This window comes from Amycolatopsis thermophila (assembly GCF_030814215.1).
GTDB lineage: Bacteria > Actinomycetota > Actinomycetes > Mycobacteriales > Pseudonocardiaceae > Amycolatopsis_E > Amycolatopsis_E thermophila.
On sequence record NZ_JAUSUT010000001.1, the window covers coordinates 6,940,026 to 7,315,124 of the forward strand.

At 71.8% G+C, this 375,099-nt stretch carries 355 protein-coding genes and 8 pseudogenes (1 of these 363 cut by a window edge); 154 read left to right on the forward strand and 209 right to left on the reverse strand.

Annotated features, from left to right (window positions below):
- The 8 genes from FB470_RS33920 to FB470_RS33955 form a co-directional block, all read right to left on the reverse strand.
- Positions 1–1,115, reverse strand: the 5' portion of a protein-coding gene (locus tag FB470_RS33920; protein WP_306998311.1) for an MFS transporter. The gene continues 280 nt to the left of window position 1, outside the view; 1,115 of the gene's 1,395 nt are visible here — the first part of the coding sequence; the start codon lies at positions 1,113–1,115; its stop codon lies beyond the left edge, outside the window.
- Positions 1,079–2,311, reverse strand: a complete 1,233-nt coding sequence (locus tag FB470_RS33925; protein WP_306998313.1) for a cytochrome P450 — start codon at positions 2,309–2,311, stop codon at positions 1,079–1,081. The genes FB470_RS33920 and FB470_RS33925 overlap by 37 nt, the downstream gene beginning before the upstream one ends.
- Positions 2,308–3,084, reverse strand: a complete 777-nt coding sequence (locus FB470_RS33930; RefSeq protein WP_306998315.1) for an SDR family NAD(P)-dependent oxidoreductase — start codon at positions 3,082–3,084, stop codon at positions 2,308–2,310. The genes FB470_RS33925 and FB470_RS33930 overlap by 4 nt, the downstream gene beginning before the upstream one ends.
- On the reverse strand, positions 3,081–3,488 hold the full coding sequence (locus FB470_RS33935) for a nuclear transport factor 2 family protein (protein WP_306998317.1): 408 nt from the start codon (positions 3,486–3,488) through the stop codon (positions 3,081–3,083). Before FB470_RS33935 ends, FB470_RS33930 begins: the two co-directional genes overlap by 4 nt.
- Before the next feature lie 34 nt (positions 3,489–3,522).
- On the reverse strand, positions 3,523–4,641 hold the full coding sequence (locus FB470_RS33940; protein WP_306998319.1) for a zinc-dependent alcohol dehydrogenase family protein: 1,119 nt from the start codon (positions 4,639–4,641) through the stop codon (positions 3,523–3,525).
- Positions 4,642–4,664: 23 nt separating this feature from the next.
- Positions 4,665–5,918 (reverse strand): CaiB/BaiF CoA transferase family protein, encoded by a 1,254-nt coding sequence (locus FB470_RS33945; RefSeq protein ID WP_306998321.1) that lies wholly within the window; start codon positions 5,916–5,918, stop codon positions 4,665–4,667.
- Positions 5,919–6,188: 270 nt separating this feature from the next.
- Positions 6,189–7,763, reverse strand: coding sequence for an acyl-CoA synthetase (locus FB470_RS33950; protein WP_306998323.1), 1,575 nt, complete (start codon positions 7,761–7,763; stop codon positions 6,189–6,191).
- The gene (locus FB470_RS33955) at positions 7,760–9,271 is read right to left on the reverse strand and encodes a class I adenylate-forming enzyme family protein (protein WP_306998325.1); all 1,512 of its coding nucleotides are present in this window, start codon (positions 9,269–9,271) and stop codon (positions 7,760–7,762) included. The genes FB470_RS33950 and FB470_RS33955 overlap by 4 nt, the downstream gene beginning before the upstream one ends.
- A gap of 51 nt (positions 9,272–9,322) precedes the next feature.
- Between FB470_RS33955 and FB470_RS33960 the strand changes: the two genes are divergently transcribed.
- A complete protein-coding gene (locus tag FB470_RS33960; RefSeq protein ID WP_306998326.1) occupies positions 9,323–10,492 on the forward strand; it encodes a CaiB/BaiF CoA transferase family protein in 1,170 nt (389 codons plus the stop codon).
- Between the two features lie 13 nt (positions 10,493–10,505).
- Positions 10,506–11,243, forward strand: coding sequence for an enoyl-CoA hydratase-related protein (locus tag FB470_RS33965; protein WP_306998328.1), 738 nt, complete (start codon positions 10,506–10,508; stop codon positions 11,241–11,243).
- Positions 11,244–11,785: 542 nt separating this feature from the next.
- On the opposite strand, the gene FB470_RS33970 is transcribed toward FB470_RS33965, so the two are convergent.
- Genes FB470_RS33970 through FB470_RS34005 form a run of 8 tightly spaced genes read right to left on the reverse strand, consistent with a single transcriptional unit; the run spans position 11,786 to position 21,031 of the window.
- Positions 11,786–12,895, reverse strand: a complete 1,110-nt coding sequence (locus FB470_RS33970) for an acyl-CoA dehydrogenase family protein (protein WP_306998330.1) — start codon at positions 12,893–12,895, stop codon at positions 11,786–11,788.
- Complete coding sequence (locus tag FB470_RS33975; RefSeq protein ID WP_306998332.1) at positions 12,892–14,100, reverse strand: acyl-CoA dehydrogenase family protein; 1,209 nt, start codon at positions 14,098–14,100, stop codon at positions 12,892–12,894. Before FB470_RS33975 ends, FB470_RS33970 begins: the two co-directional genes overlap by 4 nt.
- On the reverse strand, positions 14,097–14,966 hold the full coding sequence (locus FB470_RS33980) for a MaoC/PaaZ C-terminal domain-containing protein (RefSeq protein ID WP_306998335.1): 870 nt from the start codon (positions 14,964–14,966) through the stop codon (positions 14,097–14,099). Before FB470_RS33980 ends, FB470_RS33975 begins: the two co-directional genes overlap by 4 nt.
- A 51-nt stretch (positions 14,967–15,017) precedes the next feature.
- On the reverse strand, positions 15,018–16,094 hold the full coding sequence (locus FB470_RS33985) for a phosphotransferase family protein (RefSeq protein ID WP_306998337.1): 1,077 nt from the start codon (positions 16,092–16,094) through the stop codon (positions 15,018–15,020).
- Entirely contained in the window at positions 16,091–17,101 is a 1,011-nt protein-coding gene (locus FB470_RS33990; RefSeq protein WP_306998339.1) for an LLM class F420-dependent oxidoreductase, read from the reverse strand. Before FB470_RS33990 ends, FB470_RS33985 begins: the two co-directional genes overlap by 4 nt.
- Position 17,102: 1 nt before the next feature.
- Positions 17,103–18,305: an acyl-CoA dehydrogenase family protein gene (locus tag FB470_RS33995; protein ID WP_306998341.1), complete on the reverse strand. Its 1,203-nt coding sequence runs from the start codon at positions 18,303–18,305 to the stop codon at positions 17,103–17,105.
- 19 nt (positions 18,306–18,324) lie between these two features.
- A complete protein-coding gene (locus tag FB470_RS34000; RefSeq protein ID WP_306998343.1) occupies positions 18,325–19,419 on the reverse strand; it encodes an SMP-30/gluconolactonase/LRE family protein in 1,095 nt (364 codons plus the stop codon).
- A 25-nt stretch (positions 19,420–19,444) separates the two neighbouring features.
- A complete protein-coding gene (locus FB470_RS34005) occupies positions 19,445–21,031 on the reverse strand; it encodes an AMP-binding protein (RefSeq protein ID WP_306998345.1) in 1,587 nt (528 codons plus the stop codon).
- Between the two features lie 100 nt (positions 21,032–21,131).
- Between FB470_RS34005 and FB470_RS34010 the strand changes: the two genes are divergently transcribed.
- Both FB470_RS34010 and FB470_RS34015 read left to right on the forward strand, forming a co-directional pair.
- Positions 21,132–22,409 (forward strand): phenylacetate--CoA ligase family protein, encoded by a 1,278-nt coding sequence (locus FB470_RS34010; protein ID WP_306998346.1) that lies wholly within the window; start codon positions 21,132–21,134, stop codon positions 22,407–22,409.
- 30 nt (positions 22,410–22,439) lie between these two features.
- Entirely contained in the window at positions 22,440–23,582 is a 1,143-nt protein-coding gene (locus FB470_RS34015; protein WP_306998348.1) for a hypothetical protein, read from the forward strand.
- Between the two features lie 41 nt (positions 23,583–23,623).
- On the opposite strand, the gene FB470_RS34020 is transcribed toward FB470_RS34015, so the two are convergent.
- Complete coding sequence (locus FB470_RS34020; RefSeq protein ID WP_306998349.1) at positions 23,624–24,403, reverse strand: SDR family oxidoreductase; 780 nt, start codon at positions 24,401–24,403, stop codon at positions 23,624–23,626.
- A gap of 50 nt (positions 24,404–24,453) precedes the next feature.
- Here FB470_RS34020 and FB470_RS34025 point away from each other — a divergent pair, with 50 nt between their 5' ends.
- Complete coding sequence (locus tag FB470_RS34025) at positions 24,454–25,200, forward strand: enoyl-CoA hydratase-related protein (protein WP_306998351.1); 747 nt, start codon at positions 24,454–24,456, stop codon at positions 25,198–25,200.
- Positions 25,201–25,247: 47 nt separating this feature from the next.
- Here the strand turns inward: FB470_RS34025 and FB470_RS34030 are convergent, their stop codons facing one another.
- Both FB470_RS34030 and FB470_RS34035 read right to left on the reverse strand, forming a co-directional pair.
- Complete coding sequence (locus FB470_RS34030; RefSeq protein WP_306998354.1) at positions 25,248–26,042, reverse strand: enoyl-CoA hydratase/isomerase family protein; 795 nt, start codon at positions 26,040–26,042, stop codon at positions 25,248–25,250.
- A 37-nt stretch (positions 26,043–26,079) separates the two neighbouring features.
- A complete protein-coding gene (locus tag FB470_RS34035) occupies positions 26,080–26,838 on the reverse strand; it encodes an SDR family NAD(P)-dependent oxidoreductase (protein WP_306998356.1) in 759 nt (252 codons plus the stop codon).
- A gap of 128 nt (positions 26,839–26,966) precedes the next feature.
- Between FB470_RS34035 and FB470_RS34040 the strand changes: the two genes are divergently transcribed.
- On the forward strand, positions 26,967–28,076 hold the full coding sequence (locus FB470_RS34040) for an acyl-CoA dehydrogenase family protein (RefSeq protein WP_306998358.1): 1,110 nt from the start codon (positions 26,967–26,969) through the stop codon (positions 28,074–28,076).
- A complete protein-coding gene (locus FB470_RS34045) occupies positions 28,073–29,296 on the forward strand; it encodes an acyl-CoA dehydrogenase family protein (RefSeq protein ID WP_306998360.1) in 1,224 nt (407 codons plus the stop codon). The genes FB470_RS34040 and FB470_RS34045 overlap by 4 nt, the downstream gene beginning before the upstream one ends.
- A 65-nt stretch (positions 29,297–29,361) precedes the next feature.
- Here FB470_RS34045 and FB470_RS34050 read toward each other — a convergent pair whose 3' ends face one another.
- The 8 genes from FB470_RS34050 to FB470_RS34085 form a co-directional block, all read right to left on the reverse strand.
- On the reverse strand, positions 29,362–30,720 hold the full coding sequence (locus FB470_RS34050; RefSeq protein WP_306998362.1) for an FAD-dependent oxidoreductase: 1,359 nt from the start codon (positions 30,718–30,720) through the stop codon (positions 29,362–29,364).
- Complete coding sequence (locus FB470_RS34055) at positions 30,717–31,736, reverse strand: ABC transporter ATP-binding protein (protein WP_306998364.1); 1,020 nt, start codon at positions 31,734–31,736, stop codon at positions 30,717–30,719. Before FB470_RS34055 ends, FB470_RS34050 begins: the two co-directional genes overlap by 4 nt.
- Positions 31,733–32,776: an ABC transporter ATP-binding protein gene (locus FB470_RS34060; RefSeq protein WP_306998366.1), complete on the reverse strand. Its 1,044-nt coding sequence runs from the start codon at positions 32,774–32,776 to the stop codon at positions 31,733–31,735. Before FB470_RS34060 ends, FB470_RS34055 begins: the two co-directional genes overlap by 4 nt.
- Complete coding sequence (locus FB470_RS34065; protein ID WP_306998368.1) at positions 32,773–33,666, reverse strand: ABC transporter permease; 894 nt, start codon at positions 33,664–33,666, stop codon at positions 32,773–32,775. Before FB470_RS34065 ends, FB470_RS34060 begins: the two co-directional genes overlap by 4 nt.
- 5 nt (positions 33,667–33,671) lie before the next feature.
- Positions 33,672–34,622: an ABC transporter permease gene (locus FB470_RS34070; RefSeq protein WP_306998370.1), complete on the reverse strand. Its 951-nt coding sequence runs from the start codon at positions 34,620–34,622 to the stop codon at positions 33,672–33,674.
- A gap of 177 nt (positions 34,623–34,799) precedes the next feature.
- A complete protein-coding gene (locus FB470_RS34075) occupies positions 34,800–35,678 on the reverse strand; it encodes an alpha/beta fold hydrolase (RefSeq protein ID WP_306998372.1) in 879 nt (292 codons plus the stop codon).
- A 62-nt stretch (positions 35,679–35,740) separates the two neighbouring features.
- Complete coding sequence (locus FB470_RS34080; RefSeq protein ID WP_306998374.1) at positions 35,741–36,601, reverse strand: TIGR03619 family F420-dependent LLM class oxidoreductase; 861 nt, start codon at positions 36,599–36,601, stop codon at positions 35,741–35,743.
- Complete coding sequence (locus tag FB470_RS34085) at positions 36,598–37,854, reverse strand: FAS1-like dehydratase domain-containing protein (RefSeq protein WP_306998377.1); 1,257 nt, start codon at positions 37,852–37,854, stop codon at positions 36,598–36,600. Before FB470_RS34085 ends, FB470_RS34080 begins: the two co-directional genes overlap by 4 nt.
- A 205-nt stretch (positions 37,855–38,059) precedes the next feature.
- On the opposite strand from FB470_RS34085, the gene FB470_RS34090 reads away from it, so the two are divergent.
- From FB470_RS34090 to FB470_RS34100, 3 genes are all read left to right on the forward strand, one after another.
- Positions 38,060–39,316 carry a cytochrome P450 gene (locus tag FB470_RS34090; protein ID WP_306998379.1) on the forward strand — a complete coding sequence of 419 codons (1,257 nt, stop codon included), beginning with the start codon at positions 38,060–38,062 and terminating at the stop codon, positions 39,314–39,316.
- 18 nt (positions 39,317–39,334) lie between these two features.
- The gene (locus tag FB470_RS34095; protein ID WP_306998381.1) at positions 39,335–39,814 is read left to right on the forward strand and encodes a hypothetical protein; all 480 of its coding nucleotides are present in this window, start codon (positions 39,335–39,337) and stop codon (positions 39,812–39,814) included.
- Between the two features lie 262 nt (positions 39,815–40,076).
- Positions 40,077–40,280, forward strand: coding sequence for a hypothetical protein (locus FB470_RS34100; protein ID WP_306998383.1), 204 nt, complete (start codon positions 40,077–40,079; stop codon positions 40,278–40,280).
- Positions 40,281–40,345: 65 nt separating this feature from the next.
- Here the strand turns inward: FB470_RS34100 and FB470_RS34105 are convergent, their stop codons facing one another.
- The 3 genes from FB470_RS34105 to FB470_RS34115 all read right to left on the reverse strand — a co-directional run bounded on the left by FB470_RS34105 (position 40,346) and on the right by FB470_RS34115 (position 44,100).
- Positions 40,346–41,950 (reverse strand): flavin-containing monooxygenase, encoded by a 1,605-nt coding sequence (locus FB470_RS34105; RefSeq protein ID WP_306998385.1) that lies wholly within the window; start codon positions 41,948–41,950, stop codon positions 40,346–40,348.
- Positions 41,950–42,891 (reverse strand): alpha/beta hydrolase, encoded by a 942-nt coding sequence (locus FB470_RS34110; protein ID WP_306998387.1) that lies wholly within the window; start codon positions 42,889–42,891, stop codon positions 41,950–41,952. Before FB470_RS34110 ends, FB470_RS34105 begins: the two co-directional genes overlap by 1 nt.
- 141 nt (positions 42,892–43,032) lie before the next feature.
- On the reverse strand, positions 43,033–44,100 hold the full coding sequence (locus FB470_RS34115) for a helix-turn-helix domain-containing protein (RefSeq protein WP_306998389.1): 1,068 nt from the start codon (positions 44,098–44,100) through the stop codon (positions 43,033–43,035).
- Positions 44,101–44,151: 51 nt separating this feature from the next.
- On the opposite strand from FB470_RS34115, the gene FB470_RS34120 reads away from it, so the two are divergent.
- Entirely contained in the window at positions 44,152–45,000 is an 849-nt protein-coding gene (locus FB470_RS34120) for a mycofactocin-coupled SDR family oxidoreductase (protein WP_306998391.1), read from the forward strand.
- A 129-nt stretch (positions 45,001–45,129) separates the two neighbouring features.
- On the opposite strand, the gene FB470_RS34125 is transcribed toward FB470_RS34120, so the two are convergent.
- From FB470_RS34125 to FB470_RS34135, 3 genes and pseudogenes are all read right to left on the reverse strand, one after another.
- Positions 45,130–46,578 (reverse strand): alpha/beta fold hydrolase, encoded by a 1,449-nt coding sequence (locus FB470_RS34125; protein ID WP_306999615.1) that lies wholly within the window; start codon positions 46,576–46,578, stop codon positions 45,130–45,132.
- Positions 46,579–46,742: 164 nt separating this feature from the next.
- Positions 46,743–47,555, reverse strand: a pseudogene (locus FB470_RS34130) (fumarylacetoacetate hydrolase family protein); the annotation flags it as partial.
- Between the two features lie 10 nt (positions 47,556–47,565).
- Positions 47,566–47,697 carry a hypothetical protein gene (locus FB470_RS34135; protein ID WP_306998393.1) on the reverse strand — a complete coding sequence of 44 codons (132 nt, stop codon included), beginning with the start codon at positions 47,695–47,697 and terminating at the stop codon, positions 47,566–47,568.
- Positions 47,698–47,762: 65 nt separating this feature from the next.
- Between FB470_RS34135 and FB470_RS34140 the strand changes: the two genes are divergently transcribed.
- The gene (locus FB470_RS34140; protein ID WP_306998395.1) at positions 47,763–48,710 is read left to right on the forward strand and encodes a LysR family transcriptional regulator; all 948 of its coding nucleotides are present in this window, start codon (positions 47,763–47,765) and stop codon (positions 48,708–48,710) included.
- A gap of 72 nt (positions 48,711–48,782) precedes the next feature.
- On the opposite strand, the gene FB470_RS34145 is transcribed toward FB470_RS34140, so the two are convergent.
- The gene (locus FB470_RS34145; RefSeq protein ID WP_306998397.1) at positions 48,783–49,493 is read right to left on the reverse strand and encodes a GntR family transcriptional regulator; all 711 of its coding nucleotides are present in this window, start codon (positions 49,491–49,493) and stop codon (positions 48,783–48,785) included.
- A gap of 217 nt (positions 49,494–49,710) precedes the next feature.
- Here FB470_RS34145 and FB470_RS34150 point away from each other — a divergent pair, with 217 nt between their 5' ends.
- From FB470_RS34150 to FB470_RS34200, 11 genes are all read left to right on the forward strand, one after another.
- Entirely contained in the window at positions 49,711–50,667 is a 957-nt protein-coding gene (locus FB470_RS34150; protein WP_306998399.1) for an ABC transporter substrate-binding protein, read from the forward strand.
- Positions 50,664–51,485 (forward strand): ABC transporter permease, encoded by an 822-nt coding sequence (locus tag FB470_RS34155; protein WP_306998400.1) that lies wholly within the window; start codon positions 50,664–50,666, stop codon positions 51,483–51,485. Before FB470_RS34150 ends, FB470_RS34155 begins: the two co-directional genes overlap by 4 nt.
- A complete protein-coding gene (locus tag FB470_RS34160; RefSeq protein WP_306998402.1) occupies positions 51,482–52,273 on the forward strand; it encodes an ABC transporter permease in 792 nt (263 codons plus the stop codon). The genes FB470_RS34155 and FB470_RS34160 overlap by 4 nt, the downstream gene beginning before the upstream one ends.
- A complete protein-coding gene (locus tag FB470_RS34165; RefSeq protein WP_306998404.1) occupies positions 52,270–53,040 on the forward strand; it encodes an ABC transporter ATP-binding protein in 771 nt (256 codons plus the stop codon). Before FB470_RS34160 ends, FB470_RS34165 begins: the two co-directional genes overlap by 4 nt.
- Entirely contained in the window at positions 53,037–54,008 is a 972-nt protein-coding gene (locus FB470_RS34170; RefSeq protein WP_306998406.1) for an ornithine cyclodeaminase family protein, read from the forward strand. Before FB470_RS34165 ends, FB470_RS34170 begins: the two co-directional genes overlap by 4 nt.
- Positions 54,009–54,018: 10 nt before the next feature.
- Positions 54,019–55,500: an NAD-dependent succinate-semialdehyde dehydrogenase gene (locus FB470_RS34175; protein ID WP_306998408.1), complete on the forward strand. Its 1,482-nt coding sequence runs from the start codon at positions 54,019–54,021 to the stop codon at positions 55,498–55,500.
- A gap of 31 nt (positions 55,501–55,531) precedes the next feature.
- On the forward strand, positions 55,532–56,551 hold the full coding sequence (locus FB470_RS34180; RefSeq protein WP_306998410.1) for a dihydrodipicolinate synthase family protein: 1,020 nt from the start codon (positions 55,532–55,534) through the stop codon (positions 56,549–56,551).
- Complete coding sequence (locus FB470_RS34185) at positions 56,548–57,540, forward strand: cyclase family protein (protein WP_306998412.1); 993 nt, start codon at positions 56,548–56,550, stop codon at positions 57,538–57,540. The genes FB470_RS34180 and FB470_RS34185 overlap by 4 nt, the downstream gene beginning before the upstream one ends.
- A gap of 15 nt (positions 57,541–57,555) precedes the next feature.
- Positions 57,556–58,506: a fumarylacetoacetate hydrolase family protein gene (locus FB470_RS34190; RefSeq protein ID WP_306998413.1), complete on the forward strand. Its 951-nt coding sequence runs from the start codon at positions 57,556–57,558 to the stop codon at positions 58,504–58,506.
- Positions 58,503–59,264 carry an SDR family NAD(P)-dependent oxidoreductase gene (locus tag FB470_RS34195; RefSeq protein WP_306998415.1) on the forward strand — a complete coding sequence of 254 codons (762 nt, stop codon included), beginning with the start codon at positions 58,503–58,505 and terminating at the stop codon, positions 59,262–59,264. Before FB470_RS34190 ends, FB470_RS34195 begins: the two co-directional genes overlap by 4 nt.
- Positions 59,265–59,358: 94 nt before the next feature.
- On the forward strand, positions 59,359–59,841 hold the full coding sequence (locus tag FB470_RS34200; protein ID WP_306998417.1) for an SDR family oxidoreductase: 483 nt from the start codon (positions 59,359–59,361) through the stop codon (positions 59,839–59,841).
- A 6-nt stretch (positions 59,842–59,847) separates the two neighbouring features.
- Here FB470_RS34200 and FB470_RS34205 read toward each other — a convergent pair whose 3' ends face one another.
- The gene (locus FB470_RS34205) at positions 59,848–60,777 is read right to left on the reverse strand and encodes a LysR family transcriptional regulator (RefSeq protein ID WP_306998418.1); all 930 of its coding nucleotides are present in this window, start codon (positions 60,775–60,777) and stop codon (positions 59,848–59,850) included.
- A gap of 108 nt (positions 60,778–60,885) precedes the next feature.
- Between FB470_RS34205 and FB470_RS34210 the strand changes: the two genes are divergently transcribed.
- The 5 genes from FB470_RS34210 to FB470_RS34230 are packed head-to-tail and all read left to right on the forward strand — an operon-like array spanning position 60,886 to position 65,603.
- Positions 60,886–62,016: an FAD-dependent monooxygenase gene (locus tag FB470_RS34210; RefSeq protein ID WP_306998420.1), complete on the forward strand. Its 1,131-nt coding sequence runs from the start codon at positions 60,886–60,888 to the stop codon at positions 62,014–62,016.
- A 26-nt stretch (positions 62,017–62,042) separates the two neighbouring features.
- Positions 62,043–62,981, forward strand: a complete 939-nt coding sequence (locus tag FB470_RS34215; protein WP_306998422.1) for a VOC family protein — start codon at positions 62,043–62,045, stop codon at positions 62,979–62,981.
- A gap of 55 nt (positions 62,982–63,036) precedes the next feature.
- Positions 63,037–64,227, forward strand: a complete 1,191-nt coding sequence (locus FB470_RS34220; RefSeq protein ID WP_306998424.1) for a cytochrome P450 — start codon at positions 63,037–63,039, stop codon at positions 64,225–64,227.
- Between the two features lie 4 nt (positions 64,228–64,231).
- Positions 64,232–64,429: a ferredoxin gene (locus FB470_RS34225; protein ID WP_306998426.1), complete on the forward strand. Its 198-nt coding sequence runs from the start codon at positions 64,232–64,234 to the stop codon at positions 64,427–64,429.
- 10 nt (positions 64,430–64,439) lie between these two features.
- Positions 64,440–65,603 carry an NAD(P)/FAD-dependent oxidoreductase gene (locus tag FB470_RS34230; protein WP_306998428.1) on the forward strand — a complete coding sequence of 388 codons (1,164 nt, stop codon included), beginning with the start codon at positions 64,440–64,442 and terminating at the stop codon, positions 65,601–65,603.
- Here the strand turns inward: FB470_RS34230 and FB470_RS34235 are convergent, their stop codons facing one another.
- The 4 genes from FB470_RS34235 to FB470_RS34250 form a co-directional block, all read right to left on the reverse strand.
- A complete protein-coding gene (locus tag FB470_RS34235) occupies positions 65,604–66,608 on the reverse strand; it encodes a 3,4-dihydroxy-2-butanone-4-phosphate synthase (protein ID WP_306998430.1) in 1,005 nt (334 codons plus the stop codon).
- A complete protein-coding gene (locus tag FB470_RS34240; RefSeq protein ID WP_306998432.1) occupies positions 66,605–67,123 on the reverse strand; it encodes a flavin reductase family protein in 519 nt (172 codons plus the stop codon). The genes FB470_RS34235 and FB470_RS34240 overlap by 4 nt, the downstream gene beginning before the upstream one ends.
- Before the next feature lie 35 nt (positions 67,124–67,158).
- Positions 67,159–68,370 (reverse strand): acyl-CoA dehydrogenase family protein, encoded by a 1,212-nt coding sequence (locus tag FB470_RS34245; RefSeq protein ID WP_306998434.1) that lies wholly within the window; start codon positions 68,368–68,370, stop codon positions 67,159–67,161.
- Between the two features lie 158 nt (positions 68,371–68,528).
- On the reverse strand, positions 68,529–69,566 hold the full coding sequence (locus FB470_RS34250; RefSeq protein ID WP_306998436.1) for an AraC family transcriptional regulator: 1,038 nt from the start codon (positions 69,564–69,566) through the stop codon (positions 68,529–68,531).
- A gap of 249 nt (positions 69,567–69,815) precedes the next feature.
- On the opposite strand from FB470_RS34250, the gene FB470_RS34255 reads away from it, so the two are divergent.
- The 3 genes from FB470_RS34255 to FB470_RS34265 are packed head-to-tail and all read left to right on the forward strand — an operon-like array spanning position 69,816 to position 72,107.
- Positions 69,816–70,115: an antibiotic biosynthesis monooxygenase family protein gene (locus tag FB470_RS34255; RefSeq protein WP_306998438.1), complete on the forward strand. Its 300-nt coding sequence runs from the start codon at positions 69,816–69,818 to the stop codon at positions 70,113–70,115.
- A gap of 37 nt (positions 70,116–70,152) precedes the next feature.
- Positions 70,153–71,010: a dioxygenase family protein gene (locus tag FB470_RS34260; RefSeq protein ID WP_306998440.1), complete on the forward strand. Its 858-nt coding sequence runs from the start codon at positions 70,153–70,155 to the stop codon at positions 71,008–71,010.
- Positions 71,007–72,107: a maleylacetate reductase gene (locus FB470_RS34265; RefSeq protein WP_306998442.1), complete on the forward strand. Its 1,101-nt coding sequence runs from the start codon at positions 71,007–71,009 to the stop codon at positions 72,105–72,107. The genes FB470_RS34260 and FB470_RS34265 overlap by 4 nt, the downstream gene beginning before the upstream one ends.
- On the opposite strand, the gene FB470_RS35945 is transcribed toward FB470_RS34265, so the two are convergent.
- Positions 72,037–72,828 carry a hypothetical protein gene (locus FB470_RS35945; protein WP_370876721.1) on the reverse strand — a complete coding sequence of 264 codons (792 nt, stop codon included), beginning with the start codon at positions 72,826–72,828 and terminating at the stop codon, positions 72,037–72,039. The genes FB470_RS34265 and FB470_RS35945 overlap by 71 nt on opposite strands.
- A complete protein-coding gene (locus FB470_RS34270; RefSeq protein WP_306999616.1) occupies positions 72,716–73,483 on the reverse strand; it encodes a class II fructose-bisphosphate aldolase in 768 nt (255 codons plus the stop codon). Before FB470_RS34270 ends, FB470_RS35945 begins: the two co-directional genes overlap by 113 nt.
- A gap of 218 nt (positions 73,484–73,701) precedes the next feature.
- Between FB470_RS34270 and FB470_RS34275 the strand changes: the two are divergent.
- From FB470_RS34275 to FB470_RS34290, 4 genes and pseudogenes are all read left to right on the forward strand, one after another.
- A pseudogene (locus tag FB470_RS34275) lies at positions 73,702–74,244 on the forward strand (sugar phosphate isomerase/epimerase family protein); the annotation flags it as partial.
- 40 nt (positions 74,245–74,284) lie between these two features.
- Positions 74,285–74,596 carry a hypothetical protein gene (locus tag FB470_RS34280; RefSeq protein ID WP_306998444.1) on the forward strand — a complete coding sequence of 104 codons (312 nt, stop codon included), beginning with the start codon at positions 74,285–74,287 and terminating at the stop codon, positions 74,594–74,596.
- Positions 74,597–74,628: 32 nt separating this feature from the next.
- A complete protein-coding gene (locus tag FB470_RS34285; RefSeq protein ID WP_306998446.1) occupies positions 74,629–75,243 on the forward strand; it encodes an AraC-like ligand-binding domain-containing protein in 615 nt (204 codons plus the stop codon).
- A 66-nt stretch (positions 75,244–75,309) separates the two neighbouring features.
- Positions 75,310–76,257, forward strand: a complete 948-nt coding sequence (locus FB470_RS34290) for an AraC family transcriptional regulator (RefSeq protein WP_306998448.1) — start codon at positions 75,310–75,312, stop codon at positions 76,255–76,257.
- 4 nt (positions 76,258–76,261) lie between these two features.
- On the opposite strand, the gene FB470_RS34295 is transcribed toward FB470_RS34290, so the two are convergent.
- Complete coding sequence (locus FB470_RS34295) at positions 76,262–77,266, reverse strand: alpha/beta fold hydrolase (RefSeq protein WP_306998450.1); 1,005 nt, start codon at positions 77,264–77,266, stop codon at positions 76,262–76,264.
- Positions 77,250–78,320, reverse strand: coding sequence for an LLM class flavin-dependent oxidoreductase (locus tag FB470_RS34300; protein WP_306998452.1), 1,071 nt, complete (start codon positions 78,318–78,320; stop codon positions 77,250–77,252). Before FB470_RS34300 ends, FB470_RS34295 begins: the two co-directional genes overlap by 17 nt.
- Before the next feature lie 179 nt (positions 78,321–78,499).
- Here FB470_RS34300 and FB470_RS34305 point away from each other — a divergent pair, with 179 nt between their 5' ends.
- Positions 78,500–78,910 (forward strand): flavin reductase family protein, encoded by a 411-nt coding sequence (locus FB470_RS34305; protein ID WP_306998454.1) that lies wholly within the window; start codon positions 78,500–78,502, stop codon positions 78,908–78,910.
- Between the two features lie 161 nt (positions 78,911–79,071).
- Here the strand turns inward: FB470_RS34305 and FB470_RS34310 are convergent, their stop codons facing one another.
- The 3 genes and pseudogenes from FB470_RS34310 to FB470_RS34320 all read right to left on the reverse strand — a co-directional run bounded on the left by FB470_RS34310 (position 79,072) and on the right by FB470_RS34320 (position 81,588).
- Positions 79,072–79,998, reverse strand: a complete 927-nt coding sequence (locus FB470_RS34310) for an MFS transporter (RefSeq protein ID WP_306998456.1) — start codon at positions 79,996–79,998, stop codon at positions 79,072–79,074.
- Positions 79,999–80,025: 27 nt separating this feature from the next.
- Positions 80,026–80,256, reverse strand: a complete 231-nt coding sequence (locus FB470_RS34315; protein WP_306998458.1) for a hypothetical protein — start codon at positions 80,254–80,256, stop codon at positions 80,026–80,028.
- Between the two features lie 133 nt (positions 80,257–80,389).
- Positions 80,390–81,588, reverse strand: a pseudogene (locus tag FB470_RS34320) (IS110 family RNA-guided transposase).
- A 231-nt stretch (positions 81,589–81,819) separates the two neighbouring features.
- On the opposite strand from FB470_RS34320, the pseudogene FB470_RS34325 reads away from it, so the two are divergent.
- A pseudogene (locus FB470_RS34325) lies at positions 81,820–83,057 on the forward strand (IS256 family transposase).
- Here FB470_RS34325 and FB470_RS35950 read toward each other — a convergent pair.
- Complete coding sequence (locus FB470_RS35950; protein ID WP_370876722.1) at positions 83,023–83,796, reverse strand: Imm1 family immunity protein; 774 nt, start codon at positions 83,794–83,796, stop codon at positions 83,023–83,025. The pseudogene FB470_RS34325 and the gene FB470_RS35950 sit on opposite strands and share 35 nt — an antisense overlap.
- Here FB470_RS35950 and FB470_RS34330 point away from each other — a divergent pair.
- Positions 83,795–84,268 carry a hypothetical protein gene (locus FB470_RS34330; protein ID WP_306998460.1) on the forward strand — a complete coding sequence of 158 codons (474 nt, stop codon included), beginning with the start codon at positions 83,795–83,797 and terminating at the stop codon, positions 84,266–84,268. The genes FB470_RS35950 and FB470_RS34330 overlap by 2 nt on opposite strands.
- A 156-nt stretch (positions 84,269–84,424) precedes the next feature.
- Here the strand turns inward: FB470_RS34330 and FB470_RS34335 are convergent, their stop codons facing one another.
- The 3 genes from FB470_RS34335 to FB470_RS34345 all read right to left on the reverse strand — a co-directional run bounded on the left by FB470_RS34335 (position 84,425) and on the right by FB470_RS34345 (position 86,686).
- Positions 84,425–84,898, reverse strand: a complete 474-nt coding sequence (locus tag FB470_RS34335) for a MerR family transcriptional regulator (protein WP_306998462.1) — start codon at positions 84,896–84,898, stop codon at positions 84,425–84,427.
- Positions 84,899–84,917: 19 nt separating this feature from the next.
- Positions 84,918–85,790, reverse strand: coding sequence for an SDR family NAD(P)-dependent oxidoreductase (locus tag FB470_RS34340; protein ID WP_306998464.1), 873 nt, complete (start codon positions 85,788–85,790; stop codon positions 84,918–84,920).
- Positions 85,791–86,446: 656 nt separating this feature from the next.
- A complete protein-coding gene (locus FB470_RS34345) occupies positions 86,447–86,686 on the reverse strand; it encodes a hypothetical protein (RefSeq protein WP_306998466.1) in 240 nt (79 codons plus the stop codon).
- 166 nt (positions 86,687–86,852) lie between these two features.
- On the opposite strand from FB470_RS34345, the gene FB470_RS34350 reads away from it, so the two are divergent.
- From FB470_RS34350 to FB470_RS34360, 3 genes are all read left to right on the forward strand, one after another.
- On the forward strand, positions 86,853–87,533 hold the full coding sequence (locus FB470_RS34350) for a response regulator transcription factor (protein ID WP_306998468.1): 681 nt from the start codon (positions 86,853–86,855) through the stop codon (positions 87,531–87,533).
- A complete protein-coding gene (locus tag FB470_RS34355; protein ID WP_306998470.1) occupies positions 87,530–88,915 on the forward strand; it encodes a sensor histidine kinase in 1,386 nt (461 codons plus the stop codon). Before FB470_RS34350 ends, FB470_RS34355 begins: the two co-directional genes overlap by 4 nt.
- A gap of 252 nt (positions 88,916–89,167) precedes the next feature.
- Positions 89,168–89,818, forward strand: coding sequence for a cytochrome c oxidase assembly protein (locus FB470_RS34360; RefSeq protein WP_306998472.1), 651 nt, complete (start codon positions 89,168–89,170; stop codon positions 89,816–89,818).
- Positions 89,819–89,874: 56 nt separating this feature from the next.
- On the opposite strand, the gene FB470_RS34365 is transcribed toward FB470_RS34360, so the two are convergent.
- A complete protein-coding gene (locus FB470_RS34365; RefSeq protein ID WP_306998474.1) occupies positions 89,875–90,429 on the reverse strand; it encodes a MarR family winged helix-turn-helix transcriptional regulator in 555 nt (184 codons plus the stop codon).
- Positions 90,430–90,691: 262 nt separating this feature from the next.
- Here FB470_RS34365 and FB470_RS34370 point away from each other — a divergent pair, with 262 nt between their 5' ends.
- The 3 genes from FB470_RS34370 (at position 90,692) to FB470_RS34380 (ending at position 91,941) form a co-directional block, all read left to right on the forward strand.
- On the forward strand, positions 90,692–91,267 hold the full coding sequence (locus FB470_RS34370) for a hemerythrin domain-containing protein (RefSeq protein ID WP_306998476.1): 576 nt from the start codon (positions 90,692–90,694) through the stop codon (positions 91,265–91,267).
- A 94-nt stretch (positions 91,268–91,361) separates the two neighbouring features.
- The gene (locus FB470_RS34375) at positions 91,362–91,571 is read left to right on the forward strand and encodes a hypothetical protein (protein WP_306998478.1); all 210 of its coding nucleotides are present in this window, start codon (positions 91,362–91,364) and stop codon (positions 91,569–91,571) included.
- 16 nt (positions 91,572–91,587) lie between these two features.
- Entirely contained in the window at positions 91,588–91,941 is a 354-nt protein-coding gene (locus FB470_RS34380; RefSeq protein WP_306998479.1) for an STAS domain-containing protein, read from the forward strand.
- A gap of 104 nt (positions 91,942–92,045) precedes the next feature.
- Here the strand turns inward: FB470_RS34380 and FB470_RS34385 are convergent, their stop codons facing one another.
- Positions 92,046–92,459, reverse strand: coding sequence for a four-helix bundle copper-binding protein (locus FB470_RS34385; protein ID WP_306998481.1), 414 nt, complete (start codon positions 92,457–92,459; stop codon positions 92,046–92,048).
- Between the two features lie 87 nt (positions 92,460–92,546).
- Between FB470_RS34385 and FB470_RS34390 the strand changes: the two genes are divergently transcribed.
- The gene (locus FB470_RS34390) at positions 92,547–93,764 is read left to right on the forward strand and encodes a cation:proton antiporter (protein WP_306998483.1); all 1,218 of its coding nucleotides are present in this window, start codon (positions 92,547–92,549) and stop codon (positions 93,762–93,764) included.
- A 112-nt stretch (positions 93,765–93,876) separates the two neighbouring features.
- Here FB470_RS34390 and FB470_RS34395 read toward each other — a convergent pair whose 3' ends face one another.
- Entirely contained in the window at positions 93,877–94,983 is a 1,107-nt protein-coding gene (locus tag FB470_RS34395; RefSeq protein ID WP_306998485.1) for a hypothetical protein, read from the reverse strand.
- 103 nt (positions 94,984–95,086) lie between these two features.
- On the opposite strand from FB470_RS34395, the gene FB470_RS34400 reads away from it, so the two are divergent.
- Positions 95,087–96,886 carry a chloride channel protein gene (locus FB470_RS34400; protein WP_370876642.1) on the forward strand — a complete coding sequence of 600 codons (1,800 nt, stop codon included), beginning with the start codon at positions 95,087–95,089 and terminating at the stop codon, positions 96,884–96,886.
- A 702-nt stretch (positions 96,887–97,588) separates the two neighbouring features.
- Here FB470_RS34400 and ctaD read toward each other — a convergent pair.
- Positions 97,589–99,370 carry an aa3-type cytochrome oxidase subunit I gene (gene ctaD / locus FB470_RS34405; RefSeq protein ID WP_306998488.1) on the reverse strand — a complete coding sequence of 594 codons (1,782 nt, stop codon included), beginning with the start codon at positions 99,368–99,370 and terminating at the stop codon, positions 97,589–97,591.
- A gap of 92 nt (positions 99,371–99,462) precedes the next feature.
- Positions 99,463–99,999, reverse strand: coding sequence for a vitamin K epoxide reductase family protein (locus FB470_RS34410; protein WP_306998490.1), 537 nt, complete (start codon positions 99,997–99,999; stop codon positions 99,463–99,465).
- A gap of 186 nt (positions 100,000–100,185) precedes the next feature.
- On the opposite strand from FB470_RS34410, the gene FB470_RS34415 reads away from it, so the two are divergent.
- The gene (locus FB470_RS34415) at positions 100,186–101,190 is read left to right on the forward strand and encodes an SDR family oxidoreductase (protein ID WP_306998492.1); all 1,005 of its coding nucleotides are present in this window, start codon (positions 100,186–100,188) and stop codon (positions 101,188–101,190) included.
- Positions 101,191–101,228: 38 nt separating this feature from the next.
- Here FB470_RS34415 and FB470_RS34420 read toward each other — a convergent pair whose 3' ends face one another.
- The 5 genes from FB470_RS34420 to FB470_RS34440 form a co-directional block, all read right to left on the reverse strand.
- Positions 101,229–101,480 (reverse strand): hypothetical protein, encoded by a 252-nt coding sequence (locus tag FB470_RS34420; RefSeq protein ID WP_306998494.1) that lies wholly within the window; start codon positions 101,478–101,480, stop codon positions 101,229–101,231.
- A gap of 426 nt (positions 101,481–101,906) precedes the next feature.
- Positions 101,907–102,083 carry a hypothetical protein gene (locus FB470_RS34425; RefSeq protein ID WP_306998496.1) on the reverse strand — a complete coding sequence of 59 codons (177 nt, stop codon included), beginning with the start codon at positions 102,081–102,083 and terminating at the stop codon, positions 101,907–101,909.
- Complete coding sequence (locus tag FB470_RS34430) at positions 102,080–102,994, reverse strand: aldose 1-epimerase family protein (protein WP_306998498.1); 915 nt, start codon at positions 102,992–102,994, stop codon at positions 102,080–102,082. Before FB470_RS34430 ends, FB470_RS34425 begins: the two co-directional genes overlap by 4 nt.
- 124 nt (positions 102,995–103,118) lie before the next feature.
- Positions 103,119–103,721, reverse strand: coding sequence for a Rho termination factor N-terminal domain-containing protein (locus tag FB470_RS34435; RefSeq protein WP_306998500.1), 603 nt, complete (start codon positions 103,719–103,721; stop codon positions 103,119–103,121).
- 63 nt (positions 103,722–103,784) lie between these two features.
- Positions 103,785–104,903 (reverse strand): calcium:cation antiporter, encoded by a 1,119-nt coding sequence (locus tag FB470_RS34440; RefSeq protein ID WP_306998502.1) that lies wholly within the window; start codon positions 104,901–104,903, stop codon positions 103,785–103,787.
- Positions 104,904–104,938: 35 nt separating this feature from the next.
- Between FB470_RS34440 and FB470_RS34445 the strand changes: the two genes are divergently transcribed.
- Positions 104,939–105,196: a hypothetical protein gene (locus FB470_RS34445; RefSeq protein WP_306998504.1), complete on the forward strand. Its 258-nt coding sequence runs from the start codon at positions 104,939–104,941 to the stop codon at positions 105,194–105,196.
- A 394-nt stretch (positions 105,197–105,590) separates the two neighbouring features.
- On the opposite strand, the gene FB470_RS34450 is transcribed toward FB470_RS34445, so the two are convergent.
- Positions 105,591–105,845, reverse strand: a complete 255-nt coding sequence (locus FB470_RS34450; RefSeq protein ID WP_306998506.1) for a YrhK family protein — start codon at positions 105,843–105,845, stop codon at positions 105,591–105,593.
- 18 nt (positions 105,846–105,863) lie between these two features.
- Positions 105,864–106,391 (reverse strand): DUF421 domain-containing protein, encoded by a 528-nt coding sequence (locus tag FB470_RS34455; protein ID WP_306998508.1) that lies wholly within the window; start codon positions 106,389–106,391, stop codon positions 105,864–105,866.
- 925 nt (positions 106,392–107,316) lie between these two features.
- On the opposite strand from FB470_RS34455, the pseudogene FB470_RS34460 reads away from it, so the two are divergent.
- Both FB470_RS34460 and FB470_RS34465 read left to right on the forward strand, forming a co-directional pair.
- Positions 107,317–108,271, forward strand: a pseudogene (locus FB470_RS34460) (IS256 family transposase).
- A 400-nt stretch (positions 108,272–108,671) separates the two neighbouring features.
- Positions 108,672–108,824, forward strand: coding sequence for a hypothetical protein (locus tag FB470_RS34465; RefSeq protein WP_306998512.1), 153 nt, complete (start codon positions 108,672–108,674; stop codon positions 108,822–108,824).
- 388 nt (positions 108,825–109,212) lie between these two features.
- Here the strand turns inward: FB470_RS34465 and FB470_RS34470 are convergent, their stop codons facing one another.
- On the reverse strand, positions 109,213–110,487 hold the full coding sequence (locus FB470_RS34470) for an acyl-CoA thioesterase/bile acid-CoA:amino acid N-acyltransferase family protein (protein ID WP_306998514.1): 1,275 nt from the start codon (positions 110,485–110,487) through the stop codon (positions 109,213–109,215).
- Positions 110,488–110,556: 69 nt separating this feature from the next.
- The gene (locus FB470_RS34475; RefSeq protein ID WP_306998516.1) at positions 110,557–112,935 is read right to left on the reverse strand and encodes an ATP-binding protein; all 2,379 of its coding nucleotides are present in this window, start codon (positions 112,933–112,935) and stop codon (positions 110,557–110,559) included.
- Between FB470_RS34475 and FB470_RS35955 the strand changes: the two genes are divergently transcribed.
- On the forward strand, positions 112,850–113,683 hold the full coding sequence (locus FB470_RS35955; RefSeq protein ID WP_370876643.1) for an NAD(P)H-binding protein: 834 nt from the start codon (positions 112,850–112,852) through the stop codon (positions 113,681–113,683). The genes FB470_RS34475 and FB470_RS35955 overlap by 86 nt on opposite strands.
- 558 nt (positions 113,684–114,241) lie before the next feature.
- Here FB470_RS35955 and FB470_RS34480 read toward each other — a convergent pair.
- From FB470_RS34480 to FB470_RS34520, 9 genes are all read right to left on the reverse strand, one after another.
- On the reverse strand, positions 114,242–115,828 hold the full coding sequence (locus tag FB470_RS34480; protein WP_306998518.1) for an HlyD family efflux transporter periplasmic adaptor subunit: 1,587 nt from the start codon (positions 115,826–115,828) through the stop codon (positions 114,242–114,244).
- Positions 115,821–116,573, reverse strand: coding sequence for a DUF5666 domain-containing protein (locus FB470_RS34485; RefSeq protein ID WP_306998520.1), 753 nt, complete (start codon positions 116,571–116,573; stop codon positions 115,821–115,823). The genes FB470_RS34480 and FB470_RS34485 overlap by 8 nt, the downstream gene beginning before the upstream one ends.
- A gap of 9 nt (positions 116,574–116,582) precedes the next feature.
- The gene (locus FB470_RS34490; protein ID WP_306998522.1) at positions 116,583–117,818 is read right to left on the reverse strand and encodes an ABC transporter permease; all 1,236 of its coding nucleotides are present in this window, start codon (positions 117,816–117,818) and stop codon (positions 116,583–116,585) included.
- Entirely contained in the window at positions 117,805–118,512 is a 708-nt protein-coding gene (locus FB470_RS34495; protein WP_306998524.1) for an ABC transporter ATP-binding protein, read from the reverse strand. The genes FB470_RS34490 and FB470_RS34495 overlap by 14 nt, the downstream gene beginning before the upstream one ends.
- 3 nt (positions 118,513–118,515) lie before the next feature.
- Positions 118,516–119,754 (reverse strand): efflux RND transporter periplasmic adaptor subunit, encoded by a 1,239-nt coding sequence (locus tag FB470_RS34500; protein WP_306998527.1) that lies wholly within the window; start codon positions 119,752–119,754, stop codon positions 118,516–118,518.
- A 408-nt stretch (positions 119,755–120,162) separates the two neighbouring features.
- Complete coding sequence (locus FB470_RS34505; RefSeq protein WP_306998529.1) at positions 120,163–121,143, reverse strand: Gfo/Idh/MocA family oxidoreductase; 981 nt, start codon at positions 121,141–121,143, stop codon at positions 120,163–120,165.
- Positions 121,140–121,982, reverse strand: a complete 843-nt coding sequence (locus tag FB470_RS34510) for a class III extradiol dioxygenase subunit beta (RefSeq protein WP_306998531.1) — start codon at positions 121,980–121,982, stop codon at positions 121,140–121,142. Before FB470_RS34510 ends, FB470_RS34505 begins: the two co-directional genes overlap by 4 nt.
- Position 121,983: 1 nt before the next feature.
- Positions 121,984–122,373 carry a protocatechuate 4,5-dioxygenase subunit alpha gene (ligA, locus tag FB470_RS34515; RefSeq protein WP_306998533.1) on the reverse strand — a complete coding sequence of 130 codons (390 nt, stop codon included), beginning with the start codon at positions 122,371–122,373 and terminating at the stop codon, positions 121,984–121,986.
- A gap of 95 nt (positions 122,374–122,468) precedes the next feature.
- A complete protein-coding gene (locus FB470_RS34520) occupies positions 122,469–123,653 on the reverse strand; it encodes a 4-hydroxybenzoate 3-monooxygenase (protein ID WP_306998535.1) in 1,185 nt (394 codons plus the stop codon).
- Between the two features lie 149 nt (positions 123,654–123,802).
- On the opposite strand from FB470_RS34520, the gene FB470_RS34525 reads away from it, so the two are divergent.
- A complete protein-coding gene (locus FB470_RS34525) occupies positions 123,803–124,615 on the forward strand; it encodes an IclR family transcriptional regulator (protein ID WP_306998537.1) in 813 nt (270 codons plus the stop codon).
- A gap of 23 nt (positions 124,616–124,638) precedes the next feature.
- Here the strand turns inward: FB470_RS34525 and FB470_RS34530 are convergent, their stop codons facing one another.
- The 3 genes from FB470_RS34530 to FB470_RS34540 all read right to left on the reverse strand — a co-directional run bounded on the left by FB470_RS34530 (position 124,639) and on the right by FB470_RS34540 (position 128,056).
- Complete coding sequence (locus FB470_RS34530) at positions 124,639–125,823, reverse strand: cytochrome P450 (protein WP_306998539.1); 1,185 nt, start codon at positions 125,821–125,823, stop codon at positions 124,639–124,641.
- 8 nt (positions 125,824–125,831) lie between these two features.
- Positions 125,832–126,809 carry a PDR/VanB family oxidoreductase gene (locus FB470_RS34535; protein ID WP_306998541.1) on the reverse strand — a complete coding sequence of 326 codons (978 nt, stop codon included), beginning with the start codon at positions 126,807–126,809 and terminating at the stop codon, positions 125,832–125,834.
- Positions 126,810–127,147: 338 nt separating this feature from the next.
- Positions 127,148–128,056 (reverse strand): NAD(P)-dependent oxidoreductase, encoded by a 909-nt coding sequence (locus FB470_RS34540; RefSeq protein WP_306998543.1) that lies wholly within the window; start codon positions 128,054–128,056, stop codon positions 127,148–127,150.
- Between the two features lie 84 nt (positions 128,057–128,140).
- Here FB470_RS34540 and FB470_RS34545 point away from each other — a divergent pair, with 84 nt between their 5' ends.
- On the forward strand, positions 128,141–128,518 hold the full coding sequence (locus tag FB470_RS34545) for a winged helix-turn-helix transcriptional regulator (RefSeq protein WP_306998545.1): 378 nt from the start codon (positions 128,141–128,143) through the stop codon (positions 128,516–128,518).
- Between the two features lie 75 nt (positions 128,519–128,593).
- Here the strand turns inward: FB470_RS34545 and FB470_RS34550 are convergent, their stop codons facing one another.
- A complete protein-coding gene (locus tag FB470_RS34550; RefSeq protein WP_306998547.1) occupies positions 128,594–129,355 on the reverse strand; it encodes an oxidoreductase in 762 nt (253 codons plus the stop codon).
- A 93-nt stretch (positions 129,356–129,448) separates the two neighbouring features.
- Here FB470_RS34550 and FB470_RS34555 point away from each other — a divergent pair, with 93 nt between their 5' ends.
- Positions 129,449–130,018 carry a TetR/AcrR family transcriptional regulator gene (locus tag FB470_RS34555; RefSeq protein ID WP_306998549.1) on the forward strand — a complete coding sequence of 190 codons (570 nt, stop codon included), beginning with the start codon at positions 129,449–129,451 and terminating at the stop codon, positions 130,016–130,018.
- 225 nt (positions 130,019–130,243) lie between these two features.
- Positions 130,244–130,801, forward strand: a complete 558-nt coding sequence (locus FB470_RS34560) for an HD domain-containing protein (RefSeq protein ID WP_306998551.1) — start codon at positions 130,244–130,246, stop codon at positions 130,799–130,801.
- A 55-nt stretch (positions 130,802–130,856) separates the two neighbouring features.
- Here the strand turns inward: FB470_RS34560 and FB470_RS34565 are convergent, their stop codons facing one another.
- Positions 130,857–132,134 (reverse strand): APC family permease, encoded by a 1,278-nt coding sequence (locus FB470_RS34565; protein ID WP_370876723.1) that lies wholly within the window; start codon positions 132,132–132,134, stop codon positions 130,857–130,859.
- A gap of 169 nt (positions 132,135–132,303) precedes the next feature.
- Between FB470_RS34565 and FB470_RS34570 the strand changes: the two genes are divergently transcribed.
- The 4 genes from FB470_RS34570 to FB470_RS34585 all read left to right on the forward strand — a co-directional run bounded on the left by FB470_RS34570 (position 132,304) and on the right by FB470_RS34585 (position 136,680).
- Entirely contained in the window at positions 132,304–133,080 is a 777-nt protein-coding gene (locus FB470_RS34570; protein WP_306998555.1) for an arsenate reductase/protein-tyrosine-phosphatase family protein, read from the forward strand.
- A gap of 3 nt (positions 133,081–133,083) precedes the next feature.
- A complete protein-coding gene (locus FB470_RS34575) occupies positions 133,084–133,467 on the forward strand; it encodes a VOC family protein (protein WP_306998557.1) in 384 nt (127 codons plus the stop codon).
- A gap of 465 nt (positions 133,468–133,932) precedes the next feature.
- Positions 133,933–134,784, forward strand: a complete 852-nt coding sequence (locus FB470_RS34580; RefSeq protein ID WP_306998559.1) for a serine/threonine protein phosphatase — start codon at positions 133,933–133,935, stop codon at positions 134,782–134,784.
- A gap of 447 nt (positions 134,785–135,231) precedes the next feature.
- On the forward strand, positions 135,232–136,680 hold the full coding sequence (locus tag FB470_RS34585; RefSeq protein WP_306998561.1) for an amidase: 1,449 nt from the start codon (positions 135,232–135,234) through the stop codon (positions 136,678–136,680).
- A gap of 29 nt (positions 136,681–136,709) precedes the next feature.
- Here the strand turns inward: FB470_RS34585 and FB470_RS34590 are convergent, their stop codons facing one another.
- Positions 136,710–137,576 carry a hypothetical protein gene (locus FB470_RS34590; RefSeq protein ID WP_306998563.1) on the reverse strand — a complete coding sequence of 289 codons (867 nt, stop codon included), beginning with the start codon at positions 137,574–137,576 and terminating at the stop codon, positions 136,710–136,712.
- Between the two features lie 278 nt (positions 137,577–137,854).
- Between FB470_RS34590 and FB470_RS34595 the strand changes: the two genes are divergently transcribed.
- Positions 137,855–138,064: a helix-turn-helix domain-containing protein gene (locus tag FB470_RS34595; protein WP_306998565.1), complete on the forward strand. Its 210-nt coding sequence runs from the start codon at positions 137,855–137,857 to the stop codon at positions 138,062–138,064.
- 251 nt (positions 138,065–138,315) lie between these two features.
- Here the strand turns inward: FB470_RS34595 and FB470_RS34600 are convergent, their stop codons facing one another.
- From FB470_RS34600 to FB470_RS34610, 3 genes are all read right to left on the reverse strand, one after another.
- Complete coding sequence (locus FB470_RS34600; RefSeq protein WP_306998567.1) at positions 138,316–139,887, reverse strand: acyl-CoA synthetase; 1,572 nt, start codon at positions 139,885–139,887, stop codon at positions 138,316–138,318.
- A 66-nt stretch (positions 139,888–139,953) separates the two neighbouring features.
- Positions 139,954–141,135: an acyl-CoA dehydrogenase family protein gene (locus FB470_RS34605; RefSeq protein WP_306998569.1), complete on the reverse strand. Its 1,182-nt coding sequence runs from the start codon at positions 141,133–141,135 to the stop codon at positions 139,954–139,956.
- 109 nt (positions 141,136–141,244) lie between these two features.
- Positions 141,245–143,839: an ATP-binding protein gene (locus tag FB470_RS34610; protein ID WP_306998571.1), complete on the reverse strand. Its 2,595-nt coding sequence runs from the start codon at positions 143,837–143,839 to the stop codon at positions 141,245–141,247.
- Between the two features lie 220 nt (positions 143,840–144,059).
- Between FB470_RS34610 and FB470_RS34615 the strand changes: the two genes are divergently transcribed.
- The 3 genes from FB470_RS34615 to FB470_RS34625 are packed head-to-tail and all read left to right on the forward strand — an operon-like array spanning position 144,060 to position 145,496.
- The gene (locus tag FB470_RS34615; RefSeq protein WP_306998573.1) at positions 144,060–144,437 is read left to right on the forward strand and encodes a nuclear transport factor 2 family protein; all 378 of its coding nucleotides are present in this window, start codon (positions 144,060–144,062) and stop codon (positions 144,435–144,437) included.
- A 10-nt stretch (positions 144,438–144,447) separates the two neighbouring features.
- Positions 144,448–145,020 carry a 3,4-dihydroxy-2-butanone-4-phosphate synthase gene (locus tag FB470_RS34620; RefSeq protein ID WP_306998575.1) on the forward strand — a complete coding sequence of 191 codons (573 nt, stop codon included), beginning with the start codon at positions 144,448–144,450 and terminating at the stop codon, positions 145,018–145,020.
- Entirely contained in the window at positions 145,017–145,496 is a 480-nt protein-coding gene (locus FB470_RS34625) for a flavin reductase family protein (RefSeq protein ID WP_306998577.1), read from the forward strand. Before FB470_RS34620 ends, FB470_RS34625 begins: the two co-directional genes overlap by 4 nt.
- Positions 145,497–145,545: 49 nt before the next feature.
- Here the strand turns inward: FB470_RS34625 and FB470_RS34630 are convergent, their stop codons facing one another.
- The 12 genes from FB470_RS34630 to FB470_RS34685 are packed head-to-tail and all read right to left on the reverse strand — an operon-like array spanning position 145,546 to position 158,169.
- Complete coding sequence (locus tag FB470_RS34630; protein WP_306998580.1) at positions 145,546–146,382, reverse strand: mycofactocin-coupled SDR family oxidoreductase; 837 nt, start codon at positions 146,380–146,382, stop codon at positions 145,546–145,548.
- Positions 146,369–147,208 carry a tyrosine-protein phosphatase gene (locus FB470_RS34635; RefSeq protein WP_306998582.1) on the reverse strand — a complete coding sequence of 280 codons (840 nt, stop codon included), beginning with the start codon at positions 147,206–147,208 and terminating at the stop codon, positions 146,369–146,371. The genes FB470_RS34630 and FB470_RS34635 overlap by 14 nt, the downstream gene beginning before the upstream one ends.
- Complete coding sequence (locus FB470_RS34640; protein ID WP_306998584.1) at positions 147,205–148,344, reverse strand: thiolase family protein; 1,140 nt, start codon at positions 148,342–148,344, stop codon at positions 147,205–147,207. Before FB470_RS34640 ends, FB470_RS34635 begins: the two co-directional genes overlap by 4 nt.
- The gene (locus tag FB470_RS34645; RefSeq protein ID WP_306998586.1) at positions 148,341–148,751 is read right to left on the reverse strand and encodes a Zn-ribbon domain-containing OB-fold protein; all 411 of its coding nucleotides are present in this window, start codon (positions 148,749–148,751) and stop codon (positions 148,341–148,343) included. The genes FB470_RS34640 and FB470_RS34645 overlap by 4 nt, the downstream gene beginning before the upstream one ends.
- The gene (locus FB470_RS34650) at positions 148,751–150,247 is read right to left on the reverse strand and encodes a carboxyltransferase (protein WP_306998588.1); all 1,497 of its coding nucleotides are present in this window, start codon (positions 150,245–150,247) and stop codon (positions 148,751–148,753) included. The genes FB470_RS34645 and FB470_RS34650 overlap by 1 nt, the downstream gene beginning before the upstream one ends.
- Positions 150,244–151,617 (reverse strand): acetyl-CoA carboxylase biotin carboxylase subunit, encoded by a 1,374-nt coding sequence (locus tag FB470_RS34655; protein ID WP_306998590.1) that lies wholly within the window; start codon positions 151,615–151,617, stop codon positions 150,244–150,246. Before FB470_RS34655 ends, FB470_RS34650 begins: the two co-directional genes overlap by 4 nt.
- The gene (locus tag FB470_RS34660; RefSeq protein WP_306998592.1) at positions 151,610–152,110 is read right to left on the reverse strand and encodes an acetyl-CoA carboxylase biotin carboxyl carrier protein; all 501 of its coding nucleotides are present in this window, start codon (positions 152,108–152,110) and stop codon (positions 151,610–151,612) included. The genes FB470_RS34655 and FB470_RS34660 overlap by 8 nt, the downstream gene beginning before the upstream one ends.
- Positions 152,107–153,837 carry a pyruvate, phosphate dikinase gene (locus FB470_RS34665; RefSeq protein ID WP_306998594.1) on the reverse strand — a complete coding sequence of 577 codons (1,731 nt, stop codon included), beginning with the start codon at positions 153,835–153,837 and terminating at the stop codon, positions 152,107–152,109. Before FB470_RS34665 ends, FB470_RS34660 begins: the two co-directional genes overlap by 4 nt.
- Positions 153,834–154,442 (reverse strand): hypothetical protein, encoded by a 609-nt coding sequence (locus FB470_RS34670; protein ID WP_306998596.1) that lies wholly within the window; start codon positions 154,440–154,442, stop codon positions 153,834–153,836. Before FB470_RS34670 ends, FB470_RS34665 begins: the two co-directional genes overlap by 4 nt.
- Before the next feature lie 21 nt (positions 154,443–154,463).
- Positions 154,464–155,933 carry an AMP-binding protein gene (locus FB470_RS34675; RefSeq protein WP_306998598.1) on the reverse strand — a complete coding sequence of 490 codons (1,470 nt, stop codon included), beginning with the start codon at positions 155,931–155,933 and terminating at the stop codon, positions 154,464–154,466.
- Positions 155,920–157,491 carry a hypothetical protein gene (locus tag FB470_RS34680; RefSeq protein ID WP_306998600.1) on the reverse strand — a complete coding sequence of 524 codons (1,572 nt, stop codon included), beginning with the start codon at positions 157,489–157,491 and terminating at the stop codon, positions 155,920–155,922. The genes FB470_RS34675 and FB470_RS34680 overlap by 14 nt, the downstream gene beginning before the upstream one ends.
- Positions 157,492–157,494: 3 nt before the next feature.
- Positions 157,495–158,169 (reverse strand): PEP-utilizing enzyme, encoded by a 675-nt coding sequence (locus FB470_RS34685; RefSeq protein ID WP_306998603.1) that lies wholly within the window; start codon positions 158,167–158,169, stop codon positions 157,495–157,497.
- Between the two features lie 107 nt (positions 158,170–158,276).
- Between FB470_RS34685 and FB470_RS34690 the strand changes: the two genes are divergently transcribed.
- Positions 158,277–159,110 (forward strand): helix-turn-helix transcriptional regulator, encoded by an 834-nt coding sequence (locus FB470_RS34690; RefSeq protein ID WP_306998605.1) that lies wholly within the window; start codon positions 158,277–158,279, stop codon positions 159,108–159,110.
- Positions 159,111–159,160: 50 nt separating this feature from the next.
- Here the strand turns inward: FB470_RS34690 and FB470_RS34695 are convergent, their stop codons facing one another.
- The 7 genes from FB470_RS34695 to FB470_RS34725 form a co-directional block, all read right to left on the reverse strand.
- Positions 159,161–160,306 (reverse strand): hypothetical protein, encoded by a 1,146-nt coding sequence (locus tag FB470_RS34695; protein WP_306998607.1) that lies wholly within the window; start codon positions 160,304–160,306, stop codon positions 159,161–159,163.
- A gap of 23 nt (positions 160,307–160,329) precedes the next feature.
- The gene (locus FB470_RS34700; protein ID WP_306998609.1) at positions 160,330–161,937 is read right to left on the reverse strand and encodes a PEP-utilizing enzyme; all 1,608 of its coding nucleotides are present in this window, start codon (positions 161,935–161,937) and stop codon (positions 160,330–160,332) included.
- Positions 161,934–163,136, reverse strand: coding sequence for a hypothetical protein (locus FB470_RS34705; RefSeq protein WP_306998611.1), 1,203 nt, complete (start codon positions 163,134–163,136; stop codon positions 161,934–161,936). The genes FB470_RS34700 and FB470_RS34705 overlap by 4 nt, the downstream gene beginning before the upstream one ends.
- On the reverse strand, positions 163,133–163,510 hold the full coding sequence (locus tag FB470_RS34710; RefSeq protein WP_306998612.1) for a PEP-utilizing enzyme: 378 nt from the start codon (positions 163,508–163,510) through the stop codon (positions 163,133–163,135). The genes FB470_RS34705 and FB470_RS34710 overlap by 4 nt, the downstream gene beginning before the upstream one ends.
- Before the next feature lie 105 nt (positions 163,511–163,615).
- Positions 163,616–164,401 carry an enoyl-CoA hydratase/isomerase family protein gene (locus tag FB470_RS34715; RefSeq protein ID WP_306998614.1) on the reverse strand — a complete coding sequence of 262 codons (786 nt, stop codon included), beginning with the start codon at positions 164,399–164,401 and terminating at the stop codon, positions 163,616–163,618.
- Positions 164,398–165,240 (reverse strand): SDR family oxidoreductase, encoded by an 843-nt coding sequence (locus FB470_RS34720; protein ID WP_306998616.1) that lies wholly within the window; start codon positions 165,238–165,240, stop codon positions 164,398–164,400. The genes FB470_RS34715 and FB470_RS34720 overlap by 4 nt, the downstream gene beginning before the upstream one ends.
- A gap of 17 nt (positions 165,241–165,257) precedes the next feature.
- Positions 165,258–166,283 carry a phosphotransferase family protein gene (locus FB470_RS34725; protein ID WP_306998618.1) on the reverse strand — a complete coding sequence of 342 codons (1,026 nt, stop codon included), beginning with the start codon at positions 166,281–166,283 and terminating at the stop codon, positions 165,258–165,260.
- 123 nt (positions 166,284–166,406) lie between these two features.
- Here FB470_RS34725 and FB470_RS34730 point away from each other — a divergent pair, with 123 nt between their 5' ends.
- From FB470_RS34730 to FB470_RS34755, 6 genes are all read left to right on the forward strand, one after another.
- Complete coding sequence (locus tag FB470_RS34730; protein WP_306998620.1) at positions 166,407–167,237, forward strand: TetR family transcriptional regulator; 831 nt, start codon at positions 166,407–166,409, stop codon at positions 167,235–167,237.
- Between the two features lie 64 nt (positions 167,238–167,301).
- Positions 167,302–168,534: an acyl-CoA dehydrogenase family protein gene (locus FB470_RS34735; RefSeq protein WP_306998621.1), complete on the forward strand. Its 1,233-nt coding sequence runs from the start codon at positions 167,302–167,304 to the stop codon at positions 168,532–168,534.
- Positions 168,535–168,553: 19 nt separating this feature from the next.
- The gene (locus FB470_RS34740; RefSeq protein ID WP_306998623.1) at positions 168,554–168,682 is read left to right on the forward strand and encodes a hypothetical protein; all 129 of its coding nucleotides are present in this window, start codon (positions 168,554–168,556) and stop codon (positions 168,680–168,682) included.
- A 79-nt stretch (positions 168,683–168,761) separates the two neighbouring features.
- Positions 168,762–169,064: a hypothetical protein gene (locus FB470_RS34745; RefSeq protein WP_306998625.1), complete on the forward strand. Its 303-nt coding sequence runs from the start codon at positions 168,762–168,764 to the stop codon at positions 169,062–169,064.
- Complete coding sequence (locus FB470_RS34750) at positions 169,037–170,806, forward strand: alpha/beta hydrolase fold domain-containing protein (protein WP_306998627.1); 1,770 nt, start codon at positions 169,037–169,039, stop codon at positions 170,804–170,806. The genes FB470_RS34745 and FB470_RS34750 overlap by 28 nt, the downstream gene beginning before the upstream one ends.
- A gap of 165 nt (positions 170,807–170,971) precedes the next feature.
- Positions 170,972–171,754: an alpha/beta fold hydrolase gene (locus FB470_RS34755; RefSeq protein ID WP_306998629.1), complete on the forward strand. Its 783-nt coding sequence runs from the start codon at positions 170,972–170,974 to the stop codon at positions 171,752–171,754.
- A gap of 88 nt (positions 171,755–171,842) precedes the next feature.
- Here FB470_RS34755 and FB470_RS34760 read toward each other — a convergent pair whose 3' ends face one another.
- The gene (locus FB470_RS34760) at positions 171,843–171,995 is read right to left on the reverse strand and encodes a hypothetical protein (protein ID WP_306998631.1); all 153 of its coding nucleotides are present in this window, start codon (positions 171,993–171,995) and stop codon (positions 171,843–171,845) included.
- 939 nt (positions 171,996–172,934) lie between these two features.
- Between FB470_RS34760 and FB470_RS34765 the strand changes: the two genes are divergently transcribed.
- The 3 genes from FB470_RS34765 (at position 172,935) to FB470_RS34775 (ending at position 174,121) form a co-directional block, all read left to right on the forward strand.
- The gene (locus FB470_RS34765) at positions 172,935–173,105 is read left to right on the forward strand and encodes a helix-turn-helix domain-containing protein (protein ID WP_306998634.1); all 171 of its coding nucleotides are present in this window, start codon (positions 172,935–172,937) and stop codon (positions 173,103–173,105) included.
- Positions 173,106–173,163: 58 nt separating this feature from the next.
- A complete protein-coding gene (locus tag FB470_RS34770) occupies positions 173,164–173,580 on the forward strand; it encodes a hypothetical protein (protein ID WP_306998636.1) in 417 nt (138 codons plus the stop codon).
- 163 nt (positions 173,581–173,743) lie between these two features.
- A complete protein-coding gene (locus FB470_RS34775; protein ID WP_306998638.1) occupies positions 173,744–174,121 on the forward strand; it encodes a DUF3558 domain-containing protein in 378 nt (125 codons plus the stop codon).
- Positions 174,122–174,177: 56 nt separating this feature from the next.
- On the opposite strand, the gene FB470_RS34780 is transcribed toward FB470_RS34775, so the two are convergent.
- Genes FB470_RS34780 through FB470_RS34795 form a run of 4 tightly spaced genes read right to left on the reverse strand, consistent with a single transcriptional unit; the run spans position 174,178 to position 176,016 of the window.
- Positions 174,178–174,813, reverse strand: a complete 636-nt coding sequence (locus FB470_RS34780) for a serine hydrolase domain-containing protein (protein ID WP_306998639.1) — start codon at positions 174,811–174,813, stop codon at positions 174,178–174,180.
- Positions 174,813–175,241, reverse strand: a complete 429-nt coding sequence (locus FB470_RS34785; protein WP_306998641.1) for a YybH family protein — start codon at positions 175,239–175,241, stop codon at positions 174,813–174,815. Before FB470_RS34785 ends, FB470_RS34780 begins: the two co-directional genes overlap by 1 nt.
- Positions 175,238–175,681 carry an SRPBCC domain-containing protein gene (locus FB470_RS34790; protein WP_306998643.1) on the reverse strand — a complete coding sequence of 148 codons (444 nt, stop codon included), beginning with the start codon at positions 175,679–175,681 and terminating at the stop codon, positions 175,238–175,240. The genes FB470_RS34785 and FB470_RS34790 overlap by 4 nt, the downstream gene beginning before the upstream one ends.
- Positions 175,678–176,016: an ArsR/SmtB family transcription factor gene (locus tag FB470_RS34795; RefSeq protein ID WP_306998645.1), complete on the reverse strand. Its 339-nt coding sequence runs from the start codon at positions 176,014–176,016 to the stop codon at positions 175,678–175,680. Before FB470_RS34795 ends, FB470_RS34790 begins: the two co-directional genes overlap by 4 nt.
- A 156-nt stretch (positions 176,017–176,172) precedes the next feature.
- Between FB470_RS34795 and FB470_RS34800 the strand changes: the two genes are divergently transcribed.
- Positions 176,173–176,982, forward strand: coding sequence for an LLM class flavin-dependent oxidoreductase (locus FB470_RS34800; protein ID WP_306998648.1), 810 nt, complete (start codon positions 176,173–176,175; stop codon positions 176,980–176,982).
- 316 nt (positions 176,983–177,298) lie between these two features.
- Here the strand turns inward: FB470_RS34800 and FB470_RS34805 are convergent, their stop codons facing one another.
- The 4 genes from FB470_RS34805 to FB470_RS34820 form a co-directional block, all read right to left on the reverse strand.
- Positions 177,299–178,591 (reverse strand): ArsB/NhaD family transporter, encoded by a 1,293-nt coding sequence (locus FB470_RS34805; RefSeq protein WP_306998650.1) that lies wholly within the window; start codon positions 178,589–178,591, stop codon positions 177,299–177,301.
- Positions 178,592–178,604: 13 nt separating this feature from the next.
- Entirely contained in the window at positions 178,605–179,051 is a 447-nt protein-coding gene (locus FB470_RS34810; protein WP_306998653.1) for a CBS domain-containing protein, read from the reverse strand.
- Between the two features lie 323 nt (positions 179,052–179,374).
- Complete coding sequence (locus FB470_RS34815; RefSeq protein ID WP_306998655.1) at positions 179,375–179,536, reverse strand: hypothetical protein; 162 nt, start codon at positions 179,534–179,536, stop codon at positions 179,375–179,377.
- 237 nt (positions 179,537–179,773) lie between these two features.
- On the reverse strand, positions 179,774–180,457 hold the full coding sequence (locus tag FB470_RS34820; protein ID WP_306998656.1) for an MBL fold metallo-hydrolase: 684 nt from the start codon (positions 180,455–180,457) through the stop codon (positions 179,774–179,776).
- Between the two features lie 172 nt (positions 180,458–180,629).
- Here FB470_RS34820 and FB470_RS34825 point away from each other — a divergent pair, with 172 nt between their 5' ends.
- Positions 180,630–181,052 carry an alpha/beta fold hydrolase gene (locus FB470_RS34825; RefSeq protein WP_306998658.1) on the forward strand — a complete coding sequence of 141 codons (423 nt, stop codon included), beginning with the start codon at positions 180,630–180,632 and terminating at the stop codon, positions 181,050–181,052.
- A 69-nt stretch (positions 181,053–181,121) separates the two neighbouring features.
- Here FB470_RS34825 and FB470_RS34830 read toward each other — a convergent pair whose 3' ends face one another.
- From FB470_RS34830 to FB470_RS34840, 3 genes are all read right to left on the reverse strand, one after another.
- Positions 181,122–181,520 (reverse strand): type II toxin-antitoxin system VapC family toxin, encoded by a 399-nt coding sequence (locus FB470_RS34830; protein WP_306998660.1) that lies wholly within the window; start codon positions 181,518–181,520, stop codon positions 181,122–181,124.
- Positions 181,517–181,786: an AbrB/MazE/SpoVT family DNA-binding domain-containing protein gene (locus tag FB470_RS34835; RefSeq protein ID WP_306998662.1), complete on the reverse strand. Its 270-nt coding sequence runs from the start codon at positions 181,784–181,786 to the stop codon at positions 181,517–181,519. The genes FB470_RS34830 and FB470_RS34835 overlap by 4 nt, the downstream gene beginning before the upstream one ends.
- 547 nt (positions 181,787–182,333) lie before the next feature.
- Positions 182,334–182,462 carry a hypothetical protein gene (locus tag FB470_RS34840; protein WP_306998664.1) on the reverse strand — a complete coding sequence of 43 codons (129 nt, stop codon included), beginning with the start codon at positions 182,460–182,462 and terminating at the stop codon, positions 182,334–182,336.
- Positions 182,463–182,606: 144 nt separating this feature from the next.
- Here FB470_RS34840 and FB470_RS34845 point away from each other — a divergent pair, with 144 nt between their 5' ends.
- Positions 182,607–182,948: a hypothetical protein gene (locus FB470_RS34845; protein ID WP_306998666.1), complete on the forward strand. Its 342-nt coding sequence runs from the start codon at positions 182,607–182,609 to the stop codon at positions 182,946–182,948.
- Here the strand turns inward: FB470_RS34845 and FB470_RS35960 are convergent.
- A pseudogene (locus FB470_RS35960) lies at positions 182,852–183,169 on the reverse strand (MFS transporter); the annotation flags it as partial. The gene FB470_RS34845 and the pseudogene FB470_RS35960 sit on opposite strands and share 97 nt — an antisense overlap.
- A 205-nt stretch (positions 183,170–183,374) precedes the next feature.
- On the opposite strand from FB470_RS35960, the pseudogene FB470_RS34850 reads away from it, so the two are divergent.
- Positions 183,375–183,852, forward strand: a pseudogene (locus tag FB470_RS34850) (ABC transporter ATP-binding protein); the annotation flags it as partial.
- 94 nt (positions 183,853–183,946) lie between these two features.
- Here the strand turns inward: FB470_RS34850 and FB470_RS34855 are convergent.
- Positions 183,947–184,762: an alpha/beta fold hydrolase gene (locus FB470_RS34855; RefSeq protein ID WP_306998668.1), complete on the reverse strand. Its 816-nt coding sequence runs from the start codon at positions 184,760–184,762 to the stop codon at positions 183,947–183,949.
- Between the two features lie 89 nt (positions 184,763–184,851).
- The gene (locus FB470_RS34860; RefSeq protein ID WP_306998670.1) at positions 184,852–186,405 is read right to left on the reverse strand and encodes an HD domain-containing phosphohydrolase; all 1,554 of its coding nucleotides are present in this window, start codon (positions 186,403–186,405) and stop codon (positions 184,852–184,854) included.
- A gap of 464 nt (positions 186,406–186,869) precedes the next feature.
- Here FB470_RS34860 and FB470_RS34865 point away from each other — a divergent pair, with 464 nt between their 5' ends.
- Positions 186,870–187,364, forward strand: a complete 495-nt coding sequence (locus tag FB470_RS34865) for a hypothetical protein (RefSeq protein ID WP_306998672.1) — start codon at positions 186,870–186,872, stop codon at positions 187,362–187,364.
- 545 nt (positions 187,365–187,909) lie between these two features.
- Here the strand turns inward: FB470_RS34865 and FB470_RS34870 are convergent.
- The 3 genes from FB470_RS34870 to FB470_RS34880 form a co-directional block, all read right to left on the reverse strand.
- Positions 187,910–188,488, reverse strand: a complete 579-nt coding sequence (locus FB470_RS34870; protein WP_306998674.1) for a TetR/AcrR family transcriptional regulator — start codon at positions 188,486–188,488, stop codon at positions 187,910–187,912.
- A 69-nt stretch (positions 188,489–188,557) separates the two neighbouring features.
- Positions 188,558–188,863: an ATP-binding protein gene (locus FB470_RS34875; RefSeq protein ID WP_306998676.1), complete on the reverse strand. Its 306-nt coding sequence runs from the start codon at positions 188,861–188,863 to the stop codon at positions 188,558–188,560.
- Positions 188,864–189,168: 305 nt separating this feature from the next.
- Complete coding sequence (locus FB470_RS34880) at positions 189,169–192,441, reverse strand: AfsR/SARP family transcriptional regulator (protein WP_306998678.1); 3,273 nt, start codon at positions 192,439–192,441, stop codon at positions 189,169–189,171.
- Between the two features lie 117 nt (positions 192,442–192,558).
- Here FB470_RS34880 and FB470_RS34885 point away from each other — a divergent pair, with 117 nt between their 5' ends.
- The gene (locus tag FB470_RS34885) at positions 192,559–193,200 is read left to right on the forward strand and encodes a hemerythrin domain-containing protein (protein ID WP_306998679.1); all 642 of its coding nucleotides are present in this window, start codon (positions 192,559–192,561) and stop codon (positions 193,198–193,200) included.
- A 36-nt stretch (positions 193,201–193,236) separates the two neighbouring features.
- The gene (locus FB470_RS34890) at positions 193,237–193,653 is read left to right on the forward strand and encodes a DUF4267 domain-containing protein (protein WP_306998681.1); all 417 of its coding nucleotides are present in this window, start codon (positions 193,237–193,239) and stop codon (positions 193,651–193,653) included.
- Positions 193,654–194,327: 674 nt separating this feature from the next.
- Here the strand turns inward: FB470_RS34890 and FB470_RS34895 are convergent.
- From FB470_RS34895 to bioB, 3 genes are read right to left on the reverse strand one after another with little or no spacing between them, the layout of a single operon-like run.
- A complete protein-coding gene (locus tag FB470_RS34895; protein ID WP_306998683.1) occupies positions 194,328–195,467 on the reverse strand; it encodes an 8-amino-7-oxononanoate synthase in 1,140 nt (379 codons plus the stop codon).
- Complete coding sequence (locus FB470_RS34900) at positions 195,464–196,723, reverse strand: adenosylmethionine--8-amino-7-oxononanoate transaminase (protein ID WP_306998685.1); 1,260 nt, start codon at positions 196,721–196,723, stop codon at positions 195,464–195,466. The genes FB470_RS34895 and FB470_RS34900 overlap by 4 nt, the downstream gene beginning before the upstream one ends.
- Positions 196,724–196,727: 4 nt before the next feature.
- Positions 196,728–197,789 (reverse strand): biotin synthase BioB, encoded by a 1,062-nt coding sequence (bioB, locus tag FB470_RS34905; protein ID WP_306998687.1) that lies wholly within the window; start codon positions 197,787–197,789, stop codon positions 196,728–196,730.
- Positions 197,790–197,901: 112 nt separating this feature from the next.
- Between bioB and FB470_RS34910 the strand changes: the two genes are divergently transcribed.
- From FB470_RS34910 to FB470_RS34920, 3 genes are all read left to right on the forward strand, one after another.
- Positions 197,902–198,456 carry a TetR family transcriptional regulator gene (locus FB470_RS34910; RefSeq protein WP_306998690.1) on the forward strand — a complete coding sequence of 185 codons (555 nt, stop codon included), beginning with the start codon at positions 197,902–197,904 and terminating at the stop codon, positions 198,454–198,456.
- Positions 198,457–198,607: 151 nt separating this feature from the next.
- Positions 198,608–201,364, forward strand: a complete 2,757-nt coding sequence (locus FB470_RS34915; protein WP_306998692.1) for a helix-turn-helix transcriptional regulator — start codon at positions 198,608–198,610, stop codon at positions 201,362–201,364.
- 98 nt (positions 201,365–201,462) lie between these two features.
- On the forward strand, positions 201,463–202,296 hold the full coding sequence (locus tag FB470_RS34920) for an alpha/beta fold hydrolase (protein ID WP_306998694.1): 834 nt from the start codon (positions 201,463–201,465) through the stop codon (positions 202,294–202,296).
- A 218-nt stretch (positions 202,297–202,514) separates the two neighbouring features.
- On the opposite strand, the gene FB470_RS34925 is transcribed toward FB470_RS34920, so the two are convergent.
- From FB470_RS34925 to FB470_RS34945, 5 genes are read right to left on the reverse strand one after another with little or no spacing between them, the layout of a single operon-like run.
- Positions 202,515–203,309 carry an amidohydrolase family protein gene (locus FB470_RS34925; RefSeq protein ID WP_306998696.1) on the reverse strand — a complete coding sequence of 265 codons (795 nt, stop codon included), beginning with the start codon at positions 203,307–203,309 and terminating at the stop codon, positions 202,515–202,517.
- Positions 203,309–204,331, reverse strand: coding sequence for an Ldh family oxidoreductase (locus tag FB470_RS34930; protein WP_306998698.1), 1,023 nt, complete (start codon positions 204,329–204,331; stop codon positions 203,309–203,311). The genes FB470_RS34925 and FB470_RS34930 overlap by 1 nt, the downstream gene beginning before the upstream one ends.
- Complete coding sequence (locus FB470_RS34935; protein WP_306998700.1) at positions 204,328–205,089, reverse strand: MBL fold metallo-hydrolase; 762 nt, start codon at positions 205,087–205,089, stop codon at positions 204,328–204,330. The genes FB470_RS34930 and FB470_RS34935 overlap by 4 nt, the downstream gene beginning before the upstream one ends.
- A complete protein-coding gene (locus tag FB470_RS34940; protein WP_306998702.1) occupies positions 205,086–206,417 on the reverse strand; it encodes an MFS transporter in 1,332 nt (443 codons plus the stop codon). The genes FB470_RS34935 and FB470_RS34940 overlap by 4 nt, the downstream gene beginning before the upstream one ends.
- Positions 206,414–207,478 (reverse strand): isocitrate/isopropylmalate dehydrogenase family protein, encoded by a 1,065-nt coding sequence (locus FB470_RS34945; protein WP_306998704.1) that lies wholly within the window; start codon positions 207,476–207,478, stop codon positions 206,414–206,416. The genes FB470_RS34940 and FB470_RS34945 overlap by 4 nt, the downstream gene beginning before the upstream one ends.
- 148 nt (positions 207,479–207,626) lie before the next feature.
- On the opposite strand from FB470_RS34945, the gene FB470_RS34950 reads away from it, so the two are divergent.
- Complete coding sequence (locus FB470_RS34950) at positions 207,627–208,820, forward strand: citrate/2-methylcitrate synthase (protein WP_306998706.1); 1,194 nt, start codon at positions 207,627–207,629, stop codon at positions 208,818–208,820.
- A gap of 25 nt (positions 208,821–208,845) precedes the next feature.
- On the opposite strand, the gene FB470_RS34955 is transcribed toward FB470_RS34950, so the two are convergent.
- The 3 genes from FB470_RS34955 to FB470_RS34965 are packed head-to-tail and all read right to left on the reverse strand — an operon-like array spanning position 208,846 to position 210,738.
- Positions 208,846–210,033, reverse strand: a complete 1,188-nt coding sequence (locus FB470_RS34955) for an amidohydrolase family protein (RefSeq protein WP_306998709.1) — start codon at positions 210,031–210,033, stop codon at positions 208,846–208,848.
- Positions 210,034–210,059: 26 nt separating this feature from the next.
- Positions 210,060–210,362 carry a hypothetical protein gene (locus tag FB470_RS34960; RefSeq protein WP_306998711.1) on the reverse strand — a complete coding sequence of 101 codons (303 nt, stop codon included), beginning with the start codon at positions 210,360–210,362 and terminating at the stop codon, positions 210,060–210,062.
- Positions 210,349–210,738, reverse strand: coding sequence for a Rieske (2Fe-2S) protein (locus FB470_RS34965; protein ID WP_306998713.1), 390 nt, complete (start codon positions 210,736–210,738; stop codon positions 210,349–210,351). Before FB470_RS34965 ends, FB470_RS34960 begins: the two co-directional genes overlap by 14 nt.
- Positions 210,739–210,817: 79 nt before the next feature.
- On the opposite strand from FB470_RS34965, the gene FB470_RS34970 reads away from it, so the two are divergent.
- Entirely contained in the window at positions 210,818–211,594 is a 777-nt protein-coding gene (locus FB470_RS34970; protein ID WP_306998714.1) for an IclR family transcriptional regulator, read from the forward strand.
- A gap of 8 nt (positions 211,595–211,602) precedes the next feature.
- On the opposite strand, the gene FB470_RS34975 is transcribed toward FB470_RS34970, so the two are convergent.
- The 7 genes from FB470_RS34975 to FB470_RS35005 form a co-directional block, all read right to left on the reverse strand.
- Positions 211,603–213,000, reverse strand: a complete 1,398-nt coding sequence (locus FB470_RS34975; protein WP_306998716.1) for an aldehyde dehydrogenase family protein — start codon at positions 212,998–213,000, stop codon at positions 211,603–211,605.
- Complete coding sequence (locus FB470_RS34980; protein ID WP_306998718.1) at positions 212,997–214,265, reverse strand: MFS transporter; 1,269 nt, start codon at positions 214,263–214,265, stop codon at positions 212,997–212,999. Before FB470_RS34980 ends, FB470_RS34975 begins: the two co-directional genes overlap by 4 nt.
- A gap of 32 nt (positions 214,266–214,297) precedes the next feature.
- Positions 214,298–215,263, reverse strand: coding sequence for a PDR/VanB family oxidoreductase (locus FB470_RS34985; RefSeq protein WP_306998719.1), 966 nt, complete (start codon positions 215,261–215,263; stop codon positions 214,298–214,300).
- On the reverse strand, positions 215,260–215,766 hold the full coding sequence (locus FB470_RS34990; protein ID WP_306998720.1) for a hypothetical protein: 507 nt from the start codon (positions 215,764–215,766) through the stop codon (positions 215,260–215,262). Before FB470_RS34990 ends, FB470_RS34985 begins: the two co-directional genes overlap by 4 nt.
- Positions 215,767–215,795: 29 nt before the next feature.
- Positions 215,796–217,079, reverse strand: a complete 1,284-nt coding sequence (locus FB470_RS34995; protein WP_306998722.1) for an aromatic ring-hydroxylating dioxygenase subunit alpha — start codon at positions 217,077–217,079, stop codon at positions 215,796–215,798.
- A 34-nt stretch (positions 217,080–217,113) separates the two neighbouring features.
- On the reverse strand, positions 217,114–218,211 hold the full coding sequence (locus FB470_RS35000; RefSeq protein WP_306998724.1) for a zinc-dependent alcohol dehydrogenase: 1,098 nt from the start codon (positions 218,209–218,211) through the stop codon (positions 217,114–217,116).
- 264 nt (positions 218,212–218,475) lie between these two features.
- Complete coding sequence (locus tag FB470_RS35005) at positions 218,476–219,138, reverse strand: IclR family transcriptional regulator (RefSeq protein WP_306998726.1); 663 nt, start codon at positions 219,136–219,138, stop codon at positions 218,476–218,478.
- A gap of 150 nt (positions 219,139–219,288) precedes the next feature.
- On the opposite strand from FB470_RS35005, the gene FB470_RS35010 reads away from it, so the two are divergent.
- The 3 genes from FB470_RS35010 (at position 219,289) to FB470_RS35020 (ending at position 224,187) form a co-directional block, all read left to right on the forward strand.
- Positions 219,289–221,601: a cytochrome P450/oxidoreductase gene (locus tag FB470_RS35010; RefSeq protein ID WP_306998728.1), complete on the forward strand. Its 2,313-nt coding sequence runs from the start codon at positions 219,289–219,291 to the stop codon at positions 221,599–221,601.
- Positions 221,602–221,638: 37 nt separating this feature from the next.
- Positions 221,639–222,952, forward strand: coding sequence for an MFS transporter (locus FB470_RS35015; RefSeq protein WP_306998729.1), 1,314 nt, complete (start codon positions 221,639–221,641; stop codon positions 222,950–222,952).
- A 119-nt stretch (positions 222,953–223,071) separates the two neighbouring features.
- Positions 223,072–224,187 carry a baeRF11 domain-containing protein gene (locus FB470_RS35020; RefSeq protein ID WP_306998731.1) on the forward strand — a complete coding sequence of 372 codons (1,116 nt, stop codon included), beginning with the start codon at positions 223,072–223,074 and terminating at the stop codon, positions 224,185–224,187.
- 365 nt (positions 224,188–224,552) lie between these two features.
- On the opposite strand, the gene FB470_RS35025 is transcribed toward FB470_RS35020, so the two are convergent.
- Positions 224,553–224,852 carry a hypothetical protein gene (locus FB470_RS35025; RefSeq protein ID WP_306998732.1) on the reverse strand — a complete coding sequence of 100 codons (300 nt, stop codon included), beginning with the start codon at positions 224,850–224,852 and terminating at the stop codon, positions 224,553–224,555.
- Positions 224,853–225,075: 223 nt separating this feature from the next.
- On the opposite strand from FB470_RS35025, the gene FB470_RS35030 reads away from it, so the two are divergent.
- From FB470_RS35030 to FB470_RS35060, 7 genes are all read left to right on the forward strand, one after another.
- Positions 225,076–225,996 (forward strand): ABC transporter ATP-binding protein, encoded by a 921-nt coding sequence (locus FB470_RS35030; RefSeq protein ID WP_306998734.1) that lies wholly within the window; start codon positions 225,076–225,078, stop codon positions 225,994–225,996.
- Positions 225,993–227,345, forward strand: a complete 1,353-nt coding sequence (locus FB470_RS35035) for an ABC-2 family transporter permease (protein ID WP_306998735.1) — start codon at positions 225,993–225,995, stop codon at positions 227,343–227,345. Before FB470_RS35030 ends, FB470_RS35035 begins: the two co-directional genes overlap by 4 nt.
- 3 nt (positions 227,346–227,348) lie before the next feature.
- Positions 227,349–230,108, forward strand: coding sequence for a bifunctional YncE family protein/alkaline phosphatase family protein (locus FB470_RS35040; RefSeq protein ID WP_306998737.1), 2,760 nt, complete (start codon positions 227,349–227,351; stop codon positions 230,106–230,108).
- Positions 230,109–230,360: 252 nt separating this feature from the next.
- The gene (locus FB470_RS35045; protein ID WP_306998739.1) at positions 230,361–232,691 is read left to right on the forward strand and encodes an amino acid permease; all 2,331 of its coding nucleotides are present in this window, start codon (positions 230,361–230,363) and stop codon (positions 232,689–232,691) included.
- 76 nt (positions 232,692–232,767) lie between these two features.
- Entirely contained in the window at positions 232,768–234,252 is a 1,485-nt protein-coding gene (locus FB470_RS35050; RefSeq protein WP_306998741.1) for an LCP family protein, read from the forward strand.
- Between the two features lie 102 nt (positions 234,253–234,354).
- Positions 234,355–235,161 carry a polysaccharide deacetylase family protein gene (locus tag FB470_RS35055; protein WP_306998742.1) on the forward strand — a complete coding sequence of 269 codons (807 nt, stop codon included), beginning with the start codon at positions 234,355–234,357 and terminating at the stop codon, positions 235,159–235,161.
- A gap of 62 nt (positions 235,162–235,223) precedes the next feature.
- The gene (locus tag FB470_RS35060) at positions 235,224–236,144 is read left to right on the forward strand and encodes a DMT family transporter (RefSeq protein ID WP_306998744.1); all 921 of its coding nucleotides are present in this window, start codon (positions 235,224–235,226) and stop codon (positions 236,142–236,144) included.
- Here FB470_RS35060 and FB470_RS35065 read toward each other — a convergent pair.
- Both FB470_RS35065 and FB470_RS35070 read right to left on the reverse strand, forming a co-directional pair.
- On the reverse strand, positions 236,122–237,723 hold the full coding sequence (locus FB470_RS35065; RefSeq protein ID WP_306998746.1) for an NRAMP family divalent metal transporter: 1,602 nt from the start codon (positions 237,721–237,723) through the stop codon (positions 236,122–236,124). The genes FB470_RS35060 and FB470_RS35065 overlap by 23 nt on opposite strands.
- 276 nt (positions 237,724–237,999) lie before the next feature.
- Positions 238,000–239,967 carry a GH25 family lysozyme gene (locus FB470_RS35070; RefSeq protein WP_306998748.1) on the reverse strand — a complete coding sequence of 656 codons (1,968 nt, stop codon included), beginning with the start codon at positions 239,965–239,967 and terminating at the stop codon, positions 238,000–238,002.
- A gap of 309 nt (positions 239,968–240,276) precedes the next feature.
- Between FB470_RS35070 and FB470_RS35075 the strand changes: the two genes are divergently transcribed.
- From FB470_RS35075 to FB470_RS35105, 7 genes are all read left to right on the forward strand, one after another.
- Complete coding sequence (locus FB470_RS35075) at positions 240,277–241,185, forward strand: LysR substrate-binding domain-containing protein (protein WP_306998750.1); 909 nt, start codon at positions 240,277–240,279, stop codon at positions 241,183–241,185.
- Between the two features lie 74 nt (positions 241,186–241,259).
- Complete coding sequence (locus tag FB470_RS35080; RefSeq protein ID WP_306998752.1) at positions 241,260–241,682, forward strand: RidA family protein; 423 nt, start codon at positions 241,260–241,262, stop codon at positions 241,680–241,682.
- The gene (locus FB470_RS35085) at positions 241,679–242,344 is read left to right on the forward strand and encodes a DUF1028 domain-containing protein (RefSeq protein WP_306998754.1); all 666 of its coding nucleotides are present in this window, start codon (positions 241,679–241,681) and stop codon (positions 242,342–242,344) included. The genes FB470_RS35080 and FB470_RS35085 overlap by 4 nt, the downstream gene beginning before the upstream one ends.
- The gene (locus FB470_RS35090; RefSeq protein ID WP_306998755.1) at positions 242,344–243,483 is read left to right on the forward strand and encodes a M20 family metallopeptidase; all 1,140 of its coding nucleotides are present in this window, start codon (positions 242,344–242,346) and stop codon (positions 243,481–243,483) included. The genes FB470_RS35085 and FB470_RS35090 overlap by 1 nt, the downstream gene beginning before the upstream one ends.
- Positions 243,483–244,889: an aspartate ammonia-lyase gene (locus FB470_RS35095; RefSeq protein WP_306998757.1), complete on the forward strand. Its 1,407-nt coding sequence runs from the start codon at positions 243,483–243,485 to the stop codon at positions 244,887–244,889. The genes FB470_RS35090 and FB470_RS35095 overlap by 1 nt, the downstream gene beginning before the upstream one ends.
- A gap of 32 nt (positions 244,890–244,921) precedes the next feature.
- Positions 244,922–246,163: a flavin-containing monooxygenase gene (locus FB470_RS35100; RefSeq protein WP_306998759.1), complete on the forward strand. Its 1,242-nt coding sequence runs from the start codon at positions 244,922–244,924 to the stop codon at positions 246,161–246,163.
- Positions 246,164–246,336: 173 nt separating this feature from the next.
- Entirely contained in the window at positions 246,337–247,671 is a 1,335-nt protein-coding gene (locus FB470_RS35105) for an MFS transporter (RefSeq protein ID WP_306998761.1), read from the forward strand.
- Positions 247,672–247,875: 204 nt separating this feature from the next.
- Here the strand turns inward: FB470_RS35105 and FB470_RS35110 are convergent, their stop codons facing one another.
- Positions 247,876–248,121 (reverse strand): hypothetical protein, encoded by a 246-nt coding sequence (locus FB470_RS35110; protein WP_306998763.1) that lies wholly within the window; start codon positions 248,119–248,121, stop codon positions 247,876–247,878.
- A 177-nt stretch (positions 248,122–248,298) separates the two neighbouring features.
- Here FB470_RS35110 and FB470_RS35115 point away from each other — a divergent pair, with 177 nt between their 5' ends.
- Positions 248,299–249,468, forward strand: coding sequence for a sigma-70 family RNA polymerase sigma factor (locus FB470_RS35115; protein ID WP_306998765.1), 1,170 nt, complete (start codon positions 248,299–248,301; stop codon positions 249,466–249,468).
- Positions 249,469–249,565: 97 nt separating this feature from the next.
- Here the strand turns inward: FB470_RS35115 and FB470_RS35120 are convergent, their stop codons facing one another.
- Positions 249,566–250,750: an NAD(P)/FAD-dependent oxidoreductase gene (locus FB470_RS35120; RefSeq protein ID WP_306998766.1), complete on the reverse strand. Its 1,185-nt coding sequence runs from the start codon at positions 250,748–250,750 to the stop codon at positions 249,566–249,568.
- An 84-nt stretch (positions 250,751–250,834) separates the two neighbouring features.
- Positions 250,835–251,779, reverse strand: coding sequence for an RNA polymerase sigma factor SigJ (sigJ, locus tag FB470_RS35125; protein ID WP_306998768.1), 945 nt, complete (start codon positions 251,777–251,779; stop codon positions 250,835–250,837).
- 400 nt (positions 251,780–252,179) lie between these two features.
- On the opposite strand from sigJ, the gene FB470_RS35130 reads away from it, so the two are divergent.
- Positions 252,180–253,076 (forward strand): class I SAM-dependent methyltransferase, encoded by an 897-nt coding sequence (locus FB470_RS35130; RefSeq protein WP_306998771.1) that lies wholly within the window; start codon positions 252,180–252,182, stop codon positions 253,074–253,076.
- Here the strand turns inward: FB470_RS35130 and FB470_RS35135 are convergent.
- The 3 genes from FB470_RS35135 to FB470_RS35145 form a co-directional block, all read right to left on the reverse strand.
- On the reverse strand, positions 253,039–253,665 hold the full coding sequence (locus FB470_RS35135) for an SDR family NAD(P)-dependent oxidoreductase (protein WP_306998773.1): 627 nt from the start codon (positions 253,663–253,665) through the stop codon (positions 253,039–253,041). The two genes, FB470_RS35130 and FB470_RS35135, sit on opposite strands and share 38 nt — an antisense overlap.
- 143 nt (positions 253,666–253,808) lie before the next feature.
- Positions 253,809–257,135, reverse strand: a complete 3,327-nt coding sequence (gene lysX, locus FB470_RS35140) for a bifunctional lysylphosphatidylglycerol synthetase/lysine--tRNA ligase LysX (protein ID WP_306998776.1) — start codon at positions 257,133–257,135, stop codon at positions 253,809–253,811.
- On the reverse strand, positions 257,113–258,336 hold the full coding sequence (locus FB470_RS35145; protein WP_306998779.1) for an alpha/beta hydrolase: 1,224 nt from the start codon (positions 258,334–258,336) through the stop codon (positions 257,113–257,115). Before FB470_RS35145 ends, lysX begins: the two co-directional genes overlap by 23 nt.
- A gap of 205 nt (positions 258,337–258,541) precedes the next feature.
- On the opposite strand from FB470_RS35145, the gene FB470_RS35150 reads away from it, so the two are divergent.
- Genes FB470_RS35150 through FB470_RS35170 form a run of 5 tightly spaced genes read left to right on the forward strand, consistent with a single transcriptional unit; the run spans position 258,542 to position 263,801 of the window.
- Positions 258,542–259,819 carry a MurT ligase domain-containing protein gene (locus FB470_RS35150; RefSeq protein ID WP_306998780.1) on the forward strand — a complete coding sequence of 426 codons (1,278 nt, stop codon included), beginning with the start codon at positions 258,542–258,544 and terminating at the stop codon, positions 259,817–259,819.
- On the forward strand, positions 259,812–260,522 hold the full coding sequence (locus FB470_RS35155; protein ID WP_306998782.1) for a type 1 glutamine amidotransferase: 711 nt from the start codon (positions 259,812–259,814) through the stop codon (positions 260,520–260,522). Before FB470_RS35150 ends, FB470_RS35155 begins: the two co-directional genes overlap by 8 nt.
- Before the next feature lie 23 nt (positions 260,523–260,545).
- Entirely contained in the window at positions 260,546–261,946 is a 1,401-nt protein-coding gene (locus FB470_RS35160) for a sensor histidine kinase (RefSeq protein ID WP_306998784.1), read from the forward strand.
- Positions 261,946–262,605: a response regulator transcription factor gene (locus FB470_RS35165; protein WP_306998786.1), complete on the forward strand. Its 660-nt coding sequence runs from the start codon at positions 261,946–261,948 to the stop codon at positions 262,603–262,605. Before FB470_RS35160 ends, FB470_RS35165 begins: the two co-directional genes overlap by 1 nt.
- A 44-nt stretch (positions 262,606–262,649) precedes the next feature.
- On the forward strand, positions 262,650–263,801 hold the full coding sequence (locus FB470_RS35170) for an alpha/beta hydrolase (RefSeq protein WP_306998788.1): 1,152 nt from the start codon (positions 262,650–262,652) through the stop codon (positions 263,799–263,801).
- A gap of 3 nt (positions 263,802–263,804) precedes the next feature.
- Here FB470_RS35170 and FB470_RS35175 read toward each other — a convergent pair whose 3' ends face one another.
- On the reverse strand, positions 263,805–264,728 hold the full coding sequence (locus FB470_RS35175; protein WP_306998790.1) for an alpha/beta hydrolase: 924 nt from the start codon (positions 264,726–264,728) through the stop codon (positions 263,805–263,807).
- A gap of 112 nt (positions 264,729–264,840) precedes the next feature.
- Here FB470_RS35175 and FB470_RS35180 point away from each other — a divergent pair, with 112 nt between their 5' ends.
- From FB470_RS35180 to FB470_RS35215, 8 genes are all read left to right on the forward strand, one after another.
- Positions 264,841–265,392 carry a Chromate resistance protein ChrB gene (locus FB470_RS35180; protein ID WP_306998792.1) on the forward strand — a complete coding sequence of 184 codons (552 nt, stop codon included), beginning with the start codon at positions 264,841–264,843 and terminating at the stop codon, positions 265,390–265,392.
- Positions 265,393–265,435: 43 nt separating this feature from the next.
- Positions 265,436–266,038, forward strand: coding sequence for a phosphatase PAP2 family protein (locus FB470_RS35185; protein WP_306998794.1), 603 nt, complete (start codon positions 265,436–265,438; stop codon positions 266,036–266,038).
- Positions 266,039–266,138: 100 nt separating this feature from the next.
- Positions 266,139–267,308 (forward strand): MFS transporter, encoded by a 1,170-nt coding sequence (locus FB470_RS35190; RefSeq protein WP_306998796.1) that lies wholly within the window; start codon positions 266,139–266,141, stop codon positions 267,306–267,308.
- Positions 267,309–267,381: 73 nt separating this feature from the next.
- Positions 267,382–267,717 carry an L-rhamnose mutarotase gene (locus FB470_RS35195; RefSeq protein WP_306998798.1) on the forward strand — a complete coding sequence of 112 codons (336 nt, stop codon included), beginning with the start codon at positions 267,382–267,384 and terminating at the stop codon, positions 267,715–267,717.
- Between the two features lie 5 nt (positions 267,718–267,722).
- Positions 267,723–268,400 (forward strand): FadR/GntR family transcriptional regulator, encoded by a 678-nt coding sequence (locus tag FB470_RS35200; RefSeq protein ID WP_306998799.1) that lies wholly within the window; start codon positions 267,723–267,725, stop codon positions 268,398–268,400.
- Between the two features lie 50 nt (positions 268,401–268,450).
- Positions 268,451–268,918 carry a hypothetical protein gene (locus tag FB470_RS35205; protein ID WP_306998801.1) on the forward strand — a complete coding sequence of 156 codons (468 nt, stop codon included), beginning with the start codon at positions 268,451–268,453 and terminating at the stop codon, positions 268,916–268,918.
- Between the two features lie 250 nt (positions 268,919–269,168).
- Positions 269,169–270,629 (forward strand): aldehyde dehydrogenase, encoded by a 1,461-nt coding sequence (locus FB470_RS35210; RefSeq protein ID WP_306998803.1) that lies wholly within the window; start codon positions 269,169–269,171, stop codon positions 270,627–270,629.
- A complete protein-coding gene (locus FB470_RS35215; protein WP_306998805.1) occupies positions 270,626–271,993 on the forward strand; it encodes an MDR family MFS transporter in 1,368 nt (455 codons plus the stop codon). Before FB470_RS35210 ends, FB470_RS35215 begins: the two co-directional genes overlap by 4 nt.
- 266 nt (positions 271,994–272,259) lie before the next feature.
- On the opposite strand, the gene FB470_RS35220 is transcribed toward FB470_RS35215, so the two are convergent.
- Positions 272,260–272,613, reverse strand: coding sequence for a hypothetical protein (locus FB470_RS35220; protein WP_306998807.1), 354 nt, complete (start codon positions 272,611–272,613; stop codon positions 272,260–272,262).
- Between FB470_RS35220 and FB470_RS35225 the strand changes: the two genes are divergently transcribed.
- On the forward strand, positions 272,606–273,238 hold the full coding sequence (locus FB470_RS35225) for a GH12 family glycosyl hydrolase domain-containing protein (protein ID WP_306998809.1): 633 nt from the start codon (positions 272,606–272,608) through the stop codon (positions 273,236–273,238). The two genes, FB470_RS35220 and FB470_RS35225, sit on opposite strands and share 8 nt — an antisense overlap.
- Positions 273,239–273,270: 32 nt before the next feature.
- Here the strand turns inward: FB470_RS35225 and FB470_RS35230 are convergent, their stop codons facing one another.
- The 6 genes from FB470_RS35230 to FB470_RS35255 are packed head-to-tail and all read right to left on the reverse strand — an operon-like array spanning position 273,271 to position 278,382.
- Complete coding sequence (locus FB470_RS35230; RefSeq protein WP_306998810.1) at positions 273,271–273,765, reverse strand: flavin reductase family protein; 495 nt, start codon at positions 273,763–273,765, stop codon at positions 273,271–273,273.
- A complete protein-coding gene (locus tag FB470_RS35235; protein ID WP_306998812.1) occupies positions 273,765–274,247 on the reverse strand; it encodes a hypothetical protein in 483 nt (160 codons plus the stop codon). The genes FB470_RS35230 and FB470_RS35235 overlap by 1 nt, the downstream gene beginning before the upstream one ends.
- A complete protein-coding gene (locus FB470_RS35240) occupies positions 274,244–276,562 on the reverse strand; it encodes a molybdopterin oxidoreductase family protein (protein WP_306998814.1) in 2,319 nt (772 codons plus the stop codon). Before FB470_RS35240 ends, FB470_RS35235 begins: the two co-directional genes overlap by 4 nt.
- A gap of 35 nt (positions 276,563–276,597) precedes the next feature.
- The gene (locus FB470_RS35245) at positions 276,598–277,407 is read right to left on the reverse strand and encodes an amidohydrolase family protein (protein ID WP_370876725.1); all 810 of its coding nucleotides are present in this window, start codon (positions 277,405–277,407) and stop codon (positions 276,598–276,600) included.
- On the reverse strand, positions 277,404–277,676 hold the full coding sequence (locus FB470_RS35250; RefSeq protein WP_306998817.1) for a hypothetical protein: 273 nt from the start codon (positions 277,674–277,676) through the stop codon (positions 277,404–277,406). Before FB470_RS35250 ends, FB470_RS35245 begins: the two co-directional genes overlap by 4 nt.
- Positions 277,651–278,382: a FadR/GntR family transcriptional regulator gene (locus tag FB470_RS35255; protein WP_306998819.1), complete on the reverse strand. Its 732-nt coding sequence runs from the start codon at positions 278,380–278,382 to the stop codon at positions 277,651–277,653. The genes FB470_RS35250 and FB470_RS35255 overlap by 26 nt, the downstream gene beginning before the upstream one ends.
- A gap of 131 nt (positions 278,383–278,513) precedes the next feature.
- On the opposite strand from FB470_RS35255, the gene FB470_RS35260 reads away from it, so the two are divergent.
- Both FB470_RS35260 and FB470_RS35265 read left to right on the forward strand, forming a co-directional pair.
- Positions 278,514–278,636 carry a hypothetical protein gene (locus tag FB470_RS35260; RefSeq protein WP_306998821.1) on the forward strand — a complete coding sequence of 41 codons (123 nt, stop codon included), beginning with the start codon at positions 278,514–278,516 and terminating at the stop codon, positions 278,634–278,636.
- Complete coding sequence (locus tag FB470_RS35265) at positions 278,636–279,379, forward strand: SDR family NAD(P)-dependent oxidoreductase (RefSeq protein WP_306998824.1); 744 nt, start codon at positions 278,636–278,638, stop codon at positions 279,377–279,379. Before FB470_RS35260 ends, FB470_RS35265 begins: the two co-directional genes overlap by 1 nt.
- Before the next feature lie 447 nt (positions 279,380–279,826).
- Here the strand turns inward: FB470_RS35265 and FB470_RS35270 are convergent, their stop codons facing one another.
- The 5 genes from FB470_RS35270 to FB470_RS35290 all read right to left on the reverse strand — a co-directional run bounded on the left by FB470_RS35270 (position 279,827) and on the right by FB470_RS35290 (position 284,443).
- Entirely contained in the window at positions 279,827–281,038 is a 1,212-nt protein-coding gene (locus FB470_RS35270; protein WP_306998826.1) for a cytochrome P450, read from the reverse strand.
- A 212-nt stretch (positions 281,039–281,250) separates the two neighbouring features.
- Positions 281,251–282,297 (reverse strand): LLM class flavin-dependent oxidoreductase, encoded by a 1,047-nt coding sequence (locus tag FB470_RS35275; protein WP_306998828.1) that lies wholly within the window; start codon positions 282,295–282,297, stop codon positions 281,251–281,253.
- The gene (locus FB470_RS35280) at positions 282,297–282,803 is read right to left on the reverse strand and encodes an SRPBCC family protein (protein WP_306998830.1); all 507 of its coding nucleotides are present in this window, start codon (positions 282,801–282,803) and stop codon (positions 282,297–282,299) included. The genes FB470_RS35275 and FB470_RS35280 overlap by 1 nt, the downstream gene beginning before the upstream one ends.
- Before the next feature lie 846 nt (positions 282,804–283,649).
- The gene (locus FB470_RS35285; RefSeq protein ID WP_306998832.1) at positions 283,650–284,168 is read right to left on the reverse strand and encodes a DUF4232 domain-containing protein; all 519 of its coding nucleotides are present in this window, start codon (positions 284,166–284,168) and stop codon (positions 283,650–283,652) included.
- A gap of 89 nt (positions 284,169–284,257) precedes the next feature.
- A complete protein-coding gene (locus FB470_RS35290) occupies positions 284,258–284,443 on the reverse strand; it encodes a hypothetical protein (RefSeq protein WP_306998834.1) in 186 nt (61 codons plus the stop codon).
- Positions 284,444–284,487: 44 nt separating this feature from the next.
- On the opposite strand from FB470_RS35290, the gene FB470_RS35295 reads away from it, so the two are divergent.
- Entirely contained in the window at positions 284,488–285,285 is a 798-nt protein-coding gene (locus FB470_RS35295; RefSeq protein ID WP_306998836.1) for a hypothetical protein, read from the forward strand.
- Positions 285,286–285,461: 176 nt separating this feature from the next.
- On the forward strand, positions 285,462–286,334 hold the full coding sequence (locus tag FB470_RS35300) for an exodeoxyribonuclease III (RefSeq protein ID WP_306998838.1): 873 nt from the start codon (positions 285,462–285,464) through the stop codon (positions 286,332–286,334).
- 101 nt (positions 286,335–286,435) lie between these two features.
- Here the strand turns inward: FB470_RS35300 and FB470_RS35305 are convergent, their stop codons facing one another.
- Together FB470_RS35305 and FB470_RS35310 are read right to left on the reverse strand one after the other, a co-directional pair.
- Positions 286,436–288,199 carry a flavin-containing monooxygenase gene (locus FB470_RS35305; protein ID WP_306998839.1) on the reverse strand — a complete coding sequence of 588 codons (1,764 nt, stop codon included), beginning with the start codon at positions 288,197–288,199 and terminating at the stop codon, positions 286,436–286,438.
- A 231-nt stretch (positions 288,200–288,430) separates the two neighbouring features.
- Positions 288,431–289,027, reverse strand: coding sequence for a TetR/AcrR family transcriptional regulator (locus FB470_RS35310; RefSeq protein ID WP_306998841.1), 597 nt, complete (start codon positions 289,025–289,027; stop codon positions 288,431–288,433).
- 94 nt (positions 289,028–289,121) lie between these two features.
- On the opposite strand from FB470_RS35310, the gene FB470_RS35315 reads away from it, so the two are divergent.
- Entirely contained in the window at positions 289,122–290,657 is a 1,536-nt protein-coding gene (locus tag FB470_RS35315; protein ID WP_306998842.1) for an MFS transporter, read from the forward strand.
- A 54-nt stretch (positions 290,658–290,711) separates the two neighbouring features.
- Here the strand turns inward: FB470_RS35315 and FB470_RS35320 are convergent, their stop codons facing one another.
- From FB470_RS35320 to FB470_RS35360, 9 genes are all read right to left on the reverse strand, one after another.
- The gene (locus FB470_RS35320; RefSeq protein WP_306998844.1) at positions 290,712–291,830 is read right to left on the reverse strand and encodes an NDMA-dependent alcohol dehydrogenase; all 1,119 of its coding nucleotides are present in this window, start codon (positions 291,828–291,830) and stop codon (positions 290,712–290,714) included.
- A gap of 108 nt (positions 291,831–291,938) precedes the next feature.
- The gene (locus FB470_RS35325) at positions 291,939–297,017 is read right to left on the reverse strand and encodes an RHS repeat-associated core domain-containing protein (RefSeq protein WP_306998847.1); all 5,079 of its coding nucleotides are present in this window, start codon (positions 297,015–297,017) and stop codon (positions 291,939–291,941) included.
- On the reverse strand, positions 297,011–297,493 hold the full coding sequence (locus FB470_RS35330) for a YbaB/EbfC family nucleoid-associated protein (RefSeq protein ID WP_306998850.1): 483 nt from the start codon (positions 297,491–297,493) through the stop codon (positions 297,011–297,013). Before FB470_RS35330 ends, FB470_RS35325 begins: the two co-directional genes overlap by 7 nt.
- Positions 297,490–297,840, reverse strand: a complete 351-nt coding sequence (locus FB470_RS35335) for a type VII secretion target (protein ID WP_306998852.1) — start codon at positions 297,838–297,840, stop codon at positions 297,490–297,492. The genes FB470_RS35330 and FB470_RS35335 overlap by 4 nt, the downstream gene beginning before the upstream one ends.
- Positions 297,841–297,846: 6 nt before the next feature.
- Positions 297,847–299,676, reverse strand: a complete 1,830-nt coding sequence (locus FB470_RS35340) for a hypothetical protein (RefSeq protein ID WP_306998854.1) — start codon at positions 299,674–299,676, stop codon at positions 297,847–297,849.
- Positions 299,677–299,702: 26 nt separating this feature from the next.
- Complete coding sequence (locus FB470_RS35345; protein ID WP_306998856.1) at positions 299,703–300,113, reverse strand: hypothetical protein; 411 nt, start codon at positions 300,111–300,113, stop codon at positions 299,703–299,705.
- Positions 300,114–300,132: 19 nt separating this feature from the next.
- Complete coding sequence (locus FB470_RS35350) at positions 300,133–300,978, reverse strand: ESX secretion-associated protein EspG (RefSeq protein WP_306998858.1); 846 nt, start codon at positions 300,976–300,978, stop codon at positions 300,133–300,135.
- Between the two features lie 138 nt (positions 300,979–301,116).
- Complete coding sequence (locus FB470_RS35355; protein ID WP_306998860.1) at positions 301,117–302,073, reverse strand: SDR family NAD(P)-dependent oxidoreductase; 957 nt, start codon at positions 302,071–302,073, stop codon at positions 301,117–301,119.
- Positions 302,061–303,224: a cytochrome P450 gene (locus tag FB470_RS35360; protein WP_306999620.1), complete on the reverse strand. Its 1,164-nt coding sequence runs from the start codon at positions 303,222–303,224 to the stop codon at positions 302,061–302,063. The genes FB470_RS35355 and FB470_RS35360 overlap by 13 nt, the downstream gene beginning before the upstream one ends.
- Positions 303,225–303,370: 146 nt before the next feature.
- Between FB470_RS35360 and FB470_RS35365 the strand changes: the two genes are divergently transcribed.
- The 5 genes from FB470_RS35365 to FB470_RS35385 all read left to right on the forward strand — a co-directional run bounded on the left by FB470_RS35365 (position 303,371) and on the right by FB470_RS35385 (position 308,028).
- Positions 303,371–304,072, forward strand: coding sequence for a GbsR/MarR family transcriptional regulator (locus FB470_RS35365; RefSeq protein WP_306998862.1), 702 nt, complete (start codon positions 303,371–303,373; stop codon positions 304,070–304,072).
- A gap of 42 nt (positions 304,073–304,114) precedes the next feature.
- Positions 304,115–306,184: a TRAP transporter permease gene (locus tag FB470_RS35370; RefSeq protein ID WP_306998863.1), complete on the forward strand. Its 2,070-nt coding sequence runs from the start codon at positions 304,115–304,117 to the stop codon at positions 306,182–306,184.
- The gene (locus tag FB470_RS35375; protein ID WP_306998865.1) at positions 306,081–307,058 is read left to right on the forward strand and encodes a TAXI family TRAP transporter solute-binding subunit; all 978 of its coding nucleotides are present in this window, start codon (positions 306,081–306,083) and stop codon (positions 307,056–307,058) included. The genes FB470_RS35370 and FB470_RS35375 overlap by 104 nt, the downstream gene beginning before the upstream one ends.
- A 41-nt stretch (positions 307,059–307,099) precedes the next feature.
- The gene (locus FB470_RS35380) at positions 307,100–307,297 is read left to right on the forward strand and encodes a hypothetical protein (RefSeq protein WP_306998866.1); all 198 of its coding nucleotides are present in this window, start codon (positions 307,100–307,102) and stop codon (positions 307,295–307,297) included.
- A 377-nt stretch (positions 307,298–307,674) separates the two neighbouring features.
- Complete coding sequence (locus FB470_RS35385) at positions 307,675–308,028, forward strand: DUF1330 domain-containing protein (RefSeq protein WP_306998868.1); 354 nt, start codon at positions 307,675–307,677, stop codon at positions 308,026–308,028.
- On the opposite strand, the gene FB470_RS35390 is transcribed toward FB470_RS35385, so the two are convergent.
- Positions 308,010–308,912: a serine hydrolase gene (locus FB470_RS35390; protein ID WP_306998869.1), complete on the reverse strand. Its 903-nt coding sequence runs from the start codon at positions 308,910–308,912 to the stop codon at positions 308,010–308,012. The two genes, FB470_RS35385 and FB470_RS35390, sit on opposite strands and share 19 nt — an antisense overlap.
- Positions 308,909–309,814 (reverse strand): LysR family transcriptional regulator, encoded by a 906-nt coding sequence (locus tag FB470_RS35395; RefSeq protein ID WP_306998871.1) that lies wholly within the window; start codon positions 309,812–309,814, stop codon positions 308,909–308,911. Before FB470_RS35395 ends, FB470_RS35390 begins: the two co-directional genes overlap by 4 nt.
- 55 nt (positions 309,815–309,869) lie before the next feature.
- Here FB470_RS35395 and bla point away from each other — a divergent pair, with 55 nt between their 5' ends.
- Positions 309,870–310,748 carry a class A beta-lactamase gene (gene bla, locus FB470_RS35400; RefSeq protein ID WP_306998874.1) on the forward strand — a complete coding sequence of 293 codons (879 nt, stop codon included), beginning with the start codon at positions 309,870–309,872 and terminating at the stop codon, positions 310,746–310,748.
- On the opposite strand, the gene FB470_RS35405 is transcribed toward bla, so the two are convergent.
- A complete protein-coding gene (locus FB470_RS35405) occupies positions 310,745–311,170 on the reverse strand; it encodes a DUF5946 family protein (protein WP_306998876.1) in 426 nt (141 codons plus the stop codon). The two genes, bla and FB470_RS35405, sit on opposite strands and share 4 nt — an antisense overlap.
- 90 nt (positions 311,171–311,260) lie before the next feature.
- Here FB470_RS35405 and FB470_RS35410 point away from each other — a divergent pair, with 90 nt between their 5' ends.
- Entirely contained in the window at positions 311,261–311,824 is a 564-nt protein-coding gene (locus tag FB470_RS35410) for a TIGR03086 family metal-binding protein (RefSeq protein WP_306998878.1), read from the forward strand.
- A gap of 751 nt (positions 311,825–312,575) precedes the next feature.
- On the opposite strand, the gene FB470_RS35415 is transcribed toward FB470_RS35410, so the two are convergent.
- From FB470_RS35415 to FB470_RS35475, 13 genes are all read right to left on the reverse strand, one after another.
- Positions 312,576–313,520 (reverse strand): GlxA family transcriptional regulator, encoded by a 945-nt coding sequence (locus tag FB470_RS35415; protein WP_306998880.1) that lies wholly within the window; start codon positions 313,518–313,520, stop codon positions 312,576–312,578.
- 73 nt (positions 313,521–313,593) lie between these two features.
- Positions 313,594–314,418, reverse strand: coding sequence for an HpcH/HpaI aldolase/citrate lyase family protein (locus tag FB470_RS35420; RefSeq protein ID WP_306998882.1), 825 nt, complete (start codon positions 314,416–314,418; stop codon positions 313,594–313,596).
- Positions 314,415–315,623 (reverse strand): CaiB/BaiF CoA transferase family protein, encoded by a 1,209-nt coding sequence (locus tag FB470_RS35425; RefSeq protein WP_306998884.1) that lies wholly within the window; start codon positions 315,621–315,623, stop codon positions 314,415–314,417. Before FB470_RS35425 ends, FB470_RS35420 begins: the two co-directional genes overlap by 4 nt.
- Positions 315,620–317,566, reverse strand: a complete 1,947-nt coding sequence (locus tag FB470_RS35430; protein WP_306998886.1) for an SUMF1/EgtB/PvdO family nonheme iron enzyme — start codon at positions 317,564–317,566, stop codon at positions 315,620–315,622. The genes FB470_RS35425 and FB470_RS35430 overlap by 4 nt, the downstream gene beginning before the upstream one ends.
- Positions 317,563–318,456: a ribokinase gene (locus tag FB470_RS35435; protein ID WP_306998888.1), complete on the reverse strand. Its 894-nt coding sequence runs from the start codon at positions 318,454–318,456 to the stop codon at positions 317,563–317,565. The genes FB470_RS35430 and FB470_RS35435 overlap by 4 nt, the downstream gene beginning before the upstream one ends.
- Positions 318,453–319,784, reverse strand: coding sequence for an ADP-ribosylglycohydrolase family protein (locus FB470_RS35440; protein ID WP_306998890.1), 1,332 nt, complete (start codon positions 319,782–319,784; stop codon positions 318,453–318,455). The genes FB470_RS35435 and FB470_RS35440 overlap by 4 nt, the downstream gene beginning before the upstream one ends.
- Positions 319,781–319,933, reverse strand: coding sequence for a hypothetical protein (locus FB470_RS35445; protein ID WP_306998892.1), 153 nt, complete (start codon positions 319,931–319,933; stop codon positions 319,781–319,783). Before FB470_RS35445 ends, FB470_RS35440 begins: the two co-directional genes overlap by 4 nt.
- A gap of 43 nt (positions 319,934–319,976) precedes the next feature.
- Positions 319,977–321,137, reverse strand: coding sequence for an ADP-ribosylglycohydrolase family protein (locus FB470_RS35450; RefSeq protein WP_306998894.1), 1,161 nt, complete (start codon positions 321,135–321,137; stop codon positions 319,977–319,979).
- A gap of 45 nt (positions 321,138–321,182) precedes the next feature.
- On the reverse strand, positions 321,183–322,454 hold the full coding sequence (locus tag FB470_RS35455; protein WP_306998896.1) for an ABC transporter substrate-binding protein: 1,272 nt from the start codon (positions 322,452–322,454) through the stop codon (positions 321,183–321,185).
- A 26-nt stretch (positions 322,455–322,480) separates the two neighbouring features.
- Positions 322,481–323,308 (reverse strand): carbohydrate ABC transporter permease, encoded by an 828-nt coding sequence (locus tag FB470_RS35460; RefSeq protein WP_306998898.1) that lies wholly within the window; start codon positions 323,306–323,308, stop codon positions 322,481–322,483.
- A 5-nt stretch (positions 323,309–323,313) separates the two neighbouring features.
- Entirely contained in the window at positions 323,314–324,270 is a 957-nt protein-coding gene (locus FB470_RS35465) for a carbohydrate ABC transporter permease (protein ID WP_306998900.1), read from the reverse strand.
- Positions 324,267–325,292, reverse strand: coding sequence for a LacI family DNA-binding transcriptional regulator (locus FB470_RS35470; protein ID WP_306998902.1), 1,026 nt, complete (start codon positions 325,290–325,292; stop codon positions 324,267–324,269). Before FB470_RS35470 ends, FB470_RS35465 begins: the two co-directional genes overlap by 4 nt.
- 651 nt (positions 325,293–325,943) lie before the next feature.
- On the reverse strand, positions 325,944–326,759 hold the full coding sequence (locus FB470_RS35475; RefSeq protein WP_306998904.1) for an NAD(P)H-binding protein: 816 nt from the start codon (positions 326,757–326,759) through the stop codon (positions 325,944–325,946).
- 42 nt (positions 326,760–326,801) lie between these two features.
- On the opposite strand from FB470_RS35475, the gene FB470_RS35480 reads away from it, so the two are divergent.
- Both FB470_RS35480 and FB470_RS35485 read left to right on the forward strand, forming a co-directional pair.
- Positions 326,802–327,809: an LLM class flavin-dependent oxidoreductase gene (locus FB470_RS35480; RefSeq protein WP_306998906.1), complete on the forward strand. Its 1,008-nt coding sequence runs from the start codon at positions 326,802–326,804 to the stop codon at positions 327,807–327,809.
- 37 nt (positions 327,810–327,846) lie between these two features.
- The gene (locus FB470_RS35485) at positions 327,847–328,569 is read left to right on the forward strand and encodes an endonuclease/exonuclease/phosphatase family protein (protein WP_306998908.1); all 723 of its coding nucleotides are present in this window, start codon (positions 327,847–327,849) and stop codon (positions 328,567–328,569) included.
- A 380-nt stretch (positions 328,570–328,949) separates the two neighbouring features.
- Here FB470_RS35485 and FB470_RS35490 read toward each other — a convergent pair whose 3' ends face one another.
- A complete protein-coding gene (locus FB470_RS35490; RefSeq protein ID WP_306998909.1) occupies positions 328,950–329,687 on the reverse strand; it encodes a GAF and ANTAR domain-containing protein in 738 nt (245 codons plus the stop codon).
- 192 nt (positions 329,688–329,879) lie between these two features.
- Between FB470_RS35490 and FB470_RS35495 the strand changes: the two genes are divergently transcribed.
- Positions 329,880–330,212 (forward strand): STAS domain-containing protein, encoded by a 333-nt coding sequence (locus FB470_RS35495; RefSeq protein ID WP_306998911.1) that lies wholly within the window; start codon positions 329,880–329,882, stop codon positions 330,210–330,212.
- A gap of 4 nt (positions 330,213–330,216) precedes the next feature.
- On the opposite strand, the gene FB470_RS35500 is transcribed toward FB470_RS35495, so the two are convergent.
- From FB470_RS35500 to FB470_RS35550, 11 genes are all read right to left on the reverse strand, one after another.
- Positions 330,217–330,972, reverse strand: a complete 756-nt coding sequence (locus FB470_RS35500) for a GAF and ANTAR domain-containing protein (RefSeq protein ID WP_306998913.1) — start codon at positions 330,970–330,972, stop codon at positions 330,217–330,219.
- A gap of 146 nt (positions 330,973–331,118) precedes the next feature.
- A complete protein-coding gene (locus FB470_RS35505; protein WP_306998915.1) occupies positions 331,119–332,108 on the reverse strand; it encodes an LLM class flavin-dependent oxidoreductase in 990 nt (329 codons plus the stop codon).
- Between the two features lie 135 nt (positions 332,109–332,243).
- On the reverse strand, positions 332,244–333,248 hold the full coding sequence (fgd, locus tag FB470_RS35510; RefSeq protein ID WP_306998918.1) for a glucose-6-phosphate dehydrogenase (coenzyme-F420): 1,005 nt from the start codon (positions 333,246–333,248) through the stop codon (positions 332,244–332,246).
- Between the two features lie 82 nt (positions 333,249–333,330).
- A complete protein-coding gene (locus tag FB470_RS35515) occupies positions 333,331–334,149 on the reverse strand; it encodes a LuxR C-terminal-related transcriptional regulator (protein WP_306998919.1) in 819 nt (272 codons plus the stop codon).
- A gap of 151 nt (positions 334,150–334,300) precedes the next feature.
- On the reverse strand, positions 334,301–335,290 hold the full coding sequence (locus FB470_RS35520; RefSeq protein ID WP_306998921.1) for a transketolase family protein: 990 nt from the start codon (positions 335,288–335,290) through the stop codon (positions 334,301–334,303).
- Entirely contained in the window at positions 335,287–336,147 is an 861-nt protein-coding gene (locus FB470_RS35525) for a transketolase (RefSeq protein WP_306998923.1), read from the reverse strand. The genes FB470_RS35520 and FB470_RS35525 overlap by 4 nt, the downstream gene beginning before the upstream one ends.
- Before the next feature lie 54 nt (positions 336,148–336,201).
- The gene (locus FB470_RS35530; protein WP_306998925.1) at positions 336,202–336,852 is read right to left on the reverse strand and encodes a GntR family transcriptional regulator; all 651 of its coding nucleotides are present in this window, start codon (positions 336,850–336,852) and stop codon (positions 336,202–336,204) included.
- Between the two features lie 56 nt (positions 336,853–336,908).
- Positions 336,909–337,373, reverse strand: a complete 465-nt coding sequence (locus tag FB470_RS35535; protein WP_306998927.1) for a ribose-5-phosphate isomerase — start codon at positions 337,371–337,373, stop codon at positions 336,909–336,911.
- Positions 337,373–339,058, reverse strand: coding sequence for a dihydroxyacetone kinase family protein (locus FB470_RS35540; RefSeq protein ID WP_306998929.1), 1,686 nt, complete (start codon positions 339,056–339,058; stop codon positions 337,373–337,375). Before FB470_RS35540 ends, FB470_RS35535 begins: the two co-directional genes overlap by 1 nt.
- Positions 339,059–339,072: 14 nt before the next feature.
- Positions 339,073–339,846 (reverse strand): SDR family NAD(P)-dependent oxidoreductase, encoded by a 774-nt coding sequence (locus FB470_RS35545; protein WP_306998932.1) that lies wholly within the window; start codon positions 339,844–339,846, stop codon positions 339,073–339,075.
- 23 nt (positions 339,847–339,869) lie between these two features.
- Positions 339,870–340,682 carry a sugar phosphate isomerase/epimerase family protein gene (locus FB470_RS35550; RefSeq protein WP_306998934.1) on the reverse strand — a complete coding sequence of 271 codons (813 nt, stop codon included), beginning with the start codon at positions 340,680–340,682 and terminating at the stop codon, positions 339,870–339,872.
- Between the two features lie 188 nt (positions 340,683–340,870).
- Here FB470_RS35550 and FB470_RS35555 point away from each other — a divergent pair, with 188 nt between their 5' ends.
- Positions 340,871–342,217 carry an MFS transporter gene (locus tag FB470_RS35555; protein ID WP_306998936.1) on the forward strand — a complete coding sequence of 449 codons (1,347 nt, stop codon included), beginning with the start codon at positions 340,871–340,873 and terminating at the stop codon, positions 342,215–342,217.
- A gap of 78 nt (positions 342,218–342,295) precedes the next feature.
- On the opposite strand, the gene FB470_RS35560 is transcribed toward FB470_RS35555, so the two are convergent.
- Positions 342,296–342,913 carry a TetR/AcrR family transcriptional regulator gene (locus FB470_RS35560; RefSeq protein ID WP_306998938.1) on the reverse strand — a complete coding sequence of 206 codons (618 nt, stop codon included), beginning with the start codon at positions 342,911–342,913 and terminating at the stop codon, positions 342,296–342,298.
- Positions 342,914–342,997: 84 nt separating this feature from the next.
- Between FB470_RS35560 and FB470_RS35565 the strand changes: the two genes are divergently transcribed.
- Positions 342,998–345,148 carry a glycoside hydrolase family 3 C-terminal domain-containing protein gene (locus tag FB470_RS35565; RefSeq protein ID WP_306998940.1) on the forward strand — a complete coding sequence of 717 codons (2,151 nt, stop codon included), beginning with the start codon at positions 342,998–343,000 and terminating at the stop codon, positions 345,146–345,148.
- 47 nt (positions 345,149–345,195) lie between these two features.
- On the opposite strand, the gene FB470_RS35570 is transcribed toward FB470_RS35565, so the two are convergent.
- The 4 genes from FB470_RS35570 to FB470_RS35585 all read right to left on the reverse strand — a co-directional run bounded on the left by FB470_RS35570 (position 345,196) and on the right by FB470_RS35585 (position 350,481).
- Positions 345,196–346,320: an NDMA-dependent alcohol dehydrogenase gene (locus FB470_RS35570; protein ID WP_306998943.1), complete on the reverse strand. Its 1,125-nt coding sequence runs from the start codon at positions 346,318–346,320 to the stop codon at positions 345,196–345,198.
- Positions 346,321–346,356: 36 nt separating this feature from the next.
- Positions 346,357–347,811 (reverse strand): phenylacetaldehyde dehydrogenase StyD, encoded by a 1,455-nt coding sequence (gene styD, locus FB470_RS35575; protein WP_306998945.1) that lies wholly within the window; start codon positions 347,809–347,811, stop codon positions 346,357–346,359.
- A gap of 357 nt (positions 347,812–348,168) precedes the next feature.
- Positions 348,169–349,098 carry an AraC-like ligand-binding domain-containing protein gene (locus FB470_RS35580; protein WP_306998947.1) on the reverse strand — a complete coding sequence of 310 codons (930 nt, stop codon included), beginning with the start codon at positions 349,096–349,098 and terminating at the stop codon, positions 348,169–348,171.
- A 75-nt stretch (positions 349,099–349,173) separates the two neighbouring features.
- A complete protein-coding gene (locus FB470_RS35585) occupies positions 349,174–350,481 on the reverse strand; it encodes an MFS transporter (RefSeq protein ID WP_306998949.1) in 1,308 nt (435 codons plus the stop codon).
- Between the two features lie 132 nt (positions 350,482–350,613).
- On the opposite strand from FB470_RS35585, the gene FB470_RS35590 reads away from it, so the two are divergent.
- The 6 genes from FB470_RS35590 to FB470_RS35615 all read left to right on the forward strand — a co-directional run bounded on the left by FB470_RS35590 (position 350,614) and on the right by FB470_RS35615 (position 356,540).
- Positions 350,614–351,498 (forward strand): DUF6772 family protein, encoded by an 885-nt coding sequence (locus tag FB470_RS35590; protein WP_306998951.1) that lies wholly within the window; start codon positions 350,614–350,616, stop codon positions 351,496–351,498.
- The gene (locus FB470_RS35595; RefSeq protein WP_306998953.1) at positions 351,495–351,830 is read left to right on the forward strand and encodes a hypothetical protein; all 336 of its coding nucleotides are present in this window, start codon (positions 351,495–351,497) and stop codon (positions 351,828–351,830) included. Before FB470_RS35590 ends, FB470_RS35595 begins: the two co-directional genes overlap by 4 nt.
- A 15-nt stretch (positions 351,831–351,845) precedes the next feature.
- Entirely contained in the window at positions 351,846–352,889 is a 1,044-nt protein-coding gene (locus FB470_RS35600) for a LacI family DNA-binding transcriptional regulator (protein ID WP_306998955.1), read from the forward strand.
- Positions 352,890–352,899: 10 nt separating this feature from the next.
- On the forward strand, positions 352,900–353,697 hold the full coding sequence (locus tag FB470_RS35605; protein ID WP_306998957.1) for a crotonase/enoyl-CoA hydratase family protein: 798 nt from the start codon (positions 352,900–352,902) through the stop codon (positions 353,695–353,697).
- A gap of 159 nt (positions 353,698–353,856) precedes the next feature.
- On the forward strand, positions 353,857–355,443 hold the full coding sequence (locus FB470_RS35610; RefSeq protein ID WP_306998959.1) for a tannase/feruloyl esterase family alpha/beta hydrolase: 1,587 nt from the start codon (positions 353,857–353,859) through the stop codon (positions 355,441–355,443).
- A 686-nt stretch (positions 355,444–356,129) separates the two neighbouring features.
- The gene (locus FB470_RS35615) at positions 356,130–356,540 is read left to right on the forward strand and encodes a DUF6292 family protein (protein ID WP_306998961.1); all 411 of its coding nucleotides are present in this window, start codon (positions 356,130–356,132) and stop codon (positions 356,538–356,540) included.
- On the opposite strand, the gene FB470_RS35620 is transcribed toward FB470_RS35615, so the two are convergent.
- On the reverse strand, positions 356,531–356,941 hold the full coding sequence (locus FB470_RS35620) for a DUF5994 family protein (RefSeq protein WP_306998963.1): 411 nt from the start codon (positions 356,939–356,941) through the stop codon (positions 356,531–356,533). The genes FB470_RS35615 and FB470_RS35620 overlap by 10 nt on opposite strands.
- A gap of 200 nt (positions 356,942–357,141) precedes the next feature.
- Positions 357,142–357,951 carry a DivIVA domain-containing protein gene (locus FB470_RS35625; RefSeq protein WP_306998965.1) on the reverse strand — a complete coding sequence of 270 codons (810 nt, stop codon included), beginning with the start codon at positions 357,949–357,951 and terminating at the stop codon, positions 357,142–357,144.
- Between the two features lie 198 nt (positions 357,952–358,149).
- Here FB470_RS35625 and FB470_RS35630 point away from each other — a divergent pair, with 198 nt between their 5' ends.
- The 4 genes from FB470_RS35630 (at position 358,150) to FB470_RS35645 (ending at position 363,621) form a co-directional block, all read left to right on the forward strand.
- Positions 358,150–358,737 (forward strand): TetR/AcrR family transcriptional regulator, encoded by a 588-nt coding sequence (locus FB470_RS35630; RefSeq protein ID WP_306998967.1) that lies wholly within the window; start codon positions 358,150–358,152, stop codon positions 358,735–358,737.
- 119 nt (positions 358,738–358,856) lie between these two features.
- On the forward strand, positions 358,857–359,825 hold the full coding sequence (locus FB470_RS35635) for a glycoside hydrolase family 18 protein (protein ID WP_306998969.1): 969 nt from the start codon (positions 358,857–358,859) through the stop codon (positions 359,823–359,825).
- The gene (locus FB470_RS35640; RefSeq protein ID WP_306998971.1) at positions 359,822–360,391 is read left to right on the forward strand and encodes a hypothetical protein; all 570 of its coding nucleotides are present in this window, start codon (positions 359,822–359,824) and stop codon (positions 360,389–360,391) included. The genes FB470_RS35635 and FB470_RS35640 overlap by 4 nt, the downstream gene beginning before the upstream one ends.
- An 8-nt stretch (positions 360,392–360,399) precedes the next feature.
- Positions 360,400–363,621 (forward strand): glycosyltransferase, encoded by a 3,222-nt coding sequence (locus FB470_RS35645; RefSeq protein ID WP_306998973.1) that lies wholly within the window; start codon positions 360,400–360,402, stop codon positions 363,619–363,621.
- 57 nt (positions 363,622–363,678) lie between these two features.
- Here the strand turns inward: FB470_RS35645 and FB470_RS35965 are convergent.
- Together FB470_RS35965 and FB470_RS35650 are read right to left on the reverse strand one after the other, a co-directional pair.
- Positions 363,679–363,768, reverse strand: a pseudogene (locus FB470_RS35965) (IS5-like element ISNeu3 family transposase); the annotation flags it as partial.
- Between the two features lie 32 nt (positions 363,769–363,800).
- Positions 363,801–364,484: a hypothetical protein gene (locus tag FB470_RS35650; protein WP_306998975.1), complete on the reverse strand. Its 684-nt coding sequence runs from the start codon at positions 364,482–364,484 to the stop codon at positions 363,801–363,803.
- A 195-nt stretch (positions 364,485–364,679) separates the two neighbouring features.
- Here FB470_RS35650 and FB470_RS35655 point away from each other — a divergent pair, with 195 nt between their 5' ends.
- The 3 genes from FB470_RS35655 to FB470_RS35665 all read left to right on the forward strand — a co-directional run bounded on the left by FB470_RS35655 (position 364,680) and on the right by FB470_RS35665 (position 367,308).
- A complete protein-coding gene (locus FB470_RS35655; RefSeq protein WP_306998978.1) occupies positions 364,680–365,375 on the forward strand; it encodes a response regulator transcription factor in 696 nt (231 codons plus the stop codon).
- Between the two features lie 170 nt (positions 365,376–365,545).
- Positions 365,546–366,253 carry a 4-carboxy-4-hydroxy-2-oxoadipate aldolase/oxaloacetate decarboxylase gene (locus tag FB470_RS35660; protein ID WP_306998980.1) on the forward strand — a complete coding sequence of 236 codons (708 nt, stop codon included), beginning with the start codon at positions 365,546–365,548 and terminating at the stop codon, positions 366,251–366,253.
- Positions 366,250–367,308, forward strand: a complete 1,059-nt coding sequence (locus tag FB470_RS35665; RefSeq protein WP_306998982.1) for a 4-oxalomesaconate tautomerase — start codon at positions 366,250–366,252, stop codon at positions 367,306–367,308. The genes FB470_RS35660 and FB470_RS35665 overlap by 4 nt, the downstream gene beginning before the upstream one ends.
- A 37-nt stretch (positions 367,309–367,345) precedes the next feature.
- Here the strand turns inward: FB470_RS35665 and FB470_RS35670 are convergent, their stop codons facing one another.
- Positions 367,346–367,885, reverse strand: a complete 540-nt coding sequence (locus FB470_RS35670; protein WP_306998985.1) for a DUF4865 family protein — start codon at positions 367,883–367,885, stop codon at positions 367,346–367,348.
- A gap of 769 nt (positions 367,886–368,654) precedes the next feature.
- On the opposite strand from FB470_RS35670, the gene FB470_RS35675 reads away from it, so the two are divergent.
- From FB470_RS35675 to FB470_RS35690, 4 genes are read left to right on the forward strand one after another with little or no spacing between them, the layout of a single operon-like run.
- Complete coding sequence (locus FB470_RS35675) at positions 368,655–369,374, forward strand: hypothetical protein (RefSeq protein WP_306998987.1); 720 nt, start codon at positions 368,655–368,657, stop codon at positions 369,372–369,374.
- Positions 369,371–370,750 carry a ferredoxin reductase family protein gene (locus tag FB470_RS35680; RefSeq protein ID WP_306998988.1) on the forward strand — a complete coding sequence of 460 codons (1,380 nt, stop codon included), beginning with the start codon at positions 369,371–369,373 and terminating at the stop codon, positions 370,748–370,750. Before FB470_RS35675 ends, FB470_RS35680 begins: the two co-directional genes overlap by 4 nt.
- A gap of 4 nt (positions 370,751–370,754) precedes the next feature.
- On the forward strand, positions 370,755–371,177 hold the full coding sequence (locus FB470_RS35685; protein WP_306998990.1) for an FMN-binding protein: 423 nt from the start codon (positions 370,755–370,757) through the stop codon (positions 371,175–371,177).
- On the forward strand, positions 371,174–371,905 hold the full coding sequence (locus tag FB470_RS35690; RefSeq protein ID WP_306998991.1) for an FAD:protein FMN transferase: 732 nt from the start codon (positions 371,174–371,176) through the stop codon (positions 371,903–371,905). Before FB470_RS35685 ends, FB470_RS35690 begins: the two co-directional genes overlap by 4 nt.
- 29 nt (positions 371,906–371,934) lie before the next feature.
- On the opposite strand, the gene FB470_RS35695 is transcribed toward FB470_RS35690, so the two are convergent.
- Positions 371,935–372,585, reverse strand: coding sequence for a TetR/AcrR family transcriptional regulator (locus tag FB470_RS35695; RefSeq protein ID WP_306998993.1), 651 nt, complete (start codon positions 372,583–372,585; stop codon positions 371,935–371,937).
- Positions 372,586–372,736: 151 nt separating this feature from the next.
- Here FB470_RS35695 and FB470_RS35700 point away from each other — a divergent pair, with 151 nt between their 5' ends.
- Both FB470_RS35700 and FB470_RS35705 read left to right on the forward strand, forming a co-directional pair.
- Positions 372,737–374,440, forward strand: coding sequence for an MFS transporter (locus tag FB470_RS35700; RefSeq protein WP_306998995.1), 1,704 nt, complete (start codon positions 372,737–372,739; stop codon positions 374,438–374,440).
- A partial coding sequence (locus tag FB470_RS35705) for an MSCRAMM family protein (RefSeq protein ID WP_306998997.1) occupies positions 374,437–375,099 on the forward strand: 663 nt, incomplete at its 3' end. The genes FB470_RS35700 and FB470_RS35705, both read left to right, overlap by 4 nt.

The following is a 375,099-nucleotide window of genomic DNA, read 5'->3' on the forward strand; positions in this document are numbered from 1 at the left end:
TGGGTTCCGATCCCCGCCAGCACAAGGCCGGCGTAGAGCAGCCAGGCCGGGGGATCGACCGAAAGCAGCAGCAACGACAACACCGCGATGCCGAAACCGAGGACCAGGACACGTTGGCCGCCGAAGCGGTCGGCCAGCCTGCCCAGTACGAGGTCGCCGACGACCGCTCCCGCCGACAGGGTCAGCAGCATCGCCAACGCGGACCCGAGAGGGTAGCCGGCATGCCGCATGATCTCGGGCAGCCAGGTGTTGAGCCCGTAGGCGAGGATCTGCGCCAGCAAGCCCGCGATGGCGAACACCACCAGTGGCCTCAACTGCGGGCGGCGCACCAAGGCCGACAAACGCGCTCGCCGGGCCGCCTCGGGCGCCTCCGGCACGGGTATGCCGAACCGCCGCGCGATCGCACCGGCTTCCTCCGGCCGGCCCTTCGCCGCCAGGTAGGCCGGCGACTCGGGCAGCCAGCGCCACGCCACGGGTGCCAGCACGACCAACGGAATGACGCCGATCGCATAGATCACCCGGAACCCGGCCGACTGCACCAGCGCGATCGACACCACCGCGCCCAGGATCATGCCGACGCCGTAGCCGGTGTTCATCACCGCCACCGCGAAGTTGCGCCTGGTGTGCGGAGCGAACTCAATGGTGAGCGCGACCGCGATCGGCATCACGCCGCCGAGCCCGAGGCCACACAATGCGCGGCACACACCGAACACGGCCGGCCCCGGCGCGATCGCGCACAGACCCATGCACACCGAGAACAACGACACGCTGAACAGCAGCATCCGCCGCCGCCCGATCAGGTCGGTGACCACCCCGGCCAGCAGCGCCCCGATCAACATCCCGGCGACCGCGCCACTACCGATGGCGCCTGCCGTGGCCGCGTCCATGCCCCACGGCTTGTAATCGAGCAGGCTGGGCACGGTCGCGCCATAGACCGCCAGGTCATATCCGTCGCACACCACGGTCGCGAAACACAGTCCGGCGACCAGTAGCCATCGTTTGCTCATACCCTCGACTCCCTTGTCCAGGCGCTGGCGGGCGTCGGAGACGCCACCGCACCGCGTACTGTCCGGGCTGGCTAACTCGCTTCGACAACGGCCGGCATGCCGAGCCAACCGGCGTGGATCGACTGCACGGCAAAGGGAACCGCCGCGTTCTCATCGATCCGGTAGTCCGGGAACCGCCGGACGAAGGCGCGCAACGTCGTGGTGAGTTCGAGCCGCGCAAGCCACTGTCCCGTGCAGGTGTGCACGCCTCCGCCGAAGACCACGTGCCGTCGCCGCTCTCGGTCGGGCAGGACAGCGTCGGGCCGGTCGAACCGCTGGGCATCGCGGTTGGCCGAACCCAGCAGCAGCAGCAGGATCCGCTGTCCCCCGTGCAGCCGCTGGCCGCCGAGCTCGGTGTCCCGGGCCACCGTCCGCGCCGAGGACTGCGCAGGGGTGATGTACCGCAGAAGTTCCTCCACGATGTCGGCAGCGTGCGGTCCCTCGGCGAGACGAGCGCGGAGGGCAGCATCGTGCTGCAGGTACAGGAGTGAGTTGGCGATCGCCTCGGCCGTGGTGCCCACGCCCCCGAACAGCACCGCGAGCTGGAGGGACAGCACCTCGTGGTCGTCGAGGGCGTGGGGCTCCGAGGCGCGCACGAGGTGACTCGTCAGATCGTCCGCCGGTTCCCGGCGCCGACGCGCGATCAGGTCGGTGAGCTCGCCCAGCACCGCGTCCATCTGCCGCTGGACTTCCGCGGCTGCCGCCGATCCGGGCTCCACGTTGTGTGTGTCGTGGACGGGCCGGACGATCCTCCCCCACGCCTCGTACGGCAGGCCCAGCAGGTGCATGGTGACGATGCCCGGGACCGCGTTACCAAGATCGGAGACGACGTCGAAGGCCCGCTTCCGGGCGATGTCTTCGAGCAACCCGTCGACGATCTCCGCGACGACCGGCGCCAGCCCGGCCATCGCGCTCTTGCCCAGGAAGGGCAGGAGCAGGTCACGGTAGGGCCGGTGGTCCGGCGGATCGACCTCCCCCGGGATGAATGCCGGCGTCCGGAACGTCGGGATGCCCAGTCCCGCGGATCGTCCGCCGTCCCGCCGGCCGGAGAAGAACAGAGCCGGGTTCCGCAGGACCTCGTCGACCAGGTCGAAACCCCCGACCACCCAGAAGCCATCGTAGGCGTCCGACCAGGCGATCCCGCCGTCCCGCCGCAGGTCGGCGCACAACCGCTCGAGGGCCGCTCGTTCGTTCGGCGCGTGGTGGTCGAAGTGCAGACGCGGACACCGCGGCCCCAACGCGGTGCCGGCCGAACCCGCGCTCACGACTCCACCCTCGCCAGCTGACGGGAAACCGGTGACGCCAACCGCCCACCTTCCACGGGCACCGCCGTACCCGTGACGTAGGACGCCGCGTCGCTGAGCAGGAACGCGGCGACCTCCGCCACGTCCGAGGGTTTACCGAGCCGTCCGAGCGCGGTCGCCGCCTCGACCTCTTCACGCTGACCGGGCATCGATGTGAAGAAGTTCTCGGCCATCGGCGTCAATGTGGTGCCGGGACAGACCGCGTTCACCCGCACGTCCTGCAGCCCGTACTCGATCGCCGCGACCTTGGTGAGCTGGATGACGCCCGCCTTGGCGGCGCAGTACGCGCCCATCCGGGCGACCCCGCCGATGCCACCGGCCGAGGCGATGTTCACGATCGAACCACCGCCGCCGGCCGCCATCACGGGCGCCGCGTACTTGATGGCCAGGAAGGTACCCTTGAGGTTGACGTCCATGATGAGGTCGTAGGCCTCCACCGGACAGTCCCCGATCAGATCGAAGTTGGGGCATGTACCCGCGACGTTGACCAGGCCGTCGAGCCGGCCCCACCCGTCCAGTGCGGCCTCGACCATGGCTTTGACGTCGCCGGGCGAGGTGACGTCGACGTGTATCGCCTCGACCCCGGCACCCAGCCCGGCCGCCACTTCGCTTTCCTTGCCGGATACATCCGCCACGAGAACACGGAAACCGGACCCGGCAAGACATTCGACGATCGCCAGTCCGATGCCGGACGCACCGCCGGTCACCACCGCGACCTTCTCACCGCCTGTCATGATTCACCCCGGAACGCCTCGGCGTGGATGGACGGATCGAAGTACTCGCGCCATTCCTGGACCTTGCCCGCCCGCACCCGCACCATCGTGATGTAGGTGTTGTCGTAGGGGCGGCCGTTCTTCAACCGCGCCCGGCCACGCATCTCGACCACATACGACCCGTCCTCGTACAACGGTCTGATGTGGACGTCCTCGAAAGCGAACGACTCGTACACGCGGGGAACCTTGGAAAACCTCACGGCGATCGCGTCCCTGCCGACGGATTGCCGTGCCGCGGGATCTGCCATGAACGGGAATTCCATCACCCCGTCCTCGGCCCAGAACGCGAGGTAATCGTCGATGTCCAGGCGGCACAGCGCACCCATGAATCGGCGAATGGTGTCGATGTCGGTGTTTCGGCTCACAACTCACCTTCCTGTTCACTTTCGAACGGCAGGATCAGTCGACCGTGATCACGACCTTGCCGAAATGACCTCCTTCGCGGAGCCATGAATAGGCCGCCTCCCCTTCGTCGAAGGGGAAGACACGATCGATGACCGGCGCCAGGCCGTGATGTCCCACAGCCGTCATCAGCCGGTCGAATTCCTGGCGGCTACCGACCTTGATCGAGTGGATGTCGGGGAACCGGGAGTTCAGCGCGATCTCCCCGGTGCTCGGCGCGCCGCTGAGCACTCCGACCAAGCACACCGTGCCGCGCAAGCGGACCGACCGCATCGACTGCTCGATCGTGTCCCGGCCGCCGAGGTCGACGACCCGGTCCGCGCCACGGCCACCCGTCGCCGCCAGTACGGCCTCGTGCCAGCTCCGGTGTTCCCGGTAGTTGATTCCCCAGTCCGCGCCGAGTTCCGCGGCGCGCGCGAGCTTTTTCTCGGTCGACGAGGTGATGATCACGCGGGCGCCGAAGAGTTTTGCCAACTGCAGGACGAAAAGCGACACGCCCCCGGTGCCCTGGGTCAGCACTGTGTCACCCGGCAGCAGCGCTGGGCCGGCTCGTAACGCCGACCAGGCGGTCACTGCCGCGCACGGCAGCGTCGCCCCTTCCTCGAAGGTGAGGTGCGGCGCCAGCCGGACCACCTCGCGCTGGCCGACCACCACTTCTTCGCAGAGAACGCCGGGTGCGCGCCCACCCCTCCCGCTGCCGCTCGGGGTGTCCTCCCAGTCACCGCCGTCCCAGTCCGGGTTGAACGTCAGGGCGACGCGGTCGCCGACGCCGACCGCCCAGACCTCGGATCCGACCTCGACCACTTCACCGGAGGCGTCGGACAACGGCACGAGGCCTTCCACGACCTCGGGCCCGTAGGCGGCGCCCTGCGCGACCTTGAGGTCCCGGAAGTTGAGCGAACATGCCCTGATCCGCACCCGGACATCGGTTGTCCCGAGCGGGCCGGGCTCGGGGATGTCTTCCCGTACCGGCGAAGCAGACGTGCCGTGTCGCCGCAGACGGTAGGCTCTCATTTCTTGTCCTCCTGACCCGCCCGTGGAGGCGACCAGTGGGCATGAGGGAGCGCGCTCACGCCCTCGTCGACGGCGTGAGCGGTGCGCATTCCCGATCGACATGTGATGCGGCAATCGGCCGCGCCTCAGATCACTCCCGCATCACGCAGCGTCTCGATCTCCGCGTCGGACATGCCGAGCAGGCCGCGGTAGACGGCGTCGTTGGAGGCGCCGAGCTTCTGCGCCGGCCACCGCACCGGCGGCACTTCGCCGTCGAACCGCGGGATGGGGGCCTGCACCACCGTCTTCCCGCCCTCGCCGTCGTCGAGCTCGACGAGGTTGCCGCGGGCGACCACATGCTCGTCGGCGATGATCTCGGCCGGCCCGTTGACCGCCGCACAGGCCACATCGGCCTTTCGGAGCGCCTCGAGCACCTCGTCCAGTTTCCGCTCCCGGATCCACGCGCGCAGCACCTCGTCCACGATGGGGAAGCCGGTGTACAGCCGCTGCTTCTCGGTCGCAAGCCGGGAGTCGGTCGCGAAATCGGGTCGTCCGATCAACGACACCAGACGCTCGAACTGCGCTCGCGTGGACGAGAAGCAGGCGATGTAGCGCTGGTCCGCGGTCTCGTACACGTATCCGTAGGAGATGTGCGGATCCGCGCTGCCGGACGGGATGCTGCCCTCGCGCTCGTGCGGCCGCCCGGTGACGCTGTAGGAGGCGATGAGCTCGTTGGCCATGCGGATCGCCGGCTCGTAGAGGGCGACGTCGATGTGCGATCCACGGCCGGAGGCGCCGGCGGCGTCCCGGCGGCGGATCGCTTCCAGCACGCCGATGACGCCGAACATCGCCGAGGTGTGGTCCATGATCGCGACACCCGGGAGCACCGGCGGACGGTCCGGGAAACCGGTCACGTAGGTCAGCCCGGCGAACGCGGCGGCCGCGAACTCGTAGGACGGCTGTTCCCGGTACGGCCCGGTCTGCCCCCACCCGGACACGCTGAGGTACACCAGACGCGGGTTGATCGCGGACAGGTCCGGGTAGCCCAGCCCCCAGCCCGACATGGTGCCCGGGCGCATGTTCTCGACCAGGACGTCCGCCCAGCCGGCCAGCCGGCGCAGCACCGCCTGGCCCTCCGGGCGCCGCAGGTCGAGCGTGATCGAACGCTTGTTGCGCCCGTGCACCTGCCAGTGCCAGGAGTTGCCGGGCTTGCCGTGCCCGATCGAGCGGATGAAATCACCTCGCCCCGGCGGTTCGACCTTGATCACCTCGGCGCCGAGGTCGCCGAGGATCGCCGCGGCGAACGGCCCGCCGACCAGTGTCCCGATGTCCAGCACCTTCAAGCGGTCCGGTTCGGTGCCGACCGGACCGGGGTCGCTGTCGTCCCGCTGCTGCTCCATTGCCGCTCCTCGGGGTTACGACTAATTAAGGATACTTTTCACTGTGATCCAGGCCTCTGTCAAGAGATGCTGGTCCCCAATGCGTCCCCGTCACGTTGCCCCCGGCAACCGGTTCCCGGTCGTCCTCGGGGTCCGCACGAGGACGACTGGAGATGCGGTCAGGACTACGAGGGGCCACGACATGCGCGGTCCCGTCCCACGCGCGTGACTACGGCACGGTCGCTTCCACCCCGCTGCGTGGAACCACCTCCGCGTGTTCGGCTGCCGTGCTCAGCGAATCACGGAGGAGTGGCCCTCCCAGTACGCCTCGCGCAGCCGGAGCTTGTACAGCTTTCCGTTGTCCCCGCGGGGAAGCGCGTCGACGAAGTCGACGGACTTCGGGCACTTGTAGTGGGCCAGCCGGTCCCGGCACCAGGCCACGAGCGCCGCCTCGAGGTCCGGCCCGGCCGCCACACCGGGCCGGGGCACCACCACGGCCTTGACCTGCTCGCCGAACTCGGGGTCGGGGACGCCGATCACGGCGACGTCGTCCACCGCCTCGTGGGTGGCGAGGACGTTCTCCGCCTCCTGCGGGTAGATGTTGACCCCGCCCGAGATGATCATGTGCGAGCTGCGGTCGGTCAGGTACAGGTAACCCTCGGAGTCCAGGTACCCCATGTCTCCCGTGGTCGACCAGGAGCCCAGCCGCGCGGCACGGGTCTTGTCCGGGTCGTTGTGGTACTCGAACACCTCACCGGTCGTGGACTCGAAGTAGACCAGCCCGACCTCGCCCGGGGGCAGCTCGGTTCCGTCCGCGCCCACGACGTGCGGGATCCCCACGACGGCCTTCCCGACCGAACCCTTGTGCCGCAACCATTCCCCGGTGGTGATGGACGTGCTCCCGTTGCCCTCGGTGGCGGCGAAGTACTCGAACACGATCGGCCCCCACCAGTCGATCATCGCCTCCTTCACCTCGACGGGGCAGGGCGCGGCGGCGTGGATGGCCGAGGTCAGGCTGGATACGTCGAAGCCCCTCCGCGTGTCCTCCGGCAGCCGCAGCAACCGGACGAACATCGTCGGCACGAGCTGGGTCGAGGTGATCCGGTGCCGCTGCACGGTTTCGAGGAACGCCCGTGCGTCGAACTTCTCCATCACGTAGGCGGTCGCGCCGAGCCGGTGCATGGCCGTCGTCCACCACAGGCCCGCACCGTGGTAGAGCGGCGCGGGACAGAGGTAGCGGGTGTCACCGGTCCACCCGTAGAGCCGCGCCTGGGTGGTCAGCCACGGGTCGGTGGCCCCGAGCGAACCGGACGGCAGTGGCCGCTTGACACCCTTCGGTGCTCCGGTCGTGCCGGAGGAGTAGAGCATCCGACACCCGGGTGACTCGTCGGCCACTGGGGTGGCCGGAAACCGGCGCAGCACCTCGTCGTAGGACTCGTACCCGTCGATGTCACCGCCGGTGGCCAGCGAGAGCCGCAGCCCCGGCACGCGCTCGGCGACCTGCTCCGCGACGTCGCGGAACCGCGCCGAGGCGACCAGCACTGCGGCACCGGAGTCCCGGACGACGTAGGCGACCTCGTCGGCGGTGAAGCGCGTGTTGACGGGCGTGTAGTAGCAGCCGGCGCGATACGCGCCCCAGGCGACTTCGAAGACGCGGGGCGAGTTGTCCAGCAGGTAGGCGATGTGGGTGCCGCGGGTGGCGCCCGCGGCGCGCAGCGCGTGGGCGAAGCGGTTGGACCGCTCGTCCAGCTGCCGGTAGGTCAGGGTCTCGCCGGTCCCGGTCATGACGACGGCCGGCCGGTCCGGCCGCTCCGCCGCCCAGGTCGACAGGAAGGCTTGGCGCGGGCCGGTTGCCGTCGGCGTCACTCCCGCTCGCCTCCCCAGCCGACGAGCTCCAGGACCTCGCGCACCCCGACCTTCATGGTGCCGTTGCGCGGCAACTCGGGCACTGCGGTCACGCGCACCGGGACCTTGTAGGCCTCCAGACGGGTGCGGACCCAGTCGCGCAGTTCGTCCTCCGACGGGAGGTCGGCCTCGCCCGACGGTGTGACCAGGGCGACCGGGACGGCGCCGAGGCGGCGGTCCGGAGCCCCGACCACGACGGCCGACCCGACCCCGGGGTGCGCGGTGAGCACATCGGCGACCTCGGACGCGTCGACCTTGAAACCTCCGCGGTTGATGACGTCGTCGGTGCGCCCCTCGATGAACAGGAAGCCGTCCGCGTCGATGCGGGCCAGGTCGCTGGTCCGGATCCAGTCGTCGGTGCGGGCGCCGGCGCTCTGCTTCGAGCGCACCTCCAGCACACCGGTGGTGTCGACGGGCAGCGGCGTGCCGTCCTCGGGCGACACGACGCGCAGGTCCACGCCCGGGTGCGCCCGCCCGACACTGCCCCGCTTGGCGGAACCGAACTTCTTGTAGTCGCGCAGCGTCCAGCTGGCCACGCCCTGGAATTCGGTTGCCCCGTAGGCCTGGATGACCGGGATGTCGTAGGTGCGGGTGAACTCGTCGGCGAGCGCCTGGTCCAGCGGGGCGGTACCGGCCCGCACCGCACGCAGGGACGTGAGCCAGTCCGCCGGGATCTTGGCGTCGAGCACCATCCGGATCGCCGCGGGCGGCATACCCGACACCGCGATCTTGTGGTCGCGCACGGCGGTCGCCCACGCCCAGGGCTCGAAACGGTCCAGCAGCACCATCCGCCTGCCCTCGACGGCCATCACGCACAGCGCGAGCAGAGCGCTGGTGTGACCCAGCGGGAGCATCTGGACCGCCACCCCCGGGCGCAACGCGGCCGGCGGCTCTTGATCGGGCGAACCGTAGTGCTTGAGCACGCCGGTGACCGAGGCGTCGATGTTGGCGTAGGTCATCGCGATTCGCTTGGGCGGACCGGTGGTGCCGCTCGTCTGCAGGCTGATCGCGACGTCGGGTTCGCCCTCCGCGGGCGGCGGCGAGCCGGCCGGACGGTCCACGACTTCGTCCACTCCGGACAGATCGTCGCCGATCCGCAGTCCGGTGGCGCCGATCTCGGCGACGCCCTCGGTGAGGCCCGCGCGCTTCCAGTCCTCCGCGCAGGCGATCACCGTCACCGGCCGCAGGTGGCGCAGCTCGTCCAGCACAGCGGTGTCCGGGTGCATGCCGTTGATCGTGAGGCAGTGCCGCCGCGCAGCGAGCAGACCCAGGATCGCGGCGACGACGCCGGGCCGGTTGCGGGTGATCAGCGCGATCGGCGTGGAGCGCGGCACGCCGGCGAGGCGTTCCTCGAGCGCCTGGGCGATGGCGCGCACCTCACCCCACGTGCTCCACCGTCCCTCGTACTGCACGACGGGGACCGCGGGATCCAGGGCCATCACTTCGCCGATCCGGGCGGACACGTCCACGGCGACCTCCTCACTCGACACGCACGATGCGATTTATAGTATACTCATCTCGTGGCTGACGACGATTCCCGCGCCTATCTCCCACTCGCCGGCGTGCGCGTGCTGGACCTGGCCAAGCTGATCCCCGGCGACCTCGCCACCCGCGTGCTCGCCGACCTCGGCGCCGAGGTCGTGAAGGTCGAGATGCCGGGCAGCGGTGACTACCTGCGCCGGATCCCCCCGATGGACGGCGACCAGTCCTTCCACCACCTGACGCTCAACCGGGGCAAGCGCAGCATCGCCCTCGACTTGCGTCGCACCGAAGACCGCGAGACCTTCTTCCGCTTGGCCGACAAGGCCGACGCGATCGTCGAGGTGTCCCAGCCCGGACGGTTCCTGGAGATGGGCATCGATTTCGCGGAGATGCGCCGCCGCCGTCCCGAACTCGTCATCTGCTCGATTTCGGGCTTCGGCCAGACTGGTCCCCTGTCGACGCTTCCTTCGCACGGCTACAGCATGGACGCCCTCGCCGGCACGGCCATCGTGCGACGCGATTCCGACCGCACCCATTTCGCCGACGGCGGACCGGTGTCCAGCATCAGCGGTGAGGGCGGGGCCAACGCGGCCGCCACCGCCACCATCGCCGCTCTCTACGCGGCGCGGACCACCGGCCGCGGCGCCTGGATCGACATCTCCTGCTGGGATGCCGCGGCCGAGATGAGCCGCGCCGCGATCGCCTACCGCGCCGCCCGCAACGCGCCGCGGCCGAACGAGATGGGCGAATGGTCCCTGTACGCGATCTACCGCTCGTCGGACGACCGGGACGTCGTCCTGTGCGCGATCGAGCAGAAGTTCTTCGAGCAGTTCTGCCGCGGGCTGGGACGCGAGGACCTGCTGGAACGTTGGTCCGCCGACGGCGGGAACGCCGTGGACTACGGGGATCTGACGCTGCGGGACGAGCTCGACAAGATCTTCCGCTCGGCCACGGCCGAGGAGTGGCTGCAGCGCTTCATCGACTGGGACGTGCCCGGCGGGATCGTCCAGACACCGGACGACCTGGCGGAATCCGCGCACACCGAGGCTCGGGGGTTGCTCGAGCGGAACTGGCGGGGCACCGTGCCCAACGTCCTGTCCCCGATTCGCTGGATGGACAGTGGCACGCGGCCGGGGCAGGGCGCCCGGCCGTGCTCCGAAGTCGGCGCCGACACCGCCGCGGTGCTCGACGACTGGCTCGGTGCCTGAGAGAGGCGGGACCATGAGCGACACCGGAGTCGAATACCGCCGCGAGGGGACCAGCGGGCTCGTCCTGCTGGACGCGCCGAACCGCAACGCCCTCACCCCCGAGTTCGCCGACGCGGTCGTCGACGGCCTGGAGCGGGCCGAGGCCGACCCCGAGGTGACCGCCCTGGTGCTCGCTTCGGCAGGGCCCAGTTTCTGCAGTGGCGCCGACCTCGACATGCTCACGCGCGTGGGCGCCGATCCGCTCGCGGACGAGAACTTCGCCGGCATCGGCCGGATCTACGGGCTGTTCGAGCGGCTGCGCGAGGCCAGGATCCCGACCCTGGCCGCCGTCAACGGCACACTGGTGGGTGCCGGCCTGAACCTGCCGCTCGCCTGCGACCTGCGCATCGTGTCCGACGACCTGAGGCTGATCGGGTTCGGCCGCGCCGGCGTGCACCCCGGCGGCGGTCACCTCGCAATGCTCGACCGGCACCTGCACGGCGGCGCGGGCGCGGCGATCGCGTTGTTCAACCAGGAGATGCGCGCCGAACAAGCTCTGGCCGCGGGCTTCGCCTGGCAGGTCGTCCCCCGCGACGAGCTGCTGCCGGCCGCCCTGGCGCTCGCCGCCGCTGCCGGCGCGGACGGAGACCTCACCAGGGCGGTGACGCGGACCTACCGCGCGGTCGACGAGACCCGTCCCACCCCACGGGCCGCGGTCCTGCTCGAGCGGGCTCCCCAGGTGTGGAGCATGCAGCGCCGCGTTCGAGGCTGACCAGGGTTTACGACCGCCGCGCGGCTGAAGACGCCCGTGCGCTCCTCGTGGTGACCACTCCGCGATCCAGGTGGGCGAGCACTCCTCGACGACGCCCTGGGCACGGTCGACGGTCGTCGTCGAGATTGGCCGCGGCGAGCATCACTCCTGCTCGCCCGGACTGCGAGCGGCGCCGCGTCGCACACGTGCCATACGAGGTCGAGCACGGGTGCCGGGTGCGTGCCCTCGGGCAGCCGGTTCACCAAAGTTGCCGCGCGCGTGCGCTCCGCGGACAGGGTCCGCGATCCCGCCCCGGCCGTACCGGGTGACGATCGGCTCCCGTCGATGCGCGCACGGATGTCCAGCCCGGGCGCCGGCATGCCGCCGCCCGGTGATTGACACCCCAGAAGTCGTCCGCGGATGCCGGAGGGCGGGTTACCGGTCGGTACGTCCCACCGGCTTGCCGTGGTCCCACGTCCGGCTGGCCTCCGGCTCCAGCTGGACCGTCCTGCCCGTGCGCCGAGGAAGGCGGTGCATTCCTCCGTGGTCCTCTCCCCCTGCGATCACACCACCCCAATAAGCGCCTTGGCGGCCCTGGCCCGCAGCCAGGCGGCGCTACCCAGGAGTTCCTGGTCCAGCTGGGCGCGTTTGAAGAACAGGTGGCAGTCGTGCTCCCACGTGTAGCCGATGCCGCCGTGCACCTGGATCGCGTCCCCGGCGACCTCGGTGTAAGCCTCGAGCGCGAACGACGCGGTGAGCGCCAGCGCGCGCTCGTCATCCGCGGCGGCGGCTTCCGCCGCGCCTCCGGCCGCGGCGGCCGCACCCTCGACGAGGACGTACATGTCCGCGAGCTTGTGCTTCACGGCCTGGAACGAGCCGATGGGACGGTCGAACTGCACCCGGTCCTTGGCGTACTGGACCGCCATCTCGTGCACCCGGCGCGCGCCGCCTGCCGCGTCGGCGGCCAGCGCCGCCGCGCCGTGCCGGTACACCGCCTCCAGCAACGCCACCGCGGAGCCACCCTCGGCCAGCACGTCGGCGCGCGGCACGGAAACCGCGGTCAGCCGCACGGTGCTCAGCCGGCGCGTCCGATCGTGCACCACCACCGGTTCCGCCACGACGGCGCCCGGCTCGACGGCCGCGACGACCGGCCCGTGCTCGCCCCGCGCGGCGACCACGAGCACCTCGGCGACCTCCGCATCGGGAACGAAACCGGCCGTGCCGTCGAGCACGATCCGCTCACCCGACACCGTCGCCCGCACGTCCAGCCGGTCGACGCCGGGAACACCGTCGGCGCCCGTCACGGCGACCGTTCCGATCGCCCCCAACGCGAGCCGGGGCAGCCACTCGGCCGCCACGGGCGCACCACCCGCCTGGGCGAAGGCGGTGGTCGCGAGCACGGCGCTGGCGAGGAACGGAACCGGCGCGAGTGCCCTGCCCAGTTCCTCGGCCACGACCGCGACGGCCTCGGGCTCCGCACCGATACCGCCGGACTCCTCGGGCACGGTCATCGCCGGGACCCCCATGTCCCGCGCCAGCAGTGTCCACAGGTCGAGGTCGACCCCAGGGGCCGACTCGGCGACCTCCCGGACCCGTTCCGACGGGCAGCGCCGTTCCAGCATCGCGCGCAGGCTCGCGCGCAGGTCGGACAGTTCCTCAGGTGTGGTGGTCATCGTGGCTCCCGGGGCAGGCCGAGCACGCGCTCGCCGATGATGTTGCGCTGGATCTCGTTGCTTCCGGCGGCGATCGTCCAGGTCCACGACCTGATGTGGTCGAGCATCCAGTCGCCGGAGGTGTAGCTGAGGTCGTTCTTGCGCTGCGGGTCGACGTGTGCCGCCAGACCGTTGCTGCGCACCCCGAAGGCGGTGAGCCGCTGGAGCAGCCGGCTGAAGTAGAGCTTGAGGATCGACCCCCGCGCGCCGGGGTCACGGCCCGCGCTGATGTCCCCGAGCACCCGGTCGTTGATCAGGCCCAGCACCTCGACCTCACCGGCGAAGCCGGCCAGACGCTGCCGGAACTCCGAGTCCTCCACCAGCGGCCCGCCGTCGGCGGCGCGCAACGTGCGGGCCTGCCGGACCAGCAGGGCGAGCAGTTCCTCCAGCCCGGCGTGCAGCTCGACCATCTGCGCGTAGCGCTCCGTGGCCAAGGTGGTCTGGGCCAGTCGCCAGCCCTCGTTCTCCTGGCCGACCAGCATCGCGGCCGGGATCCGCACGTCGGTGAGGAACACCTCGGCGAACTCGTGCGCGCCGGTGGCCTGCCGGATCGGGCGGACCTCGACGCCGGGCGCCCGCATGTCGAGGATGAACAGGCTGATCCCCCGGTGCTTCGGCGCGTCCGGGTCGGTCCGGGCGAGCAGGAGGCCCCAGCGGGCGTAGAGCCCCATGCTCGACCAGATCTTCTGCCCGTTCACAACGTAGTAGTCGCCTTCGCGCACCGCACGGGTGCGCAGCGAGGCAAGGTCGGATCCCGCACCCGGTTCGGAGAACCCCTGGCACCACACATCGCCGTCGAGGATCCCGTCCAGGAGCTTCTGCTGTTCGGGGCTGCCGTGCTCCATGAGGGTCGCCGCCGCGTGCCCGAGCGAGATCGCGAGGTAGCGCGGGCGCGGCGCCCCGGCCCGGCTCATCTCCTGCTGCAGGACCACCTGCTGGGCGAGCCCGGCTCCGGCACCGCCGAACCGCTCGGGCCACTGCGGCACGAGCAGGCCGGCGGAGTGCAGTTCGCGAGCCCAGGTCCGGTAGAACTCGAGTACCTCGGCCTCGTCGGCGTAGGGCAGCTTCTCCGCCCAGTCCGCGGGTGTGTGCTCGGCCAGCCACGCGCGCACGCGGGCCCGGTAGGCCGCGAGCTCGGCGTCCTCGCCCGGTGCTTTCGCGGTCATGCCGTCTCCTCCCCGGTCACCTCGAGGATGCCGTTGGTCAGCACGTCGGCGTCGCGGTCCTCGACCCGGGCGAGAACCCGCACGATCGTCCCCTCTCGCCAGCAGCGGACGGTGATCGTCTCGCCGGGGAAGACGACCCCGGCGAACCGGGCCCGGAAGCGGCGCACCCGTGCGGTGTCGCCGTCGAGCACCCCGTCGACCGTGGCCTTGCAGACGATCCCGAAGGTGCACAGGCCGTGCAGGATGGGCCGGTCGAAGCCCGCCTTCGCCGCGATCCGCGGATCGCTGTGGACGGGGTTGACGTCCCCGTTGAGCCGGTACAGCAAAGCCTGCTGCGGCAGGGTCGGCACCGGCGCCACGACGTCCGGTGCCCGTTGCGGCAACGGCCCGCCCTCGGCGGGCGGGCTCTTGGGCCCGCCGAAACCGCCGGCTCCGCGCATGAACAACGAGAACCTGTTGACGAACAGCGGGCGGCCGTCCTCCGAAGTGGACGTGGCCTCCAGCACGGTCAGCGCGGCGCTGCCCTTGTCGTAGATCGCCGCGACCCGGCCCTCGGTGGACACCGTCGCGGCCGTGGGCAACGGCTCGAACAGCTCGATCTCGTGCTCGCCGTGCAGCATCTTCGTGTGGTCGAACTCCAGGCCCGGCACGTCCGTCAGCCCGCGAACCCCCTCGGAGCCGGGAATCACCGCGTAGCTGGGCAGAACCCGCAACCGGTCCTCCAGCACATACGCCAGGTCGCGCTCGGACAACGGGTCCGCGCCCGCGCCCAGACCGAGCTGGTAGAGCACCACGTCGCGCTCCGACCAGGTGGTCTTCGCGCTGCCGGCGCTCGCGCCGACCGCCTTGTTCACGTCGATAGCCATCGTCGGCCACCACTCCTCTGCTACTACGTGTGTGAGATGCCGTCGAGGCGGCTAGCGGCGTTCGCCCCGCGCGATGGCGGCGGCGTCGGCGAGCAACCTGGGCACCATCTCCCCGAACTCCAGGTGGCGGGCGATGTCGCTTTCGGACCGCAGCGCCTTGGCGTACGAGCCTTCGAGGATGCAGGCGAGCTTGAACAGGGCCAGCACCTGGTAGTAGCCGACGGCGCCGAGATCACGGCTGGAGGTGCGCGCGTACCGGTCGAGGATCTCGGCTCTGGACGGCATGCCCGGCTCCTGTGTGATCCACGGGGCGCCCCCGGACACGGCGGAGCGCTCCCCCGCCTCGGCCCAGAGCCCGAGCACCCAGCCGAGGTCGATGAGGGGGTCGCCGATGGTGGCCTGTTCCCAGTCGACCACCGCGGCCACCCCGCCGCCCGGCTCGGGCGCGAACAGCACGTTGAGGAACTGGTAGTCCCCGTGCAGCAGGCCGGGCGCCTGGTCCGCCGGCTGGTTGGCGCGCAACCACGACGTGACCAGCTCCAGATGCGGCAGTGGCCGGATGCGGTAACCCTCCAGCTGGGACAGCCACCGGTCGACCTGCCGGGACAGGAAACCGTCCGGCCTGCCGAAGTCCGCCAGCCCGGCGGCCCGCCAGTCGACCTCGCCGATCGCGGCGAGGGTGTCCACATAGGACATCACCAGCGTGTGCAGGGTGGCGGGGTCCAGGGGGTAGGGCGGGTCCAGCGGCAGCTCGAGGTGGAACCCGCGCACCCGTTGCACCACCATGAACGGCACACCGAGCAGACTGGTGTCCGTGCACAGGTCGTAGGCGGCCGGGTGGGGGACACCGGTGCCGTCCAGCGCACGCAGCACACGGTATTCGCGCCCGATGTCGTGCGCGGACTTCGACGTCTTCACCCGCGGCGGGACGCGTAGGATGACCTCCTCGCCGCCGGTGTCGCGCAGGACGTACATCTTGTTGGAGGCGCCGGCGGTCAGCCGCGTGGCGGCGTCCATCCGGAACGGCCGGCCGAGAACCTTCGACAGGTGCCCTTCCAGCGCCGGGACGGGCAGTTCGTCCCGGCCGACCTCGCGCTGCCCGGATCCGACGGTGGTGTGACCACTCACCTGCTGCTCCCCACGTTCTCGCGCGCCGGCGCGGCCAGACCGGCCACCATCTCCCGGAGCTCCGGCCACGACGGCGCCGCCGGACCACCGTCGGGCCCGACGATCGCCAGTACTGCCGAGGTCACCCCGGCGTCCAGATAGGACCGCAGCCGATCCCGGCAGGCCGCGGGGTCACCGTGCACGACGAGGTCGTCGATCACCTCGTCGGGCACGCGCCGCGCCGCCTCCGCCCGGTCGCCGGCCGCCCAGGCGCTCCACATCGGTTCGAGCAGCTCGCCTCGGCCGAGCCGGCGCTGGAAGGCCGCGTACGTCGGCACACTCAGGTATCCGGCGAACAGCGGTCGCAGGCCGTCCCGCAACCGCTGCGGGTCGGTGGTCGGGCAGACCATGATCCGGCACACGACCTCCCGGTCCCGCCGTCCGCCGAGGAGACCGTCCACATCGGCTGGTGACAGCCAGTTGACCACGACGCCGTCGGCCTGCTCGAGGCCCAGCTCGACCATGCGCGGCCCGAGCGCCGCCAGCAGCACGGGTGGCGGGTCTCCGGGGACCCGGGCCAGCCGGAAGCCGCGGGTGGTGATGGTCTCGAACGGGCCCCGCACGGTGCCGCCCGCGAAGGCCTGCCGCAGGAACGTCACGGTGTCGCGAGCCCGCGCCACACGCCGGTCGAACGGGATCCCGTTCCACCCCTGCACCATCGGAAACGACGAGGACCCGATCCCGATCGCGGTCCGCCCGGGTGCGAGCTCGGCCAGCGCCGCGGCGGACTGCGCGAGCAGCGCGGGACCGCGGGTCAGATATCCCGCGACCCCGGTGCCCAGCCGCACCTGCCGCCCGGCCGTGGCGGCGATGGCGAGCGGGGTGAAGGCGTCCGCGCCGTTGGACTCCGAGGACCAGACCTCGGTGATCCCCGCGTCCGCCGCGCTCGCGACGACGTCTGGCAGGGCGGCGAGACCACCACCCGCGACGGGAATGGTCAGGCCGATCGCGCGCCGCACCGACACCACGTCATTCACCCCGCGCGCCGAAGTCCCAGCCGTCGCCCTCGCGGTACGAACGCAGGATCGTGCGGGCGACGCGTTGCTTGTGCGCCTCGTCCGGCCCGTCGACGATCCGTCCGTAGCGCGCCTCGCGGAACATCAGTTCCAGCGGCAGCCGGTCGGTCAGCCCCTCGGCGCCGTGGACCTGCATCGCCCGGTCCAGGACCTCGTTGACCATCTTCGCGCAGGACACCTTGATGGCGGACAGTTCGACGCGGGCCTGCTCACCGCGATCGACCTTGGCGGCCGCGTCGAGCACCAGGTAGCGGTTGGCGGCGATCTGGTGGTAGGAGTCGAAGATCCACTCCTGCACGAACTGCTTGTCCCCGAGCGGCGCTCCGCCGAGCATGCGCTCGTTCGCGCGGGCGCACAGGTAGTCGAAGGCCCGCTGCGCGACGCCCAGCCAGCGCATGCAGTGGTAGATGCGACCCGGGCCGAGGCGCTGCTGCGCCAGCACGAAGCCGTCGCCGCGCCCGCCGATGAGGTTCTCCTTCGGGACCCGGACGTTGTCCAGTTCGACCTCGTAGTGCCCGGACAACACCGAGCGCAGGCCCATCACCTGCAGCTCCTCACCCACCGTGTACCCGGGGGTGCCGGTGGGCACAAGGATCATGCTGAACTGCCGGTGCGGCGGCGCGTCCGGATCGGTCTTGGCCATCACGATGGTCACGGCGGCCCGGTCGGCGGCGCTGATGAACCACTTGCGCCCGTTGAGCACCCACTCGTCGCCCTCGAGCCGCGCCGTGGTCCGCAGCCCCGTCGGGTCCGCGCTCGCCACCCCCGGCTCGGTGACCGCGAAGGCGATCCGCAGGTCGCCCATCGTGGCCGGCCGCACCCAGCGCTCGCGCTGCTCCTCGGTGGCCACGGGGTCGAGCATGACGACGGTCTGGAGCGAGACCGTGCCCAGCGCCTGCTGGGCCGGTTCGCACCGGCCGATCACCTCGTTGACGTAGGCGTAGTCCAACATGGACAGTCCGCCGCCGCCGAGGTGCGCGGGATGGCCGATGGCGTAGAGGCCCTCCGCCTTGGCCTTCTCTTCGATCTCCTTCAGCAGGGTTCGGGCGGGCGGGCCGCCGTGGCCGAGCTCGAGCTCGACGGGAATCAGGTGGTCGTCGATGAACCGGGACACCCGGTCCCGGATCGGCCGGACGCTCTCGGGGATGGTGAACACGCGAAGGTCTCCGGATCTCTCAGTGCCCAGTCAGGTCGAGCAGGGTCAGGGTGTGGGTGCCGCCGCGGGCACTGACGTCGGGGACGAGCAGCGCGGGCTCGCCGCCGAGCGCCTTGGGGTAGCAGACGTTGATGTCGGCGGGGCTGCCGATCCCGTCCGAGCCCTCGAACTCCAGCCGGGTCCGGGTGCCGTCGGGGCGCAGCAGGTAGATCTCGGCGAGGGCGGGGTTGCTGACGACGACCGCGCCGCGCCGGGTCACCGAAATGCCGTCGAGGAAGCCGCCGGGCGGGCCGCCGAGGTCACGGAAGCGCGGCTCCGGCTGCTTGCCGGACGCGAAGTTCTCGGGCAGCAACTGGTACGCCCCACCGCCGACCGGGCACTGCGCCTCGCAGCTCACCGCCCACACCGAACCGTCGGCCGGGGACACGGTCACGCCGTTGACCCAGCCCGGCATCATGACCACCCGCTGGATCGTGCCCGCCGCGGCCGGGTCGCCGGCCGCGATCGCGTCGAGCGAGGAGTGCGGGATGCGGTAGACCGCGGCGTCCACGGGTGGCGGCAGCGCGCCGGCGGGGTTGGTGTTGGGAATGTCGGACACGTAGACGTCGCCGTTGGCGCCCACGGCGAGGCCGTTCGGCTGCTCGAACGCGTTGAACGCGCCGGCGACGACCGACCCCTGCCACAGCGGCAGCGGCGGGAGTTTCTCCCCCGTCAGCGGGTTGTAGGCCAGCACCTGCGGCCGGACATCCGGACCGTCGGGCAGGACGGTCTCGCCGTCCGCGGTGATCGGTTTGCCGCCGGAGGCGGCGAACACGGTGCCGGCCGGATAGGTGGCGGTCCCCTGCCGCAGCACGTCCGTGCCGAGGGTTCCGGTCAGTCCCTCGATCAGCCGCTCGGCGACCGGTTCCAGGCCGTTGCCGGTGAACCGGACCGTGCTGACGTAGGACTCACCCTGCCGGTAGGTCAGTCCCTTGCCGCCGCGGAAGGCCGGCACGAGCGTGATCGCCGCGTTCGAGACGACGATGGTTTCCCCGTCGGGCAGCATCTCCGCGCTCTCCGGGTTGGTGAACCCGTCGATCCTGCCCAGCACCTCGACCTCGGTCAGCTCCGACACGCCTCGCTCCTCTCGTTGATGCGGTTCACCGGGCGCCGGCGCGCAGCGGAACGTCCCGCCTGCCACTGGACACCTGTCCCGGATAGCCACCGCCCCCGTGCTCGGCGTCGACGCGGTCGCGGTCCACCTGCCCGTTGGCCTGTTTCGGCAGCGAGCCGACGAACACGACCTCCCGGGGCTTCTTGTACGAGGCGATCGACGACCGGCAGTGCTCGACGAGCTCCTCGGCGGTGACGGTGCTGCCCTCGGCTCGCACGACCACGGCCTTGACCGACTGGGTCCAGCGCTCGTCCGGCACCCCGATGACGCAGGCCGCGGCGACACCGGGGTGCGCGGTGAGGCAGCGTTCGACCTCGAACGGGTAGATGTTCTCCGAGGCGGACTTGATCATCCGCAACTTCGGCCCGACGAAGTGGATCGACCCGTCCGGGGCGCGCTTGCCCAGGTCGCCGGTGTAGTGCCAGCCACCGCGCCGGCGCTGCGCGTTGAGTTCGTCGCGGTGGAGGTAACCGGTCATGACGACCGGGCCCCGGCAGATGATCTCGCCGGTCTCCCCGTCGGGCACGTCCGCGCCGGTGTCGTCGACGATCCGCACCTGGCTCAACGGCGCGGGCCTGCCGTAGATCGAGTCGGTCTTGCGGCCGAGCCCGTAGCTGGTGATGAGGCCGGACACCTCGGACTGCCCGTAGCCGCCTGCTCGCCCGGTGGCCGGGTTGGCGCTGGGCGTGCACATCGTCCAGGTGGCGGGGTCCGGGTCCGGCCAGAGGCTGGTGAGGTCGAAGCGGCCGCCGGCGTTGATCTCGCGGATGGCCTCGAGGGTGGGCGCCATGATGAAGGCCCGGTTGCAGCGTTCGGCTTCGATGACCGCGCACATCTCCTCGGGGTCGACCCGGGCGACGACGACGTTCGTCCCGCCGTGCACGAGGGTCGCCAGCGTGGTCATGAGCGTGCCCAGGTGGAACATGGGCCCCGAGTTGAGGAACACCGTGGCATCGCTCAGTTCCGCGATGCGCCCGACGACCAGGCCCTCGATCAGCGCGGACCAGTGCGAGAGCATCGCGGCGTGCGGGCGTCCCTCGAACGCCGCGGTGTAGATGCCGAGCACCGGGCTCGCGGGATCCACGTCGACGCCCGGGTCGGTCGCGTCCCCGGACTCCAGGAACTCTTCGTAGCTGCCCGGTCCGGTGGCGTCGTGGCGAACCCACAGTGAGCCGGCCGCGCTCGCGGACTGCTCCCGGGCCGCCTGGACGGTCACGCCGATCTCCGCGTCCTGCCAGACGACCACCCGAGCTGCGACGTCGTCGATGACGAAAGCGAGCTCGTCGGCGGACTGCCGCCAGTTGACCGGGATCACCGCCGCGCCCAGCTTGGCGCAGGCGCCGAGCAGCTCCAGCAGCCGGAACGAGTTCTGCCCCAGCCACAGGACACGCTCGCCCGGGCCGGCGCCGTGCGCGGCGAGGGCGTTGGCGAGCTTGTTGACCCGGTGGTCGAACTCCGCGTAGGACAGGCGCACGGCGTGATCGACCGTCGCCGTCAGCCCTCCTCGACTGCGGCGGTGTTCCCGGAGCACGTCTCCCAGCGTGATCGTCGACGCGTCTCCGAACGGCCCCATTACCGCACTCCTCCCGTATGAGCATTGCTTTCAACCCCGACAGCTAATTAGTATCCTCAAAATGAACGACGGGTCAAGCCACAGTCGAGGAGGACCACGGGTGACCGAACGAAGCGAGGACCAGGAGCTGTACGACCCCGAAGCCCAGACGCTGGCTCCGGAGGAGAACCGCCGGCGGGCGTTCGCCGGACTGCAGGGTGAGTGGGACCGGGTCTGGAGCAACCCCTACTACAGCAACCGCTACCGCCAGGCGGGCCTGGAACCGGGTGAGCTGCCCCCGCTGGACGAGATCCCGCGCACCACCAAGAACGACCTGCGGGCGGACGTGCAGGCCAACCCGCCGTTCGGCACCCACCGGTCCGTGCAGCTGGAACAGGCGCGGCGCGTGGGCACCTCGACCGGGACCACGGGCAAGCCGTGGCTGGTCCTGTGGACCGAACGCGACATGGCGGTGGCCATCGACGTGCGGTTGCAGTACCTCTGGCGGGTCGGCATGCGCCCCGGCGGGCGGTTCGCCCACAGCTGGCCGACCGGTCTCTACTCCACCGGCGTGCTGGCCGGGCGCGACTTCCTCAAGCTCGGGATCATGGAAATCCCGTGCGGACTGCCCAGCACCGACAAGGACATCGAGATGCACCTCGACCTGTGGCAGCTGCTCTCGCCCACGGGCTTCATGCTGACCGGCTCCCAGGTGCAGATCTACGAAAACGCCGCCGCGCGGCAGGGCCTCGACCTGCGCAAGCTGTTCAACGAGGCGTCCCTGCTGATCGTCGAGGCGCTCTACCAGTTCGAGGAGCCACGGCGGCAGTTCGAGCAGACCTACGGCGTCCGGCTGCACAACATCACCGGCGCGTCGGAGATCCCGGGCTACTCCATCAACGACTGCCGCTTCCACACCGGGATGCACGTCCCGATGGGGCATCACTGGATCCAGGTCGTCGACCCGGTGACCGGCAAGGAGGTGCCCACGGGCGAGCGCGGCCACCTGGTGATCAACTCCTACGACCTCGACGCGTTCTACCTCCGCTACGACGTGGAGGACATCGTGGCGGCCACCGACGAGCCGTGCCCGTGCGGCGAAACCGGTCAGCGGTACACCTTCCTCGGCCGCGGCGCGGACCGCGCCGAGGTCGGCGGGAAGATGGTGCTGCCGATCGACATCCAGCTGGCGCTGTTCCCGCACGGCTCGCCCGAGTTCCAGTTGCGCCCCGGGCAGGGCAGCGAGATCCAGCTCAAGGTGGAGACCGAGGACGAGCAGTCGGCGCGACGGGTCGAAGGGATCCTCCGCGAGGACCTCGGAGTGCCGGTGAAGGCCGAGTCGGTGCCCGTGGGCAGCCTCCCGCGCTCGACGTTCAAGCCGCGCCGCGTCGCGAGCTGACCGGCCACCAGGCGAAAGGAAGGGCACACGTTGAGCACCACATCGGTCACCGAGGACTTTTCGCAGCTGCGTGCGGACTGCGAGTTCCGCGCCGAGGTCCACGACGAGCGCTACCGCGTCCGCGAGGCCATCGGGGTCGGGGAATGGCTGTACGACCCCCAGCTGCGCTTCGCCACCGCGGACGGCGCGGTCGTCCTGAGCGACATCGGCGGACAGCCCGAACGCGGGTTCGACCCGACTGCCGGCCACGGTGCCATCTACCGGTTCACCGCCGACGACCGCCTCGAGACGATCTCGCCCCCCGGGATGCACGGCGTGACCGCGCCGCTGCGGCCGGAGCAGGCGCCGCCGTGGTTCGGCGGCTGGGGCGGGCACCTGTTCTTCATCGCGCAGGCCGAGTCCGGGCGCGTCGGGGCCCACAAGGGACACCGGCTCTACCGCATGGACCCCGCCGACGGGATCCCGCACGCCTTCGCGGACCTGCCACACCACGGACCGGTCGGCGACGGCGTTCCCGGCGCGGGAATGACCGGGACCTTCGGCCCGAAGGGGAGCCCCCACGAGGGCTACCTGTTCTGCCAGTCGCTGGTCAACTGCGTCGTGTACCGCGTCGACCCCGACGGCAACGCCGAGCCGTACCTGGTGATGGCCCCGCCGCTGGTGGAGCGGCCCATGATGCCGTTCCTGACGTTCGTCGCGCCCGACCACTCGCAGTGGCGGGACGTCGCGGGCGAGGTGATCATCGCGACGCGCGCGACGACCTACCTCGAGCACGGCGAAGCCAAGACCGACCTCCAGTACTGGCGGATCGACGACAGCGACCGCTCGGTGCACCCGGTCCCCGGCATCCAGTGGCGGGCGGGGCCGATCGCACCCGAGGGGTTCGGCCCGTACGCCGGGCACATGTTCACCGTCGACGAAGGGTCGACGAACCTGCTGCACGCGTCGATCAACGAGCTCAACGCCAAGCCGCTGCCCTACGACGCGCGCATCCTCCGCATCGCGCCGGACGGCAGTGAGCACGTGTTCGTCGACGGCATCCAGGGCGGCAGCACGACGCTGGTGTTCGCCGGGAACCGCCTGGTCGCCGCCTCCTCCCGGAAGAGTTACTCCACCGGCGAGTACCACGAGCCGGACGGTTCGATCTTCGTCGTCGAACCCGTCGGGAGCTGACCGGTGGGCCGGTCCGGTGTCCCGCCGGACCGGCCCCCGGGTCACCCGCGGGTGGCCCACTCCTCGAAGTCGTCGTCCGTCCGCCCGGTCCGTTCGCGGATCATCCCGGCGACCGCCTCCGACGTCGGCATCCGCAGCGGGACGCGCTCCGCCTCCACCGCGCGCACCACGACCTCGGCGACCTCCTCGGAGGTCTGCGCGGGAGCGTTGGCCGCGGCCTGGGCCGTGGCCCGCGCGGCCACCTCGGCGTAGGGCCCGGGAGCTACGTCGGCAGCCAGCCGCTTCGCGCTGAAATCGGACTTCACCGCGCCGGGTTCCACCAGCACGACGTCGATCCCGAAATCGCGCACCTCGAACCGCAACGACTCGCTCAGCGCCTCCAGCGCGTGCTTGCTCGCCGCATAGTGCCCCGTCAGCGGCATGGCGCGCCGCCCGGCCACCGACGAGACGTTCACGATGCGGCCCGCGCCCCGCTCCCGCATCGCGGGGAGGAACGCCCGCACGGTCCGCACGGGGCCGAGCACGTTGGTCTCCCACAGGGTGCGGAGCGCCTCGTCGCCCACGAGCTCGACGGGAGCGCGCAGGCCCCGCCCGGCGTTGTTGACGAGGACGTCGACCGGGCCCACCTTGTCCGCGGCGGCGGCGACCGAGTCCGCGTCCGTGACGTCGAGTTCGACGGCGACTGCGACGTCGAGGTCGCCGATCGACTCGATCCTGCGCGCGGTGGCGATCACCTCGTGGCCGCGGGCCGCGAGCTGGATCGCGCTCGCGCGCCCCACCCCGCTCGAACATCCGGTGACGAGCACGCGACGGCTCCGCATGAGCTGGACCTCCTTGGCCTCGACAGTGAGAAAATGAGTATACTTAGTTTGTGTCACCGACGACAACGCGCACGATCGGCCCAGTTCTGGTCATCACGATCGACCGTCCCCATGTCCACAACGCGGTCGACCACGCGGTCCTGGTGGGCATGCGCGCCGCGCTCGAGCGCCTGGAGTCCGCGCCCGAACTCCGCGCCGGAGTGCTGACCGGCGCCGGTGCCACGTTCTGCTCGGGAGCCGATCTCCGGGCACGCCTGGCCGGTGAACGGGTGGTGGACGACAACGGCTTCGCCGGCCTCACGCGGCGCCGCCGGACCAAACCCCTCATCGCCGCGGCGGAAGGCAACGCACTGGGCGGCGGAATGGAGCTGGCCCTGGCGTGCGACATCGTGGTGGCAGCCCGGGACGCCCGGTTCGGCCTGCCCGAGGTGCGCCGCGCGGTGCTCGCCGCGGAGGGCGGGCTCTACCGCAGCGCCTCGGTGCTCGGCCGGAAGGTCGCGATGCAGCTGGCACTGACCGGCGAGCCGATCGACGCGGAGCGGGCCCACCAGCTGGGGCTGGTGAACGAGCTGACCGACTCCGGCAAGGCACTGGAGACCGCAGTGGCGATCGCCGAACGGATCGCGGCCAACGCCCCGGAGTCGGTCCGCCAGAGCAAACGGGTCATCGACGAGTCCGCGGGCCTGGCGGAGGACGACGCCTGGGCGCTCACGCAGGAGGCCTACGCGGCGGTCAAAGCGAGCCCCGAGTTCCAGGAGGGGGCCCGGGCATTCGTGGCCCGCAAGGGCGCCCGGTAGCTCACCGTCGACTGCGGGGCATAGCCGCCGGGCGCGTCGCACTCGGATCAGGCCCACTCCGGCGGGCGCTTCTCGAAGAAGGCCTTCGGACCCTCCTGGGCGTCCGGGTGGTGATCGCCGTGGGCGCGCAGGACCGGCCAGGCGATCCGCAGCGCGTCGTGCAGCGGACGGTCCAGCGCGTCCCACACCACCTGCCGGCTCGCCGCGATCGCCGCGGGCGACCCCGCCGCGACCGCCCGCGCCAGCTCCAGCGCGCGCTCCTGGAGCTCGGCGGCCGGGACGACCTCCGTCACCAGGCCCATCTCGAGGGCGCGCCGGGCGTCGATCCGCTCCGCGCGCCCGAGCAGCATCATCCGCATCACGGCCTGGTGCGGGACGCGGCGCGAGAGCACGATCGTTTCGACCGCGCTCACCTGGCCCACCGAGACGTGCGGGTCCAGGAACGTGGCGGAATCGGCGGCGATCGTGAAGTCGGTGTCCGCGACGAAGTGCAGCCCGCCGCCCGCGCACACACCGTTGACCGCGCAGATCGACGGCTTGCGGACCTTGTTCTGCAGCGGTGTGAAGCGGTTCTCCCGCTCGAAGATCCCGGTCCGCGCGCGAGAGCGGTCGGCGACCGTGCCGACGTCGGCACCGGAGCAGAACGCCCGCTCCCCCGCCCCGGTGACCACCGCGACCCGCGCGTCCGGGTCGGCGTCGAAGGCGGGCCAGAACTGGGCCAGCTCCTCCAGCATGGCCGGCGAGATGGCGTTCATGCGCTCCGGGCGGTTCAGCCGGACGACGACGACACCTCCCTTGCCGACCTCGACGTCGAGGGTCTCCCAGGGGCCGATCAAGTCCATTGTGTACTCCGATCTGAGGATCCCAGGTGCGCTGCGGTCACAACGACGGGTTGAGCCCGCCGGCCACGGTGAGCGCCTGGCCGCTGATGTTCCGGCTGCCCGCCCCGAGCAGGAACTCCACTGCGTCGGCGACGTCGTCCACTGTGTTGGGCCGCCCGAGGGGGTTGTGCGCCGCCCAGTCCTGCACCCAGGTCCCGTCCGGCCGGTCCACGACGGTCGTCGTCGTGGCGCCGAGCACGATCACGTTCACCGTGATCCCGTGCGGCCCCAGTTGCGTGGCCGCCGACCGGGTCAGCGCCACCAGCCCGGCCTTCGCCGCCGCGTAGTGGGCGCGGTCGGGCGAGCCCGCCCACGATGTCGATCCGATGTTGACGATCCGGCCGCCCCCGGCGTCCACCATGACGCGCGCGGCCTCCTGCAGGCACCGGAACGCCGAGGTCAGGTTGATGTCGAGCGTGCGGGACCACTGGTCGTCGGTGATGTCCAGGAGGGGCTGGTTCAACGGGCCCTTGACCCCACCGGCCACGTTCACCAGAGCGTCGAGCCTGCCCCACCGGGCAACGGCGTTCTCGCGGAGAGCGACCGCGGTGGCCCGCTCCGACACGTCGCCGGCGACGGTGACGACGGTGGCGCCGTCGGCGCACAGCGCCTCCGCCGTGGTGGCGAGCCGGTCGGCCGACCGGTCGTTGAGGACGAGCGCGTGGGTAGCTGCGAGGCGCCGCGCGATCGCCGCCCCCATCGGCCCGCCCGCCGCGGTCACCACGGCTACGGGCCGCTCCGCCGCTCCCTCCGTCACGGCGAAAAGAGTATCATCTTGTGCCACTCTGGAGGTGTTCATCTCCGCCATCCTCTCGCATTTACCCGGCACTTGGCTCTACGATAGTCAGCATCTCACCTATTTAGTATCCTCTATGCGGAGGGAAGATGGAATTCCAACTCACCGCGGAGCAGGTCGGGCTGCAGCAGAGCGTGCGTCGCCTGCTCGCGGCACGGGCCGCACCGCGCAGCGCCTTCACCGAGGAGGCACCGGCGCAGGCGCGAGCGCTGTGGGCGGCGCTGAACGACGTCGGCCTGGGCGCGCTCGGCCTCGACCTCCCGCAGTACGAGCTGACCTCCACCGCGATCGAGCAGATGCTGGTTGCGGAGGAACTCGGCCGGGCCGTCGCGCCCGTCCCGTTCACCGGCGTGGCCGCGGCCACCTCGCTGCTGTCGCGCGGTACCGAACGCGCCGCCGCGCACCTGCTGGAGCAGGTCATCGAAGGCCGGATCACCGTGGCAGCGCTTCCGGCCGCCACCGGCGCCGGGGTCGACGTGAAGGCGGCGGCCGGGGACGAGGGCTGGACGGTCGACGGGGAAGTCGCGATCGTTCCGGGCGGCGCCTGGGCGCAGACCCTGCTGGTCGTCGCGCACACGACGAGCGGCACCCCGGCCGTGCTCGCGGTCGAACTCGACGCACCAGGGGTCACCACGACGCCGTTGCCCGCGATCGACCCGACCGTGGGCCTGGCCCAGGTCGGCTTCTCCCGCACCCCCGGCGTCCCGGTGCTGGTGCGCGACGCGGACGAAGCGATCTCCGCGGCGAGCGCACTGGCCACCCTGCTCGTGGCCGCCGAGTCCACCGGGGTCGCGGAACGAGCGCTGCGGATCGCCGCCGAGTACGCGCTGACCCGCAGGCAGTTCGGTCACCCCATCGGCGCCTTCCAGGCCATCAAGCACAAGTTGGCCGACATGCTCGTCCTGGTCGAGAACGCGCGGTCGGCCTGCTACGGGGCCGCCTGGCAGCTCTCCGCCGGTGCGGAGGCCGACCTCTACGTGGCGATGGCGAAGGCCGTCGCGTCGGAAAGCGCCACGCAGGTCGCGGCCGACGCGCTGCAGATCCACGGCGGCATCGGCTGCACCTTCGAGCACGACATCCACCTCTACCTGCGCCGCGCCAAATCCGGGCAGCTCCTGTACGGCGACACGGCCGAGCACCTCGACGTGATCGCGGCGGCGCTGCTCGACGAGCCCATCCCTGGAGGAGCGACCCGATGACCGAGGTGACCAGCACGTCCGCGCAGAGCACCGGGGAGTTCCGCGCGGAGCTGTCCGCATGGCTCGACGCCAACCTCCCCGAGGGCTGGGGCACCCCCGCGTTCCGGATGCCGAAGGGCGCCGAGCCCCGCCGCGAGTTCATCCGCGACCTCCAACGCCGCATGGCGGCGGACCGCTGGATCGCGATCCACTGGCCCGCCGAGTTCGGCGGCCGTGGCGCGACCATGGACCAGCAGATCGCCTACCACGCCGAGCTCGCCCGGCGCGGCGTGCCGCGCCCGCTCGGGCACATCGGCCTGAACCTGTGCGGGCCGACGATCATCCGGCACGGCACCGACTGGCAGCGAGAGCGCTTCCTGCGGCCGATGCTCGTCGGCGAGGAGATCTGGTGCGAAGGCTTCTCCGAGCCCGGCGCCGGCTCCGACCTGGCCGGGCTGCGCACCCGGGGCCGCATCGAGGGCGACGAAATGGTCATCGAGGGCCAGAAGACCTGGAACACCGGCGGCCACTACGCGCAGTGGATGTTCGCGCTCGTGCGGACCGACCCGGACGCGCCCAAGCACAAGGGCCTGTCGTTCGTCCTCATCCCGATGGACGCGCCCGGGGTGACCGTGCGGCCGATCGAGCGGATCTGCCGCGAGCACGACATCAACGACGTCTTCCTCGACTCGGTGCGAATCCCCCTCACCCACGTCGTGGGGCCGTTGCACGGTGGCTGGGGTGTCACCCGCACCACCCTCAACCACGAGCGCTACACGCAGTTCCTGGCCTCGCAGATCGGGTTCCGCCGGACCCTGGACAAGGTCGTCGACCTCGCCCGCCGCACCAGCCCGCTCGGCAAGCGCCCCGCCGACCGTCCCGAGGTGCGCAGCGCGCTGGCCCGCAAGTGGATCGCCAGCGAGCTCATCCGGTTGCACGGCCTGCGCAACATCGCCAGCGTGCAGTCCTCGGGCGAGCCCGGGCCGGAAGGCGCGATCATGAAGGCGTTCGGGCAGGAGCAGGAGAAGCAGCTCCACGAGCTCGCGATGGACCTCTCGGGAGCGGCCGGCCTGCTCGACCGCGGCTCCGGCCTCGCGCCCGACCGCGGCAAGTGGGTGTTCGGCTACCTGCGCTCGCGGGCGTCGACGATCGCCGGCGGGACCAGCGAGATCCAGCGCAACGTCATCGCCGAACGGGTACTGGGCATGCCGCGCGACCCCTGGCTGGCCCAGGGGAGCTGACCCGGACGACGAAGGGCTCGGAGCCGGCCGGCTCCGAGCCCTTCGTCGTGGACGCGCTGTGCCGGTCAGCCGTGCGACGAGGCGGCGGTCGCCGCCGCCCTGAGCCCGAACACGGCACCGAGGGACAGGCCGCCGGCGTAGCCCCCGTCGTAGACGCCGGCGCCGTCGGCGCCCGCCGCGAGCAAACCCGGGACCGGCTGTCGGTTCTCGCCGAGTACCCGCGCTTCGGTGTCGATGCGCACGCCGCCGTGGGTGAAGGTGATCGCCGGCTGGCACTCGCTCGCGAAGAACGGGGGTTCGGCGATGGGGCGCCGGTTCTTCCGCCGGGCGGGGGCCAGCGCCTCCGGATCGCCGGCCAGCCCGGCGTTGAACTCCGCCACCGACCGGACGACGCCCTCGGCGTCGTACCCCCACGCCGCGATCTTCTGGGCCAGCTCGCCGATCGTGTCCGCGTAGGCTACGTGGGCGCCCTCCCGCTCCGCCTCGCGCGGCAGGTCGATCGCCTCGACGCCCTTGAGCGGCGTGGTGGTGGCGTTGGTCCGCCGGGTCAGCTCGTCCGCCACGATCACCGCCCGGGCCCCCGGTAACCGCACGAGCGCCTGGGAATTGCGGTAGTGGCCCAGCGACTCGTCGGTGAACCGCCGGCCGTCGCGGCCGAGCATGATTCCCCACACGCTGTAGAAGGACTGCGCCAGCCGCAGGAAATCGCCCGGCACCAACGGTTTCGACAACGGGTACGCCATGACGTGCCCGTAGAAACCAGACATGCCCGCAGAGAGCGCGCCGCCCGCCGACCGGCCCAGCCGCAGCCCCGCGCCGTCGCTGCACGGGTTGGAGCGCACCAGCATGTCCGCCGCCTGCTCTCCGATGAACTCACGGCGCAGTTCGGGATCGCCCTGGAAACCGCCCGTGGCGAGCACCGTCCACGGCGCCCGGACGCGGGTCCGGCCGTCCCGGTCCGCGACGACCCCTCCGGTGACCGCGCCGTCCTCGATCACCAGCCGCTCCACCTCGGCTTCGAGCAGGACGGCCCCGCCCGCCTTCTCCACGAGGCGGCGGGCGGCGTTGACGTAGCCGAGGATGTCGACCAGGTGCCCGATCCCGCCCATGTTGGACGACCGCCGTTCCTCGGACATCTCGACACCGAGCGAGGCGATCCAGGCGATGGCGTCGGCGTGCCCGTCGACGAGCACCCGGCCCAGCTCCGGGTCCCCGTCCGGGTTGCCGGCACGCAGCACCTCGTAGGACTCGGGCCGCCACACGAAGCCGCCGGACAGCAGCGCGGAGCCGCCGACGTGGTCGGCCTTCTCCACCACGACGACGCGCATGCCCTTGGCGGCGGCGGCCCCGGCGGCGGTCAGGCCCGCGATCCCCGCACCGACGACCAGCAGGTCGCACGCGTACTCCTCGATCACCTCGGTCATCCGGCCCTCCGCTGGTTCGACTGCAGGAGAACGCCGTGTGACGGACCCGGCGCCTCCTCACTGGAAAGGTGGCAGGCCACCCGGTGGTCACCCGCCGCGAGAGCGGGATTCGACGTCTCGCACACGGCCATCGCCGCCGGGCAGCGGTTGCGGTAGGCGCAGCCGCTCCCGATCTGCGCCTCCTGAAGCCGTTCGCCCTTGACCAGGGTGTCGGCCTCGCCGTCCCGTGGTCCGAAGTCCGGACGCGGCACCGCGGCGAGCAGTGCCTTGGTATACGGGTGACGAGGCGAGTCGAACACCTCGCGCGTTGGGCCGCTCTCGACGACCTGACCCGCGTACATGACCGCCACCCGGTGGGCGAAGTGCTCGACCACCGACAGATCGTGCGAGATGAACAGGTAGGACACGCCCGTCTCCGCCTGCAGGCCGACGAGCAGGTTGAGGATCTGGCCCCGGATGGACAGGTCGAGCGCGGCGACCGGCTCGTCACACACGATCAGCGACGGGTTCGTGGAGATCGCGCGGGCGATGGCCACCCGCTGGAGCTGCCCGCCGGAGAGCTCGCGCGGGAGGCGCTCGCCGAACTCGGGGTCCAGGCCGACCCGGACGAGGAGTTCCGCCGCCCGGCCCTGGCGCTGCGCCGCGGTGGTGCCGCCGTGCACGAGCAAGGGCTCCACAATGGAGTCGGCGATCGTCATCGTCGGGTCGAGCGAGGAGAACGGGTCCTGGAAGACCATCTGCATCCGGGGGCGCATCCGGCGCAGGTCCCGCCGGGACAGCCCGCGCAGGTCGATGTCCTCGAACAGCACGGTGCCCCGGTCCGGCTCCATCAGACGGAGAACGAGCCGGCCGACGGTCGACTTGCCCGCACCGGACTCCCCGACGACGGCGACGGTCTCCCCCTTGCCGACCGTGAAGTCGACCCCGCGCACGGCGTGCACGGTTTGCCGCCGTCCGAACCGGCCGCTCGTGTAGGTCTTCGTGAGGTCGGTGGCGGTCAGCACGGTCTCGCTCATGCGACTCCCTCCAGGCTGAGCTCCCGGGCCCGGAGACAGCGGACCCGGTGGGGAACGGGGCTGTCGGGCCCCGCGGGCTCGATCACGTCCAGCGGGACCGGTGCCGTGTCGCAACGGCCCGCCTGCGCATGCGGGCACCGGCTGGAGAAGTGGCACCCGGTGGGCCAATGCCCGGCCTTGGGGACCGTGCCCGGGATCGAGCCGAACCTGCGGGCCTCCTCACCACTCCGCGGGATCGAGGAGATCAACCCGTGCGTGTAGGGGTGGCGCGGCCGGCGGAAGAGCTGCTCGGTGGGGCCCTCCTCGACGATCTGCCCGGCGTACATCACCGCCGTGCGGTGGCAGATCTCGGCGACCACGCCGAGGTCGTGGGTGATGAACAAGACACCCAGGTTCATCTCGCGCTGGATCCGGTCCAGCAGTCTGAGCACCTGCTTCTGGACGGTGACGTCCAGTGCGGTGGTGGGCTCGTCGGCGATCAGCAGCTTCGGCGAGCACGCGAGCGCGATGGCGATCATCACGCGCTGGCACATCCCCCCGCTGAGCTGGTGGGGGTACGCGCGAGCGCGCTCGCGCGCCCGCGGGATCTCGACGAGTTCGAGCAGCTCGACGGCGCGGGCGTGCGCCTGTGACCGGCTCATGCCGCGGTGCACGCGCAGCGGTTCGGCGATCTGGTCGCCGATCGTGAAGGCGGGGTTGAGGCAACGCAGCGCGTCCTGGAAGATCATCGAAAGCTCGGCGCCCCGCAGCCCCCGGACCTGCTTGCGCTCCATCCTCAGCAGATCCCGCCCCTCGAACTCGATGGAACCGCCCGACACCTCGAGGGAACGTGGCAGGAGGCCCATCGCGGCCAGCGAGCTCACGGTCTTGCCCGAGCCGGACTCGCCGACGAGGCCGACCATCTCGCCGGCGCGCACGGTGAAGCTGACGGAGTCGAGGATCGGGACCAGGGTGCGCCCCCGGCGGACCCCGACCGAGAGGTCGCGGACGGCCAGCAGCGCCGTCGTGGTGCCGGCGGCCGGCTCCTGGATCACGGTCATGACCGCCGGCCTCCCGAGACGATGGCGTCCCGCAGACCGTCGCCGAGGGACGAGAACAGGAACACGATCACCGCGATGACGATGCACGGCGGGAAGATCGGGAACGCGAGCTCCCGGATGTGGGTGAAGGCGTCGCGGGCCATCGTGCCGAGGCTGACCGCCGGCGGCTGGGCGCCCAGTCCCAGGAAGCTCAGGCTCGCCTCGGCGATGATCGCCAGGCCGATCGAGAACGTCACCTGGACCAGGATCGGCGCCACCGCGTTGGCGAAGACGTGCCGGCCGAGGATCCGCGGCGTGGTGCAGCCGATGGACCGCGCGGCCTCGACGAAGCTGTCCTTCGACACCGAAGCGGCGACGCCGCGGGTGACGCGGTAGAACCGCGGCGCCAGCGTGACGCCGACCGCCAGCATCGCCGGGACGACACCGCCGCCGTAGGCGCCCACGATGGCCAGGGCGAGGATCAGCGGGGGCAGGCTGAGCAACGTGTCGGACACCGTGTTGCTGATCGCGCCGAACGCGCCGCCCCGGTAGCCGGCGAGCAATCCGGCGGGCACTCCCAGTACGACGGCCGTGCCCACCGCGAGCAACCCGGCGAGCAGGCTCAGCCGGGTGCCCGCGAACACCAGCGTCAGGATGTCGCGGCCCAGGCTGTCGGTTCCCAGCAGATGACCTCCGCCGGGCGTCTGGAGCCGGTTCATCAGATCCTGCTGATTCTCCCCGTACGGGGTCAGCAGCGGCCCGAGGACCGCGGCCAGTACCAGCACGACGAGGAGCACCAGCACCACGCGGGTACGGCGTTCGGAGAGCAGCATCCGGGCGGTGCGGAACCGCCGGCGCCTGCGGGGCGGCGGGGCCTCCGTGGCCGGCACCGGATCGATCGTGGCGGTCATCGCGGTCAGCCCTTTCGTAGACGCGGGTCGAAGTAGCCGTAGGTCAGATCGACCAGGAGGTTCGTGGCGAGCACGGCGAGGGCGCTGAAGAGCACGAGCGCCTGCACCACCGGGAAGTCGCTGGCCAGCACGGAATTCACCGCGAGCGCCCCGATCCCGGGCATCGCGAACACGATCTCGACCACGACGGTGCCCCCGATGACGCGGGTGACCTGCAGGCCGAGCACGGTCACCGCCGGGATGGCCGCGTTCTTGATCGCGTGCTTGCCGATGACCCGGGTCGTGGTGAGACCCTTGGCGTTCGCGGTGCGGATGTAGCTCTGGTCCAGCACGTCGATGAGCGATCCGCGGATCTGCCGGGCGATCTCGGCAATCGGGTTGACGGCGATCGCCAGCGCCGGCAGGAACAGGTAGCTCAGCCACACGGCGAACCCCTGGGACAGGGGCTGGTAGCCGACCGCGGGGAACAACTTGTACGCGACGGCCAGGATCGTCACGAGCAGCGGCCCGATGACGAAGGGCGGCAGCGCCAGCGACAGCGAGGTGAGTCCCGTCAGCACGTGGTCCACCCAGCTGCCGCGGCGCACAGCAGCGGCCACGCCCAGCGGCACGGCGATGACCACCGCGATCACCAGCGCGACGACCGTGAGCGAGAGCGTCACCGGCAGCGCCTGCAGGATCAGCTCCATCGCACCACGGCCGGGCTGGAGCACGACGGAGTTCCCGAACGATCCGGTCACTATGTCGCCGAGGTAGGCGAAGTACCGCACGACCACGTTGCGGTCCAGCCCGAGCGCGACCCTGGTGGCCTCGATCTGGTCCGGCGTCGCGAAGTCGCCCGCGATCACCCGGGCCGGGTCGCCGGGGACCAGCTCGAGCAGCAGGAACGACACGAGCGTGACGAGCAGGATGATCGGCACCATCCCGACCACCCGCCACGCGACAAATCGGATCATCGCGACACTCCCGTCCGGCAGCCTCGCCGGTCAGGGTCGCGACCCTTCGTCATCGGCAGCACCGTTGCTCCTCCCGTGAAACCACCCTGTTTCCGGAATGAGTGTCCTCTATTAGCGGGGTTCAAGCAAGAGACACCACCGGATCGTCACCAACCGTGACCCCGCTCCCCGATCGGGTCAGACACACCGGGGCCGGGGCGCCGAGTGCTCCCAGTCCGCGAGCAACGTGCGGATCGCCGTGATCAGCGAGAGGGGCTGGTCGAGCATCGGGTGGTGACCGGCAAGCGGCAGCTCGACCACCGGCGCCGCACGCCCCAGCAGCTCGTACATCTGGGCGCCGATCTCGGGCGTGACCAGGCCGCGCTCGGCACGCAGCAGCGCGACCCGCGACACGACCCTGCCGAGCATCTCCGGCCGAGGGCGCGGCTGGGCGAAGATCGCGGGATCGAACTTCCAGGTCCAGCCCCGGCCGGTGTCCCGGAGCGAGCAGGCCGCGACGTGCCGCATCACGAACGGCAGATTGCCCTCCTGCTCCGGCACGGTATGGAACCGGGCGAGCGCGCCTTCGCGGTCCGCATAGGTCCGCAGCGGACCGAAGGCCCGCCTGCTCGCGGCCGCGACCTCCTCGGGACTTCGCTCGCGCACGGGCGAATCGATCACGATGACTCCGGCGACCGTCCCGTCGTGCTCGGCGCCGACCGTCAGCGCGACCCAGCCACCCATGCTGTGGCCGACGACGACCGGGCGCGGCGCCATCCGCGCGGCCTCCACCGCGTCCACGACCTCGCGTGCCCAGCACGAGAGTTCGTAGGCGGGGCGCCGGCCGCTGTCGCCGTGCCCGGACAGGTCGACCGCGATGATGCGGTACTCCGTCCCCAGCATCGGCGCGATGTGGTCCCACCACCGGGAATGCGCCGCCCCGCCGTGGACGAGGACGACGCCGGGCGCGTCCTCGGGTCCCCAGGCGCGCACCGCGATGCGGGCGCCCCCGGATTCCACCTCGTAGGTCGAGCACGGGGTCGCGAGCGCGTCCCGGAACCACTCGGGCGTTTCCACGGGGTCACCTCCGGTTCGGCGAATATCCGACAAAGAGTATCCCCAGTTGATTCGTGCCCGTGTCAGCCACCGAGAGCCACGTGCGCGGCGTAGGCACGCAGATCCTCCTCGGCGGTCCGCGACGAGCGCCAGGGCGCTACGATCACCCGGTCGACCCCGGCCAGGGCGTAGGCGTCCAGATCCCCGGGGCCGGGATCCCGGGCGAGCACCGTGATCGTGAACGGCTCGCCGGCCCGTCCACCGCGTGCCCGCAGCTCCCGGAGTTGCTCGACCCGTGCTCTGGCCGACACCGGATCGTGGCCCATCCCCAGCCAGCCGTCGCCGTGCTCGGCGGCGCGCGCGAGAGCCCGACGCGATTCGCCCCCGACGAGGATCGGTATCGGTCGCACCGGCTTGGGCTCGAAGCCCACCGCCTCGAAGGGGAAGAAGGGACCGTCGGACCCGACGGCCTCGTCGGTCCACAACCGGCGGACCACGCCGATCGCCTCGTCGAGCAGGCGGCCGCGAGCGGCGGGGTCGACGCCGACGGCCTCGAATTCGCTGCGCAGCCACCCCGCGCCGACGCCGGCGAGCGCCCGGCCCCGCGACACCTGGTCGAGGGTGGCGAATCCGCGCGCGCTCACGAACGGGTGCCGCAGCCCGAGCAGGTAGACGAGCGTCCCCAGCTTGACCCGGCTGGTCCGGCCGGCGAGGAAGGACAGGTAGCTCGGCGGGTCGAACAGCGGTGTCGTCCGGGCGAGCTTGTCCTCCGCCCGGGCGCCCGCCAGCTGTCCGTCGAGCCGGTAGGGGATCGCCAGGTGGTCCGACATCCAGACCGACTCGAAGCCGAGCGCCTCGGCGAGGACGGCCACCCCCTCCCAGGCCGCCGGGTTCAGCCGGCCCAGCGTGATGCCCAGCTGAACGGGCGGCGGGGCCGAGGTCACGGACGCTCGCGGTCAGCCGCGCGGCCGCGCTCGCGCTGGGCTCGCGCGACGCTCTCCGGCACCGCCGGCGGCACGGGCAGTTCCGGCTGGGGCTGCTCGCGTGTCGGCAGGAGCACCGTGGCCTCCCCCATCGTGGTCTCCACCTCGTCCTGGTTGACGACCGACAGCGCGATCTTCACCACGCCCGGCCGCGGCTTCTCGACGACCGTCCCCTGGACGGTGGACAGATCACCGATGTAGTTGAACCGGCGCAGCTCCAGCCGCAGGCTCGACAGCCAGCCGTCGTCCCCCATCCAGTCGGTCAGCAGGTGAGCCAGCCACATCTGCCGCGTCTGGCCGTAGTCGTAGGGCCGCTGGGCGCCGATCGAACGGGCCCATGCTTCGTCCCAGTGGACCCGCTGCACCACGTCCCAGGCGCCGTAGGCATTGCGGGTGTAGAAAGCCGGCATCTCCTGCCGGCGCTTGGCCGCCAGGCGCAGGGGGCCCCAGCCGTAGTCGCCGCCCGTGCCGAGGCCGATGTGGAAACAGACGACGTCGCTGAGCGTCAACGGCCCCTTGTGCAGCGGGCCGACGACATCGCCCACGGCGACGTCCTCCCACCACCGCGGATCGGCGCCGCGCGGCTTCTCCGCCAGCACCTTCGCCGTGATCTCCTCGATCTGCTCGGCGTCGTAGGACGGCGGCTGGATCACGCCTTCCCGGTTGGCCTTGCGCGAGGACTCGCGCTCCGTGTGGACGTACCAGCTGAGCCGGACCGCGTAGACCTCGCGGGTCTCCCGGTTCTGGTAGGTGTGCTCGTTGTAGCTGATGACGCTCTTGCCGCCACCGAACCGCGACACCTTCTCCTGGACGTCGACCAGGCGGACCGTCTCGGCGATCCGGTCACCGGGCCGGATCGGCCGGTAGAACTGGATCTCCGTGCCGGAGTTGAAGAGGTGGACCCCGGCCAGGGCGCCCTTGGAGCGCGCTCGCACGTCGGCGGGCAGCGGTCCCACCTCGTCCTCGCCCATGGTGAGCAGGTAGAGCGGGGGCGCGATCATACCGCCCCACCGTGTGGAATCGCCGTAGGACGGGTCGTTGTACAAGGGGTTGTCGTCACCGTAGGCCCAGGCGAAGTGCCTGATGGTGTCGGCGTGCGCCTCCAGGTTGTGCGGCGGCTTCGGCCGCCCGTAGGGCACGTCGAGCTTGCTCCGGAACCTCTCGATGGCCTCATCGGTGATCCGGCCGAAGGACTCGGACTTCGTCGTTGTCACAGGCAACCTCGCAATGTCGAATTCTCGCCCTTAAAGAGTATCCTTTATAGCGGCCACGGGGGAAGGGGCACTCTTCGCGGGGTCATACCCCTGGGAGACCTCTGGAAATTTACCTCCGCTATCAGTATCCTCATTATCGCTGCGGTGTGGCGCTGCCCACGGCAGCGTGTGGCGGACAGCCCAGCCGAGAAAGGGAGCGACACCAGTGACGACCTCGCAGGCGACGTCGGAGACCACGTCCATTCCCGCGCACGTCCCACCCGGCCTCGTCGTGGACTACGACCCGCAGAACGGGCCCGAAGTCATGGCGTTCCCCCCGGCCGCGCTGGACGCGTTCCGGGACAAGCGCGTCTTCTACACACCCTTCGGGGGCGGCTTCTGGGTGTTCACGCGCTACGCCGACATCAAGCAGGCCATGCAGGACTACGAGTCCTTCCCGCAGTGGGGCACGATCACCCCCAACTGGACGGGCCGCACCCACATCCCGCTCCGGCTGAACCCGCCCGAGCACCACAAGTACCGCAAGGTGCTGATGACCATGTTCTCCCCACGGCGGTTGAAGGCCCTGGAGCCGATCATCCGGGAGACCGCCCACGAGCGGCTGGCCGAGATCGCCCCGCAGGGTGAGTGCGAGTTCATGAGCGACTTCGCACTCCCGCTGCCCGCGGCGACCTACTGCGTGCTGCTGGGCCTGCCCAAGGAGAACTTCCCCGGGTTCAACCAGCTGTCCAACGACCTGGTCTTCGGCGCCGAGCACATCCGGCGCACGCAGGGTCGCGAGGCCGGGCTGGAGTTCCGCCGGAAGGTCGTCGAGAAGATCGAAAGCATCATCACCGAAGTGATCGCTCAGCGGCGCGAGCAGACCGGTGACGACATCATCAGCTTCCTCGTCGAGGCCGAGATGGAGGGCCGCCCGCTCACCGACGACGAGATCCTGAGCATCGCCTCGCTGCTGTTCTTCGCCGGCACGGACTCCACCGGATCGATGATCGCCTACTCGATGGCGTTCCTCGCCAAGCACCCCGGCCACCGGCAGCGCTTGATCGACGATCCGTCGTCGATCCCCGCCGCGGCCGAGGAGCTCATCCGCGTCCACGGCTTCCACCACAACGTCCGGGACGTCGCGCACGACGTCGAGATCGCCGGCGTGCAGCTCAAGACCGGCGACCGGATCCTGGTGCACACCGGTGGAGCCAACCACGACCCGGAGGCCTTCCCGAACCCGGGCGAGGTCGACTTCGACCGCGACGCCGGCAGCAACCTCACGTTCGGCACCGGCGTCCACCGCTGCCTCGGGGCCCCGCTGGCCCGGTTGCAGCTGAAGGTGGCGCTGGAGGAGTTCAACGCGACCATTCCGGACTACCGGCTGCCCGAGGGCCAGGACATCGAGTACGTCGGCGGCCAGAGCAAGGTCCAGCCGAGGGTGCTGCCCCTGGTGTTCACGCCGCGCCGGACGTCCTGAGCCGAGAAAGCGGATGCCATGAACCACAACCGGGTGCCGAAGGCGCGCCGCCGGCCGGGTTCCGGCGGCGCGCCGCCCTGGTCCATCGCGGACTACCGGGCGCGGTTGGGCTGGCACGTGGAACCACGCGGGGACCAGGCCTGGCTGCAATTGGGCAGCGGCATCGTGGGAGCCTCGGTGCCTGCCCGGCTCGGTCCCCCGCTGGCGGCCGCGCTCGCGGGATCCGGGGAATCCGGACCGGTGCTGGAGCTCGGCTCCGCGGCGCGCTGGATCTTCCTGGCCGACGCCAACGGATACGTGCCCGGCTGGGAGGGAATGCTGTCCGGAGTGGAAGTCCTGGGCTGCCCGGCCTGGATCCCGGTTCCCGCGTCGGGCGTCCTCGGGGGGCGCAGCCGCTGGGTGGCGCCGCCCGACGCGCGGCACCGCTGGCTGCCCACCCTCGCCTCGATCATCGCGCTCGCCCGCCGCGACGAGGTTTCGGCCGCAGCCCGCTCCTGACCCGGGCGCTCAGCCGGCGGCCACCGCGCCGAGGATGAACTCGACCAGCCGTGCCGCGTACTCGGCCGGCCCGGCGGCGACTTCGGCGCGGTGAGCACCATGGTGGCGATCCCGGTGCGCCCGGTCGACGACGTGGTGCGGGGAATGCGGAGTGCGTTGGTGACCAGGGAGACGCGGTGGGAGAAGGCCCGCCCGCGAGCTCGGCAGCAGCGCCTGGCACGACGCCCTGGGAGAACCCGGACAGCCGAAAACCCTGCAGTCCATGCTCGTCAGCGAAGCCTGGGAACGCATCGACGCCGCGGCCGCTGAGCAGGGCCACGACGACACGAAGGCGCTCAAATCGTTCGTCATCGGCCAGGGCCGTCGGCTCCGTCGCCTGCTGCCGAGATCGCCCGGCAACTGGTCGGTGACTGCGAGAACCGGCGGGCTCACCGGCCGGGCTCGCCGGCCCGGGACGAACTCGTGACCGGATCACCCGGCCGGTGATGCCACGGGCCCGGCGGAGCGGACTCCGCCGGGCCCCTGCGCTGTTCAGCGGGACAGCTGGAACCCCTTGTACCCCTCAGCCGTCACCTCATCGCAGATCTTGCGATAAGCCCCGACACCGCCGACATAAGGCATGAAGACACGCGGCTTGCCGGCCACGTTGGCGCCCATGTACCACGAGGCGGCCTGCGGGTACAGGGTGTACCTGGCCACCTCGTCGACGTGCTCCGTCCACTGCCTGGCCGCCTCCGGGTCGGCCTCCGATCGGCGAAGGTCGTTGCGTCGCAGGTGGTCGAGGTGGTCGGCGATCCACTCGACGTGCTGCTCGATCGAAACGACCATGTTGCTGAGCACCGAGGGACTGCCCGGTCCCGTGATCGTGAAGAGGTTGGGAAATCCCGGCACCGCGAGCCCGAGGTACGTCCGGGGGCCTTCGGACCAGGAGTCCGCGAGAGACTGCCCGCCCACGCCACGGATGTTCAACCGGGTCAGCGGTCCGGTCATCGCGTCGTACCCGGTGGCGAACACGATGGCGTCCACCTCGTGATCGACACCTCCGGTACGCAAGCCGTGTTCGGTGATCCGCTCGATCGGGTTCGCCCGGACGTCGACCAGCCGGACGTTGTCCCGGTTGTACGTCTCGTAGTACCCCGTGTCGACGCAGATCCGCTTGCTGCCGATCGGATGGTCCCGGGGGCAGAGCAGCTCCGCGGTTGCCGGGTCCTTCACGATCCGCCGGATCTGGTCGCGAACGTAGTCGGCGGAGATCCGGTTCGCCGCCTCGTTCACCATCGTGTCCGCGAACGCCGACAGGAACGCGGAGCCACCGTTCGCCCAGCGGCGGTCCAGCTCCGCACGACGCTCTTCCTCGCCGAGGTCGAGGGCTTTCTTCCCGGTCGGATGGGCGATCGTGCCGCCGGGCGAGACCCGCGCCTCGGCCCGCAGTGTCGCGTACTCCGCCTTCACCCGCGCCTGGGTTTCGGGATCGAGCGGGCCGTTGTGGGCGGGGATGCTGAAATTGGGGGTGCGCTGGAAGACGGTGAGCTGCCGCGCCGTCTGCGCGATCGCCGGGATGACCTGGATGCCCGAGGAGCCGGTACCGATCACCGCGACGCGCTTTCCCGTGAAGTCGACCGGCTCGTGCGGCCACTGTCCGGTGTGGAACCAGGGGCCGCGGAAGTCGTCCAGTCCCGGGAACCGCGGCACTTGCGAAGCCGACAGGCACCCCACAGCGGTGATCACCCAGCGTGCGCGTACCCGCTGCCCCGCGCCGGTGCGAAGGTTCCAGAGCCCGGCCACCTCGTCGTAGACGACCGACTCGACGGGCGTGGCGAACGAGATGTCGCGGCGCAGGTCGTACCGGTCGGCGACGTGCCTGCAGTAGGCGAGGATTTCCGGTTGCGCCGGGTAACGCTCGGACCAGGTCCACTCCTGCTGCAGCTCCTCGTCGAAGGAATAGCAGTAGAACAGGCTTTCGACGTCGCAGCGGGCACCGGGGTACCGGTTCCAGTACCAGGTTCCCCCCACGTCGTCGCCTCGCTCGAACACGTGTGTGCGGAACCCGAGCTCGCGCAGCTTCTTCAGCATGTACATCCCGCCGAAACCGGCGCCGATGACGCACACGTCGTAGTCGGTCGTGGTCGTGTCCATCACCGCACCACCCGGGTACCAGCGACAGCGGCGATTTCGGCCACCACGTAATCGATCGCGGCGGCGCTCCCGGGCAAGACGTTCACCATCGAGAAGAAGCCGTGCATCTGCGCGTCGAACAGGCGCTTGCGCACCGGGACACCGGCCGCTTCGAGCGCGGCGGCGTAGGCCTCACCCTCGTCCCGCAACGGATCGTGCTCCGCCACGAGCACCACGGCGGGCGGCAAGCCGGTGAAATCGGGTGCCCGCAACGGGCTCGCCTCGGGCTCACCGCGACGCTCGGGCGCCGCGTAATGGTTCCAGAACCAGATCATGCTGTCGCGGCTGAGCATCAGCTGGTTCTCGGGCGCGAGATACGAGGGCGTGTCGAAGTCGGCCGCGGTGACGGGGTAGACCAGCACCTGGAGGGCCAGGTCCGGGCCCGAGCGGTCCCGCGACCGGTGCGCCATGACCGCCGCGAGGTTGCCGCCCGCCGAGTCGCCGGCGACGATCAGTGGCACGGTCGCGCCGGCGATGCCGGTCATCTGCTCGTGCGCCCAGTTCAGAGCCTGCCACGCGTCTTCCACGGCGGCCGGATACGGGTGTTCCGGGGCCTTGCGATAGTCCACCAGAACCACGGCGCAGCCCGTCCGCGCGGCGAGCTGCCGCCCGAGTGTGTCGAACTGGTCGATGTCGCCGAGTACCCAGCCGCCGCCGTGGTAGTAGACGACGAGACCGGCCGGGGCCGCGGAAGGAACGAGCACGCGCACCGCGAAGTCGGTGCCGTCGGTGGTGTTCAGCCGCTCGTTCACGACCCGTGCCATGTCGGGTCCGGGCCCGTATAGCTGGGTCATCATCGGCCCCGACTCACGCGCTTCGCCGGGTTCCATTTCGTGGATCGGTTTCCTGCCGCTTCCAGCCATCTGAGCAAGGAACATCGTCGTCGCCTCGTCCAGCGCCATGCCTGTCGTCCTCATTCCTGCGGAGCGCCACGGCGATCGCCACCGCTGACCAGCGCTCTTTACAGGATGGGTATGTTTGTGACCGCAGTCACCGGTCACCTGGCGAGAGGTTTCCCGCCGATTCCCGCCATTCGGCGAGGGTCACCGGCGATCCGAGTCGCGCAGGCGCCTCAGGATCAGCGCGAACATCATGCGCACGCGCCCGTACGGCTGCGTGATCTCGAAGCCGAGCAATTGCTCCGCCCGCGCGACTCGCGCACTCACCGAATTGTGGTGCATGTGGAGCGAGGCGGCGGCGCGGCGCAGCGACTCGGTCGCTGCCACGGCCTCCAAGGTGCGCAGCATCTCGGGCCCGCCGGGCTCACCGGCCAGCCGGTCCAGTACCTCGACCTCCGCGGTCTCGGCGATGGCATCGGCCGGCAGGTGCTCCGCCAGCAGGGCGAAACAGCCCACGCTCGCCGCGTCGACGACAGCAGCTTCTTCCTTCGGGTACGGCGGGGACGGATGGGTACTGGGCATGGCGAAGCGCAAACAGGTCCTGGCCGCCCGCCACGAACACGGAGCACGCATGCCGGGCAACCTGGGCCCGATGGAAATCCGCGTGCCCACCGGGACGGCGAGGTCCTCGGGGATCTCCTGGGCTGTCACCACCACGTGGACCGATCCGAGCGTGGTGGCGTGCACGTCCCCGAGGTCCCGGATCACCTGCCGCACGTCATCGGCCTCGCCCACGATCGCCACCACCCGCAACAGCGTCACGGCCGAGTAGCCCAGCAGGGCGAGGGCACGGGCCCGTTCCGGCTCTCCCGCGGCGTCCCCCACGACGAGTTCGACCAGCGCTGGGTCGTCGACCTTCGGCAAACGTGACCGCAGGTGACGCAAGGCCACGCCACACGCGACCGACAGCCGCTTGAGCAGGAGCTCGTCCAGCGGGGTCGTCCCTCCCGGTCGCACCAGCCACACCTCGTCCCCGGTGCTGAGCTCCCGGGACAAGCGGTGCCGGCCACCCCGGCGGTCCGCTCCGCACACCAGGTCGAAGACGCCGTCGGTGGTGCGCAAACCGACCGTGCAGCCGGCGAACCCGGCCGCAGCCTCCAGGACGTCCGCCGGCCCGGCGCCACGCTCGATCAGCTCGTCGAAGAACTCGACGAGCCGGACCTCGTCCACCTCGAAGTCGTCGGGAGTGTCCGAACGCGGCGCCGCGCACACCCAGTAAAGGATACGTGAGCCTCCAGGCCGTGTCCTGACAGGGGACCGGCGGTGAGCACCTCGACCGGGTCCACGGCACCTCCGGGATCCGCGCGGCGAGGATCGCCGAGGCCTCCCGATCCACCTCGGAGTACCAGGCTGAGCGGGTCGCGCGGGTGGTCGTACCAGCCCGCTGTCGCCCGGAGGACCTGTTACCGCCCGCTGGCCACCGAAGCCGATCTCGCCAAGACCGTCCGCCAGGTCGAGGAACTCGGCCGGCGCATCGTCGCCGTACAGGCCGACGTCCGCGACACCGCATCCCTGGCGGCCGCCGTCACGGAAGGACTCGCCGAGCTGGGACACATCGACATCGTCTGCGCCAACGCCGGGATCACCGGCCCCATCGGCGAGCCCATCTCCGACGTCAACGAACGCGTCCGCCTCTTCGAGCAGGTCGTCGACATCAACCTCACCGGCGTGTACCGCACCATCGAACTCACCAAGCAACCTCTCATCGACAACGGCCCCGGCGGCTCGGTGATCATCACCAGCTCACTGGCCGGCCTGCGCGCGCTCGGCGCCGGAGGCGGATACACCGAAGCCAAACACGGCCTGGTCGGCATGGTCCGCGCCTACGCCCACGAACTGGCCCCGCACCACATCCGCGTCAACAGCATCCACCCGTCCAACGTACGGACACCGATGATCGTCAACGACGCCACCGTCCGCGCCTTCCGCCCCGACCTGAAGAACCCGACCCTGGACGAAGCCGCGGCAGCACTGCAAACCCTCAACCTGATGCCGGTCCCCTACCTCGAACCGGAAGACATCAGCAACGCTGTGCTCTTCCTCGCCTCCGACGAGTCCCGCTACATCACCGGGATCGCTCTACCCGTCGACGCCGGCGGTGCCATCAAATGACCGGCAGGCGGCGGAGACAACGCCGCCACCCTCCGCTTCTTCGACCGGCTCCTCCCCGGCCGCAGCCCAGCCCCCCGACGTGGCCAGGGCCCTTCCGGTCGCCGCTGGTCGCCGCCGACTCAGGCGCCGTCACCGGCGCGCGAGTTCGGTGAACGTGTCGGCGACCCAGTCGGCAATGAAGGTGCTGACGTGGGGCAGGTGATCGAGCCCGATGTGCTCACTGGCGCCTTCCTCCGGAGTGAACACCCGCAGCTCTCGTTTGGGTGAGTTGACCGCCTGGTCGTAGGAGGCGTGCGCGTATTCGAGCGGGATCTGCCGGTCGTTTTCGCCGTGTACGATGAGGAACGGGACGGCGATTTTCTCGACCACGCCGTCGAGGTGGACGGCGTCGGCGAACTCGATGAACGTGTCGATGTCGTCGTGTCCCCACACCCACAGCACGTGTTCCCAGTAGTGCGGCACCGGCCGCTCGCCCTCGCGTTCGAGGCGGCGGCGCTGTACCCGGCCCCAGTTGTGGTTGGCGCCCCAGGCAACGCAGAGCGCGAACCGCTTCTCGAACGCCGCGGCGCGGGGTGCGTAGTAGCCGCCGAGCGACCAGCCGACGATCCCGATCCGCGCGCGGTCAACGTCTTCGCGCGCTTCGAGCCAGTCGACGGCCGCGCCGGCCCAGGCTTCGGTGTCGATGCGGGCCGTGAGTCCTTGCAGGCGCAGGGCTTCGCCGGTGCCGGGCTGGTCGAGCATGAGACAGGAGATGCCGCGCGCGGCGAGTTCCTGCCAGTGTCCCGAGCTGTACATGTGTTCCTTGGTGGAGTCGAGCCCGTTGACCAGCACGACAACCGGAGCCGACCCGTCGTCGGTGGCCGGTGCCTGGCTGAAGTAGCCCGGCAACGTCGTTCCCTCATACGGGATCGCGACCCGTGACACCCGGCGGTCCCGCAGGTCGAAGGACTTCCGTGCGAGTTCGAGGACGCGGCGGTAGGTGGGCACGCGGTCCGGGTTCGAATGCGCGAGCATCCGTTCCGCCTGGCACAGGTAGTTGGTGGCACGGAAGTACAACTCCCCCGCCGTCCGCACATGCCCGGCCTGCTCCGCCTCTTGGGCCTGTGCGACGAGCTGGTCGGTCAACGCTGCCCAAGCCCGCAGGAAGTCGGCGGTTCCCGCATCCTCGCCTCGGGTCGCGGACTCTCGGATCGGGCGGCAGGCGCGATCGACCTCGTCGATCAGGCCGCCACTGTTCAGCGCGGCGACCACACCCAAGTTCCACACGTAGTTGCCCGGGAAGTACTCGAACAAGTCCAGTCCTTTCTGGATGGTTGACGGAACGGCGTCGCTGACCGACTTCACGCCGCCGTGAGAGGTCGGTCCGCCATCGTCGGGGATCTCCGATCCGGTGATGTACGAGGCGGCGTCGCTGAGCAGGAACGCGACCAGAGGCGCGACCTTACCCACCGTGCCGGGCGCGGCCAAGCGGTGTTTCGGCGACGTTGGCGGCGTGGAAAGCGGGCGCGGCCGAAGCTGTCGTGGGTGTCTCCATGTACCGGGATACCCGGGGTTGACCCGGATCCCGAACGGCCCCAGTGACCACCACGGTTTTTCCCGTGCTCACAACCTTTTTCTAGCTTGTGGACAGGTGTGCGCCGGACGCACCGACGGCAGTTCGGTACCGGCGACGACGGTGTTGCGGAGCGCCCGACGCCTTCGACGGCCATCTCGACGACGTCACTGGGGCGCAACGGTCGCGGGTCCCGCGCGCCCCGCCTGCCCCACAGTTCGGCGAGGCAAGCACCGTTGCCGCAGGTGCCGGAGCCCAGGATCTCACCCGCGCGCACGCCGGTCCCGCGGCCGGCGTAGGCGACCAGCTCCTCGAAAGGCCGGCACACGTTCGACAACAGGTCCTGCACGTTCTCCTCGCCGTTGACCGACACCCGCAGGTCCAGCGCCTGGAACCCGTCACTGTCGCGATAGGACTTCAGCTCGTCCGAGGTGACCAGCCAGGACCCGAGCGTGCTGGCCGCACCCTTCCCCTGGACGGCGCCCAGGTTTACCATCATCTCCCGCCGCTGCAGATCTCGGGCGGACCAGATGGTGTAGCCGACGATGTTCACCTGCTCCGGTGACGGCGACGGCGACGCCGGCTCCCGCCCGACCACGCACGCGACTTCGAGGTCGAAGTCGACCAACCGTGGACCTGGCGGGATCGGCACGTCGTCGTTCACGCCGGTCAACGCGTGCGGGTTGGTGAAGCAGAACGTCGGGGCCTCATCCCATTCCGGCACCACCCCCGCATCATCAACGACGGACGTGGCAACCCGTTCCACGTGTTCCTCGAACGCCACGAAATCCCGCACGGACGGCGGTTCGAGCGGCAGCGGGCGCAGCCCGGCCGGCGGCACCGCGTCACCCGCAGCGCGCGCCGTCGCACCCGCGGCCTGCAGTTCACCCGCCCGGATCAGCTCCAGCACGGTTGTCCCCGCGCGCAGGCGGAACAGCGCCTCACCTTCGAGGGGCCCACAACGGACAGTCCTACCGGCTTCCTCGACGGTCGCGAACTTCATCGCCTGCTCCTCACACCGGCGGGGCCACGAACAGGCCCTTGCCGGGGTCGTTGAAAGACATGTCCGCCACGAACTCGTCCGTCGCGTTCGCGATGCCCCGATGGTCCGACTCCGCGGGATCGACGCCTCCACGGTCCGGCATCGCAAGGCATCAGGGAAGCCGAAATAGCTGATACGACCCATCAGCCCGATGGATAGCCTGCCTTCGTGCACCTGACGAGCCTGGACCTGAATCTGCTCGTGACGCTCGACGCGCTGCTCGAACACCGCAGCGTCAGCCGTGCCGCCGAGCAGATGGGGCTGAGCCAGCCCGCCGTGTCCGCCCAGCTGGCCCGGCTGCGCCGGCATTTCGGCGACGACCTCCTGGCCCGCTTCGGCAACCAGTACCGGCTCACCCCGCTGGCCGTGCAGCTACGCGGCCGCGTCCGCACCGCCGTGACCGGGATCGAGCGGGTATTCGCCGCGGAACCGGACTTCGACCCGGCCACCACCGCACGCGAGTTTTCCTTGGTCATCAGCGATTACGGCGTCGCCGTGCTCGGTTCCGCTCTCGCGGCCACGCTGCAGCGGGAAGCGCCGGACGCACGGGTCCGGTTCATCGCAAACACCCCGGCCGTGGTGGACAACGCGGCACAGGCGCTCACCGGCATCGACCTGCTCGTCATGCCACACGGGTTCATCGACGGGCTCCCCCACCGCGACCTGCACCGCGACGAATGGGTCTGCCTGGTCTCCGGCGAGAACACCGACGTGGGCGCGACGCTGACCGTGGACCAGCTGCGCACGATGCCCTGGGTGGTGAGCTACCACGGGCCCACCGCGTCCACGCCCGCCGCGCGGCAGATGCGGATGCTCGGCATCGAACCCAGGATCCAGGTCGTCACCGAGAACTTCCTGACCGTCCCCGCACTCGTCGCCGGCACCGGGCGGGTCGCCCTCCTGCAACAACGCCTCGCCGAACGCATCCCCGCCGACCTGGGCGTTCGCGCACTGCCCTGCCCGTTCGACGCGAGCCCGCTCGTCGAAGCCTATTGGTGGCATCCGATGTACGAGCACGATCCCGGACACCGCTACCTCCGTGACCTCCTGAGCCGGGTCTCCGCGGAGGTCACGGCCGATATCCAGGGAACTGACAGCGGACCTGGGCAGAAGTAGTTCCGCTCACCACGGGCACAGCTGATGGGCCTGGCCGCGTCGATCGCCGGCCGGACAATCGAGATGGCCGGATCAGCCCGCGGCGACCCGGCCGGCCCCATCGGCCGTCGTCGCCGGCATGCCGCTTTCCCGGAGCGCGACGTCGAGCGCGGAGCCGGGCGGCACCGTGTAGTTCTCGGGCATCATCAGCAGGTGCGCGCCGAGGATGTGATCGCGCGTCGCCGCCACGGCGGCCACCGGATCCCGGGCGTCGCAGGCGTCCAGAATGCGGTCGTGGTCTTCGATCGCGCGCCCCTGCCGGACGTCGAAGTGCAGCCGGAAACGTTCCGCTTGCGCCGAGAGGTCCTGCACCAGCCTGAGCAGCGTGTCGGAACCCGCGGCGCGGTACAGCGTCTCGTGGAAGGCGCGGTTGAGTGACCGGAACGAGTTCTGCGCGTCCGCTCCCCGCACAGCGTCCCGGATCTCGTCGTTGATCCGGCGCATCCGGGCGACGTCGTCGTCCGTCAGCCGCGGGACCGCGGTCCGGACGGCCAGCGTCTCGAGGTGAATGCGCATGGCGGCCACGTCCTCGGCGGCCGTCTGGTCGATGCCGGCCACTACCACACCGCGGTAGGGCAGTCGTTCCACGAGCCCCTGACCCTCTAGCCGGAGAATCGCCTCCCGCACCGGTGTCCGGCTGACCCCCAGCGACTCCGCGACCTCGGTGGGATCTATCCGGTCTCCCGGCGCGAGCTCGCCGGTGACGATCCGCTCGTGAAGCCGGTCGAACACCGTGTCGGCCACGCGCTGATGAATGGGTGACATACCTCACCTGCCGGTAGTTCTCGGACTGGACAAGTGTCCCACGCCGCGGTTTCCCAGCCTGCGAGCCGGGCCGGGTGAGACGACCACAGGTTGATTATCCAATATCCAATGTCTAACATCCAGCGGCAACGCGCTTCGCCGCGTCCGACCCAGCACACGCAGAGAGGCGGGTGTCATGTCTCGTAGGCGATGGACCATGGTGATCGGCAGTACCGTGGCCGCTGTCCTCCTCGTCACCGGCTGCGGAGCCGGGGCCCGCTCCGGTCCGGCTGCCCGCAGCGACGGGCTCATCCCGGTCACCGTCGGCGTCACGCCGCTGCTCAACGCGGCGCCGCTCTACCTGGGCATCCACCACGGGTTCTTCCGGGAAGCCGGCCTCGCCGTCGAACCGAAGGTGATCCAGACCGCGGCGACCGCCATTCCCTCGCTCCTCAATGGCGAGCTGCAGTACGCGCTCGTCTCCACGGTTCCGGCGATCAACGCCAAGAGCCAGGGCCTGCCGGTCGCGGCCGTCGCCGGCAACGACGTCTACGTCAGCGATCCGAAGGACGACGGCTCGGCGCTGCTCGTCGCGCCGAACAGCCGGTTCCAGCGCACCGCCGACCTCACCGGAGCCACCATCGCCGTCGTCGGGCTGCGCTCGATGCCGGAGCTGGCCACCCGCCTCGCCCTGGCCGACGCGGGCGTGGACCCCGGCTCGGTGAAGTTCGTGGAGATCCCCTACCCCGAGATGCTCTCGGCCGTGCGGGACGGGCGCGTGGACGCCGCGCTGTTCGCCGACCCGTTCCTCGGTCAGGCCACGTCGCAAGGCCTGCGCCCGGTGACCTACCCCTACTCGGCGGCCCTGCCCGGGGTCACCGGTCTGCTCTGGATCAGCGTGCAGCCCTACCTGCAGCAGAACGCCGACGCGGCGGCCAAGTTCACCACCGCCATGACCCGCGCCGTGGAGTACGCCGCCGCGCACCCGGATGAAGCCCGCGCCGCGGCCGGCGAGTTCACCACCATGTCGCCGGAGGCCCTCGCGGCAGCGCATCTGCCCTCGTACCGCCCCACGGTCGACGAGGTCACGTTCACCAGGATCGCCGACGCGATGGTCCAGCAGGGCTTCGTCAAATCGGCCCCGTCCGTCGAGGGGATGGTCTGGCGCCCATGACCGCGAGAACGATCGATCCCCCGCGGACGACGACGCGCCACACCCGCGCGCGTCTGACGGGTACCGGATGGCCGGCCAAGATCGGCTTCATCGCCGCCATCCTCGCGCTGTGGGAACTGGCGGTCCGGCTCGGGCAACCCGGTTCGGTACCCTCGCCCAGCGAAGTGGCACCGGCCCTCGCCGACGTGATCAGCGACGGACGGCTGGTGGGCCCGGTCCTGCAGACCCTGACCGCCTGGGCCCTCGGTCTGCTCCTGGCGACCGCGATCGGTGTCGCCGCCGGCCTGGTGCTGGGTGTCTCCCCGGTCGCCGAGCGGCTGACGCGCTTCACGGTCGACTTCCTGCGCACCATCCCGTCACTGGCGCTGGTCCCGCTGGCAGTGCTCCTCTACGGTTCCGGGACCGGGAGCACCCTGCTCCTGGTGGTGTCCGCCGCCACGTGGCCGATCCTGCTGCAGACCGCCCACGGCGTGCACGCGGTGGACCCCGTGGCGAGCGAGACCTGCCGGTCGTACCGGGTCCGGCTGCACCACCGCATCCTGTTCCTGGTCCTCCCCGGCGCGGCCGCCTACCTCGCCACCGGGGTCCGGATCGCGGCGGCGGTCAGCCTGCTGCTGTCGCTGTCCGCCGAGCTCATCATCCCGGCTCCGGGCATCGGCCAGGAAATCGCCGTGACCCAGCTCGGGGGCGACCTGCCCGCCATGTACGCGTGGATCTTCGTCGCCGGCGTCCTCGGCGTGCTCATCAACGCGCTGTTCAGCCGGCTCGAGCGCGCGCTGCTGCGGTGGCACCCGGCGCACCGGCAGGAGGCACGATGAGCAGGTCCCGCATCGCCCGGCTGGGACGGCTGGTCGCATGGGAGTTCACTCTCCCGGTCGTGCTGGTGCTGGCGTGGTGGTGGTCGTCGCAGAACACCACGTCCTACTTCTTCCCCCCGCTGGCGACGACCCTCGCGCGGTTCCACGAGGTGTGGTTGTTCGACCGGTTCGCCAGCGATTTCCTGCCCAGCCTGGGCAATCTCCTCGGCGGCTACCTGGTGGCCGTCCTGGCCGGGGTGTCACTGGGTGTCCTGCTCGGGCTGACGCGGTGGGTCCGGGAAGCGGTGAACCCGGTCCTGCAGTTCCTCCGCGCGCTGCCGGCCGTCGCACTGCTCCCGCTCGCCATCGGTCTGCTGGGCATCGGCTCGTCGATGAAGGTCGCGGTCATCTTCTTCGGGGCCCTGTGGCCGATCCTGCTCAACACGATCGACGGAGTCCGCGGCATCGACCCGACCGTGTGGGACGTGGCGCGCTCCTACCGCATCTCGTGGCGTCACCGGATCGCGCACATCGTGCTGCCCGGCGCCGCCCCGCAGATCTTCGTGGGACTGCGCGCGAGTTTGTCCGTCGCGGTCATCCTGCTGCTCGCCAGCGAGCTGTACGGCTCCTCCTCCGGGGTCGGCCACTTCATCCTGCAGGCGCAGCGTCAGTTCGCGATGGGCGACATGTGGGCCGGGATGGTGCTGCTCGGCATCCTCGGCTACCTGCTGAACCTGGCTCTGCAGCTCGTGGACCGGAAGGTCCTCGCCTGGCGCCACGCCCTCACCCGGAAGGACACGTCCGAATGACCACTCCCCTCCTCGACGTCAGCGGGCTGAACAAGAGCTACGGCAGCAAGCAGGTACTCGCCGATGTCGGCTTCACCGCCGGCACCGGCGACTTCCTCACCGTCGTCGGCCCGTCCGGCGCCGGCAAGACCACGCTGCTGCGATGTGTGTCCGGGCTGCTGACCCCGGACCGGGGCGCAGTGGCGCTGAGCGGTTCCGCGGTCACCGGTCCGCCGGAGGACCTGGCCCTGGTGTTCCAGGACTACAGCCGGTCGCTCCTGCCCTGGATGACGGTCCGCGGCAACATCGGCCTCCCCCTGCGCAGCAAGGGAATCCGCGCACCGGAGCGGCGGCGGCGCGCGGACCAGGCACTGGCGTCGGTCGGGCTCGCGGACGCCGGCCCGCTCTACCCCTGGCAGCTGTCCGGCGGGATGCAGCAACGCGTCGCGATCGCGCGCGCCCTCGCCTTCAGCCCGCGCATCCTGGTGATGGACGAACCCTTCGCCTCGGTGGACGCCCAGACCCGCGCCGAGCTCGAGGACCTCGTCCTCGGCCTGCGCGACCGCCTGGACATCACGTTCCTGCTCGTCACCCACGACATCGACGAGGCGGTGTACCTCGCCGACCGCGTGGTGGTGCTCTCCGGCGCCCCGACGACGGTGACCGCGGTCGTCCCGGTCGACCTCGGCCGGGACCGCGACCAGGTCGAAACCAAGGCGACGTCGAAGTTCGTCGACCTGCGCTCCCAGGTCTACCGGCTGATCCGGTCGGAGAAGGCGGCGGCATGACACTCCTCCTCGACGACAACGCCGTGCGCGCGGCCTTCGACTGGAAGCTGGCGATCACGGCGCTCCGGGACGCCTATGCCGGACCGGTCGACGACACCCGCTATCCCGCACGGCTCATGGCCAGGGGGGACAACAGCTGGCTCCGGGTCCTCTCCGGCGCGGCATCCGACGGTCTGATGGGAGCCAAGCTCATCGCCGCCGCCCTGGGCACGCGCCGGGCCTCCTACCTCATTCCGTTGTTCGACCAGCACTCCGCCGAGCTCGTCGCCCTCATGGACGGGCATTCCGTCACGGGCTACCGGACCGCGGCGACCTCGGCGCTCGCCGCGGACCTGCTGACCGCGCCCGGGCCGGTGAGCGTAGCGGTGATCGGATCCGGGTTCGAGGCGAAGAACCACGTGCACGCACTCTCCGCGATCCGGGAACTGAAGTCCGTTCAGGTCTACAGCCCACGGGCGGAGAGCCGGGCGCGGTTCAGGTCGGAACTGAGCGGCCTGCCCGTCGTGCCGGCCGACACGCCCGAGGCCGCGGTGCACGGAGCCTCGCTGGTCGTGTGCGCCGCCCGGTCCCGCGACGAATCCCCCACGCTGCTCGGACGGTGGCTCCGACCGGGAACGACGGTCGTGTCGATCGGGTCCACCCTGCCGGAACAGCGGGAAGTGGACAGCGAGGTGATCGTACGGGCCGATGTCCTCGTCGCGGACATGGTCGAGGAGGTTCTGACCGACACCGGGGACCTGCTCGCCGCCCGCGCCGAGGGCGTGGACACCACCTCTCGCGTGACCGGACTGGCCGATCTGGTCGCGGGGCGCCATCCCGGACGCACCGGCGACGACCAGATCGTCCTCTACAAGTCCGTCGGCGCGGCGGTGCAGGACCTCGCCGTGGCGGGCATGTGCGTGCGCAACGCACAGCGGCTCGGCATCGGCACCGAACTGCCGATCGGCATCTCCCCCATCCAGAAGTGAGGAACGTTCGATGACACAGCTGAGCCCCGCACCCGGCTTGGCGGACCCGGCGCTGCTGCGCACCGCCTCCTATGTGGACGGCACCTGGGTCGACCACGGCGAGGCCGGGCACGTCGTGGTCGGCAATCCCGCCACTGGCGAGCGGATCGCCGACATCCCGGCCCTGAGCCGGGCTCAGGCCGCCGAGGCCGTCGCGGCAGCCCACCGCGCGTTGCCGGGCTGGCGGTCCACCGCGGCTGCCGAGCGAGCCGGGGTGTTGCGACAGTGGTACGACCTCGTGCAGGCCGCCACCGACGACCTCGCGCGGCTGATCACCCTCGAAGAGGGCAAGCCACTCGCCGAAGCGCGGGGCGAAGTGGCTTACGCGGCCTCGTTCCTGGAGTGGTTCGCGGAGGAGGCGAAGCGGATCCGGGGCGACGTCTTCCCCGGCCCGCAGAGCTCCCGCCGGATTGTCGTCATACGGGAACCGGTCGGCGTCTGCGCCGCGATCACGCCATGGAACTTCCCCGCCGCGATGATCACCCGCAAGGCGGCCCCGGCCCTGGCCGCGGGGTGCACGATGGTCGTCAAGCCCGCCGCGCAGACCCCGTTGACGGCCCTGGCCCTGGCCGAACTCGCCGAGCGGGCGGGCGTGCCGGCGGGCGTGTTCAACGTGGTGGTCGGCGACGCCCGGGAGATCGGCGCCGAGCTGACCGGCAACCCGCTGGTCCGGAAGCTCACCTTCACCGGTTCCACCGGCGTCGGGCGGCTGCTGCTCGCCCAATCCGCCGAGACGGTGAAGAAGACCTCGATGGAGCTCGGCGGCAACGCCCCGGTTCTCGTCTTCGACGACGCCGATCTCGACACCGCCGTCTCGGGTGTGCTCACCGCCAAGTACCGCAACAGCGGTGAGTCGTGCATCGGCGCGAACCGGGTCTACGTCCAGGCCGGGATCTACGATCGCTTCGCCGACGAGGTGACGCGCCGGGTCCGCGAACTCGTCGTCGGCGACGGGTTCGAGGCGGACGTGCAGATCGGCCCCCTGATCGATCCCCCCGCCGTGGCCAAGGTCGAAGAACACATCGCCGACGCGGCCGCACACGGCGCCGAAGTGCTCTGCGGCGGCGCGCGCCACCCCCGGGGCGGCCTGTTCTACCAGCCCACCGTGCTGACCGGGGTCACCAGGCAGATGGCCGTCACCCGCGAGGAAACCTTCGGTCCCGTCCTGCCCCTGATCCGGTTCACCGACGAAGCCGAGGCCGTCGCGGCGGCCAACGACACCGAATTCGGCTTGGCCGCGTACCTGTTCACCCGGGACGCGGAACGCACGTGGCGGGTCTCCGCGGCCCTCGAAGCGGGGATGGTGGGGATCAACACCGGCCTGATCTCCACCGAGATCGCCCCGTTCGGCGGGATCAAGCAGTCCGGGCTGGGGCGCGAAGGCTCCGTCCACGGGATCGACGAATACCTGGAGATGAAGTACCTGGCCTGGGAAGGCGCAGGAGCTTCCTGAACCACCCCCATCGACACGGAAAGGACCGGTCATGCCCCCCTACACCCGCGCCGAAGCCCGGGACTGGGCCCGCGAAAAGCTCGTGGGCGCCATCAACTGCACCATCCCGTCGTTCACCGCCGACCTGCGCGGCATCAACGAGAAGGCCATCCGGCACGACGTCGCACTGGCCAAGCAGCACGGCTTCCTCGGCACCCTCGGTGTCTCCGAGGTCAGCATCACCCTGCCCGAGTACCTCGACTTCCTCCGCATCGCGCGCGACGAGGCCGGAAGCGAGTTCGTCCTCGTGCACCACGGCAGCTGGAGCAACCTGGAGCAGAACCTCGAGGCCGTGCGCGGCGCCGAGGACGCCGGTGCCGACCTCGTGCTGCTCTCCTACCCGCCGAACTTCTACCCGGAGTCCGAACAGGACATCTACGACTACACCAAGGCCGTCTGCGACGCCACGAACCTCGCGGTCATCCTCTTCCCGATGTACCTGTGGGGATTCAGCCCCCGCATCCACCCCTCCGACATCCCCGCCCGGCTGATCCGCAGGCTGATCGACGACTGCCCCAACATCGCGGTGATCAAGGCCGAGGGCGGGTTCCCCAGCATCCAGAGCGTCATCGAGTGCCACCGCCTCTTCGGCGACGAGGTGGTCATCTCCATGCCCATCGAAGGCGAGCTCATCCCGCTGTCGCAGGTCATGCCGATCCAGCTGTCGGCCACCAGCGACCACGAGTACTACGGGCCGACGATCCCGCGGGTGATGGAACTGCTGCGGGGCGGCAAGTACGACGAGGCCGCCGAGATCTACTGGCAGCTGCATCCCGCGCGCAAGATCAAGTCCGGCCTGGCTGGAGCGCTGCACGGCGGCGCCTTCCTCAACCGCCAGGCGTGGAAGTTCCAGGGGTGGCTGCAGGGTTACAACGGCGGCCCGCTGCGGCAGCCCACCCAGCGCATCCACGACGCCCAGATGACCGCACTGCGCAAAGGACTCGTCGACGCCGGCCTCGACCCCAGCATGGACCCCTTCCGGGAGTTCTTCATCGGACGGAACCCGGCATGACCGCCGCGGAGCCGGACCGCACCGACCCGGAGGGTGCGATCGCCGGGGCGGCGAAGCGTTGTTCGAACCGGGGGCGGTGGGGCGAGGACGACGTGCTGGGCACGTTGAACTTTCTCGACGACGCCAAGCGGCGTGCGGGCGCGGCACTCGTCCGGCGCGGTGTGAGCTTCTCGCTGGCGCAGCGGTTCGACGCTGATGGGCCGCAGAAGGGCTGGCGGCGCCGGACCAACCCCGTGCACACGATGCTCTCCTCGGGGCTGGACGCCGAGTTCGGCCCGCCGGAGTTCCCGCACGGACTGGGCGGCGCCGACGACGTCATCCACATGCCGCTGCAGGCCTCGACCCAGTGGGACGGACTGGGCCACATCTTCGACCACGGCCTCGCCTACAACGGACGGCGCGCGTCGCACGTGGTTACCAGCGAAGGTGATCGGCTCACCGGGATCGAGACCGTCGCCGGCCGCATCGCCGGGCGCGGGGTCCTGCTCGATGTGGGCCGCGCCGTGGGGCAGGACGGCGAACTGCCCGACGGGTTCGCCATCACCGTCGACCACCTCGAGGCAACCATCTCGGCGCAGGGCGAGAGCTCCCGCGTCGGCCGGGGCGACCTGCTGCTGGTGCGGACGGGCCAGCTCACCCGCGCCCGTCGCGGCGTCGCCGAAGGCCGGGGCTGGGGTGACTACGCGGGTGGCCCGGCGCCCGGACTGTCGTTCACCACAGCCGGCTGGCTGCACGACACCGAGATCGCCGGGATCGCCACCGACACCTGGGGCTTCGAGGTCCGTCCCAACGAGTTCGACGTCGCCTTCCAGCCGCTGCACCAGGTGTGCATTCCGCACATCGGGCTGTTCCTCGGCGAGATGTGGGACCTCGACGCCCTCGCGGCCGACTGCGCCGCCGACGGGGTCTACGAGTTCTTCCTCGCCGCGGCTCCCCTGCCCGTCACGGGTGCCGTGGGCGCCCCGGTGAACCCCATCGCGGTCAAGTGATCTGAGGAGGACCACATGCGTTTCGCCACCTACGCGTTCGAGGGAGTGACGCGGGCGGGCGTCGTCGCGGGCGATGGCATCCGTCCGCTGCCGCCGGATGTCACGGTGCTCGACCTGGTGCGGTCCGGGCTCCCCGCGGCACTGGAGACCGGTGCCGGTGTCCTGAGTGGACCGGCGGTGCCGCTGGCGGATGTGCGGTTGCTGCCTCCGCTGGCGCCGCCGACCGTGCGTGACTTCGTCGCGTTCGAGGAGCACGTGGAGGGCGTGGTCGCCAGCGTCTCCGGCGGCTCCGGGGTCGTGCCGGAGTGGTACGAGGCGCCCACGTTCTACTTCACCAACCCCTACGCCCTGCTCGGCGCGTTCGACGACGTGCCGGTGCCGCCGGGCTCGCGGCTGTTCGACTTCGAACTGGAGGTCGCCGCGGTGGTCGGCCGGGACGGGTCGTCGCTGACGCCGGAGCAGGTGGAGATCTTCGGGTACACGGTGCTCAACGACTGGTCCGCCCGCGACCTGCAGCGGCGCGAGATGAAGGTGCAGCTCGGCCCGGCGAAGGGCAAGGACTCCGCGACGACGCTGGGGCCGTGGCTGGTGACCGCGGACGAGCTGGAGCCCTACCGCGACGCCGACGGGTTCCTGGAGCTGGGCCTGCGGGTGTCGGTGAACGGCACGCAGATCGGCCAGGACCTGCTGTCCAACATGGGCTGGCCGTTCGCGGAGCTGGTCTCCTACGCCTCGCGCGGCACCTGGGTGCGGGCCGGGGACGTGCTCGGGTCCGGCACCTGCGGCAACGGCGGCTGCCTCGCCGAGTTGTGGGGCCGCGGGCGGGAGATCCCGCCACTGGCGCCGGGCGACGTGGTGGAGATGACCGTCGAGGGCATCGGCACGATCCGCAACACCGTCGTCGCCGGCGCCGAGCTGCCACCGGTGCGGCCGGCACGGCCCCGGCCGCGGAAGCGCACGCGATGACCGGCCTCGTGGCCGGCAAGGTCGTCGTGGTCACCGGCGCCGGGCAGGGACAGGGCGCAGCCGAAGCCCGGCTGCTGGCCGAGGAAGGGGCGACCGTGATCGGCTGTGACCTCACACCGAAGCCCACCGAGAACCTCGGCGCCGCACAGTACCGGCAGCTCGACGTCACCGACGCCACCGCCTGGCCGGCGTTGGTCACCGATCTGACGGCCCGCTACGGCCGGGTCGACGGGCTGGTGGCCAACGCCGGGATCACCTGGCGGGCCCGGCTGGCCGACCTCGACGTGGCCGACCTCGCCCGGGTCTGCGACGTGAACGTGACGGGCGCGTTGCTCGGGCTCCAGGCCGTCGCGCCCGCGATGACGTCCGGCGGGTCGATCGTCCTGGTCGGGTCGGTCGCCGCGCTGACCGGGCACTTCCCGGCTGCCTACACGACCAGCAAATGGGCACTGCGCGGCCTGGCCAAGGTCGCCTGTCTCGAACTCGGGTCGCGCGGCATCCGCGTCAACACGGTCCACCCCGGCTACATCGAAACGCCGATGACCGCCTCGGCGGCTCCGGCCTTCCGCGCCGCGAACGTCGCCGAAACTCCCCTCGGCCGGACCGGCGACGTCGACGAGGTCGCGCCCCTCGTCGCGTTCCTGCTCAGCGACGGCGCGTCGTTCATCAGCGGTGCCGAGATCCCGGTCGACGGCGGGATGACCGCTCACGGCGGTGTGAAGTCCATCAGGGACGCAGTGTTCGAGGGAGGACGATGAACAGGCTTTCCGGCAAGGTCGCGCTCATCACCGGCACGACGGGCGGCCAGGGCGGGCCGCCGGTGCGCTGTTCGCCGCCGAGGACGCCGTCGCGGTGGGCACCGACCTCGACGCCAGCGGCGCCGGCGAGACCGTCGAGCTGGTGCGCGCCGCTGGTGGCACGATGGACAGCACGCACCCGCTCAACCTCGGCGACGAAGACGGTGTCACGGCGTGGATCGATGGCGCGGCGGCGGCGCACGGCGGGTCGACCACCAACACCCGCATCGCGCACACCGCGAGCGAAGGCGGCGTCGGGGCGATGACCAAGCAGCTGGCCGCGGAGGGTGCCGCGCACGGCATCCGCGCCAACTGCGTCAGCCCCGGCACGATCGCCACCCCGGCCAGCGCGGCGACCCTGCTCGCCGACGACCACCCGATGCGCACCATCGCCCGCGCCATCCCGCTCGGACGGATCGGAACACCGGAGGACGTCGCACGCTGCGCGCTGTTCCTGGCCTCCGACGAAGCCGTCTACGTCACCGGCGCCAACCTCGTCGTGGACGGCGGCTGGTCCGCCGTCCTGCCCGGCGCCTGATCCTCCTCATCGATCATTCCCGCGCAGTGCGTCGCGGACCGGACCGGTCACGCGGCGGACGACGTCACGCAGGTAGGCGTGTTCCGGATCGGACTCGTGCACCGGATGCCACCACATCGCCTCGGTGAGGGGCGTGAGGTCGACGGGGCACCGCAACATCCGGATACCAGGGGCCGCGGTCCGTTCCACCAGCCCTCGCGGCAGGAAAGCGATCAGGTCACTGCCGGCGACCAGCCGGAGCACGGGCTGGAACCCCTCGACCGCCACCCGCACGTGCGGCTCGACACCGAACATCCGCAGTGACCGCGCGGCCTGCGTCGACCCAGCCGGGCCGTCGTAGGACACCACCCAGGGCAGGGTCTGCAGATCCGCCACCGTGAGGCGGTCACCCACCGACGAGTTGCCGCTGGAGACAACGCAGACCCATTCGTCGTCGTACAAGTCCTGGTGTTCCAGGTCGGTGATGAAACCGTGCGGAAGCACCAGCACATCGGTGTCCAGCAACGCCTGTTCCGCGCGCTCGACCGCCGCGGAAGTGAGCGTCAAAAACCGAAGTCGCGAGCGCGGCGCCTCCCGGCCGAGAAGCGCGGCCAAATCGGCTCCGAACAGGCGGAGGGCGTAATCACTGAGCATGACGCGAAATTCCCGCGTCGATGTCGCGAGGTCGACTTCGGGCTGCGCGTCGAATACTCGATCAGCAGCTGCCACCGCGACCCGCACCCGGTATCGCAACTGCACGGCCAGCGGGGTCAGCCGGTACTCGCGCCCCACCCGGATCAGGAGTTCGTCATCGAAGTGGCGTCGCAACTTCGCCAGCGCGGCCGACATCGACGGCTGGCTCAGTCCCATGCGCTGGGCGGCGAGTGTGACACTTCTCTGGTCGAGGAGCGCGTCCAGCGACCTGAGCAGGTTCAGGTCGATCGTCGCGAGGCTCATGAACCGGATCATAGGCGAGCCTGATGCGTGGAATCAGCGATTTCGTCTTCCAGAGTTTCTTCGCCGCTGCCGATAATCGTCGCACACCACGGACGAAGGAGTCCCGCAGTGCCAGCTGTGCGAAACGTTCTCGTCGTCGGCGGAGGATCGGCCGGGGCCGCCACCGCCATCCTCCTGGCGGACGCCGGCATCAGCGTCGACCTGGTCGAGATCAAACCCGACGTCACCGCCCTCGGTTCCGGCATCACCTTGCAGGGCAACGCCCTGCGCGTGCTCCGGGAGCTCGGGGTGCTGGACGAGTGCCTCGCCGAGGGCTACCCCGCGGACAAGGTGGTCCTCCGCGCTCCCGACTCCGCCGGGACCGTGCTGGCGGAGATGCAGAACGTGCGGTCCGGCGGTCCCGAACTGCCGGCGTCGATGGGCATGTACCGTCCCACCCTCGCCCGCATCCTCATGAACCGGGCCGCGGCCGCCGGGGTCAAGACCCGCTTCGGCACGACGCTCAACGCGATCGAACAGGACGACACGGGCGTCGAGGTTCGCTTCTCCGACGGGTCGGCCCGGCGCTATGACGTCGTCGTCGGCGCGGACGGACTCCGGTCGAAGACCCGGCTGCTGCTGGGCATTGCCTTGGAAACCAAGGCGGTGGGCATGGGGATCTGGCGGGTTTTCGCCTCGCGGCCCCCCGAGGTCACCAGCTCCGAGCTCTTCTACGGCGGCCCCTGCTACACCGCCGGATACACCCCGACCTCCCAGGAGTCCCTCTACGGGTTCCTCGTCGAGGACGCCCAGGACCGCACCGGCCTCAGCGCCACCGAGCAACTCGACATCGTCCGCCGACTCGCCGCGCACTACCACGGCCCGTGGGACGCGATCCGCGCATCGATCACCGACCCGGGCACGATCCACTACACCTGGTACGAGACGCACCTGCTGGATCCACCGTGGGCCCGCGGCCGCGTGGTCCTCGTCGGCGAAGCAGTCCACACGTGCCCGCCCACCATCGCCCAGGGCGGCGCGATGGCGCTGGAGGACGCCAGCGTCCTGGCCGAACTGCTGCTCGCCGCCGACGCGGTCGACGACGAACTGTGGGACGAGTTCACCGTTCGCCGCTACGGCCGCGTGAAGGAGATCGTCGACGCCTCGCTGCAGGTCACCCAGTGGCAGCTCGACCAGGTCGAAGGAGACATCCCGGGACTGATGACCCGGATCGCGGAACTCGCCAGCCGTCCCGCCTGACCCTCCCGCAGAACAGGAGCACACCCGTGTCCCAGCATCTGATCACCCACCTCCGGCACGTGGACATCGCTGTCCCCGATCTGGCCCGGCAACGGGACTTCTTCACCGGAACGTGGGGGTTGACCGAGGCTCACCGCGATTCCGACCTCGCCTACCTCGCCGCCGAGGGCAGTCCCGAGCAGTACGTCGTCCGGCTTCGGGAAGCACCGGAGAAGCGGATCGACCTGATCGCCTTCGGCGCGGCGACCGTTGCCGACGTCGACGCCCTCGCCGGGCGGCTCGCCACGAGCGGCGTGAAGCTGATCAGAGAACCCGGCCTTCTGCAGACACCCGGCGGCGGCTACGGATTCCGGTTCTTCGACAACGAGGGCCGCACCATCGAGATCAGCACCGGCGTCGCCGTGCGCGAGCACCGCAGGATCGAGGAGGGCGAGTCGATCCCGGTACGCCTCTCGCACGTCGTCATCAACTCGGCCGACCCCGAAGGCACGCGCGCGTTCTACGAAAAGCACCTCGGGTTCCGGCTCTCCGACATCCTGATGCACCCGCGCATCGGCGAAGTGATGTACTTCATGCGGATCAACTCGTGGCACCACAGCCTGGCGATCGCCCGTGGCCCCCACCCCTCGCTGCACCACGCCAGCTTCGAGATGCGGGGCCTGGACGAGTACATGCGCGGCACTGGCCGGCTGTTGCGTGCCGGTATCGAGAAGATCTGGGGCCCGGGCCGTCACATGCCCGGCAACAACACGTTCAGCTACTTCCTCGATCCGCACGGCAACACCCTCGAGTACACCACCGAGCTCGAAATCATCGACGAGGACACCTGGCATCCGCACAGCTACGACTTCAGCAACCCCGAGGTGTCCGACCAGTGGGGGACGGCCAACGCGATGGATGAGTTCGTGACCGCGAAGTCGTTCAACGACCCGGACAAGGGTCTGTTCGTTCCCCCGCCGGTCTGAGCGGACAACCGGTCACCCCGCGGCGAATCCCATCCACCATACAAAGAGGTACCTCATGACGGCAGCCGTCCCAGTTTCCGATATCGACGTCTACAGCGACGACGTTCTCGACGACCCCTACCCGGCGTACCGCGCCCTGCGGGACGCCGGCCCGGCCGTCTACCTCAGCAGTCGTTCCCTCTGGGCGATCGCCCGCTACTCCGACGTGCGGAAGGCTCTCGCCGACGCGGCGACCTTCTCTTCCGCCGCGGGCGTCGGCGTCAGCGACGAGATGAACGCGATGCAGACCGGAACGGTGCTCGCCTCCGACGATCCGCAGCACGCCGAGTTGCGCGCCGTACTCAGCGAGAAGCTCGCCCCGCGCGCGCTTACCGCGCTGCGATCGGCAATCGCCGAGCAGGCGGACGCGCTGGTCGCCGATGTCGTGGCACGCGGCAGCATCGACGGCGTCACCGACCTCGCCGCACGATTGCCCACCGACGTCGTTGCCGACCTCATCGGCCTGCCCCGCGAGGGCCGGGAGGTCCTGCTGCCGGGAGCCGACGCCATGTTCGCGTCGTTCGGCCCGCTCGACGAACGGCTGCGGAACCGGATGCCCGAAGTGACGGCCTACCTGGAGTTCATGAGCGCCATGACCGACCGGGCGAAGCTCGCGCCCGGGAGCTGGGGCGCGGCGATCCTCGACGCCGTCGACGAGGGCCGGCTCGCGCCCGGCTCGGCGGTCCCCCTGATGACCGCCTACCTCGTCGCCTCCATGGACACCACCGTGCACTCGCTCGGCAACTTCCTGCGGCTGCTGGCAGAGAACCAGGACCTGTGGCAGGCACTCAAGGCCGACCCCGGCCTCGTCGGCCCCGCGTTCGAGGAGAACCTGCGCCTGGACTCACCTGCGCAGGGCTTCACGCGGGTGACCACGCGCGAGGTCGATGTGGACGGCGTGGTCATCCCCGAGGGCTCCCGCGTGCTGGTCAGCTTCGCGTCGGCGAACCGGGACGAACGGCATTACCCGGATCCGGATCGCTTCGACGTGCACCGCAACCCGGTGGACCACCTGGCCTTCGGCTACGGCGTCCACGGCTGCGCCGGTCAGGGACTCGCGCGCATCGAGGCCCGGGCGCTGGTCGGCTCGTTGCTACGCCGTGCCGAACGCATCGAACCGGCCGGAGAACCCACCAGGCACCTCAACCCCGCGGTCCGCGGTCTCGGCCACCTGCCACTCACGCTCGTCCCGGCGAAGGAGGCCTGAGACGATGGTCCGCATCGAGATCGACCGCCACCGTTGCGAGGGGCACGGTTTGTGCGAGCAGGCCGCTCCGGAGATCTTCCGGCTCGACGACGAAGGTGAAGTGGAGCTGCTCGTGCCGGAGGACATCGTCCCCGAGCTGCGCGTCCAGGCGGAGGCGGGCGTGCGGGTTTGTCCCGTGGCCGCCCTCCGGGTGCGGCGGTGAGGGACGCTTGGTGACCAGTTCGTCCCTGCGCCGGATCGTGGTGGTCGGCGGCTCGATCGCAGCCGTCACCGCCGCGGAGGCGCTTCGCGTGCGGGGTTTCGACGGTGACATCACCGTCCTGTCCGAGGAGACTTCGGCCCCGTACTCACGAGTGCCACTGTCCAAGGGCGTCCTGTGCGGGAAGGAGACCCCGGATTCGGCGCTCCTTCCGCCCCTGGACGGCGAGGTGAGCCTTCGCCTGGGTACCCGTGCGGCCGGTCTCCGGGTGGACCGGCGGCGCGTGGTCTGCGACGACGGCGACGAAGTGCCCTACGACGGGCTGGTGATCGCCACCGGCGCCCGCGCCCGCCGGCTGGCCCGTCCAGGGCAGGCCGGTGAGCACGTGGTCCGGACCCTCGACGACGCGACGCGGCTGGCCGGCCGGATCGCCACGGCCGGTTCGGTGATCGTCGTCGGTGCGGGTTTCCTCGGCATGGAGGTCGCCTCCACCTGCACCGATCTCGGTCTCGCCGTCACCGTCGTCGACCGTGATCCGCCTCTGCGGCGGCTGCTGGGCGGATGGCTGGCCGACCTCGTCGTCGGAGCCGCACGCGATCGAGGTGTGCGGTTCGTCCGGGCCACCCGTGCGGTAGAGCTCGCCGGCGGCCAGGAAGTCACCGGTGTGCGGATCGGTGACCGGGTACTCACGGCCGACGTGGTGGTTTCCGCCGTGGGCGATGTCCCCGGCACCGGGTGGCTGGCCGACAGCGGGCTCCCACTGCGCGGAGGCCTCGTCGTCGACGACCGGTGCCGGGTCGCCCCGGATATCGTCGCCGCGGGCGACGTCACGGTCTCCGGGCGGCCAGGCGGGGAGTTCCGGCGCTCCCCGCACTGGACCAGCGCGGTGATCCAGGGACAGGTCGCGGCTGCGACGCTGCTGCACGGTGAGGTTGCGACGTTGCCGCGGCCGGACGCCTACTACTGGACGGAGCAGTTCGGGCTCGACATCAAGATCAGCGGCGAGATCCCCGACGGTCCGGCGCCGACCGTGCTCGCCGGTGACCCGCGTGAGCGCTCCGCGCTTCTGCAGTGGCGCCGGAACGGCCGGGGCGTCGCCGCCGTCTCGGTGAACCACCGGATGCCGATCGTGAAGCTGAAGCGACTCGGAGCCTGGGCCTCCGCCGAGCCCGGCTGATCACCCCCGCAGATCCTGGACGATCCGCTCGGCCACCGCCGCCACCCTGGGGTCGGTCCCGAGGTCGCGGGCGGGGCAGGCCGGTGACGCGTCCGGCAGACGGATGGAGATCGCGATGCCCCGCCCGGACCTGACGACCGATTCGACGGCATCGCGCCACCGGATTCCGCAGTCGCAGGTGGACAGTCCCAGCACGTTGCCGTCGACGCACTCGCGATGCACGACGACCGGTGCGCCACGGGGATCGCCGGCGACGATCGCCAGGTGACCGGCCTCGTCGGCGGTGCCGCGGTACGTCACGAGCCGCACCCCGGGAAACGCCTCACCTGCGGGAGTGTCGCCGGTGCGGACCAGCTGAGGATCCGACCGGCGCCGGCAGGCGACCACGTCGGAAACGGACACGCAAGCCAGCTCGTGTTCGGCGGCGAACCGCGCCGGTTCGCGGCCCCGCGCGGTCTCCCCCGTCAGCTCGGACGCCACGATCTCGCTGAACACGCCCGCGGGAGCCAGAGCGGCCAGGCGCATGAGGTCCACGACGGCCTCGGCCCGACCCTCCCGCGCGGACAACCCGCCGTTCCGCGCGCGCACCGGCACGACGTGCCCGGGACGGATGAACTCACCAGGATGCGAATCCGGCCGGGCGAGCGCCTTGATCGTCCGCGCCCGGGCGGTCGCCGAGATACCCGTACCGACGTCGGCTCCGTCGACGGTCACGCACAGCGCGCTGCCGAACCGGTCGGTGCGGTCGCGCCGCATCAACGGGAGTTCGAGCCGGTCGCACGCCTCCTCCTCCATCGCCACCCGCAGGAAGCCGGTCGTGTGCCGCACGAGGAAGGCGATCCAGTGCGGCGTCGCCGCCCCGGCGGGCAGGACCAGCGCACCTTCGCCGCCGCGCCGCACATCGTCGACGAGGACGATCGGTTCGCCGGCCGCGAGAGCCCGGAGGGCGTGCTGGACCCGGCCGGCAGCCGGGTCCAGCACCGCGGGCGGCGCTTCCACGCTCACGGCGAGACCACCAGGTCGCCGCGATCGTCGAGGCGGCGGAAGCGGCTGCCGTGGAACACCAGCGGCGCCACGTCCGGCTCGGTGGCCAGACCGTGGATGCGCAGCAGCACGATCACGTGGTCACCGGCAGGCAGCTCGTCTTCGACCGAGCAGTCGAACCACGCCGCCGCGCCTCGCACGAAGACCGCGTCGTCGTCCCCGGCGTACCAGGCGACGTTCGCGAACCGGTCGCCGTCCTTGCTGGACAGGGCGCGGCACGCCCGATCCTGGTCTTCGGCCAGCACGCTCACGCCGAGGCGCCGCCGCTCCCGCAGCTTGGGCCAGGTGGAGGAGGTGTTCTGCACACACACCGACACCAGTGGAGGCGCCAAGGACACCGAGGTGAACGAGCTGACCGCCATCCCGGTCGGTGCACCCTGGTGCAGAGCGCAGACCGCGATCACCCCGCTGGGAAAGCTACCGAACGCCTGACGCAACACCCGCGCGTCCACCTCGGCCGGTTCCACCGGAATCACGATTACCTCACCTCCCTGGTCCGACGGTTGCCCGGTCAGACGTCGATGTTCAGCGGCTCGTCCGCGCCGAGGAGCAGGCGGCCGTAGGCTTCCTTGCCCACCTGCGGCATCACCAGGGCGTGCCGGCCGGCGATCTCCGAGTCCCGCCAGATGCGGCTGAGCACGTTGGCGTCGGCGAAGGAGGACGCACCGTTGGCGCTCATCAGCCGGTCGATGCCCTCCTTGACCAGCTCACCGATCATGCCGGTGTCCATCCGGACCCGGCCGCGGATGAGCCGGTCCAGCAGGACGCGGCCGGCGGCCGCACCGTCCACATCGGCCGTGGCACGCCGCATCAGCAGCTCCGCCTGGTCGAACCGGGTGGCCGCCTCGGCGACATCGACCTGGTGGATCGTCGAGTTCCGCGCGTTGGTGTAGAAGGTGTACGCCACGTTCTTCGACGGCAGCTTCGCCAGCGTCACGTCCATGGCGTGGCGGGCCAGACCGAGCTGGGCGGCGACCAGGATCAGCGCGGCCACCGGGATGAAGGCCATGTTCGAGTTCTGCTCGTCCGGTTTGTGGGAGGTCGCGTAGCGGCCCTCCACCATGTCGGTGAAGCTCTGGATCCGGTGGTCGGGCACGAAGTGGTCCTCGACGACGATGGTGTCGCTGCCCGATCCCTTCATGCCGGCGACGAACCAGGTCGGCTCGATCCGCCAGGCGCTCGACGGGATCAGTGCCAGTGCCATGGGGTTGCGCCCCTCCGGCACGTCGAGTTTGATCCCCAGCGTGCCCCACGTCGCCGCGAAGGAACCCGACGCGTACGCCCAGCGCCCGCTGACCAGGTAGCCCCCGTCGACGCGCTCGGACTTCAGCGGCGGGGAGAAGATGCCGCAGGCACGGGCGTTCGGGTCCGCGCCGAACACCTCCTCCTGCGCCTGGTCGGAGAACGTCGTCGCGAACCAGGTGCACACGTTCAGCAGCGCGGCCGCCCACGCGGTCGAACCGTCACCGTGGCCGATCTCGGCGATGGCCTCCATCGCCGTCCGCAGGTTGGCGCCGAGACCGCCCAGGCGTCGCGGCACCATGATCTTCAGCAGCTCGGCTTCCTCGAGGGCCCGCATCACCTCGGGCACGACCCGGCGCTGTTCGGAACCGGCCTCCGCGTGCTGTTCGATCAGCGGGATCAGCGCGGTGGCGCGGGCGATGATCTCGGTGTCGGGGGCGGTCGCCTCGTTCAGCGACGGCGAATCCATCAATGCGGTCATGGCAAGGTCTCCGCTCATCTTCGTTGACGTCACCCGCTCCTCGGGGCGGGGTAGCAGCAACAGTAGGCGGATTTTCCGGCCTGTCTGCCCTGATCGCGACGCGCGATGGCCGGATGACGAAACGCGGCTAGTCCGAAGTGGACGCTTCGTCCCGCGCGCTAACGGGTGCGGCGCAAAGTCTCCGACGGCGCCTCGCCGAACCGCTCCCGGTACGCCTGCGCGAACCGCCCGAGGTTGACGAAGCCCCATCGGTGGGCCACCTCCGCGACCGAGGCGGCGCCGGCGACGAGGTCGCCGTGTACCCGGTCCAGCCGGACAGCGCGCACGTACGCACTGGGGGACACGCCCAGGTGCTCCCGGAAACCCTGCTGCAGCCGGCGCCCGCTCACGCCGGCCAACTGCGCCAGATCACCCAGCGTCCACGGCTTTTCCGGGGCGGCATCCACCGCCTCGACCACGCGTTTGACGGTGCGCGGCCGGGACGGCGGAGCCGGGTCGCGCAGCTCGTTCGCGTAGTCGTGATGCTGCGCCAGCACGAGCCCGCCGATGACCATCCGCTCCAGGTACTCCCGGTGCCGGTCGGACCGGTGCACCAGGCTCTCGGGATTGCCGAGTTCGGACAGCAGCAGACCCAGTGTGTCCAGCCAGCTCTTGCCCGCGCCGCGCTCGACGTCGAGCTCGAGCGCGAAGCGGACCCAGGAGCCGACCGGGTGGCCGAGCACCGCCTCCAGTTCCTCCTCCAGCACGCGGCGGGAGATCTTGACGCACAGCTGCATGGCGTCCTCGCCCCAGCGCGGCAGGAAGGTGTGCTCACGTGGCGTGAAGACGGCGGCGCGGCCGGGAACGGCCGTCATCTCCTGCCGTCCGCACTGGGTGGCCACGACACCCGAGAGCGGGACGTTCACGTGGTAGGCACCGAGCGCCCCCGGATCGACGGTGGTCTCCACACCGAACCGGACCAGGCCGAGCGTCAGGTGTTCCAGCCGCGTGGCACTGAGCCGGGACAGGGGGAGCTCCCCCTCCGCCCGGCCGGCCGGTGTGACCCGGGCCGGGTAGAACACCTCGTTGAGCCGCTCCCGGAACACGTCGAACGGCGCGGCGTGGCACAACTCGCGAAAACCTCGCGGAGTGGCCGGTCCGTGACCGGCCTCCGGGATGAGGGTGAACCGCGGCGCGGTCGCCTCCGTGCTGTGCATGTGCGCCCCTTTTCGCTGATCAGACGCCACTGTCATGGTCTTCGGGCGGGCGGGGTGCTGTCAAACTCGCCCGTCGTGCCCACGCTAGGAGTGCCGGGGGGCGTCGCAAGCCGGTTCACGCACTCGCCGGCCGGAAAACGAACCCGGTCACTTTCGCGATCCGGCCGGCAGCCGACACGAAGCGGCTCGCCCGCGGCGGCGCGGGGATCTAGGTTCGGCCCACATCCGCCGACGAACGAGGAGCCTTGCATGATCGTCGAGTACGCCTACCTCCGGATCCTTCCCGGACGGGAGCACGAGTTCGAACAGGCGTTCGAGAAGGGGCGGCCGATCCTCACAGGCGCGCACGGCTGCGTCTCGGCCGGTCTGTTCCGCGACGCCGAGCAGCCCTCCTCCTACCTGCTCCAGGTCACCTGGCGGACGCTGGCCGACCACCTCGAGACCTTCCCCGGCAGCGAGGCGGGACGCCGGTTCGCCGAGCACGTCGCACACTACTTCGACGGCGCGCCACAGGTGCGCCACTTCGAAGCGGCCGACGTGTCCGAGTAGGCGCCGCGACCACCCGATAAGAGAAAGGCCTCACCCCGTGGACTTCTCCGTGGAAACCGCCACCCCGACGGTGGTGGACAGCTTCCGGAACACACCGGACGCCCGCCTGCGCGGCGTTCTGGAAAGCCTGACGCGGCACCTGCACGACTTCGTGCGAGAGGTCCGCCCGTCCCTGGCCGAGTGGAACCAGGCCATCGAGTTCCTCACCGAGGTCGGCCAGACCTGCACCGGCACCCGGCAGGAGTTCATCCTGCTGTCCGATGTGCTCGGCGTGTCGATGCTGGTCGAGACGATGAACGCGCAGCAGACGGGGACCGACAGCACCGTGCTCGGACCGTTCCACATGACCGAGTCCCCCCGCCGCGCCCTCGGCGACTCGATCGACCTCCTGGGCGGGCCGCGCCCCTGCGTGGTGTCCGGCCGCGTTCTCGGGACCGGCGGCCAGCCGGTGGCCGGTGCGGAGATCGACGTGTGGCAGTGCAACGAGGAGGGCTTCTACGACGTCCAGCAGCCAGACGTGCAGCCCGCCGGCAACGGCCGCGGCTTGTTCACCGCCGACGACCAGGGCCGGTACTGGTTCCGCACGGTCGTGCCCAGCCACTACCCCATTCCCACCGACGGACCGGTCGGGCGACTGCTGCAGGCGACCAAGCGGCACCCGTACCGCCCCGCCCACGTCCACTTCCTCGTCACCGCCTCCGGCTACGAGGAACTCACCACCCACGCCTTCGTCGCCGGCAGCCCCTACATCGACTCCGACGCCGTGTTCGCGGTCAAGCAGAGCCTGCTGGTGGACTTCGCCGAATCGGACGACGACGAGGCCGCGGCAACCTTCGGGGTGACGGCACCCTTCGTCCACGCACAGTTCGACATCGTGCTCGAGGAGCGGGCGTGACGGCCGGCGCGTTCACCTACCAGGCACTGCCCATGCGGGTGGTCTTCGGCCCCGGGCGGCTCGCCGACCTGCACGCCGAGGTCTCCGAGCTCGGGCTGCACAGGCTCCTCGTGCTGGCCACGCCGAACCAGCGCACGCTGGCCGACCGCGTCGCCGGCCTGCTCGGCGACCGGGCGGCGGGTGTGTTCGCGGGCGCCCGGATGCACGTGCCCGCCGAGGTCGCCGCCGCGGGACGGAACCAGGCCCGCGAGGTCGACGCCGATGGTTGTGTCGCGATCGGTGGCGGCTCGACCATCGGGCTCGGCAAGGCGATCGCCCTCGAGACCGGCCTGCCGGTCGTCGCCGTGCCCACGACCTACTCCGGCTCCGAGATGACACCGATCTGGGGCATCACCGACGCCAGGCGGAAACGCACCGGCCGCGATCCCGCCGTCCTGCCCCGCAGCGTGCTCTACGACCCCGACCTCACCACGGACCTCCCGGCTGCCCTGTCCGGCACCAGCGGGATCAACGCGATCGCCCACGCGGTCGAGTCCCTCTACGCGCCCGACACGTCACCGGTGATCGAACTGTTCGCCGAAGAGGGCATCCGGTGCCTGGCCGCGGCCCTGCCCGCCATCGCGGCTGATCCGTCCGACCGCGACGCGCGCTCGGAGGCCCTGCGCGGCGCCTGGCTGTGCGGCGCCTGCCTGGGGGCGACCACGATGTCGCTGCACCACAAGCTCTGCCACGTCCTGGGCGGCACCTTCGACCTGCCGCACGCGCCGACGCACGCCGTGGTGCTCCCGCACGTGGCGGCCTTCAACCTGCCCGCCGCACCGGCCGCCCACGCCGCCCTGTGCCGGGCACTGCGGACCGACCACCCGGCCCGCGCCCTGGCCGACCTCGCGACCGCGGTGGGCGCGCCCCGGTCACTGGCCGAGCTCGGGCTGCGCGAAGCCGACCTGCCCGAGGTCATCGAGCAGGTCCTGGCGCAGCCGTACGCGAACCCCCGCACCCCGACCCACGGCGACCTCGACGCGCTCCTCACGGCGGCCCATTCGGGGTCCCGCTCGCGGCTCGCCGGGCTCCACGCGCCAGACGCGAAGGGGAGCTGAAGAAGGACGTCCGCCGCACCATGGCGCGGGCGCAGCCGACCGGGGCGAGCCGCAAGCCGGGGAAACCGGCCGGCCAGGGGTCTCGACGAGCATCCGAGCCTCGAGACGAGCCAGTGGCGCGCCGAGGCAGGTGTGAGTGGCTGTAACCGAACATCCTCGACGTGGCGCGGCCGGGCTCGCGATCCAGCGAGCTCGCCGGCGTCCGCGCCCCCGGCGCACCCAGGTGGCGCTGAAGGCTGAGCACGACGCGGTTCCCGGCACGGACGGGACAGCCACCGGATTGTGATCGAGCGGTCGCGGTGCGGAGCACGAACTGCCGCGCTGCGGTCGGCAACCACCCGCTTCCAGCGTATTCCGCGCTGGCCCAGCATCCGACCAGTGCCGGACGGGAGCGGTTGTTCGCGGTTGTGGAGGTGTTGGCCGGCGGAGTGAGCGCCCTGTCGGTCGGAACGAACTCAGCCTTCGGTCGCCCAGTGTGCGAAAAACGAGCCGGCCTCTCTCTACCCGGGTTTTCCGTTCGGCCCCGACCTCGCTGTGAGCAGGGACAACACGTCGTGGGCGACGTTGCTGCTGCGCCGGCGACAGCACCGGCCAACGTCAGCATGTCCTCACCGGCCCCGCGGCAACCAGTGATCTCGCGTTCGATCGTCACCAGCATCGCGGTTCGGAGTTCGGTGTTGACGTTGACCTTCCCGATCCCGGCCCCTGGTGCCTCGCGCAGGTCGGTTTCGGAAAGGCCGGACGCGCCGTGCAGGACCAGCGCCACGGGCCCCCGCCTGTTCCGGGACGGCAGCCGGCCGTGGCCAGTCCAGTGCGGGTACACCGGAGTACTTGTCGTGGACGTTGCCCACCCCGCAGGCGAGGAGCTGGGCGCCGGAGGCGTTCAGGAACGGCCGCGCCGTCGCCGGATCGGTCTTGCCGGCCGTGGCCGTCTCTGGGGCTGCGGCGCGGGCCTCGTCACCGGGCACGCTGCCCAGTTCGGCTTCCACCACGACGCCGAGCGGTGCCGCGAACTCCCGCACTTGCCGCACGAACTCGGCGTTGGCCGTCGGCGGCAGGTGGGAGCCGTCGGCGAGGACCGAATCGGCGCCAGCTTCGATCGCGCGGCGGATCAGGGCCTCGTCCTTCGCGTGGTCGAGTCGGACGCAGACCTCGACTGCCGCGTCGTCGACGATGTGCCGCAGCGTGCGGATCAGCTTCGGTCCCGTGGCCTGTCCCGCCGAGGACGGGGCGACCAGGAGCACAACGGGCAGCCGCAGCCGTTCGGCCGCGTCGACGACGGCCAGTGCGGTGTCCGTGCCGTAGCAGGTGAACGCGGGAACCGCCGTGCCCGCGTTCAGTCGCCGTGCCACGACGTCGTCGAGAGCCGCCCTCATCGCCGGCTCGGCGACGCGAACTCCAACAACAGCCGCTTGCGCATGGTGGCGATCGCGATCAGGCCGATCAGGCAGGTTGTGGGTCTGCTGGACGAGCCGGGTGGCGACGTAGGTCGCCGTGCCACCGGCGATGACGACGGAGATGTTGGTGGCCAGCGCGGTTGCGGTGTAGCGGACCTCGTCGGGGAACAGGCGCGGGGTCAGGGTGAAGGAGGCGCTACGAGGACTTCGCCCGCCACTGGAACCCGATCCTCGACGTCTTCGACAGCGAAGGTGTCCGCTTCGCGCACGAGGTGCACCCGTCCGAAATCGCTTATGACCACTGGACAAGCGTCCTCACGCTCGAAGCGATCGGGCGGCGTGCGGCGTGCGGCTTCAACTGGGACCCGTCGCACATGCTGTGGCAGGGCATCGACACCGTCGGCTTCATCACCGACTTCGCCGACCCGATCTACCACGTCGACCGCAAGGGCACGCGCATCCGCCCTGCCAGCGGACGGTCCGGCATCCTCGGCTCGCACCTGCCCTGGGGCGACCCGCGCCGCGGCTGAGACTTCGTCTCCCCCGGACACGGCGACGTGCCGTGTGAGGACGCGTTCCGCGCTCTCGCGGCGATCGGCTACCACGGCCCGATCTCGGTGGAGTGGGAAGACGCCGCCATGGATCGCCTGCACGGCGCCGCGGAAGCGGTGCATCGCATCCGGGAACTGTTGTGGCCCTTGCCGGACGCATCGTTCGACTCCGCGTTCAGCAACCAGTGAGCAACATGACGACCACCGCCGACCGGCTCTCCTGCCGACCATGATTCCCGTGCTGGACAACACGCTGGTTCCCGCCCTCCCCGCCTCGTACGCGGCGTTCCGCGGGGCCGGATACGAGCAGTCCCGTGCCCACACGTCGCGGGCGCTGACCCCGTACAAGCGAGTCGTCGAGGTGCCGGAGTTGGAGTCGGATCTCGACGTCGCGGTGGTCGAGCCGGTGTCACTGGTCTACGGACGGCATCGTGGCGGTGACGTGCACGTCCAACTGACCGACGCGCTGTCCTACTACGATGTCCATCTCGCGGTGGCCGGAACGAACTTCCTCGAATGCGAAGGCGAGCGAGCCGGCTGAGCCGCCGGACCGGAGCCGTCACCTCGCCACGGATGCGCGCGCGGATGCACCTCAGCGAGCGGTACACGCAGATGCACGTCCGCATCGAGACGTCCGCCCTGCGGCGGAACCTCGAGCGGATGCTGGGCAGGCCGGTCAACCGGCCGGTGCGTTTCCAGCCGGAGATGGACCTGACCGCGCCCGCCGGGGTGTCCTGGGTCCGGCTGGTCGGCCTGCTCGTGCAGGACCTCCACGCCCCGGCGGGGCTGAGCCGGGGTGGCGGCGCCGATTCGTGGGCCGACTTCCTCATCTCGGGACTTCTTCGCGCCCAGCCGCACAACTACAGCTCGGCACTGGCTCGGCCCGGCGTCTCTCCCGCCGTTCGCTCGCGGGTCAGACGCGTCGTCGATCTCATCGAGACCCAGCCCGCCTCGGATCTGTCCCTGACCCGCCTCGCCGAGGAAGCCGGCGTCACCACCCGCCCACGCACACCGCGACCTCGCCGCGCGAAACGGGGCCACCGTCGCCGAGATCGCCTGCCGTTGGGGCTTCGGTCATGTCTCGCGCTTCGCGGCGGCGCCTACCAGCAGCAGTACGGCGTGTGCCCATCCCAGACCCTGCGCGGGGCCGCTCGCTGCTCGACCGCCCGGGCTCCCGGCGGTCTATGATCCTCCGGAGAGCAGCATCACCGGGAAGGCAGCGAGGTCGCCGTGACGATGCTCGAGCGTTTTTCAGTGCTGCGCACTGCTGACGTGGACGAGTTCCGCGTGGCGGTGGGGCGGTGCCTCACCCCGCACAAGCTGGCGCCCGCGGGAAGGGTGGCCGCGCTGGAGAACGATCTGGCGATGGCCGGCCTGGGCCCGGTCACCCTCGTTTACGGCCGGACCGCCGGCGCTGAACTTCAGGTCCAGCTGACCGAGCAGGTCGACTACTACGACGTGAACCTCGCGCTGGCCGGCACCAACCTGTTGCGCACGGGTGGCGAGGAGGTGGTCCTCGACGCCCGGACAGCGGGAATCCTGTCCCCGCGGATGCTGGCCGAGATGCAGCTGAGCAACGGCTACCGCCAGCTCCACGTGCGAGTGGAACGGTATGCCCTGGAGCGTCAGCTCGAGGAGCTTCTGGGGCGGCCGGTTCCGGGGCCGATCCGGTTCCACCCGAGGATGGACCTCACCGACCCCGCCGCTGCGTCCTGGTCGCAGGCCGTGCAGCTGCTGGTGCGGGACCTGGAGGAGCCCGGGGGCCTGGCCGGCACGGCCGCCGGGCACCCGTGGGCGTCCTTCCTGATGACCGGCCTGTTGCTCGCGCAGCCGCACAACTACACCGGCGAGCTCGAACAACACCGGTCCGCGCCGCGCCGGCCGGCCTCGGTCAAGCGGGTGCTCGACCTGATCGAACGCGACCCGTCCGCCGCCCTGCCGCTCGACCGCCTGGCCTTGGAGGCCGGAGTCACCGCCAGGTCGCTGCAGCGGTACTTCAAGGAGTACGTGGGCTGCTCCCCACACGAGTACCTGCGGAGTGTGCGGCTCGCGCGGGCGCACGAAGAACTGAAGTCGGCTCCGCCCGGGACGACGGTCGCCGACATCGCGTTCAACTGGGGGTTCGCCCACGTGCCCCGGTTCGCCGCCGCCTACCAGGAGCGGTACGGGGTCCCGCCGTCGGCCACGCTCCGCGGCTCCTGACCGATCAGGACAGGCGCTTCCCGAGCCACGTGAGGACGGCGTCGAGCACCTCCTCGTTGTTGCGCTCCAGCATCATCAGGTGCCCGTTGCCGTGGATGCCCATCTCCCCCAGGCGCAGGTGCTCGGCCCGACGGCACCCGGCCTGCTGGAGGAAGGCGAACGTCCCGGCGTCCATCGGCCCGGCGAACGACTGCTCACCCGAGACGATGGCGATCGGGAGGTCGGCGAGGTTCGGGAGCTTGCGCGGCGGATCGCTTTGCAGCCGCACCGTCGGTTCGCCGGCTTCGCCCACCACGTCGGTCAGCCCCAGGTCGTGCGGACCGGAAGCGGGTGGCTCGTAGGTGATCGGGCTCGCCGTCAGTCCCCAGGGCAACGGGATCGGCCCGCTCGGGCCCAGGGGCTCCAGTGCGACCAGCGCGCGGACGAGCCTGGGCCGCTCGTCCGCCATCAGCCAGCCGGACGGGCCACCCGCGGAACTGGTCATCACGATCGACGGCCCGATGCGGTCGAGCAGCTCCCCGCCACGCCGGCGCATCACCGCGTGGTCGGCCGCGAGGTCACCGGGAACCGCGACCTGGGACGCGAGCAACTGGGCCAGCACGTCATCCTCGTCCGGCCACTGCGTGTGCGCGGGATTACCGGCCCCGGAGAAGAGCCGGCCGAGGCTCTCCACGGAGGGGGCCAGACCGGACGTGGCGCCGTTCCACCGGACCGGTGAGCGGCCGTGCCCCGGCCGGTCGACGACGTAGACCGCGAACCCCCTCTGGACGAGCAGAGTGCGCCAGCCGGGACGGCCGTCGGGCGTGCCCAGCCAGTCCAGGCCCTGCCCGCCGCCGCCGTGGATCAGCACCACCGGGTGAGGCTGGGTCTGTTCCTCCGGTATCTGGTACTCGACGTAGAGCTGGCTGCCATCGACGACGGTCTGGCCGTCGCGCTGCTCGTAGTTCACCCCCAACCAGAAGTAGCCCTGGTCGGCGAGGCGGACTGCGGCGTCAGCTCGCTGTGGCATTTCGCTCCTTCAGTACCGGGATCACCTCACGCGCGAACAAACGCGCTTCTTCGCGGGTGAAGGTTTCGACGAGCACGCGACGAGCACCGGTCGCGTCGATCGTCTCCTGCAGCGCGTCCACGATCTGGTCCGGCGTACCGGAAATCGCCATTGCAGGCCGGTTCTTCTTGTTGTCGAGGGCGAACTCGCCGTCGGTCTCGGGGACCACCCGGCGTCCGCCGGCGGTGAACAACGACAGGAACTGGCCGAAGGAACGCACCAGCTTCCCGAGGTTCCCCTGGGCCTGCTCCTCGGTCTCGCCGATGGCCACGAAACGTTCCAGCATCATGTTCCCGCCCGAGCGGGTGTAGCCGTTGTCCGCGGCGACCTTGACGTAGTGTTCCAGCGCCTCCCGGTGGTCCTGGTCGCTACCGAAGTTGCGCATCACGTTCCAGCCGTGCGCACCTGCCAGCGCCATCGTCTCCTTGCTGGCGCCGCCCAGCCACACCGGCAACCTGTCCTGCAAGGGGCGGGTGGCGATCGTGGTGGGCCGCGTGACCGGGAAGAACTTGCCGTCGTAGGTGAAGTCTCGCTCGGTCAGGGCGAGGTTGACGACCTCGAGGCCTTCCACCCACGCCTGCTTGAGTTCCTCGTCGGTCAGCTCCCGGCCGACGGCGATCTGCGCCTCGCCGGGGATGCCCCGTCCAAGCCCGAGCTCGAACCGGCCGCCGCTGAGCAAGTCCAGCGTCCCGGCCTCCTCCGCGACCCGGATCGGGCTGTACAACGGCAGCACCGTCACCGCGGTGCCAAGCCGGATCCGGCTCGTCCTCATCGCGGCCGCGGCCACCAACAGATGCGGGGACGGGCACGTCATCAGCGGGGCGTGGTGCTCGGTCACGGTGATCCCGTCGAACCCGAGCTCCTCGGCGTACGTCGCGAAATCGACGAACTCCTCGATCTGGAGACGTTGCCAGCCCGGATCGTGCACATCCGGTTCGGTTTCCGACGAGTGCAGGCCGACCCCGTAGGTGTGCACGAACTTGATAGTGCCCGCGTCGTTGCTGAGCGCGCCCATGGGCCCAACCTCCGAGTGAGTAGGTGCGTCGGCATCACGCTAGATCGGGGGCGGTGCGCGGCCGATCCGCTCGGCGTCGCGGCGATCCAGAAAGCGACAGCAATTTCTTGTCGCTGAACGGGCCGGCCTGTCGTGAAACGGATCACCGCGCGGGCGAGACCAGGCTAGCGTCGGGCGGCATGGCAGCAGGACTGACCGCCACCGAACTGCGCGACGCCTACGGGGCGTTCCCCACCGGCGTGGTCGCGGTGTGCGCGGCCATCAAGGGCATCCCGGTGGGTTTGGCGATGAGCAGTTTCACCACGGTGTCACTGGCTCCGCCGCTGGTATCCGTATGCGTACAGCACACGTCGACGACCTGGCCGGTCCTCGCCGGGCGGCCGCGCCTCGGCCTGTCGGTGCTGGGCGCGGGGCAGGGATCGCTCTGCCGCCGCCTCGCGTCGAAGACCGAAGACCGCTTCGCCGGCCTCGGGCTGACCGTGACCGACGACGCCGTTCTCCTGGACGGGGCGGCAGCCAGCGTGGTTCGAGTGCTCGCCGCACGACGTCCTGCGCGCCGGCGACCACGATGTCGTCCTCCTGCGCGTTGAGAAACTCCAGCGCCGCGCGACCTGTAGGACTGTGCGCAAGACCGCGGCCGGGGCGGCCCGCCCAACGCCGCGGTCCGGCCAGTGGGCCGGCGGCAGGCAGCTCGCCACCCGCGAGGGGCGATCCCGCAAGTGGGACCGGACCGCGCGGGTGGCGGTCAGGCCTATTCCTCGGTCAGGTCGCGGCGGCGGGTCTCCTTCGCCAGCACAGCCGCGACCACGCTGGCGACGCAGCACAGCGCCATGAAACCGAACAGCAGGTTGTTCGGGGCACCGCCGCTGAATGCGAGCAGCGACGCGGCGATCGCGGGGCCGAATCCGCCACCGACGACGCCACCCACCTGGTAGGCGAACGACGTTCCGGTGTACTGGGTCTTCGCGCCGAACAGTTCGGCGAGGAAGCTGGACTGCACGCCGTAGACGCCGGTGTTGGCCAGCCAGAACGTGACGAACGAGGCGATCCCGGTGAGCGCGGCGCCGAGGATGTACACCTTCTTGCGGCCGATCGACTCCGACCACGTCGCCGCCAACGGCGGGATAGGCAGAGACAGCAAGGCGGTGGCGGAGGCGACGCTGAGCGCGGTCGAACGGCTGAAGCCCACCTCCACGGCGTAGGCCGGGCCGAAGGAGTTGAGGATCGTCTTGGCCGTGTACGGGCCGATCACGAGCAGAATGCCGATCGCGAGCGTGCCGGGGTGCTTACGGAACACCTCGATGATGGGCAGACGTTCCTTCTCCTTGGCCTGCCGCCGTTTCTCCTGCGCCGCCTTGAAGATGGGACTCTCGTCGATGCCGAGCCGGATCCAGATCGCCACCCCCACGAGCACACTGGACGCCAGGAACGGGATGCGCCGCGCCCAGCCGAACAACGCCGCGTCGTCGAAGTACCCGGTGAGCGCGGCGAAACTCGCCGTCGCCAATGCGATTCCCAGCCCGACGCCGATCTGCGGCACACTGGCCGGGACGGCTCGCCACCGGCTCGAGGAGTAGTGCTGCAGCGACATGAGCACGGCACCACCCCACTCGCCGCCGCCGGCGAGCCCCTGCAGCAGGCGCAGCAACGTCAACAGGATCGGTGCGACGATCCCCACCGTCGCGTAGGTCGGAAGAAGGCCGACCTACGCGACGGTGGAGATGCCCATCAGCCAGATGCTGGACACCAGCACGCGTTTGCGGCCGAACTTGTCGCCGACGTGTCCGTAGAGGATCCCGCCGAGCGGCCGGACGATGAACCCCGCGCCGAGCGTGCCGAACGCGGCGATCGTACCGACCACGGAGGACAGACTCGGGAAGAAGAACTTGTTGAACACCACGGTCGCCGCGGCGCCGTAGAGTAGTAGTCGAACCATTCGATGGTGGTTCCGAGGAAGTCGGCCCACAGCACGCGCGCCTGGGGTCTGTTCCAAGATCGGTGTTTCCGGCCCGACACGCCGGGCTGAGGTTCGGCGGGATGGGCACTGTGAGTGATTCCCAATGATGTTGTCAACCTGCTGCGGCTGGTGGCATGGCTTGGTATTCGGTGCGGTCTCGGAGCATGGCCCAGAGGACGTTCAGGCGTCGTCGGGCGAGGGCGATGACGGCCTGGGCGTGCCGCGTTCCTCCGGCTCGTTTTCGGTCATAGTAGATCTTGCAGGCTGGGCACCAGCGGATGCTGGTGAGAGCGGAAAGCAAAAGCACTCGAAGCAGGCGTCGGTCGTAGCGACGAGGTCGGCGCAGGTTGCCACTGAGCCGACCGGAATCGCGGGGTGCGGGAGCGAGTCCGGCGACCCCGGCGAGCCGGTCGGCAATGAACTGAGTTAGGTCACCGCCGGTGGCGGCGAGGAACTCGGCGCCGAGCAAGGGACCAAACCCTGGCATGCTCAAGATGATTTCAGCGTGTTGATGTTGACGAAACCGGTTTTCAATGAGGGCGTCGAGTTCGGCGATCGCGGCGTTGAGCGCGAGCGCCTCATTGGCGAGCCGGGCGACCATGTCCGCGCCGGTTGCTGGCCGGCGATGGTGGTGTGTTGTGCGTTGGCGGCTTCGATCGCTGTGGCGGCGACCGAGGCGGCGTTGCGAACTTTGCGGTTGCGCAACCAGGTTTCCAGCCCGGATTCGCCGCAGCGACGCAGCGCTGCGGGCGTTTGATAGCCAGTGAGCAAGACGAGGGCGGCCTTGCTGGCGCTGTAGTCGAAGGCGCGTTCCAGAGCGGGGAAGTACTCGCCGCGTTGGGCGCGCAGCCGGTTGATGTGACGGGTCCGGTCACAGACCAGGTCGGTGCGCCGGGAGGTGGGGACGCGCAGGTCGGCGCTGAGTTCGTCGCCAGGCACCAGGGGCTGCAGGTCACGGCGCATTCTGGCCTGGTCGGCGATGATCGCGGCGTCCTTGCCATCGGTCTTGCCCTCACCACGGTAGCTGGCCGCAGCGTGATAGATGGTGCGGCCGGGGATGTAGAGCAGGCGCTGATCGTGTTTGGCCAGCAGGGCCAACAGTAGAGCTGCACCTCCGCGGTTGAGGTCAACCGCCCAGGTCACCGGCACTGGGCCTGCGAGCGTCGTCACGTCTGTAATGAGGGCCAGCAGCGCGGTCTCCTCGTTGGACACTCGTCGCGACAGCAGTCGGCCCCCGTCGGCGTCGATCACCACACAGTGGTGGTGGGTCTCGCCTGCATCGATTCCGGCCCAGAGTTCGGGCACGGCCACCTCCTCCTCGAACCATGGACATCAGAGCCCCAGCAGACGACCTCGCCGTCGCGTCCTTACACAGCGATCCTTATCGCGCATCCCAATCAGCGGTCGAGTCGTCGCGGGACGCCGGGCGGCCAATCACTCATGGCCATCCCATCGGCGGTGACATCACAGCCATACCCGGCGTCCCTGGGCGCTGCGGACCCTAACCGGTACAGGCCCCGAACACCTGCGCACACGGTAAGGATGACATCGGACCTTGTGAGTCCACGCAAGCGTGACGAGAAGCTGCCGCAGCTGTCGCCGTTGACCGGCCCGGACGGCCTGCTGAAGCTGTTCACCAAGAACGTGCTGGAAGCGGCGCTGAACGAGGAAATGACCGAGCACCTCGGCCATGAGAAGAATCAGGCGGAGCCGGACCGGGAATCGACCAACGTGCGAAACGGGACTCGGTCGAAGACCGTGATCTCGGACGCGGCCGGCGAGGTGCGAGTCGAGGTTCCGCGGGATCGGGAAAGCACGTTCGAGCCCCAGATCGTCAAGAAGCGGCAACGTCGACTTGCCGATGTGGACGAGATCGTGTTGTCGTTGTGTGCGAAAGGGATGACCACCGGCGAGATCTCCGCGCATTTCAGCGAGATTTATGGGGCGTCGGTGAGCAAGGAGACGATCTCACGGATCACCGACAAGGTTGTCGCCGAGATGCAGGAATGGGCCAACCGGCCACTCGACGCGATCTACGTTGCTGTGTTCATCGACGCTATCCACGTCAAGGTTCGCGACGGCCACGTCGCCAACCGGCCGGTCTACGCAGCCACAGGCGTGACCGTGGACGGGCAGAAGGACGTGCTGGGCCTGTGGATGGGCATCGGCGGCGAAGGCGCGAAGTTCTGGATGAGCGTCCTTGTCGACCTGAAGAACCGGGGGATCCGCGACGTGTTCTTCCTCGTCTGCGACGGCCTTAAAGGTCTCCCGGAAACCGTCACGAACGTGTGCCGCAAACAATTGTTCAGACGTGCGTCGTTCACCTGATCCGCAACACGTTCCGGTTGGCTGCGCGGCAACACTGGGATGAGATCAAGCGGGATATCAAGCCTATCGACACGGCCCCGAACCCTGGCGCTGCGCTCACTTCGTTGGATGAACTCGAGGAGAAATGGGGCAAGAAATATGGTGCGATGATTCGGCTGTGGCGCAACGCATGGGAAGAGTTCGTGCCGTTCCTGGACTACGATGCTGAAATCCGACGCATGATCTGCTCGACGAACGCGATTGAATCACTGAACGCCCGCTACAGGCGAGCGATCCACGCGCGCGGACCTTTCCCCACCGAGCAGGCCGCGATGAAGTGTCTGTACCTTGTGACTCGCAGCCTGGACCCAACCGGAACCGGCCGCGCCCGATGGACGATGCGCTGGAAGCCAGTCATCAACGCATTCGCCATCACCTTCAGTGACCGCTGGCCGGGAGCCGAAACCTACTAACCGAACCGCCGGAAACACCGATCACGGGATAGACCCCCACAGTGGTCAAGACCTGCAGCACCCCACTGACCCGGAGCCGAGAGTGATCAGGCCGGTAGGACTTCGCGATCCAGAAAGCCCTCGCCGCCTGCCGAACCTGAGCGATGGGCACTTCGTAACTGGCCGGGATTTCGCGCGGGTGGGCCATATAGTCGTACCTGACTTGCCCGGTCAGGGTGGTGTCGCCGGTGGTTTGGGCAGGCTCGGGGCCATGAAGAGCAGGAAGCCTTTGTCCTGGTCGACACCGAGGTAGAACGCGCCGCGCATAGGGTCTCCGGCGCGTCGCACCGTGCGTGTGGCAGCGGCCGGCGCGGGTGCATGCAAAGCCAGAAGTGCGCCCGCAGCCGCCACAGGGGATCGCTGCGGTCCCAGTCGGGCTCTGGTGTCTCCTCGGCGGCCACGTCAGTACTCCTCGCCGTCTCGGACGCCGTACCGGATCGCGTTCTGCTGGGCCCGGTAGTAGTCCGTTCCGGCGAGGTCCGGCTCGATCCCCCCTCCGGGAGGTCGCGCACGTCGCGGCCGGCGCCACGTTGGTGTAGTCGAGGAACAGTGTGGAGTAGATCGCGCTCAGGTGCTCGAACACGTCGAGCCAGTCCGGGTCGCCGCCGCCCATCCGGTTACGGCAGACGGCCTGGAGGCGACGATGGTCCGGCGACGCTCCGGCTTGGTTTGTGTCGGGGGCCGGGTGACACAGGACCATGCACACACCCGCGATCGTCCGGACGCCGGCACCGGAAGTGGTGCTCGAGGCACCGGAGAGCGTCGCTCTGCTGCTCTACAGCGCCAACGCTGTCGGTGATGCCGGGCTGGCGTCGGTGGTGATGAGCGCGCTGGAGTCGACGGCCGCGGCGGCGGCCGGGAGGCTGGGCAGGCACTTCGCGGTGCGCGGCACCGAGCCCCACCTGGCGGTGCAGCAGGACCAGACGTTCCCCCGCCCGCACGCGCACGTGCTGGTGCGCGACCGCGTGGAGCGGTCGATGTTCGACGGCTGGGCCCGATACGCGCACGCGCGGTACCGGCCGAGCTGCAGGTGCGGCTGTACGACGGAGGGGTCGGCATCACACGGGAGTACCCGAGCCCGCACGGCTGGGAGATCACCGCGGCCATTCCGCAGCTGGGCAAGCTCCCGCGGCTTCGGTGCGGAACCGCGCCGCGGGTCTTGTACCCGCTAGAGCTGGAACCGATGGTTCCGCCTGTGCCACCGGCGCACACCGAGGCGCAACAGGACGCACGCACCTGACGTCCCTCCATCCTGAGGAGACCCCTAGACCCATGGACACGACAAAGTGGTCAGGCACGGATGCCGGTGCCTGACCGGGGCAGGGCCGTCAGTCTTCCGGGTGTCCGTTGTAGACGCGGATTTTGTACTTGGTGGTCTCCAGCGCCAGGTTGAGTTCACGGATCTGCCGCGTGATTCGCTCTTGCTGGTCGAGCATGATGCGGCGGCGTTCCGGAATGGTGCTCGGGCCCTGCTCGACGAGCCGGATGTAGCGCTTGAGGTCGGTCATGGTCATGCCGGACAGGCGCATCCGGGTGAGGAAGACGAGGCGGCGCAGGTCGAACGCGGAGTACTCGCGGTACCCGGAGGCGTTGCGAGCGGGCCGCACGAGTCCCTCCTGCTCGTAGTACCGGAGGGTGTGCGTCGGCAGGCCGACAAGCCGGGCGGCCTCGGCGACGCTCTTGGGCGTCGCCGAGGCCTCGATCGTGGCGTCGTCGAGCAGCTCGTGCAGCGCCTCGATCGCCGATGAGGATGGCCCGTCGCTGGCAGTGAGGATGCGTTCGATCAGCGTTTCAGTAGCCACGGCCAACATCGTACGAGGATCAGAACGCGCGCACCGCGGGCGGCGTGTCTGGGAAGTCTGCCGATTCGCTCACAGACGCCCATTTCTCGACATCGTCGAGTGCATCACGGTAGACGCGGGTGAGATTGCGAACCGCCTCGGCACCGAGCGGGAGGCGGAGCGGCGCGTCGGGGGTGTCGAGCATGTTGCGGATCACCCGGGCGGCGCGTGCCGGATCGCCCTCCTGGATGCCGTCGGCCTCGGCCATGTTCGCGCGTACGGCACCGAGGACCTCGTCGTAGGTCGAGCTCTGCGGCGCTGTGTTGAGCACGTCGGCGGCGTTGAACGCGGTGCGGAAGCGACTGGGCTCGACGATGAGGACGCGGATGCCGAACGGTGCGACCTCGCCCGCGAGCGCCTCCGACCAGCCCTCGAGCGCGAACTTGCCAGCTGAGTAGCTGCCGACGCCGGGGAACGACATCCGCCCGCCCTGGCTGCTCATCTGCACGATCGCACCCGAGCGACGCTCCCGCAGGTGGGGCAGCACGGCACGCACATAGGCGGCCGGGCCGAACAGGTGCTGCTCGAGCATGGCCCGCAGCGCGGCATCCGTGATCTCTTCGGCGGCGCCGACCTGTCCGGCACCGGCATTGTTGACGAGCACGTCGACGCGCCCGAACACCTCCAGCGCCCGCTGCACGACCGCGGCCGCTCCCACCGTGTCACGCACATCGTGCTCGATGGCGAGGAGCCGATCCCCGTACCGCGCCTTGAGCCCGTCGAACCGGTCGGCCCGTCGCGCGGTCCCGATCACCTGCTCGCCGACCTCGAGTGCCGCCTCGGCGAGCGCCAGGCCGAGGCCCGAACTCGCGCCCGTGATGATCCATGTCTTCGTCTCGTTCGTCGTGGTCATGACCGCAACGCTAAAGCTTCGAGCGCGCTCGAAAGCAAGCCGCGCTCAGACTCGGGTCTCGGGTCAGCTCGTCACTCGCGCGTCGCGAGATCCGCGCTACCGGAGGGCCCGGGCCACCTCGTCCGGGCTGGCGTTCAGCACGGTGCGGAACTTGCCCGACGGTTCACCGCCGACATGCAGCGCGGCGTGGCCGAGCTGGCTCGGCTGGGGTACGACGCCAAGTTGTTCCGCAGCATGCTCGCCCAGCACGGTCCAGTCGAAGCGGCTCGCCGCCTGGTCCTGGCCCGCGACCCCTCGGATGGTCTCTGGCGCCTGAAGACACTGCTCGAACCTGTGCTCTCGTGGATTGAGGCGAAGACCGTCTCCGTGCCTCGTCACACGCGGTCGGAACCGCTGATCTTCCACCGGCCACGGTGACACATCGGCTCCCGAACACGTTCTGCCATTGCCGTAGTCGTACACAACCCGCGCTGGCGTGCGGAAACACGACTCATGCAGGTCAGTGCGGGTCCTTCAGGTCCGTTGAGCCTTGTTCAGCGTGCAGTCCCACTCCCCGCTTGCTCTCACGGTGCTCCCCGCGCGAGCATCGACGCACGACGCCCGCTACGACTTGCCGGCCAGTGCAGCGGGTCGGCTCGCGTCAACTCCGGAACGGCTCACCAGCCGCCGAGGTACCGGCGGACCTCGAAGTGGTAGCCGCCGCTGGCCAGCAGCTCCACCACGAGCACTGCAGCCGCGCTCAGGAAGGCGAGAGCGCACGCCGAGGCGATCGCGGGCCGTCCGGCCAGCGCCGTCACAACGGTGGCCACGAGCGCGGCGGTCGACAGCAGCGTGACCGGCACCAGCACGATGGTCCGCCGGCCGCCAGTGTCCTGACGACGAGGTTGCTGTGACACACCCCCATCGTCTGCCGGCGGCTGCCGGGACGAGCTGACAAGGACCTTGCGATCGTCCTCCCTGGTGACAGCGGGAGCGACCGCCGGGTGAAAGTTCAGGCGATTGCAAGCTTCGACCTCTGGCGCGAGGCGCCTGCGCCCGCATCCGGTGGTAACAATGGCAGCCATGCCGACCCGAGTCCTCCTGGTCGAAGACGACGAGCGCATCGCGCAGGCGCTGAGCCTGGCGCTGGACGACGAGGACTTCGACGTGATGCATGTGCCCAGTGGGGAGCGCGCGCTGGACGCGGTGGAGTCCGAACTCGTCGAACTCGTACTGCTCGACCTGATGCTGCCCGGCATGGACGGTCTCACCGTCTGCCGCAAGCTGCGCGCGAGCGGGGACCTGCCCATCATCGTCATCACGGCACGCTCGGACAGCCGCGACGTCATCGCCGGTCTGGAAGCGGGCGCCGACGACTACGTCACCAAGCCGCTGGTGGCCGGGGAGCTGGCCGCACGGATGCGGGCGCTGCTGCGGCGGCGGTCACCGGGGCGGCCCGCGGTCCTCCACGTCGCCGATCTGGAGGTCCGGCTCGACGCGGCCACCGTGTTCCGGGACGGGGAGCAAGTCCACCTCACCCGGACCGAGTTCGGTCTGCTCGCCGAACTCGCCGCCTCCCCGGGCGCTGTGGTGACCCGCGAGCAGCTGCTGAGCAAGGTGTGGGGATACGACTACTTCGGGGACACCCGGCTGCTCGACGTGCACATCCGGCGGCTGCGGCGCAAGGTCGAGGCCGACCCGGACCACCCCCGCACGATCGTCACGGTGCGAGGCATGGGCTACAAGATCGAGCCGGAACCATGACGCGAACCTCCCGGACCTGGCGCCGGGTGCTGTCCTTGCGCTGGCGGGTGGCGATCGCCTTCGGCCTGGGGTCGCTGCTCGTCGCGGGCATGTTCGCGCTGGCGACCTGGAACCTCGCGCGTGGCTACATGCTGGACCAGCGGCTGCAGAGCGCGACGCAGCAGGCCGAGGTGAACGTCCGGCTGGTCGACGAGACGCTCCGCACCGGGGCTACCGGTCTGGACGAGCTGCTGACCGGGCTGACGACCGGGCCGAATTCGACGATCATCCTGCTGCGCCAGAGCGGTCAGCTCACCAGTGGCCGGCCGGTCGACCTGGGTCAGCTGCCCGCCGCGTTCGTGAACACGGCACGGGAGGGGGTCGCGGTGCGGCAACGGGTGCGCGTGAGCGACTACCCTGTGCTCGCGGTCGGTCTTCCGGTCGCCGGCGCAGGCGGGACCTACATCGAGCTGTTCCCGCTGATCGAACTCGACCGGACCTTCCGGTTCCTCAGCAGTCTCCTCGCGGGCGGCACGTTCGCGTCCGGTGTGCTGGGTGGTGCGCTCGGGCTGTGGGCGAGCCGTCGTGCGCTGCGCCCGCTCAGGGCGTTGACCGACGCGGCGTCGCGGGTGGCGGCCGGCGACCTGACCGCCCGCCTGCCGGAGCAGGCCGACGCCGATCTGGCTCCGCTGGCGCGCACGTTCAACGACACCACCGCGGCGCTCGAACACCGGGTGCAGCGGGACGCGCGTTTCGCCGGCGATGTCAGCCATGAGCTGCGGTCTCCCCTGACAACGATGACCAGTGCGGCCGAAGTCCTCGCGCGCCGGCGAGCCGATCTGCCCGAGCGCGCCCGCCAGGCCCTGGACCTGCTGATTCTGGAGGTGCACCGGTTCCGGAGCGTGGTCATCGACCTGCTGGAGATCACGCGGGCCGATCAGCAGGGCGACGACGAGGCCTGGGAGATCCTCGACCTCGCCGGCCTGGTGGCCAACGTCGCGGCGTTCCAGGAACGTGCGGTCCCGCCGGTTGAGGCCCCGTCGGAGCCGGCCCTGGTGCAGGTGGACCGGCGGCGGATGGACCGGGTTGTGGGCAACCTCCTGGACAACGCGGAACGCTACGGCGGGGGTGTAGTGCGCGTGGGCGTGCAGGTGGACGGCGGGCGGGTCCGGCTGGAGGTCGACGACGCGGGCCCCGGGGTGCCGGAGCACCTGCGGGAGCAGATCTTCGAACGCTTCACGCGGGGAGAGCGAGCCGGGCAGCGCGGCGCCGACACCGGCAGCGGGCTGGGACTGGCCATCGTCGCCGAGCACGTGCGCCGGCTGGGCGGGCGGGTGTGGGTGAGCGATCGCCCGGGCGGTGGGGCGCGCTTCGTCGTCGAACTCCCGATGGCTCCGTCATGATCCGCCGCCTCGTGGTGGCGCTGATGGCGGCCACCGTCTCGCTCGCCGGGTGCGGGGTCAGCACCCAGGATGAGCCGGAGCGGCTTCCGACCAGCTCGCCCACGGTCGCCCCCACCACCCCGCAGGTCACTCACCCGCCCACCGCCTCGGCGACGACAACTACCCCGACAACGCCCACTCCGGTTCCGGCTCCCGGCACCGAAACCACACTGTCAGCCTGAAGAACTTTTGCACTATGCACTATTTGGCGGGATGCCTGATCCCCTCACCTGGCACGCGGTCCTGGCCGGCTGGTGGGTCCCGTTGCCGGGCCTCGCGGTCCTGACCACCACCGCGGTCGGCTACCTGTGGTGCGCCCGGCGGGTCAGGGGATGGCCGGTCGGACACACGGCCTGGTTCCTCGCGGTGATCGCGTTCGCCATCGCCGACGTGCTGAACGGCTACAGCCGCATTCTGTTCGCGGTGCACATGGTCCAGCACCTCGTGCTGATCGTCGTCGCGCCGCTGTGCCTGGTCCTCGGTTCTCCGCTGCGTCTCGTGCACGCCTGCGCGGGCGAACGAGCGCGACCCTGGCTGCGGCGATTCGGGCGGAGCAGGCCGGTGCGGTCGGCGGTGCACCCGCTGACCGCGCTCGCGGTCTACACGGTGGTCGTCGTCGGCACGCACCTGACACCGTTCCAGCAGAGCGCGCTGCTGCTCCCGGAACTGCACCGGCTCGAGGAACTGATGTACCTCGCCGCGGGCGTTCTGCTCCTGCTGCGGGTCACCGGAAACGAGCCGGGTGCCCCACGACTGCCCGCGCTGCTGCGGCTGGTGCTCCTGTTCGCCGCGATGGTGGTCGACGCGATCGCGATGCTCAGCGGATTGGCTTCCGAGGAGGCCTCACGCCGCCGGTACCGGTGACGGCGGGCACGCCGCCCGCACGCCTTCGAACGCCGGACGGGCCAGACGCCGGCTGGTCAGAGCCAGAGGGCGTCCGCGCGCTCGCCGGCCGCGGGCTCACCGCCGGCTTCGGTGAACGCGCGCAGGGCCCGGACGAGTCCGCGCCGGGAGGTGACGGGCATCCGCGACACGATGCGGGTGATCTCGGACCGGCGGCGCTGGGTGACCGCGCGCACCACCGCCTGCCCCTCCCCCGTGAGACTGACCACGAGCTCCCGTCGCGACGTCGGGCTGGCTTCCCGGTTGACCAGCCCGGCCGTCACCAGGCGGTCGACGGTGCGGGTGGCGGTCGACGGATTGACGGCCAGGTGCTCCGCGATCGCGGTCAGCTTGAGCGGACCACGCGTGTCCAGCACCACGAGAACCCGGAACTGCGGAATCGTGATCGATTCGTCGACGGCCGCGATCGACTTGGCGGACACAGCCACCAGCAGGCGGGACGCGGTCAACACCGCGTCGGTCATGGCGTCTACGTCGCTGGGGCCCGGCTTCTCGGTGGTTCCGACGGTCCGGCCGGCGGCCGGTGCGGTGCGGGCAGGACGGCGCGTGGGCATGCTCCAGTTGTACCCCATGCGTGGAGGTTTGACGCGTGCGCAACTGTTGCCCGGGCTAAGTTTCCGCCCGCTCCCGCGCGGGTGTGAAGCCGTGCGGGACGGGTAGGCCCGGACAGTGCCCGGGGCAGCGGAGACAGCGGATGCCTTGATCATCGGCACCGGCCCGAACGGCCTGGTCGCGGCCAACCTCGCCGACCGGCTGGAGGAAGTCGTCGAACGGCGCGGCGGAAGCGCGACGCGATGCACCGGGCGGCCTTGAACCCGAGGGAAGGAGACGAATATGGACGCCATCGCGTTCCTGCGCGCCGACCACGTGGAGGTCCTGGGCATGCTCGACGAACTCGACAGCGGCCCGACCGCCCGGGCAGACCGGACACCGCCGGTGCGTCACGCCCGCAAGGAGATCGTGACCCGGCTGGTGATCGCCGAATCGCGGCACGAGGCGGTCGAGGAACAGTACTTCTGGCCCATGGTGCGCGACCAGGTGCCGGACGGCGACGCGCTCGCCAACCAGGCCGTCGACCAGGAATACGCCGCCAAACAGGTGCTGGACGCGCTGGACAAGGCCGATCCGGGCCAGTCGGACTTCGAAGCCATGATCGAGCGCGTCGTCCGCGACGGCCGCGAGCACATCAGGTTCGAACAGGACGAAGTGTGGCCGCGCGTGCGCGCCTGCGTGAGCGAGCAGCGCCTGGCCGAGGTCGGCGACAAGATGGCCGCGGCGAAGGCCAAGGCCCCGACCCGGCCACATCCGGAGACGCCGTCGAGCGCCGGCGTCCAGAAGACCGTGGGCAAGGCCGCCGCCGCGCTGGACCGGGCGCGCGATGCCGTCACTGGCCGCGACAAGGAGAAATGAGCCAACCCAAGGACATCGTCAGTCAGCCGTCAGGTTGGCGACCCTCGCAGCGGGCCACACTGGGATGGACAGCATCCGCAACGCGAGGAGAGCCATGATCGCCAACAGGCACCCCGCGGAGCTCGCCCAGTCTGTGCTGCACCGGCTCGAGAACGAGTTCGGCGCGCAGCTCGCGTCGACCGACATCGTCGACACGGTCCGAGGCGCGGCACGCGATCTGGAGGGGCAGATCGTGCCGGAGGCTTTCGGGGAGATGCTCTACCGCCTGGCCTGCGTCCGCCTCGGCCGTGCGGTTCGGGCCTGAGCGGAAGGACAGGTCCGTGCCCGGTGACATCGCGTTCCACAACCGGACGCCACGCCCCGACACCATGGTGGTCACGGTCTCGGGCGAGATCGACATGGTGACCGGAAGCCAACTGCGCGACCACCTCGACGCCGCGTGCCAGGGACTTCCAGCAGGCGGGCAGGTGGTGGCCGACCTGCGTTCGGTGTCCTTCCTCGGCTGCAGCGGACTGAACGTTCTGGCCGCCGCCAACGAACGGATTCAGCGTAGTGGCAAACACCTCCGGGTGGTCGCGGATCGTCCTGCGGTGCTGCGGCCGCTGCAGCTCACGATGCTGGACCAGAAGCTGCCCGTCGACGTCACACTGCGGGCGGCCCTGGCATCCCGCTGAACGCGAAGTTCCTCATCGTCTGACATCGGCGGGCCGGCTCACGGCTCGCCGACTCCCCGGATGCGGCCCGCGGTTCACACGTCCGGGTAGTCGGCGATCCGCGGTCAGCCCAGGGCGCCCAGCAGATCGCGGCAGGCCCGCTCGCAGCGCCGGCACGCCTCGGCGCACACGCGGCAGTGCTCCATGTGCGAGGCGTGCCTCTCGCACTCGTCGCCGCAGGAGCGGCACACGGTCGCGCACGCCTGCAGGACCGCGCGGGTGCTGTTCGCGTCGTATCCGGTGTGCCGCGACAGGATGCGGGCGGCGGTGTCGCACAGATCGGCGCAGTCCAGGTTGGACCGGATGCATGTGCGCAGCTCGGGCACCCGGTCGTCGGACTCGGACAGGCACGCGTCGGCGCAGGCGGTGCAGGCCTGCGCACAAGCCAGGCACGCCTCCACGCATTGGACGAGCTGAGTCCGGTCGACCTGGCCGAGATCGGCCGGGTAGGTGTCGAGCATCTCGGAAACCACGGTCATGTCTCCTCCCTCCTTCTGCCTGACGTGCGTCGGCATACCCGCGCGCGGTCCGGGGGAACCTGATGCCGGACGACGGAAGGACTCACCGTGGCGCTCGTTCTGGCTTTCGGGGTGGTGTTGCTGGTCAGTGTCTCGCTGTCCGGCCTGGCCGCCCGGACGGTCCTGTCCACCGCGCTGATGTTCCTGCTCGCGGGAGCACTGCTGGGGCAGGGCGGTTTCGGGCTGATCACGATCCACCCGACCGACCCGCTCGTGTCCGTGCTCGCCGACCTGGCGCTGTTCACGGTGCTGTTCACCGACGGCCAGCGCGCGAACCTGCCCGCGCTCAAGGAGTCCTGGCGGCTGTCCGGGCGGGCGCTGGGGGTGGCGATGCCGTTGACCATGGCCGGCATCGCCGTGCCGGCTCACTTCCTGGCCGGGCTGGACTGGCCGACGGCGTTGCTGCTCGGCGCGATCCTCTCGCCCACCGACCCGGTGTTCGCCTCGGCCATCGTGGGCCGGTCGGACGTGCCCGCGCGGTTGCGGCGGCTGCTCAACGTGGAGTCCGGGCTCAACGACGGCCTCGCCCTGCCGTTCGTGCTGGTGTTCCTGGCACTCGCCGCGCACGAACGGAGCCACCCCTGGACGATCGCCGCCGAACTCGGCGGCGGCCTCGCGCTGGGCATCGTGGTGCCGGCCGTGGTGACCCTGGCGTGGCGGCTGCCGGTCCTGACCGCCGAACCCCGCCTGCAGGTGCTCGGCCCGCTCGCGATCGCGGTCCTGCTCTACGCCACCTGCCACCTGACCCACGTCAACGCCTACCTCGCCGCCTTCGCCGCCGGGTCCACACTCGCGACGATCAACCGGACCGCAGCGGAACGGTTCGAGCCGTTCGGCGGCCTGCTGTCCGAGCTCACGAAGTTCGCCGCGCTGCTGGTGTTCGGTGCCCTGATCACACCGAGCCTGCTCGGGCGGGTCCCGCTGGAGGGCTGGGTGCTGGCGGTGCTGGCGATCGTGCTGGTCCGGCCGGTCGCGATGCTGCTGTCGCTGCTGCGGACCCGGCTGTCCGGCCGGGAGCGAGCCACGGCGGCCTGGTTCGGGCCGAAGGGCTTCGCCTCCGTCGTCTACGGACTGTTGGCGCTGCAGTCGGGGATCCCCGCCAGTGCCGCGGTCTTCGATCTGGTGGCCGTGACGATCGCCCTCTCGATCGTGCTGCACTCCTCCACCGACGTGCCCATCGCCCGGGCGCTGAGGGTCGAACTGCCCGACAACCTGCCCGGTGGCCAGCCGGAAACGGCGTCGGCCCCCGGTTCAAGTTCAGTGTGAGCTGCCACGACAAGAGTCCCGTCCGCTCGTTGCCGGGGTTCGTCCGCGTCCTCCCACGGACCTGATCGGTAGGTCCGCACACGGCACAGTCTCGGGCCACTGCTCCGCGGACTCACTCGTCGCGCCGGGACGCCCGGCGTCGCCGCTCCTGCTCGCGGTGGCTGTAGGTCGCCCTGCGGACGGTCGTGTCGTCTTCCAAACCCGAGCCCACGGCACCGGCGACGGTTCCCAGCACCGTCGCCATGAGCGCGATCCGGATGTAGTCGAGGACGCTCGCGGTGTGTCCGAGGCTCTGCGTGACGTAGTCCGGCGGCACGACCAGGGCGACCGCAGCGAGGATGATCACGAACAGCGCTGCGAAGAACGCGATCGCGGCCGCGCCGACGGTGATCGCGGTTCCCGCGTTGCGCAGGCGGCGCTCCCGCTCCCCCGCCCCGGCCGAGGCAGGGGCAGGGCGCTCCCACAGGTTGTGGCCGACGATCAGCCACGTGGCGAGCGCGAGCACCGCTGCCGCGACGACCCCACCCGTTCGTGCCAGGCTCAGCGACGTGGCGAGCCGCCAGATCGACGAGTACAGCACCCCGAAAGCCGAGCCCGCGAACGCACCGGCGAGGGCCGTGGACAACCCGATCACCAGGCGCCACGGCCGGTTGGGCCGCACCATACCGCCGAGCAGCCGCGCTGTCGGGAACCGTGAGATCTGGAACTCCCGCGAGCCGTGCGCGGCCGGGACGGAATCCAGGCCGGCGCGGGCCGCGAGCCGGCTCCCGAGGCGGTCAGCCTGAGCGTGGCCGGGTCCGCACACGAGGTTCTGCACGAGGGTGACCACGACGTCGCGCAGGCGCCGGCCGAGCCGGAAGCCCCCGAGGGACGGCAACGAGATGAGGGCGACCCGGTCGGCCTCGCTGATCTTGACGGCGACCGGTCCGCGGTCACCGAAAACCGGCAGGTCGGTCAGGCAGATCGCGACGTCCCAGTGGGTGTCCCGGACCCGCTGCCGTGCCTTGTCCATCAGCCGGTGGTGGTCGGGGTAGCGGACCTCGAACGGGTCCTGCACCGGCTCCACCGACCAGTCGGTCCGCTCGTCCACCCTTCGCCGCAGTTCATCGGGCAAGCGGTCGTCCAGCGCACCGGCGAACCTGGCGGGGAGGTCGGGGTCGGCGAGCAGCCCGACGACGACAGTCCGCCGCTCGCCGCCGCGGGCCGTTCGATCGGTCACTGGTTCAGCCATCTCACCGCTGAGATTTCCGCCCCGGGCAGCGGCAAACATCGACCACGCCGTTATCTGCTCAGCGCAAGTGTTGCATACTGCAATGGTGGCGATGCGAACGAATGCGATGACCGGACGCCGGACCGTTGCGGTCCCCGCCAGGCAGCCGATCGGGGTGTGGCTGCGGGAGAGCTCAACCGGTCTGGCGGTCCTGGCCGTGGCGATCGGCGCCGCCGCCGGATTGGGCGCGGTGCTCTTCCGCTGGCTGATCGGCACGTTCACGCACTTCTTCTCCGGGCATGACGACTACTCGGCGGCCACCGGCGAGGCCCACCCGTGGTTCCCGGCGCTGGGGCCGTGGTTCCTGCTCATCGCACCGGTGCTGGCCGGCTTGGTGTACGGCCCGCTGGTGTACCGCTTCGCACCCGAGGCCCGCGGGCACGGTGTCCCGGAGGTCATGTACGCCGTCGCCGAGCGGGGCGGGCGGATCCCGGCCCAGGTGACCGTCGTCAAGGCGCTGGCGTCGGCGATGACGATCGGCTCCGGCGGCTCGGTCGGCCGCGAGGGGCCGATCGTGCAGATCGGCTCGGCGCTGGGGTCGACGTTCGGCCGGTGGTTCCGGCTGCCCGAGAGCCGGCTCCGGGTGCTGGTCGCCTGCGGCGCGGCCGGCGGGATCGCCGCGACGTTCAACGCGCCGATGGCCGGCCCGTTCTTCGCGATGGAGCTCATCCTGCGCGATTTCGCCGTCGAATCCTTCGGTGCGGTCGTGCTCTCCAGCGTCACCGCCAGTGTCGTCGGCCGGGCGGTGTTCGGCGACGTCGCCTTCCTCGACCTGCCGCCGTTCACCCTGCGCAGCCCTGTCGAGTACCTGCTGTTCGTGGTGCTCGGTGTGGTCGTCGGGGCGTGCGGGGTGTTGTTCGCCAAGGTCTTGTACTGGGTCGAGGACGCCTGCGACTGGGTCTGGCGGGGCCCGGAGTGGTTGCGCCCCGCGGTCGGCGGGCTGCTGCTGGGCGGTCTGCTCCTGCTCGTGCCGCAGATGTACGGCGTCGGCTACCCCGTGCTGCAGAACGCCGTCGAAGGCGAATACGTCCTCGCCTTCCTCCTGCTGCTCATGGTCGCCAAGATCGTGGCGACCAGTCTGACGATCGGCATCGGCGGCTCCGGTGGGGTGTTCGCGCCGTCGCTGTTCATCGGCGCGATGGGCGGCACCGCGTTCGGCATCGCGGTGCACACCTGGCTGCCCGCGACGACCGCCTCCCCCGGCGTCTACGGCCTGATCGGGATGGGCGCGGCGTTCGCCGGCGCCGCCCGGGCCCCGATCACCGCGGTGATCATCCTGTTCGAGCTCACCGGGCAGTACACGATCATCCTGCCGCTGATGACCGCCATCGTCGTCGCCACGCTGACCAGCAAGGGACTGCTCCGCCGCGACACCATCTACACCCTGAAGCTGCGCCGCCGCGGCATCGACCTCGAACACCACCCAGGGCCCCGAGCACTGGCCGCAACCCAGGTGGCGGCGGTCGCCGAACCGCTCCCCCAGGCGCTGCCCGTGAACACCCCACTGGACGCCGCGGCACGCACGCTGGCCCTGTCCGGGCACGGCGCCCTGCCCGTCACCGCCCCTGACGGGCGCTACCGCGGCTGCGTGACCGCCCGCGCCGTCGCCGAGGCCCTCGGCGACGACCAGAACCGCGCGGCCGACGTGAGCGCGCTGGCCGAACTGCCGCCGCTGGTGACCGGGGAATCCACCCTGGCCGAGGCCCTGGACGCCCTCAGCAGGGCCTCCGGCACCGGCCTGCCCGTGCTGGACCGGACCACCGAAACCCTCACCGGCTGGATCAGCCACGAGGCGATCCTGGCCGCCCTTCACCCCGCTCGACGGACAGCCGTCGCGGATCAGCACGGATGATGACCTCGGGTGGCCTCCCGATCGCAAGCCAGTCGAAAGGTTACGGGCGCCTCCACGGGAAATCCAGCGCAGTGCGCGGGAGCCGCGTAGGGCGACGGCACAGGGCCGTTCATGGTGGACGGTGCGACCGAGTCGGCGCCGGCGCTCCCCGCACGACGGACGGCGCGCCGGGCGCGGTCCGCTGCGCAGCCCTGCGGCCGCGTTTCGACGCGCGACCAGGCACACTGCGCAGCCGGGCAGCGGACGTGCGGCCGAGCCCGCGCCGTCCGTCCCCAATCCCACGCAGCGCCCATTGCGGAAGCGGCGAACGGGGCAGGCGATGAGGCAACCCGACTACGGCATGCTGACCGACCCCAACAGGGCCGTCGGTCGCACCATCGTGGCCGCCTATCCCGGCTACGCTGGCGGCGAGCGGGCCGTGGACTACCTTTCCGACCAACGGTCTCCGGTTGACACACCGCAACCGCCGGACATGGATTCGACAGCGTCGAGCAGGTACCGCCGACAACGCGACCGCGGCTCCGGCCAGGCCGAGACCGGTGAGGGCGACCGTGGCCCGCACGAGCGGGCGATTGGCCCCGCGCGGATTCCGACCGCCGAACCGGGCGGCCAGGGCGGGATCACCGAGGGCGAGCCGCCGTTCGATCGCGGCGCGCGCCGTTCCTCGTGGCCGAGCATGTCGATCTCCCGACCAGAGTCCGGTCACTTGTCCTTCGGATCCTTGCCCGTCTCCCGCCAGTCGGGAATGGTCCCGGCGGCGGCCACTTCGGACGGCGCCGGACGCGGCTTGCGGCGCTGGGTGGGCGTCCGGTGCGACTCTTCACGGAACTTCTCCACGAACTGCGGGTAGTGCAGTTCGAACGCCGGACGCTCCGACCGGATCCGCGGCAGCTCGAGGAAATTGTGGCGCGGCGGCGGACACGTCGTCGCCCACTCGAGCGAGTTGCCGAAGCCCCAGGGGTCGTCCACGGTCACCTGCTCCCCGTAGCGGTAGCTGCGCACCACGTTGTAGATGAACGGCAGCATCGACAGGCCGAGGAGGAACGCACCGATGGTCGACACCGTGTGCAACGCGGTGAACCCGTCGGTGGCGAGGTAGTCGGCGTAGCGGCGCGGCATGCCCATCGCGCCCAGCCAGTGCTGGACGAGGAACGTGGTGTGGAACCCGATGAACGTGGTCCAGAAGTGCAGCTTCGCGAGCCGTTCGTCCATCATCCGGCCGGTCATCTTCGGGAACCAGAAGTAGATTCCGGCGAAGGTGGCGAACACGATCGTGCCGAACAGCACGTAGTGGAAATGGGCGACCACGAAGTAGGTGTCGTGGATGTGCCAGTCCAGAGGTGGCGCGGCCAGGATGATCCCGGTCAGCCCGCCCAGCAGGAACGTCACCAGGAACCCGACCGACCACAGCATGGGCGACTCGAACGACAGCTTCCCGTGCCACATGGTTCCGATCCAGTTGAAGAACTTGATGCCCGTCGGGATCGCGATCAGGAACGTCATGATGGCGAAGAACGGCATCAGGATGGCGCCCGTGGCGAACATGTGGTGCGCCCACACCGCGAACGACAGCGACGTCAGGATGATCGTCGCCCACACCATCAGCTTGTAACCGAACAGCGGTTTCCGCGCGAACACCGGGACGATCTCGGTGATGATCCCGAAGAACGGCAGCGCGACGACGTAAACCTCGGGGTGACCGAAGAACCAGAACAGGTGCTGCCACAGTATCGCTCCGCCGTTGGCCGGGTCGAACACGTGCGCCCCGATCAGCCGGTCCGCGGCCAGCCCGAACAGCGCCGCGGTCAGGATCGGGAAGGCCAGCAGCACCAGCACGCTGGTGAACAGGATGTTCCAGGTGAAGATCGGCATCCGCCACATCGTCATGCCCGGACAGCGCAGGCACACGATCGTGGTGACCATGTTGACCGCCCCGAGAATGGTGCCCAGCCCGGACACGATCAGCCCGGCCACCCACAGGTTGCCCCCGATTCCGGGCGAGTTCGCCGCATCGGACAGCGGGGTGTAGGCGGTCCAGCCGAAGTCCGCGGCGCCGCCCGGGGTCAGGAACGCGGACAGCACGATCAGGCCGCCGAACAGGAACAGCCAGTAGGAGAACGCGTTCAGCCTCGGGAACGCGACGTCGGGTGAGCCGATCTGCAGCGGCAGGATGTAGTTGGCGAACCCGAACACCGTCGGGGTCGCGTAGAGCAGCAGCATGATCGTGCCGTGCATGGTGAACAGCTGGTTGTACTGCTCCTGCGACAGGAACTGCAGCCCCGGGCGCCCGAGCTCAGCGCGCATCAGCAGCGCCATCAGCCCGCCGGCCATGAAGAACGCGAACGACGTGGACAGGTACAGGATGCCGATCTGCTTCGGGTCGGTCGTCCTCAGCAACCGGACCGCGGCCGATCCGCGGACGGTGTGCCTGGGTGTGCGCGGCCGGATGATCTCCGGTTCGACGGCCTTCACGGTTCTGGTCATCGGACCTCCAGGGCGGGGAAGCTGGCTGCCGCAGCGGGCTTCCCCACCGACCGGGCGGCAACCTTCCGGGAACCTGACGATCTCGCCGGCGCTCACCGGATCGAGGACGCCAGCGACTGCCCCGCCCGGAACCGGAAGGCCACCAGGCGGACCGCGGCGGTGGCCTCCCGCCGCACCAGCGCCGCTATCATGAGCGACACCGCCGCTGAGCACAGGCACAGGGTGCAGAACGTCCCGGTCAGCACCGGTTGCGCGATCACGAGTCCGACACCCGCCACGCCGAGTGCGGCGGCGACGGCACCGGTGAGCAGCACGAGCCACGGGCGCTCGTGCCACCGGCGCCGCCCCCCGCTCAGCTCGAGCACCAGCTCGGCGAGATACGCGGCGGCACCCAGGGCGCTGTCACGCACCGGCAGAGCCCGCGACAGCGACGAGGTGAGGACCCGTTCGCTGCCCGGGCCGAAGAACGGGTCCCACACCCCGCTGATCACCTCGTATTGGAACAGGGTGAGGTAGGTCGCGATCGTCAGGCCGGCGAGCGCCAGGAAGGCCACCGGCAGGCGGTACCGCAAGCGCGACGGGTTGGGGGCGGGCGCGGGTGGCAACGGGGCTGCCTGACCGGCATCCATCGGTGTTCCCTCCTTCGATCGGCTCCCTTCAGCGGTAACCCGTCACAGCGCCGCCAGTCTGACGAACACCTGACGATTCCGCCCCCTCGGAACCAGGCGAGGTGCCGGCCAGGCATGTCTGCGGCCCACCCGGGTACCACCGGGACTGTTGCTCTCGACAACTGTCCGAGTGGGAGGGATTCGACCGTGCAACAGGGACGAGTGGTGGTCGTGACCGGGGCCAGCGGCGGTATCGGCCGGGCCGCGGCACGCGCGTTCGGCGAACGCGGGGACCGGGTGGCCCTGCTGGCCCGCGGCGAAAAGGGTCTGAAGGCGGCGGCCGAGGAGGTCGAACAGGCCGGGGGCGAGGCACTGCCCGTGCCGGTGGACATGGCCGACCACGCCGCCGTCGAAGCCGCGGCCGAGAAGGTCGAGGGCACGTTCGGCCCGATCGACGTGTGGGTCAACGATGCGTTCACCAGCGTGTTCGCCCGGTTCACCGACGTCGAGCCGGAGGAGTTCCGCCGCGTGACCGCGGTGACCTACCTCGGGTATGTCAACGGGACCCGGACGGCGTTGAACCGGATGCTGCCGCGCGACCGGGGAGCCATCGTCCAGGTCGGCTCCGCCTTGGCCTACCGCGGCATTCCCTTGCAGAGCGCGTACTGCGGCGCCAAGCACGCCATCCAGGGATTCACCGAGGCGCTGCGCTGCGAACTACTCAACGACAAGTCCAACGTGCACGTCACGATGGTGCAGATGCCAGGTGTGAACACGCCGCAGTTCGACTGGGTGCTCTCCCGGTTGCCCCGCCGGGCCCAGCCGGTGCCGCCCATCTACCAGCCGGAGATCCCGGCCAGGGCGATCGTGTACGCGGCGGATCACCCCCGGCGGCGGGAGTACTGGGTCGGCGGGTCCACGGTCGCGACGCTCATCGCCAACAAGTTCGCCCCCGGGCTGCTGGACCGCTACCTCGCGCGTACCGGTGTGAAGTCGCAGCAGACCACGCAGCCCCGGGACCCCGACCAGCCGGCGAACCTGTGGGTCCCGGCCGACGACCCCGAAGGCCAGGACTTCGGCGCCCACGGCCGGTTCGACCACAAGGCGAAGGCGCGCAGCCCCCAGTTGTGGGCGTCCCAGCACCACGGCCTCCTCGGCGCCCTGGCGGTGGCGGCGGCCACCGGGCTGGGGGCTCTGGCCCGCAACCGCTGAAGGAGAACGGCTGGCCCTGCGCATCGAGGACTACGCGCTCATCGGCGACACCCAGAACCCGGAGCATTGTCTCCGTGCGGTTGCTCCCGCGACGGCACCGTCCGGGTCCACGCTGCCGCCAGGAGCGCCGCGCGGAGGATCCGGCCGCCTTCCACTGGCGTGGCGGCCGGCAGGTCGGCCAGTGCCGGCACGACGTTCAGCGCGACCAGGTGCGTCAGGGCGTCCACCAGCAGGGGTGCCTCCGCACCGGCAGCCGTCCACGCCGCGAGGCCGAGCAGCGCGCCGGTCACCAGGCTCGCCGGCGGACCTGCCACCGCCGTCCGCGACTCTCCGCCCGGCCGCCGTGCCTGCGAAGCCGTGACGGCGGGCGACGAGAGCGTGCGCCACGTTGCCGGAGGACACACGGGGCCAGCGCGCGAACCCAACGCGCCGACGAGCACCCCCAGCGCGTGTCACGCTCCAGTGCACACCGACCGGCACGCCGGCGATCCGGCCCGACCAGACGGCGCCCGTGATCGTGTCGCCGCTCCCTTCGTTGGGTCCGTCAGCTCCGTCCCCAGGCTTCCACGGCCCGGCGGGTCCGCCACCCGCCGATAGACACGGGAGTGCTTCCCGGCCATCGCGGCGGCCAGGCCCCCATCGTGGCGGTCACGCTCGCTCCCTTCCCACGGCCGTGACCGCCACCCCCGTACGGCGCCGGAGGCGAGCGGAATACGTCAGTGTTCCTCGCCCGTGGCCTGCTCTTCGGCCTGCTTGGGGTCGAGGCCCCGCCCCCGCTCCGCGAGCGCGCGCCGCAACTGGTCCGCGTTCATCTGCGACACCCGGCGCAATCCCTTGCGCTCGGCCTCGAGTCGCAACCGTTCGAGGTCGTCCTGCTCGCCGGGACCGGTCACGTCAGCTTGGCACCCCACCGCGTCGTCACACGATCTCCCGGTTCCAGCCGGACGACGTGGTCCCCGCTGCGGAACGCGTCGGGTGGGCACGTCATCGGTTCCACACCCAGTCCGGTGCGGCGGCGCCCCGGCCGGAGGCCGTCGCCGGTGTACAGCTCGACGTACCGGCAGGTTTCGTCCACCCACAGTTCGCTGGTCGCGCCGTCGTTGCCACCGAGCCGAACCCACGCCAGCCCGGCTTCGTCCCGCGCCAGGTCGGCGAAGGCGTAGTCGATCTCGAGGTCACCGATCGCGCGGCCCGACGAGAAGTCGTACGCGCCACCTGTGACGGCCTCGGTTCCGGTCGGCAGCTGGCGGTCAGGATCGGTGGCGATTCTGGTGCCCGCTGCGAAGGTCAGCACCGCGTCGTCGATCCGGCCGGGACCGGGTGACAGGTACGGGTGCTGGCCGTAGCCGTACGGAGCGGCGTGGTCCCCGACGTTGGTGGCGGTGGTCGTGACGCTGAGACCGTCCGCGGTGAGCTGGTAGCGGATGGACAGGTCGAGGCAGAACGGGTAGCCCGGCCGCGGGTGCAACCGCGTCCGCATGGTCACCCGGTCCCCGCGCAGGTCCTCGGCTTGCCATGGCCGCCACCGCAGCAACCCGTGGATCGCGTTGCCCTTCGCCGGTTCGGTCAGGGGCACCTGGTGGTCGACCCCGTCGAACCGGTACCGGCCGTCCCCCAGCCGGTTGGGCCAGGGGATCAGCGGGGTGCCGTGGGCTCCGTCGGCCATGCCGGTCTCGGCGTAGGGTTCCAGAACCGGTCGTTCCCCGGCTGAGTACTTCCGGATTCCCCCGCCCACCTCGACAATCACGGCGTGGTGCTGCCCGTGGGCGATCGGGTACTGCTGTCCGGACGGCGCGAGAGACACGCGGTTCCTTTCCACACGGGTGCTGTGAACGGATTGCCGGTGCGCGCGGCGGCGAACCTGGCGATCGGCTTACGGTTTCCGGACGGCGGACACCGAGAAACGGCCGCCCCCCAGGGCCACCGCGTCACGCGTCTTCGCGGTCCGGGTTCTCCAGCCGGAAGAAGTTGCTCGGCGATCCGTCGCTGCGCTCCTCCTGGTAGACGAAGTTCAGCCGACGCTCGTCGAAGGTGGCGAACCACTCGTCCCAGTCCACGTGCCGCAGGTCGTCGCCGCCGTAGCCGGGGAAGTCGAAGCGCAGCACGCCGAGGTGGTCACCGTGCTCGGTGCCCGGCACCGTCGCCGGCTGCGCCTTCCGCTTCCCCGCCCACTGGCGGATCACCTCGTGGTCGGTGGTGACCAGGCTGCGGCCCGGCCGCTCCGGATCATCTTCCGGTGAAGTGATCTCCTGCGCGTACTGCAGCGACTTGGAGCTGCCCGGACCCGTGCGCATACCTCCTCCGCCGCCGTCTCCCGAGTGCCGGTATCCGCGCTGCCCACCGCCGGGGCCGCTTCCTGCCGACGCCTTGGCGACGGCCTTGACCAGGTCACCCTTGTGCATCCCGGCCGTGTCCGCGACACCCAGCTCCTCGGCCTTGGCCCGCAGCTCGTCGACGTTCATCCGGTCCAGTTCGGACTCGTCGAAGTCCGGTGTGTTGGGGGTCTGGTTGCCCGGTTCGTCGTGGGCCATGATTACCTCCCATCGGTTCCGTTTCTTGGCGCAATACCCTGGAGCATTCCGCTCAATCGCGGCTCACCCCCACCAGAAGGCTGCCGCGATGATGGCGTACAGCGCGATCAGCGCCGCGCCCTCGAACCACGTGCCTTCTCCGTCGAGCACCACGACCACGGCGATGACCACGGCGAGCACGAGCGCGGCGATCAACAGCGGTGGCAGCACGAGCGTGAACGAGGCGCCCAGCAGCGGAGCGGCAAGGACGACCACCGGGGCCAGCACCAGCGCGATCTGCAGCGGGCTCTGCAGGATCACCGACAGCGCGTAGTCCGCCCGCCCCTGAGCCGCGAGCTGGATCCCGACCACGTTTTCCACGGCGTTGCTCGCGATGGCCACGATCACCAGGCCGGCGAAGGCCTGGGAAATGTGCAGTGCGTCCATGGCCGGTCGCAGACCTTCGACGAACCAGTCCGACACGAACGCGGCGCCGGCGCCGCCCGCGGCCAGCACTCCGAGCGCTACGGGCAGTGACCATTGCGCCGGTCGCTGCGAGTCCTCCTCGCCTCCCCGCGGCTCCCGGAGTGCGGGAGTGAACAGCGACAGCGCGAACAACGCGAGCAGGAAACCCGCGACGATGCGGGAGAGCAGACCTTCGTGTCCTGCCGCGGGGCTGTGCAGCTCCGCGGTGAGCGCCGGCACCAGCAGGGCCGCGACCGACAGCATGAGCATCAGACCGATCGTGCGAGCCGCGCTCGCGGCGAACCTCAGCCTGCCGTGTCGCAGCCCGCCGACCAGGAAAGCCAGCCCCAGCACGAAGAGAACGTTGGCCAGGATGGACCCGACGATGGCCGACTGCACGACACCGACCAGCCCGGCGTGCAGTGCGAAGAGGACGACGAACAGTTCGGGCAGATTGCCGAGGGCACTCTGCACGACGCCCGTGGCCGACGGGCCGAGCCGGTCTCCCAGAGCGTCGACGCCGCGGCCCACCACCCGGGCCAGCACAGCCAGCGCCACCGCGCTCAGCGCGAACACACCGATCTCGGGCACGCCACCCAGGCGCGCGCCCAAAGTGGTGACCACCAGGGCCGCGGACAGTCCGATGAGCAGGTAGTCCCTCCGCGAGAACCCGGGCGTGACGGTCCGCCCGTTCTCCGCCCGCTCCGCCACCGCGGCTCCCGTTCCGCCTTTCGCCATGTGAAGGCGCTACCCGTTGTCCCGCCGGATGAACGGTGCTACCTGACGAATACCTGTCAATCCGGGGGCTCCGGCGGTGGTGGGAAGCGGTCAGGCGGATCGCCAACGAGATCCGGGACGACAACGCGCCCACCTTGGCGGCGGCGATCGCGCTCTCCGGGTTGCTCGCCCTCGCGCCGGCCCTGATCGCGCTGTTCACCGTCTGCTCCCTGGTCACCGATCCGCAGACGGTCCGCGATCAGCGGGCGCCCCTGGCGGCATCGTCAGGCGAACGTAAGGTTAGACACAGCTGATCCGGCAATCCGGAGACAGGAGGCGCCCGGACAGTGCGCTCGGCGCCTTCGCCGGAAACGGTGTCGCGGAGCCGGCAGTGCCCGACCCGCCACCCGGCCTGCCCTTCCAGACGCCACCCCCGGGCCGGGCGCGGACCGCGCGACCGAGGGCCCCGGCTCCGCGGCCACCGTCCGGCCGCCGCACCGCAGGCGCCGGCGTCGACAAGCCGCGCGGTCAACCTGAACCCGCCCCCGATGCTCAACGCCTGGGTGTCGCGCCGAGGGCCCCGGCTTCCGCGTCCGAGCGGCGGGCTGAGGCGGCCGCCGGGAACACTGCCAGAACCACTTGGGCCAGCGGGCGTTCAGGGGCTCGGGCCGAGCCCCTGAACTCGGTGAGCTCCATTGTGGTGCTTGGTCAGTTTCGCGTCGCGACGCCCGCCGGCCGCTCCCCCGGCGCGCCGTTGAGACGGTGTCGTTCGTGGATGTAGAAGGCCTGTCCGATCGCGCCGAGCATCATCCCGAACGAGCCCACGATGAACAGCCAGACCGCGATCTGCTCGGACCAGGACCAGATGAACAGCACGCTGCCCACGAAGAAGATGACGTTGCCGACGACACCGATCGCCAGGTGCACGACCGGAAATTCCCGCACGAAGCTTCGCACAGACACACCTGAACCCCTTTACCCTCATACGTCCGGAAGTGTGGTGCCCGCGTCGCTGGTTGCTTCGTCGTCGTTCACCACGGTCAGTCCGCCCTTCGACTCGTAGAGCACGTATCGGATACCGCCAAGGTTGTGCACGCCCCGTTCGCGCAGTGCCTCGTACAGGTCGCCCTCGGTCAGCTGCGCGGCCTTGAGCTGCCTGTGGTCGACCGCGCCGTCCACGACGAGGACGCGCACCGGGTGATCGAGCACGCTCGCCACTCGCGGGACGAACCGCAGGCGTGAGATCACGATGTGCACCGCCAGCAGGGTCACCAGGGCCGCGGCACCGACCAGGAAGGACCCATCGGGGGCGGTCGCGGTGCGCCCGACGATCGCGCCGGTCGCGATGATCACGACGAGGTCGAAGATGCGCAACTCGGCAAGTGCCCGGCGCGGGGCGAGCCGCAGACCGGCCAACGCCGTCAACGACAACGTGACGGTCTTCAGGCAGGTGGCGGGAAGCTCGCTCCCGCCGCCGATCAGCCAGTCCGCGCCGCTCGTCGCGGGCACCTCCTGTCTCGTCCAGGCGATCCACTGCTCCAACCGGCTACCCGTGCCGACCGTCGTTACTCACCTCGGCAAGGGGCATCGAGCGCCGGATTTCGTCAGCTGAACGCAAGATTCCGTCGACGCGTGGCCGGGAGCACGAGACGCGGAAGTCCTCGGCGCTACCCCGGCAGTGGTAGGCCGAAACGAGCGGGAGCTTCCGCGCCCAGCGGGACGGTGGCGCGGACCCGCGCCGACCCGGCTTCCGCACGGAACCGCCCGACCGGTCCCGGGCGAAACCCGAGCAGCCGGACCACCGGTGCCGCGGCCACTGTCCACACTCACTCGTCACAGGGCTCTCGCGCACGCGTGAATCGTCGGGCCCTCGATCGCGGCGACCAGCGCTCGTGCGGCAACCCGATCCGAGGGGAGCCGGACGACGCTGACCCGCGCAGCGGTAGCTGGGGAGCCTGATGACGGCGGCGATGCGTACGGCGCGCGCGTACCGACTGTGCAGCACCCGCGACCTTCTACTTTCGGACCGGAGCTACAGCTTTCGCCCGAGTCGGGCTGTCGACGTACGGCTGGTCATCGAACTCGGCCCGCGCGGCCACTGGCCCAGACGTGCCGAAGTACCACGCTGTCCTGAGAAACTTCCCCGGCGCTGCAGGCCAGTCACTCGACAGCGAGCCCGGCACTGCCGACGACGGCCCGATATCCCGACACGGCGAGGGAGTGCCGGCCTGCCCTGCACGTCGGCGGCAGGACGACAAACGGCTCACCCCGCGGATCGATGCGGTAGTTGACGAGACCGACGTACTGGTCACCGCCCCGGCCTTCCACCCTCATCCCTGAAGCTAACACGTCATTGAACTCGGGACTGTTTCAAGATCGGTGTTTCTGGCCCGACACGCCGGGCTGAGGTCCGGCGGGATGGGCACTGTGAGTGATGACATCTGGGGCTGTGAGTCCACGTAAGAGTGAGAAGCCGTTGTCGCCGGAGCAGGCCGCTGCGGCGGCGATGGTGGCCGAGGCCCGGCAGCGGGGGCTGGAGCTGACCGGCCCGAATGGGCTGTTGAAGCTGTTCACCAAGAACGTGTTGGAAACCGCGCTGAATGAGGAGATGACCGAGCATCTCGGTCACGAAAAACACCGCGCCGAGCCGGGACGTGATTCTACGAATGTGCGTAACGGCGTACGGAAGAAGACGGCGCTCTCGAACGCGGCCGGCGAGGTGGAGATCGAGGTGCCGCGGGATCGGGAATCCACCTTCGAGCCGCAGATTGTGAAGAAGCGGCAACGTCGGCTCACCGATGTGGACGAGATCGTGCTGTCCCTGTATGCGAAGGGCCCACCGGTTCTTCCTTGTCTGCGACGGGTTGAAAGGCCTGCCCGAGGTGGTGGAACAAGTGTGGCCGGCCGCGATCGTGCAAACCTGCATCATCCACCTCATTCGCAATTCGTTCCGGCTTACTTCGCGGAAATACACCGACGCGCTCAAGCGGGACCTCAAAGCCATGTACGTGGCCCCCAACGCGACGGCGGCGGAAGCCGCTTTACAGGAACTGGACGATAAATGGTCCACGCAGTATCCGGCGCTGGTCCGGCTGTGGCGCAACGCCTGGACCGAGTTCGTGCCGTTCCTCGATTACGACGTCGAGATCCGAAAAATGATCTGCTCGACCAACGCGATCGAATCACTCAACGCCCGCTACCGGCGGGCGGTGCGAGCCCGAGGCCACTTCCCAACCGAGCAGGCCGCCCTGAAGTGTCTGTATCTTGTGACCCGCAGCCTGGACCCCACCGGCACAGGCCGCGCCCGATGGACGATGCGCTGGAAGCCCGTACTCAACGCCTTCGCCATCACCTTCGGTGACCGCTGGCCGGCCGCCGAAACCTACTAACCGAACCGCCAGAAACACCGATCACGGGATAGACCCCGCCGCCGCTTGACATAGGAGATTCACGAGGTCCAGCTCCACGACCACGGTGTGCGTCTCCTTCGACGAGCATGACATCGGCCGCTCCACGTTCCCCGAACGCGCGATGCGTGACGAGAGGATTTCCACGCTGAGGTAACGCCGGATGCGCCAGAGGGCTTCAGCACCGCCCCGCCGCGCGGCACCGCGATCGCGGCGACCGCCTCCTCGCGCGGCAGCGGGCGCCGCTGGGGAAGGCCGTGGTGCTGGGCATGGGTTCGGCCGCGTTGTTCTCCCACATCAGCGGGTCGAGTTTCTCTTCGAGTGGCAGCACGGCGTCTCGGCCGGCACGTATTCACTGATCCTCGCCGTCAAGGGCGTGGGCATGCCGGCCACCGGAGCGGCGTTCGGCGGGCTCTCGCGGAGGGCGCGGCTGAACACGCTGCTCAGCGCCGGAGTGGTCGTCGCGGCCGCGGGGGCGGTGGCGCAGGTCGTGCTCACCGTGATCGTGGGCGAGAACTTCGCCATCACCTGCTGACGCTGTTCGTGGTCCTGCTCGGCGTCGGGCTGATCTTCGCGGCGATGAGAGTTCACTGCCGATTGGGCTGGTGATGCTCGTCGCCGTTGCGCTGGGGGTGCTCGGGTTGGTGGTGCTGGTGCGTCCGTGGCAGGGGCACGGCGAGGTCAGCTGACGAACTGCTCGTCGAGTCGGGACAGCACCACCCGGGCGCGTGCCACCTGCCTTCGAACTCACCGAGCCGGCCGGCCGGCACCAGGTCCGCGGCCTCCCGCAGCCACGTGCCCGCACGCGCGGCTGGTCACCCTCCCTGGTCAGGTGTTCTTCCTGCCGGACGAAGCCCCCGGCGGGTGGCGGAAACCATCGTCGCGGGCATTGTCCAGCCTCTGACCTGCTCCCGCGCCCGGCCCTACGCGGGCCGTGGCCGCCCGCGGTGTGCGGCCTGCGCCAGCGTGGTCACGACCTCCGGCCAGGACGAGGCCCGCGCGGCCGCGTTGCCGCTCGCCGAACCGCCGAACGCGTAGTGACCTCCGTCGAGCGGGTGCCGGACCTCGAGCTCGGTCGGGATACCGGGGACGCCTACGCCCGTGTGCCCGGCCCGCGGGTAACGCAGATGGCGCACCGGGTGCCCCGATCCGTGGTCGGCCCAGCGGCGGACGGCGATCTCCGCCATCCGGGCGGACGGCCACATCGCGTCGTCCTCACCGGACACGAGCAGCACCGGACCGTCGATCCGCTCCACGGGGATTTCGGCGGCCCGGATCCGCGCCGAGTCGGCGAGCGCGCTCTCGAACAGCGGGCGCAGCGCGAACGCCCGCCCCCGCGGCGGCCGCTGGGTCATCGTGAGCGGGGCGTACGGCACCGGTTCCCCCCGGTGGGTCCAGGCGGCGGCGTCCACCGGGCCGCGCGGGCCGAGCCCGCACCAGGTGACCCCGCTGGGCGCGATGGCGACCACGCCTCCGACGTCGGGGAAGTGGGCGCCGGCCAGCAGTGCGAGTTCGCTGCCCCGCGAGATGCCGAGCACACCGACCGGGTCGGTGCTGACCTCGGGCCGGCCGCGCAGCCAGGTGATGGCGCGCTCCACGCATTCGATCTCGATCCCCACCAGCGCGGGCGGCAGGCCGGGGCCGCCGAAGTAGGAGATCGCGATCGTGGCGAACCCGTGGTGCGCGAGCACCGCCGCCCAGGTGCCCGACGGCCCGAGCCCGCCGCTGGACCCGCCGAACGCGACCACCGCGGGGAACGGTCCGGTCCCGGCGGGCCGCACGTAGACACCGCTGACGCCCGGCTCGCCGACCTCGGTGACGATCGCGTCCGGGGCCAACCATCGGCGGGTCAGCGGTGCCTCGACGCGGAAACCGGCCCCCTGCACCCGGACAACACCGCGCATCGGGTCCAGGCCGGCGCTCGCCCCGGGGCCTACCGGCCGCCCCGACCAGAACAGCCCGAACGGGTCGAGCCCCCGGTACGTGCCGCCCCGGCTGGCGTGCCATGCGGTGTCGACGCATCCGCGCGCATCGGCTTCGAACTCGGCGTGCGCCAGGTACCGCTGCGGTCCGCAGTCCAGTTCGACGCTGATCCCGACCGGGGCGGCGGGCGGGAGGCCGGACACGAGCAGGCCGGCCGGGTCGTCGACCGCGGCGTCGGTGCGGCCCACTGAGATGTCGTGCAGGATCTCGGTCATCGGAACTCCTCCTCGCTCGACGGATGTCTCGAGGGAAGGCGTAACCCGGGACGGAACGATCCGTACGGTTCAGGCCAGCCAGCGGTCCGGGCCGCCGGGCACCGGGTCGTACCGGCAGACCAGACCGGTGCGGACGGAGGCCGACAGGTGCGCGCCGGCGGTGGGCGCGCGGTCGGCGATGCGCTCGATGGCGATCCGGATGGCCCGGGTGACGTTCACGCGGGCCCGTTCCGCCTCGGGCGCGGCGCGCCGCATCCGGCCGCCGAGCCCGGTCGCCCGCCGCAGCTCGTCCAGCAGCGCCTCCCGCTCGGCTTCCAGGGCGATACCCAATCGCTGGTTCCCGGTCCGGTCCGCGTCCCGCAGCGCCTCGTCGAGTTCGGTGAGGCGCCGCCGGTACGCCGACCGCGCGGGGGCGTCGAGCGTGGGCCCGAGATCGGCGGTGCCGACGCCGGCCCCGCCCGCGGCGAGGTCCACGGCCCGGATGTCGCGCCCGGGAGCGAGGACCAGCGCGCGCAGGTAGGCCAGGCCCCGGAAGTCCCGCAGCCGCGCCCGTTCCGGGCCCGCCTCCACCAGCCAGTCCGATCCGTCCCTGGACAGGATCCAGACGCCGGCCGGGGAGGGGAGGCGGTCGAGCACGGTCGTCATGCCGAGCTGTTCGGCGATCGAGCGGGCACGGCGGAGCGCGTCCTGGACCCGCGTGACGTCGTCACCGGCGCCCCGGGCGGACAACGTCTCGGCCAGTCCGGCGAGGGCCCGGGCCACGCCGGGCAGCGCACCGGCCGCTTCGTCCGTCGCGAGAGCACGGTCGAAGTGGGTGACGGCGTCGTCGAGGCGGCCGAGGACACGCGCGAGCTCACCGAGGAAGTAGGCCACCGGTCCCATAGCCGAGTTCGCGCCCCCCAGCACCACGTACTGCGACCGGTAGGGCGCCAGTTTGTCGTAGAGCGCGGCGGCCGCCGCGGTGTCCCCGGTCGCGACCGCGACCACGGCGAGCGCGGCACACGCACCCAGCCAGCGCGGGCCCGCGCCGGTCAGCACGGTACCCAGCACCCGCGCAGCCTCGGCCCGCGCGCGATCCGGTTCACCCGCGCGCAGGTGCGCCCAGGCGGTCGTGGCCTCGTAGAAGTGGCCCGGCCGCTGCCGTGCGGTCTCCCGCAGCACCGGTAGCGCCCGGGCGGCGTCCTGCCGGGTGCCCCGGTCGCCCAGCAGCATCCCGTTGAGCGTCCCGACGAGCGCCGCGGTGTCCGCGAGCCCGGCCTGCGTTCCCCGGGTGGCGACCGCCGCGATCAGCTCCTCGGCCTCGTCGTACCGGCCGCGCAGGACGGCGAGCATGGCGTGCCGGGCCCGCACCATGACGAGCGCGGCGTGATCACCGACGAGCCGGGCCTCGCGTTCGAAGGCGGCCAGCGCGGATTCCGCCTCGCGCACCCGGCCCAACTCCATCAGGGCGATGAACCGCCAGAACAGGGCGTCCCGTTCGCGCGCCGGATCGCCGCCGCTGCGGGCGAGGTCCATGATCTCGGCCGCGGCGGCGAGACGATCCGCGGCGCCATCGGGATCCCACAGCGCGTTCAGCCGCGCCGTCAGCACGTCGGCCAGCAGGCCCGGGTCGCCCGCGCGCCGGGCCAGCGACAACGCCTCGTCCGCCAGCCTCCTCCGCCTCGCGGCCGACGAGGGCTCACCGAGCAGTTCCGACGCCAGCCGGGCCAGGACCCGGGCACGGGTCGGCTCGTCGAGCTGCCGGTGCAGTGCCGTCTCGAGCAGGCGCACCACCGCGAGATCGCTCTCCAGGAACTGGGCTCGCGACGGAGCGCGCAGCGCGAGCGCGGCGATCGGGTCGGCCGCGCCGGACAGGCTGTCCACTTCGCGGGCAAGCGCGACCGCGGCCCCGGGTAGACCCCGCGAGGCGACCCAGACCGCCCGCCGCAGCTCCGCGTCCGCCGCCGGCAGCAGTGCGGCGAGGTCCGCCTCCCGCCAGGGTTCCAGCGGCACCGCCCGGCCCAGCACGGGCGGCTCGGCCCGGCTCACGAACAGCCCGACGCCTCCGCCGCGGCTCGCCACCATCGCCGCCAGCCGCCGGGTGGTCTCGTCGCCCCGGTCGAGGTCGTCGAGCAGGATCAGGCGTCCGCGTGTTCCCGCGATCATCCGCGCGACCCGCTCCAGGTCGGCCGTGGACGCCGTGCCGAGCAGCGGCTCGATCACCTCGTCGGCGATCTCGAGTTCCCGAAGCACCTGAACCCACGGTGGCACCCGGCCGGAGGGCACGACCGTGGCGCGGGCGACCCGCAACCCGGCGGCTTCGGCGACGGCCGCCGCCTCCGCGAGCATCGTCGTCCGGCCGGAGCCGGCCGGGCCGAGGACCGTGACGACGGCGCCGGCTCCGCCGGCGACCTCGCCGACGGCACGGGTCAATTCGGCGAGCTCCCGGCTCCTGCCCACGAGAACCACGTCGCCAAAGGTAGGCGCCGGCAGGCGGATCGCAACCCCGGCGCGCGATCCCGCCGGCCGCACCAGCACGCGGACGCGCCCGTGGCCTCCTCTTCTGATCGGAATCGTCGATGATCGTGCTCACCGCCCCGGCCGGGCAGATCGGCAGCAAGCTCGTCGCATACTGCAGCAGCCTGAGCCGGTCCGCCTCGTCGTCCGCGATTCCGGCAAGCTGCCCGCCGAGGTGCGCGAGCGAGCCGGGATCGTCGCCGGGTCACACTGCGATCGCGAGGTCGTTGATCGCGCCCTCGACGGCGCCGACGCGTTCTCCTGGCTCATGCCGGCCGGGGTGACCGCCTCCATTCCCGGCGCCGATGCCCTCGTCCGCCACGCTGTCCCGCGGGTGGTGATCATCTCCGCGCTCGGCCGCGGATCGCAGATCTACGCCGGTCACATCTCCGCGTCGCACGTGATGGAGGACGTCTTCCGCACCACCGGCGCGTCCGCTCGCCGCCGGGTACCTGCTCGACCACACCCGAACGGGGCAGGACACGGGCGGTGCAGGCCTCCCCCACCTCGAGATCGCCGAAACCGTCACCGACGTCCTCGGCGCGCCGCGCCAGCCCCGGGGGTCTCCGAGGCGATGGCCCAGTCCATGATGGACATGGATGTCGCCGGCGAACGGGGCATCAACAACGCCACGCTCCCGAGAACACCACCCCCACCACCTTCCGCGCATTCGCCGACGGAACCGTCAAGCCGGCGGTGACCGGGTGATCACTGCAAGGGTCCCCGGCCGGCAGCTCCGTGATCGGCTGTCGGCGTGCTGCATCCGCAACGGGCGGTAGGAGTTTCGGATTTGCGCGACCCAATTCCACGAACCCACCAGGCGAGACATTCTCCTCGGTAACGCGGGTGCCCCATCGGCGCTCAATGCGGCCCGGTGTGATGCGTCGCGAAAACGTCCACTTTCGGACAATATGCCTATGTCAATCCTGTGCGGACGGCGACATGAGGATCACGCTGTCACGTGTGCTGGCTCCACCTCGCCGAGGACGTGGTCCAGGCGAACGGCATGACCGGTGCAGCGGTGGCGCGGCCGGACCGAGTAGCCGCGACGCCGACGAGATGGGGCGACCGGACGGCTCGTGCGGTGCCGTCGCTCCGGTCGCTCTGCGGTGTGGCGGCTGATGCTTGCGTTCGGCGTCCCGGCGGGTTGTCACGGTGAGATGACTCGTCCCATGAGAGGCCGGGGCTGGGTGCCCTTCTCCGTGCTGGTGGTCGCCGGAGAAGCAGCGACGTGCCGTACGTCGCGCGTGCCGGCGACTCAGCCGCCGGCACGCGTCCGCCGCGCCGCGCCACCGCCTCCACCTACCAGACCTCGCACGCCGTTGGTGTTCGACGTGGGCAGCGGCTGGCTCAGATCGGCCAGCAGCACCTGCTCGCCGGCGGTCAGACCCGAGGTGATCTCGGTGACCGACGGGCCGATCACCCCGACCGTCACTCGCCGAACCCTGGTCTGTCCATTCGCGACGGTGGTCACGGTCGCGACGGAGCCGAGCAGGTGCACCGCCGAGGTCGGGACGGTAACGGCCGCATCCGCGGTGCCGGTGATGATCGACACCGACGCGGTCGCACCCTGGTAGAGCTGCGGACCGCCATCCGGCAGCGACACCGTGACCGGGTAGCTCGGCGTGCCCGACGACGACGTCATGCTGGACAGCATCCCGACCGAGGTGACCTGCCCGCTCAGCGGCGTGCCGCTGCCATCCGGGGTCACGGTGACGCGCTGGCCCGGCTTGACCTGCCCCGCCTGCGCGTCGCTGACCGCCGTGGTCACTTCGTTCGAGCCCGGACCGAACACCACGATGTGCTGCTGGCTCGTGGCCTGCCGCCCGGTGGTGAAGTCGATCTCGCCGACGGTCCCGGCGATGGGGCTCACGAGCGTCGCGGCCGCCAGGTTCTGCTGGGCGACGGCCACCTGCGCGTTCGCCGCGTCGATCGACGCCTGGTCGGCCGCGAGCTGCTCGGCGGAGACCGGTGTTGTCGACTTCGCGCCGCCCGCCGACGAGCCCTGACCACCAGCCGAGCTCCTGCCGCTCGCCTGGCCACCGCTGGAGGACCCTCGGGTGGGCGGCGAGGACGACGAAAGGGGCGTGGCCCTCGGCGCCGGTGCCGAGCTCTGACTCGGCGGCGTGGTGCGCGGGCTCGGTGCCTTGTCGTTGGCCAGGGTCTGTGACAGCGTGTTCTCCGCATCGGCGAGCGTGCGCTCGTCGCTCGCGGTCTTCTGCTGGTCTGTTTGCGTTTTGCCGATGTCGGCCGTGCAGGCGCTCACCTGCTCCTGGCTCGGTGGTGGTGTCGAAGCGGGGTTCAGCACCGGCTGGCAGTCCTGCTGCTGCTTGGCCAGGTCGCTCTTCACCTGGTTGAGGTCGGCGTCGACCTCCTTCTGCGCGGTGACGACCGCTTGCTGCTGCGCCGCGAGATCGGGGGGTTGCGGGGACGAGGTCAGGTAGGCCGCGGTGGTCATGTGGCCCGGGCCGGCAGCCGAGGTCTGGCCGGACTCGTCGGCGGCCAGCTTCGCCTGGGCGGTGGCCAACGTGGACTGCGCGGAAGCGAGCTGGCCGGCCAGCGGGGTGCTGTCCAGCTGAGCCAGCGTCTGCCCCGCGCCCACCTGCTGCCCCACCTGGACGCTGATCGTCGAGACCTGCCCGTTGACCGGGAAGGACAGCGTGGCCTCGCTGATCGCCGCGACGGTACCCGTGGTGTCCAGAGTGGAGGTCGCGACGGCCGGCCCGGCGACCGCCGTCCGGTAGGCGGGGGACGAGGACGCCGACTGCGTCCAGACGACCACGCCGCCGGCCACGACCACGACCACGCCGGCGATCACCAGCATCCGACCGGTGCGCTTAGCCATTCGTACCCCCGGTGCGCTGGCGGGTGCCGCCGGTGACGCAACCGTCCGGCCCCGGCTGGCTGATGCCGATCGTCCGGGCGGTCACCGTGCCGGTGTCGTCGGTCTGCCCGTCCGCCGTCGCGCACTCGCCGACCTTGAGCGCGCTCGCCGTGGCGGACTCGGTCCTGGTGAAGGTGGTGGACGAGTCGACCGTCACCGCGATGTCGTTGCCCGCGCCGGTCTGCGGGTTGTCCTCGTGCACGGTGAAGCCGGTGGCGCTCACGGCGGTCACCGTGCCGGCGGTGCGTGCCTGACCGCTGCCGGTGTTGTTGCGGTTGGTGCCCGACGGCCGCGGGGCCCGGGTGCCTTGCGACCGGGCACCGCCGCCGAAACCGCAGCCGTTCCCGGTGGCCGGGCTGATCTCCACGGTCTTCGCCGTGATCGGCTGCCCGGTTCCCGCCACCACCGCGCACGAACCCTTCGCGACGTCGGCCAGGGTGGCCGCGACACGTTGGGTGAACCTCGTGTCCCCGGAGAAGTTCACCGTGACCTGGCCCGAGCTCGGGTTCTGCACCTCGATGCTCGACGCGGCGACCGAGGCGATCGTCCCGGACGCCGCCGGGCCGCGCGCCGCGTTCCCGGCGGGGGACGGGGCCTGGCTCGCCGAGCCGGCGCCACCACCTGAGCTGCCGCCCGAGGAGCCACAGGCGGCCAGGGTCAGCACGAGGGCGCCTCCCACCACCGTCAACGCCGTGCGTCGGATCATCGCTGTCTCCTACTCGCTGCGCAGCGCTTCGATGGGTGCGAGCCGGGCGGCCCGGCCGGCCGGGTAGACCCCGAAGACGAGGCCGATGCCGATCGCCGTGAGGATCGCGACGATCGTCGCCCACGGCGAAACGGCTATCTGGATGGCGATCAGGTGCGGCAGGACCAGTGCACCGGCGATGCCGAGCACTGCGCCGAGCAGCCCGCCGGCGAGGCCGAGTACCGACGCCTCGACCATGAACTGGCGACGGATCACCGCCGGGCTCGCCCCGACCGCCTTGCGCAGCCCGATCTCCCGGATCCGCTCGGTGACCGACACCAGCATGATGTTCATGACGCCGATTCCGCCGACCAGCAAGGAGATCGCGGCGACCCCGCCGAGCAGCAGGGTGAGGGTCTGGCTCACCGAGCTCGCCGTGGTCAGCAGGGACTGCTGGCTGGCGATGGTGAAGTCGGCGTCGGCGGGGTCGGTGATCCGGTGCAGCGCCAGCAGTTCCTGGTTGGCCTCCTGGTACGCCGCCGACAGCGTGTCCGACGTGGTCGCCTCGAGGTAGATCGACTGGACACTCGTGCGGTTGGCGCCGCCGATGAGCCGGTCGGCGGCCGTGCTGATCGGCACGATCGCCTGGTCGTCCTGGTTCTGCGCGGTGGACGACGTGCCCTGCGAGGACAGCACACCGACGACGCTGAACGGTGTGGTGCCGATGGTCACGGTGCGGCCTACCGCGTCGCTGTCGCCGAACAGTTCCTCCGCGGTGGTGGGACCGAGCACGACGACGGCCGCCTCGCTGGTCTCGTCGGCGTCGGTGAGGAACCGGCCCTGATCCACCGTCCTGGCGCGCACCGTCAGCCACGACGGCGTCGTACCGACGACGGAGGTGGTCCAGGTCGCCGAACCCGCGGCCAGCGACGAGCTCCGGCTCGTCGCCGGCGCGACCGCCGCCACGTCCGGGGCCACGCCCGGTGCGGCGAGCGCGTTCGCGTCGTGCACCGTGAGCGTGGTCGCCGATCCGGTGCCACCGCGCACGCCGCTGCTACTGGTGGTGCTTCCCGGCGAGATGACCAGCAGGTTCGTGCCCAGCGAGTTGATCGCGGACGCGACCTGCGCCTGCGCACCCTCACCGAGGCCGACCGTGAGGATCACCGCGGCGATCCCGATGAGGATCCCGAGCATCGTGAGCCCGGAGCGCAGGCGGTGCCCGCGGATCGCCTCCAGGCTCGTGCGCAGGGTCTCAAGCCAGCCCATGGCCGCCTCCCCGCCACGTATCGGACTCGATCACGCCGTCGCGCAGGCGCACGACGCGGTCGGCGTGCGCGGCGACATCCTCCTCGTGGGTGATCAGCACGATCGTGTGGCCGGCCCGGTTGAGCTCGTCGAACACCGAGAGGACATCGGCGGTCGCCGCGGAGTCCAGCGCGCCCGTGGGCTCGTCGGCCAGGATCAGCGACGGCCGGTTGACCAGCGCGCGCGCCAGCGCGACCCGCGACTGCTGGCCGCCGGAGAGCTCGTTGGGCCGGTGCTCGATCCGGTCGCCCAGGCCGACCCGTTCGAGCAGCTCGATCGCGCGCGCCTTGCGTTCGGCCCGGCGTACTCCCGAGTAGCACAGCGGAAGCTCGACGTTGCGCCATGCCGTCAGGCCGGGCAGCAGGTTGAACTGCTGGAACACGAAACCGATCCGGCGGTTGCGGATCGCCGCAAGCTCCAGTTCGGACAGATCGCTCACGTCCTCGCCCGCGAGCGCGTAACGGCCGGAGGTAAGCAGGTCGAGGCAGCCGAGGATGTGCATCAGCGTGGACTTACCGGATCCGGAGGGTCCCATGATCGCGACGTAGTCGCCGTCGCAGACCCTCAGGGAGACGCCGCGCAGTGCCCCGACCTCCACCACACCGGTGGAGTACACCTTGCGGACGTCCGTGATGTCGATGACCGCTTCCGGCACTGGTCAGCCCCCCAGTCCGCCGAAGCCACCGCGGCCACCGCCGGGGAAGCCGCCCGCGCCGCCGGTGCGGCCGTTGGGGCCGCTGCCGCCACGCGTGGTTCCGCCCGTCGCACCGGCCGGCCCCGGCATCATCACCTGGTCCCCTTCGGACAGGCCGCTGAGGACCTGAGTCATCCCGCCGACCGACGTCCCCACGGTGATCGGCTTGCTGACCTGCTTGCCGCCGACCATCTCGTTGACCGTGGCCTGCGAGCCGTTGTAGTGGACGGCCTGGCTGGGCACGGCGAGCACGTCGCTCAGCTGTTTGACGACGATCGACACGGTCGCACCGGCGCCCGCGAACAGGCCCGGCGGACTGCCCGTGACGCTGATGGTGACCGGGTAGCTCGGCACCGACGACGATCCGGCGGCCATCACGGCGACCGAGGCGACGGTGCCGTAGACGGGTGCGTTCGACCCGTTGGGCGTGATGACGGCCTGGTCGCCGGTCTTGATCTGGCCGACCTCGGTGTCGTCGACGCTCGCGTTGACGATGTAGGACCCCGTGGAGATCACCACGATCTGCGCGGCGCTCGAGCTGGCCGAGGACGACGAGCCGCCGTTGGTGCCACCGCTGCCGTTGTTGCCGCTACCGCCGTTGGTGCCACCGCTGCCGTTGGTGTTGGCGCCGCCGCCCTGCGCCGGTGACGACGCGGAGGACGTGGAGCCGGCGGAGACCTGCTGCCCCACGGTCAGGTTGACCGCGGCCACGGTGCCCGCGATCGGCGAGGTCATCGTCGCTTCGTTCAGCGCCGCCTGCGCGTTGTCGACCTGGTTCTGCGCGGCCGTGATCGCCGCGCGATCGGCGCTGAGCTGCGCCGGCGACGCGTTGCTGGACTCGTCGGAGGACAGCTTGGCCTGGTCCGAAGCCAGCGACGACTGCGCCTGCGCGACGCCGGCCGCCAGCGACGCGGACTGCAGTGTTGCCAGCGTCTGCCCCGCCGTGACCTGCTGGCCCACCGCCACGTCGACGGCCGTGACCTGGCCGGAGACGCCGAAGTCGAGGTTGCTCTGCTGCGCCGGTTCGATCGTGCCGGACGAGGAAACCGTCTGCTTGAGAGTGGTCGTGCTCGCGGCGACCAGCCGGTAGCTCGGCGCGTCCGCGGGCCGGGTCACCAGCCACAGCGTCACAGCAGCGGCCACCACGACGACGGCGACGCCTCCGATCGCCCACCGTCTCCTTTTCCGAAGCCTGCCCAGCACGCGGACCTTCTCTCTGCACCACGGAACCGACGGGCGAAAGCATCACCGGTCAGTCTGAAAGGTATCTGAGAAAAACCTCGTGGTAGCTGTGAATCAGATGTGTGTTCCGCGCGTTTCGGTCCGCAGACCCGTCCCCGACCGGCCGGCGGGCCACCGACTCGGTCATAACCGGCGGCGCGAGCCTTCGCCGCCACCGCCCCGGCGATCCCGCCAATCCCGGGTGGGTCGAGCCCGCACGCGGCCCGCAAGTGTGCGGTGAGTTGTTCACGACCCGGGAAACCGGGGTCGTCCACGGTTCCCCATACGGCGCCGCTCGTCGAGTTTGAGACCATCTACACGGCCGCGACGGCTGCCTGAAACCGGCCAACCCCGGTGTCAACCGAAGTCTGGCCGGCCCCGGTGTGGTCTTCACGGGGTGTGGTCTGCCTTAGCGAGCTGGATGTCGAGGTCGGCGAGCACACGGTAGGACGGCAGCACGGCGGCCACCGCGGCCTCCGGGGTCCGGCCGTCCCGGATCGCGGCGACGAACTCGCGGTCCTGACCCTCCACCCCGTTCGCCGGAACGTCGACGGTGGACAGGTCCACTGGGCGATCGTGGCCGTCGACGAGGTTGTCGTAGCGGGCGAGATAGGTCCCGGTGTCGCCGATGTAGCGGAAGTCGCTGCCGAACGGGCCGTCGTTGTTGAAGCTCAGGGACAGCGAGCAGAGCACCCCACCACTGGTGCGCAGCTGGATCGCCATGTCCATCGCGATGCCGAGCTCCGGGTGCGGTGGGCCGGCGAGCACGTGCGCGACGTCGATCTCCTCGCCCGTCTGGTAGCGGACGAGGTCGACAGTGTGCGCAGCGTGGTGCCAGAGCAGGTGGTCGGTCCAGGTTCGGGGCTCGCCGCGGGCGTTGGTGTTGCTACGACGCAGGAAGTGAGTGCGCACCTGCAGCTGCTGGAGCGTGAACTCACCGGATCGGACGCGGTCGTGGACCCAGCGGTGCGAGGGGTTGAACCGGCGGGTGTGCCCGACCATGCACACCAGCCCGGTGCGCTCGGCCTCTTCAGCCACCCGCTGCGCGCCGATCCAGCTGTCGGCCAGCGGGATCTCGACCAGCACGTGCTTTCCGGCGCGCAACGCCGCAAGCGCTTGCTCGGCGTGCATCTGGGTGGGCGTGGCGAGTATTACGGCGTCCAGATCGTCCCGGTCCAGCACGCGCTGCAGGTCCGGCTCGGCGTGGGGAACGCCGTGGCGTTCGGCTGCCTCACGCGCCTGGTCGACGGGCACGCTCACCACCGTGTCCACGACTGCGCCGGGGACCTTCGCGAGGGCCGCGAGGTGCTGGCCGCCCATCGCGCCTGTGCCGGCCAGGGCGATCCGGACCGGTCCGCGTTCGGTGTTCACGACGTCGGCTCCAAAACGATGTGGCCGACGGCGGTGTTCGAGGCGGGCACGTGGTAATGCCGGTGCAACTCCTTGACGTCCGCGCCGAGGGCACCGCGCATGATCAGCCACATGACCAGCTCGATGCCCTCCGACCCGGCCTCGCGCAGGTACTCGATGTGCGGGATGCGCCGCAGCGCCTGCGGATCGGTGACCAGCCGGTTCAGGAACGCCACGTCGAAGTCCCGGTTGATCAGCCCGGCGCGGGGGCCCTGAAGCTGATGGCTCATGCCGCCGGTGCCCCAGATCTGCACGTCGAGGTCCTCGTCGTAGCTGAGCACCGCCCGCCGGATCGCCTCACCGAGCAGCCAGCAGCGATTGCCGGTCGGCGGCGGGTACTGCACGACGTTCACGACCACCGGGATGACCCGCGCCGGCCACGCCTCGGTCTTGCCGAACATCAGCGACATCGGCACCGTGAGCCCGTGATCGACAGCGAGTTCGTTGGCGATGGTGATGTCGAATTCGTCGAGGATCAGGGACTGGGCGAGGTGCCAGGCGAGTTCTGGGTGCCCGGTGACCGGCGGCACCGGACGGGGCCCGAACCCCTCGTCCGCCGGCTGGAAGGTGTCGGCGCACCCGATGGCGAACGTGGGGATCAACCGGAGGTCGAAGTCCGTGGCGTGGTCGTTGTAGACGAGGATGACGACGTCGGGGCGCTGCTCCGCCATCCAGGACCGGGTCCAGGTGAAGCCTTCGAACAGCGGCCGCCAGTAGTCGGTGCCAACCTTGTCGTGGTCCATCGCGGCGCCGATGGCGGGCACGTGGCTGGCGGCCACGCCAGCGGTGATGCGTGCCATGTCAGCGGCCCTCCCGGATCGATCGCTGCCCCACTGGAGACCGGCCCCCGGCCAGCATGATCGCGGTGTACTCCTCCAGCGGCAGCCCGGTCATGATGCTCGCCGCCTCCGGGAAACTCGTGCCGTCGGTGGCGAGGATCTTGGCGAGGAAATAGATGTTGGCGCCCTCGGCGAGGGCGGCGTTCCAGTCCCGGTTCAGCACGGCTTGTTTCTGCGCCTCGGTCATCGGCCACTCGTCGAGGTAGGCGCGTTCGTCGGCGCGGAACCGCTCGCGGTTCTCCGCCGAGCGCAGGCTCATGCAGAACTGGTTGAGGTGGTAGCCCTTGCGGGTCTGGTCCCCGGTGAACACGATGGTTCCGGGGATGTCCTGCAGATCGGGATCCAAGGTCACCGGTGCTCCTCGAAGTAGAGACGGGAATCGCATCCCGTCATCGGAAATCGTGAGGGTGACCGGCGCCGCGGCGCCGGCCTCGAACTCGGCACGGCTCATCGGTACGACCAGTCCTGCTCGTAGGGAAGGCCGGTGTAGTTCTCGGCCAGAGCGGTCGCCATCGACCGTGAGGACACCACCCAGTCCAGCTGGGCAGTCGCGAGCCGCTCGGTGAACGGGTTCTCGTCGGGTGCACGGTGCAACATCGAAGTCATCCACCACGAGAAGTGCGTCGCCCGCCACACCCGGCGCAGCGCGGTCTCGGTGTAGGCCGCCAGGAGGTCGGTCCGGCCGCCCAGGTAGAACGCGCCGAGGGCCCTCGACAGCAACCGCACGTCAGCGACCGCGAGGTTCATGCCCTTGGCGCCCGTCGGGGGCACGATGTGCGCGGCGTCGCCGGCCAGGAGCAGCCGCCCGTGCTGCATCGGCGCGGAAACGAAACTGCGCATCGGTGTGATGCCCTTGTCCAGCACCGTCCCTTCGGTGAGCCGGAACCCCTCGTCATCACCCAGCCTGCGCCGCAGCTCCGCCCAGATGCGCTCGTCCGGCCACTCCGCGAGATCCTCGTCGGGCGCGACCTGGAGGTACAACCGGGCCACCGCCGGGGATCGCATGCTGTGCAAGGCGAAACCGCGGGGGTGACGGGCGTAGACCACTTCCGGCAACGCCGGCGGTGCGTCAGCGAGGATGCCGAGCCAAGCGTAGGGATAGGTGTGCTCGTACTCGGTCCGGCCGGGAACGTGCTGACGGCTGATGCCGTGGAAACCGTCCGCGCCGACCACGAAGTCGCAGTCGAGCTCCCCGGCGGCGTCCTTTTCGACGAAGGTGATGCGCGGACGTTGCCCGTCCAGGTCGTGCAAGGCGGTCTCGGCGATCTCGAACCGCAGGTCACCGCCGGCGTCCAGGCGCGCCGCGATCAGGTCCTTGACGACCTCCTGCTGACCGTAAACCGTGACTCCCCGGCCGACCAGATCCGCCAGGTCGAGCCGGTGCGTGTGCCCGGCGAAGCGCACGTTCAGCCCGTCGTGGACCAGCCCCTCCTCGTCGAGCCGCTTGGCCACACCGGCCTCCCGCAGGGTCTGGACAGTCCCGTGTTCGAGAACCCCCGCGCGCACCCGCCGCTCCACGTAGTCGCGGCTTCGGCGTTCCAGTACCACGGACTCGATGCCTTGGAGGGAAAGCAGTTGTGACAGCAGAAGGCCAGCGGGACCGGCACCCACGATGCCGACCTGAGTTCGCATGCACCCGCTCCTCAATCGATCTGACGATGTTGGTGCCAGCCTCTCGCCTTGTCGTCCCGTGCGGCCTATTCTTTCCACCCTGAGGAAAAGATTGTGGCGTCGCGGTGGACGCGATGCAGCCGGCCGTGGCATCCCGGAAAGGTGGAGCATTGTCCGACGCGCCGAAACCGACGAGCACCCAGCGCGCGCTCGTCATTCTCGACTGCTTCTCCGCCGAGTCGCCGAGGCTCACCCTGTCGGAGATCGCGCGTCGCCTCGGGCAGCCCGTCTCCTCGACCCACCGACAGGTCGGGGAACTCCTCCGCTGGGGAGCGCTGGAGCGCGGGGACGACGGCCGTTACCAGATCGGACTGCACCTGTGGGAGGTCGGCTCACTCGCCCCACGCAGCAAAAGCCTGCGCGAAGCGGCATTGCCGTTCCTCGAGGACCTGTACGAGGCAACCCACGAGAACGTGCAGATCGCGGTCCTCGACGGGCACGAGGTCGTCTACATCGAGCGGATTTTCAGCCATCGGTCGACACCGATCCCCGCTCGCCCCGGCTTCCGGCTGCCACCGCACGCGACAGGGGTCGGCCGTGTGCTCCTGGCTCACGCCCCGATCGACCTCATCAACACGATCCTGGCCGGCCCGATGAAGCGCTTCACCGCACACACCACGTGCGATCCATCGCAGCTCCGCCGGGAGTTGGCCAAGGTCCGCAAAACCGGTTACGCCATCAGCCATCGCCAGATCGAGGACACCTCCAGCTCGGTGGCCGCGCCCATCCGCGGTCCGGAGAACGCCGTGATCGCCGCGCTGTCCATCGTCGTGCCCTTCCGGGGCGACACGGCACGCCGCTACGTGCCCGCGGTACTGGCCAGCGCGCAGGGGATCTCCCGCACACTCGGCGCACCGGTCCGGCACCCGGACGGCATCCACATCCGCAACGAGGCACCCACGGGGTTCTTGCCCGGCCAGTAGCGCGCCGCCGGCTCGGCACTCGCTCAGGCGGGGGTCACGCGAACCGGTATGCTCGCCCAGCCCTTGAGGCTGTTGTTCAGCTTCGGGACGGGATCGCCATCGAGCTCTACCCGGGCAACGCGCCTGGCGAGCGCGGACAGCACCATTTCCGCCTCCAGCCGCGCGACCGGCTGGCCGACGCACTGGTGAACACCCATGCCGAAGGCGACGTGCCCGCCGGCATCGCGGTCGATCCGGAACGTGCCGGCGTCCTCGCCCCAGCGGCGCCAGTCCCGGTTCGCAGAACCGAGGAAGAGCAACACCTTCGACCCGGCCGGGACGATCGTGCCGGCGATCTCCACATCGGCGGGCGCCGTGCGGAAGAACGTCTGAACGGGCGACTCGAACCGCAGCGCCTCGTCGAAGGCGAACTTCGCACGTCCAGGGTTGTCGCGCAGGTCAGCCCACTGGTCGGCATGAGTGCCGATCGCGTACATCGTGTTGCCGATCCCGTAGACGGTCGTGTCCACGCCGGCCGTGAGCAGCGACCGAACCAGAACGGGGGCCTGCTCGGGCGTGATCTCGCCCCGGTCGGCCGCCGCCCAGATGCTCGCACCGAATCCGGTGCCGGACAAGGCTTCTCGCCGGCAACTCTCCGCGATCCACTCCAGCACCGGCTCCGCCGCGGCGAAGGCGCGCCGGGCGTGTGCGTTGTCCGGTCCGAAGGCGTTGAACGCGAGCGCGCCATACGGAAGGAGGTTCTCCCGCCCGTCCGGCCGCAGGCCCACGGCATCGGGGAAGACCTTGAGCGGATACACCTCGGCCAGATCCGTCACGGCGTCGAACCGGCGCCGGCGCACCAATTCCTCGGCCAGCTCGTCCGCGTCCTTCGCGAACTGAGCGCGGAGCGTCCGCATCGTCCGCGGTGAGATGACGTCGTTCATCACCGCACGGAAGCCGGTGTGCGACGGCGGGTCGTTCTCCAGCAGCAGGCTGGGCGGGCGCCACGGCTTCTTCTTGGCGAAGTCGCTGAGACCGACGCCCCGGCTGGACACGAACGACTCCCAGTCGGTGAGCGCGGCTCGCACTTCGTCGTACCGGCCCATCGCGTAGACCCCCAGCTTGGGCAGGTGGACGACGGGGCCCGCCTCCCGCAACCGGGTTTGGAATTCGTAAGGGTCGGTCAGGATCGCGTCGTCGAACGGGTCATCGTCCAATGTGGGCATCATGGTGTCTCCTAGAGATCGAGGGTGAGCTTCGCGCAGGCCGCGCGCGAGACGCAGACCATCATCGTCTCGCCGGCGGCGCGTTCCTCTTCGGACAGCAGGGAGTCCCGGTGGTCGACCTCACCGGCCAGCACGGTCGTCTCACACGTGCCACAGGTCCCTTCCTCACACGAGGAGAGCACCTGCACCCCCGCCTCGCGGACGGCGGAGAGGATGGATTGTCCTGATGAGACCATCACGGTCCGGCCCGAACGCGCGAGAACGACCTCGAACGGATGGTCGCTCGCCTGCGCGTCGAACTCCTTCGGGCTGAAACGTTCAACGTGCAGCGCGCCCCGCGGCCACCCGGCACAGCGCTTCTCGACGGCCTCCAGCAGCGGTTCCGGGCCGCAGCAGTAGACCAGCGTGTCCCCGGCCGGCTCCCCCAGCAGCGAGTCGAGGTCCAACAGGCCGAACTCGTCCTGAGGCCGCAGGTCAACCCGGGCACCGTAACGATCCCGCAGGTCGCTGGCGTATGCCATCGATGCCCTGGTGCGGCCGCCGTAAGTCAAGGACCAGTCCGCACCGCGGTCGTCGGCTGCGGCGGCCATGGCCATGATCGGCGTGATGCCGATACCCCCGGCGATCAGGACGTACCGACGCGACGGCTCGAACCGGAAGTGGTTCCGCGGACCACGCACGCCGACCTGCGAGCCCTCGGCCAGCTCGCCGTGCACGGCGGCCGATCCGCCGCGGCTCCCGTGCTCCCGCAGCACGGCGATGCGCCAGGAACACCGGTCCGCGGGATCACCGCACAACGAGTACTGCCGGACGAGGTCCGGCCCCAGCACGAGGTCGATGTGTGCGCCCGCCTCCCACGACGGCAATGCGGCGCCATCCTGCCTGCGGAGCGTGAGTTCCACGACCCCCTCGGCAACCACGCGCCTACGATGGACCACGAGGTCCAGCTCCACGACCACGGTGTGCGTCTCCTTCGACGAGCATGACATCGGCCGCTCCACGTTCCCCGAACGCGCGATGCGTGACGAGGGGGTTTTCCACGCTGAGGTAACCCGTGATGCGCCAGAGGGCTGAGAGGTCCTCACCGATTGGGGGTTTCTCGAGCCGGCTGCAGGAGATGCCGAGGAAGGCTTGGTGGAGGAGGGGCGGATCCCCTCCGGTTGTCAGCTGGCCGGGAAGTGCATGCTCGCGTCCGAGGTCTGCGTGGTCTGCGGCCAGCGGCCGCGCTGGGAATGCCGGAGACGGTTCATGCCGGCATCGGGCGGCGGCCGGCCAGGACGCCTCCTTCGCGTCAGGTCGAGCCGCCGCCGATCACCGGTGGTGTTCGTCAGTTCTGCGGCTGTCCTGCCGGTTCGCGGATGCTGTCGATGATGCGGGTCCAGTTGTCGCCGCCGTGCCCGTTCTCGATCGCTCGCCGGTAATGCGCTTGCACGGCAAGGGGAAGCGCGAGGTTGAGGCCGAGGGCCGTAGTGGTCTCGACGATGTGGTCGGCCGTCGCGCCCATCATCGTGACCGTACTGAGGTCGCCGGGATGCTCTCCGGCGTCCAGCGCGGCGCCGGGCGTCTCCTCGCCGGCCCGGAGGATGGCGCCGATCGATTCGGCGGAGGCGAGCAACTCCGGCAGCGCCTCCGTGGCCTTCATTCCCGCGGCGCCCAGCATCGCGGTGGCGTGCATCAGCGCGGACAGCGTGCCCAGGAACAGCGCGAGCTGGGCCTGATACATCAGCTGGGCGAGACCCGGGTCCTCGCCCAGATGCTTCGGCGTGCCCAGCCGGGCCAGCACCGCCCGGTTGTCTTCCATCACCTCGCCGGGGCCGCTGTAGTAGACGAACGCCGCCTCCGTGCCGACCATCGGCGCCGGGACCATGACGCCACCAGTGAGGAAGGCCGCGTCGTGGCCCGCGGCCCAGGATGCCGCCTCGAGGCTGCGGGCGGGGGTGTCGGAACTCAAATTGACCAGTGTTCGGTTGGCGAGCGATGCTGTGGCCCCGCCGAGGATGTCGTACATCGCCTGGTAGTCGGTGAGGCTGAGGATCACGAGGCCGCTCGCCTCAACCGCCTCCGCAGGTGTCGGCGCGAGCGTCGCTCCGTGGGCGACGACGCCCGCGGCCCGCGCGGCGGTGCGGTTCCAGACGGTAACGGGATGGCCGGCGGCGCGGAGGGTACGGGTGATCGCCTGTCCCATCGGGCCGAGCCCGATCACGGTGACGGCGCTGTTCTGCTGGTGTTCGGTCACCACTCCATGGTCGGAGACGCACCACTATTCTCGTAAGTACCGACTATTTTCTGCGGTACTTACCTTTCAGTAAGGGGAACGGCGATGGCCAAGGCGCCCAGACGCGGGCCTTACATCTGTGGCATCGACGCCGCGCTCGACGTGGTGAGCGGCAAGTGGAAGGGTCTTATCCTCTGGGAGCTCGAGGCCCATGGCGTACGCCGTTTCGCTGAGCTCCGTCGCGGCCTGCCCGGCGTCAGCGAGAAGATGCTGACTCAGCACCTGCGCGAGCTCGAGGAGGACGGGCTGGTGCACCGGGAGGTCCACGCCGAGGTGCCACCGCGGGTCGAATACTCCTTGACCGAGCACGGGCGCACACTCAACCAGGCGCTCGGACCACTAGGCGCCTGGGGAAGCGAACGGATCCGCCGCGAGGCCGCCGATGTGGTCGCCCCGGCGCCGGCCGACCGCACGACGGCCTGATCAACAACGTACGGCTCAATCGTGCGCGTGCACCAGCAGGCTGCCGGCGGTCACGATTCCCGTGCCCACGCGGCCTCACGCCGCCTTGGTGGTGCCGCCGTCGATCACCAGGTCCGTGCCGGTGATCCACCGCGCCTGAGGTCCGAGCAGGAACGCGACCGCGTCGGCGATCTCCTCGGCTTCGCCCATCCGGCCGAGTGTGATGCCCATACTCGCGGGCACGCCCTCGTCGAGTGCCTGTTCCCGGGTGATGCCGGACGCGCTTGCCACGCTGTCGCCGAGACGACCGTCGTCCGTCCAGCCGGGTGTGCGGACGGGGCCGGGCGAAACCGTGTTGACCCGGACGCCTCGTGGTGCGAACTCCTCCGACAGCGCCGTCGTGAGGTTGGTGAGTGCGGCCTTGTGGGCGGAGTAGTCGACGACCATGGGGAACGGCATCCGAGCATTGATGGACGAGACGTTGACGATCGCCCCGCCGTGTTCCAGCAACGACGGCAGCAGGGCGCGGGTGAGCCGCACGGCTGACAGCACGTTAGCGTTGAAGCCCTGCTCCCACTGCGCGTCGGTGACATCGAGGAACGAGCTCCGGGCCTCGAACTGCCCGACGTTGTTGACCAGCGCATCCACCCGGCCGCGTTCGAGCGCGGCGGCAGCGAGCGCCTCCACCCCCTGGGCGGTGGCAAGATCGGCCTGCACCACGGTCAGATCGTCGCCCCGCTCCGGCACGGCCGACCGCGAGCCCGTGACGACGGAGTACCCGTCCTTGCGCAGGCGCTCGACAACCGCCGCGCCGATACCTTTCGTGCCACCGCTGACGACGGCCACCTTGTTACGCATCAATGCCTCCATTTTTCGAAAGCGATCGCTCCCATATGGCAGCCGACTGTACTACGGGAGCATTCGCTCCACAATGTGGGGTAGTCTGGCGGCATGCCACGGTCCCGGCAGTTCGACGAGCAGGACGTGGTCGCGCGCGCCACCGAGCTGTTCCACCGTCGCGGGTACCACGCCACGTCCACACGTGACCTCGGGGATGCGCTCGCGCTCAACCCGAGCAGCCTGTACCGGACGTTCGGCGACAAGCACGCGTTGTTCCTGCGCGCGCTGGACCACTACCAGGCGTCGGAGTCCGCCCGGTGCACGGCGGCACTCGATGATGACGGGCCCGTCCGCGCGGTACTGCGCGACTGGCTCCACTCGATGGTCGAACCGTCCGACGTGCCAGGCTGCTTCGTCATCAACACCGCCACCGAACTGGGTACGGAGGACCCGGAAGCGGCCCGGCGCGTGGATGCGGCGTTCGAGGGCACGACAGCCGCGATCGCCAAGCTGCTGCGCCGCGGGATCACCTCCGGCGAACTGCCCGCCGATCTCGACGCCGACGGCACTGCCGACCTGCTGTTCACCACCCTCGCCGGGCTGCGGGTGCGCCACCGCGCCGGCCACGACCCGCAACGGTTGCGCGCGGCGGTCGACCAGGCGCTGCGCGTCCTGGGCTGAACATCGGGTAGGTGCCGTCGGGCCTCGTGCAGGCACCCGGCCCACTCCGTGTCGGAGTCGGAGTCTGCGGTGATGCCGCGTGCCCAGGGGGAGACCACTGCGCAGGAGGTCCGCATCATCGACCCCCGGATGTTTCATACTCCACGCCGAACCCCGATCCGGGGGCTGAGTGCAGCCGGCCTGCACTACGCCCTCCGCATCGCCGACCGAAAGGGAGACCCACGCGTGTCCGATGCCACCGCCATCGCCAGCTTCGGATACGAGCTCGGCATCCTCAAACGGATCCGACGCTCGGGCTGGTGGCACGCCGGCGTCCGCGACCCCGAATCCGTCGCCGAACACTCCCTGCGCGTCGCCCAGCTCGCCGGGCTGCTGGCCGCCGAAGAAGGCGCCGACCCCGCCCGCGCCGCCTACCTCGCCCTCTGGCACGACACCCAGGAAACCCGCACCGGCGACCTCCCCCACACCGTCAAGCCCTACCTCACCAAACCCGACCCCAGACAGATCACCGCCGACCAGACCGCCGGGCTGCCCAGCGCCGCCGGTACCTCGGTCCGCGACGCCGTCGACGAGTACGAGGCAGCCGAAAGCACGGAAGCCCGCTGCGCCCGCGACGCCGACAAACTCGAGATGCTGCTCCAGGCCGTCGAGTACCGCGACATCGGCGTCCAGCGAGTTCAGGGCTGGATCGACAGCGCCCTCCAAGGCCTCACCACCCCAACCGCCCAACGAGTCGCCGAGGCAGCCCTCGCGCTCTCACCACTCGCCTGGCGCGACCGCTGAGCCCAGCACAGGTACGTGTTGGGGGCGACCATCCGCCGCCGCGGTCATTTCCAGATCACCTGCGGGGAGTCGTGCGCAGATCGACGTGCCGGGAGCGGGCGGTCCGGACGAGGGCCCGGCCGGCCAGTCCGAGGGCGAACATCACCACTCCGGCCAGCACCGACTGCCAGGGCAGTGTGGCCACCAGAAGCAGGCAGCCGGCGACGCCGAGCAGGTTGAGCCAGCGGGGCCACCGGCGCTGCTCGCCGGACTGGGTGAACGCCGCGGCGTTGGCGATGGCGTAGTAGATCAGCACGCCGAAGGACGAGAAGCCGATCACCCCGCGCAGGTCGACGGTGGCCACCACGATGCTGACCACGACCGCGAGCCCGATCTCGGCGTGATGCGGCACGCGGTAGCGGGGGTGGACGGCGGCCAGCCAGCCGGGCAGGTCGTGGTGGCGGGCCATGGCCAGGCTGGTGCGGCCGATGCCGGCGATCAGTGCCAGCAGCGCGCCGAGCGCGGCCAGCGCCGCCCCGACGCGCACCACCAGGGTCAGCCCACCAGCCCCGGCGGCCTGCACGGCGGTGGTCAACGGTGCGGTGGCGGCGGCGAGTTGCTGCGGCCCGGCGGCCAGCAGTGCCGCCGCACCCACCACGACGTAGACCGCCACGGTGATGAACAAGGCGATGGGGATGGCGCGCGGGATCGTGCGCTGGGGGTCGCGGACCTCCTCCCCCATGGTGGCGATGCGCGCGTAGCCGGCGAAGGCGAAGAACAGCAGCCCGGCGGCCTGGAGGATGCCGTAGGCGCCACCGGTGCCCAGGGCAGCCCAGCCACCCAGGTTCACCGGACTGGCGTGGCCACCGACGGCGATCCCGATCACGACCGCGGCCAGGGCGGTCAGGCTGGTGCCGACCAGGATGCGGGTCAGCAGGGCGGTCTTGGTGACGCCGCGGTAGTTGAGCGCGGCCAAGCCGAGCACGCCGGCCACCGCGACCAGTCGCTGTGCCCACCAGGGTCCGGGTACGGCATAGGTGGCGAAGGTGAGCGCCATCGCCGCGCACGAGGCGGTCTTGCCGACCACGAATCCCCACCCGGCGGTGAAACCCCACCAGTGCCCGAGTCGTTCCCGCCCGTAGATGTAGGTGCCGCCCGAGGTCGGGTAGGCCGCCGCCAGCTGGGCCGACGCGGTGGCGTTGCAGTAGGCGATCACCGCCGCGATGGCCAGGCCGATCAGCAGGCCGGTGCCTGCGGCGCGGGCGGCGGGACCGAACGCGGCGAACACCCCGGCTCCGATCATCGAGCCCAGCCCGATGACCACCGCGTCCCCCGTGCCCAGTCGCCGCGCCAGCGCTCCGGCACCGGTCGCTCCGCCGTCGCCAGACTCGCGATTGCCGGACCCGGGGGCGCCGGACGCAGGCTCGGCGGCCCCCGGCCGGGCGTCGCGTCGGCCTGGTTGCGGTGCGGACACCATCCACCTCCCGGTATTCCATCAAGCTGTTTTGATGTATCGTCGGGGGATGGTGCCGCCGAGTCAAGCCGCCCCGCCGTTCGTGCGCATGGCCGCCCATCCGCTGCGGTGGCGTCTGCTGACCGAACTGGCCGGCAGCGACTACCGCGTGCGCGAGTTGACCGAGCGGGTGGGCGAACCGCAGAACCTGGTCTCCTACCACCTGCGTCTGCTCCGCGGCGATGGCCTGGTCACCTCGAGGCGCAGCAGCTTCGACGGCCGCGACGCCTACTACCACCTCGACCTGGACCGCTGCGCCCAGGCGCTGACCGCCACCGGGGTCGCCTTGCACCCGGCGTTGCACCTGGGTCCACGGCCACCGTCCGCGATGACCGCGAGACGGCCGGGCCGGGTTCGAGTGCTGTTCCTGTGCACGGGCAACAGCTCTCGCTCACCGATCGCCGAAGCCCTGCTACGCCACCGCAGCAGTGATGGTCGCGTCGAGGTGACCAGTGCCGGCAGCCACCCCAAGCAGCACATCCACCCCGACGCGATCCGGGTCCTGCACGAGGAGTACGGCATCGACATCGCCGGCCGACGCACCCGACACCTGGACACGGTGGCCGATCACCGGTTCGACTACGTGATCACCTTGTGCGACAAGGTCCGCGAGGTCTGCCCGGACTTCGGCGACGATTCCCGGTTGATCCACTGGAGCATCGCCGACCCGGCCACCACCAGCGCCGACCAGGACACCTATCCGGCGTTCGCTCGCGTCGCCGTTGAGCTCGACACCCGTATCCGCCACCTGCTGTCGGTATTCGCCGCCACCACACCCGGAGGATGACCCATGACCGCACCCGATCAACTCGCCAGCGTCCGCTACCTCGTCGACGACGTCCAAGCCGCCATCGACTTCTACACCACCCATCTCGGCTTCACCGTGCGCACCAGCGCCGCCCCCGCCTTCGCCGACGTGGTCCGCGGGCCCCTGCGTCTGCTGCTGTCCGGGCCGACCAGCTCCGGCGCCCGCGCCACACCCGCCGACGCCGCATCCGCCGGCCGCAACCGCATCCACCTCATCGTCGACGACCTCGACGCCGAGATCGACCGGCTCCGCACCGCGGGACTCTCCTTCCGCAGCGAGCTGATCTCCGGCCCGGGTGGGCGCCAGATCCTGCTGACCGACCCCGCCGGCAACCTCATCGAGCTGTTCCAACCCGCCCAGCCGTAGTCGTCCATCGTGTCCGATGGCATACGTCCGCGTGCACAACGCCTCCCGCACGCTGCCGCGGTCATGGCCTGCTCGCGCGTGGTCCGTGCTGTCCCGAGGACGTGCCCGCCGACGTGGTTGTCCGCGCTGCGCGATCCGGCGACTGACCGGCCATCGGCACGCCCGGACCGCTTCACCATCGCCGAGCAGTAGGGGGCCCCGACTGGTGAGATCGCCTATTCAACTGTCGCGAGTTCCCCCCTTGTAGCGGTGCGTGACGGCTGGAGCGGTGCTGTCGGGAACCCAGCGGCGATGGCGGGGCATGCTTGGGTGGTGATGGCGACGAGGTATGCACTCCACGAGCGGCTCTCTGCCAGGTTCGAGTCCTGCGATGATGGCGAACTCGCTTCCCTGATAGGTGCAGCTCCCGGTGGCAACGTGGGTGTGGGCGGTGGTTCGGCTCGGCTCGTTGTCGACGGTGCCCCGGTGTTCGTCAAACGCATCCCGCTGACCGATCGAGAGCTCGCTCATCCGCGTTCCACCGCGAACCTGTTCGAGTTGCCGATGTTCTGCCAGTACGGACTTGGCGGCCCCGGTTTCAACGGTTGGCGCGAGTTGGCGGCGAACACCATCGTCACCGAGGGAGTGCTGGCCGGCAACGTCGAGTCGTTCCCCCTGCTCTACCACTGGCGGGTCCTGCCCGGCTGCCCGCCCGTTGCGCCCGAGCACACCGATATCCAGGCGGTCGTGGCCAAACTGGCCGGCTCACGATCCGTACAGGCCCGACTCGAAGCGCTGGCCGCCGCTTCGCACAGCCTCGTGCTCTTCGGTGAGTACTTGCCCCATCCACTGGCGGACTGGCTGCGTGAGAACCCGGTGGGCAGGGCAGACACCCTGGAGTGGCAGCTGTCGCAGATCGTGGAGTTCTTGCGCGACCGTGAGCTGCTGCACATGGACGGGCATTTCGGCAACATGCGGACCGACGGCGAACGGATCTATCTCACAGACTTCGGCCTGGCCACCTCACCGCATTTCACGCTTTCGGACGCCGAGCGTGGTTTCATCCGGCGACACACGACGCACGATGCCGACTACGCGTCCATGCGCCTGGCCAATTGGCTGGTGACCGAGGTGTGCGGGGTGGCGACGCCGGCGGGCGGTGGGCCCACCGCCCGCAACGCCTACGTGCTCCGGTGCGCCGCAGGCGATATCCCCGAGGAGGTGCCAGCGTCTGTGGTTCCTATCCTGGCCCGGCACGCACCCGCGGCCGCGCGGATGAACGACTTCTACTGGAAACTCTTCGACGGCGAGGTCACCGCGACATTCCCCAGCTACTGACTGCAGAAGACTGCTGAGATCACCTGTTCAACTGTCGCGAGTTCCTCGTGGTTGTAGCGGTGCGTGATTCGCTGGGGGCGTATCGGCTCCAGGTGTTGCCTGCTTCCGCAGCGAGCTTTGTCGTTGTGTTGTGGTGGTAGCCGAGGGCTTCGGCGACGATCGGGGCCGGCATCTCCAGGATGGCGTCCGGCCGGGGCGATGGGCTTGCGGTCGGCGCGGGATTGAAGCCTGGGCAAGACGTGCCAGGTGGCGGATCTGCGGATGATCTGCGCGTGGTCGGGGTCGGTGATGCCCATGAGGTGCTTGGCTAGCCACCGCTCGAACATGCAGATCGCCGGTGTCGACCGAGGCTCAGCGCCGGTTTTCGTTCCGACGTTCCTCAACCCCTCATCCGTTGTGCGAAAAGGAATTTTATGCCCTCTCCGCCGGACCGATAGCCTCGGATTCATGGAGTGGAGTGTGAAGTCGGCCGAAGCGCTGGCGGCCGCGTTGCGTGCCGGTCAGGTGAGCTCGACGGAACTGACCGAAGAGGCCATCGCCCGTATCGAGCGCGAGGACAAGGCCGTCAACGCGATCTGCGTGCCGGACTTCGACCGCGCGCGGGCAGCCGCGCGCGCCGCGGACCGGGCACGTGCCCTTGGCGAGGAACGGCCGTTGCTCGGGATTCCGGTGACGGTCAAGGAGTCCTACAACGTCGCCGGGTTGCCGACGAGCTGGGGCATGCCGCAACACCGGGATTTCGTGCCCTCCGAGGACGCGGTGCAGGTGTCGCGACTCAAGGCCGCGGGCGCGGTGGTGCTGGGCAAGACGAACGTGCCGGTGGGGTTGCAGGACATCCAGACGTTCAACGAAATCTACGGCACCACCAACAACCCGTGGGATCACGACCGCACGGCGGGTGGATCCTCCGGTGGATCGGCGGCGGCCCTGGCGTGCGGGTTCGGCGCGTTGTCCATCGGCTCCGACCTCGCCGGTTCCCTGCGCACCCCCGCGCATTTCTGCGGCATCTACGCGCACAAGCCGACGCTCGGGCTGGCGGCGCCCCGCGGCATGGTCGCGCCGCCGGGGCCGGCCTTGCCGGTCGACCTCGACCTCGCCGTCGTCGGTCCGATGGCGCGCACGGCCCGCGACCTCACGCTCCTGCTCGACGTCATGGCCGGACCGGACCCGCTGACGCTCGGCAAGGCGCACCACGTGGCGCTGCCGCCGGCACGCCACGAGCGGCTGAACGACTTCCGGGTCCTCGTCGTCGACAAGCATCCGCTCCTCCCGACCGGGGCCGCTGTGCGGGCGGGCGTGCACCGGGTGGCCGCCGCGCTCACCGACGGCGGCGCCCGCGTCGAGTGGCGGAGTCGGCTGCTGCCCGACCTGGCCGACGCCGCGACGCTCTACATGCAGTTGCTGATCTCGGGCGCCAGCGCGCGTTTCCCCGTCGACGACGAGCAGCTGCGGGCCCGAGTCGCCGGATCGAGCGCGGACGACCGGAGCCTCGACGCCGTGCGGTTGCGCGCCATGGTGTTCAGCCACCACGACTGGCTGGAAGCAAACAGCCGCCGCGAACTCCACCGCCACGCCTGGCGGCAGCTCTTCGCCGAGTTCGACGCCGTGGTCTGCCCGATCACGCCTACTCCCGCGTTCCCGCACGACCGCAGTCCCAACCCGATGGAACGCCGGATCGACATCGACGGCGCCGAGTACCCGTACTTCGATCAGCTGGTGTGGGCTGGTGTGGCGACCATGCCCGGCCTGCCCGCGACCGCGATACCCGCGGGCCGGTCCCCCGAGGGCCTGCCGGTGGGGGTGCAGCTCATCGGCCCGATGTTCGAGGACCGCACCCCGCTGCGACTGGCCGAACTGCTGGAGCAGGAGCTCGGCGGCTTCCAGGCGCCGAGGTAGGGCCATCCGACCGGACCGCGGCACCGGCGTTAGCTCAGTCCCGTCCCTAGGCCGGAGCCCTCCTGCCGGCTGTCAAGATCGTCATAGCGGCGCTGCGCCTCGAAGTCGGTGACCTCGTGCGCGTCGGCGCGCCCATCGGCGGCTTCGGCTCGGTAGTCCGCGGCGAGATCTTCGCGGTCGTCGCGAAGGTCCTCTCGACCTTCGATCATCTGGTCGCGCAGCGCGTTGATCCGCTGCTGGTTGCGGGCGTACTGCTCGCTGGGGCTGGTCGTCGTCGGCCTCCACCGGTCGGTGATCTGCTTCCACGCCTGTGCCCGGGGGCCGGTGCCGCGCGGCTGGAGCCCGGGGGCACGTCCGGGTTGGCGCTGGTGATGTTGTAGGTCTCGCGGTACGCGGCGGCCTGCCGACGAGGTCATCCCACCGCGCCGCGGCATCGGCGTCGGCAGTGCGGGGGCCCAGTCCGGCTCCGTCGCGACGGTCTCCTCGCGCAGCGCGGCCGCCCGAGCGGCGATCGCCTGAGCCAACTGGTCGAGATGGCGGGCGGAATCGGGCCGGTCAGCAAGCGCCTGGGTGCTTGCCGATTCCAGCCACGGGAGTGGACCGCGGGGCCGCAGCGGCGCATCGGGCGGGTCGCTGCGGTGGATGCGCTGCTCGACCCGCCGGTACAGCACGGCGGCCGGGTCGCGGGCGAGGTCGATGCCGACGAGGCTGTCGGCGTCGGGCACCGCGTGCTCGACGGGCCACCCGGCGGCGTGGACGCGGTGCAAGAGCGCGCGCAGCGCGGGCTCGGCGGCGCGACCCAGCGCGGCCGGCGCGCGGCGGGCGAGCACGCGGGTGATCTCCTCGTCGAGGTGCTGCTCGTTGGCGAAGCGAGCGGCGTGCTCGTAGCGGCGCACGAGCTCGGGCAGGCGTTCCTCGACGGGGGCAGATCACCTCGTCGGCGGCTAATGCTGTGACCGCATAGGTTCGCCGGGGCGATGGTCGGGGCGGTTGGATATGCAGTGACGTCCGATCCGACCGCTGGAGGCGCGGTGGCTGAGCCTGTCCCTGTGCGCAGACTGACCGACCAGGAGGGGCCGAAGCTGCAGCACATCGTGCGCCGGGGCAGCACGAGTTCGGTGCGATATCGGCGCGCGATGATGCTGCTGGCCTCGGCCAGTGGGAACCGGGTTCCGTGCAGGACGACGAGGACACCGTCCGGGACGTGATCCACCGGTTCGACGAGACTGGCCTGGCCTGTCTGGCCCCTCGGTGGGCGCGAGGCCGTCCCCGCCTGCTCAGACCTGACGACGAGGACTTCGTCGTGGCGACGGCCACCACCCGGCCGGCCAAGCTCGGCCAGCCCTTCACTTGGTCGGGTTGTTCGACCGCGATCCGGATCTGATTGGCGCGCCGGGAGGTCGCGTCGCTGCGGCTGCCGGCAGACCGCTCGCGCAGATCGCGTGGACTGCCGGAGAACGCGGCGGGCGACGACGCTGCTAGCCAAGCTGTCGCCGCGGCAGGCGGAGGTGGCGCGCCTGGTCCGCATCCGCCCTCGATGACCACCAATCCGCTCCCGCGCATCATGTGCCTTCTCGACCCCGCAGCCACGATGCCACTGCCCGGCCCCTGCGAACGCGCCGCCGCACAGTCCACTCAGGGTGACAGTCGCGCGATTTCGGCGTAGCGCTCGCGCAGCTCGCGTTTGAGGATCTTGCCGCTGGGGTTCTTCGGCAGCGCTTCGGCGAACACGACGTACTTGGGTACCTTGAAACCGGCCAGGACCCGGCGGCACCCGGCGATCACGTCCTGTTCGCTGAGCACCGCCCCGTCGCGCGGCACCACGATCGCGGCGACCGCCTCGATCCACCGCGGGTGCGGGACGCCGACGACCGCGGCCTCCGCGACACCGTCCACTGTGTACAGCGCTTCTTCGACCTCACGGGTGGCGACGTTCTCGCCACCGGTCTTGATCATGTCCTTCTTGCGGTCCACGACCCACAGGTAGCCCTCGTCGTCGACGTAGCCGAGGTCGCCGGAGTGGAACCAGCCGCCGCGGAACGCCTCGGCCGTCTTGTCCGGGGCGCCGAGGTAGCCGACCGTGGCGTGCGGGCTGCGGTGGACGATCTCGCCGACCTCCCCCGCGGGCAGCGGCCGGTCCTGCTCGTCGACCACCCGGGTCTCGACGTTCAGCGCGGCGCGCCCGGCCGAACCCGGTCGCCGTCGCTGGTCCTCCGGGCCGAGCGCGGTGGCCAGCGACGCCATCTCGGTCTGCCCGTAGAAGTTCCAGAACCGCATGTCCGGCATCCGGCGTTCCATCTCCCGCAGGACTTCGGTGGGCAGTGCCGACGCGCCGTAATAGCCCTTGCGCAGGGAGCCGAGGTCGGTCGTCTCGAACTCCGGGTGTTGCAGGAGGGACAGCCACACCGTGGGCGGGGCGAACAGGTTGGTCGCCCGTTCCGCCTCGATCGCGCGCAGGATCGCGCCGGGATCGGGCCGGTCGAGGATGATGCTGGTGGCGCCGAGGTAGAGGTCGGTGGACAGGAAGTTGTCCAGCTGCGCGCAGTGGTAGAGCGGCAGGGCGTGGACCTCGACGTCGCCGGTTTCCATCCCGCCGCTGACGATGCAGCTGACGTACTGCCACATCAGCGACCGGCTGGTGAGCATCGCGCCCTTGGGGCGGGACTCGGTGCCGGAGGTGTACATGATGCGCAGGACGTCGTCGTCGCCGACAGGCACCTCCGGCGGTGGTCCGGGGTGCCCCGTCCACTCGGCGAAGTCCGTCCACCCGGGACGGACGCGGTCGTCGCCGAGGCGGATGACGGCGCGCACCCGCACGTCGAGCCCGGTCATCGCTTGCTCGGCGACGGGTGCGAGGGCATCTTCCACCACGACGGCGTCGGCGTCGCAGTCGCGCAGGATGTAACCGACCTCGGTGCCGGTGAGCATGAAGTTGACCGGCACGAAGACCACGCCCAGCCGGGCCGTGGCGAAGTTGAGCACGGGGAACTGCCAGCAGTTGTGCGACAGCAGCACCAGCCGGTCGCCCTTGCGCAGCCCTGCCGCGTGCAGGGCGGCCGCGACCCGGTCCACGACGGCGTCGAACTCGGCGAAGGTGAGCCGGACGTCGCGGTGCACCACGGCGGTCTTGCCGGGGAAGCGGGTGGCCGAACGCCGCGGGATGCCGGCGAGCGTGTGCGTGCGGGCCCGGTCGACGGGGTTGGTCACGGGTCTTTCGCTCCCTCAGCGTGGTGGGGCGTGGGTGGTCCCGGGGCGGACCACCCACGCGGGGGGTCAGGCGGTGGCGCGCACGTAGCCGGGCAGGATTTCCTGTGCCGCGTCCACCAGGGTCATCGGGTCCACCAGGAGGTGCTGGGTGGCGACCGCGGCGTCGCGGGTGCACCGGCCCAGCGCGCTGGGGTTGCGGATGGACTGGCTGCCGCCCCAGCGGTGGGCGAAGCCGACGACCTCGCCGGCGACCTCCTGGACCCACGTGGTGACCTGGCGCAGGCGGGCCCGCTGTTCGAGCGTGATTTCCTCCCCCGCCGCGGCGGCCGCCTCGGCCTCGCCGTGGAGGTCGTAGACGTAGCGGCGGGCGGACTGCACGAGCGCCTCGTACTTGGCGAACTCGCGGCGGAACATCACCGAGTCACCGACGACGCCCTCGTACCCGGGGCGCGCCTTGACGGACGCGATGCTCGCGATTTCCTGCAGCGCGCGGGTGGCCAGGCCCAGCGCCACCGGGCCGTGCCCGCCGACCCCGATGCCGAGCAGGCCCAGCTGGTAGACCGGTTCGGGCCGCACCGGCGTCGTGGAGAAGGTGTCCATGGTGTGCTTGTCCGGCACGAACACGTCGGTGACGGCGTAGTCGTAGCTGCCGGTGCCGACCAGGCCCATCACGTTCCAGTTGCCGAGGAACTCGACCTTCTCGCGCGGCAGGAACGCCACCCGGCAAACCGGATCCCCCGTCTCGGTGAGCAGCGGGTTGCCCTCCGCATCGTGCACCACGAACCCGGCGCCGATCCAGCTGGCGTGCGCCGAGCCGCTGGCGAACTGGTAGCGCCCGGTGACGCGGTAGCCGCCCTCGACCCGCACGGCCTTGCCGGTGGGCAGGATCATCCCCGCGGTGATGCCGGGGGTGGGCTGGTCGAAGATCTCGCGGGCGCCCTCGGGGTCGAGGAAGCCGACGGCGATGCCGGTCGAGAACGCGTTCGCCATCAGGGCCCAGCCGGTGGAGCCGTCGGCGCGCGAGATCTCCTCGATGACCTTCAGCGAGTCGACGATGCCCAGTCCCCAGCCGCCGTACTCCTCGGGCACCAGGAGCCAGAACAGCCGTTCCCGGGCGATCGCGTCGACGACGGTCTTGGTGATCGTCGTGTCGCGCTCGATCGCGTCGGCCTCGCTCTCGATGAGCGGCGCGATCGCCTTCGCCGCGGCGAGGGCGTCCGTGGTGGGGCGGGCGAGTGTCCCGGTCATGTGCTTGTCCTCTCTGACTGCACTGCTGGCTGCAGCCACAGTGCCGCCGGAAGGGCGGGGTCCACACCGGGGCGACCACGTGGTCAGTCACCCGCTTTTCGCGCGGCCCCTACGACACCCCGGCCTTCGCCTGCCACTGCGCGACCTGGGCACGGCGGGTCAGGCCGAGTTTGTCGAGGATGTGCTCGACGTGTCCTTCGACCGTGCGGTGGGAGATGACGAGCTTCTGCGCGATCTCGCGGTTGGTCAGCCCCTCGGCGACGAGGGCGGCGACCTCGGCCTCCCGGCGGGACAGTGCCGGCCGATCCGGCGTGCCGGGCACGGCGCCGCGGCTTTCGCCCAGCGCGAAGGCGATCACCTGGTCGCGGCTCATCCGCTGCCCGCGGCGGAACGCGGCCTGGTAGGCGGTCTCGCCGAGTCCCCGTCGCGCCCGGTGTTCGAAGCGGGTGCGCTGCTCCAGCCAGTGCGGTGAACCGTAGAGCTGCATGCCCACCGAGGTCCACAGCGTCTCGGCCGCGCCGAGCAGGACCGCCGCCCGTTCGGCCTGATCGCGCCCGGCCTCCGTCCACGCCAGCAGCTCGGTGGTCAGCGACAGCCCGATGGTGTCGTCGAAGGGTTCCTTCATCCGCAGGCTCTCGGTGGCGTGCCGGGCGGCCTGCTCGTGGTCGCCGCACATGAGCGCCGTCAGGCCGAGACCGTAGACGGCGTAGGAGAGCATCCACCGTTCGCCGTGCTCCTCGCACTCGGGCCGCAACTGCTCGAAGTGCCGCGACGCCTCACGGGTGTCCCCGGCGAAGATGTAGAGCAGCCCGAGGTGCACGCGCAACGAACCGACCAGGTCGAGCGGGGCTGCGGTGCCCCGGTACCGGTCGAGCGCCTCCAGCAGGATGGTCTCGGAGGTGTCGAAGTCTCCCCCGAAGAAGGCCACGAGACCCTGTTCGTGCCTGTTGTACGCCTGCCCGAACGGATCGCCCGCCGCTTCGGCGGCGGCGAACCCCTCGTCGAGGGCGCGGCGGGCGGCGTCGCGGTCGCCCTGCAGGGCCGCGACGAGGCCGAGCGTCGCCAGAGCGCGGGCGCGGTCGGCGGAGGGCTCCGGGGCGAGACGGAGGGCGCGTTCGAGCCAGTACCGGTGCTCGGCGAAGGAGAAGCCGGCCGCCCACAGGAACCACGGCGCCCCGATGAGCCGGGTGGCGCCGCCCCGGTCCAGCGCGGTTTCGAACGCCGCCCGCAGGTTGGTGTGCTCCAGGCGGAGGTCGACGCACCACTGCTGTTGCCGCGGCCCGAACCACTGCGCCGTGACGTCGGCGATCATCCGCGCGTAGTGGGCGTGGTGCCGCTCGCGCAGCTCCGCGGCCGCGGCCGCGTCCAGTTTGGCCTGTCCGTACTCGCGCAGGGTCTCCAGCATCCGGAACCGCACCTGCCCGTGGTGTTCTTCCCGCAGCAGCAGGGACTTGCTGACCAGACCGTCGATGCCGTCCACGATGTCGTCGGCGTCGAGGTCGGTGTCCCCGCACACCTCCTCGGCCGCGGTCAGCGTGAAGCTCCCGGCGAAGACCGACGTGCGGGTCCACAGCCGCCGTTCGACCGCGTCGCACAGCTCGAAACTCCAGTCCACCGTGGCCTGCAGGCTGCGGTGCCGTTCGGGCGCGGCGCGGTTTCCACCGGTCAGCAGGCGCAGACGGTGCCCGAGGCGGTCGGCCAGTTCGCCCACCGACAGCACCCGCAGGCGGGCGCAGGCGAGCTCGATCGCGAGCGGCAGGCCGTCGAGCTGCGCGCACACCCGCCGGACGAGATCGGTGTTGCCCTCGTCCAGCGTGAAGCCCGGCAGGATGTCGCGGGCGCGGGCGGCGAACAACGTCACCGCGCTGTCGTCCTGCCCGGCGTCGCCCTGGCCGGGCACCGGCAGTGGCGCGACCGGCACGACGTGCTCGCCGGGGATGGCCAGCGCCTCCCGGCTGGTGGCGATGATCCGCAGCTCCCGTGCCGTGTGCAGCAGCGCGCTGGCCAGGGCGGCGCAGGCGCCCAGCAGGTGCTCGCAGTTGTCCAGCACGAGCAGCAGCTGCTTGGTGCGCAGGTGGTCGGCCAGGAGGTGCTGGGGCGGCCGGCCGGCGGCGCGGTCGCGGATGCCCAGCCCGTCGACCACGGTCTGCGGCAGGAGCGCGGGGTCCCGCAACGCGCCGAGCTCGACCCAGCGCACCCCGTCGGCGAACGCGCGGCGGACCTTGTCGGCCGCCTGGATCGCCAGGCGTGTCTTGCCGACCCCGCCCGCGCCCATCAGCGTCACCAGCCGGGACCCGCCCAGCGCCTGCCGGATGGCCGTTAGCTCGGCCTCGCGGCCGACGAACTCGGTCAGCTGCGCGGGCAGCTCCGCGCCCGTGCTCACCGGCGCGGGTTCGGGCCCCGTCCCGGCCTCGGCCCGCAGGGCACGCACCCGGTCCTTGAGCACCGTCATGGAGTGCCGCCAGCCGATGCAGTCGGCGATCGCGGCGACGGTGATGGCCGGGTCCTCGGCCAGCAGCGCGCGAATCTCGGGCTCGCAGGCGTCGGCGACCGAGGCGCGAGCGGGAGCGGGGCCCGGGGGTTCGTCGAGGGTGAGCGCGCGGCGCACGGTGTTGCGGGAGATGCCGCGGTGCCGCGCGATCGCCTTGATCGGCATGCCGTCGGCGTGCAGCCGGCGGATTTCCCGCCAGTCCTGCGGGTTCATCAAGGGCCTCCTCGTTGAGGCGCGGGTGACGCTCGGTGGGGGTCAACTATGGGGCCCGGTGAACTACGTGTCAAGGACGGCGGCGGTTGACCCCCTGGCGCGGCATCGGTGCAGCTCGGCGGGACGGGTGGCGGATCACGGGTCATCCCGGTGCCGCGGGTGGGGCGCCGACGGGCAGTGTCACCGGCGGAAACCGACGACGGTGTCGAAAGGAGTCACGATGACCAGTCAGGAACCGGTGGAGGTCGCCGAGCGCTTCGTCGAGGCGTACAACTCGGGGGATCGCGACCGGCTGCTCGCCCTGTGCGCGGAGGACATCCGGGTGGTGCACCACAACCGGGGCGTCGACCTGAGCGACAAGAACGCGTTCGGCGACATCGTGAAGGGCTTCGAAGCCGCATTCCCGGACAAGCACTTCGAGGACCGCCGCGCCCGCCACACCGACGGCGACTCGGTGGTCATCGAGCACACCTGGGTCGGGACCGCGCAGGCCGACGTGCCCGGGTTCGCCACCGCCGGCGAGGTCGCCCGGATCGACCTGTGCAGCCGCTACACGGTGCGCGACGGCCTGGTCGTCGAGTACCACGACTACGGCTGAGGGGCGAGCCATGGGCACCCGGGTGACCACCGCGCTGGCGGCCGGACGGCCGGTGGTGGTGCTCGACGAGCACGGCACCGCCGAGCTGGTGGTCGCGGCGCAGGCGGTGACCACGAGCGCGATGGCGTTCCTGATCCGGCACGGATCCGGGTTCGTGCGGGTGGCGCTCACCGGCCAGGCGTGCGACCGGCTGGTGCTGCCACCGGTGACGCCGCTCGGCCCGCACCGGTGTGCCCAGGCCGTGGCGGTGGACGCCGCCGAGGGGGTGAGCACCGGGATCTCGGCGGCCGACCGCTGCCGGGCCGCCCGCCTGCTCGCCGATCCGGCGACCGTGCCGGACGATCTGCGGCGGCCGGGCCACACCGTGCCGCTGCGGGCGTGGGCCGGTGGTGAGCCCGGCGTCGTCGAGGCCTCGGTGGAGCTGGCCACGGCGGCGGGCCTGTCCGCCGCGCCTGTCCTGTGTGGACTGGTTTCGGAGCGGGATCCGCGGCGGATGGCCGGTGCCGGTGAGGCGGCGCTGTTCGCGCGGCGGCACCGGCTGGAGATCACCGGAGTCGCGGAGTCCTGGAGGAGGGCCGGATGAGTTTCGACAGCGCGACCTACCGCACCACGCTGAGCCGGTTCACGACCGGGGTGGTCGTGGTGACCGCGGCCGGCGGGGCCGGGATGGTGGTCAGTTCGTTCACGTCGGTGTCGCTGGCGCCGCCGCTGGTGTTGTTCTGTGCGGGCAACACGTCCAGCACGTGGCCGCGCATCCGCGAGGCGGGAGCGTTCTGCGCGAACGTACTCGCCGCAGGCCAGGAGGACATCGCCCGGCGGTTCAGCGGCCCCGGTGACCGGTTCGCCGGGGTGCCACACCGGCCAGGCGTGCTGGGCAGCCCGGTGCTGCACGGTGTGCATGCCCATCTCGAGTGCGAGATCAGCGACGAGCATCCCGCGGGAGATCACACGATCGTCGTCGGCCGGGTGGTCGCGCTGGACACCGGCCGCGACACGGCTCCGCTGGTGTTCCACCACAGCCGCTTCCACGACGGCGCGGTGCTCACCTCCGCCGCTTGAGCACACGAAGAACGGCCGGGCCCCGCTGCGGGCCCGGCCGTTCTCACGCTCACATCTTGACGATCGCGCCCGCGTCGACCGGGAGGGCGATCCCGGTGACGTAGCGGGACTCGTCGGAGGCGAGCCACGCCACCGCGGCGCTGATGTCCCGCGGCTGCACCCACGGGATCGGCAGCACGTTCATCCCGGCCTGGCAGGCCTGCTTGAAGTCCTCGTGCGTGGGGGACTCCAGATCCGGCCGGAACAGGCGGTACATCGCCTCGTGGTCGATCATGTCGGTGAGCACCGAGGTCGGCTGGATCGCGTTGCAGCGGATGCCCTGCGCGCCCAGCTCGTTCGCGATCGACCGGGTCAGGCCGATGACACCGTGCTTGGCCGCCACGTAGTGCGCGAAGTTCGGGAACCCCTGAGTACCGCCGGTCGAGCTGATCAGCACGATGGAGCCGCCCTCGCCCTGCTCGATGAGCGTGGGCACGGTGGCCTTGACCGTCTTCCAGACCCCGGAGAGGTTCACGTCGATCATCGTGTTCCACTGCTCTTCGGTCAGCTCGTGGACCGGGGCCGAGGAGAACACGCCGGCGTTGGCGACCACGACGTCCAGCCGCCCGAGCCGGCTCACGCCGTCGGCGACGGCGGCCTGCAGCCCGGCCAGGTCGCGCACGTCGACCTCGTGCGCCACGACCTTGCGGCCGGCCTTCTCGATGTGCTGGGCGGTTTCGGCGAGATCCGCCGGGGTGGCACCCCGGTACTCGACCGTGGGCACCTGGCCGCAGATGTCCACGATGATCAGGTCGGCGCCCTCTTCGGCGAGCCGTGCGGCGTGCGACCTCCCCTGCCCCCGGGCGGCGCCGGTGACCAGTGCGACCTTTCCGTCAAGACTTCCCATTGTTCGAACTCCCGTCGACGTTGGCGGATTTGCTCCGAGCCTGCCCGCCAGGGCGGCCGGGCGGGACCGGGTGACCATGTGGTCCCACCCGCGTGGCGCCCGTGAGCACCTCCCGCAGCCGGGCGATGTCCCGGTCGGTCACGCCGTGCTCGCGCATCAACGCCCGCGACCCGCCGTGCCGGGCGTCGGCCTGGCGCAGGAACCGGAGGATGGCCTCGGGCGGCGCGGTCCACGCCTCGGGCGGGTAGACGGCGGCCGCAGCACCGTAGGAAGCCATGTGCCGCAATCGGTCCATCCCCGCCACGACGTCGTCGGGATCCCGCGCGTAGTCGGCCGCGATGTCGTCGCGACGCACCCCCACGGCGTCGAGCGCGAGCGCGACCGCGACGCCGGTGCGGTCCTTGCCGACGGTGCAGTGCACCAGCGCGGGCAACACACCCGGCTCCAGCAGCCGCAGCACCAGGGACACCACCGTGGCGGCGTCTTCGTCGAGGTAACCGAGGTAGCGCGTGACGAGCGGATCGTCGCCGTCCATCGGCGCCACCGCGGAGCCCGGGGCGACGCCACCGATCCGGAACGACACCGGGATGTGGCGGACGCCCAGTTCGTCGAGCGGGCCCCGCCCCTCCCGGGCGATCTCCGGCGGCAGCCGCAGGTCCACGGTCGAGCGGATCCCGGTGTCGGCCAGCAGGGCCCGCGCAGTGTCCGCGGCGAGGAACTGCGGCGTGCCGCTGCGGAACAGCACACCGTGCCGCAACCGGCCGCCGTCACTCAACCGCAGGCCACCGAGGTCGCGAAACCCCAGCAGCCCCGGATACCGGCTCACGTCTGCCGCGCCAGGATCGTGACGACACAGGCGTTGCCGTCCATGCCCGCCGCTCCCCCGCCCATCGTCTCGACCAGGCCGACCCGGTGCCGTGCGACCTGACGGGCCCCGGCCTCGCCACGCAGCTGCCACGTGATCTCGGCCAGCTGCGCCATGCCGGTCGCGCCCAGGGGATGCCCACGCGACAGCAGACCACCACTCGGGTTGACCGGCTGCGCGCCGTCGCGGGCGGTGTGTCCCGAGGGCGCCAGCTCCGCGCCCTTACCGCGTGACGCGAGCCCGAGGGCTTCCAGCGTGATGATCTCACCGATGGTGAACGCGTCGTGCACCTCGAGCACGTCGATCTCGGCGGGCGTGCGGCCGGCCTGCGCGAACGCGCGCTCCGCGGCGCGGGCGACGCTCGCGTAGCCCCACACGTCCTCGCTGCGGTGGTCCCACAGCGCACCGGACACCATCGCCGAGGTCTCGATCCGCAGGTCGCGCCGTTTCCCCCGCGCACCGCCCACGATCGCCGCGCCAGCGCCGTCGCTGGTGGGACAGCATTGCAGGAACGTCAGCGGCCGCGCGATCATCCGCGACGCCAGCACCTCCTCGACCGTCGGGGCGGACGCCCGCAGCTGGGCGCGCGGATTGTCCAGCCCGTTGCGCTTGTTCTTCACCGCGACCGCCGCGAGCTGCTCCGGCGTCACGCCGAACTCGCCGGCGTAACGCTGCGCCTGCAACGCATACAGGCCGGGCAGCGGCAGCGAGGAAGCACCCTCCGGATCGGTCGCCTCGGGCACGATCGCTCCGGAGAACAGCGTCGACATCTGCTCCACACCCAGCACCAGCACACACCCGAACCGGCCCAGCCGGACTGCCTCGACCGCCTCGTGGTAGGCGCTCGTCCCGCTGGCGCAGGCGTTTTCGACGGTCCACATCGGAACGCCGGGAATGCCGAGGCCCCGCTGGACCCGGGTGGCCACACCGGGCGGACCGAACACCGACCCGACCACGATCGCGTCGATCTCCCCCGGCGAGATCCCCGCGTCGCGCACCGCTTCGGCGACGGCCTCCCACGCGAGTGCCTCCACGCGGCGCTCGGGGAACCGGCCGTAAGCCGACGTGCCCACGCCCCACAGCATCGCCTCGGTCATGACCGCACCTCCGTCGCCACGAGGTCACCGTCGTCGGTCCCGGTGATCCGCACCCGGGAACCAAGTCCGAGCACGGCGGGTTCGGCGAGGTGCACCAGGACGCGAGGCCCGTCGTCGAGGTCCACATAGGCCAGCCCGAACGGGGGTTTCCGCGTGCCGACGTGGATGTCCACCACCGTCGCCGACCACACCGGACCGGTCGTCGCGAACCGCTCCGCCACCATCGGCGCGTAGCAGGCCGGGCACCACGGCAGGTCCCGCTGCGACGACGGGTACCGGCACGCGCTGCAGCGCGTGCCCAGCACGGCGTCGCCGGCGAACACGGGACGGGAGTCGGCGACCGGCAGGCCTCCGACCGCGGACCCGGCCCGCCGTTTGGTCGGCCGTCCCACACCCAGCTCGGCCATCAGTGGTCCCCTTCCAGGGTGAGCGAGAAGTCGTCGGCCTCGATGTGCAGGTAGGCGCCCACCGAGGTTTCGACCAACTCGCGGATGAACCGAACCTGCCTGCTCGTCGGGGCGAAGTCGCGGTGGCGCTGCGGCGTGGCGCGCATGACGTCGATGTCGTTCTCCGGCACCAGTAGCCGCAGGATCAGTTCGTCGTCGCTGACGTTGCCGAAACGCTGCCGCAGTTCGGACAGGCTGGGTTGCGGCGGTTCCCAGTTCTCGTAGCTGCGGGCTTTGGGCGAGGACATGATCGCGTCCAGCACGTTCTCGTCGATCGGCGCGACCGGTTCGCCGTAGAACCCGTGCGCGTAGATCAGCACCTCGTCCGGCACGACCGAGTAGCGCGACCCGGTCACGACGTTGAGCACGGCCTGCGTGCCGACCAGCTGGGAGAACGGCGTGGCCATCACCGGGTAGCCGAGTTCTTCGCGGACCCGGGACATCTCGTCGAGCACCTCTTCGAAGCGCTCCTCCATGCCACGGTCACGTAGCTGTGCCTTGAACGTGCCGGCCATGCCGCCGGGCAGCTGGTGGCGGTACTGGAACAGCGAGTACTCGGCCGGCTGCGCCACCGGCAGGTCCTCGTACTCGGCGACGCGCAGCAGGTGTTCCTCGACCGGCGCGAACCGCGACTCGTCGAGGTCGACGTCGAACCCGGCGTAGCGCAGGTTGGTGACGGTGTTCTCCGTGGAGGGCAACGAAACGCCGGCGGCGAGCGGGCGGCTGGCCGTGTGCACCCGGTCGGCACCGGCGAGCAGGCCTTCGAGGTAGTTCAGCGGGGCGAGCGCGTTGTTGCTGTGGAAGTGGATCTCCACCGGCAGGTCACCGGCCGCCTGCTTGATGGCGGCGACGAGCGTGCGGGTGCGCTCCGGAGTGAGCAGCCCGGCTGCGTCCTCCAGCTCGATGCCGTCGGCGCCGAGCGCGACCAGCTCGCGCGTGCGGGCGGCGTAGTACTCGTCGGTGTGGTACGGGCTGTCGGCGTAGAGGATGCAGGGCAACGCCTGCGCGCCTTCGGCCTGCACGGTCTTGACCAGGCGTCCGATCTTGTCGGTGTTGAACAGTCCGTCGTAGATCCAGAAGCTGCCGATGCCGTGCGCGCACAGGCGCTGCACCCACAGGTCCATGACGCTGTCGGCGGTCAGCCCGAAGGTGACGATGCCGTTGCTGCGCGTGCCGGCGCGCACGGTGGTGTCCGGCATCGCGCGCGACAGCGAGATCAGCTGTTCCCAGGGGTCCTCTTTGCAGTGTCGCACGAGGACTTCGAAGATGGAGCTGCCGACGAGGTCGATGGTGTGGAACCCGGTGCGGTCCAGTTCGGCGGCCATCGGCAGGCCCATGTCCTTGCGCAGCCGCATTCCCCACCAGCTCTGCGGTCCGTCGCGCAGCGTCTGGTCGACGATCTCGATCCGGCGGCGGGTGCCGTCCGGGTTGCGCGGTGCGGCATCGAGGTAGCTCATGCGCTCTTCTCCAGGTAGTCGGGCAGGCCGCGCCGGCCGATCCAGTCGGTCGTGACGGCGCCGGCGCGGAAGTCGGGGTGGTCGAGGGCGGCCGCGGCGAACCCGGCAGTGGTGGGCACGCCGGAGACCCGCAGGTCGCCGAGGGCGGCGACCATCCGGTCGGCGGCGGTGTCGCGGTCCGGGCCGTGGGCGATCACCTTGGCCAGCAGCGAGTCGTAGAACGGGGTGACCACGTAGCCGGGCTCGCAGTGGGTGTCGACCCGGATCCCCTCCCCCGCGGGCGGTTTCCAGATCCGCACCGTGCCCGGGTTGGGGATGAACCCGCGTGCCGGGTCCTCGGTGGTCAGCCGCACCTCGATCGCGTGGCCGGTGACCGTGATGTCGTCCTGGGCCAGCCGCAGCGGTTCGCCCGCGGCACCGCGCAACTGCTCGGCGACGAGGTCCACGCCGGTGACCATTTCGGTGACCGGGTGCTCGACCTGGATGCGGGCGTTGAACTCGAGGAAGGCGTAGTCGCCGGTGTCGGCGTCGTAGATGAACTCGACCGTGCCGGCGCTGTCCAGTCCGAGGGCTTCGCCGAAACGCACCCCGCTGCGGCGGATGTCCTCGCGCACGGCCTCGGGCAGGTTCGGCGCCGGGGACTCCTCCACCACCTTCTGGTGGCGCCGCTGCAGGGTGCAGTCACGTTCGCCGAGGTGGATGACGGTGCCGTGCTTGTCGCCGAGCACCTGCACCTCGATGTGCCGGGCGCGGCGGATGAACCGCTCCACGTACAGCCGCCCGTCGCCGAAGGCCGACTGGGCTTCGGCCGCGGCCGAGGGCCAGCGCTGCCGCAGCTCGATCTCGTTCTCCACCACCGACATCCCGCGCCCGCCACCCCCGGCGGCGGCCTTGACCAGCACCGGATACCCGAGTCCGGCGGCGGAGCGGGCGGCGTCCTCGGCCGAGTCGAGCACCGGTGAACCGGACAGGACGGGGATGCCCACCGAACGCGCCAGCTCACGCGCGCGGGCCTTGTCCCCGGCCCCGGCCACGGCTTCCGGCCGTGGCCCGACGAAGGTGAGCCCTTCAGCGACGCACGCGGCGGCGAAGTCGGGGTTCTCCGACAGAAACCCGTATCCGGGGTGGACGGCGTCGCAGCCGGTGCCCAGCGCGGCGCTGAGCACCGACGGGATCGCGAGGTAGCTCGCGGTGGCCGGGGCCGGGCCGATGCACACGGCCCGGTCGGCCAGCCGCGCGGCGAGCCCGTCCCGGTCCACTGTTGACGTCACGACGACGGTCTCGATGCCGAGTTCGCGGCAGGTCCGGATCACGCGCACGGCGATCTCGCCGCGGTTGGCGACGAGCACCCGGCGCAGCGGGCTACCCATCGTTCGGCCTGAGGAGGAACAGCACCTGGTCGAACTCGACGAGTTCGGCGTTGGTGGCGCACACCCGCACGATCTCGCCCGCTTGGGGCGCGACGACGGGGTTCATCAGCTTCATGACCTCGACGATTGCGAGCTGGTCGTTCGCCTCGACCTGCTGGCCGACCTGGACGAACGGTGGTTCCCCCGGGCTCGGGGACACCCAGAACGCCCCGACGGCGGGTGAGCGCACCTCGACGCATCCGGTGGTGTCGACCGCGGCGGCCGGGGCCGGCGGTGGCGGGGCGGCAGCAGTGGGGGCAGCGGGCACGGGCGGGGCAGGCGGAGGGGTGGCCACCGCAGCCGCGCCCGGCGCGGCCGCCGCCGGTGGGCCGTCCTTGCCGACGCTGATGCGCATGCCGTCCAGTTCCAGGGTCATCGCGGCCCAGCCGGACTCGTGGAAGGTCCGCAGGATCTCCCGGACCTCGCGGTGGGTGACCTTTTCGGGCGTGGTCATGACGTCCTCCTGTGGTGGGCGATGGCGGCGAGCAGGACCGGCAGCTGGTGGGCCGTGAGGATCACCTCGACACCGGCGTCGAGCGCGGCCTGGACCCCGTCGGGAGCGCAGAACACCGCCCCGCGCACGGTTTTCGTACCGGCCGGAATGACGGGCAGCGCTTCGCCGACCCCGGCCTGGTCGCCGTCGAAGACCGGTTCGACGGCGCCGTCCGGCCGCACCTGGACCGGCGATGCGGCTTCGGCCCACGCGGTGAGCCGTCGCAGATCGGGGTCCTCGCGCTCGTCGACCGCCGAGGTCGCCAGCTCGCCCGCGTAGACCCGGCCCGCGGTCGCGTCGACCGTCACGGTGCGACCGACCAGCGCGTCCACGGTGCCCGCGCCGCACCCGACCACGCACGGGGTGTCCAGTGCGCGGCTGACCACCGCCGCGTGCGAGGTCGCGCCGCCCTGCTCGGTGACCACGGCCGCGGCGGCGATCATGCCGTGCACGTCGTCCGGGCTGGTGGACTTGCGCACCAGCACGCAGCCGGGGTGGGCCTGCGCCGCCTCCGGCGTGTCCACGACGACGCCGGAGGCCACGCCGGGACTGGCCCCGACCCCGCTCGCCAGCAACTTCGCACCCTCGGCCGCGCCGGGCGCGATCTCCGGCCGCAGCAGGGTGCGGACCTGCTCCGCGGTCACCCTGGTCAGCGCCTCGGCCGGATCGAGCACGCCCTCGTCGACCAGTTCGACGGCGATGCGCACCGCGGCGCGCGCCGTCCGCTTGGCCGGGCGGGACTGCAGCAGGAACAGCTCACCGCGTTGCACGGTGAACTCGATGTCCTGCGCGTCGCGGCCCTCGCGGTCAAGGCACTCCGCGGCGGCGAGCAGCTCGGCGTGCACCCGCGGCCAGCGCTGCGCCAGGTGCGCCAGCGGTTTCGGCGTGACGCGGCCGGACACGACGTCCTCGCCCTGCCCGCGCGGCAGGTACTCGCCGTAGGGCTCGCGCGTGCCGTCGACGGGGTTGCGGCTGAACAGCACCCCGGTGCCGGAGTCGTCGTCGAGGTTGCCGAACACCATCGCCTGGATCGTGACCGCGGTACCGAGGTCCTCCGGCATGCCGTAGTGCTTGCGGTAGGCCATGGCCCGCCGAGACCGGCTGGAGCGGAACACGGCGGCCACCGCGGCCCGCAGCTGCTCCCACGGGTCGGCGGGCACGGCTTCACCGACATCCTCGGCGATCGCGGCGCGCACGGCGGCGGTGTCGGGCAGGTCCTCCAGGTCCTCGGTGCAGCCGAGCACGAGCCGCCCGTAGAACCCGGTGAAGCGGCGGTGCACCTCGGCGGCGAACTCCGGGTCGCCGGATTCGGCGGCCAGCGCGCGCTCGACCTCGTCGTTGCAGCCGAGGTCGAGGATGGTGTCCATCATCCCGGGCATGCTGATCGCCGCGCCGGAGCGGACCGAGACCAGCAGCGGGCGCTCGGTGCCGCCGAAGGTGCGGCCCAGCTGGTCCTCGAGGTGCCGGATGCCGGCGGTCAGCTCACCGGCCAGGCCCTCGGGCAGGTCGTCGCCCTCGAAGTAGGCCGCGCACGCCTTGGTGGTGACGACGAACGCGGGTGGCACGCGCAGGCCGAGGGAACGCATCCGCCACAGGCTCCACGCCTTGCCGCCGACCAGTTCCCGGCTCGGCTCGGGCATGTCCGCCTCGGGGACGACCAGCCAGCGGAATCCCGTCGTGGCGGTCATTCCGGACGCTCCCGCCCGGTCAGGCGCAGGATGTGCTCGTGCATCTGGAACCACACCGTGTGCACCGAATCGACGCGCACCCCGCTGACGTAGTCGGTCTCGCCGCCCTCGGCACGGGTCAGCGCGGTGCCGATGCGGTCGAGGAACCGGTCCACGAGCGGGTCGGCGTCGGCCAGCGGCCGCAGCACCTTCGCGGTCTTCTCGTGCACCCGGCCGAGCTTGTCGATGATCTTGGCGTCGTAGTCGGCGTCGCCGTGGTCGTTGGTGACGCGCGCGCCGTCGACCTCGATGGTCTGCCAGTCGGTGGTGAGGGCGAGGACCTGCTTGTTGACGCCGGTCTCGAACGCCTCCATCGCCGCAGTGACCTGCGGGTCGGCGCGCAGCCCTTCGAACGCGCGGGGGTAGACGCCGTCGAGGTGCTCGCGGCCGGCCGGGGTGATCAGGTAGCTGCCGCGCGCGGCCATCACGAAGCCGGCGGCGACCGCCTTCTCCAGGCCGGCTTCGACCTCGGCGACGTCCTGGCCGGTGATGTCGGCGAGCTGCTCGGCGGTGCCGAGCTGGCGCAGGGTCAGGGAGTGCACGGTGAGCTCGTAGGGGTCGAGCATCGGAAGTCCTTTCGGTGTGGGTCAGCTCCGCGCGGCGACCATGCGGTCGCGCACCTCGCGGCGCAGGGACTTGCCGACCGGGCTGGTGGGCAGGTCGGGCCAGATCTCCACGGCGCGGGGCCGTTTGAACCCGGCGAGCCGGTCGGCGCAGAAGGCGATGAGGTCGTCGGGATCGGCCGCACTGCGGGTGACGACCGCGGCGGCTACCCGCTCGCCCCACTTCTCGTCCGGCAGGCCGACGACGGCGGCCGCCACGACGGCGGGGTGACCCAGGAGGGCGTCCTCGACCTCGCGCGGGTAGACGTTGAACCCGCCGCTGATGATCACGTCGTGCCGCCGGTCGAGCAGGTGCAGGTAGCCCTCGTCGTCCCAGCGGCCGATGTCGCCGGTGTGCAGCCAGCCGTCCGGCTCGATCGTGTCGGCGGTGGCCTCGGGGCGCCGCCAGTAGCGGCTCATCGTGTGCGGCCCGCGGGTCAGCACCTCGCCGACCTCACCCGGCCCGAGGACCTTGCCGTCGGCGTCGCGCACCTGAACCTCGACGAACGTGTACGGCTTGCCGGCGGCGGCGAGCCGGTCCGGCGTGTGTTCCCACGGCTGCAGGCAGGTGATCGCCAGCGGCGCCTCGGCCTGCCCGTAGAGCTGGGTGAACACCGGGCCGAGCGTGTCGATCCCCCGCCGCAGCACGGTGGTCGCGATCGGGGCGCCGCCGTAGCAGAGCCGTTCCAGCGCCAGGTCCGCCGTGGCGGTCGCCGGGTCCTCCAGCAGCATCGCGATCATGGTGGGCACCATGAACGTCGAGGTCGCGCGGTACTTTCTCGCAGCCTCGAGGAACGCCGCGGGTGAGTACTTCGGCAGGATCACGTTCGGCGCACCCTTGACCAGGTGCGGCAGGAAGAACGCGCCGCTGCCGTGGGTGATCGGGGCGGCGTGCAGCATGACCGAGCCCGGGTGCAGGTTCGGCAGCAGGTCGACCAGGAAGTTCGCGACCTCGGCCAGTTCGCTGCGGGTGGTGAGCACGACGGCCTTGGGTTTGCCGGTGGTGCCGCCGGTGTAGGCCAGCCGCAGCGGCGCGTCCTGGTCGCGGCGCACGTCGCAGGGGTCGGCCGGGGCGGAGGCGATCAGCTCCGGCAGTGCCGCCGCCGTGATCATCACCTCCACGGGCGCGGGCGCCTCGCCGGCGTGGATCAGCGCGCGGGCTTGCGAGTCCTCGATCTTGTAGGCGAGTTCGTGTGCGGTCTCACGGCTGTTGAGCGGCACCCGCACGAGCCCGGACTTGGCCAGCGCGTAGTAGACGACCACGCCGTCGATGCCGTTGGGCATGAGCACGGCGACCCGGTCCCCCGCTTCCAGGCCCCGGGCGAGTAGGGCGTTGCCCAGGCGGTCGGTGAGCTCGTCGAACTCGGCGAAGCTCACCACCCGGTCGCCGTCGATGAGGGCGGGCGCGGCCCCGAACTGGCGGCCGGCCCGGCGGATCAGGTCACCGATCTGCACCGCTGGCCCCCTCACCGGCGTCGGGCAGGTCCGCGCGGCGCAGGCCCGAGCCACGGCCCTCGAGGTTGCGGGAGCCGCGCTGGGCGAGCCGGTAGAGCTCGTCGGCCTCGGCGCTGCCGTGGTGCCACTTGACCCATTCCTCGTCGCGGTAGCGGTTCGCGCCCTGCAGCACGGCGGGGGTGAAGCCGCGGGCCCGGCGGTTGTACTCGTCGAGGTCGATCCGGCCCGCGCTGGTCGTCCAGAGACCGTTCTTCGCGGGCAGGCTGCTCGAGCCGGACAGCCGGTCGCCCGCGGTCGGCGCGAAGTCGTCGTCGGTGAGCACCGAGTACGGGATGCCGGTGAGCATGTTCTGGTTGAGGCCGGAGTAGCGGGCCATGGTGTACTCGTTGGTCTTCTGGTGCGGAAAACCCAGCAGGCCCACCATTTCGCCGAGGTTGTCGCGCCCGTATTCGTCGTTCATCAGCGGCTTGAACCGCTGCACGCGGTCGTCGAGGGAGAGCCAGTCCTCCTGCCGGTAGGTGCCGGCGAGGTGGGCGAAGTCCTTGGCCACCGAGGAGTACACCAGCGCACCGGCGTCGATCATCTGCTCACGGGTCCAGGTGGCGATCCGCTTCCACAGGTCCGCCGTGGCCTCGTTGAGGATTTCGCGGTACTGCTCCATGGTTTCGGCCAGCGTGTCGGCGTTGTCCATCCCGACCGGGACGTAGCCGTCGGTCAGCGCGTCCGAGGTGTACATGCCGACCGCGGCGATGTTGGCGGCGTTGTAGCTGGGCTCGGCTTCGAACGAGGCCCAGTCGTCCATGAGGTGGAAGTTGGTGTCCTTGAAGACGATCGGGATCGTCAGGTTGTTGACGGGCAGGCGCGTGGCGATGCCGTCGAGCCACGGGTAGTCGCCCTCGGTGAGGTCGAAGAAGTCCCGCACGATCAGCTGGCGGCCCTCACCGAAGTTGTACGGCCCGCTGTTGTGCAGGCCGATGCGGCATTCGCAGTGCGCGAGGAACGCGTACTGCGACAGCTGCGCCACGAGCTTCGTGGCCGCGGTGTGCAGGCGGTCGCCTGGCGTGACGCCGTGCAGGTCGGCCTCGAACACCTGCAGCGTCCGCTCGGGCAGGAACTGGCTGCGGTCGCCGAACTCCTTGTTGCTGATGTGCCCGTCGGTGCGGTGGTAGGCCAGGTTGAACCGGCGCGAGAAGTCGAGCACGTCGACGACGTCCTCCACCGCGTCGCCCGGCCGCAGCAGGCCCCAGTTCATCAGCATCTCGCGGCCGATGAGGTAGAAGGCGGGCATGCCCCAGGCGGCGTTGACGGTGTCGACCTTGAGGCTGACCTCGCGGGCGCGGTCGCCGAGCTCCTCGGCCGGGGTCGCCGCGTCGATCTCGCGCAGCAGGGTGGGCAGCCGGTAGAACGAGTTCAGATAGCTCAGCAGCATGTAGGGGTTCATCGGGAACAACTTCGACTCCTGCACGGTGCGCGTGATGCACAGCCAGTACGTGGTGTCGGAGAGGGTGCGCAGGTAGTTGTTGGTCTCCAGCAGGGACCGGTAGTCGAGCTCCGCCATGGTTCAGCCCTCGTTCCCGACCAGCCAGATCCGGGCGTGCCCGGTGTCGCCGGTCTCGTACGCGTCGGCCGCGGGGGGTGCCGCGGTCACCTCCAGCTCGACGACGTCGCCGTCGCTGAGGGTGTCGATCTTGCAGTTCATCAGGGTCGGCACGTCGTACTCGCGGGCCAGGATCCCCAGGTGGGACCGGACGGTGCCGCCGAGGCAGATGACGCCGGCGAAGCCCTCGATGATCGGCGCGGTCAGGGTGCCGCCGGAATCGTCGATCACGGCGATGGTGCCTTCGGGGATGCCGTCGGCGAGGTAGCCCATCACCTGTTCGATCCTGGAGATCAGCGCGACCGGGCCGGTGACGGTCGCCGACTTGCGGATGACGTTGTCGCCGACGCCGACCTGCCTGCGGCCGTCGGCGTTGGTGCCGCCGTCGGTGAAGGCGGGCGTCTCACGCTCGGGGCGCTTGTACTTGTCCGGCTCGGACTCCAGGGACACCGTCGCGGAGAAGTCGAACCGGTAGCCGTCGTCGAGCGCTTCCTGCTCGACCGCCCGCGCGTCGGCGAGGGAGAACAGGTCGAACTGCCGCTCGAACACCACGTCCTTCCACCGCGCGCCGGTCGCCGCGAAACGCTGCGCGGCCAGTGCCCGCACGGCACCGTTGAACCGTCCCGGTAACGGCAGCATTTCGGTCGATCCCCATTTGGGGGAACTCACCGTGGATTCGGACATCGCCACCTCGCTGTGGGTTCGTTGCCTTTCGCTGGCCCCCAAAGCTAGGTACGATCCCGGCTGTGACCCAGTCCACGTTGGTGGACAGTCCGGCGTCGACGAAGACGGCCACGTCCCCGCAGCGCCGGGCTCGTTCCCCGAAACGAACCAGCCTGCACACCGATGACTACGAACGCGCCTTCGGTGTCCTCGAGTGCTGCGACACCGCCGCGTGCGTGGTGGATTTCAAGGAAAGCGTCGTCGACGCGCTGCGTGAGCACTTCGCGCTCGACCACGTGTCGTTCTTCGCCGGCGCCACGTTCCACAACGTGTTCGGCGACGTCACGCCGCTCACCGAGGGCAAGACGGCGAAGATGCTGCCGGAGTACCAGGACCGGTGGGCCCGCTACGACGTGTTCGGCACACCGGCGGCGATGCGCCAGCTGGTGTCCAGCGGAGTGTCCTCGCTGGCCGAACTGACCTCGCAGGGGCCGCTGCCCGCGTCGGCGGAGGCCTACGTCCGGCATTTCCTGATCTCGACGTGGGGCATGGAAGCCGCGGCCGCGCTGCGCTTGGAACTGCCCGGCGGGCACACCGCACTGGTGGGCATGTTCGACCCCCAGGCGGACAAACTGGGCGTGTCCGAGCTGTCGACGCTGCGATTGCTGAGCAGGCAGTTGTCGGTGATCTGCCGGGGCCTTCCGGTGTCGCGACCGCAGGCCGCGCTGGGGCGGTTGTCCGAGCGGCAGCGGCAGGTCGTGCAGCTCGTGGCGGACGGGTTCTCCAACGCGCAGATCGCCGAAACGCTGTCGCTGGCCGAGGACAGCGTGAAGAAGTACGTGAGCCGGATACTGTCCGCGACCGGGTGCCAGTCGCGGATGGAGCTGGCGTTGCTGGCCCGCTCGTCACGGATCTGACGCGACGAAAACGGGGCCGCGGTGTCCGCGGCCCCGTTCTTCGTTGTTTCTCAGAGGAAGGACGATTCCCGGGTCAGCCCGTAGCGCGGGTGCTCGCCGATCACCATCGACTCGAAGATGCCGTAGCCGGTGGCGTCCCCTTCGCGGCAGCGGATCACGCAGTCCCGCAACTGGTGCACTTCCCGCGCGGTGTCCGGATCGGACACGTCGGCGTAGCGCTCACCATCCAGATGGGACTCGCCGAGCCAGGTGCCGTGCCGGTGGCCCTTGAACCCGAAGTACAGCCCGGTGCCGAGGTGGAACCCGGTGTCACTCGCGGGTTCGATCTCGACGGTGCGGGTCTGGCCCCATCCGGCGTCGAAGGTCATCTTGCCGCCGAGCAGACGCCGGTTGAGCGGGTCGAACTTCAGCTCGTCCTGCACGTTGTGCAACGGGGTCTGCGTGCCGTCGGGGTGGTTGACGAACCCGGAGAAGTAGGTCGTCTTCCCGTCGACCCACTGGTGGTAGTGGTGCACCTCGTAGCTTGTGCCGTCCGGGTTGCGCATCCACATCGGACTCCAGGTGAGGATGAAGTTCCCGTCGAGACGCTGCCTGCGGTGCACGTCCGCCGGTGGTTCACCGACGTCCATCCGCACGCCCCACGAGTGGTCGCGGAACCCGAACCACTCGTCGTCGCGCACCTCGATCTCCTTCCCGTCGATCCAGATGCGTCCCCGTACCGTCGAGGCCTGGTGGTAGCGCAGCAGGTCGGAGCAGATGCGGAACCCGTCGGGTTCGCGTTGACCGTCCTTGGCCTCCAGGAACGGCGGCAGGACCCCGGTGACGGTGAGGTCGAACCGGATGGGCAGCAGGTGGTTCTCCCGCAGCACGAACCGCACCGCTTTGAGCGGCTCGACGACCTCGTAGTCGAGCGGGCCGACTCCGACCCGGTCCGGGTCGGAGTCCAGGCGGCGACTCGCCCGCACAGTCAGCTGCTCGGTCCCGCGCGAGACGCCGGCGAACATGTCGATGACGTTGCGGTTGTGGTACTTGCCGATGCCGCAGTCCACCTGGAGCGAACCGTCGCGGGCGAACAGCGACGCCCACAGCTTCTCGGTCCAGGAGATGTCGGCCTGGCTGATCGTCGCGAACGTCTCGGGTGTCTGGTGGCAGAGCAGCTCGTCCGCGGGGACGATCTTCTGCATCGACTGGCGCACGACGGCGCCTCCTTCCTGACGAGCTAGCGCACGGGCGAGAACGAGCCCGGCATGTCGTTGGCGACGAGCGCGCCACCGAAGATGGCCGCCGCCTGGTCGTCGTCGTCGAACGGGTCGGGGTAGAGCGCCAGCGTGCCGGGCGAGAACGACCAGTCGATCCGGTCCGTGACACCGGCGAGCGCGGCGAACGGGCGCAGTCCCGAGGTGTACATCGTGGTGGCGGCGAAGATCCGCTCACGCCGGTCCATCGCCGCGAACCGCTGGTAGAGCTTCATGTGCTGGCGGCTGAGGTCGGCGGCGACCTCCGGCCACGCCGAGGGTGGGAGGAGTTCGCGGGTGCCGTCGGGACGGCAGCCGAAGACCGCGGCCTCGTCCACCGCGGCCAGGAGCTGGTCGGGTTCGGTGAACGTGGTGCCCCAGTCGTTGATCTCGAACTCGGTGAAGGCGGTGCGGTCGAAGGTCAGCGCCATCGTGAGCCCCGCGTAGGCCGGTTCGAGGTCCTGCGCCCACGGGTAGGCCCACGCGCTCGGGCCCAGCGACAGGTAGTCGCGCACGATGGTCTGCCGGGTGCCTCCGCGCGGATAGGGCCCGGAGTCGCAGATGCCGACGCGCGAGTCGCAGAAGTACAGGAACGAATAGCCGGACACGGTGGCGTTGAGCCGTTTGAGCGCCTTGGACTCGGCCGCGCCGAGCGTGGTCGCGACGCCGGTCAGCTCGTCGACGACACCGGCCGGCAGGTACCGGTTGGTGAAGCCCGCGTCCTTGTAGTCCAGTGTCCCGTCGCCGCGATGAGCCAGGGTGAGCCTGCGCCAGAAGTCGACGACGGTGCGGATCTCCTCACGCCGCTCCCCCGGGGCGAGCTTGCCCAATTTGATCAGGCACTCGCGTCCGCACAGGTAGTGGTAGCCGATCATCCAGATCCACAGCGGACTGACGCGGTTCGGCCCCTCGCGCAGCCGCTTGCCCAGCTCTTCGGCGGGCATGGCGGCGTCGATCGCGGCCACGCGCGTGGCGTAGCTGTGGAAGTCCTCGATCACCGACAGGGACATGTAGGGCAGCATCGGGAACAGTTCGGAGGTGAACCCGGAGCGCCGGGTCATCTCCGGCTTGAACGCCCGTCCCATGTGCTGCACGAGGTCGTCGAGGCGGTCGTCGGTCAGCTCTTCGGCGATGAGCCGGTCCAACGCCGCCGGGGACACCGTGACGTCGAAGTCCTTGACCGCGATCTCGTCGCCGGCACGGCGGATGTAGGACCACCACGCGTCGGAGACGTCGGCGGCGGTTTCACCGGCCTGCCGCACGACCCCGGTGCCGTCCTCGATGCGCAGGACGATCTCGGTGCCGTCGGCCAGGTCCTCGGGCAGATCGGTGCCGACCAGGCAGGGCACCTCGAACTCGCGCGAGACGATCGCGAGGTGGGAGCGCAGAGTGCCGTCGAGGCACACGATCCCGCCGAGGCGGCCGAGGATGGGGGAAAGGAACGTCGTCCCACCGGAGGCCACGAGCGCGATCGTCGACTCCAGATCGCTGTCGAGCGAGGCGATGACGTCGTCGGGTGAACGGAAGTGCCGGACGGTCCCGGTGGCTGGGGCGAAGGAATAGGACGGAACGCCTTTGCCGAGGATGGTCATCGGGAACCTCCGAGTGGGCGGAAACAGCCGTCGCGGTCCTGGGGCACGAACACGCCGCCGATGAGGCGCAACGCCAGGTCCGGATCGCTGAACTTGTCGTAGGACCGCGCGATGCGCGGGGTGATGCTCCAGTCGATCTCGTCGTAGCAGCCGGCCAGCCGCGCCCACGCCTTGAGTTTCCAGGCATACATCTGGGTCGCGTAGAGGTTGCGCTGCTCAGGATCGGTTTCGGCGAGGCGCTGGTACAGCGCGCGGTGAGCGGAGCGGATCGCCTTGGTGGCCTCGGCGACCTCGGCCGGGCCGAGCGGTCGCAGGGTGCCGCCGTCGGTGCAGAACACGCGGGTTTCGAGGATCTCGGACTGGTAGTCGCTGGGGGTGAACCAGGCGGTTCCCCATACGTTGTTGTCCATCTTGACCGTCCCGGGCAGACGGTGGGCGATGACGAAGTGGTGGTAGGGCAGGGTTTCCCGGATCCCGTCCACCCACGGGAAGTCGCCGTCGCCGTCTGCGCAGGTTTCGCGCAGCGCGAGGAACGTGCCGTCGTCGAGCTGGTAGGGGCCGGTGTCGCAGACGGCGGTGCGGGCGTCGCAGTTCTCCAGGAACGCGTAGGCGGTCAGCCGGGCGCCGAACTTGCGGATGCCGGCCTTGGTGACGTCGTCGGCGGGCACCAGGTGGCCGCGGATCTCGGCGAGCAGCGCGTCGTCGACGACGTGCGAGCTGTCGGCCGGGTCGGCGTCCATGTTGAACAGCACGCCGTCGGTGCGCATGGCGATGGTGGCCTCCCGCCAGAAGCGCAGCACCTCCAGCTGGTCGTCGAGGCCGTCGGCGAGGGTGTTCTCCCCGAGGTCGACGAACAGTTCGCGGCCCGTGAGGTAGTGCAGCGGCATGGCTGCCAGGTTGATGAAGCTGCGCTTGGTCCCGATCGGCAAGGCCCTGCGGACCAGCTCGGCCGGGGTGGCGTGCCGCCGGATCGTGCGGATGCGTTCGGGGACGCGGAGGTAGTCCTCCATCATGGACATCAGGATGTAGGTGTTCATCCCGAACAGTTCGGACTCGAACACGGTGCGGGCGGCGAGCTCGGACTTGTAGGCCGCGCCCGCGGTGTGCACGAGCCAGTTCCACTCCTCGAGCGTCGGTTCGTAGGCGGGGTCGGTGTAGATCCGATCGAGGTTCGCGGGTGTCGTGAGCTGGGCTGTCATGCCGTCACCGCCCCGGCGGCCACGGCCACGCGAGCGGTGTCGGTGTCGGCGAGGTCGAGCACCACGGTGTCCCCGTCGGCCACCGTGGTGCTCAGCTCGGCCGCGAGGACGCACGGAACGTCGGACTCGCGGCACAGGATCGCCAGGTGCGACTCGCGGCTGCCCGCGGTGCAGACGATGGCCCGCAGGTCGGGCAGGATCGGTGACAGGAACGTCATGCCGCCCTTGTTGACGAATGCGATTGTGTCCTCGAGTTCGTCGTCGTCGATGGACAGCACGTCGGCCGTGTCGTTGAACCACCGGGCGGTACCGCGCACCTCCCCGGCGACGAAGAGGTTGACCCCCGTCCCGACGTCGTTCAGCTTCCCGCTCATCACTGCTCCGTTCCGCCCCGCCGTTGGGGCGTTCGGTTTGACTCGGACGCACGCATCAGCGCTGGTCGGACGATACGAGCGGGAGCGTTTTGTGACCCAGTGCACTTAGGGGGACATTGCTGTCCCGGGGAACCGCGGTGGGCGTTTGGCCAGGAACGCGGCCACGCCTTCGCGGCCGTCGGGGCTGGCGGCGCGGGCGCGGATCGACAGGGTCTCCTGGCGCAGGGCTGCTTCCGCGCTCGGCGTGGCGGTCTCGCGCAGCAGCCGTTTCGTCGCGACCTGCGCGTCGCGGGAGCCGGTGCGCAGCTGGTGCACGACGGCTTCGGCGCCGTCGGCGAGTTGGTTGTCGGGGAACACCTCCGCGACGAGCCCGGCGTCGCGGGCCTCCCGGGCGGTGAGGACCGGGTTCAGCAGCGCCAGCCGCAGCGCCCGGTGCAGTCCGAGGGAGGCGGGCAGCAGGGAGCTGCCGCCGTCCGGGGAGAAGCCGATCTTGGTGTAGGCGAGGGTGAACCGGGCCGACTCCCCCGCGAGGACGAGATCGGCCGCGGCCGCCAGCGACAGTCCCGCTCCCGCCGCCGCGCCGTGCACCACCGAGACGACCACGGCGTTCATCCGGTGCAGGTCGCTGATGGCGCGGTGCAGCGTCTCGGCGAGGTCGTCGATCCGCTGCTCGGTGTCGCCGGGCTCGGCGAAGGCAGCCACGTCGCCGCCGAAGCTGAACGCGCGCCCTTCGGCGGACAGGACGACCACGTGCGCGTCGTCCGCGCGGGCCCGCCGCACCGCGCCGGCGAGACTGTCCACTGTGGTCTGGTTGATCGGGTTTCCTCGTGCGCCGTCGCACAGCCGGATGCGCGCGACGCCGTCGCGGAAGTCGTAGGCGACGGGGTTCACCGGGCGTCCACTGCGTCGAGGAACAGGTCGGCCTCCAGCGGCTCGTCGCCGCTGCCTGCGCGGTAGCGGTCGAAGTCGGTGACGCCCTCTTCGGCGAGCACTTCGTCGTCGAGGAAGAAGTTCCCGGTGCAGGAGCGGGGATCGCGGACGAGGACGGCGTGCGCGGCGTCGGCCACGATCTCCGGGGTGCGGGCGCGTTCGAGCGCCGCGTCACCGCCGAGGAGGTTTGCCACGGCGGCGGTGGCGATCGTGGTCCGCGGCCACAGCGAGTTCGCCGCGATCCCCGCGTCCCGCAGTTCCTCCGCGAGGCCGAGGGTCACCAGGCTCATGCCGTACTTGGCCATCGTGTAGGCGAGGTAGGAGCCCGCCCACTTCGGCCGCAGGTCCAGCGGCGGGGACAGGGTGAGGATGTGGGCGTGGGCGCTGCGCTCCAGGTGCGGGATCGCGAGCTTGCTGAGCAGGAACGTGCCGCGCGCGTTGATGTCCTGCATCAGGTCGTAGCTCTTCATCGCGATCTCGCGGGTGCCGCGCAGGTCGAGGGCGCTGGCGTTGTTGACGACGACGTCGATGCCGCCGAACCGGTCGACCGCGGCGTCGACGGCGCGCTGGGCGTCCTCGTCCTTGCGCACGTCGCCGACGACGGCGAGCGCCGCTCCGCCGGCCTGCTCGACTTCGGCGACCGCGGTGTGCACGGTGCCCGGCAGCCGCGGGTGGGGTTGGTCGGTCTTGGCGAGCATGACGACGTTCGCGCCGTCGCGGGCGGCGCGCAGGGCGATCGCGAGCCCGATGCCGCGGCTTCCGCCCGACATCAGCAGGGTCTTGCCGGCCAGTGTGCTCATGTCTGTCTGTCCTCTGTTCAGCGGGAGGTCGGGGTGGTGAGCGCGCCGTGCCCGCGCTCGACGAGATCGGGGACCAGGGCGCCGAGCCGGTCGAAGCCCTCGCCGACGGTGAGGCCCTGCTGGGCGCGGTAGTGGATGCCTTCGAAGATCACGGCGATCTTGTAGTAGGCGAAACCCAGGTACCAGGCGAGATCGGCCAGGTCGTGGCCGGTGGCTCGCGCGTAGTGTTCGGCGAGCGTGCTGCCGGGCGGGAATCCTGGGACGTCACCGGGCACGGCGGCGACCGGGCTGTCGAGACCGCTGATGCCGTCCCACCAGATGAGCGTGGACGCCAGATCGGTCAGCGGGTCGCCGAGTGTGGCCATCTCCCAGTCCAGGACGGCGGTGATCGTGCCGTCCCCGCCGACGACGACGTTGTCCAGCCGGTAGTCGCCGTGGACGATCGCGGCCCGCTGGTGCGCGGGCAGCCGCTTCCCCAGGCGGTGCCCGAGCTCGTCGAGTCCGGGCACGTCGCGGCTGCGGGATGCGGCGAGTTGCCTGCCCCAGCGCCGGACCTGCCGTTCCAGGTAGCCCACCGGCCGGCCGAGGTCGGCGAGCCCGACGGCGGCCGGGTCGAGGCGGTGCAGGCGCGCGAGCACGTCGACGAGCTGCCCGGCGAGCGCTGTCGGGTTGGCCGCCTCCAGCTGGGCGCGGTCGCGCAGGACGTCGCCGTCGGCGAAGTCCATGACGTAGAAGGAGGCGCCGATGACGTCCGGCCCGGCCTGGATGATCGGACGGGGCACCGGCACGTCGGTGGGGTGCAGGGCGCCGAGCACGCGGTACTCGCGGTCCATGTCGTGAGCGGTGGCCAGGACGTGCCCGAGCGGCGGGCGCCGCAGCACCCAGCGCCGGTGGCCGTCGGTGAGCAGGTAGGTCAGGTTGGACCGGCCGCCCGAGAGCAGCTCGGCACGCAGGGGCCCGGTGAGCAGTCCCGGGCACTCGGCCCGCAGGAACGCCTCGAGCGGAGGGACCGCCACCCCGGGCGGCGCGGTCGTCTGGGCCATCACTACCTCCGAAACCGAGCGTTCGTACGGTCGGGTTGAACACAACAGCGGTACTCTGACGGAGCGGCCGTCCGGATGTCAAGGACGGCTAAGGTCACCTCCAGCGGGAAAGGAGGCAGCCAGTTGCCGCGATCACAGGACAGCGAGGAGCGTGAGCTGCTCGGAGAGCGCCTGCGCACCGCACGGCGGGACGCCGGCCTCACCCTGCGGGAGGCCGCGCGAGCGCTCGGCGTGAGCGCGGGAACCTGGAGCGCCGTGGAGAACGGCCGCACCCGCCTCTCCGCGGAACGGCTCGACGCGGCGGCGCACCTGTTCGGAACCACCGCGGACGATCTGCGGGGCGCGCCGGCGGCGCCACCCCGCGGTGACTGGCGCGATTTCCCGCCGCTGCGGCTCGCGCCACCGCTGGCCGGCGCGCTCGAGGCGTTCGTGGAGCTCGGCTACCACGGCGCCACGATCCGAGACGTCGCGCAGCGCGCGGGCCTGTCGGTGGCCGGGGTCTACCACCACTGGCCGGCCAAGCAGGACCTGCTCGTGGCGTTGATGGACCTCACGATGGACGACCTGCGGGAGCGGTGCGGGGCGGCCCGGGCCGAGGGCGACGGGCCGGTCGAGCGCTTCACCGGCCTGGTCGAGTGCCTCGCGCTGTACCACACACACCGCCGTGAGCTGGGGTTCATCGGGGCGAGCGAGATGCGCAGCGTCGAGGAGCCGCAACGGACGCGGATCGCCGAGGCCCGGCGGGAGGTGCAGCGGATGGTCGACGACGAGGTGCTCGAGGGATGCCGTCGCGGGCTGATGGCCACGCCGCTGCCCCGCGAAGCCGCGCGGGCGGTGGTCACGATGTGCACGGCACTGCCGCAGTGGTGGTCACCGAAGGGCGGGTTCTCCCCCGAGGTCGTCGCGCGCCAGTACGTCGGGTTCGCGCTGGACCTGGTGCGCCTCGCCGGTTGACGCGCCCGCCGTCGGGTCGTTATGTTCAGCCGAACATTCGATCGGTCTTGTTCAGGAGGCGTTCATGGTCGGCTACGAGCTGCCCGCTCCCTCACCCCGCGCCGTCGAGCTGCGTGACGCGATGGCGCGGTTCATGCGGGAGCGGGTGCTACCCGCGGAGGCGCGCTACCACGCCGAGCGGGCGGCCGCCGGCCCGGACGACCACACGGTGCCTCCGGTGGTCGAGGAGTTGAAGGAGCAGGCGCGGGCCGAGGGCCTGTGGAACCTGTTCCTGCCTGCCGAGTCGGGGCTGACGCAGCTGGAGTACGCCCCGATCGCCGAGCTGTCCGGGTGGAGCCTCGACCTCGCGCCGGAGGCGATCAACTGCCAGGCCCCCGACACCGGCAACATGGAACTGCTGCACCTGCTCGGCACCGAGGAGCAGAAGCGCGAGTGGCTGGAACCGTTGCTGGCCGGGAAGATCCGCTCCGCCTTCGCCATGACCGAGCCGGAGGTGGCCAGCAGCGACGCCACCAACATCGCCACCCGGATCGAGCGCGATGGCGACTCGTATGTCATCAACGGCCGCAAGTGGTGGACCAGCGGCGCGATGGACCCGCGCTGCGCGGTGTTCATCCTGATGGGCAAGACCGACCCCACCGCGCCGGCCCACCGGCAGCAGACCATGGTCCTGGTCCCCCGCGACACGCCGGGCGTCACCGTGGTGCGCGACTACCCGGTGTTCGGCCACCACGACCAGCACGGCCACGCCGAGGTCCGCTTCACCGACGTCCGGGTCCCGACCGCCAACGTCATCGGCGAGGAGGGCGGCGGGTTCGCCGCCGCGCAGGCCCGGCTCGGCCCCGGTCGGATCCACCACTGCATGCGAGCCCTGGGCGCGGCTGAGCGCGCGCTGGCCCTGTTGGTGCAGCGCGCCAAGGACCGGGTGGCCTTCGGCGTGCCCCTGGCCGAGCAGGGGGTCGTGCGGCAGCAGATCGCCGAGTCGCGGCTGGAGATCGAGCAGGCGCGTCTGCTGTGCTACCGCGCCTCGCACGTCATCGACGTCGACGGCAACAAGGCGGCGCGCGACCTGGTCGCGATGGCGAAGGTGGCGGTCCCCCGCGCGGCGACGCGCGTGATCGACCGCGCGATCCAGGTCCACGGCGGCGCCGGCGTCACCGACACGACACCCCTGGCCGCCATGTACGCCTGGCACCGCGCGATGCGCCTGTTCGACGGCCCCGACGAGGTCCACCTCAACGCGATCGCGAAATCCGAACTCCGGCAGGAGCCGGTGTTCCCGTCGCAACGGCTGTAGGGCCTGTGCAGCGGGTCAGGTGTTCGCCGTCGAGGACGAGCTCGCACTCGCTGTGGGGGCGTTCACGGTGGCAGGGGCCTGCCGCCGCATCCTCGGCGACGCCGTCGTCTCCGGGCTGACGCCCGCCGGGTTCGGGCCGTCCTCTTGACGAGAGGGAGGCCGTCGTGGTCCTCTTCCCCTGTTGAACGTACCGGTTCGTACATTAGGGAACGCGATGGAACACTACCATGCGAGAGGCGCGGGAGCACGGACTGGCGCACGTCTACAAGACCCTCGACATCGCCGAGCTCGGCGTCGCACCCGGGGACAGGGGGCATCTGCCCGGCATGGCCGTGGGCACCCGGTTCGGCTTCGCGCTCGGCGGGTTCGCCCCGGTGATCGCCGCCGCCCTGGCCGGAAAGGGCCTGACCGACTGGGTCCCGGTGGCGGTCTTCACCTGCGTCTGCACGACCTGGGCAACCCGCGGTCGCCGGCCGCTCACACGGACAAGGAGGCCTGAGCCATGCCGGGTCGCGTATCGCTTCCCCTGACCGCCGGGACCGACGCCTTCCCCGCGCCGATGCCGCGCCGCGGCACGGCGGACGAGCTGGTGCACGAATCGCTGTGCTACCGGGTCATCGACGGGCACCGGCCGCTGTTCCTCGACCTGCACGTCCCGCGCCCGGCTCGTTCGGGCGAGCTCGCGCCGGTGGTGGTCTGGGTGCACGGAGGCGGCTGGCTGGCCGGGTCGCGGCGCCGCTTCCCGGTCGGGCTCGAGGAGGCACACCTGCTGGAGCGGGTGCTGGTCGCCGGGTTCGCCGTGGCCAGGGTCGACTACCGGCTCCTCGCGGAGGCGGCCTTTCCGGCCGCCGTCGACGACGTCTGCACCGCGGTCGACTGGCTCGGCAGCCACGCCGGCGAGTTCGGCCTGGACCACGCGCGGATGGCGATCTGGGGAGAGTCGGCCGGGGCGCATCTGGCCCTGCTGGCCGCGGCGCGACCGGCGACCGGGAAGAGGCTGCGGGCCCTCGTCGACTGGTACGGCCCGACCGATCTCACCGAGCTGGCGGGGTCCGTGGCTGGCGGCGGGTCCGGCGGTGAGGACGCCGGCGCGGACCTCGGCGGGCTCCTCGAGCGGGGCGGCTGGGACGTGCCGGAAGCATCCCCGCTCCACGCGACCACCGCGGCGATGCCGCCGGCCCTGATCGTGCACGGGCACGCGGACGAGCTCGTCACACCGGACCACAGCACCCGGCTCCGGGACTGTCTCACCGACCTCGCGGTCCCGGTCGAGTACGTCGAAACCGACGGCGGTCACGTGTTCGCCGGTTCCGGCGCCGCGGTCCCCATGATCCGGCACACCATCGGGTTCCTCGGCCGGCAGCTGGACTTCGCGCCCGGGCCACACCCCGACGAGGAGCTGGAGCAGGCACTCACGGCCATCGACGCCCCGATCGATCCGATGCGGACCGATGACCCGGACGAGGCACGGCGCCTGAGCCGCGAGTTCATGGCCCAGGTCCAGCCGCACCGGGACCTGCCGGTGGTGTCCATTGAGGACACCACGATCCCGGTGGGAGAGCAGACCGTGGGCCTGAGGATCCAGCGCCCCGCCAGGCCGACCGACGTGGCGTTCCTCTACGTGCACGGCGGCGGCTGGGTGGTCGGCGATCTGGACACCCACCAGGCCCAGGCAGCCCGGATCGCGGCCGCACTGCCGGCCGTGTCGGTCCAGGTGGACTACCGGCGCGCGCCCGAGCACCCCTTCCCGGCCGCGCACGAGGACGTGCTGGGAGCGGTCCTGTGGCTGCACGAGCACCTCGCCGAGCTGGGGTGTTCCCGGCTGGTGCTGGTCGGCGACAGCGCGGGCGGGCACCTGGTCCTGGCGACCGCGCAGACCTGCCGCGATCGCGGCGTCCCGATCGCGGCGGTGCTCGTGAACTACCCCGCCACCGACTTCCGCTCACCGGCCATCCAAGGGCTGCCGCTCACGCTGCTCGGCGGGCGCGACGAGCTGCGCGAGGACCCACGCGTCTCGCCCGTGCTGGGTGACCTCTCCGGTCTCCCGCCCACGGTCATCGGCGTAGGTGCCCGCGACTTCCTCTACGAAGACGTGCTCACCTTCGCCCAGCGGTTGCGCGCGGCCGGCACCGAGACCAAGCTGCGGATCTTCCCGACACTCCAGCACGGCTACTTCAGCACGGCTTCCCTGTCCGTGGCGTGTGACCGCGCTGCCGAGACCGTCTGTCGCGACCTGTCCGAACTACTGTGGGACGCGCGCCGCGTGCACTAGCTCCGGGCGTGCAACGCCTGCGAAACCGCGCTCATGCTGATCTCGACGATCGTGCGGAGCTGCTCCTGACTCGCCCCTGGCTCTGCTCAACGATGTCCACATCGAACTGCTTCTGACCCTGCCGCCACCGCGAACTGCTCGTGCGAGGAGAACTCGATCTCCGGGTTGCCGCTGCACGACCTTGCGGGGTTCACGGACCGCTGGGTGGACGCGGAAAGTATCGGGCTTCATGCCGTGGAAGGTGGTCAGCCTGCCGGCCCTGCCGTCGTCCTGCTCGCCGGATTCCTGCAGACCTGGTGGGCGTGGCGCAAAGCGATGCCGGGCCTTGCCGAGCGGTTCCACGTGATCGCACTCGGCCTGTCAGAACAAGGCCACTCCGACCGCCCTCACGACAGCTACGACACGCACACCGTCGCTTCGCGCGTCCAAGCCGCGGTGACCGCACTCGACGTGCGGACGTACTGGCTCGTCGCCCACGACATAGGGGCCTGGGTCGCCTTCTCGCTAGCCCTGAAGTACCAGGAGCGCCTGCACGGTCTCGCTCTGCTTGACGCCGGCATCCCCGGAATCACCCTCCCCGGCGCCATCCCCATCCTGACGGCGAAAGCACTGTCCCCGACCACGTTCGACAGCGCCGAGATCGACCACTACGCCGCCGCTGTCGCGGCCGAGGGCGGTCTCCGAGCGTCCCTCGCCTACTACCGCGACGCCGCGGAATCCGCGCGTGAGAATCACGATGCACTTGAACGACAGCAATTGACCGTCCCGGTCCTGGAAATCTCCAGCTCCCACGGCTCGATCCCCGACATGGCCGCTTCCCTCAGCCCCTGGGCGGACAACGCGACAGGCGCCGTCATCCCCCACGCCGGACACTTCATCCCCGACGAGCAACCCGACGCAGTGGTGGACGCGCTGACCGCATTCATCGATCACGAACACGTGGCGTAGCTCGGGCGGCCCCCATAGGAGCGTCGGCACCCTCGCCAAGCAAAACCCGCCCACGGGAAAGGCGTCACTGTCGGCGAGTCCTCCGCGACTAGAGTGTGGCGGTATCGCCGTGTAGCCACTCGTCCAGGTGGGGGAACGCGAGGTACCACAGCGCGATCCCGACAGCGACCACGGCGGCGGCCAGGATCGCCAGCTTCAGGACCGGGCTACCGGGCAACAACCGCCACAACAGATCGAGCACGTGTCAGCCCTCCGGCTCCGAAGGCACGGTTGCTTCCCTTCGACCGGACCTTCTCCTGAGCAAGGACGGCAGGTCGCTGAGCCAGATCAGTCCGCGCTGGACCCATTCGACCGGTCCGCGTCCGAGGTGGACGGTGAACACGAAGGACAGGAGGATCTCGATGGCCACGACCGCGACAGCCAGGGGCCACGCACCGTTTCCGGGCTCGAGCAGGAGAACCAGACCGCACACCATCGCGGCGATTCCCCCCCGAGCGCATGATGTCCAGTGTCGTGTTGGAGTTCGGCGCGTCGGAGGCGAGCCACCACCAGTTGTAGGGCGGGGGTGTGCCCTGCATTCCGGTCCCCTCGAGCCTGCTGACCAACAGCGCCGCGTCGGCCGAGGCACCCCGTAACCGTGTGACACGGATTCCACCAGCGAAACGCGTCCCCCGCCCAGTACCAGCAGCAGGTAGGACACTCCGGCGGCGACCCACCAGGCGGCGAGCCCGCCGAGCGCACCCCGAGCGCGATGCGCTTGTCCACCAGGGCGAGCCGGCCGAGAGCCAGGCCGATCAAGGGATACACGACCCAGGGCAGCAGGGGCGCCGGACCGGTGAGGACGATGTCGGTCACCGCCCGCACGGCTTGAGCCAGAACGCGGCCTTGTCCCGGGCTACCTGCGGCTCAGGATCGCCGATCGGCTGAGCCGTGCTGTCGTCGGCGACGAGCAGCCACGGCCAGCGCAGGCCAGCGGCGGCCCGGAGCCACCAGACGAGCCGTCCGGCCGTTCGAGTCGGTACAGGTCGGCGCCAGTACGTCCCACCTTCGGCGAGGTTCCATCGCTGCTCCAAGCTGCCTCAACTGCGACATCTGGTGATAATCGCGTTGAACAGCCGTGTACGACACTATTCGCGTCACCGCCTGGACTAGTGCGACATTCGCGGGCGAAAGTAGGCAAGTGCCCGGTGATCTTGTCCCGACAGCCGACGCCGCTAAGGCGATCGGTGTAGACCGGCGTACCCTCCAACGTTGGGTAAATGAGGGTCGAGTGAAGCCCACGCTGACTACGGTCGGTGGTCATCACCGGTGGGATGTCGAGGACCTGAAACGCCAGCTTCGGGAGCGCTAGGTCTAGCGGTGTCGATGCTAGGCGCGGGGACTTCTTTCGTCTCGGGGAGGGGATGAACATGGGGGACTGGACGGACGTCGGTGCTGGCCTCGGCGACGCGGGGCAGTTGCAGGCGATGGAGGCCGACACGAAACGGCTTCTGGATTCAGCTCGGGCGGGTAACTGGGCCGTCGATGAGGAAACCGGGACCCATCTCCGTCGCGCAGTCACCACGATGCTGGATCGGCTGGCCGGCATCCAGGAGAACGTTCGGCGATTGAAGCGTGCCCCCAAGTTCGGGAACGACGAATACGCCAGAACTGCGGCCGCTCATTTCCAGAAGGCTATGGATTCCGACGAAAATTCTCTTGTTCCGGTATATGAGGCGCTCAGGGTCAACCTGAACCAGCTGGTTCATGCCCTCGACGAGGCAATGGCGCGCTATGATGCGTCCGACGAGGCGGCAACTCAGCACCTCGGCAAGTTCAAGGACTAAGGGAATTGATTTGAACACCAGTAGTCGAATCGGCTGGCCTGCCCTCGTGCTGCCCTTCCTTGGGCTTGCTGTAGCTGGCTGCACGACGACAGTGTCAGGTTCCCCGGCGCCTGCGCCCGCGAGCACTCCGCCCGCGACGGGCGGGCAGGACGTTTTCGCTGGAATGAATGCCTGTGCCATCCTCGATCAACTGAACGCGGGCCAAGGTTTCGGCCCCGGCAGGAACATCAGCAAGCGCAATGAGTGCACCGCGACCAAGAGTGAATATGGCGCCAACGGTTTGGCGCTGGATCCAGTCCAGGGATTGCAGGAGTTTCTAGAAACCGACCCCGGCGCTACCGAGACCACGGTAAACGGGCGAAAAGCGCTCGAAGGCAAAGGGGATTCAGGGGCGTGCAGTATCGCAATCGAAATCGGACCGCACTCGCGGGCGCTGGCCGACGTCGTGATGGCCTCACCCGACGACGATCACAAAGCCTGTTCCGAGGCCCAAGCGCTGGCGGCCCGGTTGGAGCCGCTGCTACCCAAGGTTCCTGGTTGACGGGCCGAGCCGCGAGGGGTGCCGCCACTCCCTAACCCGCGGATCGTTTTCTGTGATCATTTCAACTGCCCGAATTTTCCCCACTTCCTTGATAGCGGTCTCTGTGCGACGTGTTCCCCCGCAGGGAGGTTGAGAGCTTCAATATCTCGCGCGACGACTTGGCGTGTGTGGTCTTTTAGCACCAGATGACTCATTGAGCGCGCCGACACTCGATCGGCTATGTCTTCCCGATGTAGCTCTGCTCGGCGCGGTGCTACGGTGCCGGGTCGCCACCGCGGTTCCGCCGCGGCGATCGCCGCGCAGACCCGTGGCCAGTCGGCCAGGTCGGTGGGCCCGAGTACGCCGGGCATCGCCGGCACTCCCACCGTGTGCGTCAGCACCTGCCGCAGGGTCGCGGTCGCCTTGCCGTGCACCCCGAACTCCGGCCACACCTCCGCCACCGGCGTGTCGTAGCCGACCAGGCCGTTGCTGACCAGCAGATGGGCGATCAACGCGGCCACGCCCTTGCCGGTGGAGAAGCTGAAGAACAAGATCTCCGGGGTCACCGGCCGTCCGGTCGTGCCGTCGGCAACGCCGGCGACGACGTCGACGACCCGCCGGCCCCGGTGGTGGACGACGACCTGCAGGCCCGTCTCGGCCCCGGTGGCCACCAGTTCGTCCGCGACGTCCTGCACCCGGTGGTGGAGGGTCATCAGAGCTCACCGCGCAGCACGGCCTGGCCGGTGCCGGCGTCGAAGGGCACCGAGGCGTGCTCGTGGACGATCCGCCAGGCGCCGCCCTGCCGGCGCAGGCAGCTCGTCGCGCGCACCCACATGCCGACCTCGGTGCCGTCCCGCATCGTGCCGCTGATCCGGACCAGGAAGTGGCAGAATGCGAGATCGGCTCCGGCGGTGATCTCCAGGTCACGGATCTCGTGCCCGATCCCGGTGCGGTATGACGCGATCCACCTCGCCAACCGGTCGGCCGGGTTCTCGCCGCGGCGGACGAACGGGCCGACCACGTCGTACAGCACGAGGTCGTCGTCGTAGCCGGCGGCCGCCGTGGCGGCGTCCCGGCGGCCGAGCGCCCGGGTGCGGGTCTCCAGCAGCTCGCGGATCTGCCGGTCGGCGCCCGCGGTCATCGGGGGGCCACCTGACGGCCGAGGGCGTCCAGCCAGTCGCCGGTGCCCCGCTCGCGCCACTCGGGCTGTTCCCGGTCGTCCAGGAAGGTGCCCTGTTCGGTGAGCACCAGGCGGGTCCCGTCGCCGTCGCGGACGAGCTGCACGGTGGTCAGCGACACGGTCGACAGGACCTCGTCGGTGAACAGGGCGGTGGTGTAGACGATGCGCTCGTCGGGGACGATGTCGTGGTACTCGCTCCTCGCGACGAGGTCGACGCCGTCGCCGCCGTGCACCGTTTCGGTGCCGCCGACCCGGAAGTCCAGCGAGTAGCGGCTGTCCCCGGCCGCGAACCACTTCGCCTTCGTGTCGCGGTCGGACCAGGCCGCGAAGACCACGGCGGGCGCCGCGACGTAGGTGCGTTCGAGCGTGAACGTGCTGTGTTTCACCGAGTGGTCGGTCATGATCCTGACTCCTTCGTCCGGTCGTCGAGGACCGCGCCGAGGCGGTCCAGGCGGTGCTCCCACGCTGTGCGCTGGCGCTGCAACCACGCCTCCGCGTTGCGGAGGCCGGCCGGATCGATCTGGCAGGTGCGGACCCGCCCGACCTTCTCCGACCGCACCAGCTCGCTGTCCTGCAGCACCCGGAGGTGCTGGACCGTCGCGGCGACGGTCACCCCGAGCTGGGTCGCCAGCTCGCTCACGGTGGCCGGGCCGGAGGTCAGCCGCTCGATCACCGCCCGCCGGTTCGCGTCCGCGAGCGCGTGGAACACCCGGTCCGCCGCCTCATGCTTAAGCATGTACTTAACTTTAGCCGCGGCGGCCGATAAGTCAAGTAGAGACTTAAGTGTTCTGGATGACGCGAGACGGTCGTGTCGTGTCGGATGCGCGCTGGCTCGTTCGTAGCTGATATGAAGCTCGGCACCAGGCCGGGCCGCGGGAGAAGGGGCTTCACCATGACAGGCAGGTCGTTGCGGTTCGGAGTCGTCGCGCCGATCACCAGTGACATGTCGAGGTGGCGTGATGAGCTACAGGGCCTGGCCGACAGTGGTTACTCGACGATCTTGATGCCCGACGTGCCGCAGTGGCAGCCGGCACCGGGCCCCGCGCTCGCCGTGGCGGCGACGATCACCGACCTGCGAGTGGGCACCTGGGTGTACGCATCTCCGGTTCGGCCTGCGTGGATCACCGCGTGGGAGGCGCACTCGCTGTCCGTGCTCACCGAGGGGCGTTTCGAGATGGGCATCGGCACCGGCCGGCCCGGGATCGCCGGCCAACTCCGTGAGCTGGGTCTGCCGGTCACCCCGGTGGGCCAGCGGTCGAGCCAAGTGCGTGACGTCGTCACGGCCCTGCGCGACCTCGACGGCCCGGACCTGCACACCCCGGTGGTGATGGCCGTGGGCGGCCCGAAGGCGGAAGCGCTCGCGGCGGAACTCGCCGACACGGTGACCTTCGTGATGCCGCAGATCGAGACGCGCGCCGCGACGATGCAACGGGTAGAACGCTTCGACGACCGTCGCGGTGTGGAATTGGCGTTGCACGTCCCCGTGGTCGGCGACTCGGTCGCCGCGTTCATGGCCGGACCCGACACCGACCCCGCCGCCGTGAGAGCCGCGGACTCGCTGGCGTTCCTGCCCAGTGATCCCTCCGCCGCTGCCGAGGAGATCCAACGGCGCCGCGAGGAAATCGGTTTCTCCTACTTCGTGTTCGGTGCCGACGCCGCCGGTGCTCTCGCGCCGGTCGTCGCTGAGCTGGCTGGACGGTGACCGCGACCGAGAACACGTCCGAACAGCTCAAGCTTCCAACGGCCGGCACCAGCCCGAGGTATTCCGGAAGAGAGTGCCGGTATCAGGATCCGCGCCGACGTCGGGCGGCGCGAAGATCGCGACAGCCGGTGGAGTTCGGACCGGCAGGTCGGCGTTCTAGCGGTGCCGCTGCCGCTGACCGGCCCGGCGCAGCGCCAGCACCGCCAGGAGGAAGACGACGATGATGGCGAGCGCGATCAGCATGTCTGCCATGGTTCGGTTCCACATCGTTGTGACCGGTTCGTCCGTTGTCCGGGCATGGTAGCGCAGCCGGCGCTCAACCCAGGACGAAGTACCGCAGCCAGAGGTAGGGCGCGGCGATCAAAATCGTGATCAGGGTGACCACGATGCCCTTGCGTGTGAACTCCCAGAACGAGATGGGCGTGCCGGCGCGCTTGGCGATGCCGAGGACCACGACGTTGGCGCTCGCACCGACGGCGGTGAGGTTGCCACCGAAGTCGGCGCCCAGTGCAAGCGACCACCACAGCGCTTCGGCGTGCACGGGGTCGGCGATGTTCGCGGTGAGGTCGGCGACCACGGGGCTCATGGTGGCGACGTACGGGATGTTGTCGATGACGCCGGACAGCACCGCGGAGACGCCGAGGATGAGCATGACGGCGACCAGGGCGTCACCCCCGGTCGCGTCGCCGGCGAGGCGGGCGAGGTCGCTGATGACGCCGGTGTGCACGAGCGCGCCGATCATGATGAACAGCCCGGCGAAGAACAGCAGCGTCTCCCACTCGACGCTGGCCAGGTAGTCCTTGGGCCGGGACTTGGAGATGAGCACGAGGATCCCGGCGCCCAGCAGCGCCACCACGGACGGTTCGATGTGGAAGATCGAGTGGCCGACGAAGGCGGTGAACACCGCGGCGAGCACGACGCCGCATTTGATCAGCAGGACGGGGTCGTGGATCGCTTCTCGTTCGTTGAGCGCCATCACGTCGGCGATCCGGTCCGGATGGACCCGGAAGGAGCCGCGGAACAGCAGCGGCAGGATCAGTGTGAACACGATCAGCTCGAGGATCACGATCGGCGTCATGTGGACGAGGAAGTCGTTGAACGTCAGGCCCGCGCGGCTGCCGATGATGATGTTCGGCGGGTCGCCGATCAGCGTCGCCGTGCCGCCGATGTTGGAGGCCATCACCTCGGCGATCAGGAACGGCACGGGGTTGATGTCCAGCCGGTCGCACACCAGCAGCGTCACCGGTGCGATCAACAGGACCGTGGTGACGTTGTCCAGGAACGCCGAGGCGCTCGCCGTGATCAGCACGAGCAGCACCATCACGCGCAGCGGTTTGCCCTTGGCGCGCTTGGCCGCCCAGATCGCGGTGAACTCGAAAACGCCGGTGCGGCGCAGGATGCCGACGATGATCATCATCCCGAGCAGCAGGAAGATGACGTCCCAGTCGACGCCGGTCTCGTGCGAGTAGAACGCCTCGTCAGATCCGACGACGCCGAAGGCGAGCACGACCGCTGCGCCGGCCAGCGCGGCGACCATCTTGGGGATGCGCTCGGTGGCGATCAGCAGGTAGGCGACCGCGAACACCGTGATCGCGACGACGGTGCTCATCGCACCGCCTCCGTCAGTGCGGGGTGAGCGCCAGCTCCAGCAGCCGGGACGCGGTGATCACCCCGACCAGCGTCCGGTCGGACACGACCGCGACCAGCGGGCAGCGCAGCCGGGCCATCATCGCGGCGACCTCCACGATCGTGTCGTCGGCGTTCACCGCGGGCAGCTCCACCGGTTCGGTGGGCAGCAGGGCCCGTACCGCCTTGCCGGCCAGCTTGTCGACGACCCGGTCGGCCATCGACTCCGACAGCACCCCAGCCAGCGTCGGGTCGTCCTGCACGTATCCCGGCACCAGGAACCGGACCACCTGCGAGGCGGGCAGGACCGAGCACGGGCACCCCGACTCGTCGGTGACCACGATCCCCGGCAGTCTGCGCTCGGCCAGCAGCCGCGCCGCCTCCAGGGCGTCGGAATCCACACCGACCACCGGGAATTCCTCGGCCATCTGCGACGCGTGCATAGCCGCAGGATACGACGAACCGGGCGGCGCCGCCGCGCCTCCAGAAGCGGGTGAATGCCGGGGCGAAAGCCACCACGAAGTTCTCCTGCCGTCGTCCGCGACCCCGTCCCCCGGTTCGGGAACGGGTGTGCCGACCAGACTTCCCGGCGCGCCGCCCGTAAAGATGCCGCAAAGACCCCGCGCAGGCAAACCGGGCGCGGGCCCGAGGAGGTGAGTTGAACCACTGCCAGGGCACCGCGCAGGCGGTGAGAGACCGTAGGGCGGGGCTTCGTGGCATCCAGGCAGGCGCTCCCGGAGGGCGTGGCGGCGGCTGTTCGCCCAGTTCACACACCCGTCGCGGTGACGGCGTTCGGGTCAGCCTTGCTGGTGGGCACGCTGCCGCTGCCGGTGGCCGCAGAGTCCGGCAGCCGGTCGCCGCTGGTGACCGCGCTGTTCACCGCCGCCTCCGCGCTGTGCGTGATCAGCGCCCGGATGCGGATGCGCACGCGCCTCTACACCAGGCCGAGACCAAGAGCATCGGACGGGGCACCGCCCGGTCGCTGGTGGTGGGCGTGGTACCCACCAGCCTGATCTTCGAGGCGCGCACCGCCGCCGTGCTGACCGTCCGGTTCGCCACCGCCTACGGCGGCGAACCTGCGGGTGCCGAGCATGCACCCGGCGTTCTCACCGGAGGAGCGGGCGAGAAACACCCGGGTTGCTCCTGGACACCGGCCAGGACGTGTTCACCACCGTCCACGTTCGGCCGTTCTCGGTGGACTTCTCGCGGCGGTAGGCGAGGATCTCCGGGCCGTCGGCGGTCGACCGGTGGTCCCGCCGTCGGGCCGATCAGCACAGCAGCGTCTGCCCCGTCTCGGCCAGCCGGATCCGGCCGGCGAATTCCGTTCCGGACTCGGTGAGCAGGCCGTGCAGCCAGTCGCGGCGCGGCCGGCCGCGGCGGCGCTGAGGTAGCCGTGGCCGGTCGTGTCGGTGGCGCGCAGCGTCGCTTCGCACAGGACCACATCGGCGTCGGCGGCGAGCTTGACCAGTGCATCGGTCATGCCGGTGTCGCCGGTGTAGGCCAGGGTCCGTTCAGCGTCAGTCACGTGGATCCCGCAGTTGGGCGCGGAGTGCACCAGCTCGTGCAGCTCCACCGCGCAGTCACCGAACCCGAACAGCGCGCCCGGCTCGTACTCGCGCACGTCGTAGGCCATCTCGAACGCCCGGTTCAGCACCGGCATCGACGCGATCGGGAACAGCTGCGACCACCGCGCAAACAGCTCCTTCGCCCCGGCCCGGACCACCAGCGGCACCGGCCGGCACTCGCCGCCGAACTCGGGGGCGCCGGGGAACCGCAGCATCGGCTTGAGCAGCGACTTGCCCAGCGGAAGCAGGTCATAGCAGTGGTCGATGTGCAGGTGGGTGATCACGCACGCCGTCCAGTGGGCCGTCCACGGCGGAGAGCGCGGTGGCGATCCCGGGTCGGCAGTCGAGCAGCAAGCGGGTCCGCCCGGTGTCCACGAGGTATCCGGAGCTGGGCGATCCGCCGGCGGGCATCCCCGACCGGCAGCCGCGAAGGCGCTGCACGCGGCTGGGCTGTCGGTGGCGACGGTGGACCTGCGCGGCCGGGGTGAGGCGAAGCCGGCGCTGCGGGAGGGGCCGGACTTCGGGTACCGGGAGCTGATCGAGGCCGACCTGCCCGCGGCGGCCGCGGCGCTGCGGTCGCGGTTCCCGGGCGCGCCGCTGCACCCGTTCGGGCACATCCTGGGCGGGCAGATCGCGCTGCTGTTCACGGCCGTGCACCCGGACGAGGTCGCCGGGATGGTCACGATCGGCACCGGGACGGTGTTCTGGCGCGCGTTCGGGCCGCGGCGGTGGGTCGAGGCACTGTGGAAGATCCAGTGGATCGGGTTGGTCGCCAAGGTCCGCGGGTGGTGGCCGGGCGGGGTGCTGATCCCCCGCGCGATGGCGGTGCTCGGCCCGCCTGTCGCCGCCTGGATCACGGAGGGACAGCTGCCCGGCTGAAGGTTGGGCTCGCGGGCCCGCTCGGTGCGCCTGGATGGCGCACGGGGCGGGCCGTTTTCCTGCCGCAGGTCAGCGGATCAGCTTGACTGATGCGGCCACCCCGTCGACGTCCGCCCAGGCGCTGTCGGCGGTGAACACGGTCACCGGGCCCTCCCGGGTCAGGGCGGTGGCGAGACACGCTCGATCACCGAGCGACAGCCCAGCCGCCTTTCCCGCCTCCCACAGCAGGCCGGCGGTGACCGCGGTCGCCGCGTCGAACGGAACGACACGAATACCGAGCGCCTGCAGGCGAGTGAGCGTGCGTTCGACCGGCAAACCGTACTGGGCCAGTTTCGTCGCCAGCTCAGCCCAGTTGACGGCAGACATCACCGAACCGGGCAGCACCGGATCGACGACGTCGGCGCCCGGCTCCTTCCGCAGCCACGCGAGCACCGCTGACGTGTCGAGAAGGACGTCCCCCGCGGTCATTCGCCGGCTTCCCGGGCAGCTTCCGACCGCCGCTCGGCGATCAGTTCGTCGACGGCGGAGCCGGCGCCTCGCCATGCCTCCGCGACCTCGTCTCTGATTCGCTCAGCGAGGTGGGCGCGCGGTTCGATCACCACCCGGCCGTCCTCGACATACATCACCATGGGCCCATCCCAGCCCACCGCATTCCGCATCTGCGCAGGCACCACTACCCGGCCGTCCTTCGCCGGGGTGAAGTTCACGCTCTGCAGATCCTCGCCGACCGCCATGTGCACCAGTGTACCTGCCATACATCCGCCATCCGATCCAAAGACTGGTCTCCAATGGCAGAACAACGTACAACGTGCCAGTTAGCACCGGCGCCGGTCGCTGGGCCGCCACCAGCAGCGCGCCGACCGCGGCGACCAGGAACGTCACCCACAGCGTCCCCGGTCCTGAGGACAGCAGACCGGCCAGCGCGACCCCGAACACGGCCCCGAACTGGCGGAACGTGTTCATGCTCCCCGACGCCGTTCCGCTCAGCTCGGGCGGCACGGCGCCCATCATGGCCTGGATGGCGACAACCCCACTGGACGGCGGGACCCCCACCCCCAGCAGCACCAGCGCCCACCCGTAGGACCAGTACCCGGCGCCGGTCTCCAGCAGCGTCAGGCCGAGCAGGCCGGCGGTGATGCAGCCCAGCCCCATCGTGACCCGCGTGCCCAGCCGCGCCGCCACGGCGGATGCCAGCACGGCCGTGACGCCCAGGCACCGCCTCCTGCAGGTGCACGGTCATCAGGTACAGCACCGCGTACAGCCCGAACAGGCCCAGGAAGTTCACCGCGCACGCCAGCGCACCTCGCGGATCCGCAGCAGCCGCGACGGCAGCATCCGCTCCCGGGCCCGCAGCTGCCACACCACGAACGCGCCGAGCGCGGCCAGTCCCCCGGCCAGCATCCCGAGCACCGCCGGCGAACCCCACCCAGCGCCCGGCCTTCGATCAGCACGTACGTCACCGCGGCGGCGCCGGCCACGAACAGCACCTGGCCGGCGAGGTCGATCCGCCGTCCACCGGGCGCCGCCGCGCGCGGCATCGTCCACACCAGACCGGTGAAGGCGAGCACGCCGATCGGCAGGTTGATCCAGAACATGCTCCGCCACCCGGCACTTTCGACGAGCACCCCGCCGAGCAGCGGCCCGAGCGCCAGTGCAACCCCGCTGCTGCCGCGCTCCGGGGAACAGTTCGGCCGTGGCGGCCAGGGAAACCGGCACCACCGCGGCCGCGAACACGCCCTGCGCGCCCCGATCAGCGCGCCGCTGCTGGGCGCGGCAGCGCAAGCCACCGACGCGAGCGTGAACCCCGCGATCCCGGCGAGCAGCGTCCGGCGGCGGCCCAGGCGGTCGCCGAGCGACCCGGCGGTGAGCAGGAGGCAGGCGAAGGCGGGCGTGTAGGCGTCGAGCAGCCATTGGGCGACACTGGGCCCGGCGCCGAAGCCTGCCCGGATGGCGGGGACCGCAACCGGGGTGATGCTGGTGTCGAGGTAGACGAGGAACGACGCGACGAAGATCAACGTGAGCACGAGCCGGGGACGTGCAGTCACCAGGCTCACGCTAACCACGCACCACCGCGCGAAAAGTGTCCGGCAACCATTCTTCTCACGCGATCGGAACATCCTGTCGATCGGCCGCGCCGATCGACGCGGTTCGCGTTCCAATAGCCGCAGAACAAGCCCTGAACAGGCATTTCCTGCGCCGCTTTCGTGTCCACCCGTTCACCTGCGCTCCACCACCGGCTGCTGCAATGCGCCGCGAACCCACCATTTCCCTTTTCGACGCCACGGGAGGACCAAACGGTTCGGCGCGGTCGACGAGGTCACGCTGGACGTCGGCGACGGCGAGTTCCTCGTGCTGCTCGGTCCCAGCGGCTGCGGCAAGTCCACGCTGCTGCGCGCGATCGCCGGGCTGGCGCCGCTGTCGGCGGGCCGCATCCTCCTCGGCGACCGCGACATCACCCACACCCCCGCCGCGCGACCGAGACCTCGCGATGGTGTTCCAGAGCTACGCGCTCTACCCGCACCTGACGGTCGAGCGCAACATCGGCTTCCCGCTGCGGGCGCGCCGCCGCCCCAAGTCCGAGATCCGGCAGCGGGTGACGGAGGTGGCGCAGGTGCTCGGCCTGGACGGCCTGCTCGACCGCCGCCCGAAGGAACTGTCCGGCGGCCAGCGGCAGCGGGTTGCGCTGGGCCGCGCCCTGGTGCGCGATCCCGGGGCGTTCCTGATGGACGAGCCGCTGTCCAACCTGGACGCGAAGCTGCGGACCGCGACCCGGCCCGAACTGACCGAACTGCACCGGCGGCCTCTTGCCGCCGCCCACCACCCGCCGGGACTGGCCCAGCTCCAGGAGGGTGGTGCGCGCCGGCGAAAACCGGGCGTTGCTTCCCCTCAAGGCGTCAGACGGTTGCGTTGGGGACGCCCGTGGTGACCTCGGTCGCGAAGGCGGCCACCGCGCGGGCGAACTCGTCCGGCCGCTCGGCGTAGGTCACGTGCCCGGACCCCTCCAGTTCGACGAAGCGCGCATCGACCAGCGCACGGGCCAGGGTGGAGGCGATCGCTCGCAGCGCGGGGTGGCTGGTGGTGCCGGCCAGCACCAGGCACGGCAAGGCGATCGTGGCCGCGTCGTCGGCGCTGAACCGGTAGGACGGGCCCGCGAACTCGGCGAGCATCATCGGCCCGTTGGCCCGGTAGCGGTCCTTGGCCGTCTCGTCGAGATGGGACCACAGGCCGGGGCAGACCAGCGGGAAGAAGGCGTCGACCGCTGCGGCGGCGCCGCCGGCTTCGGCTGCGGGGCGCACGGCGGCGGCGATCTCGGTCATGAAGGCCTGCCCGGCCTCCGGTTGGAGACTGAAGATCGGCGGCTCGGAGAACACCGCCCCCGCCAGGAGGCCCGGGCAGGTGCGAGCGACCTCGACGGCGATCCGGGCGCCGCCGGACGAGCCGACCACGACCGGTTGGCGTAGGCCGAGCGTCTCGATCAGGGCGGCGGCGTCCGCGGCGTGGGTCGGCACGGACTCGGGCTCACTGCCCCGCCCACTGCGGGTATGGCCGCGGCGGTCGTAGGTGAGGCAGGTGAACCGAGCGGACAGGCGTTCGACCTGGCCCGCCCACACGCGGGCGTCTCCGCACATGCCGTGGATGAACAGCAGCGCCGGACCGGTGCCGGCCTGCTCGTAGTAGATGGTGGTGTCGCGCACTGCGATGGTGGGCATTCGTGTCTCCTCGCTCAAGGGTGGTGGAGAAAACGATGTGCCGGGTGCGGCGCCGGCCGCATCGGGCGAACACCCCATTTCGCAAGGAATCACGAGCCGAGGAGGCGGTGTTCCATCGCGAACACCGCTGCGGCGGCGCGCGAGTTGACGCCGATCTTGGCGTAGAGGTTCTCGATGTGCCGGCCCACGGTTTTGACCGACAGGTGCAGTCCGGCCGCGACCTGCCTGTTGGTACGCCCCCGGGTGATCAGGCGCAGCACCTCGACCTCGCGGTCGGTCAGGCCCGCGGGCCACCCTGACCGTCGTGCCCACGCGGTGGGCTGGCCCGCGGCAGCCAGCACGGCCTCGACCGCGGCGGGGTCGAGCTGGCCGGCCTTCATCTCGGCCATGACGGTGTCGCTGATCCGCGGGGCGGTCAGCGCCGGGCGGTGGGGTCGGTCCTCGCCCAAGGCCGCCACCACATCCGCGGCCGCCAGCACCCGCTCGCGCATGCCCAGCTCTCGGGTGCGGCGGTGGTAGCCCGAGCCGTCGAGCCGCTCATGGTGGGCCCCGGCGAGCCGGCCCAGGCCTGCCAATGCCGGGCAGCAGGCCAGGGTCGACTCGGTCAGGTACGGGTGCAGCCGCACCCGCTCCCACTCCGCCACCCCCAGCGGACCCGGCCGGTCCCAGATCCCGTTGGGGACACCCACTCGGCCGAGGTCGTGCACCGCCGCCGCCCGCCGCACCGTGGTGGTGTCCTCGGGCGTCATCCCCAGGCGCCTGGCGGCGGCGGTGGCCAGTTCGGCCACCCGCGGGGAGTGCCCCCGCGTCCAGGGCGACTTCAGGTCGGTGAAGTCGGCGACCGCCTCCAGCGCCAGATCCAGGCCCGCGCCGGCGATCTCGTCACCGCCCGGGTCGGCGGCCAGCATCGCCTCCCACACATCGGACTCCTCCAGCCGGCTGAGCACGCCCGGGCCGACCGCCACACACGCGTCGACCACCGCGGGGTCATAGGCCCGGCCCCGCCGGGCGTGCAGCACCTCAGCCAGCTCCGCCCGGCTGATTTGCCACCACATCGCGGCGTCCCGGGCAACCACCGCCACCCGCACCGCCGGCGGCACCGCCTCGCCGGCCAGACCGTCGGGGAATCCGGCGCCGTCCCAGCGCTCGTAGCCGTGTGCCAGCGCCTCGCGCACCGTCGCGGACGCACCGAGGCGTGCGGCGAGCATCGCCGCCACCTCGCAGTGCGCCGACAACGACCGCTTCGCCCCGGCAGGGTCAGCGAGCGCGCCCGCCACGAGCGCCGCCCGTCGCAGCGGCCGTTGCCCGGCGCCGACCGTACGCACCAACTGCCGGCCCATCTCCGCCTTGCCGCCCAGCGCCGCAGGGGCCATGCCGGCCAGGAACGCGAGATCGTCGCCACCGGTCATCCGGGCCGTCTCCCCCGCGTCCGCCGTGCAACCGAGGAAACGCAGCAACGCCACCTGCTGGGCGGCGGCAACGGACGCGTCGTCCAGGCCCAACGCCCGGGCGAGAGCCGCCGCCAACACCGACGTCCGCACACCGTGGAAGTGTGATTGGCCCGTCCCGAGGTCGGTGGCCAGCGACACGGCACCCAGCAGCTCGACCAGACGCAGCTTCACCGGCTCGGCATCGGGTGCCATCGCGCCAGTGTCCCAGGCAAACACCGGAATCGTCGAGGCAACCCGCCATGAAAGCGGCAGCGGCTAGCGTCCGTCGCCTCCGACTGGGTGACCGCCTTCGACGACGTCGGCCTGCGCGTAGCCGGTGGCAAGGTCCACCTCCGCGCCCAACCCGACCACCGCGCCACCGGGAAGCACGGCGACAGCGACTGAAGCGGCAGCTGCTTGAGGCTTCCGCCCCAGTCAATGGCATAGGCCTGATCACGGCATTCGGGACGGCAGGATCCACCAAAATGGACAACCACGCCAATTTTGCCACAAAATGTCCACCTCGAACTCCTGCCAACCCAGGTTGGAGCACTTTTTCATCCGCGTAACGGCCGTGGTCATGGCAGCGACTTGAGACGTATCGGCCGACAGTCCAAAGAAGATTCCGAAAACGCGTCTCGTTGAGATCGCGTTTCTTTCCGACAACGGAGGGGATTATGAAGCGCATCAACATGGCGCGTCGAATCGCGGTGGTAGGCGCCGGCGGGCTCTGCGCGTTAGGCCTGGCGGTCACACCAGCTCTCGCGGAAGGCGCCAGCACAACCACGCACACCTCGTTTCCGGCCGCGGGTGCGGCGTTCACCTGCGGCGCGGACACGTTGACGGCAGTCAGCGGCACCGTCAACCAGGTGTTCCACCTCAACCAGGACGCCCAAGGCATCTACCATGTCACCGGCACGATCACCCCGAACGGTGTGACCCTCCAGGATGCGGCCGGCAACACCTACACCGTGAGCGGCGCGAGCTGGTTCGGCGGCAAGTCAACCAGCCCGGACGGCGGTGACGTGATCGTCTCCACTGACACCGAACACTTCGTCATCCACAACGCGGGCGGCGGCGTCTACGCCAAGGTCCAGATCACGGAGCATATTTCGCCCAACGGCAACGTCTTCGACTTCGACTTCGGTGGTTGCCAACCCCCCAGCGACTGACGTATCCCGGGGCGGCCGCGATCCCCGTGCTGCCGCCGATAATGACGCCAGGCCGTCGCGGACTCGATCGTGCAAGCAGGAGCGCGTCGAGTTCGCGACGAAACTGGTCGTGCATATCGTGCTCCTCGACCAAATCTGTCAATACTCCTCGCCGCCGCTGACGCCGTCCGGATCGCTTCGCCTCCAGGCTCGGCCGGGTTTGCCGACTTCGCCACGCGCAGACCAGATCGCCCTTTCGGACGATGTCCCGGATGATTGATCTGCCGGTCACCGGACGAGGGGGGGGCGAACCCGAGCTCCTGGGGAGTGACCGCCGCGGGGGGGACCGGAGGAACTCGCCCAGCTCGCCGGAGGAAGACTTGCCGGCCCGCGACTGACTCGTGGACCCAGTGTGGCCCCGATCGCCTCCGGGTGCCTGCCCACGCGATGGATAGGCAAGAGCGGCCCCGGATGGGCCGGCGCGGCCGGGAACGTCCGTTCGCGCTCCGGACACGCGGTCGGGAGCACCGCAGCATGCCGGGCGGGCGCCCCGGCGGGACGGTGCGTCAGAGCACGGCGAGCCGGTCCACCAGCAGCTCCGTCCTCCGCTCGGCGTCCTCCGGTGGCAGCCGTCCCGCCCAGGTCAGGGTCGCCAGCCCGTGCAGGGCCGCCCAGAACACCTCGGTGAACAACGCCGGGTGGACGCCGTCGCCGGCGACCTCGGCGAGGCTCTCCAGCAGGGCGGCGAAGGCGTCCTTCAGAGGTTCTGGAGTGTCCGCCCTCGCGAACGCCAGCCCGCCGTCGAGCTGGAACATGGCGTCGTAGACCGCCGGGTTGCGCGCGGCGAAGTCGAGGTAGGCGCGGGCGAGGGCGATGACCCGGGCGCGCGGGCCGTCCGCGGCGGAGGCCGCGGCCCGCACCGCCGCCGCCATCTCGGCGGCGCCTTCCAGCGCGACGGCGCCGATGATCTCGCGCTTGCCGCGGAAGTGGCTGTAGAGGACGGGCTGGCTGTACTCGATGCGCTCGGCGAGCCGGCGAGTGGTGACCGCGTCCCAGCCCTGCTGCTCGGCGAGTTCCCGGGCCGTGGCCAAGATCAGGCGTTCGCGCTCCGCCCGTTCGCGTGCCTTGCGTTCCTGTACCGACATGAGCCGACCCTAGCACTGCTAGACAATCAAGCAGCAGTATTGCTAGCGTCGCCACGTCATCTATCACTGCTAGATCCCACACCCGGCGGCCCGGGCGCCAGCCACCGCGGCCTCACCCATCTCAGCCACGACGTCCGGGGACAACCGCGGCGCCTGGGACTCCTCGACGAGCTTCTGGTGCCGCCGCTGCAGCGAGCAGTCCCACGCGCCCAGGTGCACCACGCCGCCGTTCGTGTCGGCGAGCACCTGGATCTCCACGTGCCGCGCGCTGTCGAGGTAGCGCTCCACGCAGCGCCGCGCGTCACCGAACACCGCCTGGGCGCTCGCCCGGGTCCGCGCCCACGCCTCGGTGGACTCGCCGGCCGAGCCGACCACGGCATGCCAAGCCCGCCGCCAGCAACCGCCTTGATGATTACCGGGTACCCGATCTCGTCCGCGAGCGTGGCCGCCTCCACCACCCCGGCGAGGGGTTCGCGGCTGCCGGGCAGCAATGCCAGCCCGGCCTGTAGATCTGGGTGCCTTCTCCTGCATCAGGACGATGCCCGGCCAGGCGAGGCTCATGGCGTTTCCCCGTCGAGATAAGTGCGTGGTGTCGTGTCGACGAGATCAGGCTCGGTCCCGTCGACCTGAGTCACGGCACCCCGCCCGACCGTCGCGGTGTCCCACATTCGGCGTGTGGATCACGACCTGATTTCGCTTGGGCGGGGCGATCCACTCAGCCGATCGGCGTGTGATCGGGCGTCGGCGGCCCAGTGGAGGGCGTTCCACTGCTCGGCGATGGCGGCGGCTCGGGCGAAGTGGGCGGCGGCCTCGTCGGCGCGGCCGAGGAGCGCGGCGAGGTCGCCGAGGGTGTGGGCGACCGGGCGCAGGGCCAGCGACAGGCTTTCCGCGCCTGCCGGAGGACCATCGCGGTGAGGGAGCAGTTCCGCGTAGATCTTCTCGGCAGCGTCGCGGTCGTTCAGCGCGACGATCGCCATCGCGCGCAGGCTGGTCAGGAAGGTGAAGAAGAAGTCCGGGCGGATCGGGCTCGGTGATGTGCGGGCCCGGCGTGCCTCATCGCTGCGGCCGGCGGCGTGGAGGGCGAGCGCGAGCAGGTCGGCGGCCATCGGGCCGAGCGCCTCGTGGAGAGCGCGCACGTCGTCCAGGTGGTCGCCGAGCGTGCCGTCGTTCAGCCAGATCGTCGCCTGCGCGAGCTGGAGGAAGCCCACGTGCACCGACCCGGCGCGTTCCATGCGTTCGGTGGCCTCGGCGTAGAGGCGCTCAGCGTCGGCGTACCGGCCTTCGATGAGCACCAGCGTCGCCAGCGCGATCTCGGCGGCGCCGATCGCCTCCGGCATCCGGTAGGCCCGGGCGAGGTCGAGTGCCTCTTCGAGCACCCGTCGCATGGTGGCCGGATCGTTGGCCGCGGCAGCGTTCACGGCCTGGTTGAGCAGCCCGGTCACGCGGTAGACGGGCAGATCGTGCTCGACGCCGATCTCCACCAGCTCGCGGCAATACTCCTCCCGCCCGGAGTCGCGGGCCAGGACCAGCAGAGCCGCGGCCCGGAGGCGGGGTTCGGTGGCGAGGTCGAGTGCCTCCCGCGCCGCCGCCACGACCGTCGGATCGTCCTCGCCCACCAGCTCGTCGGCGTACGCGGTGAGCAGGCGGGACCGCACGTCGGGGGCGAGGTCGGTCCGCTTGAGCAGGCGGCGCAGCCGGTCGACGATGGGACGGTCGACCGTGCCGTACGTGCGGGCCTGCCAGGAGGTGGGCTCGGTCCAGGCGGTGAACGCGGCGATCATCAGGTCGTCGCGGCCGATCGACTCGGCGTACTCCACGGCCTGTGCGCGCGTCTCCCTGGCCGCGGCGACGGCCCCCGCCCTGATCTGCGCGCGCAGCAGCCTGCCGAACAGGTCGATGCGTTCGTCCGGCTCGCTGGAGATGGTGACGGCGTCGGTGAGCAGCGCGGCCGCCACGTCGTGGGCGTAGCGCGCCTCGGCCAGCTGGGCGGCCCGGACGCAATAACCGACAGCCTTGGGTGATCCCGCTCGCGCGTGGTGATGGGCGAGCGCCGCGACGTCGCCGGTGCCCTCCAGGGCGGCGGCGATCCGGGCGTGCATCCTGGTGGCCCGCAACCGGCTGACATCGGCGACCAGCGTGTCCCTGACGAGTGCGTGGACGAACCGGACGCGCCCGGGCCCAGGCTCGTCGAGCAACCCGGCGATGACGCCCGCGTCCAGCGCGTCCAGCACGCCGTCCTCGTCGGAGTCCGCGGCCCGCACGAGCACGTCCACCGAGCTTTCCCGGCCGGCCACCGCGGCCAGCCGCAGGACGGACACCACGCTCTCGGGGAGCCTTGCCAGCCGGCGCCGCAACACGTCCCGGACGCCCTCGGGGACCTCGGACAGCGCGACCAGTGCGCCCTCTCCGCTCAGCAGCCGCGCACTCTCGCGCACGTAGAACGGATTGCCGCCGGTCCGCTCGGCGATCCCGGCCACCGTCGCGTCGTCAGCCTCGCACTCGGCGCGGACGAGCTCCGCGACGGCGTCGCCGTTCAGCCCCGGCAGGTCCAGCCGGAGAGGCGCGGTGCGGGCGAGGGACCCGAGCGCGTCGGTGAGGCGCTCGCCCTCGTCCACGCGGTACGCCGCGACGACCAAGATCCGGGCCCGCGCGCCGGCGCCGCCACCGAGCAATTGCAGCGTCGCGGCGTCCGCCCAGTGGAGGTCGTCCAGGATGACGGCGACCGGCCGGTCGGCCGCGGCCGCGGCAAGCCAGTTCCACACGGCCTGCCGCAGCCGGAACCGCCCGGCCGTCGCGTCGCCGGCCACCGGCGCGGAGTCGGAGAGCAGCGGCGCCAGGTCGTCCGCGAACTTCCCGGGAGGAACGCTCGCGGCCACCTTCCGCAGCGCCTCGACCCACGCCCACGCAGGCGGCGCGCTGTCCGTCTCGGGACAGCGCCCGGCGGCCACGAGCCACCCGTCCTGTTCGAGTCGCGCGCCGAAGTGCTCCAGCAGCGTCGACTTGCCCAGCCCCGCCTCCCCGGTGACGAGCGCGACCCGCGCCCCACCGGCGGCGGCCTCCCCGGCGGCCGTCACCAGCGCCGCAAGCTCGCCCTCCCGCCCCACCAACGCGGGCGCGCCGATCCCGTTGTCCACAGGCGTCGGCGCGGTTGCCCGGGGCCGGGGCACGTCTGCGGGGAGCGGAGGGACGGCCGCGCGGAGGACGTCCGTGCGCTGGGTGAGGATCGCCTCTTCCACGGCGACCAGGCCCGGGCCGGGGTCGAGGCCCAGCTCGTCGGCGAAGGTGGCCCGGGCGCGGCGCAGCGTGTCCAGGGCGTCGGCCTGGCGGCCGCTGCTCCACAGCGCGAGGGCGTGCAGACGCCAGCCCTCCTCGCGCAGGGGATCGTCACGGGTGAGGCGCTCCGCCTCGGGTACCACCGCTGCGGGGTCGCCGAGCCGCAGTCCCGCCGCGACGTGCAATTCGCGGGCGACCCGGCGCAGCTCGCTCAGCCGGGCGGTCTCGGCGGCGGCCCACGGCTCGTCGGCCACCTCGGCGAACGCCGGTCCCCGCCACAACGCCAGCGCCTCGTCCAGCCGGGCGTGGGCAAGACGGGGATCGGCGAGCGTACGGGCCTCGTCGAGCAGCTCCTCGAAGCGCCAGGCGTCCACCGCCCCCGGCGGCAGCCGCAGTGCGTAGCCGGGCGCCGCGCTCACCAGCAAGCGAGCCGGGGTCCGCGGTGGGCGGCCGGGCTCCAGCAAGCGGCGCAGGTTGGACACGTACGCCTGCAACGACACCAGAGCGCGCGACGGCGGTTCGCCGCGCCACAGGTCCTCGACCAACCGATCGACCGGCACGACCTGCCCGCGTGCGGCCACCAGCAGCGCCAGCACGCCACGCTGCCGCGGCCCGCCGAGGGGAACGGGCTCGCCGCCCACCTCGGCCGCGAACGAGCCCAACACCCGGATCAAGACCATGACGTGGCACATCGTAATGCGCGGCCGCGTCACGCGTGCCAAGTCGGCTCCAAGTGCCCGCCAAGCCCCCGAAGCCAGTCTTGAACACGTCGAACCGACGAAGGGCAGGAGCCGAAGATGAGCATCAACACCCAGGACATGGAGATCGTCCACCGCGCGTTCCGCCGCGAGTCGCGGCTGCTGATCGAGCTGGTCGCGGCGGTCACTCCGGGGGACACCGCACGCGCCAAGGTGATCGCCGACCACTTCCGCGACTACCGGCTGGGGCTGAAGAACCACCACGAGGGCGAGGACGAGCTGCTGTGGCCGCCGCTGCTGTCCCGAGTGGACCTGGAGGCGGAGATCGTGCTGCGGATGGAGGCCCAGCACGAGCGGGTCGCCGCCACGCTGACCCGGCTGGACGCCGCAGTCCCGGCGTGGGAGGCCACCGCCGGCGCCGACGAGCGGGACACCCTCGTGGCGGCCCTCACCGACCACCGCGCGGTGCTGCTGGAACACCTCGACGACGAGGAGGCCACGCTGCTGCCGCTGGCCGCCGACCACATCACCGAACAGGAGTGGGCGTCCCAGGGCGAACACCTGGTGGCCCACACCCCCAAGCTCACCCTGCTCACGCTCTTCGGCCTCGTCCTGGAGGACGCGAACCCGGCCGAGCGCGCCACGCTGCTGTCCGTGCTTCCCGCACCCGTACGCGCCGTCTGGCACCTCATCGGCCGCCCCCGCTACGCGCGCCACATCCGCCGCGTCCGCGCGGCCTGACCCACCACCTCACCCCCACACCCGCAGGAGACCGCGATGTCGCTCAAGACCGTCACCACCACCCTGGCCGCCCTCGGCGCCCTGTTCATCATCTACGTGGGGTTGTCCTACGTGCTGACCCCGCAGACCACCGCGCCGGGCTTCGGCCTGCCGACCTGGCCGGCCGGCGACGGCGGCGGCTTCCTGATCCTCAAGGGCATCCGGGACATCGTGTCCGGCCTGGTGCTCGGCATCCTGCTGGTCACCCGTCAGCGGCGCGCCCTGGGCTGGGTCCTGGTGATGGAGAGCCTGACCGCGTTCGGCGACATGACCACCGTGCTCGCCCACCACGGCTCCGCGCTCGTCGCGTTCAGCGTGCACGGCTTGACCGCCACCCTGGTGCTGCTGACCGGCCTGCTGACCCTGCGCGAGACCCGCGAGGTCACCACCGCCCGGGTCCCGGCCCTGCGTTGAGATCGGGTGTCCGGCGTCGGGGAACGCCGCGTCACCGACAAGCCTGATCTGTCGGCCTGGCCGGAGGGTGCGAAGGTCATCGTTCACCGAGGTGGACGGGTAACGGACCGCCGTGATTCCCGGCCAGGCCGCGGGTCTGGAGTTGCACCACCGTCCAGTACACCCCGGGATTCACCGGCACACCCGTGCTGGTGAATCCCGGGATTGCCCCGTTCCGCACCATGGCGCTGCATGTCGATGGCGGACCACCCGTGGCGCCTGGCAAGTCCGGGTAGCGCTGCCACCTGGACGACCTGGTATCCCCATACTCCGGGCTCCAGGCGAAGAAGGCCAAGCAGGCCCCCGCCTGGCTCGGCACACGCTCGACGCGACACAGCGGGGATTGGGCAGACAACGGGCGCCTGCCGTGCAGATGTCGGCGTTCTCCGAATCAGCCAGATCGCCGGCGCGAAGACAAGCGATGGCACTTGCACGCTCAGCAGAACGTGACCCACTCGTGCGCGCCGGTCATGGCGAGCTACCTCAGTCAGCGTGAGCGGAAGCGCCCGCCACATTCCCCGCGGCACTCCCCCACAATCGAAGGCACCTTGTGCACTCCGTCCCACCACCGAGCGCGCCGAATCCAGCTGTTTTCCCGCTACCGCAACCATATCGCTACGAGAGACCCGGGTCGCTCAGGTGAGTGCCAGGTGGTTCTCGACGACCCGCGCCAGGACGTCGACGGCGTGGGCCCAGCGTGCGTCGTCGAGGCCGGCGTGCGTGGTGATTCGCAGGCGGGACACTCCGTCCGGCACGGACGGTGGCCGGAAGCAGCCGACCCGCACTCCCGCGGCGAGGGCCGCCGCTTGCGTGGCGACGGCCGTCTGCGGGGAGGGCATCGGTACCGACAGCACCGCGCCCGCCGTGCGGGGCACGCCCAGCCGGTCGGCCAGCGCGGCGCTCCGCTCGTGGATGCGCTCGGGGAGTTGGGGCTCGCCGCGCAGGGTGCGCAACGCCGCCAGCGCTCCCGCCGCGGGAGCGGGCGCCAGTCCGGTGTCGAAGATGAACGGGCGCGCCCGGTTGACGAGGTGGTCGACCAGCGCGGCGGAACCGAGGACCACACCGCCCATGGCGCCGAGCGATTTGGACAGCGTCGCGGTCATGACGACGTTCGGGTGAGCGCTCAGGCCGAGGTGGTGCACCAGGCCCCGCCCGCCGTGGCCGATCACGCCGAGCCCGTGCGCCTCGTCGACGACGAGCAGTGCGTCGTGGTCGGCGCACGCCTCGGCGAGGTCGTCCAGCGGGGCGGCATCACCCAGGACGGAGAAGACCGACTCGGTCAGGACGAGCGCCCGGCGTCCACCGGCCGCGGCCAGCGCTTCCCGCATGGCGGCGACGTCGTTGTGGGCGGTCACCCGGATGGTCGCCCGGGACAGGCGTGCGGCGTCGATCAGGGAGGCGTGGACGTGGGCGTCCGAGACGATCAGCGCGTCCCGGTCCGCCAGCGCGGTCACCACGGACAGGTTGGCGTGGTAGCCGGTGGAGAACACCAGCGCCGCCTCGCGGCCGGTGAACTCGGCCAGTTCGCGTTCCAGTTCGGTGTGCAGGGTCGTCGTGCCGGTCACCAGGCGGGAGGCACCGGCACCGGCACCCCACCACAGGGCCGCGTCGGCCGCCGCTCTGCGGACGTCGGGGTGGCCGCTCAAGCCCAGGTAGTCGTTGTTGGCCAGGTCGAGGAGGTCGTCACCGGCCGCCCGCGGCCGGAGCGCGCGCTGCAGGCCGGCCTCCTCGCGCGCTGTTCGCTGTGCGGCGAACCAGTCCGCCCAGGTGTTCATGCGACCTCCGCCGCGGCCGCGATGCCCGCGCAGATCCGGGCGATGTCGTCGTCGCTGCACACGTAGGGCGGCATCGTGTAGATCAGGTCGCGGAACGGGCGCAGCCACACCCCTTCGGCCAGCGCCGCCTCGGTCGCCTTGGCCACGTCGACGTCGTGGTCGAGCTGGACCACGCCGACCGCGCCGAGCACCCGCACGTCGAGGGCGTCGATCCGGTGCAGCGCCTGCAATCCCGCGTTGATCCGGCGCACGTCCCCGGCCCAGTCCCCAGTGGACAGCAGGTCGAGGCTGGCCGAGGCGACCGCGCAGGCCAGCGGGTTTCCCATGAAGGTCGGGCCGTGCATGAGGACGCCGGAGTCGCTGGCGGACAGTCCACGAGCGACTTCGCCGGTGCACAAGGTCGCGGCCAGCGACAGGTACCCGCCGGTGAGGGCCTTGCCGACGCACATCACGTCCGGGGTCACGCCGGCGGCGTCGGCGGCGAAGAGGGTACCGGTGCGGCCGAAGCCGGTGGCGATCTCGTCGAAGATCAGCACCAGGCCGTGTTCGTCGGCGACCTCGCGGAACACCGGCAGGCAGCGCGCCGGGTACGGGTGCATGCCGCCGGCGCCCTGCAGCAGGGGCTCCACGATCAGCCCGGCGAGACGGCCGGCGTGCTCGGCGGCGAGTGCGCGGAAACCCGCGGCCCAGGCGTCGACGCCGGTGTCGAGGCGGGGTGGGCGCTCGCCGAACACCTGCTCCGGCAGGACGGCCGACCACATGGTGTGCATGCCGCCGTCGGGATCGCACACGCTCATGCAGTCGAAGGTGTCGCCGTGGTAGCCGCCGCGCACGGTGAGGAACCGGGTCCGTTCGGGACGGCCGGTGCCGCGCTGGTACTGCAGCGCCATCTTCATCGCGACCTCAACGCTCACCGATCCGGAGTCGGCGAGGAAGACGTGCTCCAGGCCGGCGGGCGTGAGGTCGACCAGCCGCGCGGCCAGCTCGACGGCGGGCTCGTGGGTGAGGCCCCCGAACATCACGTGAGCCATCGTCTCGAGCTGGCGGCGCACCGCGTCGTCGAGCGCCGGGTGGCGGTAGCCGTGGATGGCCGACCACCACGAGGCCATGCCGTCGACGACGTCGCCGACGCCGTCGAGGGTGATCCGGCTGCCGGACGCGCCGGTGACCAGCCGCGTCGGTGCCGGGGCGGTCATCGAGGTGTACGGGTGCCACAGGTGCTCGCGGTCGAAGGCGAGCAGGTGTTCGGGGGACATCGGCTCAGGCGTTGGGAACCAGGCCGGTGCCGGCGCCGCGCCGCCGGATCGCCGGATCGACGGGTTCGGTCCGGGCCCGGTCCTCATCGGATCCCAGGACGACGAAGCCGTTGTCCCGGATCATCTCCAGGTCGGCCTCGGCGGCCTGGCCTTCGGAGGTGAGGTAGTCGCCGAGGAACAGCGAGTTGGCGACGTGCAGCGCGAGCGGCTGCAGCGATCGCAGGTGCAGCTCGCGGCCGCCGGCGATCCGGATTTCCTTGTCCGGGCACACGAACCGCGCCATCGCGAGGATCTTCAGGCAGCGCAGGGGTGTCAGCTCCCAGGTGTCCTCGAGCGGGGTGCCGTCGAAGGGCATCAGGAAGTTGACCGGGATCGAGTCCGCGTTCAGGTCCTTGAGCGCGAACAGCGCCTCGACGAGCTGGTCGTCGGTTTCGCCGAGACCGGCGATGAGACCCGAGCACGGGGAGAGCCCGCCGTTCTTCGCCTTTTCGACGGTGTCCACCCGGTCGGCGTAGGTGTGGGTCTGGACGATGGTGTGGTGGTTGCTCTCGGCGGTGTTGATGTTGTGGTTGTAGGCGTCCACGCCGGCGGCCTTCAGGCGCTCGGCCTGCCCGTCGGAGAGCAGGCCGAGGCAGGCGCAGACCTCGACGCCGGGGTGTTCTTCCTTGAGCGCACCCACCATCGAGGCGACCCGGTCGATGTCCCGGTTGGACGGTCCGCGTCCGGAGGCGACCAGGCACACCCGGCCGGCACCGCCGGCGATTCCGGCTTCGGCCTGCTTCAGCGCCTCGTCGGTGGACAGCCAGGAGTACTTGAGGATGGGCGCCGCGGAGCCGAGGGCCTGGGAGCAGTAGCTGCAGTTCTCCGGGCAGAGGCCGGATTTCAGGTTCACCAGGTAGTTCACCTTCACGGTGCGGCCGAAGTGCGCGCGGCGCAGCCTGCCCGCCGCGGCGACGACGGACAGCACCTCGGTGTCGTCGGCGCGCAGCACGGCGAGGGCGTCCTCGGGGGTGGCGGCGCCCCCGGCGAGGACCGCGTCGGCGAGCTGCTCGAACGTGGAGCTCATCCCTACTACTCCTGACTCGGTGTGATGACACGACTACAACCTGAACGGTGTTCGGTTGAGCGGGGCTGACGCTACACTGGGCCGGTCAGGCCGGTCAACGGGAGGAGTCGGGGTGCGCTACCACCGGCGCGACGTCGTGGAGCGCGCGATCGCGGTCCTCGACGAGTACGGGCTGGAATCGCTGTCCATGCGCAGGCTGGCCGCCGAGCTGGGCCTGCAGCCGAGCGCGCTCTACCACCACGTGCCGAACAAGCAGACCCTGCTGGCCGCGATCGCCGACGAGATCCTGGCCCGCGGCAGGCGCGAGCGCCAGGCCGTGGAGTGGGACCGGCGGGTGGTCGAGATCTGCTGCGAACTGCGCGACGCGATGCTGGCCTACCGCGACGGCTGCGACGTCGTCGCCACCGCCCACACCTTCGGCCTCGGCGCGAGCGAACCGGCGACCGCGCTGCGGGCCGCCCTGCGGGACAGCGGGCTGCCCGACGACCTCGTCGAGGTCGGCACCCGTGCCCTGCTGCACCTCGTCTTCGGCCACACCGCCGAGGAACAGGCGGCGCTGCAGGCCGCCAGCGCGGGCGCGATCGACTGGGAGCCCGGCGGAACCGGCGATTTCGAAGCGGGCATCGGCCTGCTGCTCGACGGCCTGAGGTCCAAAGTGCACCGATGATCTCGGTCTGCCGCTTGTCGAGCAGGGATTCACCCGCACGTGTTGCCCGCCCTGACCTGACCTGCCGTCCGGTGCCGATTCAGCCGGATCGCCGGCGGTTCGGGACGGATTTTCCTGCCGCCGGCGCGGGCCGCTGGTATAGCGTCGGTTGGTGCCGACACGGGTCGAAGCGCTGGGCGGCAGGCGACGGCCGATGTTCGCCGGTCGCCGGGTCGAGTGCGCCGCCCTCGACCGGCTGGTCGGGGCGTTGCGGGCGGGCGAGAGCCGTGTCCTGGTCGTGCGCGGCGAGCCGGGTGCCGGCAAGACCGCCCTGCTCGAGCAGGTGGCCGAGCGGGCGACCGGCTGCCGCGTCGTGCGCGTGTCCGGCGTCCAGTCGGAGGTGGAGCTGGTGTTCGCCGGCCTGCACCAGCTGTGCGCGCCGCTGCTGGGGCGGGCGGGGCGGTTACCGGTGCCGCAGCGGGAGGCGTTGCGGACGGCGTTCGGGCTGAGCTCGGGGCCGGCGCCCGACCGGTTCCTGATCGGTCTGGGCGTGCTGGGCCTGCTGTCGGACGCGGCCGAGGAACGGCCGCTGCTGTGCCTGGTCGACGACCAGCAGTGGCTCGACCGCGCCTCCAAGCAGGTGCTGGCGTTCGTCGCGCGCCGTCTGGGCGCGGAGTCGGTCGGGCTGGTCTTCGGCGTGCGCCGGCCCGGGGACGAGCTGGCCGGGTTGCCGGAGCTGGTGGTCGGCGGCCTGCCGGACGCGGACGCGCGTGCGCTGCTGGCCGCGGTGCTGCCCGCGCCGCTGGACAGCCGGGTCCGGGACCAGATCGTGGCGGAGACGCGCGGCAACCCGCTGGCGCTGCTGGAGGTGCCGCGCGGGTTGACCCCGGTGGAGCTGGCCGGCGGGTTCGGACTGCCGGATCTGGTGTTGCCCTCGGGCGGTGTCGAAGGCAGCCTGCGCCGCCGGATCGCCGACCTGCCGGAGGACACCCGGCGCCTGCTGGTGGTCGCGGCGGCCGATCCGACCGGTGACCCGGCGTTGGTGTGGCGGGCGGCGGCCCGCCTGGGCATCGCCGCGGACGCGGCGGGCCCGGCGGCCGAGGCCGATCTGGCCGAGTTCGGCGTGCGCGTGCGGTTCCGGCATCCCCTGGTGCGGTCGGTCGCCTACCGGTCGGCGTCGCACTCCCAGCGCCGGGACGTGCACCGCGCGCTGGCGGCGGCGACCGACGCCGCGGCGGATCCGGACCGCCGGGCCTGGCACCGGGCCAAGGCCGCCGCCGGGCCGGACGAGGACGTCGCCGGCGAGCTGGAACGCTCCGCCGACCGGGCCAGGGCGCGGGGCGGTGCGGCCGCCGCGGCCGCGTTCCTCGGGCGGGCCGCGACCCTGACGGTCGATCCGGTGCGCCGGGCCGGCCGGGCGCTGGCCGCCGCGGAGGCCGAGACGCAGGCCGGCGCGTTCGGCGTCGCGCTGGATCGGCTGACGCTGGCCGAGTCGGGTCCGCTCGACGAACTGCAGCAGGCCCGGGCCGAGCTGCTGCGGGCCCAGCTCGCGTTCGTCGCCAACCGCGGCCGCGACGCGCCGCCGCTGCTGTTGACCGCGGCCAGGCGGCTCGAGCCGATCGACGCCGGCAGGTCCGCCGCGACCTACCTGGAGGCGCTGTCGGCGGCCATGTTCTCCGGTCGCCTGGCCGAGCCCGGCGGGGATTCGGCGGCGGTGGCCGGCGCGGCCGGGATGGCGTCACGGCCGGTGCAGGCGCCGACCGTGCGCGACCGTCTCCTGGCGGGCCTGGCCGGCCTGTTCACCGACGGATACGTGGCGAGCCTGCCGGCGCTGCGTCGCGCCCTGGCGGCGTTCGGTGCCGGGGTGCCGGCCGACGAGCAGCTGCCGTGCCTCTGGCTCGCGAACGCGGTGGCGCTCCAGGTGTGGGACGACGAACTCTGGGACACGCTGTCCGGCCGCTACGTCGACCTCGCCCGGCAGTCCGGTGCGCTCCGCGAGCTCCCGCTCGCCCTCAGCATGCGCGCCCACTTCCTGCTGTTCGCCGGGGAGCTGCCCGCCGCGGCGTCGATGGTCGACGAGGTCGCGGCCGCCGCCGAGGCCACGGGGTGCCGGCTCGCGCCGTACGGGGCGATGAGCCTGGCCGCGTTGCGCGGCTGTGCGGCGGAGGCGCAGGTCCTGATCGAGACCGCCGCGGCCGACTCGCAGGCGCGCGGGGAAGGCATCGGCCTCTCCTCCGCCGAGCTGGCGACCGCCCTGCTTGGCAACGGGCTCGGCCGCTACCCCGAGGCGATGGCCGCCGCCGGGCAGGCGGCCGCGCACACCCACGACCTCGGCACGGCGAACTGGGCCACCGTGGAGCTGGTCGAAGCGGCCGAACGCGCGGGCAGGCGTGACGTGGCGGTGGACGCGCATCGCGGGCTGGCCGGGGTCACCGGCGCCACCGGCACGGAGTGGGCGCTCGGGGTGGCGGCCAGGGCGGGCGCGCTGCTCGCGGGAGCGGACGCCGAACGGCTGCACCAGGAGTCGATCACGCGGCTGGGCCGGACCCGGATGCGCACCGAGCTCGCCCGGGCCCACCTGCTCTACGGCGAGTGGCTGCGCCGGGAACGCCGCCGCACCGACGCCCGCGAACAGCTGCGCACCGCGCACGACATGCTGGAGGCGATGGGCATGGCGGCGTTCGCCGAGCGGGCCGGGCGGGAGCTGGCGGCGACCGGCGGGACCGCGCCCAAGCGCACCGCACCGCGCGCGAACGGGCTGACGGCCCAGGAGACCCAGATCGCCCGCCTGGCCCGCGACGGGCTGTCGAACCCGGAGATCGGCTCCCGGCTCTACCTCAGTTCCCGCACCGTCCAGTACCACCTGCACAAGGTGTTCACCAAGCTCGGCATCAGCTCGCGCCGCCAGCTCGGCCACGTCCTGCCCTGACAACCGGCCGGTCCGCCTGTGCGGTGGCGGATGCGACGGCCCCCGGCCCGGCCCGACACTGGCCGTCCGCCTGCAACGACGACTGCGAGGAGAGGGTCATGCCGTTCGTCACCGTCGGCCGGGAGAACAGCGCCGACATCCGGATCCACTACAACGACCACGGCAGCGGGCAGCCGGTGGTGCTGATCCACGGCTACCCGCTGGACGGGAACTCGTGGGAGCGGCAGGAACGGGCGCTGCTGGCGGCCGGCTACCGCGTCATCACCTACGACCGGCGCGGGTTCGGCAAGTCCAGCCAGCCCACCACCGGCTACGACTACGACACCTTCGCCGCCGACCTGCACACGCTGCTCGAGCAGCTCGAGCTGACCGGCATCGTGCTGGGCGGGTTCTCGATGGGCACCGGCGAGGTCACCCGTTACCTGGGCCGGTACGGCTCGGCGCGGGTCAGCAAGGCGGCGATGTTCGGTGTGATCCCGCCGTTCCTGCTCAAGACCCCGGACAACCCCGAGGGCGTGGACGGGTCGGTGTTCGACGGCATCAAGGAGATGGTCGTCCGGGACCGCTACACGTGGTTCGAGAACTTCCTGAACGACTTCTACAACGTCGACAAGCTCGGCCCGGACCGGATCAGCAAGTACGCCTGGCAGGCCTCGTTCAACGTGGCCGCGGGTGCCTCCCCGTACGCCAGCTACGTGTGCGTGGACACGTGGCTGACCGACTTCCGGGACGACCTGCCCAAGATCGACGTGCCGACCCTGGTGGTGCACGGCACGGAGGACCGGATCCTGCCCTACGAGGCGACCGCGAAACGGCTGCCCGGGCTGATCGGGGACCTCACGCTCGTCTCCGTCGAGGGCGGGCCGCACAACATCGGCTGGACCCATCCCGACGAGGTCAACACCGCGCTGCTGGACTTCCTCACCAGCTGACCCCGCCGGCACGACCACGGTCACCGAGGTCGTGCCGGGACGGCGTGCGGCGCACCTCGCCGTGGCTGAAGACGTCGAGGCGCGCCGCGCGCAGACCACGGCCCGCCCTCAGCGGGCGGGCTGCGGGTCGGACCGGTTGCCGGAGATCCTCGCCGGTCGTGTGACAGCCGTGCCCGCGCCGCCCACGCCGCCGCCACTGAGCGCCGCGAGTGGCGGGCTCAGGCCGGGAAGTCGTAGAGCGTGGCCGGGTTGGTGTCGAGCACCAGGCGCTCGTGCTCGCCCGCCCACTCGCGGACCAGATCGAGCGTGCGCGCGTCGTCCTCCTGGCGGAAGGGTTCGACCGAGAACCGGGCCTCCGCACGGCGCGGGCGGCCGCCGGTGTGCGGCCAGTCGCTGCCCCACACCACCCGCCGGGGGTTGGCGGCTATCAGCGTGCGGGCCAGCGCGGCCACATCCACCGACCGGGACAGCCGGTACGGCGCCGACAACTTCACGTAGGCGGCGCCCGTCTCCACGGCCCGCAGCAGCGAGCGCGACGGTCCGAGGCCGTAGTGGTCGATCACCACCGGCACGGGCACTGCGGTGAGGTCCAGTGCGGCGATGACCGCGGGGCCGGCGAAGAGCTGCACGTGCCAGCCCAGGCCGGCGACCCGTTCCGCCGCCTGCGTCAGCGAACGCCGGGCGGCGGCGACATCGGCACCGCCCGAGCTGGCCACGTTCACCCGCACCCCGCGGACCCCGGCGCGGTGCCAGTCGGCCAGCTCCTCGTCCGTCTCGTGCCCGCCGAGCACCGCGACCCCGCGCGCGCCCAGCACGGGCAGCGCCTCGAGCAGGCACCGGTTGTCCGCGCCGTAGGGGCTGGGCTGCACCAGGACCGTGCGCCGGACCCCGAGCGAGGCGTGGAAGGCGCGCAGATCGGCGACCGTCGCGGCGCCCGGGGTGTAGACGCGGTCGGCCGCCCACGGGTAGTGGTCCGGGTCGAAGACGTGGACGTGGCAGTCGCAGATCCGCATCAGCCCTCCGCGAGTTCGCGCAGCAGACGCAGGTCGTCCTCGGCCACCTCGACACCGTCCCGCCGCTGCCGGTGGTAGTTGGCCAGCTCGCGCTCCCCGGGGACCTGCACGGGCCGGGCGGGGTCGGCCGGCGGGGTGTCGTGCAGGATGCCGGTGAAGTCGTCGACCCGCCCGGCGAGCGCGTCCGCGGGGAGCAGGCGTGTCGCGTCGATCAGGATGAACACGTGCCCGAGGTCCTGGGGCCGGTCGGGGTTGTCGTTCCACGAGCTCACCCGCGTCAGGTACCCGGCGCCGGACAGCAGGCCGGCGAACATGTCGACCATCAGCGCGAGCCCGTACCCCTTGTGCCCGCCGGCCGGCTGCAGGAACCCGTCCAGGGCGGCGTGCGGGTCGGTGGTCGGCACGCCGGCTCGGTCGGTCGCCCAGGTGTCCGGAATGGACTCCCCCGCCTTAGCCGCCGCCCGGATCTTCGCCCTCGCCACCACGCTCATCGCGATGTCGAGCAGCACCGGGTCACCGCCGGGGCGGGGCACGCCCCAGCCGAGCGGGTTGTTGCCCAGCCGCGCCTCCCGCCCGCCCCACGGGGCGATGGTCGTGGTGGCGTTGCTGGCGATGATGGACGCGAAACCCTGCGCGGCGGCCTGGAACAGGTAGGGCATCACGGGCCCGAAGTGGTTGCTGCCGCGGGCGAACGCCGCGCCGATCCCGGTCGCCCGCGCACCGTCGAGCGCGGCTTCCAGGGCGTGGCTGCCGACCAGCGGGCCGAGTCCGTTGGCGCCGTCGACCCGGGCCAGTGCGGGCGCCACGCGCTCCACGGTCACCTCGGCGGTCACGTCCACCCCGCCGACCAGCGCCCGGTCGAGGTACTGGGGGATGCGGCTCACGCCGTGGGTGTGGATCCCGAACAGGTCGGCCAGCACCAGCACGTCCGCGACCCGTGCGGCGTCCGGTCCGGACAGTCCCGCCGCGCGCAGCGCCCGGTTGGTGAGCTCGGTCAGGTGGGCGGCGCGGATGGCGCTCATCGGGTCCCTTCCGTGGTGAGGTCGAAGAACGTGGTGTCGGACAGGCCGGTGCCGAACCAGGCGCGGATCCCGGCGCGGCGCTCGCCGTCGTAGTGCGGCTGCTCACCGCTCCAGCGCAGGGGCACGTCGTGGCCGGGCACGAGCAGCGTCGACGGCGACTCGCGCCAGAGCGCGCGGATGCGCCGGATCGAGGCGCCGCTGGCTGCCGGGTCGAGCGACATGTCGGCTTCGGTGCTGAGCAGTTCGGCGCGGTTCTTCGCGGCGTCGCCGCTGAACAGGATCGGCCCGTGCTCGCCGGCCGCACGGAACACCAGGCTGCCCGGGGTGTGGCCGGGCACGGCGAACGCTTCGATCCCGGGCAGGAACTCGCCGTCGGCGGTGATGCGCCGGGTGCGCTGGCTGGTGGCCAGGTCCGCCGCGTACAGCTCGGGCAACGGCATGAACGTCGCGCCGACGCTGGTCGCCCAGTCGAGTTCGACCGCGCTGATCCACACCGCGGCCCGCGGGAACAACGGGTAGTTGGCCGCGTGGTCGTAGTGGGCGTGGCTCAGCAGGACGTCGGTGACGTCCGCGGGCGCGATGCCGTGCGCGTCCAGCCGCGACTCCAGCAGTGACCGCATCCCGAACCCGCCGCTGTCGACGAGGACCAGCCGCCCGCCGCCGTCGAGCAGGGTCACGCTGCTCCAGCCGAGCCCGCCGTGCTCGGTGCTCTTGCCGGGAAACCCTTGCACCAGCGGGAGGAACCGGTACCGGGTCACCGCGTCTCCACGGCGAGAGTGCCGGCCTGGGACTGCTCGGCGTGGCCTCCGTCGAACACCTTGCGCGCGAGCCCGCCGGCGACGGCGGTGACCACCGCGAGCGCGGCGAGGTAGATGGCCAGACCGTAGGGCCCGCCGGTCCGGTCGTTGAGCCAGACGCCGATGATCGGGCCGGTGCCGCCGAACACGGACTGCGCGACGTTGTAGGCCAGCGCGCCGGCGGTGACACGCACGGCGGTGGGGAAGATCTGGCTGATCGCCAGCAGTGCCGGCAACGCGAGCAGGCCCTTGCACAGCCCGATGGCGGCGGCGCCGGCGAACGCGCCCCCGACGCCGGTCGCGGCCAGCGCGAGCGCCGGGACGGCGAGCACGGCGGTGACGATCCCGGCGGTCACCAGGGTGCGGCGCAGGCCGAACCGGTCGCAGACCACGCCCATCACGAGCGTGCCGACGATGACCAGCACGTTGCTGACGATGGTGACGTTGTAGGCGTCGTTCTTCGTCAGGTGCGCCACGCTGGTCAGGAACGTGGTCAGGTACGAGGTGACCGTGGTGCTGATCAGCGCGTAGCTCGCCGTGCAGATCACGAACACCAGCATCGCGATCCAGTGCCAGCGGAACGCGTCGCGCACCGGGGTCGCGGCGGTGGCGGCCTCCTCGCGGGCTTGCGTGAGCTGCTGGAACTCCGGGCTTTCCTCGACGCGGGACCGCAGGTAGACGCCGAACGCGGCGAACGGGAGACCGAGGAGGAACAGGATCCGCCAGCCGTAGGCGTCGTAGGCCGAGGCGGACATGACGCTCGACAGCAGCCGGGCGAGCACCGAGCCGACCATGATGCCGATGAACGTGGTCGCCACGAGGGTCGCGACGTTCCGGGCCCGCCGCCGCGCCGGGCTGTGCTCGAACACGAAGCTGATCGCGCTGGCGTACTCGCCGCCCGCGCCCATCGACTGCGCCAGCCGGCACACCAGCAGCAGCACCGGCGCCACGAACCCGATCTGGGCGTAGGTGGGCAGCACGCCCATCAGGGCGGTGCCGAAGCAGGTGAACAGGATCGTCAGCGACAGCGCGCGGCGGCGGCCGAGGCGGTCGCCGATGCGCCCGAACACGATCCCGCCGAAGGGCCGGGCGAGGTAGCCGAGCGCGAACACGGCGTAGGTGTTGAGCAGCGCCAGCGCCGAGTTCCCGCCGGGGAAGAACTTCTGCGCGATGATGGTGGCGACGACGCCGTAGACTCCCCAGTCGTACCACTCGGCGAAGTTGCCCGCGGACGCCGCGGTGATGATCCGCAGACGGCGGCGTCCGGTGAAGTCGAAGTCTCTGTTCATCGGTTTTCCTTGTCCAGGTGGGAAACGATCGCCTCGGCGACGGCGACGGGCCCGCCTTCGGCGGCGCCCTGCGGGGTGATGCGCACGTGCCCGGCGGCCAGGGCGCCCGCGACGGCGCGGCGGATCCGCTCGCCGTCGCCTGCGTGGCCGAGGTGGTCGAGCATGAGCGCGGCCGCGAGGATCTGGCCGACCGGGTTGGCCAGTCCCCGTCCCGCGATGCCCGGCGCGCTGCCGTGGATCGGCTCGAAGTAGGCGGTGTGGTCGCCGATGTTGCCCGAAGGGCACACCGAGATGCCGCCGACCGTGGCGCCGCCGAGGTCGCTGAGCACGTCGCCGAGGAAGTTCTCCATGACCAGCACGTCGAACTCCTCCGGCCGCAGCACGAGCGCCTGGGCGGCGGCGTCGGCGTAGAGGAATTCGGTGGTGACGTCCGGGAAACCGGCGGCGACCTCTGTGCAGACCTCGCGGAACAGCGCGTGGCTGCGCAGCACGTTGCTCTTGTCGACGCAGGTGACCTTGCGGCCCCGGTCCCGGCTGCGGGCGAGTTCGAACGCCCTGCGGCAGACGCGGAGGGTGCCCTCGCGGGTGGTCATCAGGGTGTCCGACACCGCCCAGCGGTTGCCGACCCCCTTGCCGCGTGAGGCGTAGAGGCCTTCGGTGTTCTCGCGGACGATCACGTAGTCGATGTCGCCGGGTTCGTGGCCGGCGAGCGCGGAGGTCACGCCGGGCAGCAGGAACACCGGGCGGATGTTGGCGTAGAGGTCGAGGCCGACGCGCAGGATCCCGCCAAGCAGCCCGGCCTCGGTGCCGTCGGGCAGGCGGACGTCGGGCAGGCCGACCGGTCCCTTGAGGGTCGCGTCGACCCCGGTGCGCAGCAGCTCGACGTCCTCCGCGGAGCACGCCGTCCCGGTGCGGCGATAGGTGTCCGCGCCCGCGTCCACCTCGACGTAGTCGAGCGTGTAGCCGTCGCCGGTCACCGCGCCGAGCACGGTGAGAGCGGCGTCCACCAGCTCGGGGCCGATGCCGTCACCCCGGATGAGGGCGATCTTGTGGGCTCGCACCCAGACCTCCATCTTGATAAATCATCATTGATTGTCATCAACATTGACGATATGAAGGACCCTAAGAGGCGCTCTCCGGCGCTGTCAAGACTGATCGAGCGGACCTCTACACTTGATTCAACATGGATTCGCGACCTGGAGGCGCCCTGTGACCGTCGATGCCGACCCGGCCGACGTCGTGTCGATCAGCGAGGCGGCCACCATGCTCGGCGTCAAGCCCAGCACCGTCTACGCCTACATCAGCCGCAACCAGCTGACCAGCCGGCGGCTTCCGCACGACCGGCGCAGCTGGCTCACCCGGAGCGAGGTCGAGCAGTTCGTCCAGCGCAAGGGTGCCCGCGGGGCCGCCGCGACCGAGGCCGCCGACTCCGCGGAGCACGACACCGCCATCGCGCACATCGTCGAGGACCAGCTGCGCTACCGCGGCCGGGACGCCACCGAACTGGCGGTCACCGAGTCCTTCGAGTCGGTGTCGGAACTGCTCTGGCGCGACCGCGACGACCAGGGCCGGGCGTGGTCGCTCGACCCCGGTCTCGCCGCGACCATCCACCGGCTGCAGGACACGATGCCGCCGGGCAGCATGCCGCTGGATCGGCTGAAGGTGACGGCGATGCTGCTCGGCGCGGCGGACCCGCTGCGGTACGACCTGTCGGTCCCGTCGGTGATCTCGGCGGCGCGGCGGCTCGCGCCCGCCTACATCGAATCGCTCCCCCGTCGCGTGTCGGCCGAGGGCTCGATCGCGGCGCGCCTGTGGCGGGGACTGTGCGCGCACGAGCCCGGCGAGGAGCACCTCGGACTTCTGTCGGCGGCGCTGGTGGTGCTCGCCGACCACGGGCTGGGCCCGTCGACCCGTGCCGTGCGCGAGGCGGCGGCGACCGCGGCGGACCCCTACTCCGCGGTGCTGGCCGGCATGAGTGTCGCGAGTGGACTGCTGCTCGGCGGCGGTTCGTCGCTGGCGGTGCAGTCGTGGCTCGCCGACATCGACTCGCCCGCCTCGGTGCCGGCGATGCTCGGTCAGCGCCTGCGGCGCGGCGACCGCCTGTCCGGGTTCGGCCAGCCCCGGTACCGCCGGGCCGACCCGCGCGCCGCCCTGCTGCTGGACCTGCTCCACCGGGCCCCGGGCGACGACTGCCGCAAGGCGATCGTCCGCGCGGCCGTCGACCTCGTACGCGAACGGCGCGAGCTGGAACCGAACGTCGAATTCGCCCTCGGCGCGCTGTGCTTCGTCCACGAGATGGACTACGGCGCCGGGGAAGCCATCTTCGTCACCGCCCGCACCACCGGGTGGATCGCGCACGCGATCGAGGTCTACGAGACCAACCCCGCCGCCGGGCGGCTGTGACCGTCAGGCGGTTCGCTGTTCGGCGTCAGAGCCCGAAGACCTTGCGGGCGTTGCCGCCGAGGATGTTGCGCTTGGCGGTGTCGTCCAGGAACGGGATGCTCATCACCCGTCCCGGCACGTCGAAGTCCCAGTGCGGCCAGTCCGACGAGTACAGCAGGGTGTTCTCGGCGTCCATCGCGTGGAAGGTGGCCTCGAGGAGCTTCAGGTCGGTGATCTCCATCGGCTGGGAGGTGTAGTACATCTGTCGCATGTAGTCGCTGGGCAGCTGCTTGAGCAGCGGCGCTTCGGACTGGCGCATCAGGTACTCGTGGTCCAGCCGCTGCATCATGAACGGGATCCAGGCCAGACCGCTTTCGATCCAGATGGTGCGCAGGCCCGGGAACCGTTCGGGCAAGCCGTTGACGATCCAGTTGGTCAGGTGCGTCATGTTGCAGGTGACGAAGGACATCGCGTGCACCGACAGGAACCGGTTCATGGTGGCGGTCATGCTGTCCTGCCAGGACGGTCCGGCGTGGAATCCCAGGGGCAGACCGCGTTCCTCCAGTTCGGCGTAGATGCGCAGGTATTCGTTGCGGTGCACGCCGGCGTGGCGCTGGCTGGTGACCAGGAAGCCGATCACGTCCGGGTGGTCGCCGAACTCCCGGATGGTCTCCACGCACGCGGCGGGGTCCTCGAACGGCAGGCCGAGCATGGTCTTGATGCGCGGGTCACCGGGCAGGATCTGCTCGACGAACCACCGGTTGTAGGCCTTCATCAGCTGCACGGCGATCCCGGGTTCGGGGTGCAGCCCGATCTCGAGCATCGGCTGGGGGAACACGACCTGGACGTCGATGCTCATGGCGTCCATCGCCCGGCGCACCAGTTCGACGTCGCGGGGGTTGCCGTCGACGGGGACCGGCTCGGCGAGGCCCGACTGGTGCGGGATGCGGGACCCGGCGTCCTGGAAGGCCAGGCCGGCCTTGTAGTTGCTGAGCGCGAGCTGCCCGGCCTGCGGGCGGTGCACCATCATCTGTTCGGCCGTGTCGCGCAGCACCGGGTCCTCGACGTAGCCGATGATGTCGCGCCACGAGTTGAGCTCGGCGTGGTGGGAGTCCACGTCGACGATGAAGATCTCGTCGAGACCGTACCGCTCGGTGTCCCGGCGCGCGTTCGCGAGGATCTCCGCGGTGTGGGTCCTGGTGGTGATCTCCTGCGACGGCAGTGGTTCAGGCATGGTGGCTCCTTGTTCTTCGTGGTGGGTCAGGCGGGACGGGAGAACCACAGCGCGAGGTCGAACGGGTTGAGGTCTCGGGCGCGCAGCAGACCGCAGGCCAGGTCGACCGCCTCGGTCGGGCTCACGTCCGCGCGGAGCGGATCGACGGCGCCGCTCGCCTCGGCGAACCGGGCGTGCAGCCGCGCGGCGGCGGTGACGACGGAGCGCAGCGTCTCGGCGCTGATGTCCTGCGGTGCGGTCTCGGCGGCGTGGATGACCCGGTCGACGTGCGCCTCCAGCGTGGCGGCGACGTCGGCGAGCGCGTCGGTGCGGGTCTCAGAGGGCGACACTGATCTCTCCGTTCTCCTCGGTCACGGCGAAGGAGCGCAGCCGGAACCGCGGCGCACCGGGGTGCTCGCCGGTGGTGATCCGGTATTCGAAGCCGTGCCAGGGGCAGACGATGTGCGGATCGTCCTCGTCGAAGGCGAGCCCGAGGCTGTGGCGGTGCGCGTCGAGGCGTTCGCGCACGCCGTCGACCAGCCGGCCCTGGCAGACCGGGCCGCCCTGGTGCGGGCAGGTGTTCTCGTAGGCGTAGAGCCGGCCGCGGAACCGGAAGAGGCCGATGTGCAGGTCGTCGCGGACGGCGACGACGTACCGGCCGCCTTCGGCGACGTCGCTGCTGCGGGCGACGACGGAACTCGTCGGCCGTGGGGCGCTGAGGGTCACAGCAATCTCCCTTCGGCTATCACTATGTGATAGCGTTGAATCGTCCAGTGATCGATCAATGGCAGTGGGGGAATCTCGGGTGACAGGCACGAAATCCGGAGCGGACAGCGCTCGCCGCGCGTTGGACATGTTGTTCGCCTTCACCGAGCAGAAGCCGTCGGCGTCGGTGCGCGAGCTGGCCGAGACCTTGGACATCCCGGCGCCGTCGGCACACCGCTATGTCGCGATGCTGCGCGACATGGGCCTGATCGAGGAGGGCAAGCGGGGGCGCTACCACCTCACGATGCGGGTGAACGCGCTGGCCCGGGCCGCCCGGCAGGCCACGCCGCTCGTCGACCTCGCCGAGCCGCACATGCGGCGCCTCGCCGAACAGATCGGTGAGGCGGTCCTGCTCATCCGCCTCATCGGCGGTCAGCCGGTGTGCTTCCACCGGGTGGAGACCCCGAGCCGGTTCCGGTTGTCGTTCGAGCCCGGCCAGCCCCTGCCGATGTTGCGCGGTGCCAGTGTCCGGCTGCTGCTCGGTTCGATGAGCACGGCCGAGCGGGAGCGCTACCTCGACTCCGCACTCGAGTCCGGGGCTCAGCCACCCGCCCACGGCCGCGAGGAGTTCCTGCGCGAGGTCGAGCGGGACCGCGAACGCGGCTGGTCCATCAGCAACGAGGAGATAGACCAGGGTGTCTGGGCCGCCTCCGCCGCCGTCTACGAGGGCGGGCAGGTGGTCGCCGCGATGTCCGCGCCGTGCCCGGCCTTCCGCATGGACGACGAACGGCGTGAGCTGGTCATCGAGCTGGTGCGCAAGGCCGCGGGCGATCTCTCGCACACCCTCGACCCGGCCTTCACCGCGCCCGGCGGGTAGGAGCGCGGTCATGACCGGTGGATGTGCTTGATCTCGGTGAACTGGTGCACGCCCGCGACACCCCGGGTGCGTCCCAGTCCGGAGCTCTTGTACCCGCCCGCGGGGATCTCCGGGTACGACGCTCCCCAGCCGTTGATCCACACGGTGCCGGCCTGGACGGCGTCGGCGATCTGGTGCCCGAGCCGGCCGTCGCCCGTCCAGACGCCGGCCACCAGGCCGTAGGGCGTCGCGTTGGCGAGGTCCGCGGCCTCCCCGGCGTCGTCGAACGGTTCGATCGTCACCACCGGTCCGAACACGTCCGTGGTGACGATGCCGGCCCCGCGCGGTGGGGACTCGACGACCGCAGGGGTCACGACGTGGCCGGCGATGCCGCCGGGGTGGGCCAGTTCGCCGCCGGTCACGTCGCTGTGTTCGCGGGCCCGGTCGATGTGCCCGAGCACGGACGCGGCGTGCGCCGGCGAGATCAACGGGCCGAGCTCGGTGCGCGGATCCACCGGGTCACCGCCGCGCAGTCCGCGCAGCACCTCGGTGATCACCGCTGTCGTCTCGGCGTGGATCGACCGGTGGACCAGGATCCGCGAGCACGCCATGCACATCTGTCCGGCGGTGATGACGACCGAACGGGCCAGCAGCGGGAGCGCGGTGTCCAGGTCGGCGTCGGGCAGCAGGATCGCCGGGTTCTTGCCGCCGAGCTCGAGCAACGGGCGGGTCATCGTCGCCGCGGCCGCGGTGAGCACGCGTTCACCGACCCGGGTGGAGCCGGTGAACGCGACCGCCCGCACGAGCGGGTGCCGGATGAGGTGCTGGGCCACCGCCACGTCCCCGTACACGATGGACAGCACGTCGGCCGGGACACCGGCGCGGTGCCCGAGTTCCACGACCCGTGTCGTGATGTGCACCGTCTGCGGGGACGGTTTCACGATCGCGGTCACGCCGGCGGCGAACGCCGGTGAGAGGTCGCGCAACAGCAGGAGGACCGGCCAGTTCCACGGCACGAGCAGCGCCGTGACGCCGGCCGGTTCGCGGACGAGCCGGCTGGTCGTGCCGTCCGGCAGCGTGGTGGTCGCAGCGCCCGCGAGCCGGGTCAGGCCGGCGTTGTAGTCGAGCGCGCCGGCGGCCCCCGCGACCTCGCGGCGGGCTTCGGCGATCGGCTTGCCGGTCTCGTGCACGATGTCCGCGGCGAGGCTGCCGGCCTCGGCCCGCAGTGCTTCGGCCCAGGTGCGCAGGACGTGGGCGCGGCGGGTGCTGTCCCGGCTCCAGGAGGGCATGGCGGCGTGAGCGCGGGCCACGACGTCGTCGAGGTGGTCCCTGCTGGTCGCCGGTACTTCCGGGAGCGCCGCCAGCGAGGTGGGATCGACGGGTGCCGCCGGCGGGTCCCAGGCCGTGGTCGTGCCGGTGGCCGTCACTGCTTCCCGTCCACGAGCGCGGCGGCACGGGGGGTGCTCGGTGTGCCCCGGCGGGGTTCGGAGATGCCGAACATCAGCAGCATGCCGACGAGCGGTCCGGCGGCCAGCGTGCTGAAGGCCGCGAGGAACGAACCGGTACCGGCGAACACCGCACCCACGACGACCGGGACGATGGTGCTGCCGAGCTGCCAGAACGCGTTGGTCGCCCCGGCGGCGGTCCCGGTGACGGTCGCCGGGACGAGCGTGGGCACCAGCGCGACCATCAGGGTCGTCGCGGCGTAGGCGACCAGGCCGAGCAGGGCACCGACCCAGAAGAACGACGCGGTCGTGCCGAGACTGCCGAACGCGACGAGCCCGAGTCCGTAGACGCCCAGCAGCACGATGATGAGCAGTTTGCGGCGCCGCGGGAAGAACTTGTCGGCGATGAAGCCCAGGAGTGGCTTCGACACCGCCGCCATGATCGAGAAGATCACGATGACCAGCCCGGCGGTCTTCGACGGGATGTGGTGCCCCTTGATCATCAGGGCGTTGGCCCAGGTGACGAAACCGTAGACACCCCAGAACCCGCCGAAGCCCGCGACGCTGACCACCAGAAGGTTGCGGTTGCGCAGGATGAGGCTGAAGTCCGGGAGGAAGCGGCGGCGGGTGGAGCTGTTGCGGACCACCGGCGGAGCGCCGAGCGGGCCGGGCTTGAGGACGAAGAACAGCACCACCGAGAAGCCGATCGAGATCGCGCCGAACAGGTGGTAGCTGGTCTCCCAGCTGTGCCAGGCGATCAGGCTCGGTACCACCGCGTTGGCGATACCGAGGCCGATCGAGGTGGCGGTGAGGAAGACGCCCATCACCAGGCCCAGCTCGTTCGGCCGGAACCAGCTGGTGATCAGCCGGATGCCGGCGGCGTAGTCCGCGCCGGCGAACAGGCCGACCAGAGCCTGGACCGCGATGCCCACGGCCGCGGAGGAGGTCGATCCGAACACCACCATGAGGACCCCGGCGCCGAACAGCGACGCGGTGAGGGTCCGGCGGCTGCCGATGGCATCCGACAGGACACCACCGACAGCGTTGGAGATGACGTAACCGATGTAGTAGGCCGTCGCGAAGGCCCCGAGACTGGCCAGCGGGACACCGAGCCCTTCGCCGACGAAGACCGACGCCGGACCCCAGGTCGAACGGTCGATGGAGGTGAGCGTGAACGACGCCCAGCAGGCGAACAGGACGATCCAGCGGTACTTGGAGACGGCGACGTGCGCCGGTGTCGTGCTCATCGTTGAGCCTTCCGTGGTGGGGGTGGTGGGTGTCAGAGGTCGAGAACGAGCCGGGCCGAAGCGCACCCGCCGACGCAGATCATCATCGTGGTGTTCTTCTCGCGTTCCTTGTCGCTGAGAATCGTGTCCTTGTGGATGGGAACGCCCTCGAGCACCTTGGTCTCGCAGGTGCCGCAGAACCCCTCTTCGCACGAGTACAGGACGTCGGGCTGCTCGGCGCGCACCGCTTCGAGAATCGACTGCCCGGGTTGCACCGTCACGGTCGCCCCGGTCCGGGCCAGCTCGACCTCGAACGGTGCCCCTCCCTGGTCCGGGGCCGGTTCCGCGAGAGCGGCGGTGAACCGCTCGAACCGCAACGGCAGCCGCGGTCGTTCCCGTTGGACGGTGTCGGCGAGCGCGGTGAGCATCCCACCGGGACCGCACGCGTAGAGCATCGCGCCGTCCGGTGCCCCGGCGACGATCCGGGGCAACGGCAACGGGCCCTCGGCATCATCGCTGTAGAGGTGGACTCCTCCGCCGCGGCGTTCCGCGAGCTCGGCCAGCTCATGGGTGAACGCGAGCGTGTCCCGGCGCCGGCCGCCGTAGTGCAGTTCCCACGGCACGCCGCGCCCGGCGACCTTCCGGATCATGGCCAGCAGCGGGGTGATGCCGATGCCCCCGGCGACGAACACGTAGGCCGGGGCGGGTTCCAGGTCGAACCGGTTGCGGGGTCCCCGGATGGACAGCTCACGGCCGACCAGCGCGGTGTCGTGCACCTCGGCCGACCCGCCGCGGCCGTTCTCCTCGCGCAGGACGGCGATGGTGTATTCGTCTGAATCGGACGGACCGCAGAGGGAGTACTGCCGGACCAGCCCCGAGGGAAGGACGAGGTCGACGTGCGCCCCGGGTTCCCACCGCGGCAGCGGTTCGCCGTCCGAGGCGCGCAGGCGGAGCGAGACGACACCGTCGGATTCCCACCGCGCCTGCACCACGCGGACCGCGCGCGGCTGCCCGGTCATGCGCCGGCTCCGGCCGGCTCGCGGGTACCGCCGCGCAGGACCTGCAGGAAGGCGAGGACGAAGCCGTCGTCCTTGAGGATCACGACGTTGTCGGCGGACTCCCGGATGGCGGCCACCGCCCGGTGCGCATCGGGGTCTTCCCACCGGGCGCCAGGGCTGATGATCACCGCACCCAGCAGCTGTCCGGACAACCGCGCGGCGTCCCCGATCTGCGCCACCGCGTCCCGGTCGGCCGCTGCCAGGTCGCGGGTGAACAGCACGACGACGTCGGCGTCGTGCATGGCGTGCTCCAGCGGGCTGCTGACCGCCCTGCCCTCGCCGGTGCACGGCACCGGCTCTGGCGCGAACCGCTGCTGCGCGGGCAGCAGACCGTCATCGGCGATCGTGATGCCCTCGAGTGCGCGACCGGCGCGGGCACCCACCCACGCCCGGGCACCGGGATCGAGCGGGATCAGCAGGACACGGGCCTCGTACGATCGCCGGGTCCAGGAGATCTGGGCCATGACGCGGAGTCCCTCCTTCCGGGTGGGTTTCAGATGGAGACGAACTCTTCGCCCGGCCGGACGACGAGCGCGTCGCGAGCGCCTTCGTTGAAGGGCACCGATTTCGGCAGCAGCACCGAGGCGGAACGGACGCGGTGGTGTTCGGTCCGGGTACCGGGCAGCTCGCCGTCGGCGGCCTCCTCGGCCGCCGCGAGCAACCGGCGCCGCGCGAGGATGATCGCCGCGTCACTGGTGCCGAGCCGTTCCTTGGTGCGGTCGACGATCGGCCCCATGCTCTCCTGCAGGGAGAAGTCCTGGGCGGCGATGCCCTCGACACCGCTGAAGGTGCGCTTCTCCCGCTGCGCCACGCGGTCGATGAGGTAGTCGTTGTCCTTGTTGGCCAGAGTGCGGTAGGTGCCGGGGATGTACTTGGCGTGGATGCCCTCGCCCCGGCGCATCGACTCGAGCTCGTCGTCGCGGAGGTCGCGGGTGGGGTGGTAGTTCCAGCTCCACGCCCAGCAGGTCTCGTCGTCGATGGGAACCCAGGCGTGGCCGCCGAGCGGGTTGTGCGTGCCGAACGGGGGGATGATCGTGTACCACGGCATGATCCACTGGGTGATGCGCCAGTAGTACCGCTCGTCGTCGACGTTGCGCCGGGCTCCGATCAGCAGCCCGCCGTCGGACTCGATGACCTCGAACTTCGGCCGGGTGTCGGCCTTGAGGTAGGCCAGGCCCGCGGTGCCGGCGTGCATCGGGTCGTCGTCCATGTTGAAGCGGTGGGCGAACGAGACGTGGCTGGAGTCGATACCGCCCTCCATCGCCTGCATGAAGTTGGTTTCCTGCAGCCGCTTGGAGACGAACCGCTGCTCGGGCCGCAGGGTCATCCACTCCAGCTCCGGCACCTCCGGTTCGAGCTCCGGTGGCCCCATGTAGGTCCAGATCACGCCACCGCGTTCCACGCACGGGTACGCGGTTTGCTTGATCTTCTCCCGGAAGCGGGACTCCGGCGGCTCGGAGGGCATGTCCACGCAGTTGCCGTCCACGTCGTACTTCCAGCCGTGGTAGGCGCACCGCAGGCCGCACTCCTCGTTGCGGCCGAAGAACAACGACGCGGTCCGGTGGCTGCAGAACTCGTCGATGAGACCGATGCGGCCCTGGGTGTCCCGGAACGCGATCAGCTTCTCCCCCAGGAGCTGCACACGCACCGGCGGGCAGTCCGGCTCGGGGATTTCCTCGGCCAGCAGCGCCGGGATCCAGTAGCGGCGCAGCAGGGTGCCCATCTCGGTGCCCTTGTTCGTGCGGACCAGCCGCTCGTTCTGCTCACGGGTCAGCAAGGAGAACTCCTTCTCGTGGTGGGATGTTCGGGGTTCAGGGGCGGACGACCACGTGCGGCGACTCCGGCCCCGTCCCGGCGGCGAGCCGGGAGAGCATGTCGGCGGCACCTTCGAGATCGACCTCGACGGTCGGGACCGCGCCCAGTCCGGCGGATCCGTCGGCCAGCGACGCGATCGCGGCGGAGATCGCCTCGGGCGACCGCCCCCGGACGCCCGTGACCCGCAGACCGCGCCGGATCAGCAGGCCCGAATCGAGGGGGATCGCCCCGGGCCGTTTCGGGTGGGTCAGGACCAGGCGGCCGCCGTGCCCGAGGGTGTCGAGCGCCGGCCCGAGCACGGACGGGTCGGTGCCGACGGTGTCGACGACGACATCGGCCGGCCGGTGCGTCAGGGCACCGATCCGTTCCGCGGTTGCGGCCGGGTCGTCGACGACGACCGGGAGGGCGCCGAGCGCTTCGGCCATGGCCAGCCGCTCGCGGTCGCGGGGAAGTCCGGTGACGACCACCCGGCTCGCGCCCGCCCATCGCGCCGCCGCCGCGACGGCCAGCCCGTGGTAGCCGGGCCCCATCACGACGACGGTCTCGTCCGGCCGCAGACCACCGGCCCCGGTGACCCAGTCGATCGCGTTCGCGTAGGGCAGCACCCAGGCGGCGAGCTCGTCCGTCAGGCCGGCGGGCAGGCGGTGGGTCACGGCATTGGCCGGCAGGAAGACGAATTCCCCGTTTCCCCCGGTCAGGCCCGGCCGTTCGGCCGCCGGGATCATCCCGATCCGCCGGCCGCCGCCCCAGATGTCGGTCTCCGGGCACAACCGGTACGGGCCGCGGGCGCACACCGCGCACCTCCCGCACGGCAGGTACTCCTCGAGCACGACCCGGTCCCCGGCAGCCAGCCCGCGACGCTGCGCCGTCCCCTCCCCCAGCGCCGCGACCCGGCCCACCACGTGGTGACCCAGAACGGTGGGCTCGGAGACCCCGCGCGCGAACAGCCCGACGTCGGTTCCGCAGATCCCGGACGCGGTGACCTCGAGCCAGCCCTCGCCGGCACCGGGCGGTGCCAGTTCGAACTCGCGCACCTCGCCTGTCGCGCCGGGAAGCGCCACGCTCGCCCGCGCGGTCCGAGGCAAGTCCGCCATCCGCCCACCCCTTCGCTATGTTCTATCACTGTGCGATAGCTATAAATCGTTGAGTGATAGGAGACTAGGTCGCGGCGGGAGAAGACGTCAAGGGGTACCGGGAATTGCCCGCAGGCAGGCGTGCCTTGCCGGATGGACGCGCCGAGCCCTGGGACGCGCGCGGGGCTTGGCGATCGAGGCCGTCCGCACGAGGTCCGGCCACCCGGGCCGGGCATGCCCGTCCCGGCCGTCCATTGTGGACGCTCCCGGTTCTCCGCAGCCGGGTCAGGCGGTGAGCAGCTGCTCGATCCTGCGCGCGGTGGCCATCACTTCGGTGGCGGCGAGGTCGGTGTCGAGGCCGTCGATGGCGACGACGCCGACGCTGCGCTCCAGGGTGCCCGCGCGAATGCCGGCGGCGAGCCCGACCGCGCCGCGCTCCAGTTGCCCTCGCGTGAGGCTGTACCCGTCCCGCCGGGCCTGGCGCACCGCCTCCGGCTCGCCGGGTCCTTCCGGCCGCGCGGCCAGGATCGCGATGCCCGCCGCACCCAGCGTCAGCGGGTGCCTGCTGCCGACCCGGTAGCCGACGGTCAGCACCGTGCCTTCCGGTTCGGCGACCATCGCCACCACGCATTCGCTGCCTTCCACCGCCGACAGGAACGCCGTCGCGGAGGTGCGGTTGGCCAGGTCCTGCAGCAGCGGCAGCACGTCCTGGTGGAAGTGCGGCTCGAACTTCGACGCGAGCCTCGCCAGGCCGGACGCCAGCCGGACCCGGCCGTCGTCGGTGCGCGACACCAGGCGGTGCGACTCGAGCGTGGCCACGATCCGGTAGCAGATCGCCCGGTGCACGTCGAGTTCGCGCGCCAGGTCGGCGACCGAGATCCCGGCGGGCGACTCCGCGACCACTTCCAGCGCTCGCAGACCGCGGTCGAGCGTCTGCAACGTGCTCATGCCGCCCCTCCGCTCTCGATCAGCCGAACCCCGACTCTACCGACGGGCCTTGACGCCTCCCGCTCCCCCACTTACGCTCACTGCGGTTCGCTCACCGCGACACATTGTGCGTTATCAGTAAAAGCGCAGGTCATCGAGAGGCAAAGTAGCATGAGCACAGGGGCGTGCCCGATCGATCACGGAGCAGCGGCGGCCGGAGGTTGCCCGGTCTCGCCCCGGGCGAGCGCCTTCGACCCGTTCGGCGCCGAGTACCAGGCGGACCCGCCGGCCGCGGTGCGCTGGTCCCGCGACGAGGAGCCGGTCTTCTACAGCCCGTCCCTGGGCTACTGGGTGGTCACGCGGTACGACGACGTCAAGGCCGTCTTCCGCGACAACATCACGTTCTCGCCCTCGATCGCGCTGGAGAAGATCACGCCCGTCTCCGCGGAGGCCACCGCCACCCTCGAGCGGTACGGCTACGCGATGAACCGGACGCTGGTCAACGAGGACGAGCCCGAGCACATGCCGCGCAGGCGGCTGCTCATGGACCCGTTCACCCCGCAGCGGCTCGTCCACCACGAGCCGATGGTCCGCCGCCTGGCGCGCGAGTACGTCGACCGCTTCGTCGACGCCGGCAAGGCCGACCTCGTCGACGAGATGCTGTGGGAGGTCCCGCTCACCGTCGCCCTGCACTTCCTCGGCGTCCCCGAGGAGGACATGGCGACGCTGCGCAAGTACTCCATCGCCCACACCGTCAACACCTGGGGCCGGCCCTCACCCGAGGAGCAGGTCACCGTCGCCGAGAACGTCGGCAAGTTCTGGCAGTACGCCGGCACGGTGCTGGACAAGCTGCGCAAGGACCCGTCCGGGCACGGCTGGATCCCCTACAGCATCCGCGCCCAGCGCGAGCACCCCGAGGTCATCACCGACTCCTACCTGCACTCGATCATGATGGCCGGCATCGTCGCCGCCCACGAGACGACGGCCAACGCGGCCGCCAACGCCATCAAGCTCCTCCTGGAGAACCGCGAGGTGTGGGAGGAGATCTGCGCCGATCCGGGCCTGATCCCCCACGCGGTGGAGGAATGCCTGCGGCACTCGGGTTCGGTCGCGGCGTGGCGCCGGCTGGTCACCCGCGACACCACCGTCGGCGGCGTCCCGGTCCCGCGCGGTGCGAAGCTGCTCATCGTGAACTCGTCGGCCAACCGCGACGAGCGGCACTTCGACAACGCCGACGAGGTCGACATCCGCCGGGACAACGCCACCGACCACCTGACCTTCGGCTACGGCAGCCACCAGTGCATGGGCAAGAACCTGGCCCGCATGGAGCTGCAGGTGTTCCTCGAGGAGCTCACCCGCCGGCTGCCGCACCTGGAGCTCGTGCCGGACCAGGAGTTCACCTACGTCCCCAACACCTCCTTCCGCGGCCCGGAACACCTGTGGGTGCAGTGGGATCCGGCCGCCAACCCGGAGCGGGCCGACCCCACGATCCGGGAGGCGCAGCGGCCGGTGCGCATCGGCGAGCCCTCGAAGAAGGGGATCAGCCGGACCGTGACCGTCGTGTCGGTCGACCGCGCCGCCGACGACGTGGTCGAGGTGACGCTGGCCGCGGCCAACGGCAAGCCCCTGCCGAGGTGGACCCCCGGCGCGCACGTCGACCTCGAACTCGGCGACGTGTCCCGGCAGTACTCGCTGTGCGGCGATCCGTCCACTCCGGACACCTACCGCATCGCGGTGCTGAGGGACCCGGACAGCCGCGGCGGTTCCCGTTACGTGCACGAGAACCTGCGTCCGGGCACCACCCTCCCGCTGCGCGGCCCGCGCAACCACTTCCGGCTCGACCCGACGGCCCGCCACTACGTGTTCGTGGCCGGCGGGATCGGCATCACGCCGATCATCGCCATGGCCGACGACGTCAGGGCCTCCGGCGGCAGCTACGAGCTGCACTACTGCGGCCGGGACACCTCCGCGATGGCTCTGCTCGACCGGTGCCGGCGCGACCACGGCGAGCGGCTGCACGTCCACTCCAGCGCGGCGGGGACGCGGCTCGACGTCACCGCACTGCTCGCGAACCCCGCCGAGGGCACGCAGATCTACGCGTGCGGCCCGGAACGCCTGCTCGACGCCCTGGCCGGGGCGAGCGCGCACTGGCCCGAGGACGCGCTGCACGTCGAGCACTTCACCACCACGCGGCAGGTCCTCGATCCGGCCGTCGAGCACGCCTTCGACGTCGACCTCACCGACTCCGGCCTCACGGTGCGCGTCGCCGCGGACCAGACCGTGCTCGCCGCGCTGCGCGCGGCGGGGATCGACGTGCCGAGCGACTGCGAGGAAGGCCTGTGCGGGACGTGTGAGGCCGCGGTCGCCGACGGCGAGGTGGACCACCGCGACGTGGTGCTGACCCGGTCCGAGCGGGCCGCGAACACGAAGATGATGACCTGCTGCTCACGCGCCTGCGGCGACCGGATCAGCCTCCGGCTCTGAGCTTCACTCCTCTGTGGACACTGGAAAGGAACTGACAATGACGTCAACGGTGGATCACCGCGCCCGGCCCGCCACCAGCTTCCGGCGCGTGCTCGCCGGCGGCATGGCCGGGTCGGTGCTGGAGTGGTACGACTTCGCGATCTACGGCGTGCTCGCCGCGACCGTGCTCGGCCCGCTGTTCTTCCCGGGCGGCAGCGGGGTCGTGCAGCTGCTCCTCGCGCTGGCCACCCAGGGCCTGGGCTTCGTCGCCCGGCCCCTCGGCGGGGTGGTGTTCGGGCACCTGGGCGACAAGTTCGGCCGCAAGCCCATGCTGGTGACGACGTTCCTGCTGCTGGGCACCTCCACCGCGGCGATCGGCCTGCTGCCGACCTACCACCAGGCCGGCCTGTGGGCGACCGTGCTGCTGGTCGTGCTGCGCATGATCCAGGGGTTCGCGCTCGGTGGCGAGTTCGGCGCCGCCGTGCTCATGGTCAGCGAGTACGGCGAGCCCAAGCGACGCGGCTTCTGGGCCTCCTGGCCCCAGGCGGGTGCGCCCCTGGGCACGGTGCTGGCGACCGTCGTGGTCACCGTCATCGGGGTCGTCTTCCCGGGTGACGCGTTCGACACGTGGGGCTGGCGGGTGGCGTTCCTGGTCGCGATCCCCCTGCTGGTGATCGGGTTCTGGATCCGGCGCAGCGTCGAGGAGTCGCCGGTGTTCCAGGCCGCGCAGGCCGGCGCCGGGCAGCGGGCCGCCCGGGAGAAGTCGAGCGTGCTCGAAGCGCTGGCCCGGCCCCGCGCGGTCCTGCACGGCCTGGGCATGCGGCTCGGCGAGAACATCGCCTTCTACATCTACACCGTCTTCGTCATCGCCTACGCGACGAGGTACTTCGGCTACGAGCGCGGTGACGTCGTGCTGGCCGTGACGTTCGCGTCGGTGTGCCAGTTCGCCGGCATGATCGGCGGCGGCGCCTGGTCCGACCGCGTCGGCCGCAAGATCGCGATGCTCGTGCCCGCCGTCGCGCTCGTGGTCTGGGCCCCGGTGTTCTTCTGGATGGTGCAGACCTCGAGCGTGCCGGTGCTGTGGCTCGGCGTCTGCGTGGGCGCGTTCTTCCACGGCATGCTCGCCGGGCCGGAAGCCGCCTGGATCACCGAACTGTTCCCCACCCGCTACCGCTACGCGGGCTCGTCGCTGGTGTTCCAGGGCTCGTCGATCATCGCCGGTGCGCCCGCGCCGCTCATCGCGGTGTGGCTCATCGACAGCTTCGGCGTCGGTGCGGTGGTCGGCTACCTGGTGGTCACGATGGCGATCACGGTGATCGCGGTGGCGACCAGCCGCGAGACGAAGGCCGTCGACCTCGACCGCGTCGGGTGAGCGCCCGCTGGTGCGCCGGCCCCGCCCAAAGGGGGTGAACCCACGCCGGCGGGGTTTGCCTGCGTCGCCTCAGCAGCGATGATCGGGGTGCGACGGACGCCTCGACGAGGAGGGGACGCATGACGCTCTACACCGACATCCCGACCCGCTCCGAGATCGATTCGCTGTGGCAGGACGTGGCTCCGGCCGCGGTGTCGATCTACCTCGAGACCACGCCCGCGTCGTCGGGTGAGGCGGAGCGGATCGCCTACAAGAACGCGGTCCGGGAGGCGCTGGCGCAGCTCGGGGAGGTCGGCAAGGAGGACCTCGCGGGGCTGACCGAGGAGCTGGCCGTCCTGGACGACGAGGGTTCCGAGGAGTTCTGGCGGCACCAGGCCCGCAGCCTCGCCGTGTTCGCCGGGCCCTCGTCGCTGCGCAGTTACCGGCTGCCGAACCGGCTCAAGCCGGCCGTCGTCACCGGGACGCGGTTCTTCGTCAAGCCGCTGATGCGGGCGCTGACCTTCCCGCAGGCGGCGTTCGTGCTCGCGCTCGCGCAGGGGTCGGTCCGGCTGCTGGAGGCCGTGCCGGACGCGCCCCCGCGCGAGGTGCGGGTGCCGGACATGCCCTCCGACGTGGCCAGCGCCGTCGGCAAGTCGTCGATCAAGGACCGCGCCCCGGTCCGCCGCGTGCAGGGCACCGAAGGGCAGAAGCTGCGCATGGCGCAGTTCTGCCGCCAGGTCGACAGCGCGCTGCGCGATGTGCTGCCCGGGGGCGGGGTCCCGCTGGTGCTCGCGGCGACCGAGCCGCTGGAGGGCATCTTCCGCGCGCACTGCCGGTATCCGGACCTGGTGCCGTACGGCGTGCCCGGGAACCCGGAGGGCCGCGGCGACGGCGAGCTGGTCGCCGAAGCCCGCGAGGTCCTCGACCGCTGGCACGCCGACCGGCTGGCGGAGGAGAAGCGCACCTTCGCCGACCGCTCCGAACAGGGCCGCACTTCGGTCGATGTCGCCGAGCTGGCCCTGTTCGCCACCCGCGGTGCCGTGGACACGCTGTTCGTCGACATCGACGCCGCCGTCCCCGGCTCGGTGGACGAGTTCGGCGAGGTCACCTTCGCCGGCGACGGCCCGGGCAGCGTGGTGGACGAGATCGCGCGGCGCGCGTGGCTCTCCGGCGCCCGGATCCTGGCGGTCCGGCACGAGGACGTGCCCGGCGGTGGAGACGTCGCCGGAACGTTGCGCTACGCGCCGACCGCCTGAGCGGCGCCCCCTGGGTCGGTGACCACGCGGTGCGCCGCCGTCTGGAAGCACGCGGCCGAGCGGCTCGGGGCGCGCATCCTAGGGCGTGTCTGACAAGAATTTCAGTTGCTTTCGGATGCTCAGGCGCGCGAGCGATGGTCGAAGGGATCACCGACCGGTGTCGCTGCGGCATCGCCTGACGGGGATGTGCCGGCGGTGTTCGGTCCGTGGCAGACGATCGGGACCTGGCATCGCCGGACGCCGGCGACGGCACCCGGGACACCGTCCTGCAGCGCCTGCGCACTGCCGCAGACGTGCCCCCGCCTGATGCGGCATCCGCACATCGATCGCCGCGGACGCGGCCGAGCGTCTCGGGGCGCGCATACCTAGGCGGCCGGGTACGCCCGGCCGCCCTCGGCCGGTGCGGGCATGAGCAGCCGCGCGTAGATCAGCCCCAGCAGGCCGAATCCCGCCAGGGCGGCGCCGAGTGGCCGGCCGGAGGGTTCGACCGGGGCGCAGTCCTGGTGGTCCGAGCTCCCCAGCAGCTCGGCGGGGTCGCACGGGGTTCCGGCCGGGGTGACGAACGCGGGTCCGGCAGAGAGCTCGACCACCGAGCGGAACAGGACGAACGCCCCGATCGCGATGGCCGCGACGCTGATGATCGCGACAACGGTGCGTGGGGCCACGGGCTGCTCCTCGGCTGGTGTGGAGTCGATCATTCGTCGCGCACGCCGGGGCGTTCGTTACCGCCGGCCGGCACCGTCGCCGCCGGGCCCGAAATGTCCATGATCGACGTTACCGATCCGCCGGTCAGCACGCGTTCCGCCGCCGTTCACCCGGCGGGCCGGGCGGAGTCACTTGCCGTACCTAAGTTTCTGAGGCCGACCTGTGAAGGAGCTGAGGAAACCCATGCAGACCGTCCGGGCTCGCGGGATCAGCAAGTACTTCGGTGACGTCGTCGCGCTCGACGGGGTCGACCTGGACGTGGCCCCGGGACAGATCCACGGCCTCGTGGGCCCCAACGGGGCGGGCAAGACGACCTTGCTCGGCCTGCTGCTGGGCCTCGCCGCCGCCGACGAGGGCACCCTCGAGATCCTGGGCGCGCCGGCCCCGGCCGCGCCCGGCGGTGTCGCCGGGTTCGTCGACGGGCCCGGCCTCTACCCCTCGCTGACCGCGCGCCAGAACCTGGCCGCGCTGGCCCGTCTCCGCGGTCGCGACGCGCGCACGGCCGGCATCGACGACGTGCTCGGCCAGGTCGGGCTCACCGACGTCGCCGACGACCGGGTGCGCGGGTTCTCCCTCGGCATGCGCCAGCGGCTGGGCCTCGCCGCGGCGCTGCTCACCGCGCCCCGGCTGCTGGTGCTCGACGAGCCGTCGAACGGCCTCGACCCCGCCGGCAAGAAGCACGTCCACACCGTCCTGCACCGGCTGGCGGACGAGGGCACCACCGTGGTCCTGTCCAGCCACCGCATGGACGACCTCGAGGCGTTGTGCGCCGAGGTCACCATCCTCGCCACCGGGCGGGTCGTCTTCTCCGGCCCGCTGGGCAAACTCGCGGCCGAGAGCCGGGAACTGGAGTACCGGCTGCGCACCCCCGACCCGGACGCGGCGCGCGGGATCGCCGCCGGCACCCCCGGCCTCCACCTCTGCGACGACGCGGCACGGCACGCCGGCGACGCGCTCGTGGTGCGCGCCCCGGTGCCCGCCCTCGACGACCTGGTGGCCCGGCTCGTCCGCGCGGGCATCGCGGTGCGCGAGCTCGCCCCGGTCGTCTCGCCGCTGGAAGCCGCGTTCCTCGCCCTCACCGAGCACCAGGAGTCCAGCCGATGACCGCGACCCTCCCCGCCGGCGCATCCGCCGCGCGCCCCGTCCCGGTCGCCCGCGGGTACCGCTTCGAGCTGGTCAAGCTGACCTCCCAGTGGCGGATCCGGCTGCTGGTCCTGGCGTGCTGGATCGCGCCCGCGGTGTTCGTCGCCGCGGTGAGCGTGCAGAGCTCGCTGCCGGTGGACACCCTCTTCGGCCGGTGGATGAACGCCACCGGCTGGGCGGGACCGCTGGTGGTGCTCGGGTTCGCGGGCACCTACGCGCTTCCCCTGCTGACCTCGGTGGTCGCCGGTGACGTGTTCGCCTCCGAGGACCGCCTCGGCACGTGGCGCCACCTGCTGGTGGCGGTGCGGTCGCCGGGGCGGATCTTCGCCGCCAAGGCGCTGGCCAGCCTCACGGTCATCCTCGTGCTGGTCGCCGGCATGGCCGTCTCCAGCGCCGTCGGCGGGGTTCTGGCCGTCGGCAGCCGCGGGCTGGTCGGGCTCGACGGGCACCTGCTCGCCCCGGCGGACGCGGCCGGGAAGGTGTTCCTCGCCTGGGTCTGCGTGCTCGCCCCGACCCTGGCGCTGGCCGCGATCGGCCTGCTCGGGTCCGTCGCGCTGGGACGGTCGCCGATGGGACTGCTGCTGCCCGCCGTGGTCGCGCTGGTGCTGGCGCTCACCCAGATGCTGCCGCTGCCGGTCGCGGTGCGCCTGGCCCTCCCGAGCTACGCCTTCATCGCCTGGAACGGCCTGTTCACCGCTCCCGCACAGGCCGGCCCGCTGCTGATCAGCGTCGCCACCGGTCTGGTGTGGACGGTGGTCGCGACCGCGCTGGCCTACCTGGTGTTCCGGCGCCGGGACTTCACCAACCTCACCGACGACGGCTCCGCCCGTCGCGCGCTCACCCTCGGCGCACTCCCGCTGGCCGGGCTCCTCGCCGTCACCATCGGGATCGTCGCGATCGCCGTGCCGGCCGCGGGCTCCGGGATCGGGCAGGACAAGCTCGAGCGGTCGGTCGCCACCGCGTTCGCCCACCTCTACCGCCTGCAGACCGCGCAGCTCAACCGGCCGGACGTCACCGAGGAGCAACTGGGCGCCACGGCGGCCTGCACCAAGGGGGACGGCCTGGTCGCCCCCGACGGCCCGGGCAACGACTGGCGCTGCGTCGTCTCCTGGCACCTCCCCGGCATCGAGGCCACCGGTACCGCGATCTACCAGCTCGACGTCACCCCGGACGGCCGGTTCGTGGCCGACGGCGACGGGCCGAAGGAAGTCAACGGCTACTTCCAGGTGCACACCCCCACCGGGGACACCCCGAACCCCCTCTGGCAGTTCGACGGCAGTGTCGGACTCCTCCCCACCACGAAGGGATAGTCAATGCAGGTAACACGCCGCAGACGGCGTGCCGGGACGGGCCGGCCGGGCATCCTCGGCCGGACCGGTCGCCGCACCCGGCTCGCCACGGCGGGCACGACCACGCTGGCGCTCGTCGTCACCGGCACCGGCATCGGTGTCGCCCAGACCCAGCAGTTCGGCGACGACCAGGTCGGCCAGGTCACCGACCGGGGTCAGGTCGTCTCCGCCGACCAGTACGTCGACCCGATCGGCGACCGGCTCGTCCTGAACAACGGCAAGATCATGTCGTCCACGGTCAGCCCGGACGGCACCCACCTCGCCGCCTCGATCACCGACGGCGGCCTGGCCCTGTCCATCGTGGACCTCAAGAGCTGGAAGGTGCAGCAGCTCGTCGGCAACTCCGCGTCGGCGAACCTGCGCATCCCGGGCAACGACGTGGGGCAGGAAGGCCCCACCTACTCCCCCGACGGCAAGCAGCTGTGGCTCGGCCAGACCGACGGCTACCGCAGGTTCACCGTGAACCCGGACGGCAGCGTCGCGAACCCCACCTTCGTCGCCATCCCGGCGGACGGCCCGCGCCACGCGCTCGTCGGCGAGGCCGTGTTCTCCCCCGACGGGTCCACTGTGTACTCCGCGGTCAACGGCCAGAACCGGGTGGTCGCCATCAACGCGGCGACCGGCGCGATCCAGCAGAGCTGGGCCGTGGGCAACGCGCCGCGGGACCTGGTGCAGGTCGGCACCAAGCTCTACGTCAGCAACGAGGGCGGCCGCCCGGCCCAGCCGGGTGAGTCCACGCTGAACTCCTACAACACGCAGGTCCCGGCCGACCCGGCCACCGGTGCCACCACCACCGGCACGGTCAGCGTCCTCGACCTGGCGAACCCGGCCGCCGCGCCGCGCAGCATCGACGTCGGCCTGCACCCGACGGCCCTGTACGCCAAGAACGGCGCGGTGTTCGTCACCAACACCGCCACCAACGACGTCTCGGTCATCGACACCGGCAGCGACAAGGTCGTCCAGACCATCGCCACCCAGCCGTGGCCGGAGTCGTCCGTGGGCTACGAGCCCGACGGGGTGACCCTCACCGACGACGGGCACCTGCTGGTGACGCTCGGCCGCGCCAACGCGGTCGCCGTGTACCGCTACACCAGCCCGCTCGAGCCGGTCAGCTACGTCGGCCTGCTCCCGGCCGACTACTTCCCCGCCGAGATCACCACGGTCGGCAACGACGTCCTGGTGTCCAACACCCGCGGCATCGACGCCCGCCGCCCCACCACCGCGGCCGGGCACGCCACCCACGACACGACCGCCAGCCTGCAGAAGTTCCAGCTGCCCAGCGACGCGGCCATCCACGGCTACACCGCGAAGGTCTTCCAGCAGAACGGGTGGATCGGCAACTCGGTGCAGCTCGCCAAGGACAACGGCAACAAGACGCCGGTGCCGGTGCCGCAGAAGCTCGGCGAGCCCTCGACGATCAACCACGTGTTCCTCATCGTCAAGGAGAACCGGACCTACGACCAGGTCTTCGGTGACATGCCGGAGGGCAACGGCGCCCCGGCGCTGGCGCAGTTCGGCGAGAACGTGACGCCGAACCAGCACGCGCTGGCCCGCCAGTTCGGGCTGTACGACAACACCTACGACATCGGCACGAACTCCGCCGAGGGCCACAACTGGCTGATGCAGGCCGACAACCCGGAGTACACCGAGTCCTCGGCGGGCGAGTACACCCGCAGCTACGACACCGAGGACGACGCGCTCGGCCACCAGCGGACGGGCTTCATCTGGTCCGGCGCCCAGGCGGCGGGCAAGTCGGTGCGCGACTTCGGCGAGTTCCAGCAGTTCCTGACCAAGCCGGCGGGCGCGACCTGGCAGAACCTGTACTGCGACACGAAGAACATGCAGGCGACCGGCCAGAACACCGCGTACCCGATGGTGTCGTCCTCGCCGATCCCGTCGCTCAACGACGTGTCGGTGCACGGGTTCCCGAAGTTCGACACCAGCGTGCCGGACATCTACCGGGCCGAGATCTGGAAGCGTGACTTCGCGCAGAACGGGCCGGCGAACCTGAACATGTTCTGGCTCTCCAGCGACCACACCGGTGGTCCGCCGAGCGGTGCCGCCCAGGTCGCGGACAACGACGCCGCGGTCGGCGAGATCGTCGACACGATCTCGCACAGCCCGTACTGGAAGGACTCGGCGATCTTCGTCGTGGAGGACGACTCGCAGGCCGGCCTCGACCACATCGACGGCCACCGGGCCCCGATCCAGATCATCAGCCCGTGGGCCCAGCACGGGGTCGTGGACAGCCGCTACTACTCGCAGATCACGATGATCCGGACGATCGAGCAGATCCTCGGGATCCACCCGATGAACCAGAAGGACAGCGCGGCGACCCCGATGACCGCGGCGTTCACCCAGACGCCGGACTTCACGCCGTTCACCGCGCTGCCCAACCGGACGTCGCTGACGGCGGGCCTGAAGACGCTGCCGCCGTGCGGCGCGGACGTCCCCGCGCCGCAGAACCCCACCGCCGCGGCCGTCGCGGCGGACACGGTGCCGGCGGACAAGCAGCAGGTGGCGGCCCAGTGGGCGGAGTGGCAGACTTACCAGCGGCTGACCGGTCCGGACGCGGTGCCGGACTTCGCCAACCCGGCGCAGATGGACCACTTCACGTGGTACCAGACGCACGGATGGGCCCAGCCCTACCCCGGCGAGGACCGGATCTACGCCCCGGAGCAGGTCCCGGGCGCCTACATCCCGTCGTCGGAGTCCGACGGCTGATCCACCCCGCGAGGTGACCCCTGGCCGGCCCCGCCGGCCAGGGGTTTTCCACGTCCGGGCGGTGGTGGCTGGTGGGCCGGTTCCGGCACGGGACCTCGTTCACGCCGGATCGCCGATCGCGAGGACCGGCGCCCGTGGCCGCCGCGGGTTCCGGGGACCCCCGCCCGTGATCGGGGCCGGTCGCGGATTTTGACGAAATCTTGAGCACCGTCCACCCGGGACTCCGGGGCCGGTTCGTGCCGACAATGACCCATGGTCCTCGCACGGGAACGGGACGCCGCCACACCGGCCCTGCCGGAGGAGTCGCTCGGCTATGTGCTCAAACGGATCCTGCTCGGGCGGCCGCTGATCACCAGCCGCCTGCACGCCGAGCGGCTGTCCAATCCGGTAGCGCTGGGCGTGCTGTCGCCGGACGCGATCTCCTCCTCCGCTTACGGCACCGAGGAGATCCTGCTCGAACTGCTGCCCTACGCCGGGTTGGCGGCATTCGCCCTGGTTATCCCGATCACCGGGATCATCCTGTTCATCCTGGTGCTGGTGACCCTGTCCTATCGGCAGGTCGTGGTGGCCTACACGCGCGCGGGCGGCTCCTACATCGTCGCGCGGGACAACTTCGGGCCACGGTTCGCGCAGGTCGCCGCCGCGGCGCTGCTGATCGACTACGTGGTCACCGTCGCCGTGCAGACCGCCGCCGGCACGGTCGCGGTGGCGTCGGCCGTCCCGGCGCTCGGCCCCTACCACCTGGAGATCACGATCGGGATCGTGGCGCTGCTGTGCTACGTCAACCTGCGCGGTCTGCGCGAGGCCGGCCGGCCGTTCGCGATCCCCACGTACTTCTTCGCCGGCATGGTCGGGCTGATGATCGTGGTGGGCGTGGTGCGCGCGGCGCTGGGAAGCCTGTCCCGCTACGACCCGGCCCAGCTGCCCGGCACGGTCGCCGTGCACCAGGGCAACGGTCTGGTGATGGGCGCGACGGTCCTGGTGGTGCTGCGGGCGTTCGCCAACGGCGGGTCGTCGCTGACCGGTGTCGAGGCGATCTCCAACACGGTGAGCGCGTTCCGCAAGCCGCAGGGCCGCAACGCGCGGCTCGTGCTGACCGTGATGGCGTCGATCCTCGGGTTTCTCGTCGCCGGGGTGTCCTTCCTGGCATTCGTCACCCACGCGACCCCGTACGCGGACGGGTATCCTTCGGTGCTGTCGCAGGAGGCCCGGCTGGTGTTCGGCCACGGCGCGGTGGGCACCGTGCTGTACGGCGCCCTGCAGGCCGCCTCCGCCCTGATCCTCTACACCGGCGCGAACACCAGCTTCAACGGGTTCCCGTTCCTGGCGAGTTTCGTCGCCGAGGACCGGTTCCTGCCGCGGCAGCTGACCCGGCGCGGGCACCGGCTGGTGTTCTCCAACGGCATCCTGGTGCTGGCGGCACTGTCGATCGCGCTGCTGCTGGTCACCGGGGGGTCGGTCAACGGCCTGGTGCCGTTCTACGCGATCGGGGTGTTCACCGGGTTCGCGGTCGCCGGGTTCGGCATGACCCGCCACCACCTGCGGCTCCGCGAACCGGGCTGGCGACGCCGGCTCGCGATCAACCTCTCGGCCGGCGTGCTCGCCACGGTCGTCGTCGGCATCTTCGCGGTCGCGAAGTTCACCGAGGGCGCGTGGCTCATCGTCGTGGTGTTCCCGGTGCTGGTGTTCGTGCTCATCCGGCTCAACCGCGAGTACCGGCTGGAGGAAGCGGTGCTGGACCGGGTCCGGGACGACCCCGCCCGTGCGACGAACTACGCGCGGCACCAGGTCTTCATCCTCGTCAACACCGCCGACCTCGCGGTGACGGAAACCGTGCGGTACGCGCGCAACCTGCGCGGATCGGAGCAGACGGCGGTGCACTTCATGCTGGACCGGGTGCACGCCGAACGCCTGCAGCAGCGGTGGCAGCGGCTCGGCCTGGACCTGCCACTGCGCATTGTGGACTGCCCGGACCGGCGGCTCAGCCGCGCCGCGCAGAAACTGGTCGCCGAGGCCGCCCGCGAGCACGACACGGGTGTCACCGTGCTGCTGCCGCGGCGCACGTACTCCCCCGTGCTGGGCCGCTTGCTGCACGACCGCACCGCCGACCGGATCGCCAAGGGCGTCAGCCAGGTCGACCACGCCGCGGCCACCATCGTGCCGTTCGACGTGCAGCGGCGGATCCGGCGCTTCTTCCCGGAGCTACCGGAGGAACGCGTCACCGCCGCGGTCGAGCGGCTCGCCGACCGCATCGCCGGCACCCCGGCCGCCGCCGACCTCGCGGAAACGCCGCCGCCCCCGCCCGATGTGGTGCCCATCGCCGCGCTGCGCGAGGGCCGGGCGGCCACGATCGCCGGGCGTCTGCACGAGCTGCGGCTCGTCCACACCGACCACGAACCCCGGCTGGTCGGCCGGCTCGTCGACGCCACCGGCGAGGTCACCGTCGAGTTCGCGCCCTCCGCCCGCGGCCTGGAGGTCGGGCGCCTGCTGCGCGTCACCGGCGAGGTCGGCGCCGGGGACGACGGTCTGGTGGTGCACGAGGCGCGGCACCGCATCCAGCCCGAACCCGGCGACGAGACGTGACCGGGGTCGCGGACTCACAGCGAATTTTCCACGGACGTGCTGGGCTGGACCGCGGGAGCGGACGAACGAGGGAGCGATGGCGGGCGGCAACAGGAAGCGGGGCGGGGTGCGGCGCCGCGGCGTGACGACGGCGAAGGTCGCGGTGGGCCTGGTCGCCGCGCTCGTGCTGGCCGCGGCCGGGTACGGGTGGGCGTCGCTCCACGGCCTGGTGTCCGGGCTGCGCGTCTCGCAGGCGCTGGCCGGTGAGGCGACCTCGTCCAATGGCGACACCAACATCCTCGTCATGGGCCTGGACTCCCGGCTGGACGAGAACGGCAACCCGCTGCCGCGCAGCATCTACGACGCACTGCACGCCGGGGACCAGCAGGACGGCGGCTACAACGCCAACGTGCTGATGCTGTTGCACGTCCCCGGCGACGGCAGCAAGGCCACCTCGATCTCCATCCCCCGCGACGACTACGTCGACCTGGCCGGCTGCCCGGACGAGCAGTGCAAGGGCAAGATCAAACAGGCCTACGGCCTGGCGTTCGACGCCCGCGCCAGGCAGCTGGCCGCCCAGGGCGTGACCGATCCCGCCCAGCGCGAACAGCAGGCGCGGGAGGCCGGCCGCAAGGCGGAGATCGACACCGTGCGCCAGTTCCTCGGCGGCGTCCCGATCGACCACTTCGTCGAGGTCACCCTGGTCGCGTTCTTCCAGATCGCCCAGGTCGTGCAACCCATCACGGTGTGCGTCGACGAGGACACCCAGGACAGCTACTCCGGGGCCGACTTCCACCGGGGACCGCAGCAGATCGACGCCCAGCAGGCGGTGGCGTTCGTCCGGCAGCGCCGCGACTACGTCCACCCGTCGCTGAACTTCACCGATCTGGACCGGGAACGCCGCCAGCAGGCGTTCATCGCCTCCCTGGCCTACCAGCTCAAACAGGCCGGCACCTTCGCCGACCCCGCCAAACTCCAGGGCATCCTGAACGTCGCCGAGCAGAACACCGCGGTGGACCAGGGCCTCGACCTGCTCGGCCTGGCGCGGCAGGCGTCCAGCCTCACCAGCGGGAACGTGACGTTCGTGACCCTGCCGATCGACCACTTCGGCAAGGACCCGGCCGGTGAGGACGTCAACATCGTCGACCTCGCCCGGGTCCGGGCCACGGTCGCACACCTGCTGGGCACCCCGGTCGCCCCGGCCGCGTACCGCAGCGCACCGGTGACCGTCGACGTGGTCGACGCCGCCGGCCGCGACGGGCTCGCGCGGCAGGTGGAGCAGGCGCTGTCCGGGCGCGGCTACAACACCGGCAGCACCACCACCGACACCCGCCACCTCGCTCGGTCGGTGATCTACTACGGCAGCGGCGAATCGGCGGCCGCCGCCGCGATCGCCGCCGCCCTCGGCGGGCTCCCGGCCGAGCCGGACGCCGATGTGCCCGCCGGGCACGTGCGGGTGGTGCTCGGCACCGCGTTCGCCCTGCCGGCCACGCCCTCGCCGTCGTCCACGGCACCGGCCCCGGGGGACTCCGCCGACCCCCTGCCGGCGCTCACCGGTGGCGGCATCCCGTGCGTCAAGTGAATGACCACAATGGTCCCAGCCGGACGGTCGCTGAGGGGACGCTGAGAACGCCGCCCGCCGGGGTCCACCGACCACGACGCGGCGATCATTAGAGTCGGCGCCATGCGCGAACCCCGGAACCCGATGGAACGCCGCGCCTTCTTCGGGATGCTGGCGCTGGGCGCGGCCACGGTCATCACCGGGTGTTCCAGCGACACCACCACACCCACGCCAGCGTCGGCCACCCCGCCGGCACCACCCAGCGGTACCGACCCGGACGTGCCGGCCGACACCGGCACCGGCGGTCCGACCCGCGTGCTGAGCAAGGGACCGGCCGCGGGACACCAGATCGCCCTCACCGTGGACGACGGCTACGACAACGCGGTGGTCGCCGGGTACGTCGCGTTCGCGCAGCGCACCGGGATCCACCTGACGTTCAGCCCCAACGGCCTGTACGCGCATGCCTGGGCACCGCACGCCGCCACGCTCAAACCGCTGATCGAGGCGGGCCAGGTGCAGATCATCAACCACACCTACAGCCACCACGACCTGCGCGCGATGACTGACGCCCAGATCCGCGCCGAGCTCGACCGCAACGACGAGTGGGTCAGCACCACCTTCGGCACCCGCACCACCCCCTACTACCGGCCGCCGTTCGGGTTCCACAACGCCCACGTCGACGGGATCGCCGCCGAGCTGGGCTACCGCAACACGGTGATGTGGAACGGCTCCTACGGCGATTCGAAACCCGTCACACCGGACTACCTGATGTCGCAGGCCCGCAGGTACCTGCAGCCCGGGACCATCCTGCTCGGCCACGCCAACCACCCCACGGTGCTCGGGCTGCTCGACCAGATCGCCGACCTCATCCGGGAACGCCACCTCACCCCGGTGACGTTGCGGGAGATGTTCCCGGCAGCCGACCACTGAAGCGGCCCGCTCGCGCGGGCGAAGGGCGTTTCGCTGGGCGGTGGGGCGGGAAAGTCAGCGGCGTGCACGCACCTCATCTCGGCGGGGTCGGCGCCTACACCGCCGGCACCGTGCTCGCGGTCGCCGCGGCCGTGTTGTTCGCCGTGGGTTCCGTGCTGCAGCACGAGGCCCTGTCCGGCCGGGCGGTCGAGCTGCGGGTCATGCTGCGGCGCCCGATGTGGCTCGGCGGGCAGGCCGCGACCGCCTCGGGCAGCCTCGTCCAGGTGGCCGCGCTGGCGCTGGCGCCGGTGTCGATCGTGCAGCCGCTGCTCGCCGGTGCGATGGTGATCGCGCTCGTCGTGCGGGCCGTGTGGGACCGCTGCCTGCCCCGCCGCGGGGAGGTGCTCGGCGCGGCGTGCACCGTGGGCGGGCTGACCGCGTTCCTGCTGACGGCGCGCCCGGCGCAGGGCCGCCCCGACCACCTGCCCAGCCCCGTCGCGGTGCTGGGTGTGGTCGCCGGGGTGGTGATCCTGATCGGGGCCGCCGCCCGCACCCGCCGCGGCGCCGCTCCGGCCGCCGTCGTGTGCGGCGTGTGTGCCGGGATCGCGGCCGGGTGCGGAGCCGTGCTGATCTCGGCCGCGTTCAAGCAGGCCGGCCACGACGGCAATCCCCTCACCAGCGTCGCGTTCTGGTTCCTCGTGGTCGCGGCGGTGGTGGCGGCTGTGGCGGCACAGGTCGGCAGCCAGCAGGCGTATTCACGGGGCGCGCTCGCGTGGTCCCTGCCGGCGCTGACCGTGCTCGATCCACTCGCCGCGATCCCCGCCGCGCGGCTGCTGCTCGGCGAGCGGCTCGAGCCCGGGCACGCCGCGGCGTGGGGACCGGCCGCGCTGGTCGCCGTCGTCGGCGTAGTGCTGCTGGCGCGCACGGGCGAGACGTGCCGCCGCCCGCTCCTGCGGCCGGGGGCCGGGGCCGCGGGACGGGTCAGCGCGCGGCGGCCACCGTGACGATCTTCACCACGACCAGCACCGTCGCGACCAGCAGGTAGCCGCGCAGCGCGGTCATCCCGGCGCGGCGCGCGGTGGACATGACCGGCCGCGGCAGGGTGTCCAGCGGCGGCATGCGCCAGCGGTCACGCCCGGTCCGGTCGACCACCGGCCCGCGCGTGCGGCGCAGCGCGGCGGCGCCGGCGGCGACCAGGCCGAGCGCGGCGCCGCCGGTCATGATCGCCTCGATCGTGCCCGCGGTGATGTCCGGGAACAGCACCGACACGGTGAGCACGAGCGACAGCACCACCAGCACCCCGGCCACCGCGGCGGTGAACAGGGTGGTGCGGCGGCTGTTCACCCACGGCCCGAGCACGGCCCGGTCGTTGCACAGCAGCAGCAGGAACACCGTCGCCGACGGCAGCAGCACCCCGGCCAGGGCTTGCACGCCTTCGGTGAGCAGCCCGAGCGGGGAGCCGGGGATCAGCACGATCACCGCGGCGGCGATCACGAGCCCGGCGTACACGGCGTAGAAGCCCCGGGCACCACGGACTCCGCGGTGCAGCGAGTGGTTGACGCCGAACACGTCGCCGATGGCGTACGCGGTGGACAGCGACACCGCGAACGCCCCGATGACCGACGCGTCGAGCAGCGCGACGGCGAACAACACCCCGGCGAGGTGCCCGGCGTGCGCGGCCAGGCCGTGCGCGACGCCCGCGGCGTCGGTGAACCCCCCGGAGATCGTCGCCGCCGAGCCCGTGATCGCCGCCGCACCCACGACGACCACGACGATGCCGATCCACAGGTCGGCCTTCTCGTAGCGCAGGAACCGCGGGGTGATGCGCTTGTCGATGACGTAGGACTGCTGGAAGAACAGCTGCCACGGGGCGACCGTGGTGCCGACGATCCCGATGATCAGCAGCATCACCGTGGACAGCCCGCCCGGGCCGCCCGGCAGCGCCGGAACCGCGAACCCGGTCAGCATGTCCGAAGGGGACGGATGCGCCAGCAGGTAGATCGGCACCAGCAGCAGCGACGCCGCGCACAGGGTGATCGCGATCCGCTCGAACCGGCGGAACGACCCGGTGAACGCCGAGGCGATGATCACCGCGGCGGCGAGGAGGACGGACGCGACCCGCGGCAGGCCGAGGTAGCCGGTGGCGAGGGTGATGCCGATGAACTCGGTGACCAGGGTCAGCGCGTTGAGCAGGAACAGGTCGATCACGCTGAACGCGCCCCAGAACCTGCCGAACCGGGCGAAGATCAGCCGGGCGTGCCCGACTCCGGTCACCGCGCCCAGGCGCAGCACCATTTCCTGGTTGACGTAGAGCACGGGAACGAGCAGCAACAGCGTCCACAGCAGGTGGGTGCCGTAGTCCTGGCCGGCCTGCCCGTAGGTGGCGAACGCACCGGCGTCGTTGTCGCCCACCATGACGATCAGGCCGGGACCGACGATCGCCAGCAGGGTCTTCAGCTTCGCGGACAGGCCACGGCGGGCGCCGTCGTCACCGGCGCGGATGGTGCCCAGCGCGCCGCGGATGTCACCGACGTGGGCGTCGTCGAGCACGGACGGACGGACCGGGACAGTGGTGCCGGACATGACGGGACCTCCTGACCCCCAGCACGTGGGGAGGTGGAGACACCCGGCGGATCAGCCCCGCGCGCGGCGAGGGGTCACCGGATGCCGGAAGGGTGCGAGGACACGCGGGAACCGGGCCTGCGACGGCCCGGACTACTGCAACTGCAATCCATGTCTCTCGCCTCCCTCCGGCACATCCACGCGGCGCGATTCCGCCGCGGTCACAAAACCCGGACCGACTATACGCATCCACGCGCCGGCGACCATCCGCGTGGGACCGCGATCACACGGTCAGTTTTAGCCGACCTGGACTGAGCCGTTCGCGCTGTACCAGGTGATGGTGCCGTTCTGGAAGTCGTTGCGGCGGCCGCCCGGAACGCCGTATTCGTCGCTCGTGGGATACCGCAGCGGGCTGGTCTCCCACCCGAGGGAGGCCCATTTGTCCCGGATCGCGCCGTACAGCGACCACGCCCCGGTGGCGCCGGTCCAGTAGATCGAGGCGCTGTTGGTGAAATGGTTGTAGCGACCGATTCCGTCCGGGGTGGTGGATTCGTCCGTGGTCGGGTAGCCGAGCCCGGTCTCCCAGCCCCGCGCGGCCCATTTCGACCGGATCGCGCCCTGGATCGCATGCGCACCACTGTTCGGCGACCAATAGATCGACGCCCCCGCAGCCAGACTGAAATGGTTGTAGCGACCCACTCCGTCCGGGGTGGTGGATTCGTCCGTCGTCGGGTAGCCGAGCCCGGTCTCCCACCCCAGCGCCGCCCATTTCGACCGAATCGCACCCTGGATCGCATGCGCACCACTGTTCGGCGACCAGTAGATCGACGCCCCCGCAGCCAGACTGAAATGGTTGTAGCGACCGACACCGTCCGGCGTGACCGATTCGTCCGTCGTCGGATAACCAAGCCCGGTCTCCCACCCCAGCGCCGCCCATTTCGACCGGATCGCACCCTGGATCGCATGCGCACCACTGTTCGGCGACCAGTAGATCGACGCCCCCGCAGCCAGACTGAAATGGTTGTAGCGGCCCACTCCGTCCGGCGTGGCCGTTTCGTCCGTCGTGGGGTAGCCGAGCTTCTGCTCCGCGCCCAGCGCGAGCCACTTCGTGCGGATGTCGCCGCCGACGAGGTGCGCGCCCGTGTTCGGGGTGTAGTAGAGCGAGGAACCGCCGAACGCGCTGTACTGGCCGGCGCCGTCGGAGGTGGCGGTGGTGTCGCTCGTGGGGAACCCGATGGCCGCGGGGCCGCCGAGTTGCCGGTAGCGGTCGAGGACCGGCCCGGTCACCGCGTGGGCACCGGTGCCCGGCGAGTAGAAGATCGTGCCGTGCTCGTAGTCCTGCCCCCACCCGGACGCGACGACGTACTCGCCGCCGACCGGTTGTCCCAGGCTGGAGCTGCTTCCGCCGAGCGCGGCGTAACGGGCCTGGATCTGGTCCGGGGTGTCCCCGGTGGTGAAGGTCGCGAGGTCGGTCGCCGAGCCGTTGAAGACGTCCTGGTCACCGGGGAAGGTGCCGGACGTCGCGTACTGGAAGAAGGTGTAGGCGCTCCACGAGGCGGGGATCGTCGGGGGGCCGCCGGCGTCGGAACTGCTCGGTGCGATCCACAGTGGATCGTTGCCGAACGCCGCCGAGTTCGCCGTGCAGGTGGACCACCACCCGTTGGTGGTGTAGATGACCGGCCACCTGTTGGTGCGGTCGTGGACCGTGGTGGCGAAGTCGCTGATCCACGCGGCGACCTGGGCCGGGGTGAGGTTGTAGCACCAGCCGGCCCAGTCCGCCGTGCCGTACGGGTTGTACTCGATGTCCAGCACCGGCGGCAGGGTCCGGCCGTCGGCGACCCAGCCGCCGCCGTGCGCGAGGAAGAACGTGGCTTGCGCCGCCCCGCTGGAGTCGCTCGGCAGGGCGAAGTGGTAGGCGCCCCGGGCGAGTCCCGCGTTCGCCGAACCGCTGTAGTTGGCGGCGAACTGCGGATCGGTGTAGCCGGTGCCCTCGGTCGCCTTCAGGTACGCGAACTTCGCCCCGTTCGCCGCCGCCGCGGCCCAGTCCACCGCGCCCTGGTAGTGCGAGACGTCCAGACCGGGCGTCCCGGCCGGCGCGGTGGTCGCCTGGGTGGCCGCGAAGGGCCGCGCCGCCGTCGGCGAATGTCCGGTGGATCCGGCGAAATCGGTGTCCGGGTGGGCCGGCCCCGTCGCACCGCTTGCCACGGCGGGCACCGGCCCGGCCACCACGAGGGCGAACACCACGAGCGCACGCGTCCAGCGCACGGCGACCTCCACGAGGAACGGGAATCCGAGTTCGACCGAACGCGGCGATCGGAACCCTAAACCGTCCCCGGTCCACTGTGGAAATCGGACACCCCACGGCCGTCAGGGAAACACCGGACGGTCGGAAACTTCCCGACAGCGACGGCCGGAACCCTGCTCCGAACGGAGCAGTGGATCGTGGCATTCGGGGTCCTTTGAGGACCGCCCGCCGCGGATCGGTCCCGGTTCGCCCGCGGTGACCGGCGCGACGCCGCGCGTCCCGGCGTGGTTCGCTCTGCGCCGGGCGGCGACGCGAGGCAGGATGACGCGGTGAGCGAGCCGTCCTTCACCCTCGTCCAGCTGCGCTACTTCGAGGCGGCCGCGCGGCACCTGAGCATGACCGCCGCCTCGCGGGAGCTGCTGGTGTCGCAGTCGGCGGTCTCCACCGCGATCGCCCAGCTCGAGCGTGAGCTCGGGGTGCAGCTGCTGCTGCGCCACCACGCCCGCGGGCTCAGCCTCACCACCGCCGGGCAGGCGTTCCACCAGCGCGTCCTGGACTTCCTCGCGCACGGGGCCGAGCTGGTGGAAGCCGCCCGGCAGGCGGGCACCGAGCTGGTGGGCCCGCTGACCATCGGCTGCTTCACCACCCTCGCGCCGTTCCGCCTGCCCGGCCTGCTCGCCGAGTTCGAGAACCGCCACCCGCAGGTGCGCGTGTCGTTGCGGGAGGGCGAGCACTCGGCCCTGAAGGCGGCGCTGCGCAGCGGCGAGTGCGAGGTCGCCCTGCTCTACGGCTACGACCTCGACGACGACATCGACCGCGAGGTGGTCGACACCGCACCGCCCTACGTGCTGGTCTCCCCCGGCCACCGCCTGGCCGCGCGGAAGGAGGTCGCGCTCGCCGACCTGGCGGGCGAGCCGATGGTGCTGCTCGACCTGCCGCACAGCCGCGAGTACCTGCAGTCGGTGCTGCGCGGTGCCGGTGTGGAACCGCAGATCCGCCACCGCACCACCGGCTACGAGACCGTGCGGGCACTCGTCGCGCACGGCCACGGTTTCGCGTTGCTGAACCAGCGCCCGCCCGCCGAATCGACCTACGCGGGTGAGCGCGCCGTTCCGCTCGCCCTGACCGACGACGTCGCGTCGCTCGAGATCGTCGTCGCCTGGATGCGCGGGGTGCGCCTGACCCGGCGGGCCCAGGAGTTCGTGACGCTGTGCCGGCAGCTGTACGCCCACCGGTAGCATCGCCAAAACTGATCCAATAGGGCAAAAACATCTGTTGGACAGAACCTCGGGGTGAGCCGCACGCTGAACCGATGACCGTCCACCAGCGAATCCGGCCGTTCAACACACGCGACACCTACCCGGAGCAGAACCTCGACAACGACCTGTGCCAGGCGGTCGTGGCCAACGGCACCGTCTACGTCCGCGGGCAGATCGGGCAGGACCTCGACACCAGCGAATCCGTCGGCATCGGCGACGCGGCGGCGCAGGCCGAGCAGGCGATGGCGAACATCAAGATGCTGCTCGAGGAAGCCGGCAGCCGGATGGAACACCTGGTCAAGCTGACGATCTACCTGATCGACCCGCGCTACCGCGAGGCCGTCTACCGGGTCGTCGGCGCGTGGACCCGGGGCGTGCACCCGATCTCGACCGGTGTCGTCGTCTCCGCGCTGGCCCGGCCGGAGTGGCTGTGCGAGATCGACGCCATCGCCGTCATCCCCGAGGGGGAACGATGACCTTCTCGCTGGTGGCCCGCGACGGCGACCGGTTCGGGATCGTCGCCAGCTCGTCCAGTCCGGCCGTCGTGGCCCGGGTCGCGCACCTGCGCCCGGGTGTCGGGGCGGCCGCCTCGCAGAACGTCACCGACCCCCGGCTCGGCACGAAGCTGCTCGACCGGCTCGCCGAGCACGGCGACGCCGGACGCGCACTGTCCGAAGTGACCGGTTCGGCCGAGAACATCGGCTACCGGCAGCTGACCGTCCTGGGCCGCACCGGTCCCGGGGTCGCCTACAGCGGCGCGAAGACGCTGGGCACCCACGCGACGGCGACCACCGACGGCGCCGTGGCGGCGGGCAACATGCTGTCCGGCGCGCACATCCCCGAGGTGATGCTCGACGCCTTCGCCGCCGCCACCGGCCAGCTGGAGGAGCGGCTCGTCGCCGCGCTGCGGGCGGCCGTCGCCGCCGGCGGCGAGGAGGGCCCGGTGCGCTCGGCGGGCCTGGTCGTCGTGGCCGATGTCGACTGGCCGGTCACCGACCTGCGGGTGGACTGGGCCGACGACCCGGCCGACCGCCTGGCCGAGGTGCTCGACGTGTGGTTGCCCCAGCGCGACGACTACGTCCGCCGCGGCCTCGACCCGGCCGCCGCGCCCTCCTACGGCGTGCCCGGGGACCGGTGATGACGGCGCTGAAGGCCGCCGCCCGCGAGCGCATCGAACGGCACGCCGGCGAGCTGATCGGGTTGTCCGAACGGCTGCACGCCGATCCCGAGACGGCCTGGGAGGAGCACCGGGCCGCGGCGATGGTCCCGGAGCTGCTCGACCGGGCCGGGTTCGCGGTGACCTCGGCCTACCTCGGCCTGGCCACCGCGTTCCACGCCCGGTTCGGCAGCGGCCCGACCCGGATCGCGCTGTGCGCCGAGTACGACGCGCTCCCCGGTCTCGGGCACGCCTGCGGCCACAACCTCATCGCGGCGAGCAGCGTCGGCGCCGCGCTGGGCCTGGCCGCGGTCGCCGACGAAGCCGGGCTCACCGTCGAGGTGTACGGCACGCCCGCCGAGGAGGGCGGGGGCGGCAAGATCGAGATGCTCGACCGCGGCGCCTTCGCGGGCGTGGACCTCGCCATGATGGTCCACCCCGCGCCGGTCGACGTCGCCGAGGCGCGGCCGTTCGCGGTGAGCCATTCGAAGATCTCCTACACCGGCCGGTCCGCGCATGCCGCGGCGTACCCGGAGGCCGGGATCAACGCCGCTGACGCGTTCACCGTCGCGCAGGTCGCGATCGGGCTGCTCCGCCAGCAGCTGCCGTCCTCGGCGCGCGTGCACGGCGTCGTCACGCACGCGGGCGACGCGCCCAACGCGATCCCCGAGCGCGCCACCGGCCGCTGGTACGTGCGGGCGGAGACGCTGGCGGAACTGGCCGAACTCGAACCGCGCGTGATGCGCGCGTTCGAGGCGGGCGCACTGGCGACCGGCTGCGAGCTGGCGGTCGAGCCGGAGAGCAAGCCCTACGCCGAGTTCCGCGCGGACGAGACGGCACTGGCCGACTACCGCGCGAACGCCCTGGCGCTCGGCCGCGAGTTCGCCCCGCCGGGCACCGCCGCCCGGATGAACCGCGCCTCGACCGACATGGGCAACGTCTCCCAGGTCGTCCCGGCGATCCACCCCTACATCGGCATCGGGTCCCTGCCCGCGACCAACCACCAGCGCGAGTTCGCCGCGTTCTGCGTCGGCGCCACCGCGCAGCGGGCCCTCCAGGACGGCGCCGTGGCACTCGCCTGGACCGGGCTCGACCGCGCGGCCCGGCGGGAGGCGCGCTGATGGGCCGGCCCTTCCGGACCGAGCACGACCTGCTCGGCGAGATCAGCGTGCCCGCCGGGGCCTACTACGGCGCCCACACCGCGCGAGCGCTGGTCAACTTCCCGATCACCGGCGAGACGCTGGCCGCCCGGCCGCACCTGATCGCCGCGCTCGCCACGGTGAAGCAGGCGGCGGCCGCGGCCAACGCCGAACTCGGGGCGCTCGACCAGCGCCGGGCCGGCGCCATCCAGGCCGCCTGCGCCGAGATCCGCGCCGGGGCGCTGCGGGAGGAGTTCGTGGTCGACCTGATCCAGGGCGGCGCGGGCACCTCGACGAACATGAACGCCAACGAGGTGATCGCCAACCGGGCCCTCGAACTGCTCGGCCACGACCGCGGCGACTACGCCGTGGTGCACCCGCTCGACCACGTCAACCTGGGCCAGAGCACCAACGACGTCTACCCCACCGCGGTCAAGCTCGCCCTCGACCGCTACCTCGCCGGCTTGCTCGGCGCACTCGGCGATCTCCGCGGAGCCTTCGCCGCCAAGGCGTCGGAGTTCGCGGACGTGCTGAAGATGGGCCGCACGCAGCTGCAGGACGCGGTGCCGATGACGCTCGGCCAGGAGTTCGCGGCCTTCGCCGCGACCCTCGCCGAGGACGAACAGCGCCTCGCGGAGGCACGGCTGCTGCTGCACGAGCTCAACCTCGGCGGCACCGCGATCGGCACCGGGCTCAACGCCCGCCCCGGCTACCGCGACCTCGCGGTCGGGCACCTCCGGTCACTCACCGGCATCGCCACGCTGGTGTCCGCGCCGGACCTGGTCGAGGCCACCGCCGACGTCGGCGTGTTCGTGCAGCTGTCCGGTGTGCTCAAACGGGTCGCGGTGAAGCTGTCGAAGATCTGCAACGACCTGCGCCTGCTGTCCTCCGGTCCGCAGGCGGGGTTCGGTGAGATCACCCTGCCCGCGCGGCAGGCGGGTTCGTCGATCATGCCCGGCAAGGTCAACCCGGTGATCTGTGAGGCGGTCAACCAGATCGCGTTCGAGATCATCGGTCACGACGTCACCGTCACCCTCGCGGCCGAGGGCGGGCAACTGCAGCTCAACGCCTTCGAACCGATCATCGCGCGCGCCCTGACCGCCGGGCTCGGCCACCTCACCGCGGGCCTGGGCGTCCTCACCGAGCACTGCGTGCGCGGCATCACCGCCCACCGCGAACACCTCGCCGCCACCGTCGCCGCCTCCACCGGGCTGGTGACCGCGCTCGGTCCCGCGCTCGGCTACGAGACCGCGAGCGCCCTCGCCCTGGAAGCGCACCGCACCGGCCGCCCGGCGCTGGAGCTGGTGCGCGAACGGGGACTGCTCACCGAAGACCGCCTGCGCGCCTTGACCACCCCCGAGGCGCTCACCGGCAGGCGCAGCGCCTGACCGTCCACACTCGACAGAACTGGAGTTGTCCGATGCCGAGCGAAGAAGTCGACGTCCTCGTCGTGGGTGCCGGCCAGGCCGGCCTCGCCATGAGCGAGCACCTGAGCGACTGCGGTGTGCCGCACCTGGTCCTGGAACGGCACCGGATCGCCGAACGCTGGCGGTCGGAGCGGTGGGACTCGCTGGTCGCGAACGGGCCCGCGTGGCACGACCGCTTCCCCGGCCTGGAGTTCGGCGACCTGGCCCCGGACGCGTTCGCGTCGAAGGACCAGATCGCCGACTACTTCGAGGCCTACGCGGAGAAGATCGCCGCGCCCGTCCGGACCGGGGTCGAGGTGCGGTCCGTGCGCCGCCACGCCGGACGGCCCGGTTTCCACGTGCGGACCTCGCAGGGCTCGATCGACGCCCGGTTCGTCGTCGCCGCCACCGGGCCGTTCCAGCGGCCGGTGGTGCCACCGATCGTGCCCGGCGAGGCCGGGCCTGCGCAGATCCACTCCAGCTCCTACAAGAACCCGGAGCAGCTGCCGGACGGCGCCGTGCTCGTGGTCGGGGCCGGGTCGTCCGGGGTGCAGATCGCCGAGGAACTGCACCGGTCGGGACGGCGGGTCTACCTGTCCGTGGGCCCGCACGACCGGCCGCCGCGCCGGTACCGCGGGCGCGACTTCTGCTGGTGGCTCGGGGTGCTCGGCAAGTGGGACGCCGAAACCCCGCCGAGGGGCGCGGAACACGTGACCATCGCCGTCAGCGGCGCGCGCGGCGGCCACACCGTCGACTTCCGCGCCCTCGCCGCGCTCGGCATCACCCTCGTCGGCCGGACCGGCTCCTACGCGGACGGGACGATCCACTTCAGACCGGACCTGGGCGCCAACATCGCGGCCGGTGACGCGAACTACCTGTCGCTGCTGGACGAAGCCGACGCCTACGTCGAGCGCAACGGCCTGGACCTGCCGGAGGAACCCGAAGCGCGCGAGCTGGGACCCGACCCGGCGTGCGTGACCGACCCCCTGCTCGAACTCGACCTGGCCGCCGCCGGAGTCGGCTCGATCGTGTGGGCGACCGGGTTCGCCGTCGACTACGGCTGGCTGCAGGTCGACGCGTTCGACGAGAACGGCAAGCCGGAGCACCGGCGCGGGGTGTCCACCGAGCCGGGTGTGTACTTCCTGGGACTGCCGTGGCTGGCGCGCCGCGGATCGAGCTTCATCTGGGGGGTGTGGCACGACGCCAAGTTCGTCGCCGACCACATCACCACCCAGCGCAACTACCTGCGGTACTGAAAACCCGCGCCCCGGCGCGTGAATTCGCTGTTTCGCCCCTGTTGTCGCCGGACAACGCGGCAGATCCACCGCTTTGCATCACCGTTTCCGATGCATTGTTTCGTCTATTTCTTCTTGTTCGATGCGGTGCCGGCTCCTAGCGTCATCGCGAGAACTGGCCCGAGGAGGCACCCATGACCCGATCCGACTCACCTCCCGTCGAGGAGCTGACCGCGGCGCTCGCCGATCCGGCGACGCTGCGCCGCAGCGTCGCGGCCGGCGCCGTCGGGGTCTTTGTCCACTGGTTCGACTGGGCCGCCTACGCCTACCTCGCCAGCACCATCGCCGCGGTCTTCTTCCCGGCGGAGAACAGCACCGCCGGCCTGCTCGCGGTGTTCGGGGTGTTCGCGGTCTCCTTCGGCATCCGCCCGATCGGCGCGCTGGTGTTCGGCCCGCTCGGCGACCGCGTCGGCCGCAAGCGGACGCTGTCGGTCGTCATCTTCATGATGTCCGGGGCGACGCTGGTGATCGGGCTGCTGCCCGGCTACTCGACGCTCGGGATCGCGGCGCCGGTGCTGCTGGTGGTCCTGCGCCTGTTGCAGGGCTTCGCGGCGGGCGGTGAGTTCGGCAGCGCGGCGAGCTTCCTCGCCGAGTACGCACCCCGCCGTCGCCGCGGGTTCGGGGTCAGCTGGCTGGAAGTCGGTTCCCTGCTGGGATTCCTCGCCGGGTCGTTCGTGTTCCTCCTGTTGTCGCTGGGACTGTCGGACGCGCAGCTCACCTCGTGGGGCTGGCGGATCCCGTTCCTCATCGCCGCACCGCTGGGCATCATCGGCTTCGTCATCCGCAACAAGATCGAGGACACCCCGGAGTACCGCGCCCTCGAGGCGACCGACAACGTGCCGCGCAGCCCGGTGCGGGAACTGTTCCGCCACAACAAGAAGCAGCTGCTGCAGGCCGCCGGCCTGATGACGATGATGCACGTGCCGTTCTACGCGGTGCTGACCTACCTGGTCACCTACGAGACCGATCACCTGGGCCACTCCGCGGGCAGCGCCGCGTTGCTGTCCACGGTGATCTCGCTGGTGGGTCTCGTCCTGGTGCCCGGGTTCGGCCGGCTCTCCGACCGCGTGGGCCGGCGGCCGGTCCTCATCGGAGCGGGCGTGGCGCTGTTCGTCCTGGCGACGCCCGCGTTCCTGCTGATGCGCACGGGCCTGGCCGGCACCTGGGTGGCCGCGCTCGCGCTGGGCGTCATCCTCGCCGCGATCCTGGGGACCTACGCGGTGTGGTCGGCGGAGATCTTCCCGACCCGCACCCGCCAGGGCGGGCTCTCGATCGCGTACAACCTGACGGCGGCGCTGTTCGCAGGCACCGTCCCGTACGTCATGACCGTCCTGATCTCCGCGACCGGCACCACACTGGTGCCCGGGCCCTACCTCATGGTGGCGGCGGTCATCGGGCTGGTGGCGGCGTTCTCGATGCGCGAGACCGTGGGCACGCCCCTGCTGCGGGCCGAGGACCTCGACGGGTAGCCGCCGGGATCACGCGGGGGGCGGCGTGGTCACCGCAGGGACGGATCGTCCGCCGGGAGCTGCGTGTCCTCGGGCTGGGTGTCGGTGGGGCGGTGCTGGTGCTCCGTGGACCTGCGATGCCGGCCACCGGAGCCGTCCGGGCGATCTTGCCGCAGTCGCGACGCCTCCCACCGGCCGTCACGGTCGCGGTCTTCGGCGTGGTGCCTACCCATGGGCGCCCGGCTCCGCACGCTGCGGGGTGCGGACGTCGACGACGGTGTCGGCGCGGACCCAGTCGGGGTCCTGGTCCCCGGGTTTTCCGTCGACCTGAACCGGTACCCACGTGGTGTCGGTGCCGGGGTCGAACACGGGCGTGCCGGCGACCACGCCGCGCCGGCAGAGCCGCCGTGTGGTGTCGTCCGGCTCGCCGGGCAGGTAGATGACCTGGCAGCCGACGTCGAACTCCGGCATCGCGCCCACCTCCGTCACAGTCTCGGCTTGCACCTTCGCTCACTGGTGGCAGTCCCGCCGGACCGTCCGATGACGGGGTCCGGCGGGATTCCCCCCACCCGGGGGAGGTTGCGGCCGCGTAATGAGCTCCTCGTCGCGGCGTCTCACCGCAAACGCCCCGACCGAGGAGGAGGCCCAGTGGCGGGGGACGGCGACATCGACGCCGAGCTGATCGAGGCGGTCCGCGCCGGCGACGTGCTCGCCTACGACCGGCTGTTCCGGCGTCACCTGCCGGCGGCGCGCCGGGTGGCGTCGATGGTGTGGCGGGACCGGTCCGAGGTCGACGACCTCGTCGCCGAGTCGTTCCTGCGGGTCTTCGCGGCGATCCGGGACGGCAAGGGACCGGCCGGGCGGTTCCGGCCCTACCTGCTGGTCACGCTGCGGAACCTCGCCCTGGACTGGGGACGGCGCCGCGACCGGTGCGACGCGGCGGCCGCCGACCGGGAGGACGGCGCGCCCGGCGTGGAGGAGATCGTGGTCGACCGGCTGACCGGCGAGGTCGCGCTGGCGGCCTTCCGGACTCTGCCCGCGCGCTGGCGCTACGTCCTGTGGCACATCGAACTGGCCGGCACCTGGCCCGGGCAACTGGCCGGCGAGCTCGGCCTGAGCCCCAACGGTGTCGCGGCGCTGGCGGCGCGCGCCCGGGAGGGTCTGCGGCAGGCGTTCCTGCAGGCCCACGTCCCCGCGGCGAGCGCGCCGGAGTGCCGCGAGGTGCGACGGCGGCTGGCGGCGTGGACCCGTGCCGACGTCACCGACCGCCAGCGCCGGGTGATCGCCACGCACCTGGAGGGCTGCCCGGAGTGCCGCCGGGTCGCCGCGCTGCTGGACAACGTCAACAGCGGGTTGCCCGCACTGGCTCTGGTCCCCCTGCTCGGACGGCTGCCGCTCTCCGCCGTCGCGGGGGGAGGCGGGGTGACCACACTGTCCAAGGTGGCCGCGGCGGTGACGCTCGCGGCGGTGACGGTCACCGCCGCGCCGGCCGTGCCCCTGGGAACGCCCTCCGCCAGGCCCGGGCCCCGGGTCGCGGCCGCGGCGCCGACGGTGCCGGTCTCCGCGCAGGCGGTGCCGGTCGCCGGGCAGCCCGTGCTGTCCCCCGGGCAGGTGCTGCCGGCCGAAGGCGGCGTGTCGCCGGCCGTTCCGGTGGCGGCCCAGCCCGACGACCAGGGCCGTCACCGGGGAGCGGAGGCCCGGTCGAAGACGGGCGGTTCCGCGCACGCCCCGGGACGACCGAAGGCCGCGAACCCCGATCGACCGCGGAAGGCGTACCGGCCGCTTCCGGGCCGGGCCAAGGGCACGCCGAAGAGGTGAGGCCTCGCGCTGGTCCCTGCGCTCACAGGTCCCACCGCAATGCGGCGCGCCCAGGCGCCCGTTCCGCAGTGATCTGCTGTGCCGGGTACCGGTGGTGTCACACGGTGATCGCGTGTGGCTCGTCGGCCCGCACGGTGCGACGACGGCGGGTCGGGAGCATCGACGTCGGGTGGGAGATGCTCCAGGCCGCGGTCCGGCAGATCATCTCCTTCAGGCGTGCGGCCGTCCGGCCGGTGACGGCGGACGGTTTGGGCTCATCGTCCGGGGTCACCCACTGCACGACGGCGTCCCGGCGGCCGAGGCTGACGCACTGGGCGGTGTAGCCGATCTTGTTCGGGGGGACCCGACCTCCGGTCAGGCGGGCGGCGATGGCGTCGGCCGCCAGGTGGGCCATGGGGACCCCGGCGGCGCAGGACATGCGCAGTGGTGCGCCGCTCGCGCCCGGTGCGAGCGCGGCATCACCGACGGCGTAGACGTCGGGGTGCGAGACGGACCGCATCGTGTCGTCGACCACGATCTGCCCCGTCGGGGAAACCCGCAGGGTCGTGGCCGCGGCGATGGGGTGGACGGTGAAGCCGGCCGCCCAGACGGTCACCTGCGCCGGGAGCGTGCGCCCGTCGGCGGTGACCACGCCGGCCGGTTCGACGCGGGCGATGCCGGTGTGCTCGTGCAGGGTGATGCCGAGCCGGTCGAACACCGTGCGCAGGTGGCGCTGGGCCTTCTCGCTCAGCCAGTCGCCGGCGCCGCCGCGGGCGGCGAGTGCGACGGCGAGGTCCGGCCGGGCTTCGGCGATCTCGGTGGCGGCTTCGATGCTGGTCAGGCCACCCCCGACGACGAGCACGGTTCCGCCCGCGGCGAGGTCGGCCAGACGGGCGCGCAGGCGCAGCGCGGCGTGCTTCCCGGCGAGGTGGTGGGCGTTCTCGGCGACGCCGGGAACGCCGCAGTCGGCGGCGGTGCTGCCGAGGGCGTACACGAGCGTGTCGTAGGCGATCTCGCCGGGGCGGTCGGCGTCGACGACGGCGACGGTCCTGCGTTCGACGTCGACGGCGGTGACCTGCGCAATCCGCACCTGCACGCCGGTGCCCGCGAAGACGTCGGCCAGCGGGCGGGGCTTCAGGTCCTGGCCGGTCGCGAGCTGGTGCATGCGGACGCGCTCGACGAACTCGGGGTCGGCGTTGACGAGGGTGACCTCGGTGTCGGCGGGGTGCAGCCGCTTGGCCAGGCGCGCGGCGGCGTTGGCTCCGGCGTATCCGGCTCCGAGGACGACGATGCGGTGCTTCATGGCTCCCTCACTCCTGTCTGGCGGGTGTCGCTCCCTGAACCGGACAGCGGGGCGGAACCTGACAGCAGCGGGGTATGACCTGGGTCACCAGTCGCCGGGGAGTGGTTCCCCGTGTTCGGACACCGCCCAGCGGCGGGTCGCGCGGTCGAGTTTGCCGGGGTTCGCCTGGGCGTGGACGGCCGCGATGCCATCGGCGGTCACGTCCAGCGAGAACACTCCGACGACCCGGTCGCCGACCACCATCACCAGCGCGGGCACGCCGTTGGCGACCGCGGCGAACAGGTCGGGGCGGCCGCCGATCATCTCCCACTTGGCCTCGGTGGGTGTGAACAGCGTGCGCAGGAACCTCGCCACCCGCAGGGCACCGGTGATCGGCTGAGGCACCGAGAAGACCACGCCGCCACCGTCGCCGACGCTGATGGCGTCGTCGGTCAGCATCCTGATCAGGGAGTCGGTCTTGCCGCTGAGTGCCGCGGCGAGGAATTCCTGGACGATCTCGCGGGCCGCGGCCGCATCCACCGCGACCCGGCGACGGCCGGCGGCCAGGTGCTGCTTGGCGCGCCGGTAGATCTGCTGGCAGTTCGGCTCGGTGAGGTCGAGCACCTCGGCGATCTCGCCGTGCGAGTAGCCGAACGCCTCGCGCAGCACGTACACGACCCGTTCCTTGGCCGAGAGCCGCTCCATCAGCGTGAGCATCGCGATCGAGACCGATTCCCGCTGCTCGACGGTTTCGGACGGACCGAGCATCGGGTCCCCGGCGAAGACCGGCTCGGGCAGCCACTGGCCCACGTAGGTCTCCCGCCTGGCCCGCGCCGAGGTGAGCCGGTTCAGGCAGACGTTGGTGAGCACCTTGGTCAGCCACGCTTCGGGCGTCTCGACGCGCGCCCGGTCGGCGGACTGCCAGCGCAGGAACGTGTCCTGCACCGCGTCCTCGGCGTCGGTCGCCGAGCCCAGCAGGCGGTACGCGATCGCCTCCAACCGCGCCCTGGCCCGCTCGAACACCTCGACCTCGTGCGCAGCGACCGACATGGTGCGAACCTACCGTCCACGGTCCGGCGTGGTCAGCTACGGCCGGCCGGGCGTGGCCGGACTGCCACCACGCACCCGCCCAAGCCGGAGTGCGCCACGCCGCCGGACCGCCCGCCGGTCGTCGCCCACCACGCTGTCGCCGGGCTGACACTGTGGACGGTTCCCGCGGCCGCGAAGCCTTGCACATTCGCACCACGGGACCCCAGAATTGGTGAGCGGAGCAGGCACACCAGCGCGAGAAAACCGCGCCATACGGACAAAATCACGCCACAATGCCCGTTTCGCCGACATCGGGAAGAACATTTTCCTTCTGCCGCAACAAACAAACCACACCTCGGCGGAGAAGCGCAAGAACTGACGTCTTCGAAACCCCGGTCGGCACGGGAAACGGGAGGACCGCGTGGCACTCCTCGGGATCAAACACGCCGTCACGCGCATCGCGGGCAGGCGCGACCACCACGCCGCCGCGCAGTACGCCGACCCCGGCCTGGTCCGGGGCTACATCGCCGCCTACGAGTCGGGGCGCGCGACCCGGTACTTCCAGTCGCGGCTGCACGTGGTCGAGGCCGCGCTGCGACCGGTCTCGGGCGCGCTGCTGGACGTCGGGTGCGGTCCGGGCATGCTGGTGCGTCACCTGCTCGACACGCGGCCGGGCGATTTCCGCATCACCGCGTGCGACCGGTCGGCCGCGATGATCGAGGCCGTCGCCGAACGCACCGAGCCCGGCGAGGTCGAACTCGCGGTGGCGCGCATCGAGGACATGCCCTTCCCGGAGGGCCGGTTCGACGTCGTGGTCGCCATGGGTGTCCTCGAGTACTCGGCCGCCCGGCCGGCCGTCGCGGAACTGGCCCGGGTCGTGCGGCCCGGCGGCCTGGCCGTGCTGAGCATGCTGAACCCGGCCAGTCCCTACCGGATCGTCGAATGGTTCCTGTACTGGCCGTTGCTGCGCCTGCTGGGGCGGCTCGAACGCCTGGCCGGGGTTCCGGCGTCCCGCCGCCACACCGTGCCGCGCAGCGGAATCCGGGCGCTGACGGCCGGACAGCTGCGCCGCACGCTGCGTCGCGCCGGGTTCGAGATCACCGACGTGGTCTACTACGACACGACTCCCCTCGTGCCGCCACTGGACAAGGTTCTCCGGCGGTGGCGCCGGGAATGGCGCGGCCACCTCGAGCGGACCATCAGCCGCGGTGCCCGCCGGTGGCAGGGCACCGGCTACCTCATGACCGCGCGGCGCGCGGGGAAGCGGAGCGCGCCGGCCCTCAGGACAGTGTCGACGGCGGGCGCACCGCCAGCCTGATCGCCCGCGTCTGCGGTGGCAGCGTGACGAGCACCCGGACCGCGGTGCCGAGTTCCTCGAACCCCTCCCCCGCACCGGACTCCGCGTTCTCGGCCCACCCCGGATCGACGACGGACACCCGCACGCCGTGACGCTCTTCCTCGTCGCGCAACATGTCGGTCAGCACCGACAGGGCCGCCTTGCTCGCGGCGTAGGCCCCGCGCTCGCCGGGCGAATCGGCGACGCCGGGCGAGTTCACGACGATGACCAGGCCCCGCGACGCGCGCAGTGCCGGCAACAGCAGTGCGGTGAACCGCGCGAAGTCAAAGACGTTCGCCTCGAACAACTCGTGCCACGTGTGCGCCGGTGTCTCGACGAGAGTGCCCGACGCGTAGGCGTTGCCGCAGTGGACCAGGACGTCGATCCGCGGCGGCAGCGGGCCGGAACCCGGCAACGGCCGGGCGGGCGGGCAGTCCGCGGCCAGGTCCTCGGAGGTCCGGAAGCCCGTTCCGGCGACCCAGACCTCATGGCTGTCCGCCAGCGCCCGCACGACCGCCCCGGCGAGTGGCCCGGACTCGCCGGCGACGACGGCGACAGGACCGGATTCCATCGCTGCCTCCTCCCACGGCACGCGAACGCACGACCGTGCTTCCCGATCCTAGTTCGCCCGGCGGTCCGGCGCGGCCCGGAAGGAAGATTTCCCACCACGCCAAGGAGAAGTGGCCGATGCGGCCACCGCCTCCCTGGTCCCGCTCACCGCGGGACCGGCCCGCCGGACGACCGCACGAACGGGAACGCCACGCTCTGCCGGATCGAGGCGCCGGTCAGCATCATGACCAGCCGGTCGATCCCGATGCCCAGCCCCCCGGTCGGGGGCATCCCGTGTTCGAGGGCGAGCAGGAAGTCCTCGTCCAGTTCCATGGCCTCGATGTCGCCGCTGGCGGCGCGCAGCGACTGCGCCTCCAGGCGGCGGCGCTGCTCCACCGGATCGGCCAGCTCGGTGTAGGCGGTGCCGATCTCGGCGCCGAACGCGATCAGGTCCCACCGTTCCGCCAGGCGGGGGTCGCACCGGTGCGGGCGGGTCAGCGGCGAGGTGTCGGCCGGGTAGTCGGTGTAGAACGTCGGCTCCACCGTGGCCGGTTCCACCAGGTGCTCGAACGCCTTCCCGACGAGGTCGCCGTGCCCGGCGTCGTCGTCGGCCGGCACCCCGGCCGCCCGGCACCACCGGCGCAGCAGCGCGGCCGGGGTGTCCGGGGTGACCGCCTCGCCCAGGGCGCGCGAGACCGCGTCGTACACCGTGACCACCGGCCAGTCGCCGGAGAGGTCGACCTCGCCGACGTCCGGCCGTCGCGCGACCGGCGCGCCGTGGGCGGCGACCGCGGCGTCCTGGATCAGCGACCGGGCGAGCCCGCGCATCGTGTCGTAGTCGGCGTAGGCCTGGTAGGCCTCCAGCATCGTGAACTCCGGGTTGTGGGTGGCGTCCACCCCCTCGTTGCGGAAGTTCCGGTTGAGCTCGAACACCCGCTCCACACCGGCCACGCACAGCCGCTTGAGGTAGAGCTCGGGCGCGATCCGCAGGTACACCCGCTGGTCGTAGGCGTTGAGGTGGGTGACGAACGGGCGCGCGTTCGCCCCGCCGTGCACGGCCTGCAGCATCGGGGTCTCCACTTCGAGGAACCCGTTGGCCTGCAACCCTTCGCGCACCGCGCGCACCACCGCGCTGCGCAGGCGCAGCATCTGCGCCGAACCGGGGTTCACGATCAGGTCCAGGTACCGCTGCCGCACCCGCGTCTCCGGGTCGGTGAGGCCCTTGCGCTTGTCCGGCAAGGGGTGCAGGCACTTCGCCGTCACCGTCCAGTCCGACACCAGCACCGACAGCTCGCCCCGGCGCGACGTGACCACCTCACCGGTGACGCCCACGTGGTCGCCGAGGTCGACCGCGTCGCGCCACAACGGATCGTCCTCGACGATCAGCTGGAGGCCGGTGCCGCCCTGGTGGATGCGGGCGAAGCAGACGCCGCCGAGGTCGCGGAGGGCCATGACCCGTCCGGCGACGCGCACCTTCCGGCCGGTGTGGGTGTCCGGGGGCAGCCCGTCGAACTCGCCGCGCACCGCGTCCAGCGAGGTGTCCCGGTCGAAACCGGCCGGGTACGGGTCGATCCCGGCCGCGCGCAGGCGGTCGAGTTTGACGAGGCGGACGCGCACCTGCTCCGGGCGGCGCACCGGCCGCGGCTCCGGCCGCACCGCCTCGATGTCGGACAGCCGCGCCAGGAACGCCTCGTCCACGGCGTCGGAGGAGATGGTGCGGCGCCCGGAGCGCACACCGCTGGGCAGGAAACCCTCCAGCGCCCCGGCGACCAGCCCGATGCGGCCCAGCCGCCGCGCGGAGGTGTAGCACAGGAACCGCGGTACCCACTCCGGCCCGTACTTGGCGTTGGACCGGTACAGCGATTCGATCTGGAAGAAGCGGGACGCCAGGCCCAGCAGGGCACGCCAGGCGCGCAGCACCGGCCCCGCCCCGATCCGCTCACCGGCGGCGAACACGGCGCGGAACATGGCGAAGTTCAGCGAGATGCGCTGCACGCCCAGCTGCCCGGCGGCGAGGACGAGCTGCACGATCAGGAACTCGTTGAGCCCGTTGCCCGCCTCGCGGTCGCGGCGCATCAGGTCGAGTGACAGACCGCGCCGTCCCCACGGCACGAACGACAGCAGCCCGCGCAGCTTCCCGTCCGCGTCGAACGCCTCGACCATGACGCACCGGCCGTCCGCCGGATCACCCAGCCGGGACAACGCCATCGAGAAGCCGCGCTCGGTGCGCGCGTCCCGCCACCGCTGGGCGTGTTCGAGGATGTCGTCCATTTCGGACTCGGGGATGTCGGCGTGGCGGCGGATCCGCACGGTGTAGCCGGCGCGCTCGATGCGGCGCGCGGCCTGCCGCACCGACCGGCGCTGCGATCCGGCGAGGCTGAAGTCGCGGACGTCGAGGACCGCCTCGTCGCCGATTTCGAGCGCCTTGAGGCCCGCGTGCACGTAGGCCTGGGCGCCGCGTTCGCTCGCGCCCACCACGGCGGTGGCCCAGCCGTAGGTGCGCGATTCGGCCAGCCACGCCCCGATGGCCTGCGGCCAGGCGTCCGGGTCACCGATCGGGTCGGCGCTGGCGATGCTGGTCCCGCCCAGCACGCGGTAGGTCACGGCCGCCCGGCCGCTGGGGTCGAACACGACGGACTTGTCGCGGCGGGTGGCGAAGTAGCCGAGCGAGTCGTCCTCGCCGTGCTCGGCCAGCAGGGCCCGCAGCCGCAGCTCGTCGTCGTCGGTGCGGCGCCGCTGCCCGCGCACGCCGCGGAAGAACACCCACAGGGTGGCCACCGCGGAGAGCGTGGCGCCGACGTCGAGCAGGGCGTCGATCCACGGTGGTCCCTCCCGCACACCGAGCCGCCGCAGCTGCAGGAGCTCGCCGGTGGAGTGGTTGACGGCCCACAGGAAGGTGTCGCCGAGACCGGTCAGCGTGCCGGGGAAGACGGTGAGCAGACCCCATCCGAGGAGGATGGTCGCGCCGAACCCGGCGAGCGCCACGACGAGCGCGTGCCGCCACGCGCCCGGCGCGAGCCGCGCGGGGAACGCCGGGCGCAGCACCAGCAGCAGGGCGATGAGGGCGACGGCGGTGAGCTCGGCGCCGGTGAGCGCCCACAGCGTGGCGGGCAGGTGCTCGGGCCCGCGGCGCGGCAGCACCAGCACGTGCGGCGCCCACAGCAGGACCAGCTGGTAGGCAACGTCCATGAGCAGCCCGGCGACCTGGAACAGGATCAGGGTGTTCAGGGCGGCCTGCTTGCGCCGCCGCAGCGCCGCGCCCAGCACGGCCAGCACGAGCGCGATGAGGATGTTCGCGTCGGCCGGGATGTTGAGCAGGGAGAACAGCCCGACGGTCCAGCGGTAGAGGTCGCGGTGCCCGCCGAAGAGCAGCAGCACCACCGACGCCACCGCGCCGAGCTGGACCACGGTGGCCACCACACCGGCGGTTTTGGACCGCCAGCGCGGCACGGGACGGCGGCCGGTGGGTTCAGAGACTGGTGTCGGTGCCATGGAGTGCTCCGGGGGTTCCGGTGTCGGGCAGCGGCCACGCCGGGATCGCGCCCGCTTCCTGCTGGACCGTACCCGGGCCGGCGGCGGCGACCGGGTTGCCCAGCTGGGTGTCGAGCCAGTCCAGCACGGCGGGCAGCTCGGCGCGGACGGCGGCGAGGTTGTGGCCGGCGGCGGGCAGCACCCGCGTGGTCAGCTCCGCCGGTGGTGTCGCGGCGGCCTGCAGGCGCCGCAGGGCCGCGCACTCGTCGCCGGCGGAGGCGTCGGCGGTGACCAGCAGGCGCAGCGGGGCGGGGTGGTCGCGCAGGATCGCCGAGACGTCGTTGGCGCGGCGCAGGTCCTCGCGCCCGTGGAACAGGTCGCCGGTCTCGGCGTCGTGCGGGGTGATGTCGTAGCCGTTCATGCTGACCGCGGTCGCGTACCACTGCGGGTGCCGGGCGGCCAGGTCGAGCGCGCAGTACCCGCCGGAGGACCACCCGGCCGCCGCCCAGCCCTCCCGGTCGGTGCGCACGCGCAGGTGGCCGCCGGCCCAGGACCGCAGGTCGGCGGAGAGGTAGGTGTCGTCGGCGGGGCCGCCCGCGGCGTCCACGCACTCCGAGTCGTGGGTCAGCCGCGGTTCGCCGTTGGGGTCGGGCACGATCACCACGACCGGCGGCAGCCGGTGGGCGGCGATGGCGTGGTCGAGCTCGTCCGGCAGGCCGTAGAGGGTGGCGACCTGGCGCGGTTCGCCGGGGAAGTGCGGGATCCATTCCACGACCGGGAAGCGGAACCCGGCCCACTCCGGCGCGGTGTAGGCCGCGGGGAGGTAGACGTCGACGTCCCGGGTCAGGCCGGTGCGCTTGCCGGTGACCGTCATGTGCACCAGTGACCCGAGCCCGTTGCCCGCGCGGCTGCTCGCCGTGCCCAGGGCGCGCCCGAGGTCCCGCCCGTCCGGTCCGCCCTCGGCGACCGTGCCTTCGGCGGGGTCGGGCGAGGTGCCCAGCAGCGACCCGAGCGTCGGGTAGAAGCTGCCCGCGGCGTTCACGGCCGACCCGCACGCGAGCACCACCGTCACGACCGCCGCGACGGTCGTCGCGACGCGGCCGGCGACCCGGCGGCGCCAGCGGTCCCAGGCCCACGGCACGGCGGCCACGCAGCCGAGCGCGACGACGGTGGCCGCGATGACGAACGGGGGCGTGTCGATCCGGATCGTGGAGGCGTGCACGCCGCCAATCTAGCCGCGCCCCGAACCGGCTTCGGCGCGCCTACCAGGCAAGACGGCGTTCAGCGTCCGCTCAGGATCCCCCCGCTAGGGTGCCCGCGGAGGCGGTGTACCCGTCACGGTCGAGGCTGCCGTTCTCAGGGTCCGCACAGCATCCGCGACGCACAGTTGGGGCCGAGCCGACCCCAGCTGTGAAGGAGACCTGCCCGTGCCCCTGGGTTCCCCGGTCCTGGACGAACGGCGGGCCCGGACCGCTCCCGAACGCCGGTTGTCGCCGCGCACCCGGGTGGCGGTCGCGCTCGCCCGCGCGGCGGCCGGGGTGTCCCGCCGCACCGGGCTGGGCGCGGGCGGGGTCATCGGCGGGCGGATCGCCGCCGCGCTGGACCCGGAGGTGCTGCGCCACCTCGGCCGCGACCGCACAGTGGTCCTGGTGACCGGCACGAACGGCAAGACCACCACCGCGTCGATGCTCACCCGCGTCCTGGAACCGCTCGGCCCGGTCGCGGCCAACAGCGACGGCGCGAACATGCCGGACGGGGTCATCGCGGCGCTGGTGGACCGCCCGGACGCGCCGTTCGCGGTCCTCGAGGTCGACGAGAACTACGTCGCGGAGGTGGCGCAGCGGCTGCGGCCGGCGTGCCTGGTGCTGCTCAACCTCAGCCGCGACCAGCTCGACCGCGTCGGCGAGGTGCGGTCCGTCGAGCGCGCCCTGCGGGAGGCGGTGTCCGGTTTGCCGGGCATGGCCGTGGTCGCCGGCTGCGACGACCCGCTGGCCGCCTCCGCCGCACTGGCCTCGGCGCGGCCGGTGTGGGTGAGCACCGGCGGATCGTGGACCGCGGACGCGCTCGCGTGCGGGCGCTGCGGACGGCCGATCCACCACGACGGTCCCGCGTGGCGGTGCCGGTGCGGGCTGGCGCGGCCCCGCCCGGACTGGGTGCTGGCCGGTGACCGGGCCGTGGACGCCGCCGGCCGCACGGTTCCGCTGGAGCTGCGGCTGCCCGGCCGGGCCAACGCGGCGAACGCGACGATGGCGGTGGCGGCGGCCGCGCTGCTGGGTGTCGATCCCCGGGCCGCCGGTGCCCGCCTCGCCACGATCAGCGAGGTCGCGGGCCGGTACCGGCGGACCACCCTCGGCGGGCACCCGGTGCGGGTGCTGCTGGCCAAGAACCCGGCGGGGTGGCGGGAGACCCTGCCGCTGCTGGAGCCGGGATCGCCGGTGGTCATCGCGGTCAACGGGCGCGAGGCCGACGGGCGGGACCTGTCGTGGCTGTGGGACGTGCCGTTCGAGGTGCTGCGCGGCCGCCCGGTGGTGGCGGCCGGTGAGCGGTCGGCGGACCTGGCGGTCCGGCTGACCTACGCCGACGTCCCGCACGTGCGGTGCCCCGACCCGGTGCACGCCGTCGCCGGCCTGCCGCCCGGCTCGGTGGAACTGGTCGCGAACTACACCGCGTTCCGCCAGCTCGGCCGCCGGAGTGGCGATGGCTGAGTCGACGGTGCGGATCGGGCTCGTCCTGCCGGACGTGCTGGGCACCTACGGCGATTCGGGCAACGCGGTGGTGCTGCGGCAGCGGCTGCGGTGGCGCGGCGTGGCCGCGGACGTCGTGGAGGTCCACTACGGCGACGCGGTCCCGGACTGCCTCGACGTCTACCTGCTCGGCGGCGGCGAGGACGAGGCCCAGGCGCTGGCGGCCGGGTACCTGCGCGAGCACCCGGGCCTGCAACGGGCGGCCGCACGGGGTGCGGTCGTGTTCGGGGTGTGCGCCGGCCTGCAGGTGCTGGGCACGTCGTTCGTGGCCGGGGACGGCCGTCGCCACGACGGGCTGGGCCTGCTCGACGCGGTCACCGAGCCGGGCAGGCGGCGGGCGGTCGGCGAGACCGTGGTGGAGACGGGCGCCGGGCCGCTGACCGGGTTCGAGAACCACCTCGGGGTCACCACGGTCGGCCCCGGCAGCAGTCCGCTGGGCCGGGTGCGGGCGGGCACCGGGAACGGGGACGGCACCGATGGCGCGGTCACCGGGCACGTGCTGGCGACCTACCTGCACGGCCCCGCTCTGGCGCGCAACCCCGCGCTGGCCGACCTGCTCATCGGCTGGGTGATCGGCGCGGCGCCGCCGGACCTGCCACTGCCCGAGGTGGAGGACCTGCGGCGGGAACGGCTGCGGGCCGCCCGTGCCGGGGCGCGGCGGTGACGCGTTTTCCCTACGCTGCTGGCATGTCAGCGGTGTGGACCCGTCTGGGTGTGCGCATCCGGACGACGGTGGTGGCGGTGGCCGCCGTCGCCGCGGCGATCGTCGTGGCGGGTGCCGCGGTCGTGCTCCTGCTGGGCTGGTCGCTGGACCGGTCCACCACCGAGGACGCCCGCAGCGCCGGCCGGCAGGTCGCGCACGAGATCGCGCGGGAGGGCGCGCGCGAACTGACCGGCGCCGACGTGGCGAGCAGCGGGGATTCCGCGTCCGTGCTGCAGGTCCTCGACGCGCAGGGCCAGGTGATCACGGCCGACCCGGCGCTGGCCGGGCTGCCGCCGCTGACACCGGTGCGCCCGGCACCGGGGCACGAGGTGGTGGAGACGGTGAGCGTGACGGTGAACGGCTCCGGTGAGGACTACCGGCTGGTGTCGGCCGGTGTGGCGGGCCCCGGCGGGCCCTACACGGTGGTGTCGGCGCGCTCGCTGGCCCCGGTGACCGAGGCGCTGACGCGCCTGTCGCTGCTCTTCGCGGCGGCGGCGCTGCCGTTGCTGGCGATCTCCGCGCTCACCGTGTACCGCGCGGTGGGCTCCGCGTTGCGGCCCGTGGAGCGGATGCGCCGCACCGTCTCCGAGATCACCACCCGCGATCTGGAACGGCGGGTGGACGTGCCGCCCGGCCGCGACGAGGTGCAGCGGCTCGCGGTCACGCTGAACTCGATGCTCGACCGGCTCGCCTCCGCGCAGGGCGCGCAGCGCCGGTTCGTCTCCGACGCCAGCCACGAGCTGCGCTCCCCGGTCAACACCGTGGTGACCGCGCTCGAGGTCGCCGAGCACCACCCGGAGGCGATGAGCAAGGACGAGCTGGTGGCGGTCGTGTCGCGGGAGACGAGCCGGCTGCGGGAACTGGTCGACGACCTGCTGCTGCTCGCGCGCACCGACGACGCGACCGACCACCCGCCCTCCGGCGAGGTCGACCTGGACGACCTCGCCCGCGCCGAGGCCGAGCGGGCGCGCGCGACGGTCGGTCCGAAGGTGGAGATCCGGACCGAGCCGGTGAAGGTGACCGGCAACGCCGCGCAGCTGCGCCGCGCGATCCGCAACCTGGTCGACAACGCGCGGGAGCACGCCGCGGAGCGGATCCGGGTGTGCACCCGGGCCGAGGGGACGACGGCGGTGGTGGAGGTCAGCGACGACGGTCCGGGGGTGCCGGCGGCGGACCGGGACCGCATCTTCGAACGCTTCGTGCGCCGCGACGACGCGCGCCACCACGGCGCTCCCGGCACCGGCGGGTCGGCCGGGCTGGGGCTGGCGATCGTGGCGGGCATCGCGGCCCGCCACGGCGGCAGCGCGGAGTGCACGGACAGCACCGATCCGGTCTATCCCGGCGCCGCGTTCCGCATCCGGCTGCCGTCGAGGAGGCAACCCTGATGCGCGTGCTGGTCGTCGAGGACGAGCGGGCGTTCGCCGAAACCCTGCGCAAGGGCCTGACCGCGGAGGGGTTCGCGGTCGAGGTCGCGCACACCGGGCCGGACGGGCTGTGGCTGGCGCGGGAGCAGCCCTTCGACGTGATCGTCCTGGACATCATGCTGCCCGGGATGTCCGGGTACGAGGTGCTCAAGCGGTTGCGGCAGAACGAGAACTGGACGCCGGTGCTGGTGCTGACCGCCAAGGACGGCGAGTACGACGAGGCCGACGCGTTCGACCTCGGGGCCGACGACTACCTGACCAAACCGTTCTCCTACGTGGTGCTGCTCGCCCGGCTGCGGGCCCTGCTGCGGCGGGGCGCGCCGGAACGGCCGGCCGTGCTGACCCTGGCCGACCTGCGGCTGGACCCGGCGGCCCGCACCGTGCACCGGGGCGAGCGCGAGATCGAGCTGACCGCGCGCGAGTTCGGGCTGCTGGAGTTCCTGCTCCGCCGGCGCGGGGAGGCGCTGAGCAAGCGCGAGATCCTCACCCACGTGTGGGACGCCCACTACGACGGCGACGAGAACATCGTCGAGGTCTACATCGGCTACCTGCGGCGCAAGATCGGCCCGGATCTCATCCAGACGCTGCGCGGGGTCGGCTACCGGATGTCCGCGCCTTGACCACCGCTCGCCGGAACGGGTGATGATGGGGGCAGGAGGGCGTGATGGACGGGTCCGTGGCGGGGACCGGGACGGATGTGAACGTTCCGGCCGACGTGGCTCGCTACTGCCGTGCCGCGGGGCCGCTGGAGTCGCCGCTGATCTGGCTCGCCTTCGCCGCCGCGGCACTGGTGCTGGTGGTGGTCGCGGTGCGGTGGCGCCGCGCGCGGCGGCGGGCGGTGATCGCGGCGGTGTGCTGTGCGCTGGTGGCGGGCCTGACCGGGCTCAACACCTACGTCGGGTACGTCCGCACCGGGCACGACCTGGCCGCGCTCCTGGAACGCGGCGGGGGCCCGGCCGCCGCGGTGGGCCGGCTGCTCGACGGCAGCGGCGGTGGCGGCGATGGGTCCGGCGGGCGCGGCGTCCCGGCCGACGCGGACGCCCCGGCGCTGGACTCGTTCGACCTCGCCGACCCGGCCGACGGCGTGCCCACCGGCCGGATGTACGTGCTGCTGCCACCCGGGTACGCGAGTTCGGGCCAGGCCTACCCGGTGGTCTACCTCGTGCACGGGTACCCGTTCGGGTCCGCGCAGGACTGGCTGACCGCGGGCGCCGCGCCCGGCGCGCTGGACCGGCTGTACCGGGACGGGGCGATCCCGCCGATGATCCTCGTCAGCGTCGACCTCACCGCGGGGCAATCCCAGCGCGACTGGGAGGGGCTGGACGTGCCGGGCGGTCCGCGGCTGGAGACGTTCCTGACCGGCCCGGTGGTGTCCGCCGTGGACGGCCGGTACCGCACGATCCGCGACCGCGCCGCCCGCGCCCTGGGCGGCATGTCCGGCGGGGCGTTCGCCGCGCTGAACACCGGTCTGCACCACACCGGCGAGTTCGGTGTGCTGCTGCTGACCCTGCCCTACGACACGCCCGGCGACGTGCGGGACGAGTTCCACGGTGACCGCGCGGCGATCGAGCGGAACACGCCGCGGGACTACCTGACCGGCATGGTCTTCCACGACCCGGTGGCGGTGTTCCTGGCGGCCGGGTCGCACGACGGCGACGACGTCGACCGGGCGCGGGACCTGGCCGGACGGCTGACCGCCGACGGACAGCAGGCCGTCGTGCACGTCGAACCCGGCCTCACCCACACCTGGCGCACGGCGCGGGCGACCCTGCCCTACATGCTGGTGTTCGCCGGCGAGCACTTCCCCGCCGGGTGAGGATCAGCCGGACAGCCGGGACACCAGCCACGGCAAGGCGTCGGCGAACGCCTGGCGCCACAGGACGAAGTCGTGCCCGCCGCCGGGGACCACGACCAGGCGGGTGGCGATCCCGGCCCTGGCGGCGGCCGGTTCGAGCGCCCGGGCCGCGGCGAGCGGCTCGTCGTCGGCGTCGCCGACCTCGAACCACCCGCCGGTGCCGGGGTAGCGGCGGTGGGCCAGCAGCCAGGCGGGTTCGTGCGCGTCGAAGTCCACTCTGGATCCGGCGAAGAGCGCCGGGATGGTGTCGCCGAGGTCGTTGCCGTCGCCGGAGCGGGGGCCGGCCAGCCCGCTGAAGTCGGCGAACGCGGCGAAGGTGTCCGGGTGGCGCAGGGTGAGGGTGACCGCGCACGAGCCGCCTTCGGACAGGCCGGCGACCGCCCAGCGCGCGCCGGGCGGCTGGGCGGAGAACCGGCTCGCGACGAACGCGGGCACGTCCCGGGTCAGGTAGGTCTCGGCCTGCCCGGCCGGGCCGTCGACGCACTCGCTGTCGGCGTCGACCGCGCCGTTGATGTCGGGCATCACCACGATCGGCGCGGTGCCGCCGTGCGCGGCGGCCCAGCTGTCCACAGTGGCCGTGACGGCGCCGCCGTCCAGCCAGTCCTCCGGTGCTCCGGGCGTGCCGTGCAGCAACATCACGACCGGCAGGTGCGGGCGGTGCCGCGCGAACCACGCGGGCGGCAGGTAGACCTCGGCGGGGCGCGCGGAGAACCGCGACGCCGGGCCGGGGATCGTGACGGTGACCAGTTGCCCGGCACCGGGGAGCGGGCTGCGGGAGGTGACGACCACGGTGAGCACCGCGGCGAGGGCCACGACGAGGGTGGCGGCTCCCAGGGTGATCCGCGCCCACCGCCTGGCCGGCGGCGGCGTCCGCGCGAGGGGGGTCACGGGGCGCCAATCTAGTCAGCCCCGCCCTCGGGGCGCATGTTCGCGCGCTCAGCGTCCTCTCAGCGGACTCCCATGGGCACGGGGATTTGTAACTGCTGCTACATTGGCATCTGTGACCGACGCGCGTGATCCGGCCCGGTGGCTGGTACTGGTGGTGCGGGTGCCCGCCGAGCCCAGCCGGCACCGCGTGGCCGTGTGGCGGGAGCTGCGGCGGGTCGGTGCGCTGTCGCTGGGCCAGGGCGCCTGGGTGGTGCCGGACGCGCCGGTGTTCGCCGACGGGGTGAGCCGGGTGGTGGACCTGGCGCGCCGCGGCGAGGGTGAGGTGCTGGTCCTGGACGCGGCCGGGCGGGCGGAACCCGACTCGGCCCGGCTGGAGGAGCTGTTCACCGCCGAGCGCGCCGAGGAGTGGGCGGAGTTCCTCGCCGACTGCGCGAAGTTCGACGCCGAAATCGACAAAGAGATCCGCAAGGGCAAGTTCACGCTGGCCGAGCTGGAGGAGGAGGAACAGAGCCTGGACCGGCTGCGCCGCTGGCACCGCGACATCAAGACGCGGGACGTGTTCGGCTCGCCCGCCGCGGCGGAGGCCGAGCAGCGGCTCAAGCACTGCGCCGAGCGGCTCGCCGGCTACACCGAGCAGGTCTTCCAGGCCCTGCACCAGATGTGACCGCGCCCCGGCGGATCCGCCGGGCAGGACGAGGAGCCGATCCGTGGGCCCTGACACCGCACTTTTCCTGGACATCAACGGCTTCGCGCGCGCGACCCCGTGGCTGCGGCCGGTCGTGTCGGCCTACGCCGCCTACGGGATCGTGCTGTTCGCCGTGCTGATGCTCGCCGGCTGGTGGATCGCCCGGCAGCGCGCGAACCCGGCCGTGATGGCCGCGGCGCTGTGGACACCGGTGGGGATGCTGATCGCGCTCGGTCTCAACCAGCCGATCGCCGCCGCCGTGGGCGAACCCCGGCCCTACACCGCGCTGTCCGGCCTGCTGGTGCTGGCCTCGCGCAGCACCGACCCCGCCTTCCCCAGCGACCACGCGGTGATGGCCGGTGCCGTGGCCGCCGGACTGCTGCTGGTCTCCCGCCGGCTCGCGGTGGTCGCCTGGATCGCGGCGGTGGTGATCGCGTTCGCGCGGGTCTACATCGCCGCGCACTACCCGCAGGACGTGCTCGCCGGGCTGGTCCTCGGCGCCGCGGTCAGCCTGCTGGGATTCTGGCTCGTGCGGCGCCCGTTGATCTGGCTGCTGGACCGCGCCGAACGCACCCCCCTGCGCCCGCTGCTGACCACCTCCACCGAGCCGGCGGCCCAGCGATGAGCGTCGTGCCCCGGTACCGCGCCGGCTTGACGACCGGCCAGGCGGTCGCCCTGCCCGTGCGGCGCCCGCCCCTGACCACCACCGACCCGGCAGCTCGGCCATGAGCACCGAGCCGGCCCCGCGCAGCCGCCTGTTCCCGTTGTACGGGGCGGGCTTCGTGACGGCGTTCGGTGCGCACAGCATCGCCGCGAGCCTGGGCGGCTACGCCGAGGCCGAGCACGCCTCCCTGCTGACCCTGGGCCTGCTGCTGGCGATCTACGACGGCGCCGAGGTGCTGCTCAAACCGGTGTTCGGCTCGCTGGCCGACCGCATCGGGCCGCGGCCGGTGCTGCTCGGCGGCCTGGTGGCCTTCACGCTCGCCTCCGCGGCGTTCGTGTTCGCCGGCAACCCCGGCCTGGTGGGCGTGGCGCGCTTCGGGCAGGGTGCGGCCGCGGCGGCCTTCTCCCCGGCGGCGGGCGCGCTCGTGGCCCGCCTGTCCCCGCAGGGCCGGCACGGCCGCGCGTTCGGCGGCTACGGCGCGTGGAAGGGCCTCGGCTACACCCTCGGCCCCGTCCTCGGCGGCGTACTCATCACGCTCGGCGGCTACCCGCTGCTGTTCGGCACCCTCGCGGTCCTGGCGCTCGCGGTCGCCGCCTGGGCCACGGCCGCCGTCCCGGCCCTGCCCCCGCTGCCGCGCACCCGGCAGACCGTGCTCGACCTGGCCCGCCGCCTCACCAGCGGCGACTTCCTGCGGCCCACGGCCACGCTGGCCGGCGCCACCGCCGCCCTCGCGGTCGGTGTCGGATTCCTGCCCGTGGCCGGTGCCGCACACGGGCTCGGGCCGCTGATCACCGGCGCCGTGGTGTCCCTGCTGGCCGCCACCGCCGCACTGGTCCAGCCCTGGGCCGGGCGCGCCCGCGACGCCGGCCGCATCCGCGACCGGACCGGCATGGCCGCCGGGCTCGGCCTGGCCGCGGCCGGGATGGCGGTCACGACCGTGCTGCCCGGCGTCGCCGGGATCGTGGTGGCCGCGCTGGCCATCGGCGCCGGAACCGGCCTGGCCACCCCGATCGGGTTCGCCCACCTGGCCGCCACCACCCCGGCCGAACGGCTCGGGCAGACCATGGGCGCGGCGGAGGTCGGCCGCGAACTCGGTGACGCCGGCGGCCCGCTGCTGGTGGGCGCGCTCGCCGCCGCGGCCACGCTGGACCTCGGCCTGGCCGGTCTCGCCGCGATCCTGGCCGCCCTCGGTGTCCTGACCACGATCACGCTCACCCGGGCCAGCCGGTAGGCGTCCCGTTCACCCGGCCGACCCACGAAAGATCCGATGTATCCTGCCTCTACGTCGCGGACAGGGAGCGGGTATGCCGGAGATCGCGCTGCACACGGAGCTGAAGCCGGGTTCGGAGCTGGAGTACGAGGCCGTGCACCGGTCCATCCCCTCCGATGTGATGGCCGCGCTCGTCGCCAGCGGCGTCCGGAACTGGCGGATCTGGCGCGACGGCACCCACCTGTTCCACCTCGTCGACGTCGAGGACTACCGGGGCATGCGGCACGCCCTGCGGGACGACCCGGCGAACGTCCGCTGGCAGGAGACCGTGGGCCCGCTGCACGCCCGGCCGGACGACTACTCCGGTGCCGACGAGGGGCTCCCGCTGCTGTGGAGCCTCGCCGGCCAGCTCGCCGGGAAGGACCGCTGAGCGGCATGTCCGTCACCGACGACGCCATCGAGGCGATCAAGCAGATGATCGTGAACGGTGAACTGCGGCCGGGCGACCGCCTGCCGCGGGAGGCCGACCTCGCCGACCGCCTCGGCCTGTCCCGCAACTCCCTGCGCGAGGCGGTGCGGGCGCTCTCGCTCATCCACGTGCTCGACGTCCGCCGCGGCGACGGCACGTACGTGACGAGCCTGGAGCCCTCGCTGCTGATGGACGCGATGGGGTTCGTGGTGGACTTCCACCGCGACGACACCGTCCTGCAGTTCCTGGAGGCTCGCCGCGTCATCGAGCCGGCCGTCACCGAGATGGCCGCGCGGCACATGCCGGACTCCGACATCGCGGACCTCGCCAGGCTGCTCGATTCGCTGGACGGCCGGCCGACGGTGGACCAGCTGGTGGAGAACGACCTGGAGTTCCACCGGCGCATCGCGGTCAGCTGCGGCAACACCGTGCTGGCCTCGCTGCTGGAAAGCCTGTCCGGGCGCACGCAGCGGGCCCGCACGTGGCGGGGGATCACGCAGGAGGGCGTGACGGAGCGGACGCTGGCCGAGCACCGCGCGATCCTGCAGGCGCTGTCCGCCCGGCAGCCCGACGTGGCCCGCGCCGCGGCGACCGTGCACATCGCCGGCGTGGAGCAGTGGCTGCGCCAGACCCTGGTCGGCTAGACGAGGAATGCGCGAGGCTGGGTGGTAACAGGGGTGTTCAGGATCCGTTGGTGGCGACAGACCTGAGCACCACCTGGCCGTGGCCCAGGCGTTGCTACAACCGTCCTCTCCGTGCCGCGTTGCCGCTGGTCAAGCAGGTGATGCGCTGGTTGGCCGGCCCCGGTCGACAATCACACGCTCGGAACCGGCCGGTTGGGCCAAGTTCGGTCTGCACCCCCGCCGGACTGCCCATCGCCCTGCCGCCGGCCGATCCGAAGGTCGACCAGCGGCAGGTTCTACTCGCCGACCGCCCACGGCTGCTGATCACCGCCGACAAGGGCCACTACGTCTCCGACGAACTCAACCGCTTCCCGGCCGAGCGCGGGGCCCGGCCGACTGAACCTGGAACAGCACGGCGGACGCACCACCAAGGCGTCAGCGTCCACACCGCCCAACCCATCCTGGCCCTCAGCGCCATCTGGCAGAACCCCGCCACCGGCCAACCCATCGCCCGAGCCCGGACCGCCCACGACCACTGACCTAGTACCGCAACGGCGGTCGTGCGAATGGGCGTCGAACGGCGCTGCGGGCCTCGGGCCCGGCCAGTCATCTGCCCAAGGAGCTGGCGCACCCCGGTACCGGGGCCTGGTTCATGGCCGACATCGACGGCGCCGGCCTGGGGTGCCAGCTGGTTTCCGCCCAGCCCCTGTCTTCTGACTCACAACCGCGCCACTACTCCTCATTAATTGCTACATTGATGTGACACATCCAGGATTCGAGGAGACCGCAGTGATCACCTACGACCAGCTCTTCGTCGGCGGCGAGTGGACCACCCCGAGCAGCGCGGAGCTGCTGGACATCCGGTCCCCGCACGACCGGTCGCTGCTGGGCCGCGCCGCGCAGGCCCTGCCCGCGGACATCGACCGCGCCGTCGCCGCCGCCCGGAAGGCCTTCGACGAGGGCCCGTGGCCCCGCACCACCCCCGCCGAGCGCATCGCGGTCATCCGCAGGCTGAACAAGCTCCGCGAGGAACGCGCCGACGAGATCGCGGCGCTCATCTCCGCCGAGAACGGCTCCGCCCTGTGGTTCACCAAGGCCGGCCAGCCGGGGCTGACCCGCCAGGCCAACGCCTACCTCAGGGCGGCGGAGGAGTTCGGCTGGGAGGAGACGCTCGCGCCCTCCGACCGCGCCGCGCCGGTCCGGTCGGTCGTGCGCCGCGAGCCGGTCGGGGTCGTCGCCGCGATCATCCCGTGGAACTCGCCGTTCTCGTCGGCCCTGGCGAAGATCCTGCCCGCGCTGCTGGCCGGGAACACGGTCGTGCTCAAGGTCTCGCCGGAGAACACGCTGAGCATGAACCTGCTCGCGCGACTGCTGGAGCAGACCGGGCTGCCGGAGGGCGTGATCAGCGTGCTGCCCGCGGACCGCGAGACCAGCGAGCACCTGGTCAGGCACCCGGACGTGGACAAGATCGCCTTCACCGGCTCCACGCGCGCCGGCCGCCGCATCGCGTCGCTGGCCGGTGAGCAGCTCAAGCGGGTCAGCCTGGAACTGGGCGGCAAATCGGCCATGCTCATCCTGCCCGACGCCGATCTCGACGCCGCGATCCAGGGAGTCAAGTTCTCCTCCCTGCTCAACAACGGCGAGTCGTGCATCGCGCAGACCCGCATCCTCGCGCCGCGCAGCCGCTACGACGAGGTGGTCGCCGGGCTCAAGGACCTCGTCGAGTCCCTGGGCGTCGGCGATCCGGCGGACGAGGGCACGTTCGTCGGTCCGATGGTCCGCCGCGACCAGCAGCAACGCGTGCTCGACTACATCCGCCTCGGCATCTGCGAGGGCGCCCGGCTCGTCACCGGCGGACCGGAAGTCCCGGCGGGGCTGGAAAGCGGCTTCTACGTCACGCCGACCCTGTTCGCCGACGTCGACAACTCGATGCGCATCGCCCAGGAGGAGATCTTCGGCCCGGTCCTGGTCGTCATCGCCTACGACGACGAGGACGACGCGGTCCGCATCGCCAACGACTCCGAGTACGGCCTGTCCGGCGGGGTGTGGTCGGCCGATCCCGCGCACGCGCTGGAGATCGCGCGCCGCGTGCGCACCGGCACCGTCACCGTCAACGGCGCGCCGATCGGGTTCGACGGCCCGTTCGGCGGTTTCAAGGCCAGCGGCCTGGGCCGCGAATACGGCGCCGTCGGGCTCGGCACCTACACCGAGCACAAGACCGTCACGATTCCCGCGAAGGCACACCGATGACCGCGCTCGACCGCCCCGCCAGACCCGCCGTACGGCCGGCGATGACGGCGTTGATCCTGGCCGTCCTGCTGGCCTCACTGGACCAGACCATCGTCGCGACCGCGCTCCCCCGGATCGCCGGCGACCTCGGCGGCTTCCGCGACATCGCCTGGGTCACCGCGTCCTACCTGCTCGCGTCGACCGCGGCCACCCCGCTGTGGGGAAAGCTCGGCGACATGCTCGGGCGCAGGCGGCTGTACCTCCTCGCCACCGCGGCGTTCCTGATCGCCTCCGCGCTGTGCGGGCTGGCCCAGGACCTGCCGCAACTCGTCGCCGCGCGCGCCCTGCAGGGTCTGGCCGGCGGCGGGATGATCGTCCTGACGTTCGCGCTCGTCGGCGACATCGTCCCGCCGGGGGACCGCGGCCGGTACCAGGGCCGGTTCGGCTCGGTGTACGGCGTCGCCAGCATCGCCGGGCCCCTCCTGGGCGGGCTGTTCACCGACCAGCTGTCGTGGCGGTGGGCGTTCCTGATCAACGTGCCGGTCGGGCTGGTCGCGTTGGCCATCGCCGCGCGGTTCCTGCCCTCCGCCGCACGGAAGTCGGCCGCGCGGATCGACCACACCGGCGCGCTGCTGCTCGCCGGGACGGCCACAGCCCTGATCCTGATCGCGTCGTTCGGGCAGCGGTGGGGCTGGACCTCGCCGCGCGTCCTGGGTCTCGCGGTGGTCGCGCTCGTGCTGATCGCGCTGGTGATCCCGGTCGAGCGACGGGCCGCGGCGCCGGTGCTGCCGCTGTCGATGCTCGCCTCGCGCACGGTCGTGATCGCCTCGGTGATCGGGTTCACCGCCAACGTCGCGATGTTCAGCGTGCTGGTCTACCTGCCCACCTACCTGCAGGTGGTGGACGGGGCGACGGCCACGTCGTCCGGCGTGCACATGCTGCCGCTGGTCATCGGGCTGGTGGTGAGCCAGTCGCTGGCCGGACGGTGGATCGCGAACCCGGCACGGGTGCGGTCGGTGCTGGTCGCCGGCATGGCGCTCACCGTCGCCGGGCTCCTGCTGCTGAGCACGCTGGCGCCGGGCACCGGGCAGCTCGCGCTCATCGCCTGCTTCCTGGTCACCGGGATCGCCGTCGGGATGGTGCCGATGGTCGCACTGACCGCGGCGCAGAACGCGGTGCCCGCGGAAGACATCGGCGCCGCGAGCGCGGTGGTGACCTTCGCCCGGTCGATCGGCGCGGCCTTCGGGGTGGCCGTGTTCGGTGCCCTCCTGGGCGATGACGTGGCGGGCAACATCGGCGGTGCGTTCCGGTGGATCACGCCGGCGGCCGCCCTCGGCACGGGGCTCGCGCTGCTCCTGCGGAAGCCGGCCGGTTCGCCGCGGTGATCAGGGACGCCAGGAAGATCAGCACGACGATCTGGTCGTGGGCGAGGTCGGCCATCGCCTCCGGCAACTGATCCCGTGTGTTCACGGTTCGAGACCAACCCGCTGAAACCAGCCGGTTTCGCCGATGGGCCCGCACCCCGCGGCAGTGACGGACGTCTCGGCGGCGGGGCCGGTAAATGTCGCGTGACCCCGCTGTGATCTTACCGTTATCCGTGCTACCTTTCCGAACCGTTCCGCTGGGGGGACGGGCACGGCCCGTCGATCGCTCACCACGGACGAAAGAAGCAGATGAACCGACAGTTCACGGCGGCGCTGGTGGCCGCTCCCCTGGTCGTGCTCAGCCTCGCCGGGTGCAAGCCCGGCGGCCTGCTGGCGAGCCAGCCCACCGGCATCTCCTCCGCCGCGCAGCCCGCCGGCTCGTCGAGCGCACCCGCGAGCACGACGACCACCGAGGCGGCAAGCCCCCCGAGCACCACGCGGAGCACCGAAGCGACACCGTCGCCGTCGTCCTCGTCGAGCGCGCCGCGCAGCTCGAGCAAAACCCCGGCGCCGGCGAACACATCCACCTCGGTCCCGGCCACGCAGGCGGCCGCCAAGTCGTGCACCGACCCGGTGTTCACGACGAGCGATCCCGACGGCGGCTGGTCCGACGGCGGCTACTACGTCCACAACAACATGTGGAACCAGGACGAGGCCGGCCCGGAAACGCTCTACGCGTGCTCCCACGACAACTGGTACGTCGAGTCGACGCAGCGTGACACCACGTCGGTCAAGACCTACCCCAACGTCCACAAAGACATCAACAACCTCCGCGGCGCACCGGTCGGCGACTACTCGACGATCACCTCCACGTTCGCCGGGCGCGGCCCGCAGAGCGGTATCTACGACGTCGCCTACGACGTGTGGCTCAACGGCGTCGGTCAGGGCCAGGGCGTCACCGAACTGATGGTGTGGACCGAGAACCACAACCAGGTCCCGTCCGGCACCAAGACCGCGACGTACTCGGCCGGCGGCGTCACCTACGACGTGTGGCGCAACGACAGCGGCTACATCGCGTTCGTCGCGCGGAACACGCTGTACTCGGGTTCGGTCGACCTCAAGGCGATGATCACGTGGGCGGTCGGGCGGGGCTACATCCCGCAGAACCCGACCGTGAACCAGATCGGCTACGGCGTCGAGTTCTGCTCCACGGACAACACCCCGGCCCGGTTCACGCTCTCGGACTTCTCGGTGACCATGAAGTGACCGCCCGGCCCGCGCGAGACCGGAACGGCGGGTCAGGCGGGGTTTCCCGGCTTGAGGTCCCGAACGTCCCGGAAGCCCACCTGCGGTCCGAAGCCGGTCTCGCCGGTGGCCGCCACCGGCTGCAGGAGCACGCCGACGTGGTCGCCGGTGTCGTGCCGGGACAGGATCTCGCCGACGAACCAGGCCGGGCAGTCCGTCAGCAGGGGCACGCCCCGCGGCCCGGGCCGCCAGGCGCAGCGGGCGAACTTGTCCACCTCGAAGCCGGTGTGCGAGCCGAACAACTCGGCCAGGTCCCGGCACCGCTCGTCCAGCCGGTGCACCCCGAGGTGCGTGGCGCCGGCGGCGACCTGAAACGTGTGGTTGTTCTTGGACAACCACACCATGAACCGCGACGGGGACGTGCTGCACTGCGCGGCGAAGCCCACCAGGCACCCCGCCCGGTCCCGGCCGTCGGTGGCGGTCACGACGTACATCGGGTAGTCGAGCGAGCTCATGATCGCCTCGAACCCGGGACTGGTATCGGTCATCAGCTCGTCAGGATCTGCGGGGACAGCTGCTTGAGCATCGCGTTGCTCCACTTCAGCTGGCGCAACGTCTGGGGGTGGCACCGACCGGCCAGCTTGAGCAGATCGGACTTCTTGGCCGCCTGGGCGCCCTGCGCGAGCAGTTCCCAGTCCAGCGACACCCCGGCGCACGCCCGGTGCAGCCGCCGCAGATCGGCCAGCAGCACCAGCCCGGGCTCGGGACGGTCGGACAGCAGGTCGCTCAGCGCCGTGCGCACCGGGGCGAGCGGGCCGGACCGCTCGGCGGCGGACGGTTCCAGGTCCAGGTCCCACGACCGGCCGGCCTCCGCCAGCGCCTCGACGTGCTCCCGCGACCAGCGCGCCAGGTCGCGGGCGACGTGGTGGATCTCGGGTTCGGCCGAGTGCCGGTCGGACAGCCTGAGCAGCTGCCGGGCCAGTGCGGTCTCGGACCGGTGGAGTTCGCGCAACGCGAGGCCGATCTTCATCGCACCCTCCCCAGCGCCGCCGCGGCCGTCTTGAACAGCGGCTGTTTCGACACCGGGTCCCATTCGGTGATGGTCAGCTCGTTGGCCGCACGGTGCCGCCCCGGGTCGTCGGAATCCCAGTAGCCGTAGTGGAAGGGCAGGAACAGCACGCCTTCCCGGATGCCGGCCACCCGCACCCGTGCCCGGACCGTGCCGCGCGGTGTGGTGATCTCGGCGAGGTCGCCGTCGGACAGCTCGTGCGACCGGGCGTCCGCTTCGGACACCTCGACCCACACCTCGGGGGCGGCGTCGTTCAGCTCCGGGGCGCGGCCGGTCTTCGTGCGGGTGTGGAAGTGGTACACCGTGCGGCCGGTGATCAGCGCGAACGGGTACTCCGCCGAAGGGGCCTCGTGCGGCGGCAGGTACTCGGCGGGTTTCAGCATCGCCTTGCCGTCGGGGTTCCCGGCCCGGTACTCGCCCGGCTCGGCCGGCGCGCCGGTGATCAGGTCCCGCCCGTAAGCTTCGCAGTAGTCGGGGTGGGCGAAGAACTTCCCGTCGGTGTAGAGGCGTTCGGTGCCGTCGGGGTGCTCGCTGGTGCAGGGCCACTGGATCCCGCCGCCGCCGCGCAGCTTGTCGTAGGTGAAGCCGGTGTAGTCGCACGGGCGGCCGGCGCTGGCGCGCTGCCACGCCTCGAACGCCGACTCCGCGTCGTGCCAGGACGGGAACGGGTTGCCGTCCCGGTCGCGGAAGTCCATGCGCCGCGCGTAGTCCAGGAAGATGTCCAGGTCCGGTTTGGACTGTCCGGGCGGGTCGACGGCCTTGCCGGACAGGTGCACGGTCCGGTCGGCGTTGGTGAACACGCCGGTCTTCTCGCCCCACATGGCGGCGGGCAGGACGACGTCGGCCAGTTCGGCGGTCTCGGTGCGGAACGCGTCCTGCACGACGAGGAACAACCGGTCCTGGGACAGGATCTTCCGGATCCGGCCCAGGTCCGGCAGCGACACCGCCGGGTTGGTGGCCGACACCCACAGCATCCGCAGGCTGCCGTTCTCGGCGTAGCGGAAGATCTGCATGGCGTGCGTCGGCGACGAGTAGTGCGGGATCCGCAGCGGGTCGAGGTTCCACAGCCTGGCCAGCTCGGCGACGTGGGCGTCGTTGGCCCAGTTGCGGAATCCGGGCAGGTCCCCGTCGGCGCCGCACTCGCGGGTGTTCTCGGCGGTGGGCTGGCCGTTCATCTGCAGCACGCCGCAGCCGGGTTTGCCGAGCATCCCGCGCAGCAGGGTGATGTTGTTGACCTGCACGGCCGCGGCGGTGGCCTGGTGGGACTGGTAGAAGCCCTGGAGCACCGTGCACAGCAGACGTTCGGCCCGACCGAGCAGCGCGGCGGCCGCGCGGATCCGGGAGGCGGGGACGCGGCAGATCTTCTCCGCCCATTCCGGCGTGCAGCCGGCGACGGCGGCGGCGAGCTCGTCGTAGCCGACCGTGCAGCGCTCGACGTAGTCGTGGTCGATCCGGTCGCCGGCGATGATCTCGTGCAGCAGCGCGTTCATGAGCGCGAGGTTCGTGCCCGGCATCGGCGCGAGGTGCAGGGTCGCCGCGCGCGCCACCGGCGTCTCGCGCGGGTCGACGCACAGCAGGGCCGGCGGGTTGGGCCCGGCGAGCCGGTCGAGCATGCGGGTCCACAGCACGCTCTGCGTCTCGGCCACGTTGTGCCCGAACAGCGCGATGACGTCGGCGTGGTCGACGTCGGTGTAGGAGGCGGGCTGGCCGTCGCAGCCGAAGGACGCCTTGAGGGCGGCCGCCGCGGTGGCCGTGCACAGGCGCGTGTTGCCGTCGAGGTGGTTGGTGCCGATCGCGCCGTGGGCGATCGCGGCCAGCGTGTAGTACTCCTCGCAGAACAGCTGGCCGCTGGTGTAGAACCCGATCGAGCCCGGGCCCTGTTCGCCGAGCAGTTCCCGGCTGCGGGACACGATGAGCGACATCGCCTCGTCCCAGGTCGCCTCGGCCAGTTCGCCGTCGCGCCGGACGAGCGGGGTGGTGAGCCGGTCCGGTGAGGCGTTGGCCTGCCAGCCGTAGAGGTCCTTGGTGTCCACGCGGCCGTGGTTCACCCGGTCGTCCGCGCGGCCGCGCACCCCGACGATCCGGCCGTCCTTGACCGCGAGGTCCAGTCCGTCACCGTTGGAGTGCAGTACCGCCGCGGTGGGCACCCAGCGGTCGACGTCCTCGGGCGTCAGCCCGTCGGCGAGGTGCGAGTCGACCCGCACCGGCCAGGACTCCCCCGGTCCGTAGGGCGTGCGGGCTCCCCAGGGGTCGGTGATCGCGTCACGTGTCTCCACTCGCGCCGGAGTACCCGGCGGCCGGTCGCGGAAAACTAGCCGAGCCGGTAGACGCGCTGGGCCGTGCCGCCGAACACGGCGTCCCGCTCGGCCGGGCTCAGGCCGGCCACCAGTTCCTCCGCGGCCTCCCGGACCTGGGCGTAGGAGGCCGCGAGCAGGCAGACCGGCCAGTCCGAGCCGAACATCAGCCGGTCCGGGCCGAACGCTTCGAGGGCCACCTCGGCGTAGGGGCGCAGGCCGGCGGTGGTCCACCCCGGACCGGCCTCGGTGACCAGGCCGGACAGCTTCGCCGTCACGTTGGGCAGCGCGGCCAGTTCGCGCAGGTGCGTCGCCCAGGGTTCGAGGTCGCCGGAGGCGATGGGCGGTTTGGACAGGTGGTCGAGCACGAACGACAGCTCCGGCAGGTCCCGGGCGGTCTCGATCGCCGCGGGCAGCTGGTGCGGCAGGGTGAGCAGGTCGTAGGACAGCCCCGCCCGGGCCACCGCGCGCAACCCGCGCCGGACGTCGGCGCGGGTCAGCCACCGCGGGTCGGCCTCGCCCTGCACCAGGTGCCGCACCCCGACCAGGCCGGGCAGGGTGGCCAGGACATCGGCGACGTCCGGTTTCCTGAGGTCCACCCAGCCGACCACCCCGGCGATCACGGGATCGGCCGCGGCGACGGCGAGGAAGTCCCGCGTCTCGGACACGTCGGCGAGCACCTGCACCAGGACGGAACGGTCCACCCCGGCCACCGCGTGGTAGTCGGCCGCGGTGAACGTGCGGCGGACCGGCGCCATCTCCGGACCGTCGAGCCAGTCCTGACGCCGGGCGCCGAGGTCCCACAGGTGGTGGTGCGCGTCGATCAGCACGATGCCGCCCTGTCCGACTCCGTCCACAGTGGAGCAGGGATCTCCGGTGCGGGGTACTCCGCGTTCGCGGTGACCTCCTCGGGGGTGCGGGCGCCCAGCACCACCGCGCTGACCGCCGGGTGCCGGAGGGCCTCCGCCTCGAACACAACCGGCTCGGCCGGTTCGGTCGCACCGGTCTCGACGATGCCGGCCGTCAACGGGAACACGCCGCCGGCGAGCACCACCGGCCGCTCGGCTCCGTCAGGCCCCGGTCGCTGAAGTCGCATGGTTCTCCTCACCCGGGATGCCGGTACCGCTGTCGTGCACGCGGCGCAGCCAGCGCTCGGTGGTGCACACGTGCAGGAGTGCGGCGGCCTGCGCGAGCGCGGCGTCCCGCTCGCACAGCGCCTGGTAGATCGCCTCGTGTTCGGTGATGGTCTGCTCGGCGGCACCGGCCTCGACGAGACCGCGCCAGATCCGGGCCCGCAGCGTGCGGCCGGAGATGCCCTCGATCAGCGTGGTCAGCGCCTCGTTGCCGGTCGCCGCGACGATCGCGCGGTGGAACGCCGCATCATGCCGGCTCAGCACCTCCATGTCACCGGTCGCGGCCTGCATCGCGTCGAGGTGACCGCGGATGACCTCGAGCTGCTCGTCGGTGACGCGCTGGGCGGCCAGCCCGGTGGCGACGGGTTCGAACAGCCGCCGCACCTCGGTCAGCTCCAGGAGGGTGTTGCCCTGCATCAGCTCGACGGCGAGACCGAGACCTTCGAGCAGCACCTTGGGTTCCAGGCTGGTGACGTAGGTGCCGTCGCCCCGCCGGACGTCGAGCACCCTGGCCACGGCGAGCGCTTTCACCGCCTCGCGCATCGGGGTGCGGGAGATGCCGAGCTCCGCGGCCAGCTGCGGTTCGGGCGGGAGCTTCGCGCCCGGTGGCAGCCGGCCCGACTGGATCAGCGCACGGATGCGGGCGATGGCCTCATCGGTCACGGACACCCTGCGCAGCCTAGGTCAAACATACGATGTCTGTAAATCAAACACGAGATCCACGACCACCGACCTGGACAGACAGCCCACCGTCGCCTACAAATACATATGCTGTTTGGCACCGCCGGAAGGATCTTCCCTTGCCCGAACTGATCACCGCGGTCGGCGCGGTCGATGTCCGCTTCCCCACCTCGAACGACTACCCGGCCCGCACCACCACGCCCGGCCGGCTCGGCTGCACCGACACGGAGGCGGTGGCGTGATGGGCGAGTTCGGCGGTCTGCGCGCGCTGGTGACCGGCGGCGCTTCCGGGATCGGCCTGGCGACGGCGCTGGTGCTCGCCGAGCGCGGCGCGCGGGTGGCCTGCCTCGACGTGAACCCCGCCGTGGACGGTCCGCTGACCGGTTTCCGGGCGGATGTCGCCGACGACGCCTCGGTCCGGGAGGCGGTCGAGGCCGCGGCCGCGGAGCTGGGTGGTCTCGATGTCCTGGTCAACAACGCGGGTATCGGTGCTCAGGGCACGGTCGAGGACAACCCGGACGACGAGTGGCGCCGCGTGTTCGAGGTCAACGTGTTCGGCGTGGTGCGCGTGACGCGCGCGGCGCTGCCGCACCTGAGGCGTTCGGCGCACGGGGCCATCGTGAACACCTGCTCGATCGCCGCGACCGCCGGGCTGCCGCAGCGGGCGCTGTACTCGTCGTCGAAGGGCGCGGTGGCGGCACTGACCCGCGCGATGGCCGCGGACCTGATCGAGGACGGCATCCGGGTCAACTGCGTGCACCCGGGCACCGCGGACACGCCGTGGATCGGGCGGCTGCTGGACAAGGCCGACGACCCGGTCGCCGAACGCGCCGCGCTGGAGGCCCGTCAGCCGATGGGGCGCCTGGTGTCGGCCGACGAGGTCGCCACCGCGATCGCCTACCTCGCCAGCCCGCACTCCGGCGCCACCACCGGCGCGGAACTCGCCGTCGACGGGGGGATGCAGGGGCTGCGCCTGCGCCGCTGAACCGCGCTCGGCGCCTCCCAGGAGCGGCACTGTCGAACGGCGCGCGCCGAACTCACCGTGGCCGTCCGCCGCGTGCCCGACGGCCACGCGTCCGGAAGTGCCTAGCAGCAGCGGCACCTCCGCGGCGTGGGTCGGGCCAGGTGCCCGCGGCGTGGCTGGACCAGCGCGGGCTGGTGTCGGACAACGTGTACCGGTTGCTGCGCAACACATCGTCAACGGTGAACTGATGCCCGGGCAGCGGCTGGTGGAGTACGCCGCACGGCAGGCGGCCACGCGGATGGCGCCGCGCGCGGTGCGGAAGCCGACACGGCCTTCCACGACGAGGTCCGCGCGGCCACGGGGAACCCGGCGCCGATCCGGTTCTGGCGCACGGCGCACGACGCCCGCGGCTCCGAGTCCGGCTGACGGTGCTCGCCGGTGCCCCCCGGTGAGGAGCCGCGACTGTCCTCAGGCCGCGGGCGGATCCCAGGTGAGCAGCATCCGCTCCGGGCCGCGGGTCGACAGGCCTTCCTTCCACGCGACACCCGCGTCGCCGTCGGCGAGGCGCAGGTTCGGCAGCCGGCGCAGGAGCGTGCCGAGCGAGACCTGCAGTTCCATGCGCGCCAGCGGGGCGCCCAGGCAGTGGTGCACGCCGTGCCCGAAGCCGATGTGCGAGGTGTCCTGGCGGCGCAGGTCCAGCCGGTCGGCGTCGGGGAACACCGACTCGTCCCGGTTGGCCGACGCGAGCACCGGCATGACCGCCTCCCCGGCCCGCACGAGCACCCCGCCCAGCTCGATGTCCTCGGTGGCGTAGCGGGCGATGCCGGCGCCGAGCCCGAGCGGCACGTACCGCATCAGCTCCTCGACCGCCTTCGGCACCAGGCTCAGGTCCTCCCGCAGCACGGCCAGCTGGCCGGGGTGCGTCAGCAGCGTGTAGACGAAGTTCGGGATCTGTGACGCGGTGGTCTCGTGCCCGGCGACGAGCAGCGCCATCGCGAGCATGATCAGTTCCTCTTCGGACAGACGATCCTCGTTGTCCCGCGCGGCGACCAGGCCGCTGAGGAGGTCGTCCCGCGGGGTCCGCCGCCGCTGCGCGATCAGGCCCTCCAGGTAGGACCGCATCTTCAGCGTGCAGTCCCGCACCTCGTCCGGCGTGAACTTCGTGGTGGACAGGAACGCGTCCGACCAGTACCGGAAGTCGACGCGGTCCTCGTACGGGACGCCGAGCAGCTCGCAGATCACGGTGACCGGCACCGGCAGCGCGAACGCCTCGACCAGGTCCGACGGCGGCCCCTGCGCGATCATCGCGTCGACCAGCTCGTCGGCGATCTGCCGCACCCGCGGCCGCAGCTCCTCGATCCGCCGCACGGTGAACGCCTTGGTGACCAGCCGGCGCAGGCGGCTGTGGTCCGGCGGGTCCATGCTCAGGATGCTGCCGGGCTGCGACGGTGTGGGGCGCATCCGCGGTTCGTCGTGCTCCAGGCTCGCGGCGCGGCTGAAGCGCGGGTCGCTCAGGACCACCTTGACGTCCTCGTACCGGGTGGCCAGCCAGCCGGGTTCGCCGTAGGGCAACCGGACCCGGATCAGGGGCTCGTTCGCGCGCAGGTCCGCGAACATCGGCTCCATGTCCAGCCGTTCCGGCCGGCTGAACGGGTAGCTCCGGAGTTCCGCGGTGGTCATCACCAGCTCCTCGCTACGTGAACTTTCGCCCGATTCGTTCCGGCAAGTGGTGTCCTTCCAACACCATTGGACTGATCCGATGCCGGTCCCGCAAGTCTCCGTTCGACGTAGCCGCCGGTCACGCTCCGCGCTGGAGGCCGCGTTGCCGGAGCCGATCGCGGCGCGAGCTCGCCCAGATCGCGGTGTCCGCTGGTGGCCAACGCGCCGCCGCGTCAGGGCCGGCTGCTGATCTCCCGGACGAGGTCGATCGCCTGGGCGAGGGTGCCCAGGCGGGCGTCGAGGGTGTCCCCGGCGGGGTACAGGCGCACCGTGTCCACCCCGGCGTCCCGCCAGACCTGCAAACGCTTGCGCACCATGTCCTCGGTGCCGATGAGCGTCGTGGCGAGGACCATCTCGTCGGTCACCAGCGCCGCGGCCCCGTCGCGGTCGCCCGCCTGCCACCGCTGCCGCACCTCGGCCGCGACCTCCGCCCAGCCCTGCCTGCTGTAGGCCCGGTTGTAGAAGTTCGTCGACGCCGAGCCCATCCCGCCGAGGCTGAACGCCAGCTCCTTCTTCCGGCCCGCGACCATCGCCCGCAACGCGTCCTCGTCCGGCGCGAACGCGACCTCCGCGCCCTGGCACACGTCCAGGTCCGCCCGCGACCGCCCGGCGCGGGCCAACCCCTCATCCAGATGCGAGAAGTACGCCTCCGCGGCACCTTCCGGCACGAAACTGGTGCCGAGCCAGCCGTCGGCGATTTCACCGGTCAGGCGCAGCATCGCCGGCGACAGGGTGGCCAGGTAGACCGGGATCGGGTGCTCGGCGCGCATCGACAGCCGCATCGGCACCGCGTCGCCGCCCGGCAACGGGATCCGGAACTCGTTGCCGGCGTAGGAGATCTTGCCGCCCTCGATCACGCGCCGCACGATCTCCACGGTCTCCCGCACGCGCGCCAGCGGCCGCGCGAACGGCACCCCGTGCAGCCCCTCGATCACCTGCGGCCCCGACGCGCCCAGCCCCAGCAGGAACCGCCCACCGGACAGATTGGACAGTGTGATCGCCGTCTGCGCCACCGCGACCGGCGTGCGCGTGCCGACCTGCATGATCCCCGACCCGAGCAGCATCCGCTCGGTGCGCGCCGCGAAGTAGCCCAGCGCGGACGGGGCGTCAGACCCCCACGCCTCGGCGACCCAGCACACGTCGAGGCCGAGTCTGTCCGCCTCCACCACGAAGTCCACCGCCCCGGGCGAGGACCCTTCGACCGTCGTCGCGGTGCGCATCAGGCTTCCGCGCGCTTGCGGATGCATTCGAGCGTCGCCGTCATGCCGCGTTCCAGCTCGCGCAGCCGGACGAACACGATCTTCTGCTCCTTGTCCGGCATCCGGTCGATCGCGTACGACAGGCCGGACCGTCCCGGCCCCATCTGCATCCACTGCGCCAGCTCGGTGCCGCCGTCCCGGGGCGTCAGCCGGAACCGCCAGACCGAGCTGGGGTGGTCCGGGTCCTCGACCGCCCACGCGAACACCCGGCCCGGTTCGCACTCGACGACGTGCGAGGTCGTCGACCACTCGCCCATCGCCTCGTGCCGGTTGTGCCCGACGAACCGCGCACCCACCACGGGCCCGGACGAGCCCTCGGCCCACTCGACGGACTGCAGCTCGTCGCTGAGCTCGGGCATCAGGCCGATGTCGGAGACCAGCGCCCACACCCGCTCGGGCGGGGCGTCGATCCACGTCCGCACCTCGACAGTGGGTGTGTCCGCGTAACGCGCGCCGGTCCACTCCATGACCAGAAGAGTTGCGTAATGAGACTGTCCCTGTCAAGGCGCTCGTCACGTCATCCCCGTGCCGCCGCCGCGCAGGGCCTGCACCTCGTACCCGGCGCCCGCCCGGCGGCATCGGACGGCGCCGGACGTGATGTCGGCTTTCGCCCCGACGTCGACGCCCTTGGTGGGCTCCCGGGGCCGGCCGGGCCGGCTGATCGACGCGGACGACGGCCACCACCGGCGACCGCGCGGATCCGCGGCTGGGATTGTGGGCCGAGCACCTGGGCCGCCCGGAGTCCGAAGTGGACCACGACCCGGCGGATGTGGTGGACGGCCTGCGGCGGCCGAACGCGCACGTTGAGGCGGAGCGGGAACGGCGCGGGGAGCGGCGCACCAACCGGCTCGTGCTGCTGCCCGGGGTGTCCCGCCCCACGGAACGCCCTTGCGGGGCCCACTGGTGGACGGCCGAGCCTGGCCCGCGGAGCCGCCGCGAGCTGGGCCGGACACCACAGCGGCGGATGGCCTGGGCCGTGCCCGGGCCCGGGCGCCACTGCCCGACGAAAATCGGACCGTCCCGGCGCAGGCCACCGGCCCGGCTCACACCCCTGCGCGACCGACCGGCCCAGCAAGCGCCTCCGCCACACGCAACGAAACCGGACCGCCGGCACACCATCGGACAACCGCACCCCCCAGGGCAGGAAGCCGGCCCCAGGCCCACACCCCGAGAGAAACCGGACCAGCCGGCGCACTACCGGACAGCGTGCAACCCCCGCCACAGGGAAGTCGGCCCCCAGGCAACTCCCCCAGTCACCCCGAGAGAAACCGGGCCGGCCGGCTCACCACCGGCCGGCCCGCGAAAATCCCTGCTCAGGCCGCCGGCCCGGCGGGCGCCTCCCCTGGCGTCGCCGGTCCGACGTGGATCTCGTGGCTCTCCGGCGTCGTGTCGACCGGGCCCAGCGTCCACGGCACGGTCATCACCGGGCCGTCCGGGTGGCCGGGCGTGTCGACCGTGACGGCCAGTGGCGTCTGCTGCTGGTCGGGCGAGACGGTGGTCCACGTCAGCTGCACGTGGGCCGACGAGCCGTTGCGCAGGTACAGCATCGGCGCGTCCGCGGGCGCGTCGTTGGCCACCAGCACGTCGTGCGCGCCCACGAGCCCCACCGGCACGGCCCCGGTCAGGTAGCAGGCCTCCCCCGGCTTCGCGGTGAACTGCAGGTACCCGCCGCGCGTGCCCGCGCCCGAGCCGCCGTAGACCAGGGTCGTGTCGACCTGCGTGGCCGTGCACCCCAGATCGGTCGGCTCCGCCTGTGCGGTGCCGGCGGCCACGGTCCCCAGCCCGGCCGCGGCAGCGATCACGACCCCCGTGCGGCGCAGAATCCCAGACATCGGTCTCCCCTTTCCGAGTGAGGCATTCACCTCGTTGACCCTCACCCGGAAAGACGTTCACCGTCGCCTCGGGATGCGCCCGCGTGGGATCAGTCGCACCGAAGCAACCCGGCGCCCGCCCGGACGTCACACGGAACGCTCGACCACAGCGGGCTCTCCACCACCAGCGGCACGAACATCACCACGCTCGCGACCATGCCCAGCCCGGCATAACCGGGTGCGCATTGGCGGATCACCGTCACCGTGGCCGTCGCCGGGTTCCTCAGCCTCCGCACAGCGTTCAGCGGACAGGGTGCAGGGGCGAGGAGAGGAGGACGAGATGACGCCCGAACCCGGGACGCGGGGACAGCCGGAGCACGTGGACCGGCTGCGAGCCGTGCGCGCCGAGCTGCTCGAGCTGGAAGAGCTGCTGTGCCATGGCGGCCATCCCTTCTCGCAGACGGTTTCCGACAACGCCAAGCGGCTGCCGGCCTGGCTGCGGGCGACGCGCGGTGAGCAGCGCTGGGCGGTCACGCTGGCGATCGCGCTCGCGGTGACCCTGCAGCTGGTGCTGCCGGACCGGCTCGCGTTCCGCCCGCACTGGCTGCTGCCGGCGCTGGAGATCGCGCTGGTCGCCGCGCTCATCGGGCTGAACCCGGTGCGGATCTCCCGCGACCACCCGTGGCTGCGGCCGCTGTCCACCGCGCTGATCGCGGTGATCAGCCTGGCCAACGGCTGGTCCGCGGCGCTGCTGGTGGTGGACCTGCTCGCGGCCCGTGCCGGCGAGGAGCCCGGGCCGCTGCTCGGCAGTGGCGGCGCGATCTGGCTCACGAACGTGATCGGGTTCGCCCTGTGGTACTGGGAATGGGACCGCGGCGGACCGGTCGCCCGCGCGCGAGGCGAGCGGCCGAAGCCGGACTTCCGGTTCCCCCAGATGGAGGACCCGCAGGCGTACCCGGACTGGGAACCGCACTTCCTCGACTACTTCTACCTGTCCTTCACCAATGCGACCGCGTTCAGCCCCACGGACGTCATGCCGATGTCCCGCTGGGCGAAGATGCTGATGCTGAGCCAGTCCGCGATCTCGCTCATCACCGTGGTGGTGGTCATCTCGCGGGCGGTCAGCCTGTTCCGGTGACCGGGATCAGGCCGGCACGATCGCGCACACGATGCCGCGTGCCCATCAAGCATGACCTTCGGGAGTCCCGGTGACGTCTTGAACGCGATTTCGTCGTACCGGGCCGCGCACACCGGGTGGTCGGCGAGGGGCTCCGCCGACTTTCCGGTACGCGGACCGGCGTGGTGGGCGTTAGCGTGGACGACGTGCGTGTGGCGACCTGGAACGTGAACTCCGTGAAGCAGCGGGTGCCGAGGCTGCTGCCGTGGCTGGACCAGCGGCAGCCCGACGTGGTGTGCCTGCAGGAGACCAAACTGGCCGACGACGCGTTCCGCGACCTGCTCGGCGACGAGCTCGCCCAGCGCGGCTACGAGGTGGCGCTGGCCGGGGAACCGCGGTGGAACGGGGTCGCGATCCTGTCGAAGGCCGGGCTCGAGGACGTGGTCACCGGGGTGGCCGGTGCGCCCGGCTTCCCGCACCCCGAGGCGCGCGCGGTGGCCGCGACCTGCGGCGGCGTGCGCGTGCACTCGCTGTACGTGCCGAACGGCCGCACACCCGGGTCGGAGCACTACCAGTACAAGCTGGCGTGGCTGGCGGCGTTGCGGGACGTCGTGGCGGGCGGCCCGGAGGCGGTGATGCTGTGCGGCGACATGAACATCGCCCCCACCGACGCGGACGTCTTCGACCCCGAGGCCTACGTCGGCCAGACCCACGTCACCGCCCCGGAGCGCGCCGCCCTGGCCGAGCTGACCGGTCTCGGCCTGCGGGACGTGATCCGGGATCGCTGGCCGTCCGAGCGCGTGTTCACCTACTGGGACTACCGGGCCGGCATGTTCCACCAGGACCTCGGGATGCGCATCGACCTGGTGCTGGCCTCGGCGCCGGTCGCGGGCCGGGTCGCGGCCGCCTGGGTCGACCGGCACGCGCGCAAGGTCACCGGCCCGAGCGACCACGCCCCGGTGATCGTCGACCTGGACGAGGCCCCGGACGGCGACATCGGCCCCGTCGTCCCGCCACCGTCGGCGCCGCGGGCCCGGAAGGGCCGGGTCACGCTGCCGCAGTCGAAGTAACCGCTCGGCACCACCCGCACCACGGTGCCTTCCGCGTTCGCGGCACGGAGAACGTGCCGTCGGTCGCGGAACAGTTCGAGCAGGCGTCCGCGCTCCGTGCGCTACTCACCGTCCACCAGCACCTCGTCCATCCGGGACTCGCGCCAGTCGCGCAGCAGGTCGTGGAACACGACCGGACCCTTGCCGAAGGACTGCCGCCTGCGGGGCTTGCCTTCGTTGTTGTAGTAGCCGGGCGTGCACTCCGCGAGGAACTCCTCCAGGTCGGGCGCCGTCGCCTGGATCGTGTCGACCCACGCCGACTCGGCCTCGGCACTCGGCTCCACGCGGCACGCGCCGCGCTTGCGGGCCTGCGCGACGACCTCGGCGACGTGGTGGGCCTGCTCGTCCAGGACGTGCACGAAGTTGACCGAGCTGGCGTTCTGCAGCGGCCCCAGGTGGAACAGGTTCGGGAACCCGTGGCTGTAGAAGCCGTGCAGCGTGCGCGGCCCGGTCCGCCACGACCCCAGCAGCGGCACACCGTCCCGGCCGAACACCGGCAGCCGACCGGACATCACGTCCGACCGGCCGACCTCGAACCCGGTCGCGAAGATGACGCAGTCCACTTCGTACTCCTCGTCACCGACGACGAGGGTCTTCCCGGTCATCCGCTCGACGCCGCCGTAGTCCGCGGTGTCCACCAGCGTGACGTTGGGCCGGTTGAACGTCTGCAGGTACTCGTCGCTGAACGTGGGACGCTTGCACGCGTAGCGGTACCAGGGCTTGAGCTTCTCGGCCGTGGCGGGATCCTCGACGAGCGCGTCGACGCGGGCGCGCAGCTCGTTCATCTTGCGGAAGTCGGCGATCTCCTCCTCCTCGGGCGACATCAGGACCACGTCCGTGGGCACCAGGTTGCGCAGCAGGTGCGCGCTGCCGGTCCAGGCGTCGGCGACCAGGTCCTCGTCCACCGGGTTGCCGGTGACGACGCGCAGGAAGTTCTCCCGCCGTCGCACCGCCCAGCCGGGCTCGAGCGACGCGGCCCACCCGGGGTCCGTGCGGCGGTTGCCGCGGTAGTCCACTGAGGACGGTGTGCGCTGGAAGACGTACAGGTGCTGCGCGTCGCGGCCCAGGTGGGGCACGACCTGGATGGCGGTCGCGCCGGTGCCGATGAGGGCGACGCGCTTGTCGGCCAGGCCGGTCAGGCCGCCGTTCGCGTCGCCGCCGGTGTAGCCGTAGTCCCACCGGCTGGTGTGGAAGGTGTGGCCTTCGAACGTGTCGATGCCCGGGATGCCGGGGAGCTTCGGCCGGTCGAGGGTCCCGCTGGACACGACCACGTACCGCGCGCGGATCCGGTCGCCGCGGTCGGTGCTGACCAGCCAGTCCGGGTCCTCCCAGCGCAGTTCGGTCACACCGGTCCGGAAGCAGGCGTCGCGGTAGAGGCCGTAGTGCCGGCCGATCGCCTGCGCGTGCCGGAGGATCTCCGCGCCGGGCGAGTACTTCCACTCGGGCACGTAGCCCAGCTCGTCCAGCAGCGGAAGGTACACAGAGGACTCGATGTCGCAGTGGATGCCCGGATAGCGGTTCCAGTACCACGTCCCGCCGAAGTCGCCGGCCTTCTCGATGACCCGGATGCTGTCGACGCCGGCCATCCGCAGCCGCGCGGCGGTGAGCAGACCGCCGAACCCGCCGCCGACGACCACCACCTCGACCCGGTCGTGCAGCGGATCACGGGTGAAACCGGGGGCGGCGTGCGGATCGTCGGCGTAGTAGCCGAAGCCGCCCTCCGCGCCCCGGTACTGGGCGGCACCCTCCGGCCGGACGCGGCGATCGCGTTCGGCGCGGTACCGGGCGCGCAGCGCCTCCAGGTCGAGTTCCGGATCCGTCGGCATGCGCTGAGCCCCTAGTTAAATCAAACGAGTGATTGAAGAGTAGCAGGGCGCGGTCGAGCGTTCACACACTCGGGCTGATTCCGGGAAATGCCGGGCAGATGATCATGCCCTCGGTCGTTCACGCGGGGGACCGATCACCACAATCCACCGTGCGGCAAGCAGGGGCGGAACGCTGCGTCAACCGCCCCATGCAGTTCCGCGCGATCGCCACCGCCTCGAGCAGCCGGCGGACTACGACGCCTGGGTCGCCAGGAAGTCGTCAACCAGGCGGGCGCAGAACGGCTCGTCGCTGGGGCGGCGGGTGATCAGCGCGTTGAACAGCAGCGGGCCGACGAGCCGGGACGCGGCGAAATCGGCGTCCGCACCGCCGGGGAGGCAGTCGGCCAGGACGGCGTCGAACGGGCGGCGGTAGGTGTCCACGACGTGCTCGCGCAGCGCGGTCAGCCGGCTGCGTTCGCCGTCGTCCGGCCCGGGTGGTCCGGACAGGCCGATCGTCGCCATCCAGACGAGCGCGGCCAGCGCCGGCGCCCGTTCGATCTGCTCCGCCTGCGCGAGCACCAACCGGAGCAGGCGCTGCCGCGGCGAGCCCGAGCCGGGCGGGCGCAGCGGCGGGATCAGCTCCTGGAACGCGGCCGCCAGGAGCTCGGTGCTGTTCGGGAAGTGGCGGTACAGGGTCGATCGCGCGACCCCGCTGCGTGCGGTGACCGCCTCGATCGTCACCTGCCGCACCCCGCCCTCGGCCAGCAGCTCGACGGCCGCGGAGAGGATGGCCGAGCGCGAGCGGTCCAGCCGCGGATCGCGTCGTCCGGGCGTCTGCTGCGTCGTCACCACCGGATTCTCCCTCCCGCGCCGAGAACCAGGTTCAGAACTGTCGGTACTGCTACGATACCGGCAGTTTCGTTTCCCGTCGGAGCGAGGTGGCATGCGGGTAGACGCACCGCTGGAGGTCTCGGCACTGTCCACCGGCCGCCGGGCGTGGATCGTCGGCGTGATGTGCTCCGCGGTCGGCCTGGTGATCGCGATGGTGACGATCGTGAACACCGCGTTGCCCGCGCTGGCCGCGGACACCGGGGTGAGCCAGGCGCAGCAGACCTGGATCGTCGACGTGTACACGCTGGTGCTGGCGGCGCTCGTGCTGCCGATGGGGGCGCTGGGCGACCGGTACGGGCGCCGCGGGGTGCTGATCACCGGGCTGGTGGTGTTCGCGGTCAGTTGCGCCGCTCCCCTGGCCGCCGAGGCTCCGGGCTGGCTGATCACCGCCCGGGCGCTGACCGGGCTGGGCGCGGCGATGATCATGCCGGCGACGCTGTCGATCATCAACGCGAGCTTCCCGCCGGAGCGGCGCGGCCGGGCGATCGGCGTCTGGGCGGCGGTGGCCGGGCTCGGCGGGCTGGGTGGTCTGGTGATCGCCGGACTGCTGTTGCAGCACTTCTCGTGGCATTCGGTGTTCCTCGGCCCGGCCGTGTTGTCCGTGCTGCTCGCGCTGGCGTGCGCGACGGTGCCGACGTCGCGCGAGCGGGTCCACCACCGGTTCGACGCGGTGGGCGCGGTCCTGGGCGCGCTGGCGATCGGGGCGCTGGTGTTCGGGATCCTGCGCGCGGCGGATCTGGGGTGGGGCGACGCCGAGGTCGTCGGGGCGCTGGCCGGCGGTGTGGTGCTGGGGGCGGTGTTCGCGTGGTTCGAGGCGCGGCGGACGGCGCCGTTGCTGGACGTGCGGCTGTTCCTCAACCGCGCGTTCGCCACCGGGGCGGTGTCGGTGACCGTGCAGTTCACGGCGGCGTTCGGGGCGCTGTACGCGCTGGCGCAGTACCTGCAGCTGGTGCAGGGGTACAGCCCGCTCGAGTCGGGGCTGGTGCTGTGGCCGATCGCGGTGTCGGTGCTGCCGTTGTCGCTGGTCTCGGCGATCCTGGGGCAGCGGCTGGGGTTGGGACCGGTGACGTGCGCCGGGCTCGCGGTCGTGGTGGCCGGGGTGGTGCTGCTGGGGCGGCTCGGTCCGGACAGTTCGTACCCGGCGCTGGCGATCGCGGTGTGCGTGCTGGGCGGCGGGCTGGGGCTGACCGCGCCCGCGGCCACCGGCGCGATCCTGGACAACGTGCCGCCGGACAAGTACGGCGTGGCGTCCGCGGTGAACGACGCGACGCGGGAAATCGGTGCGGCGCTGGGAATCGCGCTCGCGGGAAGCGTCCTCTCGGCGACGTACACGGGCGCCGTCCACCCCGCGACGGCCGCACTCCCGCCGGCGGCCCGCGACCTCGCGGACGGTTCGCTCGCCGGAGCGCTCGCGGTGGCCGATCGGGCCGGCCCGGCGGGACCCCGGCTGGCGGCGGCCGCGCGAACCGCGTTCGCGGACGGGATGTGGTACAGCCTGCTGGCGCTGGCGGGCATCGTCGCGGCGGGGATCGTCGCCGCGGTGCTGCTCCGGCCGCCGCGCGACCGCCCCGGCCCGACGTCCGGGTGAGCGGCGGCCCGCCGTGGACCGCCGCCCCCTCCGGAAGAACGGCTTCGGAGGAACTCAGCTTTCGTGCAGGATGACGCCCCGGATGTTGCGTCCGGCGTGCATGTCGGCGTACGCCTGGTTGATCTCGTCCAGCGAGTAGGTGGTCGTGACGAGTTCGTCCAGCTTCAGGGTGCCCGCGCGGTACATCCGCGCCAGCCGGGTGATCTCGTACGACGGCGTGCCCATCCCGAAGATCACCCCCTGGATCCGCTTCTGCATCATCGACAGCGCCCACAGGTTGATCGGCAGGCCCTCGTCCTTCACGTCGCCGATCCCGGTGACCACCACGGTCCCGAACTTGCCGATCGCGTTCACCGCCTGCGCCACGTGGTCGCCGGTGGTGATACCGACCGTCACGATCGCCGAGTTCGCGCCCTGCCCGTTGGTCACCGAGCGCGCGAAGTCCGCCGCCTCGTCGATCCCGGCGAACGCGTGCGTCGCGCCCAGTTCCAGCGCCTTCTCGCGCTTGAAGGCCACCGGGTCGACCGCGACGACGTTCGCCGCGCCGCGGGCCCGCGCCCCCTGCACCGCGTTGATGCCCACACCGCCGACACCCATCACGATGATCGTGTCGCCCGCCGACACCTCCGCCGCGTACTCGGCCGAACCCCACCCCGTCGGCACCCCGCACGACAGCAGCGCGGCGACGTGGAACGGGATGTCCCGGTCGATCTTCGTCAGGGAGAACTCGGGCACGATCGCGTGCTGCGCGAACGTGCCGACCATCGTCATCTGCGCCACGTCGGCGCCGTTGTGGTGCGCCCGGTACGTGCCGTCGGCCATGCAGCCGCTCAGCGCGTACATGCCCAGGTCGCAGAGGTTGCCCCGCCCCGACGAGCAGGCCTCGCACCGCCCGCAGGACGGCACGAACTGCGCCACCACGTGGTCCCCGACCGCGAGGTTGCGCACGCCCGGCCCGACCGCCTCGACGACACCCGCGCCCTCGTGCCCGCCGATGAGCGGCAGGTGCGGTGTCGGCATGTCACCGGTCGTCGCGTGGTCGTCGGAGTGGCACAGGCCGGCCGCGTGGAACCGGACGCGCACCTCGTGGTCCGACGGCTCGTCCAGATCGATGTCCACGATCTGCCATTTGCCCGGCTGTTCGAGCAGCGCGGCCGCCCGGGTTCGCATCATCGCCCACCTTCCACCGATCCAACGCCGACCGGCCGAAGGTAGAACGAGTTCTAGTTCGAGTCAAGCCCGCCGGTCGCCGCTCCGGCGGGAACCGGAGCGGCGAGCACGTCAGTCGTCCATGTCGACGTCGCCGTCGGCATCCCGCCGGGGGCGCTTCGCCGGGCGGCCGTCCGGCGTCAGCGGCGTGAGCGGGGAGTCCGGTGTGGACGGACCGGCGTTCGACGGTCCCGGCTGCGGTCCCTGGATCTTCTGCCACGAGTGCCACGGCCCGCCCTGCTCCTTGAACTCGGGGTCGTCGCGGTCCCAGTACGCGCGCCTCCCGTGGTTGTCCGGTCCCGGGCTTTCGTAGCGCTCCTCCGACGACCCGCTCGCGTTCGACCGGCCGCGGTCCTCGATGCCGTGGTAGGTGCTCGTCTCCTTGTTGTGCTCGAGGTTGTCGTCCCGGGTGCTTTCCTTGCCGCCGTGGTGGTTCCAGTGCGTGCTGGCCGAGGGTTCGTGGCCGAGCACGCCCTTGCCGTGGCCCTTGATCTCGTTCTGGGGAAGGCCGGTGTAGGAGCCGCCGGGCTCCTTGGTGTCGAAGCGCCGGTTCGGGTCCATCAGCCAGTCCTTGAGGTCCTTGCCCTCAATCTTTTTGCCGGTCCTGGGGTCGATCGGGATGGGCGACTTGGCCGCTTCCTCCCACAGCGGGAGCATCTTGCTGTAGTCGTGGCTGGGATTGACGTAACCGGCCGCTTCGCGCCGGTTGTACTTGTAGACCTTCTCGCCCTTCTTGTTGAAGACGGGCTTTCCGGCCTTGTCCGTCTTCTGGGCGCCGTACTTCCCGGCCGGCGACAACTGCTGGTACAGGCTGCCGCCCGGCGAGTTCTTCGTCACCGGCGTCGCCGGGACGTTGGTGTTGACGGTGAGGTTCGGCTTCTTCCGCTTCCCCGTGGTCGTGCTCTGCTGCTTGGTGCCGTTCTTGCAGCTGCCCGGCGCGAGCCCGAGCGGGTCGGCCCATGTGTGCGGGTTGCTCACGTACGCGTAGTGGTTCGGGCCGGCCTGCAGCCCGAGCGGGTCGGGGCTGAGGTACCGCCCGAGCGCCGGGTCGTAGTAGCGGTGGAAGTTGTAGTGCAGCCCGGTCTCGGCGTCGAAGTACTGGCCCTGGTACCGCAGCGGCGTGTCCACCGGGGCCGCGGCGCGCTCGACCACCGCGCCGAACACGCTCGTGCGCGCGAACCACGCGACCGCGCCCTGGTCGGTGACCAGTTCCGCGGGTGCGCCCGACGGCTCGGTGACGATGGCGTGGAACTGCTCGTCGACCCACTCCTGGGGCGACCGCGGCACGCGCTCGCGCTGGATCAGCGGGTGGAAGGTGTCCGGTTCGTAGTCCCACACCGTGACGCGCGTGCCGTCCGGGGCGGAGCGCGCCTGTTCGACGAGCACCTGGCCGTCCCAGGTGAAGTCGACCCGCTCGAGCAGCTGGACGCCGTCGGCGGCGAAGTGCTCCTTGGCGGTCCGCCGCCCCAGTGGGTCGTAGGAGTAGCGCCACGAGGTGCCGTCCGGGACGCGCACCCCGGCGAGCCGGCCGCGCGGGTCCCACTGGAACTGCCACACCAGCCCGCCGCGCTCACGCAGTACGACGCGACCCTGCGTGTCGTAGGTGTAGCGCGCCTGACCGGCCGCGGTGACCGCCGGGCCGGTGACCGCGCGGGGCCCGACGACGTCCGGCTCCGTCCGGGTCGGCCACACGGCCTCGGTGACGTTGCCCGCCGGGTCGTAGGCGTAGCGCTCGGTCCACCGCGGCGACCGCACCCCGGTGATCCGGCCACGGCTGTCCAGCGCGAACGCTCGTGGCCCGGTGAGCTGGTCCTGGATCGCGGTGAGCGGCCCGTCCGGCCGGTAGGTGTAGGCGCGCTGCTGGACCGGCTGCCCGGCCGGGCCGGTGATGGTCTGCGCGGCGACCGCGCCGCCGGGCGTCCACGTCTGGCTGATCGCCGCGCCGCTGTCCAGCTCGCGGCGCACCTCCCGGCCGGCCAGGTCGTGCGCGAACCGCAGGCGGCGCCCGCCGGCGTGCACGGCGACCGGCTGGTCGTTGCCGTCGTACTCCCACACGCTCTCCGCGCCCGAGGGCGTGGCGCGCCGCACGCGGCGCCCCTGGGCGTCGTAGGAGGAGCGGACGGTGCGGCCGTTGATCGTCTCGGCGACGACCCGCCCGGCCGCGTCCCGCTCGAACGTGATCCGGCTCGTGCCGTCATCGGCGGAGGTCACCCAGCCCAGCGCGCTGTAGGTGTAGCGGGTGGTGACACCGGCGGTGGTCTCCTCCACCACGTTGCCGGCCGCGTCGTAGCGCCGCGTCGTGACCTGCCCCGACGGGTCCGTGCGCTCGACCATCCGGCCCGCGGCGTCGTAGGCGTAGCGCGTGGTCAGACCCCCGAAATCGGTCTCCCGCACCAGGTTCCCGGCCGCGTCGTAGTCGTAGCGCCAGACCAGGCCCTGCTCGTTGGTGACCGCGACCAGCCGGGTTTCGGTGTCGTAGGCGAACTCGACGCGGCTGCCGTCCGGACGGATCTCCGCCGACGGCAGGTCGAAGTGGGTGACCTCGGCCCGGGTGACCCCGGCGACCGCGTCGGTGTGGGACCGGTTGTTGCCCTCGCCGTCGTAGACCCACTGCTCGAGCGCGCCGTCGGCGTGCCGGTGCCAGGCCAGCCGGCCGTCCACGGTGTAGCCGAAGCGTTCCACCGCGCCGAGCGGGTCGGTCACGGCGACGACCCGGCCGAAGCGGTCCCGCTCGTAGCGGGTCACGGCGCCGCGCGGGTCGGTCACGGCCACCGGCAGGCCGCCGTCGTCGTACCGGATCGACTGCGTGTTGCCCAGGGCGTCGGTGACGGCCGCGACGTTGCCGCGCTCGTCGTAGGCGTACGTCGTCGTCGCGCCGTCGGGCTCGGTCACGCGGATCAGGCGCCCGGCTTCGTCGTACTCCCAGCGCGTGACGACGCCCGGAGCCTCCGACATCGTGACCGGAAGCCCCGCACCGTCGCGTTCGAACGAGATCTCCACACCGTCCGGTGTGGACAGGGTGAGCAGGTTGCCGTCGTCGTCGTAGGTGTGCCGCGTGGTGTGGCCGAGCGGGTCGGTCGTGGCCACCAGCCGGTCCGCGGCGTCGTACTCCCACGACGTGGTGTGGCCGAGCGGGTCGACCTCGCGGACGACGCGGCCGGTCTCGCTCAGGTGGTAGGCGGTGACGTGGCCCAGGGAGTCGGTGGAGTAGGTGACCCGGTTCTCGGTGTCGTACTCCATCGTCCCGGTGAGGAACCCGCCCGCGCCCTCCGTGCGCACCACGCGGCCCGCGGAGTCGTAGACGTAGCGGTACCACTCGCCGTTGCGGTCGGTCCAGGACACGATCCGGCCCGCCGCGTCGTACTCGAAGCGCATCGGGCGGCCGGAGGCGTTGATCACCTCGGTGAGGCGCCCGCCGGTGTAGCCGTAGCGGACGAGGCCGACCTCGCTGCCGTCGGCGGCCACCGAGACGAGTGCCGTGACCAGCCCGTCGGACGACTCCACCCGCACGCGGTAGCCGGCGCTGTGCCGGATCTCGGTGGGCACCCCGTGGTCGTCGAAGGCGTAGGAGATGCGGTGGCCGTCGCGGTCGGTCTCCGACGTCAGCGGCAGCACCGAGCCGCCGGGCGCGAAGTACAGCAGCCGGTCGGTCGCCCGGTCGCCGAGCAGGTACCCGCCGTCGTCGGCGCGGGTGAGCTGCCGGTTCGGGCCCGCGGAGGCGGGCACCCAGGTGCCGGCCTCCGGGTGCGGGAAGAGCTGCAGGGTGCCGTCGGAGGCGGCGAAGCTCACGCCCCCGTCGTGCACCTCGAGTCGCTGGTCCACAGTGGACACCCAGGCGGTGCCCAGCGCGCGGCCCGCGCGGAAGGACGAGAAGTGCGAGCGCTGGAACACCAGGGGCAGCGCACCGAGGAACTCGAAGTCGGTCTCCGTCATGACCATCTGGCCGGTCGCGACGTCGATGGGGTCCTTGCAGTCGACGATGTCGTCGAGCGAGCGCGGGTTGCTGCCCTGGTCCTTCAGCTTCGGCGGCTCCTGCACCTTGGGCGCGCTCTTCGGGGTGCCCCCGGCCGACGACGGTGTGGTGACCTCGTTCAGCCGCGGCGGCGGGGCGACCTTGTCCGCATCCGGCGCGGGCGGCGGCTTCGGGTTCCCGCCCGGCGCGCCACCGTCCAGTTTGGGCGGTGGTGCGACCTTGTCCACGTCCGGGGCGGAGGAGGCTTTCGTGGTGTCGCCCGGGGTGTCGTTCAGCTTGGGCGGCGGGGCGACCTTGTCCGCGTCGGGCGGCGCGCTCTTGGGCGTGCTGGACGGGATCGTGCCGCCGCCCTTGCCCGCCATCGGGTCGACGTTCTTCGCGCCGGCCGGCAGGCTGTCCGGCTTGGCCGGGGTCGGCAGCTTGCCCGACTTGATCTTGGCCAGGGTGCCTGCGGTGTCGGTGAACACGCCGCCGGCCTTCTTCAGCAGCTGCGACAGCGCCTTGAGCGCCTTGGTCAGGCGCCCGACGAGGTCGGCGATGCGGGCGGCGGTCTTGGCGACTTCGCTGATCACCTGCGGAACGACCCAGGCCAGCGCGATGCCCAGCGTCGCGATCACCTGCAACGCCCAGGAGATCATGTGGCCGACGACCTCGGCGATGATGTCGCGCACCAGCGTGCGCACGGCGGCCACCACCGTGCCCGCCGTCTCGATGCCGCTGGCGGTGCCGCTGCTCGCCTCCTGCGCGGCGCCGAGCAGGTCGCCCACGTCCTTGGCCTGCTGCCGGTAGGCGTCCGCGGACGGCCCGCTCCACCCGGTCAGGTCGGTGTTGACCTGGTTGGCCAGGTCGGTGCCGATCTCGCCCAGCTCGGCGGCGATGTTGTGCCACGTGTCCGCGTGTGCCTTGACCGCGTCCGGGTTGCCGGCGAGCGCGTCGAGGGCGTCCTTGAGCGGGCCGACGTGCTCGATCAGCCAGCCGACACCGGCGGCGAAGATCGAGCCGAACGGGTCGAGGACGAACCCGAGCGCGTCCAGGCCGGCTGCGGCGGCCCCGAGCGCGCCGGACGCCCAATCACCGCTCTCGATGGACTGCCGGAGATCGCGGGCGCCCTCCAGGAGGGAGATCCCCGAGATCGCGGTCGTCGAGCTCTGCTCCTGCGCGACCAGGGGGTTCACCACGGGTTGTTCTCCTCGTCGTCGGCGGAGGACGCCGGCCGCTCACCGGGCGGTTCCTCGGCGTCCGCGGAACCGTCGTCGTCGGCGTCCGGGTCCGGGAAGCGGCTGCGCAGGTTGTCGACCAGCATCGAGCGGGTCTGCGGGTCCTCGTCGCCGACCTCCTCGGCCATCACCTCGGCGACCCGGCTCGCGATGCCCGCCTGCGCCCGCCGCATGGTGGTGAGGATCTGCGCGGACAGCTCGTCCAGCGGCATGGTGCGGGCCCGCCCGGACAGGTCCAGGCCGGTCACGCTGCCGTCGGCGCGCACCGTGACCCGCACCGACCCGTCGGTGTTGGCCGAGGTCAGCCGGATCTCCTCGGTGCGCTGCTGCGCGGCGCGGTAGCGCTCCGCCTTGGCCGCCAGGCCCTGCGCCCACGCGTCGACGCGCGCGGCAGCCTCGTCCGGGTCGCGCATCGCCTCGCCCAGTCCCGCGGTCATTCGGACACCACCGTGCTCACGCGCGCGGTGACCGGGGTGGCCTCCCGCAGCTGCCGCTGGAACGGCTCGGCGTTGGTGCGGTCCTGTTCCTCGTAACCGGTGGCGGCGGTGCGGACGTTGCCGGCAGTGGTCCGCATGCCTTCGACGGCGGCCTTGAGCGCGTCGACCGCGTCGCCCTGCGTCGTCGCGTTGACGATCGGCGGCAGGAACGCGCAGAGCAGACCGTAGGCGGAGTCGTCCATGACGACGGTGTTCGCGGCGTCGACGACGGTACCGAGCCGGTCGGTCAGGCCGTCCAGGTGGCTCGCGTGCGTGCGCAGCTCGCCGGGATTGACTTCGTAGGACATGCGCGGCTACTTCTTCTCTTCCTTCTTGGTCTTCTTCCAGTCACCGATGACCGGCGGTGCGACGACGTCGCCGCCCTCGAACAGGTCCGGGTCGCCCTCGATGTAGTCGGCGATGCGGTGTTCCTTGTCGTCCTCGCCCTTGCCCTTGCCGCCGTGCGGGGCCATGCCCGCGGCCGGCGTGCCGCTGCGCCCGGTCGCGCCCGGAGCTCCCGCCGCGCCGCGCGCGGCGGCGGCTTCCTCCGTGGCCGCGGCCGCTGCGCCCGAGCTCGCACCACCGGCCAGCCGGCCCGCGTTCGTGCCGGCGCCGCCGAGCGCTCCGCCACCGGCGGATCCGAGGCCCTTGATCCCGGTGGCTCCGATCGGACCCCCGGCGCCGCCCAGGCCCTTGGCGCCGCTCCCGGTGCCGCCGCCGAGCGGGGCACCGGTGCCGCCGAGGTTGTCCAGCCCGCTCAACGGGTTCCCGGCCGGGGTGGCGCCACCACCGAGACGGCTGGCGATGCTGTCGCCGTTGATCCCGCCCGAGTACCCGATGGTGGGCACCCGCGGTGTCGACCCGGCGGACGGATCGACCGCCGAGGAGGCGACCGTGGAATCCGGGATGTCGAGCTTGGGCACCGACGCGTGGTTCTCCAGCGATCCGCCCCCGTAGCTCACCGGCGACCCGGCCGGGTAGTCCACATCGGACAGCGGTGGCGCGGAAAATCCGCCGCCCGGCGCCGATCCGGAACCGGCCGGGCCGTAACCGGCCAGGGCCGGCCCGTCGGCGCCGGACCCGGTGCCACCGAGGCCGGGCACCGGGCCGCCCCGGGGCAGCGCGGCGGCGTCCAGGTTCGCCGCGAGCGGCGGCACCGCGCCGACTCCGGCGCCGGCGCCGGCGGCCGTCCGGTCGAGGGCGGGGCTGGCCGGGGTGGTCGCCGAGCGCAGGGCAGCCTGGGCGGCGCCGGCCTCGGTCGCCGGGATCCGCGCCGAGGCCGGGACGGTCTGGTCGGCCGGCAGAGCCGCGGTGCGGGCGGTGAGTCCGTTCAGCGTCGGCGGAGCCGGGAACGCGGGCGTGATGGTGGCACCGGCGACGGTTTCGTCGTACTGGGTCATGATCCGCGCGGCCTGCTGGCGGGCGGCCTCCTGCTGCTGCACCGCCTGCTGGTCGAGCTGCGCCTGCTGGGCGTAGACGACCGGGTCGGTGATCGTCTGCAGGTGCGCGTTGGCGGCCTGCACGTCGAACCGCACCGGCGGGTTGGCCGCCATCTGCTTCTGGGTCTCGTTGAGGGCCTGCGAGTGGATCTCCTGCTGGCGGCCGGTGAGCGTGGCGCCCTTGGCCGTCGTGCCGAGCCACTTGCCGACGTCGGCGAGGTGCTGTCGCGCGGCGTCACCGCCCTCGCCCTGCCAGTCGGCGACGCTGTCGTTGATGGCGTCGGCGAGGTTGCGCTGGTGCTCGGAGAGCTCCTTGCCCAGCCGCACCCACTCCTCCGAGGTGACCGCGACGGCGGCCGAGTCGGCGTTGGTGGTGATGGCCTGCAGCATCTGCTCGTGGGTGGCGTTGTCCCAGAGCGAGCTGGGCGGGGTGCCGTGGTCGCGGATCTCCACCCCGTCGTCGGCGCTGTCGCGCACCGCGACGATCCGCTGCTCGTAGCGGCGCTGGATGGTCTCGTCGCGCAGCAGCGGGGTGACCACGTCACCGAGCCAGCCCTTCGCGATCTCCTCGTCGACCTCGCGGGTGACCTGCGCGCGGATGTCGTCGCCCGAAGTGTGGTCGTGGCCGATGGGGCCGATGTAGTAGGGCGAGTTCGGGTCCGCGGTGACGTCCTGCAGTCCGCCGCCGACGTCGGACAGCTCCACGATCGTTCTCCTCCGGATGTCGTCGGTCAGGCCTGCTCGGCGCGCAGCCGCCGCAGCGTGGCTCCGGTGTCCCCGTCCTGGGACCGGTAGTTCTTCTGCGCCAGGCGGATCGCCTCGATGTAGGTGGGCAGCTCGGCCCTGGCCCGCTCGAGCTGGGTGAGCAGACCGCGCTCGTCACTGGCGGTCTTCACCATCGTGTCGGAGACCCAGCGGGCGGTGGCGGTGTCGCTCATCGGCGGCGCCTGGCCGAACGCCTGCAGCGCCGACCAGCGCGCCTCCAGCGCGTCGACGATGCCTTGCAGCGCCTGGATCATCTTCTCGCCGGTCTGCTCGTCGACGGCGAACCCACCCTCGGTCGCGAGCCGCTTCAGCGCCCCGGCCCGCATGGTCTCGACCACGGCGACCGCCGCGGTGGCGGCCTGCGCGTCGTCGCTCATCCCCGGTACCTCCCCGATCTCAGTAGACGGACGCGATCATGTCCCGGACGGCTTCGGCGACGTCGGGGAACCCGGCCGGCACGTACCGGGCGGTGATCGTGCCGGTCCGGTCGGTCGTGGAACTGACCAGGTAGCGCCCGGCCTCGCTGTCCAGCCACGTCACCGGCTCCGCGGAGCGGCGCTCGCCGTGCCGTCCGCGGCCGCTCGCGGTGAAGTAGCCGCCACCCCGGCGCGGCGCGGCGAGGATCTCCGCCAGCCGCTCCTCCTCGGACGCGGCGCGGTGGCGCGACGGCCGCCGCGACCGGACCACCGTGGTCACCTGGAGGCTGCCGAAGGCCTCGGTCTCCTCCTCGTCGAACTCCTCCTCGGCCTGCCGCAGCGCGGCCAGCGCCGAGGTGGGGCGGTCCTCCTCGTGACGGGACACCGACAGCGGCCCGCCCGGCGCGACGTCGGCGGGCGGCAGCGCACCGGCCAGCCGGGGCACGAGGTCCTCGTCCGGGAAGAGGGCGAACCAGAGCCGGTCCTCGCCCGCGCCCTGGCGGATCATCACGGCCTGGGCGCCGTCGGTCGCGGCGTACACGGCGAGGTCACCGGTGCGCGCGTCGGAGCCGCTCGCGGTGATCGCGACCCGGTGGCCGCCGAGCAGTGCGAACGCTTGCCGGACGTTCGGGTCGAGCCGGCCGCGCACGGAGAGCCCGCGGTCCTCCAGGTCGAGGTGGACACGCCGGGCCAGCAGGGCGAAGCGGAGCGGGTCCACGGTGGTGTGGCTGATGCGCAGCGGGTGGACGCGGACGTCCACGTCCAGCGCGCGCCCGACGACGACGGCCTCCACGCTGCCGAGCGTGAAGTCGAACCGAGACACCATCGACGGTTGTGTCACCTTTCGGGTTCCGGCCTCCGAGGCGGGGCCGTGAGGCATGGACGACCAGTGTGGCTTGTTCGTTGATCAGTGTCCGCGCCAGGGCAGCGGTCTGTCGAGCGCCCCACCAGGCCACGGTGGAGATCACAACGCACCGGGCGGGTGGTGGAAGTCCGTCTCCGGCTCAACAGTGCCCGATCGGGCCCGCTTCGATGTGCGGACGGGCAGCCTGCCGGTGGTGTTCGGGACGGTCCAGCGCCGCCCTGGTCTCGACCGGTGAGCTCGACTCCGGAGTGGACTCCGCGCTCGGAGGTGCACCTCTCGGCGAGCGCGCCGGAACCCTGGGGTGCTCAGCGGAGCGAGCGCGTGGCGAGGTCGTCGAACTCGCGATCCGGCAGGGTCCGGTTGAGTTCCAGGAGTTTCGCGGCCATGAAGCCGACGGCGTAGCGGGTTTCCGGACGGGCGGACTCCACGGCCCGGCGAACGACCTCCGCGACCACGGCGGGGTCCGAGCCGTCGCCGAGGCCGGTCTTCGCGCGCTGCGCCATCGCGCCGGCTGATGCCCGGCTGGATGATCACGACGTCGACGCCGAACGGCGCGACCTCCATGCGCAGGGTGTCGGACAGCGCTTCGAGGGCGTGCTTGGCCGCGTAGTACCAGGCGCCGAGCGGCAGCGCGATCTCACCGCCGATCGAGGACACGTTCACGATCGTCCCGGACCGCTGGGCCCGCATGTGCGGCAGGACGAGCTGGATCAGCCTCGCCGGCGCGATCAGGTTGACCTCGAGCTGGTCGCGGGCCCGGTCGAGGGGCACGTCCTCCACCGCGCCGTGCAGGACGGTTCCGGCGTTGTTGACCAGGACGTCGATCCGCCCCTGCTCGGCCACCACCGTGGCGACCGCACGGTCGAGGTCCGCACCGTCACGCGCGTCCATCCGCAGCACGTGACCGCCGGCGGCGCGGATCGCGTCCATCCCGGGCACGCGACGCGCGGCGCCGTACACCGTGTGACCGGCGCGCAGCAGCTCCAGCGCGGTGACCCTCCCGATGCCGGAGGACGCTCCGGTGACCAGGCACACCCGCACGATCACACCTCCCACTCGACGGGCAGCTCGTGCACGCCGTAGATCAGGTTGTCGGTGCGCACGCGGACGTTCTCGGCGGGCACGGCCAGCCGCAGCGCCGGGAACCTGGTCGCCAGCGCGGGAAGCGCGACCTGCAGCTCCACCCGCGCGAGCTGCTGGCCGAGGCACTGGTGGATGCCGTGCCCGAAGGCCACGTGCCCGGCGGCCGGGCGGAGCAGGTCGAGGACGTCGAGGTCGGCGAAGCGGCCGGGGTCCCGGTTGGCGGCGGGGATCGAGACGGTCACCGTCTCCCCCGCCGCGATCCGCTCGCCGTTCAGGTCGAGGTCCTCCAGCGCGGTGCGCACGGTGAACGGGATGGCACTCAGGTAGCGCAGCAGCTCCTCGACCGCCCGGCCGGGGTCCGCGCACAGGGCGGCCCGCTGGTCCGGGTGGTGGAGCAGGGCGAACGCGCCGAGCGCGAGCATGTTGGCCGTCGTGTCCAGGCCCGCGCCGAGCAGCACGAAGCCGATGTTGACCAGCTCCTCGTCCGTGAGGTCGCTGCCGGTCAGTCCGCTGAGCAGGTCGTCGGCGGGCGCGGCGCGCTTGGCGGCCACCAGCTCGGCGATGAACCCGTGCACCGCCGCGTAGGCCGCTGCCTGCTGCTCCGCGGAGAGGTCGAGGCGGAACAGGTCCAGCGCGTGTTCCTGGAACCGTGCCCGCTCCGCGTAGGGGACGCCGAGCAGTTCGCAGATCACCTGCGCGGGGATCGGCTGCGCCCACGTCCGCACCAGGTCCACCGGGCCGCCGTGCTTGTCCAGGACGTCCAGGTACTCGGTGGTGAGGTCCTTGATGTGCCCGGCGAGCAGGCGCATCCGGCGCACGGTGAACTGGCCGGCGAGCAGGCGGCGGTATCGGGTGTGCTCCGGCGCGTCCATCACGTGGAAGACCCCGGGCGGCGCGGGCCGGCTGCCACCCGGGGCGCCGGGCACCGGGAGGTGCCTCAGCTCGGGCCGGACGCTGAACCGCGGATCGGCCAGCACCTCCCGCACCAGCGCGTGGCTGGTCACGAGCCACCCGGTGTGCCCGTCCGGATACCTCAGCCGGCTCAGCGCGGGCCGCTCGCGCAGCTCGGCGGGCGGATCGAACGGCCGCCCGGCGAGCCGTTCGGTGGGCAGTGACAGGGCCATCTCCGGACGGTCCTTTCCAGCGGTGTTCACGATTTCCGGAACATTAGGATCGCACTTCCCGGCCGAGCAACCAGCTACTAGCGTCTATCGAGGTCGGAAACGAGAATCGATGCAATGACCTTGCCACCGAATGCACCGGAGGACGGATGCGCCGAGCCCGGATGACCTACGACGAGCGCCGGGACGTGGCCGCGGGGCTGGCCGCCGGGCTCAGCTACGCGGAGATCGCCCGCAGGCTCGGCCGGCCCAAATCGACCGTCATCCGGGAGGTGGCGCGCAACGGCGGGGCCCACGCGTACCGGGCCCACCAGGCCCAGCAGGCGGCCGCGTGGCGGGCCCGCCGCCGCAGGCCCGCTCCGGTGCCCGTCGCCAACGACGTCGAGGGCGGCGACCCGCACGAGTTCGAGGAGTCCTTCGCCGCCATGATGGTGCGGACCGGGGTCCCGGCGATGATGGCGAAGGTCCTCGTCTGCCTGTTCACCAGCGACTCCGGCCTCACCGCGGCCGAACTGGTGGCCCGGCTGCGGGTCAGTCCCGCGTCCGTGTCCAAGGCCGTCGGCTGGCTCGAGCAGCGCGGTCTCGCCGGGCGTGAACGCGACGGCCGGCGCGACCGGTACGTCCTCGACGACGACGTCTGGTACCGGGCCTGGATGGTCAGCGTCCGGTCGATGACGCTGTGGGCCGACCACGCCCGGCGGGGCGCCGAACTGTACGGGACCGGCACCCCGGCCGGTGCCCGGCTGCGCGACACCGGTGAGTTCTTCGCCCACCTCGGCGAGGACATGGCCCAGGCGGCCGAGCACTGGCGGCGAACCCTCGCCGGCCGTGGTGCGAAACCTTCCGTATGACCGGTTGGCACCCTATGGTGTGATCATCGCAAAGGAGCGGTGATGACCAAGGCCGTCACGGGCGACGAGGTCGACGACATCGTCGCCGAGCACGACGAAGAGCGCCCCGCGCGGCGGTTGTCGCGCGGCCCCGACCTGCTGGTGTACCTGGTCGCGCTGGCCGTGGCCCTGCTCGTGCTCAAACAGGTGTTCTTCCCCTACGCCAAGGGCAACCAGTTCTACCTGGTGATCTTCCTCGGCAGCACGCTGCCGCTGGTGTTCCTCTGCTACCGCCCGCTGGCGCGGTCCACCCGGGTGCCGGACAACCCGTGGCTGCTGGACTGGGCGCTGGCCGTGGTGTCCCTGGTCGTGGGCCTGTACCCGGTGCTCTTCGGCTACGACGACTTCCTCGACCGGCAGGGCCAGCTGTCCACGCTGGACATCGTCGCCGGCGCACTGCTGCTGGTGCTCGTGCTGGAGGCGACCCGGCGCACCACGGGCTGGGTCCTGCCGATCGTGTGCCTGCTGTTCCTGGCCTACGCCTACTACGGCGGCTACCTGCCGCCGACCTGGGGCATCGCGCACGCCGGCGTGGACTTCAGCCAGATCGTCAACGCCCTGTTCAACGACGCGAGCGGATTCTTCGGCACCCCGCTCGACGTGGCCGCCAGCTACATCGTGCTGTTCACCATCTACGGCGCGGTGCTGGACGCCTCCGGGGCCGGCAGGTTCTTCGTCGACATCTCCTTCGCCGCGTTCCGCCGCTCGCGCACGGCGCCGGGCCGCACGACGGTGCTGTCCGGGTTCCTGCTGGGCACGGTGTCCGGGTCGGGCACCGCGACCGCGGTCAGCCTGGGCTCGATCACCTGGCCGATCCTCAAGCGGGCCGGCTACCCGCGGGAGAACGCCGGCGGGCTGCTCGCCGCGTCCGGGATCGGGGCGATCCTGTCGCCGCCGACGCTGGGTGCGGCGGCGTTCATCATCGCCGAGTACCTGCAGACCTCCTACCTGACCGTGCTGATCTGGGCGACGGTCCCGACCCTGCTGTACTACCTGGGCATCGTGTTCGCGATGGAGGCCGACGCGCGGCGGTTCCGGGCCAAACCGGTCGACGTCGAGCGCGGCGACCCGTGGCGCCTGTTGCTGCGCGGTGGCTACCACTTCCTGTCGCTGGCGATCATCGTGGTGTTCCTGGCACTGGACATCCCGCCGTTCGCGGCCGTCGTCTACGCGACCGGGGTGGCGGCCCTGTTCGCGCTGATCGCGCGGCGGCGGGACCTGCGCGGCTGGGCGCTGGACATGGTGAACGCGCTGTCGCGGGGCGTGCGGGGCGCGCTGCCGGTGATCGCGGTGTGCGCCGCGGCCGGGGTGATCACGTCGACGATCACGAAGACCGGGCTGGGCCTGGAGCTCGCCGACGCGCTGGTCGACCTGGCGCGGGCGATCACCGACAACGCGACCGTCGTGCTGGTGCTCACGGTGCTGCTGTCCGCGATCGCGGTCGGGGTGCTGGGCCTGGCGGTGCCGGTGACGGCGTCGTTCATCATCGCGTGGGTCGTGATCGCGCCCGCGCTGGAGGCGCTCGGTGTGGCGCCGGCCGAGCGCGCGATGTTCATCTTCTACTACGCGGTGTTGTCCGAGGTGACGCCGCCGACCGCGCTGGCCGCCGTCGCGTCCGCGGCGATCACCGGCGGGCGGGTCATGGCGACGATGTGGCAGTGCTGGAAGTACACGCTGCCGGCGTTCCTGGTGCCCATCGCGTTCGTGCTCACCGACAACGGCTCGGCGCTGCTGTTCCAGCGGGACGCGGTGACCGTGGTGTGGGTGCTGGCCGTGTCCGCGCTCGCCGTGGCCGCGCTGGGCGTGGTCACGGGTGGCTGGCTGTTCGGCCCGGTGCACCCGGTGGTGCGGGTGCTGTGCGTGCCGGCCGCGGTGTGCCTGCTCTACCTGGAGCCGGTGCCGATCGTGGCCGGTCTGGCCTGTTGCGTGGCCGCGGCGGCCGCGCACCTGGTGATGCGAAGGAGGCGGCATGAAACGACTGCTGGCGACACTGGCGGCGGTGACCCTGATCGCGACGGGCTGCGGCGGGAAACAAGCGAACCAGCCGGCGGGGGGCGGGAGCCAGGCGTGTGAAGCCGGCAGCGGGCGGCTGACCATCGCGACCGGCAACAGCGGCGGCGTCTACTACGTGCTCGGCGGTGGCCTCGCGCAGCTGATCAGCAAGAACACCGGCCTGAAGGCGACCGCGGCGGAGACCGGCGCGTCGGTGCAGAACATCCAGCAGCTGGTCGGCGGCACCTACGACATCGCGTTCTCCCTGGCCGACACCGCCGCCGACGCGGTGCAGGGCAAGGGCAGTTTCGAGGGCAAGCCGCAGAAGGTTCAGGCACTGGCCCGGATCTACCCGAACTCCACGCAGGTCCTGGTGCGCACCGACTCGGGCATCAACAGCGTCGCCGACATGCGGGGCAAGCGGATCTCGACCGGGTCGCCGAAGTCCGGCACCGAGGTGATCGCGAACCGGCTGCTGCAGGCGGCGGGGCTGAACCCGGACACCGACGTGCAGGCGCAGCGGCTCGACCTGGCCAAGACCGCGGACGGCATCAAGAGCGGCACGATCGACGGCCTGGTGTGGTCCGGTGGCCTGCCGACCGCGCAGATCACCGACATCACCACGACGATGAAGGGGCAGGTGAAGTTCATCGACATCACCCCGCAGCTGCCGGCGCTCCAGCAGATCAACAGCGTCTACGACGGCGGCACCATCCCCGCCGCGACGTACGGGATGCCGGCCGACGTGCCGACCATCGTGGTGCCCAACCTGCTCCTCGTGCGGGACGACTTCGAGACCGGCAACGCCTGCGCCATCACGAAACTCATCTTCGACAAGAAGGCGGAACTGGAGAGCGTCCACCCGGCGGCGAAGGACATCACCCGCGAAACGGCGCCCAAGACCGCCCCGGTGCCGCTGAACCCGGGGGCGCAGCAGGCGCTGTCGGCGTCCTGAGGCCGGAAAATCGCCGGCGTGCGCCGGGTATCTTCGGCGGCGTGGGCAGATCGTGCATCGAGTTCGGCGACCAGGACCTGTGGGTCGCGGACGCCCACATCCGGATGTGGCTGTACCTGATCAACGCCGAGATCGATCGGCTGCCCGCGCCGCCGGCCTGGCTGGCCCGCGCCCGCGAGGACTGGCACCGGGAGGCGGTCGCGGGCGTCCACGGCATGATCCTGCCCACGACCGCGTGAAGCGGCGATTGGAGTCTCACGGGGACGAGCTGCCGCAGGACCTGCCTGGCCCCGCGCCGTGGTTCGCCGTTCGACCAGATCGGACGGTTGCTCCGCGGCGAGGTCGAGCCGGACGGGCTGACCTGGGCGCAGTACCGGGAGCTGAAGTGGATCGTGACGAGGGGCGCGCCGAAGCGCCGCCGCTGGTGGCGCCGGTGAAACTTCGCGCATCCCCCTCAGATCATCGACGTCGTCACGCCCCGCCGGAGGAATGCGGTGGCACTCCGGAGGACCGGGTGATCCCGCCTGCGCCGGCGGCACCATTACCCCTCGGGTAATCGACGCTGCGCACGTCCGGCCGGAGGATCGGTGACACCACTCCGGAAAGGACACCCACGATGACCGCCTACGCGCTCGCCCACCTGATGCCCGCCGAACCGCACCCGGACGTCGCCGAGTACCTGGAACGCATCCAGTCCACACTGGACCCGTTCGGCGGGCGTTTCCTGGTCCACGGGGCGCCCGTCGACGTCCGGGAGGGCAGCTGGCCCGGTCACTTGGTGATCATCGGCTTCCCCACCGGCGCCGACGCCCGCGCCTGGTACGACTCCCCCGCCTACCGGAAGATCCTGCCGCTGCGCGCGGACCACATCGAGGGTGACCTCGTCATCGTCGACGGCGTCGAGCCCGGTCACGACTCCGCCGAGATGGGGCGGGCCATGCGCGCCGCGCTTCAGCCCAGCCGCAAGTGATCCCGCAGCCGCCGGGCGACGCGCGCCATCACGGCCTCCGCGCCGGGCTGGTGCGCCGCCGGCACCCGTGACTCGGTCAGCGCGGCCACCGCGAACACCTGCCCGTCGGCGTGCTCGACCACCCCGATCTCGTGCCGCAGCGTCAGCAGCGTGCCCGTCTTCGACGACCAGGTCGACGCGTCGGACGTGAAATCCGGGGCGAGCCGCTGGCGCAACACGTTGTGCCGCATCAGTTCCCGCACCCGCCCGGCGACCGGGGCCGGGATCGCCGAGGGCGTCCACAGCGCCTGCAGCAGATCCGTGAACGCGCGCGCCGACCCGGAACTCGCCCGCGTCACGTCGAGCTGCGGGATGCGGTGACCGCGCCCGGCGGTTCCCGTCTCCACCGCCAGCGCGTACGCCAGGTGTGCCTCGGCCCGGTCGAACCGCTCGGCCGGTGTCTCCGTCAGCTCCTGCACGGGGTGCCGCACGGTGATGCCGTCGATGCCGAACCCCTTGAGGATCCGGGCGACCTCGGGCGGCGGCGTCAGCTCGAACAGCGCGTCGGCGGCCGCGCCGTCGCTGATCGTCAGCGCCAGGTGGACCAGGTCGTCGATCGCGACGCTCGCCGGGTGGCGGAACCGGCTCAGCCCGGTCGGGCCGGCGGTCTCGATCCGGCCGGGACGGATCTCCCGCTGGGTGGCGCCGTCGAGCTCGCCGAGCCGGATCCGTTCCAGCGTGGCGATCGCGAGCGGAACCTTGACCAGCGACGCCGACGGCCACTGCGCGTCCGGCTCGATCGCGACCTCGTCACCGGTGCGCAGGTCCCGCACCACGAACGACCCTCGCAGCCCGGCGTCGTCGAGCACGTCCCGCATCTCGCGCAGCAGCGCTTCCGTCCTCATCGCTCCCCCTCGCGCGCCCCCAGGCAGTGCCCGATGGACCGCGACAACGGCCGGAGGCGCTCTCCGTCGTCACTGTAGGTGGCGGCCAGCGCGTAGCCGCGGACGAGGTCGAGCTCGCCGAGCGGACGCCAGTGCAATTCCAGCTCGGCCGCCTGGCTTTCCGAGCACAGCAACAGGTCGGCGGAGCCGAGCACGTCGGCCACGGCGGCGATCAGCGACTCCGCGGTGGCGACCTGGGAGGGCCGCAGCCCGAGCGAGTCGCGCAGGTGGAAGAGCCGGTCGCGGATGTGCGGCACGTCGTCCTCCGGCTGCAGCCACACCCGCTGAGCCGGGCCGTCCGAACCCCGGCCCACCCGCAGCGTTTCCAGGTAGACGGTGTGCGCGGGCGGCGGCAGCGCGGCGGCCACCCCGAGCGGCACGCGCCAGCGGGCCTCGTCGGCGGGCACGGCGGTGAGCGCGACCCGGACGTCCTGCGTCCGGACCAGGTCGGCGCGCTCCGCGGGCGGCGCGGGCCGGAAGTCGAGGACGAGGTCGTGGTCGCGGGCCTCGGCGTCGAGGTGGGCGAGGTCCCGCGCCGAGCACCAGTCGGGGACCGCGAACCGCAGCGGGCGGCGGCGGGCGCGCCGGGCGTCGTGCTCGAGCGCGTCGGCCAGCCCGACCAGGCGTTGCGCCGCCGGCAGGACGTCCCGGCCGAACGGGGTGAGCACCGCGCGCCGGGTCGACCGGTCGAACAGCCGGTCGCCGAGGTGCTGTTCCAGTGCGGCGATGCGCCGGCTGGCGACCGGCTGCGGGATGCCGGCGGCCGCCGCGCCGAGCGTGAAGCTGCCGCGTTCGCTGACGCTGACGAAGGCCCGGCAGGCACCGACGAGATCCACGCGCCCGATCTTATGCCGAGATCGCATGAAAGCCTTCACTTCGGTCTTCGACGGCATCGAGAACGCGCGGAAAGCTGACCGCATGATTGTTCGCTCTCTTCAGGCCCTGACCGCGGTTCTCGCGTTCGGGCTGGTCGCCGCCTGTGCGGCCGAAACCTCCCCGCCCCCGCCCGCCACCTCCGTGTCCGTGGCGGCGCCGCGGGTGGACTTCGCCGACCTCGAGGCGAAGTACGACGCCCGGCTGGGCCTCTACGCGCTGGACACCGGCACCGGCCGGGAGATCGGGTTCCGCGCCGACGAGCGGTTCGCCTACTGCTCGACGATCAAGGTGCCGCTGGTCGGCGCACTGCTGCGGCGCGGCGACGACCTGAACGAAGTGCTGACCTACTCGGGCGCGGACGTCGTCGACAACTCCCCCTACACGAAGGACCGCACGAGCGTGACGCTGCGCGAGGCCGTCGAGTCCGCGCTGACGCAGAGCGACAACACGGCGGCGAACCTGATGTACCGGGAGCTGGGTGGGCCGTCGGCGCTGGGCGCCGTGCTGCGCGAGATCGGTGACACCACGACGCACGCGGACCGGACCGAGACCGACCTCAACACCGCGGTGCCCGGCGACATCCGCGACACCACCACCCCGCGTGCGATGGCGGCCACGCTGCGGACCCTGGTTCTCGGCGACGCGCTGCCGGCGGACAAGCGCGACCTGCTGGCCGGCATCATGCGCGGCAACACGACCGGGAACGCGACGATCCGCGCCGGCGTGCCGTCCGGCTGGTCCGTGGCCGACAAGACGGGCTCGGGCTCGTACGGGACCCGCAACGACATCGCGGTCGTCTGGCCGCCGTCGGGCGCGCCGATCGTCATCGCCGTGCTGACCAGCCGCGCGACCGAGGACGCCGGGCCCCAGAACCCCCTGCTCGCGGAGGCGACGGCACGGGCGGTCGGCGCGTTGCGCTAGTCGTCGAGGACGGCACGCGCCCAGGCGGCGACGCGATCGGCGAACCCGGCGGCGGGGAACGTCCCGTCCTGGGCGACGTCGGCGATGGTGACCGAGTAGGTCGTCCGGGCGGGAGCCGGGGCGCCGCCGGGGATGGCGGCGCCCCGGTTCCGGTGGTTGTTGGCGCGGCGGCGCCGTTCGGTGAGCGACGAAACCGCGTCGAGGCCGCCGTCGAGATAGGCGTGCAGGACGGCCTGCAACGGGTGCGCGGCGGCGGGCGTGCGGCGGGGGTGCTGCAGCAGGAAGCACGCGACGGTCACCGCGTGCAGCGGGCCCCACGGCGGGCGCCTGGAGTGGTCCAGCGCCAGGACGACGTCGAACAGCTCCGCGCAGGAATGGGGCTGTGCGGGCGCCCCGCACTCGGCGCAACGTGTCACCGGCATACCGGCACGGTAGAACCTCCAGCGACGGGAGTGTCGAGTCCGGCCCGTGCCGTTCGTCCTCGGGGTGTTGTCCGAGGAAGGAGTTCGGTCATGTTGGAGCAGTACCGGCGGGCGCAGGACGGGATGGACGCGGTGCTGGCGGCGGTGCCCCGCGGCCGGTGGGACGAGCCGTCGATGTGCGCGGAGTGGACGGTGCGGGACGTCGCCGGGCACGTGGTCTGGGGGCAGTGGCAGATGCGGGCGTGGGCGACCGGCGAGGCGGACCCGCCGGGTGAGGGTGCGCCGGGAGCGCCGCACCCGGGCACCCTGGCCGGCGACGACCCGCTCGAGACGTGGCGCAAGGCGCGGGCGGCGTCGGTGCCGGCGCTGACGCCGGAGGCGCTGGCGCGCACCACGCGGATCACCGGCCTCGGCGAGGTGCCCCTGGCCGGGCTGGTGCCGCTGATGATCACCGACACGATCGTGCACAGCTGGGACATCGGGCACGCCCTGGGGATCGACGTCCGCCCGGACGCGGACCTGGTGGCGCTGGCGGACGGCTGGGGCAGGGCCCACGTCGTCCGGCGGCCGGGGTTCTTCGGGCCGGAGGTGACAGCGCCCCCGGGGGCCGATGAGCTGACGCGGATGCTCGCGTTCCTGGGGCGCGTGGCCTGAACCGGGCGGCTCGGCGGGCGTGGGATCGGCCCGGCCGCGTTGCTCGGGGCCTACCGGCCGGCGAGGTGGTGGAACCGCGGGGCTCGCCCCGGGGCGAGGTCGCAGTGTCGAATGCTCGCGTTCCCTGGGCCGCCCGCCTGAACCGGGCGCCTTGGGCGGGCGCGGCACCGGCCCGGCCGGGTTGCTCGGGCCGACAGGGCACGCCCCGCGGCCCGGCAGGTCGCGGAACCGCAGGGGCCGGGTCGCAGCGCGGAATGCCCGCACCGAGGGGCCGCCCCGCCTGAACCGGGCCGCTTGGGCGGGCGTGGAACCGGCCCGGCCGGGTTGCTCGGGCCCACAGGTCACGCCCGCCGCCCGGGTAGCGGCACCGCAGGGGCCCCGGTCGCGGTGCCGAATGCCCGCACCGCGGGGCGAGGTCGCGGTGCCGAATGCTCGCGTTCCCTGGGCCGCCCGCCTGAACCGGGCGCCTTGGGCGGGCGTGGAACCGGCCCGGCCGGGTTGCTCGGAGCCGCAAGCCACCCCCGCCCGCCGAAGGGCCGTCCTGGCGACAGTCGGCGGCGCAGTACCTGCGGCCCAGCCTGAGCGGCCCAGCCCGGGCCGACACCGGCCCCCGGCCCAATCCCGGCGGCCCAGTCCCGGCGGCCCACTCCCCGTCTGAGCCGCCCCGGCCTGGCCGGCCCTGGCCTGGCCAGTCCCAGCCTGAGCCGTGGCCTGGACGGCCCCGGCCTGAGCCACCCGGCCCTGGCGCCCGTCAGCCGCGGCTGCTCGTGTGGAACCGTTGCTGGTAGGCGCGCGGCGAGACGCCCGCGTGCTGCACGAAGGCGCGCCGCAAGGATTCGACGCTGCCGAAGCCGCTCGCGAAGGCCGTTTCGGTCACCGGGCGGCCCGCGTCGAGCATCGCCTTGGCCGCGTCGAACCGGATGAGCTCCACGTACTTCGCCGGGGTGGTGCCCAGTTCCTCCTGGAACAGCCGCGTCAGGTGGCGGGTGCTCAGTCCGGCCAGCGCGGCCAGCTTCGGCAGCGAGTGGTCGGCCGCCGGGTCGGCGGCGACCGCGTCGCACACCGCCCGCAGTGGCGGGGCCTTCGGCGCGGGCCCGCGCAGCGACGGCGAGAACTGCGACTGCCCTCCCGGCCGCTGCAGGAACACCACCAGCGACCGCGCGACACTGCGGGCCAGTTCGGCCCCGTGGTCACGTTCCACCAGCGCGAGCGCCAGGTCGATGCCGGCCGTGACCCCGGCCGAGGTGAACACCGGGCCGTCCTCGACGAAGATCGCGTCCGGCTCGACCTGGATCGCCGGGTGCGCCCGGGCCAGGGTCGCGGCGTGCTGCCAGTGCGTCGTCGCCCGGCGGCCGTCGAGCAGGCCCGCCGCGGCGAGGACGAACGTGCCGGTGCAGATCGACGCGACCCGCTTGGCCCGGCCCGCGATCGTGCGCGCGGCCCGCGCCAGCTCCGGCGGCACGGGGTGCGCCGGGAACACGTCGCCGCCCATGATCAACGCCGTGTCCAGCGGCCCGGTGTCGGCGGCGTCGACGTCGACGGGCACGCGCATGCCGGTCGAGGACGACACGTCCCGCCCGCCGGCCGAGCACAGCAGCAGTTCGTAGTCCGCGCCGAAGCGGTTGGCCTCGGCGAACACCTCACTCGGCCCGGCGAGGTCGAGCAGCTTGACGTCGTCGAAGACCAGTAGCGCCATCCGCCGTTTGCCCACGCCCACCCCCGGTGTCCCGTCTGGGGAGAGTATGCCGCGCGAGGTGCGGCGACCCGCGTCACTCCCCCGCGAGGGCCAGCACCGTGCGCGCCTGCTCCAGCATCGCCACGTCGAGGAACGTGCCGTCGGTCAGGGTGATCGCCCCGATGCCCGCCGCGGTGGCGTCGCCGAGGCGGGACAGCACCTCGCGGGCCCGCGACACCTCCTGCTCGCTCGGCAGGAACGCGGCGCGGATCGTGTCCAGCTGCGACGGGTGGATCGCGGTGCGGCCGCGGAACCCGAGAGCCCGGCCCGCCCGGCAGGACGCCGTCAGGCCGTCGAGGTCACGCACGTTCGTGTACGCCGACATCACCGGGGGCACCAGCCGCGCGGCGCGGGCGGCGACCACGACCCGGCTGCGCGCCCAGGCCAGCCCGGCGTCGTCGGTCACGCCCAGGTCCGAGCGCAGGTCCGCCTCGCCGAGGCCGATCGACGCCACCTGCGGCGAGGCGGTCGCGATCTCCAGCGCCCGCTCGATCCCGAGCGCCGACTCGATCAGCGGGTGCAGCTCGCGGCCGGGCAGCGCGGCGGCCAGCGCGCGGATCTCCTCCGGCGACTCGACCTTCGGGATCCGGGCGCCCACCTGCGGTGGCAGGGCCGCCACGGCGGCGACGTCGTCGGCGTGCCAGGGCGTGCTCACGTGGTTGATCCGGACCTGCACCCGCCGCCCGGCGGCCGGCAGCAGCTCGCGGACGGCGTCGCGCGCCGAGTCCTTCCGCGCCGGGGCGACGGCGTCCTCCAGGTCGACGAGCACCACGTCGGCCACCGACTGCAGCGCCTTGACGACCCGGTCCGGGCGGTCGGCGGGCACGTAGAGCAACGTCAGCGCGGGCACGGCCGTCATACCGCCCCCTCCGCGCGCAGCCGCGCCACGTCGGCGGCCGAGAAGCCCAGCTCGTCCAGCACCGCGTCGGTGTCGGCGCCGTGCGCGCGACCGGTGTGCGCGATGACGCCGTCGTGGCCGGACAGCCGGAACACCGGGCCCTGCATCAGCGTCGGGCCCAGCTCGGGGTCCTCGATCTCGTGGATCGTGCCCAGCGCGCGGAACTGCGGGTCGGCGACGATGTCCGCGGCGTCGTAGATCGGCGCCACCGCCGCCTGCGCCGCCTCGAACTCGGCGACCACCTCGTCCCGGGTGCGCTGCGCGATCCACGCGCCGACGGCCTCGTCCAGCTCGTCGGCGTGCTGGGCCCGCTCGGCGCCGCTGGCGAACCACGGTTCGTCGATCAGGTCGGGGCGCCCGACGAGCCGCATCACGCGTTCGGCGATCGACTGCGCGGACGTCGACACCGCGACCCACTGCCCGTCGCCGGTGCGGTAGGTGTTGCGCGGCGCGTTGTTCACCGACCGGTTGCCGGTGCGCGGCTGCACCGAGCGCAGCTGGTCCCACCGCGTGATCTGCGGCCCGAGCATCGCCAGGATCGGCTCGACGATCGCGGTGTCCACCACCTGCCCGCGCCCGGTCCGCTCCCGCGCCGACAGCGCGACCATGATCGCGTAGGCGGTGGCCAGCGACGCGATGCCGTCGGCGAGCCCGAACGGCGGCAGCGTCGGCGGCCCGTCCGGTTCGCCGGTCGCGGCCGCGAACCCGCTCATCGCCTCGGCGAGCGTGCCGAACCCGGGCCGCCGCCGGTACGGCCCGGTCTGGCCGAACCCGGTGACCCGCGCCAGCACGAGCCGCGGGTTGCGCTCGGACAGCTCGTCGTAGCCCAGGCCCCAGCGCTCGAGCGTGTCCGGGCGGAAGTTCTCGATCACCACGTCCGCCCGCGCGGCCAGCGCCAGGAACACCTCGCGGCCGCCGGGTGTGCCGAGGTCGGCGGTGACCGTGCGCTTGTTGCGGCCGAGCGTCTTCCACCACAGGTTGACGCCGTCCTTGGCCACGCCGTGGTGGCGGGCCGGGTCCGGGCGGCGGGGGTGCTCGACCTTGATCACCTCGGCGCCCATGTCGCCGAGGTGCATCGCGGCCATCGGTCCGGCGAACAGGGTCGCCGCGTCGACGACCCGCAACCCGGCCAGTGCCCCGGCGGACGGATCACGGGACACGGTCACGACCTCACCTCCGGCAGGTCCCAGGCGCAGCGGAACCCGACGGTCGCGCTGCGCGCCAGGCCGAGGCCCGGCAGGAGCAGTTTCACGCTGTAGTCCGGGTCGCGGCGCCCGCCTTCGACGTACCAGTCCGAGCCCTCGGCGCGGTAGTCGCTGCCGCCCTTGAGCATCACGAACCGGGTGCGCCCGTCGGAGTGCTCGCTCTCGGTCCAGTTCCACACGGCCGGTTCGCCGCGGCGCAGCAGCCCGGTCTCGCCGGCCAGCTGCCATTCGTCCTCTGTGGGCAGTCGCCCGCCGCGCCACGCGCAGTACGCGCGGGCGTCGTCGAGGTCGACGTAGGTGACCGGCGCGTCGGCGTCCGTGTTCCACGCCAGGAAGCGGTGCGGCTGCGCGGGACGGTAGCCGGTGCGTTCCAGGAACTCGGTGAACTGGGCGTTGGTCACCTCGGTCGCGGCGACCGCGACGGCGTTGGCCAGCTCGCCCGCGCGCTGGAGGGTGCGCGCGTCGTGCAGCCGCGGTGGCAGGGGTTTCCACTCGTCGACGTACGGCGCGCCCTGGTACATCCCGGTTTCCCGCGCGCGGTACCGCACGGTGAGCACGTACGGCCCGGCGGGCACGACCACCGCGTCCGGGTCGGGCTCGCCGGTGGTGCGGTCGGGGCGGCGGCGAACGGCGAGGCGGTGCGGGAACCGGGCGTCGGGGTCGTGCGGCATGTCCCGCAATGCTTCCCGGAGCCCGGGCAGCCAAGCGGGTTCCGGTGCACCGTCGGCGATCCGCAGGAACGCGGCGATCCCGCGCGCCGGCACGCCCGGTCCGAGAAGCGGTTCGGCGCCGGGCACGACCGGCCCGCGGTAGTCCGCGTCGCCCCGGTTGACGACCGTCCACAGTGTCAGGTCGCCGAGTTCCCAGCGGGATCCGTACACGCCCGCTTCTTCGGCGCCCGGAGCCAGTTCGGCCAGCGGCGTCCAGTCCCCGTGCAGCAGCAACTCCCCGGCCGCGCGCTGGACGGTCACCATGCGCCGGACGGTCGCCGCGTCCCGGCGGGACCAGCCCACCCACACGCCGAACACGACCTCCCACACCATGACGCCGACGCCGTTGACCCACGCCGACTGCAGTTCCTCGGTGTGGTCGCGGTGCCAGCGGCGCACGTGGTGCTGCATGTGCCGCCGCTCGTACCAGTGCGCGCGCAGCACCCCGGGCACGGCCGAGTCGGCGAAGAACTGCGCCCACGACGACGCGTGGTCGGAGATCCGCTCCACCGGCAGCTTCGACTCACCCTCCAGCACGATGCCCGGTTTCGCGCGCTCCAGCGCCTCGACGAACTCCGGTTCGGCCTTCTTCAGCGTGTCGAGGAAGACCCCGTCCGCGCCGAGGTCGGCGACCAGCGACGCCAGTTCGGTGAGGTCGTCGCCGCCGCGACGGGTGCCGACGTCCCAGGGGTTGTAGTCGACGAACACGTGCAGGCCCGCGTCGTGCAGTTCGGCCACCAGTCCGGTCAGGCCGGGCACGTCGCGGTAGAAGTCCCACTGGTTGCGGTCGTCGAGGCCGATGACGGGGTAGGCGTGCCACAGCACGACCGCGTCCAGCCCGCCGAACCGCTCGCGCGCGTCGGCCAGGAACCGCCCGGGGGTGAACCGGCCCCGCTCGAAGTCGTACAGCAGCTCGTCCCACAGCCACACCTGGGCGACCGTGCGGCAGCTCGCGGCCCAGGCCGCGCCCGGCCGTTCGTAGGCGGCACCGGTGTAGCCGTGGCGCGCGCGGGCGTCCGCACGCCACTCGCGCAGGCGCGCGCGCCACGCCGGGCGGTCGGCCGGATCGCGCGGGGCGGCGAAGATCTTCGCCTCGTCGAGCGCGACGAGCTGCTCCCCGGTGACGGGCCCGCGCGGGACGTCGGTGGGCCGGTCGATCGGGCGGGGCACGAGCGGGTCGAACGTGTAGGTCATGACGCCTCCTCGACCTCCGCCGCGGCGGGAACGGCGTCCTGCGCGCCGGGGCGGGTGACCGCGAGCGCGGCCGCGACACCGGCTCGCCGGGCCGCCTCGGGGAGGGCCTGACCGCGGGCGAGCGCGGCGGCGAGAACACCGCAGAAGGTGTCGCCGGCGCCGGTGGTGTCGACGGCCTCGACCCGGATGCCCGGCACGCGCACGGGTTCACGGCCGCGTTCGGCGACCAGGCTGCCCTCCGCGCCGAGCGTGATGACCACGGCGGGCACCCGCTCCAGCAGCACTGCCGCGAGTTCCCCCGGCCCGCCCCGGGTCTGCGCGAGGTCGGCCGCCTCGTACTCGTTGACGATGAGCAGGTCGAGCGCGTTCCAGACGTCCGCGGGCAGGTCGCGGGAGGGTGCGGCGTTGAGGGCCATCACCGCGCCGGGGCGCCGGGCCGCGGCGGCCGCGCGCACCACGTCCAGCGGGATCTCCAGCTGGGCCAGCACGACGTCGGCGTGGGCGATGCGCTGCACGTGCCCGGGGGTCAGCTCGAGCCGGGCGTTGGCGCCCGGCGCGACGACGATCGCGTTCTCACCGTCCGGGGAGACGGTGATGAGCGCGGTGCCGGTCGGAGCGTCCACACGGGACACCTGATCGGTGCGGACGCCGGCCCGTTCCAGCGAAGCCAGCAGCAGTCCGGCGGATTCGTCGGTGCCGAGCGCGCCGGCGAACGTGGTGTCCGCTCCCCCGGCCCGGGCGGCGGCGACGGCCTGGTTCGCGCCCTTGCCGCCGGGTGTGCGGCGCAGGTCGCCGCCGAGGATCGTCTCCCCGCCCTTGGGGTGCCTCGGCACCTCGACGACGAGGTCGACGTTGGCCGAGCCGACCACGACGACGCTTCCCTGGGTCATGCGTCACCTCGTTCCACGGTCAGGGCGGCGGTGCGGGCCGCGAGGTCGGTGATGCGCTGCTCCCCGCCGGGCAGGGAGGTCGCGATGCGGTTGTCGAGCGGTTTCGCCCACTGCGCCGGGACGCCGTGCAGGGCGCCGACGACGCCGCCGACGGTGGCCGCGGCGGAGTCGGTGTCCCACCCGGCGGTGACGGCGATGGAGATGCTGCGGCCGAAGTCCCCGCCGCCCCGGGCGAGCGCGTAGGCGATGACGGCGGCGTTGTTGAGCACGTGCACCCAGTGCAGGTCACCGTACCCGGCGTGCAGGCGGTCCAGGCCGGAGTCCACGGTGTCCACGTCGGCGAGCGACCGTCCGAACCGGACCGCTCCGGCCAGCCGGCTGCCCGGCGGGACCACGGTTTCCGCCACGTCGAGGACCTCCTCGACGGTGTCGCACACCATCGACGCGGACGCCAGCGCGGCGGCCCACATCGCGCCGTAGACGCCGTTGCGGGTGTGACTGAGGCGGGCGTCGGTCCACGCCAGACGGGCGGCCTCGCGGACGTCACCGGGCGAGACCCAGCCGAACACGTCGGTGCGGATGAGGGCGCCGATCCACTCGCGGAACGGGTTGTGGTGCGTGGCGGTCTCCGGCACCGGGCGCGCGTCGAGGATGTTGCGGTAGGCGGCCCGCTCGGCGGTGAAGACCCGGCCGGCGGGCAGGTTGTCCAGCCACAGCTGGGCGACGTCGTCGGTGGTGAACGCCCGGCCGTGCCGCTCGAGCAGGGTGAGGGCGAGCATCGGGTAGTTGAGGTCGTCGTCCTCCGGCATGCCGTCGATGTTCTCCTCGAGGGAGGTCGGGGCGGAGCGCCGGTTCCACGGCCACCGCGCCGCGACGTCGTCGGGCAGGCCGACCGCGGTGAACCAGCGGTCGAGCGGCCAGCGCCCGGTGGCCCGCAGGATTTCCGCGATGCCCTCGCGAGGGATCTTCTCGACCGGTTTGCCGAGCAGGCATCCGGCGGCACGGCCGGTCCACGCGTCCAGCACGCGCCCGCCGCGGGAGGGCAACCGCGGCGCGGGCGGGAGCAGCGCCACGATCGCGGCCCAGTCGTCCGGCTCCGCCGGGGCGGGCGGGACGGGCAGCGCGGCGAGTTCGCCGAGCAGCTCGCGGGCCAGCGCCCGCAGCTCCGGCGGCGCCGGGTTCGGCCCGGCCCCGCTGACCGCGGGCACCGGGTCGCCACCGGCCGCGACCCAGCGGTCCCGGACCGCGGTGACGTCGCGCCCCTCGGCAGCGGACTGCACCAGCTCGTGCGCGAGCAGATCCTCGGGCTGTGCCCAGGTCAGCCTCACGACCGCTCCCCCGTCCGCCTCGGCCGCGGCACCGTCCCGGTGGGACGGACGGTGGCCGCCGGCTCACCCGGCGGCCACGCCACCGGCCCGGCCGCGCGGCCGTCGCTGGTGATGATCACCGGGTTCGTCCACACCAGCCGCACGGTCACGCCGTCCTCCTCGCGCGCCCCCAGCTGATGTCGTCCATCACGTTCATGCCTGCTCCAGCGCGTCGAGGGTGCGCAGCCGGGCCAGGGCGCGTTCCCGGTCCGCCTTCAGGATGTCCGCCGCCGCGGCGGCCATGAGCCGCCCGGTCTCGCGCAGGTCCATGCGGCTGGCCTCGCCGACCGCGTCGACCCATTCCGCCGGCACGGCCGCCGTGCCGCCGAGCCCGGCGCACAGGGCGCCGGCCATGACGGCGATCGAGTCGGCGTCCCGGCCGTAGTTGACCGCGCCGAGCACCGCGCCGCGGTAGTCGCCGCGGTGGCCGAGGACGAACCCGAGCGCCGCCGGCAGCTCCTCGATCGACTTCGTCCGCGACGGGCGCCGCGCGTCCATCGACATCTGCCGGTACTCCGGCCCCACCGAGTCGAACGGCGCGACCGTCTCCCGGATCAGCCGGGCCAGCGCACGCTCCTCGTCGTCGTTCCGGGGCGCGGTGGTCCAGCCGTCGAACGCTTCGACGACCGCCCGCAGCGCGGCGGCGGTGCCGTCGTGGGCGACGTCGAGAGCCGCGGCGACGATGCCGGCGACGGTGGCGCCGGGGGTGACCGCCGCCGCGACCATGGCCGCGAACACCCCCGCCGCCTCCCGGCCGTAGCTGGACTGGTGCGCGCCGGTCAGGTCGATCGCCTCGGCATAGGCCTCGCGCGGGCTGCCGGCGTTGGCGATCCCGACCGGCGCGACGTACATCGCCGCGCCGCAGTTGACCACGTTGCCCACACCGGCCTCACGCGGGTCGACGTGTCCGTAGTGGAGCCGCGCGACGATCCACTTCTCCGCCAGGAAGACCCGCTGCAGCAGCAGCGCGGTCGACTCCAGCTCGGGAACCCACCGGGGCTCCCCGATCATCAGCGGCACGAGGTCCTCGGCCATCGCGTACGCGTCGAGGTGTGCGCGGCGCTTCGCGTACACCTCGACGAGCGCACGGGTCATCAGGGTGTCGTCGGTGACGTGCCCGTCGCCCTTGTGGTACGGCGCGATCGGCCGCGCGTCCCGCCAGTTCGGGAACCACGGCCCGACGATGCCGGTCACCCGGCCGCCGTGCCGTTCCTCGATCTGCTCCGGGGTCCACCCTTCGGTGGCGCCGCCCAGCGCGTCCCCCACGGCCGCTCCGGTGATCACCGCCACCGCTCGGTCTTCCAGCCAGGTCACCGGCTCACGTTTCCCTTCTGAGATGGTCTCGGGCGCGGGCGCCCGCTACCGGTTGATCGAGTTCCAGCCGTCGGACAGTTCCTTGGCCAGGCCGGCCGCGTCGAGCTGCCCGGCCAGGAACTTCTGGTAGGCCGGGGTCGCGACGGTGTCCTTCCACTGCGCGTACTTGTCGACGAACAGGTACGGCGCCGAGGTGAGGTACTGACCCGAGGACAGGATCTCCTTCCAGCCGTTCTGCGCGCCGAGCTTGGTGTTGAGCGCCTCGCGGGCCGAGTTGGTCGGCGGGATCAGCGCGTCGGCCTCGTTGATCGCGGCCAGGTTCTCGGTGTTGGTGAAGAAGTCGATGAACTGGGCGGCCTGCTCGACGTGCGCGGAGTCCTTGTTCACCGACAGCGTCTGCGGGTTGGCGGCCTGCGCGGGACCGGCGGGACCGGCCAGCGGGGGCAGCACGACCCAGTCGAACCCGGCGGGCGCGTCCTTGGCGATGTTGGCGGCCTGGAACGAACCCTGGATCGTCATCGCGGTCTGGCCGGCGTAGAACGGCGCGAGCGCCTTCGACCCGGACTGGGTCAGCGTGACCGGCAGGATCGAGTTGTCCTGGTGCGCCATGGCGTCGACCAGCTGCGGCAGGGCCATCTCGCCCTGGCCGATGGAGATCTTGGCGTCGGTGCCGGTGCCCTCGAAGTACTTGCCGCCGAACCCCGGTGCGAGCGCCACCATCGCGGCGGTCGGGCTGGACAGGCCCCAGCTCAGGCCGTAGGCACCGTCGCGGGTGGTCGCCTTGGCGATCTCGCGCAGCTGGTCCCAGGTCATCGTCGGACCGGCCGGGACGGTCACGCCGGCCTTCTGCAGCAGCGACTTGTTCGCGAAGACCACATAGGACTGCAGTTCGGTCGGGTAGGCGATCACCTGGTTGCCCACCGTGACGGAGTCCAGGACGCCCTTGGGGATGTCGGACTTCTTCTGCTCCGACAGGTACGGCGTCAGGTCGGCCAGGTAGCCGTCCTTGGCGAACGGCACCACGCCGGCCGCCTCGTAGTGGATGATGTCCGGCGCGCTGCCGGCGTTGAACTGGGTGATCAGCTTGTCGTAGACGCCGTCCCAGCCCGCCTGCACGACCTCGACCTTGATGTCGGGGTGGGCCTTGTTCCAGTCGTCGACGATCTTGTTCGTCGCCGCGATCGCCGCGGGCTGGTCGGACAGGGACTGGAACTTCAGCGTCACCGGCCCGCTGCTGTCACCGCTGCCGGAGCACGCGGCGAGCACCAGGCTCGTGACCGCCGCGAGCGCGGCCACCACCACACGTCGAGACTTCATTGACCGACCTTTCGTTTTTCCGGGGTTCATCCCTTCACCGCCCCCGCCATCAGCCCGCTGGTGAGCTTCCGGCGCAGGATGGTGAAGAAGACGATGCTGGGGATCGCGGCGAGCACGGCGCCCGCGGCGAGCGGGCCGAGGGACACCTTGCCCTCACCGCCGATGAACATGTTCAGCGTGATGGGCAGCGTGTAGTTCTCCGGTGACTGCAACAGCACCAGCGCGAAGAAGAACTCGTTCCACGACGAGACGAAGGCGAACATCGCCGTGGCCACGATGCCGGGCATCAGGAGCGGGAAGACGATCGCGCGCAGCACGGTCCACCGGCCCGCGCCGTCCATCGCGCCGGCCTCTTCCAGGTCGACCGGGATCGCGGTGACGTAACCCTGCAGCATCCACAGCGCGAACGGCAGCGTGTACGTCGTGTGGACCAGTGTCAGCCCGAAGAGGTTGTCCGCCAGCCCGATGGTCCGCAGGATCAGGAACAGCGGCAGGATCACCAGGACCACCGGGAACACCTGGGAGGTCAGGATCCAGCCGACGCCCGCCGCGCGGACCTTGCCCTTGAGCCGGGCGAGCACGTAGGACGCGGGCAGGGCGATGACGATCACCAGCGCGGTGGACACCAGCGCCACGACCAGGCTGTTGCCCGCCGAGTGGATCAGACCCTGCCGGTCCAGCGCCTCGGAGTAGTTGTCCCAGTGCCACTGCTGCGGCAGCAGGCTGACGGTCAGCGAGTTGAGCTCCCCGGAGGACTTCACCGACGCCGAGATCAGCCACAGCAGCGGGAATCCGAGGAACAGGATGTAGGCGGCCAGCGCGAGGTACTGGGCGGGACGCAGGAGCGCGCGCATCGTGCTCACCGCCCCCGCTCGGCGCGGTCGTCGCGGAACTGCGACCGCAGGTAGATCGCCAGCAGGGCGACGACGATGATCACCAGCACCAGGCCCATCGCGGCCGCGTAGCCGATGTTGCGGTTCTTGAACGCTTCCAGGTAGATGAAGAGCACCGGCACCATGGTCTTTCCGCCCGGTCCGCCCGCGGTGAGGACGTAGACCAGCGAGAACGAGTTGAAGTTCCAGATGAAGTTCAGCGACGTGATCGAGGCGACGATCGGCCGCAGGCTGGGCCAGGTGACCGCGGTGAACCGCCGCCACGCGCCGGCGCCGTCGACCGCGGCGGCCTCGTTCAGGTCGGCCGGGATCTGCTGCAGCCCGGCCAGCAGGGTCACCGTGGTCTGCGGCATGCCGACCCACACGCCGACGACGATCACCGCGGGCAGCGCCGTGGAGAAGTCGCCGAGCCAGTTGATGTCGTCGGGCAGGCCGACCCGGCCCAGGAACGCGTTGAGCGGGCCGCCGTTGGCCGAGTAGATCATCTGCCACATGATGGCCACGACGACCGGCGGCATGGCCCACGGGATCAGCGCGAGCACGCGGGTCAGGCCCTGCAGGCGCAGACCCGAGTTGAGCAGCAGCGCCAGGCCCATCGACGCGGCCAGCTGCAGGACCGTGACCCCGACCGTCCAGATGAGACCGATGCGCAGGCTGTCCCAGAAGAACGAGTTGCCCGCCAGCTTCACGAAGTTCTCGACGCCGGTGAAGTCGTAGTCGGGGTTGCGGACCAGCCGGGCGTCGGTGAACGCCAGCGCCAGGCCCATCACCAGCGGCGCGACGCTGAGCACGAGGATCGGGACGAGCGACGGCATCACCAGCGCGATGGCCTCGCGGCGGCGCGAACGCGCCTGCGCGCCCTTGCCGGGTTTGCGGGGTGCCGGGGTCTGCGCGGAGGCCCGGACGTCCTCGGCGACCGTCATCGCTTGCCTCCCTCGACGAGCCCGCCGGCGGCGGGGACCGTGGAGCCGCGCACGATCAGCTCGGGCCCGACGGTGACCTGCTGGGCTTCGTGCTCGCCGTCCTCGGCGAGGCGGAGCATCAGCTGCGCGGCGGCCCGCCCGCGTTCGGTCGTGCCGAGCGACACGCTGGTCAGGGTCGGGTGGAACACGCGCCCGAGCTCGGTGTCGTCCATGCCGGTGACCGCGACGTCCTCGGGGACCGACAGCCCGAGTTCGCGCGCGGCGTGGATGGCGCCGATCGCGAGCAGGTCGTTGGCGGCGACGACCGCGTCGAGCCGTTCCGGGGCGCTCGCGAAGAGGCGGCGGGCGGCGATCAGCCCGGCGGCGACGGTGAAGTCCTGCGCGATCTCGGTGACGTGCCCGGTGCCCGCGGCGGTGTCGAAGCCGCGCTGGCGGGCCTGGCCGGGTGTGGTGTCGAGGGGGCCGTTGAGGAAACCGAGCCGCCGCCGGTTCAGCTGCTGGAGGTGCCGGACCGCCTGGCCGATCCCGCCCGCGGAGTCGGTGGACACCGAGCTGATGCCGTGGGCGTCCAGTGCGCGGCCGATGACCACCACCGGCACGGCGGCCTGGGTGATCTCCTCGATCAGGCGGTCGTCGGTGCGCAGCGGGCTGATGACCATGCCGTCGACGAAGCCGCTGTTGAGGCTGCGCACCAGCTCGGCGGTCGAGGTGGAGGTGTCGCCGGTGGTCATGACGACGACGCGGTACCCGTGCGGGGCGAGGACCTCGTGCAGGGCCCGCATCATCTCGACGTATACCGGGTTGCCGATGTCGGCGACCGCGAAGGCGATCTGGAAGGTCTTCTTCATGCGCAGCGAGCGGCCGATGGCGTCCGGGCTGTAGCCCAGCTCCTCGGCGGCGGCCCGCACGCGCTCGATCATCGCCGGGCTCGCGCCGGTGCCGTGCAGGGCGCGCGAGGTCGAGGCCAGGGACACCCCGGCGCGTTCGGCCACCTGCAGCAGCGTGGCCCGTGTAGACGTCATCGTCGCTCCGTCGTTCCTCGATCCATTGGAATCGTTTCCAGCTCCCGCCGGAACCCGGTTGGAAACGATTCCAAGGGGGTGAGAGCGATACTCTCACCCGATCAGAGCAGTGTCAACAACGGGGTGTGTGCGGCCAGGCGGTGCGCAGGTCGGCGCGGCTGTCCGGCACCTGGTGAGCTGTCCGGCACCAGTTGAGGGGGTCGGTCCGGCACCGCTGAGGGCGCGGCGCCGGTGCGGGTAGCGGATGCCGCACGATGGGCGCGCCGCTGTCCGAAGGCCGCCGTCGCTGCCGCCGCAGGCTCCCGCCCCGCACGGGCGGTAGCCGTCCGCGCGATCACCGCCCGCCCCGATAACGCCACCGCCCTCACGCATCCCGCGACCGGCGCGGGAGCCCGGCACGGGCGACGCCCCAACCCGAACACGCCACGACACCCCGCGACAAGACCTCCTCGCGACCGCGCGAAGTCTTGTCGCGCAGGTCGCCGCCCATCCGCACCCGCGGCGGGTGCCTCCACGCGACCGAGCACCCTTACCCGCAGGCCGCCGCCCGTCCGCACCCCCGACAGGTGCCCTCCGCAGTCGCGGCCGGTGCCTCCACGTGATCAGCACCCGGCCCAGAAGCCCCGCCGCCCGACGGGCGGCCGCGCACCCCTACCGGAAGACGCAGGCGTGATCGCGGGCCCACTGTCCGAACGTGCGCGGCGGCCGGCCGGTCACCTCGGCGACGTCGGGGTGCACCGTGGCCTCGTCGAGGGTTCCGTCGGCGTAGAACCGGGCGAACGCGTCGACGTACGCGGGCGGCATCGACTGTGCCATCTCGGCGCGGGTCTCCTCGTCCGAGAGCTCCACGGCGCGCAGGTCGCGCCCCAGCACCCGCGCCAGCACCGCGACCTGCTCGGCCGGCAGCAGCGGCTCAGGCCCGGTCAGTTCGTAGGTGCGGCCCTCGTGCCCGCCACCGAGCGCCCGCACCGCCACCGCCGCGATGTCGCGCGGATCGACGCACGCCGTGCGCACCCGCGGGTACTGCACCCGCACCGAGTCACCGGCCCGCAGCTGCGGCAGCCACCGCAGCGCGTTGGACATGAACGCCCGCGGCCGCAGCAACGTCCAGTCCAGCCCGGACTCGCGCACGGCCCGCTCGGACAACGTCATGTACCGCGAGACCGCGTTGTCCAGGTCCTCCAGCGCGGCCGACCCGCCGGACAGCAGCACCACCCGCTGCACCCCGGCCTTCCGCGCCCGCGCCAGCAGCCCGGGCATGTCCGCATAGCCCGAGAGCAGGAACACCGCGCTCACCCCGTCGAAGGCGGTCGCCAGGCTCCCGGGGTCGTTCAGATCACCGACCACCGCCTGGGCACCGGGAACCGCCACGTCCGCCCGGCGCACCAGCGCGCGCACCGGCCGCCCGGACAGCGCCCGCACCACTTCCCCACCCGCGGTGCCCGTGGCACCCGTGACGAGAAACATCACAACCCCCAGTCCGGTCGCAGATCCGGGACAATACACGGGGTGAAGAAGATCGGGTTCCTGTCGTTCGGCCACCACCAGCCCGGCACACCCACCCCGACGGCGGCCGACGCGCTCACGCAGATGGTCGAACTGGCGGTGGCGGCCGAGGAGCTGGGCGTGGACGGCGCCTTCCTCCGCGTGCACCACTTCGCGCCCCAGTTCGCGACCCCGTTCCCGCTGCTCGCGGCGATGGCGGCGCGCACGTCCCGCATCGAGCTGGGCACCGGCGTCATCGACATGCGCTACGAGAACCCGCTCTACATGGCCGAACAGGCCGCGGCCACCGACCTGCTCAGCGGCGAGCGCCTGCAGCTGGGCATCAGCCGCGGCTCCCCCGAGCCCGCCCTGCACGGCGCCGCCGCTTTCGGCTACGCGCCGGCCGAGGGCGAGACGGACGCGGACATGGCGCGCAGGCACACCAAGATCTTCCGCGCCGCCCTCACCGGTGCCGGTGTCGTGCGGGCCGATCCGGCGATGACCGGCCGACCCGGGATGCTCGCCGTGCAGCCCCAGTCCCCGACGCTGCAGCAGCGCATCTGGTGGGGCAGCGGCACGCGCGCCACCGCGAAGTGGACCGGCGAGCAGGGCATGAACCTGATGAGCTCGACCCTGCTGACGGAGGACACCGGCGTGCCCTTCGACGAGTTGCAGGCCGAGCAGATCGCGATCTTCCGCGAGGCGTGGGCCGGCAGCGGCCACCTCCGCGCCCCGCGGGTGTCGGTGAGCCGCAGCGTCATCCCGATCACCACCGACACCGACCGCCGCTACTTCGGTCGCGAGCGCGACAGCGAGGACCAGGTCGGCCGGCTCGACGGCGGGCTGGCCCGCTTCGGCAAGTCCTACGCCGGCGAACCGGACGTGATCGCCAAGCAGCTCGCCGAGGACGCGGCCGTGCAGGCGGCCGACACCGTCCTCGTCACGGTGCCGAACCAGCTCGGCGTCGACTACAACGTCCACCTCCTGGAGTCGATCCTCCGTGACGTCGCACCCGCCGCCGGCTGGCGGTGAACGGTTCACCGCTCGCGCGGACGAGCCCCGGCAGCGGGTGCTGTCTGTGCTGACCTTCAACATCCGCCACGCCCGGGGCACCGACGGCGTGCTCGACCTCGCCCGCGTCGCGGGGGTGATCCGGGACAGCGGTGCGGACGTGGTGGGCCTGCAGGAGGTGGACCGGCACTACTCGGCCCGCAGCGACTGGGCGGACCAGGCCGGCGAGCTGGCCCGTCTGCTCGGCTACCACGCGGTGTTCGGCGCCAACCTCGACCGCGGCCCGCCCGCCGCGGGCAGCCCGCGCATCCAGTACGGCACCGCGATCCTGTCCCGCTACCCGGTCACCGCGTGGGACAACACGCACCTGTTCCGCTCGCCCGGCCACGAACAGCGCGGCCTGCTGCACGCCCGGATCGACGTCCACGGCGTGCCGGTGCACGTCTACGACACGCACCTGGCCGCCGGTTCCCAGACCGACCGGCTCGAGCAGACCCGTCAGATCACGTCACTGATCGGCGCCACCGGACCGGCCGTCCTCGTCGGTGACCTCAACGCGCTCCCGGACGCACCCGAGATCGCGACGCTGGACAACGCCTTCACCGACGCCTGGCCGGTGTCCGGCGAGGGCGACGGCTCCACCTACCCGGCCGGGTCGCCGGACCGCCGCATCGACTACGTCTACGCGTCGCGCTCGGTGTCACCGCTGGTGACGCGCGTGCTGCCGGCGGACGCCTCCGACCACCTGCCGCTGCTGAGCCGCCTGCTGGTCCGCCACTGACCCGTGGACCACGCTGAGGATTCGCGCATGCGGTCGTCGAACGAGACGGGCTCGCCGTCGGGGCTGGTGGTCAGGTCGCTGCACCAGAGGGCAGCCCGGGGACGGCCGCGGCGCCGGCGTGGCGCGCCTCCAGCCGGCGCAGCCGATCACCGACGTGGGCGTCCACGGTTTGCCAGTCTGAGTGCCGGGAAGCGGCAAGAGCCCTGCCAGGCCGCCGCCGCGAAGCGGGCCTCCAAGCAGCAGAACCACCCGGACCAACGCCCGCCGCCGCGCAACGGCAGGGTCGGGCCACCGAAACCCCACCCGGCGCACGCCACGACAGCGCACGGCCCGCCGGCCCCAGCGGGACCGTCAACCCGGCACGGCGCCACAGTGGACGGTCAGCCGCGCCGCAGCAGGTCGTCCAGCCGGCCGGTGTGGTGGGCCTCGACGAGCCCGGCCGCGACCGCCCGCAGCTTGACGTTCCCCTCCTGCGACAGTCGTTTCAGCGTGGCCAGCGCCTCCTCCGCGGTCTGGCCGTTGCGGCGCATCAGCAGGCCCTGCGCCTGCGCGATCACCGTCCGCGTCCGCAGCGCCGTCTGCACGTGCCCCAGCATCCGCAGGTTGTCGTGGTACAGCGTGGCGTTGTCGAACGCCACCCCGGCGTGCAGGGTGAACAGCAGCGCCAGGTCGTGGGAGTGGTCGCCGAACCGGCCCGGCTCCGTGGACAGCACGCTGAGCGCGGCAGCCGGGTCAGCGCCGGGCAGCGGCAACGTCAGGCAGCTGCCGAACCCGTGCCGGCGCAGGTGCGCGGTGTAGGCGGGCCAGCGGTCGCCGCTCGCGGTGTCGTCCAGCCGTCGCGGTTCGCGGTACCGCAGCGCCTCGGTCACCGGGTCCGGGCCGGACCCGTCGGTCGGCGGCTCCGGCAGCGGCTTCCCCGCGGCGGCGAGCACTTCGGTGCCGTCCTCCGTCGCCACCGTGATCGCGGCGCGGTCGCACCCCGGCAGCAGCGCGACGGCCCGCTCGACGTAACGGGTCAGCGTCGCGGGCACGTCGTCGTCGTCCACGAGCCGGCCGATCTCGGCGAGCTCCTGGACGATCGTGATCACCTCGGGGCCGGACAGGACCGTCTCGCTCATGCGCACACCTCGTTCCTTCGCGAGGCGTCACCGCGGAGCGCCTTCGTCCCGCCAGGGTAACCGGGCGATGAGGTAGGGTCGGCGGCGTCACGGTTATACAAGCAGCTGTGGCTCGCCCCTGTTCCGAAGGCGGCGCGGTGTGCCCGCGTCCCGCCCGTCCCGCGAGCCGAGAAGCTTGCCCCGGGAGAGTCCGTGACCAACCTGAAAGTGGAGTGGGCCTACCGCCCCGACGCGCTCGTCGTGACCGTGACGGGTGAACTCGACGCCGGCACCGTGGTCCACCTGCGCGACGGCCTCGTCGCGGCGCGCGCGGGCGCGCCGGTACCCCCCTCGGCGGTGGTCCTCGACCTGTCGCGCCTCGAGTTCCTCGACTCCGGCGGCCTCGCGCTGCTGCTCGAGGTGCACCAGGAGTGCGCGGCGGCCGGGCAGGCGCTGACCGTGGTCGGCGCCACCCGCCCGGTGTTGCGCCCGCTGGAGCTGACCGGTCTCGACCAGGTGTTCACGGTCGTCCCGGCCGTGCCCTGACGGGTCAGTCCGCCGGGTTGCCGTCCAGGACCACCTCGTGCCCGGAGTGCTCGGCCACGAACCGCGCGGAAACGGTGTGCAGCTTGGTGTTCTCCCGCTGCGACTGCCCGACCAGGAGCTGGAACGCCTCGTCCGCGGTGATCCGGCGGGCGGCCATCAGGATGCCCTTGGCCTGTTCGATCACGCCGCGGGTGCGCATGGCCGTGCGCAGCTGCCGCACCTGTTCCTGGGTGCGCAGCGCGCGCCGGGACAGGTGCAGCACCGTGTCGGCGACCGTCGCGTACAGCTCGAGGTACTTCTGGTCGACGTCGCGGAACGCGTGCTCGCCGAACCCGAACAGGTTGATCGCGCCGGCGGCGCCGTCCCGCACCTGGAGCGGTGACGCGAGGTAGCTCGCCACGCCGTAGTGCTCGGCGATCCGGGTGAAGCGGGGCCACAGCCGTTGCGCGGTGCCGATCTCGACGCGGACCACGTCGCCGGTGCGCGCCGCGCGCAGGCACGGCCCGTCGTCCTCGTCGTACTGGACCCCGTCGATCTTCGCGGCGCGCTCGTCCGTCGCGGCGGCGGTCCGGGCGCCGGTGTCGTCCAGCACCGTGATGGAGGCCATGTCCGCGCCGGGCACCACCCGGACGACCTGTTCGCAGACCACCCGCAGGAGGACGCCGAAGTCGTCGGTGTCCCCGACCGTGCCGGCCAGTTCCTCCAGCGCGCGGGTCACCTCGTCCAGGTGCTCGAGCTGGCCTGCGGCGCCGTCGCTCATCGTGGTCGCGTCCCTTCCTTCCGGGCACCGAAAGCGGGGCGAGCGACCAGCGATGGCAGCACCGGGCCCGCACCCGGTCGCTGCCTGCTCAACAACCCGGCCGAGTTTACCCGGCGCCGGCCGGCCGGCCGCGGGACGACCTCCGGCTAGACCGTCGCCATCGCGTTGGCGGTCAGTTCGACCGATCGGATGCGGTCGGCGACGTCCTGGGCGTGGTGCGCCAGGATCAGCTCGTCGGCGCGGGCCTCGGCGGCGAAGTCCTCCAGGTAGGCGCGCACCTCGTCCGGGGTGCCGACGGCGGTGTAGCGCGTCATGCCGGCGAGCCCTCGGCCGTTGGGCGAGGCGAGGAACGCGTCGATCTCGGCGTCGGTGAAGTTGGCGCCCTGGCGGCCCTGCGCCAGCATCGACCGGGTGCGCGCCCGGTAGGCGACGGTCCGCTGGGCGACCGCCTCGTCGTGGTCCTCCGCCGCGAACACGTTGGCCCCGGCGATCACGTACGGCTCGGCCAGCTGCTCCGACGGCTGGAACCGCTCGCGGTACAGCGCGACCGCCTGGTGCAGCGCGTCGGGCGCGAAGTGCGACGCGAACGCGTAGGGCAGGCCGAGCTGCGCGGCCAGCTGCGCCCCGAACAGCGACGAGCCCAGGATGTAGAGCGGCACCACGCCCTCGGCCCGCGGCACCGACCGCACGCCGTGCACGGCCTTGCCGCCCAGGTAGGCCTGCAGTTCGAGCACGTCCTGCGGGAACGAGTCGGCCGACATCGGGTCGCGCCGCAACGCCACCATCGTCTGCTGGTCGCTGCCCGGTGCGCGGCCGAGCCCGAGGTCGATGCGGCCCGGGAACAGCGTCTCCAGCGTCCCGAACTGCTCGGCGATCACCAGCGGCGAGTGGTTGGGCAGCATGATGCCGCCGGCGCCCAGCCGGATCGTCGAGGTGTGCTCGGCGACGTGCCCGATCAGCACGCTCGTCGCGCTCGAGGCGATGGACGCCATGTTGTGGTGCTCGGCGTACCAGACGCGGCGGTATCCGCTGCGCTCGGCCGCCCGCGCCAGCTCCACGCTGGCCTGGAAGCTCTCGCGCGCGCTCCGGCCCGGCGCGATCGGCGCGAGGTCCAGGATGGACAGGACTGGGGACAACGGGATCACCTTTTCTGCGTCACGAGCCGCGCGCCGTCCTTCGACATTTCGCTAATTCCCGAAATTACTCCGGCCGGGAGACGGCCCGCACCATGACGCCGCTCACGGGCGCGCGGCCCGTGAGCGGCCGGTGCCTCAGGCCAGGGCGCGCAGGCGGGGCAGGACGTCCTCGGCGAACTGGGTCAGGAAGCGTTCCTGGTCGTGGCCGGGGCCGTGGAAGACCAGGTGGTTCAGGCCCGCGTCGAGGTAGGGCTTGATCTGCGCGACCGCCTCGTCCGGGTCGGAGGCCACGATCCAGCGCTTGGCGACCTGCTCGATCGGCAGCTCGTCGGCCAGCCGCTCCATCTCCTCCGCCGAGGACACCGAGTGCTTCTGCTCCGGGGTCAGCGACAGCGGCGCCCAGAACCGGGTGTTCTCCAGCGCCCTGGCGTGGTCGCGGTCGTAGGACATCTTGATCTCGATCATCTTGTCGATCGCCTCGACGTCCCGCTCCGCCGCGGCCGCACCCTCCGCCACCGCGGGCATCAGCTTGTCGGTGTAGAGCTCCATGCCCTTGCCCGAGGTGCAGATGAACCCGTCCCCGGCGCGGCCGGCGTACTTGGCCACCACCGGACCGCCCGCGGCGACGTAGACCGGCACCGGCTGCTCCGGCCGGTCGTAGATCTTGGCGTCGACCAGCGTGTAGTACTCACCGTCGAACTTCACGTTGTCGCTGGTCCACAGCTCGCGCATCAACCGGATCGCCTCACGCAGCCGGGCGAACCGCTCCTTGAACTCCGGCCACTCCCGGCCCGACACCGCGATCTCGTTCAGCGCCTCACCGGTGCCCACACCCAGGATCACCCGGCCACCCGAGAGCAGCGACATCGTCGCGAACGCCTGCGCGATCACCGCCGGGTTGTACCGGAATGTCGGGGTGAGCACGCTCGTGCCGATCTGCACCCGCTTCGTCCGCTCCGCCACCGCCGACATCCAGGACAACGCGAACGGCGCGTGCCCACCCTCGTGCCGCCAGGGCAGGAAGTGGTCGGACACCATCACCGAGTCCAGGCCCAGCTCCTCGGCCCGCACGGCGTACTCGACCAGATCCCGCGGCCCGAACTGCTCCGCCGAGGCCTTGTAGCCGACTTTCAGACCCACGATCGTCCTCCCTCACTGGTTGCTCTCCCCCAACCTACTGCGCCGGGCGAGCGGGTGAGGGGGCCCTCAGCGGGGTGGCCGGTCAGGGCAGCAGCATCAGGCGGCGTGCCTTGACGACGGCCTCGTGGCGGGTGTGCGCGTCCAGTTTCCGCATCACCGACTGCAGGTAGGCCTTCACCGTCTCGCGCGACAGCGACAACCGGTCGGCGACCTCGGCGTTGGTGCACCCCAGCGCGACCTGGGCGAGCACGTCGGTCTCCCGTGTGGACAGACGAACCCGGGGCTGCGAGACGGGTTTGGCCTCACCGAGGTCGACGAGCCGTTGCGCGGCCGCGTAGATCCGGCGGCGCGCTTCGGGGTCGGGCAGGGCTCCGGCGATGGCGCGCAGCTCCGAATGGACCGAGCGCAGCTCCTCGCGTGAGGCGCCCAGGGACAGGGCGTCGGCGAGGGCGACCCGGGAGCCCAGTTCGTCCCGCGCGCTCAGTTCCCGCGCCAGGCGACGGCCCGAGGTCATCAGCGCGTCCCGGACCCGGTCGCCGAACGTGACCGTCCGGCGGACCGCCCCGTACACGACACCGCGGCAGCGGTCCCCGGTGCGCACCGGCACGGCGATGATCGAGGACAGCCCCTCGGCCAGCACCGGGCGGTCGTAGTCGTGGGTGATGGTGCGGGCGGAGCCGTAGTCGTTGACCGCGATCGGATGGCCCTGCATGAGCACGCGGCCGCCGAGGCCGGCGCCGGGCAGGATGGCCAGGTCGTGCAGCGCGCTGGTGCGGGTGCCGACGAACCCGGACAGCCGCAGCCGCCCGTCCACCACCTCGCCCCCGAACACCACGGGCAGACCGGCCGAGCGGGCGGCGTTGCGCAACTCGGCATGCAGGACCGAGCGGGCGTCAGACATCGGCGTCCGTCCTCCTCGCACCATCGTCGGTCGCACCACGGTACCCGCGCCGTTCGGGCGAGTCGACTCCTCCACGCGGCGGCTACCCCCGTCCGGGGGTGGCCGGGCGAACCCGGCTCCCGCAGCGGGCAGCACCACGGGAGCCGGCGGGTCAGCCCAGCTCGGACAGCACCCGCTCGACCACGCGGTCCGTCGCCAGGCCGTAGCGGTCGTGCAGGGTCGGCAGCGCGCCCGCGGCCAGGAACTCGTCCGGCAGCGCGACCGGCACGATCGGGCCGGACACCCCGGCCCGCACGGCAGCCGAAGCGACCGTCTCGAACAGCCCGCCCACCACGGTGTGGTTCTCCAGCGTCACGACGAGCCGGTCGCCGGCGATCTCGTGCAGCACGGTCGCCGAGTCGAACGGCTTGATCGTGGGGGCGTGCACCACCGCCACGTCCACCTTGTGCGCGGCCAGCTCGTCGGCCGCCTGCAGCGCGCGCATCGTCATCAGTCCGCTGGAGACGAACACGACGTCGTTGCCGCCGCGCAGGACCGCGGCCTTGCCGAGCTCGAACCGGTAGTCGTACTCGTCCAGCACCGTCGGCACCTTGCCGCGCAGCAACCGCAGGTAGGTCGGCCCCTCGGACGCCGCCAGCTGCGGCACCGCCTGCTCGATGTCGACAGAGTCGCAGGGGTCCACAATGGTCAGGTTGGGCATGCCGCGGAAGATCGCGATGTCCTCGGTCGCCTGGTGGCTCGGCCCGTACCCGGTCGTCAGGCCGGGCAAGCCGCCGACGATGTTGACGTTCAGGTTGGGCTCGGCGATGTCCAGGCACAGGAAGTCGTAGGCGCGCCGGGCCGCGAACACCGAGTACGTCGAGGCGAACGGCACCAGCCCGACCTCGGCCATGCCCGCGGCGGCACCGAACAGCAGCTGTTCGGCCATGCCCATCTGGAAGTACCGGTCCGGGTGGGCCTGGGCGAAGACGTGCATGTCGGTGTACTTGCCCAGATCCGCCGTCAGGCCGACGATCCGGGAATCCCGCGCGGCCAGCTCGGCCAGGGCGTGCCCGAACGGCGCGCTCGTCGTCGGCTGCCCCGGGTCGGCGAACGAGGCGATCATCGCCGAGGTGGTCAGCCGCTTGACCGGGGTGCTCATGCCTTCGCTCCTTCGTCCAGCTGCCGGCGGCAGATGTCCCACTCGTGTTCCTCGATGCGCATGAAGTGCGCCTTCTCCCGGGTCTCCAACAGGCGCACCCCGCGGCCGATGCGGGTGTCGCACAGGATCACCGACGGAACGCCCTCCGGCGCCGCCCGCTCGGCCGCCCGGTCGAACGCCGCCAGCAGCGCCGGCACGTCGTTGCCGTCCACGCGCTGCGCGAACCAGCCCGCGGCGGCCCACTTGTCGGCGACCGGCTCGGTGCGCAGCACGCCTTCAGTGGGGCCGTCGGCCTGCAGCGCGTTGATGTCGACCATCGCGGTCAGGTTCCCGAGCCGGTGGTGCGCGGCGCCCATCGCGGCCTCCCACGTGGAGCCCTCGTCGAGCTCCCCGTCGGACAGGAAGTTGAACACCCGGGCCCCGCAACCGCGCAGCCGCAGCCCGAGTGCCATGCCGACGGCGACCGTCAGCCCGTGGCCGAGGGAACCGCCGGAGATCTCCATGCCGGGCGTGTAGGTCGCCATGCCGGACATCGGCAGGCGGGAGTCGTCCGAACCGTAGGTCTCCAGCTCCTCGACCGGCACGACACCGGCCTCCGCCAGTGCCGCGTACAGCCCGATGGCGTAGTGCCCGGTGGACAGCAGGAACCGGTCGCGCTCCGGCCACTCCGGGTCCTCCGGCCGCAGCCGCAGCTGGTCGCGGTAGACGGTGGCGAGCAGGTCGGCGGCGCCGAGCGCCTGCCCGACGTAGCCCTGCCCCTGCGCTTGACCCATGTTCAGGATGTGGTGCCGCATGCGGTGGGCCGCCGCGGCGACGCGCTCGGCACGGGTGGCCGAGGGCGCGATCGATGCAGTCATGAGGGATCGCTTTCGTGACCCGGGACAACCAGCCCCGGGGAGGACGGGAAGAAGTCAGCTCTCGCCGGTGACGTCGATGCGCGGACGGGTGCGCACGGTGCCGAACAACAGGGCCTGCGCGGTGGCGACCATGTGCTCGGAGATGACGCTCTGCGTCTTGACCGGGTCACCCGACTCGATCGCGGTGACGATCTCCAGGTGACGGCCCGGGCTCATGTTGGACAGGGCGCGCTCCAGCCCGCGGTACATGATGCACATGCGGATCGGGCCTTCGAGCAGCTTCCACGACCGCACCAGAGCGTCGTTGTCGGTCAGCTCGACCAGCAGCTCGTGGAACGCGAGGTCGGCCTCGATCTGGGCCTCCAGCGAGATCCGGGTGGCCTGCGCCATCCGGTCCACCGCGGCCCGCAGGCGGCGGCAGTGCTCCTCGCGGTAGTAGCTGGACGCCAGCGTCTCGCCGGCCAGCGCCTCCAGCGCCGCCCGGACGGTGAAGGTGTTGATGATGTCCTTCTCGCTGATCAGCCGGACCGTGACGCGGCCGCGCTCGCCGTATTCGACGAGCCCTTCCTGCTGGAGCTGGCGGAAGGCCTCGCGCAGGGTGCCGCGGCTGATGCCGAGCTGCTCGGAGACCTGCACCTCGCCGAGGTGGCTGCCGGGCGGGAACTCGCCGGTGGTGATGGCCTGGCGCAGCGTGTCGACAGCCATCTGCCGCAGGTTGCGGTTCGGCTCCTTCACCACGCGCGGCCTCCCCGGGCTGGTCGTCAACACCGCTCGTACTCGCTGATCAACGATACCTTCGCCGCGCTGGCGGACCGCTCGTCGAAGGTGTATCCCAGCCACTCTCCCACGAGACGCCGCGCCAGCTCCAGCCCGATCACCCGCTGCCCGAGCGCGAGCACCTGGCAGTTGTTGGACAGGACCGAGCGTTCGACGGAGAACGAGTCGTGCGCGGTGGTGGCCCGCACGCCGGGCACCTTGTTGGCCGACAGGGCCATGCCGATCCCGGTGCCGCACACCAGCACGGCGCGGTCGGCCTGGCCGGCGCGGATGGCCTCGCCCGCGGCGAGCCCGATCTCCGGGTAGGGCCGGTGCACGTCCTCGGCGCCGCGGTGCACGCCGAGGTCGATCACCTCGCGCACGCGCGGATCGGCGCGCAGGTCCTCGGCGAGGCGCTCCTTGTAGTCCAGGCCGGCGTCGTCACAGCCGACCACTATGCGGTAGCCCATCACGTCCCTTCCTCCAGGTGTTCGGAAACCGTCCGGGCGACCAGGGCCAGCGACACCGCCCCGGGGTCCGGGGTGCCGACGCTGCGCTCGGCCAGCGGGCGGGCCCGCCCCTTGCGCGGCACCAGGCCGGCGGTGGCGCGGGCGGCCTCCTCCGCGGCTCGCGCAGCCTGTGCCCAGGTGCCCGTGCGGAGCCGCTGCTGGAACGGCACCAGCGCGTCGACCAGCGTCTTGTCCCCGGGCTGGGCGCCGCCGAGCGCGGTGATGCGGCCGGCGAAGGCGTCCACGGCGGCGCGGGCGTCGATCGTGCCCGCCTGTGTGCCGATGGCCTCACCCGCGGCCCGCAGCCCGGCGCCCCACAGGACCCCGGACGTGCCGCCGGCCCGCGCGGCCCACTCGTCGCCCGCCGCGGCGAGCACGTCACCCGCCCCGGCGCCCGCGCGCCAGGCGGCCTCCGCGGCCGCGACCGCGGCGTCGATGCCGCGGACCATGCCGCGGCCGTGGTCGCCGTCGCCGGCCACCGCGTCGATCGCGCCCAGCTCGGATTCGGCTTCACGCAGGGCTGTCCGGACCGCGCGGAGTCCGTCGAGGACGGAGGCCGCCAGCTTCTTCGAGGCCGCGGACGCCTCGGCGAACCGCGGCGCGCCGGCCACGGCCACGTCCTCGACCGTCGCGCCGGCGTCCGCCGTGGTGATCGAGCCGCGGCGGAAGGCCGGGGTCCAGGCGGGAGCCGTCCACAGCCGTTCCAGCTCGTCGTCCAGCCAGGTCACGGTGAGCGACACCCCGGCCATGTCGAGGCTGGTGACGATCTCGCCCACCTCGGGCAGCACGAGCGTGTGGCCGGACTCACGCAGCAGCCTGCTCACGTCGGCCCACAGCACGAACAGTTCCTCGTGCTTGACCGAGCCGAGGCCGTTGAGCAGGACCGCGACGCGATCCCGTGCCCCGGCGGGCTTTTCGGCGAGCAGCCGCGCCACGAAGTCCTCCGCCAGCTCTCGCGCGCCGGGCCGCGGCACGTCGCGCAGACCGGGTTCGCCGTGGATGCCGAGCCCGAGGCCCATGTGCCCGTCCGGCACGGTGAACAGCGGGGCGTCCGCGCCGGGGAACGTGCAGCCGGCGAACGCGGTGCCGATCGTGCGGGTCGCGTCGTTGGCCTTGCGGCCGACGCGCACCACCTCGTCGAGGTCCATGCCCTCCTCGGCGGCGGCGCCCATCACCTTGAAGACGGTGAAGTCCCCGGCGATGCCGCGCCGGTCGGCGACGCGGTCCGGCGGGGCGCTGGCGATGTCGTCGGTGACGACCACGTTCTCCGCCCGGATGCCCTTGGCGCGCAACTGTTCGGTGGCGAGGCCGAAGTTCATCACGTCACCGGCGTAGTTACCGTAGCCGAAGACGACACCGGCGCCGGAGTCCGCGGCCATCGCGACCGAGCAGGCGTCCTGCGCGGACGGTGAGGTGAACAGGTTGCCGCTCACCGCGCCGTCGGCCAGGCCGGGCCCGATGATGCCGTAGAAGGCCGGGTAGTGCCCGGAGCCGCCGCCGGGCAGCACGGCCACCTTGGGCTGTCCCGGCCGGGTGCGGCGCACCGCCCCGCCGGGCACGCGCCGCACGGTGTCCGCGTGCAGTTCGCAGAACCCGGCCAGCGCGTCCTCGGCGAAGGACGCCGGATCGTTGCTCAGGTAGGTCATCGCACTCCCCGTCCTCAGTGGAGGAACGAGCCACCGTTGATGTCGATCGTGGTGCCCTGCAGGTACCCGGCGTCCTCGCTGGTGAGCCACGCGATCACGCCGGCCACGTCGGCCGCGGTCGCCTGGCGGCCCAGCGGGACGCTCCGCACGATCGCCGCCTCGAGCTCGTCGGTGGTCCCCACGCGGATGTCGGTGTCCACCGCGCCGGGCGCGACGGCGTTGACGGTGACGCCGGCGTCGCCGAGCTCGCGGGCCAGCGACTTGGTGAACCCGAGGATGGCGGCCTTCGCCGAGCTGTACGGGGTGCGGCCGAACACGCCGCCGCCCTGCTGCGCCGACACCGAGGACATGTTCACGATCCGGCCCCACCCGGCGTCGATCAGGTCGGGCAGGAACGCCTTGGTGACCAGGTAGGTGCCGGTCGCGTTGACCGCCATCACCTTGTTCCACAGCTCGAGCGTGGTCTCCAGGAACGGTACCGGCGAGGTGATCCCGGCGATGTTGATCACCGCGCCGACGACGGGCAGGCGTCCGGCGTCGACCTCGGCGCGCACCGCCCGGTAGGCGGCGAGCACGGACGGCTCATCGGCGACGTCGACGCCGTGGGCGAACACCGGCGCACCGGTCGCGGCCGCGATGTCGTCGGCGGCCTGCTTGGCCGCGGGCTCGTCCAGGTCCAGGACGGCCACGGCCCAGCCGTCGCGGGCGAGGCGGGCGGCGGTCGCCTTGCCGATCCCGCGCGGGGCACCGGCCCCGGTGATCACGGCGGTGCGCTGCGTGTCAGGCATTTCGGTTTCTCCTTGCGTGGGGATCACAGGCCGGCGATGTATTCCGCGGCCTTCACCGCGGCCGCCGGCCGTTCGTCGTCGGTGACGTCCCGGGTCTCCAGCTCCAGGGAACAGTGCCCCCGGTAGCCGGCGGCTCGGAGTGCGGCGAAGGTGGCCGGGAAGTCGACCACGCCGTTGCCGATGCTGAGGTGGATGTGACCGGGCGTGGCGTCGCGCAGGTGGACGTGCGCGATGCGGCCGGCGAACCGCTCGACGTAGTCGGCCGGGTGACCGCCGGAGGCGACGATGTGGCTGGTGTCCAGCACCAGGCCGACCGCCGGGTCGAGCCGCCGCGCCAGGTGTCCGGCCAGGTCGGTGTTCCAGCACAGGCGGTGGTGGTGCGGCGCCTCGACCCAGATCGCGACCCCGTGCCGCGCCGCGGCTTCGGCCGCGGCGTGCAGCTGGGCCGCGACGAGGTCGACGTCCTCGTCCAGGCTGGTGAGGGGGTCGCGGGACTGGGCACCGCAGGGCAGCACGAGGGCCTGGGCACCGCAGGACGCGGTGAGGTCGAGCAGGCGGCGCAGGTGGGCGGCCCGCCCGGCCGCGTCGTGGGGCCGGTTCAGGTCACCGATGTCGCCGTTGACCGACCGGACCCGCAGGCCGGAGGCCCGGACCTCGGCGGCGACTTCGCGCACCGCCTCGTCGGTCAGGTCGTACGGGACGTGGTCGCACACGCCCGGCAGCGCGCCGAGGTCGATCTCGCCGAAACCGCACTCTCCGATGACCGACAGCGCCGCCGCCAGTGGCAGGTGCCGGAAGCTGATCGTCGAACAGCCCGGCCAACCGGTTCGCTCCATGAGCAGGGATGTTAACAGAGATGTGTCAACAGACAAGGTTCCCGCAGAATTCGCCCCTGACACGCAGCTAATCATCGGAAGTCGTTGTTGACAGAGCGCGCTCATCACCGCACTATGTCCAGCATTGTTAACAGGAAGGCAACCGCGACGTACAGTCGGGGCGGCCCCTGACAGGAAGGCAATCGACAATGCGCAGCGAAGCGCTCACCATGCGCGGCCCGGTGCACGGCACCCCCGATGCGCGCCGGGTCGCCTGGGGCTCCACCGCGGGGGCCGTGATCGAGAGCTACGACTTCATCGGTTTCGGCACCGCGGCGGCCCTCTACTTCGGGCACGCGTTCTTCCCCGGCGCGTCACCCGTCATCGGCACGCTGTCCGCGTTCGCCACGCTCGGGGTCGGGTTCGTCGCGCGGCCGATCGGCGGCATCATCGGCGGTCATCTGGGCGACAAGATCGGCCGCAAGCCGGTGCTGGTGACGTCGCTGATCGTGATGGGACTGGCCACGTTCGCGATCGGCCTGCTGCCCACCTATGAGACGGCCGGTGTGCTGGCACCCGTCCTGCTGGTGACGGTGCGGATCATCCAGGGCGTGGCCTACGGCGCCGAGTGGGGTGGCGCGATCCTGATGACCTACGAGCACGCGCCGTGGCGCCGCAAGGGCGCGTTCACCGGCATCGTGCAGGCCGGGTTCCCGATCGGGTTGCTGCTGGCGAACCTGGTGTTCCTGGTGTCGGTGAACCTGTCCGGCGACTGGGCGTGGCGGGTGCCGTTCCTGGCGAGCCTGATCCTGGTGATCGTCGGCCTGATCGTGCGGTCGCGGGTGCCCGAGTCGCCGGTGTTCGAGGACGTCCGGGACAGCGGTGAGATCGCGAAGGCGCCGATCGTGCAGGTGCTGCGCGAGGACTGGCGCAACGTGCTCCGCGGCATCGGGCTGCGGATCGCGGAGACCGCCGGGTACGCGGTGGCGGTCACCTACATGATCTCGTACCTGAAGTCGCAGGAGCTGGCCACAAGCGGCGCGACGATCATGGCGCTGTGCATCGCCTCGGCGATCGGCATCGGCGCGACGATCGCGTGGGGCGGGCTGACCGACCGCATCGGGCGGCGGCCGGTGTACGTGTGGGTCACACTGTTCGGCGCGCTCTGGGCGATCCCGATGTTCCTGCTGGTCAACACCGCCTCGGTGATCGCCATCGTGATCACGGTGGTGGTGTCGTACGCGGTGTGCCAGAACGCGCTCGCCGGCTCGCAGGGAGCCTGGTTCCCGGAGCTGTTCCAGGCCCGGACGCGGTCCTCGGGGGCGTCGCTGGCCTACCAGATCTCGGCGATGATCTCCGGGGTGACGCCGTTCGTGACGACCCTGCTGTTCCTGTGGCTGGGCTGGGCCGGTCCGGCGCTGCTGTTCCTCGCGTACTCCGCGCTGGGCCTGGTGTCGGCCCTGCTGACGCGCGAAACGTGGAGCACACGCGAACGGGAAGCCGCGGCCCGTGCGACGGCGGAGACCCCGCTGCCGGAGCCGCACCGGGTGAGCTGACTCTCGCGGCTGCGGCGCGCCCGGGCCGTCCCGGCCGGGCGCGGCGCTGCCGCGCAGCGACCTCCGCCGCGGTGCCGTTCAGGGCGTCAGGTCCGTGAACAGCCTCGCCGCCGCGGTGCGCCACTGCGCCACCAGGTCGGTGCCCTCGGGGTCGCGCAGCCATTGGATCTGCAGCCCGTCCATCACCGCCACCACCTGCCGCGCCAGGGATTCCGGCTCGGGGACGCGACCGGGCACCATCGCCGCGAACTCGGCCAGCACGCGGCGCTGGCGGGCGGCGAAATAGGCCGCGGCCGGGTGGCCCGGGGCCAGCGACTCGGCCTGCAGGACCGAGAACAGCCGCACGATTTCGGGCTGCGTGGCGTTCCGCCGAACCAGCGCGTCGCACGCCTCGGCCAGCGAGATGTCCTTCGGCCAGCCCCGCCGCACGTCGGACTCGCTGAGCCCGAGTTCCCCGGCCAGCGACCGGAAGTCCTCCGCGTCACGGTGGTCGAGCACGGCCAGCAACAACCCGTCCTTCGACCCCACGTGGTGCAGCAGCCCCGGCACGGTCAAACCGCACGCATCCGCGACGTCCTGCATCGACAGCGCCCAGAACCCGCCCTCACCGATCAGGCGCGTCGCCACGTCGAGGATCTGCCGGCGCCGCTGGGCGGCGGGCAGGCGCGTCCGCTCCCGCCGGGAGGCCGTGGTCATGCGCTCCTCCCCCTCGTCTTGACCGCGTCAGCGTACGGCACCTAGGTTACCTAGCACCTACTAGGTAATCGGTAAGGATGCCGCATGGAGCCTGACCACGCCGCCCTCACCAGCGGCAACGACTTCTGGCACACCACCCCGGGCGCGGGCCTGCCGTCGATCACCCTCACCGACGGGCCGCACGGCGTCCGGCTGCAGGCGAGCGAGGACGACGTCGTCACCGGGCGGCCGGCCACCTGCTTCCCGCCCGCGGTGGCCGGCGCGTCGACCTGGGATCCGGACCTGCTGCGCCGCATGGGCGAGGCCCTCGGCGACGAGTGCCGCGCGATGGACGTGGCCGTGCTGCTCGGCCCGGGCATCAACCTCAAGCGCACCCCGCTCGGCGGCCGCAACTTCGAGTACTTCTCCGAGGACCCCCTGCTGACCGGCGTGCTGGCCACCGAATGGGTGCGCGGCCTGCAAAGCCGCGGCGTCGGCGCGTCGCTCAAGCACTTCGCCGTCAACAGCCAGGAAACGGACCGGATGCGCATCAGCGCCGACGTCGACGAGCGCACCCTGCGCGAGATGTACCTGCGCGCGTTCCAGCGGGTCGTCACACAAGCCCGGCCGTGGACCGTGATGTGCTCCTACAACCGCATCAACGGCACGTACGCGAGCCAGAACCGCTGGCTGCTCACCGACGTCCTGCGCGACGAGTGGGGCTTCGAGGGCGTCGTGGTCTCCGACTGGGGCGCGGTCGCCGACCGGGTGGCCGCCGTCGCCGCGGGACTGGACCTCACCATGCCCGGCCCCGACGACACCGGCGACCGGGCGCTGATCGACGCCGTCGCCGACGGACGGCTCGACCCCGTGGCGCTGGAGACCGCGGCGGGCCGGGTGCGCGCACTGGTCGAGCGCGCGGGCGAGCGGCCCCCCGGCGAATACGACGCCGACGCCCACCACGCACTGGCCCGCGAGATCGCCGGACGCGCGATCGTGCTGCTCAAGAACGACGGTGACGTGCTGCCGTTGTCCGGGGGCGAAACCGTCGCGGTGATCGGCGAGTTCGCCCGGACCCCGCGCTACCAGGGCGGCGGCAGCTCGCACATCACCCCGACCCGGCTCGACGACGCCCTCACCGCGATCTCGGAATCGGCGCCGGTGCGTTTCGCCCCCGGCTACGACAACCCGGACGAGGCCGCGGCGCTGGCCGCGGACAGCGATGTCGCCCTGGTGTTCGCCGGCAGCGCGCACGAGACCGAGGGTGCCGACCGCGACACCCTCGACCTGCCGGACGCCCATCGCGAGCTGATCGAGCGGGTGGCCGCGGCGAACCCCCGCACGGTCGTCGTCCTGTCCAACGGCGCCGTGGTCCGGACGAGCCCGTGGGAGGCGCGGGTGCCGGCGATCGTGGAGGGCTGGCTGCTCGGCCAGGCCGGTGGCGCCGCGATCGCGGACGTCCTGTTCGGACGGGTCAACCCGTCGGGCAGGCTGACCGAGACGATCCCGCTGGAACTCGCCGACCATCCGTCCTACCTGGACTTCCCCGGCGAGCACGGGCACGTGCGCTACGGCGAGGGGATCCACGTCGGTTACCGCGGTTTCGACGCCCGGGAGCAGGCGGTCGCCTACCCGTTCGGCTTCGGCCTGTCCTACACCACCTTCGAGTACGGTGCCGCCCGCGCGACCGTGACGGACGACGGGATCGAGGTGCGGGTGCCGGTGACGAACACCGGAGCGCGGGACGGGCGCGAGGTCGTGCAGGTGTACGTGAGCGTCCCGGGTTCCGCGGTACGGCGGGCACCGCGGGAGCTGAAAGCGTTTGCCAGCGTGCCGATCGCGGCGGGCGAGACGGCCGGGGTGGTGCTGAGGATCGCCCGCGAGGACCTGGCCTACTGGGACACCCGGTTCGGCCGCTGGGTCGTGGAGGGCGGCGAGTACCACTGCGCGGTGGGCGCGTCCTCCCGGGACCTGCGGACCACGGCGGTGGTCGAGGTGCCCGGCGACGACGTGCGGGCGCCGCTGACCGCGGAGTCCAGTGTGGCCGAATGGCTGAACGACCCGCGTGGGGCCGCACTGCTGGGCCAGGTGTTCGCCGCGGCCGCCGGGTCCAGCGGCGCGATCGCGCACCTGGTGGCCGACCCGTCGACGATCAGCCTGGTGGGGAGTCTGCCGCTCGGGCGGATGGCCGCCTTCCCCGGCAGCCCGCTCACGGTGGAAGCGGTGGACAAGCTGGTGGCGGAGGCCGGCGGCTGACGTGAGGGGCCCGGCACCCCCGTCCGGGCACCGGGCCCCCCGACGGCTCAGTCGAACACCACGAGGCCGCGGATGTTGCGGCCCGCGTGCATGTCCTCGTACGCCTGCGCCACCTCGTCCAGGGTGTACTCCCGGGTGATCAGCTCGTCGAGCTTGAGCTGGCCCGCCTGGTACATGCGCAGCAGGTTGGGGATGTCGTGCCGCGGGTTGGACTCGCCGAACAGGGAGCCCTGCAGGCGCTTCTGCATCAGCGTCAGATCGCCCAGCGCGATCGGCGCCCCCGCCTCGGTGATGTTGCCCAGGCCGGTCAGCACGACCGTGCCCGCCTTGCGGATCGACGCCAGCGCCTGCCCGACGTGGTCACCCCGCACGACGCCGATCGTGACGATCGTGGCGTCCGCGCCCTGGCCGTTGGTCAGCGACCGGGCGAAGTCGGCCGCCTCCTCGATCGTGGCGAACGCGTGGGTCGCGCCGAACACCTTCGCCTTGTCCCGCTTGAACTGCACGGGGTCGACGGCGATGATCGTCTTCGCGCCGGCGTGCGCCGCGCCCTGGAGGGCGTTCGCCCCGATGCCGCCGATGCCCATGACGATCACCGTCGCGCCGGGCTTGATGTTCGCCGAGTTGACCGCCGAACCCCACCCGGTCGGTACACCGCAGCCGACGAGCGCGGCGGCCTTCAGGGGGATGTCCTTGCCGATCTTGACGACCGAGTCCACCGACGCCGTGGTGTATTCGGCGAACGTCGAGATGCCGCACTGCTGCCCCACCGGATTGCCGTTCTCCGTCATCCGGAAGCTCGTCGGGTCGTCCGCGCGGGCACCGGTGAGGAGCGAGGCTCCCAGATCGCACAGGTTCGACAGGCCCTGGGCGCAGAACTCGCAGTGTCCGCAGGCGGGCAGGAACGAGAACACGACGTGGTCGCCGACCTCGTAGCCGGGCGTGTCCGGCCCGACGGCGGTGATCACGCCGGCGCCCTCGTGGCCGCCGGCGTAGGGGTAGACGGCGACCGGGACGTCACCGGTGGCGACGTGGTCGTCGGAGTGGCACAGGCCGGACGCGGCCAGCTTGACGGTGACCTCGCCCTGGCGCGGGTCGTCCAGCTCGACGGTCGCGGTCTCGTAGGTGCCGGGTGCCCGGCGAACCAGGGACACCTTGGTGGTGATGGGCATGCTTGCTCCTCCTCGAGCGATTCGTCCGCTGTGGACTCACAGGACGACGGTGACGACCTTCTCCTCGGTGTTGGCGAGGATGCCGCTCCAGCCGAGCTCGCGGCCGACGCCGCTGGACTTCATGCCGCCCCACGGCAGGGCGGCGTCGATCGGTGCCCAGCCGTTGACGCCCACGGCACCGGCGCGCACCTGCGCGGCGAGGGTGTGCGCGGCGCTGACGTCGCGGGTCCAGATGGTCGCGGCGAGGCCGTAGGTGGTGGTGTTGGCGATCCGGACGGCCTCCTCCGGGTCGTCGAACGGGATCACCGAGCCGACCGGGCCGAAGATCTCCTCACGGGCGATCGTCATGTCGTTGTGCACGTCGGCGAAGATCGTCGGCTGCACGAAGTACCCGGGCCGCTCGGGGCGGGCGCCGCCGGTGACGAGCCGGGCGCCTTCGGCGCGGCCCTTCTCGATGTAGCCGAGGACGCGGTCCTGCTGCTTCTTGTTGACCAGGGCGCCCATCGTGGTGGCCGGGTCGAGCGGGTCGCCGAGGACCTGCTGCGCGGCGGCGCCGGCGAGGGCGTCGACGACGTCGTCGTAGAGCGAGCGGTGCACCAGCACGCGGGTGCCGGCCGCGCACACCTGGCCCTGGTTGAAGAACAGGCCCATCGCGGTACCGCCGATGGCCGCCTCGAGGTCGGCGTCGGCGAGGATGATCTGCGGTGACTTGCCGCCCAGCTCGAGGGTGATGCGCTTGAACGACTGCGCGGCGGCGACGCCGACCCGGCGGCCCACCTCGGGGCTGCCGGTGAAGCTGATCTTGTCGACTCCCCCGTGGTCGACCAGCGCCTGGCCGGTGACGCCGCCGAGTCCGGGCAGGACGCTGACCACGCCGTCGGGCAGGCCGGCCTCCTGGAGCAGCTTGGCCAGGTGCAGGATCGACAGCGGCGCGTCCTCCGGCGGCTTCACGACGACGGTGTTGCCCGCGGCCAGCGCGGGCGCGAGCTTCCACGCGGTGATCATCAGCGGCGTGTTCCACGGGATGATCGCGGCGATCACGCCGACCGGCTCGCGGCGCGTGTAGGAGTGGGTGGGGCGGCCCAGGTAGCCGTCGGTGGGGATGACCTGGCCGGTGATCTTGTCCGCCCAGCCGGCGAAGTGCCGGAAGGTGCGGGCGGCGTTGGGCATGTCCAGCACGGCCGGCTGCCCGACGGGCTTGCCGATGTCCAGCGCTTCGAGGCGGGCCAGCAGCTCGGCGTCGCGGTCGATGAGGTCGGCGACCCGGTTGAGGAGGTGGCCGCGCTGGGAGCCGGTCAGGGCGGCCCACTCCCCCGACAGCTGGGCGCGCGCGGCGGCGACGGCCTCGTCCACGTCCTGCGCGGAGGCGGCCGAGACGTCGGTCAGCTTCTCCTCGGTGGCCGGGTTCAGGTCGGCGAACGTGCCCCCGGTGCCGTCGCGCCACTGTCCGGCCAGGAACAGCCGGCTGGGGAAGGTCTCGATCGTGGTCACGGGCGGTTCTCCTCGGCGATCGGCGTCGATCACGACCCGGACGGGTCGCCGGTCCCGAGGATGCTCCGCACCGGGGGCGGTGGTCTTGCACCTGCGCGCACGCCTTTTGTCGGTACGCGCACGGCTCACCCGGCCCCGATACCGCGTTCGGTCCGCGGCGTCGGCGAGGACGGGTGGCCGCTGCGTGGTGATCTGGTGCACGTGAACGTCAAGAAGCTGGGTACATCCCGCCGGCGGCGGCCACACGGTACACGACTGCGCCAACCTCGGCTACACCGACAATCACCACCAGGGCCACGCCACGCTCGAAGGCCGGCCACCCGCCGGCCGCGTCCCCAACCTCTCCGGACAGAACAACTAGCCGGCCACGAGCGCCGCCCGGTGCTCGCGCGGGGTGCGGCCGTAGTGGGCGCGGAAGGTGCGGCTGAACTGGGCGGCGTCGACCAGGCCCCAGGATGCCGCGATGGCGCCGACCGGGCGGTGGGCCAGCGCCGGGTCGGCCAGGTCGTGCCAGCACCGCTCCAGCCGCCGGTCGCGGATCCAGCCGGTGATCGTCGCGCCGCGGCGTTCGAACAGTTTCTGCAGGTGGCGCAGCGACACGTGCACCGCGGCGGCCACCTCGGCCGGGTTCAGCCCCGGGTCCGGCAGGTGCTCGTCGATGTAGCGCTGCGCGGCCGTGACCACCGTGTCACCGGGTGGCCCGGCCTGGGCGGCGAAACACGCGGCGAGCATGTCGACCGCCGCGTCGGACAGGTGGGCCGCCTCCGGGCCGGGCCGTACCGTGCGCGGGTCCAGCCCCCGCAGCAGCGCCGAGGTCAGCGCACCGCTGCCGCGCGATCCGGGGATGGTCACCGCCGTCAGGTCGTCCACCCGCGGCGCCCGCGGCTTCAACCGCCGGCTCGGCAGAACCAGCACCAGCATTTCGAAATCGTCGTCGAACACCAGCTCGTACGGCCGGTTCGTGTCGTACACGGCGAGGTCGCCGGGCCGCAGCCGCGCGGTGCGGCCGTCCTGCCGGACGACGCCGGTACCGCGCAACTGCAACCCGACCTTGTACAGGTCGTCCGCGCCGCGCCGGATCAGGCTGCGGGTGCGGCGCGTGACCTGCCGCGTCGACGTGACGACGGAGACCTGCAGGTCGGCCATCGGCCGGGCGTGCACCTGCCCGTGGAACCCGGCCCCGACCGAGACCACGTCCAGCGGGACGAACGCCCGCGCCAGCACGTCCCGCCAGGACTCCAGGCTGGTCAGGGCGTCGGCGTCCAGCTCGACCGGAAACGCACCCACCTCGGCCTCCTCGCCTCGAAAACGACCGAACGGACGGTCGGGTGGCGCCATCGTACGTGCTCGTCGTGCCGCCCGTCACCCTCCCGCCGGGGTCGCGACCCGCTCGGCTCGGCCGCCGCGCAGGTGCTCGGGTTCGGCGATGAACCGGGCCCCGACCACGGACAGCAGGCACAACACGCCGCACACCAGGGCGATCGGCCAGGTCTGCCCGCCCGACGCCGAGTTCAGCGCGGCCGCGACGAACGGGATGCACCCACCGACGATCGCGCCGGCGATCTCGCGCGTGAAGGTGACGCCGGTGTAGCGGTAGCCGACGGGGAACAGCTCCGACATCATCGTCGCCTGGGACGCCAGCGTCAGGTCGTTGCACAGCGTGTACAGCATGACCAGCGCGGCCCAGATGACCACCGGCGTGCCGGTGTCGAGCAGGAAGAAGAACGGGTAGAACAGCAGCGCCGCGGCGGTCGCGCCGGTCATCATCACCGGCCGCCGCCCGAACCGGTCGCACAGCCAGCCCGCGGTGGGCACGGTGACGATCTTGAGCGCGTTGGCGATGACGATGCCGATCAGCCCGACCCAGGCCGCGGTCCCGACCTGCTTGGACAGGTAGGTCAGGGCGTACACCGAGGGCAGGTAGCTGATCACGTTGGGCGCGACGGAGATCAGCATCCCGGGGACGATCTTGCGGCCGGACGTGGCGAACAGCGCCCGCAGCGGCGCCCGCGTGTCACGCCCTTCCGCCTTGGCCCGCGTGAACTCCGGGCTGTCGCGGACCTTGAGGCGCACGATGATCCCGGCGATGCCGACCAGGCAGCTGAGCAGGAACGGGATCCGCCAGCCCCAGCCGGTGAAGTCCTCTTCGGACATCAGCGCCGAGGTCAGGAAGAAGATCCCGGTCGCGACCAGCGAGCCGACCGCGTTGCCGAGGGTCGGCGCACTGGCGTTGAGGCCGCGCGCCCTGGTCTCGGCGTGTTCGGCCGACAACAGCATCGCCCCGGCGTACTCACCGCCGGCACCCAGCCCCTGCACGACCCGCAGCAGCACCAGCGCCACCGGCGCGAACACCCCGGCGGTCGCGTAGCTGGGCAGCACCCCGATCAGCGTGGACGCCACGGCCATGACCATCAGCGTCACGAACAGCATCGTGCGGCGCCCGAGCCGGTCGCCGAGCACGCCGATGATCACGCCGCCGACCGGCCGGGCGAAGAACCCGACCGCGAACGTGGCCAGCGACGACAGGGTCGCGACCACCGGATTGCCGGACGGGAAGAAGACCTGCGGCAGCACGAGGGCGGCGGCCGTGCCGTAGAGGGAGAAGTCGTACCACTCGAGCGCTGTGCCCACGGTCGAGCCGACCGTGGCGCGGCTGATCCGAAGTGTCATCGCCGACCCTTCATTGCATCTGTCGAACGTCTACATTAACGTTCATGGTGGCGACAGGCTACGAGTTTGCTTTTGCTGAGGTCAAGAGACAAGGACCGGGTTTTGTCCTACATGAACGTTAATGACACCAGGATGGCCAAGTACAACCCGCTGTCCCGGGTGCTGTGCTTCGACACCTTCGACACCACCACCCACGGCTGGACCGAGCTGCTCGGCAACTACGACGGCAGCGGGAACCTGGACACGGTGGACGACCACATGCGCGACTTCCGGCCGCCGCAGCTGTCCTCGTGCTCGTTCTTCGACGTCGGCACGCACGGCACGATGAGCGGGGACTACGCGCTCAAACTGGCCACCCGCCCCTACCCCGGCCACACCGCGACCGGCATCCGCCGCCTCACGATGGCCGGCCGCGGCCGGGTCCGCATCGAGACCCACTTCGCGTTCAAGGCCGAGGCCACCGTCGGCCACGAGGCGCCGTCGTCGGTGGGCTGGGACGGCAACCGGCACCCGTCGGAGTCGCAGTTCGGCGCGTTCACCGTGGCCACCGACATCTGCTCGGACGGCGGCCTGCGCTACCACAACGTCATCCGCTACCAGAACACCAACCTGGACGGCGAGATGACGAACCGCTGGATGTACCCGGTGGTGCCGGAGCCCACGCCGCGCGACCACGTGGAGGGCAGGTTCGCGCTGCCCTACGCCGCCGACTTCACCGCCCCCGACCCGGCCGACTGGCGCACCTTCGACGAGCCGCTCGAGCTGTGCGTCAACGAGGTGCCGACGAAGATCAACTGGCACTACCTGCGCTGGGACATCGACACCAGCACCCGGTCCAATGTGGAGCTGCAGCTCAACGACCGCGTGATGGACATGCGGGACGTGCCGGTGCCGCCCTACCCCGACCGCTACGGCACGCTGGACAACCTGCTCAACTTCTACTTCTCGGTCCGCACGCACTGCGGCATCCGGAACTTCCTGTTCCTGGACTCGGTCCTGATCTCGGTGGAGTGGTGAGGCACGACATGCGCTCGACGATGACGGCGGTGCTGGAACGCAACACGGTGGTGCGCGAGGACTTCGCGACCGAGCCCTACGAGCTGCCCTGGGCGGCCGAGGCCCGGTTCTTCGTGCAGGCGCTGGAGGCCGACGGCGCACTGGCGTTCCGCACCGAGATCTCCCCCGACGGCCTGCACTGGTGCCCCCTGGACGAGTCCGAGCACCGCATCGACTCCCCCGGCCTGATCACCTGGCCGGTGAGCGGGTTCGGGCAGTGGCTGCGGGTGCGCTGCACCGTGGCCCCCGGGGCGGTCGCGAAGCTGCGGATCTATCTTGTAGGCAAGGGTTGATCCGGAGGTCGGCTGGTGGGACGCGCTCGGCGGGTCACGTTACGTGACGTCGCGGACAGGGTCGGCCTGTCCGCCAACACCGTGTCGCGCGCTCTGTCGGGCAAGGACCAGGTCAGCGAGAGCACCCGCGAGATGATCGTGGCGGAGGCGCGGCGGCTGGGGTACGTGCCCAACAGCCACGCGCGGTCGCTGGTCTCCGGCACCACGATGGTGCTCGCGCTGGTGATCACCAACCCGTCGAACCCGTTCTACGCCGCGCTGATCTCGGCCGTGGAGCGGCAGTGCCGCGTCGCCGGGTACTCGGTGCTGCTGCTGGTCACCGAGGAGAACGAGGACAACGAGGAACGCGCCGTGCAGCAGCTGCTGCGGTTCGGCGTGGACGGGGTGCTGGCGGTGCCGATCCAGCACCGGCCCGGTGTGTGGGCGGAGCTGTCCGCCGCCGGGCTGCCGGTGGTGCTGCTCAGCCGGGACATCCCGGAGCTGGGCTTCGACTACGTGGGCACGGACGTCGAGCGTGCGGTCACCGACGCGGTCGCGCGGGTCGCCGGGCCCGGCACGCGGGCGTGGCTGTTCGAGGAGGACCTGGAGATCAGCACGGTCGCCGCCCGCACGGCCGCGTTCCAGCGGGCCTTCGGCGAGGACGCGCTCGTGCTCAAGGTGCCGGGCCACCGCACGCGGGGCGCCACGCTGCCGTGGCGCCCCGACGACGCCTACCGGCTCGCGGCCGGGCTGATCAGCCGCGAGCACCACCCTGAGCTGGTCGTGACCGGCAACGACTACTTCGCGCTCGGGGTGTACAAGGCGGTCCGGGAGTGCGGGCTGACCATCGGCGAGGACGTGCGGGTGCTCGGCTACGGCGACCACCCCTTCGCCGCGTACCTGGAACCGGGGCTGACGACGATCCGGCTGCCCGCCGACGACGTCGGTTCGGCCGGGGTGGACCTGCTGCTGCGGCGGATCGCGGACCCGGACCGGCCGCGGGAGACGGTGCAGCTGAGCGCGACGTTCGTCGAGCGCGGTTCGGCTCGTGATCTTGTCGCGGGGGGCCCGGCCGGGTGACACTGCCGCGGTGGAGCGAGTCAGCATCGAAATCACCCACGGTGTCGCCGACGTGCGGCTCAACCGGCCCGGCAAGCGCAACGCCCTGGATCCCGCGATGTTCGCGGCTCTGGTGCGCGCCGGCGAGCGGCTGAAGACGGAGCCGGGGCTGCGGGCAGTCGTCCTGTCCGGGGAGGGGCCGGACTTCTGCGCCGGGCTCGACTTCGCCGCGTTCCAGGCGATGCGCTCCGGCGACCGGATCAGCGCGGACGTGGACCTGCCGCCCACCGACGGTCCCGCGAAGGCGACCGGGCAGCGCGCGGCATACGTGTGGACGGAGGTGCCGGTGCCGGTGATCGCGGCGATCACCGGTCACGCGCTCGGCGGCGGGCTGCAGGTCGCGCTCGGGGCCGACATCCGGCTGGTCACGGCGGACGCGAAGCTGTCGGTGCTGGAGATCAAGTGGGGGCTGATCCCGGACATGACGGGCACGCAGGTGCTGCCCGAACTGGTGGGCCCGGACGTGGCGAAGGAACTGACGTTCACCGGGCGCGTGGTGAGCGGTGCGGAGGCGGTGACGCTGGGCCTGGCGACGCGCGTCTCGCCGGACCCTCGATCCGAGGCGCTGGACATGGCCCGGGCGATCGCGCAGCGCAGCCCGGACGCCGTTCGCGCGGCGAAGCGGCTGCTGACCGCCCGGGTGGACCGCGCGACGGGCTTAGCCGCGGAACAAACGGAGATCACGGCGTTGATCGGCAGCCCCAACCAGGTGGAGGCCGTGACGGCGGAGTTCGACAAGCGCGCGCCGCGGTTCACCGACCCCTCGTGACGACGACCGCGCCCGGTGGAGGCGCGGGGGTGCACGCCGTGCGGGTGTCGATCAAGCACACGGCACGGTGCGGGACGCTGTGGACTCCCGACATGGTGGATCCTCCCGCGCGCCGCCTAACCTGGCGATCTCGCAACGGTGCGACGGAGAGGATCGTCCATGAGAAGGTCTCTTGCCGTTCTCGTGCTCCCGCTGGTGGCCGCGGCTTTCGCGACGCCGGCGCACGCGGCACCCGGTGGCTGCGCGGACCTGGCCGGCCTGGCGATTCCCGCCGCCGCGATCGGCCTGCCCACCACCGGTGGCACGGTGACGTCCGCGCAGCCCGTCACCGGCTACTGCCAGGTGGACGCCGCTCTGCACCCGGTGGACCCGGCCGCGCCGGACATCAGGATGCGGGTGGCGCTGCCGGAGGCGTGGAACGGCAAGGCCTTGATGTTCGGCGGTGGCGGCTACGACGGCACGATCCCGAACGTCGCCGGGAACGTCCCGTTCGGACCGTCCGGGCCGGCCCCGCTGGCGCGCGGGTACGCGACCTTCGCGAGCGATTCCGGGCACCAGGCCTCACCCGCGCACCTCCCCGCGACCTCTTTGGACGGTTCGTTCGGCGTCAACGACGAGGCCGTGCGCAACTTCTCCGGGGACGCGCTGAAGAAGACCCGGGACGCCGCGGTGTTCCTCATCGGACAGCACTACCACGCCCGCCCCTCGTACAGCTATTTCGCGGGCGGGTCGACCGGCGGCCGCGAGGCGCTGGCGGTCGCGCAGCGCTGGCCCGCCGACTTCGACGGCGTAATCTCGGCCTACCCGGCTTGGAACGCCGCGAGCCTCGACCTGTTCTTCGGCTACGAGGCCCAGGTCCTGTCGCAGCCCGGCGCGTTCCCGAACCCGGCGAAGCAGACCCTGCTGTACCGCAGCGTGATCCAGGCGTGCGACGGCCGGGACGGGCTGGCCGACGGGGTGGTCTCCGACGAGCGGGGCTGCCGGTTCGACCCGGGTGCGCTGCGCTGCCCCGGCGGTGCGGACACCGGCGACACCTGCCTGTCCGACGCCCAGATCAGCGCGGTGAAAGCGTTGTCGCAACCGCTGCGGTGGAAGTACCGGATCGCCAGCGGTGAACGCGGCTACCCCGGATTCCCGTTCCTGTCCGGTGCGGCGATGACGACCCCGCTGCTCGGCATGGGCACCGTGGGCCCGGCCACGCCGATGCCGTCCACCGCCGGGTACGGGGTCCAGTTCTGGGACCAGTGGGTGCGGTACTTCGTCACGCGCGACCCCGGCTTCGACGCGCTGTCGCTCGACCCGCTCAACCCCGGCCCCTGGCGGGACCGCATCAGTGAGCTGACCGCGCTGCAGGACGTGAACGACGCGGACCTCCGGCCGTTCGCGCGGGCCGGCGGGAAACTGTTGCTGCTGCACGGTTCCGCCGATGAGCTGGTCAGCCACTACTCGACCGCAGAGTACTTCGAGCGGGTGGAGCGCACGGTGGGCCCGCGCGCGACGGACGAGTTCGCGCGCTTCTACGTCGTGCCGGGCGCGAACCACGCGAACGTCGCCGCGGCGTTCCCGGCGGCCTGGGACTCGCTGACCGCGCTGGAGAACTGGACCGAACGCGGTGTGGCGCCGCGGAACCCGGCCGTCACGGACGCGGCAACAGGCCGGACCCGCCCGCTGTGCGAGTACCCCACCTGGCCCCGCTACCGCGGCGGCGACCCGGCCCTCGCGGCGAGCTTCACCTGCAGCCGGTAGCTACCCGCCGGTGGGCGCCCGGTGTGGTGCCGGCGCCGGAGGTCGACCCGCCGAGGTCGGGCCGGCGCGCGGCGATCACCGGCAGGTCGGTGCGCTCGAGCAGGGCGCGGGCCTCGTCCACACGGCGGGACAGCAGCCACGCGTCCGGGCTGCTCGGCGAAGCACCGGGTGCGGGCGAGACGTTGCGGTCCGCGGCGAGGTCGGCCCGTGACGGCGGGGTGCCCAGCCCGCTCGAGGAGGCCGTCCAGCGCGTCGCCGGGCGGGACGGCGGGCGCGTACGGGGACCTGACCGCCGTCACGGTGCGGCGGCATGACCGTGCGGCGCGCGACGAGGGCGGCGTGCGCGGCGCCGTGATCCGCGCGGAGGAGGTGCAGGCCGGGGCCCGCGCCCGCTGGGCGCTGCGACGACGTCGCCGTGGTCGACGTAGAGCCGGTCCGGCTCCACGCGCATTCGCGGGAAACTAGCGTCGCAGCTGCTCGGCGCGGGCGAGCGCGAACAAGCCAGACCCCGCGGGCGTGCGCCCGCAGCAGCGCGCGGCGCGCGGCACCTCCACCGGCGCCGGGGCGGCAGGCACGAGATCCTCTCGCAGGTGGGCCACACCTCGTCTACCCCCGGGGCCGGACACCTCTCCTGGCCCACGGCCCTGACCGGATGCACGCGACCGCATAACGCATAACCTGTCAGGATGGATGACAGTTCGGGCGGGATCCCGCCGCTGAACCGCGGGCTGGCCGGATACCTGCGCGCGGTGGCCGAGGCCGTCGGGGTGCCCGTCGAGGCGACCTCCTTCGAGATCAGCGACACGGCAACGGCCTACCTGGGGCTGACCCGGCGCTGGACGCTGCGCCCCGGGGAGGACCTGATGCTGGTCTGGAGCGAGCGGGACGGGTGGGCGGTCGCGGTCGAGACCGTCCCCGGGGAGGCGCCCGTGGTCCTGGCCTACTTCGCCGGCGACGACGTGGTCCCGACGCCAGCCGCGGTGGCCCGGTTCGTCACCGAGGTCATCGCGACCGGCCCGTCCGGCGCCCCCCGCCCGGACTTCCCGACCACGGTCGCGCGCGAGGAACTCACCGAACGGCTCGCGCCCTACGCGTGAATCCGGAGCCGGCTCTCCGGCGCCGGCTCGCCGTCGGAGCTCACCACCGCCAGCGTGACCCGGTCGCCGGAGAGGGTCCGCACCTCCACCGTGTCCTGGTTCTGGCGGCGGTAACCCCCGCGGGGAACCAGGGATCCGGCGGAGCCGAACCGCCGGGCGCCCGGGTCCCACGCGGCGGAGTGGTAGGACAGCCCGGCGATCGGCCCCAGCCGGGCTGCCAGCACCGCGAGCAGTGCCGGCAGCTCGGCGGACAGGTCCCGCGTTCGGGGCCACCAGGCCCCGTCGACGTATCCCGGGATGGGCGCCATGAGCTTCGCCGGCGAACCGGATTTCAGCTGGGGCGGCTCAGTGGTCATCATGACCTTCGGGATGGTGTTGCGAACGCGCGGGCCCGACGTCATGTCGGTGCTCCTGCCTTCCGGCCGAGGGGCCGGCCGGACTCCCATCACCGGGCACGACGCGACTCGAATGCCTGCGTACGGGATGCTCCCGGTGTTCCTTCACCCTACACCTCACCCGCGCCGCTGTCGCCGTTTTCCCCGTACGAGAACGAAAAGGGGGTGCGACGCGCACGCGCCGCACCCCCACTCCCGGACGCCGGTCAGGCGTCGGACGCCACCGCGGCCGCCTGGTCCTGCCTGGCCTGCCTGCGGGCCTTCGCCGCGAGGATGGCCGGGTTGATCTTGCCCGCCTCCGGTGGCTTGCGCGGCCCGGCCACCTCCGGGGCGTCCGGGTCCGCCGCCTGTTCCGGCACCTCGGCGGCCGGGGTCTCCGCCGCCCCGGAATCCTCTGTGGACTCAGCGGACTCGGCGGGCTCGGCGGGCTCTGCGGTCGCCTCGGCGTCCACTGTGTCCTCGGCGGAACCGAGGGCCAGCACCGTCCTCGCCGCGTGCAGCTCCGGCGTGCGGGCCGCCTGGACCGACGCCCCGTCGATGATCTCCCCGATCCGCAGCAGCTGCTCGAGCACGGTCTGGCGCGCGGTGCGCAGCCGGGCGACCTCCTCCTCCGCCCGGCGGATCATCTCGCGCGCCTCGCCGTCGGCCCGCTTCGCGAGCGCCTCGCGCTGCCGACGGGCCTCGTCGGCCTGGTCCTCGTAGGCCTTGCGGATCTCCGCGGCGTCCTTCTCGGCCTGGTCGCGGATCTCCTTGGCCTCCTGCTCGGCCTGGGCGATGATCCGCTCGACCCGGGCGCCGATGTTGCCCGAACCCACGACCTGCAGGGGCACCGACGAGTCACCGCCCACTTCGGACAGGCGCTGCTCCTTCTCCGCCAGCTCGCTCGCCAGGTGCCCGGCGCGCGCCCGCAGACGGCGGATGTAGGCGTCGACCTCCCGCCGGTCGTACCCGCGCAGCGCCGTGGAGAACCCGGGGTCGCGCTCGGTCAGGATGTCGTTGCCACCACTGTCGACCATGCCCCGAGTCTCGGCGGGTACGGCGGGCACTGCAAACGCCCACTCCCCGTTCGGCTGAACATCAGGGGCCGACGAGCATCCTCACCACCCATCCGTGTGATCACATTTCGACCTTCGTCCTCGTCGCTGACGTCGGCGCTGAGCCCGCGTGACATGAGACGATACGTAACGTCTAGTCGTTTCCGATGGGGAGGCGTGATGGGCGAGTCGTCCCCGTCGCGTCCGCGGCGGGGGCCGCGACGCGATCCGCTGGCGCACCAGAACGTCCTGCGCGCCGCCCGCGAACTCGTGCGCGAGGTCGGCTACCAGCAGGTGACGATGGAGGCGATCGCGGCGCGGGCGGGGGTGGGGAAGATGACGCTCTACCGCTGGTGGCCGAACAAGGCCGCGGTCGTCACCGAGGCCGTCGCCGACCAGCTGGCACCTCCTCCGCTCCCGGACACCGGCTCGGTGCGCGAGGACGCCGTCGAGTACCTGCACGGCCTGGTGAGCACGCTGACGCAGCTGGGGGACCCGAGCGTGGTGGCCGGCGCGCTCACCGAGCGGGGCGAGCCCGGGCGGGCAGCGCTGCGCGACATCCTGCGCGACCGCTTCCAGCCCGGCGCGGAGCTGCTGCGGCGCGGCATCGAGCGGGGCGAGCTGCCCGCCGGCCTGCCGGTGTCCGCGGTCGTCGAGAGCTGGTCCGGGTTCGTCCTCTACCGGATCGTGTTCCGGGAACGCACCCCGCGCGACGACGAACTCCGGGCGCTGGTCGAGCTGCTCCCGGAAGCCGGCGATCAAGGTTGACCCCGGCGCATCGTCCACTGCGGACACTCCGCCGGTGAAATTCTGACACGGTCCGCCGGGCATCCGGTCAAGATCGTTTCACAGCTCGACCACAGGCGACCCTTCCTACTGTGGGCATCATGAGACACCCGTCCGGCTCGTCGCGCCGCCCGGGTGCCACGAGCGGGCCGCTCGTCGCTGTCTGCGTTCTCCTGCTCGCGGCCTGTGCCTCCCCGACGCCGGCCGAACCACGCGCGCACACCCCGGTCGAGTCCTATGTAGACGTTTCGTTCCAGCCGACCGGGATGGCCGACGCCGTGCGGAACTCCCCCGTCCGCCGGTTCGCGCTCGCCTTCCTGCTCGCCCACGACGGCCGGTGCGAACCGGTGTGGGGCGCCGGGCGGCCCCTGTCCGACCCCGGCCTGGCGGCCGAGATCGCCGCGGTCCGCGCGGCGGGCGGCGAGATCACCGTCGCCACCGGGGGCGCGGTCGGCGACTACCTCGAAAGCCGGTGCGCCTCCGCCGCCGACCTGGCAACCGCTTACACCGCCGCGCTGGACGCGACCGGCGCGGACGGCATCGACGTGGACATCGAGACCGGCGTGCCCACCGGCCTCGTCGCCGACGCGCTGGCCCGCCTGCAACGCGAGCGCGGCACCGGCGTGACCCTGACGCTGCCCGTCGCCGACGCCGGCCAGGGGCTCGAGGAGAGCGGTCTGCGGCTGGTGCGAGCGGTCGCCGAGCGCGGCACGAACCTCACCGTCAACGCGATGCTGATGAACTTCCCGGTGTCGGGCACGTGGCGCGGCTCGTTGCTCGGTGCCGCCGACGCGGTCGCGGCCCAGCTGACCGGCCTCGGCCTCGGCCACGACCGCCTCGCCCTGACGATCATGGCCGGCCGGAACGACACCGGCGTCACCACGACCGTCGACGACGCCCGCGCGGTCCGTGACTACGCCGACGCGCACCGCATCGCCTTCCTCGGCCTGTGGTCGCTGGCCCGGGACGACGGCGGCTGCCCCGGCCGGCCGCAGGCCGTCGCCACCTGCAGCGGTCTCGCCCAGGCCCCCTACGACTTCGTCCGCACGCTCACCGAGGAGTCCGCATGACACACGAGCAGAGCGGCGAGCAGGCCGTCGTCCGGCCGGTGTTCGTCGACCCGCGCGGGCACCGCCGGATCTGGGTGCGGGTGCTCGCGGTACTCGCCGCGACCGCCGCGGTCGTCTACATCGCCGGTGTCGCCCTGCTGCTCGGCGGCAGCCAGCCACGGCAGGACCCGGCCGAGCTCGACGCGCCGGTGGCCGTGCCGACCTCCGCGCCGGACGACGACCCGCCGGCTCAGGCCGAGGCGACCGAGTCACCTCCGGGCCCCCCGCTCACCCTGCTCCAGGCGAACACCGTGCCGGCCTCCGCGCCGACCTCCGCCTCACCGGCGCCTGCGGGCGCGCCCCACCGGCCCTCCGTCGCGCTGGCCCGTCCGGTCGCGCCGCCGGCGCCGCGCGCGAGCGCCCACGGGTCCTCCGTCCCGGCGCCGCGCAGCCAACCCGCACCTCGCGGTGCACCGGCACCGCTCACCGCGGCGAGCAAGCCGCCGCCGACGACCGCACCGCCGGTCACCACGACCGTTCCCACCTCGACAGCCGTCGCCAAGGCGCCGGCCACGTCCGCGCCGTGAGACCCGCCATGGTGAAGAGCAGCCGCCGGCGGCGGATCCGCTGGTCCTGGCTCCTGGCCGGACTCTTGGCGGCGCTACTGGCCGTGATGCTGGTCGTCGCCGGGTTCGCCAGCGCCGGCATCGTCAGCGACAACCTCGCCCACGACAGCGTCGGCCAGGCGACCGTGCCCACGTCGGTGGTCGAGGGCGGCGCGGTGGTCGACGCGACCGGCACGCCGGTGCGGTCCTACGCGATCCCGGACGGCACGATCGCGCTGACCTTCGACGACGGCCCGGACCCGACGTGGACCCCCCAGGTGTTGTCGATCCTGCGCAAACACGGCGTGCCGGGGACGTTCTTCGTCGTCGGTTCTCGCGCCAGCAGCCATCCGGAGCTGATCCGCGCCATCCACGACCAGGGCAGCGAGCTGGCGCACCACACCTTCACCCACCCCGACCTGGTGGACACCTCGCGCTGGCGCACCGAGCGCGAGCTCGACGAGACGCAGCTCGCGCTGGCCGGCGCGGCCGGCGTGACGAGCCACCTGTTCCGGCCGCCGTTCTCCTCCTCCACGTCGGCGATCGACGACCTCGGGTACCGCACGGTGCTCGAGGCCGGCGCGAAGGGCTACATTTCGGTCTTCACCGACGCCGACAGCGACGACTGGGCGCGCCCCGGCGTGGACGCGATCGTGCGCAACTCGACCCCGCCACCGGGCAAGGGCGCGACGGTGCTGATGCACGATTCCGGCGGGGACCGGTCCGAGACCGTGGCGGCCCTGGACCGGCTGATCCCGCAGCTGCAGGCGAAGGGCTACCGGTTCACCACCGTCAGCCAGGCGATCGGCATGCCCGACGCGAACCCGCCCGCCGCCTCCGGGCAGCACCTCGCGGGCGAGGCGCTGTTGCTGGTCGTGGCGTCGTCGCTGGCGGTCGTCGAGTTCCTGCAGTGGATCCTGCTCGGCGTCGGCCTGCTGGTGATCGCCCGGCTGGTCCTGATGGTGTGGGTCGCCCGGGGGCACGCCCGGCGGCACCGGCGGTGGCGATGGGGCGTGCCGGTGACGCGCCCGGTGACGGTGATCGTGCCCGCGCACAACGAACGGGCCAACATCGAGGTCGCGCTGCGTTCCATCGTGGCCAGCGACCACCCCGTCGAGGTGCTGGTCGTCGACGACGGCTCGACCGACGGCACCGGCGACCTGGTCGAGTCGCTGGGGCTGCCGGGCGTGCGGGTCATCCGGCAGGCCAACGGCGGCAAACCGGCCGCGCTCAACACCGGCATCGCCCACGCCACCCACGACCTCGTGGTGATGGTCGACGGCGACACGGTGTTCGCGCGGGACACCGTGCGACTGCTGGTGCAGCCGTTCTGCGACCCGGAGGTGGGCGCGGTGGCCGGGAACGTGAAGATCGCCAACCGGGACACCTTCCTCACCCGGCTGCAGCACATCGAGTACGTGGTGGGGTTCAACGTGGACCGCCGGGTGCACGAGATCACCGGCTCGATGACGACCGTCCCGGGCGCGGCCGGCGCGTTCCGGCGGGAGGCGGTCGTGGCCGCGGGCGGGGTGAGTCACGAAACACTCGCCGAGGACACCGACCTGACCATCGCGATCGGCCGGGCGGGCTGGCGAGTCGCGTACGAGGAGCGCGCGATCGCCTACACCGAGGCACCGGCGACGGCCCGGCAGCTGTGGCAGCAGCGGTTCCGCTGGACCTACGGCACGATGCAGGCGCTGTGGAAGCACCGCCGTGCCATCGTGCAGCGGGGTGCCGCGGGCCGGGTGGGCCGGTTCGGCCTGCTGCACGTCGCGGCGTTCCAGATCCTGATGCCGCTGAGCGCACCGCTGATCGACATCTTCTTCGTGTACGGCCTGTTCTTCCTCAACCCGGCGACCACGCTCGTGCTGTGGCTGACGGTCATGGCGCTGCAGACCGGCGGGGCCGCGCTGGCGTTCCGGATGGACCGCGAGCCGCTCGGCCCGCTGTGGCTGATGCCGGCGCAGCAGCTGGTGTACCGGCAGCTCATGTACGTGGTGCTGGGCCAGTCGATCGCGGCGGCGACCGCGGGGGTGCGGGTGCGCTGGCAGCGGATGCGCCGGACCGGCGCGCTGGACGCCGTGACGGTCCCGGCGCCGGTCCGGCCCGTGGCGGCGGCCCGTCCGGTCCCGGTGACGTCGCGGCCCCCCGCCACGACGGGACCCGCGCGGCGGGAGCACTGGTTCGACGTGCTGCGCGTGCTCGCGCTGGCGAGCCTGATCGGCTTCCACGCGACCGGCTGGGTCCCGCTGAGCCTGGCGTTCCCGTCGATGGGCGTGGCGTTCGCGATCGCGGGCTCGCTCACCGCGCGGTCGCTGCGCACGGCCGCGCCGGTGGACGTGATCGGCCACCGCATTCGCCGGGTGCTGCCGCCGGTGTGGCTGTTCGGGCTGGTGGCGGTGCCCGTGATGCTGCTGCACGGCTGGACCGGCCTGTCCTGGCCGCGGCTGGTGTTCTGGGTGTTCCCGGTGCTGGACCCGCCCGCGCCCGACTGGGCCGACGACGCCACCTCCGTGTTGTGGTTCGTCCGCACGTTCCTGTGGTTCGTGCTGCTGACCCCGCCGGCGCTGCGCGCCGTCCGGGCCCGGCCGGTCGTCACCACCCTCGCGCCCCTGGTCCTGGTGGCCGCCGACGCGCTGATGGGGTCGCACGTCGGGGACTCCGGCGAGATCGGCGCGGCGGTGGTGGACGCCGCGGTGTTCGGCGCGTGCTGGCTGCTCGGCATCGCGCACCGCGAGGGCAGGCTGGCCCGCCTCCACCCGGCGCTGGTCGCGACGCTCGCGGTGGCCGCGGTGGCCGCGGGCGGGCTGTGGATCCGGTCGCACCCGGACCCCGGCGCGGGGTTCGACCCGTCCGCCAGCCCGCTCGGTGAGGCGCTGATCTCGGCGGGCGCGGTGCTCGTGCTGCTCCGGATCGCACCGCGACTGCGGTGGCTGGACCGTGCGCGGTGGGTCCGCGTGGTGCTCGAGGTGATCAACGCCCGGGTGCTCACGATCTACCTGTGGCACAACGCGCTGCTCGGCCTGGCGGTCGTCCTGAGCGACCGCTGGGACCTGCCGCCGGGGACGCAGTTCGGTGTGTGGGCCGGCCTGCTCCTGGTGGCCGTGGCCGCCTTCGGCTGGGTGGAAGACCTCGCCGCGCGCCGCGCGCCGCGGCTGGTGCCCCGGGTGTCGCCGAAGACGACCGTGCCGGCCGCGGTGCCGGTCGCCTAAGCCGTGTCCGGTAAGTCATCGGAGCCGGAGGGTGATGGCGGTGTAGGCCTTGGCGTCTTTCTGCCAGGTGCCATCGGCGGTCCGCAACCGCAACCGCTCGTGCGCCGTCTTCCACGGCCCATACCGCTCGGGCAGACCACGCCACGAGAACCGCAGCTAGATCAATCACCGGCCACGACCTAAGCCGGGTAGCAGCGGCCCCCGGTGTAGAGGTCGCCGGGCGCGGTCGGCAGGCCGGGCGGCGGGTCGACCTGGTAGGGCTGCGCGCCGTCACGGGTCAGGCTCTCCTCGCACGCGACCACCCCCTGGTCGGTGGCCGGGCCGGCCCACAGGTCGATGTGCGATCCCGAGCAGGTGGCGCAGGTGTCCTCCAGCACGAAGTACCGCCGCACCGCCGGCACGTAGATTTTGGTGCCGGGCGCGAACTGCCCCGCCTCGGCCGCGAACGTGAGGGGGTCGGTGAAGGTGCCGGTGCCGCCGGCCCGCTGGTGCACCGTCCCCGGGTAGGCGATCTCACGACTGCCCGGCGGGTCGTTGTCGGCGGCCGCGTAGAACGTGATCAGCCCGCGGGCGTTGGGTGCCCCGACCAGCGGCGGTGGAGTGGTCTTCGTGGTGGACGGCCGGGACGAGGCGGACGGCGGCGGGGACGTGGTGGACGCCGGTGGCGTCGCCGGTTTCGGTGGCGCCGGTTTCGGCAACGCCGGGAGCGTGGTCACCGGTGGCGGGGCGGGGGTCGGCTCCGGGGTCACGCTCGAGGAGGCGACGGCGGGCGCGCCGCTCGCCCGCGGTGGCGGTGGCGGTGGCGCCGCCACGTCCTGGGCCGACGTGTGCCACGCCGCGGCCACTCCCGTACACAGTCCCACGACCACCGCACCCGTGGCGGCGCCCAGCAGAATTCTCGCCCCTGACATCACAATCTGTTCATCCGGTTTCACTCGACGTTCGTGATCTGCGCGTTATCGACGGAAATCTAGGCACGATCGTCGCGCGAGGCAATGAAATGTGCGTAACACCGCTTCCGGCGGTGCCGATCTTTCCCTTGACAGGAGGGGAAAACGATGCGCGCTTTGTTGATCGACGACGACCGGCGGTGCGGCGAAATGCTCACCGAAGGGCTGCGCCCCGAGGGGCTCGCGGTGAAGATCGCGCGCGACGGATACACCGGCCTGCACGAAGCGGTCACCGGTGATTACGACGTGATCATTCTGGATCTGTTACTGCCCGGGATTTCCGGGTACGAGGTGCTCCGGCGGTTGCGGATGGCGCACGTCTGGACACCGGTGGTCGTGCTCACCGCCAAGGACGGGGAGTACGACGAGGCGGACGCCTTCGACCTCGGGGCCGACGACTTCCTGCGCAAGCCGTTCTCGATGGTGGTACTCCCGGCGCGGTTGCGGGCCCTGTGGCGGCGGAGCGCTCCGCCACGGCCCACCCAGCTGCGCGCCGGTGACCTCGTCCTCGACCCGGCCCGCCGGCGGGTGTTCCGCGGCGGCTGCGAGGTGCGGTTGACGCAGCGCGAGTTCGCGGTCCTGGAGTTCCTGATGCGCCACGCGGGCGACGTGGTGAGCAAGTCGGCGTTGCTGGCCGCGGTGTGGAACGAGGAGTACGCGGGCAACGTGAACACGGTCGAGCTGTACGTCGGATACCTGCGCAAGAAGATCGACGTGCCGTTCGGCCGCTCGAGCATCCAGACGCTGCGCGGCAGCGGCTACCGCCTCGAGGACGACGCGGAGCCCGCACCGGCCACCGGGTGAACACCCGGCCCACCGCGTAGCGGCCCGGAGGACAGCGTGCTCCGGGGACCGGCTTCGGCCGCCGCGGCGTGCCCGTGCCCACTCGACCCATCATGCACACAAGATTGTTGACAATTTTGGTCCCAAAAAGCATGCTGTGGTGAGCAGACGTGATGGAGGAGAGAGGCCGGATGAACAAGGTGATCGTCACCGACCCGCCGCGCGCGAACGCCGAGGAGGCCGCCGCGCTGGCGAAGTTCGGCGTCGCGACCGTGCACGAGGCGCTGGGCCGCACCGGGCTGCTCGGCCCGGACCTGCGGCCCATCCAGGACGGCGCCCGCATCGGCGGCACCGCGGTCACGGCGCTGTGCTGGCCGGGCGACAACCTGATGATCCACGCCGCGGTCGAGCAGTGCCGCCCCGGCGACGTGCTGGTCGTCACGACCACGTCGCCGTCGCGTGACGGCCTGTTCGGCGAGCTGTTCGCCACCGCGCTGCAGCACCGCGGCGTCCGGGGGCTGATCATCAACACCGGCGTGCGGGACGTGGCCGACCTGCGGGCGATGAACTTCCCGGTGTGGGCGGCCGCGGTGAGCGCGCAGGGCACCGTGAAGGCCACCGCCGGCTCGGTCAACGTGCCGGTCGTGATCGGCGGGCAGACCATCCGCCCCGGCGACGCGATCCTGGCCGACGACGACGGCGTCATGGTCGTGCCGCGCACGTCGGTCGCCGAGGGCATCCGCGCCGCGCAGGCCCGCGAGGACAAGGAAACTGCCACCCGCGAAGCCTTCCGCGGCGGCGAGCTGGGCCTGGACCGCTACGGCCTGCGCGAGAAGCTCGCCGACCTCGGCGTGCGGTACGTGACCGCCGAGGAGTACGAGAAGCTGGAGCGCGAATGAGCACCGGTGTCCGCTGCATGCTCATGCGCGGGGGCACGTCGAAGGGCGCCTACTTCCTCGCCGACGACCTGCCGCGCGACCCCGCCGAGCGCGACGACCTCCTGATGCGGATCATGGGCACACCCGATCCGCGGCAGATCGACGGGCTGGGCGGCGCGCAGCCGGTGACCAGCAAGGTCGCGGTCGTCTCCCCCGCCGGTGGCGGCGACCGGGATGTCGACTACCTGTTCCTCCAGCTCGGGGTCGAGGAGCCGACGGTGTCGGACAAGCAGACCTGCGGCAACCTGCTCGCCGGCGTCGGGCAGTTCGCGGTCGAGCGCGGTCTGGTGCCCGCGGGCGCGGAATCCACGAGCGTGCGCGTGAAGATGGTCAACACCGGCTCCATCGCCGTGTCGACGTTCGCCACGCCCGGCGCGCGGGTCGACTACCGCGGGACGACGGCGATCTCCGGCGTGCCGGGCACCGCGGCCCCGGTCGAGCTGGAGTTCACCGGGACCGAGGGGTCGGTGTGCGGCAGCCTGCTGCCCACCGGCAACGTGGCCGACGACATCGGCGGCATCCGGGTGTCCTGTGTGGACAACGGCATGCCCGTCGTCGTCGCGCGGGCGGCCGATTTCGGTCTCACCGGCTACGAGCCGGTCGACGAGCTGGCCGCCGACCGCGAGCTGGCCGACCGGATCCAGGCGCTGCGCCTGGAGGCCGGGAAGCTGATGGGGCTCGGTGACACCAGCGGGTCGTCGGTGCCGAAGACGACGCTGGTGGCCGCGCCGCGCGACGGCGGCGCGATCTGCACCCGCACGTTCATCCCGCTGCGCCCGCACCCGTCGATCGGTGTGCTGGGCGCGGTGAGCGTGGTGACCGCGCTGATGCTCGACGGCGCCGCCGGTGCGGAGCTGTTCGCCGCCCCGCCGCCGGGTCAACCGGTCGGCGTGGAGCACCCGAGCGGTGTCCTGGACGTCGGCGTGGAGCTCGCTCCCGGTCCGCGCGTGGCGCGGTCGACCGTCATCCGCACCGCGCGGAAGTTGTTCGACGGCACCACTTTTCCCCGTAGCTGAACGCTCCGGACGGCACCGGCGGGCCCGCCGGTGTGGTTCACCAGAGGCGGCCCCGGGGGATCTCGTCCAGGTGCGGCGACGAGAGGTGCAGCACCTCGTAGCGGCCGGGGCCCGGGTGCGCCCAGAGGGTGAAGCGCACCAGTTCCCAGGAGTACGGATCGACGCCCAGCGCGGCGGTGTGCACGTCGTCGCGCCGGGCCAGGTCGGCGAGCTGCTCCAGGTGGTCCCCGAGCTCCGTGAACGGGGTCGTCTCACGCGACGCCGCCCGGGGTTGCCGTGCGGGCCCCCGCTGGAGGGCGATGCCCGTCCAGTGCCGCACCGGGGGTCGCCCGAAGTCGTCGACGATCCCCTGGAACCCGCCGCCGCCCACCAGGAACCGCGCCATGCCACCGGTGTCGTGCCAGAGGTAGAACGGCGCGTACTGGTTGACCGGCGACCCGTGCACGCCCCGTTCGCGGACCAGGTACGCCTTGAGCCCCAGCCCGGGGAAGGCGTCCGTGCGATGCCCGCGGGTGGCGACGCGGTGGTGGATGATGCCCATGTCGTAGTCGGCGGGCAGGGTCAGCTCATACTGCATCGCGTACATCGTTCACCTGCTCACCGCGGTAGGCGGCGTGGCCGTATCGGTGTCCGGCTGCGTCATGCATGAGCGTACTGTACATACTAGTAGGTACAGAGTGATAGTCGGTTTACCGGCCGCCGCGAGCGCTGCTCATAGCGGGCGCACAGGTTCCCCTACGGACGATCTCAGCCTGTCCGGTCACCATGTGGTGCCGGACAGGAGGATTCCCGTGCCAGAAAACGAAAAACCACACAGCGGTTCCCGTTGGGAACCGTCCACATCGCGGCCCGCGGACGGTGAGTCCGCACAACCGGCCGACGCGCTCGCGGCACCCGGGGCCGTCCCGGCGGCGCATGCAGGCACGTCCCCCGCGCCCGGCGCACCGTCGGCAGCCGGGGCAAACGCGGCCGGCCCGGGCGCACCGTCGGCAGCGGGGGCAAATGCGGCCGGCCCGGGCGCGTCACCGGCAGCCGGCACCACCGCAGCCACACCCCCCGCGCCCGACGCACCGTCGGCAGCGGGGGCAAGCGCGGCCGGCCCGGGCGCACCACCGGCAGCCGGCACCACCGCAGCCACACCCCCCGCGCCCGACGCACCGTCGGCAACCGGGGCAAACGCGGCCGGCCCGGGCGCACCACCGGCAGCCGGCACCACCGCAGCGTTCGCCTCCGGGCCGGGCGGCTCACCCGTTGCCGTCCCAGGGACGCCACCGTCGCCGGGCGGGCCCACGCCGCCGCCGGGCGCGGCCCGATCGCCCGGGGCGCGGCGCACCATCGGCGTCGGCGTGGCGGTGGCGATCGCGGTGGCGGTGCTCGCCGTTGGGGGCGCCGGCGGGTTCGCCATCGGCCGGGCGACTGCCGGCACCGCTCGCCCCGGCGACGGTCGGTTCGACCGGATCCCGGGCGGCTACGGTCAGCCACCGTTCGGCGAGCGCGGTCGGCGCGGCACCGGCCAAGGCGGCCTCGGCCAGGACGGCCAGAGCGGGACCGGGCAGGGCACCAGCGGCCAGAGCGCGACCGGCCGGGGCAACACCAGCCAGGCCACCACCACCCGAACCCGCACCGCCCAGGCGACCACCACCGACACCGGCGCCGCCCTCGCCGCCACCACCCGGACCGGCACCGCCCAGGCCACCACCACCCGAACCGCCGCCACCCAGGCGACCGCCACCACCCACACCGACACCACCTGGGTCACCACCAGCGAAACCGGCGCCGCCGGGACCGGCATCAGCCAGGCCACCACCACCCAGACCGGCACTGCCGAGGCCGCCACCCAGAGCGCCTTCGTCCAGGCCATCGCCACCCGGACCGGCACCGCCCAGGCCACCACCACCCAGACCGGCACCGCCCAGGCCACCACCACCCAGACCGGCACCGCCCAGGCCGCCACCACCGGGACCGGCACCGGCACCAGCCGGGCCACCACCGCCCGAACCACCACCACCGGCACCGGGACCGGCACCACCACCGGCCACCGCGCCGCGACCGGGTCCGGCACGTGACCGCCATCGCGCCGCTCGCCCGCCACCACGGCAGGACCCGGTTCGACGGCGGGGTCCGCCTCGCCGCGGGGTGGGCCCTGTGGCTGGGCCTCCTACTCGTCGCCTACTGGTGGGCGGCCGGGGGCGGCTTCGGCGACCTCACGGGCTGGGAAACCGGCCTCACGTCCGCCGGACGGCTCACCGGCCTCCTCTGCTCGGTCCTGCTCCTGGCCCAGGTGCTGCTGATGGCCCGCATCCCGGTGCTGGAACGCGCCTTCGGCCAGGACCGGCTCGCCCGGCTGCACCGCGTCACCGGCCTGACCTCGTTCGATCTGCTGCTCGCCCACCTGGTGCTCATCACGTGGGGCTACGCCGCCGGCGAGGTGACCGCGATTCCGGCCACCTTCTGGGACCTCGTCACCGCCTACCCCGGCATGCTGCTGGCCCTCGCCGCCACCGCGGCCCTGGTCATGGTCGTCGTGACCAGCGTCCGCGCCGCCCGGCGGCGCCTGCGGTACGAGTCCTGGCACCTGCTGCACCTCTACGCCTACCTCGGTGTCGGGCTCGCCCTGCCGCACCAGCTGTGGACCGGTCAGGAGTTCACCGGTTCGGCCGCCCGGACGATCTTCTGGTGGACGCTGTGGGCGGCGGCCGCGGCGGCGGTGCTGGTCTGGCGCATCGGCGTGCCGCTCGCGCGGAACGTGCGCCACCGCCTGCGGGTCACGTCCGTGGTCCAGGAGGGCGACGGCGTGTTCTCGGTGTACCTGACCGGCCGGCACCTCGACCGGCTCCCCGCGGAGGCCGGGCAGTTCTTCGGCTGGCGCTTCCTGCGCCGGGCCGGCTGGACGCGCGGCAACCCGTACTCCCTGTCCGCCGCGCCGGACGGGCGGAGCCTGCGCATCACCGTCAAGGTGTCCGGCGACGGCAGTGCCGGGATCGCGGCCCTGCGTCCCGGCACGCCCGCGCTGTTCGAGGGCCCCTTCGGCAGGATCACCGGACGCGCCCGGCACGGCCGGAAGGTCGCGCTGATCGGCGCCGGCGTCGGCATCACGCCGATGCGCGCGCTCGCCGAGGGACTGGACTACGCGCCCGGCGAAGCGGTGGTGCTGCACCGGTTCACCGGCCGCCCGCTGTTCGACCGCGAGTTCCGGGTGCTCGCCGCCGAGCGCGGCCTGGGACTGGTCTGGCTGCCGGGCCACCGCCGCGCGCCGGGCTCGTGGCTGGCCGACGGCGTCCCGGCCGACGACGTCACCGCCCTGCGCCACTGGGTGCCCGACATCGCCGAGCGGGACGTGTACGTGTGCGGTCCCGAACCCTGGGCGGACTCGGTGCGCCGGGCCGCCGAAGCCGCCGGCGTGCCCGCCGAACGGCTCCACATCGAGAACTTCGCGTGGTGACCGCATGAAACGCATCAGCCTGTGGATCCTCAGCACGATCACCGTGCTCGTGCTGCTGTTCGGCTACCACACCTCGACGTCGAGCTCGATGGCCTCCCCGGACGTCGTGGCCACCCCCGCGCCGAGCACCGGCGCCGCCCCGGCGGCCGGCTCGACGACGGTCACCGGCCCGGTCGCCCAGACTCGGTGGGGACCGGTGCAGGTTCAGCTGACCGTCCAAAACGGAAAGATCACCGCCGTAAAGGTGGTGCAGTACCCGGAGAACAACTCGCGGGACCGGGAGATCAACGACCACGCCCTGCCGATCCTGGTGCAGGACACGCTCAACGCGCAGAGCGACGACATCGACATGGTCAGCGGTGCCACCGTGACCAGCGAGGGCTACCTGGAGTCGTTGCAAGGCGCGCTCGACAAGGCGGGCCGGTGACCGCGCGCTACGTCGAACACGTGATGGGCATGCCGATCAGCCTCGCGCTGCGCGGGCGGCACACCCGCGACGCGGCGGCCGGGGCGGCGTGGTCGGCGGTGATGGCGGACCTGCGCGCGGTCGACGAGGTGTTCAGCACCTACCGGCCGGACTCGGTGATCTCCCGGCTGGGCCGGGGCGAGATCGCGGTGGCGGACTGCCCGCCGGAGGTCGCGGAGGTGCTGGCGCTCGGCGAGCGCGCCGAACACGAGTCGGGCGGCGCCTTCCGCGTCCGGCGCCCGGAACTGGACCCCAGCGGCGTGGTGAAGGGCTGGGCCGCGGACCGCGCCGCGAAACACCTGCGTGCCCTGCCGGCGACGGACTTCTGCCTGTCCGCCGGCGGGGACGTCGTGTGCCGCACGCTCGATCCGGCGGCTCCGCCCTGGCGCATCGGGATCGAGGATCCCCATGACCCGCAACGGGTTCTCGCCGTCGTGCCGGTGTTCAGCGGCGCCGTCGCGACGTCCGGGACGGCTCACCGGGGCGCGCACCTGGTGGACGGGCGGACATCGCGGCCGCCCGCGGGTGTCGCGTCGGTGACGGTGGTGGCGGAATCGCTGACGTGGGCCGACATCGAGGCGACCGCGGCTTACGCGCTCGGCGCCGACGGCGTGGAGTGGCTGCGGGGACGGGCCGGGCGGCGGGGGCTGTTCGTGTGGGCCGACGGGTCCACCTCGGTGGTCGGCTGAGCCCGCCCGCCCGCGGACGGCCGTCCCGGTCAGCGACCGGGCTTCGTCACCGGCGCGTGCCAGAGGCCGACGATGGCGTCGATCAAACCGGTCGCCGCGTCGTGCCAGTTCGACCGGGGCGTGGGGGTTCCGTCGGCGAGGGCGCGTTCCCGTTCGGCGTTCATGTGCACCATCAGCTGGCGCGCCATCGCGTTGCGTTCGGCCCGCACCTCGGGCGGCAGGTCCGGCAGGCACCGCTTCATGCCCTCGAGCGTCTTCACCATCGACGGCGATGACAGCGCTTCGTCGGCCATGATGCCGCGCAGCGCGGGGTCGGTGGTCACCTGGGCGCTGAACCGCGCGAACCACGTCGGGTTCCCCAGGGCCGCCAGGTGTTCGGTGGCCGGGCGCACCATGCAGCCGACCCAGTCGCGCACCTCGCCGGAATCGCCCACCTCGGCGACCATCCGGTCGCGGACCCGGTCCATCGCGATCGTGTGCCTGCGCAGGATCTCGCGCACCAGATCGGCCTTCGTGCCGAAGTGGTAGCCCACCGCGGCCGTGTTGCCCTGCCCCGCGGCCTCGCTGATCTGCCGGTTGGACACCGCGTACACGCCGTGCTCGGCGAACAGCCGTTCCGCCGTGGTGAGGATCGCCTCCCGCGTGGCCGTGACGCGGTCGGCCCTCGCCGTTCTCGTCATCGTCACCACCGCTCGCGAAGTCCGCGCAGGCCGGGCGGCCCACGGCAGGCCAGTTTACCGATCTCGTGCCCCGACCCTAACCGGGTCTGCTAGTCTAAGTCAATCGATTGATTTAAGCCAGACTCGGTACTCCCCCTCGGAGGCTTCGGCAATGTCCTCTGCCCCTGCCCGCCACGCCGGCGCTCCGGCCACCGGCGCGCCCCGGTCCGGCGGCGTGGTCGCGGTGCTGGCGTTCACCGGCATCGTGGTCTCGCTGATGCAGACCCTGATCATCCCGCTGGTGCCCGAGCTGCCGCAGCTGCTCGGCGCGTCGTCGGCGGACACCGCGTGGGCCATCACGGCCACGCTGCTGGCCGCCGCCGTCGCGACGCCCACCGTCGGCCGCCTCGGCGACATGTACGGCAAGCGCCGGATGCTGCTGGTCAGCGTGATCCTGCTGGTGGCGGGCTCGGTGACGTGCGGCCTGTCCAGCAGCCTCGTCCCGATCATCATCGGGCGGGTCCTGCAGGGCCTGTCCTCGGGCGTGATCCCGCTGGGCATCAGCATCATGCGCGACGAGCTGCCCGCCGAAAAGCTCGGCTCGGCGACCGCCATGATGAGCGCCTCGCTCGGCGTCGGCGGCGCGCTCGGCCTGCCCGCCGCGGCGCTGATCGCCCAGAACGCCGACTGGCACGTGCTGTTCTGGTCGGCGGCGGGCCTGGGCGTCGTCGCGTTCGTGCTGGTCGCCACACTCGTGCCGGAGTCGAAGGTGCGCACCGGCGGGCGGTTCGACCTGCCCGGCGCGCTCGGCCTGTCGGTCGCGCTGCTGTCCCTGCTGCTGGCGATCTCCAAGGGTGCCGACTGGGGCTGGGGTGACGGGCTGACCGTCGGCCTGTTCGTGGCCGCCGTCGTGGTGCTGCTGGTGTGGGGCTGGTGGGAGCTGCGCGCGAAGGAGCCGCTGGTCGACCTGCGCACCACCGCGCGCCGCCAGGTCCTGCTGACCAACCTGGCGTCGATCGTGTTCGGGTTCGCGATGTTCGCGATGTCGCTGGTGCTGCCACAGCTGCTCCAGCTGCCCACGGCGACCGGGTTCGGGCTCGGCCAGACCATGCTCGTGGCGGGTCTGATCATGGCGCCGTCCGGTCTGGTCATGATGGCCACCGCCCCGGTGTCGGCGAAGATCTCGCGCGCCGCGGGCCCGAAGGTCACGCTGATGCTCGGCGCGCTCGTGGTCGCCGCCGGTTACGGCCTCAACATCGTGCTGATGGGCGAGGTCTGGCACCTGCTGGTCGTCTCCTGCGTCATCGGCGCCGGGATCGGCCTGTCCTACGGCGCGATGCCCGCCCTGATCATGTCCGCGGTACCGGTGTCGGAAACCGCCTCGGCGAACAGCCTCAACACGCTGATGCGCTCGATCGGGACCTCGACCTCCAGCGCGGTCGCGGGCGTGGTGCTGGCGCAGATGACGGTCTCACTGGGACCGGTTTCCGTGCCGTCGCAGAACGGGTTCCGCGTGGTGCTGGCGATCGGCGCCGGCGCGGCGCTCGTCGCCCTGCTCGTCGCCGCCTTCCTGCCCGCGAAGCGCCGCGCCCGCGCGGCGGCACCGGTCGCACCCGCGCCCGGCCGCACGGTGCGGGGCACCGTCAGCGGGACGACCGGCGCCCTGGTCACCGTCACCGCGCACCGCGCCGACGGCAGTGTCGCGGCGAGCACCGCGGTGGGCGGCGACGGCGGATACGCGCTGGCGTCCCTGCCGGACGAGCCGCTGACCCTGGTGGCCGTCGAGCACCCGGCCGTGCACGAAATCGTGCCGGTGGGCGCCGGCGTGACCCAGCAGCACGACATCGACCTCACCCCACGGAAGGAGCTGGCGTGACCGGCTACGGCAACACGACCGCCGAGGTGGCGCTGACCGGCCGGGTCAGCAGCGGGCAGCGGCCGCTGCCCGAGGCGACGCTCACCCTGACCGACCGGGTCGGCGCGCAGGTTTCCCGCGCGCGCACCGGCGCCGACGGCGGCTTCCGCCTCACCGGGCTGGTGCCCGGCACCTACGTGCTGATCGTCTCGCGCCCGGGCTTCCAGCCGTACGCGACGGCGGTCGAGGCCGGCACCGGGCCCGGCACCCCGCTGGAGGTGACCCTCGAAGCGGCCACCAGCGTGCACGGCGTGGTCCGCGACCGGCACAGCGGACGGCCGATCGCCACCGCCGCGGTCACCGCCGTCGGGCCGTCCGGCGAGGTGATCGCCAGCACGGTGTCCGATCCGGACGGCGGGTACCGGATCACCGGGCTGGACGCGGCCGAGGTCACGCTCGTCGCCGCCGCCCCGGGTGCCGATCCGGTGGCCACGGTCGTGCCGCTGGGCAACGGCCGGGAACACGAGGTCGACCTGGTCCTGGCCTCCTCCAGCACGCTGACCGGAACCGTCACCGCGGACGGCCGTCCCGTCGCCGGGCTGGCCCTGGAACTGCGGGACGCGCACGGCCGGACGGTGGCCACGACGGTCACCGGCCCGGACGGCACGTACCGGTTCGAG

Excerpts from the sequence above, each read along its gene's own strand:
- FB470_RS33930 (WP_306998315.1), bottom strand. The coding sequence starts at position 3,084 with ATGACAGGCGGTGAGAAGGTCGCGGTGGTGACCGGCGGTGCGTCCGGC.
- FB470_RS33940 (WP_306998319.1), bottom strand. The coding sequence starts at position 4,641 with ATGTCGATCGGGAATGCGCACCGCTCACGCCGTCGACGAGGGCGTGAG.
- FB470_RS33945 (WP_306998321.1), bottom strand. The coding sequence starts at position 5,918 with ATGGAGCAGCAGCGGGACGACAGCGACCCCGGTCCGGTCGGCACCGAA.
- FB470_RS33965 (WP_306998328.1), top strand. The coding sequence starts at position 10,506 with ATGAGCGACACCGGAGTCGAATACCGCCGCGAGGGGACCAGCGGGCTC.
- FB470_RS33970 (WP_306998330.1), bottom strand. The coding sequence starts at position 12,895 with ATGACCACCACACCTGAGGAACTGTCCGACCTGCGCGCGAGCCTGCGC.
- FB470_RS33975 (WP_306998332.1), bottom strand. The coding sequence starts at position 14,100 with ATGACCGCGAAAGCACCGGGCGAGGACGCCGAGCTCGCGGCCTACCGG.
- FB470_RS33980 (WP_306998335.1), bottom strand. The coding sequence starts at position 14,966 with ATGGCTATCGACGTGAACAAGGCGGTCGGCGCGAGCGCCGGCAGCGCG.
- FB470_RS34005 (WP_306998345.1), bottom strand. The coding sequence starts at position 21,031 with ATGGGGCCGTTCGGAGACGCGTCGACGATCACGCTGGGAGACGTGCTC.
- FB470_RS34020 (WP_306998349.1), bottom strand. The coding sequence starts at position 24,403 with ATGCGGAGCCGTCGCGTGCTCGTCACCGGATGTTCGAGCGGGGTGGGG.
- FB470_RS34030 (WP_306998354.1), bottom strand. The coding sequence starts at position 26,042 with ATGGACTTGATCGGCCCCTGGGAGACCCTCGACGTCGAGGTCGGCAAG.
- FB470_RS34040 (WP_306998358.1), top strand. The coding sequence starts at position 26,967 with ATGGAATTCCAACTCACCGCGGAGCAGGTCGGGCTGCAGCAGAGCGTG.
- FB470_RS34045 (WP_306998360.1), top strand. The coding sequence starts at position 28,073 with ATGACCGAGGTGACCAGCACGTCCGCGCAGAGCACCGGGGAGTTCCGC.
- FB470_RS34050 (WP_306998362.1), bottom strand. The coding sequence starts at position 30,720 with ATGACCGAGGTGATCGAGGAGTACGCGTGCGACCTGCTGGTCGTCGGT.
- FB470_RS34055 (WP_306998364.1), bottom strand. The coding sequence starts at position 31,736 with ATGAGCGAGACCGTGCTGACCGCCACCGACCTCACGAAGACCTACACG.
- FB470_RS34060 (WP_306998366.1), bottom strand. The coding sequence starts at position 32,776 with ATGACCGTGATCCAGGAGCCGGCCGCCGGCACCACGACGGCGCTGCTG.
- FB470_RS34065 (WP_306998368.1), bottom strand. The coding sequence starts at position 33,666 with ATGACCGCCACGATCGATCCGGTGCCGGCCACGGAGGCCCCGCCGCCC.
- FB470_RS34070 (WP_306998370.1), bottom strand. The coding sequence starts at position 34,622 with ATGATCCGATTTGTCGCGTGGCGGGTGGTCGGGATGGTGCCGATCATC.
- FB470_RS34095 (WP_306998381.1), top strand. The coding sequence starts at position 39,335 with ATGAACCACAACCGGGTGCCGAAGGCGCGCCGCCGGCCGGGTTCCGGC.
- FB470_RS34100 (WP_306998383.1), top strand. The coding sequence starts at position 40,077 with ATGCTCGTCAGCGAAGCCTGGGAACGCATCGACGCCGCGGCCGCTGAG.
- FB470_RS34105 (WP_306998385.1), bottom strand. The coding sequence starts at position 41,950 with ATGGACACGACCACGACCGACTACGACGTGTGCGTCATCGGCGCCGGT.
- FB470_RS34110 (WP_306998387.1), bottom strand. The coding sequence starts at position 42,891 with ATGGCGCTGGACGAGGCGACGACGATGTTCCTTGCTCAGATGGCTGGA.
- FB470_RS34135 (WP_306998393.1), bottom strand. The coding sequence starts at position 47,697 with ATGCCGGACCGTGGAGGCGTCGATCCCGCGGAGTCGGACCATCGGGGC.
- FB470_RS34150 (WP_306998399.1), top strand. The coding sequence starts at position 49,711 with ATGGTGATCGGCAGTACCGTGGCCGCTGTCCTCCTCGTCACCGGCTGC.
- FB470_RS34155 (WP_306998400.1), top strand. The coding sequence starts at position 50,664 with ATGACCGCGAGAACGATCGATCCCCCGCGGACGACGACGCGCCACACC.
- FB470_RS34160 (WP_306998402.1), top strand. The coding sequence starts at position 51,482 with ATGAGCAGGTCCCGCATCGCCCGGCTGGGACGGCTGGTCGCATGGGAG.
- FB470_RS34165 (WP_306998404.1), top strand. The coding sequence starts at position 52,270 with ATGACCACTCCCCTCCTCGACGTCAGCGGGCTGAACAAGAGCTACGGC.
- FB470_RS34170 (WP_306998406.1), top strand. The coding sequence starts at position 53,037 with ATGACACTCCTCCTCGACGACAACGCCGTGCGCGCGGCCTTCGACTGG.
- FB470_RS34175 (WP_306998408.1), top strand. The coding sequence starts at position 54,019 with ATGACACAGCTGAGCCCCGCACCCGGCTTGGCGGACCCGGCGCTGCTG.
- FB470_RS34180 (WP_306998410.1), top strand. The coding sequence starts at position 55,532 with ATGCCCCCCTACACCCGCGCCGAAGCCCGGGACTGGGCCCGCGAAAAG.
- FB470_RS34185 (WP_306998412.1), top strand. The coding sequence starts at position 56,548 with ATGACCGCCGCGGAGCCGGACCGCACCGACCCGGAGGGTGCGATCGCC.
- FB470_RS34190 (WP_306998413.1), top strand. The coding sequence starts at position 57,556 with ATGCGTTTCGCCACCTACGCGTTCGAGGGAGTGACGCGGGCGGGCGTC.
- FB470_RS34195 (WP_306998415.1), top strand. The coding sequence starts at position 58,503 with ATGACCGGCCTCGTGGCCGGCAAGGTCGTCGTGGTCACCGGCGCCGGG.
- FB470_RS34205 (WP_306998418.1), bottom strand. The coding sequence starts at position 60,777 with ATGAGCCTCGCGACGATCGACCTGAACCTGCTCAGGTCGCTGGACGCG.
- FB470_RS34220 (WP_306998424.1), top strand. The coding sequence starts at position 63,037 with ATGACGGCAGCCGTCCCAGTTTCCGATATCGACGTCTACAGCGACGAC.
- FB470_RS34225 (WP_306998426.1), top strand. The coding sequence starts at position 64,232 with ATGGTCCGCATCGAGATCGACCGCCACCGTTGCGAGGGGCACGGTTTG.
- FB470_RS34245 (WP_306998434.1), bottom strand. The coding sequence starts at position 68,370 with ATGACCGCATTGATGGATTCGCCGTCGCTGAACGAGGCGACCGCCCCC.
- FB470_RS34250 (WP_306998436.1), bottom strand. The coding sequence starts at position 69,566 with ATGCACAGCACGGAGGCGACCGCGCCGCGGTTCACCCTCATCCCGGAG.
- FB470_RS34255 (WP_306998438.1), top strand. The coding sequence starts at position 69,816 with ATGATCGTCGAGTACGCCTACCTCCGGATCCTTCCCGGACGGGAGCAC.
- FB470_RS34270 (WP_306999616.1), bottom strand. The coding sequence starts at position 73,483 with ATGAGGGCGGCTCTCGACGACGTCGTGGCACGGCGACTGAACGCGGGC.
- FB470_RS34280 (WP_306998444.1), top strand. The coding sequence starts at position 74,285 with ATGATTCCCGTGCTGGACAACACGCTGGTTCCCGCCCTCCCCGCCTCG.
- FB470_RS34285 (WP_306998446.1), top strand. The coding sequence starts at position 74,629 with ATGCGCGCGCGGATGCACCTCAGCGAGCGGTACACGCAGATGCACGTC.
- FB470_RS34295 (WP_306998450.1), bottom strand. The coding sequence starts at position 77,266 with ATGCCACAGCGAGCTGACGCCGCAGTCCGCCTCGCCGACCAGGGCTAC.
- FB470_RS34300 (WP_306998452.1), bottom strand. The coding sequence starts at position 78,320 with ATGGGCGCGCTCAGCAACGACGCGGGCACTATCAAGTTCGTGCACACC.
- FB470_RS34305 (WP_306998454.1), top strand. The coding sequence starts at position 78,500 with ATGGCAGCAGGACTGACCGCCACCGAACTGCGCGACGCCTACGGGGCG.
- FB470_RS34315 (WP_306998458.1), bottom strand. The coding sequence starts at position 80,256 with ATGGTTCGACTACTACTCTACGGCGCCGCGGCGACCGTGGTGTTCAAC.
- FB470_RS34330 (WP_306998460.1), top strand. The coding sequence starts at position 83,795 with ATGCACACACCCGCGATCGTCCGGACGCCGGCACCGGAAGTGGTGCTC.
- FB470_RS35950 (WP_370876722.1), bottom strand. The coding sequence starts at position 83,796 with ATGGTCCTGTGTCACCCGGCCCCCGACACAAACCAAGCCGGAGCGTCG.
- FB470_RS34340 (WP_306998464.1), bottom strand. The coding sequence starts at position 85,790 with ATGACCACGACGAACGAGACGAAGACATGGATCATCACGGGCGCGAGT.
- FB470_RS34350 (WP_306998468.1), top strand. The coding sequence starts at position 86,853 with ATGCCGACCCGAGTCCTCCTGGTCGAAGACGACGAGCGCATCGCGCAG.
- FB470_RS34355 (WP_306998470.1), top strand. The coding sequence starts at position 87,530 with ATGACGCGAACCTCCCGGACCTGGCGCCGGGTGCTGTCCTTGCGCTGG.
- FB470_RS34360 (WP_306998472.1), top strand. The coding sequence starts at position 89,168 with ATGCCTGATCCCCTCACCTGGCACGCGGTCCTGGCCGGCTGGTGGGTC.
- FB470_RS34365 (WP_306998474.1), bottom strand. The coding sequence starts at position 90,429 with ATGGGGTACAACTGGAGCATGCCCACGCGCCGTCCTGCCCGCACCGCA.
- FB470_RS34370 (WP_306998476.1), top strand. The coding sequence starts at position 90,692 with ATGGACGCCATCGCGTTCCTGCGCGCCGACCACGTGGAGGTCCTGGGC.
- FB470_RS34375 (WP_306998478.1), top strand. The coding sequence starts at position 91,362 with ATGATCGCCAACAGGCACCCCGCGGAGCTCGCCCAGTCTGTGCTGCAC.
- FB470_RS34385 (WP_306998481.1), bottom strand. The coding sequence starts at position 92,459 with ATGACCGTGGTTTCCGAGATGCTCGACACCTACCCGGCCGATCTCGGC.
- FB470_RS34400 (WP_370876642.1), top strand. The coding sequence starts at position 95,087 with ATGCGAACGAATGCGATGACCGGACGCCGGACCGTTGCGGTCCCCGCC.
- ctaD (WP_306998488.1), bottom strand. The coding sequence starts at position 99,370 with ATGACCAGAACCGTGAAGGCCGTCGAACCGGAGATCATCCGGCCGCGC.
- FB470_RS34410 (WP_306998490.1), bottom strand. The coding sequence starts at position 99,999 with ATGGATGCCGGTCAGGCAGCCCCGTTGCCACCCGCGCCCGCCCCCAAC.
- FB470_RS34435 (WP_306998500.1), bottom strand. The coding sequence starts at position 103,721 with ATGGCCCACGACGAACCGGGCAACCAGACCCCCAACACACCGGACTTC.
- FB470_RS34440 (WP_306998502.1), bottom strand. The coding sequence starts at position 104,903 with ATGGCGAAAGGCGGAACGGGAGCCGCGGTGGCGGAGCGGGCGGAGAAC.
- FB470_RS34465 (WP_306998512.1), top strand. The coding sequence starts at position 108,672 with ATGCCGGCCACCGGAGCGGCGTTCGGCGGGCTCTCGCGGAGGGCGCGG.
- FB470_RS34470 (WP_306998514.1), bottom strand. The coding sequence starts at position 110,487 with ATGACCGAGATCCTGCACGACATCTCAGTGGGCCGCACCGACGCCGCG.
- FB470_RS34480 (WP_306998518.1), bottom strand. The coding sequence starts at position 115,828 with ATGGCTAAGCGCACCGGTCGGATGCTGGTGATCGCCGGCGTGGTCGTG.
- FB470_RS34485 (WP_306998520.1), bottom strand. The coding sequence starts at position 116,573 with ATGATCCGACGCACGGCGTTGACGGTGGTGGGAGGCGCCCTCGTGCTG.
- FB470_RS34490 (WP_306998522.1), bottom strand. The coding sequence starts at position 117,818 with ATGGGCTGGCTTGAGACCCTGCGCACGAGCCTGGAGGCGATCCGCGGG.
- FB470_RS34510 (WP_306998531.1), bottom strand. The coding sequence starts at position 121,982 with ATGGCACGCATCACCGCTGGCGTGGCCGCCAGCCACGTGCCCGCCATC.
- FB470_RS34520 (WP_306998535.1), bottom strand. The coding sequence starts at position 123,653 with ATGCGAACTCAGGTCGGCATCGTGGGTGCCGGTCCCGCTGGCCTTCTG.
- FB470_RS34530 (WP_306998539.1), bottom strand. The coding sequence starts at position 125,823 with ATGATGCCCACATTGGACGATGACCCGTTCGACGACGCGATCCTGACC.
- FB470_RS34535 (WP_306998541.1), bottom strand. The coding sequence starts at position 126,809 with ATGTCATGCTCGTCGAAGGAGACGCACACCGTGGTCGTGGAGCTGGAC.
- FB470_RS34545 (WP_306998545.1), top strand. The coding sequence starts at position 128,141 with ATGGCCAAGGCGCCCAGACGCGGGCCTTACATCTGTGGCATCGACGCC.
- FB470_RS34550 (WP_306998547.1), bottom strand. The coding sequence starts at position 129,355 with ATGCGTAACAAGGTGGCCGTCGTCAGCGGTGGCACGAAAGGTATCGGC.
- FB470_RS34555 (WP_306998549.1), top strand. The coding sequence starts at position 129,449 with ATGCCACGGTCCCGGCAGTTCGACGAGCAGGACGTGGTCGCGCGCGCC.
- FB470_RS34570 (WP_306998555.1), top strand. The coding sequence starts at position 132,304 with ATGGTGCCGCCGAGTCAAGCCGCCCCGCCGTTCGTGCGCATGGCCGCC.
- FB470_RS34575 (WP_306998557.1), top strand. The coding sequence starts at position 133,084 with ATGACCGCACCCGATCAACTCGCCAGCGTCCGCTACCTCGTCGACGAC.
- FB470_RS34585 (WP_306998561.1), top strand. The coding sequence starts at position 135,232 with ATGGAGTGGAGTGTGAAGTCGGCCGAAGCGCTGGCGGCCGCGTTGCGT.
- FB470_RS34605 (WP_306998569.1), bottom strand. The coding sequence starts at position 141,135 with ATGACCGGGACACTCGCCCGCCCCACCACGGACGCCCTCGCCGCGGCG.
- FB470_RS34610 (WP_306998571.1), bottom strand. The coding sequence starts at position 143,839 with ATGAACCCGCAGGACTGGCGGGAAATCCGCCGGCTGCACGCCGACGGC.
- FB470_RS34615 (WP_306998573.1), top strand. The coding sequence starts at position 144,060 with ATGACCAGTCAGGAACCGGTGGAGGTCGCCGAGCGCTTCGTCGAGGCG.
- FB470_RS34620 (WP_306998575.1), top strand. The coding sequence starts at position 144,448 with ATGGGCACCCGGGTGACCACCGCGCTGGCGGCCGGACGGCCGGTGGTG.
- FB470_RS34625 (WP_306998577.1), top strand. The coding sequence starts at position 145,017 with ATGAGTTTCGACAGCGCGACCTACCGCACCACGCTGAGCCGGTTCACG.
- FB470_RS34630 (WP_306998580.1), bottom strand. The coding sequence starts at position 146,382 with ATGGGAAGTCTTGACGGAAAGGTCGCACTGGTCACCGGCGCCGCCCGG.
- FB470_RS34640 (WP_306998584.1), bottom strand. The coding sequence starts at position 148,344 with ATGACCGAGGCGATGCTGTGGGGCGTGGGCACGTCGGCTTACGGCCGG.
- FB470_RS34645 (WP_306998586.1), bottom strand. The coding sequence starts at position 148,751 with ATGGCCGAGCTGGGTGTGGGACGGCCGACCAAACGGCGGGCCGGGTCC.
- FB470_RS34650 (WP_306998588.1), bottom strand. The coding sequence starts at position 150,247 with ATGAGCTACCTCGATGCCGCACCGCGCAACCCGGACGGCACCCGCCGC.
- FB470_RS34655 (WP_306998590.1), bottom strand. The coding sequence starts at position 151,617 with ATGGGTAGCCCGCTGCGCCGGGTGCTCGTCGCCAACCGCGGCGAGATC.
- FB470_RS34660 (WP_306998592.1), bottom strand. The coding sequence starts at position 152,110 with ATGACCACGCCCGAAAAGGTCACCCACCGCGAGGTCCGGGAGATCCTG.
- FB470_RS34665 (WP_306998594.1), bottom strand. The coding sequence starts at position 153,837 with ATGACCGCCACGACGGGATTCCGCTGGCTGGTCGTCCCCGAGGCGGAC.
- FB470_RS34670 (WP_306998596.1), bottom strand. The coding sequence starts at position 154,442 with ATGCTCGACCCCTACGAGCTCACCGTGCACTCCCTGACCCTGCGCCAG.
- FB470_RS34680 (WP_306998600.1), bottom strand. The coding sequence starts at position 157,491 with ATGGCGGAGCTCGACTACCGGTCCCTGCTGGAGACCAACAACTACCTG.
- FB470_RS34685 (WP_306998603.1), bottom strand. The coding sequence starts at position 158,169 with ATGCTGCCGTTACCGGGACGGTTCAACGGTGCCGTGCGGGCACTGGCC.
- FB470_RS34700 (WP_306998609.1), bottom strand. The coding sequence starts at position 161,937 with ATGACCATCCTCGGCAAAGGCGTTCCGTCCTATTCCTTCGCCCCAGCC.
- FB470_RS34705 (WP_306998611.1), bottom strand. The coding sequence starts at position 163,136 with ATGACAGCCCAGCTCACGACACCCGCGAACCTCGATCGGATCTACACC.
- FB470_RS34710 (WP_306998612.1), bottom strand. The coding sequence starts at position 163,510 with ATGAGCGGGAAGCTGAACGACGTCGGGACGGGGGTCAACCTCTTCGTC.
- FB470_RS34720 (WP_306998616.1), bottom strand. The coding sequence starts at position 165,240 with ATGAGCACACTGGCCGGCAAGACCCTGCTGATGTCGGGCGGAAGCCGC.
- FB470_RS34725 (WP_306998618.1), bottom strand. The coding sequence starts at position 166,283 with ATGGCCCAGACGACCGCGCCGCCCGGGGTGGCGGTCCCTCCGCTCGAG.
- FB470_RS34735 (WP_306998621.1), top strand. The coding sequence starts at position 167,302 with ATGGTCGGCTACGAGCTGCCCGCTCCCTCACCCCGCGCCGTCGAGCTG.
- FB470_RS34745 (WP_306998625.1), top strand. The coding sequence starts at position 168,762 with ATGCGAGAGGCGCGGGAGCACGGACTGGCGCACGTCTACAAGACCCTC.
- FB470_RS34750 (WP_306998627.1), top strand. The coding sequence starts at position 169,037 with ATGCCGGGTCGCGTATCGCTTCCCCTGACCGCCGGGACCGACGCCTTC.
- FB470_RS34770 (WP_306998636.1), top strand. The coding sequence starts at position 173,164 with ATGGGGGACTGGACGGACGTCGGTGCTGGCCTCGGCGACGCGGGGCAG.
- FB470_RS34775 (WP_306998638.1), top strand. The coding sequence starts at position 173,744 with ATGAATGCCTGTGCCATCCTCGATCAACTGAACGCGGGCCAAGGTTTC.
- FB470_RS34780 (WP_306998639.1), bottom strand. The coding sequence starts at position 174,813 with ATGACCCTCCACCACCGGGTGCAGGACGTCGCGGACGAACTGGTGGCC.
- FB470_RS34785 (WP_306998641.1), bottom strand. The coding sequence starts at position 175,241 with ATGACCGCGGGCGCCGACCGGCAGATCCGCGAGCTGCTGGAGACCCGC.
- FB470_RS34790 (WP_306998643.1), bottom strand. The coding sequence starts at position 175,681 with ATGACCGACCACTCGGTGAAACACAGCACGTTCACGCTCGAACGCACC.
- FB470_RS34795 (WP_306998645.1), bottom strand. The coding sequence starts at position 176,016 with ATGCTTAAGCATGAGGCGGCGGACCGGGTGTTCCACGCGCTCGCGGAC.
- FB470_RS34800 (WP_306998648.1), top strand. The coding sequence starts at position 176,173 with ATGACAGGCAGGTCGTTGCGGTTCGGAGTCGTCGCGCCGATCACCAGT.
- FB470_RS34805 (WP_306998650.1), bottom strand. The coding sequence starts at position 178,591 with ATGAGCACCGTCGTCGCGATCACGGTGTTCGCGGTCGCCTACCTGCTG.
- FB470_RS34810 (WP_306998653.1), bottom strand. The coding sequence starts at position 179,051 with ATGCACGCGTCGCAGATGGCCGAGGAATTCCCGGTGGTCGGTGTGGAT.
- FB470_RS34830 (WP_306998660.1), bottom strand. The coding sequence starts at position 181,520 with ATGACCGCGGGGGACGTCCTTCTCGACACGTCAGCGGTGCTCGCGTGG.
- FB470_RS34835 (WP_306998662.1), bottom strand. The coding sequence starts at position 181,786 with ATGGCGGTCGGCGAGGATCTGCAGAGCGTGAACTTCACCCCGGCGAAG.
- FB470_RS34855 (WP_306998668.1), bottom strand. The coding sequence starts at position 184,762 with ATGCCCACCATCGCAGTGCGCGACACCACCATCTACTACGAGCAGGCC.
- FB470_RS34860 (WP_306998670.1), bottom strand. The coding sequence starts at position 186,405 with ATGGCACCCGATGCCGAGCCGGTGAAGCTGCGTCTGGTCGAGCTGCTG.
- FB470_RS34865 (WP_306998672.1), top strand. The coding sequence starts at position 186,870 with ATGAAGCGCATCAACATGGCGCGTCGAATCGCGGTGGTAGGCGCCGGC.
- FB470_RS34870 (WP_306998674.1), bottom strand. The coding sequence starts at position 188,488 with ATGTCGGTACAGGAACGCAAGGCACGCGAACGGGCGGAGCGCGAACGC.
- FB470_RS34880 (WP_306998678.1), bottom strand. The coding sequence starts at position 192,441 with ATGGTCTTGATCCGGGTGTTGGGCTCGTTCGCGGCCGAGGTGGGCGGC.
- FB470_RS34885 (WP_306998679.1), top strand. The coding sequence starts at position 192,559 with ATGAGCATCAACACCCAGGACATGGAGATCGTCCACCGCGCGTTCCGC.
- FB470_RS34890 (WP_306998681.1), top strand. The coding sequence starts at position 193,237 with ATGTCGCTCAAGACCGTCACCACCACCCTGGCCGCCCTCGGCGCCCTG.
- FB470_RS34895 (WP_306998683.1), bottom strand. The coding sequence starts at position 195,467 with ATGAACACCTGGGCGGACTGGTTCGCCGCACAGCGAACAGCGCGCGAG.
- FB470_RS34900 (WP_306998685.1), bottom strand. The coding sequence starts at position 196,723 with ATGTCCCCCGAACACCTGCTCGCCTTCGACCGCGAGCACCTGTGGCAC.
- bioB (WP_306998687.1), bottom strand. The coding sequence starts at position 197,789 with ATGAGCTCCACGTTCGAGCAGCTCGCCGACGCGGTCCTCGCCGGGGGC.
- FB470_RS34920 (WP_306998694.1), top strand. The coding sequence starts at position 201,463 with ATGCCGTTCGTCACCGTCGGCCGGGAGAACAGCGCCGACATCCGGATC.
- FB470_RS34925 (WP_306998696.1), bottom strand. The coding sequence starts at position 203,309 with ATGCGGATCTGCGACTGCCACGTCCACGTCTTCGACCCGGACCACTAC.
- FB470_RS34930 (WP_306998698.1), bottom strand. The coding sequence starts at position 204,331 with ATGAGCGCCATCCGCGCCGCCCACCTGACCGAGCTCACCAACCGGGCG.
- FB470_RS34940 (WP_306998702.1), bottom strand. The coding sequence starts at position 206,417 with ATGAACAGAGACTTCGACTTCACCGGACGCCGCCGTCTGCGGATCATC.
- FB470_RS34955 (WP_306998709.1), bottom strand. The coding sequence starts at position 210,033 with ATGCCTGAACCACTGCCGTCGCAGGAGATCACCACCAGGACCCACACC.
- FB470_RS34980 (WP_306998718.1), bottom strand. The coding sequence starts at position 214,265 with ATGAGCACGACACCGGCGCACGTCGCCGTCTCCAAGTACCGCTGGATC.
- FB470_RS34985 (WP_306998719.1), bottom strand. The coding sequence starts at position 215,263 with ATGACCGGGCAGCCGCGCGCGGTCCGCGTGGTGCAGGCGCGGTGGGAA.
- FB470_RS34990 (WP_306998720.1), bottom strand. The coding sequence starts at position 215,766 with ATGGCCCAGATCTCCTGGACCCGGCGATCGTACGAGGCCCGTGTCCTG.
- FB470_RS35000 (WP_306998724.1), bottom strand. The coding sequence starts at position 218,211 with ATGGCGGACTTGCCTCGGACCGCGCGGGCGAGCGTGGCGCTTCCCGGC.
- FB470_RS35005 (WP_306998726.1), bottom strand. The coding sequence starts at position 219,138 with ATGAGCACGTTGCAGACGCTCGACCGCGGTCTGCGAGCGCTGGAAGTG.
- FB470_RS35010 (WP_306998728.1), top strand. The coding sequence starts at position 219,289 with ATGAGCACAGGGGCGTGCCCGATCGATCACGGAGCAGCGGCGGCCGGA.
- FB470_RS35015 (WP_306998729.1), top strand. The coding sequence starts at position 221,639 with ATGACGTCAACGGTGGATCACCGCGCCCGGCCCGCCACCAGCTTCCGG.
- FB470_RS35020 (WP_306998731.1), top strand. The coding sequence starts at position 223,072 with ATGACGCTCTACACCGACATCCCGACCCGCTCCGAGATCGATTCGCTG.
- FB470_RS35030 (WP_306998734.1), top strand. The coding sequence starts at position 225,076 with ATGCAGACCGTCCGGGCTCGCGGGATCAGCAAGTACTTCGGTGACGTC.
- FB470_RS35035 (WP_306998735.1), top strand. The coding sequence starts at position 225,993 with ATGACCGCGACCCTCCCCGCCGGCGCATCCGCCGCGCGCCCCGTCCCG.
- FB470_RS35040 (WP_306998737.1), top strand. The coding sequence starts at position 227,349 with ATGCAGGTAACACGCCGCAGACGGCGTGCCGGGACGGGCCGGCCGGGC.
- FB470_RS35045 (WP_306998739.1), top strand. The coding sequence starts at position 230,361 with ATGGTCCTCGCACGGGAACGGGACGCCGCCACACCGGCCCTGCCGGAG.
- FB470_RS35050 (WP_306998741.1), top strand. The coding sequence starts at position 232,768 with ATGGCGGGCGGCAACAGGAAGCGGGGCGGGGTGCGGCGCCGCGGCGTG.
- FB470_RS35055 (WP_306998742.1), top strand. The coding sequence starts at position 234,355 with ATGCGCGAACCCCGGAACCCGATGGAACGCCGCGCCTTCTTCGGGATG.
- FB470_RS35065 (WP_306998746.1), bottom strand. The coding sequence starts at position 237,723 with ATGTCCGGCACCACTGTCCCGGTCCGTCCGTCCGTGCTCGACGACGCC.
- FB470_RS35080 (WP_306998752.1), top strand. The coding sequence starts at position 241,260 with ATGACCGTCCACCAGCGAATCCGGCCGTTCAACACACGCGACACCTAC.
- FB470_RS35085 (WP_306998754.1), top strand. The coding sequence starts at position 241,679 with ATGACCTTCTCGCTGGTGGCCCGCGACGGCGACCGGTTCGGGATCGTC.
- FB470_RS35090 (WP_306998755.1), top strand. The coding sequence starts at position 242,344 with ATGACGGCGCTGAAGGCCGCCGCCCGCGAGCGCATCGAACGGCACGCC.
- FB470_RS35095 (WP_306998757.1), top strand. The coding sequence starts at position 243,483 with ATGGGCCGGCCCTTCCGGACCGAGCACGACCTGCTCGGCGAGATCAGC.
- FB470_RS35100 (WP_306998759.1), top strand. The coding sequence starts at position 244,922 with ATGCCGAGCGAAGAAGTCGACGTCCTCGTCGTGGGTGCCGGCCAGGCC.
- FB470_RS35105 (WP_306998761.1), top strand. The coding sequence starts at position 246,337 with ATGACCCGATCCGACTCACCTCCCGTCGAGGAGCTGACCGCGGCGCTC.
- FB470_RS35110 (WP_306998763.1), bottom strand. The coding sequence starts at position 248,121 with ATGCCGGAGTTCGACGTCGGCTGCCAGGTCATCTACCTGCCCGGCGAG.
- FB470_RS35120 (WP_306998766.1), bottom strand. The coding sequence starts at position 250,750 with ATGAAGCACCGCATCGTCGTCCTCGGAGCCGGATACGCCGGAGCCAAC.
- sigJ (WP_306998768.1), bottom strand. The coding sequence starts at position 251,779 with ATGTCGGTCGCTGCGCACGAGGTCGAGGTGTTCGAGCGGGCCAGGGCG.
- FB470_RS35135 (WP_306998773.1), bottom strand. The coding sequence starts at position 253,665 with ATGGAATCCGGTCCTGTCGCCGTCGTCGCCGGCGAGTCCGGGCCACTC.
- lysX (WP_306998776.1), bottom strand. The coding sequence starts at position 257,135 with ATGGCACCGACACCAGTCTCTGAACCCACCGGCCGCCGTCCCGTGCCG.
- FB470_RS35155 (WP_306998782.1), top strand. The coding sequence starts at position 259,812 with ATGGCTGAGTCGACGGTGCGGATCGGGCTCGTCCTGCCGGACGTGCTG.
- FB470_RS35160 (WP_306998784.1), top strand. The coding sequence starts at position 260,546 with ATGTCAGCGGTGTGGACCCGTCTGGGTGTGCGCATCCGGACGACGGTG.
- FB470_RS35165 (WP_306998786.1), top strand. The coding sequence starts at position 261,946 with ATGCGCGTGCTGGTCGTCGAGGACGAGCGGGCGTTCGCCGAAACCCTG.
- FB470_RS35170 (WP_306998788.1), top strand. The coding sequence starts at position 262,650 with ATGGACGGGTCCGTGGCGGGGACCGGGACGGATGTGAACGTTCCGGCC.
- FB470_RS35190 (WP_306998796.1), top strand. The coding sequence starts at position 266,139 with ATGAGCACCGAGCCGGCCCCGCGCAGCCGCCTGTTCCCGTTGTACGGG.
- FB470_RS35195 (WP_306998798.1), top strand. The coding sequence starts at position 267,382 with ATGCCGGAGATCGCGCTGCACACGGAGCTGAAGCCGGGTTCGGAGCTG.
- FB470_RS35200 (WP_306998799.1), top strand. The coding sequence starts at position 267,723 with ATGTCCGTCACCGACGACGCCATCGAGGCGATCAAGCAGATGATCGTG.
- FB470_RS35215 (WP_306998805.1), top strand. The coding sequence starts at position 270,626 with ATGACCGCGCTCGACCGCCCCGCCAGACCCGCCGTACGGCCGGCGATG.
- FB470_RS35230 (WP_306998810.1), bottom strand. The coding sequence starts at position 273,765 with ATGACCGATACCAGTCCCGGGTTCGAGGCGATCATGAGCTCGCTCGAC.
- FB470_RS35235 (WP_306998812.1), bottom strand. The coding sequence starts at position 274,247 with ATGAAGATCGGCCTCGCGTTGCGCGAACTCCACCGGTCCGAGACCGCA.
- FB470_RS35250 (WP_306998817.1), bottom strand. The coding sequence starts at position 277,676 with ATGCGACTTCAGCGACCGGGGCCTGACGGAGCCGAGCGGCCGGTGGTG.
- FB470_RS35265 (WP_306998824.1), top strand. The coding sequence starts at position 278,636 with ATGGGCGAGTTCGGCGGTCTGCGCGCGCTGGTGACCGGCGGCGCTTCC.
- FB470_RS35270 (WP_306998826.1), bottom strand. The coding sequence starts at position 281,038 with ATGACCACCGCGGAACTCCGGAGCTACCCGTTCAGCCGGCCGGAACGG.
- FB470_RS35275 (WP_306998828.1), bottom strand. The coding sequence starts at position 282,297 with ATGCGCACCGCGACGACGGTCGAAGGGTCCTCGCCCGGGGCGGTGGAC.
- FB470_RS35280 (WP_306998830.1), bottom strand. The coding sequence starts at position 282,803 with ATGGAGTGGACCGGCGCGCGTTACGCGGACACACCCACTGTCGAGGTG.
- FB470_RS35285 (WP_306998832.1), bottom strand. The coding sequence starts at position 284,168 with ATGTCTGGGATTCTGCGCCGCACGGGGGTCGTGATCGCTGCCGCGGCC.
- FB470_RS35295 (WP_306998836.1), top strand. The coding sequence starts at position 284,488 with ATGACGCCCGAACCCGGGACGCGGGGACAGCCGGAGCACGTGGACCGG.
- FB470_RS35305 (WP_306998839.1), bottom strand. The coding sequence starts at position 288,199 with ATGCCGACGGATCCGGAACTCGACCTGGAGGCGCTGCGCGCCCGGTAC.
- FB470_RS35315 (WP_306998842.1), top strand. The coding sequence starts at position 289,122 with ATGCGGGTAGACGCACCGCTGGAGGTCTCGGCACTGTCCACCGGCCGC.
- FB470_RS35320 (WP_306998844.1), bottom strand. The coding sequence starts at position 291,830 with ATGATGCGAACCCGGGCGGCCGCGCTGCTCGAACAGCCGGGCAAATGG.
- FB470_RS35330 (WP_306998850.1), bottom strand. The coding sequence starts at position 297,493 with ATGACCGCGGGACTGGGCGAGGCGATGCGCGACCCGGACGAGGCTGCC.
- FB470_RS35335 (WP_306998852.1), bottom strand. The coding sequence starts at position 297,840 with ATGTCCTACGAAGTCAATCCCGGCGAGCTGCGCACGCACGCGAGCCAC.
- FB470_RS35345 (WP_306998856.1), bottom strand. The coding sequence starts at position 300,113 with ATGAGCGACGACGCGCAGGCCGCCACCGCGGCGGTCGCCGTGGTCGAG.
- FB470_RS35350 (WP_306998858.1), bottom strand. The coding sequence starts at position 300,978 with ATGGTGTCTCGGTTCGACTTCACGCTCGGCAGCGTGGAGGCCGTCGTC.
- FB470_RS35360 (WP_306999620.1), bottom strand. The coding sequence starts at position 303,224 with ATGGCCCTGTCACTGCCCACCGAACGGCTCGCCGGGCGGCCGTTCGAT.
- FB470_RS35365 (WP_306998862.1), top strand. The coding sequence starts at position 303,371 with ATGCGCCGAGCCCGGATGACCTACGACGAGCGCCGGGACGTGGCCGCG.
- FB470_RS35370 (WP_306998863.1), top strand. The coding sequence starts at position 304,115 with ATGACCAAGGCCGTCACGGGCGACGAGGTCGACGACATCGTCGCCGAG.
- FB470_RS35375 (WP_306998865.1), top strand. The coding sequence starts at position 306,081 with ATGAAACGACTGCTGGCGACACTGGCGGCGGTGACCCTGATCGCGACG.
- FB470_RS35385 (WP_306998868.1), top strand. The coding sequence starts at position 307,675 with ATGACCGCCTACGCGCTCGCCCACCTGATGCCCGCCGAACCGCACCCG.
- FB470_RS35390 (WP_306998869.1), bottom strand. The coding sequence starts at position 308,912 with ATGAGGACGGAAGCGCTGCTGCGCGAGATGCGGGACGTGCTCGACGAC.
- FB470_RS35395 (WP_306998871.1), bottom strand. The coding sequence starts at position 309,814 with ATGCGATCTCGGCATAAGATCGGGCGCGTGGATCTCGTCGGTGCCTGC.
- bla (WP_306998874.1), top strand. The coding sequence starts at position 309,870 with ATGATTGTTCGCTCTCTTCAGGCCCTGACCGCGGTTCTCGCGTTCGGG.
- FB470_RS35405 (WP_306998876.1), bottom strand. The coding sequence starts at position 311,170 with ATGCCGGTGACACGTTGCGCCGAGTGCGGGGCGCCCGCACAGCCCCAT.
- FB470_RS35410 (WP_306998878.1), top strand. The coding sequence starts at position 311,261 with ATGTTGGAGCAGTACCGGCGGGCGCAGGACGGGATGGACGCGGTGCTG.
- FB470_RS35415 (WP_306998880.1), bottom strand. The coding sequence starts at position 313,520 with ATGGCGCTACTGGTCTTCGACGACGTCAAGCTGCTCGACCTCGCCGGG.
- FB470_RS35420 (WP_306998882.1), bottom strand. The coding sequence starts at position 314,418 with ATGACGGCCGTGCCCGCGCTGACGTTGCTCTACGTGCCCGCCGACCGC.
- FB470_RS35430 (WP_306998886.1), bottom strand. The coding sequence starts at position 317,566 with ATGACCTACACGTTCGACCCGCTCGTGCCCCGCCCGATCGACCGGCCC.
- FB470_RS35435 (WP_306998888.1), bottom strand. The coding sequence starts at position 318,456 with ATGACCCAGGGAAGCGTCGTCGTGGTCGGCTCGGCCAACGTCGACCTC.
- FB470_RS35455 (WP_306998896.1), bottom strand. The coding sequence starts at position 322,454 with ATGAAGTCTCGACGTGTGGTGGTGGCCGCGCTCGCGGCGGTCACGAGC.
- FB470_RS35460 (WP_306998898.1), bottom strand. The coding sequence starts at position 323,308 with ATGCGCGCGCTCCTGCGTCCCGCCCAGTACCTCGCGCTGGCCGCCTAC.
- FB470_RS35465 (WP_306998900.1), bottom strand. The coding sequence starts at position 324,270 with ATGACGGTCGCCGAGGACGTCCGGGCCTCCGCGCAGACCCCGGCACCC.
- FB470_RS35470 (WP_306998902.1), bottom strand. The coding sequence starts at position 325,292 with ATGACGTCTACACGGGCCACGCTGCTGCAGGTGGCCGAACGCGCCGGG.
- FB470_RS35475 (WP_306998904.1), bottom strand. The coding sequence starts at position 326,759 with ATGTTTCTCGTCACGGGTGCCACGGGCACCGCGGGTGGGGAAGTGGTG.
- FB470_RS35490 (WP_306998909.1), bottom strand. The coding sequence starts at position 329,687 with ATGAGCGAGACGGTCCTGTCCGGCCCCGAGGTGATCACGATCGTCCAG.
- FB470_RS35500 (WP_306998913.1), bottom strand. The coding sequence starts at position 330,972 with ATGAGCGACGGCGCCGCAGGCCAGCTCGAGCACCTGGACGAGGTGACC.
- FB470_RS35515 (WP_306998919.1), bottom strand. The coding sequence starts at position 334,149 with ATGTCTGACGCCCGCTCGGTCCTGCATGCCGAGTTGCGCAACGCCGCC.
- FB470_RS35520 (WP_306998921.1), bottom strand. The coding sequence starts at position 335,290 with ATGAGCACCCCGGTCAAGCGGCTGACCACCTCGGCGATGATCGCCTCG.
- FB470_RS35525 (WP_306998923.1), bottom strand. The coding sequence starts at position 336,147 with ATGACTGCATCGATCGCGCCCTCGGCCACCCGTGCCGAGCGCGTCGCC.
- FB470_RS35530 (WP_306998925.1), bottom strand. The coding sequence starts at position 336,852 with ATGGCTGTCGACACGCTGCGCCAGGCCATCACCACCGGCGAGTTCCCG.
- FB470_RS35535 (WP_306998927.1), bottom strand. The coding sequence starts at position 337,373 with ATGGGCTACCGCATAGTGGTCGGCTGTGACGACGCCGGCCTGGACTAC.
- FB470_RS35540 (WP_306998929.1), bottom strand. The coding sequence starts at position 339,058 with ATGACCTACCTGAGCAACGATCCGGCGTCCTTCGCCGAGGACGCGCTG.
- FB470_RS35545 (WP_306998932.1), bottom strand. The coding sequence starts at position 339,846 with ATGCCTGACACGCAGCGCACCGCCGTGATCACCGGGGCCGGTGCCCCG.
- FB470_RS35550 (WP_306998934.1), bottom strand. The coding sequence starts at position 340,682 with ATGGAGCGAACCGGTTGGCCGGGCTGTTCGACGATCAGCTTCCGGCAC.
- FB470_RS35555 (WP_306998936.1), top strand. The coding sequence starts at position 340,871 with ATGCGCAGCGAAGCGCTCACCATGCGCGGCCCGGTGCACGGCACCCCC.
- FB470_RS35560 (WP_306998938.1), bottom strand. The coding sequence starts at position 342,913 with ATGACCACGGCCTCCCGGCGGGAGCGGACGCGCCTGCCCGCCGCCCAG.
- FB470_RS35565 (WP_306998940.1), top strand. The coding sequence starts at position 342,998 with ATGGAGCCTGACCACGCCGCCCTCACCAGCGGCAACGACTTCTGGCAC.
- FB470_RS35570 (WP_306998943.1), bottom strand. The coding sequence starts at position 346,320 with ATGCCCATCACCACCAAGGTGTCCCTGGTTCGCCGGGCACCCGGCACC.
- FB470_RS35585 (WP_306998949.1), bottom strand. The coding sequence starts at position 350,481 with ATGACACTTCGGATCAGCCGCGCCACGGTCGGCTCGACCGTGGGCACA.
- FB470_RS35590 (WP_306998951.1), top strand. The coding sequence starts at position 350,614 with ATGGCCAAGTACAACCCGCTGTCCCGGGTGCTGTGCTTCGACACCTTC.
- FB470_RS35610 (WP_306998959.1), top strand. The coding sequence starts at position 353,857 with ATGAGAAGGTCTCTTGCCGTTCTCGTGCTCCCGCTGGTGGCCGCGGCT.
- FB470_RS35615 (WP_306998961.1), top strand. The coding sequence starts at position 356,130 with ATGGATGACAGTTCGGGCGGGATCCCGCCGCTGAACCGCGGGCTGGCC.
- FB470_RS35620 (WP_306998963.1), bottom strand. The coding sequence starts at position 356,941 with ATGACGTCGGGCCCGCGCGTTCGCAACACCATCCCGAAGGTCATGATG.
- FB470_RS35625 (WP_306998965.1), bottom strand. The coding sequence starts at position 357,951 with ATGGTCGACAGTGGTGGCAACGACATCCTGACCGAGCGCGACCCCGGG.
- FB470_RS35630 (WP_306998967.1), top strand. The coding sequence starts at position 358,150 with ATGGGCGAGTCGTCCCCGTCGCGTCCGCGGCGGGGGCCGCGACGCGAT.
- FB470_RS35635 (WP_306998969.1), top strand. The coding sequence starts at position 358,857 with ATGAGACACCCGTCCGGCTCGTCGCGCCGCCCGGGTGCCACGAGCGGG.
- FB470_RS35640 (WP_306998971.1), top strand. The coding sequence starts at position 359,822 with ATGACACACGAGCAGAGCGGCGAGCAGGCCGTCGTCCGGCCGGTGTTC.
- FB470_RS35645 (WP_306998973.1), top strand. The coding sequence starts at position 360,400 with ATGGTGAAGAGCAGCCGCCGGCGGCGGATCCGCTGGTCCTGGCTCCTG.
- FB470_RS35655 (WP_306998978.1), top strand. The coding sequence starts at position 364,680 with ATGCGCGCTTTGTTGATCGACGACGACCGGCGGTGCGGCGAAATGCTC.
- FB470_RS35660 (WP_306998980.1), top strand. The coding sequence starts at position 365,546 with ATGAACAAGGTGATCGTCACCGACCCGCCGCGCGCGAACGCCGAGGAG.
- FB470_RS35665 (WP_306998982.1), top strand. The coding sequence starts at position 366,250 with ATGAGCACCGGTGTCCGCTGCATGCTCATGCGCGGGGGCACGTCGAAG.
- FB470_RS35670 (WP_306998985.1), bottom strand. The coding sequence starts at position 367,885 with ATGCAGTATGAGCTGACCCTGCCCGCCGACTACGACATGGGCATCATC.
- FB470_RS35685 (WP_306998990.1), top strand. The coding sequence starts at position 370,755 with ATGAAACGCATCAGCCTGTGGATCCTCAGCACGATCACCGTGCTCGTG.
- FB470_RS35695 (WP_306998993.1), bottom strand. The coding sequence starts at position 372,585 with ATGACGAGAACGGCGAGGGCCGACCGCGTCACGGCCACGCGGGAGGCG.
- FB470_RS35700 (WP_306998995.1), top strand. The coding sequence starts at position 372,737 with ATGTCCTCTGCCCCTGCCCGCCACGCCGGCGCTCCGGCCACCGGCGCG.